The sequence below is a fragment of the Microbacterium algihabitans genome, assembly GCF_032464975.1.
GTDB classification, from domain to species: domain Bacteria; phylum Actinomycetota; class Actinomycetes; order Actinomycetales; family Microbacteriaceae; genus Microbacterium; species Microbacterium algihabitans.
Genome location: NZ_JAWDIU010000002.1, coordinates 115,343 through 491,536, shown reverse-complemented (window position 1 = coordinate 491,536; position 376,194 = coordinate 115,343). Strand labels below are relative to the sequence as shown.

Sequence of the window (376,194 nt, the reverse complement as noted above, 5' to 3'; positions counted from 1 at the left end):
CGGAAGCTAAGCCTCTCAGCGCCGATGGTACTGCAGGGGGGACCCTGTGGGAGAGTAGGACACCGCCGGACTTCCTTTAAGTCGAAATGGCCACCCAAAGCTGGGTGGCCATTTCGCATTTACGGGCTCGATCGCGAGATCGACGCCTCGACGGCTTCAGCGCCGGTGCACACTTCCTCCGGGGAGTGCGCACCGGCGCTTCGTCGTATCCGGAGCACTCGAGTGCAGAAGCCCACACGACTACGCTGACGGCACCGGAGAAGGGACACGTCATGCTCTACTCACACCTGGGGGCTGAGCCCCGGATCCATCCCGATGCCGTCATCGCTCCCACCGCCGTGATCAGTGGCGATGTGACGATCGCCGCGGGATGCCAAGTGTTGCACGGGGCGGTCATCACCGCTGAGGGCAGCCGCGTCGTGCTGGGTGAGAACGCGATCGTCATGGAGAACGCCCTCGTTCGCGCCAGCTCGACGCACGCCGTGCACGTGGGAGCGCACACCCTCATCGGACCGATGGCGAGCGTCGCCGGCGCCGACATCGGAGAGGAGGTGTTCCTCGCCACCGGCACACGGGTGTTCAACGGTGCGGAGATCGGCGACCGCAGTGAAGTGCGCATCAACGCCGTCGTCCACGTGCGCACCGTCCTACCGGCCGACACCATCGTGCCGATCTCCTGGGTGGCGGTCGGTGATCCGGCGCAGATCCTGCCTCCTGACATGCACGAGGAGATCTGGGCCGCGCAGAAAGAGCTCGACTTCCCGGGTTACGTCTTCGGTCTCGACCGCGAGACGCCCGATCTGATGGTGCAGCTGACGGAGCGGTATGGCCGCAGTCTCGCGCGTCACTCCGCCGCATCGGGGACGGTTCTCAGCCGGTGTTCTGCAGGCCCGCCGCCACGCCGCTGACCGACAGCAGCAGAAGGCGCTGGTGCTCGGCATCCGGAGTCGGATTGTCGGCGTTGGTGTCGCGAAGCGCGCGCAGGGCACGCAGCTGCAGGAGGGAGAGGGCGTCGACGTAGGGGCTGCGCATCTTGACGGCACGCTGGAGCACCGGCTTGTTGCCGAGCAGCTCCCCTCCCGTGATGCGCTCGACCCACGAGCGGGTGAGGAGCATCTCGTCCATCACGAGCTGCGCCAGATCGTCGCGGTCCCCGAGGGCGAGGTAGCGACGGGCAATGCGCTCGTCGGCCTTCGCAAGGCTCATCGCCACGTTGTCGATCATCGCGCGGAACAGCGGCCACTGCTCGTACGCGTCGCGCAGACGGTGCTCGTCACCCACGGCGTCGAGGGCCGTGCCGAGTCCGAACCAGCCGGCGAGGTTGATGCGGGCCTGCGTCCACGAGAACACCCACGGAATGGCACGCAGGTCTTCGAGGGACTCGACGGAGAGACCACGGCGGGCGGGACGCGAGCCGAGGGCGAGGTGCCCGATCTCCTCCATGGGGGTGACCGTCGCGAACCAGGGGGCGAAGCCCGGAGCCTTGACCAGCGCGAAGAACCGTTCGCGCGAGGCGACGTCCATCGTCGCGGCGACGTCGGCGAAGGCCTCCGCCGCCCCGCGGTTGCGGCGCTCGATCGAGGGGGAGGAGGCGGTGAGCACCGCCGCCGCGACCTGATCGATGTGACGCATCGCGATGTCGGGGTCTCCGTAACGCGCGAAGATGACCTCGCCCTGCTCGGTGAGCTTGAACCGGCCGTCCACCGAATGCGGCGGCTGCGCGAGGATCGCGGAGTTGGCGGGTCCGCCACCGCGACCGAGGGCACCGCCGCGGCCGTGGAAGAGCGTCAGCTCGATGCCCTCGGCCTGCGCCCACGTCGAGATCTTCGCCTGCGCCTCGTACAGCGCGAGGTTGGCCGCGACGGGTCCGACGTCCTTCGAGGAGTCGGAGTAGCCGAGCATGACCTCGAGGCGGCGTCCGGTCGCCGCGAGGCGATCGGCGAACGAGGGGTGCGAGACGATCTCGGCCAGGATGCCGGGAGCCGCCTGCAGGTCGGCGAAGGTCTCGAACAGCGGGATGACGTCGAGGACCGGGAGGTCTTCACCCGGACCCATGGCGTACGAGGCGAGCTCGTGCACGTTGGCGAGGTCGTCGGCCGACTGCGTGAACGACACGATGTAGCGGCCGGCGGCGCGAGGGCCGAAGCGCTCCTGCACGTAGGCGACCGAGCGGAAGACCTCGAGCACCTCTTCGGTCTGCTCGCTGCGGGCGCCGCCCGAACGCAGCTCGTCGAGCACCTTGCGGTGCACCGCCGAGTGCTGGCGCACCTCGAGCTCGGTGAGGTGGAAGCCGTAGGTCTCCACCTGCCACACCAGACGCTGCAGCGCGCCGTATGCCTGACGCGAGGCACCGGCCGCCACCAGCGAGTCCTGCACGACGCGCAGATCGGTGAGCAGGTGCTCGGGATCGCGGTAGGCGAGGTCGGCGTTGCGCGTGCGGGTCGCGGCGATCTTGCGCGCGAGCAGCAGCAGGATGCGGCGGTGCGGCTCGGCAGGGGAGCGCTCGGCGATCTCGGCCGCGGCGTCTTCGTCGGCGGCGCGCAGACGGTGCCACAGCGCGACCAGAGCGTCGCTGGGCGGGGTGGTCTCGGCATCCAGGGTCAATCCCCGGCCCACGCGCTGCGTGGTGCGCTCGAGCCCCAGGAGCACGTGCTCGCTCGCGATCGCGGCGGCCTTGCGCGTGACGGATGCGGTGACGAACGGGTTGCCGTCGCGGTCGCCGCCGACCCAGGAGCCGACGCGGACGAACGGCTTGACGATCGGGGCGCGGGCCCCGGCGTTCTCGCCCTGCAGGATGTCGTCGATGCGGCGGTAGACCCGCGGGACGGCCGTGTAGAGCGTCTCGTCGAAGACGGCCATGACCGAGCGCACTTCGTCGACCGGCGACGGCTTCTCGCGTCGCAGCGGGGCGGTGCGCCAGAGGGTGTCGATCTCTTCGAGCATGCGACGCTCGGCGCGACGGCCCTCGGAGTCGTTGTCGCCCGCATCGTCGTGCTCGACGAGCAGCTCGGACAGGCGACGGATGCTCGTCGAGATCGCGCGACGCCGCGCCTCGGTGGGGTGCGCGGTGAAGACGGGGTGGAAGCGCAGCGCCTGGAGACGGCTGAGGGCCGTCTCTTCGCCGACCTCGCTCGCGAGGCGTTCGTAAGCGGTCGCGATGGTGTCGGGGCTGCCTCCGCGCGCGGGACGATCGCCGCGCTCGCGCAGCACGCGCACGCGCTGGTGCTCCTCGACGAGGTTGACGAGGTGGAAGTACGCCGTGAAGGCGCGGGCGACCTCGTCGGCGCGCTCGATCGAGAACCCGTCGGCGATGGCCGCCGCGCGCTCGAACGCCTCGGGTGTCTCGTCGGTGTAGGCCTGGATCGTCGCCGTTCGCAGGCGTTCGACGTCGTCGTACAGGCCGGGGGTGCCGCTCTCCTGAAGGACGCGGCCCAGGAGGGATCCGAGCAGGCGCACATCGGCACGCATCTGTTCGGGGAGCTCCTGGCCGGCTTCGAAGCGGCCCACGAGGTCGATGGCCTCGGTCGGGGTCAGTTCACGCACACGCCCCAGATTATCGGCGTCCCGTTGCCGACAAATCACACGTGACGTCGTGCGACGGTCGCCGGGGCCGAACTCCGGATTTTCTCCGGGGATGATCGGGGGAATCCGCAGGGTTTCGAGGTGGCGGGGGCGCGGCATCCGGAAAGATCCGGAGTTCGGCACGTGCCACCGCCCGGCGCCGCTCAGCCGGGGGATACTCGCAGTCAGCGGAGCCGCCGGGCCCGCGGAGGGAGAGGCCGTGAGCGACGACGCCCTGCGGGAAGCAGCCGAGACCATGCGGGCGGTGCGCGAGCGCTGCGTGTGGACGCAGCGAATCGACCACCGCGACCTCGTGCCCTACCTCGTCGAGGAGAGCGCGGAGGTCATCGACGCGGTCGAGGCGGGCACGCGCGCCGATCTGCGCGAGGAGCTCGGCGACCTGCTGTGGCAGGTGCTGTTCCATGCGGAGATCGCCGCGGGAGACCCCGACGACCCCTTCGACATCGACGACGTCGCCCGGGGGCTGACCGAGAAGATGGTGCGCCGGCACCCGCACGTGTTCGCGGATGCCGTGGCCACCACGCCCGAAGAGGTCCTCGTGCACTGGAATGCGGCCAAGGCGGCCGAGAAGCGCGAGCGCACGAGCGTGCTCGACGGGGTCAGCGACCACATGCCCTCGCTCGCCCTGGCGCAGAAGGTGATGGGCAAGGCGGTGCAGGTCGGCGTCTGCGCCCCCACGCATCACCTGGCCGATCCCGAGACCGAGGCAGAGCTCGGCGACGCGCTGCTCACGCTCGTGCACCTCGCCCGGGCTCGGGGGTGGGACGCCGAGCGCGCCCTGCGCGAGCGCGTGCGCGGTCTGCGCGCCGAGGTGCGCGAAGCGGAGGCCGGCGCGAGCTGACACGCTCGGCTTGCGCGCGGGCGGCGGGACCGCCCGAGTCGCTCTGGAAGAATGGCGCCGTGGCATCCGTGAACCCGCCGCGCGGCATGCGCGACTTCCTCCCCGCTGACAAGGCCCGTCGCGAGCGCGTGCTCGCCGTCATCCGCGAGCGTTACCGCGCGCACGGGTTCGACGAGATAGAGACCCCGGTCATGGAGGACTACGACCGCCTGCACGCCGGGATCGGTGGCGACAACGAGAAGCTGTCGTTCAGCATCCTCAAGCGGGGGATGGATGCCGATGGCATCCGCGCCGCTGCCGACGACCCTGCCGCGCTGGCCGACCTGGGTCTGCGCTACGACCTGACTGTTCCGCTCGCCCGGTTCTACGCCACGCACCGCGCGTCGCTGCCGACGGTGTTCCGCTCCATCCAGATCGCCCCGGTCTGGCGTGCCGAGCGCCCGCAGAAGGGCCGCTACCGCCAGTTCATGCAGTGCGACATCGACGTCATCGGCGACGCGTCGGCGCGCGCCGAGGCCGAGCTCATGGTCGCGAGCCTCGACGTGCTCGATGCGCTCGGGCTCGAGGGCGGCACGATCCGGGTCAACGACCGGCGCGCCCTCGATGCGATGCTCGACGTCTTCGGCTTCGCCCCCGAGGAGCGCCCGGGCGTGCTCATCACGATCGACAAGCTCGACAAGGTCGGCCCCTCGGGGGTCGTGGAAGAGCTGCGCGGACGCGGAGTGGACGCCGCGGCGGTGGATGCCTTCGCCGCGTACCTCGAGCGCCCCGCGGTCGAGTCGTCGTTCGATGAGGCCGGTATCCGCGCGGCGCTACCCGACGGCATCCCCGACGAGGTCGTCGCGCACCTCGTCGACCTCGGCGACACGGTGGCCGCCGCCCGCGGGGGAGCGGTACCGCTCGTCTTCGACCCGTTCCTCGTGCGCGGCATGGGGTACTACACGGGCACGATCTTCGAGCTCGCACACCCGAGCGTCGACTACTCGCTCGGCGGCGGGGGACGTTACGACGGCATGATCGGCCGCTTCCTCGGACAGCAGGTTCCGGCCGTCGGCTTCTCGATCGGCTTCGAGCGGATCGTCGACCTGCTGCCGGCCACCGACGCCGACGGCGAGCGTTCGGTCGTTCTCGTGCACGATCGCGACGTGCCGTTCGCCCAGCTGCTGTCCATCAAGACCGCGCTGGTCGCGCAGGGCGCGCGCGTGCGCGTGGAGCAGCGCGCGAAGAACATGAAAGCGCTGCTCGAGCGCTCCGCCGCCGACGGCTACACCTCGTTCGCGACGGTGACCACCGGCAGCGACGTCGACCACCTGGAGCTCAAGCCCCTGGGCTGAGCGCGGTGCCGGTCCCTCGGGTGACGAGGTGGCTGAGCTTGTCGGAGCCACCGGCCGCGCGTGGGTGCCGGGCCCTTCGACAGGCTCAGGGACCTCCGTACCGAGGTGGCTGAGCTTGTCGAAGCCGACGGGCGGGGCGTGGGTCCCGGGCCCTTCGACAGGCTCAGGGACCTCCGTACCGAGGTGGCTGAGCTTGTCGAAGCCGACGGGCGGGGTGTGGGTCTCGGGCCCTTCGACAGGCTCAGGGACCTCCCTTCGACAGGCTCAGGGATCCCTGGACCGAGGTGGCTGAGCTTGTCGAAGCCGACGGGCGGGGTGTGGGTCTCGGGCCCTTCGACAGGCTCAGGGACCTCCCTTCGACAGGCTCAGGGACCTCCCTTCGACAGGCTCAGGGACCTCCCTTCGACAGGCTCAGGGACCTCCCCTCGACGGGCTCAGGGACCTCCGAACCGAGGTGGCGGAGAGCGCCTCAGGCGACGGCGCTGATCAGCGCCTCGTCGGGGCGCTCGGCCGCGAGGCGTTCGAGACGGTCGGCGGTGGCGGCATCGCGCGGCGAGAACCACACCACCCGGGAGCCGAGCGCGTCGTCGAGCCAGAGACTCGACATCTCGAGGTTGAGCTCTCCGACCCGGGCGTGCACCAGGTGCTTCGTCGCGGCGCGCTCGCCCCCGACATCGCCCAGCCGCCAGAGCTCGGCGAATCGCGGGGACTGCTCCTCGAGCTCGGCGATGAACCGCTGCCACGCGGGCTCGTCGTGGTGACGCCCGAAGGCGGCGCGGAGCCGGGCGGCGATGCGGCGCTGCGCGTGGTCGAGGTCGACGTGAGCGCGCTGCCACTCGGTGTCGGTGAACAGGAGCACGGCGCAGTTGCGACGCTCGGCGGGCATCTGGTCGAGGTCGCCGAAGAGGTGGCGGTACGACCGGTTGTAGGCGCGGATGTCGAAGCGCGCGGTCTGCACCGCGGCGGGGTAGGGCAGCAGCTTCTCGAGCAGGTCGAGGTGTGCGGCGCCGACGCAGGGGCGGCTGTCGCGATCGGGCACGGGGAGGTCGGCGAGGGCGAACAGGTGATCACGCTCGTCGTCGCTGAGGCGCAGGGCGCGGGCGATCGCCGAGACGACCTGGGCGGATGCCGCGATGGGGCGGCCCTGCTCGAGCCAGGTGTACCAGGTGAGTCCGACCCCGGCGAGCTGGGCGACCTCTTCGCGGCGGAGTCCGACGACTCGTCGGCGCACGCCCTCGGGGAGCCCGACGTCGGCGGGACTCAGGCGCGCGCGGCGACTGCGCAGGAAGGCCGCGAAGGCGGCGCGGGTCTCGTCCGAGCGGGGCATGAACACTCCTGTCCTCCGGCGAGCCTAGAGCCGTGCGCGGCGGACGCTCGCACGGTGGGGAGTGCTCTCAGTACCAGGATGAGCAGACTCCTGGTACCAGGATGGCATCCGGTTCATCCTGGCACCATGACCAGTACCGCGCACCCTCAAACCGGGTCGGCCCCGATACCTCTCCGTCCCGGAGCGTTCGATGTTCCGACGTGGCGCTATGTCGGGTTCCTCCTCGGACCCTTCGCCGGCACGTTCGCGTTCAACGCCGTCACGGTCACCCTGCCGGCACTGCGCGACCGCTTCGGCGCGGGCGACGTGGCGCTCGAACTGGTCGTGGCGGGATACGGCATCCCGTTCGCGGTGTTCCTCATCCTGGGCGGCCGACTCGGCGACCGCTTCGGTCGTCACCGCCTGTTCGTCATCGGCATGGGGCTCTTCCTCGCCTCGGCCATCGCGTGCGCGGTCGCCCCCTCGATCGAGACGCTCATCGCGGCGCGCGTGGCGCAGGGACTCGGGGCGGCGCTGTGCACGCCGCAGGTGCTCGCGACGATCCAGGCGACCTCGCAGGGCCCCGCACGCACGAGGGCGATCGCCGCCTTCGGTGCGAGCGGCGGCATCGGCGCGGCCGTCGGTCAGGTAGCGGGCGGCGCTCTCGCGGCGACCTCGTTCGGCCCGGTCGAGGGCTGGCGCGCGGTGTTCGTCGTCGTGGCGCTCATCGCGGTCGCGGCGATCGTCTGCGCTCCGCTGGCACCGCGTTCCCGCGCCCACGAGGTGGTCGCGATCGACCTCGTGGGATCGGCGGTGCTCGCTGTCGGCATCCTCGCGGCATCCGTCGCCCTCACCTTCGGCCCCGCGTGGGGCTGGTCGTGGCCGGTGTGGGCGGTGCTCGCGCTCGCCGCCGTGGCCCTCGTGGCGATGTGGCGTCACCAGAACGCGATCGAGCGATCGGGACGCGTGCCCCTTCTGCCGCCGAGCGTGCTGCGCCTGCGCCCCCTGCAGCTCGGTCTGGTGGCCGCGGCGCTGTTCTTCGCGGGATACTCGGCGCTGCTGTACGTCTTCCCCCGCGCCGTCGAGGGCGGCGGACTGACCTCTCTGCAGGCCGGAATGGCGTTGCTGCCGTTCGCCGTCGTCTTCGCGGGGATGTCGCTCGCGGTCGCCCGCATCCAGAGCCGGCTCGGCGATGCGACGCTCGTGCTGGGGGTGAGCCTGCAGATCGTCGCCCTCGTGGCGATGACGGCGACCCTCGCGTTCGCCTGGGGGAGCGACATCGGCCTGTGGCTGCAGCCGGCCCTCGTGCTGCTCGGCGCGGGGCAGGCGCTGATCTTCTCCCCGCTGACCCAGCTGGTCGTGCGGGAGGTGCCGGTCGAGGCGGCGGGCCTGTCGGGCGGCATGTTCAGCACCGCCCAGCAGCTCGCGCTGTCGTTCGGGGTGATCGTGATCGGCAGCGTCGTCACTGTGACCGGGGTGACCGGCCGCGACGAGCTGGTCGCCGGCCTCGTGCTCGACATCGGACTCGCCGTCGCGGTGCTCGTGCTCGCGATGGTGCTGCGGGCCCGGGGCCGGCGCGGGGTCTGATCACGCGCGACCGGGAGCTCTCGGCATCCGCCTCTCGAAGGAGATGCACCGGATGCCGGGAGCCGGTCGTCTGCCGGGCGTCACGCCGCGTCCACCCCGCGTTCACCGGCGAGGGGTGTCATCGACGCATGTCCTCTCGTCGGCCCCTCGCCGTGACGGCCGCCTCCGCGGTCGCGATCCTCGGGGCGGGGGCGGTCGGAGCCCGCACCCTCATCGTGCGCCAGGCGGCGATCGCCCGGCGCCGCATCGGCAAGCCGCTCGGCGAACAGGCGCTCGACGCCGATCGCGTGTGGCGCCGCAAGAAGCATCCCGGCCGCCCGGTGGAGCTGCTGCTGCTCGGCGACTCGATCGCGGCGGGCCTGGGCGCGACGCACCGACGCGACACGCTCGGCGCGCGACTGGCGAAGGGCGTCGCGCGATCGGCCGGACGCCCGGTGCGGCTGCGCACCGCTGCTGTGGTCGGATCGGAGACCTCGGCCCTCGCCGCGCAGGTCGCCTCTCTCCCCGCGGGGTACCGACCGGATGCCGCGGTGATCGTCGTGGGCGGAAACGACGTCACGCACCGCATCCCGGCGTCGCGCGCGGCGGAGCAGCTCGAGCGGGTCGTGCGCGACCTGGGCGGACGCGGAGTGCCGGTGGTCGTCGGCACGTGCCCCGACCTCGGGACCCTCCGTGCGATCCCGCAGCCGCTGCGCGCACTCGCCGCCCGTTCGTCGCGACAGCTCGCGGCCGCGCAGGCCGCCGCCGTGCACCGGGTCGGGGGTCGCGTCGTGGCTCTCGCGCGCGCCGTGGGGCCGGTGTTCGCCGAGCGGCCCGACGAGATGTTCAGCGAGGATCGTTTCCACCCCAGCGCGCTCGGCTACCGCCGCACCGCCGAGGCCCTGCTGCCGGCCGTAATCGAGGTGCTCGAGCCGTCACCCGGAGTGCGCGCTGGCGATGTGCCCGACCGGGCGGGCGTGCCGAACTCCTGAAATCCGGGTCGGGCGGGCGCGCGCCGCCGCGGATCTCCGGGCTCGAGGTGCGGGACGCGTCGACTTCTCCGGAGTTCGGCACGCCCCGATCCCCGGCGGACGCATAACTCGTGGATCTACGTTTCCCTCACGCCTCCCATCGATGTCTTCCTCAGCACCTGGCGCGCCGATCCGCTCACGCTCGGCGTGCTCTTCGTGGCATCCGTCGCGTATCTGTTCGGCGTCCGGCGGGTGCGCCGTCGTGGTGAGACCTGGCCGGTGCTGCGCACGATCGGGTTCTTCGCTCTCGGACTGCTGCCGTACGCGGTGATCGAGCTCGGCTTCCTCGGGGTGTACTCGGCGGAGCTGCGGTGGGCCTTCTCGACGCGCGTCGCCCTGCTGATCTTCGCCGTGCCGGCGGGGATTGCGGCCGGGGGCCCGCTCGACCTCGTGCCCTCGGGCATCCGGGAGCGGTTCCTCGCGTCGAGGGTCACGCGCATCTTCGGCAACGCGATGATCGCCACCGTCGTCATCGCCGCGGTCTTCTGCCTCTTCCTCACCCCGATCGCCGGCATCCTGCGCGTGAATCCGGTGGTCGAGGCCTCGCTCGGGATCGTCGTGCCCCTCGTGGGGCTCGCGATGGTGCTGCCGATGATGGCGCTGGGCGCCGTGCACACCGGCACCTTCATCGCGATCGAGTTCCTGCTCGCGTTCGTCGAGCTGCTGATCGACTCCGTGCCCGGTCTGCTGCTGCGCCTCAACGACGGCATCCTGGATCTGATCCCGGATGCCGCGCAGACGGCGCCCTGGTGGCCCTCGCTGCTGCACGACCAGCACCTCGCCGGCGACATGATCTGGTTCATCGCCGAGTTCGCCGACGTGCCGATCCTCGTCATCCTCATGGTCCGTTGGATGCGCTCGGACCGCGTCGAGGCGAAGGGGTTCGACGACCTCTCCGACGAGGAGTACGACGAGATGACCCGCGCCCACCTGCGCGGAGAGCGTTGACCGCCCGCCCGCACGCCGACAGGCTGGGGGAGTGCGCACCCACGATGACGTCGACGCGTTCCTGACCGAGACCCTCGTCGGGTCCGACCCCGCGGGCGAGGCCGCGCTCGCCGCCCAGCACGACGCCGGACTGCCCGCGATCGAGGTCGCCCCGGTGAACGCGAAGTTCCTGCACCTGCTCACGCGAATCGCCGGGGCGCGCCGCGTGCTCGAGATCGGCACCCTCGGCGGGTACTCGACGATCTGGTTCGCCCGCGCCGTCGGCTCGGACGGGCAAGTCGTGACGATCGAGGCGGAACCGGCCAATGCGGAGATCGCCCGCGCGAATCTGGTGAACGCGGGCGTCGCGGACCGCGTCGACGTGCGCATCGGTCGCGGAGCGGACGTGCTGCCGACCCTCGTCGACGAAGAGCCGTTCGACCTCGTCTTCATCGACGCCGACAAGGAATCGAACGAGACCTACCTCGACTGGGCCGCGCGCCTCGGCCGACCCGGCACGGTCGTCGTGCTCGACAACGTCGTGCGCGGGGGAGAGGTCGCCGACGCCGACACGCCCGACAGCAAGGTGCAGGGCGCTCGCCGCGGCATCCTGATGCTCGGCTCCGACCCCCGCTTCGACGCCACGGCCGTGCAGACCCTCGACCGCAAGGGCTGGGACGGGGTGGCCGTGGCGATCGTGATGGATCCGGTGGCGGGCCTCGGCGGGCACAGAGGTCTCTGAGCCTGTCGAAGGGACCGGACCCACGCGCGCACCGGTGGCTTCGGCGGGCTCGGCCACCTCGCTCCCGACCCGGCCCCACGCCCGACGGGCGACATCACTAGACTCGACCACGGACCGACGACGCTCCGCCCCCTCTCCACCCAAGAACCAACGAGGAGTCCTTCGTGGCACTTATCGAGGCTGTCAACGCGCGCGAGATCCTGGATTCGCGCGGTAACCCGACCGTCGAGGTGGAGGTGCTCCTCGACGACGGAATCGTCCAGCGGGCCGCCGTCCCCTCCGGCGCGTCCACCGGCGCGTTCGAGGCCTACGAGCTGCGCGACGGCGACAAGAGCCGCTACAGCGGCAAGGGCGTGCTGAAGGCCGTCGCCGCGGTCGTCGACGAGCTCGGCCCCGCCATCGAGGGCGTCGAGGCCAGCGAGCAGCGCATCATCGACGAGATCCTCATCGAGACCGACGGCACGGAGAACAAGTCGCGCACGGGCGCCAACGCCATCCTCGGCGTCTCGCTCGCCGTGGCCAAGGCCGCCGCCGACAGCGCCGACCTCCCCCTGTTCCGCTACCTCGGCGGACCCAACGCGCACCTGCTGCCCGTCCCGCTGTTCAACGTCATCAACGGTGGCGAGCACGCCGACAACGGCATCGACTTCCAGGAGTTCTTCCTCGCCCCCATCGGCGCCGAGACCTACGGTGAGTCGCTGCGCTGGGGCACCGAGGTGTACCACGTCCTCAAGGGCGAGCTGAAGTCGGCCGGCTACAACACCGGCCTCGGCGACGAGGGCGGCTTCGCCCCCGACCTGCCCAGCAACCGCGAGGGCCTCGACTTCCTCATCCGCGCGATCGAGAAGGCCGGCTTCACCCCCGGCACGGACATCGCCGTCGGCCTCGACGTCGCCGCCACCGAGTTCTACAAGGACGGCGTCTACACGGTCGAGGGCAAGGAGTGGAGCGTCGACACGCTCGTCGACTACTTCGCCGACCTCGTCGCGAACTTCCCGATCGTCACGATCGAGGACGCCCTCGCCGAAGACGACTGGGACGGCTGGAAGAAGCTGACGGATGCCATCGGCACCAAGGTCCAGCTCGTCGGCGACGACCTGTTCGTCACCAACCCCAAGCGCCTGCAGCAGGGCATCGACCTCGGCGTCGCGAACTCGCTGCTGGTCAAGGTGAACCAGATCGGCACGCTGTCCGAGACGCTCGACGCGATCTCGCTGGCCACCCGCTCGGGCTACACCTCGATGCTGTCGCACCGCTCCGGTGAGACCGAGGACACCACGATCGCCGACCTCGCCGTCGCCGTGAACGCGGGCCAGATCAAGACCGGTGCCCCCGCGCGCAGCGAGCGCGTCGCGAAGTACAACCAGCTGCTCCGCATCGAAGAGGACCTCGGCGACGCCGCGGTCTTCGCGGGCCGCTCGGCGTTCCCCCGCTTCAAGGGCTGATCGACCGACCATCGAGGAGGGGGAGCCGAAAGGTTCCCCCTCCTTCGACGTTTCCGGCTGAACGGATGCCGAGACCCGGCGCGTCCGCGAGCCGCCGAGGCCCCGCGACGTAGACTCGCTCGGGTTCCGATGACGTGCGCGCCGGGACGAGGAAGGGAGCATGCCGTGGATCGACCGACATTGCCTCCCCGCCGCCCCGCGGCATCCGACGCCCCGAAGGCGAAGAAGACTGCTGCGCCGCGCGCCGGATCGTCCGCCCGTTCGTCCGCCTCACGCCCCGCTTCGACGCGACCGACCTCGTCGCGTCCCTCGGCTCCGCAGGCGACCGGCCGTCGTGTCGACGTGCGCGAGTGGCTGGGCAAGGTGCGCGTCTCGGGCTTCGTCGTCATCATGCTCGGCCTGGTGGTGCTCGGCACGTTCGTGCTCGTTCCGACCGTCGGCACCTACATGGACCAGCGCCAGCAGATCCAGGCCCTGCGCAGCGCGGTCGAGCTCAGCCAGTCGGAGGTCGCCGACCTGCAGACCCAGCGCGACCGGTGGTCGGACCCCGCCTACATCCGCACGCAGGCGCGGGAGCGGCTCGGCTACACGTTCCCCGGCGAGGTGGTCTACCTCATCGACAACGACCTCCCCGCCTCGGCGACGCCGCAGGAGCAGGACGACGTGAGCCAGGACGTCGGCCAGACGCACACCGACTGGATGGCGCAGATGGTCCGCTCGGTGGCCGCCTCGGGCGCAGCCCAGGTCGCGGTGCCCACGACCCCGACGATCGGCGTGCCCGACCCCGCGCCCACCGACGCCCCGCCCGCGGGCTGAGCCCGGCGCACGCTCGGCGGAGTGTCGCCGACCCCGGGTACCCTGAGAGCGATGAGTACCGCAACGCTTCCCCCCGCTTCCGACGCCGACCTCGCCGTGCTGCAGGCGCAGCTGGGGCGCGTCCCGCGCGGAGTGGTGGGCATCGCCGCGCGGTGCGTGTGCGGCAACCCGACGGTGGTCGCGACCTCGCCGCGGCTCGACGACGGCAGCCCGTTCCCCACCTTCTACTACCTGACGCACCCGGCCGCGACGGCCGCGATGTCGGTGCTCGAAGCGGGCCACGTCATGAAGGAGTTCTCCGACGAGCTCGACGAAGACGAAGAGCTTCAGGCGGCGTACCTTCGTGCGCACGAGGCCTACCTGCGCGATCGCGCCGCCTACGGCGAGCCCGAAGAGATCGCGGGCATCTCCGCCGGCGGAATGCCCACTCGCGTGAAGTGCCTGCACGCCCTTGCGGGGCACGCGCTCGCGGCCGGCCCGGGGGTCAATCCGATCGGCGACCGCGCGCTCGCCCGCGGTACCTGGTCGCCCGAGCGCTGCGCCTGCGAGAGCCCCGGGGCGGGCGGATGAAGCGGGTCGCCGCAGCCCTGGCATCCGTCATCCTCGTGGCGGTGCTGACGGGTGCGACGGCGACGCCCGCACCGGCACCGGCCAACCCGGTGCCCGAAGACCCGACCGACTCGGTGCGCGCCTCGGAGTACTGGCTCGACCAGTACGGCGTGCGCGAGGCGTGGAAGACCACGCGCGGCGCGGGCCAGAAGATCGCGATCATCGACACCGGAATCGGCCGGGGACCCGCCGAGTTCAGCGGGGCCGTCGTCGGCGGCACCGATGTGTCGGGGGTCGGCGCAGCCGACGGGCGCGCCCCGGTCGGCGCGGTGGACTCCAACCACGGCAGCTGGGTCGCCTCGCTCGCCGCCTCGCGCGGCACCGGCAACGGCCGCGGCATGATCGGCGTCGCGCCGGAGGCCGAGCTGCTGTCGATCTCGGTCGGCTTCGGCAACTCGACCGCCAAGCCCTTCACCGAGCAGATCGCCGACGCCATGCGCTGGGCGGTCGACAACGGCGCGACGATCATCAACCTCTCGCTCACCACCAACACCCTCGACTGGGACACCAGCTGGGACACCGCGTTCGAGTACGCCTTCGATCACGACGTCGTCGTCGTGGTCGCCGCCGGCAACCGGGGGAGCGGGACCGACCGGGTCGGTGCCCCCGCCACGATCCCGGGCGTGCTCGCCGTGGGCGGCGTCGATCCCAACGGCGTCGCGAGCAACGACGCATCGACCCAGGGCATCACGATCGGACTGTCGGCCCCCAGCGAGCGACTCGTGGGCGTCTCGGCAGACGGGACGCTCGTCGGGTGGAACGGCACGAGCGGCGCGGCCCCGATCGTGGCCGGCATCGCCGCGCTCGTGCGGTCGGCGCATCCCGACCTCGACGCGAACAACGTGCTCGCCCGGCTGATCGAGACCGCGAAGCCCGCCAACGGCGCCTCGTCGGTGCCCGACAAGCTGTACGGGTACGGGCTCGTGGATGCCGCTGCGGCGGTCTCGGCGCGCGTGCCGAGCGTCACTGAGAACCCCCTCGGCAGCCTCAAGGAGTGGATCCGCCTCTACCGTCGGGCCGACACCGAGCCCGCGCCCGAGCCGACGTCGTCGCCCGTCGTCATCCCAGCCCTGCCTCCCGTGGAGGCGGCGCCCGCCGCCGGTTCGCCTCTGCTGCCCTCGCGCGATAGCGTTCTCTACGGATCGTTGCCGCTCGCGGGTGCCACCGTCGCGGCTATAATGATTGCGCTCGGCGTCACTGCTGCTGCCCGGCGAATTCGACAGGCGCGCATCTCCCGCGAGCCGAGCCGCACCACAAACGAGGAGTCCCTCCCATCGTGACAACTACCGTGCCCAGAATCCTCATCGTCGGTGGGGGCTACGCAGGTTTCTACACCGCCTGGAAGCTCGAGAAGCTCCTCGGCCGCGGCGAGGCCGAGGTCACCCTCGTCGACCCGCTGCCGTACATGACGTACCAGCCGTTCCTCCCCGAGGTCGCAGCCGGCGAGATCGAGCCGCGCCACGTCGTCGTGGGTCTGCGCCGCCACCTCAAGCGCACCACGGTCATCGCGGGCAAGGTCACCGGCATCGAGCACGCCTCGAAGACCGCGACCATCACCCCGATCGAGGGCGACGAGACCTTCACGCAGAGCTACGACCAGATCGTCGTGACCGCCGGCGCCGTCTCGCGCACCTTCCCGATCCCGGGCATCGCCGACAACGCGATCGGCCTCAAGACGATCGAAGAGGCCGTGGCCATCCGCGACCGCCTCACCTCGAACTTCGACAAGGCGTCGGTGCTGCCCGCCGGTCCTGAGCGCGACCGTCTGCTGACCGTCGTCGTCGTCGGCGGTGGCTTCGCTGGCATCGAGGTCTTCGCCGAGCTGCGCGCGTACGCCTCGTCGCTGCTGAAGTTCTACCCGACGCTGGCGTTCGAAGACACGCACTTCCACCTCATCGAGGCCATGGGCCGCATCATGCCCGAGGTGTCGCAGAAGACGAGCGAGTGGGTACTCGCCGACCTCGCGAAGAAGGGTGCGTTCGTGCACCTCGACACGCAGGTCAAGGGCGCCGTCGACGGTGTCATCGAGCTGTCGACCGGTGAGCAGCTGCCCACCGACCTCATCATCTGGACGGCAGGCGTCATGGCCAACCCGACCGTCGTGCGCGGGAGCGACCTGCCCGTCGAGGAGCGCGGTCGCATCCGCACCCGCCCCGACCTGCGCGTCGGCACCGAAGACGAGATCGTCGAGGGTGCCTGGGCCGCCGGTGACGTCTCGGCCGTCCCCGACCTCTCGGGTGGTGGCGTGGGCGGCTTCTGCGTCCCCAACGCCCAGCACGCTGTGCGTCAGGGCAAGCTCATGGCGAAGAACATCGTGGCGGTGCTGCGCGGCGAGCAGCCCAAGGAGTACAACCACAAGAACCTCGGCGCCGTCGCGGGCCTGGGTCTCTACAACGGTGCGTTCCAGTCGGGCAACATCGCCCTCACGGGTCTGATCGCCTGGTTCGCCCACCGCGGTTACCACGGCCTGGCCATGCCCACGTGGGAGCGCAAGTTCCGCGTGATCGGCGACTGGATCCAGAACTTCTTCCACGGCCGCGAGGTCGTCAACCTCGAGGCCGTGCAGAAGCCGCGCGCCGCGTTCGAGGAGTTCGCCGCGCGCCCGCGTCCGGCCGCTCCCGCCGCCGACGCTCCCGCGCCGGCCGCAGCCCCGGCCGACAAGAAGGCCGAGCCCGTCGCCGCGAAGTAATCTCTCGCACGCTCGAGACCCCCGTGCCCCTGTGGGTGCGGGGGTCTCGTCGTTTCCGGATGCCGCGGGCGACGTGGTCGTGCCGTGGTGCGGATGCGGTGGGGGACACGCCGGGCGGTCGCGTCCGGGAGCGGCGTGTCGGGGGTGCGGTCCGCAGGACGGCGGGTGGAGCGGTGTGCGGGGTGGCGGGGCCGTCGTGCGGATGCCGTGGGGGACACGCCAGGCGGTTGCATCCTGCTTCGACGTGTCGGGGGTGCGGTCCGCGGGACGGCGGGTGGCGCGGGGTGCGGGGTGGCGGGGCCGTCGTGCGGATGCCGTGGGGGACACGCCGAGCGGTCGCGTCCGGGAGCGGCGTGTCGAGGGTGCGGTCCGCAGGACGGCGGGCGCATGGCCGCCCGCGATACGGTGGAGCACGGGCCCCCGTAGCCCAATGGCAGAGGCAGGCGACTTAAAATCGCTTCAGTGTGGGTTCGAGTCCCACCGGGGGTACGCGAACGATACAGCGCTCTCCGCATCGCCTGGGAGTCCTCACCCTGCTCCGTAACCGTCGTCACCCCGCGGTTACACTGAAGGGCAATCTCTCGAACGGAGTGTGGGGACTTATGTGGGAGTGGCTCGTACCGGTCATCGTGATCGTCGGCATTCTGGTGATCGCCGGCATCTACCTGTGGGCCACCTACAACGCCCTCGTCGCGCTCAACGTGCGCGTGGACGAAGCGTGGAGCGACATCACCGTCCAGCTGAAGCGGCGCGCCGACCTGCTGCCCAACCTCATCGAGACGGTGAAGGGCTACGCCGCCCACGAGAAGGCCGTCTTCGAGAACGTCACGCGAGCGCGCGCCGAGACGCTCTCGGCGCAGAGCCCCGCTGAGGCCGGTGTCGCCGAGGGGCACATGCAGCAGGCGCTGAAGTCGCTGTTCGCGGTCGCCGAGGCGTACCCGCAGCTGCAGGCCAGCCAGAACTTCCTGCAGCTGCAGCACTCGATCGTCGACACCGAAGACAAGATCCAGGCGTCGCGCCGGTTCTACAACGGCGGTGTCCGCGAGCTGAACACCAAGATCAAGGTGTTCCCCAACAACCTCTTCGCGCGCCAGCTCGGCTTCCACGAGCGCGAGTTCTTCGAGGTGGTCGACGGCGCCGCCATCTCGGAACCGCCACGCGTGCAGTTCTGATCTCACGCGCCCCCTCCGCTTCGGCAGAGGGGGCGCGTTTCAGTTGGTGCGCCCGTCGGGGTGATCGTGCCGGTCGGCGCGCAGTGCCACGGCGATCTGGTCGGCCGCGTCGCCCCAGCGCGACACGGTGACGTGTTCGAGGCCCTGCCAACGGGCGGCCGTGCGCAGTTCGGCCGCGACGCGATCCGCGGCCTCGGGCGGTGCTCCGGGCTCCCACCAGGCCGACTGCACGCGCAAGGCGCTGTCGGCGCGATCGGCCTTCAGATCGATACGGCCCACGACGTCGTCGCCGACGAGCACGGGCAGCGAGTAGTAGCCGAACCGGCGCTGGGGCGCGGGCGTGTAGATCTCGATGCGGTAGTCGAAGTCGAACAGCCTCTCGGCGCGATCGCGGAACCACACCACCGGGTCGAAGGGGGTGAGGATCGCCGCCGCATCGATGCGTCGCGGGCGGGCGGCGTCGCGGTGCAGCCACGCCTTCGCCGGGCGTCCGGCGATGCGCCACCCGTCGACCTCGACAGGCAGGAGCTCGCCGCTGTCGACGAGATCGCGGATGCCGGCGAGCACGGCGGGACGGTCTCGGATGCGCCAGTAGTCGGCGAGGTCGGATGCCGTGGCCACGCCGTACGCCACGGCGGCGCGCCGGACGAGCTCGCGGATGGCCTCGCCGCGGGGGACCGCCGTGTCGAGGACGGAGGCGGGGAGGACGTCGGATGCCAGGGCGTAGCGCCGCTCGAAGCCGCGGCGCCCCGCGATGGCGACCTCGCCGAACAGCCACAGGCGTTCCAAGCCGTTCTTGACGTCGTCCCAGCCCCACCAGGAGCCACGTGATCCGCTGCGCGCGTCGTGATCGATCTCGGCCGGACGCAGGGGCCCGCGATCGGCCAGTTCGTCGCGCAGCCACTGCAGCAGGGGCTGGTTGGCCTCGGCCCAGGCGTCGTGCCCGTACTTGGCTCGCAGGTCGTCGCGCCGGAATTGCAGCAGCGGCCAGTCGTCGACCGACACCAGCGAGGCGACGTGCGCCCACGACTCCACCCACGACGGACGACGGGCGAAGGCGAGCTTGTCGAGCAGAGCGGTGTCGTACGCCCCGAGGCGTGCGAACAACGGCATGTAGTGCGAGCGCGAGAAGACGTTGACCGAGTCGATCTGCAGGATGCGCATGCGGTGCAGGGCGCCGGTGATCTGACGCGTGCCGACGGCGTCGGGCCGGGGGCGGGCGAAGCCCTGAGCGGCCAGGGCGATGCGGCGCGCATCGGCGCGGCGGAGCGTCGTGGTCATGTCTGTCACCGTATCGGCGACCTCCGACATGCTCGGCGATCCACCTCGGAGGGCGGCGGTAGGCTGACGGGATGAGCGGCACCGATCCCGAACCTCGCGGATCGTTCCTCGACGCCCTCAAGCGGCGCACCGTCTCGAGCGACCTGCAACCTCCGGTGCCGCCGGCACTGCGCCAAGCGACCGCCTACGCGTGGCGTCTGCTCGTCATCGCCGCTGCTCTCGCCGTCGTGGTGTTCGTGGTCATCCAGCTGAAGCTGCTGGTCGTGCCGCTTCTCATCGCGGTGCTCATCACCGCGCTGGTGTGGCCGGCCTTCTCGTTCCTGCTGCGCCATCGGTGGCCGAAGTGGCTGGCCATCGTCGTCACGGTCCTGGGCACGATCGCCGTGATCTCGGGCCTCGTGTGGCTGGCCGTCTGGCAGATCACCCGCGAGTTCGGCTCGGTCCGTCAGCGCACCGTCGAGGCCGTCACGCAGTTCCGCCAGTACCTCATCGACGGCCCGCTGCACTTGAGCGCCCAGCAGATCGACGACGGCCTGCGACAGGCGGGCACGTTCCTGCAGCAACAGGCCGAAGTGCTCTGGACCGGCGCGCTGGCCATCGGCACGACGATCGGCCACGTCGGCACGGGCGTGCTGCTGACGCTGTTCATCCTGCTCTGCCTTCTTGCCGACGGCGGCGGCATCTGGCGCTGGACGACCCGGTTGTTCCCCCGTGTCGCGCGTCCCGCCGTCGACGGCGCCGGTCGCGCGGGCTGGCGCACCGTGAAGAGCTACGCGCGCACGCAGCTCCTCGTCGCCACGATCGACGCGATCGGCATCGGCCTCGGCGCCTTCCTGCTCGGCGTGCCGCTGTCGATCCCCATCGCCGTCCTGGTGTTCCTCGGCGCGTTCATCCCGTTCGTGGGTGCTGTCGCCACCGGGGCCCTCGCCGTCTTCATCGCCCTGGTCTACAACGGCCCGCTGATCGCCCTGTTCATGCTCATCGTCGTGCTGGCCGTGCAGCAGATCGAGAGCCACATCCTGCAGCCGATCCTCATGGGCTCCGCCGTGAAGGTGCACCCCCTCGCCGTCGTGCTCGTCGTCGCCGGTGGGGCGATGGTCGGCGGGATCGCCGGCGCCCTGTTCGCGGTGCCCCTGGCGGCGTTCGTCAACGTCGTGGCCGTGTACCTCAGCACCAAGGCCTGGCAGCGCACCGGCGACCCCCTCGCTTCCCCGGATCTCATCTGGCGGACCGTCCCGCGCGAGCGCGGAAGGAGATCATGAACGACACTCCCACTCTGGCCGAGTTCGAAGATGCCGCGCAGAATCTGCGCGGCATCATCACGCGCACGCCGCTCGACGAGTCCCTGCACCTGACCGAGCTCCTCGGCGTGCCGGTCAACCTCAAGCTCGAGAACCTGCAGCGTACGGGGTCGTTCAAGATCCGCGGGGCGAGCTACCGCCTTTCGCGGCTGTCCACCGAGGAGCGCGCGCGCGGCGTGGTCGCGGCATCCGCCGGCAATCACGCGCAGGGGGTCGCCCTGGCCGCGCAGCAGCTGGGCATCTCGGCGACGATCTTCATGCCGTTGGGCGTTCCCGTGCCCAAGCTGCTGGCGACGCGGGGGTACGGCGCCGAGGTCATCCTCGAGGGCGCGACCGTCGAGACGCCCCTGCGCCTCGCGGCGGAGTTCGCCGAGCGCACGGGCGCCGTGCTGATCCACCCCTTCGACCACCGCGACATCATCGTGGGCCAGGGAACGCTCGGACTCGAGCTCGTCGAAGACATGCCCGACCTCGAGACCGTGATCGTCGGGATCGGCGGGGGAGGCCTCGCCGCGGGCGTCGCTGCGGCGGTCAAGGCCCGCGCAGCCGCCGAGGGGCGGACGGTGCGCGTGATCGGCGTGCAGGCGCACAATTCCGCGGCCTACCCGTCATCGCTCGCCGCGGGGTATCCGATGCAGGTCGAGACGACGCCGACGATCGCCGACGGCATCGCCGTCGCCCGCCCGGGCGACCTGCCGTTCGAACTCATCCGCCAGTACGTCGACAAGGTCGTCACCGTGACCGAGGACGACATCGCGCGAGCGCTGCTCGTTCTGCTCGAGCGCGCCAAGCAGGTCGTCGAACCCGCGGGAGCCGTCGGTGTGGCCGCGATCCTCGCCGGCAAGGTGAAGGCCAGTGGCCCCACGGTCACGATCCTCTCGGGCGGCAACATCGACCCGCTGCTGCTGCAGCGCGTCGTGGCGCACGGGCTCTCGGCATCTGGTCGCTACATGTCGCTGCGCATCCCGCTTCCCGACCGCCCCGGGCAGCTGGCCCGCGTGTCGGAGCTGCTCGCCGGCGTCGGCGCGAACGTCATCGAGGTGCTGCACACGCGCCACGGGCAGGGCCTGCAGATCAGCGAGGTCATCCTGCAGCTGAGCGTCGAGACGCGCGGCGAGGAGCACCGCGCCCTCGTGATTCAGACGCTCGAAGACGCCGGGTTCATCGCGACCGTCGTTCCGAACTGAGCATCCAGCGCCGGGCCGGTCGGGTCCGGTTCTGACGCGGGCGCGCTTCGCGGGCTGTGCGGGAACGTGGCGGGCGTGCGCTGGAGGGCGCGGTCGTTGTCGCGCGTCGCGCGAGGTTTGGGGCGCATTTCTCCGTTCGGGGCGAGAATCATCCGCCCCGAGCGGCGGAATCCGCCCCAAACCGTAGAGTCCGCGGAAACGTCGCGAGCCGCCCACCCGACGACGGGGGAGCGGCTCGCGAGGAGTCAGCGGGTCACTGACCCGAGTAGGTCTCGACCTTCACGACCTCGACCGAGATCTCTTTGCCGTTGGGCGCGGTGTACGAACCCTTGTCGCCCTCTTTGAGCCCCATGATGGCGGCACCGAGGGGGGACGCCTCGCTGTAGACGTCGAGCTCGGAATTCGCGGCGATCTCGCGGTTGCCGAGCAGGAACTTCTCTTCGCCGCCGGCGACGATCGCCGTCACGACGGTGCCCGACTCGACCACGCCGTGGCTCTCGGGGGCCTCGCCGACCTTGGCGTCTTTGAGCAGCTGCTGGAGGGTGCGGATGCGGGCTTCCTGCTTGCCCTGCTCGTCTTTGGCGGCGTGGTAGCCGCCGTTCTCCTTGAGGTCTCCCTCTTCGCGTGCGACCTCGATGCGCTTGGCGATCTCTTCGCGACCCGTCGTAGAGAGGTGCTCGAGCTCGTTGTGGAGGCGGTCGTAGGCGTCTTGCGTGAGGAACGTCACCTGAGCGTCGTTGGACACGGGTACTCCTTCGTCGAGGCGCAGACGGCGATGCGTTTTCGGGCCGTCGGCGGGGGATATGTCGAACGCCCCGGCATCGAGCCGGGGCGCTTCCTGACCTACGAGTTTACGGTACCCAGCAAGCGTTGACAAAACCTGTCGTCGCCAGGGAGAGCGTGGGAATCGTCTCGGTGAAGGCGCGGGTGTGATCCTCGGATGCCGGGTACTCCACGACCCGCCAGCCCACGGTGCCGTGGTCTTCGTCGCGGGCTTCGAGGGCGCAGGCGACAGGTTGTCCGGCAGGGCCGGTGATCTGGAACGTGGCCGACACGGACTTGTCGTTCTCGACGGTGAACCCGGTGTCGGTCGCGGTGACCGAAGCGGCGCTGCTGGCGAAGGTCGTCCACCCGAGGTAGCCGATCGCGCTCAGTGCCAGGACCGCGACGATCGTCCAGCCCAGGATGCGGCGCCGCGGGGAGCGCGTGCGCCCGTAGCGGTCATCGAGCAGGGCTTGCGTCGTCATGGTCTCTCCGGGCTTTAGGCTGGAGTTCCAGGCTACGCGCTTCCGCCCGGACCGAAGGACTCCATGCTTCCCGTGATCGTCGCTCTCGCGACCACACCCTCCCCGGTCGTCACCCCCGACGAGTCGATCGTCACGCCCGGGCCGCTCGGCTTCGCCGCGATCGCCTTCATCGGCGTCGCGGTCTTCCTGCTCGTGTGGGACATGCTGCGCCGCATCCGCCGCGGCCGTTACCGCGAGGAAGTGAACGCCGAGCTGGATGCGGAAGAGCAGGCCCGCGCCGCCGAGAATGCCAGCACGGTCGACGACCAGGACATCGACCCGGCCGCTCCTCGCAGCTGAGTCGTTGCCGGGGTCCCCGGCATCCGGAACCGCTGTCGCCGTACGAGTCGCCGCGGCGCGCCGCTCGGGTGGTCCGCACGCGACGAACTCACGCGTGACGCGGGGCGGGATCAGCCCCCGTGGTACGCGGGGGCGAGCGAGATGAGCAGGCACGCCGTCCAGTGGCAGAGGAACGCCAGCACGGTGCACACGTGGAAGATCTCGTGGAACCCGAAGTGCCCCGGCCATGGGTTGGGCTTCTTGAGGGCGTAGACGATCGCCCCGGCCGTGTAGAGCAGGCCGCCGACGACGACCAGCACCATCATCGCCACGTTCGCTGCGAGCAGGTCGCCGAGGTACATCACGGCGGCCCAGCCGAGCGCGAGGTACAGCGCGACGTAGAGCCAGCGCGGCGCGTTGATCCAGAAGACGCGGAACAGGATGCCGAGGATCGCCCCACCCCACACGATCGACAGCAGCAGCGTGGTCTTGGGGGTCGGTAGGGCCAGGACCGCCAGCGGGGTGTACGTGCCGGCGATCAGCAGGAAGATGTTGGCGTGGTCGATGCGCTTGAGCACGGCCAGCATCTTCGGCTTCCAGGTGAAGCGGTGGTAGAGCGCCGAGTTGCCGAACAGCAGCATCGACGTCACCATGAACACTGCTGCGGCCCACTTGGCGGGCGTGCCCTGGGCGAGGGCGATCAGGACGATGCCGGCGACGATCGCGACGGGGAACGTGCCGGCGTGGATCCATCCGCGCCAGGTCGGCTTCATGTCCTTCTGCGCGCCGAGGGCCCCCGCTTCGAGGAGGGGGAGCTGGGGCATGTCGGGGCCGTCGGCCGGGGTGGAACTCGTCACCCTTCCGAGATTACGTCTGCTCCCATGCGCCGCAGGGAACATGAACCGATGCTCACCCTTCCCCCAGGAATCGACCACCCGGGATACGAGGGGAAGGCCTCGACGCGGTAGCGTAGGCGGGTGGCGCGCGAGCGGAAGAACGAGGGGCGGGGTCCCCTCTACCGTCTCTACATCTCGCGCCTGCGCCGGCGCATGCCGACCACCGTGCCGCACCACGTCGCGATGATGATCGACGGCAATCGTCGCTGGGCGCGCCAGCTCGGCTACGACAGCGCCGCGCACGGTCACCGCGCGGGTGCCGCGAAGATGCACGAGTTCCTGCGCTGGTGCGACGACCTCGGCATCGAGGTCGTGTCGCTCTACCTGCTCTCCAACGACAACCTCGTCAAGCGCGACAGCAAAGAACTGCAGGAGCTGCTCGAGATCATCGCGCAGCTCGCGGGAGAGCTTTCGCGCGAGCCGAACTGGCGGGTCCAGCACGTCGGTCGCGCCGAGGGCCTGCCGCCCGAGCTCGCCGAAGTGCTGCACGAGGCGACGGAGCGCACCCGCGGCCACAAGGGTCTGCACGTCAACCTCGCCGTCGGCTACGGCGGGCGGAGCGAGATCGTGGATGCCGTGCGCTCGATCATCGTCAAGCACGACGAGTCGGGCGGGTCGCTCGAAGAGCTCGCCGCGAGTCTCACCCCCGAGCAGATCGGCGAGCACCTCTACACCGGTGGCCAGGCGGACCCCGACCTCGTGATCCGCACGTCGGGGGAGCAGCGGCTCAGCGACTTCCTGCTGTGGCAGTCGGCCCACTCGGAGTTCTATTTCGTCGAGGCTCTCGGCCCCGACCTGCGCGAGGTGGACTTCCTCCGCGCCATCCGCGACTTCGCGGCGCGCGACCGCCGGTTCGGTCAGTAGCACCCACCCGGCCGGCCGCCCGGTCGCGCGCACGGGTGCCCGAGCGGCATCCGGTGAACTACTTCACGGCTGCGAGACGCGTGAACGCGCTGTTCACGAACTCGTCACATTCGCGGCGTGTTAACGACCCTCGAGGGTGTCGCGGAGTCGTACGGTGATCACATCGGACACGGAGTCCGGTCGAGTCGACCTTCGGATCGCGACTCGTGACCCACAGGTCGACTCGTGAAAACCGGGTGAAACACCCGGGTCGGGAGTGGGTTGTGACTGCACGAGCACCGTACGACCAGCGTCACGTCGTCGAGAGCACCGAGTCCGAAGCCGGAGCCGATCAGGCCCTGCGCACGTACGTCCTGGACACCTCCGTCCTGCTGAGCGACCCCCGGGCGTTCTTCCGCTTCGCGGAGAACTCCGTGGTGATCCCCGTCGTGGTAATCATGGAACTCGAGGGCAAACGTCACGACCCCGAGATCGGCTATTTCGCGCGACAGGCCCTGCGCCACCTCGACGAACTCCGCATCGAGCACGGCCGCCTCGACTTCCCCGTGCCCGTCGGAGACGACGGCACGCTGCGCGTCGAGCTGAACAACACCGACCCCTCCGTGCTGCCCTCGGGCATGCGCACCGGCGGCAACGACAGCCGCATCCTCGCGGTCGCGATGAACATCGCCAAGGACGGCGCCGAGGTCACCGTCGTGTCGAAAGACCTGCCGATGCGCGTCAAGGCGGCGTCGCTCGGTCTCAGCACCGAGGAATACCTCGCCGAGCAGGCGATGGATTCGGGCTGGACCGGCATCACCACGATCGACCTCTCGGGCGACGAGATCTCGGACCTGTACGAGACCGAGGTCGGGGTGAGCCCCGCCGTGGCGGGCCTGCCGGTAAACACCGGCCTCGTGATCCACTCCGAGCGGGGGTCGGCCCTGGGTCGCGTGACCGGCAAGGGGGAGTACCGCCTCGTGCGCGGCGACCGCGACGCCTTCGGACTGCACGGCCGCTCCGCCGAGCAGCGCATCGCGCTCGACCTGCTCCTCGACCCCGAGGTCGGGATCGTGTCGCTCGGCGGTCGCGCCGGCACCGGCAAGTCGGCCCTCGCCCTCTGCGCGGCGCTCGAGGCCGTGCTCGAGCGCCAGCAGCAGAAGAAGATCATCGTGTTCCGCCCCCTGTTCGCCGTGGGCGGTCAGGAGCTCGGCTACCTCCCCGGCGACCAGGCCGAGAAGATGGGGCCCTGGGGACAGGCCGTCTTCGACACGCTCGGGTCGGTGGTCTCGGGCAACGTCCTCGAGGAGGTGCTGGCTCGCGGCCTGCTCGAGGTGCTGCCCCTGACCCACATCCGCGGCCGATCGCTGCACGACGCGTTCGTGATCGTCGACGAGGCGCAGTCCCTCGAGCGCAACGTGCTGCTCACCGTGCTGAGCCGCATCGGCCAGAACTCCCGCGTGGTGCTGACGCACGACGTGGGCCAGCGCGACAACCTGCGGGTCGGTCGGCACGACGGCGTCGCCTCGGTGATCGAGACGCTGAAAGGCCACGGCCTGTTCGGGCACGTCACCCTCACGCGCTCGGAGCGCTCGGCCATCGCCGCGCTCGTGACCGAGCTGCTGGAGGCCGGCGAGCTGTCCTGACGAGATCGAGGAGGGCCGGGATGCCGCGGTGTCCCGGCCCTTCGTCGTGCGGGGGCCGACGGGGAGCTGATGTCGGGCGCCGCGGCATCCGAAAAATCCCTCGTCACCCCGCGGTGCGCCGGCCGGTGCCGATGTCCGTAGATGAGAGGGTTCTCATCTGCGACTCCCCGCGATCTCACGAACGCCCGTCAGGGTGGAAGCACAGGCGGGGAACACCCCGCCGCCGCCTCGGCGGATCCCCTGGAACGAGAGCGTCACGCGCAGGTCACCGCTTTTCGGGTGAGTCGGAAGACCACCGGACGCATCTCCCTGAGCCCCCGGTTCCCCCACCGGGGGTTTTCGGGTTTCCGCCGTCACTCCCAGCGGTAGCCGGCCCCGCGGACGGTGACGATGTGGGCCGCGCCGATCTTTGCCCGCAGGTAGCGCACGTAGACGTCGACGACGTTGGAGTTGGGGTCGAAGTCCATGCTCCACACGCGACTCAGCAACTGCTCCCGGCTGAGCACCTGCCCCGCGTGACGCACGAACTCCTCGGCGAGGGCGAACTCGCGGGCACTCAGATCGACCTCGCGCGAGCCGACGGTCGCGCGCCGACCGAGCACGTCGAGCGTGACCTCGCCGTGGGCGAGGGTCGCGACCCCGACCGTCACCGGCTCGCGCAACCGCAGGCGCACGCGCGCCAGCAGCTCGTCGAACTTGAAGGGCTTCGCCACGTAGTCGTTGGCCCCCGCATCGAGCCCGTCCACGGTGTCACGGGTACTCGTACGCGCGGTCAGCATGATGACGGGGATCGTCGCCCCCTGCCCGCGCAGGCTCCGCAAGACCTCGAAGCCGTCCATCGTCGGCAGTCCCACGTCGAGGAGCACGAGGTCGCACGATCCCGACAGGGCGGTGTCGAGGGCTTCGGCGCCGTCGTCGACGATCAGGGTCTGATAGCCGGCCGCCTCGAGTCCCTTCGCGACGAAGGCCGAGATGCGCTCTTCGTCTTCGGCGATGAGGATGCGGGTCATCCGGTGGCCTCTCTCTGCAGCACGACGTCGCCCGCGCGCACCGGGGTGGGCAGGGCGGCCGAGGCGCGGACGCCGGTGACGGGGATGTGAAGTGTGACCGTCGCGCCGCCGCCGGGGGTGTCGGAGACGGAGCAGCGGCCGTCGTGAGCTTTCGCGATGGCGTCCACGATCGACAGGCCGAGGCCCGAGCCGTCGACACCGCGGCGCGTCGACAACCGGTCGAACCGGCGGAACACGCGGTGGCGGGCGGCGGGAGGGATGCCGGGGCCGTGGTCGCGCACCCAGAGATAGGCCGTGGTGTCGTCGGCGGTGCTGCCGATCTCGACGGGGGAGCCGGCGGGGGTGTACTTGGCCGCGTTGTCGGCGAGCTGCAGCCACGCCTGGACGATGCGGTCGGTGTCGCCGAGGATGCGCACGCGCGCACGGTGCGCGACGGACCAGGGGTGATGGGGGATCGCGCCCGCGAGCTCGGCGACGCGGTCGGTCAGCGCGGAGACGTCGATGACCTCGGCCGCCAGAGCGTCGGTCTCGACGTCGGCGAGCGCGTCGATGTCGTCGACGAGGCGCGTCAGCCGGTCGAGCTCGGCGATGCCGAGCTCTCGCGTCTCGGCCGCGTCGTGCGGATCGGCGGGATCCATCATCTCGAGGTGACCGCGCACGATGGTGATGGGGGTCTTCAGCTCGTGCCGCACGTCGTCGAGCAGCTGGCGTTGCGCATCGACCGACATCGCGAGGCGGTCGAGCATCGAGTTGACGGAGGTGGCGAGGTCGGAGATCTCGTCGTTGCCGTGGGCGCGCAGGCGGTCGCCCATGCGGTCGATCGTGATGGCGTCGGCGGTGTCGCGCAGGCGCTTCAAGGGCGAGAACAACCGCCCGATGACGAACCACCCGGCGACGGCCACGAGCACGAGGACGACGGCGCCCGTCACGGCGTAGCTGGCGGTGGAGAGGGTCACGAGCTCCATGCGCTGGTCGATCGAGATCAGCTGCACGACCACGCCGTCGGTCACGGGCACCGCGGCGTACATCATCGGACCGTGGCTGCTGTCGACCCGCCCCGAGAGCTCTCCGTCGGCGATGGCCGCGGACAGCGACGAGACCAGGGCGGCGTCGCCCGCGACGTCGAGACCGGGAGGTGAGGGCGTCGAGGCCAGCACCCGTCCGTCGACGAGGGCGACCGTGCCGTCGCTGCGACCGGGGATCGCCGCCGAGGCGAGCGCGACCGCGTTGCCTCCGTTCGACGACACCGTCGCGACGAACCCGTCGAGCTGGCGTTGGGCGTTCTGGACGACGCGTTCGCTCTGCACGAGGAAGGTCGCGCCACCGGCCAGGATCAGCCCGAGCAGCACGACGCCGAGGATCGCGGCGAGGAGTCGCACCCGCGTCGAGAGAGGTCTCGTCGCGGGGCTCATCCTTCGATTATGGCGCGCCTCGGCGTCGTGATCGTGCGGGGGCGGCTCAGCCCGGGTGCGTCATCGACAGCAGGTCGAGCTTGGCGTCGAGCACCTCTTCGGTGATCTCGCCGCGCTCGACGTAGCCGAGGTCGATGACGGCCTCGCGCACCGTGATGCCCTTGGCGACGGAGTGCTTCGCGATCTTCGCCGCGGCCTCGTAACCGATGACCTTGTTGAGCGGGGTGACGATCGAGGGCGACATGCCGGCGAACGCCTCGGCGCGCGCCACGTTGGCCTCGAGGCCGTCGATGGTCTTGTCGGCGAGCACGCGCATGGCGTTGGAGAGCAGGCGGATCGACTCGAGCAGCGCGGTGCCCATCACGGGGATCGCGACGTTGAGCTCGAACGACCCCGAGGCGCCGGCCCAGGCGACGGTGGCGTCGTTGCCGATCACGCGGGCGCACACCATGAGCGTGGCCTCGGGGACGACCGGGTTGACCTTGCCGGGCATGATCGAGGAGCCGGGCTGCAGGTCGGGGATGTGCAACTCGCCGAGACCGGTGTTGGGCCCCGAGCCCATCCAACGGATGTCGTTGTTGATCTTGGTCAGGGACACCGCGATGGTGCGGAGGGCTCCGGATGCCTCGACGAGGCCGTCGCGGTTGGCCTGGGCCTCGAAGTGGTCCTTCGCCTCGGTGATCGGTAGCTGGGTCTCGGCCGCGAGCAGCTCGATGACCTTCTGCGGGAAGCCGAGCGGGGTGTTGATGCCGGTACCCACGGCCGTGCCGCCGAGGGGGACCTCTCCGACGCGGGGGAGGACGGCCTCGACGCGCTCGATGCCGAGGCGCATCTGGCGGGCGTAGCCGCCGAACTCCTGGCCGAGGGTGACGGGGGTGGCGTCCATGAGGTGGGTGCGACCCGACTTCACGATGCCCTTCCAGGCGTCGGCCTTGGTCTCGAGGGCGGTCGAGAGGTGCTGCAGCGCCGGGATGAGGTCGGTGATCAGCGCCTGGGTGACGGCGATGTGCACCGAGGTCGGGAAGACGTCGTTCGACGACTGCGAGGCGTTGACGTGGTCGTTGGGGTGAACGGTGTCGCCGAGGATGCGGGTGGCGAGGGTCGCGAGCACCTCGTTCATGTTCATGTTCGACGAGGTGCCGCTACCGGTCTGGTAGGTGTCGACCGGGAAGTGCGCGTCGTGCGTTCCGGCGACGACCTCGTCGGCGGCTTGGGCGATGGCATCCGCGATCTCACCGTCGAGCGTGCCGAGCTCCTTGTTGGCGAGGGCCGCGGCCTTCTTGATGCGCGCGAGGGCGGCGATCTGCGTCGACTCGAGCCCCTTCCCCGAGATCGGGAAGTTCTCCACCGCGCGCTGGGTCTGCGCGGCGTAGAGCGCGTCTTTGGGCACCCGCACCTCACCCATGGTGTCGTGTTCGATGCGGTACTCGATGTCGGTCACGTCGTCGTTCCTCCAGGTCGTTCGTTCGGTTCTCAGATGCGGGGGTCTTCTACGTCGCCCACGATGACGACGGGGACGGCTTCACCCTCGTCGAGGCGGTAGTTCGCTCCGACCACGGCGGTGCGGCCCTCGGCCACGGCTTCGCTGATCAGTTCGGAGGCGCGCAGTAGGTCGGCCACGGTGTGGCGCAGGTGCTCACGGCCGACGAGCTCGGGGTCGACGCGCTCGGGCAGGTGGCCGTCGACGACGTTCTCTCGCTGCACGCGGCGCACGGCGGGCACGATGGGCGCGATCTGCCGCCAGATGTACGGGGGGAGCGTGGGGGCGTCGGCGCCGGTGCTCTCGATCGCCGCGCCGACCGCTCCGCACGCGTCGTGCGCGAGCACGACGATGAGCGGGACTTCGAGCACGCCGACGGCGTACTCGAGGCTGCCGATCACCGAGTCGGAGATGACCTGGCCGGCGTTGCGCACGACGAAGAGGTCGCCCAGACCCTCGTCGAAGATGATCTCCGCGGCCAGGCGCGAGTCGGCGCAGCCGAAGAGGGCGGCGCTCGGGTGCTGCGAGGAGGCCAGCTCGGCGCGGCGCTCGACGTCTTGGCGGGGGTGGGCGGGTTCGCCCGCGATGAAGCGCTTGTTGCCCTCCACCATCTGCTGCCACACCTGACGGGGGGTCATGCGCTCGCTCACGGGACCTCTCTCAACTGCTCGATCTGGGATGTGACGGATGCCGCCGCGAGGGCGGCCGTTTCGGGTGCGGCGTCGCCGTAGACGAGCACGTAGTCGGGCCCGGCGGGGGTGGCGAGCGCGTAGTCGATGTTGCCCGTGCCCGAGGGGTTGGACGGGCGGTAGACGTTCCAGGTGATGCCGCCGACTTCGGTGGTCTCGGTGCTGCGGGTGCCGTCGAGCACCTGGCCGACCCATGCCTCGTCGGCGTCGAAGCCCTGGGCGACGCGGAGGAAGCCCGACTCGCCCTCGCGCACGTAGACCATGGTCCACGCCTCGGTGCCTCCGACGCCCTCGGTGCTCGCCTGGTTGACGCGCCAGCCGTCGCCGAGCGACGGCGTCAGGACGGGACGACCGAGGTCGCTCTCGATGCCGGCCGCGAGAGCGGGAACATCGGGCTGGGGCTGGGCCACCGGCTCGCCGCGGGGCACGCCGGCCACCACGACGAAGACCACCGCGACGGTCACGAGGATCGCGGCGATGAGGTTCTTGAACGTCTTGCTGTTGCGGTAGCGCGCCGAGAACTCCGCCTTGCGGTCGGCGGTCTCTTGCGGGGTCTCGGGGCGGCCGAGGTGCGCGACGACGCGGGCCATCAGTCGTCTCCCTCGCCGCGCGCGGCGTCGAGCCGCCGCTTGGCGCCGAGCAGCCACTCTTCGCAGCGGGCGTAGAGCTTCTCGCCGCGCTCCCACAGAGCCAGGGACTCCTCGAGCGTGGGTGCGCCCTGTTCGAGCTCGGCGACGACGCGCACGAGTTCGTCGCGGGCCTGCTCGAACGAGAGGGTGGCGACGTCGGCGGCGGAGCCGGGGGTCGTCGCGGTCATGTCGTCCATTCTAGGCGCGACCCTCCGACGGGCCGTCGCCGATTGACTCGGCGTCGAGGGGAGTGTTTCCGGATGCCGTGCCCTCGGCGTTCGACCGGGGTGCGGCATCCGTCGTCCCGTGCGGCACCACGTCGGGCACCGCTCCCTCGGACCGGGCGGCGAGCGTGCCGTTCTCGACCGTGAGGCGCAGGGCCGCACCGGCGGGAGCCTGGGCGGCGTCGCGCACGACCGAGCCGTCGTCGAGCTGCGCGATCGCGTAGCCGCGAGCCAGCGTGGCCACGGGCGAGAGCGCGCGCAGGGCCGCGCCGAGCTCGCTCGTGCGGCGCTGCCCGGTCTCGATGCGACGGTCGACGATGTCGCGACCGCGGTTCGAGAGCATCCACAGCTCCTGCGCGCGAGAGGTGAGCATGGTGTGCGGGGTGCGCAGCGCCGGGCGGGAGCGGACCTGCTCGAGCTGGGCGATGTCGTGCAGCACCCGCTGGGTGAGGCGGCCGGTCAGGCGCGCGCGCAGCTGCGACACGAGAGCGCGCTGCTCGCTGACGTCGGGGACCACGCGCTTGGCCGCGTCGGTGGGGGTGGACGCGCGCACGTCGGCGACCTCGTCGAGCAGGGGGCGGTCGTTCTCGTGGCCGATGGCGCTGACGATCGGGGTGGATGCCGCGGCCACCGCTCGCAGCAGTCGCTCGTCGCTGAAGCCGAGCAGGGTCTGCGGGTCGCCGCCGCCGCGGGCGATGATGATGACGTCGACCTCGGGGTCGGCATCCAGCGCCTTCAATGCCGCGATCGTCTCGGGAACGCAGCGATCACCCTGCACGGCGGCGTGCCGCGTGCGGAAGCTCACCCGGGGCCACCGCAGCTCGGCGTTGCGGTGCACGTCTTTCTCGGCATCCGAGTTCTCGCCCGTGATGAGACCGATGCAGTGGGGGAGGAACGGCAGCTTCTTCTTGCGCACGGGGTCGAACAGGCCCTCCGAACGCAGCTGCACGCGCAGGCGCTCGAGGCGCTCGAGCTGTTCGCCGAGGCCCACGTGCCGCATCGCCGAGATCGCGAACGAGAAGTCGCCGGTGCGCGGGAAGTAGTCGGCCTTCACGCACGCGACGACGTGGTCGCCGACCTTGAGGTCTCTCGGCAGCCGGTTGAGGGTGCTCGACCAGATGCGGAACGCCACCGTCGACTCGGTGCCGAGGTCTTTCAATCGCCCGAACACGTTGCCGCCGCGGCGGTTGAACGAGGTGATCTCGCCCTCGACCCAGACCGATCCCCAGCGCTCGATGAAACCGCGGATCGTGTCGTTCAGCCGCGACACCGAGGTGGGGGCGTCGGTGGAGGAGTCGCGCGGGTGCACGCTGTCGGCGGGCGGCGCCTGACCCGGAACGGTCTCGGGCTGGAAAGAGGTCATGTCACTCGCTGGGATGCACGCCGTCGGCGGGGGCCGCGAGAGCCGGACGTCTCTCGGGAGGGGAAGGTCCCATGCTATCCGGACCGGTCGCGCCGGGCGGGTTCGGCCGGTGCCCAGGGGCGCCCCCGTAGAATCGAGGGGTGAGCTCACCTGCCGTGCACCTGCCCGTTCCCCGCATCCCGGGTCGACGCGGACGGCTTCAGGACGTCCCCGTCCAGGGCAAGAAGAAGGTGCTGCTCGCAGCACCCCGCGGCTACTGCGCCGGCGTCGACCGTGCCGTCATCGCCGTCGAGAAGGCGCTCGAACGCTACGGCGCCCCGGTCTACGTGCGCAAGCAGATCGTGCACAACATCCACGTTGTGACCGAGCTCGAGAAGAAGGGCGCGATCTTCGTCGAGGAGGTCGACGAGGTCCCCTCGGGCGCCCACGTCGTCTTCAGCGCCCACGGGGTGTCGCCGGCCGTCGTTTCCGCCGCCTCCGACCGCGGCCTGCAGGCGATCGACGCCACGTGCCCCCTCGTGACCAAGGTGCACCGCGAGGCCGTGCGCTTCGCCCGTGATGACTTCGAGATCCTGCTGATCGGCCACGAGGGCCACGAAGAGGTCGAGGGCACCGCCGGCGAGGCTCCCGAGCACGTCACCGTCGTGAACTCGCCCGCCCACGCCGACACCATCGAGGTGCGCGACCCGTCGAAGGTCGTGTGGCTCTCTCAGACCACGCTGTCGGTCGACGAGACGATGGAGACCGTGCGGCGCCTGCGCGAGCGCTTCCCCGAGCTGCAGGATCCGCCCTCCGACGACATCTGCTACGCCACCCAGAACCGCCAGGTCGCGATCAAAAAGGTGGCCGTCGGCGCCGACCTCGTGATCGTGGTGGGTTCGGCGAACAGTTCGAACAGCGTGCGCCTGGTCGAGGTCGCCCTCGAGCACGGCGCGAAGGCCGCCTACCGCGTCGACTACGTCGACGAGGTCAAGCAGGAGTGGCTCGAGGGCGTCGAGACCGTCGGCGTCACCAGCGGCGCGTCGGTGCCCGAGGTGCTCGTGACCGAGGTGCTCGAAGAGCTCGCCGGCGCCGGTTACCGCGACGTCGAAGAGGTGCGCACGGCCGAGGAGGACTTGATCTTCTCGCTGCCCAAGGAGCTGCGTCAGGATGCCTCGGGCAAGCGCGACAGCCGCGCGCTCGGCGGTCGGGGGCACGCGTGAGCGACGATTCCTCGCGCGGCGATGCACGCCCGGCCGAGGTCGGATCGCGCCCGCGTCCGCAGTTCGGTGAGTACGCCACACCCGAGGAACAGCGCGCCCGCATCCAGCGACCCGAGGTGACCGAGGCGCTCGACGCCGGCGTCGCCCCGCAGCCCGCCCCCACCCCCGAGCCCGCGCGCGCGGCGCAACCGGCCGCCGCGGGCTTCCCCGTTCCGACCACGCGCGGGGCCCGCGTCGATCGCATCGTCACGTTCGGTCTGCTCTTCTACGGCCTGTTCTCGGTGGTCACGACGATCATCCAATTGCTGAACTTCCCCGAGTACGCCGAGACCGGCGCGCGCATGCTGGGCGTCGAGGCGACCTTCACCAACCTGTCGGCCGGTTACGTCTGGGGCGCCGCGGCAGCGGCCGTGTACGGCATCGGGTGGCTCGCCACCGCGGTGCTCACCTGGCGCCGCATGAAGCGCGGCCGCCTCGCCTTCTGGATCCCGCTGGTCGGATTCGTCGTGACCGCACTCATCGCCGGCATCTGCGTCACCATCGCCCTCGTCGGCGACCCGCAGTTCATGTCGGCGATCGTGAACACCGTCCCGAGCTGAACCGTCGGGCCCGGCATTCCGTGTCCCCTGTGAACGAGGGAGAGGGGATGCCGCGATGCGAGACGAACACGCGCAGTTGACAGCGCTCTACGACGCGCACGCGACGCCCGTCTGGCGCTACGTCGTCAGCCTGACCGGTGACCACGCGGGAGCCGACGACGTGGTTCAGGAGACCCTCCTGCGCGCGTGGCGCACACCCAAGGTGATGGCGGACGACCCCGCGTCGCTGCGGTCGTGGATGTACACCGTCGCGCGCAACATCGTCATCGACGAGGCCCGCAGCGCCCGTCGGCGCCACGAGCACTCGGTCGACGAGCTGCCCGAAAGGGTGCGTGACGACGACACGGATGCCATGTTCGATGCGCTCCTGGTCGAGGAGGCCCTCGCGACCCTGACCCCGGATCACCGCGCGGTCATCGTCAGCGCCTACTACGGCGGGCGCAGCGTCGCGCAAGCGGCGGAAGAACTCGGCATCCCGGCCGGCACCGTCAAGTCGCGATTGCATTACGCGGTGCGAGCACTGAGGCTCGCCCTGCAGGAGAGAGGGGTGACCCGATGAGCCACGAACACGATCGACTGTCGTCGTGGGACGGCGCCTACGTTCTGGGCGCGCTGTCGGCGAGCGACCGAGCCGAGTACGAAGCCCATCTCGCGGAGTGCGCGGAGTGCCGCGCCGCCGTCGGAGAGCTCGCACCGACGGCAGGACTGCTGTCGCGCCTGTCGGCCGACCGCGCCCGCGCCCTCGACGCCTCGACCGGTCCGGTGCCGCTCGCGACCCCCAACCCCGCGCTGCGCGGACGCGTCGTCGAGACGGCCAAGCGACGCAGGGCGCGGCGGAGGACGGTGTGGGTGCTCGCGGCATCCGTCGCCCTCATCGGCGTGGCCGTGCCGAGCGTGGTGGCGATCACGAGCTCGGCGCAGCAGTCGGCGGGCACCGTCTACGCGCTGGACGACATCGCGGGAGCGCCGCTCGAGGCATCGGTGCGGCTGACCTCGGCGCCCTGGGGCACGCGGATCGACCTCGTGTGCGAGTACACCGGAGAGGTGCTCGACGCCCCGCCCGGAGGATGGCCCTACGCCTTGGCGATCACCGACGGGTCGGGCGCGACCAGCGTGCTCTCGACCTGGAGGGCCGACCCCGGCTCGACGACCGAGCTGAGCGCGGGCACCGATCTGGCGACCACCGACATCGGCGCCGTCGAGATCCGCACCCTCGACGGCGACCGCGTGGTCATGCGGCACGAGTTCGCCACGCCCTGACACGTGCCGCGGCGTGGCGGGGGCGTGACGGCGGCCTTGAGCGGACGGTTTAGCATCGACGCATGCCCCGTCTCGTCGCCGTCTGCGCCGTCCATGAATTGCATCCGGATGCCGGATCGATCGGCGTCACCGCGATCGACAAGCGTCCCGTCGACGGAGCCGTACGCGTCGGCAAGCTCGGCGTCCGCGCAGACGTGCAGGCCAGCCGTAAGCACCACGGCGGACCCGACAAGGCCGTGTACGCCTACGCGCAGGACGACGCGTCGTTCTGGGAGGGCGAGCTCGGCCGCGAACTGCACCCCGGGTGGTTCGGCGAGAACCTGCGGGTCGAGGGGCTCGACGTCAACGGCGCCCGTATCGGGGAGATCTGGCGCATCGGCGACACCGTCGAGGTGGAGGTGACGATGCCCCGCACGCCGTGCGCGACCTTCGCGCGCTGGGTGGGCGGATCCGCCTCGCGGGGATGGGTCAAACGCTTCTCCGACGAGGGACGCCTCGGCGCCTACCTGCGCGTGCGCCGCGCCGGCGAGGTGCGGGCGGGGGATGCCATCGAGGTGCTGTCATCTCCCGCGGATGCGCCGACGGTGCTCGAGGTCTACCGCAGCTGAGGGCTGCCCTGCCGATCGTGCGCTGTTCGCGACGGCGGGGCTTTTTGGCGGCACACCCTGGGGTGGCTGTTCGATCGCGGGCCGTTCTGCCTCGGCGGTGGCGCGAGACTGCAACTCGCTGACGAGTCCGCTGCAGGCTGACGCCGGATTGTCAGCGAGATGCAGTCTCGATGCTCGAGGGGCGCGCGTACGGCGGACGCCGACGCGTGCGGCGGGGGACCGGGGCGCGGCATCCGGAAACGACGAACGCCCCGGCGTGAGAGCCGGGGCGTTCGAGGGATGACGAGGTGTCAGCTCTTGGACTGGCCGTACGAGCCGAGCTGCTTCGTGGCCTCGACGACGCGGACGGCCATAGCCGACTCGGCGACCTTGCCCCACGCGCGCGGGTCGTACTGCTTCTTGTTGCCGACCTCGCCGTCGAGCTTGAGCACGCCCTCGTAGTTCGAGAACATGTAGCCCGCGATCGAGCGCGTGAAGGCGTACTGGGTGTCGGTGTCGATGTTCATCTTCACGACGCCGTTGGCGACCGCGAGGGCGATCTCTTCGTCGGTCGAGCCGCTGCCGCCGTGGAAGACGAGGTCGAGGGGCTTGGGGCCGGTGCCGAACTTGGCGGCGATGCCCTCCTGGATCTCACCGAGCAGCTCAGGGCGGAGCTTGACGCCACCGGGCTTGTACACGCCGTGCACGTTGCCGAAGGTGAGGGCCGAGATGTAGCGGCCGTTCTCGCCGAGGCCGAGGCGCTCGACGGCCTTGGTCACGTCGGCGACCGTGGTGTACAGGGCCTCGTTCGAGCCCTCGTGCTGCACGCCGTCTTCTTCGCCGCCGACCACGCCGACCTCGATTTCGAGGATGGCGTTGATGTTCTTCATGCGGGGGAGGAGCTCTGCGGCGATGTCGATGTTCTCGTCGAGGGGAACGGCCGAGCCGTCCCACATGTGCGACTGGAAGATCGGGTTGCGGCCCGCCTTGACCTCTTCTTCGGAGGCCTCGAGCAGCGGCAGGACGAAGCCGGGCAGGGCGTCCTTGGGGCAGTGGTCGGTGTGCAGGGCGACGGTGATGGGGTAGTTCTTCGCGACCTCGGTCACGTACTTCGCGAAGGCGAGGGCGCCGGTGGCGCGGGCCTTGACGGTGTGGCCGGCGAAGTAGTCGGCACCGCCGGTGGTGACCTGCAGGATGCCGTCGGAGCCGGCCTCGGTCAGGCCCTGGAGCACCGAGTTGATGGTCTGCGAGCTCGAGACGTTGATCGCGGGATACGCGAAGCCGCCGGCCTTCGCGCGGTCCAGCATGTCGGCGTACTGCTCAGGGGAAGCGACGGGCATGGAGGTGCTCCTTGGTCGTTGTCGGGACAACGGTCACTCTAGCGAAGCCGCCCGATCGTGACGGTGCGGGCGCGGCAGGAACGCGGCACTTCTGCTGTTTCGTTAAGAACCGCGATTCCTTCGTTGCACATGCGCTCAAAACCGGGGATTGTCTTCCCTCGGCTGGATACAGTGACCCCATGGTGAGCCTGACTGCCGACATGAGCCCTTTGCACCCCGACCGCAACCTGGCTCTGGAGTTGGTGAGGGCGACGGAGGCTGCATCCATCCGCGCCGTCCCCTTCATCGGTCGAGGCGACAAGGAGGCCGCCGACGGTGCGGCCGTCGACGCGATGCGCGCGTTCTTCAGCACCGTCAACTTCGACGGCACGATCGTCATCGGTGAGGGCGAGAAGGACAACGCCCCCATGCTCTACAACGGGGAGCGCGTCGGCAGCGGTCGCGGACCCCAGTGCGACGTGGCCGTCGACCCGATCGACGGCACCTCGCTCACGGCCGCGGGCCGCCAGAACGCCCTCTCGGTCATCGCCGTGTCGGACCAGGGCACGATGCTCGACGCCTCGAGCGTCTTCTACATGGACAAGCTCGTCACGGGTCCCGCCGGTGTCGGCGTCGTCGACATCCGCCTCCCGATCGGGGAGAACATCCGCCTGCTCGCGAAGGCCCTCGGTAAGCCTGTCGACGAGCTCGTCGTCTCGGTGCTGAACCGCCCGCGTCACGAGAAGCTGATCGCCGACATCCGCGAAGCCGGGGCCGGTACGCGCCTGATGAGCGACGGCGACGTCGCCGGTGGCATCAACGCCGCCCGCCACAACGCCCGCACCGACATGTGTGTCGGCATCGGCGGAAGCCCCGAGGGCATCGTCACCGCGTGCGCGATCAAGGCGCTGGGTGGCCACATCCAGGGTGTGCTCGCCCCGCGGACCGACGACGAGAAGGAGAAGGGTCGGGATGCCGGCCTCGACGTCGACGGCCAGGTGTATGAGGCCGATGGCCTGGTGAAGGGCAAGAACACGATCTTCGTCGCCACGGGCGTGACCGACGGTCAGCTCGTGCAGGGAGTCCGTCGCGATGGCGACTTCATCTACACCGAGAGCGTCGTGCTGCGCGGTGCCTCGGGAACCCTCCGCCGCATCTCGTCGGAGCACCTGACCTCGAAGTGGCTGTGACGCCGCGCGGCTGAACGCGGGCGCACGTGCGCCGCTCAGGGTTGCGGCGTTCCCTCGCGAGACTGCATCTCGCTGACAAGTCGGTTGCACGCTGCACCGGTCTCGTCAGCGAGATGCAGTCTCGTGGTTTGAGGGGTGCGGGGGCGGGCCTCGACACGAAGCCGGGCGAGGCGCGCGGTCGTCGCCTCGACGTGCAGATACAGCCGGGCGTGTCGTGACGCAAGTGTGACCGGGGTCAAAGGGCTCGTCTGGCAGAATCTCAAGGAGTGTCAACGGCGACGCTGTGTTCTTCCGAGACCCGAAGGGGGATCGTCCATGGCAGCAGCTCCGACGAATCAGGCCGCACCTCAGACAGGTGCACAGGCGGTCATCGCCAGCGCAGTCGACCCTGCGCGTCGCCCCGATGTGCTTCTCCGCGTTCGCCGCGACGAGGGCCACGAGGTCAGCGCGTGGTGGATGGTCGGCGCCTTCGTCGGTGTGTCCGCGGCCGTGGTCAGCCTGCTGAGCTGGGTTCCCGGCGGGTCTTGAGCCTCACCGTGGGTGAGCACTGCGGCTCGCCCCTCTGCGTCACCGCGACCCTCACTGGTCTCCTTCCAGTCCGGCGCGCTCCCGCACCGACCCGAGGTCTGCGCGGACACCGGCGCGACGGTCTCGGTCATCCGCGAACCGCGCTGACGGTTGGTCGTCGTCGAGATCGATCATCTCGGGGGCCGTCCATCGCCGCGGCGTCGCATCGAGCGCGGCCGGGGCCGCCACCGCGTCGAGCTTCGTCTCGTCGATGCCGGGGAACTTGCGCGCCGTGACGAGCACGCGCGACTCGAGGGATCCGGCGAAACGGTTGTAGCTGTCGACCGTCTTCTCGATCGCGCGACGGAGATCGTTCGCGTGACCCGCCAGCACCCCCACCCGCTCGTACAGTTCGGTGCCGAGGGTGAAGAGCGTGCGGGCCTCGTCGGAGACGTCTTGCTGCGTCCACGTGAACGCCACCGTCTTGAGCACCGCCCACAAGTTCACCGGGGAGGCGAGGGCGACGCGCCGCGTGAAGGCGTAGTCGAGCAGCGTCGGGTCTTCGTCGAGCGCGGAGGCGAGCAGCGACTCGCTCGGCAGGAAGCAGACCACGAACTCGGGGCTCGTCGTCAGCCCCGACCAGTACGCCTTCTTCGCGAGGGCGTCGACGTGCGCGCGCACGGCCTTCGCGTGCTTCGCGAGCAGACCGGAACGGCGGATGCCCTCGTCGCCGTTCGCCGTGACCGGGATCGCGCTCGCCTGCAGGTACGCGTCGAGGGGCACCTTGGCATCCACCGCCAGCGCCTTGCCCCCGGGCAGTCGCACGACCATGTCGGGTCGACCGGCGCCCGCGTCGCTCGAGATCGAGGACTGCAGGTCGAAATCGACGTAGCGGGTGAGACCGGCGGCCTCGACGACGCGGCGCAGCTGTGTCTCGCCCCACACTCCGCGGGTCGTTCCCGAGCGCATGGCGGAGGCGAGGGACTCCGTCGTCGCGCGCAGGGCCTCGTCGGCCTCGCGCGAGAGGCGCAGCTGCTCGCCGAGCGCGGTGTACTGCTCGACGCGGTCGCGCTCGAGACCGTCAACCTTGCGCTGCATCGCGTCGAGGGTCTCGCGCACGGGGTCGAGGGCGCGCAGCACCGTCTGCTCGCGCCGTTCGCGCTCTTCTCGCGCGGCCTGGTCGGCCCGGGATTGCCCCGCCAGCTCGCGGTACAGAATCACCTGGTGGTCGAGCTGCGCCCTCAGGCCGGCACCCTCGGCCTCTGCGGCGGCCACCCGCGCCGACAGCGCCTGCTGCGCGGTCGCGTCGCGAGCCGCCGCGCGCGAGGTCGCGACGAACCAGCCGCCCGCGGCGCCGACGGCGAGGGCGATGATCACGAGGATGAGGGCGATGGCGTCCATAGGGTCAGCATGCACCAGACCTCCGACATCGCCGGAAAGACGGGCCGAAACGGCTCAGGCGACCGCGCGCTCGGCCGGCTCGACGGCGATCTGCGACACCCGCACGCCGAGATGCGCGGCGAGGGCGAAGACGTCGTCCGCACCCGCGCGCCGGGCGCAGTCGATCGTGATCTCCGCGCACGCGACCGCATCGGCGAGGGCGTCGTGGTGGGCGAACGGCGAGCAGCCGGCCTCGGCGGCCACGAGCGGGAGGCGGTACGACGCGAGCGAGTAGGTCTTGCGCGACATCTGCACGCTGCACAGGTAGCGGTACGGCGGGCACTCGTCGCCCGTCGCCGCGCACGCGCGACGCAGCACCGACATGTCGAAACCGGCGTTGTGGGCCACGAGCACGTCGGAACCGGCGAACGCGGTGAGGCGCTCCAGCTGCTCCGACCACCCCGGCGCGTGCATCACGTCGGCGGGCTGGATGCCGTGGATGCCGATGTTGATCGGCGCGAAGTGGTCGTGACCGGCGGGAGGCTTGATCAGCCAGGCGGCGGTGGCGACGACGCGGCCGCCCCGGACCCGGGCGAGACCCACGGCACACGCGGACGCACCACTGGAGTTCGCCGTTTCGAAATCGATCGCGGTGAAGTCCAGAGCCACGCCTCCACCCTCACCCGGCCCGGCGTCGAGCCGAGGAGGCGCGCCGGGGTCGGCGGCATCCGGGATCGCTCGAAAAGACTCCGGATGCCATGTCGGAGGGTCGGCGTAGGGTCGGGGCCATGAGCGATCAGGCGAAATCGACCTCGTTCGGACAGGCGGCCTCCGCCTATGAGTCGGGGCGCCCGGGCTACCCCGCCGAGGCGGTCGCGTGGCTGCTGGAACGGGTGCGCGAACCGGGGCGCGGTCTGCGCGTGGCCGACGTCGGTGCCGGAACGGGCAAGCTGACGCGCTCCGTCGTCGAGCTCGGTGCCGACGTCGTGGCCGTCGATCCGGATGCCGACATGCTCGCGACCCTGCGGGAGAACGCACGAGGAGTGCCCACCTTCGTCGGAACGGCCGAGAGCCTGCCGCTGCCCGATTCCGCCCTCGACGCCGTCGTCATGGGGCAGGCGTGGCACTGGGTCGACGTCGAGCCGGCCTCCCGCGAGGTCGCGCGTGTGCTGCGCAGCGGGGGAGAGCTGGGGCTCATCTGGAACATCCGCGACGACAGCGTCGACTGGGTGAAACGGCTGACGGCGGCGATGGGCGGTTCGAACGCCGAGGTGCTCCTGGCGACGACTGGACCGCGCGTGGCCGAGCCCTTCGAGGGGCTGGAGCACCGCGAGTGGCGCTGGGACCGGCAGATCACCCTGCCGCAGTTGCGCGACCTCGTCGGCTCGCGCAGCGACGTCATCACGGCCAGCCCCGAGAAGCGGGCGGGCATCGACGCCGCGGTCGACGGGGTCGTGGCATCCGTGCCGGGACTCGCCGACGGCGGGGCGGTCGCGCTGCCGTACGTCACCCACGCGTTCCGCACGCGGCGACCCTGACGCGGTGAGGAGTCTCTCAGCCGGGTAACCTGGACTCCCGTGGCTCTTACCATCGGAATCGTCGGCCTTCCCAATGTCGGAAAGTCGACCCTCTTCAACGCTCTGACCAAGAACTCGGTGCTCGCGGCGAACTACCCGTTCGCCACCATCGAGCCCAACGTCGGGGTCGTGAACCTTCCCGATGTGCGCCTGCAGAAGCTCGCCGATGTGTTCGGCAGCGAGCGGCTCGTGCCCGCTGCGGTGTCGTTCGTCGATATCGCCGGCATCGTCCGCGGCGCGAGCGAGGGCGAGGGCCTCGGCAACCAGTTCCTCGCGAACATCCGTGAAGCGGATGCCATCGCGCAGGTCGTGCGCGGATTCGCCGACGACGACGTCGTGCACGTCGACGGTTCGGTCAACCCGGCGAACGACATGGAGACCATCAACGCCGAACTGCAGCTCGCCGACCTCCAGACGCTCGAGAAGGCGATCACCCGGTACGAGAAGGAGGTCAAGGGCAAGAAGCTCGACCCCTCGGTGCTCGAGGCCGCCAAGGCCGCGCAGGACGCCCTTCAGCGTGGCGTGCTGCTGTCGGCATCCGGAATTGACCTCTCGCCGATCCGCGAGCTCGGGTTGCTCACCGCCAAGCCGTTCATCTTCGTCTTCAACGTCGACGAGGCCGTGCTCACCGACCCGTCTCGGAAGGACGAACTCGCCGCGCTGGTCGCCCCCGCGAAGGCCGTGTTCCTCGACGCGAAGATCGAGTCGGAACTGATCGACCTCGACCCCGAGGACGCCGCCGAGCTGCTCGCGTCGACCGGTCAGGACGAGTCGGGCCTCGACCAGCTCGCCCGCATCGGGTTCGCCACGCTGGGCCTGCAGACCTACCTCACCGCGGGTCCCAAGGAAGCGCGCGCGTGGACGATCCCGCAGGGCGCGAAGGCGCCGCAGGCGGCCGGTGTGATCCACACCGACTTCGAGAAGGGCTTCATCAAGGCCGAGGTCATCTCGTTCGACGACCTCGTCGAGCTCGGCTCGGTCGCCGAGGCCCGTGCGAAGGGCAAGGCCCGCCTCGAAGGCAAGGACTACGTCATGCAGGACGGCGACGTGGTGGAGTTCCGCTTCAACAACTGAGCGGGTCGAGAGGAACGGTCGGGTGAGTTGCGACGGGATCCGACGGGACGCGGAGCGACGCGTCGCAGAGCTTCGGGCTCGGCTCATCGAGTGGGACGTTCTCGGGGTCTATGCCGACGACGACGGACCGGGTGATGAGAACGAGTACGACGATCTGATCGCGCCGATTATGCGTTGGCTCGGGGCTGGTGACGATGCCCCTCTCCTCAGTGCGCGCATCGTGACTCTCTTGCGCGACGATTATGGTCTCGACATTCCGCACAAGGATGCGGCGTCGCCGTTCGCTTCTTCGCTCGTCCGATGGTGGCGGGAGGCCAACTCGAATATGGACACGGCGCCGTCTATGAGCCTTGCGGCAGGGCCGCGGCGGCGCGGAGATCCGGTGAATTCGTGAACGATATTCGCACGTTGAAGATCGCGCAGTTCGTGTGCCTTCCCGTGTGGATTGGCGCAATGTTCGCCGTGTTCGCCGCACCCGCTGAGGGGCGGTTGATCTGGCTCGTTCTGTGGATCATCGCGGCGATCGTGTTCTTCGTCGCGTTCTGGCGCGCCATGTGGCTCGCCGCTGATCCCCTGCGCGGCCGGCGCCGCGGCGATCAGTAGTGGTAGCGAGCCTGCAGGATCGTCACTCGAGCGTCGTCAGCGACGTAGACGAGCCGGTTCGCCTCATCGATGCGTCGTGACCACGCTCCCGCCAGCGCGTGCTTCAACGGCTCGGGCTTGCCGATCCCGTCGAAGGGATCGTCACGCAGAACGTCGGCGATGAGCAGGTTGATCCGGCGAACGGTTTTGCGGTCCTGGGTCTGCCAGTAGAGGTAGTCCTCCCACGCGCCGCTGGTCCACGCGAGGAGACGTTCGCTCACGGTTCGACGAGCTCGTGCGACTCGACGTCTCCGGCGCGCGCGTCCTGGAGCGCGCTCAGAAGTCGACGAGCGTTCTCGGGGGATCGGAGAAGGTAGCTCGTCTCGATGAGAGAGTCGTACTCGTCTTTCGACATCAGCACCGCCGAGCCTCGCTTCGAGGTGATCTCGATTTCCGAGTGGTCGAGGTTCACCCGCTCGATGAGGCCGAAGAGGTCGCGTCGCGCCTCGCTCGTGGTGATCGCCATCCAGTCCTCCAAGTGGTACAGGATATGGTACCACTTGGCCTCGGTCATGCCACGCCGCGCGCCCATCGAGCAAGGGTCCGACGGCGATGTCGGAGCCATGCCACTCCGCCCGACCGTCCGACACGGGTCCGGCCGCGATGTCGGTGCCCCTGCCTACACTGCTGGCATGGCCCAGATCGACGCCCGCGTCGCGAACGTCCCGTCCGGGTGGGTGCTTCCGCTCGCCTCGAAGAAGCGGCTGCAACTCCTGCCGGCAGAGATGTTCAACCGCACCTTCGACCGCGCACCCGACGAGTGGCTGCACGTCGCCCCGCTCAAGCGCCCACCGCTCTTCCTGACCGTCGTGTGCGGGCTGATCGCCGCCGGGGCGGGCTGGGTGACCTGGGCCGTGCTCGCGCAGGCGGGCACGACCCCCTCGATGCAGGGACCGATTCCGTACGTGATCGCGGTGGTCTTCGGCATCCTGGGTCTGTTCTTCCTGCTGTCGTTCGTCAACCTCGTCTTCGCCGCGCGCAGCCGCTCGTCGTGGGGCAACCGTCAGTGCGTCGCCGTGGGCCGCAGCGGAGTGGCCGTGCGTTTCCAGGGCGCTTCGGTCGACATTCCTTGGGCTGAGGTGACGGCGATCCGCGCCACGACGACCAACGACAGGGGCGTGCAGCAGGCGCGACCGGTGAAGATCCCGATCCTGCGCATCGAGCGCGACACCGGCGACGGCACGCGGGGCGTCGTGGGGGAGTGGAAGATCGCGACGTTCGCCCTGGATGCCGCGCCCCGGGCCACCTACGCGGCTCTGCACTACTACTGGACGCATCCGTCGGCCCGCGGCGAACTGGGAACGACCGTGGCGCAGCAGCGCATCGACGGTTTCGCGGGATTCGCACCGACGACGGTCGGCTGAACCCCGCCGTCAGCCGAGGGCCCGGCGGGCACGAGCGAATGCCCCCGACCTTTCAGCCGCGCCCGGCGGACACGCGCGAACGCCCCCGACCTTTCGGTTGGGGGCGTTCGCGTCGGGGATCAGCCCCCGATGGGGGTGGGGTTCGTCGGGTTCGGGGGGACGGGGAGCGACCCGTTGATGCGGTTCTGCGCCTGGCACTGGCTGGTGCAGTTGGTCGCACCCGCGGAGAGCTCGATCGCATCCTCGCCCAGCACGCCGCCCATGCGGCCACCCGAGGCGACGGTCCACTCCGTGACGGTCGCATCCTGGTAGGTCTTCGTGGCGACCTGCGGGCTGTCCTTGCCCAGCAGCATCTGGTGCGCGCCCGGGCCGGAGGTCACGGCATCCACCCCGTTTCCGAAGTTGATCTTGCCGGTGTACTGGTTGACGAAGTAGAAGAGTCCGGGGCCGAGCGTGTGCACGAGTTCGACCGGGGCGGCGAACTCGGGCTCCATCTGGAAGATGCCGCCCTGCGCGCCGTCCTTCGCCTGGATCTTCAGCTTGCCGCCGGCGGTGGTGAAGATCGCCACCAGGGAGTCGTCGCGCACCTCGAGGCTCGACAGCCGGGCACCGCTGCGCTGAGCGGCCGTGAGGGTCGGGACCTTCGAGGCGAACACGACGGTGGGGCTCGTGACCATGCGCTGCGTGTCGGGAGCGCCCGTGAGGGTGTAGTCGTAGACGCCGAGCGTGGCGGGGTCGATCGTGAAGCGGTTGTTCGTGCCGCTGACCGTGATGCGGCCCGAGACGGCGACGTCTTTGAGCTTCGCGTCCTTGCCGGGTGCGGGGTTGTAGGTGGTGCCGTTCACGGTGACGGCGTAGTCGCCGCCGACCGAGGTCGTCTTCGCCTGCGCGGCGGCGGGGAAGAGGAGACCGGATGCCGCGACCAGGGCGGCCGCGACGATCGCGGTGGTACGGGTCAGGGTCGAACGGGGGGAGGTGCTGCTGCTCATGAGGGCCTCGTTTCGTCGGTTGAGCTGCTCCCACCGTCGCGGCCGGCGCCCGGACCGGGCAATGCGACCTTGGTAGTACGACCATCGTCCGATGGCCCGGCCGTGCGCTTTCGCGAACAGTGGACAGCGTTCCACGCACCGCGGGTGAAAATGGGCGAAAGGACGGATGACATGAAGAAGCGGATCCTTGTCGGAGCGGGAGCTCTGCTGATAGCCGCCGCACCCGCGGCGATCGGGTTGTGGGGCAATGCGTCGTTCGCCGAATCGGTGCCCGTGCCGGTGCCCTCGCTCGCCCAGGTGCTCGCGCCGACGCCCTCGCCCTCGGCATCCGTCGACGATCATGGCGGGGACGTTCCGCGCGACCAGCGGGTCGAGCCCGGCGACGACCGCGATGGCGGCGCCACCTCGACCGATGACTCCGCGCCCGGCGGCGACGGCTCTCACGGCAGCGACGACGGTGCGGCGGTGACGACTCCCGAAGACGCCGGTGGCGACGCCCCGCGCGACACGCGCGTCGAACCCGGCGATGACAGAGCCGTGCAGGGCACGGGTGATTCGACGCAATCCCGCACCGACGACAGCAGCCGCTCCGACAGCGGCGGCGTGGAAGACGGCGGCACGAGCGGACACGGCGGCGACCGCCACGGGGGAGACGACTGAGTGGCATCCGACCCCTCCGCTCCGTCCTGGGAGGTGCTCGTCACGGCGCGCCCCTCTCGGACGCTCCCGCGCACCCTGTCGACTCGTGCCGTGCTGCTGCGCCTCGCCGCGGGGCTGGCCGCCGTGCTGGTGGCCGTCGCAGCGCTCGCCGGGTTCGGCGCGCAGTGGCTCGCGGAGCGCGAGGCGGTCAACGACGCCGCGCAGGTGACCAACGTGCTCGCCGACGCCGTCGTGCGTCCCGCGCTCAGTGACGCGCTCGCCGCGGGAGACCCCGCCGCGGTCGCGGCGTTCGACGTGATCGTGCGGTCGCAGATCCTCGGCGACGACGTCATTCGCGTCAAAATTTGGAGCCCCCAGGGGCGCGTGCTCTACGCCGACGAGCCGCAGCTGATCGGCCGCACCTTCGCGCTCGACGAGGCCCAGCGCGCGGCTCTGACCACTCCGTCGACCCGTGCGGCGGTGTCCGACCTGTCGGAAGACGAGAACGAGTTCGAGAGCGGCTCGCGCCTGCTCGAGGTCTACCGTCCGGTGTGGTCGGCGAGCGGGCAGCAGCTGCTCTTCGAGGTCTACTACCCCTACGAGCCGGTCGCGGCGCGCTCGGCGGAGCTCTGGCGCGGATTCACCGGCGTGACCACGAGCAGTCTGCTGCTGCTCGTCGTGCTCACCGCCCCGATCGTCTGGACGCTTCTGCGGCAACTCCGCCGGGCCGAGACGCGACGCAGCGAACTGCTGCAGCGGGCGGTGGATGCGTCGGATGCCGAACGCCGACGCATCGCGGGCAGCCTGCACGACGGCCCGGTGCAGGAACTCGTCGCCACCAGCTACGGCGCCGAGAGCGCGGCCGTCGAGGCCGACCGCCGCGGCGAGGAGGCCGGGGCGTCGCGCCTGCGCGAGGTGGCGGCGGCGGTCCGCGGGAACGTGCGCGTGCTGCGCTCGCTGCTGGTCGATATCTACCCCGAGAGCCTGGGCGCGTCCGGTCTCGCCTCCGCCCTGCACGACCTCGCGGCGACGGCCCGCACGCGAGGAGCCGACGTCGTGCTCGACCTGCGGATGCCCGTGGACGAACTGCCGGAGGAGCACGAGCGCCTGCTGTACCGGGTCGCGCAGGAGGCACTGCGCAACGCCGTGACCCACGCGGCTCCCTGCCGCGTCGTGATCACCGTGGCCGCGGAGGACGCCGGCACCGTGCTGACGGTCGCCGACGACGGCCGGGGGTTCGACATGGCGACCGTGCACCGCCCACCCGTCGAGGGGCACCTCGGCACGCGCGTTCTGCGCGACCTCGCCACCGATGCCGGCGCCGAGCTTGCCCTCGCCACCGCTCCCGGTCACGGCACGGCGTGGCGCGTGACCCTTCCCCCGCACGATCGCCCCCGGGAGTCCGAATGATCCGCGTCCTCGTCGTCGACGACCACTCGATGGTGCGGGAGGGACTCGCCTCGGTGCTCGCCGCGGACGGCGACATCGTGGTGTCCGCCACCGCGGCGAACGGCGCGGAGGCCGTCGCGCTCGTCGGCACGACCGAGGTCGACGTCGTCGTCATGGACGTGTCGATGCCGGTCATGGACGGGATCGCGGCGACGCGTGCCGTGCGGGCGGAGCATCCCGGCATCCGCGTGCTGGTGCTGACCTCGTTCGGCGACCGCGACCAGGTCCGTCGGGCGATCGCCGCCGGCGCCACGGGGTATCAGCTCAAGGACGCCGAGCCCGCCGACCTGCGCTCCGCCGTGCGATCCGTCGCGGAGGGCCACACGCCGCTCGACGCCCGCGTCGCCGGCGCTCTGCTTCCGGATGCCGCGGCACCGGGCAACGGCCTCAGCGCGCGCGAGGAGGAGGTGCTGCGGCTCGTCGCGAACGGCCTCGCGAACAAGCAGGTGGCCACGGCGCTCGGCATCTCGGAGCGGACCGTGAAGGCGCATCTGGGCAACGTCTTCCGGCAGATCGGCGTCGCCGACCGCACGAGCGCCGCTCTGTGGGCGCGGGATCACCTGAGGTCGTGAGCGACGATCACGCGCGCTCGGCGTAGACCACCCGGTTGTCGACGTACGAACCCGCATCGCGATCGAACACCCCGCCGCAGGTGATGAGCCTCAGCTCGTCTTTCGCGGTGGCGCCGAAGACACGGGCGGTGGGGAAAGCCGACTTGGGGTAGTCGGCCGTTTCGGTGACGCGGTAGACGTGGGCGGTGCCGCCGTCGTCGTATACCTCGATGACGTCGCCCACGACCACGTTCTCGAGGTCCACGAACACCGCAGGACCGGTGGGCGAGTCGACGTGGGCGGCGATGACGGTCGGGCCGGTTCCGCCGGGACGTCCGCCGCTGGTGAACCATCCCACCTCGTCGTAGTCGGCCGGGACCTCCATGCTCCCGTCCGCGGCGATCCCGAGGTCGATCAGCTCTTCGTCGAGGGAGAGCGCTGGGATCACGACGCGGGAGGGCGCAGGGGGAGCCGGAGCCGCGGGTGCGGCCGCTGCGGCTTCGGGCGTGGACGCCGGTGGGGCGGGGGACACCGGTGGGACGATGGATGCGGGAGATGCCGGGGCGGCTGCCGGGGATGCGGCGGTGCATCCCGCGCAGGCCAGCACGCCGACGAGAGCGAGCACGCACGCGGCACGCAGCGTCCGCCCTGTCCGGGCGATCCGCCGCGCGCCGCGCCGTGCGTCGGTCACTTCGCGTCGGCCGCGCGTCGACGCTGGACGACGAAGACGGATGCGGCGACGAGGCCGAGTCCGCCGGCGGCGGCCGCGATGCCCCAACCGCTGGCGTCGGTCGCCGCAGCGCCTCCGGCCCCGGTGTCGACTCCGCCGACGGGGATCGACGTCAGCTGGCCGCGGACCACTCCGGCTGCGAAGTCGACCGTGTGCGAATCGCCCGTGAACCCGGCGGGATTCGCTTCGATCTGCTTGAGCGAGAAGCCCGTGCCGGTGTCGGCGCCGTTCGTGACGACACCGGTGGTGAAGGGCCCCTGCAGGCATCCCGACGAGGTGCGCGGTCCGTCGCCGACCGGCTCCGGATTCGGGAAGGCGATTCGCGGCGGGCCGGGCTTGCCGACGGCGGCTTCGTGGATGTGCGTCGCCGTCTTGGCGGGGCTCTGGTAGTCGCCGCTGACGCCCTCGAGGCGGATGTCGTAGCAGATGATCTCCTCGTCCGAATTGATGCGGAACGTGAAGGTGCCGGTCGCGCCGCTCTGCCCCGGTGCGGCGACCCCGTCGTTGTTGATCACCTGATCGGGGGTCGCCATGACCGTGAACGCACTCGTAAATTCGGCCGGTTCCGACACCTCCGTCTCGGCGAACGCGGGGGAACCGACGGCCAGCAGAGCGACACCGGCCAGGGCGCCGATCGTCAGTGGGCGGGCGTACGTCTTCTTCGTCATCGTCGTGCCTTTCGATCGGGACGCGGAACGTCCGGTGGCAGAGGTGTACGACCGCGAGTGCTTCGGCGTTCATCGGGGCCGAGAATTCGTCCGGCGATGAACGCGGGCCGCCGCGCCGACGTATACCTCACAGGGCCGCCGCTTCGGCGACCGTTAATCTCGGAGGGGCGGAGCGCATGACGGGGTCGACCGGGCGAAGCAGGGAGAGGCGCATGCACGCATCTCGGCCACGTCCGGCGGGAGCGGGATTCGACCTGCGCCGGGCCTTCGACGACAACGCCAACGCCCTGCTCGGCTTCGCCGTCAACGCCCTCCGAGACCGTCCGCTCGCGGAGGACTGCGTGCAGGAGACATTTCTCCGCGCGTGGCGAGCGCGCGATCGGTTCGACGCCCAGGGCGCCTCCGAGCGCACCTGGTTGTTCGCGATCGCGCGCAATGTCATCGTCGATGCGCTCCGCGCTCGCGCCCGCCTCCCGCTGATCGGCGATCACGCCGAGCTCGAGAGCCGCGCGGCGGAGGCGATCGATCCCCTCGAGCGTCTGCGCATGCTGGAGGCGCTGTCGGTCCTCACGGAGGCGCACCGCACCGCCGTCGTCGCCGTCCACCTGCACGGTCGCACCTATCAGGAGCTCTCGGATGCCACGGGCGTGCCCGTCGCGACCTGGCGCACCCGCACGTTCCACGCACTCCGCGCCCTCAGGACGCACCTCGAAGAGATGGAGGAGCCCGATGCGCACTCCCGATGACCGCTGGGCCGAACTGGCCGCGGCCGCGCTCGCTGGCGAGCTGACCGCGGCGGAGAGCGCCGAGTTCGACGATCTCCGCCGAGCCGATCCTGCTCGCGCGGAGGAATACGCCTCGCTGCAGGCGCTCGCCGGGCGCCTGCGTCAGGGCGATCTCACCTGGACGGCCCCGCGCGACGCCGACGACCTGTGGGAGGGGATCCAGGGTGCGGTCGACGGCGAGGTCTCGCCCAAGGTCGACTTCGTTCCGGATGCCGCGGCGGCACGCCGACGCCGGCGATGGGTCACGCCGCTGACCGCCGCGGCGTGTCTCGTCGTCGGGGTGGTCATCGGGGTCAGCGGAGCCGGTGCGTTCACCTCGACAGTGCCGTCCGGTCCGCCCGGGACCCTGGGGGCTGTCGAGCAGATCGCGGTGAGCGACGACGTCGGCGGCGTCGACGTCTCGGCGGAGGTCGTGGCGCACACGTGGGGCACCGAGGCGTACCTCGAGGCGTCCGGACTCGACGTCGGAGCGACCTACGAACTGGTGTTCGTGGGCGTCGACGGCACGGAGTTCAGCGCAGGAGAGGTGCTCGGTTCGGACGTGCCCATCGTGTGCCGCATGAATGCGGCGGTGCTCCGCGGCGACGCGGCGCGGATGGAACTCCGCGACACGGGCGACGCGGTCATCGCGCACGCGGAACTTCCCGCCGTCTGACCCGTGATGTCGCGGGTCGTGCGCCTCAGCCCAGCTCTCCGGGGTGGGTGAGGCGCCACCACAGTGTCGGCTCCTCGATCGCACCCGAGATCTTCACGCTCGACGAGGTCGATCGGGGTCCGGCGGTCCACGAGACGCTGCCCACGACCTCGCCGTCGGCGTAGTTCTGCGGTGTCGTGGTCTTCAGGTCGACTGCGATCGGGGTGTCCGACCACGTGCGCACCTCGCTCGTCTGGGCGAGCACGAGCGAGGCCTTCGCTCCCCACGGCGTCGAGATCGAGCCGATGGTGTCGCCGACCGTGCCGACGGTGACGTCGTGGAACCCGTCCGCGACCCCCTGCAGCATGCGTCGGACGTCGTCGTCGGTGCTGTCGTGCGTCTCGCCGCCCATGCGCACGCCGGTGATCCGCAGGGGCGTGCCGACGCCGACGTCGAGGCGGGAGGTGAAGAGCAGATTGAACGTGCCGTCGCCGAGGTTCCCGGTCTTGAGCCCCGTGATTCCGAGGGTGCCCAGCAGGTCGTTGGTGTTGGTGACGTATCCGGGACCGGGCACGTCGATCGAGCCGGTGGCGGCGATGGCGGCGACGGCGGGATTCGCCGCGGCGAGACGCGCGAGGGCGAGCAGATCGCTCGGCGTGCTGGTGTTGCGGGAGTCGAGCCCCGTGGCATCCACGATGCGGGTGTTGGTCAACCCGTTCGCGCTCAACCACGTGCGGGCGGCCTGCACGTAGGCGCCCTCCGAGCCGAAGCCCCACCGCGCGAGGGCGACGGCGTAGTTGGCGGCCGAGGGGAGCAGCATCGTCGCCAGCGCGTCGTGCTGCGACATGCGCGTGCCGTCGGGCATGCGGGCGACGACGGCGTCTTGCACGTAGAACCGGTCGTACAGATCGGTGTCGGCCTTGGTGAACGAGATCGTGGGACCGGGGTCGTCAGCGCTCGCGAGCGGGTGCGCATCGAGCACGACCAGCGCCGTGATCAGCTTCGCGACGCTGGCGATGGAGCGGGAGTCGTCGCCACCGGTCGAGGCGAAGACGTTCGCGGCGTCGGGCCCGAGGAAGGCGTCGCCGCCCTCGACCCGCAGCAGAGCGGCACCGGCCGCGGGCATGGGCACGGACGCGGCTGCCCCGGGGGTCACCGCGGGAGCCTTCGAGGTGACGGTGGGAGCGGGCAGCGCCGCCGTCGACGCCCACCACACGTACCCGCCGGAGCCGGCGAAAAGCAGCAGGATCACCCCGAGAAACGACAGGGCGACGATCTTGCCCGCGGGGCCGGGAGGCGTCGGCTCCGGGGGAGCGTCATCGAGGAGGTCGGCGAAATCCGAGAGCGTGTGAGACGTGGTCATGAGCGGTCACGGACGATCGTGATGGCTGCTTCCCCCCGGTGCATTCTCTGAACCTAACCCGCCGCAGTGCCTCACGGCGAGATGAATATCAAGCCCCCCTCGTGGGTGAAGGTCGGCGACTTACTCTGTACGCACATCGGGAGATTCCCGAAGACCACAGGGAGGAGCCGACATGGGACTCGACGACAAGATCAAGAACGCCGCGGAAAACATCGCTGGCAAGGCGAAGGAAGCCACTGGCAAGGCGACGGACAACGAGCGCCTCGAGGCCGAAGGTCAGGCTGACCAGACCAAGGCCCACGCCAAGCAGGCCGGCGAGAACGTCAAGGACGCCTTCAAGTAAGTCGCCCTCCCCGAAGTGCCCTCCTCCCTCGCGGATGGGGGCACTTCGTCTTTTCGGACGACATCGCGCCGACGATGTCGGCTCCCGCCACGGCGTGGCCGCGTGGCGGGCCGCAGCGGGACCGACCGGGATAATGGCGACATGACCGCTGTCGTTCCCATCGAGACGCCCACGCTCGTCTCGGGCACCCCCGTCGTCCTCCGCGCCCACGGCTACGAAGCCGCAATCGCGAGCGTGGGCGCTTCCCTCCGCTCCCTCACCTTCGAGGGGCGCGACCTGGTCGTTCCCTTCGCCGCCGACGAACTGCGTCCCGCCTACCGCGGCACGACGCTCGCGCCGTGGCCGAACCGCGTGGTCGACGGCATCCACCACTTCGACGGCGTCGAGCACCAGCTGCCCCTCACCGAGCCGAACCGCGGCCACGCCCTGCACGGACTGCTGTCGTGGGTCGATTGGAACGTGCGCGAGGCGACCGATGACTCCGTCACCCTCGTCGCCACGATCACCGCGCAGGCCGGCTACCCGTGGTGGGTCGTCGTGTCGACGACGTTCTCGCTGGATGCCGACGGCCTGACGCAGACCGTGCGAGCCACGAACCTGTCGGACACCCCCGCCCCGTGGGGCACCGGACCGCACCCGTACCTCGTCGCGGGACCGGCGACCCTCGACGAGTGGACGCTCGGTCTGCCGGCCGACACCGTGCTCGAGGTCACGCCCGACCGTCTGGCGCCGGTGGCCCTGGCATCCGTCACCTCCGACGCCGAGCGATTCGACTTCCGCGAACCGCGAGTGCTCGGCGCCGTCGAGATCGACCACGCCTACACGGGCCTGATCCCGGATGCTGGCGCCCGCACGACCGTCACGCTCACCGACCCGTCGGGCACGGGCGTGGCCATGAACTGGGGCACGGACTGCCCGTGGGTGCAGATCCACACCGCCGACCTCCCGGCCGGTCCCGGCACGCCCGGACACCGCGCCGGCCTCGCCGTGGAACCGATGACGTGCGCGCCCGATGCGTTCAACGACGACGCCTACGACTTCGCCACGGGCGTCGTCTCGCTCGACCCCGGTGCCTCGCACGAGGCCGGCTGGACCATCTCGGCCCGCTGAGCCCACGAACGACAGAACCGCCCCGGAGTGATCCGAGGCGGTTCTGTCGTTCAGGCGGTCAGACGACCTGGGCGCCGCACATGCCGCAGTCGCCGCCGACCGAGACCTCGACGAAGCAGTCGGGGCACATCGTGCGCGTCGGGCGGTCGGTGATCAGCATCGGCTTCGAGCTCGGGGTGCGACGCTCCTTCGGGGCGGACGCGGCACGCGCGCGTCGGGCCTCGATGGTCGGCGCGGGCGGCGGCGGGGGAGCGGCCGGCTTGTGCGCCTCGCAGTAGAAGCGGACGAAGCCGCCGTGGTGCTTGGGGTGCTGGTGCTTCACCGCCCACAGCTCGGTGCGGTCGTACAGGGGGCCGTCGGCACCGCACGCGACGCAGCGGGTGGCTTCGCCCGGAACGACGTCGGCGACCAGCACGGGGACATCGAAGCGGATGGCATCGCGCCAGTCCTGCGACGAGACGATCTTCATGGGGGACCCTTCTTCGGGCGGTTCGGGCCGCCTCACCTTCAACGGTACGCTCCCGGCCGCCCGTCGGGGGACGCGATCGTGCGCGGATGGGGTGGACAGCGGCCGGAGCCCCCCGGATAGGTTGGAGGCAATTCCCCCGTGCCGCCGTCGGCGGCACCCGTCGAAGGAGAAGCATGGAACTCGCCGCTCTCGGAGCAGTCGGACTGATCGCCGTCGTCGTCGTGGTGGTCGCGATCGTCGTGATCCTGGTCCTGGCCCTCGTCGTCCGCGGCTGGTACCGCGTCGCCAAGGCCGACGAAGCCCTGGTCATCGTCGGAAAGCGGCAGAAGGGCGCCGACGGTGAGTCGTCGCGCATCACGGTGATCACCGGCGGGGGAGCGATCGTCAACCCGCTCACCCAGCGCGGCGAGATGATCTCGCTCCGGGCCCGTCAGATCAAGATGGAGCCCACCGCGCAGTCGTCGAACGGCGTCACGGTCAACGTCAGCGGTGTGGCCCTGGTGAAGATCGGTTCCGACCCGGAACAGGTGCGTCGCGCGGCCGAGCGTTTCGCCTCGCAGGACAAGGCGATCGAGCAGTTCACGACCGAGCAGCTCGAGGGTGCGCTGCGCGGCGTCGTCGCGACGCTGACCGTCGAGGAGCTGATGCGCGATCGTCAGCGCCTGTCGGACCAGATCGCCGAGGGCATCAAGGGCGACCTGTCGTCGCAGGGCCTCATCCTCGACTCGTTCCAGATCCAGGGCGTCACCGACAGCAACGGCTACATCTCGGCGCTCGGTGCCACCGAGGTCGAGCGCGTGAAGCGCGAGGCCGAGGTCGCCCGCATCAACGCCGTGCGCGAGATCCGCGCCCGCCAGATCGCCACCGACGAGGCCAACCTGATCGAGCAGACCAAGCTCGACAAGAACAGCGCCGCGGCCAAGGCCGAGGTCGGCCGCGCCAACGCCGAGGCCGAGCAGGCCGAAGCCCTCGCCCGCGCCGAGCGCCGCCAGGCGGTGCTCGAGCAGGAGGCCCAGAACACGCAGGCGCGCCTCGAGTCCGAGGTCAACCGCGTCGCCGACGCCGACCTGTACCAGCGCCAGAAGGACGCCGACGCCGACTCGTACGCGCAGATCAAGGCCGCCCAGGCCCGCGCGCAGATCGCCGAGCAGGAAGCCGCCGCCGTGCGCGTGCGCGCCGAAGCCGACGCGCAGTCGGTGCGCCTCGCCGGTGAGGCCCGTGCCGAGGCGATCCGCGCCGAGGCCGAGGCCCTCTCGCACAACCAGGAGGCCCTACTGGCCCAGCGCGCCCTCGAGTCGCTGGTGCCGATGATGGCGGAGTTCGCCAAGGGCTACGACCGCGTCGGGAACATCACCGTGCTCGGCGGCGAGGGGGCCAGCGGTCACCTCGCGACCGAGTCGGCGACGGGCCTGCGTTCGTCCTTCGAGGCCGTGAAGGCCGCCACCGGCATCGACCTGACGCAGATCATCCAGGGCCGCGCGATGGCCGACGCCTTCGCCGAGTCGACGCAGCGGCCCGCCGCCACCGGCACCACGCCCGCGTCTCCGGCGCCGTCGACCGCCCCCACGGCATCCGAGCCCGGAGCCTGAGAGCAGCGCCGACATGCCTGAGGCACCCGAGGTCGAGGCGCTCGCGCTGTTCCTGCGCGAGCGCCTCATCGGTCATGAAGTCGTCGGGGTCGACCTCGTCGAAGGGCGGGCGCTCAAGACGCGTGCCCGTCCCCTCGACGAACTGATCGGCCGGCGCGTGACGGCGGTCACGCGGTTCGGCAAGCACATCGACCTCGACCTCGACGGGGTGCACCTCGCGCTCGGCTTCGGCCGGGCGGGATGGGCGACCTGGCAGGACGCGGGGGCCGCAGAGGTCGAGTCCGCGGCCGCGGTGATCGCGAGGATCGCGTTCGATCACGGCATCCTGGGCATCACCGACGCGGGCGAGTGGCTCTCGGTGCAGCTCCACGTGGTGGACGCCGGCGATGAGGTGCCCGCGGTGGCGAAGCTGGGTCCGGATGCCGCGGACCCGGCGTTCTCTCGCGACATGCTCGTGACCGCGCTCGGCGGTCGGCGCAAGCAGCTGAAGGCCCTGCTGCAGGAGCAGGAGACGCTGGCCGGGATCGGCAACGCGTACTCCGACGAGATCATGTTCGCGGCGCGGCTGGACCCGACGGCGCATGCGGCGAGCCTGAGCGCCGACGAGATCACCCGGCTGCACGCAGCCCTTCACGACACCCTGACCGCGGCCGTGCTCGCGCGACGAGGAGTGCCGATCGCCGAGCAGAAGGCCGCGAAGGTTGCCGCGATGCAGGTGCACGGGCGCACGGGCGAGCCGTGCCCCGGGTGCGCCGGCGTGGTCGAGGACATCCCCGGCACCAAGGGCGGCGGGCAGTGGTGCCCCGCGTGCCAGTCTTCCTCTGCGTGAGGGGTGGAGAACTGTCGCCTGGCGCGTGCCTCGGCCCCGCCTGCCCGTCTTCCCGCGCGTGAGGGGGTCGACAACTGTCGCCTGGCGCACGCCTCCCCCCCCGCCTGCCCGTCTTCCCGCGCGTGAGGGGTCGAAAGGTGTCGCCTGGCGCACTCCTCGGCGACACTTTTTGACCCCTCACGCGAGCGAGGGCCCCGGACCGGAGTCCGGGGCCCTCGTCAACGGGGGAGCTCAGGCCGTCTGGCCGGAGTGCTTCCCCTCGGCGACCTCTTCGACGAGCTTCGCGTTGAACGCGGGCAGGTCGTCGGGGTTGCGGCTCGAGACCAGGCCCTGGTCGACGTGCACCTCTTCGTCGACCCACGTGGCGCCGGCATTGCGCAGGTCGGTCTGCAGCGTCGGGTAGCTGGTGAGCGTGCGGCCCTTCAGCACGTCGGCCTCGGTGAGGATCCATCCGCCGTGGCAGATGACGGCGACCGGCTTGTGCTGGTCGAAGAAGCCGCGGGTGAACGACACGGCGTCCTTCACGATGCGGATGTCGTCGGCGTTCTGCACGCCGCCGGGGAGCACGAGGGCATCGAAGTCGCCCGCAGAGGCACCGGAGACCGAGAGGTCGACCTTCTGCTCGTGACCCTTCTCGCCGCTGATGCTGCCGTCGTTCGGCGAGACGAGCACGGCCTCCGCGCCGGCGGAGGTCACGGCCTCCCACGGGCTGGTGAGCTCGCTGTCTTCGAATCCGTCGGTGGCCAGGAACGCGATGCGCTTTCCGCTCAGATCGGTCATGTCGAACGCCTCTCTTGTTGTCGATCGGGGGTGATACCACGCTAGGAACGGCCGCCGTGGGCGAGACGGGGGTTGCGGATGCCGCGGGGCGGCGGTAGTCCCGCGCGGCGGCCCTCGCGCTTTCGCGCAGGCGTAGGATCGAGCGCATGTCCGGTGAACCTACGTCCGACACGGCCCTCGCATCCAAGCCGCTCATCACGCTGCTGAATGCACCCGCTGTCGAGACCGACGACGACAAGCCCTCCGCTTCGCAGTGCTGCGGCGGCGGTTCCTGCTCGATCTGATCCGGCGCTGACGCGCCGGCGGAGCCGCGGAGGGTCGCGCTCCCTCGTGCGGACGGTGCGGCTTTCGCGTGCGCGCGGCGACGCCTTAGTCGACCCGCGTCGCTTTCGTCGTACTGGCGGCGCCGCTTCCGCATCCCAGGGGCGACATCGAGACGGGTCTGTGCCCGCCGCGTATACGCCTCACTGCGAGGTGAGCAGCGCGCTGGCCCGGTCTGGCTCCGCTTCCCTGCGCGCTGAGCCGCTCACCGGCCTCTTCCGCCTCGGCCTCGGTTCCGCCTCAGTGAGCGATGACCGGAGCGTCTGCTTCCTCCGCCTCCGCGGGCTTGCGGACGAAGCACGCGAGGACGACCGCTGCGGTCGCGATGACCGCGCCGACGAGGAACGACACGTGCACACCCGACGCGACGGCGCCGGGCTGATCGGCGCCGCCGGCGAGGGCGGTGCTCGAGAACACGGTCATGATCGCGACGAAGCCAGCGGTGCCTGCGGCTCCTGCGACCTGCTGAGCGGTGCCCACCACGGCACTGCCGTGCGAGTAGAGCCGGCGGGGGAGTGAGCCCAGCGCCGAGGTCATCAGCGGGGTGAAGACGAGGCCCAGTCCGAGATTCAGCCCGAGGTACACGGTGACGATCCACCAGATGGGAGTGCTCTGGTCGAAGGTGAGTGCCATCGTCCACAACACCGCGGCCGCGATGACCATTCCGGGGATGACGAGGGGGGTCGGCCCGAAACGGTCGAAGAGGCGGCCGACGATCGGCGCCATGACACCCATGAGCACGCCGCCCGGAAGCAGCATGAGGCCGACGGTGAGGCTGGAGAGGCCGAGCGCCTGCTGCAGGAAGATGGGCAGCAGGATGAGCGAGCCGAACAGCGCGGCCATGACGATCGCGACCAGCGGGACCGCGAGCCGGAACGACGGGCTCTGGAACACGCGGAGGTCGAGCAGGGCGGCATCCGAGCGCTGCAGGCGCAGCTGACGGATCACGAAGACGGTGACGAAGACCGCGCCGACGGCGAGGGGGATCCACACCGGAACGGACGCATGTCCGGATGCCGATTCTCCGATCGCGCTGAGGCCGTAGACCAGACCGCCGAAGCCGATCGCCGACAGGACCACGGAGAGCACGTCGAATCGTGCGTCGGGGCGGGTCTGGGTGACGTTGCGGACCCACCGAGCGCCGAGCGCGATGGCCACGAGGGCGATGGGCAGGATGAGCCAGAAGATCGCGTGCCAGGTGAGCGCGGACAGGATGAGGCCGGAGACGGTCGGACCGACCGCGGGGGCGACTGCGATGACGATCGTGACGACGCCCATGACGCGGCCGCGCTTGTTCGCGGGGACCAGGTTCAACACGGTGGTGAACAGCAGAGGCATCATCACGCCCGTGCCCATCGCCTGGATGATGCGACCCACGAGCAGCACCCCGAACGCCGGTGCGATCGCGGCGACGAGCGTGCCCACCGCGAACACCCCCATCGCGGCGAAGAAGACGTTGCGGATCGGGAAGCGCTCGAGGAGGAAGCCGGTCAGGGGGATGACGACGGCCATCGTCAGCAGGAACGCCGAGGTCAACCACTGACCGGTCGCGGCGCTCACGCCGAAGTCGGCCATGATCGCGGGGAGCGCCACCGACATCGTCGTCTCGTTGAGGATGACGACGAACGCGGCGACGACGAGCAGGGCGATCACCGGGCCGGAGCGGTGCGGCGAGGCCTCCGAGGCGGGCGCGGAGTTCGGCCGGGAGACGGGGACGGTGCCGGTGGTGGCCATGACGAGGTCCTTTTCGAGACGGGGGGCTTCGTGGCGCCACGCGGGCGACTGCAGGGAACGCAACGGCGGCCGCCGGCGGGATATTCCGGCATCGAGACATTTCTCGTTCCGGATGCCGCGGCGGGCGCGCCGAGTCTATCGAGAGGCCCCGACATCGAGGCCTCGCGAGCCGGTGTCGGTGGTCGGACGTAGGCTGGCCCGCATGAGCATGGGCGGGATGGGCGGGAGCATGTTCCGCGGCGTCGACGCCGAGTCGCAGCGGCGCCGCAACGCGCAGGCGCCGCGGGTCGCGAACCTCGGTCGGCGCGTGGTCGAGCTCTTCCGTCCCTACCGGTGGCGCATCGTCTGGACCGCCGTGCTGGTGGTCGTCGGCGCCGCCGTGGCCGTGATCCCTCCGCTGCTCGTGCAGCGCATCTTCGACGACGCGCTCTTCCCCGTCGACGGCTCGAGTCCTGATCTGCGGCTGCTCGCGACGCTGGTCAGCATCATGATCGTGCTGTTCCTCTTCTCGGCGGGGCTCAACGTCGCCCAGACGTGGCTCACCGCCACGGTCGGCAACCGGGTGACCGGCGACCTGCGCACCCGTCTGTTCGACCACCTGCAGTCGATGGAGCTCGGCTTCTTCACCCGCACCAAGACCGGCGTCATCCAGTCGCGTCTGCAGAACGACGTCGGCGGGGTCTCGGGCGTGCTGACCAACACGGTCACGAGCATCCTCGGCAACGCGGTGACGGTGATCGCCTCGCTGGTGGCGATGATCCTGATCGATTGGCGCCTGACCCTCATCGCCATCGCGCTCATGCCGTTCCTCATCTTCGTGCAGCGACGCGTGGGCCAGGTGCGCGCGCGTATCGCCGGCGAGACGCAGGAATCGCTGTCGGAGCTGTCGGCGATCACGCAAGAGACGCTGAGTGTCAGCGGCATCCTGTTGTCGAAGTCGTTCAATCGCCAGCGCACGGAATCGGCGCGCTTCGACGCCGAGAACGACAACCAGGTGCATCTGCAGGTGCGGCGGGCCATGAGCGGTCAGGGCTTCTTCGCCGTCGTCCAGGTCATCATGTCGAGCGTCCCGGCGATCATCTACCTCGTCTCGGGCTACCTCATCGGCGGAGGCGCCGGAGCGATCACCGCCGGCACGATCGTGGCGTTCACCACAGTCCAGGCGCGCCTGCTCATGCCGCTCATGGGCCTCATGCGCGTCGCCCTCGATGTGCAGACCTCGTCGGCGCTGTTCGCCCGCATCTTCGAGTACCTCGACCTGCGTCCCGCGATCGTCGACGTGCCCGACGCGAAGCCGGTGTCGGCGGCGCCCGGGCCGGTCGGGCGGATCGAGTTCCGCGACGTCGAGTTCCGCTACCCCGACGCCCCCGAACAGGCGCGTCCGACGCTCGACGGCGTCTCGTTCACGGTCGAGCCCGGTCAGCACGTCGCCTTCGTCGGTCCGTCTGGCGCGGGTAAGACGACGATCCTGTACCTCACGCCGCGCATGTACGAGGCCAGCGGCGGGGCCGTGATGTTCTCGGGCGCCGACGTGCGCACCCTCGACCGCGCGTCGATCATCGACGAGATCGGCATCGTCTCGCAGGAGACCTACCTCTTCCACGCCACGGTGCGCGAGAACCTCCGCTACGCCCGCCCCGACGCGACCGACGACGAGATCGAGGCCGCGTGCCGGGCGGCGAACATCCACCACGTCATCTCGTCGTTCGAGGCCGGGTACGACACGGTCGTGGGCGAGCGCGGCTATCGCCTCTCGGGCGGCGAGAAGCAGCGCATCGCCATCGCGCGCGTGCTGCTGAAAGACCCGCCGGTGCTGCTGCTCGACGAGGCGACGAGCGCCCTCGACACCGTGTCGGAGCGCATCGTGCAGGAGGCCCTCGAGACGGCGTCGCACGGCCGTACGACCCTGTCGATCGCGCACCGCCTGTCGACGGTGATCGGCGCGGATCAGATCCACGTGGTGGATGCCGGCCGCATCGTCGAATCGGGAACCCACAGCGAACTTCTGGCCCGAGGTGGCTTGTACGCGAGCCTCGCCGCCGAGCAGCTGGCCTCGTCGTTCGTGCTCGCCGAGGAACAGCTCGACGCAGCGGGTCTGGCCCGCGCGGCCCTGCCCTCGCGTCGCGCCGACGAGGCTCCGGCCTGACGCGAAGTTCCGTCGGAGGATCCTGAGCCTGTCGAAGGGGCCGGGCCCCCGCGGGTGCCTGCACTCATGGGGACCGCGTGAGACTGCATCTCGCTGACAACCCGACGTCAGGCTGCAACGGATGTGTCAGCGAGATGCAGTCTCGCGATCCCGGCGGTCGCCGCACCCCGGCGGCCGCGGCACCCCCAGCGCCGCGGCGCCCGCAGCGCGGCGCCCGCCGCGCTGCGCCCGCGCGTCAGCCGGGCAGCATCGCTGTGAACGACTCGAGCGCGATCCGGTACGCCGGGTCGGGGTGCGTCTCGGCGAGGCGCTCGAGCGGCGGCAGGTCCAGCGTGCGGATCAGGGCCCCGCGTTCGCGCACGGCCGCGTCGGCTCCCGCGGCACGAAGCACGGCAATCCCCTCGCCGAGGGCTACGAGGTAGTCGCGCAGCACGTCGACCTCGCCGAGGCGTTGCGTGATCGAGCCGCCGTCGCGCCGCTGGCGCCACTCGACCACCACGTCGGGGATCGTGTCGAAGGCGGGCGCCAGGGTGTACATGCGCTGCGCGATCACCTGGTCTTCGTAGTAGCGGCCCTCGGGGAAGCGCAGGTCGTGCTCGCGCCAGAAGTCGGTGCGGCTGAGCTTCGACCACGCGACGATGTTCCCGGATGCCGCGGGGTGCTGCTCCAGCGAGACGCCCTCGCGCGCCGGGTCGGTGGCGGCCGTCACCCACGGTTGCACGTCGCCTGCGGTGTAGCCGGGGCCCTCGGCATCCGGACGCAGACGCACGTACGCCCCCACGACGAAGGCGCTGCCGGAGCGGTCGAGCGTGTCGGCCAGGCGCGAGAGGGCGTCGGGGCGCATCACGTCGTCGGCGTCGAGGAACGCGGTGTAGGGCGTCTCGACGAGTGCGAGGCCGGAGTTGCGGGCGGCGCCGAGTCCGCGCTGCTCGTCGTGGCGCACGAAGCGGAAGCGCGGGTCGTCCGCCTCGGCGTCGGCGAACAGGCGGGTGGTGTCGTCGGTCGAGCCGTCGTCGACGAGCACGGCCGTCCAGTGCGGGTGCGTCTGCGCGCGGAGGGAGTCGAGGGCCTCCTCCGCGTACTCGGCGACGTCGAACCCGGGGACGATGACGGTGACGGCGGTGGAACTCACCCGCGCGATCCTACGGCGGTGACGGCGGCGGCGACGGCATCCGCCACGTCGTCGAGAGAAGCGGTGAGGCCGTGCGGAAGCGTGAACCGCACGGCGGTGCGGGCCTCGTCGTGGTCGACGCCGATCGCGAGCAGCACGTGCGAGGCCTCGTCGCTGCCCGCCGCGCACGCGGATCCACTCGATGACACGATGCCGTGCCGTTCCAACTCGAGCAGCACGGTCTCGCCGTTGGTGCCGGGGAACACGAAGCTCGCCGTGCCGGGGAGGCGATGCGTGGGGTGACCCGTCACACGGGCGGTCGGCACGAGAGCGAGCACGCGGGCGATGAAGGCGTCGCGCAGGGCGCCGACCCGGGCGGCCTCTTCGGCCCTCTCGGCCTCGGCGAGGGTGAGGGCGGTCGTGATGCCCACGGCTCCCGCGACGTCGGGGGTGCCCGAGCGGCGTCCGCGCTCCTGCCCTCCGCCGTGCAGCAGGGGCTCGAACGGGAGGCGTCCGCGCACGGCGAGGATTCCCGTGCCCTTCGGGGCGCCGAGCTTGTGTCCGGCGATGGTCACGGCATCCGCCCCCGTCCCCGACAGCGGCAGCCACCCCGCGGCCTGCACGGCGTCGAGGTGCAGGGGCACTCCGCGTGCGTGTGCGACGGCGGCGAGCGCCGCGACGTCTTGCACCGTGCCGATCTCGTTGTTGGCGTAGCCGACCGACACGAGGGCCGTGTCGTCGCGCAGTGCTGCGGCGAGGGCGTCGGGGGTCAGCGTCCCCGTCTCGTCGACGGGAGCGTGGGTGACCTCGACGCCGTGCAGGCGCTGCAGGTAGTCGGCGGAGGCGAGCACCGATTCGTGCTCGATCGCTGTGGTCACGAGATGCCGGCGTCCCGAGCCCAGCACGATCCCCTTGATCGCCGCGTTGTTCGACTCGGTGCCGCCCGAGGTGAACAGCACGTCTCCGGGACGCATGCCCAGCACGGCGGCGACGCGACGGCGGGCGTCGTCGAGGGCGGATGCCGCGGCCTCACCCACCTCGTGATGGCTCGACGGGTTGCCGAAGTAGCGGGTGAGGTACGGGGTCATGGCCTCGAGCACCTCGGGGCGCACGGGGGTGGTGGCGGCGTTGTCGAGGTAGAGGCTCACGCCGTCTCGATGCGGATGTCGAGCCCGAGGTCGAGGGCGGATGCCGAGTGCGTGAGCGCTCCGACCGAGATGACGTCGACGCCGGTCTCGGCGATCGCGCGGACGGTCTCGAGTGTGACGCCCCCGGAGGCCTCGACCTGCGCGGCGCCGGCGATGCGGGCGACCCCGGTGCGCAGGTCGTCGAGCGAGAAGTTGTCGAGCATGATCGTGCCGACCCCGGCCGCGAGCACCGCGTCGATCTGCTCGAGGCGGTCGACCTCGACCTCGACGTGAGTGGTGTGGGGGAGCCGCGCGATCGCGCTCTCGAGGGCCTGCGTCACCGACAGTCCCTGAGCGGTGAGCACGGCGAGGTGGTTGTCTTTGGCCATCACGGCATCCGACAGGGAGAAACGGTGGTTGTGACCGCCGCCGTCGCGCACGGCCTGTCGCTCGATCGCGCGGAGGCCGGGCGTGGTCTTGCGCGTGTCGACGATGCGCGCGCCGGTGTGCGCGACCTCGGCGACGTAGCGGGCGGTGAGGGTCGCGATGCCCGACATGCGCTGCACGAAGTTGAGCCCGATGCGCTCGGCTGTCAGCACCGCGCGGGCGGGACCGGTGACCACCGCGAGTGTGTCACCGGGGGCGAAGCGCTCGCCGTCGACGACGAGCCGCTCGACGGAGGTCGAGGGATCGGTGAGGGTGAAGGCGGCGGCGAACACCGCGGCGCCGCTGAAGACGCCCTCGACGCGCGCGACGAGCTCCGCGCGGGCGACGGCGTTCTCGGGGATGAGCGTCTCGCTCGTGAGGTCGCCCCACGGGGCATCTTCTTCGAGAGCGGCGGTGACGACACGGTCGATGGCGGAACGGCTCAGCATGCGAGGACCTTCGAGGGGGAGGGGGCGGATGCCGCGGCGGCGGTCGCGCGGGCGGAGGCGGTGACCCGCGCGGCGGCGTCGGCCGCGGGGGCATCGACGGCGGGGGTGGGCGTGGCGGCGTCGGAACGGAAGTGCGCACCCACGGATGCCGTGCGCCGCAGCGCCGCGTCGACCACGTGCGAGGCGACGAGGAGGAGGTTGGCGTCTTCGACGTCCAGGGCTTCGGAGCCTCCGCGCCACGCGGCCAGGATGCCGGCGGCCCGGGTGAGTCCCGCGGCATCGCGCATGAGCCCCGCATCGGTCCACATCAGCTGCTGAAGTGCTGCACGCGTGAAGGGCGGGGCCGCGGCATCGGGAACCTCCCGAAGGGGGACGGGCGCGACGGGTGCAACGGGCCAGGCCACGTCGCGGGCCACCGCCTCGCCGGCGCGCGCACCGAACACGGCGCCCTCGAGCAGGGAGTTCGAGGCCAGGCGGTTGGCTCCGTGCACGCCCGTGCGGGCGGTCTCGCCGACCGCGTACAGCCCGGGCACCGTCGTGCGCCCGTCGAGGTCGGTGACGACCCCGCCCATCAGGTAGTGCGCAGCGGGGGTCACCGGGATCGGCTCGCGGCCCCAGTCGAGACCCCGCTCGCGCACCGCGGCGTCGATCGTGGGGAAGCGCTGCGCGAGGCGCTCGCCGCCGATCGCGGTGGCATCGAGCCGAACGGGGCGACCGCCCTGCGCGGCCATCGCGCGCGCGTTGGCGCGGGCCACGACGTCGCGCGGGGCGAGCTCGCCGTCGGGGTGGGCGTCGAACGCGAAGCGGCGGCCGGCGTCGTCGACGAGGGTCGCGCCGTCTCCGCGCACGGCCTCCGACACGAGGAACGGCGCGCCCACGGTGAGGGCCGTGGGGTGGAACTGCACGAACTCGAGATCGGCCACCGCGGCGCCCGCGCGGATCGCCGCGGCGATGCCGTCGGCGGTCGCGCCCAACGGGTTGGTGGTGTGGGCGTAGAGCTGACCCGCCCCGCCGGTGGCGAGGATCACCGCGTCGGCGGTGAGGCGCTCGCCGCCGTCGAGCTGGATGCCGACGACGCGGCCGTCGGCGATGACCAGGTCGCGCAGCAGCGCGTGTTCGCGCAGCTCGATCCCCGAGTCCCGGACCGCATCGCCGAGAGCGGCCTGGATCGCCGCTCCCGTCGCGTCGCCGCCCGCGTGCAGGACGCGTGCCACGGCGTGAGCCGCCTCCAGCCCCCGCGAGAAGTCGCCGTCGGCGGCGCGATCGAAGTCCACGCCGCGCTCGACGAGCTCCGAGATACGGGCCGGACCCTCGCCGACGAGCACGTCCACGGCATCCGGATCATTCAGTCCCGCGCCGGCGGTCAGCGTGTCGGCGGCGTGCGAGGCCACGGTGTCAGCGGGGGAGGTGACCGCCGCGATCCCGCCCTGCGCGCACCGCGTGTTGGTGTCGGGCAGTGCGCCCTTGGTCACGACCGTGACGCGGCATCCGCTCTCGGCCGCGTGCAGCGCCGCCGTGAGACCGGCGATGCCGCTGCCCACCACGACGACGGTGGTCATTTCACGGCGCCGTTCGGCTTGGCCGCGAGCATGCGCTCGAGGGCGACGGTCGCAGGCGCTGCGACGTCGGCCGGGACCGTGATGCGGTTGACGACCTCGCCCGCGACGAGCGACTCGAGCACCCAGGCCAGGTAGCCGGGGTGGATGCGATACATCGTCGAGCAGGGGCAGACCACCGGGTCGAGGCAGAAGATCTCGTGCTGCGGGTACTGAGCGGCCAGGCGCTGCACGAGGTTGATCTCGGTGCCGATCGCGAAGGTCGTGGGCTCGGTCGCCGCGGCGATGGCCTTGCGGATGATGTCGGTCGAGCCCGCTTCGTCGGCGGCGTCGACCACGTCCATCGGGCACTCGGGGTGCACGATCACGCGCACGCCGGGGTGCTCGGCGCGGGCCTTGTCGATCTGGTCGACGGTGAAGCGGCGGTGCACCGAGCAGAATCCGTGCCAGAGGATCACGCGGCTGTCTTCGATCACCTCGGCCGTCGAGCCGCCGAGCGGCTTGCGCGGGTTCCACATCGGCATCTGCTCGAGGGGCACGCCCATCGCCTTCGCGGTGTTGCGGCCCAGGTGTTGGTCGGGGAAGAACAGCACGCGACGACCGCGCGCGAACGCCCACTCCAGCACCGTCCGCGCGTTCGACGAGGTGCAGACGATGCCGCCGTGACGACCGACGAAACCCTTGATGGCGGCGGAGGAGTTCATGTACGTCACCGGGATCACGGGGACCAGGCCCTCGGCATCCGGGGTCTCGAGGTCTCCGAGCACGTCTTCGAGCTGCTCCCAGCACTCCTCGACCTGGTCGATGTCGGCCATGTCGGCCATCGAGCAGCCCGCGGCCAGGTTCGGCAGGATCACGGCCTGGTCGGGGCGCGACAGCAGGTCGGCGGTCTCGGCCATGAAGTGCACGCCGCAGAACACGATCGCCTCGGCCTCGGGCCGTTCTTTGGCGGCGTTCGCGAGCTGGAACGAATCGCCCACGTAGTCGGCGTGACGCACGACCTCCTCGCGCTGGTAGAAGTGCCCGAGCACGACCACCCGGTCGCCGAGCGTCTGCTTCGCTGCGCGGACGCGGGCGTCGAGCTCGTCGTCGGACGCGTCGCGATACTCCTGCGGCAACTCGCCCTGGCGCGGCGCCCCCGTGGGGATGACGTCGCCCATCGACGAGCCCGGGCCGTAGCCGGGGCGCGTGTCGAAGTCCCAGGGGCCGACGGCGAGGTCGGTCGTGCAGGTCGCATCGGTCGAGGCGCCCGAGACGATCGCCTGGATCGCGTGATCGACGCTGGGGTCGATCGCGGGGCGGGGCTGCAGGGTGAGAGGCGTGGCGGACATGGGCGTTTCCGATCAGTGACGGGACGGGAGCGGGCCGCGGTCGGCGAGCTCCACGTCGCGGTTGTAGCGGTAGAGGCGGGCGGGTCGGTGGCTTCCGGTGCGGAAGCGCTCGGTCGGGATGAGGGTGTCGGACGTGTCGACCTGGCGGCGGAAGTTCGCCGGGTCGAGGCGCTTGCCGAGGATCGACTCGGTCACTTCGCGCAGGTCGGCGAGCGTGAACTCATCGGGCAGCAGGCCGTGCGCGATGCGGCTGTAGCCGACCTTGTTGCGCAGGCGCCACAGCGTGTACTCGACGATGTCGTTGTGGTCGAAGGCGAGGGTCGGCAGGTCGGTCGCGTCGAACCACTCGACGTTCTCGGGGGCGTCGCCCTCGCGGGCGTGCGCGGCCACCTGGGCGTCGACTTCGTCGGAGCGCAGCAGCGCCCAGTACACGATCGACACCACCCGGGTGGGGGAGCGGTCCACGGCCCCGAACGCATACAGCTGCTCGAGGTAGCTGGGGGTGAGGCCGGTGGTTTCAGCGAGGGTTCGGGATGCCGCGGCATCGAGCTCTTCGGTCGCGTCGAGCCAGCCGCCGGGCAGCGCCCACCGCCCGTCGAAGGGGTCGCGCGTGCGGCGCACCAGGGGGAGTGAGAGGACCGGTTCGTCGTCGGCGTCACGGCGCACGCTGAAGATCACGGTCGACACCGCGACGCGCACATCGGCGTCGCGGGACTCGGGCTGAGGGGTTCGTGTCATGGTGACCATATCTCCGGGAACGATCTTAGTGTCATTCCGACTCGAAGGGCGAATCGCGCGGCGGACGCATACGGTTTGGGGCGCACCCCGTCGTTCGGGGCGCGAAATTGCCGCCCCGAACGGCGGGATCCGCCCCGAACGGCGAGAGGGGGACACAGCAGCTCCGCCTGGCCGCACCGCCCGGCCGCGCCGGCCCCGCGCGTCGAAAGGGTTCTCTCAGATGCGCGTCCTAGCCTCGAAGGGATTCAGGAGGTCCGGATGCCGATCGTCGACATCGCCCTGATCGTCCTTCTGGCGATCGCGCTCGTTTCAGGCCTCTCGCGGGGCTTCCTCGCCACCATCGGCTTCTTCGCCGGACTTGCGCTCGGCGCGCTCGCCGCGTACTGGGCGACGCCGTTCGTCGGGCAATGGGTCACCGATCCCTCGTGGCGTGGGCCGGCGATGATCGCCGCGGGCACCCTCCTGCTGTTCCTCGGAGCGTTCCTCGGCGGCAGCGTCGGCAGCTTCTTCCGCCGGGGCGCGGATCGCATCAAGCTGCGCGTTCCCGAGCGGCTGCTCGGCGGGGTGGTCAACGTCGCCGCGGCCAGTCTGGTCATCTCGTTCGTCGCCGGCGCGCTCACCCCCGTGGGCTTGCCGGTCGTGTCGGCGGCCCTCGGCTCCTCTGTCGTCGTCCGCACGATCGACGACCTCACCCCGCCGCCGGTGCGCACCGCTCTCGGCGACCTGCGCGGTCAGGTGTTCGCCGGGGGGATCCCGCGCTTCCCCGACCTCATCCAGATCGGCCCCGTTCCCACCACTCCCTCGATCGCGCTCGACGACCCCGCGCTCACGCAGGCCGCGCAGTCGGTCGCCCGCGTCTCGGGTACGGCCTACGCCTGCGGTGTCACCTCCAGCGGCTCCGGTTTCGTCGTGGCCGACGACAGAGTGGTCACCAACGCGCACGTGGTCGCAGGCGTCGACGCGCCCCTGGTCGAACTGCCCGGCCAGCCGGCGCGCGAAGGCCGCGTGGTCTACTTCGACCCCATCGACGATATCGCCGTGGTCTCGGTCGACCAGCTCGATGCGCGAGCCCTGCCGATCTCATCGGCGCTCGCCGTCGGTTCTCCCGCCGTCGTGCAGGGCTACCCCGGTGGTGGTCCGTTCACCTCGGGCAGTGCGCAGGTGATCTCGGAGGGAACCGTGCCGGTCCCCGACATCTACGACGACAGCTCCGCACCCCGCGACATCTACGCGATCGCCGGCATCGTGCGCCCCGGCAACTCCGGCGGCCCGCTGCTCACCACCGACGGCCAGGTCGCGGGCATCGTGTTCGCCCGCTCCGACACCGACGACAACGTCGGCTACGCCATGACCCCCGCCGAGCTCGAGCCGGTGATGGCCCAGATCGACGCGTTGTCGACGCCCGTGGCATCCGGCACCTGCACGCGGGACTGATCGCGCACGAGTCCGGCGGCCCGCCGACCAGGGCAACCTCTGTGCGTCTCCCGCGGTGAGCCGGTGCTCCGCTAGGCTGACCCCACAAGTCCACACCGGCCCCATGATCGATGCGGGAGAGCTCCGGCGAACGCAGCCGGGCACCGAAGGAGCAAGCCTCCCCGCCAATCTCTCAGGTACGCGTACCGCGTCGATCGGGCCACTCTGGAAAGAGGTTCGGGATGCCACGTCCCCGAGCCCGCCGACGGTGAAAGCCGCGCGAGTCGCGCGGTGAAACTCTCAGGCCCATGACAGAGGGGGAGTTCTTCAGGCGCCGCCCGGCGTCTGTCCGTCATCGCGAACGGCAGAACTCATGACCGAAACCCCCGCTCCACCGCGCACGTCCCCGCTGAACGATCGGCACGAGGCCCTCGGCGCCTCGTTCACCGACTTCGGCGGCTGGAACATGCCCGTGCGCTACACCTCCGACCTCGCCGAGCACCGCGCCGTGCGCGAAGCCGCGGGGCTGTTCGACATCTCGCACATGGCCGAGTTCCGCGTCGAGGGCGACGCGGCGGCCGCGTTCCTCGACTACGTGCTCGCCGGGCGCCTGTCGACCATGAAGATCGGCAAGGCGAAGTACTCGCTCGTGCTCGCCGAGAGCGGCGGCATCGTCGACGACGTCATCGTCTACCGCTTGGGGGAGCAGAGCTTCCTCGTCATCTCCAATGCCGGCAATCGGGATGCCGTGGCGGCGGCGTTCGACCTGGCGCAGCGCACGTGGGTCCCCGCGTCGGACGCTTCGACAGGCTCAGCGACCGGCGCTGGCGGAACCCTCGCGACCGCTGTCCCCGCGTCGGACGCTTCGACAGGCTCAGCGACCGGCGCTGGCGGAACCCTCGCGACCGCTGTCCCCGCGTCGGACGCTTCGACAGGCTCAGCGACCGGCGCTCGCGGAACCCTCGCGGTCGCCGACGTCACCGACGGTTACGCCCTCATCGCCCTGCAGGGCCCCGAAGCCCGCGGCATCCTGAGCTCCACCCCGGGCGTCGAGATCACCGGCACCGCTCTCGGTGAGCTCGGCTACTACGCCTGGACCGACGGCACTTTCGACGGCGCGCCCCTGTTCGTCGCCCGCACCGGGTACACCGGCGAAGACGGCTACGAGCTCATGATCCCCACCGCGCAGGCGGCGGACCTGTGGGACGCCGCGCTCGCCGCCGGCGCCGACCGCGGCCTCGTTCCGTGCGGTCTCGCCGCGCGCGACACCCTGCGCCTCGAGGCCGGCATGCCGCTGTACGGCCACGAGCTCTCGCGCGACATCGTCCCCGCGCAGGCGGGTCTCGGCCGCGTCGTCGCCGTCGACAAAGAGGCGTTCGTCGGAAAGGACGGCCTGTCGTCCGGTCCCGCCGACGCCCCCGTGCTCGTCGGTCTCGTCTCGGAGGGCCGCCGCGCGGGCCGCGCCGGCTATGCCGTGCTGCATGGCGACGACACCGTCGGCGAGATCACCAGCGGCGCCCTCAGCCCCACTCTCGGCCACCCCGTGGCCATGGCGTTCGTCGCGCCCGCGGCATCCGCCATCGGAACCGAACTGTCCATCGACGTGCGCGGAACCCGCATCCCCGCGACCGTCACCGCCCTTCCCTTCTATCGGAGAAACGCATGACCGACCTCACCGCCCTCAGCTACACCTCCGAGCACGAGTGGATCGCCCTCGAGGGCGACATCGCCACCGTCGGCATCACCGACTTCGCCGCTGACAAGCTCGGCGACGTCGTCTTCGTCGAGCTGCCCGGCGCCGACTCGGCCGTCTCGGCCGGCGACGTCTGCGGCGAGATCGAGTCGACCAAGTCGGTCGGCGAGCTCTACGCGCCGCTCAACGGCACGGTCGTCGAGGTCAACGACGCCGTGGTCGACGACCCCTCGCTGGTGAACGCCGAGCCGTTCGCCGGCGGGTGGCTCATCAAAATCCGCGTCGAGGGCGACCTTCCCTCCGACCTGCTCGACCGCGCCGCCTACGAGGACCTCACCGCATGAGCACTCTCCTTCCTCCCCGCACGGACGCGGGCACCCCGGCCGCCTTCACGGACCGCCACATCGGCATCGGCCCCGACGCCCAGGCGCACATGCTCGAGGTCGTCGGCTACGACAGTGTCGAGGCACTCGTCGAGACGGCCGTCCCGGCCTCGATCCACGTGCAGGCTCGCGCCACCAGCGCGATCCCGACCGCGGCCACCGAGGCCGAGGCCCTGGCGGAACTGCGCGAGCTGGCATCCGCCAACCGCTCCGCCCGCCCGATGATCGGTCTCGGCTACTACGACACCTTCACGCCGTCGGTGATCGCGCGCAACGTCCTCGAGAACCCGTCGTGGTACACCGCGTACACGCCGTACCAGCCCGAGATCTCGCAGGGCCGGCTTGAGGCGCTCATCAACTTCCAGACGATGGTGACCGACCTGACCGGCCTCGCCACGGCGAACGCGTCGATGCTCGACGAGTCCACCGCGGTGGTGGAGGGCATGCTCGTCGCCCGCCGCGCGTCGAAGGCGAAGACCGCCCTCTTCCTGGTCGATGTCGACGCGCTGCCGCAGACCAAGGCGCTGCTGCACCACCGCGCCGCGGCCGTCGGCATCCGCATTCTCGAGACCTCGTTCGAGGGGGAGGTGCCCGAGGCGTTCGGCGCGTTCGTGCAGTACCCTGGCGCGACCGGTCGCATCTGGGACTTCTCGGCGGTCGCCGAGGCGGTGCACGCCGCGGGTGGTCTCGTCGTGGCCGCCGCCGACCTGCTCGCGTTGACCCTGCTGCGCTCGCCCGGCTCGCTCGGCGCCGACGTCGCGGTGGGCACGACCCAGCGCTTCGGCGTGCCCCTCGGCTTCGGCGGACCCCACGCCGGCTACATGGCCGTGCGTGCGGGCCTCGAGCGTCAGCTGCCCGGCCGCTTGGTCGGCGTGTCACAGGATGCCGTCGGCGCCCCCGCGTACCGGCTGTCGTTGCAGACGCGCGAGCAGCACATCCGTCGCGAGAAGGCGACCTCGAACATCTGCACCGCCCAGGTGCTGCTGGCCGTGATGGCGGCGATGTACGCGGTGTACCACGGGCCCGACGGGCTCCGCGCGATCGCGACGCAGGTCGCGCGCAAGGCCGACGCCCTGGCATCCGCCCTGCGCTCCTCCGATCTGACGCTCGCGAGCGACGCCTTCTTCGACACCGTGCGCGTGCACGTGCCCGGACGCGCGCAAGACGTGATCGACCGCGCCCGCGAGCGCGGCTACCAGCTGCTCTGGGTCGACGACGCTACGGTGGGCGTCTCGGTCGATGAGACGACGACGGATGCCGATGTCTCGGCCATCCTCGACGCCTTCGGCCTGGCAACGGAGACGCTCCCCGAAGGCGAGGCGCTGCGCGGGATCGATGCGGCCCTGCTCCGCGACGACGAGTTCCTCACGCACCCCGTCTTCCACGCGCACCGCAGCGAGACAGCGATGATGCGGTACCTCAAGACCCTCGCCGACCGCGACTACGCGCTCGACCGCGGCATGATCCCGCTGGGCTCGTGCACGATGAAGCTCAACGCGGCCACCGAGATGGCGGCGGTGTCGTGGCCGGAGTTCTCGCGCGTGCACCCCTTCGCCCCTGAGGCCGACGTGCACGGCTACCTCGAGATGATCGAGCAGCTCGAGCGCTGGCTGGCCGAGGTGACCGGCTACGACGCGGTCTCGCTGCAGCCGAACGCGGGTTCACAGGGCGAGCTCGCGGGGCTCCTCGCGATCCGCGGGTACCACCTCGCCAACGGCGACACCGAGCGCACGGTGTGCCTCATTCCGTCGTCGGCGCACGGCACGAACGCCGCCTCGGCGATCCTCGCGGGCATGAAGGTCGTCGTCGTCGCGTGCGACGAGGCCGGCAACGTCGACCTCGGCGACCTGCGCGCGAAGATCGCGCAGCACGCGGCCGAGCTGTCGGCCCTGATGATCACGTACCCCTCGACCCACGGGGTGTACGAGCACGACGTGCTCGAGATCACGCAGGCCGTGCACGACGCCGGCGGACAGGTGTACGTCGACGGCGCCAACCTCAACGCGCTGCTCGGCTTCGCCCGCTTCGGCGACCTGGGCGGCGACGTCTCGCACCTCAACCTGCACAAGACGTTCGCGATCCCGCACGGCGGCGGCGGACCCGGTGTGGGTCCGGTCGCGGCGAAGGCGCACCTCGCGCCGTACCTGCCCTCGCACCCGTTCTCGCAGCGCGCGGATCACGCCGGTGGCGTGTTCGACGGGGGACCGGTCTCGGCCGCTCCGCACGGCTCCGCCGGCATCCTGCCGATCTCGTGGGCGTACGTGCGCATGATGGGCGCCGAGGGGCTGCGGCAGGCCACCGCCGCGGCGGTGCTCTCGGCCAACTACATCGCCACGCGCCTGCGCGAGCACTACCCGGTGCTGTACGCCGGTGAGGGCGGACTCGTCGCGCACGAGTGCATCCTCGACCTGCGTCCGCTCAAGGAGCAGACCGGCGTCACCGTCGACGACGTCGCGAAGCGCCTCATCGACTACGGCTTCCACGCCCCGACGATGTCGTTCCCGGTCGCCGGCACCCTGATGGTCGAGCCGACCGAGAGCGAAGACCTCGCCGAGCTCGACCGCTTCGTGGATGCCATGATCGCGATCAAGCACGAGGCCCTCGCGGTCGCGGCGGGGGAGTGGCCCGCCGACGACAACCCGCTGGTCAACGCCCCGCACACCGCCGAGACGGTCGTGGTGGGCGAGTGGGAGCACCCGTACTCGCGCGAGACCGCGGTGTACCCCGTGCGCTCGCTGATCCGCGGCAAGTACTGGCCCCCGGCGCGCCGCATCGACCAGGCCTACGGAGACCGCAACCTGGTCTGCTCGTGCCCGCCTCCGGAGGCGTTCGCCTGACCCGCGCGCGGCGTCGGCTCCCGGCATCCGGGGTCGGCGCCGCGCGGGGTCGGCAGGGCTCGGCGGGCCCGTTCATTTCGCGAGACTGCATCTCGCTGACAACTCTGTTGCAGCTTGACGGGGGTTTGTCAGCGACTTGCAGTTTCGCGCATGCTGGCGGCGAGGCTGTCGGCCGCGAGGTACCGCGCCGCGAGGTACCGCGCCGCGAGGTACCCCGCCGCGCTGCCGGCCACGCTTGCGCCCCACCGGACGTCGAGACTGCATGTCGCTGACAACTCCGTTGCAGCCTGACGCGGGTTTGTCAGCGAGATGCAGTCTCGCGCGCCAATGACCCCCGAAGGACACCCCGAAGCGAGGCCAAACGGCCCGGATCGGGGGTGCGGACGATCGGCATCCCGACGCCCAGCAGCATCGCCCGCAGGGAAGTGGCCTCGGCGACGTCGTCCCATGCCCAGTGCACCACGGTGCGGACCCCCGCGGCCAGAAGTCGCCGATCGCGTTTCTCCCGCGCGCGAAGCGCCTCGAGGGGGTCGCCGAAACGGCCGTCGTACTTGTGGTGACCGTCGGCTTCTCCGGCGATCCTCTGTGCGGGCCACCAGAGATCCACACGGTCCTCTCGCTCGTCCGTTGCCGGAAAGCGCTCCTGCAGTTCGGGAGCCGGGAACCCCAGCCACTCGATCGAGGCTCTGCTGATCGATTCGAGAGGGGACTCGGCGGCCCGATCGGCGCGATGCAGCGCCCACCTCGCCTGTCTCCTTCCGCGGGCGGATGAACGCTCCTCGTTCAGCACCACGAGCGCGAGGTCGCCCAGGGGTCGCGACGAACCGTGGCGTCGGCGACGGCGAGCGCCAGAGCGGGGTGCCGAGACCGCGCGATGTCGATGCAGGTGTCGGCGAGCGATGTCACCCGGATGCCGTCGACCTCCGCGAACGTACGATCTGAGGCTGCCGTCGTGTGCACACGCACTCCGCCCGAGCGCCGAGAGGTGGCGCCGTGTTCGGAAAGGACATGGATGTCATGATCGCCACCCACCAGCGGAAGCCCCAGAAGGACGGCGGCCGACTCGAGACACAAGACATCATCCGGATGCCACATCGCGTGCGCCTGCACTCGGAGCCCGTACCGCTGCCACGGCGCGAGGGCGTTCCATTCATCGCGCCGGGCGTACACACCCCGATTGAGACGGAGCACCTCGCCCCTTCGTCGGCTCCGCGTCGAGTGCACGAGAGTGCCGGCAGGGAGCAACGTCGCGGGAAGCTCGAGAGAAGACATGCGGTCCACCGTGGTCGAGCGACGCCGTCCCCGGGGCGCGCGACGATCAATCCGTGGAGAACGCCGCGCACCGGCATCCGGTGCAGAAGGCGCAAACGATCGACTTCCCTGGCTGGACGTCTGAGACGCCCGCTGCCGGGCGTCGCCTCGCGCGCCGAGGGCGTGTGGCCCGCGCGCCCTCGCCCCACACCCGCCGAGACTGCATCTCGCTGACGACTCGATTGCAGCGTGACGCGGGTTTGTCAGCGAGTTGCAGTCTCGCGAGGAAATCGGCCATTCTGTCGCGGTCACGCCCGGCGACCGCGACAGCGGCACGCGCGCGCGAAGACCCGCCGAGACTGCATCTCGCTGACAACTCCGTTGCAGCGTGACGCGGGTTCGTCAGCGAGTTGCAGTCTCGCGGCAAACGAGACCCGGACGCGCCCCGCGAACAGGGCCGAACCCCACCCGGCGGGCCCCGGCGGGCCCAGGGTGATCCCCAGGAGGCCTTTAGTAAAGTGCCCCTGTGCACCACGGGCTGAACGACGTTCCTCGACCGAATCGACGACGCCGCGGAGTCGGCGGCCTGCTCGCGATGGCCGCAGCCGCCGCCGTCGTGCTCGCCGGGTGCTCCGCGCCCGAGACCAGCCCCGCGCCGCGCGAAGAAGAACCCACCACCCTGACCCTCGGTGTGGTCGGCTCGCTCACGAGCTTCAACGCCGCCAGCGCCACCGGCGACACCGACGCGAACCGGGCCGTCGCGGCCCTGCTCGACGAGAAGCTCGGCTCTCTCGACGGCAACCTGCAGGTCGTTCCCAACGACGGCCTCGGCCGCATCACCCGCGTGCAGGGCGATCCGTTGAAGGTCAGCTACGAACTCTTCAGCGACCGCGTCTGGTCGGACGGCACCGAGGTCAGCCTCGACGACCTGCTGTTCGGGTGGGCCGTGTCGTCGCACTACTTCGACGACGCCACCTACGACGCCTCGGGCCAGCTGGTGTCGGGCACCCGCTACTTCGACACCGCGGCACCGGCCGACCCCAACGCCGCGACGACGCGACCGAGCCTCGACCGCGCCAACGACACCCTGACCCTCACCTACGCCCAGCCCTTCGCCGACTGGAACCGGCAGTGGCTGCTCGACCGGCCGATCCACGTGGTCGCGCAGCGCGCGGGCGTGAGCGTGAAAGACCTCGTGACGGCGATCATGACGACACCCGCGGGCGACCCGGCGGCGCCGCGCGAGCCGAATCCGGTGCTCGCGGCGGCCGCGAAGGTCTGGAACACCGGCTTCGACGTGGCCCCCGGTACGACGCCCGATCCCGCCGGCGTCGTGTCGTCGGGACCGTGGAAGGTCAGCGCCATCACCGACGACACCCTCGAGCTCGCGCGGCGCGACAGCTACCAGGGCGGTCACTTCCCGGGTCTCGAGAGCCTGAAGGTGCGCTTCTTCGCCGACCGTTCGGCGCAGCTGTCCGCCGTCGAGGCGGGGGTGGTCGACGTCGCGAACGTCGGCGACATCGACGCCACCGAGCTGAAGACGCTCACCGATGCCGGGCTACAGGTCAGCACCGGACCGACCACCCAGACCCTGCAGCTGCGGTTCGCCGACGGCACGGCATCCGCCCTCCGTCAGGCCACGACCCTTTCGCTCGATCGCTCCGCGCTGGTGAAGGACGTGCTGGGCGACGTGCGCCCCGACGCGCAGCCGCTGCAGTCGTTCCTCTCGTCGCCGGCGACCGGTCAGCTCTACAACGACCTCGTGTCGGGCAACGGAGCCCCCGGAACCGGGAGCGACGTCGACGGAGCGCGCTCGGCCCTCGACGATCGCGCGGCCGTGCTGCGCGTCGCCTACGACAGCACCGACGAGGTGTCGTCGACGGTGTTCGCGCGTCTCGTGACGATGGCGGCCAAGGCGGGCATCGCGGTGCGCGCGGCGACGGCCGACGACGTTCCGGATGCCACCCTGGCCTGGGTGGGCGAAGACGAGAGCCTCTACCGCTCGGCGCGCGACCGCATCGCGGAGGGGGTCGATGGCGAGAACACCGAGGAGCTCTTCGACGAGCTGACCGTGCACACCGACCCGGTCGACGTCCTGTCGGAGGCCAAGGAGATCGACCGCTCGCTCTTCACCGCGTACGCGGGCGTGCCCCTGCTCGAGCGCACGGGCGCCGTGGTCGCCGCGGCCGGAGTCGGAGGAGTGACCTACACCTCCGAGCCCAACGGCGTGCCCCCGTCGTTCTGGATCTGGTCGCCGCCGCAGAGCTGAGCGACGTTCCGCATGCCGGGAGCCCTGACTTCGCCTCGCCATCGCTGCGGACGAATGTTCCGGATGCCGAGACCCCGGCGCTCTCGTTGCGCGCGGCGCCTCAGGGGGTCGGGGTCGGCGTCGACGCCGGCGCGGGCGGCGCGAAGATCGCGGGCCACCAGGCCGCGGCGAGCGGGTAGCCCACGAAGGCGACGATGTCGATGATCGTGTGCGCGATCACCAAGGGCATCACCCTGCCCCAGCGCTTGTAGCACCAGCCGAACACGAGGCCCATCACGACGTTGCCGAGCGCCGACGGCCACCCCTGGTAGAGGTGGTAGCTGCCGCGCAGCAGCGCGGTGGAGACGATGATGCCGGTCCACGACCAGCCGAGGCGGCGCAGGCGATCGAAGAGGAAGCCGAGGAAGATGACCTCCTCGGTGAGGCCGGCGCGCAGCGCCGCCAGTACGAGGAGCGCGATGACCCACCACGACGAGTCGAGCGGGGCGGGAATCACCGTGATGCTCTGCCCGATGGAGCGGCCGATCGCGTAGACGCCGATGCCCGGCGCTCCGATGAGCACGACGAGCAGGACGCCGCGGAGGATGTCGCCGCCGAAGCGGCGGAAGTCGAGCCCGATCCGGCGCAGCGCGTTGTTCGCCGGCTCCCACAGCAGGTAGACCGCGAGGGCGACCAGGGCGAGCGAGAAGAAGATGTCGAGGAACTGGTAGATCGCATCCCACAGCGGCTCGGCGCTGCGCGAGGGGTTCAGCTGCGTCTGCTGCTGCGAGATCGGGGCGCGGGTGGCTGCGCGCACGAACGACACGACCGAGTAGATGGCCGATTGACCCACGCTGACGAGCAGCACGATCGCGATCTCCCAGCCCAGACGCCGACGGTCGTACCGGTCGGCGGGGGAGAGGGTCGGAGGATAGGTCCAGTCGGCTGGACCCCGAAGGGCGCCCGACTTGTCAGATTGCCACATCTGAACCCTTCCGAGTAAATCCTCTGTAACGTTTTTCAGAGGAGTTTGGGGCACCTGGGTAAACGTGCCTAGTGTGTTCTCATCCTGCCCGACGGATCTTCCATGCATCTTGTGCTGCGTGAAAACCTACCCGGGCGACGATCATCCCTTCCCTGGAGGAACTGTGAAGCGCAACAAGATTGCCCTTTCCGGTCTCGCCCTGCTGGGAGCCGTCGGGCTTATGCTCGCCGGCTGCGCAGGCGGAGACTCGGACAGCGGCTCTGCATCCGGCAGCGGCGACGCGTCGGCGATCATCCGGACCAACGGCTCCGAGCCGCAGAACCCGCTGATCCCCACCAACACGAACGAGGTCGGTGGCGGAAAGATCCTCGACTCGATCTTCGCGGGCCTGGTCTACTACGACGCAGACGGCGCCCCGGTGAACGACATGGCCGAGTCCATCGTCACCAACGACCCCCAGAACCTCACGGTCACCCTGAAGAAGGGCCAGAAGTTCACGGACGGCACCGAGGTCAAGGCCGACAACTTCATCAAGGCCTGGAACTACGGCGCGCAGCTGTCGAACAACCAGCTCAACAGCTACTTCTTCGAGGACATCGTCGGTTTCAGCTACGACGCTGACTCCGAGCTCACGGGTCTGAAGAAGGTCGACGACTACACCTTCACGATCGAGCTCTCCAAGCCCGCCGCCGACTTCGCGCTGCGCCTCGGCTACTCGGCGTTCTTCCCGCTGCCCGACTCGGCCTTCGCCGACATGGCCGCGTTCGGTGAGAACCCGATCGGCAACGGCCCGTACAAGCTCGCCAGCGACAGCGCATGGCAGCACAACGTGCAGATCGACCTCGTCAAGAACGAGGACTACCAGGGCGGCCGCACCGTCGCCAACGGTGGTCTGACCGTCGTCTTCTACGCGTCGCAGGACGCGGCCTACGCCGACCTCCTCGGTGGCAACGTCGACGTGATCGACGCGATCCCGCCGGCATCGCAGGCGACCTTCACCTCCGACCTGGGCGACCGCGCGGTCAACCAGCCGGCGGCTGTGTTCCAGTCGTTCACGATCCCCGAGCGCCTCGCGCACTTCAGCGGTGAAGAGGGCAAGCTGCGTCGTCAGGCGCTGTCGATGGCCATCAACCGCGACGAGATCACCAAGACGATCTTCCAGGGCACCCGTACGCCCGCCAGCGACTTCACCTCGCCGGTCATCAACGGCTGGTCCGACTCGCTCGCCGGCTCCGACGTGCTCAAGTACGACGAGGCCAAGGCGAAGGACCTGTGGGCTCAGGCCGACGCCATCTCGCCGTGGACCGGCACCTTCCAGATCGCGTACAACGCCGACGGTGGACACCAGACCTGGGTCGACGCGGTGACCAACTCGATCAAGAACACCCTCGGCATCGACGCGTCCGGCGCGCCGTACCCGACGTTCAAGGAAGCCCGCTCGGCCATCACCGACCGCAGCATCCAGACCGCGTTCCGCACCGGTTGGCAGGCCGACTACCCCGGTCTGTACAACTTCCTCGGACCGCTGTACGCGACCGACGCCTCGTCCAACGACGGTGACTACTCGAACCCCCAGTTCGACCAGCTCCTGAGCGACGGCATCGCCGAGACCGACGTCGACACCCAGAACCAGGACTTCCAGAAGGCCCAGGAGATCCTCCTGCAGGACCTCCCGGCCATCCCGCTCTGGTACTCCAACGTGACCGGTGGCTTCGCCGAAGGCGTGAACAACGTCAAGTTCGGCTGGAACTCGGTGCCGCTGTACTACGAGATCACGAAGTAACCCTTCCGATCTCTGGCCGCGAGGCGGTGACGGATTCGTCACCGCCTCGCGGTCTGCCAGCCAGGCCTCATCACGACGTGTGATAAAACGGCACGGGCCCTTTCGGGGCCGTCCCCCCACGAAAACGTCGGATGAGGCGTTTCCCACGTTCGAAAAGAGAGCGGATGCTCGGCTACATCCTCAGACGTCTGCTGCAGGTGCTCCCCGTGTTCTTCGGGGCCACCCTGCTGATCTACTTCATGGTCTTCGCCATGCCGGGAGACCCGATCCTCGGGCTCTTCGGCGACAAGACCCCCGCCCCGCAGGTCGTCGAAGCCTTGCGGGCCCAATACCACCTGGACCAGCCCTTCATCGTCCAGTACTTCCTCTACATCGGCGGCATCTTCCAGGGTGATCTCGGAACCACGTTCTCGGGTCAGTCCGTCAACGAGGTCCTCGCGCGCACGCTCCCCGTGACGGCGCGTCTGGCGATCATGGCCCTGGCCATCGAGTTCGTGCTCGCCGTCGTGGTCGGCACGATCTCGGCCATCCGCAAGGGCAAGCTGTTCGACAACGTCGCGCTGATCATCGCGCTGCTGTTCGTGGCGCTGCCGATCTTCGTGGCCTGCTTCCTCGCGCAGTACTTCCTCGCGGTCCAACTCGGCTGGTTCCGCCCCACAGTCGGTGCGCAGAACAACTGGGGCGATCTGATCCTGCCGGCCATCGTGCTCGGCTTCAGCCTCTTCGCCACAAGCATGCGCCTGATGCGCGGGTCGGTCATCGACACGCTCAACCAGGACTGGGTGCGCACCGCCTACAGCAAGGGCCTCTCGCGTCGCCGCGTGATCCCCGTGCACGTGCTGCGCAACTCGCTCATCCCGGTCATCACCAACTCCGCGACCAACTTCGGCGTGCTGCTGGTCGGCGCGACCGTCACCGAGGGCATCTTCAACATCCCCGGTGTCGGTAACACGCTGTACCAGGCCACCATCCGCGGAGAGGGCCCGACGGTCGTGTCGTTCGTGACCGTCTTCGTCATCATCTACGTGCTGGTCAACCTGGTCGTCGACCTCCTGTACGGCCTTCTCGACCCGAGGATCCGCTATGTCAAGTAGTCAGTTCCCGGCGCCGCACTACGTCGCGCCGATCAAGACCGAAACGATCTCGGTCGACGCCGTCCGCGTGGCGGCGCGCAAGAGCAACCTGTGGCTCGACGCGTGGCGCGACCTCCGTCGTCGGCCCACCTTCTGGATCGCCCTCGCCGTCATGTTCGTCGTGATCCTCATGGCGATCGCTCCGACGCTGTTCACCCAGGTCCCCCCGAACAACGACTGCCAGCTGTCCAACAGCAACGGCGGACCGCAGGCGGGCCACATCCTGGGCTTCACGTTCCAGGGCTGCGACACGTTCTCGCGCATCGTCTGGGGTGCCCGCACCTCGCTGTCGGTGGGTCTGCTGGCCACCGCGATCGGCACGATCATCGGCCTCATCATGGGCGCGCTGTCGGGCTTCTACGGCGGATGGCTCGACGCGGTGATCTCGCGCGTCGGCGACATCTTCTTCTCGATCCCCTACATCCTCGCGGCCATCGTCGTGATGAGCGTGTTCTCGCAGTACCGCAACGTGCTGACCCTCGCCTTCGCCATCGGCGGGTTCGCGTGGGCCTCCACGGCTCGCGTGGTGCGCGCCGAGGTGCTGCGCGTGCGACAGGCCGACTACGTCGCGGCCTCGCAGGCGCTGGGGCAGACGAAGTTCAAGACGCTGCTCACCCACGTCATCCCGAACGCCATCGCGCCGCTGCTCGTGGTCACCACGATCAGCCTCGCCGCGGCGATCGTCGCCGAGGCGACCCTGTCGTTCCTCGGTGTCGGCCTCGGCGGCAGCACCATGTCGTGGGGCAACGACATCAGCCAGGCGCAGCAGTCGCTGCGCGTCGCGCCCGCGGCGCTCATCTGGCCCTCGGTCGCCCTGACGGTCACGGTGCTGGCGTTCATCCTGCTGGGCGAGCTCATTCGAGACGCCATCGACCCGAGAGCGAGGGCCCGCCGATGAGCGACGCCACCATGACGCCTCTGCTGTCCATTCGCGACCTCAAGGTCGCCTTCGAGGGCGAGGGCGGATCCCGCCAGGTGCTCCACGGCGTGAGCCTCGACGTCTTCCCCGGCCAGACCGTCGCCATCGTCGGCGAGTCGGGCTCGGGAAAGTCGACCACCGCTTCCGCGGTGATCGGTTTGCTCCCCGGCACCGGTCACGTCACCGGCGGCAGCATCACGCTCGACGGGCGCGAGCTGACCGACCTGAGCGCGACGCAGTTCGAGTCGGTGCGCGGCAAGGACATCGGCTACGTTCCTCAGGACCCGATGTCGAACCTCAACCCGGTGTGGAGCATCGGCTTCCAGGTGAAGGAGGCGATCCGTGCGAACGGCATCGCCACCGGTCGCAAGGAGGTCGAGAAGCGCGCGATCGAGGTGCTGAAGCAGGCCGGCCTCGCCGACGCCGAGCGTCGCCTGCACCAGTACCCGCACCAGTTCTCGGGCGGTATGCGCCAGCGCGCGCTCATCGGCATCGGCCTCGCGGCCGACCCGAAGCTCCTGATCGCCGACGAGCCGACCTCGGCCCTCGACGTGACCGTGCAGCGCGTGATCCTCGATCACATGGCCTCGTTGACGCGTGAGCGCGGCACCTCGGTGCTGCTCATCACGCACGACCTGGGACTCGCCGCCGAGCGCGCCGACACCATCGTCGTGATGAACCAGGGCGAGATCGTCGAGTCGGGTCCCAGCCGCGAGATTCTCGAGAACCCGCAGCACCCGTACACCCAGCGCCTCGTCGCCGCTGCGCCCAGCATCGCCTCGCAGCGCATCCAGGCGAAGGTCGAAGACCGCGGCATCCTGCGCGAATCCGACATCGACGCCCCGGCGACCGTCAAGGTCACCGACCTGGTCAAGGAATACAAGATCCGCCAGGGCGGGTTCCGCAGCGAGCAGTTCCGCGCCGTCGACGGGGTCTCGTTCGAGATCCCGCGCGGCAAGACGCTGGCGCTGGTGGGGGAGTCGGGCTCGGGCAAGTCGACGATCGCCAAGATGGTGCTCAAGCTCGAGGAGCCCACGTCGGGCTCGATCGAGGTCGACGGGGTCAACACCGGCAAGCTGAACGCGAAGGACACCTTCAACCTCCGCCGCCGCATGCAGCCGGTGTTCCAGGACCCGTACGGTTCGCTCGACCCTCTGCGCAGCATCGGCAACCTGATCGCCGAGCCGTTGAACATCCACAAGGTGGGCGACAACGCCTCGCGGCGCGCCCGCGTGGAGGAGCTGCTCGAGCAGGTCGCCCTGCCGCAGGAGCTCGCCTCGCGCTACCCCAACGAGCTGTCCGGCGGACAGCGTCAGCGTGTCGCCATCGCGCGCGCACTGGCGCTCAAGCCCGACATCCTCGTGCTCGACGAGGCCGTGTCGGCCCTCGACGTGCTGGTGCAGGCGCAGGTCCTCCAGCTGCTGGCGGAGCTGCAGTCCGAGCTCGGTCTGACCTACCTGTTCATCACGCACGACCTCGCCGTCGTCCGTGTCGCCGCCGACCTGGTGTGCGTCATGGAGCGCGGCAAGCTCGTCGAACAGGGCACGGTCGACGAGATCTTCGCGCAGCCCTCGCAGGAGTACACGCAGCGTCTGCTCGACGCGATCCCCGGCGCTTCGCTGTCGCTGGGTGGCGCGTGACGCGCGACGAGCGATTCCGGGGCACGGAACACCCGCGGGTGTTCCGTGCCCCGTCCGCGGTCGTCGGGCTCGTGCTCGGGGCCGCGCTGGCAGTCGTCCTCCTCGGCGACGCCGCGATCCGGGCGGGGATCGGCGAGATGCTGCTCATCGCCCCGTGGGTGCTGTTGGCGCTCTGGGGCGTGTACGCCCTGCTGTTCGCCCCGCACGTGCGGATCGACGCGAACGGCATCCGGATCCACAACCCGCTGCGCGTCAGCGACATCGCCTGGGCGCGTGTCAGCGACATCGACATGCGCTGGCAGCTAGAGGTGAAGACCGACGAACCGCGGGTCTACAAGGCCTTCGGCGGGCCCGTCGCCGGCCGCCCCGGTCGACCGCCCCTGCGCCGTGGCGACGACGACCGTGCGCGGCGCGAGCCGCCCGCCATCCGCGACCTCCAGGTCATCCAGGACGCGTGGGAGTCGGCTCGACCGACGGCCCCGAAGAACGGCTCCGTCCGTCGTTTCTGGGACATTCCCTCGGCGATTTCCCTCCTGGTTCTGATCGTCTGGGTTATTATCGCTTTGTTCATTTCCGGCGGTCTCCGCTGAGCGCAGTGCTGCGCTCGAGCTGACCGTTCGTGACAAAGCGCCATGTAAGCGCTTTGTTACATTCGTGAAAAGTGTGTTCCCCCCGCGCACATTCCGCGAAAAGCCGACGTAGGGTCGCTGAAGATCCTTAGCCAGGCGAAACAATCGGCGGGGATCTCGAAGGCGAGAGGACCCCCCATGATGCAGACCCCCGAGACGTTCCGGACGGGCATTCGCGCGTCATGACGTTCTACGTTCTGCGCCGGTTCCTGAACTACGCCGTTCTCAGCCTGCTCGCCACGTGCCTTGCGTACGTGCTGGGAAGTGCGCTGCTGCGGCCTCAGGACCGCTTCTACGGCATGAACCCGCGGCCGCCCCAGGAGTCGATCATCGCGAGCCTCGACGCTCTCGGTGCCAACCCCGACGTGCCGATCATCGTGCGCCTGTGGAACTGGTTGGTGAACCTGTTCACCAACTTCTCCCTCGGCACCACGATCGGCGGCCAGGACGTCATGACCGAGATCGCCACGCGCGCCGGCACGAGCCTGCGCCTGCTGCTCATCGGCTCGATCCTCGGCGCCATCGTCGGCGTACTCATCGGCGTGTGGGGCGCGGTGCGCCAGTACCGCGCGAGCGACCAGGTCACGACCTACGCGTCGTACCTCGTGTTCGCGACCCCGACCTTCGTGATCGGCGTGCTGCTGATGATCGCGGCCACCGCCTTCAACAACGCCCTGGGCAACCAGGTGATCCGCTTCACCGGCGAGTACACCGCGGGGGTCGAGGGCTTCGGCCCGATGCTGGCCGACCGTGCCGTGCACCTGCTGCTGCCGACGATCGCGCTCGTGCTCATCAGCGCCGCGTCGTTCTCGCGCTACCAGCGCAGCATGATGCTCGACGTGCTGGGGGCGGACTACATCCGCACCGCCCGCGCGAAGGGTCTGCCGCGCACGCAGGCATTGTTCCGCCACGGCGTGCGCATCGCCCTCATTCCGATGTCGACATTCTTCGCCTACAGCTTCGGCACCTTGATCGCCGGTTCGGCGATGCTCGAGATCGTCTTTTCGTGGCGCGGAATGGGGCAATTCCAGCTCAACGCCGTGACGCAGCAGGACATCAATGCGGTGGCGGGCTCCACGCTTTTCGTCGCCGTGCTCGTCCTGCTTTCTTCGACCCTGTCCGAAGTGCTCTACGCAGCCCTCGACCCGAGAGTGAGGAGCTGACATGACAATGCAGGAAGACGCCCTCGACGGCACCCTCGTCGCCACCAGCCCGGTCACCCGCGCCCGCAAGCCGCTCTCGCGCGGTGCACTGGTGCGCGCACGCCTGCGCAAGATGCCCCGGTTCTGGGTCGGCGCGAGCGTGCTCGTGTTCATCGTGCTCTGGGCCTTCATCGGACCCCTGCTCTCGCCGTGGGACGCCACTCAGCGCGACTTCCTCAACGTCGGCCTCGGCCCGACGCAGTTGCACTGGTTCGGCACCAACGGCATCGGGCAGGACATCTACGCCCAGACGCTCGTCGGCCTGCAGAAGTCGCTCATCATCGGCGCCCTCGCGGGTGTCGGCGCGACCCTGATCGCCGCGGCGGTGGGCTCGGTCGCCGGCTACCTCGGCGGCAAGATCGACGCCGTCATCGGCTGGATCATCCACCTGCTGCTGGTGGTGCCCTCGTTCTTCATCCTCGTGCTGCTGAGCCCGCTGACGCGCGGCCTGTCGTGGCTGGCGCTGACCTTCTTCCTGGCGGTGTTCAGCTGGATGATCCTCGCCCAGGTGGTGCGCAACCAGACCCGGTCGCTGCGCAACCGCGACTTCGTGCGGGCGGCGCGCTACATGGGCATGCCGACCCGGCAGATCCTCGGCCGCCACATCATCCCCAACATCGCGTCGCTGCTGATCATCGACGCGACCCTCGGCATCGTCGCGGCCATCATGGCCGAGACCTCGCTCAGCTACTTCGGCTTCGGCGTGCAGGCGCCCGACGTCTCGCTCGGCACCCTGCTGTCGGCGGGCACCTCGGCCGCCGTGACCCGCCCGTGGCTGTTCGTGTACCCCGCCGGCGTGCTGATCGTGCTGCTCCTGGCCATCAGCCTCATCGGCGACGCGCTGCGCGACGCCATCGACCCCACTTCGGGAGCGAACCGTGACTGACCCCCGTTCCGCCACCCTGCTGTCGTCGACCGGACGCCAGCCGCTGCTGTCGGTCCGCGACCTCAGCGTGACCTTCCCCCAGCGCGAGGGCAACGCCGTCCGCGCCGTCCGCGGCATCTCCTATGACGTGCACGAGGGCGAGTTCCTCGGCATCGTCGGAGAGTCCGGTTCCGGTAAGAGCGTGTCGTCGCTCGCGGTGATGGGGCTGCTGCCCTCGAACGCCCGCGTCGAGGGCGACATCGTCTACGACGGTCGGTCGCTGCTGGCGATGAACGATGCCCAGCTGTCGAAGATCCGCGGCGCCGAGCTCGCGATGGTCTTCCAAGACCCGCTGTCGGCGCTCACCCCGGTCTACACGGTGGGCGACCAGATCTCCGAGGGCCTGCGCCTGCACGACAAGGCACTGTCGGCCCAGGCCGCGCACGCCCGCTCGGTCGAGCTGCTCAAGCTCGTCGGCATCCCGGATGCCGAGCGTCGGGCCCGCGCGTACCCGCACGAGTTCTCGGGCGGTATGCGTCAGCGCGCGATGATCGCCATGGCCATCGCCAACGATCCGCGGGTCATCATCGCCGACGAGCCCACCACGGCGCTCGACGTGACGATCCAGGCGCAGATCCTCGAGGTGCTGCAGAAGGCCCGCGAGGTCACGGGCGCCGCCGTCGTGCTCATCACGCACGACCTCGGCGTCGTGGCCGGTCACGCCGACCGCGTCGCGGTGATGTACGCGGGCAAGCTCGTCGAGCGCGGCTCGGTCGACGAGATCTTCCACGACCCGCACATGCCCTACACGGTGGGTCTGCTGCGCTCGGTGCCGAACATGCAGACCGCCGGCTCGCAGCGTCTGGTGCCGTTGGAGGGACGCCCGCCGTCCCTCGCGAGCCTGCCCAAGGGGTGCCCCTTCGCGGCGCGCTGCCCGATCGCGATCGACGCGTGCCACGACATCGAGCCCGAGCTCGCGATGCACGGCACCGACCCCGATCACGTCTCGGCCTGCATTCGCGCCGACGAGATCGCGTCCGGTGCCCTCGCCCGCCCCGACATCTTCCCCCGCCCCGAGGCGCTGGGCGAGATCCCGCCGCTGCGTCCCGACGTCACCCCGGCCGTCGAGGTCACCGATCTGACGAAGCACTTCCCGCTGATGAAGGGCTCGGTCTTCCCGCGCCGCATCGGCACGGTGCGCGCCGTCGACGGCATCTCGTTCTCGATCCAGCCCGGTCGCACCATGGGCCTGGTGGGGGAGTCGGGGTGCGGGAAGACGACGACGATCCTCGAGATCATGGAGATGGTCGCGCCCCAGAGCGGCAGCATCCGCATCAACGGCACCGACGTGGCCACCGTGAGCCGCAAAGACAAGGCGACGCTGCGCAAGGGCATCCAGATCGTCTTCCAAGACCCGATGGGCGCGATCGACCCGCGCCTGCCGGTCGGCGAGGTCATCACCGAGCCGCTGCTGGTGCAGGGCGTGCCCCGTGCCGAACGCGACCGCAAGATGACCGAGCTGCTCGAGCTCGTCGGCCTCGACCCCAACATGTCGGACCGCTACCCGCACGAGTTCTCGGGCGGTCAGCGTCAGCGCATCGGCATCGCCCGCGCCCTCGCGACCGACCCCGCCGTCGTCGTGCTCGACGAGCCGGTCTCGGCCCTCGACGTCTCGATCCAGGCCGGTGTCATCAATCTGCTCGAAGACCTCAAGGAACGCCTCGGCCTGTCGTTCCTCTTCGTCGCGCACGACCTCGCCGTGGTCCGTCAGATCGCCGACGACGTCTCGGTCATGTACCTCGGGCGCATCGTCGAGCAGGGTCCCGTCGACGCGGTGTTCGACGACCCCCGGCATCCGTACACCAAGGCCCTCATCTCGGCCGCGCCCATCCCGGATCCGCGCATCGAGCGCGCGCGCACCCGCATCCTGCTCGACGGCGACCTGCCGAGCCCGACGCAGGAGATCTCCGGATGCCGCTTCCGCACGCGCTGCCCGCTGTACCGCCTGCTGCCCGACGCCGACCGGCGCCGGTGCGACTCCGACGACCCCGGTCTGCGCTCTTCGGCGCGCTCCGAGGTGGCGTGCCACTACGCCGAACGCTCCGACCTCGTCCTCGAGACGGCGTCGGTCGCGTCCCCCCGAACGTCTTCGATCGACGGCACCACGGCGTCGGAGACCCTCCCCGATCACCAACGAGAGGACTGATCACATGAAGATCCGCAAAGCGAAGGGGCTCGGCGCCCTCACGCTGCTGAGCGTCGCCGCCCTGGCGATCGCCGGCTGCGCGCCGGGCAACACGGCGGCTCCGTCCGCCAACCCCGAGGACCAGAACTCGCTGCCCTCGACCGCGTGGGTCCGCGCCGACGCCGCCGACGTGCAGGACGGCGGAACCCTCACGCTGGCCGTCGACTCGATGCCCGTCAACTGGAACAACTTCCAGATCGACGGCAATGAGGCCAACACCAACGACATCATCTCGGCGATGCAGGGTGGCCCCATCAAGATCGACGAGTCGGGCAAGCCGGTCGTCAACGAGGACTACGCCTCGTCGGTCGAGCTGACCAACGAGAGCCCCCAGACGGTCGAGATCAAGCTGAACCCGGATGCCGTGTGGGAGGACGGGACGCCCATCACCGTCGCCGACTACCAGGCGACCTGGAAGGCCAACAACGGCTCGAACCCCGAATACGTCGTCATCTCCACCACCGGCTGGGACCAGATCGAATCGGTCGAGCAGGGCACGGACGAGTTCGACGTCATCATCACGTTCTCGTCGGTGTACGCCGACTGGCAGGGTCTGCTCGGTCAGATCCTCCCCGCCTCGGCCGCGAGCGACCCGAACACCTTCAACACGGGCTACCTCACCACGGCCCTTCCCTCTTCGGGTCCCTTCCTCCTGGGCTCGTTCGACTCGACGGCCGGCATCGCCACCCTCGAGCGCAACCCCAAGTGGTGGGGCCAGGCGCCCAAGCTCGAGACGATCGTCTACCGCGCGGTGAGCCAGGACCAGCAGGGCACCTCGTTCAGCAACGGTGAGATCGACGCGCTGAACATCAGCGCCAACGCCGACCTCTACCAGACCGCTCAGAACGTGCAGGGCGCCGAGATCCAGGCCTCCAACGGTCTGACCTGGACGCACATCACCATGCGCGCCTCCGACGGTCCGCTGGCCGACGTCAACGTCCGCAAGGCCGTGGCATCCATCGTCAACCGCGAGCAGATCGCCAACACGGCGAACTCGCCCGTCGGCGTCCCCGCCATCACGCAGGGCAGCTACGTGTTCATGCCCGGTCAGGACGGCTACACCGACGAGGCGCTGCCCTACGACACCGACGCCGGTGCCAAGTACCTCGAAGACGCCGGTTACACCAAGGACGGCGACTCCTGGGTCAAGGACGGCACCCCTCTGAAGTTCTCGGTCACCGTCCCCGCCGACACCGCCACGAACATTCAGCGTGCCGAGCAGATCCAGGCCGACCTCAGCGAGTTCGGCATCCCGGTCGACCTGAACACCGTGCCCGTGGGCGGTTACTTCAGCGACTACATCATCCCCGGTGACTTCGAGATGGTGACGTTCTCGTGGCGCGGTACCGCGTACCCGATCTCGTCGAGCGAGTCGCTGTTCTCGCCCGTCGACTCGGCGCAGAACTACACCGGCATCACCGACCCGCAGCTGGCGGACCTGTGGCAGAAGGCCAACACCGACCTCGACCCCGACTCGCGCCTGAAGACGGCCGAGGAGATCGACAAGGTGCTGTGGTCGTACGTGCCGATCATCCCGATCGCGCCGCTGCCCAACGTCTACGCCGTCAAGCAGGGTCTCGTGAACTGGGGCGCCACCCAGTTCGAGACCGTCGACTGGACGATCGTGGGCTTCCAGAACAGCTGACGCACCTCGTGAAAAGGGGGCGGGGTCCTGCGGGATCCCGCCCCTTTCGTGCGTCCGGACCGTTCCTGAACGTCCGCTGCCGGGAGTGTCGGCGCGGGCCGGTAGACTAGAGACGCCCGATTCCGGGCACCACCCCGAATTTTCCTGGAGACCCTCCATGGCGCACGCCCTTCGTCCTGACCTCCGTAACGTCGCGATCGTCGCGCACGTCGACCACGGCAAGACGACTCTCGTCGACGCCATGCTCCGCCAGACCGGCTCGTTCGGCGACCACGCGCACGTCGAAGAGCGCGCGATGGACTCGAACGACCTCGAGCGCGAAAAGGGCATCACGATCCTCGCCAAGAACACGGCGATCACCTACAACGGTGTGCACACCGAGGTTCCGGTCACGATCAACGTGATCGACACCCCCGGCCACGCCGACTTCGGTGGAGAGGTCGAGCGCGGCCTGTCGATGGTCGACGGCGTCGTGCTGCTCGTCGACGCGTCCGAGGGGCCGCTGCCCCAGACGCGCTTCGTGCTGCGCAAGGCCCTCGAGGCCAAGCTCCCCGTCATCCTGCTGGTCAACAAGACCGACCGCCCCGACGCGCGCATCGCCGAGGTCGAAGAAGAGGCGCACGACCTGCTGCTGGGCCTCGCGTCCGACCTCGTCGACGACGTGCCCGACCTCGACGTCGACGCGCTGCTCGACGTCCCCGTCGTGTACGCCTCGGGCCGCGCGGGTGCCGCGTCGCTCAACCGTCCCGACAACGGCTCGCTGCCCGACAACGAAGACCTCGAGCCGCTCTTCGGTGCGATCCTCGAGCACGTTCCGGCTCCCGCCTTTGACGACGAGGCTCCGCTGCAGGCCTGGGTCACCAACCTCGACTCCTCGCCGTTCCTCGGTCGCCTCGCGTTGCTGCGCGTGTTCAACGGCACGCTGAAGAAGGGCCAGACCGTGGCCTGGGTGCGCGCCGACGGCACCACCAGCAACGCCCGCATCACCGAGCTGCTGAAGACCCGCGCCCTCGAGCGCTACCCCGCCGAAGACGCCGGCCCCGGTGACATCGTCGCCATCGCCGGTTTCCCCGACATCACCATCGGCGAGACCATTGCCGACCCCGACGACGTGCGCCCGCTCAAGGCGATCACCGTCGACGACCCGGCCATCTCGATGACCATCGGCACCAACACCTCGCCCCTCATGGGCAAGGTCAAGGGTCACAAGCTCACCGCCCGCATGGTGAAGGACCGCCTCGACCGCGAGCTCATCGGTAACGTCTCGCTCAAGGTCGTCGACATCGGACGCCCCGACGCGTGGGAGGTCCAGGGCCGCGGCGAGCTGGCGCTGGCCATCCTGGTCGAGAACATGCGTCGCGAGGGCTTCGAGCTCACTGTCGGCAAGCCTCAGGTGGTCACCAAGCGCGGCGAAGACGGCAAGCTCAAGGAGCCCTTCGAGCACCTCACCATCGACGCGCCCGAAGAGCACCTCGGTGCGATCACGCAGCTGATGGCCGCCCGCAAGGGCCGCATGGACAACATGACGAACCACGGCACCGGCTGGGTGCGCATGGAGTTCGTCGTGCCCTCGCGCGGTCTGATCGGTTTCCGCAGCGAGTTCCTCACGATCACGCGCGGCACCGGCATCGCGAACGCGATCTCGCACGGCTACGACGACTGGGCCGGCTCGATCACGACCCGTCAGAACGGCTCGATCGTCGCCGACCGCATGGGTGTCGTCACCCCGTTCGCCATGATCGCCCTGCAGGAGCGCATGAGCTTCTTCGTGCAGCCCACCGAAGAGGTCTACGAGGGCATGGTCATCGGCGAGAACTCGCGCGCCGACGACATGGACGTCAACATCACCAAGGAGAAGAAGCTCACGAACATGCGTTCGTCGACCTCCGACTCCTTCGAGTCGATGACGCCCCCGCGCATCCTCACGCTCGAGGAGTCGCTGGAGTTCGCCCGCGACGACGAATGCGTCGAGGTCACGCCCGAGAAGGTGCGCATCCGCAAGGTCGAGCTCGACGCGACCGCGCGCGGTCGCTCCGCTTCGCGCCTGAAGCGTCAGGACGCCAACGCGTAAGCATCCCCGTCCTGAACGGCCCCGCCCAGCCTCGTGCTCGGCGGGGCCGTTCGCGTTCCGGGATGCGTGGCCAGGTGGCTGAGCCTGTCGAAGCCCCCGGTTTCGCCGCGGAGGTGGCTGAGCCTGTCGAAGCCCTCGGTTTCGCCGCGGAGGTGGCTGAGCCTGTCGAAGCCCCCGGTTTCGCCGCGGAGGTGGCTGAGCCTGTCGAAGCCCCCGGTCCCGGCGCAGGTGGCTGAGCCTGTCGAAGCCCCCCCGGTCTCGGCGCAGGTGGCTGAGCCCGTCGAAGCCCCCGGTCTCGGCGCAGGTGGCTGAGCCTGTCGAAGCCTCCGGTTCCCCGCGTAGGTGGCCGATCCTGTCGCAGCCCCCGGTCCCTTCGACAGGCTCAGGGACCTTCGCCGGTCGCGCGCCGCGACCTCACCCCTGGGCGGCGGCAGGGGCAGGCGTGCGCATGACCTTCGCGAGCGCCTTACCCTTCGCCAGTTCGTCGACGACCTTGTCGAGCAGGCGGATCCGGTACATCAGCGGGTCGTGGATCTGCTCGACCCGCACTCCACACACCACGCCGGTGATCTCCGACGCCTGCGGGGTGAGTCGCGCGTCGTCGAAGAACTCGCGGAACGTGGTCGTCCCCCGGGCATGGCGGGCGAGCTCCGCCTCACTGAGCCCGGTGAGCCAACGGATCACGGCGTCGAGCTCGTCGACGGTGCGCCCTTTGCGCTCGACCTTCGCGACGTACAACGGGTAGACCGACGAGAAGGGCATGTCGAAGACGCGGGACATGCCTGCACGATAGCTTCGCCGCCGGCAGCTGTCGACGCGCGCCCTCGCTCGCCGGCGGCGGGTTCGAGACCTCTCGAGTGTCCACAACACTCCGCTGGCCGTCGGGTGGTCTCCAGTTTCTAGCGCAACACCCTCGCGTGGGGAGGGTTGCGGATGCCGAGGAAATTGGCGTGGGAGGAGCGGGCTGCGGTTCTGCGGGCGGTGGCCGGGGGCCAGTCGTTGGAAGCGGTGTCGCGGTGGTCGGGTGTTGATCGCGTGACGATCGGACGGTGGGCGAGGCTGTCGGGCATGCGAGTGCGTGATGGTCGTGTGGGCGGGGTGGAGCCGGCGGATCTGGGTCGGGTGGTGTCGGGATCGCCCGGGAGGTCGTATCGGCGGTTGACGTTGGCGGATCGTTCGCTGATCCAGGCGGCGTTGGCGTCGCCGACGCCGTGGGGGGGGGTCGTGCGATCGCGCGGGAGCTGGGGGTGTCTGCCTCGACGGTGTCGCGGGAGATCCGCGCGCATCGGGTGAGGCATTGGGATCGGCTGTTTTACGACGCGGGTGTTGCGCATTACCGGGCGCTGCGTTCTCGTCTGCGGTATCGGGTTGGCAAGTTGGCGGACCCGGCGTTGCGGGCGGAGGTCGTGTCACGCTTGAACGAGAGGTACTCCCCGCAGCAGGTTGCGGGTGAGTTGAAGCGGGCGTTCCCGGATCGGGCGGAGATGCAGGTGTCCCACGAAACGATCTACCAAGCGCTGTATCTGCAGGGACGAGGCGCATTGCGCCACGAACTCACTGTCGAAAAGGCGCTGCGATCCGGGCGGAAAGGACGTCTTCCGCAATCGAAGCTTCCCCCGCGATCGAGCCGGCCCTGGTTGGAGGGAGCGCGGTTATCCCACCGTCCCCCGGAAGTCACCGATCGCGCCGTTCCCGGTCATTGGGAAGGGGACCTGGTAGTCGGGCCGGGCAATTCCGGCATCGTCACTCTGGTCGAACGCAAGACGCGCTACGCGCTGCTGGGGCGGCTTCCCGGAACCCGCGACAGCGCAACCGTCACCGATGTTCTCGCCCGCATGATCGAGCACCTCCCCGCAACGCTCGCTCGCACCATCACCTGGGATCAGGGCACCGAAATGGCATCCCACAAAGCATTCACCGTCAAAACCGGATGCCCGGTGTTCTTCTGCGATCCGCATTCGCCCTGGCAGCGCGGCACCAACGAGAACACCAACGGCCTGATCCGTGATTTCTATCCAAAAGGCACCGACTTCAACACCGTCACCGACGACGACCTCGCCGAAACCCAACGCCTGCTCAACATCCGCCCCCGCCAAACCCTTCAGTTCCGCAGCCCACATGCCATGCTGACCGAACTGATTAACGGTGTTGCACTAGCCACCTGAGACCACCCAAAAAGGGTGCGGCGTGTTCTGGACACTCAACGAGGGGGCGGGGCGCCAGCCCGGGGCGTCAGCGCGACTCGACCACGCACACCGCGCTCATGCCGGGCGTGAGCGCCTCGAACACGTGCGGGGCATCGCCCGGATACGACAGGTAATCGCCGGGCGAGAGCTCGAAGGGGTCGTCGACCGGGCCGACCATTCCGCGCCCCGACACCATGACGAGGTGCTCGATCGTGCCGCGCGGGTGCGGGTCGGACCGTCGCGGCGTGCCGGGCTCGGCCGACAGCAGGTAGATGTCGCGGCGGGCGTGCGGCGGGCTTGCCGAGAGCAGGACGGCGATGTAGTCGGATGCCGACGACGCCACGGCCGTTCCGGCTTCGCCCGCGCGGATCAGGGTGGGGGAGTGCACCCCCTCGTCGACGAAGTCGGCGAACGGGATCTCGAGGGTCGACGCGAGAGCCCACAGCGTCTCGACACTGGGATTACCGCCGCCGTTCTCCAGCTGCGACACGGTCGCCTTCGCCACGCCCGCGCGCCGCGCGAGCTCGCTGACGCTGAGGTCGCGCCTCTCGCGCTCGCGCCGGAGGGTCGTCGCGATGCGGTCGCCGAGCTCGGTCATGCGTTCATTATGCTCACCGTTCGTTCGACTTGACGAACGACCGCCCGATCGTTCACGATGATGTCCATGCGTTCGATCCACCGAACACCCGAGGGGGTGGCCGCCCGGCAAGGTCTCGCCGTAGCCCTCGCCACGAGCGCCTACGGTGTCTCGTTCGGCGCCGTGTCGGTGGCATCCGGACTCGACGTGTGGCAGACGTGCGTGCTCAGCCTGCTCATGTTCACCGGCGGCTCGCAGTTCGCGTTCGTCGGGGTGATCGCGGCGGGAGGACTCGCAGCCGCCCCCGCGGCTATCGCGTCGTCAGTGCTGCTCGGTGTGCGAAACGCCGCGTACGCGATGCGCATGGCGCCGATCGTCGGTGGGGGAGGGTGGCGCAAGGCCGCCGCGACGCAGTTCACGATCGACGAGTCGACGGCGGTCGCGCTCGCCCAGACCGAGCCGCGTGCGCGTCAGACCGGGTTCTGGGTCACCGGCATCGCGATCTGGGTCGGCTGGAACCTCTCGACTCTCCTCGGCGCGCTACTGGGGGACGTGTTGGGCGATCCGCGCACGTACGGCCTCGACGCCGCAGCCGCCGCGGCCTTCCTCGCGTTGCTCTGGCCTCGGCTGCGCGGACGTCAGCCCCTCGCCGTCGCCGCGGGCGCCGCTGCCGTGGCGGCGCTGCTCACGCCGTGGCTCATGCCCGGCATCCCGGTCATCGCCGCAGCCGGCGTCGCGATCGCGGTCGGACTGTTCGACCGGCGCCCCGCAGCGGTGTCGTCAGAGGGGCGGATGCCATGACCCTCTGGACCGCCGTGCTCGCGGCATCCGTCATCTGCGTCGCCCTCAAGGCCACCGGCTATCTGCTGCCCGCGCACTGGCTCGACAAGCCCCGCCCCGCCCGCATCGCCGATCTGCTGACCGTGGCCCTCCTCTCGGCCCTCGTCGTGGTGCAGACCCTCGGCGCGGGTCAAGCGATCGTCGTCGACGCGCGGCTGCCCGCGGTCGGCGTCGCGGCGCTGCTGCTGTGGCTGCGCGCCCCGTTCCTCGTGGTCGTCGTCGGTGCGGCGGTGACGGCGGCGCTGCTGCGCCTGTGGGGCTGGGCGACCTGAGCCTCGGGTGGCGCATAGCCCGCGCTCCTAGACTGATCCGATGGGTTCCACTGTGCTTCGGATCGTCGGCTGGGCGGTCGCTCTCCTCGTCGGCGCCTTCTACGGCGCGGCCGGAACCGTCGGGCAGGCGTTCATGCTCGGCCCCGTGCCGGTCGGCCTGGTGCTCGCCACGATCGGCAGTGCCGCGTTGCTGATCGCTCTGCGCACGCTCACGGGCGACCGCGTCAACGCGCTGTTCGGGGGCCTCGGCATCACGGCGGCGACCTTCCTGTTCTCGCAGGTGGGACCCGGAGGCTCCGCGATCGTGGCCGCACCGACCCCGGGTACCGAGTGGGTGCCGCTGCTGTGGACGATCGTCGGCCCCGCGCTGATGGCGCTGGTGGCGTTCTGGCCCGACCTCTCGCACCTGCGTGCGCCGGCGGCATCCGCCCAGTCCTGACGGCCGGGAGGTGGCTGAGCTTGTCGAAGCCACCGGGCGGGCGTGCGCGCGGTTCCGGTCGGGGAGGTGGCTGAGCCTGTCGAAGCCCCCGGGCGCGTGTGCGTGGGGTTCCGGCCGGGGAGGTGGCTGAGCCTGTCGAAGCCCCCGGGCGTGCGCGGGGGTTCCGGTCCCTTCGACGGGCTCAGGGACCTGGGCGGGCGTGCGTCCCTTCGGTCGGGGAGGTGGCTGAGCCTGTCGAAGCCCCCGGGCGCGCGCGGGGGTCCGGTCCCTTCGACGGGCTCAGGGACCTGGGTGGGCGTGCGTGCGTGGAGTCCGGTCCCTTCGACAGGCTCAGGGACCTGGGTGGGCGGGCGTCTGTGGGGGTCCGGTCCCTTCGACAAGCTCAGGGACCTGGGCCGCGGATCATAGGTCAGCGGCTCGGCGGCGAGGCCGGGTGCCCGGTCGCGATTAGACTGAGCGGGTGACTTACGTGATCGCCCTCCCGTGTGTCGATGTCAAAGACCGCGCCTGCATCGATGAGTGTCCTGTCGACTGCATCTACGAGGGTGAACGATCGCTCTACATCCACCCCGACGAGTGCGTCGACTGCGGCGCGTGCGAGCCGGTCTGCCCCGTCGAGGCCATCTACTACGAAGACGACCTTCCCGAAGAGTGGTCCGACTACTACAATGCCAACGTCGAGTTCTTCGACGACATCGGCTCGCCCGGTGGTGCCGCCAAGGTCGGCGTGATCGCCAAGGACCACCCGGTCATCACCGCGCAGCCCCCGCAGGCGCACTGACCCGTGGGCGTCGCCGACCTCGCCGACTACCCGTGGGACGCGGTCGCCCCCTACGCGGAGCGCGCCCGACGCCACCCTGACGGCATCGTCGACCTGTCGATCGGGTCGCCCGTCGATCCCACGCCGCAGGTCATCGCCGAGGCTCTGGCCGACGCGACCGATGCACACGCTTACCCGCAGACCGCCGGCACCCCGGCGCTCCGCGAGGCCATCGCCGAGTGGTACCACCGCCGTCGCGGGGTTCCCGGCCTGAGCGCGGCGAACGTGCTGCCGACCGTCGGCTCGAAAGAGCTGGTGGCTCTGCTTCCGCTGCTGCTCGGCCTCGGACCGGGTGACGCCGTCGTGCACCCGCGGGCCGCGTACCCCACCTACGAGGTCGGTGCGCGTCTCGTCGGCGCCGAGCCGGTGGCATCCGACGACCCTTCTTCGTGGCCCGCGAACGCTCGGCTGATCTGGATCAATTCCCCGGGCAACCCCGATGGACGCGTGCTCTCGACGGACGAGTTGGCGGATGCCGTGGCGCGAGCCCGCGAGATCGGCGCGGTCCTCGCCTCCGACGAGTGCTACGCGGAGCTCGGGTGGGACGCCCCGTGGGACCAGCAGCCCGTGCCGAGCGTGCTGGATCCGGCCGTCGTCGCCGACGACCTCACCGGCGTGCTGTCGGTGTACTCGCTCAGCAAGCAGTCGAACCTCGCCGGGTACCGCGCAGCCTTCCTGGCCGGCGACCCCGCGCTCGTCTCGCGTCTGCTGACCGGACGCAAGCACCTCGGCCTCATGCCTCCCGCCCCCGTGCAGCGTGCGATGACCGTCGCGCTCGGCGATGACGAGCACGTGGCTGTGCAGCGCGAGCGCTACGCCCGCCGTCGTGCGGTGCTCAAGCCCGCGATCGAGGCCGCCGGCTTCACGATCGACCGCAGCGAGGGCGGCCTGTACCTCTGGGCCACCGAGGGGCGCGACGCCTGGGAGAGCCTCGACCGTCTGGCCGATCTCGGCATCCTGGTGGGTCCGGGTCATTTCTACGGAACCCACTTCCCGCAGCATGTGCGCTTCTCGCTCACCGCGACCGACGAGCGCATCGACGCCGCGGCGGAGCGTCTGCGGGCCTGACCAGGAGGTTCCCTCCATTCGATGGGGGCGACCTTTGGCGGTGTCATCTGTACGCCGGAGTGCCTACTAGGCTGTAAAGGCAGGTCGTTCGGGGTCATCCTCCGCGCGCCCCGCCGACCCGGATGCCATTCCCGTGGCATCCAGAGGGCGAGAAGATCGCGGGGTGCCGCAACCCCCCGCGTTCGACCACACGGGCGACCAGAAATCGCAAGGAGGCGCGGTGAGCGACGCGGGCACGCAGCAGGACAAGGCCACTCTGACGGTAGGGGGCTCCACCGCCGAATTCCCGGTCCTGCGAGGCACCGACGGCGTCCCGAGCATCGACATCGCGTCGCTGACCAAGCAGACCGGGCACACCACGCTCGACTACGGCTTCGTCAACACGGCGTCGACGAAGTCCGACATCACCTACATCGACGGCGACCAGGGCATCCTCCGCTACCGCGGGTACCCCATCGAGCAGCTGGCGAAGAACAGCACCTACCTCGAGGTCGCCTGGCTGCTCATCTACGGCGAGCTTCCCTCGGCATCCGAGCTGGCGTCGTTCGACGAGCGCATCCGCCGTCACACGCTGCTGCACGAAGACCTCAAGAGCCTCTTCTCGGCACTGCCGCCGACGGCTCACCCCATGTCGGTGCTCTCGGCCGCGACCGCCGCCCTCTCGACGTACTACGAGTCGGAGTCCGACCCGCACAACCCCGAGCACGTCGAGCTCAACACCGTCCGCATGCTCGCCAAGCTCCCCGTGATCGCGGCGTACGCGCACAAGAAGAGCATCGGTCAGGCGTTCCTGTACCCCGACAACTCGCTGTCGTTCGTCGACAACTTCCTCAAGCTCAACTTCGGCGTGCACAGCGAGCCCTTCGAGGCCAACCCGGTCATGACGAAGGCCCTCGACCTGCTGCTGATGCTGCACGAGGACCACGAGCAGAACGCTTCGACCTCGACCGTGCGCCTGGTCGGCTCGACCGGAGCGAACCAGTTCGCGTCGATCTCCGCCGGCATCCAGGCGCTGTCCGGCCCCCTGCACGGTGGCGCGAACGAGGCCGTGCTGCAGATGCTCGCGCGCATCCGCGACTCGGGCGAGAGCGTCGAACGGTTCGTCGAGCGGGTGAAGAACAAGGAGCAGGGCGTCAAGCTCATGGGCTTCGGTCACCGCGTCTACAAGAACTACGACCCGCGCGCGAAGCTCGTCAAGGAGTCGGCCGACGAGGTGCTCACCGCGCTCGGCGTCAGCGACCCGCTTCTCGACCTCGCCAAGGAGCTGGAGCAGATCGCCCTCGAGGACGACTACTTCAAGGAGCGTCGCCTCTACCCGAACGTCGACTTCTACACCGGCGTGATCTACAAGGCGATGGGCTTCCCCACGCGCATGTTCACGGTGCTGTTCGCGATCGGCCGCCTGCCCGGCTGGCTCGCCCAGTGGCGCGAGGCGATCAACGACCCCCAGACGAAGATCGGCCGCCCGCAGCAGCTGTACACGGGTGCCGCCGAGCGCAACTACCCCGGCGTCTGATCCGGCCGGAAACGCCCCGTCCCTCTTGCGAGGGGCGGGGCGTTTCGCCGTGTGCGGCGGGGATGTGTCGCTGATTCTCCCCATGTCCCACTCTGTGCTGTCTGGGGTGCCGCCAGGGAGCCGTTTTTGGGACATGGTCTGCGCACATCAGGACATGGTCGGCGAGGGCGGTTCGCCCTGCATCCATGTCCCACTTTGTGCTGCCTGGGGCGCTGCCAGGTAGCCGTTTGTGGGACATGGTCTGCGCATATGGGGACATGGTGGGCGAGGGCGGTTGGACCTGCACCCATGTCCCACTTTGTGCTGCCCGGGGCGCTGCCAGGCAGCCGTTTGTGGGACATGGTCTGCGCAGATGGGGACAGGGGGAGCGCCGAAGAGATCGGATGCCACGTGGCCCCGCCGACGCCGATGACGCGACCAGTAGGGTCGGGGCATGCCGCGTCTGTTGGTCCGTCGTCCGTCGCCCCGCCTCGCCGAGGGCGAGCTCACCCACCTCGACCGCGTGCCGGTCGATGCCGATCTGGCCCTCGCGCAGTGGCGCGGGTACGTCGAGGCGTTCCGCACGCGCGGATGGGAGATCGTCGAGATCGATCCGGCCGACGATCAACCCGACGGCGTGTTCGTCGAGGATGCGGTGGTGATGTTCGGCGACCTCGCCGTGCTGTGTCGGGCCGGCGCGGTCTCGCGGCGGGGCGAGGCGGAGAGCGTGCGGGCCGGGGTCACGGCATCCGGGATCGCCCTCGAAGAGATCGCGGAGCCCGGAACCCTCGACGGGGGCGACGTGCTCAAGGTCGGCCGGACCGTCTACGTGGGCGCGTCGTCGCGGACGAATGCCGAGGGCATCGCCCAGCTGCGGGCTCTGCTCGAACCGCGCGGGTGGGAGGTGCACGAGATCCCGGTGACGAAGGTGCTGCACCTCAAGTCGGGGGTGACGGCGCTTCCCGACGGCACGGTGGTCGGGTTCGAGCCGCTCGTCGACGATCCGTCGCTGTTCCCGGCGTTCGCGGGCGTCCCCGAAGAGCACGGCACCGCCGTGGTGGTGCTCGACGACGACACGGTGCTGATGTCGGCGGACGCCCCGGCGACGGCCGAGGAGCACCGGTTCCGCGGCCTCGACGTGGTGACGGTCGACGTCAGCGAGTTCGAGAAGCTCGAGGGCTGCGTGACCTGCCTGTCGGTGCGGGTGCGCGACTGACGCTCGCGGAGACCGCTCACCCCCACGCGCGGTTTGCGCGCAGACGCGTGCAGCGAGCGCTTGTCCGCGCGAAAAGCGCTTATGCGTGAATCGGAGCCCGGCCTCAGGCGTGCAGCGCCTCGTTCAGCGTCACGCCGACGCCGGCGCGAGCCGAGGCCTCGACGGCGCCGGTGAGCGAGTTGCGGCGGAACAGGATGCCGTCGCGACCCGACAGCTCGCCCGCCTTGACCGTCTCGTCGCCGACGCGCACCTTCGTGCCGGCGGTGACGTAGAGGCCGGCCTCGACGACGCAGTCGTCGCCGAGCGAGATGCCGATGCCGGCGTTCGCGCCCAGCAGGGTGCGGGCGCCGATCGAGACGCGGTGCGTGCCGCCGCCCGAGAGGGTGCCCATGATCGAGGCGCCGCCGCCGATGTCGGTGCCGTCGCCGATCACGACGCCCTGCGACACGCGGCCCTCGATCATCGAGGAGCCGAGGGTGCCGGCGTTGAAGTTGACGAAGCCCTCGTGCATGACGGTCGTGCCGGGGGAGAGGTGCGCGCCCAGGCGCACGCGCGAGGCGTCGGCGATGCGCACGCCCGCGGGCAGCACGTAGTCGGTGAGGCGCGGGAACTTGTCGAGACCCTGCAGCTGGATGCCGTGGCGCTTCAGCTGCGGCAGCAGGCGCGCGGCGTCGTCGGGGTGCACGGGGCCGGCGTTGGTCCACGCGACGTTGGGGAGGTGACCGAAGATGCCGTCGAGGTTGATCTCGTTGGGACGCACGAGCAGGTGCGACAGCGCGTGCAGGCGCAGGTAGGCATCGACGGTCGAGGTGGGCGCGGCATCCGCGTCGATCTCGAGGGTGACGGTCTCGACCACGACGCCGCGACGCTCGTCCGGACCGGCCGACGACTCCAGCGCCGCAGCCTCGGCGGCGAGGTCGCCCGCGGCGCCCAGGCGGGGGCTCGGGAACCAGGCGTCGAGCACCGTTCCGGCGGTGGTCCGCGTCGAGAGTCCGGCAGCACTGATGCGTCGTTCGTTGCTCACCGCTCCAGGCTACCGGCGGCATCGCGTGTGAAAGGATCGGGGCATGGCCGCGCTCGATCTGACCTCCTCCTCCGTCGCCCTCACGCGGGCCATCTGCGACGTCCACAGCGAGTCGGGCGACGAGACGACCCTGGCCGACGCGATCGAGGCCGCGGTGTCGGCGTATCCCCACCTCGAGGTCCTCCGCGACGGCGACACGATCGTCGCCCGCACGAACCTCGGGCGCGAGCGCCGCGTCGTGATCGCCGGGCACATCGACACCGTTCCGATCAACGCCAACCTGCCCGTGCAAGACCGCGACATCGACGGCGAGGCGTTCCTCTGGGGTCGCGGCACGGTCGACATGAAGGCGGGTGTGGCCGTGCAGCTCAAGCTGGCGGCCGAGCTTTCGGCGCCCCCGGTCGACATCACGTGGATGTGGTACGACCACGAGGAGGTCGACTCCTCGCTCAACGGCCTCGGTCGCCTCTCGCGCAACCGTCCCGACCTGTTCGTCGGAGACTTCGCGATCCTCGGCGAGCCGAGCAACGGCGAGGTCGAGGGCGGCTGCAACGGCACCCTGCGCGCGCTCGTGCGCACCGACGGCGTGCGCGCGCACAGCGCCCGTTCGTGGATCGGCGAGAACGCCATCCACAAGGCGGCGCCCATCCTCGCCCGCCTGGCCGAGTACCGCGCGCGCGAGATCGAGGTCGAAGGCCTGGTCTACCGCGAGGGACTCAACGCCGTGCGCATCTCGGGCGGGGTCGCGGGCAACGTCATCCCCGACGCGTGCGAGGTCGAGGTCAACTACCGCTTCGCGCCCAGCCGCGACGCCGCGGGCGCCGAACGGGTCGTGCGCGATGTGTTCACCGGCTTCGAGGTCGAGATCGTCGATGTGGCCGAGGGCGCGCGTCCGGGGCTCGACGCGGCTCTGGCGAAGGAGTTCGTGGATGCCGTGGGCGCCACGCCCAGACCGAAATACGGCTGGACCGACGTGGCCCGGTTCTCGGCCCTCGGCATCCCGGCCGTCAATTACGGCCCCGGCGACCCGCACCTCGCCCACCACGACGAGGAGCGCGTTCCGCTCGCCCAGATCGACGCCGTCGAGAGCGGCCTCCGCGCCTGGCTGAGCGGGTCGTGACCGCCGAGGCCACGGCATCCGCTCCCGTCCGTCGATGGGAGCGACTCCCCGTGGCGGCGCGCATCGCGATCGTCTACATCGCCGCGCGCCTGGTGACCACCGGCTTCTTCCTGCTCGCCTCGGCGCTGTCGGGTCCGGGCTCGCGGTACGGCATCGCACCTTCTCTCGGTGAGCTCTCGCTCGGCTGGGACGCGCAGTGGTACTGGCTGGCTGCGGTGTCGGGATATCCGTCCGACCTGCCGGTCACCACGACCGGCCACGTCGCCGAGAACGCCTGGGCGTTCATGCCGCTGTACGCCTACCTCGCGGCGGGCCTCGGAACCCTGCTCGGGTCGTGGGGCGCGGGCGCCGTCGCCATCTCGCTCGCCTCGGGCTACGGCGCGTGCGTCGTGCTGCACGCGCTGCTGCGCGATCGCATCGGCGGGGCGGCGGCGATGTGGGCGGTGGTGTTCTTCGCCTGCGGGCCGCTGGCGGCGATGTTCCAGGTGGGCTACGCCGAGGCGCTGTTCCTCTTCCTTCTCTTCGCGGCTCTGTGGTGCGTCCAGCGGCGCCGCTGGGGCTGGCTGTACCCTCTCGTTCCCGCGATGGGGTTCACCCGCCCCGGGATCCTCGCGTTCGCGCTGTTCCTCGGGCTCTACGGCATCCACCGCTTCCTCCGCCGCCGTACTGAAGTCCTGCCGACGCGCGAGATCGCGCACATCGTGGCTCTGGGCGCCGTCGCGACGGTCGTCGGTTTCGCGTGGCAGACGATCGCGGCGGTCGTCACCGGACAGCCGGGGGCGTACCTCTCGACCGAGCTGGCCTGGCGCCGCAACTGGATCCCCGGCGACAGCGGCGCCTTCGTCCCCGTCGAGGGGTGGGTGCAGGCGGCCGGCTTCTGGTTCACGCAGTGGGGACTCGGCCCTGTGGCGGGCTACGTCTTCCTCGCGCTGCTGGTGACCGCGGTCGTCCTCGCGCTCGTCACGCTGCCGCAGGTGAAGGCCCTCGGCATCGAGGTGCGGCTGTGGTCGGCGAGCTACCTCGTCTACCTCCTGCTGGTGTTCTTCCCGCAGTCGAGCATCTTCCGCCTGCTGCTGCCGGTGTCTCCGCTGGTCGGGGCCCTCGCCGTTCCGCGCTCCCGCGCGTGGCGCGTCGGCGTGCTCGCGGCGGCGCTGCTGGGGCAGTGGTGGTGGATCTACAACATGTACGCCTTGGGCAACACGTACTGGCAGATCCCGTGACGCGCATCGCCCTGTGCGTTACCCGATAAACTGAGTGCAAGACCAACGAGGAAAAGGGGGCCGCGATGGCAGCCATGAAGCCGCGTACCGGCGACGGACCGATGGAGGCCGTGAAGGAGGGCCGGTTGATCATCGTGCGCGTGCCGCTCGAGGGCGGTGGGCGACTCGTCGTCTCGGTGAATGACGCCGAAGCGAAAGAGCTCTACGACGTGCTCGGTGGTGTCGTCTCCGCCTGACGATCATCCGTTCGCCAAGGCCGGTCCCCTCGGGGGCCGGCCTTCGTCGTTCCCGGCGCAACCCAGATCCCTGAGCTTGTCGAAGGGCCCGGCGCAACCCAGGTCCCTGAGCCTGTCGAAGGGCCCGGCGCAACCCAGGTCCCTGAGCTTGTCGAAGGGCCCGGCGCAACCCAGGTCCCTGAGCCTGTCGAAGGGCCCGGTACCCGACGCAACCCAGGTCCCTGAGCCTGTCGAAGGGCCCGGTACCCGACGGGACGCCTCGGCCGGGCCGGGGCTCGGAAGACTCAGAATCCGGATGCCACGGCATCCGGACCCATCAGACCTCGCTGGGTCGCGTGGTGAGCTGCAAGAGGCCTTCGCCGGTGGTCGACAGGGCGCCGATGACCGCGGGGGAGGACTGCACCTCTTGGATGAGCGAGCGGTAGGCCGTGGTGATCGCGTCGCGACGCACCGGGTCGGCAACCGCGCCGTGCGACAGGACGCGCGGGATGAGCACGGTTCCGCCGGCGCGCACGAGACGCAGGCCGTGCTCGACGTACTCGATGACGCCCTCGGGGTCGGCGTCGATGAAGACGATGTCGTACGACGCCTCGTTCATGCGAGGGAGGACATCGGATGCCCGGCCGGTGATGAATCGTGCGCGAGCAGGGGCGATGCGCGCATCGGCGAAAGCCTGACGGGCGGCGCCGAGGTGCTCGGGCTCGCTGTCGATCGTCGTGATCGTGGCGCGCGGCGAGCCGTGCATGAGCCACAGGCCCGAGACACCGCCGCCGGTGCCGACCTCGACGATGTTGAGGGCACGCGATGCCGCCGACAGCACGGCCGTCTGCGCGCCGATCGCGGGGCTGATGGGCGCAGCGCCGAGCTCGAGTGCGTGGGCCCGGGCGCGAGCGATGTGCTCGGGCTCGACCGTCGACTCTTGCACGAACCGCTCGTTCGCCTCATGACCGCTCACGTGGACCTCCTTCTCTCAGGCTAGACGGCCGGGGGTGCCTCGACCTCCAGGCGCGGCCGGTAATCTGGACGCATGTTCTTCGGCCTCACGATCGAGAAGCTGATGCTGATCGGCGTGATCGCCGCCCTGCTCGTCGGCCCCGAGCGACTTCCGCGGTACGCCGAGGCGCTCGCGAAGTTCACCAAGCGCGCGAAAGAGACCCTGCAGGGTGCCCGCACGCGCATGCGCGACGAGATGGGCCCCGAGTTCGACGACGTCGACTGGAAGAAGCTCGACCCGCGCCAGTACGACCCGCGCCGCATCATCCGCGAGGCGCTGCTCGACGACACCCCCACCGCGACCATGCGCGCGGCCGGTGCCGCCGCCCTCGCGGCCCGCGAGAAGCCCGACACGACGCCGTTCGTGGCCGGCGAGCGCCCCCCGTTCGACGACGAAGCCACCTGACGCGGGGGGTTGCGGTGGCGGAGGTCCCTGAGCTTGTCGAAGGGACCGGGCCTGCGTGGGGCTCCGGTGGCGGAGGTCCCTGAGCCTGTCGAAGGGACCGGGCCTGCGCGCGGGTTGCGGTGGCTTCGACAGGCTCAGCCACCTGGGTTGCGGAGGTCCCTGAGCTTGTCGAAGGGACCGGGCGTGCGCGGGGCTCCGAATCGAGGTCCCTGAGCCTGTCGAAGGGACCGGGCGCGCGCGGGTTGCGGTGGCTTCGACAGGCTCAGCCACCTGAGTTGCGGAGGTCCCTGAGCTTGTCGAAGGGACCGGGCGTGCGCGGGGCTCCGAATCGAGGTCCCTGAGCCTGTCGAAGGGACCGGGCCTGCGCGCGGGTTGCGGTGGCTTCGACAGGCTCAGCCACCTGGGTTGCGGAGGTCCCTGAGCTTGTCGAAGGGACCGGGCGCGCGCGGTGGGCCGGGCCTGCGCGGGTTGCGGTGGCTTCGACAAGCTCAGCCGCCTTGTGCCGGGCCTGCGCGCGGGTTGCGGTGGCTTCGACAGGCTCAGCCACCTTATGCCGGGGCTGCGCGGAGCTCCGGTGACTTCGACAGGCTCAGCCACCTGGCGACCCAGCCCCTCGGGCGCCGCGTCAGACGTTCAGACGAAGCGGCTTGCCCGAAAGGCCGCGCGGGCGGACGGCCAGGGCCGCGGCCGCAGCGTCGATCGCGCGAGCGGCCGGGTCGTCGGGATCGGCGAGCACGACCGGGCGGCCGTCGTCGCCACCGGTGCGCAGCGCGGTGCTGAGGGGAACGGATGCCAGCAGCGGCACCTCGACGCCCTCGCTCGAGAGCGCGCGGGCCACCTCTACTCCGCCGCCGGAGCCGAACAGGTCGAGCACGGTGCCGTCGGGGAGGGTCATCGCGGCCATGTTCTCGATGACGCCGATGGGGCGCTGGCCGGTCTGACGGGCGACGAGTCCCGAGCGCACGGCGACCTCGGCCGCCGCGGCCTGGGGCGTGGTGACGACGAGCACGTCGGCGTGGGGGAGCAGCTGGCCCACCGAGATCGCGACGTCGCCGGTGCCGGGCGGCATGTCGAGCAGCAGCACGTCGAGGTCGCCGAAGAACACGTCGGTGAGGAACTGCTGCACGGTGCGGTGCAGCATGGGTCCGCGCCACGCGACCGCTCCGGCCGCTTCTTCACCGGGTCGGCGCAGGAACATCCCGATCGAGATGACCTTCACGCCGTAGGCGACCGGCGGGAGGATCAGGTCGTCGAGCTTGGTCGGCGCGGGCGGCAGCCCGTCGGCGTCGACGAGGCCGAGCAGACCCGGGATCGAGAACCCGTGCACGTCGGCGTCGATCAGACCCACGCGCAGCCCGCGGGCAGCGAGGGCGACGGCGAGGTTCGCGGTGACGGTCGACTTGCCGACCCCGCCCTTGCCGCTGGTCACGGCGATCACGCGGGTGAGCGAGTCGGGGCCGAAGGGCATCTCGCGCTTCGCCCGTCCGCCGCGGAGCTTCTCGGTCAGCGCCTTGCGCTCGTCGGGTGACATCACACCGACCCTTACGTCGACCGCGTCGATGCCGTCGACCGAGGCCGCGGCATCCGCCACGTCTCTTTCGATGCGGTCGGCGGCCGGGCATCCGACGATCGTCAGGGCGATGCCCACCTCGGCCGTGGAGCCCGAGACGGTGATCTCGCGCAACATGTCGAGCTCGCCGAGCGGACGCCGCAGCTCCGGATCGGTGACCGCGGCGACGGCGGAACGGACCCGCTCGGAGAGATCGACGCTCACGAGCCGGGCCGCGCGGGCTCGGAGTGCGTGCCCCGGCGCAGGTCTGCGCGCCCGGCATCCGAACGTCCGGAGTCCGCCCGCGGTGCGTCGTCGTCGGCGTCGAGACGCTCGAGCGCCGCCCGGAGTTCGGCGCGCAGCGAGTCTTTCGTGATGACCTCGTCGGTCAGATCGCGCACGGCCATGCGCAGCGCCACGATCTCGCGGGCCAGATACTCGGTGTCGGCGAGGTTGCGCTCGGCGCGCTGACGGTCCTGCTCGATCTGCACGCGGTCGCGGTCGTCCTGACGGTTCTGCGCGAGCAGGATCAGGGGAGCGGCGTACGACGCCTGCAGAGAGAGCACGAGGGTCAGGGCGGTGAAGCCGATCGCGGCGGAGTCGAAGCGCAACTCGTCGGGGGCCAGTGAGTTCCACCCCATCCACACCACGCAGAACAGCGTCAGCGACAGCAGGAAGGTGGGCGTACCCATCGCGCGGGCGACCCACTCGGTGAAGCGGCCGAAGCGGTCACGAGAGGGCTGCGGCGCCCGCGGGGCGAGAACGCCGGTGCGGCCGCGGGGCGCATCGAGGGCGGGGGTGCGGTTGTTGCGTGCCATCAGCGCCTCCTCGGGGTCTGGGGAATCTGGGTCGGAATGCTCTGCGTATGCGAGGGCCGGATCGTCGTCTTGGGTTTCGGATCATCGCCGTCGTGCGTGCGCCAGTCGTCGGGCAGCAGGTAGTCGAGCACGTCGTCGACGCTCACGCAGCCGACGAGGCGGTGCGCCTGATCGACGACCGGGAGCGACACGAGGTTGTAGCTCGCGAGCAGGCGCGCGACCTCGGCGGCCGTGGCGTCGGCGGGCACCGGCTCGAGGGTGTCGTCGATGATCGCGCCGAGGCGCTCGTGCGGGGGATAGCGCAGCATCCGCTGGAAGTGCACGGTGCCCAGCAGGCGCCCGGTGGGCGTCTCGTACGGCGGGAGGGTGATGAACACGGATGCCGCGAGCGCGGGGTGCAGCTCGTGCCGGCGGATCAGCGCGAGGGCCTCGGCCACCGTGGCATCGGCCGACAGCACGATGGGCTCCGGCGTCATGAGGCCACCGGCGGTGTCGGGACCGTACTGCAGCAGGGCGCGCACGTCGTCGGCCTCTTCGGGCTCCATGAGCTCGAGCAGCTGCTCGGAACGCGACTCGGGCAGCTGACCGAGAAGGTCGGCCGCGTCGTCGGGCTCCATGGCGTCGAGGATGTCGGCGGCGCGCTCGTCGCCGAGCTGCTCGAGGATGTGCACCTGCTCGTCTTCGGGCATCTCTTCGAGGGCGTCGGCGAGGCGGTCGTCGCTGAGCTCTTCGGCGACCTCGATCAGGCGCTCTTCGGGTAGGTCGAGCAGGGTGTTCGCGAGGTCGGCCGGCTTGAGCTCGGAGTAGGTCGCCACCAGCTGCTCGGCCGACTGGGCCTCACCGGGGGCCTGGTTCTCGCGCACCTCGGTCCACGCGGCGAAGGTCGTCGCGCCCTTGGCGAAGGGCGACGCGCTCGTGCGGGGGCGACGCAGGAACAGCTGCCCCACGTCCCACTCGCCGAGGCGGTTGCGCTCGATCGCGACGTCTTCGATGACCGCGGTGCCCGAGCCGTCGACGAGGCGCACGCGGCGACCGAGCATCTCGGCCATCACCCGCACCTCACCGCCGCGCTGCTGGAAGCGGCGCACGTTGATGAGGCCCGTCGTGATGACCTGGCCCGACTGGATCGAGGTGACGCGTCCGATGGACACGAACACATGTCGACGGCCGGGGATCTCGACGACGAGGCCCACGACGCGCGGCGCCGCCGACGCGCGGTAGATCACCACGACGTCGCGCACCTTGCCCAGACGGTCTCCCGCTGGGTCGAACACCGTGCAGCCCGCCAAGCGGGCGACGAAAACCCTCTGCGTGCTCACCGGTACAGCGTAGTCCGCGCCTCGTCCGCAACACCTCGGGAACGGTCAGGCGCGCGTGACAGGATGGTGAAATGAGTATGTTCGCGCAGCGTCCGGGTGCCGGACGCGACGAGGTCGGCGACAAGATCGCCTCGTTCCCCACCTACGAGCAGGCGCAGAAGGCGGTTTCGACGCTGATCGCCGGCGAGGTGCCCGCGCGCGACATCGTGATCGTCGGATCGGGCCTGCGCTCGATCGAGCGCATCACCGGCAAGCTCGGCTACGCCACCGCCGCCCGCTCCGGTGCGCTGAACGGCCTCATGCTGGGTCTGCTCTTCGCCTTCATCTTCGTGCTGGGCACGCCCACGGTGCAGATCTCGGCCTTCATCGGCGTGTTGCTCGTCGGCATGGCGCTCGGCATGCTGCTGAGCCTCGGTACGTACTCGATCGTGCGCCGCCGCCGCGACTTCGCTTCGGTCATGCAGGTCGCCGCCGACCACTACGACGTGTGCGTCGCGTCCAGCAGCGCGCAGAAGGCCCGCGGGATCGTCGGGCCGACCGGCGCGGGTCAGCGCACCGTGGTCTCGCGTCCGACGTCGACGGATGCCGCTCCGCCCCAGTACGGCGAGCGCGTGGCCCCCGGCTCGCATACCCCGTCGGCTCCTCCGCGTCCGCCCGTGCCCTCGTCGACGCCCGTGCCCTCGTCGACACCCACGCACGACGACGAGCCCCCGCGCTACGGCGAGCGGATCTCGCCCAAGCCCCCGGTGACGCAGTCGCGCCCGAGCGAGCCACGGGCTGATGAACCGCGGGCTGATGAGCCGCGGGCTGATGAGCCGCACGGCGAGCAGCCCCGTGAGGCCGCACCCGACGGCTCCCACCCGACCGAGCGGTGAGTTCCGAGGCCGCTCCGGTCGCCGAGCCTGTCCGCATCCCGGTCGCCCTGCCCGCCGGGGCGACGGAGGTGTCGGGCCTGTGGTCGGCGGCATCCGGAGCCGATGCCGTGGTCGCCCTCGCCCACGGTGCCGGTGCGGGTATGAACCACCCGTTCCTCGCGGGGCTCGCCGATGCGCTGGCCGCCTCGGGAGTCTCGGTGCTGCGCTTCGTATTCCCCTACGTCGAGGCGGGGCGGCGCATGCCCGGCCCCGCGTCGCACGCGGTGGCGACCTGGGCCGGCGTCGAGGCCTGGCTCGCCTCGACCGCCCCGGGGCCGTACGCGGCCGTGGGCAAGTCGTACGGCGGGCGCATGGCATCCGTCGCCACGGCGGAGGGCGTGATCGCCCCGGCCGGTCTCGCCTACCTCGGATATCCGCTTCACCCGCCCGGGCGGCCCGACAAGCCGCGCCGCGAGCATCTGCCCGCCATCGCCGTTCCGCAGCTGTTCGTCGAGGGCGAGAACGACCCGTTCATCGATCCGCGCGCGCAGTTCGATGAGGTCGTGACCTCGTGCCAGAACGCGACGGTGCACTGGATCGCCGGCGGCAACCACTCGTTCGAGGTGAAGGGCGCGCGGCGGCCCGCCGACGAGATCGGCGCGGCGCTCGCTCCGGTGGTCGCGGAGTTCGCGCGCTCGCTCTGACGCTGTGGGCGTCGGGGATCCGCCGCGGCGGGCGTAACGCAGGAGTTTCGGCGTCGGCGCGGTGCACAGCTCCTGCAGTTTCGCGCCGGGGAGGGCGCGAAGGCCGCTGGTGCGTCGAAATCTCCGGAGTTGTGTCCGGGTCGCGGCGTCCCTGCCGGGTGCCGGGAAGGATCGCAGCTGCTGGCGTCAGTGCCGCGCCGCGTAGCCGAGCGCCGCGCGGAAGTCTCGCCGGCGTGAACGCAACGCAGGAGATTCGGCGCCGGCGCGGTGCACAACTCCTGCAATTCCGTGGCGGAGAAGGCGCGGACGCCTCGGGTGCGCCGGAATCTCCGGAGTTGTGTCCGGGGAGTGTCGCCCCTCTGGGCCGCGTCGCCCCGTCCGCCCGGCTCTGCCACTGACGCCGTCCGGCGCCGCGCCGCGTCGCGCCCGTCCGGCGCCGCGTCGCGCCCCTCCGCCGCAGGGTCCCCCGCCGCGTCAGCGCCCCTCCGCGTCAGCGGCCGGCCGCGTAGCCCTGCGCCCCGCGGGGGTTCGCCGCGGCCCACAGCGCGCCGTCGGCTCCGCGTCCCACGGCGGTGACACGGCCGAGGGCCCAGTCGCCCGCCCGGCGCACGCGATGCCCGCGCTCCTCGAGAGCCTCGATGACCTGCTCGCCCAGCCGGTCCTCGACGGCCACCCCGGCGGGCACCCACGTGCGCGGCCAGAACGAGTCGATGAGCGCGGTGATGTTGAGGTTCGGCGCGTCGATCGCCTGCTGCGCGCTGTATTCGCCGACGAGCATGCGCAGCAGCACCGTCAGCTGCCACTGGTCCTGCTGGTCGCCGCCGGGGGAGCCGATCGCGATCACCTCGTCGCCGCGCGACACCAGCGTCGGGGTCAGCGTGGTGCGCGGGCGGCGCCCGGGAGTGAGCGATGCCGGGTGCCCCGGCACGAGCCACGTGGCCTGCAGGCGCGTTCCCAGGCAGAAGCCCAGTGACGGCACGGTCGGCGACGACTGCAGCCAGCCGCCCGACGGGGTCGCCGACACGACGTTGCCCCAGCGGTCGATCACGTCGAGGTGGCACGTGTCACCGCGGGTCTGCCCTGATCGGTCGACCGTGGGCTCTCCGGTCGAGCCGTCGGTGCTGGCGTGGTCGGTGCGCAGCGGCGGGAGCACCGGGTCGCGGCCTTCGGGGGATCCCGGATGCCACTCGGCCGAAGCCTCGCGCCCGATCAAGGTCCGCCGGGCGGCGATGTAGTCGTCGGCGAGCAGCGCGTCGATGTCGACGGCTCCGCCCGCGTCGCCGAACCACGCGTCGCGATCGGCGTAGGCGAGCTTCTGCGCCTCGAGCAGCAGGTGCGCTCCCTCGACCGACGACGGGTCGAGGTCGTCGGCGTCCTCGATCAGCCGAAGAGTGTGCAGCAGAGCGGGTCCCTGGGTCCAGGTTCCGGCCTTGAAGACGTCCCATCCGCGGAAACTCGTCGACACGGCGGGCTCGAACGACGCCCGCCAGGTAGCCAGATCGTCGGCATTCAGGATGCCGGGATGATCGGCGCCGTCGGCGTGCCGGTGCGGCTGCGCGATGAAGGCCGCGGCCTCCGGCAGCACCGTCGTCATCCAGTGCTCACGGGCCGCGTCGATCCGCGCGGCACGGTCGTCGCGTAGCGCGCGCTCGCGCTGCGCGGGTTCCGTCTGCGCGCGATCCGCCAGCGCCCGGTCCGCCTGCCCCCGGTCCGCCTGCGCGTCGCTGCCCAGCACCCGGTCCGTCGGCGCGTGATCCGTCTGCGCTCGGTCGTCGCCCCGCGCCCGCTCCGCCTGCTCCCGGTCCCATTGCGCTCGGTCCGCCTGCGCGTCGCTGCCCAGCACCCGGTCCGCCGGCGCGTGATCTGTCTGCGCTCGGTCGTCGCCCCGCGCCCAGTCCGCCTGCGCGTCGCCGCCCCGTGCCCGGCCCGCCGGCGAATCATCCGCCTGCGCGTGATCCGCCCGCGCCCACTCGCCCCGCGCCCCCGCCGCGACGAGTCCGTCGAGCACGTCGGCGTACGCCGGGTTACGCACCAGCGAGTCGGCAGCGGGACGCTCACCCTCCGGCATCCATCGCTCTGCCGAGGTCGGCCAGTGGTCGCGGAACAGCTCGGCGACCCGGGCGATCGTCGCCGACGCCCCCGCTACGAGCGGGTGCCCGTCGCGGGCGTATCCGGTCGCGTAGGCGAGCACGTCGCCGAGCTCCCAGGTGCCGTGATCGCGCAGCAGCAGGAGCCACGCGTCGACGGCTCCCGGCACGGCGGCGGCGAGACCTCCCGCTCCGGGCACGAGGTCGAGGCCACGGCCGCGGAAGTGCTCGATCGTCGCGCGCGCCGGCGCCGGGCCCTGGCCCATGAGCACGACGGGTTCCGCCGCGCCCGCGGGCCGGATGAGGGCGACGAGGTCGCCCCCGGGGCCGTTCAGGTGCGGCTCGACGACGTGCAGCACGAACGCCGCGGCGACCGCCGCATCGAACGCGTTGCCGCCGCGCTCGAGCACGGACTGCGCCGTGGCGGTCGCCGTCCAGTGCGTCGAGGCCGACATGCCGAACGTGCCCCGCAGGGTCGGCCGGGTGGTGAACGATGCCGCCGGCGCGAACGTCATCGCTTGAGCCGGGCGATCCACTCCTCGACCTCGTCGGCCGTGCGCGGAATGCTGGCCGAGAGGTTGACGGGTCCGTCGGCGGTCATCACGATGTCGTCCTCGATGCGCGCACCGATACCGCGGTACTCCTCGGGAACCGTGAGGTCGTCGATCTGGAAGTACAGGCCGGGCTCGATCGTGAAGACCATGCCGGGCTCGAGCAGCCCGTCGTAGTACATGTCGCGCCGCGCCTGTGCGCAGTCGTGCACGTCGATGCCGAGGTGGTGGCTCGTGCCGTGCACCATGTAGCGGCGGTGCTGGCCGCCGTTGTCGGCATCGAGCGCCTCTTCGGCGGCGACGGGCAGCAGACCCCACTCGGCGACGCGCGCGGCGATGACCTCCATCGCGGCCTCGTGCAGGCGGCGGAACGGCACGCCCACCTTTGCCGCGGCGAACGAGGCGTCGGCCGCCTCGCGCACGGTCTCGTAGATGCGGCGCTGGATGTCGGTGAAGGTGCCCGACACCGGCAGCGTGCGGGTGATGTCGGCGGTGTAGAGGCTGTCGACCTCGACGCCCGCGTCGAGCAGGATCAGATCGCCCGGCTTGACGGGTCCGTCGTTGCGCGTCCAGTGCAGGTAGCAGGCGTGCGGGCCCGAGGCGGCGATGGTGTCGTAGCCGACGCTGTTGCCGTCGCTGCGCGCGCGCTGGTGGAACACGCCCTCGACGATGCGCTCACCGCGCGGGTGCTCGATGATGCGGGGGAGCTCGGCGATCACGTCGTCGAATCCACGGCCGGTGACCTCGACGGCGAGGGCCATCTGAGCCAGCTCGTACTCGTCCTTCACCAGGCGCAGCTCCGAGACGAAGCGCGTCAGCTGGTCGTCTTCGCCGACGGTGCGGTCGTCGTCGCCGGCGGTGAAGTCCGACAGGTGTGCGGTGGCCAGGCCCAGGTCGGCGGCCACGCCGTCGAGCGCGGGGCGCGGACCGATCCAGAACTCGCCGATCGAGGCATCCGAGTAGAACTCCGACGTCGTGCGGTCGGCACGCTCGCGGAAGTACAGCACGGCCTCGTGTCCCTCGTCGCGCGGCTCGAAGACGAGCAGGGCGTCGGGCTCGGCGTCACTGCCCCAGCCGGTGAGGTGCGAGAAGGCCGAGTGGGCGCGGAAGGGGTAGTCGCAGTCGTTGCTGCGCTGCTTCAGGCCGCCCGCGGGGATCACGAGACGCTGGCCGGGGAAAGCCGCCGAGACCTTCGCGCGTCGGCGCGCCGTCCACGACGCCTGCTCGCGCGGCTCCGGGAGGGCGGCGGGGTGCTCGGCCCAGCCGGTCGAGATCGTGTCGAGGAATCCGCGGGGGAACGGCGCCTTGCGATTGCTGGGGGCGTCGAGCTTCTGCTCTTCGGCCTGGGGCTCGGCGGTCGTGGCGTCGGCGGTCTGCGTGGCGGTGTCGGTGGAGGAGGGGGCGTCCATCGCTCCAGTCTCGCACCGCCGCGCGCGTTGTGCACGGATGCGCGGCCGTGGTGAGAACGCGGCGCCGGGCGGGTGGCATCCGGAGCCTCGTGCGAGGGCGGGTCGCTTCAGCCGCCGGTGCGCTCGAGCTGCACGACGATCGGCCGGTGATCGCTGCCCGAGCCGTCGAGAGTGCGCATGACGACGGAGCCCGACACGGTCCAATCGGGGGTGGCCATCACGTGGTCGATGGGCGCGCCCAGCAGCGCCGGGGCGTTCGTGGGCCAGGTGCCGACGCCGCCGTTTCCGCTGTCGGATGCCGTGTCGTGGCAGCGACCGAGGGTGCCGCCGTCGACGCCCATTCCGGTCATGTGGTCGAGCGTGGCGTTGAAGTCACCGGCGAGGATGACGTTGTCGCTCGCGCACTGATCCGCCAGCCACTGCAGGTCGCTGCGCCACTGCGTCATGTACTCCTCGCGGGGAGCGACGGCGTGGGCGGCGACGATGATCGGTCCGTTGCCCGAGACGGGCATGGCGACGGCGCTCGGCACGGTCGAGGTGTTGCTCGAGCCGTCGAGCGACGACTGGATCACCGAATAGTCGCCCAGCTCGGGCTTGATGAGCACCGTGGTCGAGGTGGCATCCCACCCGGTGATGCCGTACTCGCCGTACTCGGCGTGGTGCGCCCACATCGGCTGCCCCATGTCGCGCATCAGCTTCGCGACCTCGGCGCCGGTGTCGATGGTCGTCTCGGGCAGGGTCACCACGTCGGCCTGCATGCCGACCGCGAACTGCGCGATCGACTCGGCCGAGGTCGCCGAGCCCGCGGTGTTCCAGGTCATGACGCGCAGGCTCGTGTCGGTCTTCGCCGGCAGGGCCTCGGTGCCGAGACCGCGCTGGTTCAGCAGGGCGAGGTTGACGCCGCCCGAGATGCCGAAGATCAGCGCCAGCACGAGCGCGAGGGCGCGGATCGGCCGGATGAGCGCGAACAGCAGCATCAGCAGGGTCGCGGCCAGCAGTGCGGCGGCGATCGGGGCGCGGAACGAGATGATCTGCGCGAGCGGGAAAGTGCGCTCGAGCCCGAACGCGGAGGGCCACGTCAGCACAGCGGCGCCCGCCGCGAAGGCGAGCGCGACCAGGAGACCGAGCAATCGACGCACGCACCCGACCATAGGTGAGCCGTCTGGGAGATCGGCGGATGCCGCCCGGGTGGCACCTGCGCGCGGGGCGCTGTGCGGTGTGCGCCGGGGGGTTTGGGGCGAATTCCGCAGGGTGGGGCGCGACATATCCGCCCCGACCTGCAGAACCTGCCCCGGACCGCGCCGCTCGCCCGTCCCGCGCCGCTCGCCCGTCCCGCGCCGCTCGCTTGTCCCGCGCACGGAGGGCCGGCGCGATACGCTCGACGGGTGCCGCAGCATCGTCGATTCGAAGGACCGACCGACCTGCACCTGCACTCGTCGCACTCCGACGGCACCGAGCCCCCGGCCGAGGTCATGGCCGCGGCGCACCGGCACGGTCTTCACACTGCAGCGCTCACCGACCACGACACGACGTCGGGCTGGGCCGAGGCGGCCGAGGCTGCGACCTCTCTCGGCATGACGTTCGTGCCGGGCATGGAACTGTCGGCCCGACACCGCTGGCGAAGCGTGCACCTGCTCGCGTACCTCGTCGATCCCGACGACGCCGACCTGCGGGCGATGACCGATCGCATCCGTTCGTCGCGCCTGGACCGCGCGCAGATCATGGCCGAGCGCATCTCGCACGACTACGACATCGCGTGGGACGACATCGTCGCCCAGACCACCGACGGCGCCACGGTCGGCCGCCCGCACATCGCCGACGCGCTCGTCGCTCGGGGCATCGTGGTGGATCGGACCGAGGCGTTCGCGAGCATCCTCCACCCGTCGGGCGACTACTACGTTGCGTTGTACGCACCCGATCCCGTCACGGCAGTGGAGCTCGTCGTCGGCGCGGGCGGGGTGCCGATCATCGCCCACCCGGCCGGCCGCGCCCTGCTCCCCGACAGCGTGCTGACGGCGATGCTCGATGCGGGCCTCGCCGGCTTCGAGCTGCACCACCGCGAGAACCTCCCCGAGCCCACGGCGCTGCTCGCCGACCTCGCCGCCGAGCGCGACCTCATCGTGACGGGGTCGAGCGACTACCACGGTCTCGGCAAGCCCAACATGCCGGGCGAGAACACCACGGCCGACGACATGGTCGCGCGCATCTTCGCCCTCGGCCGCGGCACGGCACCGGTCTTCCCCTAGGCGGCGGCGCTCAAGGCGTGATCGAGATCCCGGATGCCGGGACCCCGGCGCCACGCGAAACGGCGCCGACCCCCGCGAGGGGGATCGGCGCCGTGTCAGCGTGCGTCGCTCAGGAGACGGGGGCCGTCGGAGCGCCCGACGAACCGCCGCTGCGGCGGCGACGGCGACGACGCGGAGCCGCGTTGCCGTCGTGGTGCTCCTTGCCCGCACCGTCGTGCGTGCCGCCGCCGCCCTCGGAGCGGTCGGCTGCACCGGCGTCGGTCGAGGTCGCGCCACCCGTCGCCGAGTCGCCACGGCGGCGACGACGCGGACCGCGGGAGCCCTCGGCATCCGGAGTCTCGTTCTTCTTCTCGGCCTGCTTGGGCGCGACGGCCTTCGGCGCGGTCACGAGGCGACCCTTCGTGCCCTCGGGGATGTCGAGGTCGGTGTACAGGTGCGGGCTCGACGAGTAGGTCTCGGTGGGCTCGGGCTGGCCGAACTCGAGGGCGCGGTTGATGAGCGCCCACTTGTGCAGGTCGTCCCAGTCGACGAACGTGACCGCGATCCCGGTCTTGCCGGCACGGCCGGTGCGACCCGCGCGGTGCAGGTACGTCTTCTCGTCGTCGGGGATCGTGTGGTTGATCACGTGGGTGACGTCGTTCACGTCGATACCGCGGGCGGCGACGTCGGTCGCGATCAGCACGTCCTTCTTGCCGGCCTTGAACGCGGCCATCGAGCGCTCGCGCGCTTCCTGGCTCATGTCGCCGTGCACGGCGGCGGCGTTGAAGCCGCGGTCGCCGAGCTCATCCACGAGCTTCTGGGCGGCGCGCTTGGTGCGCGTGAAGATGACGGCCTTCTCGCGACCCTCCGACTGGAGGATGCGGGCGATGACCTCGTCCTTGTCGAGCGAGTGCGCGCGGTAGACGAGGTGCTTGATGTTCGCCTGGGTGAGGCCCTCGTCGGGGTCGTTGGCGCGCATGTGGATGGGGTTCGACATGAAGCGGCGGGCGAGCGCGACGATCGGTCCGGGCATCGTCGCCGAGAACAGCTGCGTGTGACGCACCGGCGGAACCTTCGAGAAGATCTTCTCGATGTCGGCGAGGAAGCCGAGGTCGAGCATCTTGTCGGCCTCGTCGAGCACGACCTCGGTCGCGTGCGACAGGTCGAGCAGGCGCTGGTTGGCGAGGTCGATGAGGCGACCGGGGGTTCCGACGACGATCTGCGCGCCGGCCTTGAGCTGGTCGATCTGGCCCTCGTACGCCTTGCCGCCGTAGATGGCGACGACGCTGGTGGGGCGGTTCGAGGTCAGCATGTCCATGTCTTCGTACACCTGCACCGCGAGCTCGCGGGTGGGGACGACGATGAGGGCCTTCACGCCGGGCTCGGGGTTCGGTCCGAGGCGCTGCACGACGGGGATGCCGAAGCCGAAGGTCTTTCCGGTACCCGTCTTGGCCTGACCGATGATGTCCTGGCCGGGAAGGCCGAGGGGGATCGTCTGCTCCTGGATGGGGAAGGCATCGATGATGCCCTTGGTCGCGAGGGCGTCGACGATGTCCTGGTCGACGCCGAGATCGGCGAAAGTCGTCATAGTGCGTGCCTGTTCCGGCGGCGAGAGACCGCCTGGGGGAGTCGTATCCACGCCGTCACTCGTCCACAGGCGCGGGGTCCCGATCCATCGCCGGGACTCCTCCACTCTACCCGGCGTGTCTCGCGGGCCCCCGACGCCTAGGCTGTGGTCTGTGTTCGAGTGGTTCCGTCGTCGTCAGCGCCCGGTGGGCCGCACGCTGCAGTTGCGCTCGCGCGGAGACCTCGGCGAGGCCATGCGGGTCGACTTCGCGGAGCTCGCTCCCGAGGTCGAGACCTTCCTCGGACAGGCGGCCTATCTGCAGCTCGGTTTCTTCGAGACGCTGAGCGAGCTGATCGCTCTGACGCCCGAGCTCGCCGAGAAGGAGTCGCTGTCGCGCGCGGCCGGGGCGGCGCTGATCAAGCATCAGGAGCTCGTCGCGGTGATCCGCGAGCGCGGGGCCGACCCGACGCAGCTGATGCTGCCGTTCCGCGAGTCGCTCGACGCGTTCCGCCGCAACACGCACGGCATCCGCCCGCAGGAGACCATGCTCACCGTGCACATCACGGCGGGCATGCTCGACGACTTCTACCTCGCACTGTCGTCGAGCTATGGGGACACCGGCCGCCGCGTCGCGCGCATCCTGCAGGCCGACGACGACCGTCAGGCGATCGTCGACATCCTCGGCCAGACGATCGAGAGCGACGAGGAGTGGCGTTGGCTGCTCGCGCTGTGGGGCCGTCGACTCGTCGGAGACACGCTGCTCGTCGCCCGCGCCGCGCTGCGCCACGGCCACCTCGACAGCGCCGAAGAAGCCAAGGTCGAGCCCGTCTTCAGCGAACTGATGGGTGCGCACGCACGGCGCATGGATGCCATGGGGCTCGCGGCCTGAGAGCTGGGTGGCTCTGTCGGGCCGGGGGTGTGAACCCGTATAGCGGCTCGGGAACACTTCCCGTGACGGCAGGGGGCCAACCTCGCAGCAGGTTCGGCGCCGGTCTCGTAGCCGGTCGCTCAGGCCCCGCGGCGGGGGCTTGCGTCAGGTCAGGCGCCCAGGCGCACGCGGTCGGCTTCGTCGCGGGCGAGGCGAGCGCGGCTGACGAGGGTGACGAGCACGATGCTCGTGAGCGCCGGCGCGAGCACGGCGACGATCCACAGGATCGGGGAGTCGACGCCCAGACCCGCCCAGGTGAGCGCCGTCCAGACGACGGCCGCGGCGGCGGCCCCGGCGAGGGGCGCGAGCGCAACTCCACGCAAGGAGCGGTGCGGCAACGCGACGTGCGCCGCGAGGCCGACGACCGCTCCGAGGATCACACCGAGCAGGATCTGCACGGTCGTAGGATCAGGCGACGAAGCCGACGCGGCGCGACTCTTCGGTGCCGAGCTCGACGAAGGCCAGGTTGGCGGTGGGGACGAGGTAGGAGTTGCCCTTCACGTCAGTGAAGGAGACGTGGCTGGCCGAGTTGTCGAGAGCGGCGGCCACGGCCGACTTGACGGCGTCGGAGCTCTCGTTCGTCTCGAAGTTGAGCTCGCGGCCGGTGTTGGTGATGCCGATGCGGATCTCCACGATGCGTCCTTTCCCCGCGGGCCGCGGTCGGCCCGGCGCGTGATTCGACTCTAGGGCAGGGTTCCGACACCGCGTCCCGGAGCGGGCCCCGCTTCGCGGACGGCGAACGCGCGGATGCTCGGGGCCGTTCCCGGCGGCCTCCGGGCGTCGCGCGACCCGATGTCGGAGGTCGCGTTTAGCGTGGAGACATGCAGATCCCGGATGCCGCTGAGCTCGACGCCTCCGCCGTCGACGGGCACGCGCTCGACGACGATCAGCGGGCAGTCGCGGGGTGGGCCCCCGAGACGAGCGGCGTCGTGGTGGGGGCGCCGGGGTCGGGCAAGACGACGGCTCTGCTGGCGCGGGCGCGCGGGCTCGTGGCATCCGGAATCGACCCCGACCACCTGCTCGTGCTCACGCCCACGCGACCGGCGGCGACGGCCCTGCGCGACCGGCTCGCGCTCGCGGTCGGCCAGGCCACCGCCGGTGCGCTCGCGCGGTCGCTGGCGTCGTTCGCCTTCCAGCTCGTGCGCGGAGCCGAGGTGCGCCGCGGGGGCGAGCCGCCGCAGTTGCTCACCGGCGGCGACGAAGACCAGATCATCCGCGACCTGCTCGACGGCGACGCCCTCGACGAGGCCGAGGGGCACTCGCGCTGGCCCGCCTGGCTCGGGTCGGCGATCCGCGCGACCCGCGGCTTCCGCGGCGACCTGCGCGCGTTCCTCGCGGAGTGCACCGATCTCGGGGTCACCTCGGCCGACCTCGCCGAGCTCGCCAGGCAGCACGAGCTCCCCGTCTGGGCCTCGCTCGCGTCGTTCGCCGACGAATACCGCGCTGTGCGCGCGGCCATGCGCGGTGCGCATCGCGACGCGGCCGACCTGGCGCGCGAGGCCGTCGCGGTGCTCGACGAAGCGCTCGTCGATCGCGACCTGCTCGGCCGATTCGCCTCGCTGAAGTGCGTGCTGGTCGACGACGCGCAAGAACTCACCTCCGGCGGAATCGACCTGCTGCGGGCCTGTCGGGCCCTCGGCATCGGAGTCGTGGCCTTCGGCGACCCTGACGTGGGGTCGGGAGCGTTCCGGGGCGCGACCCCCGAGAACTTCGCCCGGCTGGCGCGCGAACTCGGCACGACGGCGGCGCTCGGCACTCCGCATCGCGGCACGGCAGAGCAGGTCGACCTCGTTCGGCAGGTCGCGTCGCGCATCGGTGCGGCCGGGGTCGTCGCGCATCGCCGGGCGCCGCTCGGCGCACCGGTCGAAGGATCGGTGCGCACCTACCTGTTGCGTTCGCCCGCCGAAGAGGCCGACGCCATCGCCCGCCTGCTGCGCGAGCGTCACGTGCTCGACGGCGTGCCGTGGGGGCGGTGCGCCGTGATCGCCCACGATTCGCGACAGGTCGCCACGCTCGAGGCCGAGCTGTCGGCGCGCGAGGTGCCGGCTCGGGCCAGCGGTCCGGGTCTCGCACTCGGCGTGCAGCGTCCCGTGCGCGATTTGGTCGCTATGGTCGAGCTCGGCATGCGCGACCCCGACGAGTGGGCTCCCGAGCAGGTGGTCGACGCGCTCCTCGGCACGTTCGGCGGGCTCGACCCCATCGAGCTCCGGCGCCTGCGCACGGCGCTGCGTCACGACGAGGTCGGGGCCGGGGGAGTCCGCTCCGCCACCGAACTGCTGGTCTCGGGAGTGCGATTCCCGCTCGAGCTCGAGACCATCGACTCGCGCGAGGCGCGGCGTGCGATGCGGCTGGGCGAGACGCTGACCGCGCTCCGGGCCCAGGCCCTGCAGCGCGCGACGGCGCACGAACTGCTCTGGACGGCCTGGGAGCGCAGCGCGCTCGCCCGCACCTGGCGCGAGGCAGCCCGCGGTCACGGGCCCGTGGCCGAGCAGGCCGACCGCGACCTCGATGCGATCGTGGCGCTGTTCCAGGCGGCCAAGCGCTTCACCGAGCGCGAGCCCGACGGCGAGGCGTCGGTGTTCCTTCGCGGAGTGCTCGACAGCGACGTGGCCGAAGACCGCATCGAACAGCCCGCGGTCGTCGACACCGTGCGCGTGCTGACGCCGGCCGCTGCCGCGGGAACCGACTTCGACACCGTCGTGGTCGCCGGTGTCCAAGAGGGTGTGTGGCCCAACACGCGCCTGCGCGGCGGGCTGCTCGAGACCTGGCGTCTGGCCGACGCCGTGCAGCACCCCGATCTGCCGGCCGCCGGCATGCTCGATCGGCGCCGCGCCGCGATGCACGACGAGCTGCGGCTGTTCGTCCGCGCGATCAGTCGCGCCGACGCTCGGCTCATCGTCACCGCGGTCGACGACGACGACACCGGCCCCAGCGTGTTGTTCGAGATGTTGCCGACGCCCGAGCCCGCGGCATCCATCCCCGAGCACCCGCTGTCGCTGCGCGGACTCGTCGCGCGCCACCGCCGCTCGCTGACTACCGCGCGCGTTCCCGCGCCCGAGCGCACGCACGCCGCCGGTCAGCTGGCGCTGCTGGCCGCCGCCGGAGTCGCCGGTGCCGCCCCCGAGCAGTGGTACGGCGTCGTGGCACCGAGCTCGTCGGCCCCGCTGCGCGACCTCACGCGCGAAGACGTCCGCGTTTCGCCTTCGCGCCTCCACGCGCTCGAAGAGTGCCAGCTCGACTGGGTGATCGCCGACCTCGGCGGCGACCGCGGTGGCACGACCGCCGGCATCGGCACGATCATCCACGCGGCGCTCGAGACCGCGGCCTCGTCGTCCGAAGAAGACCTGTGGGCCGTCGTCGACGAGCGCTGGGGCGAGCTGGTGTTCGACGCCGCGTGGCGCGAGAAGGCCGAGCGCACGCGCGCCCGCGACCTCGTGCGACGCCTCGCGACCTACCTGCGGCGCTTCGACGACGCCGGCGGTCGACTCATGGGCGCCGAGCGGCACTTCGAGGTGCCGATCCCGATCCCGGATGCCGGCGGGCAGCACCCCGACGGCGTCGACGACGGCGCGGCCGTGCCCGACGGCGCCACCGTGCACGGCGCCGTGCTCAGCGGTGACATCGACCGCGTCGAGGTGACCCCGGCCGGAGAGGTCGTGATCGTCGACCTCAAGACGGGCAAGAACGAGCCGCAGACCGACCTCAAGGTCGCCGACAACCCGCAGCTCGCGGCCTACCAGTTGGCGTTCTCGTCGGGGGCGATCGAGCAGGTCGAGGGGCTTCCCTCCGGCGGGGCCAAGCTCCTCGTGCTGCGCCCGAGCGCGGCGAAGAAGGACTACGCCGAGCCGACGCAGCCGCCGTTCGACGACACCCAGCGCGAGGAGTTCGTCGGGCGCGTGCAGCGCGCGGTCGACGTCATGCGCGGCACGAGCTTCGCGGCACCGTATGAGGTGCACTGCCGCGACGAGTTCTCGTACGGGCTCTGCCGCATCCACACGGTCTCGGCGGTGAGCGCGTCGTGACCACGTTGTCCGCCGCGACGATCGCGGCCGCCCTCGGCCAGTTCCCCCCGACTCTCGAGCAGACGGCCGTCATCGAGGCGCCGCTGGAGCCTGCCCTCGTCGTCGCCGGTGCCGGCAGCGGCAAGACCGAGACCATGGCCGGCCGCGTGGTGTGGCTGGTCGCCAATGGGCTCGTCCGCCGTGACGAGGTGCTGGGCCTGACCTTCACGCGCAAGGCCGCCGGTGAACTCGCCGAGCGCATCCATCGGCGTCTGCAGCGTCTGTCGGAGTTCGAAGCCCGGGGGCTCCTGCCCGCACTTCCCGCCCTGCACGAGGCGGGACGCCTCGCGGTGTTCGCCGAGCTCGCGCAGCTCGACGGCGCAAGCGCCGACGCCGCGCGTCGCGAAGCCCTCGACATGCTGACCGCCGAGGTCGGCGCAGGAGAGAGCACGCCCGACGACGGCGACCAGTTGTTGCACCGCCCGACGGTGTCGACTTACAACAGCTTCGCCGACGCCATCGTGCGCGAGCACGGCCTGCGCATCGGGCGCGACGCCGAATCGGCGGTGTTGTCCGAGTCGGCAGCGTGGCTGTTGATGCGGCGCGTGGTGTTCGCCTCCGACGACCCGCGTCTCGAAGAACGCCAGGAGTCCCCGCGGACGCTCATCGACGCCGCGCTGCGGATCGCACGCGACGGTGTCGACAACCTCGTCGACCTCGATCGACTCGCCGCCTTCCCCGAGGAGTTCGCGCGCATCACCGAACGCCCCTCGACCACCGCGCGGGTGAGCGTCTACAAAGAGGTCGGCGACGCCGCGGCGAAGGTCTCGGCGCTGTCGCTGCTCTCGGCCCTCGCGGCCGACTACAACCGCGAGAAGGCGCGCTTGGGCGTCATGGACTTCGCCGACCAGGTCGCGGGAGCCCTGCAGATTGCGACCGAGCACCCGGCCGTCGTCGCCGAGCTGCGCGCGCGGTACCGCGTGGTGCTGCTCGACGAATACCAAGACACCTCGGTCGTGCAGACCGACCTGCTCTCCACGCTGTTCGGCGGCACGGGCGTCATGGCGGTGGGCGACCCCCACCAGGCTATCTACGCCTGGCGCGGGGCGAGCGCCGGCAACCTCGGCGGCTTCCCCGCCGCGTTCGCTCCCGAGGGCGGATGCCGCCAGTTCGCCCTGCTGACCAGCTGGCGCAACAGCGAACGCGTGCTCGACGCCGCCAACGCGGTGCTCGCCCCGCTCGCCGATCGGGCGGCCGTCGCGGTCGAAGAGCTGCGCTCTCGTCCCGGTGCGCCCCAGGGCGTGGTCGAGATCGTGTTCGAGAACGACCTCGATGCCGAGGCCGATCGCGTGGCGTCGTGGTTCGCCGGAGTCCGCGCCGCGCGCGCCGCCCAGGGCAAGGCGACCACCGGAGCCGTGCTGTTCCGCAGCAAGAAGCACATGGTCCGCTTCGGCGATGCGCTCGGACGCCGCGGCATCCCGCACCGCATCCTCGGACTCGGCGGTCTGCTCACCACCCCCGAGGTTGTCGACGTGGTGTCGACCCTGCGGGTGATCAGCGATCCCGAGGCCGGGTCAGCCCTGATCCGCCTGCTGTCCGGGCCACGCTGGGCCGTCGGACTCGCCGACCTGCGTGCCCTCGCGCTGCTCGCCCGTCGGCTCGCCACCCACGACGTGGCGCTGCAGCCGTTGGGGGCCGAGGTCGTCGACCGCCTCCGCTCGACACCCGGGGCCGACCGTGCCTCGCTCGTCGACGCCCTCGACTTCATCGCCCGGCAGACCGACGGCCACGGCTGGCTCACCGACTTCACCCCCGAGGGGCGCGCGCGGTTGCGCGAGGCCGGTGCGGTGTTCGCGTCGCTGCGGCGCAGCGTGGGGGCGCCGATCCCCGAGTTGATCCGCCTGATCGAGGCTGAGCTGCGTCTCGACATCGAGCTCGCGGCGAACGAGTCGCGCGGCCCCGCGCGCATCGCGTCGGCCCAGTTGCGCGCGTTCGTCGACGAGATCCGCGGGTTCCTCGCCGCCGATGAGTCGGGGTCGGTCGCAAGCCTGCTCGCCTGGCTCGACCACGCCGAACAGGCCGACGAGTTCGCCCCGCGCACCGAGCCGCCCGAAGACGACGTCGTTCAGCTGCTGACGATCCACGGGTCCAAGGGCCTCGAGTGGGACGCGGTGGCCGTGGTCCGCCTCGTCACCGACGAGTTGCCGTCGCTCCCGCGTGACACCAAGGGGTGGTTGGGCTTCGGCATCCTGCCCTCGGAGTTCCGCGGCGATTCCGCGTGGCTGCCGGTCTTCGGCTGGCGCGGAGCCGAGACGCAGCAAGACCTGAAGGCGGCGATCGACGCCTTCGTCGCCGACAACCGCGCCCGCCAGCTCGACGAAGACCGCCGTCTCGCCTACGTCGCCTTCACCCGCGCGCGCGATCTGCTGATGCTGTCGGGGTCCAGCTGGTCGGGGACCAAGAAGCCTCGACGCCCCAGCGTGTTCCTCGACGAAGCGGCCGAGGCGCTCGCGATCGATCTCGAGGTGTCCGAGCCCGGAGACGACCCCTACGACGGCGAACGTCGGCTGCTGCACTGGCCGCTCGATCCGCTGGGGGCGCGACGCACCGCGGTGTCGGCCGCGGCATCCGCCGTCGCCGCCGCGCGGGCCGAACCGGCGGCGGCACCCGACGATGACCTCGAACTGCTGCTCGCCGAGCGGGCCGATCGGCTGCGTCCGACGCACGCGCCCGCCCCGACGCGCATCCCGGCGTCGCGGTTCAAAGACTTCGTCGCCGACTACGGCGGCACGGTCGAAGACCTGCGGCGCCCCATGCCCGAGCGCCCCTACCGGCAGACGCGCCTCGGCACCCTCTTCCACGCGTGGGTCGAGCAGCGCTCGGGCCTGGTGGGCGCGGGCGTCGGGCTCGACGACGACGGCCTGTGGGATGACGACGACGTCGTGGGGGCATCGGCGGCGGATGCCGTGGAACTCCAGCGACTGCGCGAGTGCTTCGAACGGTCGGAATGGGCCGGCCTCCGGCCGCTCGAGGTCGAGACAGAGATCGACTTCGTCACCACGCGTCTCGACGGACGCGAGCATGTCGTCATCTGCAAGCTCGACGCCGTCTACCGACGCGGCGATCGCTACGAGATCGTCGACTGGAAGACCGGTCGACCGCCGTCGTCCGAGGCCGAGCGTCGGTCGCGCATGCTGCAGCTCGAGCTGTACCGCGACGCGTACCACGCGAAGCACGGGATCGACATCGACCTGATCGACGTCGCGCTGTTCTACGTCGGCGACGAGTTGGTGCTGCGCGGCTGAGGTGCTCCGGCGATGGTCGGTGCACTATCACGACGTCGCTTCGGGCCGTGGTGCCCGGTGACCGGGTGAATTATCAGCCTGGAACGGTGTCGCGCGAAGGGCGACGAGGCACGACGCTCAGACGCGCGCGCACGAGACGCCCGACGGTTCAGCGCTCACCGGGTGACGTCGCCGCGACCACCCCTCGGCCCCGCGGAGCGGATGAAGCGGTGCGTTCGTCGTGCGGACGAGCACGCCGCTGTCAGGCGTTGTCGCCCGACACGCCCCAGCGGCGCAGCGCGGCGCGGCTCGCGCGGGCAGCATCGGCCTCGTCGTCCACGTGGGAGTCGTCGTGCGCGGCATCCGCCCGCTCGTTCCGCCCCTCGGCGCCGCGATCGAGCGGTAGGCCGTCGAGACGATCGGTCGACGACTCGTCGTGCGCATCGACGGAGGCGGCGTTCTCGTCATCGCGCGCGGCGAACGAGGTGGCGTCCGATACGGCCGGTCGAGCCTCTTCGGGCTTGCCCCAGAGCGACGTCGCGGCCGTATCACCGCGGAGTGCCGGTCCGTGGACGGGGTCGTAGCGGCCGTCCCAGCCATTCAGCTCGAGCGGCGCGGTGGCTTCGGGGTCGTCCTCGCGTGCGGGGAGGTCGTCGATGCGGATGGGGCCGGAGTCGTCATCCGATTCTTCGGCGTTCGCCAGGGCGTCTGCGGCGGCCGCGCGGTCGCGCTCGGCAGACAGGTACAGCGACAGCGCCTCGGGGTCGTAAGCGTCGGTCTGCATCGACGTGTCGACGCCGTCGGCGGGAGCGACCGCGGGCGAGCTCTCGACGAGGGCCATCGCGTCGTCGATGTCGCTGCGGGTGTCGGGCACGATCTGGTCGCCGCGCACGCCGTCGGCCAGCGCCGCCAGCAAGGCCACGGCGTCGTCGATGACGTCGGTCTCGCCGGCGTCGTGTCCGTGCACGAGCCAGCGCGCGAACTCGAGCTCGGCGTAGAGGCGGGCGCGTTCGCGCAACAGGGGGTCGGGGGAGCGGTCGCCCGCGGCGGCGTATCCAGCGTGCACGTCGTCGGCGGCGAGCGGAGCGGATGCCAACCAGCGCAGGTCGACGGCGGGGTCGCCGACGCTGAGGCCGGCCCAGTCGAGAATGCCGACCACGTGCGGAATCTCGTCGGCGTCGTCGGCGAGCACGATCGAGGTGCTCGTGGCGCCGCCGAGCACGACGGCGGATTCGAAGCGCCACAGGTCGTCGACGTCGAGCGCACGGCGCCAGCGCATCATGAGGTCGTCGCTGACGCGTCCGGTCGAGTCGGCACGGTCGAGCAGGCGCTTGACGTCGTCGCGCACCTGCTCCGGCGAGCGCACCGGCAGTCCGTCGGTCCGCACGATCGAGACGGGCAGCGCGTGCACGGCGGCGAGGGCGCCACCGATCGCGGGCGCGTAGCCCGGTCCCTTGGGCAGGTGAGCCGGGTCGATGCGGTAACCGCAAATCCGGTCGACGACCAGCACGCGCTGGGCCCCCGAGCCGCTTTCGCCGACGACCTCGGGCACGGCGAACGGTAGCAGGGCGCGCACTCCGGCGGTCAGGGCGTGCAGGGCTCGCGCCTCGGCGGCGAGCTCGCCGGCGGTGTCGTCGTCGGTGGGCATGCGCACGATGAGCTCGCGCCCGTCGGCCGTCCGCGCGAGCGCGGCGTCGAAGCGACCGGCCGTGTTCTCGGTCAGCGCGCTGACGCTCGTGAAGGCGGTGCCGGGAAGGGCCGCCGTCGCCGACGCGGCTAAAATGAGGGGCGAGCGTGCCATGCCCCCAGGGTAGGTCGGGCCCGTGCTCACCGGCCCGCGCCACGCCCTTGATGGGGGGAGGTCGAGCCCTCGACCCTCCGCTCGCCCCAACCGTTCGGGCTTCTGCTCGTGCTCGCACCGGAAAGAAGTGTTCGATGTCGCTTCCCGCGTCTTCGTCTTCGCAGAACCCGCCCTCGTCGAGTGCGGCTGACAGCGGGCCGCAGGACAGGTCCGCGGATGCCGCTGACCTCGCCGTCGACCGCGCCGGCGCCGAGCGTGACCAGCCCGGCCTGCTCGGGAACCTCGCCGCGGATCCCCGCACGCTCGTGCTCGCCGTGCGCCGCGATGCTGCTCCACTGATCGACGGCCGTCTCGCGTTCGTCTCGTTCGCCGACCTCGCCTCGTCGGCGGCCGGGTCGCAGAAGACTGCCGGGCTCGAGGCATCTGCCTCGGCCGGACCGCAGCATCTCACCGAGCACGCGGCATCCGCGCCGTCGCCGCAGCCCGCCGAGCCCTCCGCTTCGGCCGAATCAGCGCGCCCCGCCGAGCCCATGGCATCCGCCCTCGCCGGTTCCTCCGCCCCGGCCGAATCAGCGCGCCCCGCCGAGTCCACGGCATCGGCCGAATCAGCGCGCCCCGCCGAGCCCGCGGCATCCGCCCCCGCCCCGTCGGCGCGCCCTGCCGCACCCGACGCAGCAGCCCCCCACGACATCCCCGGCATCACCCACTGGGCGTTCCTCGGCCGCACGCCCGACCACCGCGCGGTCCTGCTCGCGGTCGTGGCCGACGGCGCGGGTGATGAACTGGTTCCGGATGCCGACTGGGCGCCCCTCCGCGCCGCGGGCGGCGACCTGCCGGCCGGCGAGGCCGAACTGCTGACCGCCGCGGTCGCCCTGTCGGGGTGGCTGCGCGATGCCGCGTTCTGCCCCGCGTGCGGCGCGCTCACCGAACTGCGCCAGGCCGGCTGGTCGCGGCACTGCCCGGTGTGCGGGCGCGAGCACTTCCCGCGCACCGACCCCGCGGTCATCGTGCTGCTGACCTCTGCCGAGGGCGACCGCGTGCTTCTGGGCGCCAACGCCGCGTGGGGCGGCGACCGGTACTCGTGCTTCGCCGGGTTCGCCGAGGCGGGGGAGTCGCTCGAAGACGCCGTCGCGCGCGAGGTGAACGAGGAGTCGGGCGTGCGTCTGCGCGAGATCGTGTACCGCGGGTCGCAGGCGTGGCCGTATCCGCGGTCGCTCATGCTCGGGTTCCGCGCGGTCGTGGTCGACGAGGTCGAGGCCCTGGCCGACGGCGAGGAGATCGTCGAGGTGCGCTGGTTCACCCGGGAGGAGATCGGGTCGGCGCTCCGGGGTGAGAGCGCGGTGCACCTGCCGGGGGCCGCGTCGATCGCCCGCCGGTTGATCGAGGACTGGTACGGAGAGACCGCGTGACCGGACCTCTCGACGGACTCGACGAGCATCAGCTCGAGGCGGCGCGGGCGCTGCGGGGTCCGGTGTGCGTACTCGCGGGTGCCGGCACCGGCAAGACGCGCGTGATTACGCGGCGCATCGCCCACGGCGTCGACACGGGCGCGTACTCGCCGCAGCGCGTGATGGCGGTGACCTTCACCGCGAAGGCCGCGGGCGAGATGCGGGGACGCCTGCGCGCGCTCGGCGTGTCGGGGGTGTCGGCGCGCACGTTCCACGCCGCGGCCCTCGCCCAGGTGAACTTCTTCTGGCCCACGCTCGCGGGCGATCAGGCGCCGTCGATCATCGACAACAAGGTGCGCATGCTCGCGCACGCGGCCGACGGCGTCGGACTGAGTCCCGACACGGCGACACTGCGCGATGTCGCCTCCTCGATCGAGTGGCGCAAAGTCACGCTGCGCTCGATCGAGCAGTACGCCGCCGACCGCCCCGACGGCGTGGGGCGTCTCAACGTCGACCAGGTCGTCGCCCTGCAGCGGGCGTACGAGAAGCTCAAAGACGAGCGTCGGCAGATGGACTTCGAAGACGTGCTCCTCACCTGCGCCGGCATGATCGAGGCCGAGCCGCGCGTGGCCGCCGCCGTGCGCGAGCAGTACCGGCACTTCACGGTCGACGAGTACCAGGACGTCTCGCCGTTGCAGAACCGCGTGCTCGAGCTGTGGCTGGGCGATCGTCGCGACCTGTGCGTGGTCGGCGATGCCAGTCAGACCGTGTACTCGTTCACCGGCGCCGATGCGCGCTACCTGCTCGACTTCGAGCGCACGCACGAAGACGCCCGCGTCGTGCGGCTCGAGCGCAACTACCGCTCGACGGCACCCGTGCTGGCGGTGGCCAACGACCTCATGCGCGGGCGGGCCGGCGCTCTCGAGCTCGTGGCCGCGACCGACGCCGACACGCCGGTGCCGACGGTGCGCGGCTTCGACGACGACGAGGCCGAGGCCACGGCGGTCGCGCGATCGATCGCCGACTCGCTGTCGCGGGGAGTCGACCCGCACGACGTCGCGGTGCTGTACCGCTCGCATGCCCAGTCGGCCGCCCTGCTGAACGCGCTGTCGGCGGTCGGGGTCGCGGCATCCGTGCTGGGTGGGCGCAAGTTCTTCGACATGCCCGAGGTGCGGCAGGCGCTCATGGCGCTGCGGGCCGCGTCGGTCGCGCCGATGGAGACGGGCTTTCTCGCCACGGTCCGCGACGTGCTGCGCAGCGTCGGTCTGACCGACGACCCGCCCGCCGCGGGCGGAGCCCTGCGCGAAGCGTGGGAGGCGCGGGCCGCCCTGCTGCGCCTGGCCGAAGAGGCTCCGGCCGGAACCGACCTGCGCTCGTTCACCGACGACCTGCAGGCTCGGGCACGCGACCAGCACGAGCCGACGACGCGCACGGTGACGCTGGCCACGCTGCACGCGGCGAAGGGTCTGGAGTGGGATCACGTGTACCTGGTCGGGGTCAGTGAGGGTCTGCTGCCGATCTCGTACGCGACCACCTTCGAGGCGGTCGACGAAGAGCGGCGTCTCGCGTACGTCGGGGTCACTCGTGCGGCGCGGACGCTGTCGCTGAGCTGGGCGCGCGGTCGGGGCCGGATGGAACGCTCGCCGTCGCGCTTTCTTCGAGAGATCGGCAGCGGCAGTCTGCGCTCGGCCGATGCAGCCCCCAGGCCCGCCGGAACGAATCGACGCGCAGGTGCAGCGACCTCGTCGTCTGCTCGATCGGCGCGCTGAGCAAGAAGCGCGCCGCTCGCGCCGCCTCGGCGGCCAGCGCCGGGTCGATCGCGGGCCGCGGCCGGCCGAGCAGTTGCGACGACACCGCCGGCCAGTGCGGATCCCTGCGCTGACTCTCGGCATCGGGGCACGACAGGCAGGCCGTGCGCCCGGGCGCGACGACTGGCCCGACCGTCGCCGAGGCTCCGTCGAGCACCAGCGGCAGGTGGGTCACGCCGTCACGCGTGTACGCCGCGGCCCGCCGTGGATCCACGCGATGCGCCGCGAGCAGGATCACGCACGACCCCGGTGACGCTCGCTCGCTGGATGCCCCCGCCCACGCGACGATGCGGGTGAGCGGCGGCAGTCCCGCGAGCACGGCGCGGCCGACGCGCGGGTGAAGGTCGTCGGCGATCTGCAGCACGAGCGGAGGCTCGTCGCGGTGCGGCACGAGCGCCGGCGTGACAGCGTCGAGCACCGCATCGGTCGCGGCATCCGACACCCCGTGCACCCGCGCGAGCGCCCGCAACTCCTCGCGAGTCGTGCCGTTCACGAGGGCGGCGACAGCGGCATCCGTCCACCGATCCGAGATCGGCAGGGTCGCGATCGCGCGCGGGCCGAACTGCACGCTGCCGTCGTCACGCCAGAGCGGGGGAGAGGCGGGGTCGAGTCGAAGCATGCCCCGATCCTGACGGGCGGGAAGACTCCGGATGCCGTTGTCCACAGCAACCGACGTCGATCACGCCCCTGGGGAGAAGTCCACCCCGCCGCGCGCGCGACCCGCACACGGGCGTGCGACCGCCCGTCGACCGGCGAGCGACCCGCGAGACTGCACCTCGCTGACAAACCCGCGTCAGGCTGCAACGACGTTGTCAGCGAGTTGCAGCCTCGGCGTGAACGGCGGGCCGCCACGCCTGCGCCGGGTCGATCGACGGCAAAAGGTCCGCGAAACTGCACCTCGCTGACAAACCCGCGTCAGGCTGCAACGACGTTGTCAGCGAGTTGCAGTCTCGGCGCGAACAGCACCCCGCCTCGCGACCCCAACGCCGCGGACACCGCCGCAGCGGTCACACGGGCCGCTGGTCTCCCGGAGCGCCGTCCTCGTCGCCGTCCCGCGCGTCGCGATCGGACGCGTCGTCGGAGCGACCTTCCCGCAGGTCTCGCCGCAAGAGGCCCTCACCCGAAGCATCGCCCGAACCAGGCGTCTCGCCCGACTCCTCGGCATCCGCACCCGAATCCCGCCCGCCGTCGGCCTCTTCCGCCAACAACTGCGCGAGCGCGTCGTCCATCTCGTCCGAGGGCGCCGCTTCACCGCGCGACGCGGCGGTCACCCGCGCGATGAGCGCCGCGGGGTCGTCGATGTCTTCCGACGACGGCATGAGGTCGGGGTAGTCCCACAGTGCATCACGGCCCTCGACGCCCACGGCGTCGGTGACGGCGCGCCACATCGCGGCGGCTTCGCGCATGCGGCGCGGGCGCAGTTCGAGGCCGACCAGTGCGCCCAGCGCCTGCTCGGCGGGTCCACCGACGGCGCGGCGTCGGCGCACGGCCTCGGCGATGCGTCCCGCCGACGGAAGCCGCGAGGTGGCGTCTTCGGTCACGACGTCGACCCAGCCCTCGATCGTGGCCAGCAGGTTCTCCAGCCGCGTCAGGGCCGCGGTCTGCTCGGGGCTGCGTTCGGGCAGCAGGGCTCCGCTCTCGAGCGCCCCGCGTAGTTCGTCGGGCTGCGAGGGGTCGAAGCGCGAGGCGAGCTCCTCGAGGGCGTCGGTGTCGACGCGGATGCCGTGGGCGAAGTCGCGCACCTGCGAGATGACGTGCAGGCGCAGCCACCGCGCGTGGCGGAAGAGGCGTGCGTGCGCGAGCTCGCGCGTCGCGAGGTAGAGCGCGAGCTGGTCGTCGGGGATCTCGAGGTCGCGGCCGAAGTCGGCGAAGTTCTGCGGCAGGATCGCGGCGTCGCCCTCGGGCATGATCGGGATGCCGACGTCTCCGCCACCCACGACCTCGGTCGACAGGCGGCCGACGACGTGGCCGAGCTGCGTGGCGAAGAGCGAGCCGCCGACGGTGCGCATGAGGCGTCCGGCGCCGGCGATCATCTCCTGCATGTCTTCGGGGGCCTGCTGGCCGAGGGCTGCGGTGAGCGCGTCGGCGATGCTCGTGGCGACGGGCTCGGCGAGCTCCTGCCAGACGGGCAGCGTGGCGGTGACCCACGCACCGCGCGTGACGGCGCGGGGAGGGCGAGGCAGGTCAGAGATGGTGGTCGCCGCGCCCAGCCAGAGGGCGGCGAGCGTGAACGCCTGGTCGAGGTCGGTCTTCTGACCGGTCGTGACGCCCAGGCCGTCCTGGTTGGCGATGTGCAGGGCCTGACGCTCGGTGAGGCTCCAGTCGACGCCTTCCTGCGTGCCGGCGAAGGCGCCCTGCAGCTGGTTCATGACGGCCTGCAGCATGGCGGGGTCGATCTGCATGCCCGACAGGCGCGAGAGCATCTCGGGATCGATGCCGCTGGTGTCGCCCGACATCAGGCGGCGCATGAGCTCCTGGAACTCTTCCTCGGGGCTCTGCTCGCCGCCACGGTCGTCGTCTGCCACTTCAGCCGCCTTTCAGCCAGGTCTGGGGAATGGTTCTCTACGCTAGTCGCAGGTTTCCCCGCATCTACCGGCCGGGCCCCGCGGCGCTTACGCCCCGCGCGAACGACCCCGGTCAAGGATTGAGCTTCGTGTCCCTTTTCGACGAGAACGTCCGCCTCGAGCCCGCGCCCCGACAGCCGTGGCGTCGCGGCACCGTCATCGGCGTGTGGTCGCTGACGGTGGCCGTGATCGTGCTGTTCGTGCTCACGTTCGTGCCCTCGGCCTACGTCATCCAGCAGCCCGGCCCGGTGTACAACACCCTCGGCACCTCACCGAACGCCGACGGCGAGCAGGTGCCGCTCATCACCGTTCCGAACGAGCAGGACGACACCACCACCGGCCAGCTCGACCTGCTCACGGTTCAGGTCAGCGGCAACCGCGAGCGCACCCCGTCGTGGATCGAGCTCGCGATGGCGTGGTTTGACCGCTCGCGCGCCGTGGTGCCGATCGACCGCATCTTCCCCGCGGGTCAGACCACCGAGCAGCGCACGAGCGAGAACGCCGCCCTCATGAGCGACTCGCAGCTCGAGGCGAGCGCGGCCGCCCTGCGACAGCTCGGCTACGACGTGCCCGCCGAGATCGCGGTCGGCACGATCGACGACCAGGGCGCGGCGGCGGGTCTGCTGCAGCAGGGCGACGTGCTGCTGTCGGTCGACGGCGCTCCGGCTTCGAACGTGGATGCCGTGCGCTCGGCCGTCCAGAAGGCCGCGGGCGCACCGGTCACCGTGGCCTACCAGCGCGACGGCGCCGACGCCACGGTGCAGATCACGCCGCAGCAGACGACGGTCAACGGCCAGCAGCAGTACCTGCTGGGCGTCGGACTCATGCAGGCGTTCGACCTCCCCGTCGACGTCAAGATCCAGCTTAACGACGTCGGCGGTCCGAGCGCCGGCATGATGTTCGCGCTCGGCATCATCGACAAGATGTCGCCCGGCGACCTCACCGGAGGCCAGCACATCGCCGGCACCGGCACGATCGACGCCGACGGCAACGTGGGCCCGATCGGCGGCATCCGTCAGAAGCTCTATGGCGCGCTCGATGCCGGAGCCACTTACTTCCTGGCCCCGGAGTCGAACTGCAACGAGGTCGTGGGGCACGTGCCCGACGGCATCCGCGTCTTCTCGACCTCGACGCTGGATCAGTCGATGACGGTGCTCGAGACGATCCGCGACAACGGCGATCTCGACGCGCTTGCGACGTGTGGTTCGGGATCGTAGCTTTCACGGCGAACCCCGAGAACCCCGCGCCTAGGATGAAGGGGTGACCACGACCTCAGCGCCGAACCAGGCCACGCCGCCGAACCGCTCCCGACGGATCATCTCGATCACTTTGGCGGTGATCGCAGCGCTCGTCGTCGCGTTCTTCGTCTTCGCGAACCTCTATTCCGACTGGCTGTGGTTCTCGCAGCTGGGCTTCACCACCGTTCTGACCACCCAGTGGATCGGTCGCACGGTGATGTTCGTCGTCGGCTTCCTCGCGATGGCCGTGCCGGTGTGGGGCGTCATCCAGCTCGCTTACCGCCTGCGTCCCGTATACGCGCGTCTGAGCTCGCAGCTCGACCGCTACCAAGAGGTCGTCGAGCCGCTGCGGCGCCTCGCGATGTGGGGAATCCCGATCTTCTTCGGCTTCTTCGCCGGCTTCGCCGCCTCCGCGCAGTGGGAGACCACCTGGCTGTGGTTCAACGGCGTCAGCACCTCGGTGACCGACCCCCAGTTCGGGCTCGACACGGGCTTCTATTTGTTCGGGATGCCGTTCTACGCGGCAGCGCTCGGTTTCGCCTCGGCCGTGGTGCTGGTGTGCCTGCTGCTGACGGCCGTCGTGTCGTACCTCTACGGCTCGGTCCGCGTCGGACAACGCGAGCTGCGCATCTCCAAGGCCGCGCGCATCCAGCTCGCGATCCTCGCCGGCGTCTACCTGCTGCTGCAGGGTGCGAGCCTGTGGCTCGACCGCTTCCGCACGCTCGTCGAGCCGTCCGAGCGCATCACCGGTCCCGGTTACGTCGGCACCAACGCCGTGATCCCCGGCCAGACGATCCTCGCGATCGCCGCCGTCATCGTGGCGCTGGCGTTCTTCGTCACGGCTTTCATCGGCCGCTGGCGCTACCCGCTGATCGGTACCGCGCTGCTCGTCGTCTCGGCGATCGTCGTGGGTGCGGCCATCCCGTGGGCCGTCACCACCTTCCAGGTGCGCCCCAACGAGCTCACGCTCGAGAGTCAGTACTACCAGCGCAACCTCGATGGCACGAAGGCCGCCTACGGCATCGACAACATCGAGAAAGAGAACTTCCAGGCCGAGACGCAGGCCCAGGCGGGCCAGCTGCGCAACGACGCCGACTCCACCGCGCAGCTGCGCATCATGGACCCGGCCATCATCGGCCCGACCGTCCGTCAGCTCGAGCAGTACCGCGCGTACTACCAGTTCAACACTCCGCTCGACGTCGACCGCTACACGATCAACGGGCAGACGCAAGACACCGTGGTGTCGCTGCGCGAGCTCAACATCGGTCAGCTCGGCGACGCGGCCTCGTGGCAGAACACGACCCTCGTCTACACGCACGGCTACGGCATGGTCGCGGCCGCCGGTAACGAGCGCACCGCCGACGGCGACCCCGTCTTCCTCGAGCAGGCGATCCCGGGCACCGGCTTCCTGACCGACCGCAAGTACGAGCCGCGCATCTACTTCGGCGAGCAGTCCCCGCCGTACTCGATCGTGGGCGGCCCCGAGGGTGGCGAGCCGATCGAGCTCGACTACCCGCTGGGCGCCGACGGCGGCACCGAGACGCGCACGACCTTCACCGGCAACGGTGGACCCAGTGTCGGCAACGTCTTCAACCGCCTCATCTACGCGCTGAAGTTCCAGTCGGAGCAGATCCTGTTCTCCGACAACGTGAACCCCGACTCGCAGATCCTCTATGACCGCAACCCGAAGGAGCGCGTGCAGAAGCTCGCGCCCTACCTGACGCTCGACAGCGACCCGTACCCCACGGTCGTCGACGGTCGCATCAAATGGGTCATCGACGGCTACACGACGAGCGCGAACTACCCGTACTCGTCGAGCGTGTCGCTCTCGCGCGCGATCGCCGACTCGAACAACCCGGCTCCGACCTACGCGCTCGATGACATCAACTACATCCGCAACTCGGTCAAGGCCACGGTCGACGCCTACGACGGCTCGGTGAGCCTGTACGCGTGGGACGACCAAGACCCGCTGCTCAAGGCGTGGCAGAACATCTACCCCACGACCCTCAAGCCGTGGACCGACATGTCGGCCGACCTGATGAGCCACGTGCGCTACCCGACCGACCTGATGAAGGTGCAGCGCTCGATGCTCGGCGTCTACCACGTCGACGACGCTCTGTCGTTCTACCGCCAGGACAACCGGTGGACCACTCCGAACGACCCGCAGGACCCGGCGACCTTCCAGCCGCCGTACTACCTGACGATGAAGATGCCGAACCAGGACGACCCGTCGTACTCGATGTTCACCAGCTTCATCCCGGCGTCGCAGGGCGGTCAGGCGCGAAACGTGCTGACGGGCTACATGGCCGTCGACTCCAACGCGGGCGACCAGCAGGGCACCAAACGCGACGACTACGGCAAGCTCCGAATGCTCGTGATCGATTCGTCGACCACGGTCCCCGGACCCGGCCAGGTGCAGAACACCTTCGACTCCGATACCAACGTGTCGTCGCAGATCAACATCCTGAAACAGGGACAGTCGCAGGTGCTCAACGGCAACCTGCTGACCCTGCCGGTGGGTGGCGGTCTGCTGTACGTGCAGCCGGTCTTCGTCCAGTCGTCGGGTGACACCAAGCTGCCGCAGCTGCGGCGCGTGCTCGTCGCGTTCGGCAACAAGATCGCGTTCGAGAACACGCTGAGCGAAGCGCTCGACTCGCTGTTCGGCGGTGACTCCGGAGCGAATACGGGCGACGAGACCGTCACCCCGACCGACCAGGGTTCAGGCACGACGGGTGGCACGGGTGGCGGCACGACCGTTCCGACGGGCGACTACGCCGCGGCCCTGCAGGAGGCGCGTGACGCGCTGAACGCTCGCCAAGCGGCGCTGACCAGCGGTGACCTCGCGGCCTTCGCCACACAGGATGCCCGCCTCACCGCGGCCGTCCAGCGCCTGCTCGACCTCGAGACGAACGGCCAGGGCGGCACGGCGACCACGTCGCCCACCCCGGCTCCGTCGGAGACCCCCGCGGGCTGACCCCCGCTCGACCGATCGCCGGCGTCCCGCACAGCGGGGCGCCGGCGTCGTCGTTCCCGCGGCAGAGGTGGCTGAGCCTGTCGAATCAAGGTGGCTGAGCTTGTCGAAGCCAGCAAGTCGCGCGGCGGCAAGGTGGCTGAGCCTGTCGAATCAAGGTGGCTGAGCTTGTCGAAGCCACCGGGCCACCGCGGGTCCCGGTCCCTTCGACAAGCTCAGGGACCTAGCAAGGTGGCTGAGCTTGTCGAAGCCAGCAAGTCGCGCGGCGGTAGAGGTGGCTGAGCCTGTCGAAGCCACCGGTGCACAGCGGGTCCCGGTCCCTTCGACAGGCTCAGGGACCTAGCAAGGTGGCTGAGCCTGTCGAATCAAGGTGGCTGAGCTTGTCGAAGCCACCGGGCCACCGCGGGTCCCGGTCCCTTCGACAAGCTCAGGGACCTGGCTGCCCACAGCGGGTCCCGGTCCCTTCGACAGGCTCAGGGACCTGTGTCGCGCGCCGGTGGACAGCGGGTCCCGGTCCCTTCGACAAGCTCAGGGACCTGGGTCACCGCGGGTCCCGGTCCCTTCGACAAGCTCAGGGACCTGGCTGCCCGGTCCCTTCGACAAGCTCAGCGACCTGCGCTCACGCGCTGATGAACCACCACCAGATCAACAGCATCGTCGTGCCGAAGCCGGCGATCTGATTGAGCCACAAGAAGCGGTTCCAGCCGGCGGTGGCGCGGTCGCTCTCGGCATCCGTCACGTTCCGGTACGGCCAGCACACGACGAGGTACGGAAGCACCAGCAGCGCGGCCAGCGGCCCCGGCCACGCGGTGAACAGCATCGCCACCCCCGCGAGCCCGTAGCAAACCAGCGCGAAGCGCACGGTCCATCGCGCCCCGCGGGCGGTGGCGATCGATGAGATGTCGGCGGCGCGGTCGGCCTCGACGTCTTGCACGGCGCCGAACGCGTGCGAGGCGATGCCCCACAGCGCGAACGCGATGAAGACGAACACGAGCTGCCAGGTCCACACAGCTCCCGCGAGCACGAGGCCGTAGATCGCGGGCGAGAAGAAGTGGATGCTGCTGGTCATCGAGTCGAGGAACGGGCGTTCCTTCAACCGCAGCGGCGGCGCGGAGTAGAACACGACGAAGAACAGGCTCAGCGCGAGCACGAGCCACGACAGCGGCGACCCGATGATCACGAGGTACACCACGAACGGCAGGCACGACAGCGCCGAGGCCCACAGCGTGATGGGGTGCATGCGCTTGGCGAGCACGGCGCCGTGGGTTCCGCCCTTGCGGGGGTTGCGCAGGTCCGACTCGTAGTCGAACACGTCGTTCACCCCGTACATCGCGAGGTTGTACGGCACGAGGAAGAAGATGATCCCGACGATCAGCGGCGCGTCGATCTGGCGCGTGGTCAGCAGGTAGGCCGCAGCGAAGGGGAAGGCCGTGTTGATCCAGCTGACGGGCCGTGACGACACGAACAGTTCGCGCACCACGCGTCCGGGGGTGAGGGCGGGGGTGGTCATGCGGTGTCCTTCGGGGCGTGGCGAGGCGAGAGCAGGGTGAACAGCGACGGCACGAGGAACGCCGCGCACAGCGGGTAGGCGAAGTCCTCGATCGGCGCGAGTCCGAGCTTGAGTCCGCTGAGGTGCTCTTGAGGGTACGAGAACAGATCGACGGCGATCATGAGGTTGTCGAACACGAGGGTGAGGCCCACCAGCACGAGGGCGGTGAGGGCGGCGGATGCCATGCGCTCGCGGAACCGCGGACGCCGCGCCGTCGCCAGCGTCACGATCAGCGTGATCACCACGAACGGCACGACGATGAGCGGGTAGGTCACGACGCCCCCCGCGCGTCCGTGGCCGCGGAGCCGGAGCCCCGCGCGTCCGAACCCGCCGAGCCCGAACCCCCCGCGTCCGACGCCGACGCAGTAGACCGAGCAGAAGACCGCCGCTCGAACACCGCGAACATCACGATCGCCAGGTAGCTCAAGAACAGCAGGAAGAACAGTTCCTCGAGCGGCAGGTGCGGGGCGAGCATCACGCCGACGAACAGCGGGCTCTCACCCTTCACGAACACCCCGGTGGCGATGCCGACGAGGTCCCATGCGAGGAAGAACACCGTGCCGCCCAGCACCGCGAGCGCGGTGCGGAGAGGAGCGACCCGCAGCGCGAGCGAGTACTTCCAGTCGATCAGCATCATGCCGATCAGCGAGAAGAGGATCGCGCCCAGGTAGATCCCCGGCACCTCAGACCGCCGCGTGCGCGGGTTCCGCCAGGGGGCCGGCGGTGGTGTCGCCGGTCATGCGCTTGACCACGAGCTCGGCCGAGATGAGGCACATCGGCAGGCCGATGCCCGGCAGCACCGAGGTGCCGGCGTAGAAGAGGTTCTCGACCTTGCGCGAGCGGTTCTTCGGGCGGAAGATCGCGCTCTGGTTGAGCGTATGCGCGAGTCCCAGCGAGTTGCCATGCCAGGCGTGCAGGTCTTCCTTGAAGTCCTCGGGAGCGATGGTCTTGCGCACCACGATGCGGTCGGCGAGATCCGGGATGCCGGTCCATTCGGCGATCTGCGCGATCACGCGGTCGGCGGCCTTCTCGATCCGCTCGTCGCCGGCGCCCGAGACGCCTCCGCGCCCGCTGTCGGGGTCGGCGGGCACGGGGACGAGCACGAACAGGTTCTCGTGTCCCTCGGGTGCGACGGAGTCGTCGGAGGCGCTGGGGCGGCAGATGTAGATCGACGCGGGGTCGGGGATCATCTTGTTCTCGCCGAAGATGGCGTCGAAGTTGGTGTGCCAGTCGTCAGTGAACAGCAGCGTGTGGTGGGTGAGCTGCGGCAGCTCGCCCTTCACGCCGAGCAGCAGCAGCAGGGCGCCGGGGCTGGGCACCTTGTCCTTCCACCAGCGCTCGGGGTACTGGCGGTCCTTCTCTTCGAGCAACTCGTTCTCGGTGTGGTGCAGGTCGGCGCCCGAGACCACGGCATCCGCGGCGATCACTCGACCGTCGGCGAGGCGCACGCCGCGCGCGAGCCCCGACTCGGTGATGATCGCTTCGACCGGCGACGAGGTCTCGATGCGCACTCCGCGTTCGCGCGCGAGCTTCTCGATGGCCTTGATGATCTCGGTCATGCCGCCCTTGGGGTACAGCACGCCGTCGCCCAGGTCGAGGTGACTCATCAGGTGGTACAGGCTCGGCACCTCGAAGGGCGATCCGCCGAGGAACACCGCGGGGTAGGCCAGGATCTGCTGCAACCGGGTGTTCTTGAAGTCGGTGGTGACACGCTTCCACAGGGTGCGGGTGAGCAGGGGGATGAGCGTGGGGAGACGCTTCACCAACGCGGGGTCGCGCAGGCCCTTGGTCGACGAGTACGGGTCGTAGAGGAACTTCGACGTCGACAGCTCGTAGGCGTCTTTCGCGGAGTCGAGGTAGGCGTCGATGTTGTCGCCCGAGCCGGGTTCGTGCTTCTCGAACAGTTCGCGCACGGCTTCGCGGCCCGACACGATGTCGATCGGCTCGCCTTGCCCGGGAGGACCGTACACGCGGTACGCGGGGTCGAGGCGCACGAGGTCGAGCTCTTCCGCGGCGCTCGTGCCAAGCAGGCGGAAGAAGTGGTCGAACACCTCGGGCATGAGGTACCAGCTGGGGCCGGTGTCGAAGCGGAAGCCGTCGCTCTCCCACGAGCCGGCGCGCCCGCCGAGGGCGTCACGGCCCTCGAAGAGCTGGACGTCGTATCCGCGGTCGGCGAGCAGGGCGGCGGTTCCGAGACCGGCGATTCCGCCTCCGACGACGACGATGCGCTGGGCGCTCATGAGCGTGAACCTTTCGGGGGGCGACCAAGCAGGGCGCGGGCGGCGAGGGTGGCTTTGACACCGTCGGGAACGCGGACGCGGGGTGCGCCGGCGGGGGAGGAGCGGAGTCGCCGAGACAGCTCGGCGAACAGGTCGTGGGCCGTCGTGACCGCGGCGCGGCAATCGGGCGGCAGGTGGGGGATGACGGATGCCGCGGCGGCGAGGTCGGCGTCGATGCGGTCGAGCACGGCGACACGGCGTTCGTCGTCGGCCGCGCCGTCGAGGTAGTCGCGGCCGAGGCGGTCGGCGTCGTCGGCGAGGTCGCGGAGGAAGTTGACGTCTTGGAACGCCGCTCCCAGCCGCCGCGCGCCGTCGACGAGGTCGGCCGCGGGCTGGGCGGGGGCCGACATGCCGGCGTTGAGGAACACCTGCAGGCACATCAGCCCGACGACCTCGGCCGAGCCGTAGACGTAGGCGTCGTGCGACAGATCGTCGTGCTCGGCGGTGTCGATGTCGGTGCGCATCGAGGTGAAGAACGGCGCGATCAGGTCGTCGCCGATTCCGCACTCTCGCGCGGTGCGGGCGAAGGCGTGCACGACGAGGTTCGCGCTGAACCCGGTCTCGATGGCATCCCGCACCTCCTGCTCGAGGCCGTCGAGCACTTGGCGCTCGCGCTCGGGCGAGAGGCCGGCGTCGCGCGCGGGGCCGTCGACGATCTCGTCGGCCACCCGCACGAGGGCGTAGATGTTGCGCACGTGCGGGCGCGGGCGGGGCCCGAGCAGGCGTGCGGCGATGCCGAACGAGGTGGAGTAGCGCTGGATGACGGCGGCTGCGGCCGCGTCGGCGGTTTGCGAATACAGTTCGAGGCCCGTGGGCGCGGTGCTCACGGAACGCGCTCCTGCACGGCGTCGACGAGTTCGAGCAGCATCGCGCGGCACGCGGCCGGAAGAGTGGATGCCGTGACGATCGCCCGCGCTTCGTCGAGCGTCTCGCACACGAGGTCTTCGAGGCGTGCGCGGGCCCCCGAGGCTGACAGGGCGACCTGGGCGGCGCGAATCGCCACCGGACCCGTGTGGGCCTGAGCGAGCGCTTCGCTGACCTCGGGCCAGCTCTCCGTCTCTCGCGCGAGCGAGATGAGGTGGGTCTTCTTCGCCTCGCGCAGGTCGCAACCCTCGTCTTTGCCCGAGGCGGCGGCCGTGCCGAACGCACCGATGAGGTCGTCGATCAGTTGGTAGCCGAGACCCAGGCGCTGGCCGAAGCGCTGCAGCGCGTGGCGCGTGGGGGCGTCGGCCTCGGCCATGACGGCTCCGGCTTCGAGGGGGGCCGAGAACGAGTACACCGCGGTCTTGTCGTGCGTGGTGCGCAGCACCGTGTCGGGGTCGGCTTCGCCCGGCGACACGGCGTTCTCGACGTCGGCGAGCTCTCCGGCCGCCGACACGAGCACGGCCTCGTCGAACAGGGCCAGCAGCTCGGCGCGCAGCGTCGAGGGGATCTCGGCCAGGGCGATCAGGCGTCCGGCCTCGTGCAGCAGAAGGTCACCGGCGAGGATCGCGGCGGCGTCTCCGAGCAGGGCCGCGCCGGCGGCATCCGCCCCCTTGTCGCTGGCGCGCAGGCGGAACTCCCCGCCGACGTTGGGCACGCCGCGGCGCTCGGTGTCGTGGTCGATGACGTCGTCGTGCACGACGAAGGCGGTGTGCAGCAGTTCGAACGCGGCGGCCACCTGGTACAGCGCGGGCAGTGCGATGTCGGGGCCGTCGAGCGTCTCGAACGCGGCCACCACGAGCAGCGGGCGGAAGCGCTTGCCACCGTCCGTCGCGCGGCGGATGGCGGATGCCAGGGCCTGGGCGCCGTCGCCGAGTCGCTGCGAGCGCGCCTCGAGGCGAGAGAGCGCCGCGTCGATCTCGGCGTCGATGCCGTGACGGGCCACGGAGGTCGAGGCGAGGGCGATCATGACGCGCGCCTCACCGCTTGGGGTGTCTCGAAGAGGTGAAGCTGCTGCGCCTGCAGAACGAGCCACGGGCTGAACGCCCAGGGCGTGGCCTCGAGCGAGGCGGCGAGCTCGAGCGGGTCGACCCAGCGGTACTCGGCGACCTCGTCGGGGTTGGGCTGGGGCTCGGCGTCGGTGCGCGCGACGTAGACGGGGCAGATCTCGTGCTCGACGATGCCGCTGGCGTCGACCGCGCGGTAACGGAACAGGGGGAGTGCGAGCTCGAGGTCGCGCACGGCGAGACCCACTTCGAACTCGGCGCGACGGTGAACCGCCGACAGCACGGGCTCGGCGGGACCGGGGTGGCCGCAGAAAGAATTGGTCCAGACACCCGGCCAGGTCTTCTTGTGCAAAGCGCGACGCGTGACGAGAACCTCTCCGGCTGCATTCACAACGTGACATGAGAATGCGAGGTGAAGCTGGGTGTCGGTGCCGTGCACGCTAGCCTTGGGCGCCGTGCCAATCTCGTTGCCGAAGTCGTCCAGGAGGACGACATATTCGGTCTCGCTCATCGTGCCTCCCGTTTGCTAGTTTAGCTAGCGATGTGAGCCTGACTATACCTAGGGTGAAAGGGGGTGTCCACTGTGACGGATGCCGTGTCGACCTCTGGTACAAGGCCTTCGGTGATGCAAACGCTCACCGCGGTGCAATCGCTCAGTGACGCTCTCGACCGCATGCACAGCGGCATGAAGGGCGATATGGATATGAATGCCAGCGACCTCGCGACGCTGCGCATGCTGACCATTCGCGAACGTCGCGGGCAAATGGTCAGCCCGCACGACGTGGCGACGCATCTGCGCATTTCGACCGCGTCGACCACGAAGCTCATCGATCGTCTCGTTGCGGCGGGTCATCTCGAGCGGCGGCCGCACCCCTCCGACGGCCGTGCCCGCGTGGTGGTGCTCACCGAGAAGTCGCGGCGCGAGTTCTTCCGGCACTTCGGTGGTCATCTCATGGCCATGAGCGAGACCGCGGCGGCGTTCGACGACGAGCAGCTCGAGACCATCACCCGCTTCATGGACGAACTCACCACCGCCATTTCGACGGACGACTGAGGCCCTCTCCGCACCCCGTTCGCGGGCACTCGGTTTCGCCCGCGCTGAGGCGCAACCTCACCCGAGACCGGGGATCGGCCCCCGCGCGACCCGCACGCCGACGTCGTCGAAGGCATCGCGCGGTCGCCCTCCGCGTCGTGCTGCCGCCCGCACCTCGGCCGGGGCATCCGACCAGCCGCCGCCCCGGAACACGCGCGCGTCGCTCTCGCCCTCGGGGTCGTAGAGATCGCTGCACCACTCCCAGACGTTGCCGAGGGTGTCGAAGAGGCCGTGCAGGTTCGGCATCCGTCCCCCGACGTCGACGGGGCCTCGCAGGCCGTCTGCGGCCGTCCAGGCGATGTCGCGCACGGCGCCGTAGGCGGGCCCGGTGGCGCCGGCGCGGCAGGCGTACTCCCACTCGTCTTCAGTGGGCAGGCGGAAGCCGTCGGAGTCGGGGTCGGGGCGCACCACCTCGCCGTCGAACGAGTAGACCGGGTCGAGGCCCTCCCACTCGCTCAGGGCGTTGCAGAGGCGGATGGCGCGTAGCCAGCTGATCTCGGTCGCCGGATGCCGCGGATTGCGCGCCGGGATGCCGATGAGGTCGGCCACTTGCTCTTCGGTCACCGGGTAGACGCCGATCTCGAAGGCCTCGACGACGATCTCGCGTCGCTCGACGCCGCGCAGATCGCCGCGCAGCACGCTGCCGGCGGAGATCCGCGCCATCTCGACGTCGGTCACGCGCACACCGCAGACGGCGCCGGGAGGGCGGGGGAGCGGCGGTCGCGACGCGCGCGATCGAGGCGGGGGGAGAAGAGCATGAGCCCAGTGAAGCGGGCCGGGGGGCCGCATCGAGGTGGGTTGACGCGCGAGGCGTGACGCCGCGTGTGGCGAGCCGGGGGGCCGCAACGCAATCTGTGGGGCGCGAGGTGCGCGGTGGGGGAGGTGGTGCAAGCCGGGGGGCCGCAACGCAGTCTGTGGGGTGTGTGGTGCTGTGGGCTGGATAAAGCGAGCCGGGGGGCCGCAACGCAGTTCGTGGGTGTGGGGTCAGTCGTCTTCGAAGATGGGCTCCCAGCCGGGCTCGAAGGGGTCTTCGGGCAGGCCGGTCTCTCGTCCGCGGTTGTCGATGGCGTCTTGCCACCGGATGCCGATGTCTTCCGGCGCGGTGACCTCGAGGCACTCGGGGCACCGCCAGCACGCCTCGATGAGGGAGCCGAAGGGTTCGAGTGAAACGAGGCATTCGCCGCACTTAGGAGATGACATCCAGTCGTTCACGTGGAGCACGCTAGCGCGCGCGTCCGGATGCGGCCGGCGCGGCGGGAGCGGGTGAAGTCTGGGCGGTTCTCGGACGTGCGGAGCACCGGCGGGAACGACGAAGGGCCGCCACCGACCTGAGTCGATGACGGCCCTTCGTAGAGGTGTTTTACGCGCTTTCGTTGCGGCGACGCGTCTTGGTGACGACCATGACAGCCGCACCGGCGAGCACGAGGGCTCCGCCGCCGACCCAGATGCCGAGCATCGAGTTTGCGTCCATACCAGTTGCAGGGAGAGCTTCGCTGCCGCCGGCGTTGGTGCCACCGCCAGTACCGCTACCGGAGCCGCCGCCGGTGGAGCCGTCGGCGCGGGCGCCAGTTGCTGCCAGCGTGTAAGAACCGACGGGGTTGGCGGGCAGCGTCACCACTGCAGTCGCGCTACCCGAGGCGTCAGCCGTCTTCGTGACCGAGGCCGACGAGACAGGGAGGTTGGCCGTGGCGATGTTGGCACCTGTGACGCCCACGCCGACGAGCGTGAAGGTCACCGGTGCGCCGGGCTGGAAGCCCGCGACCGGAACGGGACCATTCGAGGTGACAGTCAGGGTGACGGTGTCGGGGCTCGAGGGCACGTAGGCCTGAGCGACAGCCGGGGCTGCGAAGAGCAGCGCGCCGGCGAGGGCGAGAGACGCGCCCGCCTTCGTGATGTTGAGCTTCATGAGTGCCTGCTTTCGTTACCGGCGTGCCGGTGCTGAGATGGACCGCTCCATAGGCGTTGCCCCTGTAGTGCGCAAGGGGTGGACAACGTTGAAGCGTCGAGTGAGTGAAAGATCATTCTGAGTATTGCTTAGGCGTCTACTGGAAGCAAACTGAGAGCGTTTCCGCATTGTAAACATTTCGCAAATGGAGCGATTGCACCGCCCAGCGGCCATTGCAGCTCCGCGCACGAGCTAGGCAATGGATCTATGACCAACAGGTAAGCCAACGATGACGGCCACGTGACCCAACGGCACGCTGGCGGAGGTGCCGAGCGAAGGCCAGTTACCGCAATGACGCCCCCGCCACACCTCGGCAGGGCGCCCGCACTATGGGGTCGAGGTCCGGGTCCGCGGTCGGCGTGACGAATGCCTCGGCGTCTGGTGCCATGGACGCCCCCTGAACCACGATGTCTATACCGATCGATTGCTGTGGCGCAACGTCAACGCCGACGGTGAGAACGGTCCGCCTATCGTAGGAGGCGCTCTCGAAGCTTGCGCCGTTCGTGGACTCCGCAGAGGTCAGGTTGAAACCTTGGGGGAGGTAAAAGTTCGCGACCACCTTGGCAGTACCGGGCGCAGTACCGTAGGCGCCGTTGCCTGTGATGTATAGGGGTAGAGACGTGGCGGCATCTGCGGGCGCCGTGCTCACAAGGTCGAGATGGAGACGGAGTACTCGATTCTCATCGCCACTGGCCGACGGGCATGAGTCCCACGTCAGGGAGGTCCGCGGGCTCACGAAGTAGCTCATCTTTGAGCCCGCGCCATCATTCAAATAGACCCCGAAGCGTGTCGTCCGTCCGTCACTTGTCGGGAGCGGGCCCGCAATGCTAGTCCCCGCGAGCACGGACTGCTCGTCGGCACGGGCGCTCCAGATCAAAAGCCGATGCTCATCTCCGGCTCGGCTAAGCGCTGAAATGAGCCCGGCTGCCGACCCGCGCCCGTCTAGGAGCGCCTGGAAAGTGGCTCCGGTCGCGGCCGCGAAGAACGCATCTTGCTGGACGGGGTCCGGATACCGCTCGTACACATCCCTCATCAAAAGAGTCGTAGCGTTACTCGATGTCAGCCTCTCCCCGTCTGGGAGATTCACTGGCCCGGTCGCAGCGAGCACGTATGAGAGTAGGACGGGATCGACGGCGATCACCCCGTCGACGGACACTCCAGTTTTTTTCGCGTAAAACTCTTTCGCGATGCTTCCATCTACGGAGAAATCCGGAATCTCGGTCAGATTGTGGAAGTAGCGCGCTGGACGCGTGCCGTAGATGGAAGTTATCTGCTCAGGCAGGTCCATGATGGGCTCGGGTGTGTCACGCGAAAGCGCCGTGGCCGACTCAGTGTCACCGAGCGAGACCGCTCCGTCCTCTGTGCGGAGAAGAATGGCGCTACCGGAAATTCCACCAAGCGACCGCCACTCGGCATTGTTCTGAACCAGCACCAAGTACTTTCGTTCGCCGTCCTGGCCGAGCAGGTCTGGTAGGAGCACTGAGGTGCGCGCGAGGGCGTCGATGAGAGTCGCTGAACGCAAGAATGCGTCGTCAGCCTTGTCGACAGCAGCGGCGATCACTCCAAGGAGTGGGGTGCGGTCGATATCGCGTACCGCCTCAGCAGCCTCACGTGCGGGACCAGCGGCTGCACTTGCTGGCGCGACGACGGCACTCAAAACGCTCGGGTTGATGCGTCCATCGACTGGGCGAAGATCTTCTACGGTGACGCCTTCAGCCGCACTCGCCAGCGGGAGAAAGCTCCCGGCCAAGAGAGTGTCTGCCGATGCGGTAACGGTTTGAAATGCCGCAACTTGCGGTCCAATCCAGGGAAGGAGAGACGCGACGTCCCAGGCAGGTCCTGATGTAAGACTGCGTGCTGCAGCGGCCTCCTGAGCCAGGCTATCCAGTTGCGATACTGCGGAGGCGGGGTCCTCGGAGACTAGAGCGACGGTTTCCGACGCACCGGCTTGGACGCGGGAAAGATGTTGATAAGCAAGCAGCCCCGTAACACCCACCCAAACTATTGTCGCGAAACTCAGCAAGAGCCCGAGCGCGAGGACTAAGACGAGAGCGCGGCCCGCGCCGCGCCTCGAAGGTGGCACAAATCGTGATGCCGACACCGTCAGTCTCCGTTGTATGCCTCGCGCGAAGCTCGCCGCATTGAGGACCCAGGCTCGGAAGGAACTGCTGGTCCGGCTTTCGAAGTGCGCCTAACTCCCACCTCGCGGCGGGACTCGCCTTCGCGCGCGCCTGAAGATTCTTCGGACAGCCCGTAGCCGTAGCCGTAGCCGTAGCCGTAGCCGTTCCCGTAGCCATAGGAGTCGGGGCCACGCGTAGGCACCATCGACATCACGAAGCCAGCCAGTTTTGCGCCCGGCGTAGTCAACGCTTCAGTCGCTGCTCGAAGCTGATGCTTCGTCGTGCGTCCGGCCGAGACAACCATCAGGGCGCCGCTTGTTCCACGGGCAAGGATGGCCGCGTCGGTTACGGGGAGGAGAGGCGGCGCATCGCATAGCACTACATCGAACTCTCGCTCCAGCATCGAGAGCAGCTTGTCCATGGCCTTCGAGCCCAAGAGTTCGCTTGGGTTTGGGGGAATCTTTCCGGCGGGCAGCACGTAGAGTGATCGGCCGCCCCACGGAAGCATTACCTCGTTCACGTTGGCGCGGCCAATCAGAACATCCGTCAGGCCAGCTCCGCCCTCGACCCCAAGGTACTCAGCAACCTTAGGCTTACGTAGATCCGCATCCAGCAGGGCCACTCGCTTTCCAGCATCGGCGAGCGCAATTGCGAGGTTAATGGTCGTGGTCGACTTGCCTTCACTTGGGATCGAGCTCGTTATGACAAAGCTCGCGCGCCCGCCCATGTCCAGAAATTGCAAGTTCGTGCGCAACGCCCGGAACGACTCGGCGCGAGGGCTGAGCGGATCTGCGTGCACGATGAGTGGTCGTTCGGTCGCCTTGGCATCGAACGCGATCGCACCAATACCGGGAGCCCCCGTGATGGTTTCGGCGTCGCGAGCGGTGCGGACACGATTGTCCAAACGAGTACGGAGCATAGAAAAGGTAATACCTGCGCCGAGGCCGATGGCGAGCCCGATCGCGAGGTTCAAGGGCAAGTTCGGGCTGCTCGGGGCAAGCGCCGGCTGAGCCTCGCGGACGAGGCTCAGCTGCACCGGACTTGAGCCATCCGTCGCCTCGGGCTCGAGTCGCGGTACGACTGTGGACAAGCTGGAGGCCACCGCATTCGCAATCTCAGCCGCGCGATCGGCGTTCTGGTCAGAAACCTCGATGGTGAGCAGGGTTGAGTTGAGGGTGGCCGACGCGCTGACCTCCGTCGCGAGACGCTCAGGACTCATCGAAAGGCCGAGGTCCTCGATCACAGGGTTCAGCACCAACGGCGTATCTACCAACCCGACATAGGTGTTGATGCGCGCCTGAGTGAAGCTGGACCCCTGCTGGAGTTCCGCTGCACTGCTTCCAGCCTGCGTTGACACGAAGATCGTGCTCGACGACTCGAAAATCGGGCTACGAGTGAACGTGTAGCCCAACCCGGTCCCCGCGCCCAGCGCGGTCAAAACGACGAGAGCGGGCCAGTTCTTGCGAAGGATTCGGACGTAGTCGCTGAGCTCCATGGTGCCTTTCGAAACAAGCTGTCGGCCGCGGGAGGGCTCGTCTTGCGTCCAAGTGTGCCACACGGAATGTTTCGAAAAGTTTCCGTAACATGCACGCTCAATCGCACCTGCTGCGCTCGATCGGTCGCTCCGCACCAGCGGGGCCCGGTGGTCGGGACGACGCATGAGAAATTGCGAGCAGACGCGGTTTGCGCGGGAGACAAGTGCGGCACCGGACTCGGTCCCAACGTGAGGTCACGCGAGTCCGGCGCTCTTTCGGTAACTTGATCAAGTGGATCAGGACGAACGAGAACAACCATCCACAGTCCGTGGACAGATGAAAGCGAGCCGGCCAACTGGCCGCGGGCGGTCGCTGCTACTAGTGCCTCGTACTCGTGTCCGCGACTGGAGGTTCAACGCTCCGGCTGCTGGCGGCTTGAACGCAACGGTCGTTGCAGCCTGTCTAGTCGTCCTCGGACTGGGAGCGATCTTTGCTTCGCTCGCCCGGGGGCTGAACTGTTGCCCGACTCTCTCGACAGTTGTGTTCTCATCGAGTCTCGCGATTGTCGTGGGATTTGCCTTCTTCCGCAGTATCCCGCGTGGGCTTTTCGAATTTCGATTCGGCGACTTCGTAGTTGGGATTGCGGCAGGGATTGGTCTCCGAATATTCTACGGGATTATTAGCGGGGCAAATAGTCAGCCTTTTCCGTCGGCTGACTTTTCCGGCGGAACGGTGGGAGATTGGCTTGTTGTCGCATTACTGACCACATTTTTTACGCCCACGGTTGAAGAGTTGTTCTTCCGCGGACTGCTGCTGGTCTCGATCTATCGGCTAGTGCGCAGGAGCTGGAATTTCATCAGCGCTGCCGTCACGGCCCTGCTGGGGGCCGTCGGCTCGTTTCTCATAGTCCATGGCGCGTTTTCGAGTTTGGCTGTTCCAGACATTCTGCAGCTCACGCTAGTCGCAGTGGCTTGCGGCATTGTCGTCATTGCGAGCGGAAGGATATGGGGAGCCGTCATTCTCCACGCAACCTATAACTTTTCTTTTCTAATATTGACCGCCGTGGGCGCACTGCTCCGATGACTTCCAATGCGAACGCATCACAGGAGCGCGCGAGGCGGTAGCTTATCTGCGCGCTAACCAGCGTCCGGCAAGGCGGATCGTCACAATAGCTGCGATTGCCTCGCCCACAGCCATACCAACTGCCTGGGTCCAAATCTCGGCACGAGCGGCGCCGAGAAGAGTTGCCGACGCCACGACCACCAAGGCGGCAACGACTGCCGCGCGCGACACGCCGCGGTTGTCTCCCACGGCGGTCAACAGCACACGCGGGACATGCCAGCAACTGGCGAGCATTGCGTATGAGGAAACCGCAAGAACTAGCCCCCAGTTCAGCGGTACCGTGTTGTGAGTCCAGAGGAGAAGCAGGAGTGGGAACCCACAGATCAGGGCGACGCATGCGACTGTGGAGAGACCCAAACTGGTCTTTTGAATCCGCTTGTAGAACGCCTTCATTCTGTCGACGGAGCCAGAACCGTGCAGTGCGGCAAACTCTGGCCATGCTGCGTGGCTGACGATAGCGGTTGCTTGCACTACTATTCGAGCCGCGGTTCGATAAATGTTAAATATAGCGACGTCGGACGCGCCGTAGAACACGCCGACCAGAATCGTCACGCCCTGGATTGACAGACTGCTGGCCAAGGTTATCGAAAAGTTTGCAAACGACTGCGTGAGATGCAAGCGAACGTAGCGCCAGCGAACCAGCCTAATGCTGAAAACTGACTGCCCCTTCAAGGAGTCTCGAAGCACCAGCGCGGTCGCTATCGTGCGCCCCAAGAGCATTCCAAGCGCTACGAAAATGGGAGAGTTAGTCAGGAGGAGACCGACAATTCCACCCAGCCACTCAGCAACACGAGTATTCGCGATCGATGCGACCCCGCGATGGTTACGGCCGCTAGCCTGATACACGACGAAGGACAAGCCGCCAACTTGCGCCATCGCGACGCTCACAACCAATAGGCCCGCCGCGAGCGAGAAGTCAAGTGGCAGCCCCAGTCCTTGCGCGGCGATGGTAACTATCGGTGAGAGAACCACCAGGGCCAAGAAGGTTACCGTGACGAATGAGACGGCTGCCCCGAACACTCGATTTGCCCCGGTGAAGGCTGCGCGGCCATAAAGGACCGTCATTCTCGAGCCCGCAGCCGAGATAACTCCAAACTCAGACAGCGCAAAATATGTCTGCGCCGCACTGATGACGAGCCAGATGCCGTATTCCTCCAAAGACCAGCGCCACAGGAAGATGGGGACTGTCACCAGCTGCAGGATGATGCTTACGAGCTGAGTGTACGCGCCAGCGGCTACGCCGGCCGCCATTCTACGATACAAGTTCACTTCGACTCAAACATAGGTTGAACGCTCAATAGTTTGCGGCAAACCGGTTATTATTCCGTCGGACAAAAATATGTCCTGAACTCTCATCGATAACCGGCGGTTTATCTCTTGTACTTACAGGAACGCATCGGGGATAGTGCGCATGTCCCATTTTGACCGGAAAGCCGTGCGGGGCCGCTGACGGGGGACTAAAATCCATTGGCGTCTTTCAAGGATGCATGAAGAATTTCGCCCAATCCACGGTCAAAATTTTCTATTGAGAATGTATTGGCACGTGCTCGCAGTTTGCTTTGAATCCCAACGTCCCCCGCGAGGCGCATTGCATCGTTCCAGCCGGATTTAGCGACGCGTCCAAGACCATCTGCGTCTACGAAAAAGTTTCCCTCTCCTGTCTCCCGCAAGATTGGCTCGTCGGCGCAGATGGCTAATGTTCCTACGGAGTTTGCCTCGATGATCGGCCAGGCAAACCCCTCGTACTTCGAGAGTTGGAGCAGAAGTGTCGCGGACGAGTATAGATCCGCCAAATCTCCGTCAGAGAGATGGCTCTTGATCTCGACGCTGTTTCGCACGCGCGGCTCGAGGGCAGTGAGCAAGTTCTCTTCTTTGAGGTCGTGACCGTTGCCAACAATAACGAGTCGAAGTTCCATCGACGAGGCCGCTCGTATGGCTAGCCATGCCTCGATCGCCAACCAGCGGCGCTTCCGCCAGCCAGTATTGGACACAACCAGGAGATACGGGGTCTTCGGGGCGCTATCGGAGGGGGTCAAGGTCTTGGCAAGCGGATTGAGCAGTACCGGCGAGTGACGGCTTGTAAATCGAGCCACGTCCGAGGCGGTTGTGCGGCTCACGGAGATAATCAAACCAGCATTCCTCAGCCCGCTGACAACCAGACGTTGATACAGGCGTCCCATGAGCCCAACTTTGTGCTCGGGGAGTAGACCAGATGCTGCGGCGACCGCGATCAAGTCATGGCAGGTGACGACCGATCCGGGCCTGTTCGCACCAGCTAGGAACACTGCGTCCGAGTGGTCTGCAAGATGAATGTTGGTAGACCGAGAGACCGAGCGTACGCGTAGCGCGGTCGGTATCTGCTCAAGATAACGAGCCCACTTTCGCATCTTTGGCGGCACCCGACTACTGATTGCTGAAGACGGCTCAATTAAGCCACCGAATTCACCTCTGCGTTCGTAGGCTTCGCACAGAAGCTTCGTGTATCTCCGCATGCTGGGATTAGCAAGAGGGTGAGCACCAACTACGATCATGAACTTCCTTTGCTTGACCTCGCGACTGCGGCTTGCCTGTCATCGTTACTTGAAGGAGCGTTCTGCTGCCGTGCAATCCCTTGCGCGAGCCATAGATTCAAAATGAAAGGAGTCGCGACAATGAGGGCCTGAATCGACTTGTTGAGCTGCCCCGTCCATCCTTGAAGTCCAATTTCGAAGAATCCCGTGTTGAATGTCATCGATACGCCCAGGATAACTCCAAAAACATTACCTGACTGAATCAGGCGCGCCAGCAAGATGATTAACAGTGCCATTACCGCGTTGAGGAAGATCACGCCGCTGACTCCCCACATGGCAAAACCCTCGGCTGTGGGTCCCGCCGCGATTGGAACGTCCAGAAACTGATTTGGTACGGAATACGTGCGCACCTCACGAGTCCAGATCTGACCGTTGGTGGCTACCTGTTCAGCCCCAAATTTGGGGATCAGGTTCGTAACCAATCTGCCCAAGTATTCACCGCTTGATTGCCACGCCGTCCCGTTTAGAAAGACAGCGTCCGTGACGGAAGAAAAACCGTCGAAGCGCTGGAGGAGTCCGACGAGGTATGCGACCGCAACACCGCCGCCAACGGCTCCCTGGATAGCGGTGACGTCCTCACCAGTAAGAATACCGCGGGCTGACTGAATAGCGAAGAATCCACATGCGATACCAATCGCGATTAGAGGCGCGTATTTTTGCAGAAGGCTTGTTCGTTCTTGCAGGGTCCATCTAAGCAGTAGCGCCAGCGCTGGGATGATTAGAGCCGCCTTCGACTCGAAGGAAAATGACCACAAAACTTCGCAGAGCATGACCACTAAAACACCGAGGTTGTGAGACTTCCTCCTGCTTAGTCCAAGAATGATTAGTACGGACCCAGTCACGGCCATCGGTTGCAGCTGTTGGAGTATTCCTCCCGCTCCAGTCAGGAGAGCGGCTCTGCCCACCCATCCAGTCGCCCAGAGCACGATGCCCGAGAGCAGAATCAAGGCTCGTGAATCCTGACGGGTCGGGCTGTCAAAGGAGGGATGGTTCTTGTGGTCCGGCAGGACTCTGATAAGTACTGCGAGGCTCGCCAAGTACGCGACAAATCCCGCGAGAGCTACGCCGATAACTTCGGTCGTTGAAGATGCATACCCGGATAGGGCTAGCCTGGGATCGGCAAGGAGGTCTCGTTCGGTTGGTTGCGCGATGACCATGAATGCAGGCCTGACGACGAATCCCAGTGTCCAGAAAACAGCCTGAGCGATGAGAAGAAGCCCGAGTGCCCCGCCCGACCGTCGCGCAATGAGGACCTGCAGTACTAGTACTGCTTGCGTGAGCGCGAGGAGAGCTAACTGAAGCGCCATCATGTGTTCCTTGACCAGCGCAACAGTTCCGACGCTCGGTCTTTGTATGTAAAGCCACCCGCTGAGATCCTACGGTACCCTTCCTGAGCGATTCGGGACGCGCGGTGACGGTCGTGTCTCATCTCGCGGATTCTTTCGGCGGCTTCGGAAAGACTTGAAAATAGTAGTGCTGATGTACCATCGCTAAACAGCTGTCGGTGCTCTTCAGTGTCTTCGGCGATCACAAGTTGGCCAGTGGCCGGAGTCTCGATAGATCGGTTGGTGTGCTGGTCTCTGTTCTCGGAATTCAGTAGAACTAGTCCACCTTGGACATCATTCGCGAGTCGAGTGTATGCGGGTCCCATCTGCGCAGGAAGCATATCGATGCCGGGGTGGCCGTCAGGGTAGCGCCTGTTCCATCTGGGGCCCGCGATAACTGCATTGTCTCGCCCGGAAGCGTGGGCCATAAAATCCGGGAGGCCCTCTCGATCCTCGCGCATGGCTCCCACAAATCCGATGGCATACTTACGATCAAGGAAATCTGTCTCACGCTTGTGAAGGCGCGGGTCGTAGGCTGCCCACTGGAAAAGCGGGTTGCCACCTCTTGCCTCGATTTCCATGACGTTGTGCTGTTTGGTTGTGCCTATAAGGTCCCACAGCTTCTCATGCCGGAGATAGCCGCTCGACAAGTTGCGCCTGTTTGATACGTCATCGAACGAGTAGTGCACTCTCTTCGCCGCGGGTATCTCTAGAAGCATTCGCTGGTTGAAATAGATTGTCTTAATTGCGAGTAGCAGGTCTACCCGGAACCCGTCAGTCGCTGCCTTGACTCCCTTCATGAGCCGAGCCGAAGCAAGAGCATCCACTCTTCGTGCACGCGAGACAAGGATGCGTCTCCCAAATCGTGCTTCGAAGATGAAGGAGGTGTCGACCAATCTGGTCCGGGCACCAGCTTCCTGAAAAGCGTCCGCGAGGCTTCGCGAGTTTGTCCCTGCTCGCATGTCGCCTATGACCAGGACTTGCGGTTCAGTGGTCATTTTGGATGGTCTCAAAGGCGGTGACCCATCTCTCGGCCACTGGCTGCCAGCCGAAAACCGCCTGTGCGTCCGAGGAAACCTGATGCCGGCCGTCCCGACTCGGATCCGAGGTCAGAGCGTTCATCAAACCGTCCGCAATCGCAGCGGGCTGCAGCTGGTCAATGAGCGTTGCGCCGGTTGGAATGATCTTGGCTGCCGCGACTGCAGAGGATGCGACGACTCTCAGCCCCGACACTGCTGCCTCAGCGACTGCGATGCCGAAGTTCTCGTCTTCGCTGGGTAGTAAGAAGATGTCGGATTCTGCGTATAGAGCACGTTTAGGGCCGCCCTGGACTGCGCCTGCGAAAGTGACCATCTTCTGTAGGTCTAGCGCGGTCACCTTAGTCTTTAGCTCGCTCTCAATCGAGCGGTCGCCAGCGCCAGCAATCGTCAAATGGACGTTCACGCCTCTGTCGCGCAAGACTGCGCACGCCTCTATCGCGAGATCAATGCGCTTTTTGGGTGCCAACCGAGACATCGTCAGAATGGCCGCAGGATCGCGCATAGGTCGGTCGTCGACTGGCGTCGTGTGAATGTCGGTACCGACGCCGCTCCACTGAGTCGTCCAATATGGAAACTGCCGCGCGACGTCATCTCGTTCCTCCTGCGAACCCGTGACTATCGAGAACTTTCGGCTGCTGGTCAACAGACGGACCAGGGCGATGAACAGGTGCTTCTTCGCCTTGCCTTTCCGCAATTCGTGAGGCGTCAGAGCGCCATGCGGCATGAGAAGAAGAGGCTTGCGGAAGAGTGATGAGAGGGTGACAACGCCAATGACCCATGGCATGAATAGGCCGTGCACAATCACACCGTCTGCCGAACGAATGAGTTTCACGAGTCGCCGTAAGCCTGTCCCACGGCGGTTGCCCAAGAGGCGCAAAAATGACGGGGCGCACACCGGGAGTGTGCCTCCATCCCGTACGAACTCGCTCACCACATTGTCCTCATCCCATCGTTGGACCGAGACAAGTGCTGCGGTGACATTACTGTGTCTATTCAACGCGAGATTCAACTCAAAACAGTTTCTCGCTGGGCCGCCGTCAGAGATCGAGAGACTGTTCGCGACTTGAACAAAGTTGACGTCAGTCATGTGCCGCTTCTCGCTTCAGCTCTCGGGTCTTTACCCCAATCTGCCAATAGTAGAGTGCGAGCGCGGCGGCATAATCGAAACCCGCGCGCCCATCCAGAAAACCGGCGCGGGCAACAAAGGCGTAAAGGAAGAATATGACAGGCTTAAACGGGACAGCATCAAAGATTCGTCCTTTACGTGTGCGCTTTCCCGCGATTTCCTTCCGGAGGTCACGATTGAGGCGAAGATGCGCCTCCCAGTCCGAGTATCTGTTGTGTCGCGCGAACCAGCTGCTCACCGGATCCCTATCATCGTGGACAAGCCGATGTCTCAGCCGTCTCACACCCGCGGTCGACTCCGGTTGATAGTGTCCCTCAACCTCGCGGATGCCGGGGGCGGATAGGTCGTCGACTTCGGGAAAACGGGCGCGGGAAGTATGCAGAAGCGAGCGTTTGGTAACCACGTGGCCGTGGCGCAGCAGCTTGCCTCCAAACCGGTACAGCAGGTGTATGTCAAACGCGCCCTCACGAGAGTTCCGCAACGCCGGCGCGAGATCGCGCAGCTCGGAGAGCAGAGCGTTGGAGGGGTACTCGTCGGCGTCCAGGAGAAGGACCCATGAATGGCGTGCCCCGGCATTGTCGAGCGACCATTGCTTCTTCTTCGGATAATTGCCGTCCCAGACGAAGTTCACGACGCGCGCACCATAGCGCTCGGCAATCTCGACCGTGCGGTCGTCGCTGTCAGAGTCGACAACAACTAGATCATCGAAGTCAGAAAGACGTTTTAGGGTATTTGCGATGCCCCGCTCTTCGTTTTTTGTCAGTACAATCACGGATATTCCGGCAATAGTCACGAAACGCTTCTTTCAAATCGGCGGCCGACGTATTGCAGTGGATTGCCGCCCCAGACCTCGCCATCAGGCACGGTAATACCCGCGACCAGTGACAGTGGGCGGATGAGTGCGGAGCGTCCGATCTTGCTACCGCCGAGTATTACGCATCTAGAGGTAACCCACGCCCCGGCGCCGACGTGGATGGGGGATGTGAGGAGGGCCATGTCGCGCCGATGCGCGTGACTGCCCGTGGAAAGAAATGTTTCCTGCGAGATGACGACGTCGTGCTCAATCACAACTTCGTCCTGGTTGTGGAGCCACACGCCTTCGCCGATCCACGACCGATCGCCGATCGTGAGTTTCCAAGGAAATTTGACCCTGGTGCGTGGGCGAAAAATGACGCCGCGCCCGACTTTAGCGCCGAACGCCTTGAGAATTTGAACACGAACCCCGGAACTGATCTGCCACGGGTTCGTGACGAAGATCAGCTCGCAGATTGCCCACGCGTACACCTTCCACGTTGGTTGGTCCCAGGCCGCGCGCTCGCCCGGAGCTCGGGAAAGGTCGATCACATTAATGTCGTGCACGACGTCCTCTCGTGTAACTCTCACGTAACGCTGGCGAGGGTAGTCTCTGCTCTGTGCAGCAAGCCTCGCCGACGCTCTTCTTCGGGCTGAACTACCCCCCGGAGACTACGGGAATCTCTCCATACACCGGTGCCATGGCCTCCGGCCTGGCCCGGCGCGGTCGTAAGGTCCGTGCCCTTGTAGGGCACCCTCATTATCCGGATTGGAAGGTCGCGCCAGGTTACGGGCAGTGGTCGCTCCGCGAAATCATCGACGGTGTGTCCGTCGAGCGACTCCGTCATTTCGTGCCATCGCGTCCGACACCGATGCCGCGCGCTGCAGCCGAGATCAGCTTCGGATTGCGGCAAGCATTTGCTCGTTGGGGTCGGCCGGCAGTGATTGTCACTGTGTCGCCTGCGCTGATCTCGTCGGCTCTGGTTCGCCTACGAGCGCGAGTGACGCACCCCAACACGCCATTTGTTGTGTGGGTCCAGGACCTGTACGGCGCAGGTCTGGCGGAAACGGGACAGAATGCTGGGCTGGCGGCTCGCGCCATCGGTTGGATCGAAGGATGGTTGCTGCGCTCGGCGTCCAAGGTCGTTGTTATCCACGACCGCTTCGCAGACCGCGTCGTGAGCAATCTGGGCGTGTTGCCTGAGCGAGCGGCTGTGGTGCGGAATTGGACGCACCTTGGCCCCACGCCAAACGTCGACGTCGCGGCGGTGCGACGTTCGTATGGGTGGGCGGCCGACGAGATCGTGGTCGCGCACACCGGCAACATGGGCGTCAAACAGGGTCTGCATCACGTGGTGGACGCTGGGCGGCTTGCGCACCGTACTCACGAGAAGGTTCGCTTCGTCTTGGTGGGTCGCGGTTCGCAACGCGACGAGCTGGCTGCACGAATTGACGAAGAGCCGACAACCACTGAGATCATGCCTCCGCTCGACGACGTTGCATTCGCCGAAGTGCTTCAGGCCGCTGACATTCTTCTGGTGAACGAACTGCCGGGCGTCTCGGAGATGTGCGTGCCGAGCAAGTTGACCTCTTATTTTTCATCCGGGAGACCGGTTCTCGCCGCCACCGATCTGGCTGGGATCACGGCGCACGAGGTCGCCGCGGCGGATGCCGGTATGACGGTCATAGCAGGCGACCCGGACGCCCTTTTGCAGGGCGCGAAGGCTCTGGCGGCAGACCGCGCGCAGGCGGTGCGGCTGGGCGAAAATGGGAAGCGTTACAAAGAGACAGTGCTGGACGAAACATTCGCGATCGATCGTTTCGATAGTCTTCTCGCGGATCTGACCGCCGCTCCAGGTGGTCAAGCTCCGCCTCACCCCAAAATCGATAAAGATCGGCACACCCTTTGACGAAGCGTGCTCTCATCACCGGTATCACCGGCCAGGATGGCTCTTACCTCGCCGAACTCCTCCTCTCGAAGGGGTACGAGGTTCACGGCCTGATCCGTCGCGCCTCGACTTTCAACACTCATCGCATCGACCATCTGTACGTCGATCCGCATGACCCCAGCGCCAAACTCTTCCTGCATTACGGCGACCTCTCCGACGGCGCGCGCCTGGTTACCCTCATGTCGGAGATCAACCCCGACGAGGTCTACAACCTCGCCGCGCAGTCGCACGTGCGTGTCTCCTTCGACGAGCCGGAACATACGGCCGATACCACCGGCACCGGCACGATCCGCCTGCTCGAGGCCGTGCGACTGTCGGGCGTCCAGACAAAGTTCTATCAGGCCTCCACTTCGGAGTTGTACGGCGCGACGCCGCCGCCGCAGAACGAGGAGACACCCTTCTACCCGCGCTCGCCGTACGCCGCCGCAAAGCTGTACAGCTACTGGATCACCAAGAACTACCGCGAGGCATACGACATGTACGCGGTCAACGGCATTCTCTTCAACCACGAGTCGCCCCGACGTGGCGAGACGTTCGTGACTCGAAAGATCACTCGTGCAGTTGCTCGCATCAAGGCCGGCGTCCAGAAAGACCTTTACCTGGGCAACCTCGACTCCGTTCGTGACTGGGGCTACGCCGCGGAGTACGTCGAAGGTATGTGGCGCATGCTGCAGGCTGACACGCCTGAAGACTTCGTTCTGGCCACGGGCGTCGGGTACACGATCAAGGACTTCCTCGAGGTCTCGTTCGGTCACGTAGGCCTCGACTGGGCTGAGTTCGTGAAGTTCGACGAGCGCTACCTGCGGCCGACCGAGGTTGACGCGCTCATCGGCGACCCGGCGAAGGCTGCTGACAAGCTCGGATGGGTGCCCACCGTTCACAGCGACCAGCTCGCGAAGCTGATGGTCGATGCGGACGTGACGGCACTCGAGCGTGGGTCCGACTGGATCGACACCGTCGCGCTGCCTACCTGGGGTAACCGCGAGCTCCTCGGGGCGCGCGCGTGACCGCTGCCGTCGACGGAGTGGAGTACACCCCGCACGAGCTCGATCGCGACGCGACGTTCTACGTTGCCGGCCATCGTGGGCTCGTGGGGTCGGCGATCGTTCGGAAGCTCGAGTCGTCGGGATTTGAGAATGTGGTCGGCAAGACCTCCGCAGAACTCGACCTGAAGGATCGCGGCGCTGTCTTCGCGTACATGGCGGAGGCGAAGCCGAAGTACGTCGTTCTTGCGGCGGCCAAGGTCGGGGGCATTCTTGCGAACTCGACCTATCCCGTCGACTTCTTGAGCGACAACATGCGGATCCAGGTCAACGTTCTCGACGCGGCTTTGAAAAATGACGTCGAACGCGTGCTGTTCCTCGGCTCGTCCTGCATCTACCCGAAGTTCGCCGAACAGCCGATCCGCGAAGACTCGCTGCTCACCGGTCACCTCGAGCCCACGAACGATGCGTACGCGATCGCCAAGATTGCCGGCATTCTGCAGACGCAGGCCGTGCGCCGCCAATACGGCCTGCCGTGGATCAGCGCGATGCCTACCAACCTTTACGGCCCGAACGACAACTTCTCGCCCAAGGGCTCGCACGTGCTGCCGGCGCTCATCCGTCGCTACGACGAAGCCGCGAAGGCGGGCGCATCGAGTGTGACGAACTGGGGGACCGGTACACCGCGACGCGAGTTCCTTCATGCCGACGACATGGCGGCCGCGTGCCTGCACCTCATGGAGCATTACGACGGGCCTGACCAGGTGAACGTGGGAACCGGGTCGGACGTGTCGATTCGCGAGATAGCCGAGACGATCGCGCGAGTCACGGGTTTCGCCGGCGAAACGGAATGGGATACCTCCAAGCCTGACGGAACGCCCCAGAAGCTGCTCGATGTCTCGAAGCTCGCAGACGCGGGCTGGACGGCCTCGATCTCGCTCGAAGAAGGCATGGAGCGAACGGTCGCCTGGTACCGAGACCACGTCGACACCATTCGCGAATGACGTTCAGACACGTTGTGCTGTTCCGGGTCCGTGACGATGTTGCGGGCCCGGAGCTGTCTTCTGCGATGAAAGGTCTGAAACGTCTGGGCGATAGCCCAGGAATCGTCGAGTGGACGATTGAGCTGTCGCTCGATGAACGCAAAGGTCGCATCGTGATCGAGGACGCGACATTCGTCGACGTCGACGCTTTCCACGCGTGGCGGTCAGGTGCGGCGCACCGGGAGATCGCGTCGCAGATGTCCGAGATCGCCGACTGGCTCGTGGGGGACTGGCAGGCTTAACCGCCACGATCCGTCGCCGGATTCCTTCGCCTGCCGACGCTCCTCAATCGCCCTCGCTGGGAAGACAGCTTCTGAGGGCGGTAAGTCGCGTCCAACCGAAGGTCGAGGCGGCCTGTCGCTAATCAGCGTCGCTCGGCTCGAGCACGCTCATGTGTCGTAAGAGGTCCAGCGTCCCGGGCCACAGGGGTGTCGGCAACTCGTCGGCCGTGAAGTATCTGAAGTCAAGAGCTTCGTTCCTCGGTTGAGGATGGCCATCCAACCTCACCACATAAGAAAGCCCCACGGAGTGCTTGCGCGGATCGTCTCCATAGGACGTGCCATCTCGAGGAGCAGTGTCCGAGGGGAACCACTCGTAGACGTATGCGGGCTGAGGATTGGTGGGGAGCTCGAGGTCGACGGTGAGCGTGTCCTGCGCGTGGCGGCGAAGAGCGTTGCGCGTCGTCTCTCCGCGCCAGATGCGGCCGCCCAGATGACACCAAACGCGGCCATGCGGCGACTCTCTGAGGATGAGGCCGATTGATCGGTCTCTTCCGTCGCCTCTGCACGGCACGAAATCGACGCAAACGATCGGAACCGACTGCTCGATCTGTTCGTACAGCGACGAAGGCAAGTACATCTGTGAGGCTCGCCACCTTTCACGCGAGTTCGAGGATAAAGGCAGAAGGCCCCGGATCTCGCGATCCGGGGCCTTCTTCTTGTTGCGGGGGCAGGATTTGAACCTACGACCTCTGGGTTATGAGCCCAGCGAGCTACCGAGCTGCTCCACCCCGCGGCACAAGAGAAAACATTACCCACCGATGAACGGCATGGCAAATCCGGGCGCACCGCCCGGGAGTGTCGCGAGAGAATAGGCAGGTGAGCAACAGTTTCGACGATCTCGACGACGGACGGCCTGAAACGCCTGCGCAGCGCGCCGATCGCAACTGGAGCGAGATTCTGCAGGAACTTCGAGTGCTGCAGACGGGTACGCAGATCCTCACGGGCTTCCTCTTGGCGCTGGCGTTCCAGGCCGCTTTCACTGAGCTCGATGCCGCGCAGCGGTCGTTCTACCTCGTGCTGGTGTGCCTGGCAGCCCTGAGCGCCGTCGTGGCGCTCGCTCCGGTCGCTTTGCACCGTGCGGTCTTCCACCTGCAGGTGAAGCCCGCTCTCGTCCGCGTGGGGCACAATGCGTTGCGTGCAGCCTTGGCGCTGGTGTCTCTGCTGCTCGTCGGCGTCGTGGCGTTCGTCTTCGACGTGGTCGTCGGTCTCGTCGCGGGTGCGATCGCTGGAGTCGTGCTCGGAGTGGTGATCCTCGTACTGTGGATCGTGGTGCCGGTCTTCGTCCGTCGCCGGGGGAGGGAGAGCATTCGATGAGTCACGAATCTGTGGGCATCGCGGTCGCGCAGTTCGCTCCCGCCGCATCGCGCGAGGCGAATCTGGCCGACATTGATGAAGCGACGCGCACCGCCGCTCGACGCGGTGCTCGAGTGATCGTGTTTCCCGAGTACTCGAGCTATTTCATCGATTCGTTTGACGACTCGCTCGCGGAGAATGCGGAGGACCTGGATGGGCCGTTCGTCCGGTACCTCACCGCCCTCGCGGCAGAGCTCGAAGTCGTCGTGGTCGCAGGGCTGCTCGAGAAGGCCGACGACGGCAAACGGGTGCGCAACGCTGTGGTGGCGGTGGGGGCCGACGGCATCCGGAGTGTGTACCGCAAACTGCACCTCTACGATGCCTTCGGTCAACGCGAATCGGACTGGGTGGAGCCGGGTGAAATCTCGCCGCCCCAGACGTTCGAGCTCGACGGACTGCGGTTCGGACTGATGACCTGTTACGACCTGAGGTTCCCCGAGGTGGCGCGAACGCTCGCCGATGCCGGCGTCGACGTCGCGCTCGTACCGGCGGAGTGGGTGCGCGGGCCTCTTAAGGAACACCACTGGCGAACCCTGCTGCAGGCCCGCGCGATCGAGAACACGTTCTTCGTCGCGGCGGCCGACCACCCGCCGCCCCTCGGCGTGGGGCACTCGATGGTCATCGACCCGCAGGGTGTCGTGCTGGCTCAGGTGGGCACGGCCACAGATGTGGCGGTCGCGCACGTGGATCCGGACGTCATCGCGCGCGTGCGGCGCGTAAATCCCGCGCTGGAACTGCGACGGTACCGCGTCACACCACGCTGAGCGGCACTGCGGGACGGGGGAGTGTCCCCGCTGCTGTCAGTGCTGCTTCTGCTCGAGGCGCAACAACGAGATGCGGCGCGTGCGCCACATTCCGGTGCGTACGGTGGCCATGGTGTAGCCCTCGGCGGTGAGCCGTGCGATGGCCTCGGGGGTGAGGCGAAGGCCACGCTCAGCGTTGGTCCATCGGAGGTCTTTGCCATACAGCTCAGTGATGCGGACAGAACGAGCGGCGAGATCGTTTCGTTTACGAGGCATGTTCTACATTCGTCGGCTATTCGGCGAACCGCCCGGCGAGTTTCCGGCGGTTTTGCGCTGAAAGTATCACCCCGATGTTGCGCCCCAGGTGTCTGTGACGTTGCGAACACGTATGCGGGTTTTTTCGTTCACCCGCCCGTTCACCCGTGAGATTCAGGCGCGCGACATTCCCGCAAGACGCTCCGCGGCTTCCGCCAACACCTCGACACGCTTGCAGGCGGCGAAGCGCACAAGCGTGGCGTACTCGTCGCGGTGCGCGGGGGTGACGAACGCAGTGAGGGGAATGCCCACCACCCCTGCGCGCGCGGGCAGCTCGCGGCAGAACGCGTCGGCGTCGGTGGCACCGAGGGGAGCGGCATCCACCACCGTGAAGTACGACCCGGCCGGAGTCGACACGTCGAAGCCGGCCGCTCGGAGCCCCGTGCCGAGCAATGCGGCCTTCGCCGCCATCTCAGACGCGACTGAGGCGAAGAATTCGTCGGGCAGTCGCAGGCCGGTGGCGATGGCCGGCTGGAACGGCGAGCCGCCGACATAGGTCAGGTATTGCTTGACCGCGAGTACCGCCGTGACGAGGTCGGCGGGGCCCGTGACCCATCCGGTCTTCCAACCCGTAAGCGAGAACGTCTTGCCGGCCGACGAGATGGTCAGCGTGCGCTCGGCAGCACCCGGGAGCGTCGCGATCGGCACGTGCGGTCCGTCGAAGACGAGGTGCTCGTAGACCTCGTCGGTCACGATGATGGCGTCGTGCTGATGGGCGAGGCGCACGACCTCGTCGAGCACCTCGCGAGAGAACACGGTGCCCGTGGGGTTGTGCGGGTCGTTGACGAGGATCACGCGCGTGCGGTCAGTGACTGCAGCGGCCAATTGCTCGAGGTCGGGCTGGAAGTCGGGCCAGCGCAGCGGCACCGGCACGAGGGTGGCTCCGGCGAGCGCGACGCAGGCGGCGTAGGAGTCGTAGTACGGCTCAAACACGACGACCTCGTCATCGGGACCGTCGATGAGCGCGAGCAGCGTCGAGGCGAGCGCCTCGGTCGCGCCGACGGTGATCAGCACCTCGCGAGCCGGATCGAGCTCGATGCCGTAGAAGCGTTTCTGGTGCTCGGCGACCGCGTGAAGCAGGTCGGGGAACCCACGCCCAGGTGCGTACTGGTTGATGCCGTCGGCGATGGCCTTGCGCGCCGCGTCGAGCACCGGCGCCGGGCCGTCTTCGTCGGGGAAGCCCTGACCCAGGTTGATGGCGCCGGTCGAGGCTGCCAGTGCGCTCATCTCGGCGAAGATCGTGGGAACGGTCGTGCCGTCGGCCGAGAGAAGGCCCGCGCCGCGAGCGGTGCGCTGCCAGGCGCCGGAGATGTGCTGCATGGACTCAAGGATGCCGTACGGCGTTGGCAGGGACGTTGCGGCGTGCCCTTCGGCGCGAAGTAGCGACCCCCCTCACTACAGCGCCTAGTCACCGCGTCAGTTCAGGATGCCAGCCGACAAATGGCGGCTCGCGGTCCCCGGCACCCGCTCGTGTGACGCGCAAGGTGCCTCCCTCAACTATCTAGTTGAGGGAGGCGCGAGAGTCAACGAGCGGTGAGCGTGCGCGCAGTTTCTGAACCGTGCCCTCAGCCTGTGGAGGCACGCCATCGAGAGACGGCCCTCGGGTCCGAAGCCGTCACCGCGCGGACGATGCGACAACAGAATGGTCAGGGCGCGGGTGTTCGGGAGGCACCGATGGGGCGGCGAGCGTTTGCTGTCATCTGCGCCGGAAAACTGCAGCCGCTGTCAGCGCGCCGGATAATGCTCGAACCAGTCATCGCCTGCCTCTACGAGCGTCCGCATCGTCTCACGGCGCGCGTCGGGCCAGTCCCACCATGGATTTGCGAGCACGCGTTCGCGCACGTCCTCGGGGAAGCGATACTTGATCACCGTCGCTGGGATACCGGCGACAACTGCGTAGGCGGGGACGTCTCGAGTGACAACCGCTCCGGAGGCGACAACCGCTCCGTCCCCGATCGTCACCCCTTGCTGAATGATTGCGGCGGCTCCAATCAGAACATCGTTCCCAATCTCGGGCGGGTCCGGCAGCTCATCCACCGCCATGTCTGCTCCGTATATGTTGCTCCGGCTGTATGTCGTCGGTGAAGTGGACACGAAACGCGTCGGGTGCCTTTCGGACCCGATGTGCACGTAGTGCGCGATGGACGTGAACTTGCCGATCCGACCCGACAGAAGGAGCGACCCACGATTGGCGTAGGAGTGGTCCCCGATGTGGACGCCGGGGTTGACGACCACCCCCGTACCGATGAACACGTTGAGCCCGAGCTTCGCGTCCGTCGAAACCCAAGGAGAAGCGATGGCGGCGCTGGGGAACGCTCGCCTCGCGTTGGCCATTTGACGACTGTGTCGGAGTGTTTCGATGATCGCTCGCATGGCTCGAGCGTATTACTGAGCGATCCAGTGCAACATGCGCTCGCGTGACTCTGTCTAACGAACTCAAAGAAGCATGGCTCTGGGAAACGGCAGCGCGGTCACAGAGGACGGAGGACGGAGTTCGACTTCGTGAGAGGACCGGAGCAAAACCGCGATCCTCGGTTGCCCCAGTCGCATATTTCGACGTGTCCACTCGGATTCAGACGCAGTCGATGACGGCCCATGCTGGTGCTTGACCCCCGGGGGCATGCCAGCCGTATCAGCCGCTGGGGAGCGGGTCATGTCGCCATTTCCCGCGAAGCCAACACGGACGGAGTGGGTGTGCGCTCGAAGGGCGCACTCGCCGACTTGATCTCCGCCGCCGGGGACTGTGACGCCGAAAGCTTGCCCGTCCGAAGCAGCGGTTACGTCGTGGACGCGTCCAACGAAGACGGTTCGTGCGCGGACGGCCGCGGTGCAATCTGCGCGCGGACAGAGCGCCTTGCAGTTCTGAAACACGCCGGTACATTTCGCCCGATATGCTCCCAGCATGGAGGCAGGGGCACCGACAACGACTGCGCAACGAAAGCTATCTCCGGGTGTCCGCGCCGGCTTGGACGTTGCTAGGGCCGTTGCAGCGCTTTATGTGGTCGCCCATCATGCGGTAGAACTTCCCGGGATGATGGGGGTGATCTTCTCCTTCGGGCAAGAAGCTGTGTTGGTCTTTTTCCTGCTCAGCGGGTTCGTCATCTTCGCGAATGAGCGCGATAGATCGGCGCGCCCCAGGGGCTACTACCTCAGACGACTGCGGCGGATCTACCCGCCGATGCTCGTGGCGATGGCCGTCTCGACGGCACTCTGGGGTCTGGGGCTGATCGATCCGTCACCAACCTGGCAGTCCGCGTTTGGAACGCTGTTCGCGCTACAAGACATATCTTTCCTCAAGCCCGGGGTCATTACTGATCCGTATCTCGGGAACGACCCGCTGTGGTCGCTGTCCTATGAGATCTTCTTTTACCTGATTTTTCCGCTAGTGATGATGGGTTGGCGCCGCTCTGAGCGAGCGACCCGCTGCATTGTACCGGTAGCGTCTGTCCTCGCATATTCGACGTATCTTGCAGCGCCTAACCACCTTTCGCTAGTCGTGGCTTACTTCCTGATCTGGTGGGCCGGCGCCATGGCTGCACACCTGTATTTGGGGCGTGGGCTTCAATTGCGCCACGCAATCCCTGAGTTTGTTGGTTTGCTCGGACTGTGTGCAGTAGCCGGTGTCGGTGTCGCCGTGTATGGATTCGCGGGACTGGGTTACTTCCCGTTTCTGGTTCTACGCCATTGCGCCGTAGTACTTCTTCTGTTCGCGTTGCTTTTCACGCCGGTTCGCACGCTTCTCGCTCGCTTGAGCACTCCAGTTGCGCGTGTTGCCGCGGCGGTCGCCGGCATCTCCTATGGGCTATACGTCGTTCACTACCCAGTCCTCATCCAGACCGGAGCGACACACTCCTGGTGGGTAATCCCCGCTCTCATCGCGGTCGTGTTGTTGGCTTGGATTGCCGACAAGGGAACGTCGAAGGTTCTCCCGCGCGCCCCGCGAAGTTGAACACGCTGTACTGAACTCGTTGGGCGACGAGCGGTCGTCTCGCATGTGTTCCTGTGGGGGCGCAGCGGCCATTTGGGTTGAGTTCTGTTCACGCCGGCCGAACCGGCGGCGCGCAGTCGAAACCGTCGTCGTCACGATGCGCGGCGGGCCGCTCTGGCCGCCCCATTGCCAATCAAGTTGTCCCGCGAAGCGACCCGCCATTTTTCGCTCATGCTGGAGCACAGAATTGCGGGCTCCGGCTCCGGCCGGGCGAGACGAAATATCCCTTGTCCGTCCAGCGCAACCCGGGAATGCCACCCACCCCCTTCCTGCTAGACCCATAGAGGCGGCTCACACCCGTCATAGGTGGCCCACAGGATCGGTGGTCATCGTAGAAGCGCCTGGAAGAAGGAGCATCACCATGAGCGACACCACGGACAACCGTCCCGAGGGTAACGACAACAGCCGCTACACCGACCCGCAGAACACCGGCGCGCAGACGCCCGGTGCCCAGAACGCCGGCATCCCCCCGATGCCGACCCGCTCGCCCGCCGCCGCGGCCGCCGCCTGGCCCCCGCCGGCGCCCAACACCGCGGCCCCGCAGCACGGCGCCAACACCGGCGCACCGCAGCAGGGCGCATACGCCTCGGCCCCGTCGGGTGCGACGAGCCCCACCGGTCAGGCCTTCGGCCCCGGTGCGACCGCCGCGCACCCCACCATGCCGCTGCACGACGGAGCCCCCGCGGCTCCCCGCAAGAAGAGCGCGGCCCCCCGCGTCGCCGCCCTGCTCGTCGCCGCCGCCCTCGTCGGCGGAGCGGCCGGACTCGGCGGAACCTACGCCGGCCTCAACCTCTGGGGCGGCTCGAGCACCACGGCGGCCGCCGGCCCCTCGGCGATCACCGTCAACAACCCCGACGACGTCAACAACACCTCGGCGGTCGCCGCCAAGGTCGTCCCGAGCGTCGTCACGATCAGCGCGACGGGCGGCTCGTCGGGCGGCACCGGTTCGGGTGTCGTGCTGAGCAGCGACGGCTACGTGCTCACGAACACGCACGTGGTCACCCTCGACGGCCAGACCGGCAACGCGACCATCTCGGTCACGACCTCCGACGGCAAGGTCTACAAGGCCACCGTGGTCGGCACCGACCCCACCTACGACCTCGCCGTGATCAAGCTCGAGGGCGCCTCGGGCCTCACCCCGATCGAGTGGGCCGATTCGTCGAAGCTCAACGTGGGCGACAACACCATCGCCGTCGGCGCTCCGCTCGACCTGCCGAACACGGTGACCACCGGTATCGTCAGCGCGCTCAACCGCTCGATCCAGGTCGCCTCGTCGGCAGCTCCCAGCGACGGCAGCGACTCGCAGCAGGACCAGGGTCAGGGCGAGGGTGAGAGCCCGTTCCGCTTCGACTTCGGTCAGGGCCAGCAGCAGCAGTCGGCGAGCCAGACGATCAAGATCGCCGTCATTCAGACCGACGCCGCCATCAACCCCGGAAACTCCGGTGGCGCCCTCGTCGACAGCGACGGCAAGCTCATCGGCATCAACGTCGCCATCGCCAGCGCCGGTGGCTCGTCGTCTGGCGGCCAGTCGGGCAACATCGGCGTCGGCTTCTCGATCCCGTCCGACATCGCCAAGCGCATCTCGACCGAGATCATCGACAACGGCTCCGCCACCCACGGTCTGCTGGGCGCGTCGGTTCAGGATGCCGCGTCGATCCAGGGCGCGACCACGACCGGTGCCTACGTCGCCGAGGCGCAGAGCGGTGGGGCCGCGGCATCCGCCGGTCTCACCAAGGGCGATGTAATCACCAAGTTCAACGGTGTGCCGATCACCAACTCGATCGACCTCACCGCCCAGGTGCGCGCGCTGGCCGCCGGCTCCAAGGCCGAGGTCACCTACAACCGCAACGGTCAGGAGAAGACCGTCGAGGTCACCCTGGGCTCCATGCCCACCAGCTGATCCGGCACTTCTTCAGGCAGCCCCCTTCGGGGCCGGACGCCACCCCGCGATAGGCTCGCGGGGTGGCGTCTTTCTCGTTCGGTGCGGGAAACGTGAGAAAACTCCGCCGCATTCCGCTCTACCTCGCCGGTCGCCTTGTGACCGCGATCGTGCCGCGCTCGCGTGACGAATGGGTGTTCGGCTGCGCGGTCGGCATCGCCGACGGAGCCCTCGCCCTGCACCGCGTCGCCGACGCCCACGGAGAGAAGACGACCTGGCTCGTCGCCGATGAGACCCAGGCGCGCGAGGCCTCGAGGCTTGGCATCCGGTACGTGTTCCGTGACTCGCTGCGCGGGTTCTGGCGCACGGCACGGGCCCGCGTGATCGTCGTGACCCACGGCTTCGGCGATGCTCAGCGCTACGCCGAGCACGGAGCGCTGCTCGTGCAGCTGTGGCACGGCATTCCCCTCAAGCGCATCGGCCTCGACTCGCCCGAGACCGCGCGCGCCCCCGTGCTTCCGCGGCTGCTGCAGCCCGTGCTCGCGCACCTGTACCGCCGGGCCACGCGGCGCATCGCCGTGCTGCCCGCCGCCTCGCACCTCGTACGCGGACGCCTCGAGAGCGCCTTCGGCCTGCGCGACGCCAGCGTTCCCGTCACGGGGGAGCCGCGCGTCGACGTGCTCTCGACCGGAACGCCCGCCGAACGTCGCGAGCGTGCGCGCACCGCCTTGTCGACAGTGCTCCGGATGCCGCTCGGCCACCGCCGCATCGTGCTGTACGCCCCCACCTGGAGAGACGGAGCAGCCGACCCCGCCGTGCCGACGATCGCCGAGTGGAACGGCATCCGGGATCTTCTCGACACCCACGACGCGATGCTGCTCGTGCGTTCGCACCCGCTGGGGGCGGGGGAGTACCGCGCGCCGGGGGAGAGCGACCGCATCCGCCTGCTCGGCAGCGACCTGGTCGCCGACGTCACCCCCCTGCTGCCCGGACTCGACGTGCTGGTGACCGACTACTCCTCGCTCGCGTTCGATGCGGCCCTCGTGCCGCTGCCGGTGGTGTTCTTCGCCCCCGACCTCGAGGCCTACACCGCCCGCCGCGGCCTGTACGGCACCTACGCGGATGTCGCGGGGGAGCGGTTCGGGCGCACGTGGGACGACACGCTGTCGCTGCTCGCCGAGGTGCTGACCGATCCCGCCGATGCCGTCGCGGCCTCCGAACGCCGCAGTGCCGCCGTGCACGCCCACCGAGATGGGCGGAACGCCGAGCGCGTGTACCGGGTGATCCGGTCGCGGCTCGTTTCGCTAGGGAGGACTGATCCCCGATGACCGACGCGCGCCTGTTCGACGACGCCGGCACACCCGCCCTCGAGCTGAGCGGAACGGGTGCCCGCCCGGCATCCGTCGACCTCGTCGGAGCCCGCGCCCGCGTCAGCGCTCGCCTGCACGGACGCGGTCGCACCTGGCGCGCCGTCATTCCGCTGCAGGCCGCGCGGTGGGGTGGCGCACCGCTGCCCCTGCCGTCGGGGGAGTACCGCCTGGAGGTCCCGGATGCCGATATCTCTGGCCTCACGCTCGCCGACACCGCCCTGCCGGGTTTGCGTGCGTCGCTGAGCCACGGTGTCGTGAGCATCGCCGCCCCGATCGACCCCGTGTACGTGACGGGGGAGGGTCGCGCCGCCATCGAGCGCCGCTACGTCGGAGGCAAGCGCGAGCCGCTCGAGAACGCCGTGTTCTTCGAGAGCTTCTACGGCCGCACCGCCGGCTGCAACCCGCTCGCCATCGACCGCGAGCTCGCCCGCATCGCCCCCGCCGTCACCCGGTACTGGAGTGTCGGCGACCTCTCCGTCGAGGTGCCCGAGGGTGCCATCGCCGTCGTGGAGGGCAGCCCCGAGTGGTGGCGCGCCCGTGGAGTCTCACGCCTGCTCGTCGTCAACGACTGGCTGCGCCGCCGGTTCGTGCGCCGCCGCGGGCAGCGCGTGCTGCAGACCTGGCACGGCACCCCGCTCAAGCGCCTCGCCCTGCACCGCCCCGGTTTCGACCCGCGCCGCGCGCTCGCCGTGGTGCGCGAGAGCCGCCGGTGGGACGTGCTGCTCGCCCAGAGCCCCTACGCCGCGCGCGTGCTGTCGAAGGCGTACGCGTTTCTGCGGCGGCCGATCTGGGTCGAGGGGTATCCGCGCGATGATTCGCTTTCGTCTTCGGCCTGGGGCCCGGAGACCCGGCGCCGGCTCGGGATCGGTGACGAGGAGCGCGTGCTGCTCTACGCCCCCACCTGGCGCGACGACCGCGAACGCATGGTCGACTTCGTGGACCCCGCAGCGCTTGCCCGCTCCGCCGACGCCGTCGTGCTCGTGCGCGGACACACCCGCACCCTGCTGCCCGGAACCGACGCCGCCGGCCCCCGCGTCATCGACGTCACCGGGTTCCCCGACACCTCGGCCCTGCTCGCCGCGGCCGACGCGCTCGTCACCGACTACTCGTCGGTCATGTTCGACTTCGCCATCACCGGCAAGCCGATGTACTTCCTCGTGCCCGACCTCGAGCACTACCGCGGAGAACTGCGCGGCTTCTACTTCGACCTGCTCGACCTCGCCCCCGGACCCGTCGTGCGCTCGCAGGCCGACCTCGAGCGCGCGCTCGCCGAGGTCGACCCGTCGATCTTCGCCGAGCGGTACTCGCGTTTTCGCGCGTTGTTCGCTCCGCGGGACGACGGGCGGGCGGCCGAGCGGGTGGTTGCGCGGTTGCTGGACCAGGGGTTCGTGTCGCGAGGGTGACGCGAGGTGGCCGCGACGCGAGGTGGCTGAGCCTGTCGAAGCCACCGGGGGTTTGCGCAAGGCGAGGTGGCTGCGACGCGAGGTGGCTGAGCCCGTCGAAGCCACCGGGGGCGGGCGTAAGGCGAGGTGGCTGAGCTTGTCGAAGCCACCGGGGGAGTGCGGGACGTGAGGTGGCTGAGCTTGTCGAAGCCACCGGGGGTTCGCGCAAGGCGAGGTGGCTGCGACGCGAGGTGGCTGAGCCCGTCGAAGCCACCGGGGGAGTGCGTACGGCGAGGTGGCTGCGGCGCGAGGTGGCTGAGCCTGTCGAAGCCACCGGGGCCACAGCGGCTCCCGGTCCCTTCGACAGGCTCAGGGACCTCTGTCACAGCGGGTCCCGGTCCCTTCGACAGGCTCAGGGACCTCTGTCACCGTGGGTCCCGGTCCCTTCGACAGGCTCAGGGACCTCTGTTACCACGGGTCCCGGGCCCTTCGACAGGCTCAGGGACCTCTGTTACCACGGGTCCCGGGCCCTTCGACAGGCTCAGGGACCTCTGTTACCACGGGTCCCGGTCCCTTCGACAGGCTCAGGGACCTCTGTCACTGCGGGTCCCGGTCCCTTCGACAGGCTCAGGGACCTCTGTCACTGCGGGTCCCGGTCCCTTCGACAGGCTCAGGGACCTCTGTCGCCACGGGTCCCGGTCCCTTCGACAGGCTCAGGGACCTCTGTCGCCACGGGTCCCGGTCCCTTCGACAGGCTCAGGGACCTCTGTCACTGCGGGTCCCGGTCCCTTCGACAGGCTCAGGGACCTCTGTCACCACGGCATCCGCCCCTCCACCATGACGTGGAGCCGCACCTGCCGCCCTGGGTATCCGCGCAGTGTTCCGAGACCTCGCTACCCTGTCTGATTGGCTGGAGCGATGGATACGACGAGAAAAGCACGCATCGCCGTCATCGTCGTTGCGGCGGTATCGCTCGCGGGATGCACCGCGGGGGAGCCGGATGCCGCGACTCCGCCTCCTGTCGAGATGACGGCCCTGCCCTCGGCCTCGCCGACCTCGACGGCCGACGCCGACATCGAGCGCGACAAAGCGGCGCTGCCGATACCCGCTGAGGGCATCAGCGACTGGGCGAACACCGCCGTGCCCGCGCCGGAGCCCGGTGAGGGGGCTGGGACGCTCTCGGGCTGGATGAGCCAGAGCACCTCCCCGAACATGCTCACGTCATTCACCTCGCTGCCGCCGGGCGACTACCAGGCGCAGATCGCGTGCCGCGGTGAGGGAACCATCACCGTGACGGCCGGCGAGATCGACGCAGCTCCCGCCGCAGGGCCTCTCGAGTGCAATAACTCGACCGTCGCGTTCGGCGTGCAGACCGCGCAGACGGGGCTCGAGCTCTCGCTGTCGCTGGAGGGAGCGCCGACGATCTACGCGGTGTCGGTGGTGCCCGTCGGCTGAGCCCGTCTCAGCGCGAGGTGGCTGAGCCTGTCGAAGCCACCGGGAGGGTGCGTAAGGCGAGGTGGCTGAGCTTGTCGAAGCCACCGGGGTCACTGCGGGTTCCGGTCCCTTCGACAGGCTCAGGGACCTTCGTCACGCAAGGTGGCTGAGCTTGTCGAAGCCACCGGTCCCTCGCCAGATTGCGCGAGCCTCGGAAGGTCTTCCCACTGCGAGGCGATGAGCGCGAGCTTCTTCTCACGCCGCCAGCCCTGCAGTTGCTTCTCTCGCTCGAATGCCAGCTCGACCGCGTCGAACCACTCGGCATACACGAGTCGCACAGGCCTGCGCTTTCGCGTGAAGTTCGCGGCCATCTGATCGTCGTGGTTGTGCTCCCAGACGCGGCTCTCGAGTTCGCGGCCCGTGCTTCCGACGTAGAACGCGCCTCCGCGGCACTCGAGGATGTAGGTCCAGGGCATCCGCCGATGCTGTCACGGCTGCCCTCTCGCGCGGGGGAGCCTGTGGATAACGCGAGGTGGCTGAGCTTGTCGAAGCCGCCGGGGTCACCGCGGGTTGCGCAACGCGAGGTGGCTGAGCTTGTCGAAGCCACCGGGCATTCTGCGGCTCCCGGGCCCTTCGACAAGCTCAGGGACCTGTGTTTCGCGAGGTGGCTGAGCTTGCCGAAGCCACCGGGGTCACCGCGGGTTGCGCAACGCGAGGTGGCTGAATTTATCGAAGCCACCGGGCATTCTGCGGCTCCCGGGCCCTTCGACAAGCTCAGGGACCTGTGCTGCGTGAGGTGGCTGAGCTTGTCGAAGGCACCGGGGTCACTGCGGGTCCCGGGCCCTTCGACAGGCTCAGGGACCTGTGTTACGCGGGGTCCCGGTCCCTTCGACAAGCTCAGGGACCTGTGTTACGCGGGGTCCCGGTCCCTTCGACAGGCTCAGGGACCGGGGTTTACGGCAGCGGGGTATTCCGCCCGCGCAGGCGCGAGGTGTCGACCGTGTCGCGCGCGCCGTGGAACAGCGCCCACACGAAGCCCGCGCCCCACGACACGTGCATCGAGGGCAGCACGGCGGCGGTCCACGCCTTGTCCCGCCACCCGCGGCCTCCGCCCCGGCCGAGCGCGACGACGGCGATCAGCGCGGCGTACGCGGCGACGGGCAGGTGCAGCAGCGATGCGGGCCCGCCCCGGCGGCGCGCGACCTGGGCCACGGCGGTGACGGCCGAGATCCCGGATGCCGCGAGCAACGCCGGCGGCGCGAAGTAACGCAACGAATTGCCGCGGCCGTACCGGCGCACGAGCTCGCCCCGCCACGCGCCCGTGGCACGGAACTGCCGCACGAGCCGCGTCCAGCTCTCGCGCGGCCAGTAGACGACCGACAGGGTCGGGTCGAACCAGACGCGGTAGCCGGCGCGGCGGATGCGCAGGTTGAGCTCCCAGTCCTCCCCGCGGCGGATGCTCTCGTCGAACAGGCCGACCTCTTCGAGCACGGCACGGCGCATCACGCCGAGGTACGCCGACTCGGCCGGACCTTGATGCGACCCGCCGTGATACGCGCCGCCGCCGAGGCCCACGCGGGAGTTGTAGGCGCGCGCGACAGCGCGCTGGAAGGGCGAGCGCCCGTCGGCGCTCATCACCCCGCCGACGTTGGCGGCGCGCGTGCGGCGCAGGGTGTCGAGGGCGCGGCGCGTGTATCCGGGTGCGAGTTCGGAATGCGCATCCACGCGCACGATCGTCGGATACCTGCTCGCACGAATGGCGAGATTCAGTCCCACCGGAATGTCGGCTGCCGCATTCTCGATCAGCACGATGCGATCATCGGATGCCGCGAGCTCGCGGGCGATGACGTTCGTGGCATCCGTCGACGGTCCGAGAGCGAGCACGATCTGGACCGGCCCGGGAACCTCCTGCGACAGGGTGGATGCCACCGAACGCCGCAGATATCGGGCCTCATTCAGCACGGGCATGATGAAGCTCACGCCGGCGTCATCGGCAGGTACGGGCGCGTCTCTTCCGCCGGGGGTCGGGAGGGGCATCCGTCGATCCTTTCACGGGGCACCTGGCCGGTACCCTGGAACGATGCCCCTCGTCCGCGATACTCGACTGGCCATGGGGCTGCTGCGAAAGGCCCTCGCCACCCGGAATGCGCGCCGCGACCTGCGCCGAGCGCTCGAGGCGCGTGGTCCGTTGCCGACCGGCAGGTTCCAGATCGCGGTGTATTTCGCCGACGGCGCGGTCAACATGTATCAAATGCGCCAGTGGTACGCGCCGCTGCAGAAGCTGGCCGAGAAATGGCCGGTCGTCGTCATCAGCCGCGCCATTCGCGGAGCCGACGCGTTGCTCAAAGACGGTGCCCTGCCGATCGCCTACGCGCCCACCGTCAATGCCGTCGAAGAGGTGTTAGCCGAGCAAGACATCCGCATTGTTCTGTACGTGAATCAGAACACGCGCAACTTCCAGATGTTCCGTTACGGGCAGCGCTGGCACGTGTTCATCAATCACGGCGAGTCCGACAAGATGTACATGTCGACGAACCAATACAAGGCGTACGACTACGCCTTCGTCGCCGGTGACGCCGCTCGAAATCGCCTTTCGCGCGTGCTGTGGGATTACGACCTCGACCGCCGCACGTTCTCGATCGGCCGCCCGCAGGCCGACCACTACTCGGGCGAGTTGCCGTACGCGCCCGACGACCGCACGGTCGTGCTGTACGCGCCGACCTGGGAGGGCGACCGCCCCTCGGCCCACTACGGCTCGATCGCCTCGCACGGTGAGGCCCTCGTGACGGCGCTGCTCGCCACCGGGCGTCACCGCGTGATCTATCGACCGCACCCGCGTTCGGGAGTGGTGGATGCCGCCTACGGCGCCGCCAACGCCCGCATCGTCGCCGCGCTGAAGGCGGCCGACGCCGCCGACCCGGCCGCCCACCACGTGCACGACACCGGCGCGGAGCTCGGCTGGCAGCTCGCCGCGGCCGACCTCGCGATCGTCGACATCTCGGCGATGGTCTACGACCGGCTCGCCGTCGGCAAGCCGCTGATGATCACGCGGCCGACCGACCCCGAGGCCCTCGTCGACGACAGCGGATACCTCTCAGCGTGCGAGTGGCTGGATGCCGCGGCATCCGGAACCATCGTCGCCGAGGCCGACCGCGTGCTGGGCGACCCCGACGCCGTCGGCCGCCTCGAGCACTGGGTGCAGCACTACTTCGGCGACACGGCGCCGGGCGCTGCGACCGAGCGTTTCGAGTCCGCGATCGCCGAGCTGATGCAGCGCTGGGACACCTGGCACCACACAGGTCCCTGAGCGTGTCGAAGGGCCCGGTACCCCCAGGTCCCTCGCGCAGCCAAGGTCCCTGAACTTGTCGAAGGGCCCGGTACCCCCAGGTCCCTGGCGCAGCCCAGGTCCCTGAGCTTGTCGAAGGGTCCGGGACCCGCAGGTCCCTGGCGCAGCCCAGGTCCCTGAGCTTGTCGAAGCGCCCGGTACCCGCAGGTCCCTGGCGCAGCCCAGGTCCCTGAGCTTGTCGAAGGGCCCGGTACCCGCAGGTCCCTGGCGCAGCCCAGGTCCCTGAGCTTGTCGAAGGGCCCGGTACCCGCAGGTCCCTGGCGCAGCCCAGGTCCCTGAGCTTGTCGAAGGGCCCGGTACCCGCGGTGGCCCCGGTGGCTTCGACAGGCTCAGCCACCTGGCGCAGCAGAGGTCCCTGAGCTTGTCGAAGGGCCCGGGACCCGCGGTGGCCCCGGTGGCTTCGACAGGCTCAGCCACCTGGCGCAGCAGAGGTCCCTGAGCTTGTCGAAGGGCCCGGGACCCGCGGTGGCCCCGGTGGCTTCGACAGGCTCAGCCACCTCGCGCAGCCCAGGTCCCTGAGCTGGTCGAAGGGCCCGGTACCCGCAGGTCCCTGGCGCAGCCCAGGTCCCTGAGCTTGTCGAAGGGCCCGGTACCCGCGGGTCCCTGGCGCAGCCCAGGTCCCTGAGCTTGTCGAAGGGCCCGGTACTCGCGGTGGCCCCGGTGGCTTCGACAGGCTCAGCCACCTCGCGCGGCCCAAATCCCTGAGCTTGTCGAAGGGCCCGGTACCCCCGGTGGCCCCGGTGGCTTCGACGGGCTCAGCCACCTGGCGTGACCGCGGGCCCCGGTGGCTTCGACGGGCTCAGCCACCTGGCGTGACCGCGGGCCCCGGTGGCTTCGACAGGCTCAGCCACCTGGCGTGACAGCTGGCCCCGGTGGCTTCGACGGGCTCAGCCACCTGGCGTGACAGCCGGCCCCGGTGGCTTCGACAGGCTCAGCCACCTGGCGTGACAGCCGGCCCCGGTGACTTCGACAGGCTCAGCCACCTCGCAGCTCAGCCCAGCGGAGCCAAACGCCCGATCGCGGCGAGCGGGATGCCCACCCAATCCGGACGATTGCGCGTCTCGTAGATCGCCTCGTACACGGCCTTATCGAGCTCGAACGCGGCGAGCAACGGGTCGTGGTCGTCGGGGGCGCGGCCCGCGGTCTCGGCGTATCCCTGCAAGAAAGCCTGCTGTGCGGCGATGACCCACGCGCGCACGGCGGCTCCGTCGTCGTCGGCCACGGCGCCCGAGACGTAGTCGAACGAGCGCAGCATGCCGGCGACGTCGCGCACGGCGACGTCGGGCTTGAGCCGCTCGTGGATCGGACGCAGCGGCTCGCCCTCGAAGTCGAGCAGCACCCAGCCGTTGCGCGGAGTGTCGAGCACCTGCCCGAGGTGCAGGTCGCCGTGCACGCGCTGCAGCTTCGGCCACGCGGCCTCGGCGGCGGCGGCGTACACCTCGCGGATGCGATCGGCGTACGGCTCCAGCTGCGGAACCTCGGCCAGCGCGATCGCGAGACGCCGCTCCCACGCTCCGACCACGGCGGCGCGGTCGGCCGCGTCGGGCTCGACGGTCGGGAACTGCTCAGCCAACGCGACGTGCATCCCCGCGACGCTCGCGCCGAGGGCATAGGCACGCGCGGCGAAGTCATCTGCGGCGGCGGCGGCATCGAGCGCCACGCGCCACGCGTCTTCGACGCCTTCGAAGAACTCCTGCGCGAACGCGAGCGATCCGCTCACCGGCACATTCTCGGGCGTGATCCACGATCCGCGCACCTCGCCAATCGCGGCCGGCACGAACGCGGCCCCTCCCGCAGCGAGGGCGGACTGCAGCTCGACGTCGGGGTTGATGCCCGGGTTCACCTGCCGGAACAGCTTGCAGATCACCGGAGCACCCTCGTCGCCCTCGTCGGGCCGGAAGATCAGCGACGTGTTCGACTGCTCCCCGCTCAGTACGCGCGCGGTGACCTTCGTCGCGGGGCGCTGCTCGGGGGAGGCCAGCGCGATGCCGATGAAGCCGTTCTGCGCCTCACCCACTTCTCCGCCGACGGTTACCCACGAGTACAGCGCCGCGGTGAAGGCGTCGTCGGTCGTGGCATCCGCCCACACCTGACCCTCGGCGGCCGGGCCGATCAGACTGCCCGGGAGCACGGTTCCTTCGTCGCGCACGGCGACCGGAACCTGGTACACGATCGCGGGCTGCACGGCGTCGTCGCGCACGAGCAGCAGCCGCGCGTCGGCGTCGTCGAGGGGCCAGTCGGCCACGAGCGTGAGCTGTGGATCGCGCCCCTTCGTCCCATACCAGCGTTGACGCGGCATCCAGACGGCGAGCAGGTCGAGGAGGTCACCCATGTCGCGAGGCTAACGCGCCCGGCTCCGTGCCGCGCGGGACTTGCGCGATCCGCCGTGTCGATGACATGGGTCCGGATGCCGCGTCCTCTGCGCCTCGCGCGCTTCGGTTGCCGCAGATGGTCGCTCGTCCGTGGCCCCGGGGCCACGCTTGACGCCCCGGGTCCACGTTTCACGCCCCGATCCTCGCCACGCGCTGATGCGACGCGACCGCGCGCCCAGGCGCGCGCCTACTCGGCCGAACTCAGCCCTCCGACGTCCCGCCCGCGCCCAACTCACCCTCGCCGTCGCGCCGCCGCCGCCCGGGCAGCATCCTGCGCGCGCCCGAGCCCACGGCATCCGCGATCGCATTCCCCGCGCGGCGCACACCGCCCGCAGCCGAGCGCTCGAGTCGCTCGCTGCCGGGCCGCGGCTCGAGGTCGGCCGGAAGCTGCAGGGGAGGAGCCCCGAACGCCCGCCGCGAATTCACCAGCACGCGTCGGCCGAGGATGTGATTGCCGGCACCGCCGACCACCGCGCCCACGCCGAACGGCAGGGCCTTGCCAATGAACGACGCACCGCCGCGCGTGGCGAACGTGCGCACGAACGTCGTCTTGAGGCGGTCGAGGAGGGGGCCGACCATGGCCCGCGGAAGCGTCTTCGTCACCATCTCGCCCCAGTAGCCCGAGCGTGAGACTCCGCGTCCCGACGCCTGCGCGGCGAGCTGCGACACGAGGTCGACGCCCTCTTTGCCGAGCATGAGCGCGAGCACGAGGGCGCGTCCGCGGTCGGGATCCGTCACCGCGAGTCCATGCACCTCCGCCACCGATTGGGCGAACAGTGCGGTCGCCTCGAGGAAGCCCACGGTCTCGACTCCGCTCAGCGCGAGCGTGACCCCGGTGCCGATCCCGGGCACGACAGCGGTCGCGCCGACCGCCGCACCCCCGGTGGTGACGGCCGCGAGATAGCGGCGCTCGAGGATCTTCAGGATCTCGTCGACAGTGGCATCCGGATGCCGCAGGCGGATACTCCGCAGATGCGCGAGCACCACGGGTCGCTGCACGGTCATGACGCGGTCGAGCAGTCGGATCGCACGCGGGTGCTCCTCCGACCCGACCGGCGGGATGCCGCCCTTCCAGGGCGCGTCGTCGGGCAGGGTGTGGATGCGGTGCACCTTCTCAGCCATGACGCCATCTTCTCGTCACCGCCCGAGAGTTCGGGGGGAGTTGACGGGCTCGGCGCATTCCTCGTCCGTTCGGACGAACCGCGCCTCAGACGAAGAGGTTCGCGCGCTCCAGGTCTTCGGCGAAGTCGACCTCGACCGCGTACAGGTCGCTGATGTCGAGCGGCTCGACGCGCACGCCGTCTTCGGCGATGGCGAGCTCGAGGCCGCGTTCGAAGTAGTCCTGGTCGTCGACGCGCTGCAGCTGACGCTGGAACGCCTTCTTGTCGCGCGACGAGATGTAGTTGATGCCCACGGCTTCGCCGACGCCGCCCACGACGACCTTCGACAGGTCGGCGATGAAGCCCTCGGCATCCACCGTGTACTTCACCTCTTCGTCGCTGACCTTGGCGGTGTCGACGGTGACGAACGAGCGGTCGTCGTCGATGAGGCTCGCGGCGCGCGTCAGCACGTGCGGGTCGAACACGACGTCGCCGTTCATCCACAGCACGCCGCCGCGCGGGCTCTTGGCGAGGGCGCGCAGCAGGCTCTTCGACGTGTTGGTCTGGTCGTAGCGGTCGTTGTAGACGTAGTCGACCGCGGGGAACGCGTCGACAATCGTCTCGGCGCGGTAGCCGACGACGGTGGTGATGCGCGCGGATGAGCCGAAGGCAGCACGGATGTTGTCGTGCTGCTGCTGCATGATGCTGCGGCCGTCGGCAAGGGGAGTGAGGGGTTTCGGCAGGCTGCGGCCGAGGCGCGAGCCCATGCCCGCGGCGAGGATCACGATCTGAACAGTCAAGGCTGGCTCCTGGGGGGATGAGTCGTCATGTCCGGTTCACCGGAATGTCACGCCTTCGTGTTCGATTCACGCTAGCGAAAAACCCTGATCCGGTGGCATGATTCGCGCCGACTGTTGTGGTTTCGTGATCCCGACCGATCTCTGCGCCTCGCGACCAGGCGTCGGGCGATGTCGGAGGGGGTTGGTAGTTTGGTGCGATGACAGCGTCGCTGCCGGAGCCTTACGAAACGTCCCCGTCCGACTCGGAGGGTACTGCGGCGAGCGTCGAACCTTCGGGTCCCGTCTCGCCGCCCACACCGCGCGCCCCGCGCGCCCCGCGCAAGACGCCCGCGCGTCCGAAGGCCTCGTCGGCTGCGGCTTCTGCGGGGTCGAATGAGGGTCCGGATGCCGCGTCCCCCAGCGACCCGTCCGCCTCCGACTCGGCCGCGCCGGCCAAGCCCGCTGCGAAGCCTCGCGCTCCGCGTGCGCCTCGCACGACGGCCGCAGGAGCGACTCCGCGGACCACCGCTGCCCGCAAGCCGGCCGCTCCGCGCAAGCCCGCCGCGCGTACGGCGGCGTCGAACGCGACCACCGACAGCGACACGCCTCGCACGCCGGCCGCGAGCTCCGCCTCGACGGCGGCCAAGAAGCCCGCCGCGAAGCGTCCGGCCGCTAAGAAGCCCGCGACTCCTCGCACGACCGCTGCTGCCAAGGCCGCCGCGGCGAAGAAGCTGGCCGAGGCTGAGGCCGCTGCGGCGAATCCGGTTTCACCCGGCCCGCCGCCGCCGCTGCCCGACGACCTTGTCGTGCCTCCGCGTCCGCCGCTGCCGGGTCCGGTGTCGGCGGTTGATGACGCGGAGAAGACGTCTGCGGTCGAGTCGACCCCCGCTGTTGCTGACGCGACGCCGGCCGATGTGGCGGTTGAAGAGCCTGCGGTTGCCGCAGAGACGACGCCGGCTGACGTTGCGGACGAGGAGCCCGTGGTCGCGGCGGACGAAACTCCTGCTGATGTCGCGGTCGAGGGGCCCGCGGTTGTCGCGGACGAGACTCCCGCTGATGTTGCGGTCGAAGAGCCCGCGGTTGCCGCGAACGAGACTCCCGCTGATGTCGCCGCGGGAGAGCCCGCCGTCGCCGCGGACACGACGCCCGCCGACGTCCCCGCGGGAGAGCCTGCTGTCGCCGCCCCGATCGCGGTGGACCCGACCTCTGCTGGTATCGCGGCGGACGAGCCCGCCGCTGAGGCCGTCGCAGACCCGACCCCCGCTGATGTCGCCGTCGAAGAGCCGATCGTCGACCCGAGTCAGGCGGACGCGTCCGATGCCGTGGTCGTCGACGAGACCCCTGCGCAGCCCGTCGCCGACACGACCGTCGAAGACCCCGCGGCGGAGCCCGAGATCCTGGTCGCGACTCCGCTCGAGGATGAGACCGACTCCGCGGTCGCCGAGCCCGTCGACGTCGCGGAGTCCGAAGACCCGACGCCCGCCGACGTCCGCGTCGACGAGGAGGCCCCGGCTCCAGCCGACGACGAGCCGACCGACGACACCCGCACGGCAGTGCTCGACGCTGCCGACGCGCCCGAGCCTGCGGCTGCGGACGAGCCCGCCGACGACACCCGCACCGCACTGCTCGCACCTGCGTCCGTCGACGATTCCGCTGCAGAGCACACCGACGACGACCAGCGCGACAACGAGCGCGACGCAGACGACGCCCCCGTCGACCGCGACGACGCGACCGCCGTCCTGGCCGCCGCCACCGCGGAATCCGCCAACGACGATTCCGCCGTCGCCGTCACCGACACCGACGAGTCTGAGGTCGCGGCATCCGCCACCGATGACCCCGCCGTCGCGGTGATCGCCGCTGACGACACCGTCGTCACGGCATCCGCCACCGAAGGCGCCGATCCCGAGACCGCCGTCCCGGCGCTCACCCTGCGGAACGTGTCGAAGTCGTTCGGCGAGCTCAAGGCCGTCGACGCGATCGACCTGACGGTTCCGGCCGGGTCGTTCTACGGCCTGGTCGGCCCCAACGGCGCTGGCAAGACCACGACCCTGTCGATCATCGCGGGCCTGCTGCGACCCGATGGGGGAGCGGTCAGCATCAACGGCGTCGACGCGACCAAGCGCTCGCGCGAGGCGAAGAAGCTCATCGGCGTGCTGCCCGACCGGCTGCGCACCTTCGACCGCCTCACCGGGCGCCAACTGCTGTCGTACTACGGTGCCCTGCGCGGTCTCCCGGCTTCGCTTGTCGAGAGCCGTACCGCCGACCTCGCCCGCGCGTTCGACCTCGTCGATGCGCTCGCCCGGCCCGTGTCGGACTACTCCGCGGGCATGACCAAGAAGGTCATGCTGGCCGGCGCCATGATCCACTCGCCGCGCCTTCTCGTGCTCGACGAGCCGTTCGAGGCCGTCGACCCCGTCTCGAGCGGCGTGATCCTCGACATCCTCGGCGCCTACGTCGAGCACGGCGGAACCGTGATCCTCTCGAGCCACGGCATGGAACTCGTCGAGCGCGTCTGCTCGCGCGTCGCCGTAATCGTGTCGGGCCAGATGCTCGCCGAAGGAACCGTCGACGAGGTCCGTGGCGAAGGCACCCTCGAACAGCGGTTCCGCGAGCTTTCCGGCGGACTCGGCGACGTGGAGGGCCTCGAGTGGTTGCACACGTTCTCCGCCTGAGACTGGCGATGATGCTGGGCGCCCTCCGGGGCGACCGGCGCGACGTCATCCGCCGCATCATCGGCGTCGTCGTCCTGATCGCCGCAACCGTGATCGCCGCGCGCAGCGCGTCGGGCATGGCGGATGCCGACACCCTCACGGTCGCTGTCGTCACGGTGTTGGCCGGTTCCGCGGTGACCCTCGGTTTCGCGGTCGGTCCGCCCGTCACGGCATCCGTCGACCCTCTCGATCCGAGGCGCTTTGCCGTCGTCGGCCCCGAGCCGCGTCCTCTGGCCGGGGCCCTGCTGGTGGCCGGTTTTCTCAGCGTGCCCGTGCTCGTCGTGCTCGTGCTCGGCATCAGCCTCGCGATCTCGTGGGGCGCGCACGGCGCCAACGCCCTCGCGAGCATCGTCTCGGTCGTGCTGGGCCTTGCGACCTGTGTGCTGTTCGCGCGCGTCAGCATGGCCCTCGGGGCGCTCGTGCAGCGGCCACGCCAGTCGCGCGAGCTCATGGGTGTGTACCTCGTCGCGATCCTCGTCGTCGTCGTGCCGGTCGGGGTGTTCCTCGGATCCCTCGAATGGCGCGGAGCCGTTCCGTCGCAGCTGGCCTCGGCGGCCGAGATCCTCGCCTGGACGCCCATCGGCGCCGCGTGGGGGATCGCCCTCGCGCCCTCCGCCGGAGCCGCGGTCGGCAGCCTCGTCGTCGCCGTCCTCACCGTTGCGCTGCTCACGCTCGCCTGGTTCGCCCTCGTCGACGTCTTGCTCACCACCACGCGTCGACCGGTCGCCGTGCGCGAGCGCGGGGGTCTGGGCTGGTTCGCCCTGCTCCCCGGAACCCCCGGAGGAGCCGTCGCCGCCCGCAGCCTCTCGTACTGGCTGCGCGATCGCCGTTACCTCGTGAACCTCGTCATCGTGCCGATTGCCGCCGTGGTGTCGATGGTGCCGCTGCTGGTCGCGGGTGTGCCGTTCGAGCTTGCCGTGCTGCTGCCCGTGCCGATCATGGCGCTGTTCTTCGGATGGCTCCCGCACAACGACCTCGCCTACGACTCCACCGCCCTGTGGATGCACGTCGCCAGCGGCATGCGCGGAGCCCCCGACCGCATCGGACGTCTCGTGCCGGTGCTGCTGATCAGCATCCCTGTGCTCGCCATCACGCTGCCGCTCGCGATCGTCGCGCATGGCCGTTGGGCCGTGTTCCCGGCCATGGTCGGCGTGTGCGCGGCGCTCTTCCTCTCCGGCCTCGGCCTCTCGAGCATCTCGTCGGTTCTCGCGCCCTACGCCGTGTCGCGACCTGGCGACAGCCCGTTCCAGCAGCCGCAGCGCACAGGATCCGGCGGGGTCATGGCGCAGGGCCTCGTCATGGCCGGAGCGATCATCACCGCGGCTCCTGCGGGGTGGCTGACCTGGCAGGCGATCGAGGGCAAAACCATCGACTCGATGTTCGCGCTGTGGATCGGCGTCGGGGCCGGCGCCTTCGTGCTGATCGTGGGCATCGCCATCGGAGCGCTGCTGTTCGAACGCCGCGGAACCCGGCTCATGGAGTTCGCCGAAGCCACTTGAGCGCGAAGCCGACAGAGCCGTCGGCGCTCTCCGCGGCTACACTGGCTGACCATGAGCACGCCTCTCGACAAGCCGGACAGCGGGGGTCTCGCTACCCTCGATCGTGAGCTCGAGGAGCTCATCCGTGAAGAGAACATCGAGCCCGGCGATCATGAGCGCTTCTCGCACTACGTGAAGAAGGACAAGATCCTCGAGTCGGCTCTGTCCGGCAAGCCGGTGCGCGCCCTCTGCGGCAAGAAGTGGACCCCGGGTCGCGACCCCGAGAAGTTCCCCGTCTGCCCCCAGTGCAAAGAGATCTACGAGTCCCTCATCAACTGAGGCCCCGCGGCTGAGCCCCGCGGGCGGTGGCTGAGCTTGTTGAAGCCTCCGCCCGGGACCCTGCGTGCGGTGGCTGAGCTTGTCGAAGCCTCCGCCCCACCCGCGCGCAGGGCCGGCCGCCGGTCACGGTCGCTTCGACAAGCTCAGCGACCTCCGTTGCGAGAGCGACACCCGCGGGCGGTGGCTGAGCCTGTCGAAGCCTCCGCCCCGGACCGCACGCAGGGCCGGCCGCCGGTCACGGTCGCTTCGACAAGCTCAGCGACCTCTGTTGCGAGCGCGACACCCGCGTGCGGTGGCTGAGCTTGTCGAAGCCTCCGCCCCCACCCGCGCGCAGGGCGGGCCGCTGGTCGCGGTCGCTTCGACAAGCTCAGCGACCTCCGTTGCGAGAGCGACACCCGCGGGCGGTGGCTGAGCCTGTCGAAGCCCCCGCCCCGGACCGCACGCGCGGCGGGCCGCCGGTTACGGTCGCTTCGACAGGCTCAGCGACCTCTCTTGCGAGCGCGACACCCGCGTGCGGTGGCTGAGCTTGTCGAAGCCGCCGCCCCCACCCGCGCGCAGGGCGGGCCGCTGGTCACGGTCGCTTCGACAGGCTCAGCGACCTCTGCTGCGCGAGCTGGGCGCCCTCGCCCGCACACATGGCGGGCCGCCGGTTACGGTCGCTTCGACAGGCTCAGCGACCTCTGCTGCGCGAGCTGGGCGCCCTCGCCCGCACACATGGCGGGCCGCTGGTCCCGGTCGCTTCGACAGGCTCAGCGACCTCCGTTGCGCCGAAGCCCCGCAGCGCGCGTCACTCCGCGTCGCGGTACTCCGTCGGCAGCGCCGGGTCGGCCTTGCTGAGCGCGAGCGCGCGGATCGGCAGTTCCTCGCGCACGCGCGAGTGATGGGTCCGCGCAGCCTGCACGCCCTCGCGGCCGACGAACGCGGCATCCGCTTCGCCGTCCTGCATGAGCGTCGTCTGCAGCGCCCGGGCGTCGGGGTGTTCCGACGCTGTCGACAGCTCTTCGAAGCCGTCGCTGACGATGATCAACTCAGAGGTCACGGTGCCGCCGTCGAGCGTGCGGAACGCGGCCTTGCGTCCACCGTGCGAGGCCTTCTCGGCCGAGGCCTTGGCGACGCCGACCCATGAGCCGTCGGCCGCCTCGCGGGCCACGAGCTTGAAAACGAGCCCCGCGGTCGGCACGCCCGATCCGGTCGCGACCGACGTCCCGACGCCGTACGAGTCGACGGGGGATGCCGCGAGAGCGGCCAGCGCGTACTCGTCGAGGTCGCTGGTGACGGTGATGCGGGTCGAGGTGGCGCCGAGCTCGTCGAGCAGCGCCCGCACCTCGCCCGCGACGATTGGGAGGTCGCCCGAGTCTATGCGCACCGCGCCCAGGTCGGTTCCCGCAACGCGCACCGCGGTGCGCACGCCCTCGGCGATGTCGTAGGTGTCGATGAGCAGCGTCGTGCCGGCGCCGAGCGCCTCGATCTGCGAGCGGAACGCGTCTTCTTCGGTGTCGTGCAGCAGCGTCCACGCGTGCGCCGCGGTGCCCATGGTCGGGACTCCCCAGCGGCGTCCGGCCTCGAGGTTGCTGGTGGCCGAGAATCCGGCGATGTACGCGGCCCGCGCGGCGGCGACCGCGGCCTCTTCGCTCGCGCGGCGGGAGCCCATCTCGGCGAGCGGGCGGTCGCCCGCGGCGACGCTCATGCGCGCGGCCGCGGTGGCGACGGCGGAGTCGTAATTCAGGATGCTGAGCGCCAGCGTCTCGAGCAGAACCGCCTCGGCGAAGGTGCCCTCGACCGTCAGCAGGGGAGAACCGGGGAAGTAGATCTCGCCCTCGCGGTATCCCGTGACCGACCCGGTGAAGCGGTAATCGGCGAGGAAGTCGATGGTCGTGGCATCCACCACCCGCTCGTCACGGAGGAACCGCAGCTCATCGTCGCCGAACCGGAAGTCACGGATCGCCTCGAGCAACCGCCCCGTGCCGGCGACGACGCCGAACCGGCGCCCGCCCGACAGCCGGCGGCCGAACACCTCGAACACGCATCGGCGCGAGGCCGTGCCGTCGCGGAGCGCCGCGTCGAGCATCGTGAGTTCGTAGCGGTCGGTGTGCAGGGCGGTGCTGCGGCTCATTCGGTCAGCATATTCCGGCCCCGCCGCCGCACCCGTGCGGGCCCCCGCGCTTGACAGCCACCGCCCGCCCCACCCCCGCCCGATAGGCTGGGTGCCTATGAACGACGCGCCGATCGGGATCTTCGACTCAGGAGTCGGCGGCCTCACCGTCGCCCGCGCGGTCTCGCAGCAGTTGCCGCGCGAGTCGATCCTCTACATCGGCGACACGGCGCGTTCGCCCTACGGCCCGAAGCTCATCGCCGACGTGCGCAAGTACTCGCTCGAGGTGCTCGACACCCTGGTCGAGCAGGGCGTGAAGATGCTCGTGATCGCGTGCAACACGGCATCCGCCGCCATGCTCCGCGATGCCCGCGAGCGCTATGACGTGCCGGTCGTCGAGGTGATCGGACCCGCCGTCCGCACCGCCATGTCGACCACCCGCAACGGCCGCATCGGCGTGATCGGAACGGTCGGCACCATCGGATCCCGCGCCTATCAAGACATGCTCGAGGTCAACGAGCGCCTGACGGTCTTCGCCGAGGCGTGCCCGCGCTTCGTCGAATTCGTCGAGGCCGGAGTCACCGACTCGCCCGAGGTGCTCGCCACCGCCGAGCAGTACCTCGCTCCGCTCCGCCACGCCGGCGTCGACACGCTCGTGCTCGGGTGCACGCACTATCCGTTCCTCGAGGGAGCCATCAGCTATGTGATGGGTCCCGACGTGAGCCTCGTCTCGAGCGACAGCGAAACCGCGAAAGACGTGTTCCGCCAGCTCGTGTCGCGTGATCTTCTCGCGAGTCCGGATGCCGTGCCCACCGCCCGCTACGAAGCCACGGGCTCATCGGCCGACGACTTCGTGCGCCTGGCCCATCGCTTGATGGGGCGTGAGGTGCGCGAAGTGCAGCTCGTGCAGACCGGCGCCATCGACCTGCCGCGCTGAGCCGCGGCATCCGCTACCCGTTCCTTCAGGAGGACCCCATGACCCGCAAAGACGGCCGGACCAACGACCAGCTGCGCCCCGTGACCATCGAGCGGGGTTGGTCGGCGCACGCCGAGGGCTCGGCTCTCGTCACCTTCGGCGGCACCAAGGTGCTGTGCACCGCCTCGTTCACGAACGGCGTGCCGCGCTGGCTGACCGGCAAGGGCAAAGGCTGGGTCACCGCAGAGTACGCGATGCTTCCGCGCGCGACGAACAGCCGCAACGACCGCGAGTCGATCAAGGGCAAGGTCGGCGGTCGCACGCACGAGATCTCGCGTCTGATCGGCCGCGCGCTGCGCGCCGTCGTTGACACCAAGGCGCTGGGTGAGAACACGATCGTCATCGACTGCGACGTGCTGCAGGCCGACGGCGGCACGCGCACTGCGGCGATCACGGGTGCGTACGTGGCCTTGGCGGATGCCATCGCCTGGGGCCGCGAGAAGAAGTTCATCGGTCAGCGGGCCGAGGTGCTGCGCGACTCGGTCGCTGCGGTGTCGGTGGGCATCATCGACGGAGAGCCGATGCTCGACCTCGCGTACGTCGAGGACGTGCGCGCCGAGACCGACATGAACGTCGTCGTCACCGGTCGCGGTCTGTTCGTCGAGGTGCAGGGCACCGCCGAGGGTGCGCCGTTCGACAAGCGCGAACTCGATCAGCTGCTCGAGCTGGGTGTGAACGGCTGCGCCGAGCTGCGCGGCATCCAGACGTCGGTGCTCGAGGGCTGACATGGCTCGCATCGTTCTGGCGACGCATAACCCGCACAAGGTCGAGGAGTTCCAGGCAATCGTCGCCGAGGTGCGCCCCGACCTCGAGGTGATCGCGTACGACGGTCCGGAGCCGGTCGAAGACGGCGTGACCTTCGCCGCGAACGCGTTGATCAAGGCCCGCGCGGCTGCGGCTCACACGGGGCTGCCGGCGTTGGCGGACGACTCGGGCGTGGCCGTCGACGTGCTGGGCGGCTCGCCGGGGGTGTTCTCGGCGTACTGGGCCGGGCACGAGAAGGACGCGACCGCCAATCTCGAGCTGCTGCTCGACCAGCTGTCGGACGTTGCCGACCCGCATCGCACGGCGCAGTTCGTGTCGGTGATCGCGCTGGTGCGTCCGGACGGCGGCGAGCAGACGGTCGAGGGACGCTGGCCGGGACGTTTGACGACGGCACCGGCCGGGCCGGGCGGCTTCGGGTACGACCCGATCTTCATCCCCGACGGCCAGGCCGCGGGGGAGGAGCGCACCGTGGGGGAATGGTCGGCCGCGGAGAAGAATGCGGAGTCGCATCGCGCGCGGGCGTTCCGGGAGTTGGTTCCGCTGCTCGAGACAGTTTGAGACTCTCGGACGAGCTGTGGATCCATCGGTGACGGGGTCCCGCTGCGAGCGAGAGCGCGTAGCGCGTCGAGGGCTGCTCGACGCCGGACTGCTGTTCAGAAGCTCAGCGAAGTGGGGGTCGCCGGACACCGGCCGGTGACCCCCACTGGGCTTAGAGTTACCTGGCGTTAGCAGCTCGTCTTCTTCTTCGCCAACGGCTGTCGCCAGATCGCCCCGTCGTAATAGATCTGCCCGAAGGCGATCACATCCTGTGCTTGCACCGCTCCGGTGTCGCCGGAGATCAGATGACCGTCTGTTGTGAGGAACGAAGCGGCTGCGACGGGTTCTGAACCCGACGGGACTCCTGTCGCCGTCCGTTCGATCCCGCTATCAAGGAACGAGCAGGAACCGCTCGTCTTTCGCAACGGCCACTGCCAAACGGTGCCGTTGTAGAAGAGCCGACCGAAGGCGCTCACGTCCGTAGCCTGCACGATCCCCTGGTCGCCCGAGATGAGTCGTCCGTCCGGCGCGAGGAAAGATGAGCCTGCAGCGGGCACGGAGTTGGCGGGGATGCCCACGGCATTCTTTTCGACGCCGTTGTCTAGGAAGGTGAAGCTGCCGTCGCGCTTGCGAAGCGGAATACGCCAGATATGCCCGTCCCAGTAAAGCTGACCGCAGGTATCGATGTTTGAGGCCTGTAGCGTTCCTCTGTCACCCGATATCAGCCGTCCGTCGGACGTGAGGAACGAGGAGGCTACGATCGGGCGCGAACCGGCGGGGACTCCCACGGCGGACTTCTCGGTGCCTGCGTCGAGAAAAGTGCAGCTACCGTCGTTCTTCCGAATCGGCCACCGCCAGATCGAACCGTCCCAGTAGAGATCTCCGACCGTCTGGACGTTCGAGGCCTGCACCACACCCGCGCCACCGGACAATAGACGGCCGTCCGGTGTCAGGAACGAGGAGGCTGCGGCAGGCATTGATCCACCTGTTACGCCTACGGCACTCTTCTCGGTGCCGTTATCAAGGAAGGTCGGAGTCGTCTTCTGAACGGCGAGCGCCAAACTCCAGCCGCCGTCATTGCTGGCGCTGTAAAATACGCCTACTAAGGCGACGCCGCGTGCGACGACGTAACCCGTGCCATTACCGTCGATGATTCTACCGTCCGAGGAAAGAAAAAGACCGCCCTGCACAGGGGTCGAACCAGAAGGCACCCCCGTCGCAGACTTCTGCGATGCATCGTTCAGTAGCACTGCGCAGCTTCCGTCCCGCTTCTTCAGCGGCATACTCCAATTGCCCGTGCTGTTGCTTTGGAAGATTCGGCCGCACGAATCGACGTTCGAGGACCAGACAAAGCCGTTGCTGCCGTCGATAAGTCGGCCGTCGGAAGCGAGAAACATTGCTCCCTGCACTGGTGTTGATTGCGAGGGGACTCCGGTGGCAGCGGATTCCGATGCGTTGTTGCGCAAGAAAACGCACGAACCACTGGTCTTTCTTATAGGCATAGTCCAGTCACTGTTATTGCTGCTGCTGTACATCAGTCCACAAGCGCCAACGTTCGTGGACCAAACGTAAGCGTTCGTTCCATCGATGAGTTGTCCATCTGATGCGAGGAACATGCCTCCCGCGATTGGTTGGGAATCGGCAGGAATGCCTGTGGTCTGCGTTTCGGATTGGTCGTTCCGAAGAATCGTCGTGCTGCCGTCTCGTTTGAGCAGTGGCATGCTCCACTGGCCATTGCTACCGCTCTGGTAAATGTTCCCGTATCGATTAACGTTCGTTGCCCATACGTACCCACTGCTTCCATCAATGAGTCGTCCATCGGGCGAGAGGAAAATCCCGCCCACCGCGGGCATCGAGCCGTCCGGCACACCAGACGCCGAACGACGCGTGAGATCGCTAGTGGCATAGAACGGGGATGTCTGTACGGTTCCGACGAGAGAAGCCGATGCCGAGACGGCGCCGGACGCTGTTCCGGTGACAGTCGAATTGCCGCCCCCGACCGGGACCGCGATATCGGGGAGCGTCATAGAGCCGCCGGCCCCGGTTACACCGGTGTAGCTGGTTCCTCCAGTCGAGAAAGTGAATCCACCTGCGAGGAGCGCGGTCGTCGAAACGCCGGCTTTCGGGGATCCGCTCTCTGTCACTGTCACGCGCACGCCGGAGATCACCGAACAGGCGGCGCCGGTGTACGACGAGTTGTTGAAAGACAGGACGGGGCCTGACGCCGCGAACGCGGGCGTGCTGGCACTCAGAGCGATAGCGGGAACCGCCCAGGCGGCGCCTGCAATGACCGTTCGCCGCGCGATCGGCTTTGCGGTCAGGGTTTCAGTTGAGTCGGTCACGAGGACGATCCTTTCGATCAACGTGCTGTGGTGGCCGAAGTCGGCGCGGCGGAAAGCTGGAACGACAGCAGTACTCCTTCGCACTTTGACCGCGCCCCTGCGCGTACACAGCAAAAGCACCACCTTCACCGACGGGTGAAGGTGGTGCTTTCCTGGTCAGGGGGTGAATCGAGACAGCGGCCGCAAAGGGGAGGCGCGGGGAAGATCACCCCTGAAGTCACCTACGGGCGCAGCATTCGCGCTCCATCTGTAACCGTGAGGCAGGAGCTTGCGGCGAGACGCCGATGCGGTGTGGCTACTGCAGCCAGCGACTCCAGTGCGACGGATCGGCGTCGCCCGTCACTGCGTGCATGGCCTCGGCCAGGCGGAGGGCGCCGGAGAGATCGATGCGCACGTGGAGGTCGCGCAGTTCTTCTGTCGTGATCTCGATCCACTCGCCCGAGGGCGACTTGGTGCGCACCGTCGTGAGCGTCACGGGCTGCGCGACCCCACCGAGGTCGAGCACGGCGCCGAGCTCCACAGGGTCGCTGTAGTGGGCTCCCGTCCACCACGGGTCTCGATGGATCGTGCACCAAGCAGGACAGTTCAGCGAGGTTGTCATGACCGTGAATGTAGTCAATCTGCGGAAGCTGCCTCGGGAGTTCTCCACAGGCGCGATCTCGTCGTTTCACACGAGTCGGCCTGTGCGGCCGGTACGCGGTCTCATGACGAGCGGACACAAGGAGGAACCCTTCGGTTGAGGCGGAGCAATCGGTTGACACAACAATGACATGCGCATGTAAGGGTGTTTTGCGGCCGCCGCACTGACCCCCGCTTTTTGAGCCCTCCTCGCCCGTAATTCCGGGCTTCTTGCCCGGCCGTCCGTCGATCTCTGGCGGGGGAGATCACCCCGAAACTCACCCACGAGCGAGAGCGACACCCGTTCTCATTCCCGACTTGCCCGAATCGACGTAGCGGGGCGGACCCCGCACCTAGCCTGGAGCTATGCACGATCACGCGCCGGGTGGCGGCATCCGGGATGCCAGCAACAAGCGCTTGCTCGCCACCGCCCTCGGATTGACCACCGTGGTGATGGTCGTGCAGATCGTCGGCGCGATCGTGTCGGGCTCCCTCGCCCTGCTCGCCGATGCGGCGCACATGTTCACCGACGCCGCAGCGCTCGTCGTCGCGCTCATCGCCACGGCGATCGCCGCCCGACCGGCTGACGACCGCCGCACGTTCGGCTACCAGCGCGCAGAGGTGCTCGGTGCACTCGCGAACGGGATCATCCTGATCCTGCTGTGCGCGTGGGTCGGGATCGAGGCAGTGCAACGTCTGCTCTCGCCAGCCGAAGCCGAGGTGCAGGGCGGACTGATGCTCGTCGTCGCGATCGCCGGGCTCGTCGCGAACGCGGCGTCGATGTTCCTGCTGTCGCGGGCGCAGAAGCGCAGTATCAACGTGCGCGGCGCATACCTCGAGGTGCTCGGCGATCTGATCGGTTCGGCCGCGGTGATCGTCGCCGCGATGGTGATCGTGACGACCGGATTCACGCAGGCGGATGCCATCGCCTCCCTGTTCATCGCGGTGCTCATCGTGCCGCGGGCGATCGGGCTGCTGCGCGAGGTCGTCGTCGTGCTGACGGAGTCGGCGCCGGTGGGGGTGCACGTCGCGGAGATCCGCGAGCACCTGCGTGAGGCCGACGGCGTGGTCGACGTGCACGACGTGCACGTGTGGCAGCTCACGCGCGGAGCGCCGGTGTTCAGCGCGCACGTGATCGTCGAGAACGCGGCTCTCACCGACGGCCGTGCTGCCGCGATCCTCGCGTCGCTGCAGACGTGCCTCGCGGATCACTTCGACGTCGAGCACTCTACGTTTCAGCTCGAGCCGGCCGGGCATGTGGAGCACGATTCACGCCACCTGTAGCGCCGTGTGCTGGTCGCTGAAAGGTGGGTGGGCTCACCGGTGGCGGGCCCACCCACTTGATCAGCAGCCGTTGGACTTGATGCCGAGGGCGAGCGTCCACGAGCTGCTGTACAACTCGCGGTACGTGCCGACAAGCACCGCGTCGGACGCAAGAGTCGAACCACCGTTCAGGCCGTCGACGATACTGCCACCCGGAGTGCGGAACAGCCCCGCGGCCACCGGAGTGGACCCCGACGGGACACCGCTTGCTGCGACCTCGCCGGACGATGAAACAGTTGATGCGCTGCCGTCGGTCTTGACCACAGGCAGGACCCACGCACCGTTCCTCGTTGCAATGCGCCCGAAGGAGGCGACACTGCTGGCGATGACGGACCCGTTGCTTCCTTCGATCAGTCCACCGTCAGGGGTGAGGAACAGTCGCGCGGCGACCGGGGCTGACCCCGATGGCACGCCGACCGCGGTGACCGCCGTGTTGTTCCGCAGAAAGACGAAGGAGCCATCAGTCTTCACGAACGGCAGGAAGTAGTCGGTGCCGTCGAAGTAGACACCGCCGGCCACGGCGACTCCCGTCAGGCGCACGGTTCCGTCGTTGCCGCTGATCTCTCGCCCGTCAGGAGCGATGAATGATGACCCTGCATTCGGGGTCGATCCTGAGGGGACGCCCGTTGTGCTGTACTCCCGGCCGTTGAAGACATAAATCGCTGTGCCATCCGCCTTACGTGCGGGCACGGCCCAGTTCTGTCGGTCGGCCGCAGACTGTCCGAACGCCACGATGTTCGACGAGACAACGGACCAGTTGTTCGCCGCATCCACAAGATCTCCACCGGGGGTCAGGTAAAGAGTTCCGACCGCGGGTGTCGAGCCCGAGGGCATCCCGCTCACCGCCTGGGTAGTCCCATTCGTTATCGTCGATGCTGATGTCGCAGCGGCCGCGAGGGGAATGCGCCACGAGTCCGGAAGCACAGCGAACGCGCCTGGCGTGCTCACTCCGGTTGCCAGAACAGCCCCCGCGTTGAGTCCGTCGATCAATCGTCCGTCCGAGGCGAGGAAGACACCAGCGCCGATAGGGATCGACCCGTTCGGCACTCCTGCGGCGAAGACCTCTGACCCGGGCCGGACGACGACGGCAGCGCCGGTCTTCTTGCGGGCCGTGAGCAGCCACGACGAGTTGTCGATGGACAGGACGCCGTACGAAGCGATGTTCGAGGCGACGGTTGACCCATCAGCGCCATCGATGAGCACCCCGGCCGGGCTGAGGAAGAAGCGGCCGCAGGCAGGCGCTGATCCTGCCGGGATGCCCACCGCTGTCTTGACCGTGTTGCTCTCGAGGTAGACGAACGATCCGTCTTGCAGGGCGAAAGCCATCGTGGATTGCGACCCACCAAAGTACGTCCCGTGGCTTTTGACTCCGGTGAGCCGCACGGTGCCATCGTCGCCGCGGATTTCGCGCCCGTCGGATGTGATGAAGGAAGAACCGGCGCTCGGAGATGATCCGTTCGGGACGTTGACCGTTCCCCGTTCGTTCCCATTGAAGACCCACACGCAAGACCCGTCGGCTTTGAGAACGGGGATCGACCACGCACCGCTCGTCGAGGCGATCTCGCCGCAGACGGCGACGTCGCGAGAAAGGACCCGGCCTCCATCCGCAGCGTCGAGAAGGTCTCCGCTGGGGCTCACGTAGAGCGAGCCGCCGACGGGCTTGGAGCCCGAGGGGATGCCGCTGGAACTCTGGCGGGTGCCGTTCTTCACGTACACGGGCGTCGACGGCTCGACCGACCCCAGCGACGAAGACGTCGAGTTCGCTCCGGATGCCGTTGCCGACACTGTCGAGGTTCCGCCCGAGGCCGGTACAGAGATATCAGGCAGCGTGATGGACCCGTTGGACCCGGTGACGTCGGTGAACGTTGTGCCACCGTTTGCGAAGACGTAGCCGTCGGAGAGAGACGCCGTCACGGAGACTCCTGCTTTAGTAGTGCCGCTTTCGGAGGCGTCGATGCGGACGCCCTGGATGACTGAACACGTGGCGCCCTTGTAGGCGGGTCTGGAGAATGCCAAGGACAGAGCGCCCGAGGCAGCGAACGCGGGCGAGCCGGTCGTCAGAGCGATCGCAGGGACCGACCAGGCGGCGCCGGCCAGGACCGTTCGCCGTGCGATGGGGGTCTGGGCGACTGGTGCAAACGGTTCGGGGGTGGGGGAGGTCGTCACGGAAGTGTTGTCCCTTCGGGGCAGGTATACGTGTGGTCCACTGTGGCGTGGCCGGTGGGAACCATATGGCACGTATTCGTGTCGCCAGCGGGTGAAGTCGCCGCAAACCGCGTCATTCCGGGGCGGTCGCGACATGCAGGCGGGTGAAGTCGGGAGGCAGATCACCCCGGCGCTCACCTGCACCTCGCGGACCCGATCTCCGCTAGCCTGCGGACAGGTACCCACACCCCCGGAGGTTCCCATGTTCTCGTCGACCGTTATGGACCATTGGCTTCCCGCCGCTGCCGGCGATCTCGCCGAAGGTGAAGGAGTCGTCGTCGTCGACCCGGAGCTGCCCGAGAACAGGTCGGTCTCGGTCTTGCAGGTCGAAGACGGCCCGACCGTCGTGTGTCTCTCGCCGGGCCGAGCCGCGCACCTCGGCCATGCGCACGGCGAGCACATCGCGGCGGACGAGGCGACGGAGCGGATCACGGCGGCCGGCATCGCGCTGAACGACCCCGATCACTTGTTCTACCTGCCGGTCGAAGAGCACGCGTCGGTGCTGGCCGAAACGGCTGATGGACACACTCGCCGTCTCACCGAGGAGGACGTTGACGCGTTCGCAGCTCTCGCTGCCGCGGCGCCCGAGAACGACCTTGACGAAGCGTTCGTCGAACTGGACCACTGGCTCGTGTTCGGCAACTTCGTCGAGGGACGACTGGCCGCTGCGGCGAGCATGTTCCCCTGGAGAGGTACGCGGCTCGCCGACCTGGGCGTCATCACGCTTCCCGAGTACCGGGGTCGCGGTCTCGCCCGCGCGACGGTGCTGGCGATGGCCGCCGAGGCGCTCGACCGGGGCTACGAGCCGCAGTACCGGTGCCAGCTCGACAATGCGCCGTCGGTTGCCCTGGCCCTGGCATCCGGGTTCCGCCGCTTCGGCGAGTGGACCGTCATCGACGACTGACGTGGCCGACTTCGCGACACCGAACCTGCCCTCGCGGGACTCCGAGGAAAAGGATGGCGACTTCGAGCGAAACGACCGGGCGGTGCACCCCATCGTTCGCCCGCCGCGGGGGTCCTCGCGTCACGCCGCCGGATGCCTCTGGGCGGCATCCGGATCCCGCCGTCTCGGCGAATGGCCGTGTCGAATCGGTCAGCAGGTGCGGGACGTGATCGTCAACGGCGTGCGCTCCACCGATCCGTTGTAGGCGCTTCGACCGACCTTCTCAACCTCTTTCGCGAGTTCGGTTCCCGAGGCGCCGTCGACGAGGCGGTTGTCGGTCGTGTGGAAGTACGAGGAGCATTCCGGCTTCGAGCCCGAGGGTACGCCCCTGGCGGTCGTCTCGGTACCGCTCTGCAGGTAGGTGAACGAGCCGTCGTTCTTCTCGAGGGGGATGCGGTAGTCAGTGCCGTCGCTGTAAGAGGCGCCAACGGTCTTCACGTCCTGGGCGAGAGCGGCGGAATCGTTGCCATGGAAGATCGAGCCACCGTCTTCAAAGAGATTGCCGGCCACGGGGTTGCGACCGGATGGCGCAAGGATCTCGGTGTCGTTCTGAACCCAGGAGCACAGGCCGTCATTCTTGAGGATGGGGAACATCAGACCCTCGCTGTCCGAGATCACGGCCCCCCAGGAACGGTTGTTGTACGCGAGGTTCTGCCCGGTAGCTCCGTTGCTGGCCGTCCCGCCCAAGAAGTACGAATATCCGTCGGGGTCGCCCGAGGCGGGCGAGGCATTCGGTGCCGAAGCGGTGATGGACGACGATCCGCCACCGGAGGGGACGTTGATGTCGCGGACCGGATACGAGCCCCCCGAGTCCGTCGTGCCCGTGACGCTCGTGCCGCCGTTCGCGAACGTGTACCCGTCCGCCTAGCCTCGCCTCACCCGGTTCATCCGTGTCGGCGTCTCATCTCGCGCGCGACGTCTGCTGAGTCTCGGTGGCTACGACGGAGTCAGCCATCTTGATTCGGACACGTTCGTGAGGCAGGTATCAGCAGCTGCTGCCCGACAGGCTGTAGGGGATTCGCGCGGTCGAACCGTTGAAGGCCCACGTGCCGAGCTTGTCGACGTCGGTGGCGAGGACGGCCCCCGAAGCACCCTCGACGAGCCGGTTGTCGCCGGTCAGGAAGCACGACGACGAGGCGGGCGTCGAACCGGACGGCACGCCGACGGTTGCCTTCTCGGAGTCGTCCTCCAGGTAGGTGAACGAGCCGTCGGTCTTCTCAATCGGCAGCCGGTAGTGCGACCCGTCGCTGTACGCACTGCCGTACGACTTCACGCCATTCGCCAGGGTGGTGTCGGCCTTTCCGTCGATCAGTGACGAGAAGGTCGTGAAGAAGATGCGACCGGCGACCGGTGTGAAGTTGGATCCGCCGTTCGTCGCCTTCTGCAGAGTCACCCATTTGGTGGCGCCGTCGGAGTTACGCACCGGGAAGACGACGCCGATGCTGTTCGAGATGACCTCGCCCGATTGTCGGACGTTCTGCGTCAGGATCTTCCCTGTCGCACCATCGGTGGGGGAGTCGGACGTGAAGATCGAGTATCCGAGCGGCGCCCCTCCGAGCACACCGGTCGTCGCGATCTCCGTTCCGTTCTCGAGGTAGACGAAGCTCCCGTCTGACTTCTTGATCGGCATCCGCCAGGTGCCCGATACATAGATCATCTGGCCGACGGTGTCGACGTTCGACGAGAGCGTGCCGCCTGTGGATCCATCGATCAGCCGCCCGTCGGAAGCAAGGAAGAGGGAGTGTGCGATCGGACGAGCGCCCTGCGGTACCCCCTTGGCCGTCACGATTGACCCGCCCTCGGTGTAGCGGAAAAGACCTGATGAACCGGCGAGCGAAGCTGTCGCAGACTGCGCCCCCGAAGCCGACGCGGTGATCGAGGAAAGGCCGCCGTCGCGGGGGACGTTGATATCGGGCAGCCTGAAGACCCCGCTCGAGGTGGTCGTGCCCGTCGCGCTCGTGCTGCCGCCGACGAAGGTGTAGCCGTCGGCGAGCAGGGCCGTGACGGCCACTCCGCCAACGGGAGCGCCGCTGTCGGTGGCGGATACCGTCGCGCCGCTGATCGTGGAGCACCCGGTCCCGCTGTACGACGAACGGTCGAGGGCGAGAGTGAGACCCGATGCGGCGAAGGCCGGCGAAGAGGTCGTGAGAGCGATCGCCGGGACCGACCACGCCGAGGCGGCGAGAAGCGCGCGACGGGAGACACGGGTGGGGTGGTGCTGACGAGAAGACGGGGTCGACATGGGGTGAGTCCTTTCGGGCGAGCCGGGATCGGCGCCGGTGAGGCTGCGCGGTGCGGTGAGGAGAACATGTGAACGTGCCCTCGCATCATGTCGCCCGCGAGGACACGCGCGCGAAGGGGCTGCCGAGTGAATGTGCTGCAAGACCTGATCGGAGGGGCTTTGCGGCGAAAGCGAGGCGGAGCTGGGGTGGCCCGGATTCACCCGGTGAATCGCGAGAATCCGTCTGGTCGCGGGGGCTTTGACAGGCTCCGCCACCTGGGTTGGGCGGGTGCTGGGTTCGGTGGCTTCGACAGGCTCAGCCACCTTGCGCCGCGTCAGGACTCGCGCGTCACGTCGGAGGGGGACTTGTCCGGCCGCAGGCCGCGCCAGCGGGCTTGGCGCAGGATGCCGCCAGGGGTGAACTCCGCGAACTCGACCTCGCCGACCAGCTCCGGTCGCACCCACAGGGCGTCGCGGGCGTCGGCATCCGGAACACCCTGGAACGGATCCGCATCGGACCGCAGGGGCTCGAGCAGCGCGGAGAGCTTCGCGAGCGTCTGCTCGCCGAAGCCCGAACCCACCCGGCCGGCGTATTGCAGACCGTCGTCCGTGGGCACGCCGACGAGCAGGGAGCCGATCGTGCCCGAGCGGTTGCCCTTGCCGGGGCGGATGCCGCCGATCACGACCTCTTGCGTGCGGGAGTGCTTCACCTTGAGCCACTGCTCCGAGCGCACCCCGCGCCGATACGCCGAACCGGGATCCTTCACGACCACGCCCTCGAGGCCGAAGCGTCCGCTGGTGGCGACGGCGGCGTCGACGTCGTCGAACACGGGCGGCACGACGACGGGCGCCCCCGCGTCGGCGGCCAGCGCTTCGAGCAGCTCGCGGCGTTCGGAGAGGGGGAGGGATGCCACGTCTCGCCCGTTCACCGACAGCACGTCGAACAGGTAGAGGTGCACGGGCGTGCGTGTGGCCTCGTGCTCGATCTCGCGCGGCTTGGCGAGGTTCATGCGCTTCTGCAGCAGGGGGAAGCTCGGGCGGCCCTGTGCGTCGAGGGCGACGATCTCACCGTCGAGCACCGCGGGCTCGTCGCCGAGACGGAGGTCGACTGACGTCAACTCGGGGTAGGCCGCCGTCAGGTCGTTGCCGTTGCGCGAACGCAGGCGCAGGCGATGTCCATCCCAGATGCAGAGTCCCCGGATGCCGTCCCACTTCATCTCCACCCAGGCGGGGCCCCACCGCTCGGCGGCGGCGCGGGCGATGCCCGGGGTCGCGGAGGTGGCGAGCATCGGCTGGAGGTCGGCGCCGGTGGGGGCGTCGGTGGTCGACGGGGCCTTGGCGTGGACGGGTTCAGGCGCGGGGGATCCGTGGTCGAGCGCCACGACCGGGGCTCCGTCGCTTTGCGGTTTGCCCTCGGCATCCGTCTTCATCCGATGCAGCAGCCACTGCGACTTCTCGCCCTGGCCCTCGGTGCGGATGAGCGCGAGACGCACCCGGCCCAGTGGACCGTCGTCACGGCCCTCGAGAGTTGCGATCACCTCGTCGTCGCGCCACTTCTCGAGCTCGTAGGTGCCGGTGTCCCAGACGGTCATGATGCCCGCGCCGTACTCTCCGCGCGGGATCTCGCCGGCGAAGTCGAGGTACTGCAGCGGGTGGTCCTCGGTCATGACGGCGAGGCTGTTCTTCGCGGTCGTCGGTGGGACGCCCTTGGGCACGGCCCAGCTGACGAGCACGCCGTCGCGTTCGAGGCGGAGATCCCAGTGCAGGCGGCTGGCGTGGTGCTCCTGGATGACGAAGCGGGGTAGCCCCTCGGGGTCGGGCTCGCCGTGAGGGGCCTCGGGCACGGGCTCGGGGGTTTTACCCGCCGTTCGCTTCGAGATGTAGGCGCGCAGGGGGCCGTGCGCCTCGTCGACCGGAGCGAGCGGATCGTCGGGACGCTCGAGCACCTCGCTGAAAAGCAGGTGCCGCAGGTCGGGGTCGTCGAGCTCTTCCCAGGTGCGCGGGGCGGCGACGTACGGACGCGGGCGCCCTCTCAGCGAGTAGGGCGCGATCGTGGTTTTCGAGCCGTTGTTCTGACTCCAGTCGATGAACACCTTGCCGGGGCGCGCGGCCTTGGTCATCTGGCTCACGACCAGGTCGGGGTGGTCGGCCTCGATCGCGCGGGCGAGCTCTTTGGCGACCGCGCTCGCCGCGTCGCTCGACTGGCGCCCGTCGAGGCGCGCGTACAGGTGGATGCCCTTGCTGCCGCTGGTCACCGGGAACGGTTCGAGGCCGATGTCCTGCAGGATCGCGCGAGCCCACCGCGCAACCTCGGCGCACTCGGCGAGGCCGACGCCCGGGCCGGGATCCAGGTCGAGCACCAGCCGGTCGGGGTTCTGCCGTTCGCCGTCGGAGGTGAAGCGCCACTGCGGCACGTGCAGCTCGAGGCTCGCGACCTGCGCGAGGTAGACGAGCGTCGGCAGATCGTCGACCAGCGGGTAGTCCTTCGCGCCGCTCGAATGATCGATCGGGAAGCGCCGCACCCACGCCGGAGCGCCGGGCTCGAGGGCCTTCGCGAAGAACGGTTCGCCGGGGTCGGCATCCGTTCCCACTCCGTCGGGCCAGCGCTTGCGCGTCAGCGGACGGTCGGCGATGTGGGGGAGCAGAAGCGGCGCGATGCGCGAGTAGTAGTCGATCACCTCGCCCTTGGTGGTGCCCGTCTCGGGGTAGAGGACCTTGTCGAGGTTCGACAGGCGCAGGCGGCGCCCGCCGATGCGCACCGTCTGCTCCGTCATCACCCCAGCGTAGAGCGGAGCGGGCGGCGGGTGCCGAGGGGGTTGCGGGGAGGGAGGTCCCTGAGCTCTTCGAAGGGTCCGGGGGTTCGCGGGGGTCCGGTGGCTTCGACAGGCTCAGCCACCTCGGTTGGGGGTTCGCGGGGGTCCGGTGGCTTCGACAGGCTCAGCCACCTCGGTTGGGGGTTCGCGGGGGTCCGGTGGCTTCGACAGGCTCAGCCACCTGGCGGGGCGCAAGGGGCTCGGCATCCGGAACCTTTTCGGTGTTCACTGGGGGCATGCGATCGATCTGGAAAGGCGCCCTGACCTTCGGCCTCGTCAACGTGCCCGTCAAGGTGTACTCCGCGACCGAAGACCACGACGTCTCTCTGCACCAGGTGCACAACAAAGACGGCGGGCGCATCCGGTACCAGCGCATCTGCGAGATCGACGGTGAGGTCGTTCCCTACCAGGACATCGACAAGGCCTACGACGACGGCGAGCAGACGGTCGTGCTCACCAAAGACGACCTCTCGTCGCTGCCGAGCGAGCGCAGCCGCGAGATCGAGGTCGTCGAGTTCGTGCCCAGCGACCAGGTCGACCTGCTGACGCTCGACAAGGCGTACTTCCTCGAGCCCGACTCGTCGTCGCCCAAGGCCTACGTGCTGCTGCGCAAGACGCTCGAGCAGACCGAACGCACCGCGATCGTGCGCTTCTCGCTGCGGCAGAAGACACGGCTCGCGGCTCTGCGCGTGCGCGGCGACGTGCTCGTGCTGCAGACGCTGCTGTGGGCCGACGAGGTGCGTGAAGCGGCATTCCCGGCGCTGGATGAGAGCGTGCGGATCTCGGCGAAGGAGCTCGAGATGTCGGCCTCGCTCGTCGACAGCTTCTCGAAGGACTTCGACGCCGAGGAGTTCACCGACGAGTACCAGGCCGAGCTGCGCACTCTCATCGACGCGAAGCTCGAGCAGGGCGACGCCCTCGACACCGACGCGACCTTCGGCAAGCAGGAGGAAGAGGACGGCGGCGAGGTCATCGACCTGATGGAGGCGCTGCGCGCGAGCGTCGAGCGCAGCCGGGCCGCGCGCGGCGAGAAGACCGAGGACGCGCCGAAGAAGAAGGCCCCCGCGAAGAAGAAGACGTCGAAGGCGTCTTAGCGCGCGGGCTGATCTCCGTCTTCGAGCGTCTTCGGGTCGAGCGTCAGCGACTCGGCCTCGGCGTGCGAGACGGCACCCTCGCGCTTGGCGGCGGCGCGCTCGCGGAAGTAGTGGATCGCGATGAAGATCGCGGTGCCGGCGACCGCGGCGAGCAGGATCACGTCGATGTACTCGGTGACGATGTCGCGGATGAACGGGATGTACCCGACCGCGTACCCGAGCATCGTGAGGCCGATGCCCCAGAGGATCGCGCCGATGAGGTTGTAGAGCGAGTACTTCTTCCACGGCATGTGGCCCACGCCCGCGGCGATGGGGGCGAAGGTGCGGACGACCGGCACGAAGCGCGCGAGGATCACGGTGAGACCGCCGAAGCGCTCGAAGAACGCGTTCGTGCGCTCGACGTTCTTCTTGCTGAAGATGCCCGATTCTTTGCGCTCGAAGATCGAGGGCCCGGCCTTGTGGCCGATGAAATAGCCGACCTCACCGCCGATGAATGCGGCGACACCGATTGCGAGGGCGACCCACCACGCGTTGAGGCCGAAGACGCCGTTGGGAGCGGCGGGCGTGGAGTGCGACAGTAGCCCCGCCATGATCAGCAGCGTGTCGCCGGGAAGCAGGAAGCCGATCAGCAGACCCGTCTCGGCGAAGATGATGAAGCACACCACGAGCAGCGCCCAGGGCTGCGAGTTGGTGATGATCGCAGCAGGGTCGAGCCACGGGAGCAGCGCGCTGGTGGTGTGGATCACATCGGTCCCGTCGGGTCGAGAAGGCAGTGCGGAAAGGGCGAAACGTGCGGAAGGGGGGACTTGAACCCCCACGCCCGAAGGCACAGGAACCTAAATCCTGCGTGTCTACCGATTTCACCACTCCCGCGAGTGTGCTCATTCTAAGCAGGCGGGGCGCTCTCACGATGTGAAGGAGCCGTCAAGCCCACGCCCGTTCCCCCGCCGCGACACGCCGCGGGGGAATGCTGGACGCCATGGCATCCGTTCACTCCTCCATGAAGGCGATCACGTACTCCCAGCCCGGTGACTCCTCCGTCCTCTCGCTGGCCGACAAGCCCCTGCCCGAACCCGGACCCGGCGAGGTGCGCGTTCGCGTCGTCGTGTCGGGCGTGAACCCGACCGACTGGAAGGCGCGCGCGACGACCGGCCGACCCCTGCCGTTCGACGAGGTGACGCCCAACCAGGACGGTTCGGGAGTGGTGGATGCCGTCGGCGACGGCGTGACCGATCTGACGGTGGGCCAGCGGGTGTGGATCTACCTCGCGGCGCACCAGCGTCCGTTCGGCACGGCGGCCGAGTACACGATCCTGCCCGCCGCGCGTGCCGTGCCGCTGGCCGACGATGCCTCCTTCGAGCTCGGCGCGAGCCTCGGCGTGCCCGCGATGACCGCGCATCGCGCGCTCACCGTGCACGAGGACGGCCCCTCGCGCCTGGCCCCCGGCGCCCTCACCGGACGCACGGTACTCGTGCAGGGCGGTGCGGGAGCGGTGGGTCACGCCGCCATCCAGCTCGCGGTCTGGGCCGGCGCGACGGTCATCGCCACGGTCAGCAGCGAGGAGAAGAAGGCCCTCGCGCGCTCGGCCGGCGCCCACCACGTGCTGCAGTATCCGAGCGATTCGCTGGCCGCTGGCATCCGCGAACTCGCCCCGAACGGCGTCGAGCACATCGTCGAGGTCGCGATCGCCGACAACGCCGCCCTCGACGTCGAGGTGATCGCCAACCACGGCACCGTCGGCTACTACGCCGACAACGGCGGAGACGACTTCACCGCCCCCGTGCGCGTGAGCTTCGCGAAGAACGTGCGCTGGCAGGGCCTGCTGCTCTACACGGTGGGGGAGCGCGCGCTTCTCGCCGCCGCTGAAGACGTCGCGGCGGCTGTCGCCGATGGTGCGCTGCCGGTGGGCGAGGGCGCGGGCCTGCCGTTGAGCTTCTTCGACTTGGGCGACACCGCCGCTGCGCACGACGCCGTCGAGCAGGGAGCGACCGGCAAGGTGCTCATCCGCGTCAGCGAGTAAGCCGAAACGACGACAGCGCCGGGGTCCGTGAAGACCCCGGCGCTGCGTCATTCCTGCGGCATCACTCGTGTGCGCGTCGACGCACGATGGCGGTACCGGCGGCGACGATCACGCCGATCGCCAGCATGCCGAGGCCAATCGCCGGGAGCGGGGATCCGTCGACGTCGGATCCCGTGGCGGCCAGATCACCGCGGTCGGGTCCGTTCGCGCCGGGACCGGTCGTGACCGAGGGCGACGGGCTCGGAACCGCGGCCGGCTCCTCGGACGGAACCGGCGACGGCTCGCTCGTCGGCTCGGTGGTGGGCTCGGGCGAGGGCTCGCCGGGCGTGGGCTCGGGCGAGGGCTCCACCGGCGGCTCTTCGACGGCGGCCCACGCGAGGGCGGCCGCGGCGTGACCGATCGCGGGGGCGAAGATGGCGATCGCGTCGGTGTTCACGTTCGCCAGGGTGTCGTTGACCGTGTGGTAGTTGCGGTCCATGAAGACGCCCGCGGTGCCGCCGAACTGCTGCACCTGCTCCGCGGTCTTGGTGTCGTCGGCGCCCGAGAACAGGCCACCGGCGGGCACGCCGTTGTCGATGAACGCCTGGTAGTCGCTGCGACCGGAGTACTCGGTGTCGATCCACGGCTGCTCGATCGCATCGAAGTAGTCGGTGTACACCTGCTCGATCGCGGCGGACCCCTCGGGGATCGTGACGCCCTCGGCGGGGTAGGTCGACCTGTTCGCGTCGTACACGCCGACCGTGAAGTTCTCGGAGCCGATCATGTCGTAGTTGAGGTACGCCGAGATGCGCTCCCACTCGGCCGGGTCGTTCTCGACCAGGTCGGCGACGTAGGCGGTCGAACCCAGCAGACCGACTTCTTCGGCACTCCACAGGGCGAGGCGGATGCGCTTGTCGTTGGGGACGTCGGATGCCGCGATCTTCTCGGCCAGCGCCAGCACGGCGGCCGAGCCCGAGGCGTTGTCGTTCACGCCCGGTCCCTCGGCCACACCGTCGAGGTGCGCGCCGATGACGACGGTGTCGTCGGGGTCGCCCGCGATGGAGTCGGCGATGACGTTGAAGGTCTGCGTCGTGAGGAACTGCTTCTCGATCACCGCGGTGCCCTCGACGGGGGCGTCGGCCGGAGCCGCCTCGATCAGCGCGGCGAGGGTGTCGCCGCTCGACTGCGGGAGAGTGGCGGCGGGGGAGTCGTCGGCGTTGCGCGCACCCGAGGTGACGTTGGTCAGCTGGTCGTCGGGAGAGGCTTCTTCCTCGGGCGGCCGCTCGTTGTTGTAGATGAAGACGGCCCCGGCGTCAGCTGCGGTGGCGTTGTCGATCTTCTGCTCGAACGAGCAGACACCGCGCTGCACGAGCACGATCGCCCCGGCCGCGATGTCGGCGAAGTCGGTCGGCTCGCACCCGAGGCGGCCGCCGTCTGCGGAGAGGGGAAGGGCGAGGGCGCCCGTGTACGGGGCGTCGATGCCCTCGCTGTTGTCGAAGTGCGAGCCCTCGTAGGTGGTGCCGTCGACGGTGAGCGAGGCTTCGCCGAACTCGGGGGTGTCGACCTCGAACACCTGCCGCGAGACCGTGAAGGCGCCGGTGTCTTCGAGCACCTTTTCGGCGTACTGCGCGGCGGCCTCGTAGCCGGGGCCGTTCCAGACGCGGTAGCCGTCGTCGGCGAACGACTCGCTGATGCGCGCCAGCTCGGTCAGGTGGGTCATGACGTCGGCGCCGGTGAGGCCGAGGTCTTCGGGGGAGTCGCCCGGCGCGGCGGCAGCGAACGCGGCCGGCGCCGACAGCAGGGCGCCGCCGACGAGAGCGCCCGCGGCGAGCACCGCGGAGGCGCGACGAGCGCGAGAGGGAGGGGAATGCAGGGTGTATCGGGGCACGTCGAAGGCACCTCTCTGCGGACGTCGACGCCCGCATCATCCAGGGGGAATGACACGCTGCTTCAGAGGGAAGCGAACGTTCGACGATTCTCATAGGGAATCGACAGATCCGGCAAGAGTCGCCGGAATGTTTACGGCGACGTAACACGGGCGGGGCTTCGCGAAGGGTCGTCCGGGGCGCGCGTGAGGGGTCACTTTTCGTCGCCTGAACGGGTCCGGAAGCGACCGAAAGGGACCCCTCTCGCGATCAGAGGGAAGGCGGGTCAGCGGGTGCGCGGGACGTAGCGCGGGACCCAGCGGATGAAGCCCGCCGCGCCGAGCACGGCGATGACACCCATCGCGCCCACGCCCACCGACAGCGAGACCGCGGCCGTCAGGGCCGACACGATCAGCGGGGCGATGGCGCCGCCGGCATCCGTCAACGTGCGCCACGATCCGAGGAACGCGGCGGGCTCGGTGGGCGGCGCGATGTCGGCGCCGAGGGTGAGCAGAATGCCGCTCGACAGGCCGTTGCCGACCCCCAGCACCGCCGCGAACATGGCGTACCACATGGCCGCCGAGCCCAGCTCGTGCGTGAACGACAGGGCGAGGAAGCCCGCACCCATCAGCACCATCGCGGGCAGGGCCGCCCACAGGCGCCCGAAGCGGTCCATCACCTGGCCGCTGGCGTAGAACAGGGCGAAGTCGATCGCGCCCGAGACGCCGACGACTACGGCGATCGTGCCGGCGTCGAGTCCGAGCGACACGCCCCACAGCGGCAGCACCACCTGGCGGGCCGAGCGCACGGCCGACAGAGACGCCGCCGCGAGGCCCAGCCGCGCGAGCACGCCGCGAAAACGCCACATCGTGCGGAACACCCCCTCGCGCTCGACGGTCGGGATCGCGCCGGTGACGGGTTCGCCGGTGTCTTCGGCGTCGCGGGAGTCGCCGGCGCCGCGGCGGGTGGGGGAGCCCGTGCCCACCGGCACGGCCTTCTCGGGATCGGGGCCGAAGAACACCAGCAGGATCGTGGCGACCTGGCAGACGGCGAAGAAGACGATGGATGCCGTCTCGTCGCCGAAGATCGCCAGCAGGCCTGCCGAGATGAACGGGCCGACGAACATGCCGAGGCGGAACGTGCCGCCCAGCAGCGACAGTGCGCGGGCCCGGAAGGTCAGCGGCACGCGCGTGGTCATGAACGAGTGACGGGCGAGGGCGAACGACGCCGCGCAGAAGCCGATGAGGAACACCGCCGCGGTGAAGAACGCCAGCGACTGCGCGAATACGATGCCGGTCAGGCCGGCCAACACGACGATGCCGGCCACGCCCATCGTGATGCGCTCGCCGAAGCGGGCGACCGCCCACCCGGCGGGGATGTTGCCGCACAGCTGGCCGACGACCAGGGCTGCGGCCACGAGGGCGGCGAGTGCGACGTCGGCGCCGAGGCGGTTCGCGATCACCGGGATGAGGGGGATCACCGCCCCCTCGCCGAGCGCGAACAGCAGGGTGGGGCCGTAGATCATCGGTGCGAAGCGCACCAGCACATTCCGGGGAGAGTCGGCTGTCACCGTCTCCACGATAGGCTTGATGTCAAATGCTCGAACTCGATTTGACCGCCGACATCCAGGCGCTGCGCTCGACCTTCGCCGATATCCAGGCCGTGGTCGACGTCGACGCACTCAAAGCCGACATCGATCGCCTCAGTGAAGAGGCCGGTGCCCCCGACCTCTGGGACGACGTCGACAAGGCCCAGAAAGTCACCAGCAGCCTGAGCCACAAGCAGGCCGAGCTCAAGCGCGTCTCGGAGATCGAGCAGCGCCTCGACGACCTCGAGGTGCTCGTCGAACTCGCCATCGAGATGGAAGACGACGAGTCGGCCGACGAAGCGCGCCGCGAGCTCGCCTCGCTGAAAGACGTGATCGGCCAGCTCGAGGTGCAGACCCTCCTCGACGGCGAGTACGACCCGCGCTCGGCGGTCGTCACGATCCGCTCCGGCGCGGGCGGCGACGACGCCACCGACTTCGCCGAGATGCTGCTGCGCATGTACCTGCGCTGGGCCGAGCGTCACAAGTACCCCGTTAAGGTCATGGACACCTCCTACGCCGAGGGCGCCGGCATCAAGTCGGCCACCTTCGAGGTCGACGTGCCCTACGCCTACGGCACGCTGTCGGTCGAGGCCGGCACGCACCGCCTCGCGCGCATCAGCCCCTTCGGCGGCGCCGACAAGCGCCAGACGAGCTTCGCGGCCGTCGAGGTCATCCCCGTCATGGAAGAAGCCGTCGAGGTCGAGGTGCCCGAAGGCGACATCCGCGTCGACGTCTTCCGTTCGTCGGGCCCCGGTGGCCAGTCGGTCAACACGACCGACTCCGCCGTGCGCATCACGCACCTTCCGACGGGCCTGGTCGTCTCGATGCAGAACGAGAAGTCGCAGATCCAGAACCGCGCGGCCGCCATGCGTGTGCTGCAGACCCGCCTTCTGCTGCTCAAGCGCGAAGAAGAAGCGGCCAAGAAGAAGGAGCTCGCCGGCACGATCACCGCGAGCTGGGGCGACCAGATGCGCTCGTACTTCCTCTACGGCCAGCAGCTGGTGAAAGACCTCCGCACCGGGTACGAAGTCGGTAACCCGGCAGTCGTGTTCGACGGCGACCTCGACGGTCTGATCGCGGCCGGCATCCGTTGGCGCAAGCGCAAGGACGACGACGACTGAGCCGTCTTTCCGCCCGAGCCTGAGCCCTGCGGATGCCGATGACCTCGGCATCCATAGGGCTCTCTCGGTTTCACGACACGGCGCGTCCTGACGGCCTGCTCGAAGCCCGCGCTTAGGCTCGTCGAGCCATGATCCGGTTCGAGAACGTCACCAAGCGGTATCGCGGCACCGCGAAGCCCGCCCTCAACGCCGTCGACTTCGAGGTGCAGCGCGGGGAATTCGTCTTCCTCGTCGGAGCCTCGGGCTCGGGAAAGTCGTCGTGCCTGCAGCTCATCCTGCGCGCCGAGACCCCCAGCGAGGGGCGCGTCGTCGTGCTCGGTCGCGACCTGCGCCGCCTGTCGAACCGCAAGGTGCCGTACTTCCGGCGCCACATCGGTTCGGTCTTTCAGGACTTCCGTCTGCTGCCGAACAAGACCGTGCACCAGAACGTCGCCTTCACGCTGCAGGTGACCGGCGCCTCGCGCGGGTTCATCCAGCAGGCCGTGCCCGAGGTGCTGGCGCTCGTCGGCCTCGACGGCAAAGAGAAGCGTCTGCCGCACGAGCTCTCGGGCGGTGAGCAGCAGCGCGTGGCGATCGCCCGTGCGCTCGTCAACCGTCCGCAGGTGCTGCTGGCCGACGAGCCGACCGGAAACCTCGACCCCGGCACCTCGATCGACATCATGCGTCTGCTCGCGCGCATCAACGCCGGCGGCACGACCGTCGTCATGGCCACGCACGAGGCCGGCTTCGTCGACCAGATGCAGCGTCGCGTGATCGAGCTGCGCGGCGGCGAGATGGTGCGCGACGAGCGTCACGGCGGTTACGGCGACACGTCGAGCCTGCCGCGCCTCGCACCCGAGGTCGAGCGCGGAGCGGCGGCCGTCGCCGCCCTCACCGCGGTGCTCGAAGTTCAGCGAGAGGTGACGGGGCTTACGGGCCCGGTCGAGCCGCTTCGCGTTCCGGATGCCGAGCGGCCCGCCGCAGCGCAGGCTCCGGCCACCGCTGCGCCGACGTCGGAGGCACGCGAAAACGCCGAGCCGCGCGAAGAGGCCGCGCCCGCGGCATCCGCCCCCGCCGTCACGCAGCAGAACGCCGAGCGCGAGCCGGGCACCAATACACGTTCCATTCCGGTCACGCGCCCCGATGTCGATGCCCTCGGCCTGGCCGACCGGCTCGGACTCGGAGGATCGAAAGACCGCCACGACGAAGTAGGACCCACGTCATGAGGTTCGGTCTCATCCTCTCCGAGGCTTTCACGGGCCTGCGGCGCAACGCGTCGATGGTCATCTCGGTCATCCTCGTGACCTTCGTGTCGCTGACCTTCGTCGGCGCCGCGATGCTCATGCAGATGCAGATCGGCAAGATGCAGTCGTACTGGGCCGACCGCGCCCAGGTGGCGGTGTTCATGTGCGCGTCGGTGTCGGACGTGCCGACCTGCACCACCGGTCAGGCGGCCACACAAGACCAGATCGACGCCGTCAAGGCGACGCTCGACGGCGAGGCGCTCGCGCCCCTCATCCGCGACTACACGTTCTCGACCAGCGAGGAGGTGTTCGACAGCGCCAAGAGCCAGCTGCCCGACAGCATCCTCGGCGTCGTGACGGCGGATTCGTTCAACGCGACGTTCAACATCAACCTCGTCGACTCGAGCCAGTCCGACGTGATCTCCGAGGCCTTCAGCGGGCAAGCGGGCGTCGAGGAGGTGACCGACCAGATGCAGTACCTCGAGCCCCTGTTCCAGGCGTTGACGGTCGCGACCTACGTCGCCGTCGGAATCGCCGGCCTCATGCTCATCGCCGCGGTGCTGCTGATCGCGACGACCATCCGTTTGTCGGCCTTCGCGCGACGGCGTGAGCTCGGCATCATGCGCCTGGTGGGCGCCTCGAACCGCTTCATCCAGACGCCTTTCATCGTCGAGGGCGTGCTGGCCGCGCTCACCGGCTCGGCGCTCGCGAGCGTCGCGGTGTGGGCGATCGTCGGCGTCGGGGTCAACCAGTACCTGCGGGACCGCATCAGCTTCATCACCTCGTGGGTGACCCTGGGCGATGTCGCGTTCGTGATCCCGGCGATCGTGGTGATCGGCGTTCTGCTCGCCGCGCTCAGCGCGAGCTTCGCGATCCGCCGCTGGCTGCGCGCCTAGCACGCAGCCGTCTCGGCGTCTGCCGTGCGATAGACTGTAGGGCTCTGTGTGCCCTTGATCATGAGGAGGTGGCACCATGCCTCGTGAGCAAGGTGAAAAGCTCATCGCGTCGAACAAGAAGGCGCGTCACGACTACGCCATCGAGAAGACGTACGAAGCCGGTCTCGTGCTGACCGGCACCGAGGTGAAGTCGCTGCGCCAGGGGCGCGCGAACCTCACCGACGGGTACGCCTACATCGACGGCGGTCAGGCGTTCCTCGACGCGGTGCACATCCCTGAGTACTCGCAGGGTCACTGGACCAACCACTCGGCCAAGCGCACGCGCAAGCTTTTGCTGCACAAGGAAGAGATCGTCAAGCTCTCGCACGCCGTGTCGGCCGGCGGCTACACGCTGGTGCCGCTGCGGCTGTACTTCCTCGACGGCAAGGCCAAGGTCGAGATCGCGGTCGCCAAGGGCAAGCGCGAGTTCGAGAAGCGTCAGACGATCCGCGAGCGCGAAGACAAGCGCGAGGCCGAGCGCGCGATGCGCACGAAGAACCGCCTGGGCGACTGAGCTTGATCGCGGCTTTCGCCGTCACTCCGCGCGGAAGCGTCCCTCGACGACCGAGGTCACGACGATCTCCGACGGCTGCAGGCTGAACGAGGGTCCGCCGGCGTGGTCGGCCGACATCATGCGCGCCGCCAGCGGGTGCTGTGCCTCGGGCCGGCTCGCGAGCAATCCGGCATCCGCCACTTCCACCGGAGACACGGATGCCAAGCCCAGAGCGTCCGCGTACGCACTGGCGCGCTCGACGGCGACGCCGACCGCAGCCGCGGCCACCTCGCGTTCGACACGGGCGCGCGTGGTGGGGGAGAGGCGCCACTCGACAGCGGTGACCTGCACGTCGTCGGACTCGGCGACATCGCCGAGCCACCACGACAGGGCGCCCGCGTCGATGAAGGTCGCGGACAGCTCCACGCTGGCGTGATGCACGAGGGGGAGCTGCGCGCCGTCGTGGTTCCACGGACGGTCGGACCACACCGACACGCGCGCACTCGACCACTCCGACACCTCGCCCGAACGCAGGTGCGCGACCAGGCCGTCTTGCACGACGGCGGCGCGTTCCTGCGCCCGCTCGACGACCGGCCCTCGGGCGGGGCCGTCGGTGGTGACGGTGACGCGAACGGCGGCCTCTTCGGCGCGCACGCGCGCCTCGCTCTCGCCTCGGACGGTGATGACGACGGCAGTCATGGCGCGAGCATACGGGACCGGCCCAGGTCGCTGAGCTTGTCGAAGGTCCCTGAGCTTGTCGAAGGGACCGGTACCCGCGGCGTCCCGGTGGCTTCGACAGGCTCAGCCACCTCGCCGAGGTACCCGCGGTGTTCCGGTGGCTTCGACAGGCTCAGCCACCTTTCCGAGGTACCCGCGGTGTTCCGGTGGCTTCGACAGGCTCAGCCACCTCGCCCCCCGGTCCCTGAGCTTGTCGAAGGGACCGGTACCCGCGGCGTCGCGGTGGCTTCGACAGGCTCAGCCACCTTTCCGAGGTCCCTGAGCTTGTCGAAGGGACCGGTGCCCGCGGTGTTCCGGTGGCTTCGACAGGCTCAGCCACCTCCCGCCCCAGGTCCCTGAGCTTGTCGAAGGGACCGGTACCCGCGGTGTTCCGGTGGCTTCGACAGGTTCAGCCACCTCGCCCCCCAGGTCCCTGAGCTTGTCGAAGGGACCGGTACCCGCGGCGTCGCGGTGGCTTCGACAGGCTCAGCCACCTCGCCGAGGTACCCGCGATGTCGCGGTGGCTTCGACAGGCTCAGCCACCTCCCCGAGGTACCCGCGGTGTTCCGGTGGCTTCGACAGGCTCAGCCACCTCCCCGAGGTACCCGCGGTGTTCCGGTGGCTTCGACAGGCTCAGCCACCTTCCAGAGGTACCCGCGGCGTCGCGGTGGCTTCGACAGGCTCAGCCACCTTTCCGAGGTACCCGCGGCGTCACGGTGGCTTCGACGGGCTCAGCCGCCTCCCCGAGGTACAGGGCCTACGGGAATCACGGGGCCGCGGGATCCGTTATAGACTGAGACGCTCGGGTGCTTCGGCCCCGAGGTGGTAACTCAACAGCGTGACGATGGTCGCTCCTTCACGGAGTTCCCGGGGCTGATCGGTTTCGACAGCGCCTGCGAACCCGCGAGAAGCGGGCCGAGGATGTGGGGTTATCTCGTAAACGCTCCCTGCAAAACAATAAGTGCCAATGCTAAGCGCACTGACTTCGCCCTCGCTGCGTAAGCGAGCCCGATAGTCCGTCAGGCCGTGTGCGACCCCGCCACGGAATCTGGCGTCATTTAGGGGTCTTGCTGTGTGACGGCGTCTGGACGTCACGCGGGACTTTTCCCAGGCTGGGCTTGTCGACTTAGGTGTCTGTGACAAAGGTCGGAGCCGAGTAGAACGTCTGCACAGACTGCGCCCGGAGAAAACGCGGAGACCCAGCGTTGGACGGGGGTTCGATTCCCCCCAGCTCCACGAACCATCGTCACGTGAGAAAGCCCCCATCTTCGCCCGTTTCGGCGAGGGTGGGGGCTTTCTTGGTTTGTGATCAGGCCGCGGACCGCGTGAAGACGTCGGTCTCGCCCGAGACGCCGTTGAGCTCGAGGTAGATACGCTCCTCGGTGCGGGTGAGGGTGGCGGTGTTACGGCGCTCGATGGCATCCGCGAGTTTCTCGACGAACCCGGGCTCGAAGCTGTGCAGCAGCACCTCGTCGGCGCGGTGGATGCGCTTGCCCGCCCACGGGGCGGCGACCTTCTCGGGATCGCGGTGCGTGTAGATCGCGACGCGCTCGGCTTTCATGCTGCCGGTGTGCAGGCGCGCGGCATCCGGAGCCCCGACCTCGACCCACGCCACCAGGGCGCCGGTCAGGTCGCGCACCATCACGGCGGGCTCGTCGGTCGCGGCGACGCCCTCACTGAAGCCGATGCCCTCCTCGTATTCGAGGCAGTACGCGAGCACGCGCGTGAGCATGTACGGAGCGGTCTCGGACGGATGCCGAGCCACGCGCAGCTGCAGTTCGTCGTAGACACCGCGGTCGACGTCGGAGAGGTGCACCGTGAAGGTGTGAATGGTCGAGCCGATAGCCACGATCCTCGAGCCTACGCGAGCGGGTCGTGGCGCGACGCCGCGCGGTGCGTCTAGCGTCGAGGGATGCCTGATCCTCGCGCGCTGCGCATCGACGTCGGTCCGTTCCACCTGCTGCCGACGCCGGATGCCGAGACGTGGACGGCGACGGCACGGAGCGCCTCCGACGCGGAGCCGCCCGAGATCACCGCGCAGTGGACCGCTTGGGTCGCCTTCGCGCAGCGCGTGCTGCAGGCCGACGCGCTCTGGCGCGACGTCGAGGCGCGCGGCGACGCGTGGGACGAGGGATTCGCGGCAGCGCGCGACGCCGGGGCGACGAACCCGTACCGCTGAGGCCGGAGCCTCGCGTGACGTGAGGTCTCGGCATCCGGGATCTTCGTCTCCGGATGCCGGCGGCTCAGGACGCGCGCGGGCTGTCGACCAGCAGGAGGCTCTGGCGGGTGTCGGCGAATTTCACGAAGCCGTCGCCGAAGAGGTAGGTGAGGCCGTAGCCGTCGACGCCGCGTCCGTTGAGCCAGTCGGGGTTCTCGGTGACGTACGTGCCGTCGGAGTCCTTCTCGACCTTCCAGCCCGCCGCGGTGAGGTCGCTCACGGCCTGGGCGGCAGTCGAGTCGTCGATGGGTGCCCAGCCGAAGATCTGCACGCGGTCGGACGCGATGCTCTGGTCGCCCCACTTGCACTGGATGCCGCCGTCGAGCGGCGTCGCGCCGACGCGGAACTGATCCTCCTGCGATGTCCACCCGACGCTCGTGAAGTTGTCGACCAGAGACTTTGGAATGATGTTCTCGCAGGTCGGCGCGATCGAGGGTTCGTCTTCGGGCTCCGGTGAGTCGGTGGGCGCGCTGCCTTCGACAGCCGGTCCGCTCGCAGTGGCGGCGACGCTGGGCGCGGTTTCGGGGGCGCCGGATGCCGAGCACCCCGCCAGAGCGAGGGCGGTGACGACGGCCAGGGCGGTGATCGCCGCGGCGTGCGGTGCGCGGCGGGTCATCGGGCGTCGTCCTCGTGCAGCAGGTCGAGGAAGGCGTCGTGCAGCACACCGTTGGTCGCCAGCGACGACTCGGCGTCGAGGCGGTCGGACCCGTCGAACGCACTGAAGCTCCCGCCGGCCTCGCGCACGATCGGGGCGATCGCGGCGATGTCGTACTCCTTGACGCCGAACTCCGCGACGAGCTCGAGACGCCCCTCGGCGAGCCACATGTAGGGGAGGGCGTCGCCGTACCCGCGATCGCGCCACACCGCTCGCGAGAGCTTCTCGAGGGTGGGGAGGAGGTCGACGTCGTCCCACTGCTCGATGCTCTGGAAGCTGATGCTCGAGGCCGAGACGTCGTCGATCGCCGAGACGTGGATGCGGCGGGTCTCGCCGGTCGTCGTCGTGGTCCAGGCGCCGTGACCGGTGGCGGCCCACCAGCGGCGGCCGAGGGCCGGCTGGCTGACGACGCCGACCTGCGGCACACCGTCGACCGTGAGAGCGATGAGGGTCGCCCAGACGGGGATTCCGCGCATGTAGTTGTGCGTGCCGTCGATCGGGTCGATCACCCAGCGGCGCGCGGTATCGCCCGAGGTGCCGTACTCCTCGCCGAGGACGGAGTCGGCGGGGCGCTCGGTGTCGAGGATCTGGCGGATCGCGCGTTCGGTCGCGAGGTCGGCCTCGGTCACGTGCGTGCGGTCGGGCTTGGTGTCGATGCGCAGGTCGGACGCGTCGAATCGCTGCATCGCCACCGCATCGGCGGCGTCGGCGAGGCGGAGGGCCAGGGCGAGGTCGTCGGCGAAAGCTTCGGTGGGGGTGCTGTTGGGGGAGAACGCGGCGGGCTGATCAGAGCGGGACACGGCCCCAGGATAACCGGCGATGCTGAGCCGATTTGGTGTGCTCGCGTCACGCCTGGTAACGTCATTCCTCGGCGCGGGGAGCGAAACTCCGGCCGAAAGATACGCACCTCTAGCTCAATCGGCAGAGCAACTGACTCTTAATCAGTGGGTTCTGGGTTCAAGTCCCAGGGGGTGCACCACCTGGATCCCCGGTTTCTCCGAGCACTTCGGAGGGCCGGGGATCTTCTCGTTTCACGGCGTGGGTGGGCACGACAGCGCAACCCCTCCCACCTCGCCCTCTGCGCTGGTAGCTTCGGCGACCGGGGGGCAGAGAAGAGGCACGTTGTGCACGAATCCGAGCCCATCAGCTGGAGCAGCATCTCAGGACTGACGGACCGCGAGCGACAGCTCGGCCGGTTCATGTTCGGCGATGTCGACCTGCGCGGCATCGCGTTGGTCGGTGTCACGGTCAATGGGGAGCACCTCCCCGACATCGTTCATGGCCAGGTCCGGCGGTCTGAGCGCCGCGCCAGCTAGCACGTCGAACGCCCCCGGCGTCCCTTCCCCAGGGGCGCCGGGGTCGTTTCGTCTTTCCAAGGCGGTCAGGGGCCTCCTCTCAGCACAATGGCTCGCGGGGCCTTTCTCGCCTCGAATGGCGAGGGTGCAAGGGGGGGCCACATGTGGGGAATGCCGAAACCGCCACCTCAGGCGACGTGGAAGAAAGTCGAGGACGACTTCGTCCTCGGCGCGTGCACCTATCGATTGTTCGGTTTCATGTCGCGCGGGGCGGACGGTATCTGGACCGCCTTCGACGACGCTTCCGAACCCCTCGGATCATTCGCCGATCAGCGTGACGGAATGGCCGTGCTCTGGGCTCACCACGAACCCGTGCATCTTGCAGCGTGTGCCGCGGTCAGAGCGCCGAACTGGCGAGCGCCGCAGCTGAGAAAGCGCGCCGGTGAAGTGCTCCCCACGAACGCCCCGCTCGAGTCCTAGCCCACTGCCGGCTTCCGCGTCGTGGCCTGGTTGGTCCGCGAACCGCCCTCGGTCGCCCGGCGCTGACCACTCCGACGATCCCAATCGAGGGACTTGTACTGGAGGAAGGTGCATAGGTTGCTCGCGATGACGAGCTCCGCGGCCAGGCTCGCGATGTCGTGTACGGACAGCGTGAGATCGGTCGGCTGCTCGGTGACCGTCAGCTCCCAGGTCGGATCGTCGTACCCCCGCGGCCTCATGTAGATGGACGGTGACGCGTTTCGCAGGTTCAGGATGACCAGACCGGTGTCGTCTACGCCGTTGTCCTCTTGCGGTGGGATGGTGATCTTCCCGGCGATGCAGTGTTCCTGCTCCTCGAACTCACGGACCCACGCTTCGAGCTGAGCTCGCGAGCGTCGTGGCGGGGACTCTTCGATAGATGCATCGGTCACGCTGCGAGCATACGGCTGACCGGTTCGTCGGCGTCGGCCACGTAGTGTCCCTCGTGCGGTGTCCCCGAACAACCCCGGCCCCATCCGCACCGTCGCCCTCTAGCGTTCATGGCATGGCGCACTCTATTCAGCGAGTACACGTCACCGTCGACGGGGTGACGCACGCGCTTGCGCCGCTCGAGAACGCCGACGATCTGCGACGCCAGATCCTCTCGGCGGTTCACGCGCAGGGTGGGTTCCTCACCGTCACCGCAGATGACGGACGGAAGATGAGCATCCTCGTCACCCCCGCGACGTCGGCGACGATCGCGGTGGAGACCGTGCATCTGAGCTCCGCCTCTGCGGAGCCGCAACGCGTCGACCGGCCGACGCCGCGGACGCACGACGAAGACGACATGCCCTTCGACCTGATCTGAGGATGAACCCTCGTCGAGGACCGGCCACCGTCGTGATCGGGTGACTCCGTCGACGGACCGCCTGCGTCGTCCTCGACCGTGCGGTCGCGGGTTTTCACCCGCTCTCCCGGGGCCGTCGCACGGACGGGCCCACGTGCCTGAGCGTGGTCGAATGTCGCGCATCGCCGCGGCGGCTCGGACGAATCGTTCACCGCGCCGCGGCATCCGGATATCCGTGGAGAGGACCACCGTGGACGATCTCATCCTCGCGGCGTTGCGCGACAACTCCCGGGCGAGCGCCGCCGCCATCGCCCGACAGCTCGGCCTCGCCCCCTCGACCGTCAAGCGTCGCATCGAGGCGCTGAACTCCGAGGGGACGATCACGCGATTCACGATCGAGACCGCCACGCGGCCTCTCGACGCGCGGGCGATCGTGGAGGTGTATTGCCGGGGGAATGCGAGCGTCTCCGAACTGAGGGAGATCGTCGCCGAGCTCCCGCACGTCTCCCTCGCCGTCACCGTGGCGGGGGCCGCCGACGCGGTGATCGTGGTCGAAGGGGCGACGAGCGCGCAGGTCTCGTCGACCATCGAGACGCTCCGCATGTCACCCCGCATCGAGCGCACGCGCACCTCGATGGTGTTCCAAGACCTGCTGACATGACGCGGAGGCGATGCGCCCGGGGACCAGTACCCGGACGCACCGCCTCCGCTCACCTCACGCGCGCTGTCGCGCCCGTCGGCGGACCAGCAGGATCAGACCGCCGCCGACCAGGACGGCGACCGCGGCCCCGACGACCGCGGCGATCGGCGCCACCTGAGCGCCCGTGTGCGCCAGGCTCTGACCGCTGCCCGTTGCGCCCGGCGTGGCCGGTGCGCTCGCGGCGTGCGCGCGGAAGGATGGGGCCATGGCCGACGACGAGATGTGGGACGTGACCGACATTCAGGGCACGCCCACGGGCACCCTCCACCGACGCGGTGACGGCCCGGTGCCGGCCGGGTCGTTCCACATCGTGGCATCCGTCTGCCTGGTGTCGTCGACCGGCCGGGTGCTGATGAGTCGACGGGCCGAGGGCAAGGACTACCCGCTCGCGTGGGAGTTCCCGGCCGGGAGCGCCCTGCGCGGAGAGACGAGCCGGACCGGCGCGGTGCGCGAGCTCGCCGAAGAGACCGGGATGCAGGTCGCCCGCGACGACCTCGTGCTGGTCGGGCGGGTGATCGAGGAGCGGGCGCTTTTCGACCTGTGGGTCGCGCGCGTCGACGGGGAGCCCGTGCCGGTGCCGGATCCGGAAGAAGTGCTGGAGTCGGAGTGGGTCACTCTCGACGTCGTGCGGCATCGGTGGGAGAACGGCGGGTTCGCGACACCGTGGAACGCGCGCTTCGAACAGCTCTGGGAGACGCTGCAGGAGCGGGTGGCCGACATGGGCAAACGCACCGCCCGCTGAACCGAGAGCACGGGCGGAGCCCGATGTCGGACCCCCGTGCCACCATGTCGCCATGCCGATCGAGAACGCCTCGCCCGCCACGTACGTCACCCATGACCTCGCGGTCGAGGAGGGGGCCCTGCGCGTCGGGGAATGGCATCCGGATGCCGAGGGCACCCCGTGGCTGCTCGTGCACGGCGTCACCGCGTCGCACCTGGCGTGGGCATGGGTCGCGCAACAGACCTCGGCACGGTTGATCGCCCCCGATCTGCGCGGGCGGGGCCGCAGCGCAGCCTCGACGCGACGGACCGGGCTGGCGCAGCACGCCGACGACCTGGCCGCGGTGCTCGACGCCCTGGAGGTCGAGAAGGTGGTCGTCGTGGGGCACTCGATGGGCGCGTTCGTCTCGGCGGTGTTCGGCGACCGACACCCCGACCGGGTGGAGCGGATCGTGCTCGTCGACGGCGGCCTGCCCCTGGCCTTGCCGCCCGGAATGGACCCGCGCGCGGCCGTGCGCCACGTGCTCGGTCCGACGGCGGCGCGGCTCGACATGCGGTTCGACAGCGTGGGCGCGTACCGCGGCTTCTGGCGCGCGCACCCGGCGTTCGTCGGGCGCGAAGACCCGCTGCTCGACGCCTACTTCGCCTACGACCTGGTCGGGGAGCCACCCGCGCTCCGCCCGGCGACGACGTTCGCCACGGTCGAAGCCGACTCCATCGATCAGAACGCCGGCGAGGCGATCGCCGGAGCCCTTGAACGACTGCGCCACCCGACCCGGCTGATCGCGGCCGAGCGGGGACTGTTCGGCGAGGTGCCCCCGCTGTATCCCGACCTCGACGGCATCCGCGCGCGATTCCCGCAACTCGCAGCGACGCGCCGAGTGCCGGATGTCGATCACTACTCGATCGTCATGTCGGCACCCGGCGCGCGGGCCGTGGTGCGAGAGGTCCTCGCGGGGGAGTGATGTCGTTACGCGGCGTCTCCGACCAGCACGGCGGCACCCTCGTCGGCGGCGTCGGGGTGCGAGCCGTCGACGTGGGCCAGCAGGCGGCGGCCGAACAGGATGCAGGCGGCGGCGATGAACACCGATGCCGCGGCCATGAAGTACGGCACGTCGGCGCCGTACGCGTGCCACAGCCACGCCGCGAGCGGCGGAGCGACGGCGCCACCGAGGAAGCGGACGGCGGAGTAGGCCGACGACGCGACCGAGCGCGGCAGGTCGGTGGCCTCCATGACGGCCTCGGTGAGGGCGGTGTTGACCACACCCAGCACCAGACCACCCACGATGATGCAGACGACGAGAGCCGTCGCGGAGGCCACCGTGAAGGCGGCGACCACGAGGTCGATCGCGAGCAGGGGGAGGGCGATCAGCAGCACGGTGGTCAGCCGCAGCCGACGCAGCAGCAGGGGCGCGACCCACACGCTCGTGATCGCCAGGCCCACACCCCAGCCGAAGAAGGTGAGGCCGATGCCCATGGCTCCGAAACCGAGGGGGAACGGCGAGAACGCCAGCAGGGTGAAGAAGCCGATGTTGTAGAACAGCGCGGTCGCCGCGAGGATCGCGAGGGCCGGACGACCCAGCGCACGGAAGGGGGCGCTGAAGGGCAGGGGCGTGCGCTCGGGCTTGGGTCCGCGCAGCAGCACCGCCACCGCGATGAACGCGATCGCCATGAGCACGACGACGCCGAAGAACGGCCCGCGCCAGCTGACCTCACCGAGAACGCCGCCGAGCAGCGGACCCACGGCGATGCCGAGGCCCAGCGCGGCCTCGTACAGGATGATGGCCGACGACGTGCCGCCCGAGGCTGCTCCGACGATGGTCGCGAGAGCCGTCGAGATGAACAGGGCGTTGCCCAGACCCCACCCGGCGCGGAAGCCGATGACGGCGTCGACGCTGCCGCTCAGCGCGCAGAACAGCGCGAAGACGACGATCAGGCCGAGGCCGACCAGCAGGGTGGCCTTCGCGCCGATGCGGCTCGAGATCCAGCTGGTGATGAGCATCGCGAGGCCGGTCACGACGAGGTAACTCGTGAAGAGCAGTTCGGTCTGCACCGGGCTCGCCTGCAGCGAGTCAGCGATCGCGGGGAGGATCGGATCGACGAGCCCGATGCCCATGAACGCCACGACCGACGCGAAGGCGACCGCCCAGACTTGTGCGGGCTGTTTCCAGACGCTGGGGGCCTTATCGGCCGGGTTAGCTGCGGTACCGGCGCTCACCGGACCACCTCCCTTTCTTCTTCGGAACGACGTGCGGCGCCGCGCGAGGCGGGCGCATCGTCGTCCGGGTTCTCGGTGAAATCGTTCGACCCGACGGGCACCATTCCGACCTGGCGCGACAGGGCCGAGGCCGACGTGCGCACGGCCTCCCACTCCGCGTCGGACAGGTCGGCCACGTGCGGCGCGAGAGCGGAACGGAAGAGCTCGTACCACCGCTCGAGGGCGTCGAGACCGTCCTCCGTCGCCGCCACCACGCTGACGCGGGAGTCGGCCGGATGACTGCGGCGCGAGACGAGCCCCGCGGCATCCATCTGCCGGATCAGTCGGGTCATGCCCGGCTGCGTGACACGGCTGAGCGTCGCGAGGTCGCCCAGGCGCTGCGGGCCGTGGTCGCGCAGCAGGGTCAGCGTGCGCCACTGCGCCGCCGGCGCATCGGAGTTCGTGTCGAGAGCGGCCACACGCGTGAGCGCGTGCACCGCGAGCAGCAGGCGCTGCAGGTCGTCGTCACGGGTCATACACAGAAGTATACCCCTGTTATATACCGTTGGTATCTAAATGGAGGATGCCGCGTGCGGCGAGGGTCTGGCGCGCTGCGACTACCGCGCGGCGATCCGCGTCGACAGCTGGTGGGCGTGCGCCAGAAGGATCCGCCCGAGTTCGGCGAGTCGCTCACCGCCGAAGCGGAACTCGACCCCGGTCAGGCTCAGTGCCCACTGCGGGTCGCCGGTGCGCGTGAAGACGGCGGCGCCCACGCCCCAGCTGCCCTCGACGATCAGGCCGGGGTTCACCGCGTAGCCCCGGGCCTGCGTGTCGGCGATGCGCGTGCGCAGTCGAGCGGGGGAGTGGGAGGCTCCCCACCGCTCGACGAGTTCCGGGTGGCGCTCGAGGTAGGCATCCACATCCGGAGGTGGGAGGAACGCGAGGATCGCCAGCCCCGCCGATGCGACGCCGAGGGGGAACCTCACGCCCTCAAAGAGCACGAACGAGCGGATGGGGAAGCTGCCGTCCTCGCGCACGAGGCAGACGGTCTCGTCGCCGCGCCGCACCGAGAGGAAGGCGCTCTCCTCGGTGCGCACGGCGAGCGAGCGCACGATGTCGCGCGCGGTCGCCGTGATGTCGAAGCGGGATGCCGCGACGCTGCCCATCAGGTAGAGCTCGGGCCCCGGGAGCCAGTGCCCGGTCGCATCGTCGCGGTCGACGAGACCTTCGACGCGGAGGGCGCTGAGCAGGCGATGAGCGGTCGGGCGGGTCAGGTCGGCGTCGTGGGCGAGGTCTGCGACCGAGGCGCCGGTGTCACCGGCCGCCGTCACCAGGCGCAGCAGGTGCGCCGCGCGCGCGATGGCCTGCGCTCCGGGAACGGGGGTCCCCGCCTTCCGCGCAGATCCGTGCGCGGCGTGGGGGATGCCCGTCGCGCTGACGTCGACTTCTTGCCTCGGTGTGTCCACGATGTGGACGCTACGCCTCGCGGCATCCACATGACAAGAAGCGACTCGCGACCGCATCCGGTCGCACCGCAAGGTGGAGGGACGCCGCTACGAAGGAGTTCGCGTGATCGACAAGACCGTCGCCTCAGCCGCCGAGGCCGTCGCCGACATCCCCGACGGGGCGTCTCTCGCCGTCGGCGGGTTCGGCCTCTCGGGCAACCCCATCGCCTTGATCGAGGCGCTGCTCGCCCAGGGGACCCGCGACCTCTCGGTCGTGTCGAACAACTGCGGCGTCGACGACTGGGGGCTCGGCATTCTGCTCGGGGCCGGTCGCATCCGCAAGATGACCTCGTCGTACGTCGGCGAGAACAAGGAGTTCGAGCGGCAGTTCCTCTCCGGCGAACTCGAACTCGAGCTCACCCCGCAGGGCACCCTCGCCGAGAAGCTGCGGGCCGGCGGGTCGGGCATCGCAGCCTTCTACACGCAGACCGGTGTGGGCACGCAGGTCGCCGAGGGTGGCCTGCCGCGTCGCTACGACGGCGCCGGCCGCATCGCCGTGGCATCCCCGGTCAAAGACGTGCGCACCTTCGACGTGAACGGCGAGCAACGCGAGTTCGTGCTCGAAGAAGCCATCACCACCGACTTCTCGCTCGTGCACGCCCACAAGGGCGACCGCCACGGCAACCTCGTCTTCCGCAAGGCCGCGCGCGCCTTCAACCCCCTCGCCGCGATGGCCGGACGCACCTGCATCGTGCAGGTGGAGCACCTCGTCGAACCCGGAGAGCTCGACCCGGATGCCGTGCACCTGCCCGGCGTCTACGTGCACCGCATCGTCGAGGTCGGGCCCGACATCCCGAAGCGCATCGAGAAGCGCACTGTTCGGGAGGGGGAGCAGTGATCACGCGGAGCTGCGGGCCCCGGTCCCTTCGACAGGCTCAGGGACCTTGCTCGCGTGGCGCCCGGTCCCTTCGACAGGCTCAGGGACCTCGCGATCAGGGACCCGGCATCGCACCGCGCACGACCGTCACGGAGGAGAACTGACATGCCCCTGTCCCGCACCGAGATGGCCGCCCGCGCCGCTCGCGAGCTCGCCGACGGCGCCTACGTCAACCTCGGCATCGGCCTGCCCACCCTGGTCCCGAACTACGTGCCCGACGGAGTGACGGTCGTGCTGCAGTCCGAGAACGGCATCCTCGGCGTCGGTCCCTATCCGACCGAAGACGCGGTGGATGCCGACCTCATCAACGCCGGCAAAGAGACCGTGACCACCCTCCCGGGGTCGGCGTTCTTCGACTCGGCCCTGAGCTTCGGGATGATCCGCGGTGGCAAGATCGACGCTGCCATCCTCGGGGCGATGCAGGTGTCGGCATCCGGAGACCTGGCCAACTGGATGATCCCCGGAAAGATGGTGAAGGGCCCCGGCGGGGCGATGGATCTCGTCCACGGCGCCGCCCGCGTGATCGTGCTGATGGAGCACGTCGCCCGAGACGGCTCGCCGAAGATCGTCGACGAGTGCTCGCTGCCGCTCACCGGCCGCGGCGTCGTCGACCGCATCATCACCGACCTCGCCGTCATCGATGTGACGGAGGATGGCCTTGTGCTCGTCGAGCTCGCCCCCGGGGTGAGCGTCGATGAGGTGCGGGCCGCAACCGAACCCGCCTTGACCGTCCGACTCGCTGAGGAGCAGCACGCATGAGCGCACAGAACGACGTCGTCATCGTCGCCGCCGCCCGCACCCCGCAGGGCCGCCTGAAGGGGCAGCTCGCCCCGCTCACCGCCGTGCAGCTGGGCGCTGCCGCCATCCGCGGGGCGCTCGAGCGCGGCGGTATTCCGGCCGATGCCGTCGACGCCGTGCTCGTGGGGCAGGTGCTGCAGGCCGGAGCGGGGCAGAACGCCGCGCGCCAGGCCGCGATCGAAGCGGGCATCGGCTGGGACGTGCACAGCGCCACCATCAACAAGGTCTGCCTGTCGGGCCTCACCGCGATCATCGACGCCGCGCGCATGCTGCGCCTCGGCGATGCGACGGTGGTCGTCGCCGCGGGCATGGAGTCGATGACCCGCGCCCCGCACCTGTTGATGAACTCGCGCGACGGCTACGCCTACGGTTCCGTCGAGGTGCTCGACCACATGGCGTACGACGGCCTCACCGACGCCTACGACCGCGAGAGCATGGGCGCCTCGACCGAGCGCGCGAACGCTCGATACGAGGTCACCCGCGAAGCCCAGGACACCGTGGCCGCACGCTCCCACCAGCGTGCCGCCGCAGCGCAAGCCGAGGGCGTCTTCGACGCCGAGATCGTGCCGGTGTCGATCCCGCAGCGAAAGGGCGCCCTTCGACAGGCTCAGGGACCGGTCGTCGTCACCGCCGATGAGGGCATCCGCGCCGACACGACGGTCGAGACGCTCGCCAAGCTGCGTCCCGCCTTCGCGGAGGGCGGCTCGATCACCGCGGGCAACGCCTCGCAGATCTCCGACGGCGCCTCGGCGGTGGTCGTCACCACCCGTGCGATCGCCGACGAGCGCGGCTGGGACGTGCTCGCCGTGCTCGGAGCGTCCGGTCAGGTCGCCGGCCCCGACAACTCCCTGCACGCCCAGCCCGCCCGCGCGATCGCGAAGGCGCTCGAGAAGCAGGGCATCGCGGCGTCCGACCTCGACCTCATCGAGATCAACGAGGCCTTCGGGGCCGTGGTCGCGCGGTCGCAGGCCGAGCTCGGCGTCTCCGACGAGGTCGTCAACCCGCACGGTGGCGGCATCGCGATCGGTCACCCCATCGGCGCCTCGGGCAACCGGCTCGTCGTCCACGCGGTGCACGAGCTGGTGCGTCGCGGCGGCGGCACGGCCGCGGTGGCGCTGTGCGGAGGCGGCGGTCAGGGCGACGCGCTGATCCTCACCCGCTAGGGCCAGGCCGAAACGAACGGATGCCGCGACCTCGAGGCCGCGGCATCCGGAAACCGATGGTGGTGAGCGCTCAGCGCGCGAGGCGCTTCTTCAGCAGCTTGGCCTGCTTCTTCTGGACGGGGGAGTCGCCGGCGATCGTGCGGCCACGGCGTGCGCGACGGGTGTCGACCACCGCGCCGACGGCGAGGGCGAGGGTGATTCCCCAGCTGAGCCACGCCAGCGCGGTGCGCCACGTGAACGGCTCGTCGTTCTTGAGGCCGCGCAAGAGCGTGACGCCGCCGGTGATGGCGCTGAGGAGACCGGTTCCGAAGATGTACTGCCGCATGCGCCCAACCTATCGAGCAGGTCGATCCGCTGCCGCACCTTGACAGGACGAGCATCGACCGATGGAACGGACATATCGCATCCCGTCCACCCCCGTGCGCGGATCGGGCCCGCTGTTAGCCTGAGGACGATCCCCCGAGGAGGACCTGTGACCCAGGCCGATTTCGTCGTCGTCGCCAACCGTCTGCCCGTCGATCGCACCCCCGACGGCGAGGGGTGGAGACGCTCACCGGGCGGTCTCGTCACCGCTCTCGAACCCGTCATGCGCAGCGCTGAGGGCGCATGGGTGGGGTGGGCCGGGCAGGCCGACGTCACCGTCGAGCCCTTCGACTTCGACGGCACCCATCTCGTTCCGGTGACCCTGTCGGCCTCCGACGTGCAGTTGTACTACGAGGGCTTCTCGAACGACACGATCTGGCCGCTCTACCACGACGTGATCGCCGAGCCCACGTACAAGCGCGCCTGGTGGGACGCCTACGTCAAGGTCAACCAGCGCTTCGCCCAGGCCGCCGCCGACGTGACCGCCGACAGCGGCATCGTGTGGGTGCAGGACTACCAGCTGCAGCTGGTGCCGAAGATGCTCCGCGAGATGCGCCCCGACCTCACGATCGGCTACTTCCACCACATCCCGTTCCCCGCGTACGGGCTGTACGCGCAGCTCCCGTGGCGCAAGCAGGTGCTCGAGGGGCTGCTCGGCGCCGACGTGATCGGTTTCCAGCGGGTGGCGGATGCCGGCAACTTCGCCCGCGCGGTGCGCCGCCAGCTGCGCTACGAGACCAAGGCCAGCGGCATCCTCGTTCCGGATGCCGAGGGCGGCACCCGCGTCGCGCTGGCGAAGGCGTTCCCGATCTCGATCGACGCCGAGTCGTACATCGAGCTCGCCCAGAAGCCCGAGATCCAGCAGCGCGCGAAGGAGATCCGCGAGGGACTCGGAAACCCGCGCAAGATCCTGCTCGGCGTCGACCGCCTCGACTACACCAAGGGCATCCGCCACCGCCTGAAGGCCTGGGGCGAACTGCTCGAGGACGGACGAGCGAGCGTCGAAGACGCGACCCTCGTGCAGGTCGCCAGCCCCAGCCGCGAACGCGTCGAAGCGTACGTGCAGCTGCGCGACGAGATCGAGATGACCGTCGGTCGCATCAACGGCGACTACGACACGACCACGCACACCGCGATTCGCTACCTGCACCAGTCGTATCCGCGCGAAGAGATGGTCGCCCTCTTCCTCGCCGCCGACGTCATGCTCGTCACCGCCCTGCGCGACGGCATGAACCTCGTGGCGAAGGAGTACGTGGCCAGTCGCATCGACAACCGCGGCGTGCTCGTGCTGAGCGAGTTCGCCGGTGCCGCCGACGAGATGGGCAGTGCGCTGCTCATCAACCCGCACGACATCGACGGTCTGAAAGACCAGATCATGCGGGCGATCGACATGCCCGCCGCCGAGCAGGGGCGTCGCATGCGGGCGCTGCGCAAGCGCGTGCGCGACCACGATGTCGAGGACTGGTCGCAGGACTTCCTCGAGGCGCTCTCGGTGTTCCACGAGAAGTCGTCGCGCGCCGCCGCCGAACAGATCACCCGCGACGACGACGGGTCGACGCCCGAGCGCGAGCCCATCGACGAGACGGACGCCGGATGACCGCCGCACTCGCGAGCGCCCCGAGTGCAAGCAGGGGGGTGGATGCCGCGTGACCGCCGCGGACGCCACGATCGAGGCGGTCGCCACGACCGACACCCTGCTGATCGCGCTCGACTTCGACGGCACCCTCTCGCCGCTGGTCGACGAGCCGATGTCGGCGCGGATGACTCCGGGTGCCCGTGCGGCGCTCGATTCCCTGGCCGCCCTGCCGCGCACCACTGTCGCGCTCGTGTCGGGCCGCACGCTCGCCGACCTGCGCGAGATCGCCGAGCACGACGACTCGTCGCCGTGGTGGCTCATGGGATCGCACGGCGCGGAGTCGTGGGAGCCCGGCACGGGCGCGGGGGAGTCGAGCGACGACTCCGACGATCTCGCCCTGCGCGACAGGCTGACCGCCGAGATCCGTGACGCCGTCGCCGACCTGGCGGGGGTGCGCGTGGAGCCGAAGCAGTTCGGTCTCGGCATCCACACCCGCACCGCGGATGCCGCGGCCTCGACCGCCGCGCAGCAGCGGGCCGACGAGCTGCTCGCCGCCGAGGCGCCCTCGTGGCGGCGTCGCACCGGGCACGACATCCTCGAGTTCTCGTTCCGCCACGAGGGCAAGGACTCCGCCGTCGCGCACCTGCGCGAACGCGTCGCCGCGACCTCGGTGCTCTTCGCGGGCGACGACGTCACCGACGAAGACGCCCTCGGCTCGCTCGGCCCGGGCGACCTCGGCGTGCGCATCGGCGGGGGAGAGACCGCTGCGACGCTGCGGGTTCCCGACATCGACGCGTTCGTCGAGGTGCTCGAGAACGTGGCACGCCTGCGCCGAGCCCACATCTCGTAGACCGATGGTCCGCGCACCCGCGGACGCCGATTAATCGAGCGTTCACGGGTCTGCGGAGCATCGGGTGTCGTACCCGCGCAATAGACTTCGAGAATGCCCGCACCGCAGAATCCGAACACCGGCGAATTCGACATCAAGCCCCGCAGTCGCGTCGTCACCGATGGCATCGAAGCCACCACGTCGCGCGGAATGCTCCGCGCCGTCGGCATGGGTGACGAGGACTGGGACAAGCCCCAGATCGGCATCGCGTCGAGCTGGAACGAGATCACCCCCTGCAACCTCAGCCTCGACCGCCTCGCGCAGGGCGCGAAAGAGGGCGTGCACGCCGGCGGCGGCTACCCGCTGCAGTTCGGCACCATCTCCGTCTCCGACGGCATCTCGATGGGCCACGAGGGCATGCACTTCTCGCTCGTGTCGCGCGAGGTCATCGCCGACAGCGTCGAGACCGTCATGATGGCCGAGCGCCTCGACGGCTCCGTGCTGCTCGCGGGCTGCGACAAGTCGATCCCCGGCATGCTCATGGCATCCGCCCGCCTCGATCTCTCGAGCGTCTTCCTCTACGCCGGCTCCATCGCCCCGGGCTGGGTCAAGCTCAGCGACGGCACCGAGAAAGACGTCACGATCATCGACTCGTTCGAGGCCGTGGGCGCGTGCCTCGCGGGCAAGATGAGCGAGGCCGACCTCAAGCGCATCGAGTGCGCGATCGCCCCCGGTGAGGGCGCGTGCGGTGGTATGTACACCGCCAACACCATGGCATCCGTCGCCGAGGCCCTCGGCCTCAGCCTCCCCGGCTCCGCCGCCCCGCCCTCGGCCGACCGCCGCCGCGACTACTTCGCGCACCGCTCGGGCGAGGCCGTGGTCAACCTGCTGCGTCAGGGCATCACCACGCGCGACATCCTCACCAAAGAGGCGTTCGAGAACGCCATCGCCCTCGCCATGGCGCTCGGCGGCTCGACCAACGTCGTGCTGCACCTGCTCGCCATCGCGAACGAGGCCGAGGTCGAGCTGAACCTGCACGACTTCAACCGCATCGGCGACCGGACGCCGCACGTGGCCGACATGAAGCCCTTCGGCCAGTACGTGATGAACGACGTCGACCGCCACGGCGGCATCCCGGTGATCATGAAGGCCATGCTCGACGAGGGCCTGCTGCACGGTGACGCGCTCACCGTCACGGGCAAGACCCTCGCCGAGAACCTCGCCGACCTGAACCCCGACCCGGTCGACGGCAAGGTCATCCACTCGTTCAACGACCCGATCCACGCCACCGGCGGCATCACGATCCTGCACGGATCGATGGCCCCCGAGGGGGCCGTCGTCAAGTCGGCCGGCTTCGACGGAAACGTCTTCGAGGGTCCGGCCCGCGTGTTCGAGCGCGAGCGCGGGGCAATGGACGCCCTCGAGGCGGGCGAGATCGCCGCCGGCGACGTCGTGGTCATCCGATACGAGGGCCCCAAGGGCGGCCCCGGCATGCGCGAGATGCTCGCGATCACCGCGGCCATCAAGGGCGCGGGCCTCGGAAAAGATGTACTACTGTTGACGGACGGACGATTCTCAGGCGGCACAACCGGCCTGTGCATCGGCCACATAGCTCCCGAAGCGGTGGACGCAGGTCCCATCGCCTTCGTGCGCGATGGTGATCTGATACGGGTCGATATCGCCGCTCGCACTCTCGACTTGATCGTCGATGACGCCGAGCTGAGTTCCCGCCGTGAAGGCTGGGAACCGCTTCCCCCGCGCTATACCCGTGGCGTTCTGGCCAAGTACTCCAAGCTCGTGCACTCCGCCGCCGAGGGCGCTGTCACGTGCTGACGGCCGTCCCCCTTCTCACCTTTCTCCCGGTTCTCGAGGTACTCCCATGTCCATCGATTCCTCCACGGCAGCCATTCCCCGGCCGCCCGCCCGCGCCGCTGCCGCGCCCGTGATGACGGGTGCGCAGGCGGTCGTCCGCTCGCTCGACCTGCTCGGCGTCACTGACGTGTTCGGTCTGCCGGGCGGGGCGATCATGCCCGTCTACGACCCGCTCATGGACGACGAGCACGTGCGCCACATCCTCGTGCGTCACGAGCAGGGCGCCGGCCACGCGGCCGAGGGCTACGCCGCCGCCTCGGGCAAGGTCGGCGTCGCCATCGCGACGTCGGGCCCCGGTGCGACCAACCTGGTCACCGCGATCGCCGACGCCTACATGGACTCGGTGCCGCTGGTCTGCATCACCGGCCAGGTGTTCTCGACCCTCATGGGAACGGACGCCTTCCAGGAGGCCGACATCGTCGGCATCACCATGCCGATCACCAAGCACTCGTTCCTGGTGAAGTCGGCCGACGAGATCCCCGGCGCGATCGCGGCGGCCTTCGAGATCGCCTCGACCGGGCGCCCCGGCCCCGTGCTCGTCGACATCACGAAGGACGCCCAGCAGGCCGAAGCGCCGTTCGTGTGGCCGCCCAGGATCGAGCTGCCCGGCTACCGGCCGGTCACCAAGGCACACGGCAAGCAGATCCAGGCCGCGGCCCAGCTGCTCGCCACCGCGAAGAAGCCCGTGCTGTACGTGGGCGGCGGCACGATCCGCGCCAACGCCGCGGCCGAGCTGAAGGTGCTGGCCGAGGCGACCGGTGCCCCGGTGGTCACGACGCTCATGGCGCGCGGGGCGTTCCCCGACTCGCACGAGCAGCACCTCGGCATGCCGGGCATGCATGGCACCGTGCCCGCGGTGCTCGCCCTGCAGGAGAGCGACCTGCTCGTGTCGCTCGGTGCCCGTTTCGACGACCGCGTGACCGGCAAGGCGGCGCTGTTCGCCCCGAACGCGCAGGTGGTGCACGTCGACATCGACCCCGCCGAGATCTCGAAGATCCGCACGGCCGACGTGCCGATCGTGGGCGACCTGAAGGACGTGCTCGTCGACCTCGACGCCGCCTTCCGCGCCGCCGACGCCGAGAACCCGCACGACTACACCGAGTGGTGGACTTACCTGAACGGCCTCCGCGAGGAGTTCCCGCTCGGGTACACGCCGACCACCGACGGGCTGCTCTCGCCGCAGTACGTGATCCAGCGCATCGGCGAGATGACCGGTCCCGAGGGCGTCTACGCTTCGGGCGTGGGCCAGCACCAGATGTGGGCGGCGCAGTTCATCAAGTACGAGCGCCCCAACGCGTGGCTCAACTCGGGCGGCGCCGGCACCATGGGCTACGCCGTTCCGGCGGCCATGGGCGCCAAGGTGGCCCAGCCCGACCGCGCCGTCTGGGCGATCGACGGCGACGGCTGCTTCCAGATGACCAACCAGGAGCTCGCGACCTGCGTCATCAACGACATCCCGATCAAGGTCGCGATCATCAACAACTCCTCGCTGGGCATGGTGCGCCAGTGGCAGACGCTGTTCTTCGACGGCCGCCACTCCAACACCGACCTGAACACGGGACACGGCACGCGTCGCATCCCCGACTTCGTGAAGCTCGCCGAGGCCTACGGATGCCTGGCGATCCGCGTCGAGAAGGAAGACGAGATCGACGCGGCGATCCAGCTCGCCCTCGACACGAACGACCGCCCGGTCGTGATCGACTTCGTCGTGAGCGCCGACGCGATGGTGTGGCCGATGGTGCCGCAGGGCGTCAGCAACAGCTACGTCCAGTACGCGCGCGACCACTCGCCCGCCTTCAACGAGCAGGAGGACTGAGATGTCTCGTCACGTTCTGAGCCTCCTCGTCGAGGACAAGCCGGGTCTGCTGACCCGCGTCGCGGGCCTGTTCGCCCGTCGCGGCTTCAACATCGAGTCGCTCGCCGTGGGCGTCACCGAGGTGCCGGGCCTGTCGCGCATCACGGTCGTCGTCGACGTCGAAGGTCTGCCGCTCGAGCAGGTGACCAAGCAGCTGAACAAGCTCATCAACGTCATCAAGATCGTCGAGCTCGACGCCGCCAGCTCCGTGCAGCGCGAGCACGTGCTCGTGAAGGTGCGCGCCGACAACGCGAGCCGCTCCAACGTGCTCGAGGTCGTCAACCTCTTCCGCGCGTCGGTCGTCGACTACGCCCCCGACGCCATCGTGATCGAGATCACCGGCGACTCGGGCAAGGTCGCCGCCTTCCTGAAGGCGATCGAGCCGTTCGGCGTGAAGGAGCTCGCGCAGTCGGGCCTGCTCGCCGTCGGCCGCGGCGGCAAGAGCATCACCGAGCGCGTCCTGCGCGGCTGAACCCGTCGGTCCCTGAGCCTGTCGAAGGGCCCGACACCCCGAACGCGTCGGTCCCTGAGCCTGTCGAAGGGCCCGACACCCCGAACCCGTCGGTCCCTGAGCCTGTCGAAGGGCCCGACACCCCGAACCCGTCGGTCCCTGAGCCTGTCGAAGGGCCCGACACCCCGAACTTCACACCTCCCACAAACCCCCGGTCCCTTCGACAAGCTCGGGGACCTCACACAAGGAGAAACATCCTCATGGCAGAGATCTTCTACGACGACGACGCCGACCTCTCGATCATCCAGGGCAAGAAGGTCGCGATCGTCGGCTACGGCTCGCAGGGTCACGCCCACGCGCAGAACCTGCGCGACTCGGGTGTCCAGGTCGTCATCGCGCTCAAGGATGGCTCCAAGTCGGCCGCCAAGGCGCAGGAAGACGGCTTCGAGGTCAAGAACGTCGCGGATGCCGCGGAGTGGGCCGACCTCATCATGATCCTGGCGCCCGACCAGCACCAGCGCTCGATCTTCGCCGACTCGATCAAGGACAAGCTCACCGAGGGCAAGACGCTCGCCTTCGCGCACGGCTTCAACATCCGCTTCGGCTACATCGACGCCCCCGAGGGTGTCGACGTGATCCTCGTCGCCCCCAAGGCCCCCGGTCACACCGTGCGTCGCGAGTACGTCGCGGGCCGCGGCATCCCCGACATCATCGCCGTCGAGAGCGACGCCTCGGGCTCGGCCTGGGACACCGCCCTCTCGTACGCGAAGGCGATTGGCGGCACCCGCGCCGGCGTCATCAAGACGACCTTCACCGAAGAGACCGAGACCGACCTCTTCGGCGAGCAGGCCGTGCTCTGCGGTGGCATGAGCCACCTCGTGCAGGCCGGCTTCGAGACCCTCGTCGAGGCGGGCTACCAGCCGCAGATCGCCTACTTCGAGGTGCTGCACGAGCTCAAGCTCATCGTCGACCTCATGTGGGAGGGCGGCATCGCCAAGCAGCGCTGGTCGATCTCCGACACGGCCGAGTACGGCGACTACGTCTCGGGCCCGCGCGTGATCTCGTCCGACGTCAAGGCCAGCATGAAGGCCGTGCTCAGCGACATCCAGTCGGGTGCCTTCGCCGAGCGCTTCATCGCCGATCAGGACAAGGGCGCCCCCGAGTTCCTCGAGCTCCGCGAGAAGGAGCAGGGTCACCCCATCGAGGCGACCGGCAAGGAGCTGCGCGGCCTCTTCGCGTGGAAGCAGCAGGACACCGACTACGTCGAGGGCTCCGCAGCGCGCTGAGTCTCGTCGTCTCGAATGCCCCGGGTGCCTCTGGCCCCGGGGCATTCGGCGTTCCGCGGCGTCTCGTGGTTCCGGATGCGGCGCCCTCCCGCGACCGGCGGGGCGCGACGAAGCGGCGGGGGAGCCGCGCTAGCGTGGTCGCGTGAGCACTCCGCGCGATGACGACGCCCTCTCGTGGGGCGGTGACGACGACCCGACTCTCGACGTCGGCGAGAAGCACGTGCCCGGCCGGGGGAGCGCAGCCCGTCCCGCAGCGTCCGGAGACTCAGCGCCTGAGGCGCTGCAGCCCGAGCCGCTCGAGCCCGAGCCGCTGCAGCCCGACCCCGAGCCCGAGCCGCTGCAACCGGCAGCCGCGCAGACCACGCCGGCCGTTCGGCATCCGGAAAGCCTCGTCGAACCCGCACCCGACGCCGAAGAGGCGCACGCGGGGCCCTCGGCTCCCCTCGGCAACGTCGGTCTCGTGGGCATCGGTATGATCGCGATGGCCTTCATCCTGTTCGCCGTGGGCTGGTTGCTTGCCGGGTTCCGCCTCGTCGACCTCGGACTCCCTGTTCCCCAGGTCACGATCGTCGCGCTGACCATCGGCGCCGGTCTCGCCCCTCTCGTGTGGTTCGTCACGGTCCTGGTGCTCACGCGCAGCTGGCGCACGTGGCAGCGGTTCCTGCTGCTGCTGCTCGGCGTCATCCTGCTCATCCCGTGGCCGTTCCTGTCGTTGGGAGCCTTCCTGTGAGCACCGCCGCCCGCACCCGTGTCCTTCCGACGTGGCTGCTCGTCACGATCGCCGGCTTCTTCGGCCTGTTCTACGCCTACGTGGTGTGGAGCTCGGTCGCGCTGCTGATCCAGCAGGTGAACGGTCCGCTCGGACTCAACGGTCTCGGGTGGTTCGTCTACATCCTCCCGATCGTCTTCCCCCTCGCCGCCTTCGGCGTCTCGTTCGCGATCGGGCAACGACGCAAGGCCGGAGAGCTCGCGATCGTGCTGCTCGCAGGTCTGACGCTGTCGGCCGCGTTCTGGCTCGCGATCGTCGGGTACGGCACGACCTCGTACGGCCTCTACGGCGGCTGAACGCCGGGGTCCCGGCATCCGGGATCGCGTTCTCCTCGCGCGGAGGTTCTCGTCACGCGAGACCGCATCTCGCTGACATCTGCGTGTCAGGCTGACGCGGGTTCGTCAGCCAGATGCAGTCTCGCGGTGTTGGCACGCCCGGCGGGTGTCGGCGCGAGGTCTGCCCGGCTCCGCGCTGATCGGGCGACTCGCGGTGAGCGCCCGAGCGCCGTCGTGCGGCGTCACACGGTCAGGGCGCCGCACGGCTCCGCGCTAGGCTGACAGACGGCCCGCACGGGTCGCGCGCCCGGTTCGCGCCGGCGGTGTGCGACGGTGCGCGTCAGTCCCCAGCACCGTTTCGAAGGACGTATCCGTGACGAAGCCCGTCGTGCTCATCGCCGAAGAACTCTCTCCCGCCACGATCGACGCGCTCGGCCCCGACTTCGACGTGCGCAACGTCGACGGGACCGATCGCCCCGCGCTGCTGTCGGCCCTCGCCGACGCCCACGCGGTGCTCGTGCGCTCGGCCACCCAGATCGACGCCGAGGCCCTCGCCGCGGCGCCGTCGCTCAAGGTCGTCGCCCGCGCCGGTGTCGGCCTCGACAACGTCGACATCAAGGCGGCCACCTCGGCCGGCGTCATGGTCGTCAACGCCCCGACCTCGAACATCATCTCGGCCGCCGAGCTCACCGTCGGTCACGTGCTGAGCCTGGCGCGCCGCATCCCCGCCGCGCACGCCTCGCTCGCGCAGGGCCTGTGGAAGCGCAGCTCGTTCACCGGTACCGAGCTGTTCGAGAAGACGATCGGCATCATCGGCCTCGGCCGCATCGGCGCCCTCATCGCCGCGCGCCTGCAGGGCTTCGACATGCGCGTGATCGCGTACGACCCCTATGTCACCGCCGCCCGCGCGCAGCAGCTCGGCGTGCAGCTGGTGTCGCTCGACGAGCTGCTCGAGCAGAGCGACTTCGTCACGATCCACATGCCGAAGACGCCCGAGACCACCGGCATGATCGGCGCCGAGCAGCTGCGCCGCATGAAGAAGACCGCCTACGTCATCAACGTCGCCCGCGGCGGCCTCATCGACGAGGATGCGCTGTTCGACGCCCTCACCACCGGTGAGATCGCCGGCGCCGGCCTCGACGTGTTCTCAACCGAGCCCCCCGCCGAGGGCGGCCCCGCCCGCAAGCTCCTCGACCTGCCGAACGTCGTCGTCACCCCGCACCTCGGCGCCAGCACCGAAGAGGCGCAGGAGAAGGCGGGCGTCTCGGTCGCGCGCAGCGTCAAGCTCGCCCTCGAGGGCGATCTCGTTCCGGATGCCGTGAACGTCGCCGGCGGTGCGATCGACCCGTTCGTGCGCCCCGGTATCGCGCTGGTCGAGATGCTCGGTCAGTTCTTCAGCGGCCTCGCCGACAGCGCCCTGACCAGCCTCGAGATCGAGGTGCGCGGCGAGCTCGCGCAGTACGACGTCAGCGTCTACCGCCTCGCAGCGCTCAAGGGATACTTCAGCCGCATCGTCAGCGAGAGCGTCTCGTACGTCAACGCCCCGCTCTTCGCCGAGCAGCGCGGCGTCGAGGCCCGCCTGGTCGTCGAGGCCGAGAGCCCCCTCTACCGCAACATCACGATCCTGCGCGGCACGCTGGCCGACGGCTCGACCCTCGAGGTCGCGGGCACGCTCGCCGGCACGCGCATGGTGCCCAAGGTCGTCTCGATCAACGGCTACGAGATCGAGGTGCCCATCGAGCAGCACCACGTCGTCATGCGATATGCCGACCGTCCCGGCATCGTGGCGATCTACGGCCAGAAGCTGGGTGAAGCCGGCATCAACATCGCGGGTCTGCAGGTGGCGGCTCCGGATGCCACCGGCCGTGCCCTCTCGGTGCTCACGGTCGACTCGCCCGTGCCCGACGAGATCCTCGTCGCCATGCGCGAGGCCGTCGGCGCCGACCTGTTCCGCCAGATCGACATCGTTGAGGGCTGATGCCCTGAGCTGTACCGGGGGAGGGGGTCGCGAGAGCGGCCCCCTTCGTCGTTCGTTGGGCGGGTTCTGGCTCTGCGCGGCCGGAATCGGCAGGATCGCGGTTGTGGCCCGCGGCGGTCTCAGGTGGTGGCGGCGACCACGGCGTCGATGAGCTTGTCGAGGTCGGCGCCCTCGATCGTCGGGCCGGGCACGGCGTTGAGGTCGAGCACCGCGTTGAAGTAGAGCCCGTCGCTGACCAGCAGCACCATCTGCAGCGCCGTCTCGTCGCGGGTGTGAGCGCGGAGGCTCTCCTCCCACAGCTCGCGCACGCGGCGCAGGCACGCGGATGCCGCGTCGCTGCCGTTCTGCGCAAGGCGAGAGACCGCGAGGATCGTGACGTCGAGCGGCGAGCCGGTGTTCTGCGACGACCTCAGGTGCGCGGCGACCACGCCCTCGTCGGAGTTCTCGATCTCGGCGACGTCGTCGCGGGCGAGCTGCTCGAGGCGGGCGACGAGGGCCTCTTCGAGGGCGCTCTTCGAACCGAAGTGGTAGAGCAGTCCGCCCTTCGACACGCCCGCGGCGCGGGCCGTGGCGTCCATCGTCGCCGCGCGTTCGCCCTCGTCGACGAGGATGCGGGTGAACGCGTCGAGGACGGCGTCGCGGGCGAGAGGGGGACGACTCATGGTTCCTCGATCGTACTGGCGGGCATCGGTTCTCCTCTGATACTATACCGGCTAGACGGTTTAGAAACGGAACTCGGAAAAATGCTCACCTCGTCGTTGCCCACCCATGAGATCACCGTGACCCGCGCCGGGTGGCGCGGATGGTTCGCGCTGGCCGTGCTCATGCTGCCCGTGCTGCTCGTCTCCGTCGACAACACGGTGCTCAGCTTCGCGCTGCCTGAGATCTCGCTGGCGCTGCAGCCCTCGAGCATCGAGCAACTGTGGATCATCGACGTCTACCCCCTCGTGCTCGCCGGTCTCCTCGTGACGATGGGTGTTCTGGGCGACCGCTTCGGGCGCCGTCGCATGCTGCTCATCGGCGCCACCGGGTTCGCCGTGGTGTCGGCGCTGTCCGCCTTCGCACCGACGGCGGCTCTGCTCATCACCGGTCGCGCCCTCATGGGCGTGTTCGGCGCGATGCTCATGCCGTCGACGCTGTCGCTGCTGCGCAGCATCTTCCGCGACCGTGACCAGCGCCGGTTCGCGATCGCGGTGTGGGCCTCGGGCTTCTCCGCCGGTGCGGCCCTCGGCCCGATCGTGGGCGGATTCCTGCTCGAGCACTTCTCGTGGGGCTCGGTCTTCCTCATGGCCGTGCCGGTGCTCGTGCCGCTGCTGATCCTCGCGCCGTTCTTCGTACCCGAAAGCCGCGACCCCGCGCCGGGTCGCTTCGACCCGACCAGTGTGGTGCTCTCGCTCGCGACGATGGTCCCGATCGTCTACGGCATCAAGGAGCTCGCCGTCGATGGTCCGATGTCGCTGGCTCCGGTGCTGTTCGTCGTGGGCATCGTGTTCGGCTGGCTGTTCGTCCGCCGCCAGCGCGCCCTCACCTCTCCGATGCTCGACATGTCGCTGTTCCGGCGCGGCACCTTCTCGGGTGCGATCCTGGTCAACCTGTTGAGCGTGGTCGGGCTCGTGGGGTTCCTGTACTTTGTCGCCCAGCACCTGCAGTTGGTGGTCGGCCTGTCGCCGATGGTCGCCGGTCTCGCGCTGCTGCCGGGGCTCGTGCTCATGATCATCGCCGGTCTCGCCGTCGTCCCCGTCGCCAAGCGCTTCGCTCCGCGGGTCGTCGTGCCCACGGCGCTGGCGTTCTCGGTCGTCGCCTACGTGATGGTGGCGTTCTCGACCGCCGACCTCGTCCTGCTGATCGTGGCGTTCGGGCTGCTCGGCATCGGCATCGGCGCGGCCGAGACGGTGTCGAACGAGTTGATCCTCTCAAGCGCGCCGTCGGCGAAGGCCGGGGCCGCGAGCGCCGTGTCCGAGACCGCCTACGAGGTGGGCGCCGTGCTCGGAACGGCGGTGCTCGGCGGCATCCTGGCCGCGTTCTACCGGGCGCAGCTGGTGCTGCCCGTCGGCCTGCCGGATGCCGCGGCCCAGGCCGCGCGCGAGACCCTCGCCGGCGCCGTCGCGGTGTCGAACACGCTCGACGATCCGACGCTGGCCGAGGCCCTCCGCACCGCCGCCGCGCACGCCTTCGACTCCGGTGTGGTCGTCACCGCCCTCATCGGTGCCGGGCTCATCGTCGTGGCCGGTGTGATCGCTGCCACTACCCTGGGAGGATCCCGCAGCACGTCGAAGCAATGACGTGCCCGAGCTCTGAGGAGAGCGATGTCGCGTGTCGTGAAACTGGCCGTCATCCCCGGTGACGGAATCGGTCCCGAGGTCGTTGCAGAGGCCGTCAAGGTACTCGATGCGGTCACCGCCGCGTCCGACGTCACGTTCGAGAAGACGCCCTTCTCGCTCGGTGCCGGTCGCTACCTCGAGACCGGCGACACGCTCACCGACGACGACCTCTCGGCGATCGCCGGCCACGACGCGATCCTGCTGGGCGCCGTCGGCGGAGTGCCCGGCGACCCGCGCCTGAAAGACGCGAACATCGAACGCGGTCTGCTGCTCAAGCTCCGCTTCGAGCTCGACCACTACGTCAACCTGCGCCCCTCCAAGCTGTACCCCGGCGCCGCGGGGCCGTTGGCAGAGCCCGGCGACATCGACTTCGTCGTCGTGCGCGAAGGCACCGAAGGCCCGTACGTCGGCAACGGCGGTTCGATCCGCCGCGGCACCGCGCACGAGGTCGCCAACGAGACCTCGGTCAACACCGCCTACGGCGTCGAGCGCGTCGTGCGCTACGCCTTCGCCCTCGCGGAGCGCCGTCGCCACAAGCTGACGCTCGTGCACAAGACGAACGTGCTCGTCCACGCGGGCGGCATGTGGAAGCGCATCGTCGATGCCGTGGCCCAGGAGTTCCCCGGGGTCGACGTAGACTACCTGCACGTCGACGCGGCAACCATCTTCCTGGTCACGAACCCGAGCCGCTTCGACGTGATCGTCACCGACAACCTCTTCGGCGACATCCTGACCGACCTGGCCGGCGCCGTCACCGGAGGCATCGGCCTCGCCGCATCGGGCAACATCAACCCCGACGGCGCTTTCCCCTCGATGTTCGAGCCCGTGCACGGATCGGCGCCCGACATCGCGGGAACCCAGAAGGCCGACCCCACGGCCGCGATCCTCTCCGTCGCCCTCCTGCTCGACCACCTCGGGCTGACCGACGAATCCGCCCGCGTCACCCGCGCGGTCGAAGACGACATCGCGAGCCGCGACGGGGTCCGCACCACCGCTCAGATCGGCGACGCCATCGCCGAACGCGTCCAGGCGTAACCTGGACCGATCGGCGAGCATCGCCTCCGGCACTCGAGAAGCTTTGGAAAACGAATGACCACCATCGACACCGATCCCGACACCGGACTCGACCCGCTCGAGTTCTCCGTCACGCGCAACCTCGCGGCCAAAAGCACGACCGACCGCGACGCGATCCTCGCCAACCCCGGCTTCGGGCAGAGCTTCACCGACCACATGGTCGACATCTGCTGGTCGGTGCGCGGCGGCTGGCACCGCCCGCGCGTCTCGCCCTACGGCCCCATCTCGCTCGACCCGGCGGCAGCGGTGCTGCACTACGGCCAGGAGATCTTCGAGGGCATCAAGGCCTACCGTCACGCCGACGGCTCGGTCCACACCTTCCGCCCCGACCAGAACGGCCGCCGCCTTCAGCGCTCCGCCCGTCGCCTGGCGCTCCCGGAGCTGCCGGTTCCGTACTTCCTGCAGTCGCTGCGCGAGCTCATCGCCGTCGACGGCGCGTGGGTGCCGTCGGGTGACGACCAGAGCCTGTACCTGCGCCCGTTCATGTTCGCGAAAGAGGCGTTCCTCGGCGTCCGCCCCGCGCACAAGGTCGCCTACTACCTGATCGCCAGCCCCGCCGGCGCCTACTTCAAGGGCGGCGTGCAGCCGGTGTCGATCTGGCTCAGCGAGGACTACTCCCGCGCCGGCAAGGGCGGTACGGGTGCGGCCAAGACCGGCGGCAACTACGCCGCGAGCCTGCTGCCGCAGTCCGAGGCGTACGAGAACGAGTGCGACCAGGTCGTCTTCCTCGACCAGGACCGCAACGTCGAAGAGCTCGGCGGCATGAACGTCGTGTTCGTCTACAAAGACGGCACGATCGTCACCCCGCAGTCCGACTCGATCCTCGAGGGCATCACGCGCGACTCGCTCCTGCAGCTCGCCCGCGACCGTGGCCACCACGTCGAAGGACGCAACGTCTCGCTCGACGAGTGGCGCCAGGGCGTGGCATCCGGAGACGTCGTCGAGGTGTTCGCGTGCGGCACCGCCGCGGTCGTCACCCCGATCGGCGTGCTCAAGGGCCGCGACTTCATCGACGAGCAGCCCTCGGGCACCCTCGCCCTCGAACTGCGCGAAGAGCTCACGAACATCCAGTACGGCCGCGCCGACGACAAGCACGGCTGGCTGTACCGACTCGACGCCTGACGCGCGTCGTCTCACGGAGGGGTTCCCGGATGCCGGGGGCCCCTCCGTCGTTCGTGCGGGGGCTTCGACGGGCTCAGCCACCCCTACCGCCGCGGGGCCGGGGGAAGGCGAGGTCCCCGAGCCTGTCGAAGGGGGTCCCTGAGTCTGTCGAAGGGGGTCCCTGAGCCTGTCGAAGGGGGTCCCTGAGTCTGTCGAAGGGGGTCCCTGAGTCTGTCGAAGGGGGTCCCTGAGTCTGTCGAAGGGGGTCCCTGCGTCTGTCGAAGGGGGTCCCTGAGCCTGTCGAAGGGCCGGACCCTCACCGGTGTCGGAGGCCGCGGATAGGCTGGCACGGTGAAGATCGCTCGTTTCAGCCACCAGGACGCCCTCCGCTACGGCATCGTCGACGACGACCACCTCGTCGTGCTCGAAGGCGACCCCATGTTCGCCGGCTTCGGCACCACGGGGGAGCGCATCCCCCTGTCCGAGGTCGCCCTGCTCGCGCCGGTCATCCCGCGCTCGAAGGTCGTCTGCATCGGCAAGAACTACCACGACCACGCCGCCGAGATGGGCGGAGAGGCTCCCGCCGAGCCGCTGATGTTCCTCAAGCCCAACACCTCGGTCATCGGTCCGAACGACCAGATCGTGCGCCCGACGAAGCTCAGCTCGCGCACCGACTACGAGGGCGAGCTGGCCGTCGTCATCGGTCGCATCGCCAAGAACGTCCCCGCCGAGCGCGCGGGTGAGTACATCTTCGGTTACACCGTCGCCAACGACGTCACCGCGCGCGACCTGCAGGCCACCGACGGCCAGTGGTCGCGTGCGAAGGGCTTCGACACGTTCTGCCCCGTCGGCCCGGTGATCGAGACCGACCTCGATCTGAGGACCGCGTCCATCACGACGCGCGTCAACGGCGAGGTGCGTCAGCAGGGTCCCGTGTCCGACATGATCCACGACATCCCGGCGCTCATCGCGTACGCCAGCGCCGTGTTCACCCTCCTCCCGGGCGATCTGATCCTCACCGGAACGCCGGCGGGCATCGGCTCGTTCGACGCCGGCGACGTCGTCGAGGTCGAGATCGACGGCATCGGGGTGCTGCGCAACACCGCGCGCGATGCCTGACACCGCCGCACCCGCGGGCATCGACCTCGCCGCCGCCCAGCGCCGCACGGTGCGGGTGCTCGCGGCGGGGCAGGTGCTCACGGGTGTCGCGTTCGGGGCGACACTGTCGCTCGGAGCGCTGCTCGCGGCCGACCTGTCGGGGCAGGAGGCGCTCTCGGGCTTCGCCACGGCATCCGTCACCCTCGGCGCGGCGCTCACCGCGATCCCGCTCGCGCGACTTGCGGGCCGTCGCGGACGCCGCCTGGCGCTGACGACGGGCAACGTCGCGGCTCTCATCGGCATCACCGTGGTGATCGCCGCGGCAGCGCTGCGCCTCTTCCCGTTGCTGCTCGTGGGCATCGCCCTCATCGGCGCGGGCAACGCGGCGACCCTGCAGTCGCGGTTCGCCGCCACCGATCTGTCCACGAGCACGCGCCGCGGGCGCGATCTGGCGACCGTGGTCTGGGCCACGACCGTGGGCGGGGTGGTCGGGCCGCTGCTGCTGGCTCCCGGCGAGCTCATCGGCGCAAGCGTCGGCATGCCGCCGCTCACCGGGGCGTACCTGTTCTCGTTCGCCGCGCAGGTCTGCGCGTTCGCGCTGTACGTGCTCGTGCTGCGCCCCGACCCGCTCCTGCTCGCCCAACGCCTCGACCGCGAGCGGACGGCATCCGCCCTCGCTCCCACCCCCGAAATCGATCGCCCGCGCACCGCGCGCTTCGCGATGCTCGCGGTGGCTGCCTCGCACGTGACGATGGCCTCGGTGATGGCGATGACTCCGGTGCACCTCTCGCACATCGTCGCCCCGGATGCCGTGACCCTCGCTGTCGGCGTCACCATCGCCCTGCACGTGTTCGGCATGTACGGTCTGTCCCCGGTCTTCGGCGTGCTCGCCGACCGGTGGGGACGCATCGCCGTGATCGTGCTGGGACAGGTGCTGCTGGCCGCCTCCCTCGCCGTCGCATCGACCTTCTCCGAGAGTCAGGCGGGCGTGCTCGTCGCTCTCGTGCTGCTCGGGCTGGGGTGGAGCGCCGCGACAGTGGCGGGTTCCGCGCTGCTGACCGAGGCGACGCCGCTCGCCCTGCGTCCTCGACGTCAGGGGCGCAGCGACACCCTCATGACCGCCTGCGCGGCGGTCGGCTCGGTGGTGGCCGGAGTCATCCTCGGCCTCGTCGGGTACGGCGGGCTCGCGCTGTGGGCGTTCGTGCCCGTCGCGCTCGTGTGCGTCGGTGCCGTGGTCGTGGGAGCCCGTCGGTCCTCACCCGCCGCGTGAGTCGCTACGAAACGCGCGGCTCAGATCGCATAGACCAGACCGTCGAAGGCCGAGAGGTCTGAGGCCCCGCGCACGCCGAGGGCGTGCAGGGCGCGGTCGACGTCGAGCTCGTCGTTGAAGACGTGGAACGCCACGCGAGCACGGCCCGCGCGCCCCGACGCCGTGATGCCGTGCGCCGTCAGCTGCGCGAGCGCCTCGCCGGTGGCATCCGGCCACGTGACGATCGCCGACGGGCGCTCGGGCTGCGCGAGCCCCAGGCCGTCGCGGAAGCGCGCCGCCAGACCCGTCGTGTGCACGTACGCGGCGGTGATGTCGGCATCGGCGAACAGCGCCAGCGCGGGCGCCGCGCCCACGAACGCCTGCCACGCGGGCGAGACGTCGAAGCGGCGGGCATCGGGAGCCAGCACGTCACCCGTTCCGTAGCACGACGACCACGGGTCGTCGCCGGAGTACCAGCCGGCCTGCACGGGGCGGATCTCGCTCGCGAACGCGGGGGAGAGGGTGAGGAACGCCACTCCGCGCGGGCAGCACAACCACTTGTAGGCGTGGCAGACGGTCGCGTCGAACATGGTCGCGTCGACGGGGAGCCAGCCGGCCGCCTGCGTGAGGTCGCACAGGGTGCGCGCGCCGGCACGGGCGGCAGCGGCGGCGATGCCCGCGGCATCTGCAACCTCTCCCGTCGCCGACTGCACGAACGAGAACGCCACGAGCCACGTGTCGGGCGAGACGGCGTCGGCCAGTCGGTCGAGGGGAGCCGTGCGCAGACGCACTCCGCGGCCCGCGTGGGCGAAGGGCGCGACAAGCGAGGCGAAGTCGCCCTCGGCGCACAGCACCTCGGCGCCGTCGGGCACCGAGGCGGCGATCAGCGAGACCAGCACCGAGGTCTGCGAGCCGATCGCGACGTCTCGCACGGGGGTGCAGACCAGGCGGGCGTACGCGGCCCGGGCGTCTTCGACGGCGAGCGAGGCACCGACGACGTCTGGGCGACCGGATGCCGCGGACTCGAGGTCGGCGCGCACGGCCGACACCGTGGCGCGCGTCGGCAGACCGAGGGTGCAGGCCGCGAGGTAGTCGCGGCCGCCGGCGAAGTGCGAGGCGAGGCTGCTCATGGATCCAGGATCCCGTCGCGCCTGACATTGCACTAGAGCAGGTGTTGCATGGGACCCATGCAGTCTGCTTATGTATCCGCATGGCCGACATCGACGACCCGCTCGACGCCCACGGACTGAGGGTCGTCAAGGCGATCGCCGACACCGGCTCGATCACGGCCGCCGCGCGTGCCCTCGGGTACAGCCAACCCGCCGTCAGCCAGCAGCTGCGCCGTCTCGAGCGCCGCGCCGGTCTGCCCATCGTCGAGCGCGTGGGCCGGGGCGTTCGTCTCACGGAGGCCGGCCAGGTGCTCGCCCGACACGCGGCGACCGTCACCACCGCTCTCGACGCCGCCGCCGGCGACCTCGCCGAGCTGCGCGGGCTGCGCGCGGGACGCGTGCGCATCGCCGCGTTCCCGTCGGCGTCGTCGATCGTCGTGCCGCGCGTGATCGCCGCGGTCACCGCACGTCGCCCGGGAGTCTCGATCAGCTTCGTCGAGGCGGAGCCGCCCGAGGCGATCGCCGCCGTGCGCGAAGACCGCGCCGACATCGCCCTCACCTACAGCTACCCCGGGGATCGACGCGAACACCTCGAGTCCGCGGCATCCGGTCTCTCCTCCCGGGTCATCGGCGACGACGACACCGTCGTGGTCGTCCCCACGGATCACCCGGCGGCCGCTCACGACCCGATCGATCTGTCGCAGCTGGCGGGGGAGCGATGGATCGCCGGGTGTCCCCAGTGCCGCGGGCACCTGCTCGAGGCGTGCGGCCGGGCCGGATTCACGCCCGACATCGCGTTCGAGACCGACAACTTCATCGCGGTCGAGAACCTCGTGGCGCAGGGGGTGGGCATGGCGATCCTTCCGCGCATGGCCGTGGTCTCGCTGCCGATGCTGTCGGGCATCGCGGCGCCGCGCCTGCCGAGCGCGGAGGCACGGACGCTCCACGTCGTCACCGCTCGCGGTGCCGAGCACGTGCCCGCGGTGGGGGCGGCGCTCGACGTCGTCGGCGAGGTGCTGGCCCGCCATCTCGGCTCCACGGGCATGGGCACCGCCCGCCGGTAGGATCGAGGGGATGTCTGCCACGCCCGATCCCCGCACCACGACCGCCACCGGCGCCGACGTTCGCGTTCGGTTCTGCCCCTCACCCACGGGGCTGCCGCACGTCGGTCTCATCCGCACCGTCCTGTTCAACTGGGCCTACGCCCGGCACAACGGCGGCAAGCTCGTCTTCCGCATCGAAGACACCGACGCCGCGCGCGACAGCGAGGAGAGCTACCAGCAGCTCCTCGAGGCGCTGCGGTGGATGAACATCGACTGGGACGAGGGTGTCGAGGTCGGAGGTCCGCACGCTCCGTACCGCCAGTCGCAGCGTCACGAGATCTACCGCGAGGTGCTCGACAAGCTCATCGCCGCGGGTGCCGTGTACGAGAGCTACTCGACCGCCGAAGAGATCGACGCGCGCAACGAGGCGAACGGCCGGGCGAAGCAGCTCGGCTACGACAACTTCGACCGCGACCTCACCGACGAGCAGAAGGCCGCCTTCCGCGCCGAGGGGCGCGAGCCCGCGTGGCGCGTGCGCGTGCCCGACGAAGACCTCACCTTCGTCGACCTCATCCGCGGCGAGGTCACTTTCCCGGCCGGGTCGTTCCCCGACTTCGTGATCGTTCGTGCCGGCGGCATCCCGCTGTACACCTTCGTGAACCCCGTCGACGACGCGCTCATGGGCATCACCCACGTCATCCGCGGCGAAGACCTCATGCCCTCCACCGCTCGTCAGCTCGCGCTGTACCGGGCGCTGCTCGACGCCGGGGTCACCGACTTCCTGCCGCGCTTCGGCCACATGCCGCTCGTGCTGGGCGAGACCGGCAACAAGAAGCTCTCCAAGCGCGACCCGCAGGCCGACCTCTTCCTGCAGCGCGAGAAGGGCTTCATCCACGAGGGCCTGCTCAACTACCTCTCGCTGCTCGGCTGGTCGCTCGCCAGCGACCGCGACGTATTCTCGCTCGACGAGATGATCGCCGCCTTCGACATCGCCGACGTCAACCCCAACCCGGCGCGCTTCGACCAGAAGAAGGCCGAGGCCATCAACGGCGATCACATCCGCATGCTGGATGCCGATGACTTCGCCGCCCGCATCGTGCCCTATCTCGCGGGGGCGGGCTTCATCGCGGAGCAGCCCAGCGAGGAGCACCGCGCGATCATCGCCCAGGCGGCGCCGCTCGTGCAGGAGCGCGTGCAGCTGCTGGGCGAGGTCCCTGGCATGCTCGGGTTCCTCTTCGTGTCGGAGGTCGACTACGCCGACGACGCGATGAAGGGGCTCCCCGCCAACGCGGGTGAGGTGCTCGTGGCATCCGTCGGCGCTCTCGAGCTTGTGCCCGAGGACGAGTTCACCGCCGCCGCGGTGCAGGAGGCCCTGTCGAAGGCCCTCGTGGAGGAACTCGGCCTGAAGCCCCGCGTCGCCTACGGCCCGCCGCGCGTCGCGCTGACCGGCCGTCGCATCTCGCCGCCGCTCTTCGAATCGATGGAACTGCTCGGCAAGACCGAGACGCTCCGCCGCCTCGGCGCCCTCGTGACGCACCGGGGCTGAGACGCTCCGACGATCCCCGCGACTCTCCGGTCGCGGGGATCGCGCGTTTCCGGCGCAGGGGAGCGGAACGCGGGAAATGCGACGCGAATCGGGGATCCGCGTGCGATTCTGCGACAGTGGCGTCCGGGCGACGCGCCGCCCAGGACGCGCCCGGGACGCGCGGGGCGGGGCCCCGGTTTGGTGCATCGCTCCGCGTCACGTAAGCTTGATCCTCGGCACGAGTTACGGCTCGAAGCCATTGGGGTATGGTGTAATTGGCAACACGGCGGTTTCTGGTTCCGTTGTTCTTGGTTCGAGTCCAGGTACCCCAGCTTCACGAAAAGGCCCGGTGATCGCACAGATCCCGGGCCTTTCGCGTATCCGCCGACGGCGCTCAGCCGTGAACCCGCTATGACGCTGCCGGTCGGTCATGGTCGTCGACGGAGACAGGGGCACAATGTCGGCATGGGACTGTTCGTACAGCGACCGGAAGAACCCGGCGAGTGGGCCGGCCTGCCCGGCGAGCCCGCCCGCCCGAAGACGCGAGCCGAGATGTTGCCCGACGACGAGCAGCCCGAGGCCTCGCCCGGCGGTCTGCTGGGCCTGGTCGACGCTCCCGTGACCTCGATCGAGATCCCGCTCGGCGGCGATCCGTCGTGATCCGTCGCACCGCCACACACGCGAGCCTGATCCTGGTGTCCGCGGCCGTCGTGGCTCTTCTCGCGGGGTGCACGCAGGAGACTCCGGATGCCGTGACCCCGACCGCCGTGGTGCCGAGCCCCGCGGCATCCGCTGATCAGGCCCTGGCCCCTTCGGTGGTCACTCCCGGCGATCTCGACGGTACGGACGTCTCCGTCGTCATCGCGACCTCTCTCGTGCTGGCCGTGCCCGACGGCACGGAGGCGGAGTGGACGGGGACCACCGACGACGTCTCGATCGCCGAGTTCTCGGGCGGAGGCCCCTCGGAAGGAGCGGTCTTCCGTCCCGGCTTCACCGCCCGCGCCCTCGGGACCACGGCCGCGACCCTCACCGGACCCGACGGGAAGACGGAGTCGTTCCGCATCTCGGTCGTCGCGCCGTAGCGCGGGGGCGGGCTCAGTAGCGGGAGAGCACCGCGAGCAGCTCCTCGCCGGAGTCCGCCTCTCGCCCGAGGCTCTTGCGCTGTACGTCGGCGAGGTGATGCTCGACCAGGGCGCACGCGGCGTCGGCGTCGCCCGCCTCCAGCATGTGGAGCAGCTGCTCGTGCTCGGCGATCGAGATCTCCTGGTCGATGTCGCGTCCGTAGATCGACAGGATCAGGGCCGTCCGCGACACGACTTCCGACATGTAGCGCACGAGCAGGGTGTTCTCGCTCTCGCGCGCGATCAGCAGGTGGAACTCGCCGCCGAGCCGCGCCGACACGGTCGGGCGCCGGGACTCCCAGGCCTCGCGCTCCGCCCGCACGTGAGTGCGCAGCCGTGCGAGGGCGGCCGGGTCTCGGCGTTCGGCGACCAGGCGCACGCCCTCGCGCTCGAGGGCGGCCCGCACGGTGAACGCGTCGCGCGCCTCGTCGATGGTCGGTCGGGCGACGGCGGCCGATCGACCCGGAGGTGAGTCGACCACGCCGTCTCCGACGAGGCGTTGCAGGACCGTCCGCACGAGCGTGCGGCTCACGCCGTAGTGCGCGGCGAGGGCTTCTTCGCCGAGCTTCGTGCCGGGCGTGAGCGCTCCCTCGATGATCGCGGCACGCAGAGCCTCGTAGGCGCGTTCCGCGCGATCCGACGGGCGGGGGTCGTCTGCGGGCGTCGATCGTGGCATGGCTCGACTGTATACGGAGAGAGACCCTCTCTCACGGTTCCAGAGGGCCGAAACCTGTTGGACGCATGGGTGAAACCCGCGCAGTCTGTATACGAGATAGGAATGCATCTGTATACAGAAAGGACGCCACGTGTACGTCACCCTCACCGCTCAGCAGCGCGAACTCTTCGACCGCTCCCTTTCCGCCGGCGAAGCACTCGATCTCGACGACCTCGCACGCACGGCTCTCACCGAAACGGCATCCGGGATCCGTCGCCGCCCCCTCCCGGGCGTGCAGCCCACGGAGTGGACGTGGCGCGACGACGTCGCCTTCACACCGTCGACCCAGCGCGTCTTGCGCGAAGAACACCGCCTCGAGCCCGGCACCGGTAAGGCGTTCGAGGTGCGGGCCGGCCAGATTCTGCGGGTGTCGCAGGTGTCGGGCGACCAGTGCGCCGACCTGAACGTCTTCAACCTGCACGACTACCGCGAGGCGATGCACGTCGGCCGCACGCGCACCCTGCACGGCATCCATCCGGACCAGGGATCGTTCCTGTGGTCGGCCCCGCCGCGCGAGCGGGCGATGATGTACCTGCTCACCGACGACGCCGGGCTCAACGACACCCTGTTCCCGCGGTGCAGCGCCGCGATGTACGAGTCGATGTTCGGCTTCGACGAGCACACGAACTGCGCCGACATGCAGGCCGAGGCGCAGCGCGAATACGGGCTGACCCCCGACGACGTGCACGACTCGTTCAACCTGTTCATGGGAACGCGGGTGAACCCCGACGGCACGTGCGAGGTCGTGCACCAGCACACCCCGGCCGACGCGTTCGTCGAGCTGATCGCGCTCATGGACGTGCTGGCCGTGCCGAACGTCTGCGGCAACGACATCTTCCGCACGAGCAACTACGCGCTGCGTCCACTCGATGTCACGGTGATGGATGCCGCGGAGGTCGACCTCGCCGCGGTCCCCGGCCTGCGCGCGCACCGCTCCCAGCGCACGCCCGCCGCGTTCACGCAGCCCCTCATCCGCACCGAGCGATCGCTGCGGCGCGACCCCGAGTACTCGCCGGCGTTCGCGCGCACGCCCGTCACCACCGAGCGGGTCGAAGTGTCGCTCGATGAGGCCGGGGCAGCGCTCCTCGATGCGCACGCGCGCCGCGACCTGTACGGCGACGACGACGAGGCGGCCCTGCGCGACCTGCTGATCAGCTGGTGGGTGGCCAGCCATGCCTGAGCCCACTACCCCGCACGAGGTCGACGACTTCGACACCCTGCCGCCCTATGAGCGCTACAAACTGCTCGCCGGTCTCATCGTCCCGCGTCCCATCGCGTGGATCACGACGGTCGACGCCGACGGGGTGGTCAACGCCGCGCCCTTCTCGATGTTCGCGATGGTGGGGGAGGACCCGCCCCTGCTGATGGTGAGCATCGACCGCCCCGCCGACGGTGGTCGCAAGGACACGGCGGCCAACATCGACGCGACGGGGGAGTTCGTCGTGCACCTGGTCGACCGTCCGCTCGCTGAGCAGATGGATGCCACGAGCACTCGGCATCCGTCCCACGTCGACGAACTCGCCCTCGTCGGCGTCGACACGGTGCCCGCGCAGACGGTGCGCCCGCCGGTCATCGCCGCCGCCCCCGTCGCCCTGGAGTGCGAACTCTGGCAGCGGCTCGAGATCCCCAGCCGCGAGATCTTCTTCGGCCGGATCCGGCGACTGCGCACGCGGTCCGGGCTCATCGACCGCGAGCTCATGCGCGTGCGCCTCGCCGACTACGCCCCGATCGGGCGGTTCGGCGCGAGCTTCTACACGACGACGATCGACCGTTTCACCCTCGCCGGCCAGCCGGCATCCACCTCCCTCGACACCCTCTGAGCACCATCCGAACCCGCAAGGAGCACCCATGTCCCCGTATCGCCGCGGCCCCGCCGCCGTCGCCACCCTCGCCGTCGCCGCCGTCGCCCTCAGCGCCTGTGCGGGCGCGGGAAGCGCGGCCGGCCCCGCTGCCCCGCCGTCGTCGGGCGCCGAGATCGGCTCCGTCGACCTCTCGAGCGTCTGCCCCTCGACGGTCGTCATCCAGACCGACTGGAACCCCCAGGCCGAACAGGGCGGGCTCTTCAACCTGCTCGGAGCGGATGCCGAGATCGACGCCTCACGCAAGAGCGTGTCGGGCCCGCTGATGTCGAAGGGCGAGTGGACCGGCGTGAACGTCGAGATCCGCGCCGGCGGCCCCGCGATCGGATTCCAGGGTGTGCCCTCGCAGATGTACACCGACCCCGACATCCTGCTCGGGTGGGTCAACACCGACGACGCGATCTCCGCCTCGGACGCCCTGCCGACGACGGCCGTCATGTCGACGTTCGAGAAGGCGCCGTGGGCGATCATGTGGGATCCGCAGACCTACCCCGACGTGCGCACGATCGCCGACATCGGCCGCACCTCGGCGACCGTCCGCTACTTCGACGGCACGACGTACATGGACTACCTGGTCGGGTCGGGACAGCTCCGCGCCGACCAGCTCGACGGCTCGTACGACGGCACGCCCGCCGGCTTCGTCGCGGCCGACGGAAAGGATGCGCAGCAGGGCTTCGCGACCGTCGAGCCGTGGGTGTACGAGAACGCGATCGCCGAGTGGGGTCGCCCCCTGTCGTACCAGCTGGTCGCCGACACGGGGTACCCGATCTACGCGGTGGCGCTGTCGGTGCGGACGGAGGACGTGACGGCGAAGAAGGACTGTCTCGAGAAGCTCGTGCCCGTCGTGCAGCAGGCGAGCGTGGACTACTTCGCGGATCCCGCCGCGGCCAACGACCTGCTCGTGCGCGCGGTCGAGGCCTACGACAACGGGTGGGTGTACCCCGCGGCCGAGGCCGAGAACTCTACGAAGCAGCAGCGGGAGCTGGACCTGGTCGCGAACGGTGCCGACGGCGTCTTCGGGTCGTTCGACGCAGACCGGGTGGCGAAGGTGCAGCAGATCGTCTCGCCGATCCTCGCCGACAAGGGCGTCGAGGTGAAGCAGGGTCTGACGCCCGAAGACCTGGCGACGAACGAGTTCCTGGATGCCGGGATCTCGCTGCCCTGACGAGCGCGAACGACTGCGGGGCCGGGGCGCATGACGCCGCGGCCCCGTCGTCATCTGCGGATTCGCTTTTCTGTTGCTCTGTGTTGTTTCGTGTTGTATCGTGTGGGAATCCTCGAAGGAGAACCCCGTGTACGCAATGGAGCGCCAGCAGCTCATCGAGCGCGAACTGCGCGACGTCGGACGTGTCAGCGTCGTCGACCTCGCCCGTCGCTTCGACGTCACGACCGAGACCGTGCGTCGTGATCTCGACCGTCTCGAGGGTCTCGGAACCCTCCGCCGCGTGCACGGCGGCGCGGTCGACGTCGCCCGGGGGAGCACCGCGGAATCGCCCCTGACCGAGCGCCGCGAGCGTCACCGCGACGCCAAGCGCGCGATCGCGGCCGCCGCCGCCTCGCTGCTCACCCCCGACTTCCGCGGCTCGATCTTCATCGACGCCGGAACCACCCCCGCCGCCGTCGCCGGCCTGCTGCCGGAGGCCCTCGGGGCGGGAATCGACGACGTCGAGATCGTTACGCACTCGCTCGAGGCCGCGCACCTGCTCGCCGGGGAGGAGCGCCTGTCGCTCACCACCATCGGCGGGCGCGTTCGCGGGGTCACCGGCGCCGCCGTCGGCGCGCACACCGTTCGCGCGATCGGCGAACTGCGCCCCGACATCGCGTTCGTGGGGACCAACGGACTGAGCGCCGGGTTCGGCCTCAGCACGCCGGACCCCGAAGAGGCCGCGGTCAAGGCCGCCATCATCCAGTCGGCGCGACGCATCGTGCTCGTGGCCGACGCCGCCAAGTTCGGCGAGGAGCTGCTCGTGCGCTTCGCGCGCCTCGACGAGCTCGACGTGCTCGTCACCGACGCGGCCCCGCCCGCTCCGCTCGCCGAGGCCCTCGCCGACGCCGACATCGAGGTGCGCATCGCATGATCGTCACACTGACCGCCAACCCCTCGGCCGACCGCGCCGTCGTGCTCTCCGACGCCCTCGCGCCCGGTGAGGTGCAGCGCGCGCTGTCGTCGCGCGAAGACGCCGGCGGCAAGGGCGTCAACGTGGCGCGCGTCGTCGCCGCCGCCGGCGCCCCCGCCCGCGCCGTCGTCCCCGTGGGCGCGCACGATCCCTACCGGGTGCTGCTCGAAGACACCGGCATCGCCCTCGACCTCGTCGACGTCGCCGGTCGCGCCCGGGCCAACCTCACCATCACCGACCCGGCGGGCGAGACCACCAAGCTGAACCTGCCGGGCGCCGAGCTCTCGTCGGCCGAAGCGCAGGCCGTGACCGACGGTGTCGTGGCCGCGGCCGAGGGCGCGACCTGGCTCGTGCTCGCGGGGTCGCTCCCGCCGGGTGTCCCGGCGTCGTTCTACGCCGACCTCGTCGCGGCCGTCCGCGAACGCTGGGCAGCAGACGCCCCCCGCATCGCCGTCGACGCCTCCGGCGCAGCCCTGGCCGAGGTCGTGGCCACCGCGCGGCCCGACCTCATCAAGCCCAACCACGAGGAGCTCGCCGAACTGGTCGGCGAAGACGCCGCGGGCGACCTCGACGTGATCACCGAAGCCACCCGACGCGCGCACCAGCTCGTGCCCGAGCACGTGGCATCCGCCCTCGTCACCCTCGGCGCCGACGGAGCGCTGCTTTTCACGGCCGAGGGAGCCTGGCGCGGATACGCCCCCAAGGTCCAGGTCGCGAGCACGGTCGGCGCGGGCGACAGCTCGCTGGCCGGCTACCTGCTCGCCGACCTCGAGGGGGCCTCCGCCCCCGACCGCCTCGCCCGCAGCATCGCCTACGGCGCCGCCGCTGCGACCCTGCCGGGCACGCAGCCCCCGACCCCGGCCGATCTGCCCGCGGGCCCGATCGCCGTTTCCGTTTTCTCCACCCCCACCGCCACATCCTGACCACGGAGGTCACGACAATGTCCGACATCATCACTCCGGAGCTCGTCAGCCTCGACGCGCCCCTGGGCGCCGACAAGCAGTCGGTGATCCGTGCCCTCGCCGAGCGCGTCGTCGCGCAGGGCCGCGCGACCAGCGCGCAAGAGCTCTTCGACGACGCGTGGGCCCGCGAGCAGAAAGACGAGACGGGCCTGCCCGGCGGCATCGGCATCCCGCACGCGCGCAGCGCCTCGGTCACCGAGCCCACCCTCGCCTTCGCCCGCCTGACGCCCGGCGTCGACTTCGGCGCCCCCGACGGCCCGGCCGACATCGTGTTCCTCATCGCCGCGCCCGCCGGTGCCGACGAGGCGCACCTCTCGGTGCTGTCGCAGCTCGCCCGCAGCCTCATGAACAACGACTTCATGTCGGGCCTGCGCGCGGCGCAGACGCCCACCGACGCCGTGAAGATCATCACGGATGCCATCACCCCGGCCGCCGCGCCCGCCGCAGCCGCCGCGCCCGCAGCCGCACCCGCACCCGCCGCGACCCGCGCCGAGTCGCGCGGCGCCACGACCACCACGACGAAGAAGATCGTCGCGGTCACCGCGTGCGCCACCGGCATCGCCCACACCTTCATGGCCGCCGACGCGCTCACCGCCGCCGGCGCCGAGACCGAGGGCGTCGAGCTCATCGTCGAGCCGCAGGGCTCCAGCGGCTACAAGGCCCTTCCGCAGAGCGTGATCGACGACGCCGACGCCGTGATCTTCGCGGTCGATGTCGACGTGCGCGAGCCGCAGCGCTTCGCGGGCAAGCCCGTCGTCCGCGCGGGCGTCAAGCGCGGCATCGAGCAGCCGAAGCAGCTCATCGCCGAGGCCCTCGCCGCCAGCGAGAACCCGAACGCCGCTCGCGTGCCGGGCGCCGGCGCCGCGGCATCCGCCTCTGAGGTCCCCGTCGCGCAGCAGTCGGTGGGTCGCCGCATCCAGCGCTGGCTGCTCACCGGTGTCAGCTACATGATCCCGTTCGTCGCCGGTGGCGGTCTGCTGATCGCCCTCGGCTTCCTGCTCGGCGGCTACAAGGTCACCGAGAACGCGGCCAACATCATCATCCAGAACTCGCTGTGGGACCTGCCCACCGAGAACCTGACCTCGTCGTTCGGCCCGCTGGGGCAGTACCTCGGCTCCGTCGCGTTCATGATCGGCGCCACCTCCATGGGCTTCCTGGTCGCCGTGCTCGCCGGGTTCATCGCCTATGCGATCGCCGACCGCCCGGGCATCGCGCCCGGCTTCGTCGCCGGTGCCGTGGCCGTGCTCATGAACGCCGGCTTCATCGGCGGCATCATCGGCGGTCTGCTGGCCGGTTTCATCGCCTGGTGGCTCGGACGCTTCGACGCGCCGCGGTGGCTGCGCGGTCTGATGCCCGTCGTGATCGTGCCGTTCCTCGGGTCGATCTTCGCCTCCGGTCTGATGATCCTCTTCCTCGGTCGTCCGATCGCCGCCCTCATGACGGCGCTGACCGACGGCCTCACCTCGCTCGCCGCGAGCGGTGCCGGCGCCATCCTGCTGGGCGTGATCCTCGGCCTGATGATGTGCTTCGACCTCGGCGGACCGGTCAACAAGGTCGCCTACGTCTTCGCCACGACCGGCCTCGCCGCGGCCACGCAGACCAACACCGCGCCGTACCTCATCATGGCCGCGGTCATGGCCGCCGGCATGGTGCCCCCGCTCGCGATGGCGCTGGCCTCGACAATCCTCGCCCGGGGCAAGTTCACCCCCGTCGAGCGCGAGAACGGCGCAGCCGCGTGGCTGCTCGGCGCCTCGTTCATCTCCGAGGGCGCGATCCCGTTCGCCGCGGCCGACCCGCTGCGCGTCATCCCCGCGTCGATGGTCGGCGGTGCGATCACCGGTGGTCTGAGCATGCTCATCGGTGTGCAGTCGTACGCCCCGCACGGCGGCTTCTTCGTGCTCTTCGCGATCAACCCCGTGTGGGGTTTCCCGCTGGCGATCATCGCGGGTACCGTCGTGACGGCGCTCATCGTCGTCGCTCTCAAGGGCATCGGCCGCAGCACCAAGGACGCCGCCGTCACCGAGGCTGCGCCCGCAGCCACGGTCGCCGCGTAAACACCCCCGTCGAATCGGAAGGATTCACCATGGCAGAACGTCAGGCCACCATCGCCAGCAGCTCCGGACTCCACGCCCGCCCCGCGAAGCTCTTCGTGCAGGCCGTGCAGGAGAAGAAGGTGCCCGTCACCATCTCGGCCGACGGCGGAGCCGACCTCAACGCCGGCAGCATCCTCTCGCTCATGGGTCTCGGCGCCGGTCACGGCACGGTCGTGACGCTCAAGGCCGAGGGCGAGGGTGCCGAGCAGGCGCTCGACGAGCTCGTCGCCCTGCTCGAGACGGATCTCGACGCGCAGTAAGCACCTCGCATCAGAACACCGGATGCCGCGGGCCCCAGGGCTCGCGGCATCCGGTGTTCTCGTGTGTCGGGACGGAGGCCCGTCAGATCTCCGTCGAGTCGCCCGGCTTGAGGTCGACGAACGACCCGCCGTGCTGCTCGACGGCCCAGGTGAGGCGTGCATCGCCCATCTGCTTGCCCGCGACCGACAGGGTCATGTCGTGCGTGGCGAACACGCGTTCGGGCTTGACATCGAGCACGTAGTCGATGGCGTCGCCGATCTTCAGCCACGGGGCTCCAACGGGGGCTGCGAGCAGCGCGACCTTCTTGTGCTTGGGAACGGCGTACGAGTCACCGGGGTAGTAGAGGGACTCGTTGACGAGGACGCCGACGTTGTCGACCACCGGGATCGACGAGTGGATGACCTCGTGCTTCCCGCCGAAGAACTCCAGGTGGAACGGACCCAGGTCCAGCGTGTCGCCGGGGTTCACTACCGACACGTCGAAGCCGGCGGCGGCCTCGCGCACGCCCTCCGGACCGTAGACCGGCACGCCGGGGTGGGCTTTCTGCAGACGTGTGAGGTGCTCGGGGGTCCAGTGGTCGGCGTGCTCGTGCGTGATGACGATGCCGACGAGCCCGTCGAGGTCGTCGAGCGGCGAGGTGAAGCTGCCCGGATCGATGACCAGGCTGTGTCCGGCTTCAGAGACGACGAGGGCGGCGTGTTCGTGCTTGGTGAGACGCATGAGTCGAGTCAACTCCCGGCGGCGGGGGCACGGCAAGCGCTGGCGCATCGGGTGAACAGCGTCTAATGCCTCTTCCGTCGCGCGTGCTCGCGCGGTACGGTGGCCGGACACGCCCGGGAATTCGGTGGCTCGGCCCCGATTTTGCGTGCGCGTCATTCGTGATGCATACTTGAACGGTTGCGACGCGGCCCCATCGTATAGCGGCCTAGTACGCCGCCCTCTCACGGCGGTAACGCGGGTTCGAATCCCGCTGGGGTCACCAACACGACGAAGAGCCTCGACCGGATGGTCGGGGCTCTTCGTCGTTGTCGGCGACGGTGTCCGGACGAGGAGCTGCGTGCGCGGGTTGGGCCCCACCGCCGTCGCCCGCCGCTCAGCCCTCGCGCGCCGCGCGGCGACGCCGGATCACGCGCCGCACGCCCCACACGATCGCCCAGGCCGCGCCGGCGACGACGATCCAGGGCAGGAGGAATCCGAGGCCGATCACGAGTCCGTTGAGGGTCGCGACGAGGCCGTTCCACCCGGCGACCAGGCCGTCGCCGAAGCCCGCGGGATCCGCGGTGACCGTGGCCGTGCGCGCGTTCAGCTGAACGCTGAGCGACGACAGGGCGACCTGCGACTCGATGCTCTGCAGCACCTGGCGGTCGCTGTCGAGCTGCGCCTGCCGATCGGCGAGCGCGGACTCGGCGGTGACGAGGTCGGACACCGACGCGGCCTGAGCGAGCAGTTCGGTGAGGCGGGCGACCGAGGCTTCGCCGGCGGCGACGCGGGCGCGCAGGTCGACGCTCTGCTCGGTCACGTCGGAGCGTGTCACGCTCGTCGCCGTGACGTCGCCGACGGAGCCGAGGCCGTCCATCACCTGCGTCAGGGTGTCGGCGGGCACGCGCACGGTGATCCAGCCCGAGTCCGTGGTCGGCGTCGTCGACGCGGCGCCGTCGACGGGTACGAGCACCTGCCCACCGCCGACCTGCGACGACTCGACGTAGCCTCCGACCCCGGTCGCCGTCGCACTGATGGCGGCGATCGCCGCGGCGACGTCGTCGACCTCGACGGTGCTCGATCCGGTGGTCACGATGTCGCGCCCCGCGGTGGCGGTTCCGGATGCCGCGGACCCCTGTTCCGTCGAGCTCGCACCGGCAGAACCCGAGGTGCCGGCATCCGGACCCGGGGCGACCGGCGCGGTGTCGGCGACCGAACCGCCCGCGGACTGATCGCGCGATCCGGACTCCGGGGCGCTTCCGGCCTCGATCGCGGTGCTCGAAGCGCCGGTGCCCTGCGTGACGCCGAGCGAGGGCCCGACGATCGCGGCGACCACGACGACGGCCGCGGCCGCGGCGACACCGGTCCAGACGCCGCGGCGTCGCCGACGCCGCCGGTCGCGCTCATCGGCGATGCGACCGAACACGGCGGCTTCGATGGCCTCCACGCGGTCGTGGGACAGAGGGGGAAGGGTCGGGGTGGTCATGGGGTCTCCGTCTCCATCGCGGTGGCGCGCACCCGGGAACGGATGCGGGAGAGGCGATTGCGCACCGTGCCGTGCGAGACGCCGAGCGACGCGGCGGCCGCCTCGTAGTCGTAACCCTCGGCGGCGCACAGGCGGAAGATCTCGCGATCCAGCTCGCTCAGACGGTCCACGGCGGCGAGGATCGCGGCGACCGTCTGCGCCTGCACGACCTGCGCCTCGACATCGACGGCCGAGGGGATCTCGTCGTCGAGCGCCGCGTGCGAACCGTGGCGGCGTCGAGCCCGCAGCTTGTTCTGCGCCTGCAGCCGGCACACCGTTACGAGCCACGGCAGGAGCGAGGCACCCTCGAGACGCAGCGACGGGATCTTCCGCCACGCGACGACGAAGGTCTCCTGCGCGACGTCCTCGGCATCGGCCGTCACGCCGAGCAGCCCGAACGCGACCCAGTACACCGGCCGCACGTACGCGCGGTACAGCGTGCGGAAGGCCGCCTCGGAGCCGGCCGCGGCGCGCGCGACGAGCGCCCCGTCGTCGATCACGTCGTCGGTCATCGGCATCCACTTCCCGATCGGGCCGAGGCTCTGCGAGCACTCTCTCACTACAGAAGTGTCCGGTCCGAGCGGATCGTCTCACGGATGTACGCACGTTATGAGCACTACTTGCATAAGGCGGTGGCCGACGGGGAGCACCGGATAAACTCGAGCGTTTCCCCCGACGAAAGGCCCCGCGATGGAGCTGCAGCTCGACCCGCTCTTCCAGACGATCACGCTGGTGGTGCTGGTCGTCATCCTCATCGCCGACCTGCTCATCATCCTCAAGCGCCCGCACATCCCGGCGCCGAAGGAGTCGACGCTGTGGGTCGTCTTCTACGTCACGCTCGCGCTGATCTTCGCCGGGGTGCTGTGGATCGTCGCCGGGGGAGAGGTCGCGGGTCAGTTCGTCGCGGGCTGGCTCACCGAGTACAGCCTGTCGATCGACAACCTGTTCGTTTTCGTGCTGATCATGGGCCAGTTCTCGGTGCCGCGCCGGTACCAGCAGGAGGTGCTGATGGTCGGCATCATCATCGCGCTCATCCTGCGTGGCGCGTTCATCCTGGTCGGCGCGACGATCATTGAGAACTTCAGCCCGATCTTCTACCTCTTCGGCGCCTTCCTCATCTACACCGCGATCCGCCAGGCGTTCCCCGGCGACGACCACGACGACGACTCGCAGAAAGAGAACCTCATCGTGCGGACGCTGCGTCGCGTGCTGCCGATGAGCGACGAGTACGACGGCAAGAAGGTCATCACGCGCATCAAGGGCAAGAAGGTCTTCACGCCCATGATCATCGTGTTCGTCGCGATCGGCGTGACCGATCTGCTGTTCGCGATCGACTCGATCCCCGCGATCTTCGGCATCACGCAGAGCCCGTTCATCGTCTTCACCGCGAACCTCTTCGCGCTGATGGGTCTGCGCCAGCTGTACTTCCTGCTGGGCGACCTGCTCGACCGCCTGAAGTACCTGCACTACGGCATCGCGTTCATCCTCGCGTTCATCGGCGTGAAGCTGATCCTGCACGCGATGCACGTCAACGAGCTGTCGTTCCTCAACGGCGGGGAGCCCATCGAGTGGGCGCCCGAGATCTCGACGTGGGTCTCGCTCGCGGTGATCGTGCTGTCGATGGCGGTCGCGACCCTCGCGAGCCTCGCATCGTCGCGCAAGGAGTCGTCGGCGAACGACCGTCACGAGGCAGCGGCGGAGGTCGCAGACGAGAAGGGCACCCCCGCGACCGTGGAGCAGCCCGAGCGCGACTGAGCGCCTGAGGGCTGGTCGTCGAGGACCCTGAGCTTGTCGAAGGGTCCGGGCCCAGCAGGGTCCGGTGGCTTCGACAGGCTCAGCCACCTGGGTGAGGGCCCGCGGGGTCCGGTGGCTTCGACGGGCTCAGCCACCTGGGTGGGGGTCTGTGCGTTTCGGTGGCTTCGACGGGCTCAGCCACCTGGGCGGGGGTCTGTGCGTTTCGGTGGCTTCGACAGGCTCAGCCACCTGGGTCGACAGGCTCAGCCACCTGGGGTCACGGCATCCGCCCCGCTAGAACGCGCGCAGGTTGGCCTGCAGGCCGCCGTCGACGTACTCCTCGCGGAGGATGCCGCGCCGGCGCAGGATCGGCACGAGGTCGTCGAGCACACGGTGCACGGTGACCGGGTGCAGGTCGCCCCACAGCAGCACGCCGTCGTTGCCCCAGTCGCCGAGCTCCTCGATGCGGTCGGCGAACTCGTCGGCCGTCCCCACGAAGCCGGAGCCGTCGTTCAACCGGCCCAGGCGCGCGTGCGCGGAGAAGATCGTGCGCAGGGGAGCGTCGTCGTCGTGTTTTCCGACGAGGCGGCGGATGCTGCCCTCCGACACGTGCTCGCCGAAGATCGAGCGGTCGAGCGGCTTGTCGAGGTCGAGCCCGGTGAGATCGGTCTCGAGATCGCTGGACTGCTTGCGCGCGATGGCGACCAGCGCCTCGTCAGTCGGATCGGCGGATGCCGCGACCAGACGATCGGCTTCCTCCGGCGACGAGACGAGCACGGGCTGGATCGCGAAGAGGATCTTGATGTCGGACGCCGTGCGCCCCGCTGCTTCGGCGGCCGCGTGGATGCGACCGCGATACGCGCGGATGCTCTGCTCGTCGAGGGGCGCGAGCGCGAGCTGCACGTCGGAGTTGTGCCCCGCGAACGACAGGCCACGGCCCGATCCGCCGGGGGAGACGATCGCCGGCGCGCCGTCGGTGAAGGGGACGGCGTTGAGCGGCCCGTCGAAGCCGAAGTGCTCGCCTCGGTGCTGCACCGCCTCGAGCTTCGTACCGTCGGCGTAGACACCCGTCTCCTCATCGGCGACCAGAGCGCCCTCACCCCAGCTGTTCCAGAGCTTCCGGATGCCGTCGAGCCACTCTTCGGCACGGTCGTAGGCCGCGTCGTGCCCGAGCTGCGGCGCGGCGGAGAAGTGTCGCGCGCTGCCGGTGTCGGTCACGACGTTCAGGCCGAGACGGTGGCCGCTCAGGTGCTGGAGCGTCGCGAACTGCCGGGCGGCGGTGTACGGCAGGTACGCGGCCGGGTTGACCGTCGGCACCACGCCCAGGTGCCGCGTCGCCGCGAACAGGTACGGCGCGAGCAGCAGCGGGTCGTGCTTGGGCCCGCCGAAGGCGTGTCGCACGCGCAGGTCGATCGTGTCGGCGCTGCCGAGCGAGGGCGCGTCTTCGATGATCAGCAGGTCGAAGCCGGCCTGCTCGAGCGTGCGGGCGGAGTCCTGGTAGAGGCCGGGCTCGGTCCAGCGGTGGTTCCAGCGCAGGGAGGGGTGGCCCCACCCGTGCGGGCCGAATCCGCGCGCGAGGAACCAGCCGAAGTGCTGCAGCCGGCTCACAGCACGACCGTCTCGCGCTCGAGGACGGGCACGCCGACGAGCGCCTGGTCGAGGTCGGCCAGCAGGTCGTCGATGTCTTCGATGCCGATCGACAGGCGGATCGTGCCGGGGAAGACCCCCGCCCGCTGGCGCTCCTCGACGGTGCGGGCGGCGTGCGAGGTGCTCTGCGGGTGCAGCACGAGCGAGCGCACGTCGCCGAGGTGGGTCATGTGCGTGATGACCTCGACCGACTGCACGACGTGTCGCGCGGCCTCGAGACCGCCGCGCAGGGTGACGGTGAAGACCGAGCCGAAGCCGCGCGTGAGATACCGCTCACCGAGGTCGTGGTGGGGGTGCGAGTCGAGACCGATGTAGTCGACGCGCTCCACCTCGGGGCGCTGTTCGAGCCAGCGGGCGACGGCGAGGGCGTTCTGCGACTGACGTTCGACGCGCAGGCTCAGCGTCTCGATGCCCTGGCCGATGAGGAAGGCGTTCAGCGGCGAGGGCGAGGGGCCGAACCGCGGCGCCACGCTCTCGCGGAGGTACTGTCCGCGCGCGCGGGCGCCGTACTTCTCGGCGTAGCTCGCCCCGCCCAGGCGGTCGGTCTGCACGAGGTGGGGGAAGCGGTGACCGGATGCCGCGGCGTCGAAGCGACCGTCGTCGACGATGACCCCGCCGAGCACGGCGCCTTGACCGGCGAGGAACTTGCTCGCCGAGTGCACGACGACGGCGGCCCCGTGCTCGATCGGGCGGAGCAGGTACGGAGTGGTGAACGTGCTGTCGACGACGAGCGGGATGCCGTGCTCGGCGCCGATCGCGGCCACCGCGGCCACGTCGAGCACGTCGTTGCGGGCGTTCGAGAGCGTCTCGGCGAAGAGGGCCCGCGTGCGGGGCGTGATCGCGGCGCGCCAGGCATCGAGGTCATCGGTGTCGACGAAGGTCGTCTCGACCCCCAGACGCGCGAGGTTGTCGAGCAGGAGACCGCGGGTGCCCTCGTAGATGTGCTCCGACACGACGACGTGGTCGCCCGCGCCCGCGAGGGCGAGGAGCGCGACGGTGACCGCCGCCTGACCGCTCGACACGAGCACGGCCTGGTCGCCGCCCTCGAGCGAGGCGAGGCGCTCCTCGACGGCGTGCACGGTGGGGTTGCCGGTGCGGCTGTATCCGAAGCCCGTGCCCTCGCCGAAGTGCGCGGCCGACTCGTCGAGGTCGCTGAACGTGAAGCCCGCGGTGAGGTAGATCGGGGTCGCGCGGGGGCTCGCCTGCGCGGTCGCCGATCCTGCGTGGACCTGGCGAGTGGAGAAACCGGTGTCGGCGCCTGCGGCCATGGCGCACTCCTTCCTTCGGGTCGGCCCAGATTCGCACGCGCGGGCGCCGGGCGACGAAACGTGCGTCGCTCTGTGACACCGCCGGCGAGGCATCCGGTGCCTCTTCGTGACGGCAGGGGTGTCGGATGCCGGTGGTATCGTGACGACGTGCGGATCGCTCGCCTCCTCCTTAGCGGCCGCGACGAGACCTTGTCCTAGGCCTCTCTCGTCGCGGAGTTCGTCGCGGGCCTCACACCCCCTTCCGAGGAGAAACGCAAGACATGAGCACGATTCCCGAGAACCCTCGCACCCTGGCCGAGAAGGTCTGGGACGACCACCTCGTCGTCAAGGGCGAGAACGGTCAGCCCGACCTCATCTACATCGACCTGCACCTCGTGCACGAGGTCACCAGCCCCCAGGCCTTCGACGGCCTGCGCGGCGAGGGGCGCCCCGTGAGGCGGCTCGATCTGACGATCGCGACCGAAGACCACAACACCCCGACACTCGACATCGACAAGCCGATCGCCGACCTCACCAGCCGTACCCAGATCGACACGCTGCGCCGCAACGCCGACGAGTTCGGCGTCCGCATCCACTCGCTGGGCGACAAGGAGCAGGGCATCGTCCACGTGGTCGGTCCGCAGCTCGGCCTCACCATGCCGGGCATCACCGTCGTGTGCGGCGACTCGCACACTTCGACCCACGGCGCGTTCGGCGCGATGGCGTTCGGCATCGGCACGAGCGAGGTCGAGCACGTGCTCGCCACGCAGACGCTGCCGCTCAAGCCCTTCAAGACGATGGCCATCACCGTCGAGGGCGAGCTGAAGCCCGGCGTCACCGCGAAAGACATCATCCTCGCGATCATCGCCAAGATCGGCGCCAACGGCGGGCAGGGCTACGTGCTCGAGTTCCGCGGCAGCGCGATCCGCTCCCTCTCGATGGAGGGGCGCATGACGATGTGCAACATGTCGATCGAGGCCGGCGCCCGCGCGGGCATGATCGCCCCCGACGAGACGACCTTCGCCTACGTCAAGGACAAGCCGCACGCTCCGCAGGGCCAAGACTGGGACGACGCGGTCGCCTACTGGCGCACACTGCCGAGCGATGAGGGCGCCGCCTACGACGCCGAGGTGTTCCTCGACGCCGCCGAGCTCGAACCCTTCGTCACCTGGGGCACGAACCCCGGTCAGGGCGTCTCGCTGAGCGACGTCGTCCCCACCCCGGCCGACATCGTCGACGCCAACGAGCGCGCCGCGGCCGAGCGGGCGCTCGAGTACATGGACCTGCAGGCCGGCACCCCGATGAAGGACATCCCGGTGGATGCCGTGTTCATGGGCTCCTGCACGAACAGCCGCATCGAAGACCTCCGCGCCTTCGCCTCGGTCATCGAGGGGCGCACCAAGGCGGAGAACGTCCGCGTCATGGTCGTGCCGGGATCGGCGCGCGTGCGCCTCGAAGCCGAGGCCGAGGGCCTCGACAAGGTCTTCACCGACTTCGGCGCCGAGTGGCGCTTCGCCGGGTGCTCGATGTGCCTGGGCATGAATCCCGACCAGCTGGCCCCGGGGGAGCGCTGCGCGTCGACCTCGAACCGCAACTTCGAAGGACGCCAGGGCAAGGGCGGCCGCACGCACCTCGTGTCGCCGCTCGTCGCCGCGGCCACGGCCGTGCGCGGAACGCTGTCGAGCCCGGCCGATCTGGACCCCGTTCCCACCGAGACCGTTTCGACCGGGGCGGAGGCCTGACATGGAGAAGTTCACCACGCACACCGGAATCGCGGCCCCGCTGAAGCGGTCGGCCGTCGACACCGACCAGATCATCCCCGCCGTGTTCCTCAAGCGCGTCACCAAGACGGGCTTCGAAGACGCCCTGTTCTCGAACTGGCGCCAAGACCCCGGGTTCGTTCTCAATCAGGACGCCTACCGCTCGGCATCCGTTCTCGTCGCCGGCCCCGACTTCGGAACGGGATCCAGCCGCGAGCACGCCGTGTGGGCGCTGCGCGACTACGGGTTCCGCGTCGTGCTGAGTCCGAAGTTCGCCGACATCTTCCGCGGCAACTCGGGCAAGCAAGGCCTGGTCACGGGGGTGATCACCGAAGACGAGGTCGAGCAGATCTGGGCCGTCCTCGAGGCGCACCCCGGCACCGAGATGACCGTCGACCTGCAGGCGAAGACCGCCACGGTCGGCGGCCTCACGGTCTCTTTCGAGATCGACGATTACACTAGGTGGCGGCTTCTCGAAGGGCTCGACGACATCGGGCTCACGCTGCGTGACGAAGACAAGATCACGCAGTTCGAGGCGCGCCGCGAGGCATGGCGGCCGCAGACCCTTCCGGTCCGCTGAGCCCGATCGACCCGATCGGGTCGATCTGCCGCCCCTCGTCCACGAAGTGAGGTCCACCCCCCATGAGCACACTCGTCACCGATTCCGGAGACCAGAACCCCGAACAGCCGGACTGGGAGGCGGCCGAGACCCTCGCGATCCGCGGCGGCCGGCCCCTGCGCGGAACCGTCGAGGTCAAGGGCGCGAAGAACCTGGTGACGAAGGCCATGGTGGCCGCGCTCCTGGGCGAGACCACGAGCACGCTGCGCGACGTGCCGATGATCAGCGACGTCAAGGTCGTCCGCTCGCTCCTCGAGGTGCACGGCGTCACGGTGACCGAGGGTGACGAGGAGGGCACGCTCCACCTCGACCCCTCGGGCGCCGTCGCCGCGCACTTCGAAGAGATCGACGCCCACGCGGGCGCGTCGCGCATCCCGATCCTCTTCTGCGGCCCGCTGCTGCACCTCCTGGGTGAGGCGCTCATCCCCGACCTCGGCGGATGCCGCATCGGCGATCGCCCCATCAACTTCCACATGGACGCCCTGCGCGCCTTCGGTGCCGTCGTCGACAAGAGCTACGAGGGCATCCGCATCACGGCGCCCAACGGCCTGCACGGCGCCTCGATCGAGCTGCCGTACCCCAGCGTGGGCGCGACCGAGCAGGTGCTGCTCACGGCCGTCCGTGCGAAGGGCGTGACGGAGCTGCGCAACGCCGCGATCGAGCCCGAGATCATGGATCTCATCGCCGTGCTGCAGAAGATGGGCGCGATCATCTCGTACGAGCCCAACCGCGTCATCTTCATCGAAGGCGTCGACAAGCTCGTCGGCTTCGACCACCGCGCGATCTTCGACCGCAACGAGGCCGCGTCGTGGGCCTGCGCCGCGCTCGCGACCGACGGCGAGATCTTCGCCAAGGGTGCGCGCCAGCAGGACATGCTGACCTTCCTCAACGTCTTCCGCAAGGCCGGCGGATGGTTCGACGTGCGCGAAGACGGCATCCTCTTCCGCCGCGGCGACGCCCTCAAGCCCGTCATGGTCGAGACCGACGTGCACCCCGGCTTCATGACCGACTGGCAGCAGCCGCTCATCGTGGCCCTCACGCAGGCGTCCGGCACCTCGACGGTGCACGAGACGGTGTACGAGAACCGTCTCGGCTTCACCGAGGCCCTCAACAAGATGGGCGCCGACATCACCGTGCACCCGAAGGGCATCTCGAGCCCCGACCGCCGCGTTCCGCGTCGTTCGCTCGAGCAGGCCGCCGTCATCAACGGCCCGACGCCCCTGCACGGCGCCGACGTCGAGGTGCCCGACCTGCGCGGCGGCTACAGCTACGTCATCGCGGCCCTGGCCGCCGAGGGCGAGTCGACGGTGCGCAACATCGGCATCATCCGCCGTGGCTACGAGAAGTTCCTCGAGAAGCTGACCGCTCTCGACGCCGACTTCGACGTCGTGGGCTGACCAGTGGCCGCCTCGCCCGAGAAGACGAAGCCGAGCGCCTTCTGGCCGCTCGCGGCGATCATCGTGCCCATCACGGGCCTGTTCGCCCGCATCGAGATCCGCGGGGCCGAGAACCTCCCGCGGGAGGGCGCGTACGTCATCGCTCCGAACCACAACTCGGAGTTCGATCCGGTGATCGTCGCCGTCGCGGTGTGGCGTCTCGGGCGCGCACCGCGGTTCATGGCGAAAGAGAGCCTGTTCAAGGTCCCCGTTCTCGGGGCCGCCCTGAAGGCGACCGGAATGGTGCCCGTGCCGCGCACCTCGACGAGCGCGAACCAGTCGATGAAGGCCGCGCAGCAGATCGCGAGCGACGGCCGCGGCGTCATCGTCTACGCCGAGGGAACCCTCACGCGCGATCCCGAGCTGTGGCCCATGCGCGGCAAGACCGGCGCGGTGCGCCTCGCCCTCGCCGCCGACCTGCCGCTGATTCCGATGGCGCAGTGGGGCGTGCAGCAGATCCTCCCGCGCTACGGCAAGCTGAAGTTCCCGCGTCGCTCGCACGTGATCGTCGAGATCGGACCCGCGATGGACCTCAGCGAGTACACCGCGACCGCGACTCAGCCCGCCACGCTCGCCAAGGCCACCGACGCGATGATGAACCGCATCACCGAGATGCTCGCCGGCATCCGGGGCCTTCCCGCTCCGACCGAGCGCTGGAACCCGTCGCAGCACGGGCAGAACGAGACGGGCCGCCTTGACGCGTAAGGCGGTCGTGCCCACCACCGGGCCCAAGGTCGCCGTCGTCGGCGCGGGCAGCTGGGGCACGACGTTCGGCAAGATCCTCGCCGACGGCGGGGCCTCGGTCGTCATGTGGGCGCGCCGCCCCGAACTGGCCGCCGAGATCACCGAGTCCAAGCGCAACAGTCGTTACCTCTCGGGCATCAACCTGCCGCGGACCATGACCGCGACGACCGATCTGGCCGAGGCGCTGAACGGCGCCGAGCAGATCTTCCTGTCGGTGCCGAGCCAGTCGCTGCGCGAGAACCTCGCGGCCATCCGTCCGCTCGTCGAACACACCGACGTACCGCTCGTCTCGCTCATGAAGGGCGTCGAGAAGTCGACCGGCCTGCGCATGAGCCAGGTCATCGAACAGGTGCTCGAGTGCGACCCGGCGCGCATCGCCGTGGCATCCGGCCCCAACCTCGCCCTCGAGATCGCCCGCGAGCAGCCGACTGCGGCGGTCATCAGCTCGTTGAGCCCCGAGACCGCCGAGGCCGTGGCCCGTCGCGCGCGCAACAGGTACTTCCGCTCGTTCGTGAACACCGACGTGATCGGCACGGAGTTCGGCGGCGTGCTGAAGAACCTCATCGCCGTCGCGATCGGCATCGTCGACGGCGTCGGCTACGGCGAGAACACGAAGGCCTCGATCATCACGCGCGGTCTGGTCGAGATGACCGACTTCGCCGTCGCGCAAGGCGCCCAGCCCGAGACGCTGCAGGGCCTCGCGGGCCTCGGCGACCTCATCGCGACGTGCCAGTCGCCGCTCAGCCGCAACAACACCGCCGGGCGCCTGCTCGGCCAGGGGTACGGCTACAAAGAGGTCGTGGCCCAGATGCAGCAGACCGCGGAGGGCCTGGCATCCGTCGCCCCCGTCCTGCAGCTCGCGAAGCAGGTCGGCGTCGACATGCCCATCGTGCAGCAGGTCAAGATGGTGCTCGACGGGACCATGGACCCGCGCGACATCGCACCGCACCTGACGACAGACGACGACCAGCCGCAGGGCGAGAGGACGCAGAATGACCAAACCGGTGGTGGTGGTGCTCTTCGGCGGGCGCTCCAGCGAGCATTCGATCAGTTCCGCCACGGCGGGCGGGGTGCTGCGGGCGATCGACCGTGACCGCTTCCGGGTCATCCCGGTCGGCATCACGCGCGACGGCGCCTTCGTGCTCGAAGACGACGATCCCGACAAGTTCGCGCTGATCCCCGACGCGCTGCCCGAGGTGCGCGACAACGGCACGCGCGTGCGCCTGCCCGATTCGACGCTCTCGCGCGAGTGGACGGTGACGGATGCCGAGGGCACCCGCTCACTCGGAGACGTCGACGTCGTGCTGCCGATCCTGCACGGCCGCTTCGGTGAGGACGGCACCGTGCAGGGGCTGCTCGAGCTGCTCGGCATCCCGTACGCCGGCGGGGGAGTGCTCATGTCGGCGATCGGCATGAACAAGCACGTGACCAAGCAGGTGCTGCGCGCGGCGAACGTGCCCGTCGTGCCGTGGGTCGCGGTGACCCGCGCCGACCTCGCCCGAGACCGCGCTCTGTGGGAGCGCCGCATCCGCGCGCTCGACCTGCCGGTGTTCGTGAAGCCGAACGAGGCCGGCTCGAGCGTCGGCGTGACGAAGGTGTCGCAGTGGGACGACCTCGACGCCGCACTCGACACCGCCTTCGCCGAAGACGGCCTGGTGCTGATCGAGAAGGCGATCGTCGGCCGCGAGGTGGAGTGCGGCGTGCTCCCCGGACGTGACGGCGGACCGGTGCGCGTCAGCGTCGCCGGCGAGATCGTCGTGACCGGTCGGGAGTTCTACGACTTCGAGGCGAAATACCTCGGGGCGGCGGGCGTCGAGCTCGTGTGCCCCGCCGACCTGCGCGACGGTGAGCTCGCCGAGATGCAGCGGATCGCCGCCCAGGCGTTCGAGGCGATCGGTGGCCAGGGTCTCGCGCGCGTCGACTTCTTCTACACCGGCACCGAGTTCTACGTGAACGAGGTCAACACCATGCCCGGGTTCACGCCGATCTCGATGTTCCCGACCTGCTGGATCGCCTCGGGCCTGTCGTACCCCGACCTCATCAGCGACCTGCTCGACGCGGCTCTCGCGAAGGCCTGACGCGCGGGATCAGGGGGTCGGCGTCGGCGTCGGGGTCGTGTCGGAGGTCGAGGTGCACACGGCACCCGTCGACGGCAGGTACTGGCTGATCAGTGGGCCGAGGGCCTGGGCCACGTCGGCGCTGCTCGCCTCTTCGTAGTCGAGGTAGACCTGGATCGCGGGACTGCGCCCGAAGGTCGTCAGCGTGTAGCGGTTCTGGTCGGCCTGCGACTCGTCGACGAGCCAGTCGACGCCGTCGAACGGACGGCACGGAAGCGTCGACGGACCGGGGGTCTCGAGGCCGCACGTCATGAGGATCGCGGCGGGGTCGCCCCACGCGCCGGTCGACTGCGCGTCGGTCCACCGGCGCTGCTGGCCCGAGATCTGGTCGGGCAGGCGCGAGATGACGTCGGCGCAGGCGGGGTCGTTCGCCTGCTTCGCCGGTTCCATCGCGACCGTCGTGCTGCACGCCGCGAGTCCCGGGAGAAGGACGAGGGCGGCGACGAGCGCGAGGGAGCGGGAGGAGCGGGGCACCCCTCCAGGCTAATAGCGTGGGGAGGTGACCGACGCCGAGACCACCCGTGCAATGACTGTGGGGGAGCTGTCCGAGGGGCAGATCCTGCGCGGCATCCTCGACCGCCTTCCTCCCTCGACCGCGCCGGTGGGGCCGGGCGACGATGCCGCGGTGCTGGCGGTGCCCGACGGGCGGGTGGTCGCAACCACCGACACGCTCGTGCACGGGCCGGATTTCCGCCTGGCGTGGTCGCAGCCCTTCGACCTCGGGTTCAAGGCGGCGGCGGTGAACCTGTCCGACGTCGCGGCGATGGGGGCGCGACCGATCGCCCTGCTCGTGGCCCTCGCGATGCCGGATGCCACCCCCGTGTCGTTCGTGCGCGGTTTCGCCGACGGCCTCGCCGCCGCCTGCGCGGAGCTTGCTCCCGGCTGCGCGGTCGAGGGCGGCGACCTCACCGTGTCGGACACCCTCACGATCGCCGTGACGGCGCTCGGCAGCCTCGACGGCCGCGAACCGGTGCGCCGCTCGGGCGCGCGCGCCGGCGACGGCGTCTACGTGATCGGCGAGCTGGGTGAGGCCGCGCGCGGGCTCGAGGTGCTGTTCCGACGGTTCACGGATGCCGAGGGGGCCCCGGTCCCGGTCGATCCGGCGCTGCTCGACTCGGCCGAGGCCCGCGCTCTGTCGCGCCAGCTCCGGCCGCGCCCACCCATCGCCGAGGCGCTGGAGGCCGCGGCATCCGGAGCCACCGCCATGATGGACGTCTCCGACGGCCTCGTGCTCGACGCGACGCGCCTGGCCGATACCTCCGACGTCACCATCGCGTTCGACAGCGCGACGCTGGGAGACGACCCGGGCCTCGCGCTCGACGGGGGAGAGGACCACGGCTTCCTCGTGACCTTCCCCGCAGACGCCGTCCCTCTCGGTCGCCGCGTCGGCACGGTCGAACCGCGCGGCGCGGAGGCGGTCACGGTCGACGGGCGCGCCTGGACCGGTCGCGGCGGCTGGGACCCCTACCGCGATTGGGACGCCGGGCGCGGCTGAGTCAGGCGGGGCGCCCCCACCACATCGTCGTGTCGCCGTAGGCGCGGTCGCGGTCGGCTTCGAGGCCGGCGGCGGCCCAGTCGGGCGTGGGGGAACGCTTCGCACGTTCGACGATCACCGTGGCATCCGGACTCAACCGCGGAGCGAGGGCGACCAGGGCGCGCGTGAGCTCGTCGTCGCCGACGTCGTAGGGCGGGTCGAGGAACACGAGGTCGAATTCGGCGACGGATGCCGAGAGCCAGGTCGTGACGTTCGCCCGGTGCACGCGCGCGGGGGCGTTCACGCCCGCGGTGCGCAGACGGTCGGCGTTCTTGCGGATGAGCGTCGCGGCGGGGGCCGACAGCTCGACGAGGTCGGCGGACGCCGCGCCGCGGCTCAGGCTCTCGAGCCCCAGGGCCCCGGATCCGGCGTACAGGTCGGCCACGCGCGCGTCGTCGAGGAGCCCGGCCGATTCGAGCGCGCCGAACAGCGACTCGCGGACGCGGTCGCTGGTGGGCCGCGTGCCCTTCGGGGGGACGTCGAGAACGGTGCCGCCGGCGCGGCCGGAGATGATGCGCGTCACCGTCCCAGCCTAGGGTCCGGGCGTGGTCGCCGCCGGGCGGGCCGTCGGTGTCGGAGGCCCTGCCTAGACTCGGAGGCATGCCCGGATTCTCGCTCGCGTCGCGCCTCGACGGCGCCATCGGCGGCAAGACGGCGACGGCGTTCGACAAGGCGTTCGGCGTGAAGACCGTGGGCGAGCTGCTCGAGCACTATCCGCGGCGGTACGCGCGACGCGGCGAGCTCACGCCCATCGCCTCTCTGCCGCTGGGCGAACCCGTCACGATCGTGGCCGAGGTGGTCAGCGCGAGCGAGCGCCGCATGCAGAACCGGCGCGGATCCCTGCTCGAGGTCGTCATCAGCGACGGCGACGGGCGCATGTCGCTGACGTACTTCAACCAGCCGTGGCGGCTGAAAGACCTCACTCCCGGGCGACGGGGCATCTTCTCGGGCAAGGTCGGCGAGTACCGCCGCCAGACGCAGCTGACCAACCCCGACTACGAGCTGTTCGACGACCTCGCCGAAGCCCGCGCCGAGGCCGAGGTCACGGCGAAGCGGCCGATCCCGATCTATCCGGCGACGAGCTCGGTGCCCAGCACCCTCGTGCAGAAGACCATCTCGCTCGTGCTCGACGGGCTCGACGACATCGACGACCCGCTGCCCGAGAGTCTCCGCGCCCGGCGTGGACTGCTCCCGGCGCGGGCGGCGCTCGAGAGCATCCACCGCCCGCAGCACGACGACGACATCCCTCCCGCGGTGCAGACGCTGCGCATGCAAGAGGCGTTCGTGCTGCAGACCGCCCTGCTGCAGCAGCGGCAGTTCGTGCGCGCGCTGTCGGCGACCAAGAGACCGGCCGCCGCGGGCGGACTCCTCGATCGGTTCGACGCGATCCTGCCGTTCGAGCTGACGCCCGACCAGCAGACCGTCGGTGCGCAACTGCAGGCCGACCTCGTGGCCGATTGGCCGATGAACCGTCTGGTGCAGGGCGAGGTCGGTTCGGGCAAGACGCTGGTGGCGCTGCGCGCGATGCTGCAGGTCGCCGAGTCGGGCGGGCAGTCCGCGCTCATCGCGCCTACCGAGGTGTTGGCGGGTCAGCACCTGCGGTCGATCGCGCGGATGCTGGGTCCCGAGCTCGCGCCCGAGCTCATGCCGACGCTGCTGACGGGGCAGATGCCCGCGGCCGAGCGCCGCAAGGCGGCTCTGCGCGTCGCGTCGGGTCAGGCGCGCATCGTCGTCGGGACCCACGCCCTGCTGAGCGCGACGACGACCTTCGCCGATCTCGGTTTCGTGGTGGTCGACGAGCAGCACCGCTTCGGCGTCGATCAGCGCGAGGCCCTGCGCTCCAAGGGCGACTCCCCGCACACGCTGGTGCTGACCGCGACGCCCATTCCGCGCACGGTGGCCATGACGGTGTTCGGCGACCTCGACGTCTCGACCATCCGCACCATGCCGGCCGGTCGCGCGGGCATCCAGTCGTTCGTCGCCCCTCTTGCCGAGAAGCCCGGCTGGTTCGCCCGGGTGTGGGATCGCGTGACCGAGGAGGTCGCGCTCGGCCGACAGGCGTTCGTGGTCTGCCCCGCCATCGACGCCGATCAGGTGGCCGACGGAAAGAGCGACGAACCCGCCGATGCGCCCGATGCACCCGCTCCGACCGCCGCCGAGGGAGCGCGCACGCGCTGGGGCGTGGTGCAGGTCGAAGCCCTGCTGTCGCAGCTGCCCGCGTTCCGCGGCATCCACACCCAGATCCTGCACGGCAAGATGTCGGCCGACGAGAAGGACGCCGTCATGCAGGCCTTCGCCCGCGGCGACATCGACGTGCTCGTCGCCACGACCGTCATCGAAGTCGGCGTCGACGTGCCCAACGCCTCCACGATGGTGATCCTCGAGGCCGACCGCTTCGGCGTGTCGCAGCTGCACCAGTTGCGCGGCCGCGTCGGGCGAGGAGGCCTGCCGGGGCTCTGCCTGCTCGTGACCGAGGCCGCGCCCGGAACCTCGGCGCGCTCGCGGGTCGAAGCGGTCGCCGCGACCCTCGATGGCTTCGCGCTGGCCGAGGTCGACCTCGAACTGCGCGGAGAGGGTGATGTGCTCGGTGGTGCCCAGTCGGGGGCACGCTCCTCGCTCAAGCTGCTGCGCGTCATCACCGACTCCGAGCTCATCGTCGAGGCACGCGCCGAGGGCGAGAGGCTTCTCGCCGACGACCCGGCTCTGCAGCGGCATCCGGCCCTCGCCGCCGCCCTCGAACGCCGAGTCGGGGTGGAGGAGCGCGCCGCGCTGGCGAAGTCCTGAGCACCCGCCGCCTCGGCCGGAGCGGTCGGTAGGCTGGCCGCATGGATCCCCGGATCGCCGTCGTGCCCGGCTCGTTCGACCCGCCCACGCTCGGTCACCTCGACGTCATCCGTCGCGCCGCCGGTCTGTTCGACCAGCTGCACGTGCTCGTCGTGCACAACCCCGGCAAAGAGGCGATGCTGCCCATCGCCCAGCGTCAGCAGCTGCTCGAGCAGTCGATCTCGGAGGCAGGCGTCGAGGGCGACGTGATCATCGCCGCGTGGAGCATGGGGCTGCTCGTCGACTACGCCACCGAAGTGGGCGCGAAGGTGCTCGTGAAGGGCATCCGCTCGCAGGTCGACGTCGCCTACGAGACGCCCATGGCGATCGTCAACCGCGACCTCGCGCACGTCGAGACGGTGTTCCTGCTGCCCGACCCCGCCCACGCCCTCGTCTCGAGCTCGCTCGTGCGCCAGGTCGCGGGACTCGGCGGAGACGTGTCGCCCTACGTGCCGCCGGCCGTCGCCCGCTTCCTCGACACCGGCGCCCGCGGCATCTGAGGCGCCGCTACGGGCCGAGCAAACCGCCCGGCGTTCGCCCCCGCGTGCCGCCCGGCCCCCGTTCAGGCGCCCGCCGGTAGCATTGACGACCGTGAGAACCCACCGACCCGGACCTTTCCAGCTCCCCGTGCGCGACATCGAGCGCCACCCGGGCGAGATGCGCGAGCACAGCCTCGACCTCGCCACCCCCGAGAAGTGGGGCGAGGGGCTGCTCTCCATCCCGGAGGGCGAAACGCTCGAACTCGACGTGCGTCTCGAGTCGGTGCACGAGGGCATCCTCGTCTCGGGCACCGTCGACACCACCGCCACGGGCGTGTGCGGACGCTGCCTGATCGACATCACCGAGCCTGTCGAAGTCGAGTTCCAGGAACTTTTCGCGTATCCTGGGGATGAAGCGAGCGACTACGACGTTCAAGACGACCACGTGGATCTTGAAAATCTGGTCCGGGATGCCATTGTCCTGTCGCTTCCGTTCCAGCCGGTGTGTCAGCCGGACTGCCCCGGGCTCGACCCGAACACGGGCGAGAGGCTGACGGAAAGCCCCGGCAACACGGAGCAGACGCCTGCCGATCCCCGGTGGGCAGCGCTCCAGCAGTACACCCCAGACGACGGCGATGCGCTCCGCGCCGCCCCCAAGACAGAGAAGAGCTAGTCATGGCAGGTAACCCCCCGAAGCGGAAGGTCTCCCGCTCCAACACCCGCTCGCGTCGTGCGCAGTGGAAGGCTGAAGCCCCCGCGCTGGTCAAGACCATCGAGAACGGCAAGGTCGTCTACAGCCGCCCCCACCAGGCGAAGGTCGTCACCGACTCGCAGGGCACCGAGCTCTTCCTCGAGTACAAGGGCCGCAAGGTCGCCGACGTCTGATCGGCGATTCGTGACGCGTAACAACGTCGAGCGCGCAGCGCTCACCGAGAAGCTCGGGGTCGACATCGACCCCGAGCTTCTTTCACTCGCTCTGACGCATCGCTCGTTCGCCTACGAGAACGGCGGCGTCCCGCACAACGAGCGCCTCGAATTCCTCGGCGACTCCGTTCTGGGCCAAGCCGTCACGGTGCGCCTGTTCACCCGGCATCCGGATCTCGATGAAGGAAGCCTGGCCAAGAGGCGCGCGAGCGTCGTGTCGACGGTCGCCCTCGCCGAGATCGCGCGGACGATCGACCTCGGCGCGCACATCCGGCTCGGCCGCGGTGAGATCCTCACCGGCGGTCGCGACAAGGATTCGATCCTCGCCGACACCATGGAAGCGCTGATCGGCGCGACCTTCCTGTCGGCGGGTCCGGATGCCGCGTCCGCCATGGTCCTGCGTCTGGTCGAGCCCCTCATGGCCGACCCCGAACGCTATGGCGCGGCGATGGACCCGAAGACGAGCCTGCAGGAGATCGCCGCACGGCTCGGTCTGTCTGCGCCCGTCTACGGCGTCGAGGCGACGGGTCCCGACCACGACCGCCGCTTCACGGCGACCGTCACGGTGGGCGACGTCTCGACCACCGGCGAGGGGTCGAGCAAGAAGCAGGCCGAGATGGCCGCCGCCCTCACGGCGTGGCGCGAGCTCGACGCGCGTGCCTGAGCTTCCCGAGGTCGAGGTGGTGCGCGCGGGTCTCGAACCCGCCGTCACCGGCGCCCTCATCTCGTCGGTCGACGTGCGCGACGAGCGCGCCCTGACTCGGCACACCGGGGGAGCGGCCCACTTCGAGGCCGAGCTGACCGGCCGGCGCATCGCATCCGCCGTGCGGCGCGGCAAGTTCTTGTGGATGCCGGTCGGCGACGACGAGGCGATCGTCACGCACCTCGGCATGAGCGGGCAGATGCTGCTGCGCCTGCCCGGGGCACCCGAGGAACGGCACGAGCGCATCCGCATCGAGCTCGAACACCCGGAGCACGGCGCACTCTCGGTCGTCTTCGCCGATCAGCGCACCTTCGGCTCGCTCGCGATCGACCGTCTCGTCGACACCCCCGACGGGGCGGCGGGCGGCCGGGGATCCGCGCTCGCGCGGGTTCCCACGCAAGTCGCGCACATCGGTCGCGACCCCCTCGATCCCGCATTCAGCGCGACGCGCTTCCGCGCGCGTCTCGCACGCACGGCATCCGGCATCAAACGGGTGCTGCTGGATCAGACGGCGGCCAGCGGAATCGGCAACATCTACGCCGACGAGTCGCTGTGGGCGGCGCGCATCCACCCCGAGACCTCGGCGCGCGATCTGCCGACCCGGGCGGTCAACCGCCTTCTCGGCGAGGTGCAGGCGGTGCTCGAGAAGGCCCTCGCCGAGGGCGGCACGAGTTTCGACGCGCAGTACGTCAACGTCAACGGTCAGGCGGGCTACTTCGCGCACTCCCTCAACGCCTACGGCCGCACGGGTCAGCCGTGTCCGCGATGCGGGCGGCCGATCGTGCGGGTGTCGTTCATGAACCGCTCGAGTCACTTCTGCCCGCACTGCCAGAAGCTGCGCTGATGCGACGTTGACCTCAAGCGCTTGAGGTGTGCTGTGCTGGTGGCATGTCGATGGTCACCATCCAGCAGGCCGCGCGACGTTCGGGGCTGAGCGAACCCACCCTCCGGTACTACGAGGAGGTCGGGCTCATCGGTCCGATCTCGCGCGATCCGAGCAGCGGACACCGACGGTATCGAGAGCGCGACCTCGACGACCTCCAGGTGCTCGCGTGCCTGCGCGCGATGGGGGTCGGCATCGAGGACATGCGCACCTATCAGGCGAATCGGGCGCGGGGGCACGAGGCGGCGGGGGAGCAGCGGGATCTGCTGCTGCGCCATGCGGAGCGGGTCGAGCTCGAGATCGCGGTCCTCCGCGTGCACCGCGACTACCTGGAGCGCAAAGCCGCGCTGTGGGATGCCCGCGAGCGCGGCGACGTCGCCGCCGAGTCCGAGGCGCAGGCGCGCGTGGCGGAGATCACCCCGCGGCTCGAAGCGATGATCCACGCTTGACTTCACGCGCTTGAGGTCTGTTCGACTCTGACCATGAACACTTCTCATCGCACCATCCTCGTCACGGGAGCCACGGGATACCTCGGCTCTCGCCTCGTCGCCGACCTTCTCCAGCGCGGCACTTCCGTGCGCGCGACCCTCCGCTCCCTCGAGGCCGAGCCCGCGCTCCGGGCGGCGGTCCGCCGCGCGGGTGCCGATGACGCCGACCTCGAGGTGGCCGTCGCCTCGCTGACCGAGGACGCTGGGTGGGATGCCGCGGTATCCGGGGTCGCCGGCGTGCACCACGTCGCCTCGCCGATGACGCACGCCACCGAAGACGCCGACCTCGTGGTCACCCCGGCGCGCGACGGAGCGTTGCGCGTGCTGCGCGCGGCCCGGGATGCCGGGGTGAAGCGGGTCGTGCTGACCTCGTCGTTCGCCGCGGTCGGGTACTCCGCCAAGCCGCTGAACGCGCAGGGCGTGCGCGAGTTCGACGAGGGGGACTGGACCGACCCCGGCACCGCGGGACTGCCGGCGTACCCGCGGTCGAAGGCCGTCGCCGAGCGCGCTGCCTGGGACTTCGTCGAGCGCGAGGGCGCCGCCCTCGAACTCGTCGTGCTCAACCCGACCTGGATCGCGGGGCCGTCGCTGACGGCAGACCCCCGGTCATCGTTGCAGGCGTTCCTCGCCATCCTCGGCGGGCAGATGGCGCTCGCCCCGCGTCAGCGTTTCGGCGTGGTGGACGTTCGCGATGTCGCCACGGCGCATCTCGCGGCGATGGATGCTCCGGATGCCGCGGGCAGGAGGTATCTGCTGCTCGCCGACGGACCGACGACGTCGTGGCTCGGTGTCGCCTCGGTGCTGAGGGAGCACCTCGGCGAACTGGCATCGAAGGCACCCGTCGAGGAGGTGCCCGGCGACGACCTCCCGCCGCTGGTGATCCACAATGAGCGGGCGAAGGCCGAGCTCGGTTTCGCGCCCCGCCCGGCCGAGACCACGCTCATCGACACCGTCGACGACCTCCGCGCGCGCGGACTGATCGGCGCCTGAGACCGCGCGGAACGGGGGCGTCGGTGATGCAGCCGACGCCCCCGCCCGTCAGTCGAGGACCTTCTTCCATACGCCCTCGTACGAGATGGCACGGAAGCCGATCTCCTCGTTGATCGAGAGCATCGGCCGGTTCTCCTCGGCGTTGTAGGTGATCACGCGGGGCGAGCTCGGCGCCACCTCGTGCCAGGCGAGCAGCCCCGCGCACTTCACGAGCATGCCGAGGCGGTGGCCGCGGTGGCTCGCGACGACCAGGGTGTCTTCCTGGTGCGTGGCGGCCGCGCGGTCTTTGCCGATGACGAGCTCGTTGAAGGCGGCGAGCTCGCCCGTGTCGACGTGCTGCGCCGCGGTGACGAGAAGGTGCCGACCGGCGTCGAGGTAGTCGCGCTCGTAGCGACGCAGGCGCGCGGCATCCCACACCTCTTCGTCGAACTCGAGTCCGGCCGAGGGGGCGTCGGTGACCATGCGCGACTTCATCCATGCGAACGCGTCGACGAACTCGTCGGGTGTGGGCAGCGTCCACTGGACCACGCGGTACCCGGTCGCGGCCGCCTCGGCCGCAGCGAGAAGGTTCTCGAGGTGCGGTCGGGAGCCCTCGAGGTCGAGGGCGCTCACCCGCACGATCTGCTCGAGGGTGTTTCCGGATGCCAGGAAGAAGCGGGCCGCGTGATCCTCGGGGATCGCGCCGAACCCCGTCGGCGCCGCGACCTGCGGTCCCTCGGCGGCGGGGTGCTCCGCCCACGACTGCAGGACCGTGCGTCCCTCGTCGCGGGCGACGCTCTCGATGAGGGCGAACGCGGTGCGGCCGATGCCGTGGCCCCACGCGGAACGCCGGAGGTCGATGTGCCAGAAGCCGGTGCGGGCGCCCTCCTCCTGCGGGAACTCGAGGCCGACGCGGCCGACGACCTCCCCGTGGAACACGACGATCCACGCATAGCGCTTCATGTCGGGCTTGGGCTGGTACATCGGCAGCAGTTCGTCGGCGGGCATCGACCCGTCGTCGTGGCCGGAGATCTCGGCGTAGATGAGGTTGCGCAGGCGCACCATGTCGCGGAAGTCCGCGGCATCCGGTGCATCGATCGAGGTGGGGACGTGCAGGGGGCGCAGCTCGAGGCCGGCCGTGAGGGTGGTCATGTCGTGACTTCCGTGTCGCAGGAGGAGAGGGAGGGGTGGGGTCGACGGAGTGGTCGACCCCACCGGGATCAGAACGGCGGGCGGCTGAACGCGGCGGCGCTCTGCCAGGCGCGTTCGCGGCGGTCGCGCTCGGCGGCCGCGTCGCGCGCCCGCAGGGCTTCGACGGCCCGGTGGTCGAGGGCCCGTGCGCGGTCGGCGTGCCGCGTCAGCAGCCAGAGGCCGAGACGCAACGAGAGCCGATCGAACAGGCCCAGCGGCCGGTAGGCCGTGGTGTCGAAGGTGATCGTGGACGGGGTGGGAGTGGTGGTGGGCGCGGCCGTCGTGTGCTGCGGCGCGCGCGTGAACAAGGCGTTCATGCGGAGGCTCCGTGAAGAAGAGGAGTGCGAGTGAAGATGCGCGCGAAGCGCGGGCGGGATCACGGGGATCCGGCGGGAGCGGCGTCGAAGGACGGCTCACGGGAAGCGGAGACGCAGGGCGTCTCGACGCGACGGGTCAACCCAGACGAGAGGGCATGCCGACGGCGGGGGTCACTCCGGTGACGGGTGCGGAGAGCACGGGAACGGCGATGAAGCCGGTGGCGGTGAAGCCGGTGTTGGTGCGAATCATGGGAGGACCTCCTTTCGACGTCGGTTGCGACTGCCGACGCTAGCGAAGGCATTCAGCAGATGTCAAGCTCTCGTCCAGAAAGCGCTGGTCCCCGGGCGCGTCGCGTGCCCGTGACCGGCTCGGCGCCGCGGAATTCCGCGCCTTTCGGTTAGCGTGAGACCCCGGGTCGATCGAGGGAGGGTGACGTGCATCTGAAGAGCCTGACCCTCCGCGGCTTCAAGTCGTTCGCCCAGTCGACGACCTTCGCCCTCGAACCCGGGGTCACGTGCATCGTCGGTCCCAACGGCTCGGGCAAGTCCAACGTGGTCGACGCGCTCGCGTGGGTGATGGGCGAGCAGGGGGCGAAGACCCTGCGCGGCGGCAAGATGGAAGACGTCATCTTCGCCGGCACCTCGACCCGCGGCCCCCTCGGCCGGGCCGAGGTGCAGCTCACGATCGACAACGCCGACGGCGCCCTGCCGATCGACTACAGCGAAGTCACCATCAGCCGCACGCTCTTCCGCACCGGCGCGAGCGAGTACGCGATCAACGGTCAGACGTGCCGCCTGCTCGACGTGCAGGAGCTGCTCAGCGATTCCGGCCTCGGCCGCGAGATGCACGTCATCATCGGGCAGGGCCGTCTCGACACGGTGCTGCAGGCGACGGCCGAGGACCGACGGGGGTTCATCGAAGAGGCGGCCGGCATCCTGAAGCATCGCCGCCGCAAAGAGAAGACCGTGCGCAAGCTCGAGGCGATGGAGACGAACCTCACCCGTCTCAGCGATCTCGCCGGAGAGCTGCGGCGCCAGCTCAAGCCCCTCGGCAAGCAGGCCGAGATCGCGCGCGAGGCGGCGACCATCGCCGCCGTCGTGCGTGACGCGAAGGCGCGACTCTACGCCGACGAGCTCGTGCTGCTGCGCACCCAGCTCGCCGACGCGGCGCGGGCCGAGAGCGAGCGGCACACCGAGCGACTCGGCCTGCAGGAGCAGGCCGAAGGGCTCCGCGGCCGGGTGGAGCGCCTCGAGAACGACCAGCGTTCCGAGGCCGTCGACCGTGCCCGCAGCGTGGCCTTCGCCCTCGAGCAGGTGCAGGAGCGCGTGCGCGGGCTGTACACGCTCGCCGGTCAGCGTCTCGCGCTGCTCACCGACGACGGTGACGGCGGGGGAGGGTTCGCGCCCACCGTCACGCAGTCGATGATCGACGACGTCCGGGCCGAGATCGACGACATCGCCGCGGGCCTGGGCGATGCTCAGGATGCCGCGTCGCAGGCCGCCCGCGGAGTCGCGCGAGCGCGCGCCGAGCTCGACGCGCTCGACGTCGACATCGCCGCCCAGAGCGCCCTCGTGTCGGAGCACGACATGCGCCTGACGAGCCTGCGCGGTGCGGCGGATGCCGCGAACTCGGCCCTCACCGCCGTGCGCGCGGGCGTCGATCGACAGCAGCGGGCCCTCGACGCCGCGCTGCTCCGTCGTGCCGAGGCCGAGGAGGCGCGCGCGGGGCTCGATCCCGACGTCGCCCCCGAGGCGGCCAGCGCCGAACACGCTGCGGCCTACGAGCGTGCGCAGCGCGAGGCGAACGACGTCGAGACGCGCGTGGCGGGGCTGCGCGAGCGCCTGCACGCCGCCGAACGCGAAGGCGATGCCCTCGAGGCGCAGACGACGGCTCTCGGCCGCGCCCTCGACGTGCGCAATGCGGCCGCGGACCTCATCGCCGCCGGGGGTCGCGGCATCCGGGGTCTCGTCGGAGACGACGTGAAGGTCACCGCGGGCTACGAGTCGGCGATCGCCGCGGCGCTCGGCGGCCTCGCCGAGGGTCTGCTGGTCGACGACGTCGCGGCGGCCTTCGCGGCGGCGCAGACCGCGAGCGAGGCGGATCTGGGCGTCGTCGACATCGCGATCGCGGATGCCGCGGAGGCGCAGCCCGCGCGCGTCGCTGGGGGGACGCCGGCCGTCGACGTCGTCACCGCGTCGTCGGGCGTGCGCGGGATCCTCTCGCGCGTGGTGATCGTCGACGACCTCGAGGCCGCGCGCGCGGCGCAGTCGTCTCTCGAGCCCGGAGTGACGCTGGTCACCCGAGCGGGGGAGCTGCTCACCGCGCACACCGTGCGCGCCGGCTCGGGTGCGGGCCGATCGCGGCTGGAACTCGCCGCCGAGCGCGATGGCGCCGCCGAGCGTCTGGCCGAGATCGTCGTCGTGGCCGATTCGCTGCGAGAGGCCCTCTCCGACGAGCAGCGCGTGCTGACCGAGGCGCGCCAGAAGACGAAGGATGCGCTCGCCCACCTGCGCGAGCACGACGCCGCGCTGGCGGCTCACGCCGAGAAGGTCAACCGCGTGACGGTGCGTCACGAAGCCGCCGTCGCGGAGTGCGAACGACTGGCCGCGGGACTGGCGCAGACCGAGACGGCGGTCGCCGAGGCCGAGGACGCCGCCCGTCGAGCCGACGAGGCCCTCGCCCGGGCGCTCGAGGCGCCGCGCCCTCTGCTCGATGCGTCGGCGCGCGAGGGGATGGCCGCCGCCGTCGACGCGGCTCGCGAGGGCGAGATGCGGGCGCGCCTCGACATCGAGACGCTCAAGGAACGCGTGCGGGCCGGTGAGGCGCGCATCGTGCAGCTCGAGCAGCAGCGGGAGCGGGAGCGGTCGGCGGCCGAAGAGGCCGCTCGCCGGGCGGTGATCCGCCGTGCTCAGCGCGAGGTTGCCGCCGAGGTCGCGGGGCAGCTGCCGGCGCTGCTCGACGCGATCGACCGGTCGGTGAGTCAGGCGCGCGTCGAGCTCGCCGCGGCCGAGGCGGCGCGCACCGCGGTCACCGCCGAGTTGTCCCGCGCGCGGGCCGACGAGACGGTGGTGCGCGAGCGACTCGCGCGACTGACCGAGAGCGTGCACGGCCTTGAGCTGCAGATGCACGAGAAGAAGCTCCACGTGACGAGCCTGCTCGAGCGCGCGCAGTCGGAACTCGCGCTCGACGAGCACATTCTCGTTTCGGAATACGGCCCTGACCAGCTCATCCCCACCGAGGCGGAGGGCGAGAGCGTCCCGTTCGAGCGGGCGGCGCAGAAACGTCGACTGCAGGATGCCGAGCGCAAGCTGTCGCAGTTGGGCCGGGTGAATCCGCTGGCCCTGGAGGAGTTCGCCGCCCTCGAGCAGCGCCACGCCTTCCTCACCGAGCAGCTCGCCGACCTGCAGCAGACCCGCGCCGACCTGCAGACGATCATCGCCGAGCTCGACGAACGCATGCAGACGATCTTCGTCGCAGCGTTCGAGGACACGCGCGCGGCGTTCACCGAGATCTTCCCGATCCTCTTCCCGGGCGGAACCGGCAGCATCGCCCTGACCGACCCCGAGAATCCGCTGACGACCGGCATCGAGGTGTCGGTGCGACCGGTGGGCAAGAAGATCGAGCGTCTGTCGCTGCTCTCGGGCGGCGAGCGCTCGCTGGCGGCGGTGGCCTTCCTGACCTCGATCTTCACGGCGCGCCCGAGCCCCTTCTACATCCTCGACGAGGTCGAGGCGGCGCTCGACGACGCCAACCTCGGGCGCCTGCTGGGCGTGTTCGAGAAGCTCCGCGCGAGCAGCCAGCTCATCGTCATCACCCACCAGAAGCGCACGATGGAGATCGCCGACGCGCTGTACGGGGTGTCGATGCGGCAGGACGGCGTCTCGGCCGTCGTGGGCCAGCGCGTGGGCGACCGCGCCGCCCGACCCGCGCCCGTAAGCTGAAGCAATGGCTGAGAACTCCTGGTCGTTGGGCCGCGCGCTGCGCGGGCTGTTCGTCAAACCCACCATCGACGAGACGACGTGGGAAGACCTCGAGACGGCCCTGCTGACCGCCGACTTCGGCCCCGACGTCACGGAGCGGCTCGTCGACGAGCTGCGCGAGAAGGTCGAGCGCTACCGCACCACGGATCCGCGCGACCTGCAGCGCATGCTGAAGGAGACGCTCGAAGAGCGCTTCGCCAAGTTCGACACGACGCTGCGGCTCACCGAGCGTCCCGCCGTCGTGCTCGTGGTCGGCGTCAACGGCGTGGGCAAGACCACCACGATCGGCAAGTTCGCCAAGTTCCTGCAGCGCTACGGCCGCACCGTCGTCGTCGGCGCCGCCGACACCTTCCGCGCGGCGGCCGTCGACCAGCTCGCCACCTGGGCCGAGCGCGGGGGAGCGACCATCGTCCGGCCCCAGCACGAGGGCCAGGATCCGGCATCCGTCGCCTTCCAGACCGTGGCGCACGCCAAAGAGACCGGTACCGAGATCGTGCTCGTCGACACCGCCGGTCGCCTGCACACCAAGGGCGGCCTCATGGACGAGCTCGGCAAGATCAAGCGCGTCATCGAGAAGCAGGCCCCCATCAGCGAGGTCCTTCTCGTGCTCGACGCGACGACCGGCCAGAACGGTCTCCTGCAGGCCCAGGCCTTCCTCGACAGCGCCGGCGTCACCGGTCTCGTGCTCACCAAGCTCGACGGCTCGGCCAAGGGCGGGTTCGTGCTCGCGGTACAGGAGCTCACCGGCATCCCCGTCAAGCTCCTGGGCCAGGGCGAGGGCATCAACGACCTCACGGGTTTCACCCCGCACGTGTTCGCCTCGTCGCTCGTCGACTGACGGCGGAGCCGCCGTGCCCTATCGCATGCGCGGGTGCGGGCGGGTCGTCTTCCCGAAGAGGGAACGGACTGCTTACATGGAGTCATGGCCATCGAGCACGACTTCTTCGGACTCCTCGAGTCGGGCCCCGACGGGTCGATCTTCTGGAGTGAGAACGTCGAGTTCGGCGATCAGAGTGTCACGGTCGACCTGACCGCTCCCGACCAGGACGACGTCTCGGTCGAGGCACTCGACGTCGCGGCATCCATGGTCTCGTCCCTCGAGGCGATCGACCTCGCCGCACGCAACGCCATGGTCAACGAGCTCGACGACCGCACCAGCGAGGTGACGGAGTACATCCTCCAGCAGCAGGCGACCTTCGGCGAAGAGATCGAAGACCTGCTCACCGACGTCACGGGCGACACGCATATCGACGTGATCAAGGCCCTGCAGCTGATGAGCATGACGATCCTCGCCGACGAGCACGGCGGGGCCGACCCCTTCGCGGTCCTCGAGTACGCGCTCGATCCCGACGCCACCGACGACGTGCTGCTGGTGAACCTCGCCTCCGACGGGCGGGTGCAGTCGGTCACCAGCGCCGACTGACGGCGTGCAGACCTTTCTGCCGTACCCCTCGTTCACGGCATCCGCGGCCGTTCTCGATCTCAAGCGGCTGGGCAAGCAGCGCGTCGAGACGTTCCAGCTGTTGCGCGCGTTGACGGTGCCCGACCACGGCTGGCGCCACCACCCCGCCGCGAAGATGTGGGACGGCCACCTGCCGGCGCTCGTCTCGTACGGCCTCGTCATGACGGACGAGTGGATCGCCCAGGGCCGCGCCGACACCGTGCGCGCCAAGATCCGCGTGTTCGCGCCCGAGGTCGACGGCCTGGCGCAGAACGAACTCGACCTCCCGCCGTGGGTCGGCGACGAGGCGTTCCACCTCGCGCACCGCTCGAACCTCGTCCGCAAGGACCCGGAGTTCTACGTCCCTCGGTTCGGCGACGTCCCCGACGATCTGCCCTACGTCTGGCCGGTCTGAGGCGCGCTCACACCGCCTGGGCGAACCCCGCGTCGGCGGAGGCGATGTCCTTCGCGAGGTGCGCGAGGTGCGGCGGGATCTCGCGGCCCTTCGACACCATCGACTGCGCCCACAGGCGCCCGGCGCGGTACGACGAGCGCACCAAGGGACCAGCGAGCACGCCGAGGAAGCCGATGCGTTCGGCCTCCTCCTTGAACTCCACGAACTCGGCCGGCTTCACCCAGCGCTGCACGGGGAGGTGCCGCGGGGTCGGGCGCAGATACTGCGTGATCGTGATGATGTCGGTGCCCGCCGCGTGCAGGTCTTCGAGCGCCTGGACGACCTCTTCGGGCTCCTCGCCCATGCCGAGGATGAGGTTCGACTTGGTGATGAGTCCGGCCTCGCGCGCCGCGGTCAGCACTCCGAGGGAGCGCTCGTAGCGGAAGGCGGGACGGATGCGCTTGAAGATGCGGGGCACGGTCTCGACGTTGTGCGCGAAGACCTCGGGCCGCGAGGAGAAGACCTCTTCGAGGTGCGCCGGGTTGCCCGAGAAGTCGGTCGCGAGGATCTCGACGCCGGTGCCCGGGTTGTCGGCGTGGATGCGGCGCACCGTCTCGGCGTGCAGCCACGCCCCCTCATCCGGCAGGTCGTCGCGGGCGACGCCGGTGACGGTGGCGTAGCGCAGCTGCATCCGGGTGACGCTCTCGGCGACGCGACGGGGCTCGTCGCGGTCGTAGTCGGCGGGCTTACCGGTGTCGATCTGGCAGAAGTCGCAGCGGCGCGTGCACTGCGAGCCGCCGATGAGGAAGGTCGCCTCGCGGTCCTCCCAGCACTCGAAGATGTTGGGGCAGCCGGCCTCCTGGCACACGGTGTGCAGATCCTCGCTCTTCACGAGCTTCTGCAGGGCGGTGTACTCCGGCCCCATCTTCGCCTTGGTCTTGATCCACTCGGGTTTGCGCTCGATCGGCGTCTCGGCGTTGCGCACCTCGAGGCGCAACAGCTTGCGTCCGTTGGGGGCGGTGGATGCCGGCGCTCCGGCGTGACCGGTTCCGCAGGCGCTCATGCGGCCACCGCCGCGTACTCGGCGCGGAACACGCGTTCGATCGCGTCGACGAGGTCGGCGGGGGAGACGTCGGCCCCGACGACCTCGCTGACCGTGGTCACCCCGGCATCCGAGATCCCACACGGCACGATGTGCCGGAAACCCGCGAGGGTGTTGTCGCAGTTGACGGCGAAGCCGTGCATGGTGACTCCTCTTTCGACGCGGACTCCGATCGCCGCGACCTTGTCGACGCCGAGGGGGCGTCGGACCCAGACGCCGCTGCGCCCCTCGACGCGGAAGCCATCGACGCCGTGAACGGAGAGAGCGTCGATCAGCAGGCCCTCCACGCGGCGCACGTGCGCGACGACGTCGATCGGTTCGGGGAGGCGCACGATCGGGTAGCCGACGAGCTGGCCCGGACCGTGCCAGGTGATCTTGCCCCCGCGGTCGACGTCGACCACCGGGGTGCCGTCGTCGGGTCGCTCGAGCGCTTCGGTGCGCTTGCCGGCGGTGTACACGGCCTCGTGCTCGAGCAGCAGAAGGGTGTCGCCTCGCTCGCGCGCGACGACGTCGGCGTGCACGCGGCGTTGGTGCGCCCAGCCGTCGAGATAGGGCACGTAGTGCGGGGCGAGGCCCGCCCGCTGGATGTCGATCATCGACGACTCCCGCCTTGTTGGATTGCGTCTAACAATACACATCGACCCGACGCCTAGGCTGGCTAGCGTGACCACCGAACCTCGCAGCGGACGCCCCCGCGCCTCCTCGCGCGAGGTGCTGGCGGAGGCCGCGTGCGAGCTGTTCCTCGAGCAGGGCTACGACGCCACAAGCGTGTCCGACATCACGCGTCGGGCCGGGGTGAGCCGCTCGAGCTTCTTCAACTACTTCTCGGCGAAGAGCGACGTGCTGTGGTCGGGTTTCGACGAGCAGGCGGATGCCGCGACCGCGCGGCTGCGCGAAGGGGAACCGGTCGACGAGTGCCTGGCGGGCATCGGCGAGGGTCTCGCCCCCGACGCGCTCGCCCTCGCGATCACCAACGCGGTGGCCATGGGCATCTCCGCCGAGCTCGATCGCGACCGTGCCGTGCGCCAGTTCCGGCTGCAGCGCGAGCTCGCGGCGCGGTGCGTACGAGACGGGATGCCGGAACTCGCCGCGCAGGTGCGCGCGGGCGCCCTTTCGGCCGCGGTCCTGGCCGCCGTCTGGGCCTGGGCCGACCGCACCGCATCCGGGCGTCCGCTCGTCGAGGTCCTCGAAGCGGCGCTCGCCCTGGCGTGACGGCGGCGGGGTCGCGGCACAACCTCCGCGATCCGCGCAGGCTCGGCGGCATCCGGCCGAATCGGGCTGAGGACGCGCGAATCGCGGAGGCTGTGGCCGAGGTGCCCGACCTCGCGTCGACGAGGACGGCGGCGGACGGGCCCCGTCCCGCGTAAACTCGTCTCATCATGGCGACTTTCGGCACCCTCTCCGACCGGCTCACAGAGACCTTCCGCACTCTCCGGAAGAAGGGCCAGCTCACGCCCGCCGACGTCGACGGGACGGTGCGCGAGATCCGCCGTGCCCTCCTCGACGCCGACGTCGCGCTGCCCGTGGTCAAGGAGTTCACCGCCGCGGTGCGCGAGCGCGCCCTGGGCGACGAGGTCAACCGCGCGCTCAACCCCGCGCAGCAGGTCGTGCAGATCGTCAACGACGAGCTCATCGGCATCCTGGGCGGTCAGCAGCGTCGCCTGCAGTTCGCCAAGAACCCGCCCACGGTCATCATGCTCGCCGGGCTCCAGGGCTCGGGTAAGACCACCTTCGCGGGCAAGCTCGCGAAGATGCTCGAGAAAGACGGCCACACCCCGCTTCTCGTGGCGTGCGACCTCCAGCGCCCGAACGCCGTCAACCAGCTGCAGGTCGTCGCCGAGCGCGCCGGCGCCGCGATCTACGCGCCCGAGCCCGGCAACGGGGTCGGCGACCCGGTGAAGGTCGCCCGCGACGGCGTCGCCTACGCCACGCGTCAGCAGCACGACATCGTCATCATCGACACCGCCGGTCGCCTGGGCGTCGACGCCGAGCTCATGAAGCAGGCGTCCGACATCCGCAAGGCCACCGAGCCCGACGAGGTGCTGTTCGTCATCGACGCGATGATCGGTCAAGACGCGGTCAACACCGCCAAGGCGTTCCAGGACGGCGTCGACTTCACCGGTGTCGTGCTGTCGAAGCTCGACGGTGACGCCCGCGGTGGAGCCGCCCTCTCGGTCGCCTCGGTCACCGGCCGCCCCATCATCTTCGCGTCGACCGGTGAGGGCCTCGACGACGTCGAGCCCTTCCACCCCGATCGCATGGCATCCCGCATCCTCGACCTCGGTGACATCCTCACCCTGATCGAGCAGGCGCAGTCGGCCTTCGACGAGGCCGAGGCGATGAAGGTCGCCGAGAAGCTCGCGACCGAGACCTTCACCCTCGAGGACTTCCTCGAGCAGATGCAGCAGATGAAGAAGATGGGCTCCATGAAGAAGATGCTCGGGATGCTCCCGGGCATGGGAAACATGAAGCAGCAGCTCGAAGACTTCGACGAGCGCGAGATCGACCGCACCGAGGCGATCATCCGATCGATGACCCTCGTCGAGCGTCGCAACCCCAAGATCCTCAACGGCTCCCGCCGCCTGCGCATCGCGCGCGGTTCGGGCATGACCGTCACCGACGTCAACCAGCTCGTGCAGCGCTTCGACCAGGCCGCCAAGATGATGAAGACCGTCGCGCGCGGCGGTGTGCCCAACATCCCCGGCATGGGCCCCGTCGGCGGCAAGCCCGGCGCCTCGTCCAAGCGCGGCAAGCAGCAGAAGGCCAAGGGCTCGCGTTCGGGCAACCCGGCCAAGCGCGCCGCAGAGAACGCCGGCATCGCGGCATCCGCCCCCGCCACCGGCTCGGGCTTCGGCCTGGGCGGGCAGAAGGCGCCGAGCGAGGCCGATCTCGCCGAGCTGCAGAAGATGCTCGGCCGCGGCTGAGCCCCGGCTCTTCTACGGCAGCACGTCGGCGTCCTGCAACGCCGACATGACCGTCTGCTCGATCGCCCGCTGACCGCGGGCGGTCGGGTGCACGTCGTCGTCCTGCATCCACTCGGGGTGGCCCACAAGCGGCTGACCGACGTCGACGAACGTTCCCCCGACCTCGTCGACGGCGTCGCGCAGGGCGTCGGAGGTGACGGCGGTGTCGTCGGGCACGTCGGGGTCGTCGTTCCAGATCGTGCTCAACCCGACGATGCGCGCGTCGGGGGCGGCGTCGTGGATCTGCGACACGGTGTCGGAGGTGTCGCTGCGGATCTCGTCGCCGTCCTCCCAGAAATCGTTGCTCGAGGACTCCACGATCACCAACTGGGGCTGCAGAGCCGCCACCGCGGGCACGAATCCGGCGTAGGTCGTTCCGCACCCGCCCTGCACGACGAAGCCCATGCCGGGGCAGGCGAGGTTGGTCAGCGCGAGATGCGCGCGATCGCCGAGCAGCACCGGCCATGCCTCTTCGGGCGGCAGGTTGTATCCGGACATGAGCGAATCGCCGATCGTGACGACCCGCAGCGGCCGCGTCGAGTCAGGAGACGGCGCCGGGCTCGCCGACGCCTCCAGCTCGGGAGCCGCGAAGGTCGGAGAGGGGGCGGATGCCGTGGGCTCGGGCGCGCACGCGCTGAGGGCCAGCACGAGGCCCACCGCGACGACGACCAGCGACGGCGTCGACCGGGGGCGCGCGGAGACCATGGGGCGATCCTAGGAGCGCGCGCCTATGAACCAGCGCGGAGTCGCTTCTCAGACACGCAAGGCCGCGAGGTGTTCGCGCAGCGTGGGACCTCCACGGAACTCGCGGATCAGGTGCTGAACGACCTCGCGCAGATCGCCGTCGGCGGCCTCGGCCACCGCGATCTGACGCGCCGAGCTGCCGCCCGTGGCGAGGATGGTCTCGAGGCTCGCGAACTCCTTCGCGCAGTGCAGCTCCAGGGCCACGCCGGCCAGCTCCTCCATGGTCTCGCGGAGGTGCTCCACCACCGGACGCTGCGTGCCCTCGCGGTCGACGATCACGCGCGCATCGAGGCCGTAGCGCGCCGCGCGCCACTTGTTCTCGCGGGCGTACCAGGCCGGAATCCCCGGCAGCGGCTTGCCGTCGTCGATCAAGCGCGAGAAGTGCTCCACGAGCGTCTGCGCGAGGGCGGCCACCGCGGCCAGTTCCGGCAGGGTCGACATGCCGTCGCACGCGCGGATCTCGACGGTGCCCCACTTGGGCGCCGGACGGATGTCCCACCGCACCTCGCTGGCATCCGCCATCACCCCGGTGCGGACCATGTCGTCGAGGTAGTCCTCGAACTCGCCCCAGGTCTCGAGCTGCCAGGGGAGACCCGCGGTCGGCAGCTGCTGGAACACCAGCGCGCGGTTCGAGGCGTACCCCGTGCGCTCACCCGCCCAGAACGGGCTCGACGCCGACAGTGCCTGCAGGTGGGGGAGGAAGACGGTGAGCGCGTTGACGATCGGCACGACCTTCTCGACGTCGTCGACGCCGATGTGCACGTGGATGCCCCAGATCATCATGTTGCGCCCCCACCACTGGGTGCGCTCGATGAGCGTGTGGTAGCGCGTCTTGTCGGTGACCTGCTGGTCGTACCACTGCGCGAACGGGTGACTGCCGGCGCAGAGCAGTTCGACGCCGCGCGGCTCGGTCTCTTCGCGCAGCGCGCCGATGGCGTCGGCGATGTCGTCGACGGCCTCCGCGACGGTGTGTCCGACGCCGCTGGTCACCTCGACGGTGTTGGTCAGCAGCTCTCCGGTGACGGTGAAGCGCTCGAGGGCCGTGCGCTCCTCGAGCTCTTCGAGGATCTCGGGGGCCCGGGGTGCGAGGTCGCCCGTGCCACGGTCGGCGAGCATGAGCTCCCACTCCAACCCCACGGACGAGCGCGTCGATGCAGCGAACGGCAGCCTCATGCGGTCAGTCTGACACGGGGCCCGCGGGGTGGGCTGCTCCGCTACCATGCACGACGGCGCGTGTCGTTTCGCGTCGCCTGTCACGCGGCGGCCCGGGGATCTGGCAGAATAGAGGGCTGGACCCGCTACTCGACCCTCTATCCAGTATTGGTCCACCCTTTTGAGCTTCCGCCGGGTGTGCACCCCACTCTCCAGGCGACCGGTTCGTTCGTTTTTCATCATCAGGAGTCATCGTGGCTGTCAAGATCCGTCTCAAGCGCCTCGGAAAGATCCGCGCGCCCTACTACCGCATCGTCGTCGCCGACTCGCGCACCAAGCGCGATGGTCGTGTCATCGAGGAGATCGGCAAGTACCACCCGACCGAGGAGCCCTCGTTCATCGAGGTCGACTCGGAGCGCGCGCAGTACTGGCTGTCGGTCGGCGCCCAGCCCACCGAGCAGGTCGCCGCCATCCTCAAGCTCACGGGCGACTGGGGCACGTTCAAGGGCGACAAGAACGCCGTCTCGACCGTCAAGGTCCGCGAGCCCAAGGCTCCGTTCGAGGCCGACGCCTCGAAGAAGTCGGTCGTCAAGCCCAAGGCCGAGAAGAAGGCCGACGCTCCCGCGGAGGCGCCTGCTGACGCCGCCGCCGAGACCTCGGCCGAGTAATTCCCGTGCTGTCCGCCGCGCTCGAACACGTCGTCAAGGGGATCGTCGATCACCCCGACGCCGTGACCATCCGCTCCAGCTCGTCCCCGCGTGGCGACGTGCTGGAGGTTCGCGTGCACCCCGATGACCGGGGTCGCGTGATCGGGCGCGGCGGTCGCACCGCCAAAGCACTGCGTACGGTCGTGGCCGCTCTGGCCGACGGCCGTCGCGTGCGCGTCGACGTCGCCGACGACTGATGTCGACCGGCGACACCGCGGGCGCGCAGCCCGCCAAGACCCAGCTCCGCGTCGGACGCCTCGTCAAGGCCCACGGCCTCAAGGGCGCCTTCAAGATCGAGCTGTACACCGACGATCCCGACGGGCGTTTCACCCCCGGGAGCACGTTCACCCTGCAGGTTCCGGAGTCCTCGCCGTGGCACGGCCGCGAGCTGACGGTCCGCGAGTTCCGCTGGATGAACTCCCACCCCGTGGTCTTCTTTCAGGGGGTCGACGACCGCAACGCCGCCGAAGAGCTGGTCAAGGCGATCCTCTGGATCGACCAGGACACCGAGGCCGCCTCCACCGAAGACGACGCCTGGTACGACCACCAGCTCGTCGGTCTCGACGTGGTGCGCGACGGCGCAGTCATCGGCCGCGTCGTGCGGGTCGACCATTTCCCCGCTCAAGACCTGCTGATCGTCAAGCCCTCCGGCGACGAGCGCGAGGTGCTCGTGCCCTTCGTGAGCGCGATCGTCCCCGAGGTCGACATCGCCGGCGGCCGCGTCGTCATCACCCCGCCGACCGGTCTGTTCGAAGACCTCCCGGCCGACGTCGACGACGAGCCGGAGCCCGCGGATGCCGCGGTCGAGGCCGACGAGAACCCCGACTCCCGCGAGGACTGACGTGCGCATCGACGTCGTCTCGATCTTCCCGACGATCTTCGACGCTCTCGAGGTGTCGCTGTTGGGCAAGGCCCGGCAGAGCGGACTTCTCGACGTGCGCGTGCACGATCTGCGCGACTACACGCACGATCGACACCGCACCGTCGACGACACCCCGTACGGCGGCGGAGCCGGCATGGTCATGAAGCCGGAGCCGTGGGGCCTCGCGCTCGACGACATCGCCGGCGGCGTCGACCCGCGACCGGTCATCGTCTTCCCCTCTCCTGCCGGGGAGCGCTTCACCCAGGCCACGGCTCGCGAGCTGTCTCAGGCCCCGCACCTCGTCTTCGGGTGTGGGCGCTACGAGGGCATCGACGAGCGCGTGTTCGACTACGCGTCCGAGCTCGGCGAGGTGCGCCTGATCAGCCTCGGCGACTACGTGCTGAACGGCGGTGAAGTCGCCGTGATGGCGATGATCGAGGCCATCGGGCGTCTCGTGCCCGGCGTGGTCGGCAACCCCGAGAGCCTCGTCGAGGAGTCGCACGAAGACGGCCTCCTCGAGTACCCGTCGTTCACCAAGCCCGCCGTGTGGCGCGAGCGCGAGGTGCCGCCGGTGCTCCTGAGCGGCAACCACGGCGCCGTGGCCTCGTGGCGCCGCGAGCAGCAGATCGAGCGCACGCGCGAGCGTCGGCCCGACCTCCTCGCCGACTGAGCGTCACCGCCTTCGCGTGCGACTCCGGATGCCGCGGCATCCGGTCGTCCGACAGCGCTCGAGCGGTCGTTCGGCGCCGCGGGTGCAGGGTCTCCGCGCCTCGCGGACGACACCGGCAGGGCCGGACATGACGGATGCCGCGACCCCGAGGCCGCGGCATCCGGAAACAATCGTCAGTCGACGCCGAGGAACGAGCGATCGGTCAGCACGATCGGGCCCGCGGTGGTGATGGCGACGGTGTGCTCGGAGTGCGCTCCGCGCGAGCCGTCGACGCTGCGCAGCGTCCACCCGTCGGGGTCGGTGACCAGCTCGTCGGTGGTCTGCAGGAACCACGGCTCGAGCGCCAGCACGAGGCCGTCGCGCAGCGGGTAGCCGCGCCCGGCCTTGCCGTCGTTGGCGACGTGCGGGTCGCCGTGCATCGTGCGCCCGACGCCGTGTCCGCCGAAGTCGGTGTTGATGCTGAGGCCCTCGGCGTGCGCGACGGCGGCGATCGCGGCTGAGATGTCGCCGATCTTGTGGCCCACCGTCGCGGCCTCGATCGCCGCGGCCAGCGCGCGCTGCGAGGTGTCGATGAGGGCGAGGTCCTCGTCGCGAGCGGTGCCCACTACGAACGAGACCGCCGAGTCGGCGACCCAGCCGTCGACCGAGGCCGCGAAGTCGAGCGAGACGAGGTCGCCGTCGCGCAGCGCGTAGTCGTGGGGGAGGCCGTGCAGCACCGCGTCGTTGATCGAGGTGCACAGCACCTTGCCGAAGGGGCTCGCGCCGAACGAGGGGTGGTAGTCGATGTAGCAGGACTCGGCTCCCGCGGCGCGGATCATGTCGTGAGCGCGACGGTCGAGCTGCAGCAGGTTGGTGCCGACCTTCGTCTCGTCGCGCAGGGTCGCCAGCACTTCGGCGACGAATCGCCCGGCCGGACGCATCGCGTCGATCTCAGCCGGGGTGCGCAGTTCGATCATGGGGGTCTTCCTTCCGTCGAACTCCCATTGTCCCCGATGCGGGGCGCGTACCCGCTCCGGAGACAGAGGCATCTCAAAGCCACCGCACATGGATCGGCCATAGCATCGGTTCATGGTGCTGCGCCGAATCTTCTTCCGCTGGCTGTTCCCCGCGGCCTTCGTGCTGCCGCTGTGGTTGTTCATCGGGTGGATCGTGTTCTCGGGCGGAAGCGGCTGGGCTCTGCTCTGGCTGTTCATGGCCGCCCCCGCGGTCTTCGTGTCGCAGCTGATCCTGACCCTGGTCGTGCGGGCGCGCGCCTCCGTGCGCGAGTCGCGCGCCGTGTCGTGGCGTGATGCGGCCGGCATCGGCGTGTGGCACGTCGCGATCGTGGCGCTCGGGCTCTTCGACTCGCGGATCTTCTTCCCGCTGCTCGTGCTCTCGGTGCTCGGCGCTCTGCTGCTGTTCTGGTCGTCGCTCGCCCAGCTGTGGAACGAGGCGCGCGGAGTGGCGACCGTCATGCACACCAGCGACGGAACCGCCTACATCCCGCCCGTGCGCGAGCGTCCGGCGGCGCCGGTCGACGGCGAGGTCATCGTCGTGTCCGAGACGCGGCGGCCCGACTGAGGCCGGTTTGGCCGGGTGGTCGCGGCGTGGCAGAATAGACGATTGTGCCCTGACAGACTCTGCCTCAGGGGAGTCCGCCGCATCCCGCGGCCTCGGGCACGCCTCACCTTTTCCCCTTTAAACGTGCGATCGACCTGTGGCGGTCGCAGGAAGTGATGATCATGCAGATCCTCGACTCCGTCGACGCGGCTTCGCTGCGCTCCGACATCCCCGTCTTCGCCCCCGGCGACACCGTCAAGGTGCACGTCAACATCACCGAAGGCACCCGCTCGCGTATCCAGGTGTTCCAGGGCGTCGTCATCGGCCGCTCCGGCGACGGCGTGCGCGAGACCTTCTGCGTCCGCAAGGTCAGCTTCCAGGTCGGCGTCGAGCGCACCTTCCCGGTCCACAGCCCCGTGATCGACCACATCGAGGTCGTCACGCGCGGTGACGTGCGTCGCGCCAAGCTGTACTACCTGCGCAGCCTGCGTGGCAAGAAGGCCAAGATCAAGGAGAAGCGCGACCGCTGAGTCCGCTCTCTCGAACGCCCCGTGGGTCCGCCCACGGGGCGTTCGGCGTTTTCGCGGGTGAGCCGGTCACGGGCGGCGGCTCGGATATGCGAACCTGGTCTGTGCGGTTCCCCGACGGGCGGTGGACCCGGTGAAGGATCACATGAGCGACCAGACCGCCTCGACCTCGGATGCCGTGGCATCCCGTTCCGCCGCACCCCGGCGCCGTGGATGGGGTGCGTTCTTCCGCGACCTGCTGGTGATCGTCGTGATCGCCCTGCTCGTGTCGTTCCTGGTGAAGACCTTCGTCGTGCGCTCGTTCTACATCCCGTCGGCCTCGATGGAAAACACCCTGATGATCAAGGACCGCATCCTCGTCGACGAGCTGACCCCCCGCTTCGGGGAGTACTCGCGCGGCGACGTCGTCGTCTTCCGCGATCCCGGCGGCTGGCTCGATCAGACCCCGGCACCGGCGCGATCGCCGTTCGTCGAGGGCGTGGACTGGGTCCTCTCGCTCTTCGGCCTGTCTGCTCCCGACAGCGACGACCACCTCATCAAGCGCGTGATCGGCGTCGCCGGCGACCACGTGGTGTGCTGCAACGCGCTCGGCCAGACCGAGGTCAACGGCGTGCCGATCGACGAGCCCTACGTGCGCCTCGCGCCCGGGGCGACCGCCCCCACGCCCGTCCCGTACGACGTCACCGTCCCGGACGGTTCGCTGTGGGTGCTCGGCGACAACCGCAACAGCTCCCGCGACTCCCGCTTCAACCAGGATCAGCCCGGTCGCGGCTTCGTTCCGGTCGACAACGTCGTCGGACGCGCGTTCCTCATCACGTGGCCGTTCGACCGGTTCGGGCTGATCGACTTCCACCACGAGGTGTTCGCGGGGGTTCCCGCACCGGGAGCGCAGTGATCGAGCCCACCCTCACCCTCGAGCGGCGCCTGCTGAAAGAGCACGCGCTGATCATTGCGTGCGACGAGGTCGGGCGCGGTGCCCTGGCCGGCCCGGTGGCCGTCGGGGCGGCCGTGATCGACCCCGCGCGTTCGCGCAAGCGCGTGCCGGCGGGTCTGCGCGACTCGAAGCTCGTGCCCGAGGCGCGGCGCCCCGAGGTCGCGGCGCGTGCGGCCGCCTTCGTGCAGCACAGCGCCGTGGGGTGGGCGAGCTCGGTCGAGGTCGACGAGATCGGCATCATCCGCGCCCTGGGCCTCGCCGCGGTGCGCGCGATCGCCGATCTGCGCGCGCACGGGGTCGTGCCCGAAGACGCGCTCGTCATCCTCGACGGCAACCACGACTACATCACGCCCGCGGGGGAGTCCGGGCTGCGCGTGCAGCCCATCGTGAAGGCCGACCGCGACTGCGCGAGCGCCGCCGCGGCATCCGTCATCGCCAAGGTCGCCCGCGACACCCTCATGACCGGCCTGCACGACGACCTGCCCGCGTACGGCTGGGCGCGCAACAAGGGCTACGCCAGCCTCGACCACCGCGACGCGATCGCCGCCCACGGCATGAGCGTGCACCACCGTCACTCGTGGGCGATCGCGGCCGCGCCGACCCTGTTCTGACCGGGCGCTGCGCCCACGCCGTTCGGACGCGCCCGGGGCGCCGTACCGTGCGGCCGTGGCGGCGGGGCGCGCCTAGGATGGAGTCACCATGGATGACGACGTCTTCGAGGACTACGACCGCGAACTCGAACTGGCCCTGTACCGCGAGTACCGCGATGTCGTGCGCCAATTCACCTACGTGATCGAGACCGAGCGTCGGTTCTACCTCGCCAACGACGTCAACGTCGTGCGTCGCGACACCGAGCACGACTTCTACTTCGAGATCTCGATGACCGACGTCTGGGTGTGGGACATCTACCGCGCCGACCGCTTCGTCAAGTCGGTGCGCGTGCTGACCTTCAAAGACGTCAACGTCGAAGAGCTGTCGCGGCACGACTTCCAGCTGCCCGACGAGCTCTCGCTCGACAACTGACGCCTTCTCCCCAGCGGGCCGTCTGCGGGGCTTGTCCACAGATGGCGCCGTCCTCCCCGCGCGAGGGATGATCCGGATGCCACGCTCTCGGGCATGGCAGCGAAAGACGACCTCGGCCGAGCCGGAGAAGAGCGCGCCGTCGCCTTCCTGAGCGACGACGGCTACCGCATCATCGACCGCAATTGGCGGTGCCCGCAGGGAGAGATCGACATCGTCGCCGAGCGCGACGACACCCTCGTGGTGATCGAGGTGAAGACGCGCCGCAGCGAGGCGTTCGGTCACCCGTTCGAGGCGATCGACCGCCGCAAGGCCGAGCGGCTGTGGCGACTGGCCATGGCGTGGCTCGCCGCGCACCCCGACGAAGCCCGCGGGCGCGCCCTGCGCATCGACGCGATCGGACTCATCGGCGAAGACCCCGCGACGGCACGCCTCGAGCACCTCGAAGACGCGCTGTGACCGTCGCGCGCACCTGGGCCATCGCCCTCTCGGGCCTGCGGGGCGACCTCGTCGAGGTCGAGGCCGACGTATCGCCGCAGATGCCGGAGTTCGCCATCATCGGGCTGGCCGACAAGGCGCTCGGCGAAGCCGGCCGACGCGTGCGCAACGCCTGCGCCAACCGCGGCCTCGACCTTCCCAAGCGCCGTGTGACGGTGAACCTCTCACCGGCGAGCCTGCCCAAGCGCGGCTCGGGGTTCGACGTGGCGATCGCCGTGGCCGCCCTCGCCACGAGCGTGCGGATGGATGCCGATCACGTCGCGCAAACGGTGCACCTCGGCGAACTCGGTCTCGACGGGCGGCTGCGTCCCGTTCCGGGCGTGCTGCCGGCGGTGGTCGCCGCGCACCGCGGGGGAGTGCGGCGGGTCGTCGTGCCCGTCGCCAACGCCGCCGAGGCCCGGCTGGTCGAGGGCATCGAGGTCTTCGCCGCGGTGTGCCTCGCGGAGGTGGTGCGCTGGCACGGCGGATCCTGCGATGCGCCCGATCTCGCCCCCGTCGATGCTCCCACCGCCGCGGCCGCCGACGATGCGCCGCTCGAGCTCGCCGACGTGGTCGGGCAGTCCGAGGCGGTCGATGCGCTCGTGGTGGCGGCAGCGGGCGGGCACCACATCCTCATGAGCGGTCCGCCCGGTGCGGGCAAGACGATGCTCGCCCGACGTTTGCCCGGCATCCTGCCTCCGCTCGACGACGAGGCGGCGCTGTCGGTCGCTTCGGTGCGATCGCTCGCGGGCGAGACGGTGACGCGGCTCTCGCGGACGCCTCCCTTCGAGAGCCCGCACCACGGAGCGACCGCCGCGGCCTTGATCGGGGGCGGATCGGGCATCGTGCGTCCGGGTGCCATCGCGCGTGCGAGCGAAGGCGTGCTGTTCCTCGATGAAGGAGGAGAATTCCCCGCCGCCGTGCTCGACGCCCTGCGGCAACCGCTCGAGAGCGGCGTCATCCAGGTGCACCGGTCGGGGGTGTCCGCCACCTATCCGGCCCGGTTCCAGCTCGTCATCGCGACGAACCCGTGTCCGTGCGGCCAGTACGGGGTCGCGGGCGGATCCTGCGAGTGCGCGCCGCAGGCGATCCGCCGGTACACCCGTCGACTGTCGGGTCCCCTTCTCGACCGCATCGACATCGATCTGCGCCTGCAGCGGGTGTCGTCGGCGCGACAGGCCAGCGATGTGCAGCCCACCAGCACCGCCCAGGCGCGCGAGGTCGTGGCATCCGCCCGCGCCCGCGCGGCGCACCGGTGGGCGCAGACCCCCTGGCGGCGCAACGCCGACGTGCCCGGCACCTGGCTCCGCGGACCCGCAGCGCCCGCGGCCGACGTGCTGCGCCCGCTCGATACGGCCCTGCGCCGCGGCGCCCTCACCCTGCGCGGCTACGACCGTCTGGTCCGGGTCGCGTGGACGGTGGCCGACCTCGCCGGCCACGACGACCTGCGTGCCGACGACGTCGGCCGAGCGCTCTTCCTTCGGCAGGGATCCCGCACGTGACCGCCCTCGATCCCTCGCCGCGCGCCGCCGCGGACCTGGCGGCGGTGCGGCCCGGTGACTCCACCGACCCGAGCGACGTCTACGCCCGCGTCGTGTGGAACGTGCTGGTCGAACCCGGAGACGGGGTGGCGGGCGCGCTCATCCGCACCTATGGCGCGCGGGAGGCGCTGCGCATCGCGACGAGTGACGAGGCGCCCGAGCTGGCCCCGGCACGCGCGCGGTGGATGCCGCGTCTGCAGCCCACGGCGATCGAGGCGGCTCTCGCATCGGCCCGACGTGCGGAGGCGCGGTTCGTCGTCCCCGGCGATCCCGCATGGCCGACGCGGCTCGACGACCTCGATGACCATGCCCCGCTCGCGCTCTGGCGTCGCGGCGGACACGAGACGGCCGCCGCCCCGACGATCGCCCTCGTCGGAGCGCGTGCGGCGACAGCGTACGGCGAGGGGGTCGCCGCCGACCTCGCGGGGGATCTCGCCGCCGCGGGAGCCGCCGTCGTGTCGGGAGCCGCGTACGGAGTCGACGGAGCGTGCCATCGCGCCGCTCTGGCCGCCGGGGGAGCGACGATCGCCGTGCTGGCCGGAGGGGTCGACCGCCCGTACCCCCGCGGACACGAGGCCCTGCTGGGGCAGATCGCCGCCCGAGGCGCGGTGTGGAGCGAGACCCCGTGCGGAGCGGCGCCGACCAAGTGGAGGTTTTTGGCGCGCAACAGACTCATCGCCGCGATGGCCGACGCGGTGGTGGTCGTCGAGGCGGGGTGGCGCAGTGGCTCGCTCAACACCGCGGCGCACGCGGCGAGCCTCGGTCGGCCGCTCGGGGCGGTGCCCGGTCCGGTCACCAGCGCCGCCTCGGCCGGGTGCCATCGGGTTCTGCGCGAATACGGCGGCGTTTGCATCACCTCGGCGTCGGATGTCTGGGACATGTTGGGCGCGAGAGGTGAGCCATCGGTCGCCGACGACCGCCCCGCTCCCGAGGTCGTGCGCCTCTTCGATGCGCTGTCGGCACGCTCGCCCCGGTCGACCACCGAAGTGGCTCGGCGCAGCGGTCTGGCCCCTGACGAGGCGGGCGTGTTGCTGGGGTTCGCCGAGCTCGAGGGCCGCGTCGCGCGCGACGACGCCGGGCTGTGGCGCGCGACGAGCGCTGGGGAGGGGCGATGAGCAGGGGCGTGCCGTGCTTCCCCGCTCTGCGCGTGGCGTGCACACGGGTTCGGCGGGCACGGGCAGGCTGAAGCCATGCGTCTGTCCGAAGCCGTCGAGGGGTATCTGACTCACCTCGCCGAGGTGCGGCGGCTGTCGCCCGCGACGGTCCGTGCCTACCGATCGGATCTGACCGATCTCGTCGGCGCGGTGGGCGACGGTGCCATCGAGTCGTTGAGCGTCGACGACCTGCGGGAGTGGCAGTGGCGGGCCACCAAGGCGGGGCAGTCGAAGGCGACGTCTGCGCGGCGCACCTCGAGCGTGCGCGGCCTGTTCTCGTGGGCGGTGGAGGAGGAGATCATCGCGCTCGACCCGTCGCAGCGTCTGGTGACGCCCAAGCGGGGCCGCACCTTGCCGACCGTGGCGACGGCGGAGGCGCTGGACGGCGTTCTCGAGGCCGCCCGCGTGCGCGCCGCGGACGGTGACCCCCTCGCACTGCGCGACCACGCCGTGCTCGAGGTGCTCTACGGCTCCGGCGCCCGCGTGTCGGAGATCTGCGGGCTCGACCTCGACGACGTGGACCACGAGCGTCGCACCCTCCGCGTGCGCGGGAAGGGCGACAAAGAGCGGGTCGTCCCGTTCGGCCTGCTCGCCGGAGAGGCTCTGCAGGCCTATCTCGTGCGCGGTCGACCCGTGCTCCTGACGCGTGCCTCGGCTGCGGCTGCCGGTGCCTCCGAGTCGGCCGTCTCGCGCGGCCGTGTCGTCGAGCGAGCGCCGCGCGCCGTGTTCCTCGGTGCGAAGGGCGGCCGTCTCGGCCCGCGCGCGGTGCACGCGCTCGTCTCCGCCACCGTCGCCCCGAGCGTCGGAGCCGAGGTGCTGGGCCCGCACGCCCTCCGGCACTCCGCGGCCACCCACCTGCTCGACGGCGGCGCGGACCTCCGTTCGGTGCAGGAGATCCTGGGACACGCGAGCCTCGGGACGACGCAGATCTACACCCACGTCTCGGCCGAACGGCTGCGCGAGGCCTACCGGCTCGCGCACCCCCGAGCCTGACCCGGCTCCGCGCGCCGCGGTGGCGCCACGCACGCCCGCGTCCTAGCGTGGGGGAGTGCGAAGAGCCCGAACACCCGCCCTGCTGACAGGTGCCCTCGCGTTGGCGGCCGCTCTCGCGGCGTGCGCACCGGTCCCGCAGCCCGTCGAGACGCGCCTCCCGCCCGGCATGTCGGCATCCGCCCCCGCCCCGACCGTGTCGGTGCCCTCGCCCTCGGTCGTCACCCTCTCGCCGGCACCGTCGACGAGCGTCGCGCCTGCCCCCACGACCGCGCCCTCGGCACCCAGCGACGACCCCGGTGCCCTCTCGTGCGGTGACGGCGGCTCGCGGAGCGTGTCGGGCGCCGAACAGACAGTGCGGATCGTCGGCACCTGCTCCGAGCTGGACGTCTCGGGCTCGGCGCTCACCGTCGACGCGTCGGGCGCCACGGTGCAGACCCTGCGCATCTCGGGCGATCGCGCGCGGGTGACCGTCGCATCCGTCGACTCGCTCGTGGTGCAGGGGAACGACGGTTCCGTCACCTCCGCCGGAGCGATCGGCAGCGCCGACCTCAGCGGCGACCGGACGACCGTGCAGTCGGGCGGGACGATCTCGTCGGTCACGGTACGCGGTCAGGACAACGTCGTCCGCGCAGACGGCGGAGTCGGCTCCACCACGGTCGAGGGGCGCGGCAACCAGGTCGGGTGACGGCATCCGCCCGCCCTCCGCGGTCAACAGCAGGGGAGGAGGACCGCACGCGGCACTCCTCCGAGCAGGCGCAGCGGATTGACGTAGACGCCGTCGAGGCGCACGCCGAAATGCACCTCGCCGCGGCTCGTGTGCCCGCCCGTCGACACGACCCCCACGGGCGCTCCCCGCGCGACGGCATCGCCCACCGCGAGCTCCGTCGCGACCGGTTCGAGCGTCGTCACCAGCCCGTCGCCGTGGTCGATCGTGACCACCGCGCGCCCGGCGACCTCGCCCGCGAACGCGATCCGGCCGTCAGCGGGGGAGCGCACGCTACCCGACGCCGTCAGGTCGAGGCCGCGATGACCCGGGCCGTACGCGTGCGCGGGAGCCTCGAAGGGGCGGACGACCTGTACCGGGTCGGTCGGCCAGACCCATCCCTTCGTCGAGAGGGGGTCCCCCGGACCGGCCGCCCCGCAGACCAGGACGATCGCGGTGAGCACGACCAGAGCGCGGGCGAGACGGAGCCGAACGGGAGACATGCCGGCAGTCTCACCGCCTTCGTGAGGCCGCGCGGGCTCCATCGCCGCCTCGGTGCACGCGCGCGGCGGAAGGCGCTGTGGGGAGGAGGCGTCCTGTATGCTGGGGGGTGCATCTCGCATGTCGGGATGACTCCGCGTGCCCACAGCGCATCGCGTCGCCCTCACGGGTAGCGCACCGCGCGGCATCCACACCCCATGGTCCACCGCTTCGGCGGTCGGCGGGTGTGCGCCGGGCACCAGGCTCGTCAGACGGACCGTCTGACGCGAACAACCACAACCACGGCGCGAAAGCGCCCAGAAACAGGAGTACGACCATGGCCGTCGTCACCATCCGCCAGCTGCTCGACAGCGGCGTTCACTTCGGACACCAGACCCGCCGGTGGAACCCGAAGGTCAAGCGCTTCATCCTCACCGAGCGCAGCGGCATCCACATCATCGACCTGCAGCAGTCGCTCGGGTACATCGACAAGGCGTACGAGTTCGTCAAGGAGACCGTCGCGCACGGCGGCACCATCCTCTTCGTCGGCACCAAGAAGCAGGCGCAGGAAGTCCTCGCCGAGCAGGCGACCCGCGTGGGCCAGCCCTACGTCAACCAGCGCTGGCTCGGTGGCCTCCTCACCAACTTCCAGACGGTGTCGAAGCGCCTCGCCCGCATGAAGGAGCTCGAGGAGCTCGACTACGAGAACCCGGCTGAGAGCGGCTTCACCAAGAAGGAGCTCCTGCTCAAGAAGCGCGAGCTCGACAAGCTGCACAAGTCGCTCGGTGGTATCCGCAACCTGCAGAAGACCCCCTCGGCCATCTGGGTCGTCGACGCCAAGCGCGAGCACCTCGCGGTCGACGAGGCCAAGAAGCTCGGTATCCCCGTCATCGGCATCCTCGACACGAACGCCGACCCCGACGAGTTCCAGTACCCGATCCCCGGCAACGACGACGCGATCCGCTCGGTGAGCCTGCTCACGCGCATCATCGCCGATGCCGCCGCCGAGGGCCTCATCCAGCGTCACCAGCCCGCCGGCGAAGAAGAGGCCGCTGAGCCGCTCGCCGAGTGGGAGCGCGAGCTGCTCGAGACCCCCGCCGAGTCGACCGAGGCGCCCGCCGCCGAGTCGACCGACGAGGCTCCTGCCGCTGAGGCGACCGACGAGGCCCCCGCCGTCGAGTCGACCGAGGCCCCCGCCGCGGACGCCGAGGCCACCGACAGCAAGTAAGCCGCGAGGCACTCCGTTCGCCTCCGCGTGAACGGTGCGCCACCCGCACAGGCTACGATCCGGCGGGGTCGTGACAGCCCCCTCTTCGGAGGGCGGCGACACGGCCCCGCCGGGCTCACATACAGAACGCAAACGACAAGGAGACGCCACACCATGGCAAACTTCACGATCGCCGACATCAAGGCGCTGCGCGAGCAGCTCGGCACGGGCATGGTCGACACCAAGAAGGCGCTCGAAGAGGCTGACGGCGACGTCGAGAAGGCCGTCGAGATCCTGCGCCTCAAGGGTGCCAAGGGCAACGCCAAGCGTGCCGACCGTTCGACCAGCGAGGGCCTCGTCGCCGCGCGCGAGAACAACGGCTCGGTCACCCTGCTCGAGCTCGCCTGCGAGACCGACTTCGTCGCCAAGAACGAGCGCTTCATCGCTCTGGCCGACAAGGTCGTCGACGCGGCCGCCGCCGTCGGTGCCGACTCCGTCGAGGCCGCCCTGGCCGCCGACGTCGACGGCAAGACCGTCGAGCAGCTCATCTCGGACGAGGCCGCGATCATCGGCGAGAAGGTCGAGCTCCGTCGCGTGCGCACCATCTCGGGCGACAAGTTCGAGGTCTACCTGCACAAGACCAGCAAGGACCTGCCCCCGCAGGTCGGCGTGGTGCTCGCCTACACCGGTGACGACGCCGAGACCGCTCGCTCGATCGCGCAGCACATCTCGTTCGCGAACCCCTCGTACCTCACCCGCGACGCCGTGCCCGAGGCCGACGTCGACAAGGAGCGCGAGATCGTCACCGAGATCTCCCGCAACGAGGGCAAGCCCGAGGCCGCCCTGCCGAAGATCGTCGAAGGCCGCGTCAACGCGTTCTTCAAGCAGGTCGCCCTGCTCGACCAGGACTACGCGAAGGACAACAAGCTGTCCGTCGCCAAGGTCGCGTCCGACGCCGGTCTCACGCTGACCGACTTCGCGCGCTTCAAGGTCGGCGCGTAACCCCGAGACAGGCTCACGGCCCGTCAGAAGGCCCGGGATGCCACGGCATCCCGGGCCTTTTCCCTGCCCGCGCTCCGTCGGTGACCCGCCGTATCGGTCGCGACGGGCAGGGGGATAGTTTGTTCAAGACGAGAGGACACATCACGTGATGGATGCAGCCACCAAGCGCCGCCGAGTACTGCTGAAGCTGTCGGGGGAGGCGTTCGGCGGAGGCCAGTTGGGCGTGAACCCCGACGTCGTCAGCCAGATCGCCCGAGAGATCGCCCAGGCGACGGATCGCGTCGAGATCGCGATCGTCGTGGGCGGAGGCAACTTCTTCCGCGGAGCCGAGCTCAGCCAGCGCGGCATGGACCGCGGGCGCGCCGACTACATGGGAATGCTGGGCACGGTCATGAACGCCCTCGCCCTGCAGGACTTCCTCGAGCAGGCCGGCGCCGCCACGCGCGTGCAGTCGGCCATCTCGATGACCCAGGTCGCCGAGCCCTACATTCCGCGCCGCGCGATGCGCCACCTCGAGAAGGGCCGCGTCGTGATCTTCGGCGCCGGCGCGGGCCTGCCCTACTTCTCCACCGACACCGTGGCCGCCCAGCGCGCGCTCGAGATCGGCGCGACCGAGGTGCTCGTGGCGAAGAACGGTGTGGACGGCGTCTACACCGCCGACCCGCGCACCGACCCCTCGGCCACCAAGCTCGACCACGTGACCTACGGAGACGCCCTGCAGAAGGGCCTCAAGGTCGTCGACTCGACCGCGTTCAGCCTCTGCATGGACAACGGAATGGACATGCGGGTGTTCGGCATGGAGCCGGCCGGTAACGTCACCCAGGCGCTGCTCGGCGAGATGATGGGCACCCTCGTCACCGCGTGACGCGCCGCGCGCGGGCCCGGGGAGCCGGGCCCGCGCGCGACTAGACTGAGAAGCCAGTTCCAACGAATGGAGTCACCGTGATCGCCGATGTCCTCGCCGAAGCCGGAGCGCGCATGGATCGCGCCGTCGAGGCCGCCAAGGAGGACTTCGCGACCGTCCGCACCGGACGCGCGAACCCCCAGATGTTCCAGAAGGTCTTGGTCGACTACTACGGCTCGCCGACCCCGCTGGCGCAGCTCGCGTCGCTGAACAACCCCGAGGCTCGCACCCTCGTCATCAACCCCTACGACAAGTCCGCGTTGAAGGCCATCGAACAGGCCATCCGCGACATGCCGAACCTCGGGGTGAACCCCACGAACGACGGCACCATCGTGCGCGTCACCATGCCCGAGCTCACCCAGGACCGCCGCAAGGAGTACGTCAAGATCGTGCGAGGCAAGGGCGAAGACGCCAAGGTGCAGGTGCGCAACCTCCGCCGCAAGGCCAAGGACGACCTCGACGCCCTCAAGAGCGACGTCGGCGAAGACGAACTCGTCCGCGCCGAGAAGGAGCTCGACACCGTCACGCGCACCCACGTCGACCAGATCGACGAGGCTCTCAAGCGCAAAGAGGCCGAGCTGCTCGAGGTCTGACCCCCATGCCCGACGCCCCTGAGATTGGCGACACCGGACCCCTCGACAAGCGCGGGACCCGTCGTGCCGAGTCGGCTCGGCGTGCGCCGGTCACGGGCGAGAACGCCACCGCCATCGAAGCGCAGCTGCGCGCGATGCGCACCGACGCGGAGCGCAACATCGCCCACGCCCGTGCGGAGTTCGATCAGGCCAACGAGCGTCTGAAGCAGCGCACCGGCCGCGACCTCATCGTCGCGACGCTCATCGGTGTCGCGATCGGCGTGATCGTCGTCGCTTCGCTGATCTTCGTGAAGTGGCTGTTCGTGCTGTTCGCGGCGACCGCGATGGTGTTGGGCGTGCTGGAGTTCTCCCGCGCCCTGCAGGTCGCCGGACGCAAGGTCGACGTCGTCCCGCAGCTCGCGATGGGTTTCCTGCTGCTGCTCAGCGGGTTCTTCCTCGGGCCGTGGGTGCACTGGATCGCCCTGCTGGTGGCCATCGCGGTCGTCATCGTCTGGCGTCTCACCGCCCAGATGTTCGCCGACGACGGGCGCGCGCACATCGAGGTCATCGGCGACGTGCTCGTCGCCTCGTTCGTGCAGCTCTACGTGCCGTTCCTCACCTCGCTCGCGACGATCCTGCTCGCGCAGCCGCGCGGAGAATGGTGGGTGCTGGCGTTCCTCATCCTCGCAGTGGCCGCCGACACCGGCGCCTACGTCTCTGGCCTGACGTTCGGCCGGGGCGGACGGCATCCGATGGCCCCTCGCATCAGCCCGAAGAAGACCTGGGAAGGCTTCGCGGGCGCGTGTGCTGCGGCTCTCATCGCCGGTGCGCTGCTCGCGGTATTCATGCTGCAGGTCCCGTGGTGGGCTGGATTGATCTTCGGCGCCGTCGTGCTCGCCACAGCGACGGTGGGCGACCTCGGGGAGTCGATGGTCAAGCGCGACCTCGGCATCAAAGACATGAGCTCGTGGCTGCCCGGCCACGGCGGGGTGCTCGACCGTCTCGACTCGATCCTGCCGTCGGCCACGGCCGCCTTGGCCCTGTACTACCTGCTCGCCCCGTTGGGAGTGTCATGAGCGATACCCCGATCCACGACCGTGCGGCCGCGACGCCGTTCCCCACCGTGACCGGGCGGGCGCAGGGCTACGAGAAGCGCGCCGTCGACGCCTTCCTCGCCAAGGCCCGCGAGGCCTTCGAGCAGGACGAGACCGGAACTCTCCGCTCCTCCGAGATCCGCGCCGTCGCCTTTCCCCTCGTGAAGGGCGGGTACGCCGTGCACGCCGTCGATGCGGCCCTCGGTCGCGTCGAAGACGCCTTCGCCGCGCGGGAGCGGGAGCACGCGTTGTCGCGCTTGGGCGCGCGCGCCTGGGTCGCCGAGACCCGCGACACGGCGCAGGTGGTGCTCGACAGGTTGCAGCGCCCGCGCGGTGAACGCTTCGAGCGCGTCGGCTGGATGCACTTCGGGTACCGCGTCGACGAGGTCGACGTCGTCGCCGATCGCGTGGCCCGCTATCTCGCCGCGGGTGATCCCGTGACGGCGGAGCAGGTGCGCGCCGTCGCCTTCCGTCTGCAGCGCGGCGGGTACCGCGAGACCCAGGTCGACGCCGTGCTCGACGCCGTCGTCGAAGTCATGCTCGCTGTCGGATGAGCCGCGCGGATGGCAGCCGCCGCAATGCGTCGGTAGAATCGGCGTCACTGTGACTTCTGGTTCGGAACTCTCGCGCGCATCGTTTCGCCGCGTCGCCCGTCGGGGCGGCTCGGCCGGTGACGTCGTGCCGCCGGCCCTCCCGCGGCGCACCGCCCCGCGGTGGTCGCGTCGTCGCGGCGTCGTCGGTGTGTTCGGCGCCTGCGCCGCGGTGCTGTTCGCCGCTGCGTACGTCGGCCCGATGGGCGCCGCTCTGCAGCCCGCCCAGGCCGAGGGACCCAAGACGGTCACTCTGTACGCCCAGGGTCTCGACGACGTGCAGTCGGTGTCGACCACGGGCGAGAAGCAAGCCCCGTCTCTCGAGCGCTCCAGCTACAACGTGTACGTGAAGCCGAAGCCGACGCCGACCCCCACACCGACGTCGTCGGGCTCGAAGAAGTCGGGCTCCGGTTCGGGTTCCGGGTCGTCCTCGGGCGGGGGCGGCCCGGTGAAGTACAGCGGCGGCGGCGCTCCCGCCGACTGGATGGCCGCGGCCGGCATCTCCGAGGCCGACATGGGCTACGTCGACTACATCGTGAGCCGCGAGAGCGGGTGGAACCCCAACGCGACCAACCGTTCCTCGGGCGCATGCGGTCTCGTGCAGGCGCTGCCCTGCAGCAAGGTGCCAGGGAACGGCTACGACCCGGTCGACAACCTCCGCTGGGGCACGGGCTACGCCGTGGGCCGCTACGGCAGCTGGGCGAAAGCGTACGCCTTCTGGACCAGCAACCACTGGTGGTGAGCGGCGCCCATGCCCCGCTCCCGTAAGCGGCGTCCCGATCCGGGCCGCGGCGACGAGTCGCTCGATCGCCTCATCGCCGGCTGGAAGCGCATCGAGGTCAAGCGTGGCGTCGAGTGGACCGTCCAACCGATCTCGGCCCCGCAGGCGCAGAAGGAGTACCTCTGCCCCGGGTGCGGACGCACCGTGACCGTCGGAACGGCTCACCTCGTCGTCTGGCGTGCCGACGGCGTGCTCGGCGACGCCGCCGACCTCGCCGCACGCAGACATTGGCACACGCACTGTTGGAGGATCGCCTGATGGAGATTCGCGGACCCGTCCTTCTCCCCGCTCGACGCGAGGACATCGAACTGCGCACGGTCGACGAGCTCACCCTCGTCGGTGAACTCGCCCTGCCCGCGGACCGCGACCCGGTCGCGACGCTGGTGACCCTGCATCCGCTCCCCACGGCCGGCGGCTTCATGGACTCGCACATCCTGCGCAAGGCGGCGGGCCGTCTGCCGGCCCTGGCCGATCTGGCGGTCCTGCGGTTCAACACCCGCGGCACGACCTCGCCGCGCGGGACGAGCGAGGGCTCGTTCGACGGAGGCGCGGCCGAGTGCTTCGACGTGGCCGCCGCGGTCGACTTCGCGCGCGAGCGAGGGCTCCCGCGACCCTGGCTCGTCGGCTGGTCGTTCGGCACCGAGCTCGCGCTGAAGTACGGCCGCGATCACGACATCGAGGGCGTCATCCTGCTCTCGCCGCCCCTGCACCGCGCCACGGCCGACGAGGTGGCGGCGTGGGCGGGCGATGCGCGGCGCATGGTCGTGCTCGTTCCGGAGTTCGACGACTACCTGCGGCCGGACGACGCCCGCGAGGGCTTCGCATCGGTTCCGGATGCCACGCTCATCGCGGTCGAGGGCGGAAAGCACCTGTGGGTCGGTGAGACCCAGACGCGACGCGTCCTCACCGAGATCGTCGCCGCGGTGAATCCCGACGCGCTCCCTCTGCCGGTCGAGTGGGACGGCCCGCTCGCCGACTGAGACGGCGGCTCAGCGCTCGTTCTGCCGCGGGATGATGACCTCGCGGTAGATGATCAGCACGCTCGCGGCGACCGGGATCGCGATGAGCGCGCCGAGAAGGTTGAGCAGCGCGCCACCGGCGAGGGCGGCGATGACGACGACCGAACCGGGCACCGACACCGCGCGGTTCATGATGCGCGGCGAGATCACGTACGCCTCGATCTGCATGTAGATGAGGTAGTAGATCAGCGCGATCAACGCCAGACTCGGCGACCCGAGCCCCGGCAGCAGACACGTCAGCACGATGATCGTCGAGCCGGTCAGGGTGCCCACCAGCGGGATGAGCGAGAAGAAGAACGCCACCACGGCCAGCACCGCGGGGAAGGGGGCGCCGATGATCGACAGGAAGATCGCGCTGAGCACGCCGTTGATCACACCGAGGCTGACCTGCCCCATGACGTAGTAGCCCACGGAGTCGGTGATCTTCTCGGCCAGTTCGATGAACCGAGCGCGCTTCGACGCGGGGACGAGCTGGTAGACGGCCGACTTCAGCGAGGGGGTGGATGCCGTGAAGTAGATCGTGAGGATGAGCACGATGAACGCGCCGCCCAGGCCCGCGGCGACCGCGCCGGCGCCCGTGAGCAGGCTGTTTCCGACGATCGTGGAGATCGATCCGACATCGAGGGTCGAGAGCCACTGCTGCACGCTGGCCCAGACGTCGTCGATCTTGAGCCAGGGGAGGGTCTGCGACACCCACGTCTGCACGTTCAGAACGATCTCGTTCCACGCCCCGGGCTGCAGCAACTGTTCGATCTGCCCGACGAGCTGAGCGATCTGGCCGACGATGATCGGCACGACCATGAAGACGATCCCGGTGAAGACGCCGAGCACCCCGAGGATCGTCACCAGGACGGCGGCCCAGCGGGGGAGTCCGCGGCGCTCGAGGAACGACACCAGCGGATCGAGTCCGAGCGAGAGGAACAGGGCCGTGCCGACGTAGAGCAGGATCGTCGACAGGCTCTGCACACTGCCGATGACGAGCAGGCCGACGCCGACGCCGAGCGTCGCGAGCAACGCGACCCGGAACGGGTTGTGGATCTTCATGGGAACGGCTCCCGCCTCAGCCGGGCGGTCGTGCCCGTGTGGTCAGGATACTGAGCACGGCGCCTTCGGAGCGTACGACGGGCCTCGCCGAGAACTTTCAGACGCCCTCGGATAGTCTGAAACGTCGATTCTTCGGTGGCGTCCGAGCCACCGGTGGGGATGGTGTGAAGCGTGAGATTCGTCTGGGCCGTGGTGGCGTTCGTCATCGCCGCCGCCATGATCGGTGCGGGCATCGCCCAGCGCACGGTTTTCCAGGGTCCGTCCGAGGCGTCGGCGAACGTGCAGACCGACGGGAGCGAGGCCTACACGCTCATCGACGGCTCGGTTCTGACGAGCGTCCCCGGCGCGCAGACCCTGCGTGTCGAGGGCGACGGCGAGGTCTTCGCCTCGTACGGCCGCACCGCCGACATGAAGGCGTGGCTGGCCGATGTGCCGTACACCGCGGTGACCGTCGACGGTGAGGGCACGGTGCAGACCGCGACGGTCGAGCCGACGGTGACGCCCGCGTCCGACGCCGCCGCCGGACGCAGTCCCGTCGACTCCGACCTGTGGCTCGACGAGTACGAGCAGACCGGGTCGCTCTCCACGACGCTGCAGCTGCCCTCCGACATGAGCGTGCTCGTGGCATCCGACGGCACCGCTCCCGCCCCTTCGAACATCAGCGTGACCTGGCCCATCGACAACTCGACCCCGTGGGCCGGCCCCCTCATCGTCGGCGGCGGCGTCGTGCTGTTCATCGGCGTCGTGCTGTACGTGCTCGGCATTCTGCACGTCCGCCGTCGTCGTCGCCCGCGCCGCAAGGGTCTGCCGCTGCCGGTCACCGAGCCCATCTCGACCGTCGACGCGGATGCCGAGGCCAAGGGCGTGGTCAGCCGATCGCGCCGCGGCGGCGCCCGCCGTGCCCTGATCGCCGTGCCCGCGCTCGGAGTCTCGGTGGCGCTGATGGCGGGGTGCTCGGCCGACGCCTGGCCCCAGCTGGCCGCAACGGAGACGCCGAGCCCGTCGCCCACGGTGATCGTTCCCGAGGGGCAGTTCCCGCCGGCCGTGACCGAGGCGCAGGCTCAGCGCATCGTCTCGCGCGTGTCGAGCACGGTCGCCGAAGCCGACGCCGCCCTCGATGCGAACGCGGCGAGCCAGCGCCTGGCCGGTCCCGCTCTCGCCGAGCGTCAGACCAACTACACGCTGCGCGCCGCGCTGAGCGATCGCCCCGCCCTTCCGGCGATCCCGGCGGAGCCCGTGCAGATCGTGCTGCCGCAGACCACTGCCGCCTGGCCGCGCACCGTGATGACGGTGGTGGAGTCGGCGGATGCCGCGACGCCCACCACGACCATCATGATGCTGACGCAGGACTCGCCCTGGGACGAGTACAAGGCGTCGTACGTCGGCAACCTCGAAGCCTCGACCAACCTCCCCGAGCTCGCCGCCCCGTACGTGGGCGCGACCCAGGTGCCGCCCGACTCGTCGTTCCTCGTGCTCGCTCCGGACAAGGTCGCCGCGGCCTACGCCGACATCATCAACAACGGTGACAAGAGCGCGTCGTACACCACGTTCGACACCGCCAACGACCTGCTGCTCAGCGCGATCCAGGCGAACAAGACGCAGCGCACCGACGAGCTCAATCAGACCGGTGCCGGCACCGCGCAGATCAGCTTCTCGGCCTCCGCGGGTCCGGCGACGCCGATCGCCCTCGCCACGCTCGACACCGGTGCGATCGTCGCCGTCAACGTGTACGAGAGCGACACGGCCAAGCCCACCAACCCCGACGCCGTGATCAAGCTCGACAACAACCCCGCGGTCAAGGCTCTGACCGGCGTCGACCAGTCGGCGACCGGCTTCACCACGACCTACTCCGATCAGGTGTTCTTCTACGTGCCCAGCCAGGGCTCCGATGATCAGATCCGCCTGCTCGGTTACCGTTCCAGCCTCCTCGAAGCGAAGGTGTCCCCGTGAGCACTCCCGCCCCCGGTTCCGTCATGCGCGGTGCCGTCGACCTCTCGTCGCTGCGCAACCGCCCGCAGCCTCCCGCTGCGCCCGCCGCCGGAGCCCCGGCCGCACCGGCGCCCGCGGGGGGAGCGAGCCCGCTCGTGTTCGACGTCACCGACGCGTCGTTCGGTGAGGTGCTCGAGCTCTCGCGCACCGTGCCGGTCGTCATCGACCTCTGGGCCGAGTGGTGCGGTCCCTGCAAGCAGCTGAGCCCCGTGCTCGAGAAGGTCGTCATCGAACTCGGCGGCCGCCTGGTGCTCGCCAAGGTCGACGTCGACGCCAACCCGCAGTTGGCGCAGGGCTTCCGTGCGCAGTCGATTCCGATGGTGCTGGCCCTCGTCGCCGGTCAGCCCGTTCCGCTGTTCACCGGTGCGGTACCCGAGCAGCAGGTGCGCGACGTGTTCGCCCAACTGCTGCAGCTGGCCGCGCAGCACGGCGTGACCGGAACGGTGCCCGTCGACGGCGTCACCGACGACGTCGCGCCCGAGGAGCCGCCGCTGCCCCCGCTGCACGCCGAGGCCTTCGCCGCGATCGAGGAGGGCGACTACGCCCGCGCGATCACCGCGTACGAGAAGGCCCTCGCCGAGAACCCGCGCGACGCCGACGCCCGCGCCGGCCTCGGCCAGGTGCGCCTGCTCGATCGGGTGCAGGGCGCTGACCTGCAGGCCGCGCGCGACGCGGCGGCCGCGGAGCCGACCGGTCTCGACGCGCAGTTCCTCGTGGCCGACCTCGATGTGGTCGGCGGTCATGTCGACGACGCGTTCGGTCGTCTGCTCGACCTCTTCCAGGCGCTGTCGGCCGACGACCGCGCTCCGGTGCGCGAGCGCCTGCTCGAGCTGTTCGGTCTCGTCGGTGACGACGACGCGCGCGTCATCCGGGCCCGCGCCCGTCTGGCGTCGCTGCTGTTCTGATCGCGAGACGCCGTCGGCCCCGTCCCTCCTTCGAGGGGCGGGGCCGTTTGCTTCGGCCGCCTGCGGGCATGCGAAGGCCCCGACCCGCAGAAGCGGATCGGGGCCTTCACGCGATGGGTTGTCAGCTGCCGGCGCGGTGGTGCAACCAGAGCACACCCAGCGGCGGGATGGTCAGCGTGGCGCTGCCCCGCGCGTCGGTCACGACAGCACCCAGGTTGCCCTGACCCGAACCGCCGAAGGCCTCCGCGTCGCTGTTGAGCACCTCGGTCCAGGTTCCGGCCTCGGGCAGGTCGAGCGGGAAGTCGCCGAGCGGCACTCCCGAGAAGTTGCACACGACCGCGACCGTGTTGCCGTGGTGGTCGCGGCGCGCGAACGCGAGCACATTGGGGTTCCACGCGGGCGCGCCCAGACGGGAGAACGCTGCTCCGTCGTGGTCGCGCGACCACAGCGGAGCCTGGTCCTTGTACACGCGGTTGAGCTCGGCGACGAAGTCGTGCAGCTGCGCGTGCGAGGGCTGGTCGAGCATCCACCAGTCGATGCTGCGCGACTCCGACCACTCGGACATCTGACCGAACTCCTGGCCCATGAACAGCAACTGCTTGCCGGGGTGGCCCCACATGTAGGCGAGGAAGGCCCGCATGTTGGCGAGCTTCTGCCAGTGGTCACCGGGCATGCGGCCGAAGAGACTGCCCTTGCCGTGTACGACCTCGTCGTGGCTGATCGGCAGGATGAAGTTCTCGCTGAAGGCGTAGACGAACGAGAACGACAGCTCACCCTCGTGGTGCGAGCGATACATCGGATCGCGCCCGATGTACTGCAGCGAGTCGTTCATCCAGCCCATGTTCCACTTGAAGCCGAAGCCGAGGCCCGCGGCGGAGGTGGGGGCGGTGACGCCGGGGAAGCTGGTCGATTCTTCGGCGATCAGCGCGATGCCGGGGTAGCGCTTGTACGAGGTGGCGTTGACCTCCTGCAGGAAGCGGATCGCCTCGAGGTTCTCGCGGCCGCCGAACTGGTTGGGCGCCCACTCGCCGTCGTTGCGGGAGTAATCGAGGTAGAGCATGGAGGCCACGGCATCCACGCGCAGACCGTCGACGTGGAACTCCTCGAACCAGTACAGCGCGTTCGCGACGAGGAAGTTGCGCACCTCGTTGCGGCCGTAGTCGAAGATGAGCGTGCCCCAGTCCTTGTGCTCGCCTCGGCGGGGGTCGGGGTGCTCGTAGAGGGGCTCGCCGTCGAAGCGCGCGAGAGCGAAGTCATCCTTCGGGAAGTGGCCGGGAACCCAGTCCATGATCACGCCGATGCCGGCCTGGTGGAGCCGGTCGATCAGGTAGCGCAGGTCGTCGGGGTCTCCGAAGCGGCTCGTGGGGGCGTAGTAGCCCGACACCTGATAGCCCCACGATCCGCCGAACGGGTGCTCGGACAAGGGCAGGAACTCGACGTGGGTGAACCCCTGAGCGCCGACGTAGTCGATGATCTCGTCGGCCGCGTCGCGGTACGACAGGCCCTGCTTCCACGACCCGAGGTGCAGCTCGTAGATCGACATCGGTCGGTCGATCGGCGCGGTGCGCGAGCGCTCGTCGATCCATTCGTCGTCCGCCCAGGCGTACGTCGAATCGGTCACGACGGATGCCGTGGCGGGAGGGACCTCCGCCAGACGCGCCATCGGGTCGGCCTTCTCGATCCACTGTCCGCCGCGCGTGAGGATCTCGAACTTGTAGCGGGTGCCGACGCCGACACCCGGGACGAACAGCTCCCAGACGCCGCTGCCGCCCATCGAGCGCATCGCGTGGCCGGTGCCGTCCCAGCCGTTGAAGTCGCCGATCACGCGGAGGGCCCGTGCGTCGGGCGCCCAGACGGTGAACGCGGTGCCGCTCGAGCCGTCGAGTACGCGCGGGTGGGCGCCGAGCACGCGCCACAGCTCCTCGTGGCGCCCCTCGGTGATCAGGTGCAGGTCGAGTTCGCCGATCGAGGGGGCGTGACGATAGCCGTCGTCGGCGACGTGCTCGCTTCCGTTGTACGACGCGCGCACCGTGTAGGCGCCGGGATGGGCGTCGACGGTGGCCTCCCAGACGCCGCCGCGCACGTGCGCGAGCGGCACGGTCGAGCCGTCGGCGAGGACCGCGTGGACGTCGTGCGCCAGCGGGCGGCGGGAGCGGATGACCCACCCGTCGCTGCTCTCATGCACGCCCAGCACGCTGTGCGGGTCGTGGTGCGCGCCGTGGGCCACGGCGTCGAGGATCTCGGGGGGAAGGGTGCTCATCGGTTCTCCTTGACGTGCAGGATGTGCACGGGCTCGGCGAAGGCGTCGAGACGCACGAAGTTGTGGTCGGCCCAGGTCCAGACCTGGCCGGTCACGAGGTCTTCGACGTCGTACGACGTTCCGGGCTCGATCCCGAACACGGTGGTGTCGAGGTGCACCGTCGTCTCGCGCGCGGAGTGCGGGTCGACATTGGCCACGACGATGATCGTGTCGGTCTCACCCGTGGGGGAGAGGGCGGCATCGAGGTGCTTGGAGTAGACGAGGATGGCCTCGTCGTCACTCCAGTGGATGTCGAGGTTGCGCAGTTGACGCAGCGCCGGGTGCGCGCGTCGGGCGGCGTTGAGCATGCGCAGGTAGGGGGCGAGCGAGTCGCCCGCGGCCTCGGCCGCCTCCCAGTCGCGGAACTTGTACTCGTACTTCTCGTTGTCGATGTTCTCTTCCGACCCCGGTCGGGCGACGTTCTCGAACAGCTCGTAGCCCGCGTACACGCCGTAGGTGGGCGCGGCCGTCGCCGCGATCGCGGCGCGGATCTTATAGCCGGGGCGCCCGCCGAACTGCAGGTACTCGGTGAGGATGTCGGGCGTGTTGACGAACAGGTTCGGACGCAGGAAGTCGGCGGTGTCGTGCGCGAGACCGCCCAGGAACTCCTCGAGTTCTTCCTTCGTGTTGCGCCACGTGAAGTAGGTGTAGCTCTGCTGGAACCCGGCCATCGCGAGACCCTGCAGGGGAGCGGGGCGCGTGAAGGCCTCGGCGAGGAAGACCGCGCCGGGCTCTTCGGCGCTGACGGTGGCGATGAGCCACTCCCAGAACTGCAGGGGCTTGGTGTGCGGGTTGTCGACGCGGAAGATCGTGACGCCCTGCGCGATCCAGTGCCGCACGACCCGCAGGACCTCGGCGCGGATGCCCTCGGGGTCGTTGTCGAAGTTGACCGGGTAGATGTCCTGGTACTTCTTCGGCGGGTTCTCGGCGAACGCGATCGAGCCGTCGGGAAGGGTCGTGAACCACTCCGGGTGCTCGGCGACCCAGGGGTGGTCGGGTGAGGCCTGCAGCGCCAGGTCGAGCGCGACCTCGATGCCGTTGTCGCGCGCGGCGGCGACGAACGCACGGAAGTCGTCGAGCGTGCCGAGGTCGGGGTGCACGGTGTCGTGTCCGCCCGCTGCGCCGCCGATGGCCCACGGCGAACCGGGGTCTCCGGGCTCGGTGACCAGGGTGTTGTTGGGGCCCTTGCGGTTGGTCTGGCCGATCGGGTGGATCGGGGGCAGGTACAGCACGTCGAAGCCCATGCCGGCCACCCCGGGCAGGCGTTCGGCGGCGGTGCGGAACGTGCCGCTGATGACGCTGCCGTCGTCGGCGCGGCGTGCCCCCTCGGAGCGGGGGAAGAACTCGTACCAGGCGCCGACTCCGGCGCGCTCGCGCTCGACGAGGAGCTCGGCGTCTTTGCCGACGGAGACGAGGCCCATCATCGGGCGCGCGTCGAACAGCGCGGCGATGGCGGGGTCGCGCACGATCTGCAGCGCGGTGTCGTCGTGCACGTCGGGGTCGCGCAGCGAGCGCGCCGCGTCGTACAGCAGGTCTTTGTCGCTGCCGGGTCGCTTCTTCTCGCCGCGCGCTCGGTCGAAGAGCTGGGCGCCCATCTCGCGCATGAGCGCGGAGTCGACACCCGCGGCGATCTTGAGATCGGCGGCGTGCTCCCACGTGGCGAAGTCGTCGGCGAACGACTCGAAGCGGAAGCGCCAGACGCCCTGTTCGAGGGGCGCGACGAGGGTCGACCACCGGTCGAATCCGTCGTTGAGCGGGCTCAGTCGGTGCAGTGACTCGTCGCCGGAAGGCGAGAACAGCCGCACCTGCACGCCGATGCGGTCGTGGCCCTCGCGGAAGGCGGTGACGGTGAAGGGCACCGCTTCGCCGACGTAGGCGGAGGGGCGGAAACGCCCCCCGGGGACGCTGGGGTGCGGCAGCGCCATCGGGATGCGCGGTGTGACGACGCTGCGCGTGGTCGGCGTCGGCTTGACCGGACGCACCGGGATCGAGGCGGCGCTGCGCCAGGGCAGCTCGGGCGAAGGCATCGTCGTGGTGGCCACGGTCCGAACCTATCGCGGGCCGCCGACATCGCCGTACGGTTTGCTCCGGCCTTGACAGCGGGCCCGGTTCAGTCGACGCGGAACAGCAGCATCGACGCTCCCGTCACGGGGACCACGTCGCCGGGGGCGTAGCGCTCCGCGGTCTCGACCGGCGTCTCATCGGCGCTCGACCACAGCGGGACGTACACCGCGCCGTCGATGTCGGGGAGCGTGATCTCGGTGTCGGCCTCGATGCCGTGCACGACGAGCAGCACCCGGTTGGGCTCTTCGTCTTGGGGGGTCGAGGTGGCGAGGTACTGCAGAGTGCGGTGCGCCGGGTCGTTCCAGCGCTCGCTCGACATCGTCTCGCCCCGCTCGTCGAACCACGCCATCACCGACGCCGAGGGGATCACTTCGCCGAGGCGCGCGAACCGCTGGGGGCGCAGCGCCGGGTTGTCGCGGCGCAGGCGCAGCAGCCGTTGGGCGTGCGCGAACAGGTGCTCCTGCCACGGAGCGAGGTTCCACGACAACCAGGTGAGGGCGGAGTCGTGGCAGTAGGCGTTGTTGTTGCCGCGCTGCGTGCGGCCCATCTCGTCGCCCGCCGTGATCATCGGGACCCCCGCCGACAGCAGCAGCGTGCCGAGCAGGTTGCGCATGGCCTTGCGGCGGGTGGCAAGCACGCGTTCGTCGGTGGTGCTCCCCTCGGCGCCGTGGTTGAACGAGCGGTTGGTGTCGGCGCCATCGCGGTTCTGCTCGCCGTTGCCGAGGTTGTGCTTGACGTCGTACGACACGAGGTCGCGCAGGGTGAACCCGTCGTGCGCGGTGACGAAGTTGACGCTCGCGAGTGGCCCGCGCTCTTCGCTGAACGTGTTCGACGACCCCGCCAGGCGCGTGGCGAAGCCGCCCACGCCGACGGGGGCGGTGTCGGCGCGGCGCGCGTAGTCGATGTCGCTGAGCCAGAAGTTGCGCACGCGGTCGCGGTAGCGGTCGTTCCACTCCAGCCAGCCTTCGCCGAAGTTGCCGGTCTGCCAGCCGCCCATGCCGACGTCCCACGGCTCGGCGATGAGCTTCGCGTCCGCCAGCGACGGATCGTCGCGGATCGCGGTCAGAAGCGGATGTGCCGGATCGAACGAGTGGCGGGCGTCGCGCCCCAGCGTGACGGCGAGGTCGAAGCGGAACCCGTCGACCTGCACCTCGTCGCTCCAGTACCGCAACGAGTCCAGAACGAGGCGCGCAGCGGCATCCGTCGACGTGTTCACCGCGTTGCCGCATCCGGTCTCGTCGATGTAGACGCCCTCGTCGGTCTGGCGGTAGTACGCGCGGTTGTCGATGCCGCGCAGGCTCGTGCGCGGGCCGCCGATGCCCTCCTCGGCGGTGTGGTTGTAGACGACGTCGAGCAGCACCTCGAGCCCGGCCTCGTGCAGGAGCTTCACCATGCCCTTGAACTCGCGCAGCACCGCCTCGGGCCCCTCGGCGCGGCTCGCGGCGGTCGCGTACGGCGCGTGCGGGGTGAAGAAGTTGAGCGAGTTGTAACCCCAGTAGTTCGCGAGTCCCAGCTGCAGCAGGCGCGGCTCGGTCGCGAACGCGTGCACCGGCAGCAGCTCGACGCTGGTGACGCCGAGCGAGAGCAGGTGGTCGATCATCGCGGGGTGCGCGAGGCCGGCGTAGGTGCCGTGCAGGGCCGGGGGGATGAACGGATGCCGCTTGGTCAGGCCTTTGACGTGGCCCTCGTAGATGACCGTGCGGTCGAGGGGGATCCGCGGCTTCTGCGACGAGCCCCAGTCGAACGAGCCGTCGACGACCACCGAGCGCCAGTCGCCGTAGCTTCCCGAGACGAGACCGCGCGAGTAGGGCTCGACGAGCAGCGACTGCGGGTTGAAGGTGTGCCCGGGCCCGTGCGGGCCGCCCACGCGGATGGCGTACCGCGCGCCGGGACGCAGGAGGGCGGAGGACGCCTCGAACACGCCCGCGCCGACGGGGGTCATGGTGATGGTCTCGGTCGCCCAGTCGAGGTCGACCTCGTCGAAGATCAGCAACTGCATGGCATCCGCCGCTCCCGACCAGACGCGGAGCGTGCCGCCGTCGGGACCCAGGCGCACGCCCAGGTCGTCGAGGGTCGGGCTCAGCAGCCCGGGGCGGGCGGAGGCGCGGGCGGGCAGGGCAGTCTCGGGTCGGACCATGCGTCATAGGCTAGTCACCGCGGCAGGCGAAACCGGGAGGGCGTGGATGCGGGTATACCTCGATCACGCGGCGACGACCCCGCTGCGGCCCGAGGCGCGCGATGCGTGGCTCGCGGCGCACGAGGTGCTCGGCAATCCGTCGTCGATCCACGGCGCGGGGCAGCAGGCCCGCCGCCTGCTCGAGGACGCCCGCGAGAGCCTGGCCGGGGTGCTCGGTTGCCAGCCGATCGAGGTCGTCTTCACCTCGGGCGGGACCGAGGCCGCCAACCTCGCGCTGAAGGGGCTGTGGTGGTCGCGGGCCGAGGGTGAAGACGCGGTGGTGCTGCCCGACGGAGAGCATCACGCGACCCTCGACGTGGTGCAGTGGCTCGCGTCGGCCGAGGGAGCGACGGTGCGCCCCGTCTCGCTCGACGAGGGCGGCCGCATCGTGCCCGAGGTCTTCGCGGAAGCCCTTCCCGGGGCGGCGCTGGCGACGGCGCTCGTGGCCAACAACGAGGTCGGGACGATCCAGGATGCCGCGGGCCTGACCTCGGCGGCCGCTGCGGCGGGAGTCCCGCTGCACCTCGACGCGGTGTCGGCCCTCGGCCAGATGCCCGTGGACTTCGCGGCGTGGCGCGGCGCCGGGTCCGCGGCATCCGGACTCGTGACCATGTCGGTGTCAGCCCACAAGGTCGGCGGACCCGTGGGCGTCGGTGCGGCCGTGGTGTCGCGACACGGCCGCCTCACCCCTCTCGTGCACGGCGGCGGACAGCAGCGGAGCCTGCGCGCGGGGACCCAGGACGTCGCGGGGGCGGCCGCCTTCGCCGCGGCGGCGACCGTCGCCGAGATCGAGCGCGAGGCCCAATCCGAGCGTCTGCGCGGGCTGCGCGATCGCCTGATCGCCGGAATCCGCGCGGGCGTCCCGGCCGCACGGCTGCTCGGCGACCCGACGGATCGCCTGCCCGGCAACGCGCACGTGCTGTTCCCGGATGCCGCGGGCGAAACCCTGCTGTTTCTGCTCGACATGCACGGCTTCGCCGTCTCCACCGGGTCGGCGTGCCAGGCCGGGGTCGCCGAGCCGTCGCACGTCGTGCTCGCGCTCGGTCTCGACGAGCGCGCGGCGCGGTCGGTGCTGCGTTTCACCCTCGGGCGCACCTCGACCGCCGAAGATGTCGACGCTCTCCTCGCCCGCCTGCCCGAGGTGTACGCCCGGGCCGTGGCATCCGGAGCCCCATCCGGCGCCCGTTCAGACCGGGCTTCGTAGACTGGCTGCATGCGAGTTCTTGCGGCGATGAGCGGTGGAGTCGACTCCGCGGTGGCTGCGGCCCGCGCGGTCGAGGCGGGTCACGACGTGGTCGGCGTGCATCTGGCGCTCTCGCGCGCCGGGGGCACGCTCCGGGCCGGCAGCCGCGGCTGCTGCACGATCGAAGACGCGATGGACGCCCGCCGCGCCGCCGACAAGCTCGGCATGCCGTTCTACGTGTGGGACTTCTCGGAGCGCTTCCGCGACGACGTGATCGACGACTTCGTGTCGGAGTACCGTGCCGGGCGCACGCCCAACCCCTGCATGCGCTGCAACGAGAAGATCAAGTTCGCCGCCCTCCTCGAGCGCGCGGTCGAGCTCGGCTTCGACGCGGTGTGCACGGGCCACTACGCCACGCTCGTCGACACGCCCGAGGGGCGCGAGCTGCACCGGGCCTCCGACAACGCCAAAGACCAGTCGTACGTGCTGGGAGTGCTCACCGCCGAGCAGCTCGCGCACACGTACTTCCCGCTCGGCTCGACCCCCTCGAAGGCGCTCGTGCGCGCCGAGGCGGAGGAGCGCGGACTCTCGGTCGCGCAGAAGCCCGACAGCCACGACATCTGCTTCATCCCCGACGGCGACACGCGCGGCTGGCTCGCCGACAAGGTGGGTGCGGAGCGCGGCGAGATCCTCGACCGCACCGGAGCCGTGGTGGGCACGCACGAGGGAGCGCACGCCTTCACCGTGGGCCAGCGCCGCGGCCTGCAGCTCGGGGTGCCCGCCGCCGACGGCAAGCCGCGCTTCGTGCTCGAGGTGCGCCCCATCAACAACACCGTCGTGGTCGGGCCGAAAGAGGCGCTCGCGTGCTCCGAGATCGCGGGGGAGCGCTTCACCTGGGCAGGTCGGGCTCCGGATGCCGACTCCTTCGCGTGCGACGTGCAGATCCGCGCCCACGCCGACCCGGTGCCGGCGTTCGCATCGATGTCCGACGGTCTGCTGACGGTGCGTCCCGCAACGCCGTTCGACGGCGTCGCGCCCGGACAGACCGCTGTGCTCTACGACGGGACGCGCGTGATCGGTCAGTTCACGATCGACCGCACGGTGTCGGCGGTGCCGGTCGAAGCCTGAGGCGGCTTCTCTCCGCACCGTCGCCGGCAAGGCCCGGGGCGATGTCGCACCCCCTCCCTAAGCTGGAGACGTGACCGAGCACGATCAGCTTCCCGACCTGACCCTCGACCAGGCACGCGCCGAGGCGGGCGATCTGTCGCAGCGCATCCTGGGCGCGCGCGACGCCTACTACGGGCGCGACGCCGAGCTGGTCGACGACGCCACCTACGACGGGTGGATGCACCGTCTCGAGGCGATCGAGCGGCTGTATCCCGAACTGCAGGGGCAAGACAGCCCGACCCAGTCGGTGGGCGCCGCCGAGGCGACCGACCTCGCGACGATCGAGCACGCCGAGCGCATGCTGAGCCTCGACAACGTCTTCTCGCCCGATGAACTGCGCGACTGGGCGGTCAAGGCCGAGGCCTCCGCGGGTCGGCCCGTGCACTGGCTCAGCGAGTTGAAGATCGACGGGTTGGCCATCAATCTGCGGTACGAGAACGGGGTGCTGACCTCGGCCGCCACCCGCGGCGACGGTCGGGTCGGCGAGATCGTGACCGTCAACGCGCTACGGGTAACGGGCATCCCGCGCGAGCTCACCGGCGAGGGCCACCCCGCTCTGGTCGAGGTGCGCGGCGAGGTCTTCATCCCGGTCGCGAAGTTCGAGAACCTCAATCGTCTGCAGGGCGAATTCCGCGAGCGAGCGGTCGCCGAGGCCCGCGAACGCGCGTCGGGCCGCCGCGGCGGTCGGGTCTTCGATGAAGAGAAGGCCGAGATCGCCGCCGCGCGGCGGTTCCCCGCCTTCGCGAATCCGCGCAATGCGGCCAGCGGCGGCCTGCGTCAGCAGATCGAGAAGAAATCCGGACTCGAGCTCGAGGCGGGGCTCGCGCGCATCGACTCGCTCGCGCTCTACGTCCACGGCATCGGTGCCTGGCCCGACCCTCCCGTCGCCGCGCAGAGCGAGATCTATGCGTTGCTGGCGTCGTGGGGGCTGCCCACCTCGCCGTACTTCCGCGTCGAAGACTCCATCGACGGCGTGCTGTCGTTCGTCGCCCACCACGGCGAGCACCGCCACGACGTCGAGCACGAGATCGACGGCGTCGTGGTCAAGATCGACGAACTCGCCCTGCACGACGAACTCGGCGCCACCAGTCGCGCCCCGCGGTGGGCGATCGCGTACAAGTACCCGCCCGAGCAGGTCAACACGAAGCTGCTCGACATCGTCGTCTCGGTCGGACGCACGGGCCGCGCCACGCCCTTCGCCGTGATGGAGCCCGCGCGCGTGGCCGGCAGCGTCGTGCGCCAGGCGACCCTGCACAACCAAGACGTCGTGAAGGTCAAGGGCGTGCTGATCGGTGACACCGTCGTGCTCCGCAAGGCGGGTGATGTCATCCCCGAGGTGCTCGGGCCCGTCGTCGAGCTACGCGACGGCACCGAACGGGCCTTCGTCATGCCTACCGACTGCCCCGAGTGCGGTACGCCGCTGCGACCGGCCAAAGAGGGCGATATCGACCTGCGTTGTCCCAACGCGCGGTCGTGCCCCGCGCAGGTGCGCGGTCGGGTCGAGCACATCGGGTCGCGCGGCGCCCTCGACATCGAAGCCCTCGGCGAGGTGATGGCGGCAGCGCTCACGCAGCCCGAGATACCCGAGCGCCCTCCGCTCGACACCGAGGCGGGGTTGTTCGACCTCACCGTCGACGAGCTCGTGCCCATCGAGGTCGTGGTGCGCGACTCCGAGACCGGCGAACGCAAGGTCGACCCCGACTCGGGCGAACCCGTACGGCGTGCTCCGTTCCAGAAGCTCGGGGCGGCGACCTACCCTCCGGGCACGGAAGACCTCGATCCCGCGGAGCGGCGTCGACGCGGCATCCGGAAAGATCACCGCGAAGTGCTGCCGTCCGAGCAGGCGGTCAAGCTCGTCGCCGAGCTCGAGAAGGCCAAGACCAAAGACCTGTGGCGCCTGCTCGTCTCGTTGAACATCCGCCACGTCGGTCCGGTCGCCGCGCGGGCGCTCGCGCAGTGGTTCGGCTCACTCGACGCAATCCGGGCGGCCTCGCGCGACGAGCTGGCCGCGGTCGAGGGCGTGGGCGGCATCATCGCCGACGCGGTCATCGACTGGTTCGAGGTCGACTGGCACCGCGACATCGTCGAGCGGTGGACCGCGGCGGGCGTACGGTTCTCCATTCCCGGCCACCCCGGGCCCGGGGCAGCGGCAGCGGCCGGGGGAGTCCTCGCCGGACTCACCGTGGTGGCAACCGGATCCCTTGACGGCTACACCCGTGAGGGAGCACAGGAGGCCATCATCTCCGCCGGCGGCAAGGCGGCCTCGAGCGTGTCGAAGAAGACCGACTTCGTCGCGGCGGGTCCGGGTGCCGGCTCGAAGCTGGCGAAGGCCGAGGAGCTGGGTCTGCGCATCCTCGACGCCGCGCAGTTCCGCATCCTGGTCGAGCAGGGGCCGGCGGCGCTCGACGGTGCTGCTCCAGAACCCGACGCTGCAGCGGTGGACGACGCAGAGACCCACGACGCGGCGAAGACCGACGAGGCCGCGACCACCGACGCGTCGTGACGACCGACGACGCCGCGACGACCCACGCGCCGCGACGACCCACGCGTCGCGACGACCGACGCGTCGTGACGACCGCCGGAGCCGGGACCACTCACTAACCGGCCCGGGGCGGCGACGCGCAGCCCGGAACAGAGAACGAGGGCGGGGCAGGAAATCGCTCTCCTGCCCCGCCCTCGTGTCGTCAGCTGGTCAGCCGGCGCACACCGTCGCCGCGTCGGTGAAGCTCTCCTGCAGAGCGGTCACCTGGTCGCTGAGGCCGCTCGCCGTGTTGGGATCGGCGATGAGGCCCTCGAGGAACGTGGCGTACTCGTTGAGCGCGCCGCTCGCCTTCTGGGCGGCCGGAGCGACCTCTTCGTTCGTGATGCCCCCGAACTCGGTGTCGACCTGCGTCGCCAGCTCACGGAACTGCGTCAGCGTGGCCTGCGGGTCGGACGTGTCGATCGAGCTTCCGGCCTGGCTGACGGCCTGGAACTGCTCCTGCACGATCTGGCAGGCGTCGGCCTTCGACTGGTCACCGGCGGGAGCAGGAGCGCTCGACGCCTGCGCCGACGAGCTGGCCTCGCTCGTTCCGGCGGTGTCGTTCGTGTCGGCCTCATTCGCGCTCGAGTCGCCGCCGCCCGAGCACCCGGTCAGCAGCAGCAACGCCGATGCGGCGACGAGCGCGAAAGACGTACGCGTTTTGATCATGTGATTCCCCCAAGGTCACTTCCGGGCGCGAGTCAGCCCGGAATGGCCCCACCGTAGTGACATCCGTCGGCCCCCCGCCATTCGACCCCTGCCCCTTGCGTCAGGGGAGGGATTCGGTGCAGGGCGTCGGCTCAATCGCTCAGCAGCTGATCGCGCACCTGCCGCCGGAGGACCTTGCCGATCAACGAGCGCGGCAATTCGTCGACCACGATGACACGCTTCGGCACCTTGTAGGGCGTCAGGATGCCGCGGGCGAATGCCCGCACGGCCTCGGCGTCGAACTCGCCCGGCGTCGTCGGCACGACCGCGGCCACGACCTCTTCGCCTGAGTGCTCATCCGGGAGGCCGACCACGGCCACCTCGGCGACCGAGGGATGCTGGCGCAGGACGGTCTCGACCTCGGTCGGCGCGACGTTGAAGCCGCCCGTGATGATCAGCTCTTTGATGCGGTCCACGATGCGCACGAAACCGGCGTCGTCGATCGTGACGATGTCTCCGGTGCGGAACCAGCCGTCGACGAACACCGACGCGGTTTCTTCGGGCTTGCCGTAGTACCCCGAGAACACCTGCGGCCCGCGCACCACCAGTTCGCCGCGTTCCACGTCGGTCGTGGGATCGTCGGGGTCGACCACGCGGCACTCGGTCCCCGGCAGGGGCAGGCCCACGGTTCCCGCGACGCGGTTGTCGGCGACGGGGTTGGCCATGAGCACGGGGGAGCACTCGCTCAGCCCGTAGCCCTCGACCAGGTAGCCGCCGGTGGCCTCCTCGAAGGGCACGACGAGATCGTGCGGCAGGGCCATCGCACCCGAGATGGCGACGTCGGTGCCCGCGAGCGACACGCCCCGCGCCGTGGCCGCCGCCAACAGGCGTTCGGCGATGGGCGGCACGAGCGGGAGGAACGTCGCCGGGTGCTTCTTGGTGACCGCCAGCACGAGGTCGGGGTCGAACTTGGGGAAGAGCACGAGACGCGCGCCCATCGACATCGCGAACGTCAGGCACAGGGTCAGCCCGTACGCGTGGAACATCGGCAGCACGGCGTAGACGACGCAGCCCTCGCCGCGCACGATCGAAGGCACCCAGGCGCGCGCCTGCGCCGCGTTCGCCAGCAGGTTGGCATGCGTGAGCATCGCACCCTTGGGTGTGCCGGTCGTGCCGCTCGTGTACTGGATGATCGCGAGGTCATCGGCGGCCGGGCGGGGGTGGCTCTCGGGCAGGGGAGCGTGGCGCACCAGGTCGGACCACTCGACGGCGTTCTTCGTCTTCTCGGTCAGCGCTGCGCGCGCCTCGCGGGCCTTCGCCACCGGCAGGCGCAGGGCGAGACGCGTGCGCAGAGGCATGGCCGTGGTCACGTCGACTGAGACGAGCGTGTCGACGCGCAGATCGGCGGGGAACTCCTGCACGGTGGCGACGACCTTGCTCCACACGATCGCGTGCTTCGCGCCGTGGTCCTCGAACTGCTTGCGCAGCTCCCGCGGGGTGTAGAGCGGGTTGTGCTCGACGACCACGGCGCCCAAACGCAGCACCGCGTAGAAGGCCACGATGTGCTGCGGGCAGTTGGGCAGCACGATGGCCACCGGGTCGCCCGCCTCCACGCCGCGTTCCTTCAGCGCGGCCGCGACGCGCACGATGTCGGCCGTCATCTCGGCATACGTCGTCTCACGGCCGAAGAACTGCAGGGCGGGGGCGTCGGGGTAGTCGCGCACCGACGCGTCGACGATGTCGACGAGCGATCCGCTCTGGGGTTCCAGGTCTTCGGGGACTCCCGGTGCATAACTCGAGGTCCAGGGCCGCGGGGGATCGAAGCTCGTCACCCCGTCAGCCTAAGACGCCCGGACCGCTCATCGAGGGTGGGTGCGCGACGGGAGCGGGTGACGGCGCGAACTAGACTCGGGGGGTGTCTGAAATCACTCCTGATCTCGTGCGCCATCTCGGTGTGCTCGCCCGGATCCAGTTGAGCGACGAGGAGGTCCAGAGCCTCACCGGCCAGCTGGATGCCATCGTCGACAACATCGCGAAGGTGTCCGAGGTGGCCACGCCCGACGTCGTCGCCACGAGCCACCCGATCCCGCTCGAGAACGTCTTCCGCCCCGACGTCGTGCAGCAGCAGCTCACGCGCGAGCAGGTGCTGCAGAACGCCCCTGACCAGGCCGACGGCCGATTCCGCGTGACCGCGATCCTGGGAGAAGAGCAGTGACCGACCTCACCCGCCTGACAGCGGCGGATCTCGCCGCCAAGCTCGCCTCGTCCGAGGTCTCGAGCGTCGAGGCCACGCAGGCCCACCTCGACCGCATCGCCGCCGTCGACGGCGACGTGCACGCGTTCCTGCACGTGAGCGACCATGCCCTCGAGGTCGCGGCCGACATCGACCGCCGCCGCACGGCGGGAGAGCAGCTGCACGAGCTCGCCGGCGTTCCGCTCGCGGTCAAGGACGTGCTCGTCACCACCGACATGCCCTCCACCAGCGGGTCGAAGATCCTCGAGGGCTACATGTCGCCCTACGACGCCACGGTCGTCGCGCGCTCGCGCGCCGCGGGCCTCGTGCCGCTGGGCAAGACCAATATGGACGAGTTCGCGATGGGCTCCTCCACCGAGTTCTCCGCCTACGGCCCCACCCGCAATCCGTGGGCCCTCGACCGCATCCCCGGCGGCTCCGGTGGTGGATCGGCCGCGGCCGTCGCCGCGTTCGAGGCGCCGCTCGCCCTCGGCTCCGACACGGGTGGCTCGATCCGTCAGCCCGCGCACGTCACCGGCACGGTCGGCGTCAAGCCCACGTACGGCGGCGTGAGCCGTTATGGCGCGATCGCCTTGGCATCCAGCCTCGATCAGGTCGGCCCGGTCACGCGCACCGTGCTCGACGCGGGTCTTCTTCACGACGTCATCGGCGGTCACGACGCGAACGACTCGACCTCGCTGTCCGACGCGTGGCCCTCGTTCGCCGCCGCCGCCCGCGAGGGCGCGACCGGCGAGGTCCTCAAGGGACTCAAGGTCGGCGTCATCCGCGAGCTCGACGACCGCGGCTTCCAGAAGGGCGTGTCGGACTCGTTCCGCGCATCGCTGGCAGCCATGGAGGCGCAGGGCGCCGAGATCATCGAGATCAGCGCCCCGCACTTCGAGTACGGCGTCGCCGCGTACTACCTGATCCTTCCCGCCGAGGCCTCGAGCAACCTGGCGAAGTTCGACTCGGTGCGCTTCGGCATGCGCGTGAACCCGCAGGGGGCCGCGACCGTCGAGAACGTCATGGCCGCGACGCGCGACGCGGGCTTCGGTCCCGAGGTCAAGCGCCGCATCATCCTCGGCACCTACGCCCTGTCGGCGGGATACTACGACGCCTACTACGGCAGCGCGCAGAAGGTCCGCACGCTCATCCAGCACGACTTCGACGCCGCGTTCTCGCAGGTCGACGTCATCGCGACGCCCTCGGCGCCGACCACGGCCTTCCGCCTCGGCGAGAAGATCGACGACCCGCTGCAGATGTACCTCAACGACGTGACCACGATCCCCGCGAACCTCGCGGGCGTGCCCGGCATCTCGGTGCCGAGCGGTCTCGCCGAGGAAGACGGCCTGCCCGTCGGCATCCAATTCCTCGCCCCCGCCCGCGAGGACGCCCGCCTCTACCGCGTCGGCGCAGCCCTCGAAGCGCTGCTCGTCGACCAGTGGGGCGGCCCGCTGCTCGACAAGGCTCCCTCCCTTCGACAGGCTCAGGGACCGGAAGGAACGCTCTGATGGCGAAAGACGCACTCATGGACTTCGACGAGGCACTCGGAATGTTCGAGCCCGTCCTCGGCTTCGAGGTGCACGTCGAGCTCAACACCGCGACCAAGATGTTCTCGGCCGCGCCCAACCCGGCGAACGAGGCCCACCACGGTGCCGAGCCGAACACGCTCGTCGCTCCCGTCGACATGGGTCTTCCCGGTGCCCTGCCCGTAGTGAACGCCGAGGCGATCCGCTCGTCGATCAGCCTGGGCCTCGCCCTCGGTTGCTCGATCGCGCCGTCGAGCCGCTTCGCGCGGAAGAACTACTTCTACCCCGACCTCGGCAAGAACTACCAGATCTCGCAGTACGACGAGCCGATCGCCTTCGAGGGCTCGGTCGAGGTCGAGCTCGAAGACGGCACCCTCGTGACCGTGCCGATCGAGCGCGCGCACATGGAAGAAGACGCCGGCAAGCTCACTCACATGGGCGGGGCGACCGGTCGCATCCAGGGCGCGGAGTACTCGCTGGTCGACTACAACCGCGCAGGCGTGCCGCTCGTCGAGATCGTCACGAAGCCGATCTTCGGTGCGGAGCACTCCGCCCCCGCACTGGCGAAGGCGTACGTCGCGACCATCCGCGACATCGTGCGCGGCCTCGGCATCTCGGAGGCCAAGCTCGAGCGCGGAAACCTCCGCTGCGACGCGAACGTGTCGCTGCGCCCCCGCGGCCAGGAGAAGCTCGGCACCCGCACCGAGACCAAGAACGTGAACTCCATGCGTTCGGTCGAGCGCGCGGTGCGCTACGAGATCCAGCGTCAGGCCGCGATCCTCGCCAAGGGCGGGACGATCACGCAAGAGACCCGTCACTGGCACGAGGACACCGGTCGCACCTCTCCGGGGCGTCCGAAGTCGGATGCCGACGACTACCGCTACTTCCCCGAGCCCGACCTGCTGCCGGTCGTGCCCGCACCCGAGCTGATCGAGGAGCTGCGCGCCGCGCTCCCCGAGCCGCCCGCTGCGCGCCGTCGCCGTCTGAAGGGCGAGTGGGGCTTCACCGACCTCGAGTTCCAGGACGTCGCCAACGGCGGCCTGCTCGACGCGGTGGCCGACACGATCGCCGCAGGAGCCGCTCCGGCCTCGGCCCGCAAGTGGTGGACGGGTGAGATCACCCGCGTCGCCAACGCGCAGGAGCGCGACGCCGCCGACCTCGTGTCGCCCGAGAACGTCGCCGCTCTGCAGAAGCTGATCGACGCCGGCACCCTCACCGACAAGCTCGCGCGCCAGGTGCTCGAGGGCGTCATCGCCGGAGAGGGCACCCCCCAAGAGGTCGTCGACGCCCGCGGTCTGGCCGTGGTCTCCGACGACGGGGCGCTCATCGCGGCGATCGACGAAGCCCTCGTCGCCCAGCCCGACGTGCTCGCGAAGATCCGCGACGGCAAGGTGCAGGCCGCCGGTGCCGTGATCGGCGCGGTCATGAAGGCCATGAAGGGCCAGGCCGACGCCGCGCGCGTGCGCGAACTCGTGCTGGAGCGCGCCGCCGCTCTGTAATCGACACCGGATGCCACGGCACCGCGCCCCGCGAGGGGTGGGGCCGTGGCATCCGTCGTTTCCGGTCCGAGGTGGGTCACAACCTCGGTGATCCGCGCACGCTCAGCGGGTTTCGCGCGACGCGGGCTGAGCTCGTGCGGATCGCTGAGCTCGCGCCGCGGGGCCGATGTCGGAGGTCCGGGGGAAAATGGATGCCATGGGACGAGGTGACGGAACGGGGCGCATCGTCTCGCGCCCCGACGCCGATGACACGGGCACCGGCATCCTGCACGTCGACATGGACGCGTTCTTCGCCTCGGTCGCCGTGCTCGACGATCCGTCGCTCGCCGGCAAGCCGCTCATCATCGGCGGGTCGGAGGGGCGCGGTGTCGTCTCGAGCGCCTCGTACGAGGCCCGCCGTTACGGCGTGAAATCGGCCATGCCGGTGGCGATCGCGCTGCGCATGTGTCCCACCGCCATCGTCGTCAACCCGCCGTACCACCGCTACACCGAGATGTCTCGGCAGGTCATGGCGATCTTCCACGACGTCACCCCGCTGGTCGAACCGCTCTCGATCGACGAGGCCTTCCTCGACGTCCGCGGTGCGCGGCGGCTGTGGGGGAGCCCGGGGACCATCGCCCGCGACCTGCGCGCCCGGGTGAAGGCCGAGACGGGGCTGACCTGCAGCATCGGCGTCGCGGCGACCAAGCACGTCGCCAAGATGGCCTCCACGATCTCCAAACCCGACGGGCTGCTCGTGGTGGCCGAGGCCGACACCGAGGCGTTCCTGCGCCCACGTTCGGTGCGCGCGCTGTGGGGGGTGGGGCCCAAGGCCGCCGAGGCGCTGGAGTCCCGCGGCATCCGGCTCATCTCCGACATCCTCGACACCCCGCGTCCCGCGCTCGATCGGGTTCTCGGTCCCGCGATGGGCGAGCGCATCTGGCACCTCTCGCGCGGTATCGACGCCCGCGAGGTGCACACGGGGCGCTCCGAGAAGAGCGTCGGCCACGAAGAGACGTTCCACACCGACATCTCCGACACCCGCACGCTGCACGTCGAACTCCGCCGGCTCGCCGATCGCGTGGGCGCGCGCCTGCGCACGCAGCAGTACGAGGCGGCGACGATCTCGATCAAGGTGCGCTTCTCCGACTTCACCACCCTGAGCCGCTCACGCACGCTGCCCGAACCCACTTCGGTCGGCCAGCGCATCGGCGACGCCGCCATCGAGTTGTTCGACGCGATCGACCGACGCCAGGCCGTGCGCCTGGTCGGTGTGCGCGGAGAGAAGCTCAAGCCGGCGGCGATGGCCGCCACCCTGTGGGACGACGACGCCGAGTGGCGCCGCGTCGAGGGGGCACTCGACGACGCCACGACGCGCTTCGGCCGGGGCGCCGTCACTCGCGGTTCGCTGCTCGGGCCGTCGCGCGGCGGGGGAGCCCTCCCCACCAACCCCCGGCCCTCGTACGACCACTGACACGCGGACCGCGGTCGCGCAACGCCCCTCGGCGCTCCGACGCCGGGCCGCTACGGTGGAGCCATGCCCAACATCGCTTTGGAACTCGGCAAGCAGGCCACCAGCTTCGGCGTCACCTCCGCCTACGGCGAGCAGCAGGACGTCGACGGCGTTCGCATCGTCCCCGTCGCCCTCACCTGGGCCGGGTACGGCGGCGGCTCCGACGAGCAGGGCAACGGTGGCGGCGGGGGCGGCGGATACACGCTTCCGCTCGGCGCCTACATCCGTCGCGGAGACGACCTGCGGTTCGACCCGAACCTCGTGTCGCTGCTCGCCGTCGGCATCCCGTTCGTGTGGGTGGCCGGTCGCGCCCTCAGCCGTGTCATCCGCGCCCTCAAGAAGTAACGCGGACCCCCTCGACGACGCTCTCACCGCGGCCGTGGCCGCGATGTCGGCGCGCGTCGTCGAGATCGGCGCGTCGAACCCTGTCGTCGTCATCGACGGTCGCAGCGGAGCCGGCAAGAGTTCGCTCGCCCGTCGCCTCGTGGCCGCGTGGCCGGGGCGCGGGCGCGTGCAGATGGTCGCCCTCGACGACGTGTATCCCGGGTGGGACGGCCTCGCCGCGGGCGCTGACTACGCTCGCGAGACGATCCTGCTCCCGCACGCGCGTGGACTGCTCGGCGTGTGGGAGCGATGGGATTGGGAGCTCGACGAGCGTGCCGAGGCATACGCCATCGACCCGTCCCTCCCACTGGTCGTTGAGGGGTCGGGCCTCTTGACTCCCGAGGTCGCCCGGTTGGCCGACCTCACCGTGTGGGTCGAGGCCCCGACCGACTCCCGGCGTACGCGGGCACTCGCACGTGATGGCGAGACCTACCGCCGGCATTGGGATCGGTGGGCTGCGCAAGAAGACGCGCACCTCGCCGCGCACGACCCCGCGGCCCGCGCCGGGCTCCGGGTGCGCCTGCCGTGATGCCCCGCCGGGGAGCGTCTCAGCGTCGGTCGAGCGCCGTCATCAGCCCGTCGAGGCGATAGCCGATCCAGTCGTACACCCCGAAGCGCGGGTCGTCGGGGTGATGGTCGTCTTCGGTCCGGATGCCGAGGCGCGTGGCCAGCACGAGGCGCAGCGCCGACAGCGTCCGCATCCAGGCGAGGGCCTCGGTCTCGCCGAGCGCGATGGTGATCGTCGCGTCGGGATCGTCTTCGGCTGAGCGATCGCCGCCGTCGAGGCCGAGCGTCTGCAGGAGCACCGCGGCATCCTGAGCCCGCCTCTCGAGCAGGTCGCCCCCCGTCAGCCGGCGGAACTCGCGACTCGCAGCCTCGTCGTCGGGGTAGGCGTCGGGCAGCAACCGCGCGACGGCGGGGTCGTCATCAGCCCGCGAGTCGGCCAGCAGGTCGCGGAACTGGCCCACGATCCCGGCGAGATGGAGGGCTTCGAGACCACTGATCTCGAGCACGACGATCCGCTCGCTCACGAGGGGTCCTTCCTGACGGTGGCCCAGAGGCCGAAGTCGTGCATGGCCTGCACGTGCGCCTCCATGACCTCGCGCGGACCGCGTGCGACGACAGCGTGACCGTCGTGGTGCACAGCGAGCATGAGGCGGTGGGCGGTGGGAGTGTCGAACCCGAAGTAGGTGCGGAAGACGTGGCTCACGTAGCTCATGAGGTTCACCGGGTCGTTCCAGACGACGGTCTGCCACGACGACGGCGGCTCGGGGGTCGTCTGCTGATCGCGTTCGATGTCGAGATCGGGCGTCGCGAGCGGGGCCATCACGCCCACCCCAATTCGTGCAGTCGGTCGTCGTCGATTCCGTAGAAGTGTGCGATCTCGTGCACGAGGGTGGTGTGGATCTCGTCGCGCAGCGCGGTCTCGTCGTCGCACACCGCGAGGTGCGGTTCGCGGTACAGGATGATGCGGTCGGGGAGCTCGCCGACGCCGTAACGATCGCGTTCGGTCAGGGCCCAGCCGTCGTACAGCCCGAGCAGATCGAGCGATCCGTCTTCCGGGCGGTCCTCGACGACGAACACGACGTTGTCGAGGCCGTCGACCATGTCGTCGGGAAGCCGATCGAGCTCGTCGACGACCAGCGCCTCAAATGCGTCAGCATCGAGCTGCAGAGTCGCGGGCGCGTCGACGTCGTCGTGCACGGCGGGCCTCCCGGGGTCTTCGGCCGTTCCAGCGGATGCCGCGGGCGCGAGCCATGGCATCCGGCTTCGATTCTACGGGCGCGGGAGGCCGATGCGCCGGAGATCGGCCGCCTTACGCACCGATCGTGCGGTTAGGCTCGTGAGGGACGACGACGGAGGGGGTCGCCATGGCGGCGAAGCGGGCGATCAGCGGAATCTGCCGTGATTGGCCCGCCGAGAGCGGGTTCATCCGCGAGGTGTTGGACCGCATCGGCGACAAGTGGACGATGCTCGTGGTCAGCACGCTCGGCGAGCAGTCGCTGCGCTATTCCGACCTGCACGCGAGCATTCCGGGCATCTCGCAACGCATGCTCACCGTGACGCTGAAGGCCCTCGAGCGCGACGGCCTGCTCACCCGAACGGCGTACGCCGAGGTACCCCCGCGCGTGGAGTACGAACTCACCGACCTCGGACGCTCGCTGGGTGCCGCCGTCCGGGCGATGGCCGTGTGGGCTGCGACGAATCACGAGGCCGTCGCGGCCAGTCGTGCAGCCCACGCTGAGGGCGGCGTCGGCCGAGAGGGCGCTCGGCGTGCGCGCTCCCGGCCGGGGCCTGTCATCGCTCCGGCGTCGTGACGATCAGCTCGTTCGTCGAACGGTCGACGTAGAGCTCCCAGTAGCGCTCCGCGATGTCGCGCGCGGGGAGGAAGGGGCCTCCGAACGACGGCTGCTCGTCGGCGATCATGAGCGCGATCGCCACGTGGGCGACGAAGACGCCCGAGTCCGCCAGCGAGGTGCCCACGTTGAGCGCCCAGTTGCGGAGGGCCGCCCCGCCGACCGTCACGTTTCCGTACCGCGGCACCGGGTAGACCGAACCTGCTCCCGTGGTGAAGAACAGTGCGCCCGCGCCCGTCGCCAGCATCTCGGGGAGCACTTCGTCGGTCGCCGTCATCGCGCCGTAGAGGTAGTACTCGATCTGCGGCTGCACGTTCTGCGCGGTGGTCGCGCGGATGTCGACCGGGGCGAGGGGGCCGGCCGAGGCGTCGGCGGGGGAGTACTCGAGCACGTCGATGGCGCCGAACCGGTCGCGCGCCGCGGCGAGGGCCGACCGCAGGGCCGGGCGGTCGAGGACATCGGCGGCGAACCCCGCCGCCGTGACGCCCTCGGCCGCGAGCTGCGCGACGAGACCGTCGAGCGTGGCGGCATTGCGGGCGATGAGGGCGACGTCGAACCCTTCGGCTCCGAATCGTTTCGCGAGGGCGAGCCCGAGTCCGGGTCCGGCGCCGATGATCGCGATGGTGGGCATGCGTGTTCTCCGTTCGTGGATGGCGCCGCGCAGCGGCGCCGGAGGTGTCGGGAGCCAGTGTGCGCGGGTGCGTAGACGGGTACAAAAGGCACATCGAGGTACCTGAGACGCCCGGATCACCGTCGGGGGGAGAAGCCGATGGGCGGGGAACGACGAAGGCCCGGGAGCGATGCTCTCCGGGCCTTCGTGAGGTTGGGGTGGCTAACGGGACTTGAACCCGCGGCCCCCGCGACCACAACGCGGTGCTCTACCAACTGAGCTATAGCCACCATGTGTCTGCCGCAGCAGACAACTGAACGATTATGTCATACGTCCAGTGCGAACGACGACACGGCCGAGGCCGAGACGGCCTTCGCTTCGTCGCTCGTGGGGCCCGGCTGCGGCACGAAGACCGCGGCGCGGTAGTAGGCGAGCTCGCGGATCGACTCGAGGATGTCGGCCAGGGCGCGGTGCCCGCCGTTCTTCTTCGGAGCCTGGAAGTAGGCGCGCGGGTACCAGCGGCGCGACAGTTCTTTGATGCTCGAAACGTCGACGTTGCGGTAGTGCAGCCAGCGGTCGACGCGCGGCATGTACTTCGCGAGGAACATGCGGTCGGTGCCGATCGTGTTGCCGGCCAGCGGCGCCTTGCCCTCGATGGGAGCGAAGCGCTGGATGTACTCGAGCACCTGGAACTCGGCGTCTGCGAGGCTCACGCCGTGGGGGATCTCGTCGAGCAGGCCCGACGAACGGTGCATCTCGGTGACGAACTCGCCCATGTTGGCGAGGGCCGAGGCGTCGGGCTTGATGACGATCTGGAACCCGGGGTCGAGCACGTTCAGCTCGAAATCGGTGATGACGACGGCGATCTCGACCAGTTCGTCGACGGCCAGGTCGAGGCCTGTCATCTCGCAGTCGATCCAGACGAGCCGGTCGTTCTCGGAGGCGTTTACCATCCCCACATCCTACTGACGGGGTACGACATCGGATCTGGTCCCCCAGACACGATTCGAACGTGTGACCGGCGTCGCGACCTATGCTGCGATGGTGCGCGATATCACCCAGCAGGTGGAGCCCAAAAGGCGACGACGGTCTCTGGTTGTGTCGGCGGTTTTCCACGGCCTCGCATTCACGATCATGACGGCGCTCCTCATCTTCCGGATTGCGGCGGGAAATGCAGTCACCCCGGTCGTTTTCGTGGGTGGCTTCCTGGTCATCATGGAGCTCGTCCTGTTCGTCTGGGCGCTGCAACAGATTGGCCGGCGGACTCAGCCCGGTGACCGGATCGTTGACGTCCGGGCGATCGCGCCGGGACGGCGGCTCGACCACGAGGTCGACAGGCGTGAACAGTAGTCTCGGCCCATGGACAAGGCGTCGCTGCTCTTCACCGCCGGTGTGATCCCCTTGGGAGCGGCCACTATCGCCTTCGCGGGCGCAGGTTGGTGACTGGCTGCTCTGTGCGCCGGAGCTGCCGCCGGGCTGTGCTTTTCCTGTCGCGCCGTGCTGCTGCGGAGCGAGGCATGCCGCACGACGATGGCGCGGATGACCAGGGGCTCTAGCTTCTGATGCACCGCGTGGTGTCAGAGCTCACCGCCTGACCCCGTCTGAGAAGCGCTCAGCCACCACGGGCGCTGGATCGCTCCTCGCGCGGTACGACCGGCGGGTTGTAGAAGCATGTCGCGAAAACCACAGCGAGGCCGGCGATGTGGAGCGCGAACCCGACCGTGCGCCACGACCCTTCGGACAGATAGCCGAGGACCATGCCACCGACCCATGCGACGATGCCGCAGGTGACCAACAGGCGCTTGATGAGAGTGCGACGTTTGTTCACCGCGCGGAGCCTCCTCAGGCTCGATGGGGGACAACGTCCCCCAGACACGATTCGAACGTGTGACCGGCGGATTAGAAGGCCGCTGCTCTATCCACTGAGCTACTGGGGGTCGGCGACCAGGATATCGCCCGGCGCTCCGGCGCGTGCGCCAGCCCCTGGCGGACACCGCCGCGGCGGGCGTACCCTCCCGGCAACGAGAGCAAAGGAGCACTCATGTCAGACACCGTGACCAAGCGCCTCTGGGTGGCCTACGGCCCGGCGGGCGTCGTCGGGAAGATCCAACGGGATGCCGAGGGCTTCAGCGTCCACATGGCGGGCAAGGACGAGCGGCTGGGCGTCTACCCCACGATGGAGATCGCCAAGAGCGCCCTTCACTCGCATCTCAAGCCCGGCAGCGACCGGCCGGAGTTCCGGGAGCACTGAGAGACGGGCGCCCCGTCCGTGCCGTAGCCGCCGGGCGGGGCGTCCCCCTGCCTGCGACAGGCGCGGCAGGTGTCGCCGCCTGCCCGCGTGGGGTGCGGACGGTGTCGCCTCGTGCGCGCGTTATGTTCGGGCCGCGCGGGTCGCCCGGGGCGCGGGCTTCGGGGCGGCGAGCAAGGGCATCGCGATGTGCACGAGGGGGCCGATCCCGAGCGCGAAGACGACGGTGCCGATGCCCACGGTGCCGCCCAGGAGCCATCCGAGCACGAGGACGGAGCCCTCGACCGACAGGCGGCACGCCCAGATCGGCCAGCCGAAGCGCGCGTGCATGCCGGTCATCAGTCCGTCTCGCGGCCCGGGGCCGAAGTGGGCTCCGATGTACAGACCGGATGCGAAGGCCACGATCACGACGCCGGCGACGAGCATGAGCACCTGCAGCCACAGCACGTCGGGGTGGGGGAGGACCCCCAGGGTGAGCTGGATGCTCGTGCCCACCAACAGAATGTTGGCCACCGTGCCGACCCCGGGCTTCTGACGCAGCGGGATCCAGAGCAGCAGGACGCACAGTCCGATGATGTTGGTCACCCATCCGATGCCGATCCCCGTCACGCGGGAGACACCCTCGGCGAACACGGTCCACGGGTCGACCCCGAGGCCGGCGGCGATGGTGAAGGCACAGCCGACGCCGTAGAGGACCAAGCCGACGAAGAGACGGGTGATGCGGGATGCCATGAAGAGATCCAATCACGCGATTGGAATCAAGCCATAAGGCCAATTGCGATAATCTGGCCGCATGGACTCGCGCATCTCTACTCGTACCCTCGCATCCGCCCTCGGGGGGTGGCGGGGAAGTGGTCCTGCGTACGAGGCGCTGGCAGACGGCATCCGCCTGCTCTGCCTCGACAACAGGCTCGCTCCCTCGACGGCGCTGCCCGCCGAACGCGAGCTCGCCGCCGCCCTGCACCTCAGCCGGACGACGGTTGCGGCCGCGTATCGCAGTCTGCGCGACTCCGGACACATCGAGAGTCTGCGCGGAAGCGGGAGCGTGACCCTGCCCCTGCGGCGCACGGACCCCGGTCGGCACGACACCGACGACGTGGCCATCGACCTGCAACAGGCCAGCCCTGCCGCGTGGCCCGGCCTTCCGGCGATCGTGCAGGAGGTGATGCAGGATGCGCCGGCGCTGGTCGCACGCATCGGATACGACGTCGTGGGTGACCTCGGTCTGCGACAGGCGATCGCTGACCACTACGCCCAACGAGGGCTCGCGACCACACCCGACCAGATCCTCGTGACGACGGGCGCGCAGAGCGCGATCCACCTGATCGCGTCGGTCCTTGTGGGCCGCGCCGACCGGGTCATGCTCGAGACGCCGACCTACCCGCACGCGGCCGACGCGTTCCGCCGCGTCGGCGCTCGCCTTATCGGTGTGCCGGTGGACCCTGCGTCGGGGTGGGATCTCGAGCGCGCCGAACAGAGCTTCGCCCGCGCGCTGCCCACGCTCGCCTATCTCATGCCCGACTTCCAGAACCCGACCGGTCGGACGATGACCGCCTCGGAGTCGGACGCCTTCCTCGCGGGGGCGCGATCGGCGGGCACCGTGCTCGTGCTCGATGAGACCACCGCCCAGCTCGACATCGACCGCAGCTCGGGATCCGCGCCGTTCGGCGACGATGACCGGATCGTGCGGGTCGGATCCCTCGGCAAGACGGTGTGGGGAGGTCTGCGCGTGGGATGGGTGCGCGCGGCGCCCGAGATCGTGCGCCGCCTGGCCAGCGGCAGACCCGTGCACGACTTGGGAACTCCCGAGATCGAACAGGCAATCGCGGCGCGCATCGTGCCGCGACTCGACGAGATCGCTCGCCAACGGGGAGAACTGCTGCGCGCCGGACGCGACACCTTGGTGGCGGGGCTGCGGACACTGCTGCCGGAGTGGCAGGTGCCCGATGTCAGCGGCGGCGTCTCGCTGTGGGTCGGCCTCGGCGACCCGCTGAGCACCCCTCTCGTGATGAACGCCCGGGCCCGCGGGCTCGCACTGTCGGCGGGATCGCGGTTCGCTGTGGAGGGCGGCCACGATCGCCACCTGCGCGTGCCCTTCACCGCAGCCCCCGCCGCTCTCGAACAGGCCGCGCGCATTCTGCGCGACGCGTGGGACGACGTGCGCGGGGGACGGACGGCTGCTCCGCGCGAGGACTTCGCCACCGTCGTCTGACGCGGTCATCGCGCGTAGCGCAGGCATTCGACGGCGTCGCTCGACGACCAGAACTCGCCGAGTCTGCGGAAGCTGCCCGAGGCCGTGTGGAAGCGCTCGGCCGCGTACCGCCAGCCGCCGTCGGCCGCGATCGCGCGGATGTGGCCCACGACGATGCCGCGCGGATCGGCGATGCGCCACAGGCCCGCGGCGACGTGGGTCGCCGCGCCCCACCCGGCCGGGCGCGGTGCCGGGGCGAGGTCGTTCCAGAGTGCGGTGCTCATGGCCGTCACGGTAGACCGGACCTCCGACATCGCTCGTCGCGCGGTCGATGGACGCTTCTCCCCGCTGGACGGATCGTTCGGGTTATCCACAGATCGGCGGTTTCCCTCGGCGGCGCCCTCGTCGTTCCCGTCAGTCTTGCCGTGGCTCCGGCACCCGTCGGGCACACGGGTGCCGGAGCGCACACCACGACGAGAGGACACACGCATGAGCGATCACATCACCCTGGTGGGGAACATCACGGGCGAGTTGGACCAGCGGGCGACACGCGGGGGCGAGACCATCGCCGCGTTCCGGCTGGCGGTGGGCGAGCGAAAGCTCGACCGGGAGCGCGGAGAGTGGGTGGACGGCCACACCAACTTCTACAACGTCTCGGTCTTCGGAGACCTGGGCGCGCACGCGCTCACCTCTCTGCGCAAGGGGCAGCGGGTGATCCTCACGGGGAGACTGCGGGTGCGCGAGTGGGAGAACGAGACCAAACGAGGGGTGAGCGCCGACGTCGTCGTCGATGCCATCGGCCACGACCTGCGCTGGGGGACCTCCCAGTTCACGCGCACGCCGCGCCCGCAAGCGGCGGTCGAACCGTCGGCGCACACGCCGACCGGCGCAACCGACGCCGACGGCTGGGCGGTTCCGGGCGCGGAGGTGGAGAGCACGCCGTCCGATGCCGGCGAATCGAGGCAGCCGGCGCTCGTGAGCGCGGAGGGGGGTGCGGGCCCGTTCTGAGGGCTGCGGCGGCGACGGGGACGGCGGCGAGGCGGCGGCGACGACGAAGGCACGGACGGGGTCGCTCGGGCGTATCCGTAGACTCGACCGCGTGGCTCGCCTTCTCGCTCGTCCTGTCGCCGTCCTCGCCCTCGCGGCCGCGCTGGGTCTCGCCGGCTGCACCGCGTCGCCCGCACCCGAGGCCGTGACCACGCCGGACGCCGCACCTCCGGTCGCCAGCGCCGCACCGACCGACGGGAGCACGTCCTCGTCGGCTCCTTCGGCCGATGCCTCCACGTCCGCGAGCGCTGCCGCCGCCGAGCTGCCGCGGTTCACGCAGACCGTGCAGTCGGTCTGGTCGGGTCCCGATCAGGTCTCGGGTCGTGCCTACATCGACGCTTTGGTGGCTGCCGGCTTCGACAAGTCGGCGATGCAGGTCACCGCCGACGCGACGACGGTGGGCAACCCCGCCGAGAGCATCACCTTCTCGGTGCGCCTGGGCGACGAGTGCCTGGTCGGCCAGGTCGGACCGTCGATCGGCAACCCCGTCACCTCGGTGCTGCCCGCCCTGTCGTCGGGTGGATGCCTGATCGGACAGACGCGCGCCATCAACTGGTGAGCGGGGCGGCCCCCGCTCTCGTCGGTGCGCGGCGTCACCGCCCCTAGACTGGAACGGATATGGCCGAATACATCTACTCCATGGTCCGCGCCCGCAAGGCTGTGGGCGACAAGCTGATCCTCGACGACGTCACGATGTCGTTCCTGCCCGGTGCCAAGATCGGCATGGTCGGCCCGAACGGCGCCGGTAAGTCCACGATCCTCAAGATCATGGCCGGTCTCGACACCCCCTCCAACGGCGAGGCCCGCCTGAGCCCCGGCTTCACGGTCGGCATCCTCATGCAGGAGCCCGAGCTCGACGACAGCAAGACCGTGCTCGAGAACATCCAGGACGGCGTGGCGATCAAGCCCAAGCTCGATCGTTTCAACGAGATCTCCGCCCTCATGGCCGACCCCGACGCCGACTTCGACGCGCTGCTCGCCGAGATGGGCACGCTGCAGGAGGAGATCGACGCCGCCGACGGATGGGACCTCGACTCCCAGCTCGAGCAGGCCATGGCCGCCCTGCGCACGCCCCCGGGCGACGCCTCGGTCGTGCCGCTCTCGGGTGGTGAGCGCCGCCGCGTCGCACTCGCGAAGCTGCTGCTGCAGAAGCCCGACCTGCTACTCCTCGACGAGCCCACCAACCACCTCGACGCCGAGAGCGTGCTCTGGCTCGAGCAGCACCTGCAGGCCTACAAGGGTGCGGTCATCGCGATCACCCACGACCGGTACTTCCTCGACAACGTCGCGGAATGGATCGCCGAGGTCGACCGCGGCCACCTGTACCCCTACGAGGGCAACTACTCGACCTACCTCGAGAAGAAGGGCCAGCGGCTCGAAGTCCAGGGCAAGAAGGACGCCAAGCTCGCCAAGCGCCTCAAGGAAGAACTCGAGTGGGTGCGCTCCAACGCCAAGGGTCGACAGGTCAAGTCGAAGGCCCGCCTCGCCCGTTACGAGGAGATGGCCGCCGAGGCCGAGCGCACGCGCAAGTTGGACTTCGATGAGATCCAGATCCCCGCGGGTCCGCGTCTCGGCGGAATCGTGATCGACGCCAAGAAGCTCGAGAAGCGCTTCGGCGACCGCTCGCTCATCAGCAACCTGAGCTTCAACTTGCCGCCGAACGGCATCGTCGGTGTGATCGGCCCCAACGGTGTCGGTAAGACGACACTGTTCAAGACGATCGTCGGTCTCGAGCCCCTTGACGGCGGATCGCTGAAGATCGGCGAGACCGTCAAGATCAGCTACGTCGACCAGTCGCGCGCGAACATCGACCCCGAGAAGACGCTGTGGGAGGTCGTGTCCGACGGGCTCGACATCATCACCGTCGGCAAGACCGAGATCCCTTCGCGCGCCTACGTCTCGAAGTTCGGTTTCAAGGGACCCGACCAGCAGAAGAAGGCCGGCGTGCTCTCCGGAGGTGAGCGCAACCGTCTGAACCTGGCGATGACGCTGAAAGAGGGCGGCAATCTCCTTCTGCTCGACGAGCCCACCAACGACCTCGACGTCGAGACCCTGAGCTCGCTCGAGAACGCGCTGCTCGAGTTCCCCGGTTGCGCCGTGGTCATCACGCACGACCGGTGGTTCCTCGACCGCATCGCGACGCACATCCTCGCCTACGAGGGCACCGAGGAGCACCCCGACCAGTGGCACTGGTTCGAGGGCAACTTCGAAGCCTACGAGGCGAACAAGGTCGAGCGTCTCGGCGCCGACGCGGCCAACCCGTCACGGTCCACCTACCGCAAGCTCACGCGTGACTGACGCGAGCACCACCAGCGAGGGTCCGGCTCCGGCCGGGCCCTCGCGGCTGCACGTTCCGATCCACCTCCGGTGGGGCGACCTCGACGCGCTCGGACACGTCAACAACACGTCGATGCTCAAACTGCTCGAAGAAGCGCGCCTCCGCGCGTTCTGGCGCGGCGACGGCGAGGGCGAGGCGCTCCCCACGGCCGTGTTCGACATGAGCGTGCTCGAAAGCGGCGGTGAACGCGCGACGCTCATCGCCCGGCAGGAGATCGAATACCTCCGCCCGGTCCCGTACAGCCAGCGTCCCCTCGACGTGCGCATGTGGATCGGTGCGATGGGCGGCTCGAGCGCCGACATCTGCTTCGAGGTCTACAGCCCCGCCGGCGACGCAGCCCCCGTGCTCTATGCACGTGCGACCGCCGTCGTCGTGCTCGTCGACACCGCCAGCGGTCGTCCCATCCGCTGGAGCGAGACCGAACGTGCGGCGTGGGGCCCCTATGTCGGCGACCCGATCGAGTACCGCCGGCGCTCCAGCAAGGGCTGACGGCGAGCGGCACAGCCCCCGCGAGACGCTGACCCGAGCGAGTCGGGGCGTCGACGTCACCGCCGCGATCGCCGAAAGATCCCGGATGCCGTGAGGCCGCGGCATCCGGAAGCTCGATCACTCGCGCGGGACGCGCACCATGACCTCCTGGGCGACGCTCGCGACGAGGACGCCCTCGCGCGTGTAGATGCGTCCGGTCGACAGACCTCGGCCGCCGCGGGCGTTGGGCGACTCCTGCACGTAGAGCAGCCAGTCGTCGACGCGGGCCGGGCGATGCCACCACATCGCGTGGTCGAGACTTGCGACGCGGAGACCCGGCGCACTCCACGCGACGCCGTGCGCGCGCAGGATGGTCTCTTGAATGGTCAGGTCGCTGAGGTAGGCGAGGGCCGCGCGGTGCACGGCCGGGTCGTCGCCGACGGTACGACGCAGCTTCATCCACACGGCCTGCCGGGGAACGTGCGGTCCTTCGACCGTGGCGTACACGGATGACCCGACGTGACGCACGTCGACCGGGCTCGCCGACAGGATGCGGCGGCTGATCGGGTGCAGGCTCTCGGCGTCGACCGGCGCGGTGTCTTCGGGTTGCGGGATGCCCTCGGGCATAGGCTCGAAGTGCTCGAGGCCGGGGTCTTCGTCTTGGAACGACGCGATCATCGAGAAGATCGGCACGCCGGCCTGGAACGCCTGAGTGCGACGCGTCGAGAACGAGCGCCCGTCGTGGATGCGATCGACCGAGAACGTGATGCCGTCGGCGGGGTCACCGGGCCGCAGGAAATAGCCGTGCATCGAGTGCACCGTGCGCTCGGGCGGCAGGGTGCGAGAGGCCGCCACGATCGTCTGGGCGAGCACCTGCCCGCCGTAGACGCGGCCCGTGGGCATGGCCTGCGACACGCCCGTGAAGATGTCTTCGGTGGTCCGGGCGCCGGCGTCGCGGAGGTCGAGCACCGCGAGCAGAGACGCCACGGGATCGATGGCGTCGGTCACGCTGACTCCCGTTCCGGCGCGGCGAGGTGCGCACCACTTGCTAGTTTAGAGCGGGTGTCCGCCCGCCTGTTGTTCCCCGACCCGCAGGCGGCAGCCGACCTGCTCACCTTCGCCAGTCGCACGATCCGTCTCGGTGACGGAACGGTGCGTCTGCGTGCACGCGGCGGTGTGCTCGTGACGACCGCTGCGCCGCTCGCTCCCCGTGGACTGATGGACAGCACGCCCACCGTTCTCGGGTTGCGCGTGTCGGCCATCGACCCCGAGCTCGAGTGCGATGTCGTCGTGGACGCGTCGGCGCTGCTGCCCGCGGCCGACGATGCGAACGCCGTCGTGCTGCCCGAGACCGCCACGTCGCCGGCGTGGGCGGGCATCTCTCCGCCGCAGGGCGGGTGGGAGCAGACGGATGCCATCGACGCCGCCGTGCTCGCCGCGCGTGCCCAGTACGGGGTCGCCGCCGTCGCCGACGCCCTCCCCGCCGACGCGGGTGAGGACGTGGTGCGGGTCATCCGCGCGCAGGTGTGGGGACAGGCCGACGAGGCATTGGCCGGGTTGCCGCTGGGAGTGGCCTTCGCGGCCTTCGCGCTGGGCTTCATCGCCGGCGGCGAAGAGGCGCCCGTGCGCCGCAGCGGCGCGTGGACGCGCGTGAGCCTCGCCCGCGGGCACGTGCTTGTGCGTGGACCGGTGCGCTCGGGGCTGACCGCGGTGCGCGCCACCGGCAGCTGACCCGCACTCCCGGGCGTTCGTCCAGGAAGCGCAAAGGTGGCCGCCTTACGGTGGAGGTCAGCAAGGGGAGTACTCCCGACACGGCGTATCCGTCATCACGAGTCCACGGTTGGATTCCGGGTAGGTCGGTCCGTAAGGGCGGAGGAGACCTTGACGTCGCGGCAGCATGCCGCCCGTCGAGAGGTATCCCCGTGGTCTCGTTCTCCCGTCTGTTCGACATCGCCTCCAAGGCCGCCGGCAAGGCCTCGGCCGCGAAGAGCAGCCCTTCCGCCTCGGGAAGCCGCGATTGGCGCGACATGGTCCGCTCGGCCGCCGACGCCGTGACCGGCGACGCGCGCACGCGGACCCCCGGCGCACCTCCCGCCGACGCCGCGGATCGGTACGCCCCGCCCGCGGTGGGCCGCCGCACGGCATCCGGAACCGCCCTTCCAGCCGAGGACCGCGCCGCCATCGCGCGCTACGACTACCTGCTGCGCACGGCCGACCCCGACCGCGTCGAGCAGATGCACCGCGAGGCCTTCGCCCGGCTCACCCCGGCGCAGCGCGCGCACGTGCGGGAGCGGATGTATGCCGAGCTCTCACCTCACGAGCGGCCCCGGTCCGACGCGCCCGACGACCTCGCGCGCACCGCGGCCCGGGCCGAGGCGGCGCGGCCGGGGCGCATGTCGTCCCTGCTCGCGCAGGCCGGGAAGGGTGGTCTGATCGGCGCCGGTGTCGTCGGCGCGGGCGGCCTGCTCGCCGCGGTGGCGGGAGGCGCGATCGTCAGCGCGGTCGCCGCGCCCCTGCTCGCCCAGGCGATGCAGTCCGGGGTCGACTTCACGGGGCTCGCGGAGGGCGTCGACCTCGAGGCCATGGCATCCGGAGTCGATCTTGCCTCGCTCGCCGAGGGAACGGGCATCGGCGAATGGGTCGGAGGGGCTCAGGATGCCGTGTCGGGAGCGGGCGACCAGATCAGCGGGTTCGGCGAGAGCCTGTCGAACTTCGACATCCCCGGCTTCGGAGACTTCCTCGGTCGGTGATCAGTCGCTCGCGCGGACGGGCAGCCCCGTATCGGGGCGCCCGTCCTGCTGCGGGCCGATACCGCGCGGCTCGAACGTGTTGACCATCGCGTAGGCGGCGCGCTCGAGGTAGTCCCACAGCGGCGCCTCGAACGCCGGCGGCAAGGCGATCTCGTCGACGGCGACGCGCATGTGCTGGAGCCAGCGGTCGCGCGCGTCGGGATCGACGTGGAACGGCATGTGGCGCATGCGCAGGCGCGGGTGTCCGCGCGTCTCGCCGTAGGTCGTGGGGCCGCCCCAGTACTGCGCGAGGAAGAGCGTGAGCCGTTCGGCGGCGGGACCGAGGTCTTCCTCGGGGTACATGGGCTTCAGCACCTCGTCGGAGGCGACGCCGCGGTAGAACGCGTCGACGAGTCGGCGGAAGGTGTCCATCCCACCGACCTGCTCGTAGAAGCTGACGGGCTCGGTCACGAGGTGCCTTCCTCATCGGCCCGCGTCGCCGGGGGCGTCGGCTTGGGCGCGTCGGTGCCGGGAGCGGTCTTCCCGGGGAGATCGAGGGTGGTCGTCGGGGCGGCGTCGTGCACCGGTGCCTTCGTGACCTTCGACTCGCCCGCCGCGTCGGCCTGCTCGTCGGTCACGTCGTGCTTGTTGCGGCGCGGACGCCACACCGGGCGACTGGCGGCGGGGGAGACCGGGGTCTCCTTCGTCTTCGGCGGGTGGGCGCCGCGCACGCTCTGCGCGCCCTCGGCCCCGGTGAGCACGATCGAGTTCAGTTGGGGGAGCGCGATGCCCATCGCGTCGATCGCCCGCTTCAGCCGAGCCCGCAGCTCACGGGCCACGTCGTCCTTGGCACTCGAGCGGGTCTTCATGACGAGGCGGATGACGAGAGCGTCGCCGCTGATCGACTCCAGGCCCCAGATCTCGGGCTGCTCGATGATGCGCGAGCGCCACTTCGTCTCTTTGGCCATCGTCTTGGCCGCGGACAGCATCGCTTTCTCGACGTCGTCGATGTCGGCATCCACCGGCACGGCCAGGTCGATGATGACCCGCGACCAGCCCTGCGACATGTTGCCGATGCGCGTGATCTCGCCGTTGCGCACGTACCAGAGCGTGCCGTTGACGTCGCGGACGTGCGTGATGCGCACGCTGACGAACTCGACGATGCCGGTCGCGAGTCCCAGGTCGACGACGTCGCCGATGCCGATCTGGTCTTCGGCGACGATGAAGATGCCGTTCAGCACGTCTTTGACGATGTTCTGCGCGCCGAAGCCGAGGCCCGCGCCGATCGCCGCGGTGAGCAGCGTGAGCGAGGCGAGGGCGTTCGGGGCGACGATGCCGGCGATCCAGACGAGCGCCACGATCACGAGGATGACGTTGACGATGTTCTGCAGAATCGTGCCGAGCGTGCGCGTGCGCTGCACCAACCGCACGGCGCTGAGCGGGGAGCGATCGAGGGCCTGCGTGTCGTCGACGCGGGCCTTGCTCTTCGCCCCGTTGACGATGCGGTCGACCACGCGGCGGATGATCACGCGCAGGATCCAGGCGGCGACGGCGATCCCGATGATGATCCCGAGGATCCGCAGCAGCACTCCGCCGAAGCCCAGCAGCTGATCGCCGATCCAGGCCCAGGTGTCGAGATTGGTCAGGTCGCTGGGGGAGGTGATCGTGGGCGACGGGGACGGTTCGAGGTTTTCGGCGAGTACGAACATCGGATCCAGACTAACGACGGATGCCTCGGCGCCACCTGAGCGCCGAGGCATCCGCCGGGGGTGTCACGCGTCGCGCGAGCGCAGCGCCACCCAGCCGAGCAGCAGCGGGCCGACGACCCACCCGGCCATCGTGAGAGCAGGTTCGAGCAGGTTCTCGGCCCCGGGGGAGGTCAGCTCGGCCGCCGCGTTGACGGGCAGGTACTTCGCCGACTCGAGCACCCACATCCAGTCGGGACCCGCGATCGAGAACAGGCTCAGCATGATCGGCAGCACGAACAGCACGCCCACGGTCGCCGCGATCGCGCCGGCGCCGCTGCGGATGAGGAAGCCGAAGCCGACACCCAGCAGGCTGAAAGACGCCATCGAGACCACACCCAGTGCGAGCGGCACGAGGGAGTCGGCCGGGCTCGCCCAGTCGATGCCCGTGCTCGTCAAGGGCGCGGTGACGACGATCGCGACGGCATAGGTGACCACGGTCGTCGCGGCCATCGTGAGCGCCACGACGCAGGCCTTGGCCAGCAGCACGGCGCCGCGACGCGGCTCGGCGGTCAGGGTCGAGCGGATCATGCCGGTCGAGTACTCGCCGGTCACCACGATCGCGCCGAGAATGCCGGCGACCAGCATCGTGAACTGCGTGGGCGCGAGGATCACGTTCGTCGGCGCCATGCCGCCGCCCATGCCGCTGGTCGCGACGGCGATCAGCAGCGAGATGCCGACCGACAGCGCGGCCGTCACCCCGAGCGACCACCAGGTCGAGCGGAGGGTGAGGATCTTGATCGCCTCGCTGCGCAGCAGGTGCGCGAAGCTCAGGCGGTGGGCGGATGCCGCGCGGCGAACCGGCGCGGAGGCGAGGGCGGTCATGCCAGCTCCTTGGTCTTGTACTCGACGGAGTCGTCGGTGAGGGCGAGGTAGGCGTCTTCGAGCGAGCCGACGCGAGGCGTCAGTTCGTGCAGCGGGATGCCGTGGGCGGCGGCGATGTCGCCGACCGTCTGCGGGGTGATGCCGGTGATCTGGACCGCGCCCGGCTCGACCGCCGAGATCGTGGCATCCGGCATCTTCAACGCCGCCACCAGGTCGTCGAGGCGGGGCGAACGCACGAGCAGCGTGGTCGTCGTCCAGGTGCGCACGAGCTCCTGCAGCGGAGCGTCGGCGAGCACGCGGCCGCGTCCCAGCACGATGACGTGGTCGGCGGTCTGCGACATCTCGCTCATGAGGTGGCTCGACAGCAGCACGGTGCGACCCTCGGCGGCGAGGTGCCGCACGAACTGGCGCACCCAGCGCACGCCCTCGGGGTCGAGGCCGTTGACGGGCTCGTCGAGGATCAGCGTGTGCGGGTCGCCGAGCAGGGCGGCCGCGATGCCGAGGCGCTGGCCCATGCCGAGCGAGAAGCCGCCCGCACGCTTGCCGGCGACCGAGGCGATGCCCGTGAGCTCGATGACCTCGTCGACCCGCTCACGGCCGATGCCGTGCGTGGCGGCCATGGCGCGCAGGTGGTTGCGGGCCGAGCGGCCCGTGTGGATCGCCTTGGCGTCGAGGAGGACACCGACTTCGGTCAGCGGGGAGCGCAGGCTGCGGTAGTCCTGGCCCGCGACCGTGACGCGTCCCGACGTGGGGCGGTCGAGGCCGACGATCATGCGCATCGTCGTCGACTTGCCCGCGCCGTTCGGACCGAGGAAGCCGGTGACCCGCCCCGGAGGCACCGTGAACGAGACGCCGTCGACGGCGGTCTTGTCGCCGTAACGCTTGGTGAGGTTGTCTGCAACGATCATGGTTCCACGTTAGGAACGACCACCCCGTCGCCGCGTCCGCCGTGGGGATGATCGTGCGCGACGAGAGGATGACCCGCAGACGACGGATGCCCCCTCCCGAGGGGAGGGGGCATCCGATCAGGCGTGGCGCATTACTGCGCGTCGCGCTCCTGCACGGCCAGCGCACGCTCGACACCGGCGAGGTTCTCGCCGACGAGGCGACGCAGCGCGGGGGCGGCGTCGGCGTTCTGCGACAGCCACTGACGCGTCGCGTCGCGCAGCGCCTTGTTCGCCAGGGCGGCGGGGTACAGGCCCACGATCAGGTACTGCGCGATCTGGTAGCTGCGCGACTCCCAGATGGGCAGCAGCATCGCGAAGTACGGCTCGACGAAGTCGGCCAGCACACCGACGGTGGTGGGGTTGGTGAACCCGGCGGCCGTCGATCGCACGATCGTGTTCGGCGCGTCGGCGCTGTCGATCAGCGACGACCAGGCCTCCTGCTTCGCCTCGTGCGAGGGCAGCGACGCCTTGGCCATGGCCGCGAACTCCCCGCCCTTGGCGGTGTTGTCCGCTGCGCGCGCCTCGTCGATGTCGGCGGCGGTGACCACGCCCGCCGAAGCGAGCGAGACCAGCAGCTGCCACGACAGGTCGGTGTCGATCTCGAGGCCGTCGAGCGAGGTCGACCCGTCGCGCAGGGCCTTGACCGTCTCGGCGTGGGCCGGGGTGGAGGCCGCCGACGCGAACGCGGTGACGAACTGCAGCTGGCTGTCGCTGCCGGCCTCGGCCTTCTGCGCGAGCTCCCACAGGCCGTCGGCGACGCGCTCGCGCGCGGCGTCGCGGGTCGCGGGGGCCACGTACGAGTTCGCGGCGAGCTGCAGCTGGCCCAGCGTCGTGCGCACCGTGGTCGACTCGGTCTCGGAACCGATGTTCTGCAGCACCAGGTCGAGGTAGTCGGTGGCCGAGGCCTCGGCATCCCGCGTCTGGTCCCACGCCGCACCCCACACCAGCGAACGCGCGAGCGGGTCGGAGATGTCCTTCAGGTGCGCGATGGCGGTGGCCAGCGAGCGCTCGTCGAGACGGATCTTCGCGTAGGCGAGGTCGTCGTCGTTGAGCAGCACGAGGTCGGGACGACGGATGCCGCGGAGCTCGGCGACCTCGGTGCGATCGCCGTCGACGTCGAGCTCGACGCGGTGCACGCGCTCGAGGGCTCCCGCATCGTTCAGCGAGTAGAAGCCGACGCCGAGGCGGTGCGGACGGATCGTCGGGTAGTCGCTGGGCGCGGTCTGCACGATCGCGAACCTCGTGATGACGGTTCCTGAGCCTGTCGAAGGGTCGCCGGACTCTTCGATGAGCGGGGTGAGGGTGTTGACGCCCGCGGTCTCGAGCCACTTCTTGGCCCAGTCGCCCAGGTCGCGACCGCTCGTGGTCTCGAGCTCGGTGAGCAGGTCGCCCACCTCGGTGTTCGACCACTGGTGCTTCTGGAAGTACGCCGCGACGCCCGCGAAGAACTGCTCGATGCCCACCCAGGCGGCGAGCTGCTTGAGCACCGACCCGCCCTTGGCGTAGGTGATGCCGTCGAAGTTCACCTGCACGTCTTCGAGGTCGTTGATCTCGGCGACGACCGGGTGGGTCGAGGGGAGCTGGTCCTGGCGATACGCCCAGGTCTTCTCCATCGCGTTGAAGGTCGTCCAGGCGGCCTCCCACTCGGTGGCCTCGGCGGTGGCGATCGTGGACGCCCACTCGGCGAACGACTCGTTCAGCCAGAGGTCGTTCCACCACTTCATGGTGACCAGGTCGCCGAACCACATGTGCGCGAGCTCGTGCAGGATCGTCACGACGCGACGTTCCTTCACGGCATCCGTCACCTTGCTGCGGAAGACGTAGGTCTCGGTGAAGGTGACGGCCCCCGCGTTCTCCATGGCGCCGGCGTTGAACTCCGGCACGAAGAGCTGGTCGTACTTGGCGAACGGGTAGGGGAAGCCGAACTTCTCCTCGAAGTACGCGAAGCCCTGACGGGTCTTGTCGAAGACGTAGTCGGCGTCGAGGTACTGCCACAGGCTCTTGCGGGCGAACACGCCGAGGGGGATGACGCGGCCGTCGGCGCTCGTGAGCTCGCTGTAGGTGGCCTCGTAGGGACCGGCGACGAGAGCGGTGATGTACGACGAGATGCGCGGGGTGGCGGGGAAGTCCCAGCGGGCGGTGTCGTCGGAGACGGCGAGCGGCTCGGGGGTGGGGGAGTTGGAGACGATCTTCCAGCGCGCGGGCGCGGTCACCGAGAAGGTGAACGCGGCCTTGAGGTCGGGCTGCTCGAACACCGTGTACATGCGGCGCGAGTCGGGCACCTCGAACTGCGAGTAGAGGTACACCTCGCCGTCGACGGGGTCGACGAAGCGGTGCAGGCCCTCGCCGGTGTTGGTGTACTCGCAGTCGGCCTGGACGATCAGCTCGTTCTCGGCGGCGAGGCCCTCGAGCGCGATGCGCGAGTCGGCAAACACCTCGGACGGCTCGAGCGAGCGGCCGTTCAGCGTCACCGAGTGCACGGTACGGGCGATCAGGTCGATGAAGGTCGACGCGCCCTCGGTGGCGGCGAAGGTCACGACGGTGCGCGAGGAGAAGATCTCGTCGCCACGCGTGAGGTCGAGCTGCACGTGGTACTCGTGCGTGTCGACGATCGCGCGGCGCTCCTGCGCTTCGATGCGGGTCAGGTTCTCTCCTGGCACTGGCGTTCTCCCGGGGATCTGGGTGGATTGCGGACGACGCCATGGGCGTCACGACCGTCGACGCTGTTGGCGCCGACGACAACCGTATAAGCCTAGTAGCGAGATACCTCGCGTCCGGGCTCTTCATGCAGGTGCGAGGATGTGATCGTGAGCACGACCGACACGGACACCACCCCCGAGACCGTCCTCTATGCGTCTCCCGCCGCGGCATCCGGACCCAAGTGGGTCGAGACGCCCGTGGCGTACGACGGCATCCTCCTCGCCGGCTTCGGCGGGCCCGAGGGCCAAGACGACGTCATCCCCTTCCTGCGCAACGTCACCCGCGGACGCGGCATCCCCGATGAGCGCCTCGAAGAGGTCGCCCACCACTATCGCCACTTCGACGGCATCAGCCCGATCAACGCGCAGAACCGCGCGCTGAAGGCGGCGCTCGAAGCCGAGATCGAGCGGCGCGGACTGGGTCTCCCGGTCTACTGGGGCAACCGCAACTGGGGCCCCTACCTCGAAGAGGCCGTCACCGAGGCCGCCGGGTCCGGGCACACCACTCTGCTGGCCATCGCCACGAGCGCCTACAGCTCGTTCTCGAGCTGCCGCCAGTACCGCGAGGACTACGCCCGCGTGCTCGAGTCGACGGGCCTCGGCGAGACCGTGACCATCGACAAGGTGCGCCAGTTCTTCGACCACCCCGGCTTCGTCGACACGTTCGTCCGCGGAGTGAAAGACGCCGTGTCCGGCTTCGTCGCCGAGGGCATCGCGCCCGATAACATCCGCGTGCTCTTCTCCACGCACTCGATCCCGATGGCGGATGCCGAGCGCTCGGGCCCCCGTGATGGTGGGTTCGGCGAGGGCGGTGCCTACGAGGCGCAGCACAAGGCCGTCGCCGAGGTCGTCATGGCCGAGGTGGCGGATGCCGTGGCCACCGTCGAATGGGAGCTCGTCTACCAGTCGCGTTCGGGCCCGCCCACCCAGCCGTGGCTCGAGCCCGACGTCAACGACGTCATCGCCGAGCTGCCCGGCCGCGGCGTCGAAGCCGTCGCGATCGTGCCCCTCGGTTTCGTCAGCGACCACATGGAGGTGCTCTGGGACCTCGATACCGAGGCCATGGAGGCCGCGGAAGAGGCCGGCATCAAGGCCGTGCGCACCCCGACCCCCGGTGTCGACCCCGCGTACGTCTCGGGTCTGATCGACCTCGTCGAGGAGCGCCTCAAGGGCACCCCGAGGGCTGAGCGCCCGCACGTCACCGACCTCGGTCCCTGGTACGACGTGTGCCGCCCCGGCTGCTGCGAGAACATCCGCGCCGGGTTCAAGCCCGTGGCCGCGGGCATCCGCCCCTGACCACGCTCGACGCCGCCCGTCCCTTCCGAGGGGCGGGCGGCGTCGTCATGTCCGCCCTCGCTGTCCGCGGCTCTCAATAGGATTGGCCCATGCGCATCCACATCGGCACCGATCACGCCGGTCTCGAGTTCTCCACCCAGATCCAGCACCACCTCGCCTCGCAGGGGCACGAGGTCGTCGACCACGGGCCGATCGAGTACGACGCCCTCGACGACTACCCGGCCTTCTGCATCCGCGCGGCCCAGGCGGTCGTGCGCGACCAGGCGGCCGGCGTCGACGCCCTGGGCGTGGTGTTCGGCGGATCGGGCAACGGCGAGCAGATCGCCGCGAACAAGGTGCTCGGCGTGCGCGCTGCGCTCGTGTGGAACATCTCCACGGCCGAGCTCGCCCGCGAGCACAACGACGCCAACGTCATCTCGATCGGTGCGCGTCAGCACACGTTCGACGAGGCCGCGTCGTTCATCGACCGCTTCATCGCGACCCCCTTCTCAGGCGAGGAGCGTCACGCCCGTCGCATCGGCCAGCTGGCGGCGTTCGAGCAGGACGGGGTGCTGCTGCCCGACCCGCGCGCCGGCGAGAAGCCGAACACGATGACCGACGCCAGCGACTCGTTCGACCCCGAGGCAGGCTGATGCCCGAAGGGCATTCCGTCCACCGCATCGCGCGGCAGTTCGACCGCAACATCGTTGGGCGCACGGTCGCGGCATCCAGCCCCCAGGGGCGCTTCGCCGAAGGCGCGTCGGTCATCGACGGCCGCGAGGCGGTCGAGGTGCGTGCCGTGGCGAAGCAGATGTTCCTCCGTTTCGACGGCGACGTCTGGTTGCGGGTGCACCTCGGCATGTACGGCGCGTGGGACTTCTCGGGCGACGTGGTCGTCGATGCGACCATCGCCTCGGCCAATGGCCGCATGGGGCAGACGAACCAGCGCGGCACCGTGCTCGATGACGAGCCGATCCTGGATGCCGCGGGCGAGAACTCCCTGACCTCGATCGGCGCCCCGCGGCGCGCCCGCGTGCGCATGTCGGAGCAGACGACGGGGCTCGAGGAGCAGAACGAGTGGCCTCCGCCGGTGGTCGGGCAGGTGCGCCTGCGTCTGCTCACCGACACCACCTGTGCCGACCTGCGCGGGCCTACGGCGTGCGTGCTGCAGACCCCCGACGAGGTGCAGGCGACCATCGCCAAGCTCGGGCCCGACCCCCTCGTCGACGACCTCGCCGAGGGTGAGGAACGCTTCACCGCGACGGTGCGCAAGAAGCCCACGCCGATTGGCCTGCTGCTCATGGATCAGGCCGTCGTGAGCGGGATCGGCAACGTGTACCGCGCTGAACTGCTGTTCCGCGCGCGGCAGAACCCGCACACCCCGGGGCGCGACGTGCCCGAGGAGGTCGTACGCGGCATCTGGCGCGACTGGGCGACACTGCTGCCGATCGGCGTCGAGACCGGTCAGATGATGACGATGGACGGGCTCGACCCCGCCGCCTACCGGCGCGCGATGGCGCGCCGCGCCGACCGGCACTGGGTCTACCACCGCGAGGGGCTGCCCTGCCGCGTGTGCGGAACGGCGATCGTGATGGAGGAGGCAGCCGGGCGCAAGCTCTACTGGTGCCCGAAGTGCCAGGCGTGATGAGCGGTCGGGCGGGTGGCTGAGCCTGTCGAAGCCACCGGCGTCGCGTGGGTTGTGGTCGGGTAGGTGGCCGAGCCTGTCGAAGCCACCGGCGTCGCGTGGGTTGTGGTCGGGTAGGTGGCTGAGCCTGTCGAAGCCATCGGGCGTCGCGTGGGTTGTGGTCGGGTAGGTGGCTGAGCCTGTCGAAGCCATCGGGCGTCGCGGGGGTTGTGGTCGGGTAGGTGGCTGAGCCTGTCGAAGCCATCGGGCGTCGCGTGGGTTGTGGTCGGGTAGGTGGCTGAGCCTGTCGAAGCCATCGGCGTCGCGGGGGTTGTGGTCGGGTAGGTGGCTGAGCCTGTCGAAGCCACCGGCGTCGCGTGGGTTGTGGTCGGGTAGGTGGCTGAGCCTGTCGAAGCCACCGGGCGTCTCATGGGTTCCGGTCCCTTCGACAGGCTCAGGGACCTGGGTGGGCGACTGGGCGTGAGGTGGCTGAACCTGTCGAAGCCACCGGCCTCGCGCGGGTTCCGGTCCCTTCGGCAGGCTCAGGGACCTGGGTGCGTGCGCGGGTTCCGGTCCCTTCGACAAGCTCAGGGACCTGGATGCGTGCGCGGGTTCCGGTCCCTTCGACAAGCTCAGGGACCTGGGTGCGTGCGCGGGTTCCGGTCCCTTCGACAAGCTCAGGGACCTGGGTGCGTGCGCGGGTTGCGGTCCCTTCGACAAGCTCAGGGACCTGGGTGCGTGCGCGGGTTCCGGTCCCTTCGACAAGCTCAGGGACCTGGGTGGGCGACTGGGCGTGAGGTGGCTGAGCCTGTCGAAGCCACCGGCGTCTCATGGGTTGCGGTCCCTTCGACAAGCTCAGGGATCTGGGTGCGTGCGCGGGTTGCGGTCCCTTCGACAGGCTCAGGGACCTGCGGGCCGGTCGCTGGGTTCTAGGCTGATCCGGTGCGTCAGAACCCGAGCTTCGCGATGACCGACGTCGGAGAGATCCGTCGTCTGATCGACCTCAACCCGTGGGTGACCCTCGTCAGCCAGACCGACGACGGCCTCGTCGCCTCGCACTACGCGGTCATGCTCGACGACACCCGCGACGACCTCACGATCGTCGGGCACGTCGGCAAGCCCGATGACGCGATCCTCGGCCTCGGCGAGCGCGACCTGCTCGTCGTCGTGCAGGGCCCGCACGGGTACATCACGCCCCGCTGGTACGGCGACGTGCCCGCCGTGCCCACCTGGAACTTCGTGTCGGCGCACCTCTCCGGCATCCCGGAACTGCTCTCGCCCGACGAGAATCTCCGCGTGCTCGAACGGCTCGTCGACCGCTTCGAAGGCGACGGCGGCGACGCCCGGGGTCTGTACCGCCTGCCGAACGACGCAGCCTTCGTGGAGCGTCTCGAGCGGGGGACCGTCGGGTTCCGCCTCACCCCGACCCGCGTGACGGCGAAGCGCAAGCTCAGCCAGAACAGGACGGCCGAGGTGGTCGAGACCATCATCGCGGGCCTCGCCGACGAAGGGCCGGAACGGGCTCCGCTCGTCACCGAGATGCGCCGCGCCGCCGACGCCCGGGTGCGCCCGTGATCGGCGAGCAGGTCGGATTCGTCCGCGCGGTTCGCGTGGCGGGACCCGGCCGGGAGTTCCTCCCGACGCCCGAGCCCGTTGACCTCGTGCTCGCCGGCGGACTCATCGTCGACATCGCGCCGACGGGCAACCTGCGCCCCACCGGCGCGGTGCTCGACGGCGAGGGCGGCTGGCTGCTGCCCGGGCTGTGGGATCACCACGTGCACGCGCTGCAGTGGGCTCTCGTCGCCGACCGCGTGCCCCTCGGCGAGGTGTCGACCGCCCGCGAGGCGGCCGCGATCATGGCGCTCGCCCCCACCGACGACGAGGGCCGCCGGATCGGGGCGGGCTTTCGTGACGGTCTGTGGCCCGACGCACCCTCCCTCGATCTGCTCGACGGGGTGACGGGAGAGGTGCCGACCTACCTCATCAACGCCGACGTGCACAGCGTGTGGATGAACAGCGCGGCCTTCCGTCGCGAGGGCTTCGAGCCCGCGGCATCCGGAGTCGTCGTCGAAGAGGACGCGTTCGAGATCTCGCGCCGAGTGAACGCCGGAGCACCGGATGCCGCCGACCGGGCCGTCGAGCGCATGGCGCGCGCCGCGGCTGCCCGGGGGATCGTCGGTCTCGTCGACCTCGACATGACGTGGAACGACGAACCGTGGCAGCGCCGCGTCGCCCGCGGATTCGACACGGTGCGCGTGTCGTACGGCACCTACCCGCAAGACCTCGACCGCGCGATCGCCGAGGGGCTGCGCACCGGAGACCCCGTGCGGGGAGCCACGAACGACCTCGTGCGCGTCGGGCCGCTCAAGGCGATCACTGACGGCTCGCTCGGCACTCGCACCGCCGCGTGCGCCCACCACTATCCGGGAGAGGTCGGCAACCACGGCCTGCTGACGGTGCCGCCCGAGCAGCTCGTCGAACTCATGACGCGCGCGACCGCGGCGGGACTCGAGTGCGCGATCCACGCCATCGGCGACCTCGCGAACGCCCACGCCCTCGACGCCTACGCCCGCACCGGAGCGGTGGGCACGATCGAGCACGCCCAGCTCGTGGCGCACGCCGACATCCCGCGCTTCGCCCGTCTGGGCGTCGCCGCGAGCGTGCAGCCCGAGCACGCGCTCGATGATCGGGACATGACGGATGCCATCTGGGCCGAGCAATCCGCCCAGCCCTACCCGCTGCGCGCCCTGGCCGACAGCGGGGCGAATCTGCGGTTCGGCTCCGACGCGCCGGTCGCACCGCTCGATCCCTGGGCAGCCATGGCATCCGCCGTCTTCCGCACCCGCGACGGACGCGAGGCGTGGCAGCCGCACCAGCGGGTCGACATCGACACGGCCATCGCGGCGTCGACCGCGGGCGGATCGACCGCTCCCGCGGAGATTTCACCCGGAGCGCTCGCCGATCTCGTCATCGTGGGCGCCGACCCGCGAACGGCGGACGAGCGGGGCCTGCGAGCGATGCCGGTGCGCGCGACCCTGGTGGCCGGCCGCGTCACGCACGGCGCCTGAGGCCGTCGCCTTCGTCTGACGGGTCGTGAGCCGTCGGCAGGCCCTGCGCACGGCGACGAGACCCGGCCTCTCGGAACGGAAGAGCCGGGCGGGCGATCAGATGCATTGGGGTGGACCGAGTTCGACCCGCACCCCGTCCTTCGTCATGCTCGCAAGTCCGCACACGCGTGCCTCGACGTCGGGCTCGATCATCAGCGGGGTGTACAGCGACTGCAGATCGAATGCCGAGCGCTCTTGTGCGCGCGACGATTCGACGTCGATCGCCGGGTAGATGCGCATCTCGAGTTCTTCCCCGTTGGCGTCGCCGTCGTACCGGGTCACACGGCCCCAGACCGCCATGCAGGTCTTGGAGTACATCATCTGCACCTGCACGGCGCCATCGAGCCGCTGATCGCTCGCGGCGATGACGGCGTCTTCTCGGCACACCGTCTGCATCGGGTCGACTCCGTCGGCGTAGGGAAGGTAGCCCGGTTTGCTCGGGCTCGGCGCTGCTTCCACGGTGATCAGAGGAAGGACGGCGGCGGCCCAGGCGGCGCTGGTCAGCGACACGCAGAGGATCCCGGTGGCGACGACCGCGAGCATCATCCGTCTCCTCGAGACCACCCGCGTCCCGCCGGAGGGGTCGGCGGTCGGCGCGGACGTCGGCGGCGCGGATGCGAGCAACGTTCGCCGACTCACCCAGGGAGCAGGATCCTCGCCGAGCGCTTCGGCGAGAAGCGTGGTCGTCTTCTCGGTGGGGAGTCGCCTGCCGGCCATCGCATCCGACAGCACGCTCTTGGAGATACCCGTCAACGTCGCGAGGGCGACGAGGGTCGGGTTACCCGCGCGCAGGCGTACGGAACGGAGGTCGGCTGCGAAGGTCGCGACGGAGTCGACGGGGGAAGGGGAATCGGGTACGGGGATCTCCATGATCGTCCTTCTGTGATGCGGGGAAGGGGCGACGCGAGCGACGACGGATCGTGGGTGGCCGTTCCGGAGAACATCATGACGCGTCGACCACGCTCCTGATCCGCCGCTCGACGAGTGTGACGGCGGGCTATTCCGACTTCTCCGGATGCGGATCCGGAACGGCCCGGAAAGCCACAGCGGCCATTGGCGTTCCCGACTCCGGGCACCGCGCCGCACCAGCCAACGCGCAGGTGCTCGACCTCGTCCGGAATAGCCGACCGCCGCTCGGGCACCGGAATCCTTCGCCCCGGCCATCCTGGACTCAGCGTCCGCTGGCCTGCGTCACGGCGTACTTACAGCACGGTTGCTTCGAGCAAGGAGACACATATGGAACGACGACCTCGATGGGGGTGGAGTGTCGCGCTCGCGACCTTCGCCATCGGCACCCTTCTCACCGCCCCTGCCGCGCACGCGGACGACGAACAAGTCCCGCCAGAACCTGCGCCGGTCGCGAGCGCACCCGCATCGGCGACGGGCGGCGAACTCGCCGAGACGACATCAGGGGCCGCCCTCGACATCTACACACCGACCGTCGCCGCCGGTTCCCTCGCGCTGTTCGGCGTGACCGGCGCCGAACCGGGACGCGGGCTCACGGCCATCATCGCCACGCAGCCGCAAGGCAACTGCGATTGCCCGTTCGTCGATCACATCTGGCGCGCTGATGCGACCGTTGGAGCAGGCGGCACGGCCGAGTTCAGCGCATCCGTCCCCGCCGACGCGGCGCCGGGCGCCTACTTCGTCTCCGTCGTGAACACAGCGGCCGGTACGCTCAGCGCCCCGCTGCAGATCGTCTCCGCGGTGCAACAGAGCACGATGACCGTATCGCCGGACGCGGTGGAGCCGGGCGGCAGCGTCGCTCTGACCATCCGGGATTTTCCGGGAACGCAGGTGCGTCTGGGGCTGACTGCTCCCGGCGGGGAACCGTGGTGGGAACTCCCGACCGTCGAGCTCGGAAACGGCGCCTACGACGGAACCGTAGTGATCCCGAGCGATGTGCCGGCGGGTGACTGGCAGATTTGGGCGATGATCCCCGACTCGCTCAGCGTGCCCGCGGTCGCGGACCTCACCGTGATCGCCAGTAGCGCTCCAGAGTTGTCCGTCGCGCCCTCGACCGCCGCGCCGGGAGATCTCGTGCGGGTCGCGCTGCGCCACTTCAGCGAGATGGAGCGCATCCGTCTCGTCCTGACCGTCAGCGGCGGGGCACCCTGGTGGTGGGAGCTCGGAACCGTCGAGCTCAAGGACGGCTCCTACGACGGAACGGTCGCAGTGCCTGCCGACGTGCCGCCCGGCGATTTTCAGATGTGGGCAATGGTGCCGGACACCGTCGGCGTTCCGGACATCGCCGACATCACCATCGTCGCGGTTTCGACCCCCACTGTTGCGACTGATTCCTCTCAGGTGCGACCCGGTGGGGGTCTATCGGTCACGGCCACCGGCTTCGCGCCGGGCGAGCAGGTGCGTATCGAACTGCACTCGACGCCGGTCGTTCTCGGCTCGGCGCGAGCGGATGCCACCGGGTCTCTACACGCGACGGTTTCGATCCCGGGCGATGTCGTGGGCGACACGCACGAACTCGTGCTCATCGGGGAGACGTCGGGCCGCTCCGCGCGGACAGCCCTCACGATCGACCGTGCCGGCGCGTCTGCGGTGGAGCGCGCCTCGATGGCCGGCGGCACTGCTCAGCTGGCGGCGACCGGCGCGAGCGACGCCTCGCTGGCGGGTCTGACGGCGTCTGCATTCGTTCTGCTGGCGGGGGGCGTCATCGTCCGTCGGCGACGCTTCGACGAGGCGCTGGCAGACCCCACGGAGTGACGCCGCCCGGATGCTAAGGGGTGAGACGACGTCTGCGCCTCGGCCCCCAGGCGTCTGCGGCGAGACACTGTTCATGTCTGCGCCGCGCGCCCGCACGACGGAGGGGGCGATGCCGAAGCACCGCCCCCTCCGAAATCCGTCTTATGCGGCGAGGTGCGCGAAGAGGAACCAGCGATCCTTGTCGAGGCCGCGCTTGATCTCGATTGCGACGTCCTGGCTCGACATGTCGATCTCGTCGAGGCCCTCGATGGCGGCCTCGATGTCGACCAGTACCGCGTCGATGTCGGCGATCACGGCGCGGATCACGACGTCGGACTGCGCGAAGCCGGCGGGCACCTCGGTGGCCTTGGCCTTGGCGGCGACCGTCGACAGGCGCGAGTCGATGGGAAGACCCAGGGCGACGATGCGCTCGGCGGCCAGGTCGGCCCAGTCCTGCGCGTGCGCCACGACGGTGTCGAGCAGCTCGTGCACGCCGATGAAGTTGGAGCCGCGCACGTGCCAGTGCGCCTGCTTGCCGTTGACGACGAGGGCCTCGAGGCCGATGACGACGGGGGAGAGGAACTGGGCGGTGCCGGAAGCCATCGTCGGGTCGACGGTGGTGGCGGCGGGGGTCTGAACGGTGCTCATATCTGCTCCTTGTCGCAGTGAACGAAGTCTGTGAATGCAACGCTACTCACGCGGGAGCATTCCGCAAGCAAGAGAAGGCTCGGCTAAATCCCTGGTGAAAAGGCAATCCTTACCTTCTCTGCGGGCGTCGTGACTGCACTGTCACCCCGATGCCGATCGCAAGCGTGGCACCGCAGACGGGGAGTGCGAGCGGCGCACCGATTCCCGTCCAGGGCAGCACCCCCGACGGCGGATGGGCGACCGGTGCCTCGGGGGCGGCGACGGCCTGCGTAAGGGTGACCATGGGGAGCACGGTGGCCGAGGCGGAGCGCGAAGCGTTGCCCGCAGCGGCATCCATCCTCAATCCGACGTCGAGGCGGATCGTCTGTCCGGTGGGGATGATCTCGCTGACCCACGACGCCCCCTCGGGCACGGGCGAGGCGGCGACCACGAGCTGGAGCGCAGAGGCCAGCGCCTCATCGGGCACGGTGGCGGAGGCCGGAGCGGCGTCGACGCGCAACGAAACACGGGCCGGATCGGCGCCGGCGTTGCGCACCCAGAGCGTCGCGTCCGCCGTCTGACCGGGAACGAGCTCGCCGACCCCGCCGAACAGCGCGACCGAGCCGTCGGGCACGAACTGCTCTCCGTCGACGCTCACGAGCAGTCGGTCGGGCGCCGCGGCATCCGTCCCCTCCACCGCCGAGGCGGGGCTCGGTGAGAAGAACGGGGCGCAGACGAGGACCACGATCAACGCGCCGGCAGCCGGACCGGCCGCCGTGGTGCGACGAGCGCGGAGGGCGTCGAAGGCCAGCAAGGCCAAGACGTATCCGACGACGGCGACACCGATGGCAGCGACGACCGCGCCTCGTTGCTGCCCGCCGAAGACGGCGCCCGGATAGCCGAGGTAGGGCATCGCGAGCACGACCGTGCCCCGCAGCTGTTCCGACTGCACCGGGGGATCGTCGGTGTCGTTGGCGTCGCCGCGCGTGACCAGCAGACGTTCGCCTCCGGTGCTGCTGGTCGTGCCCACGACGCGATGGGTCACCACCGCGGGATCGCCGGAGCGGATCTGATAGGTCACCACTTCGCCGACCCGCACCGCGTCGAGGGGAACCGAGCGCACCGCGATGAGGGTTCCGGGCGGCATGCCGGGCTGCATGCTCCCGGTCAGCACGGTGTACGTCTGCGCGCCGAGGATCAGGGGCAGCGCGACCGTGAGCAGGGCGAAGAGCGACACCACGGCGAGCACGACGGTGCCGACGATCGCGCGGGCGCGGGCCCAGCCGCGGTGCGACGGAGCGTCGGGCGGGGTGGTGCGGTGGTCGCGTCGGAGGTTCACGGCTGACACTTCACACCGCCGAGCAATCCGATCTGGAGCAGGCCGGTCACGGCGATCGGGGCGCCGTTGCTCGGCACCGACACCCACGCGCCGTCGGTGAGGGCTTGGACGGTGACGACGGAAGGCGTCGATCCGAGAAGGGTCGTCAGCAGCCCGCCGAGGACGCTCTCGAGCAGACCGGTGTCGACCCTCAGCGAGGCCGCCGTCTGCCTGTCGACGAGGACCGTCGTGGCCCCGGTCGGTGGGTAGGTGAGCGTGACGCGGTACCCCGTCGCTCGGGCGACCGTGTTCCACGACAGGGTGGCGGTGGGTGCGAGGACCGTGCCGCCGGTGGCGCAGCCGATGACGGGCGCCGCGAGGACACCTGCCGTGAGAGCCGGAGCCGCAGCCGTCGCCTCCGTCTCCCAGGCCGCCGACGCGGGGCTGACAGCGGGCGCGGCGAAGACGAGCACCGCCGCAGCCGCTCCGATCCCGAGGCGATGGTGCAGACGATTCCGCGCGATCATTGCGTCACCTGAATGGCCTTCACCGAGACGGACGGGGTCAGCGCGGTGCCTTGGATGTTCGAGGGCGCGTCCGCTTTCAGGGTGACGCGCAGGCACAGGTCGACCGATTGCCCCGGGGCGAATCCGCCGGGCGGGGCGTAGGACGCGCCGGCGGCGATGAGGGTGGAGCTCCCGCACCCTCCCACGTAGAGCTGGGTCGTCAGGCTCGACGACGCGGTCACGGTCGGAGCCAGGCGCCAGCGCAGGGTGGTGCCGGCGGCCCCCGTCTCGGTCACCGTCAAAACGGGCGAGTCCCGCGTCTCACCCGGGAAGAGGGGAACGGCACTCGACCATGCTCCCTGCCACACCGCGGAGATCGCGAAGGCTCCGGATGCCACGGTGCCCGACAACGGCTTCTGCGCCTGCCAGTACGCCTGTGCCGCGGCGGTCCCGGTTCCCAGAACCAGGACCGCCGCGAGCAGCCCCGCCCACCGCAGCCGTCGCGTGACGCCCTCGTCGCGCTTCGACATGGCGGGCGCCGCTCAGCTGGAGGCCTGCGTGAGCGCGAACGAGATGTCGTTAAGGTTGACGCTCGTGGCGACCGCCGTCTGACCAGCCGTGGCCGGCTTGAATGTGATGGTCACCGTCGCGGTCGTCGTGCCGGAGTTCGCCTGCGTGAGACGGAAGGTGTTGTTGCCCGTCGAGGTGCCGTAGTTCGTCGGCATGGTCAGCGCGACGGTGAGGTTCTGCCCCAGGGTGCTGCCGCTCAGGGTCGCGCCGACCTTGGCCTGCAGGTCGGCGACCAGCGTGTCACCCGTCAGAGTCACGGTCAGCGGCTGGGTGAGGGTCAGCACGTCACCGGGGACGATGCGGACGTTGGCGAGGTTGGTCACGGGCGTGACGCCTCCCAGAACCCCCTTCAGCGACCAGGTGCCCGCTCCGAGGCCGAGGTCGAGGTTTCCGGAGTTGATCGGCGTTGCCGTGAGGGCCTGCTCGGTCGACCAGTAGGCATAGGTGCCGCCGCCCCCGAGAAGCAGGGCGGTGCCGGCGGCGATCGCGAGGATCGCTTTGGCCTTCCGATGGCGACGCACGGGTCGCTGTTCGGTCGTGGCGAGGATGGGTTCGGTGATCTGCGACATGACGACTCCTGTGTCGGGTGCGGCTTGTGCCACCGAAGCTAGGAGTTCGGTGTGAGTTCGCTGCTACTGATCCGCGGCAATGCGGTATCCGCCGCCCCGGGCCTGCGTAGCCCGCTCCCGCGGTGCGTAGCCCCTCAGTAGGCAGTCCGCGGGCTAGCCTCGGCGCATGCCGATCGATCCGCTCGCCTCCGTCCTCGCCCTCCCCGGCGCCGCCCCGGTCATCGACGAGACCGCGTTCGTGGCATCCGGAGCCCGTGTCGTGGGCGAGGTGCACCTCGCCGCGGGAGCGAGCGTCTGGTACAACGCCGTGCTCCGCGGCGACAGCGCCGCCATCACGATCGGTGCGCGCAGCAACCTGCAGGACAACGTGTCGGTGCACGTCGACGCGGGCCGCCCGGTCACCATCGGCGCCGACGTCTCGGTGGGGCACAACGCCGTCGTGCACGGCTGCACGATCGGCGACGGCTCGCTCATCGGCATGGGCAGCGTCGTGCTGTCGGGTGCCGACATCGGCCCCGGATGCCTCATCGCCGGGGGAGCGGTCGTGCTCGAGGGCACCGTCGTGCCCGAGGGCTCGCTGGTCGCCGGCGTCCCCGCGAAGGTGCGCCGCGCGCTCACGCCCGACGAGCGGGCGAAGATCCTCCGCAACGCGCAGACCTACCTCGCGCACGTCGAGCGTCACCGTTCGGCGGAGCAGATCCCGGATGCCGCAACCCCGGCTGACGGCGAGACATCGGGCGCGTAACCTCGCGCGCATGCACATCACCTCTCTCTCCCCGAACGAGGTCTTCGTCTTCGGCTCGAACGCTTCGGGCGCGCACGGCGGGGGAGCGGCGCGCTTCGCGATGGACCGCTTCGGCGCGATCTGGGGTCAGAGCGAAGGCCTGCAGGGGCAGTCGTACGGGATCGACACCATGTCGGGGCTCGGTGTCTTCGAGGAGCAGGCGCGGCGCTTCATCGGCTTCGCCGCCGCGCACGACGACTTGCGCTTCCTCGTGACGGAGGTGGGCTGCGGGATCGCCGGGTACCGGCCGGAGCAGGTCGCGGGCTTCTTCGCGGGAGCGGGCGAGAACGTCGTGCTGCCGGAATCGTTCACGCGCGAGCTCGAAAGCGATGGCGCCTGAGAAGAGGTGGAGGGGCTGACGAGAATCGAACTCGCATCATCTGTTTGGAAGACAGAGGCTTTACCACTAAGCTACAGCCCCGGATTTCCGCGGTTTTCTGACGAACCGGGAAGTCGGACGACACCTACTCTACGACACGCTGAGGCCCCTCGCGAACGCCGGAGAGTCGGCATCCGGCAGGCGTGTCGCGCAAGGGGACCGGCGAAATGGGCGCAGCCAGGCCGATCGACTAGACTTTCAGCGGTCGTTTCGTCGGCGCGTGCCGCGCGCCGCCCCGGGGCGTAGCTCAGCTTGGTAGAGCGCCCGCTTTGGGAGCGGGAGGCCGCAGGTTCAAATCCTGTCGCCCCGACGAACGGCCCCACAGACCACAGGCCCAACCGGCCCCCGCGTGCGCGCGGGCCACACGAGGAGAACGAACCGCATGGTCAACAGCACCGTCGAGAAGCTCAGCCCCACCCGGGTCAAGCTGCACATCACGGTCTCGCCCGACGAGCTCAAGCCGAGCATCGCGCACGCCTACGAGCACATCGCGCGCGACGTGCAGATCCCCGGCTTCCGCAAGGGCAAGGTCCCCGCGCCCATCATCGATCAGCGCATGGGCCGCGGCGCCGTCATCGAGCACGCCGTCAACGAGGGGCTCGACGGGTTCTACCGCGAGGCCGTCGAGGCCAATGACCTCCGCGTCATCGGTCGCCCGAACGCCGAGATCGTCGAGCTCCCCGAGCTCAAGGACTTCTCCGGCGACCTGATCGTCGACGTCGAGGTCGACGTGCGCCCCGAGTTCGACCTGCCGGCCTACGACACCATCACGGTGACCGTCGACGCCGCTGAGGCCGACGAGGCCGGAATCGACGCCGAGCTCGACCGCCTGCGCGCGCGCTTCGGCACGCTCGTCACGGTCGACCGCCCCGCCAAGACGGGTGACTTCGTCGAGCTCGACCTGGTCGCCAAGATCGACGGCAACGAGATCGACCGCGCCGAGGGCGTGTCGTACGAGATCGGCTCGGGCGAATTGCTCGAGGGCATCGACGAGGCGATCGAGTCGCTCACCGCCGATGAGGAGACCACCTTCCGCTCGAAGCTCGTCGGTGGCGAGCACGCGGGCGAAGAGGCCGAGGTGGCCGTCAAGATCACCGCCGTCAAGGAGCGCGAGCTGCCCGACGCCGACGACGACTTCGCCCAGATGGCGTCGGAGTTCGACACGATCGCCGAGCTGCGCGAGTCGCTCAGCGAGCGCGTGTCGCAGCAGGCCGTCTTCACGCAGGGTTCCGCCGCGCGCGACAAGTTCATCGACGCCCTCCTCGAGGCCGTCGAGATCCCCGTGCCGCCGCAGCTCATCGAAGACGAGGTGCACACCCACCTCGAGGGCGAGAACCGCCTCGAAGACGACGTGCACCGCGCCGAGGTCACCGAGGCGAGCGAGAAGCAGTTCCGCACGCAGATGGTGCTCGACAAGATCGCCGAAGACGCCAACGTGCAGGTGTCGCAGGACGAGCTGACCCAGTACCTCATCCAGTCGGCCGCGCAGTACAACATGGCGCCGCAGGACTTCGTCA

General features: G+C 69.8%; 355 protein-coding genes, 10 tRNA genes, 1 rRNA gene, 1 other RNA gene, 1 pseudogene and 2 riboswitches (1 of these 370 running past the window's edge). Of the genes and pseudogenes, 221 read left to right on the top strand and 147 right to left on the bottom strand.

Going from position 1 to position 376,194, the window contains the following annotated elements:
• Together rrf and RWH43_RS09590 are read left to right on the top strand one after the other, a co-directional pair.
• Positions 1 to 71, top strand: a 5S ribosomal RNA gene (gene rrf / locus RWH43_RS17700); the annotation flags it as partial.
• A 201-nt stretch (positions 72 to 272) separates the two neighbouring features.
• Entirely contained in the window at positions 273 to 908 is a 636-nt protein-coding gene (locus RWH43_RS09590) for a gamma carbonic anhydrase family protein (RefSeq protein WP_316001334.1), read from the top strand.
• Here the strand turns inward: RWH43_RS09590 and RWH43_RS09585 are convergent.
• The gene (locus RWH43_RS09585) at positions 871 to 3,543 is read right to left on the bottom strand and encodes a phosphoenolpyruvate carboxylase (protein ID WP_316001333.1); all 2,673 of its coding nucleotides are present in this window, start codon (positions 3,541 to 3,543) and stop codon (positions 871 to 873) included. The genes RWH43_RS09590 and RWH43_RS09585 overlap by 38 nt on opposite strands.
• Positions 3,544 to 3,817: 274 nt before the next feature.
• On the opposite strand from RWH43_RS09585, the gene RWH43_RS09580 reads away from it, so the two are divergent.
• Together RWH43_RS09580 and hisS are read left to right on the top strand one after the other, a co-directional pair.
• Positions 3,818 to 4,423, top strand: coding sequence for a nucleoside triphosphate pyrophosphohydrolase (locus RWH43_RS09580; RefSeq protein ID WP_144835357.1), 606 nt, complete (start codon positions 3,818 to 3,820; stop codon positions 4,421 to 4,423).
• Positions 4,424 to 4,509: 86 nt separating this feature from the next.
• On the top strand, positions 4,510 to 5,757 hold the full coding sequence (gene hisS / locus RWH43_RS09575) for a histidine--tRNA ligase (protein ID WP_316001345.1): 1,248 nt from the start codon (positions 4,510 to 4,512) through the stop codon (positions 5,755 to 5,757).
• Between the two features lie 469 nt (positions 5,758 to 6,226).
• On the opposite strand, the gene RWH43_RS09570 is transcribed toward hisS, so the two are convergent.
• On the bottom strand, positions 6,227 to 7,084 hold the full coding sequence (locus tag RWH43_RS09570; RefSeq protein WP_154096328.1) for a helix-turn-helix transcriptional regulator: 858 nt from the start codon (positions 7,082 to 7,084) through the stop codon (positions 6,227 to 6,229).
• Between the two features lie 126 nt (positions 7,085 to 7,210).
• Here RWH43_RS09570 and RWH43_RS09565 point away from each other — a divergent pair, with 126 nt between their 5' ends.
• From RWH43_RS09565 to RWH43_RS09515, 11 genes are all read left to right on the top strand, one after another.
• On the top strand, positions 7,211 to 8,650 hold the full coding sequence (locus RWH43_RS09565; RefSeq protein ID WP_316001332.1) for an MFS transporter: 1,440 nt from the start codon (positions 7,211 to 7,213) through the stop codon (positions 8,648 to 8,650).
• 128 nt (positions 8,651 to 8,778) lie between these two features.
• Entirely contained in the window at positions 8,779 to 9,621 is an 843-nt protein-coding gene (locus RWH43_RS09560; protein ID WP_316001331.1) for an SGNH/GDSL hydrolase family protein, read from the top strand.
• A gap of 195 nt (positions 9,622 to 9,816) precedes the next feature.
• Positions 9,817 to 10,608 (top strand): cytochrome c oxidase assembly protein, encoded by a 792-nt coding sequence (locus tag RWH43_RS09555; RefSeq protein ID WP_316001330.1) that lies wholly within the window; start codon positions 9,817 to 9,819, stop codon positions 10,606 to 10,608.
• Positions 10,609 to 10,639: 31 nt separating this feature from the next.
• Positions 10,640 to 11,329: an O-methyltransferase gene (locus tag RWH43_RS09550; protein WP_316001329.1), complete on the top strand. Its 690-nt coding sequence runs from the start codon at positions 10,640 to 10,642 to the stop codon at positions 11,327 to 11,329.
• A 164-nt stretch (positions 11,330 to 11,493) separates the two neighbouring features.
• Positions 11,494 to 12,774: a phosphopyruvate hydratase gene (eno, locus tag RWH43_RS09545; protein WP_144835313.1), complete on the top strand. Its 1,281-nt coding sequence runs from the start codon at positions 11,494 to 11,496 to the stop codon at positions 12,772 to 12,774.
• Between the two features lie 165 nt (positions 12,775 to 12,939).
• The gene (locus RWH43_RS09540; protein WP_230704915.1) at positions 12,940 to 13,590 is read left to right on the top strand and encodes an FtsB family cell division protein; all 651 of its coding nucleotides are present in this window, start codon (positions 12,940 to 12,942) and stop codon (positions 13,588 to 13,590) included.
• A 51-nt stretch (positions 13,591 to 13,641) separates the two neighbouring features.
• Positions 13,642 to 14,160 (top strand): DUF501 domain-containing protein, encoded by a 519-nt coding sequence (locus tag RWH43_RS09535; protein WP_316001328.1) that lies wholly within the window; start codon positions 13,642 to 13,644, stop codon positions 14,158 to 14,160.
• Positions 14,157 to 15,479, top strand: coding sequence for a S8 family serine peptidase (locus RWH43_RS09530; protein WP_316001327.1), 1,323 nt, complete (start codon positions 14,157 to 14,159; stop codon positions 15,477 to 15,479). The genes RWH43_RS09535 and RWH43_RS09530 overlap by 4 nt, the downstream gene beginning before the upstream one ends.
• A gap of 8 nt (positions 15,480 to 15,487) precedes the next feature.
• The gene (locus RWH43_RS09525) at positions 15,488 to 16,888 is read left to right on the top strand and encodes an NAD(P)/FAD-dependent oxidoreductase (protein ID WP_144835307.1); all 1,401 of its coding nucleotides are present in this window, start codon (positions 15,488 to 15,490) and stop codon (positions 16,886 to 16,888) included.
• Between the two features lie 416 nt (positions 16,889 to 17,304).
• Positions 17,305 to 17,377: transfer RNA gene (locus RWH43_RS09520), tRNA-Leu, on the top strand.
• 113 nt (positions 17,378 to 17,490) lie between these two features.
• The gene (locus tag RWH43_RS09515) at positions 17,491 to 18,060 is read left to right on the top strand and encodes a LemA family protein (protein ID WP_144835306.1); all 570 of its coding nucleotides are present in this window, start codon (positions 17,491 to 17,493) and stop codon (positions 18,058 to 18,060) included.
• A gap of 39 nt (positions 18,061 to 18,099) precedes the next feature.
• On the opposite strand, the gene RWH43_RS09510 is transcribed toward RWH43_RS09515, so the two are convergent.
• On the bottom strand, positions 18,100 to 19,341 hold the full coding sequence (locus RWH43_RS09510; protein ID WP_316001326.1) for a winged helix-turn-helix domain-containing protein: 1,242 nt from the start codon (positions 19,339 to 19,341) through the stop codon (positions 18,100 to 18,102).
• Positions 19,342 to 19,412: 71 nt separating this feature from the next.
• Here RWH43_RS09510 and RWH43_RS09505 point away from each other — a divergent pair, with 71 nt between their 5' ends.
• Complete coding sequence (locus RWH43_RS09505; protein ID WP_144835302.1) at positions 19,413 to 20,603, top strand: AI-2E family transporter; 1,191 nt, start codon at positions 19,413 to 19,415, stop codon at positions 20,601 to 20,603.
• Positions 20,600 to 21,829, top strand: coding sequence for a threonine ammonia-lyase (ilvA, locus tag RWH43_RS09500; protein ID WP_316001325.1), 1,230 nt, complete (start codon positions 20,600 to 20,602; stop codon positions 21,827 to 21,829). Before RWH43_RS09505 ends, ilvA begins: the two co-directional genes overlap by 4 nt.
• A 253-nt stretch (positions 21,830 to 22,082) precedes the next feature.
• Here the strand turns inward: ilvA and greA are convergent, their stop codons facing one another.
• Together greA and RWH43_RS09490 are read right to left on the bottom strand one after the other, a co-directional pair.
• Positions 22,083 to 22,574, bottom strand: coding sequence for a transcription elongation factor GreA (gene greA / locus RWH43_RS09495; RefSeq protein ID WP_144835299.1), 492 nt, complete (start codon positions 22,572 to 22,574; stop codon positions 22,083 to 22,085).
• Between the two features lie 106 nt (positions 22,575 to 22,680).
• The gene (locus tag RWH43_RS09490; protein ID WP_316001324.1) at positions 22,681 to 23,076 is read right to left on the bottom strand and encodes a DUF4307 domain-containing protein; all 396 of its coding nucleotides are present in this window, start codon (positions 23,074 to 23,076) and stop codon (positions 22,681 to 22,683) included.
• Positions 23,077 to 23,139: 63 nt separating this feature from the next.
• Here RWH43_RS09490 and RWH43_RS09485 point away from each other — a divergent pair, with 63 nt between their 5' ends.
• A complete protein-coding gene (locus tag RWH43_RS09485; RefSeq protein WP_144835291.1) occupies positions 23,140 to 23,415 on the top strand; it encodes a hypothetical protein in 276 nt (91 codons plus the stop codon).
• A gap of 110 nt (positions 23,416 to 23,525) precedes the next feature.
• Here RWH43_RS09485 and trhA read toward each other — a convergent pair whose 3' ends face one another.
• Positions 23,526 to 24,218, bottom strand: a complete 693-nt coding sequence (gene trhA, locus RWH43_RS09480; RefSeq protein ID WP_144835351.1) for a PAQR family membrane homeostasis protein TrhA — start codon at positions 24,216 to 24,218, stop codon at positions 23,526 to 23,528.
• A gap of 153 nt (positions 24,219 to 24,371) precedes the next feature.
• Between trhA and RWH43_RS09475 the strand changes: the two genes are divergently transcribed.
• Both RWH43_RS09475 and phoH2 read left to right on the top strand, forming a co-directional pair.
• The gene (locus tag RWH43_RS09475; RefSeq protein WP_154096339.1) at positions 24,372 to 25,154 is read left to right on the top strand and encodes an isoprenyl transferase; all 783 of its coding nucleotides are present in this window, start codon (positions 24,372 to 24,374) and stop codon (positions 25,152 to 25,154) included.
• Between the two features lie 263 nt (positions 25,155 to 25,417).
• Positions 25,418 to 26,779: an RNA 5'-3' helicase PhoH2 gene (phoH2, locus tag RWH43_RS09470; protein WP_144835287.1), complete on the top strand. Its 1,362-nt coding sequence runs from the start codon at positions 25,418 to 25,420 to the stop codon at positions 26,777 to 26,779.
• Between the two features lie 353 nt (positions 26,780 to 27,132).
• Here the strand turns inward: phoH2 and RWH43_RS09465 are convergent, their stop codons facing one another.
• From RWH43_RS09465 to xseA, 7 genes are read right to left on the bottom strand one after another with little or no spacing between them, the layout of a single operon-like run.
• Entirely contained in the window at positions 27,133 to 27,789 is a 657-nt protein-coding gene (locus tag RWH43_RS09465) for a response regulator transcription factor (protein ID WP_144835285.1), read from the bottom strand.
• Complete coding sequence (locus tag RWH43_RS09460) at positions 27,786 to 29,201, bottom strand: sensor histidine kinase (protein WP_316001323.1); 1,416 nt, start codon at positions 29,199 to 29,201, stop codon at positions 27,786 to 27,788. Before RWH43_RS09460 ends, RWH43_RS09465 begins: the two co-directional genes overlap by 4 nt.
• A gap of 46 nt (positions 29,202 to 29,247) precedes the next feature.
• Complete coding sequence (locus RWH43_RS09455) at positions 29,248 to 30,642, bottom strand: class II fumarate hydratase (protein ID WP_316001322.1); 1,395 nt, start codon at positions 30,640 to 30,642, stop codon at positions 29,248 to 29,250.
• Positions 30,643 to 30,674: 32 nt separating this feature from the next.
• A complete protein-coding gene (locus tag RWH43_RS09450; protein WP_437127387.1) occupies positions 30,675 to 31,331 on the bottom strand; it encodes a carbonic anhydrase in 657 nt (218 codons plus the stop codon).
• Positions 31,328 to 31,960 (bottom strand): DUF4245 family protein, encoded by a 633-nt coding sequence (locus RWH43_RS09445; RefSeq protein ID WP_316001321.1) that lies wholly within the window; start codon positions 31,958 to 31,960, stop codon positions 31,328 to 31,330. Before RWH43_RS09445 ends, RWH43_RS09450 begins: the two co-directional genes overlap by 4 nt.
• Complete coding sequence (locus tag RWH43_RS09440) at positions 31,960 to 32,187, bottom strand: exodeoxyribonuclease VII small subunit (protein WP_144835277.1); 228 nt, start codon at positions 32,185 to 32,187, stop codon at positions 31,960 to 31,962. Before RWH43_RS09440 ends, RWH43_RS09445 begins: the two co-directional genes overlap by 1 nt.
• A 10-nt stretch (positions 32,188 to 32,197) precedes the next feature.
• The gene (xseA, locus tag RWH43_RS09435; protein ID WP_154096342.1) at positions 32,198 to 33,586 is read right to left on the bottom strand and encodes an exodeoxyribonuclease VII large subunit; all 1,389 of its coding nucleotides are present in this window, start codon (positions 33,584 to 33,586) and stop codon (positions 32,198 to 32,200) included.
• A 140-nt stretch (positions 33,587 to 33,726) separates the two neighbouring features.
• Here xseA and RWH43_RS09430 point away from each other — a divergent pair, with 140 nt between their 5' ends.
• From RWH43_RS09430 to RWH43_RS09410, 5 genes are all read left to right on the top strand, one after another.
• Positions 33,727 to 34,788, top strand: a complete 1,062-nt coding sequence (locus RWH43_RS09430; protein ID WP_186325601.1) for a 4-hydroxy-3-methylbut-2-enyl diphosphate reductase — start codon at positions 33,727 to 33,729, stop codon at positions 34,786 to 34,788.
• Positions 34,785 to 35,387 carry a DUF6264 family protein gene (locus RWH43_RS09425; RefSeq protein ID WP_154096343.1) on the top strand — a complete coding sequence of 201 codons (603 nt, stop codon included), beginning with the start codon at positions 34,785 to 34,787 and terminating at the stop codon, positions 35,385 to 35,387. The genes RWH43_RS09430 and RWH43_RS09425 overlap by 4 nt, the downstream gene beginning before the upstream one ends.
• Positions 35,388 to 35,442: 55 nt before the next feature.
• Positions 35,443 to 35,946 carry a sigma-70 family RNA polymerase sigma factor gene (locus RWH43_RS09420; protein WP_144835271.1) on the top strand — a complete coding sequence of 168 codons (504 nt, stop codon included), beginning with the start codon at positions 35,443 to 35,445 and terminating at the stop codon, positions 35,944 to 35,946.
• Positions 35,943 to 36,647, top strand: a complete 705-nt coding sequence (locus RWH43_RS09415; protein ID WP_154096344.1) for a zf-HC2 domain-containing protein — start codon at positions 35,943 to 35,945, stop codon at positions 36,645 to 36,647. The genes RWH43_RS09420 and RWH43_RS09415 overlap by 4 nt, the downstream gene beginning before the upstream one ends.
• Before the next feature lie 62 nt (positions 36,648 to 36,709).
• Positions 36,710 to 37,255: an MOSC domain-containing protein gene (locus RWH43_RS09410; RefSeq protein WP_144835267.1), complete on the top strand. Its 546-nt coding sequence runs from the start codon at positions 36,710 to 36,712 to the stop codon at positions 37,253 to 37,255.
• Positions 37,256 to 37,545: 290 nt separating this feature from the next.
• Here the strand turns inward: RWH43_RS09410 and fbaA are convergent, their stop codons facing one another.
• Positions 37,546 to 38,574 carry a class II fructose-bisphosphate aldolase gene (fbaA, locus tag RWH43_RS09405; protein WP_144785501.1) on the bottom strand — a complete coding sequence of 343 codons (1,029 nt, stop codon included), beginning with the start codon at positions 38,572 to 38,574 and terminating at the stop codon, positions 37,546 to 37,548.
• Between the two features lie 179 nt (positions 38,575 to 38,753).
• Between fbaA and glpX the strand changes: the two genes are divergently transcribed.
• On the top strand, positions 38,754 to 39,743 hold the full coding sequence (glpX, locus tag RWH43_RS09400) for a class II fructose-bisphosphatase (RefSeq protein WP_144835263.1): 990 nt from the start codon (positions 38,754 to 38,756) through the stop codon (positions 39,741 to 39,743).
• A gap of 579 nt (positions 39,744 to 40,322) precedes the next feature.
• Here glpX and RWH43_RS09395 read toward each other — a convergent pair.
• Both RWH43_RS09395 and RWH43_RS09390 read right to left on the bottom strand, forming a co-directional pair.
• Positions 40,323 to 41,651 (bottom strand): DNA recombination protein RmuC, encoded by a 1,329-nt coding sequence (locus RWH43_RS09395; RefSeq protein ID WP_230704876.1) that lies wholly within the window; start codon positions 41,649 to 41,651, stop codon positions 40,323 to 40,325.
• 54 nt (positions 41,652 to 41,705) lie between these two features.
• On the bottom strand, positions 41,706 to 42,299 hold the full coding sequence (locus RWH43_RS09390) for a 3'-5' exonuclease (RefSeq protein ID WP_316001320.1): 594 nt from the start codon (positions 42,297 to 42,299) through the stop codon (positions 41,706 to 41,708).
• Between the two features lie 119 nt (positions 42,300 to 42,418).
• Between RWH43_RS09390 and RWH43_RS09385 the strand changes: the two genes are divergently transcribed.
• The 4 genes from RWH43_RS09385 to RWH43_RS09370 are packed head-to-tail and all read left to right on the top strand — an operon-like array spanning position 42,419 to position 44,884.
• Positions 42,419 to 43,168 carry a class I SAM-dependent methyltransferase gene (locus RWH43_RS09385; protein ID WP_154096348.1) on the top strand — a complete coding sequence of 250 codons (750 nt, stop codon included), beginning with the start codon at positions 42,419 to 42,421 and terminating at the stop codon, positions 43,166 to 43,168.
• A gap of 39 nt (positions 43,169 to 43,207) precedes the next feature.
• The gene (gene ychF, locus RWH43_RS09380) at positions 43,208 to 44,281 is read left to right on the top strand and encodes a redox-regulated ATPase YchF (RefSeq protein ID WP_230704873.1); all 1,074 of its coding nucleotides are present in this window, start codon (positions 43,208 to 43,210) and stop codon (positions 44,279 to 44,281) included.
• Between the two features lie 22 nt (positions 44,282 to 44,303).
• Positions 44,304 to 44,675 (top strand): hypothetical protein, encoded by a 372-nt coding sequence (locus tag RWH43_RS09375; protein WP_316001319.1) that lies wholly within the window; start codon positions 44,304 to 44,306, stop codon positions 44,673 to 44,675.
• Entirely contained in the window at positions 44,672 to 44,884 is a 213-nt protein-coding gene (locus RWH43_RS09370) for a hypothetical protein (protein ID WP_144835249.1), read from the top strand. Before RWH43_RS09375 ends, RWH43_RS09370 begins: the two co-directional genes overlap by 4 nt.
• Here RWH43_RS09370 and RWH43_RS09365 read toward each other — a convergent pair.
• Both RWH43_RS09365 and RWH43_RS09360 read right to left on the bottom strand, forming a co-directional pair.
• Entirely contained in the window at positions 44,878 to 45,144 is a 267-nt protein-coding gene (locus tag RWH43_RS09365) for a Txe/YoeB family addiction module toxin (RefSeq protein WP_316001318.1), read from the bottom strand. The two genes, RWH43_RS09370 and RWH43_RS09365, sit on opposite strands and share 7 nt — an antisense overlap.
• Positions 45,141 to 45,455: a type II toxin-antitoxin system Phd/YefM family antitoxin gene (locus RWH43_RS09360; RefSeq protein WP_316001317.1), complete on the bottom strand. Its 315-nt coding sequence runs from the start codon at positions 45,453 to 45,455 to the stop codon at positions 45,141 to 45,143. The genes RWH43_RS09365 and RWH43_RS09360 overlap by 4 nt, the downstream gene beginning before the upstream one ends.
• A gap of 100 nt (positions 45,456 to 45,555) precedes the next feature.
• Here RWH43_RS09360 and RWH43_RS09355 point away from each other — a divergent pair, with 100 nt between their 5' ends.
• On the top strand, positions 45,556 to 46,287 hold the full coding sequence (locus tag RWH43_RS09355; protein ID WP_316001316.1) for a hypothetical protein: 732 nt from the start codon (positions 45,556 to 45,558) through the stop codon (positions 46,285 to 46,287).
• Between the two features lie 119 nt (positions 46,288 to 46,406).
• Here the strand turns inward: RWH43_RS09355 and RWH43_RS09350 are convergent, their stop codons facing one another.
• Entirely contained in the window at positions 46,407 to 47,276 is an 870-nt protein-coding gene (locus RWH43_RS09350) for a hypothetical protein (RefSeq protein ID WP_316001315.1), read from the bottom strand.
• A 171-nt stretch (positions 47,277 to 47,447) separates the two neighbouring features.
• On the opposite strand from RWH43_RS09350, the gene RWH43_RS09345 reads away from it, so the two are divergent.
• The 3 genes from RWH43_RS09345 to RWH43_RS09335 are packed head-to-tail and all read left to right on the top strand — an operon-like array spanning position 47,448 to position 49,936.
• Complete coding sequence (locus RWH43_RS09345) at positions 47,448 to 47,936, top strand: hypothetical protein (protein WP_154096354.1); 489 nt, start codon at positions 47,448 to 47,450, stop codon at positions 47,934 to 47,936.
• Positions 47,937 to 49,325: a sensor histidine kinase gene (locus RWH43_RS09340; protein WP_154096355.1), complete on the top strand. Its 1,389-nt coding sequence runs from the start codon at positions 47,937 to 47,939 to the stop codon at positions 49,323 to 49,325.
• On the top strand, positions 49,322 to 49,936 hold the full coding sequence (locus RWH43_RS09335) for a response regulator (RefSeq protein ID WP_316001314.1): 615 nt from the start codon (positions 49,322 to 49,324) through the stop codon (positions 49,934 to 49,936). Before RWH43_RS09340 ends, RWH43_RS09335 begins: the two co-directional genes overlap by 4 nt.
• A 7-nt stretch (positions 49,937 to 49,943) precedes the next feature.
• Here RWH43_RS09335 and RWH43_RS09330 read toward each other — a convergent pair whose 3' ends face one another.
• Both RWH43_RS09330 and RWH43_RS09325 read right to left on the bottom strand, forming a co-directional pair.
• Positions 49,944 to 50,447 (bottom strand): class F sortase, encoded by a 504-nt coding sequence (locus RWH43_RS09330; RefSeq protein WP_316001313.1) that lies wholly within the window; start codon positions 50,445 to 50,447, stop codon positions 49,944 to 49,946.
• A gap of 155 nt (positions 50,448 to 50,602) precedes the next feature.
• Positions 50,603 to 51,313 (bottom strand): CHRD domain-containing protein, encoded by a 711-nt coding sequence (locus RWH43_RS09325; RefSeq protein WP_144835233.1) that lies wholly within the window; start codon positions 51,311 to 51,313, stop codon positions 50,603 to 50,605.
• A 212-nt stretch (positions 51,314 to 51,525) separates the two neighbouring features.
• Between RWH43_RS09325 and RWH43_RS09320 the strand changes: the two genes are divergently transcribed.
• Together RWH43_RS09320 and RWH43_RS09315 are read left to right on the top strand one after the other, a co-directional pair.
• Positions 51,526 to 52,059, top strand: coding sequence for an RNA polymerase sigma factor (locus RWH43_RS09320; RefSeq protein ID WP_144835231.1), 534 nt, complete (start codon positions 51,526 to 51,528; stop codon positions 52,057 to 52,059).
• Positions 52,043 to 52,753: a hypothetical protein gene (locus tag RWH43_RS09315; protein WP_316001312.1), complete on the top strand. Its 711-nt coding sequence runs from the start codon at positions 52,043 to 52,045 to the stop codon at positions 52,751 to 52,753. Before RWH43_RS09320 ends, RWH43_RS09315 begins: the two co-directional genes overlap by 17 nt.
• 25 nt (positions 52,754 to 52,778) lie before the next feature.
• Here RWH43_RS09315 and RWH43_RS09310 read toward each other — a convergent pair whose 3' ends face one another.
• A complete protein-coding gene (locus RWH43_RS09310) occupies positions 52,779 to 54,095 on the bottom strand; it encodes a D-alanyl-D-alanine carboxypeptidase family protein (RefSeq protein WP_316001311.1) in 1,317 nt (438 codons plus the stop codon).
• Between the two features lie 172 nt (positions 54,096 to 54,267).
• Between RWH43_RS09310 and RWH43_RS09305 the strand changes: the two genes are divergently transcribed.
• Together RWH43_RS09305 and RWH43_RS09300 are read left to right on the top strand one after the other, a co-directional pair.
• The gene (locus RWH43_RS09305; RefSeq protein WP_074697048.1) at positions 54,268 to 54,438 is read left to right on the top strand and encodes a CsbD family protein; all 171 of its coding nucleotides are present in this window, start codon (positions 54,268 to 54,270) and stop codon (positions 54,436 to 54,438) included.
• 141 nt (positions 54,439 to 54,579) lie between these two features.
• Positions 54,580 to 55,548, top strand: coding sequence for an aldose 1-epimerase family protein (locus RWH43_RS09300; protein ID WP_144835226.1), 969 nt, complete (start codon positions 54,580 to 54,582; stop codon positions 55,546 to 55,548).
• Between the two features lie 58 nt (positions 55,549 to 55,606).
• On the opposite strand, the gene RWH43_RS09295 is transcribed toward RWH43_RS09300, so the two are convergent.
• Entirely contained in the window at positions 55,607 to 56,017 is a 411-nt protein-coding gene (locus RWH43_RS09295; protein WP_144835224.1) for a glucose-6-phosphate dehydrogenase, read from the bottom strand.
• A gap of 173 nt (positions 56,018 to 56,190) precedes the next feature.
• Here RWH43_RS09295 and RWH43_RS09290 point away from each other — a divergent pair, with 173 nt between their 5' ends.
• Complete coding sequence (locus tag RWH43_RS09290; protein ID WP_144835222.1) at positions 56,191 to 57,606, top strand: flotillin family protein; 1,416 nt, start codon at positions 56,191 to 56,193, stop codon at positions 57,604 to 57,606.
• Positions 57,607 to 57,619: 13 nt separating this feature from the next.
• Entirely contained in the window at positions 57,620 to 58,435 is an 816-nt protein-coding gene (locus tag RWH43_RS09285) for a DNA-formamidopyrimidine glycosylase family protein (RefSeq protein ID WP_316001310.1), read from the top strand.
• 231 nt (positions 58,436 to 58,666) lie between these two features.
• On the opposite strand, the gene RWH43_RS09280 is transcribed toward RWH43_RS09285, so the two are convergent.
• Positions 58,667 to 59,215, bottom strand: coding sequence for a type 1 glutamine amidotransferase domain-containing protein (locus tag RWH43_RS09280; protein WP_144835217.1), 549 nt, complete (start codon positions 59,213 to 59,215; stop codon positions 58,667 to 58,669).
• 146 nt (positions 59,216 to 59,361) lie between these two features.
• Here RWH43_RS09280 and RWH43_RS09275 point away from each other — a divergent pair, with 146 nt between their 5' ends.
• Positions 59,362 to 59,499, top strand: a complete 138-nt coding sequence (locus tag RWH43_RS09275; RefSeq protein ID WP_230704864.1) for a hypothetical protein — start codon at positions 59,362 to 59,364, stop codon at positions 59,497 to 59,499.
• Between the two features lie 277 nt (positions 59,500 to 59,776).
• On the opposite strand, the gene RWH43_RS09270 is transcribed toward RWH43_RS09275, so the two are convergent.
• A complete protein-coding gene (locus tag RWH43_RS09270) occupies positions 59,777 to 61,270 on the bottom strand; it encodes an MDR family MFS transporter (RefSeq protein WP_316001309.1) in 1,494 nt (497 codons plus the stop codon).
• Between the two features lie 208 nt (positions 61,271 to 61,478).
• Here RWH43_RS09270 and RWH43_RS09265 point away from each other — a divergent pair, with 208 nt between their 5' ends.
• Positions 61,479 to 63,416, top strand: a complete 1,938-nt coding sequence (locus tag RWH43_RS09265) for an ABC transporter ATP-binding protein (RefSeq protein ID WP_262346232.1) — start codon at positions 61,479 to 61,481, stop codon at positions 63,414 to 63,416.
• Between the two features lie 235 nt (positions 63,417 to 63,651).
• On the opposite strand, the gene RWH43_RS09260 is transcribed toward RWH43_RS09265, so the two are convergent.
• From RWH43_RS09260 to RWH43_RS09235, 6 genes are read right to left on the bottom strand one after another with little or no spacing between them, the layout of a single operon-like run.
• The gene (locus RWH43_RS09260; protein WP_316001308.1) at positions 63,652 to 64,548 is read right to left on the bottom strand and encodes a glycosyltransferase family 2 protein; all 897 of its coding nucleotides are present in this window, start codon (positions 64,546 to 64,548) and stop codon (positions 63,652 to 63,654) included.
• Positions 64,545 to 65,675, bottom strand: coding sequence for a cysteine desulfurase family protein (locus tag RWH43_RS09255; protein ID WP_316001307.1), 1,131 nt, complete (start codon positions 65,673 to 65,675; stop codon positions 64,545 to 64,547). The genes RWH43_RS09260 and RWH43_RS09255 overlap by 4 nt, the downstream gene beginning before the upstream one ends.
• Entirely contained in the window at positions 65,672 to 66,529 is an 858-nt protein-coding gene (nadC, locus tag RWH43_RS09250) for a carboxylating nicotinate-nucleotide diphosphorylase (protein WP_316001306.1), read from the bottom strand. Before nadC ends, RWH43_RS09255 begins: the two co-directional genes overlap by 4 nt.
• Positions 66,523 to 68,088: an L-aspartate oxidase gene (gene nadB / locus RWH43_RS09245; RefSeq protein ID WP_316001305.1), complete on the bottom strand. Its 1,566-nt coding sequence runs from the start codon at positions 68,086 to 68,088 to the stop codon at positions 66,523 to 66,525. The genes nadC and nadB overlap by 7 nt, the downstream gene beginning before the upstream one ends.
• The gene (nadA, locus tag RWH43_RS09240; protein WP_144835202.1) at positions 68,085 to 69,416 is read right to left on the bottom strand and encodes a quinolinate synthase NadA; all 1,332 of its coding nucleotides are present in this window, start codon (positions 69,414 to 69,416) and stop codon (positions 68,085 to 68,087) included. Before nadA ends, nadB begins: the two co-directional genes overlap by 4 nt.
• Before the next feature lie 12 nt (positions 69,417 to 69,428).
• Positions 69,429 to 70,154 (bottom strand): NUDIX hydrolase, encoded by a 726-nt coding sequence (locus RWH43_RS09235; protein WP_373459171.1) that lies wholly within the window; start codon positions 70,152 to 70,154, stop codon positions 69,429 to 69,431.
• 258 nt (positions 70,155 to 70,412) lie between these two features.
• Between RWH43_RS09235 and RWH43_RS09230 the strand changes: the two genes are divergently transcribed.
• The 4 genes from RWH43_RS09230 (at position 70,413) to gcvP (ending at position 76,480) form a co-directional block, all read left to right on the top strand.
• Positions 70,413 to 71,588: a MarP family serine protease gene (locus RWH43_RS09230; RefSeq protein WP_230704857.1), complete on the top strand. Its 1,176-nt coding sequence runs from the start codon at positions 70,413 to 70,415 to the stop codon at positions 71,586 to 71,588.
• Between the two features lie 103 nt (positions 71,589 to 71,691).
• A riboswitch (glycine riboswitch) is annotated at positions 71,692 to 71,786 on the top strand.
• Positions 71,787 to 71,892: riboswitch (glycine riboswitch) on the top strand.
• A 48-nt stretch (positions 71,893 to 71,940) separates the two neighbouring features.
• Positions 71,941 to 73,233, top strand: coding sequence for a glycine cleavage system aminomethyltransferase GcvT (locus RWH43_RS09225; protein WP_154096368.1), 1,293 nt, complete (start codon positions 71,941 to 71,943; stop codon positions 73,231 to 73,233).
• Positions 73,230 to 73,604: a glycine cleavage system protein GcvH gene (gene gcvH, locus RWH43_RS09220; protein WP_056230424.1), complete on the top strand. Its 375-nt coding sequence runs from the start codon at positions 73,230 to 73,232 to the stop codon at positions 73,602 to 73,604. Before RWH43_RS09225 ends, gcvH begins: the two co-directional genes overlap by 4 nt.
• The gene (gene gcvP, locus RWH43_RS09215; protein WP_316001304.1) at positions 73,601 to 76,480 is read left to right on the top strand and encodes an aminomethyl-transferring glycine dehydrogenase; all 2,880 of its coding nucleotides are present in this window, start codon (positions 73,601 to 73,603) and stop codon (positions 76,478 to 76,480) included. Before gcvH ends, gcvP begins: the two co-directional genes overlap by 4 nt.
• 301 nt (positions 76,481 to 76,781) lie before the next feature.
• Here gcvP and RWH43_RS09210 read toward each other — a convergent pair whose 3' ends face one another.
• On the bottom strand, positions 76,782 to 77,273 hold the full coding sequence (locus RWH43_RS09210) for a hypothetical protein (protein WP_316001303.1): 492 nt from the start codon (positions 77,271 to 77,273) through the stop codon (positions 76,782 to 76,784).
• Positions 77,264 to 77,386, bottom strand: coding sequence for a hypothetical protein (locus tag RWH43_RS09205; protein ID WP_316001302.1), 123 nt, complete (start codon positions 77,384 to 77,386; stop codon positions 77,264 to 77,266). The genes RWH43_RS09210 and RWH43_RS09205 overlap by 10 nt, the downstream gene beginning before the upstream one ends.
• 871 nt (positions 77,387 to 78,257) lie before the next feature.
• Between RWH43_RS09205 and RWH43_RS09200 the strand changes: the two genes are divergently transcribed.
• On the top strand, positions 78,258 to 80,000 hold the full coding sequence (locus tag RWH43_RS09200) for an ABC transporter substrate-binding protein (protein ID WP_154096371.1): 1,743 nt from the start codon (positions 78,258 to 78,260) through the stop codon (positions 79,998 to 80,000).
• Between the two features lie 100 nt (positions 80,001 to 80,100).
• Here RWH43_RS09200 and RWH43_RS09195 read toward each other — a convergent pair whose 3' ends face one another.
• On the bottom strand, positions 80,101 to 80,964 hold the full coding sequence (locus RWH43_RS09195; protein ID WP_316001301.1) for a CPBP family intramembrane glutamic endopeptidase: 864 nt from the start codon (positions 80,962 to 80,964) through the stop codon (positions 80,101 to 80,103).
• A gap of 163 nt (positions 80,965 to 81,127) precedes the next feature.
• On the opposite strand from RWH43_RS09195, the gene RWH43_RS09190 reads away from it, so the two are divergent.
• From RWH43_RS09190 to typA, 10 genes are all read left to right on the top strand, one after another.
• Positions 81,128 to 82,747, top strand: a complete 1,620-nt coding sequence (locus tag RWH43_RS09190) for a peptide ABC transporter substrate-binding protein (protein ID WP_222123942.1) — start codon at positions 81,128 to 81,130, stop codon at positions 82,745 to 82,747.
• A 164-nt stretch (positions 82,748 to 82,911) separates the two neighbouring features.
• The gene (locus RWH43_RS09185) at positions 82,912 to 83,841 is read left to right on the top strand and encodes an ABC transporter permease (protein ID WP_144835187.1); all 930 of its coding nucleotides are present in this window, start codon (positions 82,912 to 82,914) and stop codon (positions 83,839 to 83,841) included.
• Positions 83,831 to 84,778: an ABC transporter permease gene (locus RWH43_RS09180; RefSeq protein WP_144835185.1), complete on the top strand. Its 948-nt coding sequence runs from the start codon at positions 83,831 to 83,833 to the stop codon at positions 84,776 to 84,778. The genes RWH43_RS09185 and RWH43_RS09180 overlap by 11 nt, the downstream gene beginning before the upstream one ends.
• Positions 84,775 to 86,439 carry a dipeptide ABC transporter ATP-binding protein gene (locus RWH43_RS09175; RefSeq protein ID WP_144835183.1) on the top strand — a complete coding sequence of 555 codons (1,665 nt, stop codon included), beginning with the start codon at positions 84,775 to 84,777 and terminating at the stop codon, positions 86,437 to 86,439. The genes RWH43_RS09180 and RWH43_RS09175 overlap by 4 nt, the downstream gene beginning before the upstream one ends.
• Before the next feature lie 38 nt (positions 86,440 to 86,477).
• Positions 86,478 to 87,029 carry a hypothetical protein gene (locus tag RWH43_RS09170; protein WP_260979793.1) on the top strand — a complete coding sequence of 184 codons (552 nt, stop codon included), beginning with the start codon at positions 86,478 to 86,480 and terminating at the stop codon, positions 87,027 to 87,029.
• Between the two features lie 221 nt (positions 87,030 to 87,250).
• Positions 87,251 to 88,231, top strand: coding sequence for an ABC transporter permease (locus RWH43_RS09165; protein WP_144835179.1), 981 nt, complete (start codon positions 87,251 to 87,253; stop codon positions 88,229 to 88,231).
• Position 88,232: 1 nt separating this feature from the next.
• Positions 88,233 to 89,156: an ABC transporter permease gene (locus tag RWH43_RS09160; RefSeq protein WP_144835177.1), complete on the top strand. Its 924-nt coding sequence runs from the start codon at positions 88,233 to 88,235 to the stop codon at positions 89,154 to 89,156.
• On the top strand, positions 89,149 to 91,341 hold the full coding sequence (locus RWH43_RS09155; RefSeq protein ID WP_316001300.1) for a dipeptide ABC transporter ATP-binding protein: 2,193 nt from the start codon (positions 89,149 to 89,151) through the stop codon (positions 91,339 to 91,341). Before RWH43_RS09160 ends, RWH43_RS09155 begins: the two co-directional genes overlap by 8 nt.
• A gap of 4 nt (positions 91,342 to 91,345) precedes the next feature.
• The gene (locus RWH43_RS09150; RefSeq protein ID WP_316001299.1) at positions 91,346 to 93,025 is read left to right on the top strand and encodes an ABC transporter family substrate-binding protein; all 1,680 of its coding nucleotides are present in this window, start codon (positions 91,346 to 91,348) and stop codon (positions 93,023 to 93,025) included.
• Between the two features lie 157 nt (positions 93,026 to 93,182).
• Positions 93,183 to 95,096: a translational GTPase TypA gene (typA, locus tag RWH43_RS09145; RefSeq protein ID WP_316001298.1), complete on the top strand. Its 1,914-nt coding sequence runs from the start codon at positions 93,183 to 93,185 to the stop codon at positions 95,094 to 95,096.
• 414 nt (positions 95,097 to 95,510) lie between these two features.
• Here the strand turns inward: typA and RWH43_RS09140 are convergent, their stop codons facing one another.
• The gene (locus RWH43_RS09140; protein ID WP_316001297.1) at positions 95,511 to 95,876 is read right to left on the bottom strand and encodes a DUF2200 domain-containing protein; all 366 of its coding nucleotides are present in this window, start codon (positions 95,874 to 95,876) and stop codon (positions 95,511 to 95,513) included.
• Between the two features lie 153 nt (positions 95,877 to 96,029).
• On the opposite strand from RWH43_RS09140, the pseudogene RWH43_RS09135 reads away from it, so the two are divergent.
• Positions 96,030 to 97,261, top strand: a pseudogene (locus tag RWH43_RS09135) (IS30 family transposase).
• 67 nt (positions 97,262 to 97,328) lie between these two features.
• On the opposite strand, the gene RWH43_RS09130 reads toward RWH43_RS09135, so the two are convergent.
• Positions 97,329 to 97,880 carry a helix-turn-helix domain-containing protein gene (locus RWH43_RS09130; RefSeq protein ID WP_144835169.1) on the bottom strand — a complete coding sequence of 184 codons (552 nt, stop codon included), beginning with the start codon at positions 97,878 to 97,880 and terminating at the stop codon, positions 97,329 to 97,331.
• Between the two features lie 66 nt (positions 97,881 to 97,946).
• On the opposite strand from RWH43_RS09130, the gene RWH43_RS09125 reads away from it, so the two are divergent.
• From RWH43_RS09125 to ddaH, 7 genes are all read left to right on the top strand, one after another.
• Positions 97,947 to 98,660 (top strand): AzlC family ABC transporter permease, encoded by a 714-nt coding sequence (locus RWH43_RS09125; RefSeq protein ID WP_144835168.1) that lies wholly within the window; start codon positions 97,947 to 97,949, stop codon positions 98,658 to 98,660.
• The gene (locus RWH43_RS09120) at positions 98,657 to 98,971 is read left to right on the top strand and encodes an AzlD domain-containing protein (RefSeq protein ID WP_144835166.1); all 315 of its coding nucleotides are present in this window, start codon (positions 98,657 to 98,659) and stop codon (positions 98,969 to 98,971) included. Before RWH43_RS09125 ends, RWH43_RS09120 begins: the two co-directional genes overlap by 4 nt.
• Positions 98,972 to 99,011: 40 nt before the next feature.
• The gene (locus RWH43_RS09115) at positions 99,012 to 99,410 is read left to right on the top strand and encodes a histidinol dehydrogenase (RefSeq protein WP_144835164.1); all 399 of its coding nucleotides are present in this window, start codon (positions 99,012 to 99,014) and stop codon (positions 99,408 to 99,410) included.
• 460 nt (positions 99,411 to 99,870) lie between these two features.
• Entirely contained in the window at positions 99,871 to 100,191 is a 321-nt protein-coding gene (fdxA, locus tag RWH43_RS09110) for a ferredoxin (protein WP_316001295.1), read from the top strand.
• Between the two features lie 3 nt (positions 100,192 to 100,194).
• Positions 100,195 to 101,298, top strand: coding sequence for a succinyldiaminopimelate transaminase (gene dapC, locus RWH43_RS09105; protein WP_316001294.1), 1,104 nt, complete (start codon positions 100,195 to 100,197; stop codon positions 101,296 to 101,298).
• A 220-nt stretch (positions 101,299 to 101,518) separates the two neighbouring features.
• Positions 101,519 to 102,814 (top strand): citrate synthase, encoded by a 1,296-nt coding sequence (locus RWH43_RS09100; protein ID WP_144835339.1) that lies wholly within the window; start codon positions 101,519 to 101,521, stop codon positions 102,812 to 102,814.
• Between the two features lie 433 nt (positions 102,815 to 103,247).
• The gene (gene ddaH / locus RWH43_RS09095) at positions 103,248 to 104,009 is read left to right on the top strand and encodes a dimethylargininase (RefSeq protein WP_154096376.1); all 762 of its coding nucleotides are present in this window, start codon (positions 103,248 to 103,250) and stop codon (positions 104,007 to 104,009) included.
• A gap of 103 nt (positions 104,010 to 104,112) precedes the next feature.
• Here the strand turns inward: ddaH and dapD are convergent, their stop codons facing one another.
• Entirely contained in the window at positions 104,113 to 105,033 is a 921-nt protein-coding gene (gene dapD / locus RWH43_RS09090) for a 2,3,4,5-tetrahydropyridine-2,6-dicarboxylate N-succinyltransferase (protein WP_307212126.1), read from the bottom strand.
• Positions 105,034 to 105,076: 43 nt separating this feature from the next.
• On the opposite strand from dapD, the gene dapE reads away from it, so the two are divergent.
• From dapE to RWH43_RS09075, 3 genes are all read left to right on the top strand, one after another.
• On the top strand, positions 105,077 to 106,153 hold the full coding sequence (gene dapE, locus RWH43_RS09085) for a succinyl-diaminopimelate desuccinylase (RefSeq protein ID WP_316001293.1): 1,077 nt from the start codon (positions 105,077 to 105,079) through the stop codon (positions 106,151 to 106,153).
• Complete coding sequence (locus tag RWH43_RS09080) at positions 106,150 to 107,373, top strand: hypothetical protein (RefSeq protein ID WP_316001292.1); 1,224 nt, start codon at positions 106,150 to 106,152, stop codon at positions 107,371 to 107,373. Before dapE ends, RWH43_RS09080 begins: the two co-directional genes overlap by 4 nt.
• A 65-nt stretch (positions 107,374 to 107,438) precedes the next feature.
• On the top strand, positions 107,439 to 107,609 hold the full coding sequence (locus RWH43_RS09075) for a DUF3117 domain-containing protein (RefSeq protein WP_144835152.1): 171 nt from the start codon (positions 107,439 to 107,441) through the stop codon (positions 107,607 to 107,609).
• A gap of 316 nt (positions 107,610 to 107,925) precedes the next feature.
• Here RWH43_RS09075 and RWH43_RS09070 read toward each other — a convergent pair whose 3' ends face one another.
• The gene (locus RWH43_RS09070; protein WP_154096380.1) at positions 107,926 to 108,564 is read right to left on the bottom strand and encodes an O-methyltransferase; all 639 of its coding nucleotides are present in this window, start codon (positions 108,562 to 108,564) and stop codon (positions 107,926 to 107,928) included.
• A gap of 72 nt (positions 108,565 to 108,636) precedes the next feature.
• Between RWH43_RS09070 and RWH43_RS09065 the strand changes: the two genes are divergently transcribed.
• Positions 108,637 to 109,008: a twin-arginine translocase TatA/TatE family subunit gene (locus tag RWH43_RS09065; RefSeq protein ID WP_144835148.1), complete on the top strand. Its 372-nt coding sequence runs from the start codon at positions 108,637 to 108,639 to the stop codon at positions 109,006 to 109,008.
• A 625-nt stretch (positions 109,009 to 109,633) separates the two neighbouring features.
• Here the strand turns inward: RWH43_RS09065 and RWH43_RS09060 are convergent.
• The 3 genes from RWH43_RS09060 to RWH43_RS09050 are packed head-to-tail and all read right to left on the bottom strand — an operon-like array spanning position 109,634 to position 112,694.
• Positions 109,634 to 110,782 (bottom strand): Mrp/NBP35 family ATP-binding protein, encoded by a 1,149-nt coding sequence (locus RWH43_RS09060; RefSeq protein WP_316001291.1) that lies wholly within the window; start codon positions 110,780 to 110,782, stop codon positions 109,634 to 109,636.
• Complete coding sequence (locus tag RWH43_RS09055) at positions 110,779 to 111,375, bottom strand: DUF1003 domain-containing protein (protein WP_316001290.1); 597 nt, start codon at positions 111,373 to 111,375, stop codon at positions 110,779 to 110,781. Before RWH43_RS09055 ends, RWH43_RS09060 begins: the two co-directional genes overlap by 4 nt.
• Positions 111,375 to 112,694, bottom strand: a complete 1,320-nt coding sequence (locus RWH43_RS09050; RefSeq protein ID WP_144835142.1) for a magnesium transporter — start codon at positions 112,692 to 112,694, stop codon at positions 111,375 to 111,377. Before RWH43_RS09050 ends, RWH43_RS09055 begins: the two co-directional genes overlap by 1 nt.
• Before the next feature lie 71 nt (positions 112,695 to 112,765).
• Between RWH43_RS09050 and RWH43_RS09045 the strand changes: the two genes are divergently transcribed.
• Entirely contained in the window at positions 112,766 to 113,569 is an 804-nt protein-coding gene (locus RWH43_RS09045; RefSeq protein WP_316001289.1) for a general stress protein, read from the top strand.
• Entirely contained in the window at positions 113,566 to 114,252 is a 687-nt protein-coding gene (locus RWH43_RS09040; RefSeq protein ID WP_437127386.1) for an alpha/beta hydrolase family protein, read from the top strand. Before RWH43_RS09045 ends, RWH43_RS09040 begins: the two co-directional genes overlap by 4 nt.
• A 490-nt stretch (positions 114,253 to 114,742) precedes the next feature.
• On the opposite strand, the gene RWH43_RS09035 is transcribed toward RWH43_RS09040, so the two are convergent.
• The 3 genes from RWH43_RS09035 to RWH43_RS09025 form a co-directional block, all read right to left on the bottom strand.
• Complete coding sequence (locus tag RWH43_RS09035; RefSeq protein WP_316001288.1) at positions 114,743 to 116,854, bottom strand: gamma-glutamyltransferase; 2,112 nt, start codon at positions 116,852 to 116,854, stop codon at positions 114,743 to 114,745.
• Entirely contained in the window at positions 116,851 to 118,299 is a 1,449-nt protein-coding gene (locus RWH43_RS09030; RefSeq protein ID WP_316001287.1) for an aminopeptidase P family protein, read from the bottom strand. The genes RWH43_RS09035 and RWH43_RS09030 overlap by 4 nt, the downstream gene beginning before the upstream one ends.
• Positions 118,300 to 118,406: 107 nt before the next feature.
• Positions 118,407 to 119,438: an endonuclease/exonuclease/phosphatase family protein gene (locus RWH43_RS09025; RefSeq protein ID WP_316001286.1), complete on the bottom strand. Its 1,032-nt coding sequence runs from the start codon at positions 119,436 to 119,438 to the stop codon at positions 118,407 to 118,409.
• A gap of 246 nt (positions 119,439 to 119,684) precedes the next feature.
• Here RWH43_RS09025 and RWH43_RS09020 point away from each other — a divergent pair, with 246 nt between their 5' ends.
• Positions 119,685 to 120,545, top strand: a complete 861-nt coding sequence (locus RWH43_RS09020; RefSeq protein WP_230704838.1) for a PHP domain-containing protein — start codon at positions 119,685 to 119,687, stop codon at positions 120,543 to 120,545.
• Positions 120,546 to 120,654: 109 nt separating this feature from the next.
• Here RWH43_RS09020 and RWH43_RS09015 read toward each other — a convergent pair whose 3' ends face one another.
• A complete protein-coding gene (locus tag RWH43_RS09015; RefSeq protein ID WP_316001285.1) occupies positions 120,655 to 122,112 on the bottom strand; it encodes a DEAD/DEAH box helicase in 1,458 nt (485 codons plus the stop codon).
• A 151-nt stretch (positions 122,113 to 122,263) separates the two neighbouring features.
• On the opposite strand from RWH43_RS09015, the gene RWH43_RS09010 reads away from it, so the two are divergent.
• A complete protein-coding gene (locus RWH43_RS09010) occupies positions 122,264 to 122,980 on the top strand; it encodes a ferritin-like fold-containing protein (RefSeq protein WP_144835134.1) in 717 nt (238 codons plus the stop codon).
• Between the two features lie 149 nt (positions 122,981 to 123,129).
• Here the strand turns inward: RWH43_RS09010 and RWH43_RS09005 are convergent, their stop codons facing one another.
• The gene (locus tag RWH43_RS09005) at positions 123,130 to 123,417 is read right to left on the bottom strand and encodes a hypothetical protein (RefSeq protein ID WP_316001284.1); all 288 of its coding nucleotides are present in this window, start codon (positions 123,415 to 123,417) and stop codon (positions 123,130 to 123,132) included.
• Positions 123,418 to 123,427: 10 nt separating this feature from the next.
• Positions 123,428 to 123,652, bottom strand: coding sequence for a DUF3107 domain-containing protein (locus RWH43_RS09000; protein ID WP_144835131.1), 225 nt, complete (start codon positions 123,650 to 123,652; stop codon positions 123,428 to 123,430).
• Positions 123,653 to 123,840: 188 nt separating this feature from the next.
• On the opposite strand from RWH43_RS09000, the gene RWH43_RS08995 reads away from it, so the two are divergent.
• Both RWH43_RS08995 and RWH43_RS08990 read left to right on the top strand, forming a co-directional pair.
• Positions 123,841 to 127,041, top strand: coding sequence for an ATP-dependent helicase (locus tag RWH43_RS08995; RefSeq protein WP_316001283.1), 3,201 nt, complete (start codon positions 123,841 to 123,843; stop codon positions 127,039 to 127,041).
• A complete protein-coding gene (locus tag RWH43_RS08990) occupies positions 127,038 to 130,325 on the top strand; it encodes an ATP-dependent helicase (protein WP_316001282.1) in 3,288 nt (1,095 codons plus the stop codon). Before RWH43_RS08995 ends, RWH43_RS08990 begins: the two co-directional genes overlap by 4 nt.
• Before the next feature lie 241 nt (positions 130,326 to 130,566).
• Here RWH43_RS08990 and RWH43_RS08985 read toward each other — a convergent pair whose 3' ends face one another.
• On the bottom strand, positions 130,567 to 132,105 hold the full coding sequence (locus tag RWH43_RS08985; protein ID WP_316001281.1) for a phosphotransferase: 1,539 nt from the start codon (positions 132,103 to 132,105) through the stop codon (positions 130,567 to 130,569).
• A gap of 134 nt (positions 132,106 to 132,239) precedes the next feature.
• Here RWH43_RS08985 and nudC point away from each other — a divergent pair, with 134 nt between their 5' ends.
• Both nudC and RWH43_RS08975 read left to right on the top strand, forming a co-directional pair.
• Positions 132,240 to 133,514, top strand: a complete 1,275-nt coding sequence (gene nudC, locus RWH43_RS08980; protein ID WP_316001280.1) for an NAD(+) diphosphatase — start codon at positions 132,240 to 132,242, stop codon at positions 133,512 to 133,514.
• Positions 133,511 to 135,262 carry an ATP-dependent helicase gene (locus tag RWH43_RS08975; protein ID WP_316001279.1) on the top strand — a complete coding sequence of 584 codons (1,752 nt, stop codon included), beginning with the start codon at positions 133,511 to 133,513 and terminating at the stop codon, positions 135,260 to 135,262. The genes nudC and RWH43_RS08975 overlap by 4 nt, the downstream gene beginning before the upstream one ends.
• A 1,046-nt stretch (positions 135,263 to 136,308) precedes the next feature.
• On the opposite strand, the gene RWH43_RS08970 is transcribed toward RWH43_RS08975, so the two are convergent.
• Positions 136,309 to 137,769, bottom strand: a complete 1,461-nt coding sequence (locus tag RWH43_RS08970; protein WP_316001342.1) for a zinc-dependent metalloprotease — start codon at positions 137,767 to 137,769, stop codon at positions 136,309 to 136,311.
• A 185-nt stretch (positions 137,770 to 137,954) separates the two neighbouring features.
• Here RWH43_RS08970 and RWH43_RS08965 point away from each other — a divergent pair, with 185 nt between their 5' ends.
• Together RWH43_RS08965 and RWH43_RS08960 are read left to right on the top strand one after the other, a co-directional pair.
• Positions 137,955 to 139,082: a YlbL family protein gene (locus RWH43_RS08965; RefSeq protein ID WP_316001278.1), complete on the top strand. Its 1,128-nt coding sequence runs from the start codon at positions 137,955 to 137,957 to the stop codon at positions 139,080 to 139,082.
• Positions 139,083 to 139,125: 43 nt separating this feature from the next.
• The gene (locus RWH43_RS08960; RefSeq protein ID WP_144835122.1) at positions 139,126 to 142,077 is read left to right on the top strand and encodes a UPF0182 family membrane protein; all 2,952 of its coding nucleotides are present in this window, start codon (positions 139,126 to 139,128) and stop codon (positions 142,075 to 142,077) included.
• Positions 142,078 to 142,693: 616 nt separating this feature from the next.
• Here RWH43_RS08960 and RWH43_RS08955 read toward each other — a convergent pair.
• The 7 genes from RWH43_RS08955 to idi are packed head-to-tail and all read right to left on the bottom strand — an operon-like array spanning position 142,694 to position 148,341.
• Entirely contained in the window at positions 142,694 to 143,584 is an 891-nt protein-coding gene (locus RWH43_RS08955; protein ID WP_316001277.1) for a prenyltransferase, read from the bottom strand.
• A complete protein-coding gene (locus tag RWH43_RS08950; protein WP_230704829.1) occupies positions 143,581 to 143,898 on the bottom strand; it encodes a lycopene cyclase domain-containing protein in 318 nt (105 codons plus the stop codon). Before RWH43_RS08950 ends, RWH43_RS08955 begins: the two co-directional genes overlap by 4 nt.
• Positions 143,895 to 144,305: a lycopene cyclase domain-containing protein gene (locus RWH43_RS08945; RefSeq protein ID WP_316001276.1), complete on the bottom strand. Its 411-nt coding sequence runs from the start codon at positions 144,303 to 144,305 to the stop codon at positions 143,895 to 143,897. The genes RWH43_RS08950 and RWH43_RS08945 overlap by 4 nt, the downstream gene beginning before the upstream one ends.
• A 1-nt stretch (position 144,306) precedes the next feature.
• Positions 144,307 to 145,863 (bottom strand): phytoene desaturase family protein, encoded by a 1,557-nt coding sequence (gene crtI / locus RWH43_RS08940; protein ID WP_316001275.1) that lies wholly within the window; start codon positions 145,861 to 145,863, stop codon positions 144,307 to 144,309.
• Positions 145,860 to 146,729, bottom strand: coding sequence for a phytoene/squalene synthase family protein (locus tag RWH43_RS08935; RefSeq protein ID WP_154096395.1), 870 nt, complete (start codon positions 146,727 to 146,729; stop codon positions 145,860 to 145,862). Before RWH43_RS08935 ends, crtI begins: the two co-directional genes overlap by 4 nt.
• Positions 146,726 to 147,793: a polyprenyl synthetase family protein gene (locus RWH43_RS08930; protein ID WP_144835112.1), complete on the bottom strand. Its 1,068-nt coding sequence runs from the start codon at positions 147,791 to 147,793 to the stop codon at positions 146,726 to 146,728. Before RWH43_RS08930 ends, RWH43_RS08935 begins: the two co-directional genes overlap by 4 nt.
• A complete protein-coding gene (gene idi / locus RWH43_RS08925; protein ID WP_230704825.1) occupies positions 147,790 to 148,341 on the bottom strand; it encodes an isopentenyl-diphosphate Delta-isomerase in 552 nt (183 codons plus the stop codon). The genes RWH43_RS08930 and idi overlap by 4 nt, the downstream gene beginning before the upstream one ends.
• 72 nt (positions 148,342 to 148,413) lie before the next feature.
• Here idi and RWH43_RS08920 point away from each other — a divergent pair, with 72 nt between their 5' ends.
• The gene (locus RWH43_RS08920; RefSeq protein ID WP_316001274.1) at positions 148,414 to 148,884 is read left to right on the top strand and encodes a MarR family winged helix-turn-helix transcriptional regulator; all 471 of its coding nucleotides are present in this window, start codon (positions 148,414 to 148,416) and stop codon (positions 148,882 to 148,884) included.
• Between the two features lie 57 nt (positions 148,885 to 148,941).
• Here RWH43_RS08920 and RWH43_RS08915 read toward each other — a convergent pair whose 3' ends face one another.
• The 5 genes from RWH43_RS08915 to RWH43_RS08895 form a co-directional block, all read right to left on the bottom strand.
• Entirely contained in the window at positions 148,942 to 149,601 is a 660-nt protein-coding gene (locus RWH43_RS08915) for a formylglycine-generating enzyme family protein (RefSeq protein WP_316001273.1), read from the bottom strand.
• Between the two features lie 306 nt (positions 149,602 to 149,907).
• Positions 149,908 to 150,135 carry a hypothetical protein gene (locus RWH43_RS08910; protein ID WP_307212039.1) on the bottom strand — a complete coding sequence of 76 codons (228 nt, stop codon included), beginning with the start codon at positions 150,133 to 150,135 and terminating at the stop codon, positions 149,908 to 149,910.
• Between the two features lie 148 nt (positions 150,136 to 150,283).
• On the bottom strand, positions 150,284 to 150,829 hold the full coding sequence (locus RWH43_RS08905) for an LPXTG cell wall anchor domain-containing protein (RefSeq protein WP_316001272.1): 546 nt from the start codon (positions 150,827 to 150,829) through the stop codon (positions 150,284 to 150,286).
• 322 nt (positions 150,830 to 151,151) lie between these two features.
• The gene (locus RWH43_RS08900) at positions 151,152 to 152,429 is read right to left on the bottom strand and encodes a DUF4012 domain-containing protein (RefSeq protein ID WP_316001271.1); all 1,278 of its coding nucleotides are present in this window, start codon (positions 152,427 to 152,429) and stop codon (positions 151,152 to 151,154) included.
• A gap of 542 nt (positions 152,430 to 152,971) precedes the next feature.
• The gene (locus RWH43_RS08895) at positions 152,972 to 154,483 is read right to left on the bottom strand and encodes a tyrosine-protein kinase domain-containing protein (protein WP_316001270.1); all 1,512 of its coding nucleotides are present in this window, start codon (positions 154,481 to 154,483) and stop codon (positions 152,972 to 152,974) included.
• 271 nt (positions 154,484 to 154,754) lie between these two features.
• Between RWH43_RS08895 and RWH43_RS08890 the strand changes: the two genes are divergently transcribed.
• Positions 154,755 to 155,546 (top strand): CPBP family intramembrane glutamic endopeptidase, encoded by a 792-nt coding sequence (locus RWH43_RS08890; protein WP_316001269.1) that lies wholly within the window; start codon positions 154,755 to 154,757, stop codon positions 155,544 to 155,546.
• 42 nt (positions 155,547 to 155,588) lie between these two features.
• On the opposite strand, the gene RWH43_RS08885 is transcribed toward RWH43_RS08890, so the two are convergent.
• From RWH43_RS08885 to RWH43_RS08855, 7 genes are all read right to left on the bottom strand, one after another.
• Positions 155,589 to 156,836: a lipopolysaccharide biosynthesis protein gene (locus tag RWH43_RS08885; RefSeq protein WP_316001268.1), complete on the bottom strand. Its 1,248-nt coding sequence runs from the start codon at positions 156,834 to 156,836 to the stop codon at positions 155,589 to 155,591.
• A gap of 206 nt (positions 156,837 to 157,042) precedes the next feature.
• A complete protein-coding gene (locus RWH43_RS08880) occupies positions 157,043 to 157,765 on the bottom strand; it encodes a glycosyltransferase (protein ID WP_316001267.1) in 723 nt (240 codons plus the stop codon).
• 347 nt (positions 157,766 to 158,112) lie between these two features.
• A complete protein-coding gene (locus RWH43_RS08875; protein WP_316001266.1) occupies positions 158,113 to 159,462 on the bottom strand; it encodes a hypothetical protein in 1,350 nt (449 codons plus the stop codon).
• The gene (locus tag RWH43_RS08870; RefSeq protein WP_316001265.1) at positions 159,462 to 160,280 is read right to left on the bottom strand and encodes a glycosyltransferase family protein; all 819 of its coding nucleotides are present in this window, start codon (positions 160,278 to 160,280) and stop codon (positions 159,462 to 159,464) included. Before RWH43_RS08870 ends, RWH43_RS08875 begins: the two co-directional genes overlap by 1 nt.
• A gap of 187 nt (positions 160,281 to 160,467) precedes the next feature.
• Positions 160,468 to 161,607, bottom strand: coding sequence for a glycosyltransferase (locus RWH43_RS08865; protein WP_316001264.1), 1,140 nt, complete (start codon positions 161,605 to 161,607; stop codon positions 160,468 to 160,470).
• The gene (locus RWH43_RS08860; protein ID WP_316001263.1) at positions 161,600 to 162,439 is read right to left on the bottom strand and encodes a glycosyltransferase family 2 protein; all 840 of its coding nucleotides are present in this window, start codon (positions 162,437 to 162,439) and stop codon (positions 161,600 to 161,602) included. Before RWH43_RS08860 ends, RWH43_RS08865 begins: the two co-directional genes overlap by 8 nt.
• Positions 162,436 to 163,005: an LbetaH domain-containing protein gene (locus RWH43_RS08855; RefSeq protein WP_316001262.1), complete on the bottom strand. Its 570-nt coding sequence runs from the start codon at positions 163,003 to 163,005 to the stop codon at positions 162,436 to 162,438. Before RWH43_RS08855 ends, RWH43_RS08860 begins: the two co-directional genes overlap by 4 nt.
• A gap of 53 nt (positions 163,006 to 163,058) precedes the next feature.
• On the opposite strand from RWH43_RS08855, the gene RWH43_RS08850 reads away from it, so the two are divergent.
• Genes RWH43_RS08850 through RWH43_RS08835 form a run of 4 tightly spaced genes read left to right on the top strand, consistent with a single transcriptional unit; the run spans position 163,059 to position 166,655 of the window.
• Entirely contained in the window at positions 163,059 to 164,348 is a 1,290-nt protein-coding gene (locus RWH43_RS08850) for a glycosyltransferase (RefSeq protein WP_316001261.1), read from the top strand.
• Positions 164,345 to 165,394: a GDP-mannose 4,6-dehydratase gene (gmd, locus tag RWH43_RS08845; RefSeq protein WP_316001260.1), complete on the top strand. Its 1,050-nt coding sequence runs from the start codon at positions 164,345 to 164,347 to the stop codon at positions 165,392 to 165,394. Before RWH43_RS08850 ends, gmd begins: the two co-directional genes overlap by 4 nt.
• Entirely contained in the window at positions 165,391 to 166,374 is a 984-nt protein-coding gene (locus RWH43_RS08840) for a GDP-L-fucose synthase family protein (protein WP_316001259.1), read from the top strand. Before gmd ends, RWH43_RS08840 begins: the two co-directional genes overlap by 4 nt.
• On the top strand, positions 166,371 to 166,655 hold the full coding sequence (locus tag RWH43_RS08835; protein ID WP_316001258.1) for a Dabb family protein: 285 nt from the start codon (positions 166,371 to 166,373) through the stop codon (positions 166,653 to 166,655). The genes RWH43_RS08840 and RWH43_RS08835 overlap by 4 nt, the downstream gene beginning before the upstream one ends.
• Positions 166,656 to 166,773: 118 nt before the next feature.
• Here RWH43_RS08835 and RWH43_RS17655 read toward each other — a convergent pair whose 3' ends face one another.
• Together RWH43_RS17655 and RWH43_RS08830 are read right to left on the bottom strand one after the other, a co-directional pair.
• On the bottom strand, positions 166,774 to 167,271 hold the full coding sequence (locus tag RWH43_RS17655; RefSeq protein ID WP_367575754.1) for a DUF4916 domain-containing protein: 498 nt from the start codon (positions 167,269 to 167,271) through the stop codon (positions 166,774 to 166,776).
• A gap of 82 nt (positions 167,272 to 167,353) precedes the next feature.
• Positions 167,354 to 167,427 (bottom strand) — tRNA-Met (locus RWH43_RS08830).
• A gap of 83 nt (positions 167,428 to 167,510) precedes the next feature.
• Here RWH43_RS08830 and RWH43_RS08825 point away from each other — a divergent pair.
• Both RWH43_RS08825 and RWH43_RS08820 read left to right on the top strand, forming a co-directional pair.
• Positions 167,511 to 168,008, top strand: coding sequence for a DUF6328 family protein (locus tag RWH43_RS08825; RefSeq protein ID WP_316001257.1), 498 nt, complete (start codon positions 167,511 to 167,513; stop codon positions 168,006 to 168,008).
• On the top strand, positions 168,005 to 168,811 hold the full coding sequence (locus tag RWH43_RS08820; RefSeq protein WP_316001341.1) for a carbon-nitrogen hydrolase family protein: 807 nt from the start codon (positions 168,005 to 168,007) through the stop codon (positions 168,809 to 168,811). The genes RWH43_RS08825 and RWH43_RS08820 overlap by 4 nt, the downstream gene beginning before the upstream one ends.
• A 36-nt stretch (positions 168,812 to 168,847) precedes the next feature.
• Here the strand turns inward: RWH43_RS08820 and RWH43_RS08815 are convergent, their stop codons facing one another.
• The 3 genes from RWH43_RS08815 to RWH43_RS08805 all read right to left on the bottom strand — a co-directional run bounded on the left by RWH43_RS08815 (position 168,848) and on the right by RWH43_RS08805 (position 171,478).
• Positions 168,848 to 169,066 (bottom strand): hypothetical protein, encoded by a 219-nt coding sequence (locus RWH43_RS08815; protein WP_307211975.1) that lies wholly within the window; start codon positions 169,064 to 169,066, stop codon positions 168,848 to 168,850.
• A 153-nt stretch (positions 169,067 to 169,219) separates the two neighbouring features.
• Positions 169,220 to 170,425 carry an aminotransferase class I/II-fold pyridoxal phosphate-dependent enzyme gene (locus RWH43_RS08810; RefSeq protein ID WP_316001256.1) on the bottom strand — a complete coding sequence of 402 codons (1,206 nt, stop codon included), beginning with the start codon at positions 170,423 to 170,425 and terminating at the stop codon, positions 169,220 to 169,222.
• Between the two features lie 405 nt (positions 170,426 to 170,830).
• Positions 170,831 to 171,478 (bottom strand): CatB-related O-acetyltransferase, encoded by a 648-nt coding sequence (locus RWH43_RS08805; protein WP_316001255.1) that lies wholly within the window; start codon positions 171,476 to 171,478, stop codon positions 170,831 to 170,833.
• A 529-nt stretch (positions 171,479 to 172,007) separates the two neighbouring features.
• Between RWH43_RS08805 and RWH43_RS08800 the strand changes: the two genes are divergently transcribed.
• The 5 genes from RWH43_RS08800 to RWH43_RS08780 all read left to right on the top strand — a co-directional run bounded on the left by RWH43_RS08800 (position 172,008) and on the right by RWH43_RS08780 (position 179,179).
• Positions 172,008 to 173,054 (top strand): acyltransferase family protein, encoded by a 1,047-nt coding sequence (locus RWH43_RS08800; protein ID WP_316001254.1) that lies wholly within the window; start codon positions 172,008 to 172,010, stop codon positions 173,052 to 173,054.
• Between the two features lie 400 nt (positions 173,055 to 173,454).
• Positions 173,455 to 174,993, top strand: coding sequence for a S1C family serine protease (locus RWH43_RS08795; protein ID WP_316001253.1), 1,539 nt, complete (start codon positions 173,455 to 173,457; stop codon positions 174,991 to 174,993).
• 92 nt (positions 174,994 to 175,085) lie between these two features.
• Positions 175,086 to 176,300 carry a CDP-glycerol glycerophosphotransferase family protein gene (locus RWH43_RS08790; RefSeq protein ID WP_316001252.1) on the top strand — a complete coding sequence of 405 codons (1,215 nt, stop codon included), beginning with the start codon at positions 175,086 to 175,088 and terminating at the stop codon, positions 176,298 to 176,300.
• Positions 176,297 to 177,745, top strand: coding sequence for a CDP-glycerol glycerophosphotransferase family protein (locus RWH43_RS08785; protein ID WP_316001251.1), 1,449 nt, complete (start codon positions 176,297 to 176,299; stop codon positions 177,743 to 177,745). The genes RWH43_RS08790 and RWH43_RS08785 overlap by 4 nt, the downstream gene beginning before the upstream one ends.
• An 897-nt stretch (positions 177,746 to 178,642) precedes the next feature.
• Complete coding sequence (locus tag RWH43_RS08780; RefSeq protein WP_316001250.1) at positions 178,643 to 179,179, top strand: hypothetical protein; 537 nt, start codon at positions 178,643 to 178,645, stop codon at positions 179,177 to 179,179.
• Between the two features lie 119 nt (positions 179,180 to 179,298).
• Here the strand turns inward: RWH43_RS08780 and RWH43_RS08775 are convergent, their stop codons facing one another.
• Together RWH43_RS08775 and RWH43_RS08770 are read right to left on the bottom strand one after the other, a co-directional pair.
• A complete protein-coding gene (locus RWH43_RS08775; RefSeq protein WP_144835067.1) occupies positions 179,299 to 179,634 on the bottom strand; it encodes a GIY-YIG nuclease family protein in 336 nt (111 codons plus the stop codon).
• A gap of 478 nt (positions 179,635 to 180,112) precedes the next feature.
• Positions 180,113 to 181,195, bottom strand: a complete 1,083-nt coding sequence (locus RWH43_RS08770; RefSeq protein WP_316001249.1) for a glycosyltransferase family 2 protein — start codon at positions 181,193 to 181,195, stop codon at positions 180,113 to 180,115.
• A gap of 43 nt (positions 181,196 to 181,238) precedes the next feature.
• On the opposite strand from RWH43_RS08770, the gene RWH43_RS08765 reads away from it, so the two are divergent.
• The gene (locus RWH43_RS08765) at positions 181,239 to 182,465 is read left to right on the top strand and encodes a CDP-glycerol glycerophosphotransferase family protein (protein ID WP_316001248.1); all 1,227 of its coding nucleotides are present in this window, start codon (positions 181,239 to 181,241) and stop codon (positions 182,463 to 182,465) included.
• Between the two features lie 1,030 nt (positions 182,466 to 183,495).
• Here the strand turns inward: RWH43_RS08765 and RWH43_RS08760 are convergent.
• From RWH43_RS08760 to RWH43_RS08745, 4 genes are all read right to left on the bottom strand, one after another.
• Complete coding sequence (locus RWH43_RS08760; protein WP_316001247.1) at positions 183,496 to 184,836, bottom strand: maltokinase N-terminal cap-like domain-containing protein; 1,341 nt, start codon at positions 184,834 to 184,836, stop codon at positions 183,496 to 183,498.
• A 241-nt stretch (positions 184,837 to 185,077) separates the two neighbouring features.
• Complete coding sequence (locus RWH43_RS08755) at positions 185,078 to 185,998, bottom strand: hypothetical protein (protein WP_316001246.1); 921 nt, start codon at positions 185,996 to 185,998, stop codon at positions 185,078 to 185,080.
• An 85-nt stretch (positions 185,999 to 186,083) separates the two neighbouring features.
• A complete protein-coding gene (locus RWH43_RS08750; RefSeq protein ID WP_316001245.1) occupies positions 186,084 to 186,776 on the bottom strand; it encodes a phosphocholine cytidylyltransferase family protein in 693 nt (230 codons plus the stop codon).
• Positions 186,777 to 186,996: 220 nt separating this feature from the next.
• A complete protein-coding gene (locus RWH43_RS08745) occupies positions 186,997 to 187,452 on the bottom strand; it encodes a hypothetical protein (RefSeq protein ID WP_316001244.1) in 456 nt (151 codons plus the stop codon).
• A gap of 283 nt (positions 187,453 to 187,735) precedes the next feature.
• On the opposite strand from RWH43_RS08745, the gene RWH43_RS08740 reads away from it, so the two are divergent.
• From RWH43_RS08740 to RWH43_RS08730, 3 genes are read left to right on the top strand one after another with little or no spacing between them, the layout of a single operon-like run.
• Positions 187,736 to 189,427, top strand: a complete 1,692-nt coding sequence (locus tag RWH43_RS08740) for an ATP-binding cassette domain-containing protein (RefSeq protein ID WP_316001243.1) — start codon at positions 187,736 to 187,738, stop codon at positions 189,425 to 189,427.
• Between the two features lie 11 nt (positions 189,428 to 189,438).
• Entirely contained in the window at positions 189,439 to 190,965 is a 1,527-nt protein-coding gene (locus RWH43_RS08735; protein ID WP_316001242.1) for a hypothetical protein, read from the top strand.
• Positions 190,966 to 191,016: 51 nt separating this feature from the next.
• The gene (locus RWH43_RS08730; RefSeq protein WP_144834742.1) at positions 191,017 to 191,283 is read left to right on the top strand and encodes a DUF3039 domain-containing protein; all 267 of its coding nucleotides are present in this window, start codon (positions 191,017 to 191,019) and stop codon (positions 191,281 to 191,283) included.
• A 787-nt stretch (positions 191,284 to 192,070) separates the two neighbouring features.
• On the opposite strand, the gene RWH43_RS08725 is transcribed toward RWH43_RS08730, so the two are convergent.
• On the bottom strand, positions 192,071 to 193,396 hold the full coding sequence (locus RWH43_RS08725; protein ID WP_316001241.1) for a nicotinate phosphoribosyltransferase: 1,326 nt from the start codon (positions 193,394 to 193,396) through the stop codon (positions 192,071 to 192,073).
• A gap of 97 nt (positions 193,397 to 193,493) precedes the next feature.
• On the opposite strand from RWH43_RS08725, the gene murI reads away from it, so the two are divergent.
• The 3 genes from murI to rdgB are packed head-to-tail and all read left to right on the top strand — an operon-like array spanning position 193,494 to position 195,674.
• Positions 193,494 to 194,312: a glutamate racemase gene (gene murI / locus RWH43_RS08720; RefSeq protein WP_316001240.1), complete on the top strand. Its 819-nt coding sequence runs from the start codon at positions 193,494 to 193,496 to the stop codon at positions 194,310 to 194,312.
• 38 nt (positions 194,313 to 194,350) lie between these two features.
• On the top strand, positions 194,351 to 195,076 hold the full coding sequence (rph, locus tag RWH43_RS08715; RefSeq protein WP_056230582.1) for a ribonuclease PH: 726 nt from the start codon (positions 194,351 to 194,353) through the stop codon (positions 195,074 to 195,076).
• A gap of 1 nt (position 195,077) precedes the next feature.
• The gene (gene rdgB, locus RWH43_RS08710; protein ID WP_316001239.1) at positions 195,078 to 195,674 is read left to right on the top strand and encodes an RdgB/HAM1 family non-canonical purine NTP pyrophosphatase; all 597 of its coding nucleotides are present in this window, start codon (positions 195,078 to 195,080) and stop codon (positions 195,672 to 195,674) included.
• Between the two features lie 167 nt (positions 195,675 to 195,841).
• Here rdgB and RWH43_RS08705 read toward each other — a convergent pair whose 3' ends face one another.
• Both RWH43_RS08705 and RWH43_RS08700 read right to left on the bottom strand, forming a co-directional pair.
• On the bottom strand, positions 195,842 to 197,995 hold the full coding sequence (locus RWH43_RS08705; RefSeq protein ID WP_316001238.1) for a hypothetical protein: 2,154 nt from the start codon (positions 197,993 to 197,995) through the stop codon (positions 195,842 to 195,844).
• A gap of 295 nt (positions 197,996 to 198,290) precedes the next feature.
• Positions 198,291 to 198,596: a hypothetical protein gene (locus RWH43_RS08700; protein ID WP_316001237.1), complete on the bottom strand. Its 306-nt coding sequence runs from the start codon at positions 198,594 to 198,596 to the stop codon at positions 198,291 to 198,293.
• A 383-nt stretch (positions 198,597 to 198,979) separates the two neighbouring features.
• Here RWH43_RS08700 and RWH43_RS08695 point away from each other — a divergent pair, with 383 nt between their 5' ends.
• Positions 198,980 to 199,897 (top strand): cation diffusion facilitator family transporter, encoded by a 918-nt coding sequence (locus RWH43_RS08695; protein ID WP_316001236.1) that lies wholly within the window; start codon positions 198,980 to 198,982, stop codon positions 199,895 to 199,897.
• A 60-nt stretch (positions 199,898 to 199,957) separates the two neighbouring features.
• On the opposite strand, the gene RWH43_RS08690 is transcribed toward RWH43_RS08695, so the two are convergent.
• A complete protein-coding gene (locus tag RWH43_RS08690) occupies positions 199,958 to 201,850 on the bottom strand; it encodes a hypothetical protein (protein WP_316001235.1) in 1,893 nt (630 codons plus the stop codon).
• A 493-nt stretch (positions 201,851 to 202,343) separates the two neighbouring features.
• On the opposite strand from RWH43_RS08690, the gene RWH43_RS08685 reads away from it, so the two are divergent.
• On the top strand, positions 202,344 to 203,045 hold the full coding sequence (locus RWH43_RS08685) for a GNAT family N-acetyltransferase (RefSeq protein WP_316001234.1): 702 nt from the start codon (positions 202,344 to 202,346) through the stop codon (positions 203,043 to 203,045).
• A gap of 189 nt (positions 203,046 to 203,234) precedes the next feature.
• Here the strand turns inward: RWH43_RS08685 and RWH43_RS08680 are convergent, their stop codons facing one another.
• The 3 genes from RWH43_RS08680 to RWH43_RS08670 all read right to left on the bottom strand — a co-directional run bounded on the left by RWH43_RS08680 (position 203,235) and on the right by RWH43_RS08670 (position 208,079).
• Positions 203,235 to 203,678, bottom strand: a complete 444-nt coding sequence (locus RWH43_RS08680) for a hypothetical protein (protein ID WP_316001233.1) — start codon at positions 203,676 to 203,678, stop codon at positions 203,235 to 203,237.
• 391 nt (positions 203,679 to 204,069) lie between these two features.
• Positions 204,070 to 205,326 carry a hypothetical protein gene (locus RWH43_RS08675; protein WP_316001232.1) on the bottom strand — a complete coding sequence of 419 codons (1,257 nt, stop codon included), beginning with the start codon at positions 205,324 to 205,326 and terminating at the stop codon, positions 204,070 to 204,072.
• A 314-nt stretch (positions 205,327 to 205,640) separates the two neighbouring features.
• Positions 205,641 to 208,079: an ATP-dependent DNA ligase gene (locus RWH43_RS08670; RefSeq protein ID WP_316001231.1), complete on the bottom strand. Its 2,439-nt coding sequence runs from the start codon at positions 208,077 to 208,079 to the stop codon at positions 205,641 to 205,643.
• Between the two features lie 275 nt (positions 208,080 to 208,354).
• Here RWH43_RS08670 and ku point away from each other — a divergent pair, with 275 nt between their 5' ends.
• Entirely contained in the window at positions 208,355 to 209,212 is an 858-nt protein-coding gene (ku, locus tag RWH43_RS08665; RefSeq protein WP_316001230.1) for a non-homologous end joining protein Ku, read from the top strand.
• On the opposite strand, the gene RWH43_RS08660 is transcribed toward ku, so the two are convergent.
• Both RWH43_RS08660 and RWH43_RS08655 read right to left on the bottom strand, forming a co-directional pair.
• Positions 209,209 to 209,958: a DedA family protein gene (locus RWH43_RS08660; RefSeq protein WP_144834768.1), complete on the bottom strand. Its 750-nt coding sequence runs from the start codon at positions 209,956 to 209,958 to the stop codon at positions 209,209 to 209,211. The two genes, ku and RWH43_RS08660, sit on opposite strands and share 4 nt — an antisense overlap.
• Before the next feature lie 45 nt (positions 209,959 to 210,003).
• Positions 210,004 to 210,085: transfer RNA gene (locus RWH43_RS08655), tRNA-Leu, on the bottom strand.
• A gap of 127 nt (positions 210,086 to 210,212) precedes the next feature.
• On the opposite strand from RWH43_RS08655, the gene RWH43_RS08650 reads away from it, so the two are divergent.
• Positions 210,213 to 211,232, top strand: a complete 1,020-nt coding sequence (locus tag RWH43_RS08650) for an NADPH:quinone reductase (protein WP_316001340.1) — start codon at positions 210,213 to 210,215, stop codon at positions 211,230 to 211,232.
• Between the two features lie 61 nt (positions 211,233 to 211,293).
• Here the strand turns inward: RWH43_RS08650 and RWH43_RS08645 are convergent, their stop codons facing one another.
• Entirely contained in the window at positions 211,294 to 213,099 is a 1,806-nt protein-coding gene (locus RWH43_RS08645; RefSeq protein ID WP_316001229.1) for a M20/M25/M40 family metallo-hydrolase, read from the bottom strand.
• A 263-nt stretch (positions 213,100 to 213,362) separates the two neighbouring features.
• Positions 213,363 to 214,601, bottom strand: a complete 1,239-nt coding sequence (locus RWH43_RS08640) for an MFS transporter (protein ID WP_316001339.1) — start codon at positions 214,599 to 214,601, stop codon at positions 213,363 to 213,365.
• A 71-nt stretch (positions 214,602 to 214,672) separates the two neighbouring features.
• On the opposite strand from RWH43_RS08640, the gene prfB reads away from it, so the two are divergent.
• The 4 genes from prfB (at position 214,673) to smpB (ending at position 218,457) form a co-directional block, all read left to right on the top strand.
• The gene (gene prfB / locus RWH43_RS08635) at positions 214,673 to 215,785 is read left to right on the top strand and encodes a peptide chain release factor 2 (RefSeq protein ID WP_144834772.1); all 1,113 of its coding nucleotides are present in this window, start codon (positions 214,673 to 214,675) and stop codon (positions 215,783 to 215,785) included.
• 128 nt (positions 215,786 to 215,913) lie between these two features.
• A complete protein-coding gene (gene ftsE / locus RWH43_RS08630) occupies positions 215,914 to 216,990 on the top strand; it encodes a cell division ATP-binding protein FtsE (RefSeq protein WP_154096438.1) in 1,077 nt (358 codons plus the stop codon).
• Entirely contained in the window at positions 216,987 to 217,904 is a 918-nt protein-coding gene (ftsX, locus tag RWH43_RS08625; protein WP_316001228.1) for a permease-like cell division protein FtsX, read from the top strand. Before ftsE ends, ftsX begins: the two co-directional genes overlap by 4 nt.
• A 76-nt stretch (positions 217,905 to 217,980) precedes the next feature.
• Positions 217,981 to 218,457 carry an SsrA-binding protein SmpB gene (smpB, locus tag RWH43_RS08620; protein ID WP_144834778.1) on the top strand — a complete coding sequence of 159 codons (477 nt, stop codon included), beginning with the start codon at positions 217,981 to 217,983 and terminating at the stop codon, positions 218,455 to 218,457.
• Between the two features lie 21 nt (positions 218,458 to 218,478).
• Here smpB and RWH43_RS08615 read toward each other — a convergent pair whose 3' ends face one another.
• Positions 218,479 to 219,135: an SIMPL domain-containing protein gene (locus RWH43_RS08615; protein WP_316001227.1), complete on the bottom strand. Its 657-nt coding sequence runs from the start codon at positions 219,133 to 219,135 to the stop codon at positions 218,479 to 218,481.
• An 887-nt stretch (positions 219,136 to 220,022) separates the two neighbouring features.
• On the opposite strand from RWH43_RS08615, the gene ssrA reads away from it, so the two are divergent.
• Positions 220,023 to 220,392: a transfer-messenger RNA gene (gene ssrA / locus RWH43_RS08610) on the top strand.
• Positions 220,393 to 220,462: 70 nt separating this feature from the next.
• On the opposite strand, the gene RWH43_RS08605 is transcribed toward ssrA, so the two are convergent.
• On the bottom strand, positions 220,463 to 221,002 hold the full coding sequence (locus RWH43_RS08605) for a YaeQ family protein (protein WP_316001226.1): 540 nt from the start codon (positions 221,000 to 221,002) through the stop codon (positions 220,463 to 220,465).
• A 63-nt stretch (positions 221,003 to 221,065) separates the two neighbouring features.
• Between RWH43_RS08605 and RWH43_RS08600 the strand changes: the two genes are divergently transcribed.
• Complete coding sequence (locus RWH43_RS08600; RefSeq protein ID WP_144834784.1) at positions 221,066 to 221,332, top strand: hypothetical protein; 267 nt, start codon at positions 221,066 to 221,068, stop codon at positions 221,330 to 221,332.
• Positions 221,333 to 221,396: 64 nt separating this feature from the next.
• On the opposite strand, the gene RWH43_RS08595 is transcribed toward RWH43_RS08600, so the two are convergent.
• On the bottom strand, positions 221,397 to 221,987 hold the full coding sequence (locus RWH43_RS08595) for a hypothetical protein (protein ID WP_316001225.1): 591 nt from the start codon (positions 221,985 to 221,987) through the stop codon (positions 221,397 to 221,399).
• On the bottom strand, positions 221,984 to 222,826 hold the full coding sequence (locus tag RWH43_RS08590) for an inositol monophosphatase family protein (RefSeq protein ID WP_437127385.1): 843 nt from the start codon (positions 222,824 to 222,826) through the stop codon (positions 221,984 to 221,986). The genes RWH43_RS08595 and RWH43_RS08590 overlap by 4 nt, the downstream gene beginning before the upstream one ends.
• Positions 222,827 to 222,929: 103 nt before the next feature.
• Between RWH43_RS08590 and RWH43_RS08585 the strand changes: the two genes are divergently transcribed.
• Together RWH43_RS08585 and RWH43_RS08580 are read left to right on the top strand one after the other, a co-directional pair.
• Positions 222,930 to 223,005 (top strand) — tRNA-Lys (locus RWH43_RS08585).
• Positions 223,006 to 223,150: 145 nt separating this feature from the next.
• Positions 223,151 to 223,342 carry a hypothetical protein gene (locus RWH43_RS08580; protein WP_187358388.1) on the top strand — a complete coding sequence of 64 codons (192 nt, stop codon included), beginning with the start codon at positions 223,151 to 223,153 and terminating at the stop codon, positions 223,340 to 223,342.
• 455 nt (positions 223,343 to 223,797) lie between these two features.
• On the opposite strand, the gene RWH43_RS08575 is transcribed toward RWH43_RS08580, so the two are convergent.
• Complete coding sequence (locus tag RWH43_RS08575) at positions 223,798 to 224,232, bottom strand: hypothetical protein (protein ID WP_316001224.1); 435 nt, start codon at positions 224,230 to 224,232, stop codon at positions 223,798 to 223,800.
• A gap of 113 nt (positions 224,233 to 224,345) precedes the next feature.
• Between RWH43_RS08575 and RWH43_RS08570 the strand changes: the two genes are divergently transcribed.
• Together RWH43_RS08570 and RWH43_RS08565 are read left to right on the top strand one after the other, a co-directional pair.
• Positions 224,346 to 224,648: a hypothetical protein gene (locus RWH43_RS08570; RefSeq protein ID WP_144834792.1), complete on the top strand. Its 303-nt coding sequence runs from the start codon at positions 224,346 to 224,348 to the stop codon at positions 224,646 to 224,648.
• A gap of 229 nt (positions 224,649 to 224,877) precedes the next feature.
• Positions 224,878 to 225,288 (top strand): Lrp/AsnC family transcriptional regulator, encoded by a 411-nt coding sequence (locus RWH43_RS08565; protein ID WP_186325576.1) that lies wholly within the window; start codon positions 224,878 to 224,880, stop codon positions 225,286 to 225,288.
• A gap of 54 nt (positions 225,289 to 225,342) precedes the next feature.
• Here the strand turns inward: RWH43_RS08565 and RWH43_RS08560 are convergent, their stop codons facing one another.
• Positions 225,343 to 225,534 (bottom strand): LPXTG cell wall anchor domain-containing protein, encoded by a 192-nt coding sequence (locus tag RWH43_RS08560; protein WP_316001223.1) that lies wholly within the window; start codon positions 225,532 to 225,534, stop codon positions 225,343 to 225,345.
• Here RWH43_RS08560 and RWH43_RS08555 point away from each other — a divergent pair.
• Both RWH43_RS08555 and RWH43_RS08550 read left to right on the top strand, forming a co-directional pair.
• Positions 225,533 to 226,069, top strand: coding sequence for an NUDIX hydrolase (locus RWH43_RS08555; protein WP_144834798.1), 537 nt, complete (start codon positions 225,533 to 225,535; stop codon positions 226,067 to 226,069). The two genes, RWH43_RS08560 and RWH43_RS08555, sit on opposite strands and share 2 nt — an antisense overlap.
• 52 nt (positions 226,070 to 226,121) lie before the next feature.
• Positions 226,122 to 227,012 carry an alpha/beta fold hydrolase gene (locus tag RWH43_RS08550; RefSeq protein WP_316001222.1) on the top strand — a complete coding sequence of 297 codons (891 nt, stop codon included), beginning with the start codon at positions 226,122 to 226,124 and terminating at the stop codon, positions 227,010 to 227,012.
• 5 nt (positions 227,013 to 227,017) lie between these two features.
• Here the strand turns inward: RWH43_RS08550 and RWH43_RS08545 are convergent, their stop codons facing one another.
• From RWH43_RS08545 to RWH43_RS08535, 3 genes are all read right to left on the bottom strand, one after another.
• Positions 227,018 to 228,265, bottom strand: a complete 1,248-nt coding sequence (locus RWH43_RS08545; protein WP_154096447.1) for an MFS transporter — start codon at positions 228,263 to 228,265, stop codon at positions 227,018 to 227,020.
• Entirely contained in the window at positions 228,262 to 228,780 is a 519-nt protein-coding gene (locus RWH43_RS08540) for a MarR family winged helix-turn-helix transcriptional regulator (protein WP_154096448.1), read from the bottom strand. Before RWH43_RS08540 ends, RWH43_RS08545 begins: the two co-directional genes overlap by 4 nt.
• An 81-nt stretch (positions 228,781 to 228,861) precedes the next feature.
• The gene (locus RWH43_RS08535; RefSeq protein WP_316001337.1) at positions 228,862 to 229,668 is read right to left on the bottom strand and encodes an IclR family transcriptional regulator; all 807 of its coding nucleotides are present in this window, start codon (positions 229,666 to 229,668) and stop codon (positions 228,862 to 228,864) included.
• Between the two features lie 145 nt (positions 229,669 to 229,813).
• Here RWH43_RS08535 and RWH43_RS08530 point away from each other — a divergent pair, with 145 nt between their 5' ends.
• From RWH43_RS08530 to RWH43_RS08520, 3 genes are all read left to right on the top strand, one after another.
• Positions 229,814 to 230,587: a CoA transferase subunit A gene (locus RWH43_RS08530; RefSeq protein ID WP_154096450.1), complete on the top strand. Its 774-nt coding sequence runs from the start codon at positions 229,814 to 229,816 to the stop codon at positions 230,585 to 230,587.
• 144 nt (positions 230,588 to 230,731) lie between these two features.
• The gene (locus RWH43_RS08525; protein WP_187358391.1) at positions 230,732 to 231,385 is read left to right on the top strand and encodes a CoA transferase subunit B; all 654 of its coding nucleotides are present in this window, start codon (positions 230,732 to 230,734) and stop codon (positions 231,383 to 231,385) included.
• Positions 231,382 to 232,587, top strand: coding sequence for an acetyl-CoA C-acetyltransferase (locus RWH43_RS08520; RefSeq protein WP_316001221.1), 1,206 nt, complete (start codon positions 231,382 to 231,384; stop codon positions 232,585 to 232,587). Before RWH43_RS08525 ends, RWH43_RS08520 begins: the two co-directional genes overlap by 4 nt.
• A 70-nt stretch (positions 232,588 to 232,657) precedes the next feature.
• Here the strand turns inward: RWH43_RS08520 and RWH43_RS08515 are convergent, their stop codons facing one another.
• Positions 232,658 to 232,912: a protein BatD gene (locus tag RWH43_RS08515; protein WP_144834812.1), complete on the bottom strand. Its 255-nt coding sequence runs from the start codon at positions 232,910 to 232,912 to the stop codon at positions 232,658 to 232,660.
• Between the two features lie 147 nt (positions 232,913 to 233,059).
• On the opposite strand from RWH43_RS08515, the gene otsA reads away from it, so the two are divergent.
• The 9 genes from otsA to serA all read left to right on the top strand — a co-directional run bounded on the left by otsA (position 233,060) and on the right by serA (position 243,841).
• A complete protein-coding gene (otsA, locus tag RWH43_RS08510; RefSeq protein WP_230704776.1) occupies positions 233,060 to 234,547 on the top strand; it encodes an alpha,alpha-trehalose-phosphate synthase (UDP-forming) in 1,488 nt (495 codons plus the stop codon).
• Positions 234,548 to 234,596: 49 nt separating this feature from the next.
• Entirely contained in the window at positions 234,597 to 235,376 is a 780-nt protein-coding gene (otsB, locus tag RWH43_RS08505) for a trehalose-phosphatase (protein WP_230704775.1), read from the top strand.
• 93 nt (positions 235,377 to 235,469) lie between these two features.
• Positions 235,470 to 237,188 carry a dihydroxy-acid dehydratase gene (gene ilvD, locus RWH43_RS08500; protein ID WP_316001220.1) on the top strand — a complete coding sequence of 573 codons (1,719 nt, stop codon included), beginning with the start codon at positions 235,470 to 235,472 and terminating at the stop codon, positions 237,186 to 237,188.
• Between the two features lie 46 nt (positions 237,189 to 237,234).
• Entirely contained in the window at positions 237,235 to 239,043 is a 1,809-nt protein-coding gene (locus RWH43_RS08495; RefSeq protein ID WP_316001219.1) for an acetolactate synthase large subunit, read from the top strand.
• A 1-nt stretch (position 239,044) separates the two neighbouring features.
• Positions 239,045 to 239,554: an acetolactate synthase small subunit gene (gene ilvN, locus RWH43_RS08490; RefSeq protein WP_144834820.1), complete on the top strand. Its 510-nt coding sequence runs from the start codon at positions 239,045 to 239,047 to the stop codon at positions 239,552 to 239,554.
• Between the two features lie 239 nt (positions 239,555 to 239,793).
• Positions 239,794 to 240,819 (top strand): ketol-acid reductoisomerase, encoded by a 1,026-nt coding sequence (gene ilvC / locus RWH43_RS08485; protein ID WP_144834822.1) that lies wholly within the window; start codon positions 239,794 to 239,796, stop codon positions 240,817 to 240,819.
• 142 nt (positions 240,820 to 240,961) lie between these two features.
• Positions 240,962 to 241,549: a DNA polymerase III subunit gamma/tau gene (locus tag RWH43_RS08480; RefSeq protein ID WP_316001218.1), complete on the top strand. Its 588-nt coding sequence runs from the start codon at positions 240,962 to 240,964 to the stop codon at positions 241,547 to 241,549.
• A complete protein-coding gene (locus RWH43_RS08475; protein WP_316001217.1) occupies positions 241,546 to 241,884 on the top strand; it encodes a bacitracin resistance protein in 339 nt (112 codons plus the stop codon). The genes RWH43_RS08480 and RWH43_RS08475 overlap by 4 nt, the downstream gene beginning before the upstream one ends.
• 352 nt (positions 241,885 to 242,236) lie before the next feature.
• The gene (gene serA / locus RWH43_RS08470; protein WP_144834828.1) at positions 242,237 to 243,841 is read left to right on the top strand and encodes a phosphoglycerate dehydrogenase; all 1,605 of its coding nucleotides are present in this window, start codon (positions 242,237 to 242,239) and stop codon (positions 243,839 to 243,841) included.
• Between the two features lie 119 nt (positions 243,842 to 243,960).
• Here serA and RWH43_RS08465 read toward each other — a convergent pair whose 3' ends face one another.
• Positions 243,961 to 244,503, bottom strand: coding sequence for a TetR/AcrR family transcriptional regulator (locus RWH43_RS08465; RefSeq protein WP_144834830.1), 543 nt, complete (start codon positions 244,501 to 244,503; stop codon positions 243,961 to 243,963).
• An 81-nt stretch (positions 244,504 to 244,584) separates the two neighbouring features.
• Here RWH43_RS08465 and RWH43_RS08460 point away from each other — a divergent pair, with 81 nt between their 5' ends.
• The 5 genes from RWH43_RS08460 to RWH43_RS08440 all read left to right on the top strand — a co-directional run bounded on the left by RWH43_RS08460 (position 244,585) and on the right by RWH43_RS08440 (position 250,705).
• The gene (locus tag RWH43_RS08460; RefSeq protein ID WP_316001216.1) at positions 244,585 to 246,123 is read left to right on the top strand and encodes an MFS transporter; all 1,539 of its coding nucleotides are present in this window, start codon (positions 244,585 to 244,587) and stop codon (positions 246,121 to 246,123) included.
• A 24-nt stretch (positions 246,124 to 246,147) separates the two neighbouring features.
• On the top strand, positions 246,148 to 247,197 hold the full coding sequence (locus RWH43_RS08455; RefSeq protein ID WP_316001215.1) for a 3-isopropylmalate dehydrogenase: 1,050 nt from the start codon (positions 246,148 to 246,150) through the stop codon (positions 247,195 to 247,197).
• 54 nt (positions 247,198 to 247,251) lie between these two features.
• A complete protein-coding gene (locus tag RWH43_RS08450; protein WP_316001214.1) occupies positions 247,252 to 248,358 on the top strand; it encodes a branched-chain amino acid aminotransferase in 1,107 nt (368 codons plus the stop codon).
• A gap of 330 nt (positions 248,359 to 248,688) precedes the next feature.
• A complete protein-coding gene (locus RWH43_RS08445; RefSeq protein WP_154096460.1) occupies positions 248,689 to 249,456 on the top strand; it encodes a fumarylacetoacetate hydrolase family protein in 768 nt (255 codons plus the stop codon).
• Positions 249,449 to 250,705 (top strand): MFS transporter, encoded by a 1,257-nt coding sequence (locus RWH43_RS08440; RefSeq protein WP_144834841.1) that lies wholly within the window; start codon positions 249,449 to 249,451, stop codon positions 250,703 to 250,705. Before RWH43_RS08445 ends, RWH43_RS08440 begins: the two co-directional genes overlap by 8 nt.
• Positions 250,706 to 250,725: 20 nt before the next feature.
• On the opposite strand, the gene RWH43_RS08435 is transcribed toward RWH43_RS08440, so the two are convergent.
• On the bottom strand, positions 250,726 to 251,814 hold the full coding sequence (locus tag RWH43_RS08435; RefSeq protein ID WP_316001213.1) for an aminotransferase class V-fold PLP-dependent enzyme: 1,089 nt from the start codon (positions 251,812 to 251,814) through the stop codon (positions 250,726 to 250,728).
• 80 nt (positions 251,815 to 251,894) lie between these two features.
• Here RWH43_RS08435 and RWH43_RS08430 point away from each other — a divergent pair, with 80 nt between their 5' ends.
• From RWH43_RS08430 to RWH43_RS08410, 5 genes are all read left to right on the top strand, one after another.
• Positions 251,895 to 252,857, top strand: coding sequence for a LysR family transcriptional regulator (locus tag RWH43_RS08430; RefSeq protein WP_316001212.1), 963 nt, complete (start codon positions 251,895 to 251,897; stop codon positions 252,855 to 252,857).
• A 10-nt stretch (positions 252,858 to 252,867) separates the two neighbouring features.
• Positions 252,868 to 254,382 carry a glutamate--tRNA ligase gene (gltX, locus tag RWH43_RS08425; protein ID WP_316001211.1) on the top strand — a complete coding sequence of 505 codons (1,515 nt, stop codon included), beginning with the start codon at positions 252,868 to 252,870 and terminating at the stop codon, positions 254,380 to 254,382.
• Between the two features lie 239 nt (positions 254,383 to 254,621).
• Positions 254,622 to 254,693 (top strand) — tRNA-Gln (locus RWH43_RS08420).
• Between the two features lie 133 nt (positions 254,694 to 254,826).
• Positions 254,827 to 255,021 carry a hypothetical protein gene (locus RWH43_RS08415; protein ID WP_186325579.1) on the top strand — a complete coding sequence of 65 codons (195 nt, stop codon included), beginning with the start codon at positions 254,827 to 254,829 and terminating at the stop codon, positions 255,019 to 255,021.
• Positions 255,018 to 255,443 carry a hypothetical protein gene (locus RWH43_RS08410; RefSeq protein WP_316001210.1) on the top strand — a complete coding sequence of 142 codons (426 nt, stop codon included), beginning with the start codon at positions 255,018 to 255,020 and terminating at the stop codon, positions 255,441 to 255,443. Before RWH43_RS08415 ends, RWH43_RS08410 begins: the two co-directional genes overlap by 4 nt.
• Positions 255,444 to 255,456: 13 nt before the next feature.
• Here the strand turns inward: RWH43_RS08410 and RWH43_RS08405 are convergent, their stop codons facing one another.
• Positions 255,457 to 256,158, bottom strand: coding sequence for a GntR family transcriptional regulator (locus RWH43_RS08405; RefSeq protein ID WP_316001209.1), 702 nt, complete (start codon positions 256,156 to 256,158; stop codon positions 255,457 to 255,459).
• Between the two features lie 130 nt (positions 256,159 to 256,288).
• Between RWH43_RS08405 and RWH43_RS08400 the strand changes: the two genes are divergently transcribed.
• The 7 genes from RWH43_RS08400 (at position 256,289) to RWH43_RS08370 (ending at position 263,488) form a co-directional block, all read left to right on the top strand.
• Positions 256,289 to 257,377: a DUF1989 domain-containing protein gene (locus tag RWH43_RS08400; protein WP_316001208.1), complete on the top strand. Its 1,089-nt coding sequence runs from the start codon at positions 256,289 to 256,291 to the stop codon at positions 257,375 to 257,377.
• Positions 257,370 to 258,017: a flavin reductase family protein gene (locus tag RWH43_RS08395; RefSeq protein ID WP_144834857.1), complete on the top strand. Its 648-nt coding sequence runs from the start codon at positions 257,370 to 257,372 to the stop codon at positions 258,015 to 258,017. The genes RWH43_RS08400 and RWH43_RS08395 overlap by 8 nt, the downstream gene beginning before the upstream one ends.
• Positions 258,018 to 258,045: 28 nt before the next feature.
• Complete coding sequence (locus RWH43_RS08390; protein WP_316001207.1) at positions 258,046 to 259,221, top strand: ABC transporter substrate-binding protein; 1,176 nt, start codon at positions 258,046 to 258,048, stop codon at positions 259,219 to 259,221.
• A 127-nt stretch (positions 259,222 to 259,348) separates the two neighbouring features.
• Positions 259,349 to 260,134 (top strand): DeoR/GlpR family DNA-binding transcription regulator, encoded by a 786-nt coding sequence (locus RWH43_RS08385; RefSeq protein WP_186325580.1) that lies wholly within the window; start codon positions 259,349 to 259,351, stop codon positions 260,132 to 260,134.
• Positions 260,131 to 261,096 (top strand): 1-phosphofructokinase family hexose kinase, encoded by a 966-nt coding sequence (locus tag RWH43_RS08380; protein ID WP_144834860.1) that lies wholly within the window; start codon positions 260,131 to 260,133, stop codon positions 261,094 to 261,096. Before RWH43_RS08385 ends, RWH43_RS08380 begins: the two co-directional genes overlap by 4 nt.
• Before the next feature lie 17 nt (positions 261,097 to 261,113).
• Positions 261,114 to 263,189 (top strand): PTS fructose transporter subunit IIABC, encoded by a 2,076-nt coding sequence (locus RWH43_RS08375; RefSeq protein ID WP_144834862.1) that lies wholly within the window; start codon positions 261,114 to 261,116, stop codon positions 263,187 to 263,189.
• Positions 263,190 to 263,218: 29 nt separating this feature from the next.
• Positions 263,219 to 263,488 carry an HPr family phosphocarrier protein gene (locus tag RWH43_RS08370; RefSeq protein ID WP_144834863.1) on the top strand — a complete coding sequence of 90 codons (270 nt, stop codon included), beginning with the start codon at positions 263,219 to 263,221 and terminating at the stop codon, positions 263,486 to 263,488.
• An 82-nt stretch (positions 263,489 to 263,570) separates the two neighbouring features.
• Here RWH43_RS08370 and RWH43_RS08365 read toward each other — a convergent pair whose 3' ends face one another.
• On the bottom strand, positions 263,571 to 264,209 hold the full coding sequence (locus RWH43_RS08365; protein WP_144834865.1) for an MBL fold metallo-hydrolase: 639 nt from the start codon (positions 264,207 to 264,209) through the stop codon (positions 263,571 to 263,573).
• A 186-nt stretch (positions 264,210 to 264,395) separates the two neighbouring features.
• Between RWH43_RS08365 and RWH43_RS08360 the strand changes: the two genes are divergently transcribed.
• Positions 264,396 to 264,471 (top strand) — tRNA-Glu (locus RWH43_RS08360).
• 111 nt (positions 264,472 to 264,582) lie between these two features.
• On the opposite strand, the gene RWH43_RS08355 is transcribed toward RWH43_RS08360, so the two are convergent.
• Both RWH43_RS08355 and RWH43_RS08350 read right to left on the bottom strand, forming a co-directional pair.
• The gene (locus RWH43_RS08355) at positions 264,583 to 265,674 is read right to left on the bottom strand and encodes a DUF4349 domain-containing protein (protein ID WP_154096490.1); all 1,092 of its coding nucleotides are present in this window, start codon (positions 265,672 to 265,674) and stop codon (positions 264,583 to 264,585) included.
• Positions 265,671 to 266,225, bottom strand: coding sequence for an RNA polymerase sigma factor (locus RWH43_RS08350; protein ID WP_316001206.1), 555 nt, complete (start codon positions 266,223 to 266,225; stop codon positions 265,671 to 265,673). The genes RWH43_RS08355 and RWH43_RS08350 overlap by 4 nt, the downstream gene beginning before the upstream one ends.
• 178 nt (positions 266,226 to 266,403) lie before the next feature.
• On the opposite strand from RWH43_RS08350, the gene RWH43_RS08345 reads away from it, so the two are divergent.
• Positions 266,404 to 267,468 carry a TerC family protein gene (locus RWH43_RS08345; protein WP_144834871.1) on the top strand — a complete coding sequence of 355 codons (1,065 nt, stop codon included), beginning with the start codon at positions 266,404 to 266,406 and terminating at the stop codon, positions 267,466 to 267,468.
• A 273-nt stretch (positions 267,469 to 267,741) separates the two neighbouring features.
• Here RWH43_RS08345 and RWH43_RS08340 read toward each other — a convergent pair whose 3' ends face one another.
• Together RWH43_RS08340 and RWH43_RS08335 are read right to left on the bottom strand one after the other, a co-directional pair.
• Positions 267,742 to 269,055, bottom strand: a complete 1,314-nt coding sequence (locus tag RWH43_RS08340) for an LLM class flavin-dependent oxidoreductase (RefSeq protein ID WP_316001205.1) — start codon at positions 269,053 to 269,055, stop codon at positions 267,742 to 267,744.
• Positions 269,052 to 270,362: an O-acetylhomoserine aminocarboxypropyltransferase/cysteine synthase family protein gene (locus tag RWH43_RS08335; RefSeq protein WP_144834874.1), complete on the bottom strand. Its 1,311-nt coding sequence runs from the start codon at positions 270,360 to 270,362 to the stop codon at positions 269,052 to 269,054. The genes RWH43_RS08340 and RWH43_RS08335 overlap by 4 nt, the downstream gene beginning before the upstream one ends.
• 260 nt (positions 270,363 to 270,622) lie before the next feature.
• On the opposite strand from RWH43_RS08335, the gene leuC reads away from it, so the two are divergent.
• The 6 genes from leuC (at position 270,623) to RWH43_RS08305 (ending at position 276,978) form a co-directional block, all read left to right on the top strand.
• On the top strand, positions 270,623 to 272,083 hold the full coding sequence (gene leuC, locus RWH43_RS08330) for a 3-isopropylmalate dehydratase large subunit (RefSeq protein WP_316001204.1): 1,461 nt from the start codon (positions 270,623 to 270,625) through the stop codon (positions 272,081 to 272,083).
• A 1-nt stretch (position 272,084) separates the two neighbouring features.
• Positions 272,085 to 272,681: a 3-isopropylmalate dehydratase small subunit gene (leuD, locus tag RWH43_RS08325; RefSeq protein ID WP_316001203.1), complete on the top strand. Its 597-nt coding sequence runs from the start codon at positions 272,085 to 272,087 to the stop codon at positions 272,679 to 272,681.
• A 62-nt stretch (positions 272,682 to 272,743) separates the two neighbouring features.
• The gene (murA, locus tag RWH43_RS08320) at positions 272,744 to 274,117 is read left to right on the top strand and encodes a UDP-N-acetylglucosamine 1-carboxyvinyltransferase (RefSeq protein ID WP_316001202.1); all 1,374 of its coding nucleotides are present in this window, start codon (positions 272,744 to 272,746) and stop codon (positions 274,115 to 274,117) included.
• A 3-nt stretch (positions 274,118 to 274,120) separates the two neighbouring features.
• Complete coding sequence (locus RWH43_RS08315; RefSeq protein ID WP_230704758.1) at positions 274,121 to 274,861, top strand: lysophospholipid acyltransferase family protein; 741 nt, start codon at positions 274,121 to 274,123, stop codon at positions 274,859 to 274,861.
• A complete protein-coding gene (locus RWH43_RS08310) occupies positions 274,851 to 275,993 on the top strand; it encodes an NAD(P)H-dependent glycerol-3-phosphate dehydrogenase (protein WP_144834884.1) in 1,143 nt (380 codons plus the stop codon). Before RWH43_RS08315 ends, RWH43_RS08310 begins: the two co-directional genes overlap by 11 nt.
• The gene (locus tag RWH43_RS08305; protein WP_316001201.1) at positions 275,893 to 276,978 is read left to right on the top strand and encodes a D-alanine--D-alanine ligase family protein; all 1,086 of its coding nucleotides are present in this window, start codon (positions 275,893 to 275,895) and stop codon (positions 276,976 to 276,978) included. The genes RWH43_RS08310 and RWH43_RS08305 overlap by 101 nt, the downstream gene beginning before the upstream one ends.
• A gap of 9 nt (positions 276,979 to 276,987) precedes the next feature.
• Here the strand turns inward: RWH43_RS08305 and RWH43_RS08300 are convergent, their stop codons facing one another.
• Positions 276,988 to 277,491: a DUF3515 family protein gene (locus RWH43_RS08300; RefSeq protein WP_316001200.1), complete on the bottom strand. Its 504-nt coding sequence runs from the start codon at positions 277,489 to 277,491 to the stop codon at positions 276,988 to 276,990.
• A gap of 52 nt (positions 277,492 to 277,543) precedes the next feature.
• On the opposite strand from RWH43_RS08300, the gene thiL reads away from it, so the two are divergent.
• Complete coding sequence (thiL, locus tag RWH43_RS08295; protein ID WP_316001336.1) at positions 277,544 to 278,512, top strand: thiamine-phosphate kinase; 969 nt, start codon at positions 277,544 to 277,546, stop codon at positions 278,510 to 278,512.
• A 1-nt stretch (position 278,513) separates the two neighbouring features.
• On the opposite strand, the gene rsmD is transcribed toward thiL, so the two are convergent.
• A complete protein-coding gene (rsmD, locus tag RWH43_RS08290; protein ID WP_144834890.1) occupies positions 278,514 to 279,074 on the bottom strand; it encodes a 16S rRNA (guanine(966)-N(2))-methyltransferase RsmD in 561 nt (186 codons plus the stop codon).
• A 77-nt stretch (positions 279,075 to 279,151) separates the two neighbouring features.
• On the opposite strand from rsmD, the gene RWH43_RS08285 reads away from it, so the two are divergent.
• The 8 genes from RWH43_RS08285 (at position 279,152) to RWH43_RS08250 (ending at position 285,841) form a co-directional block, all read left to right on the top strand.
• Positions 279,152 to 281,335 (top strand): ATP-dependent DNA helicase RecG, encoded by a 2,184-nt coding sequence (locus RWH43_RS08285; protein ID WP_154096498.1) that lies wholly within the window; start codon positions 279,152 to 279,154, stop codon positions 281,333 to 281,335.
• Positions 281,336 to 281,376: 41 nt separating this feature from the next.
• The gene (gene coaD, locus RWH43_RS08280; protein ID WP_316001199.1) at positions 281,377 to 281,874 is read left to right on the top strand and encodes a pantetheine-phosphate adenylyltransferase; all 498 of its coding nucleotides are present in this window, start codon (positions 281,377 to 281,379) and stop codon (positions 281,872 to 281,874) included.
• 157 nt (positions 281,875 to 282,031) lie between these two features.
• A complete protein-coding gene (locus tag RWH43_RS08275; protein WP_144835045.1) occupies positions 282,032 to 282,526 on the top strand; it encodes a YceD family protein in 495 nt (164 codons plus the stop codon).
• A 2-nt stretch (positions 282,527 to 282,528) separates the two neighbouring features.
• A complete protein-coding gene (gene rpmF, locus RWH43_RS08270; RefSeq protein ID WP_013586329.1) occupies positions 282,529 to 282,738 on the top strand; it encodes a 50S ribosomal protein L32 in 210 nt (69 codons plus the stop codon).
• Positions 282,739 to 282,748: 10 nt separating this feature from the next.
• On the top strand, positions 282,749 to 283,441 hold the full coding sequence (gene rnc, locus RWH43_RS08265; RefSeq protein ID WP_230704755.1) for a ribonuclease III: 693 nt from the start codon (positions 282,749 to 282,751) through the stop codon (positions 283,439 to 283,441).
• A complete protein-coding gene (mutM, locus tag RWH43_RS08260; protein ID WP_230704754.1) occupies positions 283,434 to 284,324 on the top strand; it encodes a bifunctional DNA-formamidopyrimidine glycosylase/DNA-(apurinic or apyrimidinic site) lyase in 891 nt (296 codons plus the stop codon). The genes rnc and mutM overlap by 8 nt, the downstream gene beginning before the upstream one ends.
• Before the next feature lie 44 nt (positions 284,325 to 284,368).
• A complete protein-coding gene (locus RWH43_RS08255) occupies positions 284,369 to 284,812 on the top strand; it encodes a MerR family transcriptional regulator (RefSeq protein ID WP_154096500.1) in 444 nt (147 codons plus the stop codon).
• Positions 284,813 to 284,845: 33 nt separating this feature from the next.
• On the top strand, positions 284,846 to 285,841 hold the full coding sequence (locus RWH43_RS08250) for an NAD-dependent epimerase/dehydratase family protein (protein WP_144834902.1): 996 nt from the start codon (positions 284,846 to 284,848) through the stop codon (positions 285,839 to 285,841).
• Between the two features lie 48 nt (positions 285,842 to 285,889).
• Here the strand turns inward: RWH43_RS08250 and RWH43_RS08245 are convergent, their stop codons facing one another.
• Positions 285,890 to 286,972 (bottom strand): GNAT family N-acetyltransferase, encoded by a 1,083-nt coding sequence (locus RWH43_RS08245; RefSeq protein ID WP_144834904.1) that lies wholly within the window; start codon positions 286,970 to 286,972, stop codon positions 285,890 to 285,892.
• Between the two features lie 68 nt (positions 286,973 to 287,040).
• A complete protein-coding gene (locus RWH43_RS08240) occupies positions 287,041 to 287,328 on the bottom strand; it encodes a hypothetical protein (protein WP_144834906.1) in 288 nt (95 codons plus the stop codon).
• 435 nt (positions 287,329 to 287,763) lie between these two features.
• Here RWH43_RS08240 and smc point away from each other — a divergent pair, with 435 nt between their 5' ends.
• From smc to RWH43_RS08220, 4 genes are all read left to right on the top strand, one after another.
• Positions 287,764 to 291,270, top strand: coding sequence for a chromosome segregation protein SMC (gene smc, locus RWH43_RS08235; protein WP_316001198.1), 3,507 nt, complete (start codon positions 287,764 to 287,766; stop codon positions 291,268 to 291,270).
• A 4-nt stretch (positions 291,271 to 291,274) separates the two neighbouring features.
• Positions 291,275 to 292,147: a signal recognition particle-docking protein FtsY gene (ftsY, locus tag RWH43_RS08230; RefSeq protein ID WP_316001197.1), complete on the top strand. Its 873-nt coding sequence runs from the start codon at positions 291,275 to 291,277 to the stop codon at positions 292,145 to 292,147.
• A gap of 84 nt (positions 292,148 to 292,231) precedes the next feature.
• On the top strand, positions 292,232 to 292,732 hold the full coding sequence (locus RWH43_RS08225; protein ID WP_144834913.1) for a DUF2004 domain-containing protein: 501 nt from the start codon (positions 292,232 to 292,234) through the stop codon (positions 292,730 to 292,732).
• A gap of 4 nt (positions 292,733 to 292,736) precedes the next feature.
• Positions 292,737 to 293,165, top strand: a complete 429-nt coding sequence (locus tag RWH43_RS08220; RefSeq protein WP_144834915.1) for an MSMEG_6728 family protein — start codon at positions 292,737 to 292,739, stop codon at positions 293,163 to 293,165.
• Positions 293,166 to 293,172: 7 nt separating this feature from the next.
• Here RWH43_RS08220 and lipA read toward each other — a convergent pair whose 3' ends face one another.
• Together lipA and lipB are read right to left on the bottom strand one after the other, a co-directional pair.
• Positions 293,173 to 294,207 carry a lipoyl synthase gene (gene lipA, locus RWH43_RS08215; protein ID WP_187358398.1) on the bottom strand — a complete coding sequence of 345 codons (1,035 nt, stop codon included), beginning with the start codon at positions 294,205 to 294,207 and terminating at the stop codon, positions 293,173 to 293,175.
• Positions 294,204 to 294,884 carry a lipoyl(octanoyl) transferase LipB gene (gene lipB / locus RWH43_RS08210; RefSeq protein WP_316001196.1) on the bottom strand — a complete coding sequence of 227 codons (681 nt, stop codon included), beginning with the start codon at positions 294,882 to 294,884 and terminating at the stop codon, positions 294,204 to 294,206. The genes lipA and lipB overlap by 4 nt, the downstream gene beginning before the upstream one ends.
• 25 nt (positions 294,885 to 294,909) lie before the next feature.
• On the opposite strand from lipB, the gene RWH43_RS08205 reads away from it, so the two are divergent.
• Positions 294,910 to 295,458 carry a TetR/AcrR family transcriptional regulator gene (locus tag RWH43_RS08205; RefSeq protein WP_316001195.1) on the top strand — a complete coding sequence of 183 codons (549 nt, stop codon included), beginning with the start codon at positions 294,910 to 294,912 and terminating at the stop codon, positions 295,456 to 295,458.
• A gap of 167 nt (positions 295,459 to 295,625) precedes the next feature.
• A complete protein-coding gene (gene ffh, locus RWH43_RS08200) occupies positions 295,626 to 297,170 on the top strand; it encodes a signal recognition particle protein (RefSeq protein WP_144834921.1) in 1,545 nt (514 codons plus the stop codon).
• Positions 297,171 to 297,182: 12 nt separating this feature from the next.
• Here ffh and RWH43_RS08195 read toward each other — a convergent pair whose 3' ends face one another.
• Both RWH43_RS08195 and RWH43_RS08190 read right to left on the bottom strand, forming a co-directional pair.
• Positions 297,183 to 297,914 (bottom strand): SGNH/GDSL hydrolase family protein, encoded by a 732-nt coding sequence (locus RWH43_RS08195; RefSeq protein ID WP_144834923.1) that lies wholly within the window; start codon positions 297,912 to 297,914, stop codon positions 297,183 to 297,185.
• Between the two features lie 48 nt (positions 297,915 to 297,962).
• A complete protein-coding gene (locus tag RWH43_RS08190; RefSeq protein WP_144834924.1) occupies positions 297,963 to 299,126 on the bottom strand; it encodes a glutamate--cysteine ligase in 1,164 nt (387 codons plus the stop codon).
• 233 nt (positions 299,127 to 299,359) lie between these two features.
• On the opposite strand from RWH43_RS08190, the gene rpsP reads away from it, so the two are divergent.
• From rpsP to trmD, 4 genes are read left to right on the top strand one after another with little or no spacing between them, the layout of a single operon-like run.
• Entirely contained in the window at positions 299,360 to 299,773 is a 414-nt protein-coding gene (rpsP, locus tag RWH43_RS08185) for a 30S ribosomal protein S16 (RefSeq protein WP_144834926.1), read from the top strand.
• Between the two features lie 5 nt (positions 299,774 to 299,778).
• Positions 299,779 to 300,009 (top strand): RNA-binding protein, encoded by a 231-nt coding sequence (locus RWH43_RS08180; protein WP_144834927.1) that lies wholly within the window; start codon positions 299,779 to 299,781, stop codon positions 300,007 to 300,009.
• Positions 300,009 to 300,653 (top strand): ribosome maturation factor RimM, encoded by a 645-nt coding sequence (gene rimM / locus RWH43_RS08175; RefSeq protein WP_316001194.1) that lies wholly within the window; start codon positions 300,009 to 300,011, stop codon positions 300,651 to 300,653. Before RWH43_RS08180 ends, rimM begins: the two co-directional genes overlap by 1 nt.
• A 1-nt stretch (position 300,654) precedes the next feature.
• The gene (gene trmD, locus RWH43_RS08170) at positions 300,655 to 301,344 is read left to right on the top strand and encodes a tRNA (guanosine(37)-N1)-methyltransferase TrmD (protein ID WP_144834931.1); all 690 of its coding nucleotides are present in this window, start codon (positions 300,655 to 300,657) and stop codon (positions 301,342 to 301,344) included.
• Between the two features lie 173 nt (positions 301,345 to 301,517).
• On the opposite strand, the gene map is transcribed toward trmD, so the two are convergent.
• Positions 301,518 to 302,300, bottom strand: coding sequence for a type I methionyl aminopeptidase (map, locus tag RWH43_RS08165; protein ID WP_144834933.1), 783 nt, complete (start codon positions 302,298 to 302,300; stop codon positions 301,518 to 301,520).
• Between the two features lie 112 nt (positions 302,301 to 302,412).
• On the opposite strand from map, the gene RWH43_RS08160 reads away from it, so the two are divergent.
• The 10 genes from RWH43_RS08160 to RWH43_RS08115 all read left to right on the top strand — a co-directional run bounded on the left by RWH43_RS08160 (position 302,413) and on the right by RWH43_RS08115 (position 310,214).
• Positions 302,413 to 302,904, top strand: coding sequence for an MFS transporter permease (locus tag RWH43_RS08160; protein WP_230704745.1), 492 nt, complete (start codon positions 302,413 to 302,415; stop codon positions 302,902 to 302,904).
• Positions 302,905 to 303,065: 161 nt separating this feature from the next.
• On the top strand, positions 303,066 to 303,413 hold the full coding sequence (gene rplS / locus RWH43_RS08155) for a 50S ribosomal protein L19 (RefSeq protein WP_144835051.1): 348 nt from the start codon (positions 303,066 to 303,068) through the stop codon (positions 303,411 to 303,413).
• 142 nt (positions 303,414 to 303,555) lie between these two features.
• Positions 303,556 to 304,305 carry a signal peptidase I gene (gene lepB / locus RWH43_RS08150; RefSeq protein WP_144834935.1) on the top strand — a complete coding sequence of 250 codons (750 nt, stop codon included), beginning with the start codon at positions 303,556 to 303,558 and terminating at the stop codon, positions 304,303 to 304,305.
• Positions 304,302 to 304,955 carry a ribonuclease HII gene (gene rnhB / locus RWH43_RS08145; RefSeq protein ID WP_154096506.1) on the top strand — a complete coding sequence of 218 codons (654 nt, stop codon included), beginning with the start codon at positions 304,302 to 304,304 and terminating at the stop codon, positions 304,953 to 304,955. Before lepB ends, rnhB begins: the two co-directional genes overlap by 4 nt.
• A gap of 88 nt (positions 304,956 to 305,043) precedes the next feature.
• A complete protein-coding gene (locus RWH43_RS08140; protein WP_055836674.1) occupies positions 305,044 to 305,367 on the top strand; it encodes a DUF2469 family protein in 324 nt (107 codons plus the stop codon).
• 93 nt (positions 305,368 to 305,460) lie between these two features.
• Positions 305,461 to 305,823, top strand: coding sequence for a YraN family protein (locus tag RWH43_RS08135; protein WP_144834939.1), 363 nt, complete (start codon positions 305,461 to 305,463; stop codon positions 305,821 to 305,823).
• Complete coding sequence (locus RWH43_RS08130; protein WP_316001193.1) at positions 305,820 to 307,343, top strand: YifB family Mg chelatase-like AAA ATPase; 1,524 nt, start codon at positions 305,820 to 305,822, stop codon at positions 307,341 to 307,343. The genes RWH43_RS08135 and RWH43_RS08130 overlap by 4 nt, the downstream gene beginning before the upstream one ends.
• Positions 307,340 to 308,497 carry a DNA-processing protein DprA gene (gene dprA / locus RWH43_RS08125; RefSeq protein WP_316001192.1) on the top strand — a complete coding sequence of 386 codons (1,158 nt, stop codon included), beginning with the start codon at positions 307,340 to 307,342 and terminating at the stop codon, positions 308,495 to 308,497. The genes RWH43_RS08130 and dprA overlap by 4 nt, the downstream gene beginning before the upstream one ends.
• Before the next feature lie 75 nt (positions 308,498 to 308,572).
• On the top strand, positions 308,573 to 309,529 hold the full coding sequence (locus tag RWH43_RS08120; protein ID WP_316001191.1) for a tyrosine recombinase XerC: 957 nt from the start codon (positions 308,573 to 308,575) through the stop codon (positions 309,527 to 309,529).
• Between the two features lie 55 nt (positions 309,530 to 309,584).
• Entirely contained in the window at positions 309,585 to 310,214 is a 630-nt protein-coding gene (locus RWH43_RS08115; RefSeq protein ID WP_316001190.1) for a YdhT family protein, read from the top strand.
• Between the two features lie 23 nt (positions 310,215 to 310,237).
• On the opposite strand, the gene RWH43_RS08110 is transcribed toward RWH43_RS08115, so the two are convergent.
• A complete protein-coding gene (locus RWH43_RS08110) occupies positions 310,238 to 310,735 on the bottom strand; it encodes a murein hydrolase activator EnvC family protein (protein ID WP_316001189.1) in 498 nt (165 codons plus the stop codon).
• 314 nt (positions 310,736 to 311,049) lie between these two features.
• Here RWH43_RS08110 and rpsB point away from each other — a divergent pair, with 314 nt between their 5' ends.
• From rpsB to RWH43_RS08065, 9 genes are all read left to right on the top strand, one after another.
• Entirely contained in the window at positions 311,050 to 311,940 is an 891-nt protein-coding gene (gene rpsB, locus RWH43_RS08105; protein WP_316001188.1) for a 30S ribosomal protein S2, read from the top strand.
• A 153-nt stretch (positions 311,941 to 312,093) separates the two neighbouring features.
• On the top strand, positions 312,094 to 312,921 hold the full coding sequence (gene tsf / locus RWH43_RS08100; RefSeq protein ID WP_144834952.1) for a translation elongation factor Ts: 828 nt from the start codon (positions 312,094 to 312,096) through the stop codon (positions 312,919 to 312,921).
• 148 nt (positions 312,922 to 313,069) lie between these two features.
• The gene (pyrH, locus tag RWH43_RS08095) at positions 313,070 to 313,786 is read left to right on the top strand and encodes a UMP kinase (protein ID WP_316001187.1); all 717 of its coding nucleotides are present in this window, start codon (positions 313,070 to 313,072) and stop codon (positions 313,784 to 313,786) included.
• 77 nt (positions 313,787 to 313,863) lie between these two features.
• A complete protein-coding gene (gene frr, locus RWH43_RS08090) occupies positions 313,864 to 314,418 on the top strand; it encodes a ribosome recycling factor (RefSeq protein WP_144834956.1) in 555 nt (184 codons plus the stop codon).
• Between the two features lie 5 nt (positions 314,419 to 314,423).
• Positions 314,424 to 315,473, top strand: coding sequence for a phosphatidate cytidylyltransferase (locus RWH43_RS08085; RefSeq protein ID WP_144834958.1), 1,050 nt, complete (start codon positions 314,424 to 314,426; stop codon positions 315,471 to 315,473).
• Positions 315,470 to 316,045, top strand: coding sequence for a DivIVA domain-containing protein (locus RWH43_RS08080; protein ID WP_144834960.1), 576 nt, complete (start codon positions 315,470 to 315,472; stop codon positions 316,043 to 316,045). Before RWH43_RS08085 ends, RWH43_RS08080 begins: the two co-directional genes overlap by 4 nt.
• 49 nt (positions 316,046 to 316,094) lie before the next feature.
• Positions 316,095 to 316,823: an aggregation-promoting factor C-terminal-like domain-containing protein gene (locus RWH43_RS08075; RefSeq protein ID WP_316001186.1), complete on the top strand. Its 729-nt coding sequence runs from the start codon at positions 316,095 to 316,097 to the stop codon at positions 316,821 to 316,823.
• A 9-nt stretch (positions 316,824 to 316,832) separates the two neighbouring features.
• Positions 316,833 to 317,120, top strand: coding sequence for an Rv1322 family protein (locus RWH43_RS08070; protein ID WP_316001185.1), 288 nt, complete (start codon positions 316,833 to 316,835; stop codon positions 317,118 to 317,120).
• A complete protein-coding gene (locus tag RWH43_RS08065; protein ID WP_316001184.1) occupies positions 317,120 to 317,842 on the top strand; it encodes an alpha/beta hydrolase in 723 nt (240 codons plus the stop codon). The genes RWH43_RS08070 and RWH43_RS08065 overlap by 1 nt, the downstream gene beginning before the upstream one ends.
• 9 nt (positions 317,843 to 317,851) lie before the next feature.
• Here RWH43_RS08065 and RWH43_RS08060 read toward each other — a convergent pair whose 3' ends face one another.
• Positions 317,852 to 318,925: an AI-2E family transporter gene (locus RWH43_RS08060; protein ID WP_144834966.1), complete on the bottom strand. Its 1,074-nt coding sequence runs from the start codon at positions 318,923 to 318,925 to the stop codon at positions 317,852 to 317,854.
• A gap of 171 nt (positions 318,926 to 319,096) precedes the next feature.
• Between RWH43_RS08060 and RWH43_RS08055 the strand changes: the two genes are divergently transcribed.
• Together RWH43_RS08055 and RWH43_RS08050 are read left to right on the top strand one after the other, a co-directional pair.
• Positions 319,097 to 320,875: a DUF8094 domain-containing protein gene (locus RWH43_RS08055; RefSeq protein WP_230704736.1), complete on the top strand. Its 1,779-nt coding sequence runs from the start codon at positions 319,097 to 319,099 to the stop codon at positions 320,873 to 320,875.
• The gene (locus RWH43_RS08050; RefSeq protein ID WP_316001183.1) at positions 320,872 to 321,819 is read left to right on the top strand and encodes a tetratricopeptide repeat protein; all 948 of its coding nucleotides are present in this window, start codon (positions 320,872 to 320,874) and stop codon (positions 321,817 to 321,819) included. The genes RWH43_RS08055 and RWH43_RS08050 overlap by 4 nt, the downstream gene beginning before the upstream one ends.
• A 121-nt stretch (positions 321,820 to 321,940) precedes the next feature.
• Here RWH43_RS08050 and glgB read toward each other — a convergent pair whose 3' ends face one another.
• The 3 genes from glgB to glgX all read right to left on the bottom strand — a co-directional run bounded on the left by glgB (position 321,941) and on the right by glgX (position 328,319).
• Positions 321,941 to 324,079, bottom strand: a complete 2,139-nt coding sequence (gene glgB / locus RWH43_RS08045; protein WP_316001182.1) for a 1,4-alpha-glucan branching protein GlgB — start codon at positions 324,077 to 324,079, stop codon at positions 321,941 to 321,943.
• The gene (locus tag RWH43_RS08040) at positions 324,076 to 326,145 is read right to left on the bottom strand and encodes an alpha-1,4-glucan--maltose-1-phosphate maltosyltransferase (RefSeq protein WP_144835055.1); all 2,070 of its coding nucleotides are present in this window, start codon (positions 326,143 to 326,145) and stop codon (positions 324,076 to 324,078) included. The genes glgB and RWH43_RS08040 overlap by 4 nt, the downstream gene beginning before the upstream one ends.
• A gap of 83 nt (positions 326,146 to 326,228) precedes the next feature.
• On the bottom strand, positions 326,229 to 328,319 hold the full coding sequence (gene glgX / locus RWH43_RS08035; protein ID WP_144834973.1) for a glycogen debranching protein GlgX: 2,091 nt from the start codon (positions 328,317 to 328,319) through the stop codon (positions 326,229 to 326,231).
• A gap of 46 nt (positions 328,320 to 328,365) precedes the next feature.
• Between glgX and RWH43_RS08030 the strand changes: the two genes are divergently transcribed.
• From RWH43_RS08030 to ligA, 3 genes are all read left to right on the top strand, one after another.
• Entirely contained in the window at positions 328,366 to 329,562 is a 1,197-nt protein-coding gene (locus tag RWH43_RS08030) for a cysteine desulfurase family protein (protein WP_316001181.1), read from the top strand.
• A 9-nt stretch (positions 329,563 to 329,571) separates the two neighbouring features.
• The gene (gene mnmA, locus RWH43_RS08025) at positions 329,572 to 330,669 is read left to right on the top strand and encodes a tRNA 2-thiouridine(34) synthase MnmA (RefSeq protein WP_316001180.1); all 1,098 of its coding nucleotides are present in this window, start codon (positions 329,572 to 329,574) and stop codon (positions 330,667 to 330,669) included.
• 70 nt (positions 330,670 to 330,739) lie between these two features.
• A complete protein-coding gene (gene ligA, locus RWH43_RS08020; RefSeq protein WP_316001179.1) occupies positions 330,740 to 333,211 on the top strand; it encodes an NAD-dependent DNA ligase LigA in 2,472 nt (823 codons plus the stop codon).
• Positions 333,212 to 333,400: 189 nt separating this feature from the next.
• Here ligA and RWH43_RS08015 read toward each other — a convergent pair whose 3' ends face one another.
• Together RWH43_RS08015 and RWH43_RS08010 are read right to left on the bottom strand one after the other, a co-directional pair.
• Entirely contained in the window at positions 333,401 to 333,898 is a 498-nt protein-coding gene (locus RWH43_RS08015) for a hypothetical protein (protein ID WP_251506842.1), read from the bottom strand.
• A 131-nt stretch (positions 333,899 to 334,029) separates the two neighbouring features.
• Complete coding sequence (locus RWH43_RS08010) at positions 334,030 to 335,709, bottom strand: long-chain-fatty-acid--CoA ligase (protein WP_316001178.1); 1,680 nt, start codon at positions 335,707 to 335,709, stop codon at positions 334,030 to 334,032.
• Between the two features lie 83 nt (positions 335,710 to 335,792).
• On the opposite strand from RWH43_RS08010, the gene gatC reads away from it, so the two are divergent.
• The 6 genes from gatC (at position 335,793) to RWH43_RS07980 (ending at position 341,543) form a co-directional block, all read left to right on the top strand.
• On the top strand, positions 335,793 to 336,092 hold the full coding sequence (gene gatC / locus RWH43_RS08005; protein WP_058231460.1) for an Asp-tRNA(Asn)/Glu-tRNA(Gln) amidotransferase subunit GatC: 300 nt from the start codon (positions 335,793 to 335,795) through the stop codon (positions 336,090 to 336,092).
• Positions 336,089 to 337,621: an Asp-tRNA(Asn)/Glu-tRNA(Gln) amidotransferase subunit GatA gene (gene gatA / locus RWH43_RS08000; protein WP_316001177.1), complete on the top strand. Its 1,533-nt coding sequence runs from the start codon at positions 336,089 to 336,091 to the stop codon at positions 337,619 to 337,621. The genes gatC and gatA overlap by 4 nt, the downstream gene beginning before the upstream one ends.
• Positions 337,621 to 339,138: an Asp-tRNA(Asn)/Glu-tRNA(Gln) amidotransferase subunit GatB gene (gatB, locus tag RWH43_RS07995; protein ID WP_144834984.1), complete on the top strand. Its 1,518-nt coding sequence runs from the start codon at positions 337,621 to 337,623 to the stop codon at positions 339,136 to 339,138. Before gatA ends, gatB begins: the two co-directional genes overlap by 1 nt.
• Positions 339,139 to 339,334: 196 nt before the next feature.
• Positions 339,335 to 340,591 carry a DNA polymerase IV gene (locus RWH43_RS07990; protein WP_144834986.1) on the top strand — a complete coding sequence of 419 codons (1,257 nt, stop codon included), beginning with the start codon at positions 339,335 to 339,337 and terminating at the stop codon, positions 340,589 to 340,591.
• 63 nt (positions 340,592 to 340,654) lie between these two features.
• On the top strand, positions 340,655 to 340,975 hold the full coding sequence (locus RWH43_RS07985) for a hypothetical protein (RefSeq protein WP_076675934.1): 321 nt from the start codon (positions 340,655 to 340,657) through the stop codon (positions 340,973 to 340,975).
• Entirely contained in the window at positions 340,950 to 341,543 is a 594-nt protein-coding gene (locus RWH43_RS07980; RefSeq protein WP_316001176.1) for a nucleoside/nucleotide kinase family protein, read from the top strand. The genes RWH43_RS07985 and RWH43_RS07980 overlap by 26 nt, the downstream gene beginning before the upstream one ends.
• 19 nt (positions 341,544 to 341,562) lie before the next feature.
• Here the strand turns inward: RWH43_RS07980 and RWH43_RS07975 are convergent, their stop codons facing one another.
• Genes RWH43_RS07975 through RWH43_RS07965 form a run of 3 tightly spaced genes read right to left on the bottom strand, consistent with a single transcriptional unit; the run spans position 341,563 to position 342,688 of the window.
• Complete coding sequence (locus tag RWH43_RS07975; protein WP_260979783.1) at positions 341,563 to 342,045, bottom strand: DUF2017 family protein; 483 nt, start codon at positions 342,043 to 342,045, stop codon at positions 341,563 to 341,565.
• The gene (gene clpS, locus RWH43_RS07970; protein ID WP_307211442.1) at positions 342,042 to 342,341 is read right to left on the bottom strand and encodes an ATP-dependent Clp protease adapter ClpS; all 300 of its coding nucleotides are present in this window, start codon (positions 342,339 to 342,341) and stop codon (positions 342,042 to 342,044) included. Before clpS ends, RWH43_RS07975 begins: the two co-directional genes overlap by 4 nt.
• On the bottom strand, positions 342,341 to 342,688 hold the full coding sequence (locus RWH43_RS07965) for a metallopeptidase family protein (RefSeq protein ID WP_316001335.1): 348 nt from the start codon (positions 342,686 to 342,688) through the stop codon (positions 342,341 to 342,343). The genes clpS and RWH43_RS07965 overlap by 1 nt, the downstream gene beginning before the upstream one ends.
• Positions 342,689 to 342,885: 197 nt before the next feature.
• On the opposite strand from RWH43_RS07965, the gene RWH43_RS07960 reads away from it, so the two are divergent.
• Positions 342,886 to 343,332 (top strand): winged helix-turn-helix transcriptional regulator, encoded by a 447-nt coding sequence (locus tag RWH43_RS07960; RefSeq protein WP_144834994.1) that lies wholly within the window; start codon positions 342,886 to 342,888, stop codon positions 343,330 to 343,332.
• On the opposite strand, the gene RWH43_RS07955 is transcribed toward RWH43_RS07960, so the two are convergent.
• The 3 genes from RWH43_RS07955 to orn form a co-directional block, all read right to left on the bottom strand.
• Positions 343,313 to 344,002 (bottom strand): SDR family NAD(P)-dependent oxidoreductase, encoded by a 690-nt coding sequence (locus tag RWH43_RS07955; protein WP_316001175.1) that lies wholly within the window; start codon positions 344,000 to 344,002, stop codon positions 343,313 to 343,315. The two genes, RWH43_RS07960 and RWH43_RS07955, sit on opposite strands and share 20 nt — an antisense overlap.
• 193 nt (positions 344,003 to 344,195) lie before the next feature.
• Positions 344,196 to 344,271, bottom strand: a tRNA-His gene (locus RWH43_RS07950).
• Positions 344,272 to 344,307: 36 nt separating this feature from the next.
• Positions 344,308 to 344,934 (bottom strand): oligoribonuclease, encoded by a 627-nt coding sequence (gene orn / locus RWH43_RS07945; protein WP_251506855.1) that lies wholly within the window; start codon positions 344,932 to 344,934, stop codon positions 344,308 to 344,310.
• 61 nt (positions 344,935 to 344,995) lie between these two features.
• Between orn and RWH43_RS07940 the strand changes: the two genes are divergently transcribed.
• Positions 344,996 to 345,331, top strand: a complete 336-nt coding sequence (locus RWH43_RS07940; protein WP_316001174.1) for a hypothetical protein — start codon at positions 344,996 to 344,998, stop codon at positions 345,329 to 345,331.
• 262 nt (positions 345,332 to 345,593) lie between these two features.
• Here the strand turns inward: RWH43_RS07940 and RWH43_RS07935 are convergent, their stop codons facing one another.
• Both RWH43_RS07935 and RWH43_RS07930 read right to left on the bottom strand, forming a co-directional pair.
• Positions 345,594 to 345,809, bottom strand: coding sequence for a hypothetical protein (locus RWH43_RS07935; protein ID WP_316001173.1), 216 nt, complete (start codon positions 345,807 to 345,809; stop codon positions 345,594 to 345,596).
• A 36-nt stretch (positions 345,810 to 345,845) separates the two neighbouring features.
• Positions 345,846 to 345,918 (bottom strand) — tRNA-Arg (locus RWH43_RS07930).
• 104 nt (positions 345,919 to 346,022) lie between these two features.
• Here RWH43_RS07930 and RWH43_RS07925 point away from each other — a divergent pair.
• Positions 346,023 to 346,232 (top strand): methyltransferase, encoded by a 210-nt coding sequence (locus tag RWH43_RS07925; protein WP_154096540.1) that lies wholly within the window; start codon positions 346,023 to 346,025, stop codon positions 346,230 to 346,232.
• A gap of 120 nt (positions 346,233 to 346,352) precedes the next feature.
• On the opposite strand, the gene yczE is transcribed toward RWH43_RS07925, so the two are convergent.
• Positions 346,353 to 346,961 (bottom strand): membrane protein YczE, encoded by a 609-nt coding sequence (gene yczE, locus RWH43_RS07920; protein ID WP_316001172.1) that lies wholly within the window; start codon positions 346,959 to 346,961, stop codon positions 346,353 to 346,355.
• Between the two features lie 61 nt (positions 346,962 to 347,022).
• Between yczE and yczR the strand changes: the two genes are divergently transcribed.
• Positions 347,023 to 348,441 carry a MocR-like transcription factor YczR gene (gene yczR, locus RWH43_RS07915; RefSeq protein WP_316001171.1) on the top strand — a complete coding sequence of 473 codons (1,419 nt, stop codon included), beginning with the start codon at positions 347,023 to 347,025 and terminating at the stop codon, positions 348,439 to 348,441.
• Between the two features lie 5 nt (positions 348,442 to 348,446).
• Here yczR and RWH43_RS07910 read toward each other — a convergent pair whose 3' ends face one another.
• Positions 348,447 to 348,704, bottom strand: a complete 258-nt coding sequence (locus RWH43_RS07910; RefSeq protein WP_186325583.1) for a hypothetical protein — start codon at positions 348,702 to 348,704, stop codon at positions 348,447 to 348,449.
• Positions 348,705 to 348,909: 205 nt separating this feature from the next.
• On the opposite strand from RWH43_RS07910, the gene RWH43_RS07905 reads away from it, so the two are divergent.
• From RWH43_RS07905 to RWH43_RS07890, 4 genes are all read left to right on the top strand, one after another.
• Complete coding sequence (locus tag RWH43_RS07905; RefSeq protein ID WP_186325584.1) at positions 348,910 to 349,428, top strand: single-stranded DNA-binding protein; 519 nt, start codon at positions 348,910 to 348,912, stop codon at positions 349,426 to 349,428.
• Positions 349,429 to 349,519: 91 nt separating this feature from the next.
• Complete coding sequence (locus RWH43_RS07900; RefSeq protein WP_186325585.1) at positions 349,520 to 350,026, top strand: DUF6993 domain-containing protein; 507 nt, start codon at positions 349,520 to 349,522, stop codon at positions 350,024 to 350,026.
• A gap of 59 nt (positions 350,027 to 350,085) precedes the next feature.
• Positions 350,086 to 351,765, top strand: coding sequence for an energy-dependent translational throttle protein EttA (gene ettA, locus RWH43_RS07895; RefSeq protein ID WP_144835008.1), 1,680 nt, complete (start codon positions 350,086 to 350,088; stop codon positions 351,763 to 351,765).
• A complete protein-coding gene (locus RWH43_RS07890) occupies positions 351,758 to 352,294 on the top strand; it encodes an acyl-CoA thioesterase (RefSeq protein ID WP_144835010.1) in 537 nt (178 codons plus the stop codon). The genes ettA and RWH43_RS07890 overlap by 8 nt, the downstream gene beginning before the upstream one ends.
• A gap of 117 nt (positions 352,295 to 352,411) precedes the next feature.
• On the opposite strand, the gene RWH43_RS07885 is transcribed toward RWH43_RS07890, so the two are convergent.
• Positions 352,412 to 353,281, bottom strand: a complete 870-nt coding sequence (locus RWH43_RS07885; RefSeq protein ID WP_230704722.1) for an acyl-CoA thioesterase — start codon at positions 353,279 to 353,281, stop codon at positions 352,412 to 352,414.
• 54 nt (positions 353,282 to 353,335) lie between these two features.
• Between RWH43_RS07885 and RWH43_RS07880 the strand changes: the two genes are divergently transcribed.
• Positions 353,336 to 354,004: a DUF8185 domain-containing protein gene (locus RWH43_RS07880; protein WP_144835013.1), complete on the top strand. Its 669-nt coding sequence runs from the start codon at positions 353,336 to 353,338 to the stop codon at positions 354,002 to 354,004.
• A 191-nt stretch (positions 354,005 to 354,195) separates the two neighbouring features.
• On the top strand, positions 354,196 to 355,023 hold the full coding sequence (locus RWH43_RS07875) for a cation-transporting ATPase (RefSeq protein ID WP_154096543.1): 828 nt from the start codon (positions 354,196 to 354,198) through the stop codon (positions 355,021 to 355,023).
• On the opposite strand, the gene RWH43_RS07870 is transcribed toward RWH43_RS07875, so the two are convergent.
• The 5 genes from RWH43_RS07870 to pepN all read right to left on the bottom strand — a co-directional run bounded on the left by RWH43_RS07870 (position 355,024) and on the right by pepN (position 361,179).
• Positions 355,024 to 355,473, bottom strand: a complete 450-nt coding sequence (locus RWH43_RS07870) for a globin (protein ID WP_144835017.1) — start codon at positions 355,471 to 355,473, stop codon at positions 355,024 to 355,026. It abuts the gene before it with no gap.
• Complete coding sequence (locus RWH43_RS07865; protein WP_144835019.1) at positions 355,470 to 356,711, bottom strand: mechanosensitive ion channel family protein; 1,242 nt, start codon at positions 356,709 to 356,711, stop codon at positions 355,470 to 355,472. Before RWH43_RS07865 ends, RWH43_RS07870 begins: the two co-directional genes overlap by 4 nt.
• Positions 356,712 to 356,774: 63 nt before the next feature.
• A complete protein-coding gene (locus RWH43_RS07860; protein ID WP_316001170.1) occupies positions 356,775 to 357,572 on the bottom strand; it encodes an ABC transporter permease in 798 nt (265 codons plus the stop codon).
• Positions 357,569 to 358,480, bottom strand: coding sequence for an ABC transporter ATP-binding protein (locus tag RWH43_RS07855; RefSeq protein WP_144835023.1), 912 nt, complete (start codon positions 358,478 to 358,480; stop codon positions 357,569 to 357,571). Before RWH43_RS07855 ends, RWH43_RS07860 begins: the two co-directional genes overlap by 4 nt.
• A 131-nt stretch (positions 358,481 to 358,611) precedes the next feature.
• Positions 358,612 to 361,179: an aminopeptidase N gene (gene pepN, locus RWH43_RS07850; RefSeq protein ID WP_316001169.1), complete on the bottom strand. Its 2,568-nt coding sequence runs from the start codon at positions 361,177 to 361,179 to the stop codon at positions 358,612 to 358,614.
• A 147-nt stretch (positions 361,180 to 361,326) separates the two neighbouring features.
• Here pepN and RWH43_RS07845 point away from each other — a divergent pair, with 147 nt between their 5' ends.
• The 5 genes from RWH43_RS07845 to RWH43_RS07825 all read left to right on the top strand — a co-directional run bounded on the left by RWH43_RS07845 (position 361,327) and on the right by RWH43_RS07825 (position 367,185).
• Positions 361,327 to 362,514, top strand: coding sequence for a ferrochelatase (locus RWH43_RS07845; RefSeq protein WP_144835027.1), 1,188 nt, complete (start codon positions 361,327 to 361,329; stop codon positions 362,512 to 362,514).
• Positions 362,515 to 362,603: 89 nt separating this feature from the next.
• Positions 362,604 to 363,146 (top strand): ribose-5-phosphate isomerase, encoded by a 543-nt coding sequence (locus RWH43_RS07840; RefSeq protein WP_144835029.1) that lies wholly within the window; start codon positions 362,604 to 362,606, stop codon positions 363,144 to 363,146.
• Positions 363,146 to 364,138: an Fpg/Nei family DNA glycosylase gene (locus tag RWH43_RS07835; protein ID WP_144835031.1), complete on the top strand. Its 993-nt coding sequence runs from the start codon at positions 363,146 to 363,148 to the stop codon at positions 364,136 to 364,138. Before RWH43_RS07840 ends, RWH43_RS07835 begins: the two co-directional genes overlap by 1 nt.
• 921 nt (positions 364,139 to 365,059) lie before the next feature.
• Positions 365,060 to 365,692, top strand: coding sequence for an FMN-binding negative transcriptional regulator (locus RWH43_RS07830; protein ID WP_316001168.1), 633 nt, complete (start codon positions 365,060 to 365,062; stop codon positions 365,690 to 365,692).
• On the top strand, positions 365,689 to 367,185 hold the full coding sequence (locus RWH43_RS07825) for an amidohydrolase (protein WP_316001167.1): 1,497 nt from the start codon (positions 365,689 to 365,691) through the stop codon (positions 367,183 to 367,185). The genes RWH43_RS07830 and RWH43_RS07825 overlap by 4 nt, the downstream gene beginning before the upstream one ends.
• A gap of 96 nt (positions 367,186 to 367,281) precedes the next feature.
• Here RWH43_RS07825 and RWH43_RS07820 read toward each other — a convergent pair whose 3' ends face one another.
• Positions 367,282 to 368,094 (bottom strand): helix-turn-helix domain-containing protein, encoded by an 813-nt coding sequence (locus RWH43_RS07820; RefSeq protein ID WP_316001166.1) that lies wholly within the window; start codon positions 368,092 to 368,094, stop codon positions 367,282 to 367,284.
• Between the two features lie 183 nt (positions 368,095 to 368,277).
• Between RWH43_RS07820 and RWH43_RS07815 the strand changes: the two genes are divergently transcribed.
• A complete protein-coding gene (locus RWH43_RS07815) occupies positions 368,278 to 369,945 on the top strand; it encodes a hypothetical protein (RefSeq protein WP_230704717.1) in 1,668 nt (555 codons plus the stop codon).
• Positions 369,946 to 370,086: 141 nt separating this feature from the next.
• Here the strand turns inward: RWH43_RS07815 and RWH43_RS07810 are convergent, their stop codons facing one another.
• The 5 genes from RWH43_RS07810 to RWH43_RS07790 form a co-directional block, all read right to left on the bottom strand.
• On the bottom strand, positions 370,087 to 370,572 hold the full coding sequence (locus RWH43_RS07810; protein WP_154096551.1) for a Dps family protein: 486 nt from the start codon (positions 370,570 to 370,572) through the stop codon (positions 370,087 to 370,089).
• Positions 370,573 to 370,681: 109 nt separating this feature from the next.
• Positions 370,682 to 371,890: a signal peptidase I gene (locus tag RWH43_RS07805; RefSeq protein ID WP_316001165.1), complete on the bottom strand. Its 1,209-nt coding sequence runs from the start codon at positions 371,888 to 371,890 to the stop codon at positions 370,682 to 370,684.
• The gene (locus RWH43_RS07800; RefSeq protein WP_316001164.1) at positions 371,887 to 372,396 is read right to left on the bottom strand and encodes a hypothetical protein; all 510 of its coding nucleotides are present in this window, start codon (positions 372,394 to 372,396) and stop codon (positions 371,887 to 371,889) included. Before RWH43_RS07800 ends, RWH43_RS07805 begins: the two co-directional genes overlap by 4 nt.
• Positions 372,393 to 372,905, bottom strand: a complete 513-nt coding sequence (locus RWH43_RS07795; protein WP_144835377.1) for a hypothetical protein — start codon at positions 372,903 to 372,905, stop codon at positions 372,393 to 372,395. The genes RWH43_RS07800 and RWH43_RS07795 overlap by 4 nt, the downstream gene beginning before the upstream one ends.
• A gap of 12 nt (positions 372,906 to 372,917) precedes the next feature.
• On the bottom strand, positions 372,918 to 373,514 hold the full coding sequence (locus RWH43_RS07790; RefSeq protein WP_316001163.1) for an alternate-type signal peptide domain-containing protein: 597 nt from the start codon (positions 373,512 to 373,514) through the stop codon (positions 372,918 to 372,920).
• Between the two features lie 166 nt (positions 373,515 to 373,680).
• Here RWH43_RS07790 and RWH43_RS07785 point away from each other — a divergent pair, with 166 nt between their 5' ends.
• Both RWH43_RS07785 and RWH43_RS07780 read left to right on the top strand, forming a co-directional pair.
• Entirely contained in the window at positions 373,681 to 374,259 is a 579-nt protein-coding gene (locus RWH43_RS07785; RefSeq protein ID WP_316001162.1) for a gamma carbonic anhydrase family protein, read from the top strand.
• 10 nt (positions 374,260 to 374,269) lie between these two features.
• Complete coding sequence (locus RWH43_RS07780) at positions 374,270 to 374,638, top strand: A1S_2505 family phage non-structural protein (RefSeq protein ID WP_316001161.1); 369 nt, start codon at positions 374,270 to 374,272, stop codon at positions 374,636 to 374,638.
• Between the two features lie 7 nt (positions 374,639 to 374,645).
• Here RWH43_RS07780 and RWH43_RS07775 read toward each other — a convergent pair.
• Positions 374,646 to 374,719 (bottom strand) — tRNA-Gly (locus RWH43_RS07775).
• A 194-nt stretch (positions 374,720 to 374,913) separates the two neighbouring features.
• On the opposite strand from RWH43_RS07775, the gene RWH43_RS07770 reads away from it, so the two are divergent.
• Together RWH43_RS07770 and tig are read left to right on the top strand one after the other, a co-directional pair.
• Positions 374,914 to 374,987: transfer RNA gene (locus RWH43_RS07770), tRNA-Pro, on the top strand.
• A 72-nt stretch (positions 374,988 to 375,059) separates the two neighbouring features.
• Positions 375,060 to 376,194 carry the 5' portion of a trigger factor gene (tig, locus tag RWH43_RS07765; RefSeq protein WP_316001160.1) on the top strand. Its footprint extends 392 nt past the window's final position, so only the first 1,135 of its 1,527 coding nucleotides appear in the window; the start codon lies at positions 375,060 to 375,062; the stop codon falls past the right edge of the window.

What these genes read in the sequence shown, in the direction of transcription:
- RWH43_RS07835 (WP_144835031.1), top strand. Translation starts at nt 363,146, where the DNA reads ATGCCCGAAGGGCATTCCGTCCACCGCATCGCGCGGCAGTTCGACCGC.
- RWH43_RS09345 (WP_154096354.1), top strand. Translation starts at nt 47,448, where the DNA reads ATGAAGAAGCGGATCCTTGTCGGAGCGGGAGCTCTGCTGATAGCCGCC.
- RWH43_RS08865 (WP_316001264.1), bottom strand. Translation starts at nt 161,607, where the DNA reads ATGACTGACGTCAACTTTGTTCAAGTCGCGAACAGTCTCTCGATCTCT.
- RWH43_RS09305 (WP_074697048.1), top strand. Translation starts at nt 54,268, where the DNA reads ATGGGACTCGACGACAAGATCAAGAACGCCGCGGAAAACATCGCTGGC.
- RWH43_RS09530 (WP_316001327.1), top strand. Translation starts at nt 14,157, where the DNA reads ATGAAGCGGGTCGCCGCAGCCCTGGCATCCGTCATCCTCGTGGCGGTG.
- RWH43_RS09395 (WP_230704876.1), bottom strand. Translation starts at nt 41,651, where the DNA reads ATGGACGCCATCGCCCTCATCCTCGTGATCATCGCCCTCGCCGTCGGC.
- RWH43_RS09235 (WP_373459171.1), bottom strand. Translation starts at nt 70,154, where the DNA reads ATGACACGAACCCCTCAGCCCGAGTCCCGCGACGCCGATGTGCGCGTC.
- RWH43_RS09035 (WP_316001288.1), bottom strand. Translation starts at nt 116,854, where the DNA reads ATGACGTTCGCGCCGGCGGCATCGTTCACCACCCGGCCGACCCTGCGG.
- RWH43_RS08685 (WP_316001234.1), top strand. Translation starts at nt 202,344, where the DNA reads ATGTTCTCGTCGACCGTTATGGACCATTGGCTTCCCGCCGCTGCCGGC.
- RWH43_RS08450 (WP_316001214.1), top strand. Translation starts at nt 247,252, where the DNA reads ATGACCACCATCGACACCGATCCCGACACCGGACTCGACCCGCTCGAG.
- RWH43_RS09440 (WP_144835277.1), bottom strand. Translation starts at nt 32,187, where the DNA reads ATGACCGCGACGACCCCCGGCTCCGCCGCCGACGTCGCCACCCTCTCG.
- RWH43_RS09515 (WP_144835306.1), top strand. Translation starts at nt 17,491, where the DNA reads ATGTGGGAGTGGCTCGTACCGGTCATCGTGATCGTCGGCATTCTGGTG.
- RWH43_RS09465 (WP_144835285.1), bottom strand. Translation starts at nt 27,789, where the DNA reads ATGACCCGCATCCTCATCGCCGAAGACGAAGAGCGCATCTCGGCCTTC.
- RWH43_RS09535 (WP_316001328.1), top strand. Translation starts at nt 13,642, where the DNA reads ATGAGTACCGCAACGCTTCCCCCCGCTTCCGACGCCGACCTCGCCGTG.
- rimM (WP_316001194.1), top strand. Translation starts at nt 300,009, where the DNA reads ATGTCGACCGGCGACACCGCGGGCGCGCAGCCCGCCAAGACCCAGCTC.
- glpX (WP_144835263.1), top strand. Translation starts at nt 38,754, where the DNA reads ATGGTGAGCCTGACTGCCGACATGAGCCCTTTGCACCCCGACCGCAAC.
- RWH43_RS08275 (WP_144835045.1), top strand. Translation starts at nt 282,032, where the DNA reads ATGCGCGAGCACAGCCTCGACCTCGCCACCCCCGAGAAGTGGGGCGAG.
- RWH43_RS09185 (WP_144835187.1), top strand. Translation starts at nt 82,912, where the DNA reads ATGCTCGGCTACATCCTCAGACGTCTGCTGCAGGTGCTCCCCGTGTTC.
- RWH43_RS08195 (WP_144834923.1), bottom strand. Translation starts at nt 297,914, where the DNA reads ATGGTCTCCGCGCGCCCCCGGTCGACGCCGTCGCTGGTCGTCGTCGCG.
- RWH43_RS08870 (WP_316001265.1), bottom strand. Translation starts at nt 160,280, where the DNA reads ATGAAGGGAGTCAAGGCAGCGACTGACGGGTTCCGGGTAGACCTGCTA.
- RWH43_RS08440 (WP_144834841.1), top strand. Translation starts at nt 249,449, where the DNA reads ATGCCTGACACCGCCGCACCCGCGGGCATCGACCTCGCCGCCGCCCAG.
- murI (WP_316001240.1), top strand. Translation starts at nt 193,494, where the DNA reads ATGAACGACGCGCCGATCGGGATCTTCGACTCAGGAGTCGGCGGCCTC.
- rplS (WP_144835051.1), top strand. Translation starts at nt 303,066, where the DNA reads ATGCAGATCCTCGACTCCGTCGACGCGGCTTCGCTGCGCTCCGACATC.
- clpS (WP_307211442.1), bottom strand. Translation starts at nt 342,341, where the DNA reads ATGGCCCCGCTCGCGACGCCCGATCTCGACATCGAACGCGATCAGCAG.
- RWH43_RS08515 (WP_144834812.1), bottom strand. Translation starts at nt 232,912, where the DNA reads ATGCGGCAGTACATCTTCGGAACCGGTCTCCTCAGCGCCATCACCGGC.
- RWH43_RS09580 (WP_144835357.1), top strand. Translation starts at nt 3,818, where the DNA reads ATGCGGGCGGTGCGCGAGCGCTGCGTGTGGACGCAGCGAATCGACCAC.
- RWH43_RS08615 (WP_316001227.1), bottom strand. Translation starts at nt 219,135, where the DNA reads ATGACTGCCGTCGTCATCACCGTCCGAGGCGAGAGCGAGGCGCGCGTG.
- fbaA (WP_144785501.1), bottom strand. Translation starts at nt 38,574, where the DNA reads ATGCCCGTCGCTTCCCCTGAGCAGTACGCCGACATGCTGGACCGCGCG.
- murA (WP_316001202.1), top strand. Translation starts at nt 272,744, where the DNA reads ATGAGCACACTCGTCACCGATTCCGGAGACCAGAACCCCGAACAGCCG.
- leuD (WP_316001203.1), top strand. Translation starts at nt 272,085, where the DNA reads ATGGAGAAGTTCACCACGCACACCGGAATCGCGGCCCCGCTGAAGCGG.
- RWH43_RS08520 (WP_316001221.1), top strand. Translation starts at nt 231,382, where the DNA reads ATGAGCGCACAGAACGACGTCGTCATCGTCGCCGCCGCCCGCACCCCG.
- orn (WP_251506855.1), bottom strand. Translation starts at nt 344,934, where the DNA reads ATGGTAAACGCCTCCGAGAACGACCGGCTCGTCTGGATCGACTGCGAG.
- RWH43_RS09415 (WP_154096344.1), top strand. Translation starts at nt 35,943, where the DNA reads ATGAGCCACGAACACGATCGACTGTCGTCGTGGGACGGCGCCTACGTT.
- RWH43_RS08700 (WP_316001237.1), bottom strand. Translation starts at nt 198,596, where the DNA reads ATGACAACCTCGCTGAACTGTCCTGCTTGGTGCACGATCCATCGAGAC.
- RWH43_RS08650 (WP_316001340.1), top strand. Translation starts at nt 210,213, where the DNA reads ATGAAGGCGATCACGTACTCCCAGCCCGGTGACTCCTCCGTCCTCTCG.
- RWH43_RS08540 (WP_154096448.1), bottom strand. Translation starts at nt 228,780, where the DNA reads ATGACCCGTGACGACGACCTGCAGCGCCTGCTGCTCGCGGTGCACGCG.
- glgB (WP_316001182.1), bottom strand. Translation starts at nt 324,079, where the DNA reads ATGAGCACCCTTCCCCCCGAGATCCTCGACGCCGTGGCCCACGGCGCG.
- RWH43_RS09300 (WP_144835226.1), top strand. Translation starts at nt 54,580, where the DNA reads ATGACCGCTGTCGTTCCCATCGAGACGCCCACGCTCGTCTCGGGCACC.
- RWH43_RS08335 (WP_144834874.1), bottom strand. Translation starts at nt 270,362, where the DNA reads ATGGCCGCAGGCGCCGACACCGGTTTCTCCACTCGCCAGGTCCACGCA.
- RWH43_RS09410 (WP_144835267.1), top strand. Translation starts at nt 36,710, where the DNA reads ATGCCCCGTCTCGTCGCCGTCTGCGCCGTCCATGAATTGCATCCGGAT.
- RWH43_RS08060 (WP_144834966.1), bottom strand. Translation starts at nt 318,925, where the DNA reads ATGAAGATCCACAACCCGTTCCGGGTCGCGTTGCTCGCGACGCTCGGC.
- RWH43_RS08040 (WP_144835055.1), bottom strand. Translation starts at nt 326,145, where the DNA reads ATGCCTTCGCCCGAGCTGCCCTGGCGCAGCGCCGCCTCGATCCCGGTG.
- RWH43_RS09150 (WP_316001299.1), top strand. Translation starts at nt 91,346, where the DNA reads ATGAAGATCCGCAAAGCGAAGGGGCTCGGCGCCCTCACGCTGCTGAGC.
- RWH43_RS08770 (WP_316001249.1), bottom strand. Translation starts at nt 181,195, where the DNA reads ATGCCCCTCCCGACCCCCGGCGGAAGAGACGCGCCCGTACCTGCCGAT.
- RWH43_RS09310 (WP_316001311.1), bottom strand. Translation starts at nt 54,095, where the DNA reads ATGACCACGTCTCACACGCTCTCGGATTTCGCCGACCTCCTCGATGAC.
- RWH43_RS08495 (WP_316001219.1), top strand. Translation starts at nt 237,235, where the DNA reads ATGTCCATCGATTCCTCCACGGCAGCCATTCCCCGGCCGCCCGCCCGC.
- nudC (WP_316001280.1), top strand. Translation starts at nt 132,240, where the DNA reads ATGTCGCTTCCCGCGTCTTCGTCTTCGCAGAACCCGCCCTCGTCGAGT.
- RWH43_RS09115 (WP_144835164.1), top strand. Translation starts at nt 99,012, where the DNA reads ATGGGTTCCACTGTGCTTCGGATCGTCGGCTGGGCGGTCGCTCTCCTC.
- RWH43_RS09445 (WP_316001321.1), bottom strand. Translation starts at nt 31,960, where the DNA reads ATGGCCCGCGTCGTCGCGCACCTCGGCCGCCCCGAGACCCCGCAAGAG.
- nadB (WP_316001305.1), bottom strand. Translation starts at nt 68,088, where the DNA reads ATGACCACCGTCGTCGTGGTGGGCAGCGGCATCGCCGGTCTCACGGCG.
- RWH43_RS08775 (WP_144835067.1), bottom strand. Translation starts at nt 179,634, where the DNA reads ATGCCCTGGACCTACATCCTCGAGTGCCGCGGAGGCGCGTTCTACGTC.
- RWH43_RS08190 (WP_144834924.1), bottom strand. Translation starts at nt 299,126, where the DNA reads ATGAGGCTGCCGTTCGCTGCATCGACGCGCTCGTCCGTGGGGTTGGAG.
- RWH43_RS09295 (WP_144835224.1), bottom strand. Translation starts at nt 56,017, where the DNA reads ATGAAGATCGTCTCGTCGCAGGACTGGCGCGATGCCATCCGCTTCGAT.
- RWH43_RS08435 (WP_316001213.1), bottom strand. Translation starts at nt 251,814, where the DNA reads ATGAGCAGCCTCGCCTCGCACTTCGCCGGCGGCCGCGACTACCTCGCG.
- RWH43_RS08085 (WP_144834958.1), top strand. Translation starts at nt 314,424, where the DNA reads ATGCCCGACGCCCCTGAGATTGGCGACACCGGACCCCTCGACAAGCGC.
- gltX (WP_316001211.1), top strand. Translation starts at nt 252,868, where the DNA reads ATGTCTGCCACGCCCGATCCCCGCACCACGACCGCCACCGGCGCCGAC.
- RWH43_RS08570 (WP_144834792.1), top strand. Translation starts at nt 224,346, where the DNA reads ATGGCGCACTCTATTCAGCGAGTACACGTCACCGTCGACGGGGTGACG.
- RWH43_RS07910 (WP_186325583.1), bottom strand. Translation starts at nt 348,704, where the DNA reads ATGAGCACCGCACTCTGGAACGACCTCGCCCCGGCACCGCGCCCGGCC.
- RWH43_RS08345 (WP_144834871.1), top strand. Translation starts at nt 266,404, where the DNA reads ATGGAGCTGCAGCTCGACCCGCTCTTCCAGACGATCACGCTGGTGGTG.
- yczR (WP_316001171.1), top strand. Translation starts at nt 347,023, where the DNA reads ATGGACTCGCGCATCTCTACTCGTACCCTCGCATCCGCCCTCGGGGGG.
- pyrH (WP_316001187.1), top strand. Translation starts at nt 313,070, where the DNA reads ATGGATGCAGCCACCAAGCGCCGCCGAGTACTGCTGAAGCTGTCGGGG.
- RWH43_RS07925 (WP_154096540.1), top strand. Translation starts at nt 346,023, where the DNA reads ATGTCAGACACCGTGACCAAGCGCCTCTGGGTGGCCTACGGCCCGGCG.
- RWH43_RS08970 (WP_316001342.1), bottom strand. Translation starts at nt 137,769, where the DNA reads ATGCGCCGCCTGATGTCGGGCGACACCAGCGGCATCGATCCCGAGATG.
- RWH43_RS08395 (WP_144834857.1), top strand. Translation starts at nt 257,370, where the DNA reads ATGCCTGAGCCCACTACCCCGCACGAGGTCGACGACTTCGACACCCTG.
- RWH43_RS08225 (WP_144834913.1), top strand. Translation starts at nt 292,232, where the DNA reads ATGGCCATCGAGCACGACTTCTTCGGACTCCTCGAGTCGGGCCCCGAC.
- RWH43_RS08755 (WP_316001246.1), bottom strand. Translation starts at nt 185,998, where the DNA reads ATGGCTGAGAAGGTGCACCGCATCCACACCCTGCCCGACGACGCGCCC.
- RWH43_RS08675 (WP_316001232.1), bottom strand. Translation starts at nt 205,326, where the DNA reads ATGTCGACCCCGTCTTCTCGTCAGCACCACCCCACCCGTGTCTCCCGT.
- RWH43_RS08350 (WP_316001206.1), bottom strand. Translation starts at nt 266,225, where the DNA reads ATGACCGACGACGTGATCGACGACGGGGCGCTCGTCGCGCGCGCCGCG.
- RWH43_RS09165 (WP_144835179.1), top strand. Translation starts at nt 87,251, where the DNA reads ATGACGTTCTACGTTCTGCGCCGGTTCCTGAACTACGCCGTTCTCAGC.
- RWH43_RS08670 (WP_316001231.1), bottom strand. Translation starts at nt 208,079, where the DNA reads ATGACGGAGCAGACGGTGCGCATCGGCGGGCGCCGCCTGCGCCTGTCG.
- RWH43_RS07960 (WP_144834994.1), top strand. Translation starts at nt 342,886, where the DNA reads ATGGCGGCGAAGCGGGCGATCAGCGGAATCTGCCGTGATTGGCCCGCC.
- RWH43_RS09490 (WP_316001324.1), bottom strand. Translation starts at nt 23,076, where the DNA reads ATGACGACGCAAGCCCTGCTCGATGACCGCTACGGGCGCACGCGCTCC.
- nadC (WP_316001306.1), bottom strand. Translation starts at nt 66,529, where the DNA reads ATGCTGAGCCGTTCCGCCATCGACCGTGTCGTCACCGCCGCTCTCGAA.
- RWH43_RS08760 (WP_316001247.1), bottom strand. Translation starts at nt 184,836, where the DNA reads ATGGGTGACCTCCTCGACCTGCTCGCCGTCTGGATGCCGCGTCAACGC.
- RWH43_RS07985 (WP_076675934.1), top strand. Translation starts at nt 340,655, where the DNA reads ATGCCCAACATCGCTTTGGAACTCGGCAAGCAGGCCACCAGCTTCGGC.
- RWH43_RS08780 (WP_316001250.1), top strand. Translation starts at nt 178,643, where the DNA reads ATGGATACGACGAGAAAAGCACGCATCGCCGTCATCGTCGTTGCGGCG.
- RWH43_RS08240 (WP_144834906.1), bottom strand. Translation starts at nt 287,328, where the DNA reads ATGAACGCCTTGTTCACGCGCGCGCCGCAGCACACGACGGCCGCGCCC.
- RWH43_RS07865 (WP_144835019.1), bottom strand. Translation starts at nt 356,711, where the DNA reads ATGTTCGTACTCGCCGAAAACCTCGAACCGTCCCCGTCGCCCACGATC.
- RWH43_RS08030 (WP_316001181.1), top strand. Translation starts at nt 328,366, where the DNA reads ATGCGGGTATACCTCGATCACGCGGCGACGACCCCGCTGCGGCCCGAG.
- RWH43_RS17655 (WP_367575754.1), bottom strand. Translation starts at nt 167,271, where the DNA reads ATGTACTTGCCTTCGTCGCTGTACGAACAGATCGAGCAGTCGGTTCCG.
- RWH43_RS09485 (WP_144835291.1), top strand. Translation starts at nt 23,140, where the DNA reads ATGCTTCCCGTGATCGTCGCTCTCGCGACCACACCCTCCCCGGTCGTC.
- RWH43_RS08245 (WP_144834904.1), bottom strand. Translation starts at nt 286,972, where the DNA reads ATGACCACCCTCACGGCCGGCCTCGAGCTGCGCCCCCTGCACGTCCCC.
- RWH43_RS08015 (WP_251506842.1), bottom strand. Translation starts at nt 333,898, where the DNA reads ATGATCAAAACGCGTACGTCTTTCGCGCTCGTCGCCGCATCGGCGTTG.
- RWH43_RS09180 (WP_144835185.1), top strand. Translation starts at nt 83,831, where the DNA reads ATGTCAAGTAGTCAGTTCCCGGCGCCGCACTACGTCGCGCCGATCAAG.
- RWH43_RS09270 (WP_316001309.1), bottom strand. Translation starts at nt 61,270, where the DNA reads ATGGCCACCACCGGCACCGTCCCCGTCTCCCGGCCGAACTCCGCGCCC.
- ddaH (WP_154096376.1), top strand. Translation starts at nt 103,248, where the DNA reads ATGCCGCGTCTGTTGGTCCGTCGTCCGTCGCCCCGCCTCGCCGAGGGC.
- RWH43_RS09460 (WP_316001323.1), bottom strand. Translation starts at nt 29,201, where the DNA reads ATGAGCCCCGCGACGAGACCTCTCTCGACGCGGGTGCGACTCCTCGCC.
- ftsY (WP_316001197.1), top strand. Translation starts at nt 291,275, where the DNA reads ATGGCTGAGAACTCCTGGTCGTTGGGCCGCGCGCTGCGCGGGCTGTTC.
- RWH43_RS08455 (WP_316001215.1), top strand. Translation starts at nt 246,148, where the DNA reads ATGTCGCGTGTCGTGAAACTGGCCGTCATCCCCGGTGACGGAATCGGT.
- RWH43_RS09195 (WP_316001301.1), bottom strand. Translation starts at nt 80,964, where the DNA reads ATGTGGCAATCTGACAAGTCGGGCGCCCTTCGGGGTCCAGCCGACTGG.
- RWH43_RS08985 (WP_316001281.1), bottom strand. Translation starts at nt 132,105, where the DNA reads ATGGCACGCTCGCCCCTCATTTTAGCCGCGTCGGCGACGGCGGCCCTT.
- RWH43_RS09290 (WP_144835222.1), top strand. Translation starts at nt 56,191, where the DNA reads ATGGAACTCGCCGCTCTCGGAGCAGTCGGACTGATCGCCGTCGTCGTC.
- thiL (WP_316001336.1), top strand. Translation starts at nt 277,544, where the DNA reads ATGACTGTGGGGGAGCTGTCCGAGGGGCAGATCCTGCGCGGCATCCTC.
- RWH43_RS08555 (WP_144834798.1), top strand. Translation starts at nt 225,533, where the DNA reads ATGGCCGACGACGAGATGTGGGACGTGACCGACATTCAGGGCACGCCC.
- RWH43_RS08110 (WP_316001189.1), bottom strand. Translation starts at nt 310,735, where the DNA reads ATGTCTCCCGTTCGGCTCCGTCTCGCCCGCGCTCTGGTCGTGCTCACC.
- ftsX (WP_316001228.1), top strand. Translation starts at nt 216,987, where the DNA reads ATGAGGTTCGGTCTCATCCTCTCCGAGGCTTTCACGGGCCTGCGGCGC.
- idi (WP_230704825.1), bottom strand. Translation starts at nt 148,341, where the DNA reads ATGAGCGAGACCGAATATGTCGTCCTCCTGGACGACTTCGGCAACGAG.
- RWH43_RS07840 (WP_144835029.1), top strand. Translation starts at nt 362,604, where the DNA reads ATGCGCATCCACATCGGCACCGATCACGCCGGTCTCGAGTTCTCCACC.
- RWH43_RS08815 (WP_307211975.1), bottom strand. Translation starts at nt 169,066, where the DNA reads ATGCCTCGTAAACGAAACGATCTCGCCGCTCGTTCTGTCCGCATCACT.
- rph (WP_056230582.1), top strand. Translation starts at nt 194,351, where the DNA reads ATGACCCGCAAAGACGGCCGGACCAACGACCAGCTGCGCCCCGTGACC.
- RWH43_RS07860 (WP_316001170.1), bottom strand. Translation starts at nt 357,572, where the DNA reads ATGACCGCCCTCGCCTCCGCGCCGGTTCGCCGCGCGGCATCCGCCCAC.
- ettA (WP_144835008.1), top strand. Translation starts at nt 350,086, where the DNA reads ATGGCCGAATACATCTACTCCATGGTCCGCGCCCGCAAGGCTGTGGGC.
- RWH43_RS07810 (WP_154096551.1), bottom strand. Translation starts at nt 370,572, where the DNA reads ATGAGCACCGTTCAGACCCCCGCCGCCACCACCGTCGACCCGACGATG.
- ilvA (WP_316001325.1), top strand. Translation starts at nt 20,600, where the DNA reads ATGAACGACACTCCCACTCTGGCCGAGTTCGAAGATGCCGCGCAGAAT.
- RWH43_RS09570 (WP_154096328.1), bottom strand. Translation starts at nt 7,084, where the DNA reads ATGCCCCGCTCGGACGAGACCCGCGCCGCCTTCGCGGCCTTCCTGCGC.
- yczE (WP_316001172.1), bottom strand. Translation starts at nt 346,961, where the DNA reads ATGGCATCCCGCATCACCCGTCTCTTCGTCGGCTTGGTCCTCTACGGC.
- RWH43_RS08285 (WP_154096498.1), top strand. Translation starts at nt 279,152, where the DNA reads ATGCCCGGATTCTCGCTCGCGTCGCGCCTCGACGGCGCCATCGGCGGC.
- RWH43_RS09230 (WP_230704857.1), top strand. Translation starts at nt 70,413, where the DNA reads ATGCCGATCGTCGACATCGCCCTGATCGTCCTTCTGGCGATCGCGCTC.
- map (WP_144834933.1), bottom strand. Translation starts at nt 302,300, where the DNA reads ATGATCGAACTGCGCACCCCGGCTGAGATCGACGCGATGCGTCCGGCC.
- RWH43_RS08600 (WP_144834784.1), top strand. Translation starts at nt 221,066, where the DNA reads ATGCCTGATCCTCGCGCGCTGCGCATCGACGTCGGTCCGTTCCACCTG.
- RWH43_RS08560 (WP_316001223.1), bottom strand. Translation starts at nt 225,534, where the DNA reads ATGGCCCCATCCTTCCGCGCGCACGCCGCGAGCGCACCGGCCACGCCG.
- prfB (WP_144834772.1), top strand. Translation starts at nt 214,673, where the DNA reads ATGCTCGAACTCGATTTGACCGCCGACATCCAGGCGCTGCGCTCGACC.
- RWH43_RS09140 (WP_316001297.1), bottom strand. Translation starts at nt 95,876, where the DNA reads ATGTCCCGCGTCTTCGACATGCCCTTCTCGTCGGTCTACCCGTTGTAC.
- RWH43_RS08355 (WP_154096490.1), bottom strand. Translation starts at nt 265,674, where the DNA reads ATGACCACCCCGACCCTTCCCCCTCTGTCCCACGACCGCGTGGAGGCC.
- RWH43_RS08365 (WP_144834865.1), bottom strand. Translation starts at nt 264,209, where the DNA reads ATGCGTCTCACCAAGCACGAACACGCCGCCCTCGTCGTCTCTGAAGCC.
- tsf (WP_144834952.1), top strand. Translation starts at nt 312,094, where the DNA reads ATGGCAAACTTCACGATCGCCGACATCAAGGCGCTGCGCGAGCAGCTC.
- RWH43_RS09350 (WP_316001315.1), bottom strand. Translation starts at nt 47,276, where the DNA reads ATGAGCAGCAGCACCTCCCCCCGTTCGACCCTGACCCGTACCACCGCG.
- RWH43_RS08640 (WP_316001339.1), bottom strand. Translation starts at nt 214,601, where the DNA reads ATGATCTACGGCCCCACCCTGCTGTTCGCGCTCGGCGAGGGGGCGGTG.
- mnmA (WP_316001180.1), top strand. Translation starts at nt 329,572, where the DNA reads ATGCGAGTTCTTGCGGCGATGAGCGGTGGAGTCGACTCCGCGGTGGCT.
- RWH43_RS08405 (WP_316001209.1), bottom strand. Translation starts at nt 256,158, where the DNA reads ATGCCACGATCGACGCCCGCAGACGACCCCCGCCCGTCGGATCGCGCG.
- RWH43_RS08460 (WP_316001216.1), top strand. Translation starts at nt 244,585, where the DNA reads ATGCTCACCTCGTCGTTGCCCACCCATGAGATCACCGTGACCCGCGCC.
- RWH43_RS08885 (WP_316001268.1), bottom strand. Translation starts at nt 156,836, where the DNA reads ATGGCGGCCGGCGTAGCCGCTGGCGCGTACACTCAGCTCGTAAGCATC.
- RWH43_RS09385 (WP_154096348.1), top strand. Translation starts at nt 42,419, where the DNA reads ATGAGCGATCAGGCGAAATCGACCTCGTTCGGACAGGCGGCCTCCGCC.
- RWH43_RS08725 (WP_316001241.1), bottom strand. Translation starts at nt 193,396, where the DNA reads ATGAGCCGCAGCACCGCCCTGCACACCGACCGCTACGAACTCACGATG.
- RWH43_RS08080 (WP_144834960.1), top strand. Translation starts at nt 315,470, where the DNA reads ATGAGCGATACCCCGATCCACGACCGTGCGGCCGCGACGCCGTTCCCC.
- RWH43_RS09335 (WP_316001314.1), top strand. Translation starts at nt 49,322, where the DNA reads ATGATCCGCGTCCTCGTCGTCGACGACCACTCGATGGTGCGGGAGGGA.
- RWH43_RS09510 (WP_316001326.1), bottom strand. Translation starts at nt 19,341, where the DNA reads ATGACCACGACGCTCCGCCGCGCCGATGCGCGCCGCATCGCCCTGGCC.
- RWH43_RS09505 (WP_144835302.1), top strand. Translation starts at nt 19,413, where the DNA reads ATGAGCGGCACCGATCCCGAACCTCGCGGATCGTTCCTCGACGCCCTC.
- ilvD (WP_316001220.1), top strand. Translation starts at nt 235,470, where the DNA reads ATGCCCGCACCGCAGAATCCGAACACCGGCGAATTCGACATCAAGCCC.
- RWH43_RS07820 (WP_316001166.1), bottom strand. Translation starts at nt 368,094, where the DNA reads ATGGAGATCCCCGTACCCGATTCCCCTTCCCCCGTCGACTCCGTCGCG.
- RWH43_RS08305 (WP_316001201.1), top strand. Translation starts at nt 275,893, where the DNA reads ATGACCAAACCGGTGGTGGTGGTGCTCTTCGGCGGGCGCTCCAGCGAG.
- RWH43_RS08070 (WP_316001185.1), top strand. Translation starts at nt 316,833, where the DNA reads ATGCCCCGCTCCCGTAAGCGGCGTCCCGATCCGGGCCGCGGCGACGAG.
- RWH43_RS09120 (WP_144835166.1), top strand. Translation starts at nt 98,657, where the DNA reads ATGACCCTCTGGACCGCCGTGCTCGCGGCATCCGTCATCTGCGTCGCC.
- RWH43_RS09325 (WP_144835233.1), bottom strand. Translation starts at nt 51,313, where the DNA reads ATGACGAAGAAGACGTACGCCCGCCCACTGACGATCGGCGCCCTGGCC.
- ftsE (WP_154096438.1), top strand. Translation starts at nt 215,914, where the DNA reads ATGATCCGGTTCGAGAACGTCACCAAGCGGTATCGCGGCACCGCGAAG.
- RWH43_RS09280 (WP_144835217.1), bottom strand. Translation starts at nt 59,215, where the DNA reads ATGACCGATCTGAGCGGAAAGCGCATCGCGTTCCTGGCCACCGACGGA.
- RWH43_RS07990 (WP_144834986.1), top strand. Translation starts at nt 339,335, where the DNA reads ATGGGACGAGGTGACGGAACGGGGCGCATCGTCTCGCGCCCCGACGCC.
- RWH43_RS08880 (WP_316001267.1), bottom strand. Translation starts at nt 157,765, where the DNA reads ATGGGACGCCTGTATCAACGTCTGGTTGTCAGCGGGCTGAGGAATGCT.
- RWH43_RS08905 (WP_316001272.1), bottom strand. Translation starts at nt 150,829, where the DNA reads ATGAAGCTCAACATCACGAAGGCGGGCGCGTCTCTCGCCCTCGCCGGC.
- ffh (WP_144834921.1), top strand. Translation starts at nt 295,626, where the DNA reads ATGGCGACTTTCGGCACCCTCTCCGACCGGCTCACAGAGACCTTCCGC.
- RWH43_RS08785 (WP_316001251.1), top strand. Translation starts at nt 176,297, where the DNA reads ATGACCGACGCGCGCCTGTTCGACGACGCCGGCACACCCGCCCTCGAG.
- RWH43_RS08805 (WP_316001255.1), bottom strand. Translation starts at nt 171,478, where the DNA reads ATGCGAGCGATCATCGAAACACTCCGACACAGTCGTCAAATGGCCAAC.
- RWH43_RS08415 (WP_186325579.1), top strand. Translation starts at nt 254,827, where the DNA reads ATGGGACTGTTCGTACAGCGACCGGAAGAACCCGGCGAGTGGGCCGGC.
- hisS (WP_316001345.1), top strand. Translation starts at nt 4,510, where the DNA reads ATGCGCGACTTCCTCCCCGCTGACAAGGCCCGTCGCGAGCGCGTGCTC.
- RWH43_RS09030 (WP_316001287.1), bottom strand. Translation starts at nt 118,299, where the DNA reads ATGGACGCCCCCTCCTCCACCGACACCGCCACGCAGACCGCCGACGCC.
- RWH43_RS07800 (WP_316001164.1), bottom strand. Translation starts at nt 372,396, where the DNA reads ATGATCGCGCGGAATCGTCTGCACCATCGCCTCGGGATCGGAGCGGCT.
- RWH43_RS08730 (WP_144834742.1), top strand. Translation starts at nt 191,017, where the DNA reads ATGAGCACGCCTCTCGACAAGCCGGACAGCGGGGGTCTCGCTACCCTC.
- RWH43_RS09315 (WP_316001312.1), top strand. Translation starts at nt 52,043, where the DNA reads ATGCGCACTCCCGATGACCGCTGGGCCGAACTGGCCGCGGCCGCGCTC.
- RWH43_RS09125 (WP_144835168.1), top strand. Translation starts at nt 97,947, where the DNA reads ATGCGTTCGATCCACCGAACACCCGAGGGGGTGGCCGCCCGGCAAGGT.
- RWH43_RS09565 (WP_316001332.1), top strand. Translation starts at nt 7,211, where the DNA reads ATGACCAGTACCGCGCACCCTCAAACCGGGTCGGCCCCGATACCTCTC.
- RWH43_RS08680 (WP_316001233.1), bottom strand. Translation starts at nt 203,678, where the DNA reads ATGTTCCCCATCCTCAAGAATGACGGCCTGTGCTCCTGGGTTCAGAAC.
- RWH43_RS08735 (WP_316001242.1), top strand. Translation starts at nt 189,439, where the DNA reads ATGCTGGGCGCCCTCCGGGGCGACCGGCGCGACGTCATCCGCCGCATC.
- RWH43_RS08875 (WP_316001266.1), bottom strand. Translation starts at nt 159,462, where the DNA reads ATGGCGCTTCAGTTAGCTCTCCTCGCGCTCACGCAAGCAGTACTAGTA.
- RWH43_RS07790 (WP_316001163.1), bottom strand. Translation starts at nt 373,514, where the DNA reads ATGTCGCAGATCACCGAACCCATCCTCGCCACGACCGAACAGCGACCC.
- RWH43_RS08525 (WP_187358391.1), top strand. Translation starts at nt 230,732, where the DNA reads ATGCCCCTGTCCCGCACCGAGATGGCCGCCCGCGCCGCTCGCGAGCTC.
- RWH43_RS07780 (WP_316001161.1), top strand. Translation starts at nt 374,270, where the DNA reads ATGCACATCACCTCTCTCTCCCCGAACGAGGTCTTCGTCTTCGGCTCG.
- RWH43_RS08995 (WP_316001283.1), top strand. Translation starts at nt 123,841, where the DNA reads ATGCAGATCCCGGATGCCGCTGAGCTCGACGCCTCCGCCGTCGACGGG.
- rdgB (WP_316001239.1), top strand. Translation starts at nt 195,078, where the DNA reads ATGGCTCGCATCGTTCTGGCGACGCATAACCCGCACAAGGTCGAGGAG.
- RWH43_RS09175 (WP_144835183.1), top strand. Translation starts at nt 84,775, where the DNA reads ATGAGCGACGCCACCATGACGCCTCTGCTGTCCATTCGCGACCTCAAG.
- RWH43_RS08895 (WP_316001270.1), bottom strand. Translation starts at nt 154,483, where the DNA reads ATGGAGCTCAGCGACTACGTCCGAATCCTTCGCAAGAACTGGCCCGCT.
- RWH43_RS09055 (WP_316001290.1), bottom strand. Translation starts at nt 111,375, where the DNA reads ATGGCACGCAACAACCGCACCCCCGCCCTCGATGCGCCCCGCGGCCGC.
- ilvC (WP_144834822.1), top strand. Translation starts at nt 239,794, where the DNA reads ATGGCAGAGATCTTCTACGACGACGACGCCGACCTCTCGATCATCCAG.
- RWH43_RS07785 (WP_316001162.1), top strand. Translation starts at nt 373,681, where the DNA reads ATGCCGATCGATCCGCTCGCCTCCGTCCTCGCCCTCCCCGGCGCCGCC.
- coaD (WP_316001199.1), top strand. Translation starts at nt 281,377, where the DNA reads ATGGATCCCCGGATCGCCGTCGTGCCCGGCTCGTTCGACCCGCCCACG.
- RWH43_RS08800 (WP_316001254.1), top strand. Translation starts at nt 172,008, where the DNA reads ATGGAGGCAGGGGCACCGACAACGACTGCGCAACGAAAGCTATCTCCG.
- RWH43_RS08695 (WP_316001236.1), top strand. Translation starts at nt 198,980, where the DNA reads ATGCACGATCACGCGCCGGGTGGCGGCATCCGGGATGCCAGCAACAAG.
- RWH43_RS08255 (WP_154096500.1), top strand. Translation starts at nt 284,369, where the DNA reads ATGTCGATGGTCACCATCCAGCAGGCCGCGCGACGTTCGGGGCTGAGC.
- RWH43_RS08120 (WP_316001191.1), top strand. Translation starts at nt 308,573, where the DNA reads ATGCGTCTGTCCGAAGCCGTCGAGGGGTATCTGACTCACCTCGCCGAG.
- RWH43_RS08820 (WP_316001341.1), top strand. Translation starts at nt 168,005, where the DNA reads ATGAGTCACGAATCTGTGGGCATCGCGGTCGCGCAGTTCGCTCCCGCC.
- gatB (WP_144834984.1), top strand. Translation starts at nt 337,621, where the DNA reads ATGGCGAAAGACGCACTCATGGACTTCGACGAGGCACTCGGAATGTTC.
- RWH43_RS08065 (WP_316001184.1), top strand. Translation starts at nt 317,120, where the DNA reads ATGGAGATTCGCGGACCCGTCCTTCTCCCCGCTCGACGCGAGGACATC.
- RWH43_RS09590 (WP_316001334.1), top strand. Translation starts at nt 273, where the DNA reads ATGCTCTACTCACACCTGGGGGCTGAGCCCCGGATCCATCCCGATGCC.
- RWH43_RS09130 (WP_144835169.1), bottom strand. Translation starts at nt 97,880, where the DNA reads ATGACCGAGCTCGGCGACCGCATCGCGACGACCCTCCGGCGCGAGCGC.
- RWH43_RS09420 (WP_144835271.1), top strand. Translation starts at nt 35,443, where the DNA reads ATGCGAGACGAACACGCGCAGTTGACAGCGCTCTACGACGCGCACGCG.
- RWH43_RS09275 (WP_230704864.1), top strand. Translation starts at nt 59,362, where the DNA reads ATGTCCGGTGAACCTACGTCCGACACGGCCCTCGCATCCAAGCCGCTC.
- RWH43_RS08955 (WP_316001277.1), bottom strand. Translation starts at nt 143,584, where the DNA reads ATGACCACCCCCGCCCTCACCCCCGGACGCGTGGTGCGCGAACTGTTC.
- RWH43_RS08250 (WP_144834902.1), top strand. Translation starts at nt 284,846, where the DNA reads ATGAACACTTCTCATCGCACCATCCTCGTCACGGGAGCCACGGGATAC.
- gcvP (WP_316001304.1), top strand. Translation starts at nt 73,601, where the DNA reads ATGAGCACTCTCCTTCCTCCCCGCACGGACGCGGGCACCCCGGCCGCC.
- RWH43_RS08375 (WP_144834862.1), top strand. Translation starts at nt 261,114, where the DNA reads ATGTCCGACATCATCACTCCGGAGCTCGTCAGCCTCGACGCGCCCCTG.
- RWH43_RS09355 (WP_316001316.1), top strand. Translation starts at nt 45,556, where the DNA reads ATGGCCCAGATCGACGCCCGCGTCGCGAACGTCCCGTCCGGGTGGGTG.
- RWH43_RS09065 (WP_144835148.1), top strand. Translation starts at nt 108,637, where the DNA reads ATGTTCTTCGGCCTCACGATCGAGAAGCTGATGCTGATCGGCGTGATC.
- RWH43_RS07905 (WP_186325584.1), top strand. Translation starts at nt 348,910, where the DNA reads ATGAGCGATCACATCACCCTGGTGGGGAACATCACGGGCGAGTTGGAC.
- RWH43_RS08430 (WP_316001212.1), top strand. Translation starts at nt 251,895, where the DNA reads ATGGCCGACATCGACGACCCGCTCGACGCCCACGGACTGAGGGTCGTC.
- leuC (WP_316001204.1), top strand. Translation starts at nt 270,623, where the DNA reads ATGAGCACGATTCCCGAGAACCCTCGCACCCTGGCCGAGAAGGTCTGG.
- typA (WP_316001298.1), top strand. Translation starts at nt 93,183, where the DNA reads ATGGCGCACGCCCTTCGTCCTGACCTCCGTAACGTCGCGATCGTCGCG.
- crtI (WP_316001275.1), bottom strand. Translation starts at nt 145,863, where the DNA reads ATGAGCGCCCAGCGCATCGTCGTCGTCGGAGGCGGAATCGCCGGTCTC.
- RWH43_RS07795 (WP_144835377.1), bottom strand. Translation starts at nt 372,905, where the DNA reads ATGTCGAAGCGCGACGAGGGCGTCACGCGACGGCTGCGGTGGGCGGGG.
- gcvH (WP_056230424.1), top strand. Translation starts at nt 73,230, where the DNA reads ATGACCGACCTCACCGCCCTCAGCTACACCTCCGAGCACGAGTGGATC.
- xseA (WP_154096342.1), bottom strand. Translation starts at nt 33,586, where the DNA reads ATGACCTCTTTCCAGCCCGAGACCGTTCCGGGTCAGGCGCCGCCCGCC.
- RWH43_RS09045 (WP_316001289.1), top strand. Translation starts at nt 112,766, where the DNA reads ATGAGTATGTTCGCGCAGCGTCCGGGTGCCGGACGCGACGAGGTCGGC.
- RWH43_RS08930 (WP_144835112.1), bottom strand. Translation starts at nt 147,793, where the DNA reads ATGATCGCCCTCGCCTCGACCTCCGTGGCCCGTCACGGCATCGACGCC.
- ilvN (WP_144834820.1), top strand. Translation starts at nt 239,045, where the DNA reads ATGTCTCGTCACGTTCTGAGCCTCCTCGTCGAGGACAAGCCGGGTCTG.
- RWH43_RS08465 (WP_144834830.1), bottom strand. Translation starts at nt 244,503, where the DNA reads ATGAGTCGTCCCCCTCTCGCCCGCGACGCCGTCCTCGACGCGTTCACC.
- RWH43_RS08370 (WP_144834863.1), top strand. Translation starts at nt 263,219, where the DNA reads ATGGCAGAACGTCAGGCCACCATCGCCAGCAGCTCCGGACTCCACGCC.
- lipB (WP_316001196.1), bottom strand. Translation starts at nt 294,884, where the DNA reads ATGTGTATTGTTAGACGCAATCCAACAAGGCGGGAGTCGTCGATGATC.
- dapE (WP_316001293.1), top strand. Translation starts at nt 105,077, where the DNA reads ATGGCCGCGCTCGATCTGACCTCCTCCTCCGTCGCCCTCACGCGGGCC.
- RWH43_RS09320 (WP_144835231.1), top strand. Translation starts at nt 51,526, where the DNA reads ATGCACGCATCTCGGCCACGTCCGGCGGGAGCGGGATTCGACCTGCGC.
- RWH43_RS08795 (WP_316001253.1), top strand. Translation starts at nt 173,455, where the DNA reads ATGAGCGACACCACGGACAACCGTCCCGAGGGTAACGACAACAGCCGC.
- RWH43_RS08380 (WP_144834860.1), top strand. Translation starts at nt 260,131, where the DNA reads ATGATCGTCACACTGACCGCCAACCCCTCGGCCGACCGCGCCGTCGTG.
- RWH43_RS07855 (WP_144835023.1), bottom strand. Translation starts at nt 358,480, where the DNA reads ATGATCGTTGCAGACAACCTCACCAAGCGTTACGGCGACAAGACCGCC.
- RWH43_RS09560 (WP_316001331.1), top strand. Translation starts at nt 8,779, where the DNA reads ATGTCCTCTCGTCGGCCCCTCGCCGTGACGGCCGCCTCCGCGGTCGCG.
- RWH43_RS08140 (WP_055836674.1), top strand. Translation starts at nt 305,044, where the DNA reads ATGGATGACGACGTCTTCGAGGACTACGACCGCGAACTCGAACTGGCC.
- RWH43_RS09225 (WP_154096368.1), top strand. Translation starts at nt 71,941, where the DNA reads ATGACCGAAACCCCCGCTCCACCGCGCACGTCCCCGCTGAACGATCGG.
- trhA (WP_144835351.1), bottom strand. Translation starts at nt 24,218, where the DNA reads ATGCCCCAGCTCCCCCTCCTCGAAGCGGGGGCCCTCGGCGCGCAGAAG.
- RWH43_RS08595 (WP_316001225.1), bottom strand. Translation starts at nt 221,987, where the DNA reads ATGACCCGCCGCGCACCGCACGCCGCGGCGATCACCGCCCTGGCCGTC.
- RWH43_RS08835 (WP_316001258.1), top strand. Translation starts at nt 166,371, where the DNA reads ATGACGTTCAGACACGTTGTGCTGTTCCGGGTCCGTGACGATGTTGCG.
- ku (WP_316001230.1), top strand. Translation starts at nt 208,355, where the DNA reads ATGCGATCGATCTGGAAAGGCGCCCTGACCTTCGGCCTCGTCAACGTG.
- RWH43_RS08550 (WP_316001222.1), top strand. Translation starts at nt 226,122, where the DNA reads ATGCCGATCGAGAACGCCTCGCCCGCCACGTACGTCACCCATGACCTC.
- smpB (WP_144834778.1), top strand. Translation starts at nt 217,981, where the DNA reads ATGCCTCGTGAGCAAGGTGAAAAGCTCATCGCGTCGAACAAGAAGGCG.
- RWH43_RS09285 (WP_316001310.1), top strand. Translation starts at nt 57,620, where the DNA reads ATGCCTGAGGCACCCGAGGTCGAGGCGCTCGCGCTGTTCCTGCGCGAG.
- RWH43_RS09015 (WP_316001285.1), bottom strand. Translation starts at nt 122,112, where the DNA reads ATGACGACTTTCGCCGATCTCGGCGTCGACCAGGACATCGTCGACGCC.
- lepB (WP_144834935.1), top strand. Translation starts at nt 303,556, where the DNA reads ATGAGCGACCAGACCGCCTCGACCTCGGATGCCGTGGCATCCCGTTCC.
- RWH43_RS08160 (WP_230704745.1), top strand. Translation starts at nt 302,413, where the DNA reads ATGGTGCTGCGCCGAATCTTCTTCCGCTGGCTGTTCCCCGCGGCCTTC.
- RWH43_RS08810 (WP_316001256.1), bottom strand. Translation starts at nt 170,425, where the DNA reads ATGCAGCACATCTCCGGCGCCTGGCAGCGCACCGCTCGCGGCGCGGGC.
- RWH43_RS07955 (WP_316001175.1), bottom strand. Translation starts at nt 344,002, where the DNA reads ATGCCCACCATCGCGATCATCGGCGCCGGACCCGGACTCGGGCTCGCC.
- nadA (WP_144835202.1), bottom strand. Translation starts at nt 69,416, where the DNA reads ATGTCCGCCACGCCTCTCACCCTGCAGCCCCGCCCCGCGATCGACCCC.
- RWH43_RS09075 (WP_144835152.1), top strand. Translation starts at nt 107,439, where the DNA reads ATGGCAGCCATGAAGCCGCGTACCGGCGACGGACCGATGGAGGCCGTG.
- RWH43_RS09360 (WP_316001317.1), bottom strand. Translation starts at nt 45,455, where the DNA reads ATGGGCGCGCGGCGTGGCATGACCGAGGCCAAGTGGTACCATATCCTG.
- rpmF (WP_013586329.1), top strand. Translation starts at nt 282,529, where the DNA reads ATGGCAGGTAACCCCCCGAAGCGGAAGGTCTCCCGCTCCAACACCCGC.
- RWH43_RS08135 (WP_144834939.1), top strand. Translation starts at nt 305,461, where the DNA reads ATGGCAGCGAAAGACGACCTCGGCCGAGCCGGAGAAGAGCGCGCCGTC.
- rpsB (WP_316001188.1), top strand. Translation starts at nt 311,050, where the DNA reads ATGGCCGTCGTCACCATCCGCCAGCTGCTCGACAGCGGCGTTCACTTC.
- RWH43_RS09265 (WP_262346232.1), top strand. Translation starts at nt 61,479, where the DNA reads ATGGGCGGGATGGGCGGGAGCATGTTCCGCGGCGTCGACGCCGAGTCG.
- glgX (WP_144834973.1), bottom strand. Translation starts at nt 328,319, where the DNA reads ATGGTCCGACCCGAGACTGCCCTGCCCGCCCGCGCCTCCGCCCGCCCC.
- lipA (WP_187358398.1), bottom strand. Translation starts at nt 294,207, where the DNA reads ATGAGCGCCTGCGGAACCGGTCACGCCGGAGCGCCGGCATCCACCGCC.
- RWH43_RS09160 (WP_144835177.1), top strand. Translation starts at nt 88,233, where the DNA reads ATGACAATGCAGGAAGACGCCCTCGACGGCACCCTCGTCGCCACCAGC.
- RWH43_RS08390 (WP_316001207.1), top strand. Translation starts at nt 258,046, where the DNA reads ATGTCCCCGTATCGCCGCGGCCCCGCCGCCGTCGCCACCCTCGCCGTC.
- RWH43_RS08765 (WP_316001248.1), top strand. Translation starts at nt 181,239, where the DNA reads ATGCCCCTCGTCCGCGATACTCGACTGGCCATGGGGCTGCTGCGAAAG.